Here is a 434323-nt window from a genome sequence, read left to right on the forward strand (position 1 = left end):
TTGCGTATCTCTTTATCAGTAGCTTAATCAGCGTTTCTGCTACGGTTCTCAGCTCATCGATTGTGGCAATGTGTGCAATCTCGTCGCCGAGTCTAACACTAAATTCTCTGATGTTGCCCCAGTCCGATGCTATGACACTAATCTCTGTAACTGGGAAGATGCGCCCTGTGTTCTTACTGAAGACGACGAGTGGACTATTAAGCTCGACCCATGCGACTGCGAGCTCCCCCTCTGGCCCGTGGTAGTCCTCATCGTTGACTGTCTCTGCAAACTCATCGTAGAGCTTCTCGATGATATCGTATATGTTCTCGATGAACTCATCCTCACTGAATTCGTTTAGAATATATTCGTATTCCTCGATGGTCACTTTTGCTCTCTCATAGCTCTTGCACTCCATCTTTTCGAGTGCGTCGATGTATGTGTCCTCGTCCTCGTAAATCAGTATGTAGCTCCAGAGCCACAGGTTGAGCTTGTTTGCGAGCTCGTCGTCGAGCTTCCTGAGCTCCTTCTCAAGCCCGCAGACGAGCAGAATCCTTGCGGCCTCAAGCTCGCTCTCGTTCTCTGCGATACTGCTGAGATACTCAGTGAGCTCCTCGTAGAGGCTGTTGACAACCTCTTGCCTCGTGCCCTCAGCAACAAACTCGTTCCTGCCGACACGAACAACAACCTCCATGAGGGCGCTGTCGCCAGCACCCTCAGCAACAACATTCTTACCCTTCATCTCGACCACCTTCATATATTATATATGTGAATGCACCTTAAGCCAGATGGCCGCCAGAGCCCCTCCAGCTTCAAAATTCGCCCTTAAAATTTTCATCGAAACGCCGAGATTAAAATTTTTAGGCTGGCCTAATCGAAAGTGTCAACTAAGCACAATCACTGCTACTGTATCACTGCACAGAATCAGCTAACCCTATCCTCTCTGATTTTAGCATACAGTCTGCTCTCTGCTATTTCTGAGCGCTCTGAGCTGTCTATTCTCAGAGCGGCCTTCCTGCCTCTTTCCTTCCTACTCTCTCTAATCAGATTCTAACATGTTGGGGGAATAAGTGAGGGCCGAGGAGGCCCTCTTCCAAGCTTTTTCCTACTCTTTTCACCGACCGCTGGGGGTCGGTGTTATATCGTGCTTGCGATATATTGTGTTACAGTGTGGTTTATAAACTTTTCGCTTTTTGTTACAAAATCTTACAACAAATATATTGAAAGTTGCGATACCAACATAATATTGGTATCATCTTGTTACAAATTTTAAGACAAATGACTACTGCAATTTTTTCTTAAGAAGGTAAAGCATACAAAAGAGTTTATCGCTCACGAATTCTGTGTCAATTGCGAGCTTGAATATTGCTCTATAAACTGATTTGACAGAGACAAACATGTTGTCGAGCTCACGAAGCTTATACACATACTCGACATCATCGAGCACAAGTTCTGCTTCGAGGTTATCTGCAATCATCTTCAATACTTTGTCTCTGTGAAGCAACACAAATGTCACTGTATATATTTTGTAACTTTTCTTGTCGATGATTGAGACAATGTAGTGTGTTGAAAGAAATGTTAAAAATGCGTCAACTCGTGTGACTGTTATAATCAAGTCGTCGAGCTCGAACTTTGAAATTCTGTTGTCGCTCAGCTCATTTTTGTAGTGATGTGCAAGTGCTTCTGATGTTTTAATAATGTCATCGACCTTCATGCTCTCACAATATATTTATTGTTACTTTTGGTTTAGCACGACACTGACAAGCTCTCGCTTCTTGTTGTCGCTTGCACTCATGTATTCGTCCGCAAAATCTTGAGCTGTTATTGTCTCAATTTTCAAGTGAAACAGATGAAGTTTGTTTTCATTAATCTCAAAAAATGCTTTGTATCTGAACATCACAGCAAAATGCTCACGCTCAATTGATGCAGTATCCTCGATTATTAGCACATTTCTTATCAGTTTCAGTTCTTTAAAGTCGTCTTCAATGAGATAGAGCCCATCTCTGTCTTCTTGTGCGAATTCTTTGTCGAGCTGTTCGAATAGTTTGTAGACAATGTCTGTCGCAAGCTTGTTTAGTTCATGTTTCTCGCTTTCAGTCAAACACTGCTTGTTTAGTAGCTCTTTCAGTCTTTCAATCTCATAATTCGTGAGTTCAAGCTCTCTGCTAACTCTTTTTATGACAAACTCTGCGAAAGAGTGCTCATTCATAACTGCTCACCGAGATGTATTGTGCATGAGTGTTAATAAAACTTATGCACGAAATATGATTACAATAATTGGGAGAAAAAGCGCTCAAAGAGTCTTCATGTAGTATTCCTTTATGCCCCGCTTTGTTTCGACATAAAACTTGTTTCCGCACCTGTAGACCTTTTTACCACTCTTTACTGCCTTTTTGACAGCGGCTGGAATCAAAAATTCGAGTGCTTCATCAATACTGGCGAGTTTTGAGCTGACTCTGTATTTAACAAACTCATTGACTGTTTTGTCGAAAAAGATGATGAATCCGAAACGCTGGCCATGCGAATAGCGCTCTCCCCAGCCCTCGTATGCGATAAAGAGAATCTTGTTCTTCTCATCGAGGTCAAAGAACCATTCTCCACCCTGAATATGCCTACTGCTCCTGTATCCTTCGAATTTCCCCGGAACCAATATATACTGTTTGTTTTTCTCTCTTCTAACATCTAACAATATCTGTATACCCCCATCTTGCTTCTGAATGAAGGCCCCAGTGGTCGTGCGAAACCTCTGTGAATTTGACCCTGTTTCTGCCAAAGGTCTTTTGAATAGCCTTTTTCATCTTGTTTGAGAGTTCATATGTCTCATTTCCACAATAAGCAAACTCTTCTGTGAGAGTCTTCCTGTTCTGCTTCTTCACAAGAACACTGAGCACAATGTCGCTCTTCACATCGAGACAGTTTTTCATATCAATCTTATCGAGCTTTTTACTAACCTGTCTCATGCTCATGTTTTCACCACCATTATTTAAGGTTGAAAACATTTAAGGCACGACAGTGGGGATGTGTAGTTGATGTTGAGTTCAGTAAAGTCAAACTTTTTCTTCAGGCATTTTGTGATGCTCTCTATGTGCTTTCATGATATTATTATGTGGGTTTGTTTATAAATTTTTCTATAGTTTTTTTATGATATTTATTGTAACTTCATTGTTGTTTAATCACATATAATTTCCGAAAAAGCTCTCAATAACAAGACTATGTGTTTTTGCAAAACATTTTTATTACTATTATTGGCAATATTATATTGGTGGTTTAGATGGTTGAGGTCATACAGCTCACAGAGGAGACATATAGAATCTTGAATGCACAGAAACAATATCTCAAAGAGGAGTTCGGCGAACCATTCGCTTATTCTGACATTATACAGATTGCATTAAAATATCTCAAAGAAAAACTTGATGAAAATCCAGAGGAAGTATATATCGAACTTGCATCAATCAAAGCGAGAAGGATGGCTCTTCACAAACTGAAGAGAAAGAAAAAGCGAACATCACAGGATTCCGAAAATATCGAGTAACTCTTCTTGAATTTCAAGCACAACCTCTCTTCTTGTTTTCTTGAATTGATGGTCAGTCATTTCAAAGTATCTCTTTCTTGAGATATAATTCATGTGTAATACATCGGTCGTGTGTCCGACAAGAGTTTTGATAAGGGTCTCATCCCTCAGTTTTTCCCGGAGGTATGAAGTGTAAAAGTGCCTAATTCTTCGAAAACCAACGACATTACCATTTTCGTCACTAAAAATCTTCCGCATAACTTCATTTTTGTATAGCTCTTTCTCAGGGTTCGCATAGAATAGGTATTCAGCACCTTCCTTGACATGCTTTCTCCTGTATTCAGTGTATATATCGATGATGCGGGGATGAACAGGAATTAGTTTGTAGTTCTTTTCAATACCTTCACTAACTTTCAAAAGCGGAATCCTCGCCCATCCTTCACTGTCAATATAGAGATAGTTAATCTCACTCGCTCTTGCGAAAGTTGTGATATCAAGTATAAGCATTGTCTTGAGTTTCTCATATCTCCCCCTTCCGAGCTGTTTGTCTTTGTATGCTATTTCGAGGTTCTCGAAGATTGTCATGATGTCTTCAAGTGTTGCTTCCCACTTCTCTTCTTCCCTCGCCTCGCTCTCAAATTCAAAGAGCGACAAGTGTTTGTGTTTGGCTGGAAGTGGCATCAAACTTGCATCAAGGAGGAAAAGATAGAAGTCTTTTCTTCCTGACTTCAGTGCGCCTTGTAAGAGCGAGCTCTTATATTTCTCATAAGATGTCTTATCAACTTCATACCAGAGTTTGAGGAGGAACTCCTGAACATTCTGCTGTGTTATATAGAACTCGTATGTCTTTATTGACTTGCTATTAACTTCAATCTCCCCGAGAAACTTTCTCTTCACATTTGTGTCTGTCATCAAGAACTTCACGAACCTGTTATATACAGTCCTATAGTTTGAGTAAGTCTTTTTGTTTAGTATATTCCTGAGGAAACTAAGCATTTTTGCGAATTCTTCTGTTGTTATTACAAATACTTGCTCCCTTTGAGCAGAATTGAACATTGGACTAATTATAATCGAGCTAAGTCTCACCCCTTCATCACCCAATATAATTTTGCTTATAGTTTTTATAAGTTTTTCCTTATAGTTAAATCTAAAAACTTATATTTTTAGTGCCAAAAAACTATATGGAGAAATGCATCTCTTCATCGCCCCTTCAATCTACGCAGGAGAGGTTTATAAACCCAACCACGGAGCTTTATTAGGTGACCCAAATGAAAACTGAGAGAGCAAAGGAAATCCTTCTCAACCTCCTCAAAATTCCGTCCCCCTCAGGGAGCGAGGATCGGATAGCCCTTCACATCATGGAGTTCCTCCACAAGCTGGACTACGACGTCCACATCGAGAGTGACGGCGAGATAATCGACCTCGTCGTCAATCCCGACGCTGAGCTCTTCTACGAGGTCCATATGGACACGATACCGATGAGGGCCGAGCCCTTTGTAAGGGGTAACATCGTTTACGGAACCGGCGCGAGCGACATAAAGGGCGGCATAGCTGCGATTCTGCTTATGCTCGAAGAACTTAAGAAAGAGGGTAAGGATCTCAACGTCGGCATTGTCTTCGTCAGCGACGAAGAGCACGGCGGAAGAGGCTCGGCACTCTTTATGGAGCGGTACAGGCCCAAGATGGCCGTTGTGCTTGAGCCCACTGATCTAGAGGTCCACATAGCCCACGCAGGCAACATAGAGGCCTACTTTGAGGTCGACGGCAAAGAGGCCCACGGAGCCTGCCCTGAGAGTGGAATCAACGCCATAGATCAGACCTTCAAGATGCTTGAGGAGCTCAAGAAGCTCGAACCTTTCAACGCGAAGGGCAAGTATTTCGACGCTCACATCGGCCTTCAGGAGCTAGTCTGCGACAACCCATACTACCTTATCCCTGCCCTCTGCCGTGGTCGTGTGGAGGCTCGCCTTCTGCCAGATCAGGAAGTCGAGGACATCCTTGACCTTATGGAGCCAATATTTGAGGAGTACACCCTCAAGTACGAGTACACGGAGATATGGGACGGCTACGAGCTTGAACCTGATGAGGAGATAGTCCAGCTGGCTAAGAAGGCTATGGAGGCCACGGAGATAGACGAGTTCGGCGGCATGAGGAGCTGGACGGATGCAATAAACTTCGTGTACAACGGAACGAGAACGATAGTCTTCGGCCCAGGTAACCTCGACATCTCACACACAAAGAACGAGCACATCGATGTGAGGGACGTGGTTACAGCAAGTGAGTTTTTGAAGGCCTTGAATGAGATTTTTGGAAAGAGCTGAGGTTTCCCTTCTTTTTACTTTCCCTTCGCATTACGGCCTTAACTGATCCACCAACAGATAATTTGTGGAACCCATTATTCCTCAGACTTCTTCTCTTCCTCCTTCTTTACATCCACCCAGAATCTCCTGGTCCTTATGAACTCTCTCTCACGCTCCATTAGGGCCACGAGGAGTGCCTCTCCCCTGTACTGGCTCAGAAGCCTCGCCGCAGTGTCCGGTCCCGTTCCGTAGCTCGCCAGAGCAAGAACAGCGTCGAAGCCGTAGGAATCGATCAGATCAGCGGCCTTCAGGAGCTTCCTGTAAGCCCTCTCCTCTTTCTTTTCGAGCCTCTCGCCGTACCTGACCTTTTTGAGAACGGGCATGAACTCCTCCGCGTCAATCGGATGGGCAACTGCCAGCATCCTCGAGCCGCACTTTGGGCACTCCCAGTGCTTGATTCTTTCCCTCAGGCGTGAAACTCTTGTTTTTGAGCTCCAGCCGCAGTTGGTGCAGACCAAGACAACCTCATGGTCGAGGAGCCTTCTCTTGAACAGCTCAAGTATCTCGTCCCTCTCCAGCTCTCCTCCGATCAGGAACTCGCCTCCGACGCTCATGTTAAGCCTCGCCAGCCTTGACGGCTCTCTCCTCAGTTCAGTTTTCACGCGCAAGCTTCCAGCTTTGAGCATGCTCAGAACGACTTCACCTCTCTTAACATCAACCTTGTCGTGGTACAGCTCGTTCAGGGTTTCCCTCTCGATTACCGTCTCCTCGAAGAGCCGCTCGATTCTCCTTATCTTTGCGTCCCTCCTAAGTGCGCCAAAGCGTTTGGCGACGTTCATCATCCTCCAGCGGTAGGCGTGGGAGTCCCTCAGCGAGCGCGCAACGATGAACTCCAGTGCCTCCGGCTCCTGGTAGAGGTAGCGCTTGACCTCGCTCGGGTTCAGCTGGAAGGGCGTCTTGAATACTATAGCGTGGGCCTGACTTCTCACGGAGAAGACCCTGCCGTAGCGCAGGATCAGGAAGGAATGAACCAGCCGGCCGAGGGCTTCATTCGCCCTGTTGCCGAAGTCAGCGTGGATTACGAGCGCTTTCGGCGTGCTCTCTATCACAATATCCCTGTCGGTTGAGAAGAGTTCATCCTTTATCCCCTCAAAAGCCCGTCTGAGCTCCTCCTCGCTGAAGTTCACGCCTTCCAGAAGCTCTAAAGCCCGTTTGAAGTCAAAGGCCAGCTCCCGCTTCAACCTTCCCACGTCAAGGGCAATACCGAAGGGAACGGGAATCATCTCACCCTCCCAGCTCGGTATTGCACTCTCTAGGCTCTTGCTCTCGCGCACCTTCAGCAATTTCGCCTCTTCATCAATCTTGAGCACTATCCAGCTCCTCCCGTTCATCACGAACTCCATTCCTTCCTCCAGGTCCATAACGAAGCTCTCGTCGAGCCGTCCGATTATGTGTCCGCTCCCTGCGTCGAAGACGCGCCAGGAAACCTCGTCCGGGATCGTCGAGAGGTTCTCGTAGTAGTACTGGAAAGCCCCGCGCTTGAGGTAGAGCAGACCAGTTTCTTCGTCGTAGCCAATTAGACGAGCGTCCTCGAGGATTCCCAAAACATCGAGATAGTCCTCCCATTTAAGCTCCCTGTAAACGTAAGCTCGCCTCGCTATCTCGTAGGGTCTTTCCCTCGGCATGCGTTTGTACTCGATAAGAAGCCCAACGAGGAAGTGGGCCAAAACGTCGAGGCCGCCAATCGGCTTTACAGCCTCAAATCTTCCCTCCAGCGCGCGCCTGGCTATGATTAGACTCTGAAGGTAGTCCTCAACGTTGGAGGTGATGACGTATCCTTCGCTGACCTCGCCAATCCTGTGCTTTGCCCTCCCCACACGCTGAACCAAGCGGTTCACCTGTCTCGGGCTCATGTACTGAATGACAACGTCTACGTCCCCTATGTCAATTCCCAGCTCCATCGAGGACGTGCAGATGAGAGCCTTGATTTTGCCCTCCTTCAAGGCCCTTTCCGCTTTTATACGAGCCTCCTTCGAGAGGCTTCCATGATGAACTTCAACTGGCTTGCCCCAGGCCTTCAGACGGTGGGCCAGAATCTCGGCGAACTGCCTGGTGTTGGTGAATATCAGCGCCTTTCCATGCTCTTCGACTATTTCCCAAAGAGTTCTGAGACGGGCGGCCACATCGGGGGTCAGGCTCAGCTCCTCCGCGAGCTTGAAGTCCTTCTCCTCCGGCCTCGGATAGAGCACGTGAAAGCGGTACGCTTTTCTCCAGCTGGGTTTGACTATCGTTTCCGCCCCGAGCCACTCCCTTACCTCGTCCTCGTTGCCGACCGTCGCGGTCATTCCGACGCGTTTGAAGTCCGCTATCTCTGCCAGCCTCTCAAGGTTCAGCAGGAGCTGTGCCCCACGCTTGTTGTCGACCAGCTCGGCTATCTCGTCAACAATGACGAACCTGACGTTCTCCAGAGCTTTTCGGAGTGATTTTACCGTTAGAATAACGCCAAGAGTCTCGGGGGTAATGATGAGCATCTGAGGCGGGTTCTTCGTCTGCTTGGCCTTTTTGTAGGCAGAAGTGTCCCCGTGCCTCACCTCGACGCTTATTCCAAGCCTCTCTCCCCACCACTCCAGGCGCTCGAGCAGATCCCTGTTGAGGGCCTTTAGGGGAGCGATGTAGAGGGCGGAGATTGGCTTGAGGCCTTCCTTAAGGATGGCGTTGAAGACGGGCAGAACGGCCGCCTCGGTCTTTCCCGAGCCTGTGGGGGCGATGATTAAAACGCTCTTCCCGGAGCTAACCTCACGAAAAGCTTTCATCTGAAGCTCGTTGAGCTTTCCAAAGCGCTCCCTGATGATCTTCTTGAGGAGAAGGTGCATGATGAGAGAAGGAAGGGGGAGTTTATAAAATCACTCCCCGTAGAAGGCCTTTAGATACAGCTCCCTTATCTCCTCGGGCTTGGGCTCCACCGGGTTGAAGTAAACAAGTCCGTCGCGGTAGGCCTTCTCCGCCATCTCCTCGACCCTGCTCACGAAAGTTTCTTCGTCAACCAGCTCGCTCAGCTTCGGAACGCCGAGCATCTCGTTTAGCTCCTTAACGACTTCCACTAAATCTTTGGCACTCGAGAAGCCCAGCTCCCTCGCTATCTCCGCGTAGCGCTTCCTCGCGTAGTCGTTCCTCATGTTGAACTCCATGACGTACGGCAGGAATATCGCGTTGAGCAGGCCGTGGGGACCTATCCAAGCAGCTTTGTGACTCATGGCATGGCAGAGGCCGAGACGAGCGTTAAGAAACGCTATACCAGCCATCGTGGCCGCGTAATGAACTTTTGCCCTCGCGTCCTCGTCGCCCTTAACCGACAGGGGCAGCCACTTGTAGACAGTCTTTATCGCCTTTATCGCCATCGCGTCGCTGAAGGGGTTTGCGACCTTCGTTGTGTAGGCCTCTATCCCGTGAACGAGTACGTCTAACCCGGAGTTTCTCGCAACCTCGGCCGGCATTGTTCTTGGCAGCCTCGGGTCAAGAATAGCTATATCCGGCGCTATTTCGGGAGTGACGATGTTGTACTTCACGTCACCCTTCTTGAGGACGCTCGCAGCAGATACCTCGCTTCCGGCGCCGCTTGTTGAAGGTATCGCTATCAGTGGAGTTTTAAGCTTAGGAACCGGCTTTGGCTTGGAGAAGCGGTCGATGAAGGCTATCTCCTCGAACTCAACTTCTGGAGCATCATAGAAGACCTTCAGCGCCTTGGTAGTGTCTATGACGCTTCCGCCACCCAACGCCACCAGAAGATCCGGGTTAAACTCCCTGACCTTTGGCAGGAACTCCTCTATGACTTCCACACTTGGCTCTGCCGGAAGGCCTGCTATCGAGAAGACCTCGGCCCCGCCCTCCTTCACATAGTCCTCGGCCTCCTTCAGGAAGCCGTGTCTTTTCATTGAGCGGGATGAGAGAATCAGAACGCGTTCGTAACCCTTCACTGCTTTGGAGAGGTGGCTTAGGCTTCCCTCCCCTTCGACTATCCTCGTCTTCAGCCAGAACATGGGCACCACCGTGATTCCCTATGCTCAGGTGCTTTTAACGTTCTCGCTTCTTAAACAGGGATTGAATTAGTTGCGAGCATTTTATTTTCTGAACTTCCGGTTTTTAACCTTTGGATTGGGAAACGCTTTAATCTTCGCGCTCTTTTTCTTCATCGATGCTCGTGAGAGGTAAGATCGTTGGAAAGAACTGCAGCGCTCCCTTCGTGGTGCGCAAAGACAAGGGCGGTGTTAGCGTCAGGGTAGAACTTGGAGATAAGGACTTTACTTATTCAATTGACTGCCCCTGTCTCGAGCCGCTGGAGCTTCTCGGCCTTCTGCTGCCGTCCCTTGAAGAAGAGCTCGGGGAGATTCAAGGAGTCTTCGTGGAGGAGGTAAAAGAAGAGAAGAGTCACTCCCGCTTGAAGAGCCTCTTGAGGTTTCTCTCGAAGGGCGGGTAAACGACTCCTCTGTCTGTGATTATGCCCGTCAGATACTTGTGCGGCGTCACGTCGAAGGCAGGGTTGTAGACGTCGACATCTGGAGCAATCCTGCAGCCACCGCAGGTGAGAACCTCCTCCTTGCTGCGCTCCTCTATTGGTATCTCCTTTCCGCTTTTGAGGCTCATGTCTATGGTCGAGAGCGGCGCGACGGTGAAGAAAGGAATTCCATGCTCTTTGGCCAGAACTGCGAGGGTGTAGGTCCCTATCTTGTTGGCGAAGTCGCCGTTTGCCACTATCCTGTCCGCACCGACTATAATCGCGTCAACCTTTCCCTGCTGCATCACGAAGCCAGCCATGTTGTCACTTATAAGCTTGAGTGGAATTCCGTCGTAGTGGTACTCCCATGCTGAGAGCCTTGCGCCCTGAAGGACGGGCCTTGTCTCGTCAACCCAGAGGAGCCTGAGGGTTCCTTCCCTGTTCATGACCCTCAGCACGGCGCCAACGGTTCCAAGATGGACGGTCGCCAGACTTCCGGCGTTGCAGTGGGTCAGGATATTGCCCTCCGGCAGGGCCTCGGCACCGTAGTGACCCATCCTGAGGTTTGCTTCCACGTCTTCGTCCGCTATCTTTTGCGCCTCTTCAACTATGAGGCGCTTTATCTCGTCGAGTGAATCCTCTCTGTGTTCCTCAACCACCTTTTTAACCCTGTTAAGTGCCCAGAAGAGGTTTACGGCTGTTGGCCTCGTATTCCTGAGAGTGTCATATGCGTGGTAGAAACCGTCCATGAACTCATCTTTGGTCTTTGCCTTTGTCGTCTCAGCGTAGAGGGCCAGGCCAAAGGCTGCTGCGGCCCCTATCGCCGGCGCCCCGCGCACCTGCATCGTAACTATCGCCCTCGCAACCTCATCAACCGTCATCAGCTCGATGACCTTAAACTCCCTTGGAAGAAGACGCTGGTCTATGAGCTTAACCTTTCCGCTCTTGTAGATAACGCTCCTCGGGAGCCTCGTGAGCTCTTCCGGTTTATACTTCAGCTCCATCACGACCACCCTAAAGGGTTTAAGGAGGAAGCTTAAAACTCGTTCGGTGGTGACAATGAGGATATTCATAACCGGCCCAGCAGGAGTTGGGAAGACGACGCTTGTGAGCAGAGTTGCTAGGGAAGTCGACCGCTGGGGCTACATCGTCGGCGGCATGATAACTCAAGAAGTAAGGGAGCGCGGTAGGAGAATGGGGTTCAAGATAACAGCCCTCGACACGGGTGAGGAGGGAACCCTCGCATGGGTCGGAAACGGCCGGCCAAGGATAGGAAAATACGTAGTCCATGTTGACGAGCTCAATCGCGTTGGCGTTTCCGCGATAAGGAGAGCTTTAATCGAGGCAGATTTGATAGTTATTGATGAAATTGGCCCGATGGAGTATATGAGCGATGAGTTTGTACGGATTGTGGGAGAAGTCCTGAAGTCAGAAAAGCCGCTTCTGGCGGTGGTTCACAGACGCTTTGCGGACAAGTTCAGGCCACTTGGAAAACTCTACACACTGAGCGTCGAGAACAGAAACAGAGTCTTCACTGGGGTAATGGATGAAGTTATGAAAGAGCTAAGGGGCGGTTAAAGGTTTAAGGAGTCCTTGCAGCTCTCGCAGATCCACTTCTCGCCGCCCTCGATGTAGACTTTGTAGAGCGAACCATACTGACCACAGAGCTCGCAGATTCCATAGACGTCTGCCTCTGGCTCGGGCTCCTCCTCAGCTGCCTCTTCAGCCTCGCTGGCATAGGTATTGAGCGCTGCGAGAAGATCCGCAGCAGTTACGAACCCTATCGGCTTTCCAAAGCGGGTAACGAGGAGCCTTCTTATGCCCTTGTCCATCATCCTATCGATGGCATCCTGTACCTCGTAGTCATCCTCTATCGTTACAGGGTTCTTGGTCATTACCTCCTCGACTTTAACGTCTTTGGGATCCCTACCTTTTGCCACGACCTTGTCGAGTATGTCCCTGTCGGTTATTATTCCAACGATTTCGTCGTCCTTGACGACGACAGCGCTTCCGACCTTGTTTCTTGAGAGTATTCTGGCGATTCTGTGGACTGTATCGTCCGGTTTGACTATTACTGCTTTCCTTTTAACTACTTGTCCCACGGCAATTCTCGGTGCCATTTTATCACCTCACTAATGGGAGTTAGATGAGAAACTTAAAAACCTTTCCTCAGCGCCTGCGCTTCAAAAGATACGAGACGAGGAGAAACGTTAAGATGAACGCTGCAAGGGAGAGCACCACTGGAAGGGCCGAAGCAGAAGTCTGCATTAATGGTGTGGTAGTTGTTCCCTGCGTGGTGTTGGTTGTGAGCACGGTTATTTCCCTGCCCGCTTCCATCACAGTAAAGTTTCCCAATTGAGTCGTATTGCTATAAGTGGGTATGTCCTTTGGACTCAGAAAGTTCGTTGAGGCCTTGTAGACGCCGGCCGACATCATCCCCGCGACGGCCAAACTTATCACGTGGAGCTTCTCAAAGCCGAGAACAGATTTTCTCTTAATCTTGGAGACGCTCTTTCTTGGGACGAGTAGAATAGGTCTGTCTGAGGCACTGTACAGCTTTACCTCCTGCAAACGCTTGCCGTACTTTTTGCCAGCGACCTCAACGAGTCCCACCTTGAGCATCTTGTCAATATGGTACGAGACTGTTGAGATGGGAAGGTTCAGCTCCCTCGCTATCTCGCTCATCGAAAGGGCTCTATCTTCCAGCAGGTGCAGGATGGCTATAGCTTTATCGTTCATTAGAATCTGAGCGAGCTCTTTCGCTCTCTCATCGTGTATATCTATGGTCTCGTAGTCCAAAGGAGCCACCTACGGAGAATACTGTGAGCAGATATTAAAGCTTTTCACAGCTTCAAACTGAGTTGAAGTCAATCTAGAAACGCGCGATAGTAAAAGGAAAGGAAGTCAAATTCACGGCTTCTCAAGGACGATCTCGATGGTCGAGGTGTTGGCAGTCCTGCCGTCGGCAGTCGGGAGCTCCTCGGTACCGATCTTGATCTCCTTGACCCTGACCTCTGGGAGGAACCTGTTCCTGACGATCTCGGCGACGTCAACGGCCCTGCTGATGGCCCTACCGCGAGCCTTGACGCTGACCTCTTTAGCGCCCTCGTTGAACTGGGTTATCACGGCGAGGACGTAGTTCATAACCGGCTTCTTTCCAATGTAGACAACATGCTCCTCTGCCATCTTTGGCACCTCCGGGAATTTTGTCGTTAGCATCTCGAGGGATTTCGGTTAAATACTTTTCGGTCTTTCCTGACGTTATTGGACAGTCCTGTGGCTTTAATGAATTTATCGAATGTCCATCTCTGCTCCTGCATGTTTCTGTTAAAGCAAAATGTTTTAAGCCGTAAGAATTGCCATAGACCTGGTGATAGGATGGCCGTTCATCCGATTGATTATCGCTACGGTAGCGAGGAGATGAGGAGAATTTGGGATGAAGAGAACAAGCTTCAGAAGCTACTCGATGTTGAGGCTGCCTTGGCTAGGGCTCACGCCAAGCTCGGCAACATCCCCGAAGAGAGCGCCCGCGTTATTTCTGAGAGGGCTAACACCAAGTGGGTTAAGCTCGAACGCGTTAAGGAGATAGAGAGCGAGATACACCATGACATAATGGCCGTCGTTAAGGCCCTGAGTGAGGTCTGCGGCGAACACGGCAAGTACGTTCATCTAGGTGCGACCTCAAACGACATCATCGACACGGCTAACGCTCTTCTCATCAAGGAGTCCATTGCGATAATCGAGAAGGATCTTAGGGAGCTCCGCTCAATTCTCAAGAAGCTCGCGGAGGAGCACAAGTACACGGTCTGCATCGGGAGAACCCACGGGCAACATGCTGTTCCTACAACATACGGCATGAAGTTTGCCCTCTGGCTCGATGAGATACAGAGACACATAGACAGGATAGAGGAGCTGAAGGAAAGGGCTTTGGTTGGCCAGATGAGCGGTGCAGTTGGAACGATGGCGTCCTTTGGCGATAAGGGCCTCGAAATTCAGCGTCTCGTCATGGAGGATCTCGATCTCAGACCTGCCAGAATAAGCAGCCAGATAATCCAGCGCGACGTTTACGCGGAACTAATGATGGTTCTCGCGCTTATAGCTTCCACCCTCGACAAGATAGCCCTCGAAATCAGAAACCTCCAGAGAACTGAAATCCTCGAGGTGAGCGAGCCCTTCGGAAAGAAGCAGGTGGGCTCCTCGACAATGCCCCACAAGAGGAACCCCATACGGAGCGAGAAGGTGAGTGGCTTGGCGAGGGTTCTCTACTCCAACGTCATTCCTGCACTGCTCAACAACCCCCTATGGCATGAGAGGGATCTGACGAACTCCTCTGTCGAACGCGTTATCCTTCCTGAGAGCTTTGTTCTACTTGACGAGATGCTCAAGAGCATGAAGAAGGTTCTCTCGGGGCTTGAGTTCTTCCCGGAGAACATTAAGAGGAACCTCTACATGACTCACAACCTCATAATGGCCGAGCCGCTTATGCTCAAGCTTACTGAGAGAGGCATGGGAAGGCAGGAGGCGCATGAATTGGTGAGAGGACTGGCAATGAAGGCGTTCTACGAGAAGAGGGGCCTCATGGAGATCGCGAAGGAGAGTGAAGAAGTCAGAAAGTTCCTCAGTGAGGAAGACTTTGAGAACCTGAAGCCGGAGAACTACATTGGCCTCGCGCCTCAGATAGTTGATAACGTAATTGCCTATATAGGGGAGAAAGAGCGAAAAGAAGGGATGTAAGGCTTTAATTTCTTGTCTCTTATTCTCTACATCGTTTTTGTTGTTTTGTCCACCTCGTCAAATTTATCTCTCAAATTTTTGGGCGAATTGCTACGTTTAATTATAGTGATTTTTATGCTTTTTATTTAAGTGCTATTTATGTAAAAGTTCATTATAAATTTAATCCTTGTTTATGTGACTTAAAAATTACTCTTTGAAATATTAAAAAATCCAAATTTTTAACTTTTTCTTAGCGTAATTTTCGCAATGATTTTTAGTGTGGTAAGATGTGTGACTGACGTATGCCGACGAATGAAGTTGCCCCCACCAATGTTTTTGAGTCTAGTTCACCAATAGTCTCTATCGACTGGAATTGATACCACCTTTAATTGTAATCAATTTTTGGTCTGTAGAAGCCCGATCTTATCGATAAAAATCCCTGATTCAGAAAGGATGTCCATGGTTACACCATCATGCCCGATTGGGAGGGATAGTCTGGCCACGGGGATTGTCTATGGATATTTATTTGTGTTGTCTATTATCTTTCCTAAGTACATCATGATCATTTTATTTGTAGCTCATGGCAGTTGTAACTTTGTTTCGGAGCAAAGCTGGGGTGCAAATTGGAGAGTTTTGTATCCCTCCAACGCCTTATACTCACGGCAGATGATTATCACTTCAACCTGTCTTGGCATTTGTGTATTCGGTCTCCTCTATATCCACAGAATAACTGCTGTTTCAGACAGCATGGGTGCCTTTAACTAAAACAAAAGCTTTGGGCATGTAGGCGATGCCGGTATATACAGTGCACTCATCGGCCGATCTATTTCTGCCTCATGTTGATGCTCAAGCATGTCCATGGATTTTAGATATAAGGCACATTATATCCAAAATTCGTGTACATTGTTGTATATTGAAATGACCAGTCCATGCAGTGACGGGCGGTGTTTCCAGCTCAAATATTAGAGGATGCTGCTGGACTTAACTCATGGTATTATGGTGTGACGGGCGTCAGCAAACGCCCTGTTCCTCGTACTGCTTCAGGTCCACTGGTGCAATTTCAAGTATTAGTCCGATAAAGGAATATGTTGGTATCTCTGCCTTTCTTTGGGCTCTAGCATTAGTCGACCCGGTTAGTCTCTCTTGTGAAGGCTAGGGAAGTGGTTATCTCCTTGAGCTCTCTTAATTTATGGTGTCTATACGCGGGGATCTAGTACTACCTTTAATTGTAACCTAATATTTGGTTCAAGATAGCCTCTATCGGCACTGATTGTAGATTTTGTAAGGTATTGAGGTTGCTGTGTACCGTCCTCCTGCCAATGTTCCGAATGTGTTCTTTTTGCCTAATAATTTCTTTCTGAAGGGGTAAATTTTTTGAAATTTTTACTATTTTAAAAAGTTATATTTTTCTTGCAAAATTATTGTGATTGAAATGTATCTAAAAATTAAGTAAAAAATTTAGGCTTTAAAATAGTTTAAACAATACTTTATAAATTTGTTTAATTTTATCTATTTCAAAAAGTAAAAATCTGCTGAAAAATTTGAGAGATCACTCGATACAAAAATTAGGCTTTCCTAAAAGATGAAACAATCATAAAACGTCCCCGATAACGTAATACTCAAATAAAAGAAGATCTTTCATCAAACAAACAGCTTATGGACCTTCTTCAGCAATGTCCTTTGGGACCTCATTTCCTTGAGGAAGGATTATCAGCTCTCTGCCCTCAACCAGCATCTGAGCAACTTTCTTTCTGGCTGAGCTCAGAGCTCTCCAGACTGTTCCTCTTGAAACACCCATTCGCTTTCCGGCCTCTTCCTGGGTCAACCCCTCAAAATCAACCAGCCTTAGGGCTTCAAACTCCTCATAAGTCATGAAAATCGGTGGCTTGGGCTGTCCAATGGGAGGTAGCGCAGGATAGAAATGTCTAACCTGAGGGATGAAGCCTATCATCCTCATCTTTCTTCTTCTGCCCCGTCCTTTTCCCCAACCGCGTCCCATTCCCATCGGCATGATTATCAGTGGCCTTAAGGTAGCTTGGTTTATAGGTTTTCCTATCCCAAAGCTGCTCAGTAATTGTTATAACCAATTTGCTCTACTCGGAAGTGGTGAGAAAAATGGGATTTCGTTTAACTGAGAGAAAGATCGGCTGGCACAAGGACTTCGATAGCTCGCACTTCCTCGCTCTTCCCTATGAAAGCAAGTGCCTTAGAATTCACGGCCACACCTATAACGTTGACGTGGAGATATGGGGCGATGTCAATGAAAGCGGTATGATATTCGACTTCAACCACCTCAGCAATCTCATTAAGCTCTTAGACCACAGGATTCTCGTGAGCGAGGAGTGGGTTGTAGAAAGAAAAAACGGCCTGATAATCATCGAAAAGAACGGCAAGCGTCTGGAGCTCCCCGAGAATGAAGCGGTCGTCCTTGACAAGCCCAACGTTACTGCGGAATACATAGCCGAGTGGTTCGCGGAGAGGATAGCTGAAAAAGCCGGGGACAACGTGAGAAAGATAAAAGTGAAAATCTGGGAAGACCCGAGAAGCTACGCAGAAGTAACGCTGGAGCGTTAACAGGGATTCTTTCTTTTCTTCTCCGGCACAGGTGTCTCGATACTGCATTTTTCCCTCAGGTCTCTGAGGTGTTTTGCCGCCGTTGCTGCCAGCTCCTGGAAATACTCCTCCGGAAACGTTTCCTTTGCTTCGAGCGTTAGGCTGTGAATCAGCGTGAGGTACGCGTTGGCCATGTCACAGTCTTCAGATTCTGCTATGTGTGGCATCATGTCCACCAAGTAACCTAGGAAGTTGTGAAAGAGGTTGAGCCAGTCTCTCTCATAACCGTTCTCAATCAGCCAGCCCTTTAGGGTTATGAAGATTTTCACCGACGGAATGATTACCTCCCGTTCACCGTACCTGCGGTACCTTATGAGCAGATACTGAAGGAGCGATATAATGAATCTTCCAACTACTGCTTTCTCGCCACCGTTTTCCTTAATAAACCTCTGGAACTCCAGTAGGCCCTTGCCATCGCTTTTTTCAAACTCGGTGAGAAGTGCAGCGTAGGGAGTGGCGTACTGAGAGAAATCAACATCATCTAACTCAGGAATCTCGGGGAATATCTTTGCGACGGCTTCTTTGATGTTCATTCTCTCACCCAAACTATTAAATCCCGCTTGTCTTATTAGTTTTGAGGTGATAGTTATGAGATTCTCAAGAGGGAGAAATTTTTTGTTTAGGGTTCCTGAGGGCAAGGAACTGCTGAGCTTCCTCAACGAATTTGCAAGAAAAAACAACGTTTTAATTGGAACGGTGAGTGCCATTGGAAGTCTTAGGAATCCCAAAATCGGCTACTTTGTGGAAGAGGAAGGGCAGTACAAAGTCATTGAGCTGAAAGGAATCTACGAGCTCGTTTCACTCTCTGGGAACATAAGCCTTAAGGATGGTGAGCCCTTCGCTCACATCCACGTCGCACTCGGCGATTCGGAGGGAAGGCTCTGGGGTGGTCATCTCGTTGAAGGGGAAGTCTTTGTTGCGGAGGTTTACATTCGGGAGCTCCTTGGCGAGCCTCTTGAGAGGAAGCTCCAGGAGAGTGGGCTGGTACTGTGGGACGAAGAGTCTTAATTTTTGCTCTGCTTTTCTGTTTTGTAGAATTCTGCCCACAGCACTGTGTAGTGCCAGAGTATAATCCCAAAAATCCCAATGAACTCTGCGATTGCCACACCTTCAAAATTCCTGAGGGCCCATCTCGCCAGAATCCACGCAACCACAAAGACGGCAACTGTAAAAATACCGATATCCCATCTTCCCCCGAGCCAGAGGCCGAGGCCGGTTATCAGAAGTCCCATACTACCGGTTATGAAGAAGCCCCAGCTGACGTAGTAGTGCGGATCTGTTCCCTCAGGAAAGAGGCCGATTCCAGCCAGAAATAGGAGAGCGACAATGAATACTCCGGCTCCTACCTTCTCTACTACGTTTCCGAGCTCGCCGAAGAGGCCGATCGTGTAGTATGTGCCCAAAATCGCAGTTGCAATGAGCGCAAGGTTCATCACCCAGTTGTAAGGTAACCCAACTTTTCCAAGGTCGCTTATGGCGTTGTCGGTCAGGCTCCACCAGGAGCGGTTTATGATTATTGCAATGAAAATCCCACCTAACCCAATTAGGGGTGCACAGAGGCCCGCCAGTCGCTGGCTTTTTCTCAATGATATCACCGTTCTAATGTTCTCTCCTCCATCTATAATCTTAACGCCTGCTAGGGGCTCTTGATGAAGCTGACTAGTCTGATAAGGCCGCTACCAGCCAGAGAGCGGCGATTATTATGAACTCTATCAAAGCTAAACGAGCGTATGGAGCTCGTAGAGCGAGAGGATAACAAGGAGCCATCATATAGAGAAGAACGGGTAAAGGATTAAGGGACGCTAGCGAGGCCGATGTGGGCCAGAAGTGTCTTTTGTTGATGCTCATGTGTAGTCATCAAGGTGCGTGGAAAGGGATAAGATAAAACGTCAGAACACTGAGTTCAACCTTCCTCCATCAACGGGAATCATCGCGCCGTTTATGTAGCTTCCGAGATCGCTCGCGAGGAACGCCACTAGGTAGCCTATCTCTTCCGGCTCGCCAAGTCTTCTGAGAGGTATGGGCTTTGTATAGACGTTGAGGGCTTCCTCGACATTTTTCCCTTCCCGCTTCGCTCTATCCCTGGCCAGCTGAATCATCCTATCCGTCCTTATGATGCCGGGCATTATGCCGTTCACCGTTATTCCCTTTGGTCCTAACTCCTTGGCGAGCGTTCTCACGAGGCCGGCCATCGAAATCCTCACAACGTTGCTGAGGGCTATATTGGGTATTGGCTCCTTTATGGCGACACTTGTTAAATATATTATCCTGCCAAAGCCCCTGCGCTCCATTGCTGGAACTAAGGCCCTAGTTAGGTAAACTGCCGGACGGAGGAGCAGATTCACTGCACCTTCCCAGTCTTCTATGTTCATCTCCATGAAGTAGCCCGGCTTGGGTCCACCGGTGGAGAAGAAAAATATGTCGGGCTCTCCAGTATCTGAGAGTTCCTTAACAGTCCTCTCGAGGTCTTCCCTCTTTGAGAGGTCAGCAACGATGTAGTTCACTTCGACGTTGCTCTCGGCCCTTATTTTCTCCTTCGCCCTCTTCAGGTTTTCCTCGCTTCTCGAGAGGAGTATCACGTCCGCACCGGCCTTTGCCAGAATTCTCGCTGTCCCAAAGCCGATGCCTTTGCTCGAGGCGGTGGTAAAGGCTAGTTTCCCCGAAAGGTCTATTTTGAGCATGGAAACCACCGTATTAAAATTCGCGTCGAAACGATAAAAAACTAACGACAAAAATTCGATGCCGCTGTCCCTGTTTCTGCCAGCTGGACAGAGTTTATGAAATGAAGAATAATCATTGACCGCCCCTTCCGCGTCCCATGCCTCTGCCGTGGCCGCCAACGTGTCTGCCAGGGCTTGTGACTGCACTCTGGAGCTCGCCGCGGAGGAAGGCTTCGACTGCCTCTCTAACTATCATTGTTGGCGGTGCCGAGACCATTCTTATGCCAGCAGTCTGGAGAACGCCGTAGGAGTTCGGTCCGAACTGACCCGCTATGACAACCTCGGCGCCTTGGTCGATGCAGAACTGTGCTGCCGTAACTCCAGCTCCTCTCGGCTGGCTGTAGCCAGGGTTCTGGACAACCTGGACGTTCACTCTCTCTCCATTCTCGACGTCGATTATGGTGAAAGTCGGTGTTCTCCCGAAGGTCTGATTGACCCTGTCATCAAGCCCTCCGTTGATAGTTGAGACTATAATCCTCATTTTCTCACCTCCAGCATGGATTAGGGAAGCCGAATTTAAAAAAGTTTGCATAAGCTCAAAATGGTCTTCCCCATCCCCGGAGTCTTGGTCTCAGAAACTCCCGCAGGATGAGCAAGGCTATCAAGCCGACTGCATAGGGAGCCGCCACGATGAACAGCTTGACAAGGAAGTACAGTATCCCAATGAGGAACAGCAGGTCTATCAGCCCGTAGAATCCAAAAGATCTCCGGTAGTAGCTCCTACTAAAGCCCCCACTGTATCCTCTCCCTGCTCCTCTTGGCATCGCTCATGCCTCCAAAAGTAAAAAGAAGAGAACTCACCACCAGTCGTAGAGCCATCGGAGGGTTCTCCTGTTTGGCCGTCTTGTCCAGGGACAGTAGCTCAGGCGGGCTCCCCAGCCTCTTCCGCCTCTGCCCCATCCGCGTCCAAAGCCGCGGCCTCTACCCCATCCGCCGCCGTAGCCCCAGCCGTGACCGTAAGCCGGATAGGCTGGATACGCCGGAGCCGGAGCATATGGACCGTAAGCTGGCGATGGAGCTGCTGGCGTAACTGGGGTTACTGGGGTCGGAGTGCTAAGCTGCTGAACGCTTCCGGTGGTGACGGCTTTAATTGCTTCATCAACCGGAGTTCCTGGGGCGACCTGGTAGAGCCTTATACCTGCAGCCTGAAGCGCTCCAAGGGCATTAGGACCAACCTGTGGCGCAATGACGGCCTCGACGTCCTCGTTAATGAGGGCCTGGACAGCGAGGGGCCCTGTTCCTTTGCCAGCCATGGCAGTGCCGTTCTGAATCATCTTGCTATTGGTAACATTGCCCTTTTCATCTACGTCGACTATGACAAAAGCCGGAGCCCTTGCAAAGACTGGGGCGACAGTATCCTCGAGGCCCCCACCATTGGTGGGTATTGCGATCCTCATCTTCACCACCTCTCACTTCTTCTGCTATTTTGTGCATATGCACATAATTATAAACTTTTCGGTTATCTTAATTGGAATCCTATATTCTGGTTCGTGCTATTAGCTTGGGGATTGGTGAGTCGATAGGTTCGACGTTGCTCTTTGCTCTCTACTGGAAGAGAATCACCAAACAGGGCGATTATAGAGGGGAGGGTCGTCGGAACACTGGCCACTAATCTTGAAGCCTTTTCAACAGCCCTGACATCAGACTCTAGTACATTAATTCTGTCCATTTCAGTACATGGCCAAGCTCTACGCGCTCCTGGAAAAACTTTGCTCTCATTAGAGTCCAAGAAACTTGCAGAACAGCTTAAAGAACCTCGTCTTCCTTCCAGTAGACGTGATAAAACGGTAGAGAATAAGTTCTTCCTTTAGTCCCGCACAGTTCTTGGCCTTTGCCTTTTTACATGTATCTTCAAAGTCTCTGCTCTTGATGAGGACCCCAATGAACTTCCATCCATCTGGAAAGATGGCGTTGAAGTAGCATTTCAACCATTTCTCATCAATCGAGCGAACGAAGAGCTCACCCTCCCTCGAAAGGCGGTAGTAGGTATGATGCTTGTGAACCTCGAAGGCCTTCTTAAAGCGAGCTTTACTCCTCTTTACTGCGCTTCCAGAGTCGCGTTCAACGAGGCCCGCTTCCATTAGATCCGTTATAGCGCTATTAATCATCCCAAGTGGAAGTTCTGTCATCTTCACTATCATCTTGGCATACTCAACATTGGCCTTCTTGAGGTGAACTAGGACGTACAGATGGATGGGAAGAAGCTCAAGGCTTAGATACGGAGCGGGCCGTTCTTTTCGTGTATTCGCACCACCCATCGCCGAACCTCCCTGTGGGGTATTCTTTCATGACATTATGAACTTTGTCATGACGACCAGTAGACAAGCGGATTGCTAGTGTGAACGGTTCACAGAGGATCAGTGAAAGGTCCGGAACTATTAGAGTGTCTCAGACGGAATATATTGGATGTCTGGCCGTTGGATAGTACCTTGAAGTCAAGAGCTGGCCTCTCTCATGCTTTCGGCACTTGGAAGTAGAAGACTAACCAGAGGAGGATGCCGGGCAGAAAGAGGGTAATCCATGGGAATAGTACCTGAACGTTAGGAGGTTGAGGTAGTAGTCGGTGAAAATAATGGAGAGCGCGTAAGGGATTACGGACTTTCCTGCGCGGAGAGATTCCCCCAGAAGCTCATGCTCCAACCTTGGCTTTCTTTTCCTGCACCTGCTTCCAGAGTCCATCAAAGTTCTCGGCAATCCTCTGGAGGGCAATGTTTAAATCTCTCGTCCTTGTGAAGAACGCCACTTTGTCGCTCTGGTCCCTGATTCTGAGAAAGTTCGGCCCCATTCTGAAGGCAGCCAGAACGTCGACGTCTATAAGCTGACCCAATATCAGCTTGAACTTCCTCGGGTCGCCGTGCCCTTCGTCGTGCTCCTCCATATCCTTGGCTTTGTTGTGCCTTTTCTCAAGGAGCTTAATGCTCCCATTCTCACAGACCTTGTATATTGCAAAGAACTCAGAATCGCCGTAGTGGGCATCTATGAGCGTCTCATCGTTCTCCATCCCAAAGGCAACTTTCAGGCACCTCATGACCATCACCGTGTGAGCATATGCACAAAGCTTAAAAACTTTTAGGTTAGCCTAATTCTGGAGGTGAGATAATGCAGATTGCAGTGAGTGGAGGAAAAGGTGGAACCGGAAAATCCACCATTGCGATAAATCTCGCGATAGCCCTTAGAGAGCACTTTGATCTTGTTCTGGCCGATTTGGATGTTGAGGCACCAAATGACCATCTGCTCCTTGGAGTTGAGCTCCAGAACGAGGAGCCCGTTGAGCTCTTCATGCCGCGCTTTGACTACTCCAAGTGTACTCACTGCAGAAAGTGCGCAGAAGTTTGTGAGGAGCACGCAATAATAACCATGCGTGACGGAACTCCCTTCCTGATGTCAAACCTCTGCTCCGGCTGCGCCGCCTGTGAGATAGTCTGCCCAGTTCCTGGAGCGATACTGCCCGGCAAGAAGCTTATGGGCCACACCTATCTAACGGAGACGCCCTACGGCTTCCCACTCGCCACGGGCAGGCTTTTGGAGGGCGAGGAGAGGGCCATGCCCATCGTTTCAAGAGCTAAGAAAAGGGCTCAAAGCTTAAACAAGGAGCTCCTGCTCGTTGACACTGCCGCCGGAACGAGCAATACCGTTTCGAAGGCACTTGAAGATTCTAAGCTCATCATAGCCGTCACCGAATCGACACCGCTCGGGCTTCATGACAGCGAACTCATCCTCCGGCTGGCTCAGCTCATGGACATTCCGGCTATGATAATCGTTAACCGTTCCGATCTGGGCGACGTTGGAAAGGTCAGGGAAATTGCCGAGCGCTACAGCGCCGAGATAATAGCTGAGATACCCTACAGCGAGAACGTCATAAGGAGCTACGTGGAAGGAAGGCCGATAGTTCTGAGCAACTATCCTGAGGCCCAAATCTTCAGGAAGATTGCCGAGAGGATTATCGGGTTCATCGGGGGTGGTAAGTGATGCAGCTTGTCATAGCGAGTGGTAAGGGCGGCGTCGGGAAGAGTACTGTAACCGCTTCACTCCTCTATCTTCTGAAGGATGAATACAACTTCGTGGCAGTAGATGCAGACGCAGATGCACCGAACCTCGATCTACTTCTCGGCGTCGAGCGCTGGGAAGATGAGAGGGAGCTAATTGGCGCCAAGGTCGCCCACATAAACACGGAGAGCTGCATACGCTGTGGCATCTGTCAGGAGCGCTGCCCCTACGATTGTATTAAGGTCATCGACGGCGACTACGTTGTGAGTGAACTCACCTGTGAAGGCTGCAACGTCTGCGGTCTTGTCTGCCCAGTGCCAGGAACCATAACCCTTGAGGAGGTCCGCTCTGGGGTAATAAGGAAGACCACCACGAAGTACGGCTTCCCGCTGATCTCTGCCCAGCTCGACGTCGGCAGGCCCAACAGTGGCAAGCTCGTAACCGAGGAGAAGGAGTGGGCGAAGAACCTGATGAGGGAGCTTGGTCTTGAGCACATGATAGTGGACAGCGCAGCTGGAATAGGCTGTCAGGTTATAGCGAGCGTCGGCGGTGCGGATTTGACTATACTCGTTGCCGAGCCGACGCCAGCCTCCCTAGGCGATGTTCAGAGGGCTTATAGAGTCGTTCAGCACTTCAGGCAGCCGGCTTACCTTATAATCAACAAGGCCGACTTCAACCCTGGATTCAAAGCCCTTCACGAGTGGGCAGAGAGCGAGGGAACCCCGATACTCGGAGAGGTTCCCTACGACAGGGCGGTACCGAAGAGTATGGCGATGCTTAAGCCTGTTGTGGAGGCCTTTCCAGACTCAAAGGCATCTCAGGCGATAAAAGAGATTGCCGAGAGAGTTAAGGCTGAGATACTGAAATGAAGCCACAGTTCGTGGAATCTCCACTCTTCCCATCTTATCCTTGTTAGAGCTCGTGCGTGGACTGGTTCTATAATCTTTCGTTGTTTGTGGCAAGGCAACCCAAACCTTAAAAGCCTCCCATCCAAATCCAATCGGTGGTGCAAAATGGCGGAGAGAAACGAGCAGCTTGAAAGGCTCGCTTACGAGTATCAGCTTCTGCAGGCTCAGGCTCAGCTTTTAGCCCAAAATCTTGAGCTCCTAACCCTCGGAAGGAACGAGTTCCAGGCCGTTAAGGAGACCCTCGAGGAGCTCAAAAAGGTCGAGGATGAGAAGCCAGAAATTCTGGTGCCCATTGGTGCAGGCTCCTTCCTGAAAGGTATGATAGTGGACAAGAACAGCGCGATAGTCAGCGTCGGTTCTGGCTATGCTACCGAGAAGAGCCTCGACGACGCTATAGGCTACCTTGATGCTAGAATAAAAGAGTACGACGAGGCAATAAGGAAAACGCAGGAGGCCCTAGCAAAGCTTGAGGGCCAACTTCAGGAGCTCGCTCAGAAAGCACAGAAGCTCCAGCAGGAGGCTGCGATGCGTTTTAGTGTAAAGAAGTAATGTTTTTGAGCTTCTTCTCCTCCACTTTATGGGTTTGAAAAGCAAAATTGGGAGATAATATTTTAAACTTTCTCCGCTACAATGCATTTTAAGATGAGAAAGTTGAGATTGACATCAGCCATGCTTGCACTCGTGCTTCTTCTGGCGACGCTTGGGTTAGCTGTCCCCAGCATTAATGTTTCCGTACAGGAGATTGGTGTTGGTGCTCAGAAAGTAGTATCTCCTGTACTTCAGGGATCTATATGGTTCAATACGGGATTGACCAGTGGTGAGCTTGTATTCTCTAACGATCTGCCCGGGGGCACTAAGATTTATGTCATGTTATATGATTCCGGCGGGAATCTTCTGGCATATAACTACACCATCCAGCTAACGACTATCCTTTCGGCTGGCAGTGTTCTTAGGTATAGTTTGAACAATCCTGCCGGGGCTACGCGATCCCAGGTGAGTTATGCCCACGTTGTTGTGTTGTCTCCGGAATATGAGACAACTCTTGTCTCAGGAAATATCCATGTCAACACACAGAAGTTGGGCCTTGGAGTTTCGGATACAACAAAATTCTGCACTCCAATAACGATAACGGAAAACAGCGGAAATACACTCTATAACTACAGCGTTGAGATTGTAATTGATGACTCTGCGACCACCAACCCTGAACTATGGAAACTTGACTGGAATATCGTGAATGGAAGCAGCCTCTATTTCACAGATGACAACGACAGGCCTTTGTACTTCTGGATTCAGCAGCTTGATACAAACAACAGGATTGCGGTTTTTTGGGTTAATATCCCATATCTGCCGGCTAATGGAAAAGTTGTGGTGTGTCTAAACTACGGTGTGTGGCCTAACCCTTACAATAAATATCAGGACTTATACAAGGTATTTCTGTTCGTTGATGACTTTAACACGTTTAATCCAGATGCCTGGGATAGTAACAGCCAGGTTACAGTGAACAACGGAATATTGACTCTTAATGGAGGTCAGTGGGTATGGACAAAGCAGAATTTTGGAGAACATTATGCTGTCCATATGTTGGCATATCTCGGTTACGAGAATGGCACACAATTTAAAAATGCTCCAAACACAGCGAAAAGATATTACTCCCTTGGACCATTCATTATGGGGTATATCTCCCCTTCTGATGTTGCATACTCCGAAGGAATAGGTGGGAGATATGGTGGGATTTTCGTACAAGACGCAAAAGGAGAACTAACTTTCACTCTTCCCGATGATCCTGACTCGAATGGTTACTGGGACGCTTCCATATCAAGTCCCCAGTATACTTGGAATCAGTGGACATATCTAACGGTTACCCTTTACAACGGCAACTTGGTGTTTTACCAGAAAACCTCTGGCTGGAACTGGGGTAACATTAGTACTTATATTAAGATGTCAAGCTATACTGTTACCATATCTGGGGATGGAAGAATAGGTATAGGGCAGTGGAGCGGAGGTCCTAGTTATTACGGGTGGATAGTTGTTCGCAACTACGTTGACCCAGAACCCTCTGTCTCTGTCGGGTACTGGTACTATCAGCTCACGTTCTATCCTCGGACTTGACTGTTAGGTCACGCGCTTTGTTGTTCTTATACCACTCCACAGTCTTCTTCAGCCCATCCTCCAGTGTCCATTCCGGCTCGAAGCCAAGCTTTCTTATTTCACTTATATCCGCCTGGCTGTGTCTTATGTCTCCCGGCCTTGGCTTGTCGAAGAGTATCGAGCTGGTGGCGTTGGTTATTTCAATTATCTTCATCGCCAGCTCAAGAATAGTTGTCTGCCCCCCAGTTGCGACGTTGAAGACCCTTCCATTGGCTTTTCTGCTCTCTGCAACCAAGATGTTGGCTCTGACAACGTCCTTGACATAGATGAAGTCTCTCGTCTGCTTTCCGTCGCCAAAAATTACGAGCGGCTCGTTCTTCAGCGCACGGTTGATGAAAATGCTTATAACTCCTGCGTACTGGTTAGCACTCTGCCTAGGACCGAAGACGTTAAAGTAGCGCAGGGAGACAGTTGGTATCCCGTAGAGCTCGTTGAAAACTCTAAGGTACTGCTCGGCCGTGAGCTTGGTAACGCCATAGGGAGAGAGGGGTTTTGGCGTTTCCGTCTCTTTGAGCGGCAGATTTGGATTGTTGCCATAAACCGCCGCAGAGGATGCAAAAATCAGCTTTCCGTGACCTTCCATTAGGGCTCTCAAAATGTTGAGCGTGCCTATAACGTTGACTTCCTCCGTGAAAATCGGGTCCCTAACGCTCTCGACGACGCTGACCTGAGCAGCCTCGTGAAAAACGTAATCGGCGTGGCTTATCAGCTCGGCTATCGATTCGTAGTCCCTGATGTCGGCCCGAACGAACTTCGCCGCCGGCGGAACGTTTTCCCTCTTTCCAGTGTGGAGGTTGTCAATGACGATTACCTCGTTATCTTTGCTCAGTTCCCAGGCAATATGGGAGCCGATGAAGCCTGCCCCTCCAGTAACCACGACCAACTTGTTTCTCATTTCTCTACCCCCGTAAGTAGTGTTTGCCGTGGGTTTTAACCTTTTGCTGTCTCTTTCCGTGGGATTTTGACAAATTTTTGTCTGATTAGAAACTGTTATAAGGTCCCTATTGACTTAAACTTGGGTAAGGAGCCATGCCGAGCTACATAGTTGTTGGTGGTCAATGGGGAGACGAGGGTAAGGGGTCTCTTATAGCCTACCTTGCCTTGAAGGATGAGCCTCAAATCATAGCACGCGGCGGCGTTGGGACAAACGCGGGTCACAGCGTCTTCATCAACGGTAGGAAATACGCAGTCAGACAGCTCCCAACGGGCTTTATGCAGACTAAAACTAGGCTTCTCGTTGGGGCTGGAGTTCTTGTTGACCCAGAGGTCTTTTTCCATGAGCTCGAACACCTGAAGGAGTTCAACGTTGCCGAAAGAGTTGGCATTGATTACCGTTGCGCCATTATAGAGCCAAGACACAAGGAGCGCGATAGAACGAGCAGCTATCTGCACGACAAAATCGGAACCACGGGTTCCGGCTGTGGGCCGGCAAACGCTGATAGGATCATGCGTATGGCAAAACAGGCGAAGGACATCAAGGAGCTGGAGCCATATCTCACGGACGTTGCTCAAGAAATTAACGACGCGCTCGATGAAGGCAAGCTGGTTCTCATCGAGGGCACACAGGGCTTTGGACTGAGCCTCTACTATGGTACTTACCCCTACGTGACCTCGAAAGATACCACCGCTTCAGCCATAGCCAGCGACGTCGGAATCGGGCCCACGAGGGTCGACGATGTCATAGTCGTCTTCAAAAGCTTTCCGACGCGCGTTGGAGAGGGTCCGTTTCCGACGGAGATGAGTGCTGAGGAAGCTGAGAGGCTCGGTCTCGTCGAGTACGGCACTGTCACAGGAAGGCGCAGGCGCGTCGGCTGGTTCGACTTCGAGTTCGCGCGCTATTCGGCGAGGCTCAACGGGGCGACGATGCTGGCTATAACAATGCTCGACAAGTACGACAAAGAGGCCTTCGGCGTTACCGACTACGACAAGCTGCCAAGGAAGGCCAAGGAGTTTATAGAAGAAATAGAGGAAAGGGTTGGTGTTCCGGTCGGCATAATCAAGACTGGTCCTGAGCTTGAGCACGTGATTGATAGGAGGGATACTCTCTAATTCTCTTTTCTTCCCCCGCGTGGGCCACGAACCACTCAACTATCGTTCTGTGGAACTCATTCCCCCACTCGGGGTCCTCGAATATCTCGTGGTAAGCCCCTTCGAACTCCTTCAATGCCTTGTCTTTGGCCTTAAGCTTCTCGAAAAGCCTTCTCGCTCCTTCTGGCGGAGTTATGATGTCTCCCGTACCAACAATGAGCAGAATCGGCACCGTTATTTTTTCAGCCTCTTTGTGTGCCAGCTCCATGTTCTCGAAGATGCTCCTCCCGAGCTTTGCCGAAATCCTGTCATGGACGAGTTTATCTTTGATGTACCTCTCGACTGCACTGGGGTTCCTGGAGAGGAACTTTGGATCGAGGCCGTTGCTTAGCGTTATCCCCGGTGCGATTTTTCCGAGGAACTTCGCGAGGACGACCATGAAGTCCGGCGTCTTTGGGCTCTTAGCGAGTGCTGGCGAGGAAGCGACGACCCCCCTTATCTTATCCGGCCTCGTCTCGGCGTAGCGGATCACGGTTAGCCCACCCATGCTATGGCCGAAGAGGAACGGCTTTTCTCCAATTTCCTCAATGATGCTGTCAATAATCCCCATAGCTTCCTCAACGCTCGTATGTCCCCTTTTGCCACCACTTTCCCCGTGTCCCGGCCAGTCGAAGGTGTAGACGGCAAAGCCTGCCTCATTAAGCATCTTTACCAGCCACTTGTATCTTCCACTGTGTTCCCCCAATCCATGAACCAGAACAACCCATCCAATCCTTGGCTCACCGAACTTGGCTTTGTAAACCCTCACCATAGCCACCGCCAGTTAGAAAATTGGGAAAAGGAGAATTTAACATTTTCCAGTGCCGAGATTCTGAAAACAAATGGTTAAGAAGAAAACGGACCTTCTTTCAGTTTTTCCTTGGCGAATTCTACGATCTTTTTGATGTCGTCCTCTATCGTATCCGGTTCGGGCTTCATCAGCACATAGAACACGTTGGTTTTCGGCGTGAGCGAGATGTGCTTGACGTTTGTTGGCTTGGAGAGGTTCTCGACGAGGTATTTGAGCAGTTCAACGTCGCGTCTCTTTTCGTAAAGTGCCTCGTACTTCGTGCCAGCTATCTCCACTATTTCCTTCTGAAGGAGTTCTTCGTCTTCAATCTTGGGCTTTATGCGGTAGTAGCCCTTCTGTATGAGGTGGGCCTCACGCTTTATCCTGGATTCTGGCTTTATTACAATGTAGAGCTTGTCGTGCCTGCTTGTGAGGAGTGCTATGGGGAAGTAGAGGATGCTCTGTCTCGGCAAAAGCGTCAGCGTGTACTCAAACTTCCTGATGTTGTCGCGGTTCACCTTGTAGTAAGCCCTGAAACCGATGTAGCCGCCGAGCCAGACGTAGTCCTTGTCCTCTGGCTTAACAACGTCCTCAATGCTTCTCAGGTAGTGTTGCATTATCTGGAGGTTCAGCTTTCTGCCTTTGAAAAATTGTATAGATGAAACGGCCGCAAGGACCATAATCGCCAGTATAAATCCGGACGTTATCTCCATAATTAGACCTCCTCGATCGGGTAATAGCGCTGCAAAGTCATATCATCAACTATCTCAAAGTATCCCAACTTATCCTCTAAAACCTTTACCATGTCCTTAACAATTCTCGCCTGAAGCGGCCAGGTGATGGCCGTGGCAAAAGGTTTGGGGGGAGTGTTCCTTGCGAAGGCCACGTAGATAGTGGTTTTGTCTTCTTCCGCAACTATTTTAGTGACAAGGCCTTCACTGACTATGTTCTGCCCTGTAAAGGGATTTTTAACTGCCCCTAGGAGTTCCAGTATCTCCTCAGGTCTCAAGTATCATACCTCCAAGCCTTTCGAGCCACTCCATTCCCCGGGGCTCTTCCGCAAACATAGGTATCCTCACGACGTCAATTCCTTTGAATTTCCTCTCGATCTCCTTTAAAACCCTCCCCTGGGCTTCAAGTTTGACCTTCAGCTCTGGTATGTCCTTCCCCAGCGTTATGACTTTGTTTACGACTATCAGGTTAAAGGGCACCCTGAACTTCTTCAGGCTTTCGTAGGCTCTCTCCGTTTCATAGAGTGGAAGCGTTTCAGGATTCATGACTGCGACAACGCTCGTTTTGTTGGGGTCAGTTATGACTTTTTCGACAAAGGCAACTTCCTCGCGATATGCCTTTAGCTCTTGCATGACAGCGTCTTCTTTCTCCTCTTTGGGTAGGGTGAACTCCTCACCTTCAATTGTGAACTTCTGCTCTCCCTGTATTTTGGCTATCGCGCGCCTTCTTTCGAGTATCTTTTTCCTTATCCCTATCAGTTTGTCCGCCCAGATGAGGGATATCTTCGGTAAAGCGAGAACTCTCAAGGTTAAGCCAGTGGGAGGTGTATCAAACACTATTACATCCCACTTATCTCCCTCGATTAGTATCTCCCTTATGGCCTCCAGCGTTGCATATTCCTCTATGCCGGGAGAGTAACTTAGAACCTCAAAATACTTTTCTAGATTTATGACAGTCAAATAGCGGTACATGTGCTTAAGGTTTTTCTCTAGGTGCTTGAGGTAAGCTTTAATTAACTTATCCATATCAAGTTCGCTAGCGTAAAGGTTTTCCATCAGCTTTTTGGGCTTGTCGTTCAGTCTTACCATAAACACGTCGCCAAGGTTGTGGGCGGGATCGAGTGATATAATGAGTGTTTTATATCCTTTCTTCGCCAGGGCAACAGCTAAAGAGGCGCTCGTCGTTGTCTTGCCGACGCCACCTTTTCCAATGACGAATATTGTCCTGAAATCCTCTTTTGGAAGCAGGTACTCTCTCATGTTCCCACCTCAGTCTATATCGAACATTCCAGCAATTTCCGCAAAGATGTCATCTAAATTGACGGCCCTCTGCTGCATGACGTGAATCTCCCGTACCATATGGGGCATCAGTCTTATAACAAGCGTCGTTGGTGGAGATGGTATGCCAACGAAGGCCCCCATTAGCACCAGCGCAAATACGTTTTCAAGCTCTCTCAGCTCGAATTCGATGTATTCAGTTGACTGCTGTTTGAAAGACTCCACGAATCCTTTAAGAAACTGCCTTAGTGGTTCCAATGGTTTCACCTCCAAAAACGAAATAAAAATGAAAGAACTCAAGCGGTCGCGTACTCCTCGGCCGGCTTCTTCCAGGCGGCGTACCAGTCGACGACGAGGAGCAGGTTGAGGAGCAGGCCGACGACGGTGATGAGGGACACCCAGAATCCAGGCTTGATGACGACAAGGAACCAGACAAGTGCTGCTGTCACTGTAATCCACAGGAAGAGCGCGGGGATGACTACTGCCCACTTCCATGCTCCCTCTGGCCTCTGAACCTTTGCAACCCACAGGGAAGCTGTCATCATCGCAATGCTTGCCAGCATCTGGTTCATACCGCTGAAAGCCGGCCAGATGATAAGCCAGCTTCCGCCCCAGGCCATGTAGATACCGAAAATGGCAAGGATTATTGATGCGACCCACTTGTTCTTGAGGATTTCGGGTCCGTGGACCATCTCCATGATCTCTTGCCAGGCGAACCTGCCAAGCCTGGTAGCAGTGTCGAGGGTCGTGAGAGCGAAAGCCGAGACCCAGAGGCTGGCGAAGACTGCGCCGGTCTTGAACGGGATTCCAAATGCATCTTCAAGACCGTAGGCGTAGCTCTTGGAGAAGATTCCGACCTTTATTCCGTTCTTGACGACCTGGATGGCATACTGCTGTCCCCAGTTGTTGACGTCAACAGGGATGTTCATGGTCTGGAAGACCTGGAGTCCGTATATGGCGATGGAAGCTATGACGATGGTTGAGAGGAAGCCCTCGGTGAACATACCGCCGTAGCCGACCATAAGGCCGTGAAGCTCATTGTCAAGCTGCTTGGATGTGGTACCAGAACCGACAATGGAGTGGAATCCACTAAGCGCACCGCACGCGATGACGAGCGGTATTGTTGGCCAGAACGGCGATGGCTTGCCACCGACGACGTTGGCAGACCAGGTGGTGAAGGCTGGGGCTGTAAAGGTTCCAACACCCTTAATGCCGACAACTATGAACGCCAGACCACCAAGGATAAGGCCAAACCACAGGATATAGGCGTTCAGGTAGTCTCTCGGCTGGAGCAGAATCCAGACCGGCAGTGAGGAGGCCACGATGATGTAAAGTCCAAGAACGATGTACCAGGTCTGCTTGCTGGCGACTATCGGGAACTGGAAGCCAATCCATATTGCTATGATGAGAAGTACTATTCCGATGATTGTACCGACTTTAAAGTCTATCTGCACTTTGTAGAGGAGGTATCCAAGGATCACAGCAACTACCAGGAAGAGCAGCGAGGCTGTCGCAGCTTCTGGAGTTCCAACGAAAATTCCGGATATAACTGCTGCGAATGCCGCTATTACAAGTACCAGAGCGAACCAAACGTAAAGCTCAAAGGCCATGCTGGTTCTCTTGCTCATGAGCTTTCCGGCAATCCACTGGATGGACTTACCATCGTAGCGTACCGATGACATTAATGCCAGATAGTCATGGACAGCACCGATGAAGACGTTTCCGAACCAGACCCACAGGAGTCCTGGCAACCATCCCCAGGCCATTGCCACGGCTGGACCGACGATAGGTCCTGCACCTGCTATTGAAGCGAAGTGGTGGCCGTAGAGAACCATTGGGTGTGCTGGGACATAATCAACCCCATCGTAGAGCTTGTGTGCCGGGGTGGGTCTGTTGGGATCGGCCTTGACGACTTTACTCTGTAGCTTTCTTCCGTAGGCCATGTACATCACAACGTATATGGCAGCCGCTATCAATATTATTACAGCGGAGTTCATGGTTGCACCTCCGAGGAAGTTTTCGCAGTAGTGTAAAATTGTGTTCATATAAATGCTTTTCGGCAATGGACTGAAAATTTTTCGCTTTTCAACTAAAAGTTAGAAACACTACCCCTGTTTCTGAGAAAAAACCTTTAGGCGGAATGACTATGAAAAATGGGGAAAGGAGAAGTCTTTTTCACTCACTGAAGTTCGATTAGTGGTTGTCCGGTGTCGACGGTTTGGCCTTCTTTGATGAGGATTTTCTTTATTATTCCGTCTTTTGGTGCTGGGATTTCGTTTTCCATTTTCATTGCCTCGAGGATGAGTAGTCCTTGACCAGTTTTGACTTGATCGCCTTCTTTAACGAGTATTCTAAGGATTTTACCCGGCATTGGCGCAGTCACAACCCCCTCACCTGCTGGCGCTGGAGTTGGTGCTGCTGATGCTGGGACAAGAGCGGGAGCCGGAGTCGGGACGCTAGCAGGGATGCTTGGAGCACTCGGAACTGCTGGGGCGGGAGTACCAGCACTTGCTATCTGAGGCAGATACTTGAGGGCGCTCAGGTCAACCCCTTCAATGCCAACCTCGAATTCAACACCGTCGATGTACAGCTTAAACTTCTGGGCCGTCTTCGGAATTTCCGGTTTTTTGACTCCCTCCTTTCTTGCTTTGAAGAACTCCAGTGCAACCTGCGGGAAGAGGCAGTATGTGAGGACGTCCTCTTCCTTCTCCAGATAACCGAGTTTTTCAAGCTCCTTTCTGCATTTCTCTAATGCAGGCTCCAGAAGCTCCCCCGGTCTCGCTGATACTGGTTCTTCATCTCCAAGAACCTTCGTCCTCAGCTCGGGGTTTATCTCTGCCGGAGGCCTTCCGTACAGGCCTTTGATGTAGTTCTTGACCTCGTTGGTTATCCTCTCGTATCTTCCGAAGAGTACGTTGAGAACAGCTTGAGTGCCGACTATCTGGCTTGTTGGTGTCACCAGTGGCGGCCATCCCAGATCTTCTCTCACGTGCGGAATCTCCTCGAGAACTTCGTCGAGCTTGTCTAGAGCTTTCATTTCCTTGAGCTGGGCTATGAGGTTGGAGAACATTCCCCCCGGAACTTGGTACTTTAAGACGTATGGGTTCACCATGAGGGCCTCCTTGTGGAGCAGGCCGTAGTACCTCTCTTCAAGCAGCTTTTTGAGGTAGCGCGAGACCTGATGAATGAGTTCCCTGTCGAGGTGGAAGCCAACTGCTTTGGGCAGCGCGTGCCATATCGTCTGTATCCCAGGCTGGGCCGTTCCAAAGGCGAGGGGGCTTATAGCTGTGTCAATGAAGTCTGCCCCGGCCTCGACAGCCTTCAGGTAAGTCGCGACGGCCATTCCAGTGGTCGAGTGGGTGTGAACATTAACTGGGATGCCGTAGGTTTCCTTTATCTCACTCACCAGTTCGTAGGCCTTCTCGGGTGTCAGTAGGGCTGCCATGTCCTTGATGGTAATTACATCGACGTCCAGCTTTAGGAGCTCCTCCACCTTTTTCATGTAATATTCAAGGGTAAAGATTGGTCCAGTTGTGTAAGCTATGGCACCCTGAACCTCAGCACCCACTTCTTTGGCCTTCCTTATCGCAACTTCCATGTTCCTAACATCGTTCAGGGCGTCAAAGACCCTGAAAATGTCGATGCCATTCTTGTGGGCCAGCTCAACGAACTTCTCGACGACGTCGTCCGGGTAATGGCGGTAGCCAACGACATTCTGCCCCCTGAGCAGCATCTGGAGCTTCGTCTTCCTTATGTGCTCCCTCAAAAGTTTGAGCCTCTCCCAGGGGTCTTCCTTGAGGTAGCGAATGCAGACGTCGAAGGTTGCTCCTCCCCAGACTTCCATGGAGTAGAAGCCTATCTTGTCCATCTTCTCAGCTACGGCAAGCATGTCCTCTGTCCTGAGGCGCGTTGCTATGAGCGATTGGTGTGCGTCCCTAAATGTGGTATCCACTATTTCCACCATTGTGATCACCTGCCTTCTTGTTGGTCACTTAGTATATGCCCACCTAAACGTTAGTTGCCTTAAAAAAGTTCCGACGTTAGAGGAGATATATCACGACAAACGTCGAAAAGAATGAGCAGAAGAGGGTTCAGAGAAGCCCCTCAGCCTTGGCAGCCTCTTCCGGCTCTTCATTGCGGTGAATGACCCTGATAAGGGCCTTGATGAGAGGCTCTGGGTTCTCGCGCTGGAAGATGTTTCTGCCAACTACGGCACCGGCCCCTCCAGCTTCGATGACGTCGTAAACCACCCTGAGGAAGTCAACTGGATTCTCCGTCTTAGCGCCGCCGCTCAGAAGGACTGGGACTCCCGCTGCGGCATCGACTACCTTGGCAAAGGTCTCCTTCGAGCCAGTCCAGTAGGTCTTTATCATATCCGCACCGCTCTCAACGGCCGCCCTCGCGCCGTACATAACAACACGGTAGTCCTCCTTTTTGCCGTACTTCTCGTTGATGTACGGGCCGCGCGGATAGGCGAACTGCACAACCGGGAAGCCCATGTCGTGGGCGTAGCTCGCTATCTCGGCGAACTGGCGCATCATAACGTCCTCCTGCGGGCTGCCCCAGTAAACAGTCGCCGCTATGGCGTCGGCGCCGAGTTTGATGGCATCCTCAACGTAGCCGAGCTGGCTCTGGAGGAGCTGCTCATCTTTTGGTCTGAGGTTGGTCTTGCTGGTGAGCTTTATCATCAATCCTCTGTCAGGCTTCACTTCGTCGCTGGCGAACCTGGCGAGGCCAGGGAGCATCATGACGCCGTCAACGCCGGCGCGCATAACCTTTCTGATGATTATCTTCGGGTTCACGTGCTCCCAGTGCTCCTCAAAATCTGTCGGTCCGTGCTCGAAGCCGTGGTCCATCGCAAATATGAGCGCCCTTCCGTTTCTGCGGAAGAACCTCTTCATTCTTCTCCTAATCCCAATACTCTGGTATGCATCCATACTAATCACCTTGAGTGATATATGGTTTGGGGGATTTAAGGTTTTCCTTGATGGAAAGTTGTTTAAGTCCAGGATGAGAAGTTCCGCCGGTGGTTTAATGTCGGGATTGGGGAGTGAAATTATCGGCCGTAAAATAATTCACCTCCATGAAGTAGATTCAACCAACGAGTACGCCAAGCTCATCGCTCTGGACGAGCGTGAGGGGACGGTGGTGGTAGCGGACAGACAGACCGCCGGAAAAGGGCGAAAAGGTCGCACCTGGGTTTCCCCAGAGGGAGGCCTCTGGATGAGCGTCATCCTGAAGCCCAAGGCTGAGCCCAAGCACCTTTCCAAGCTCGTCTTCATCGGGGCCTTGGCCGTTGTCGATACTCTCGGGAAATTTGGAATTGAAGCGGGTATAAAATGGCCCAACGACGTCTGGGTAAACGGGAGAAAAATCTGCGGAGTTCTTACTGAGGGAAGGATCGGGGAGTTCGTTATTCTCGGGATAGGCCTAAACGTGAACAACGACGCCCCTGAGGAGCTCAGGAAAATGGCGACCTCGATGAGAGAGTTCCTCGGCCGTGAGGTTTCCCTGTCAGAAGTCTTCCGCACCCTTATTAGGAATCTCGACCACTGGTACAGACTCTTTCTCAATGGACGATATGCTGAGATAATATCCGCGCTGAAGGAGAGGAGCATTGTCCTCGGGAAGGAAGTCAAGATAATCGACGATAAAACAGAACTCGTTGGCAGGGCTATGGATATAGATGGGGATGGCGCGCTGATCCTCGAAACACCAAAGGGCAGAGTGCGGGTGCTCCATGGCGACGTTTCTCTCAGATTTCTCTAAATTTTCCACGATTTTCTGTCATATTGTCAACTTTTTTTGGTAAAAGTTAATATAATGTCGCTATTAATGCTATTTCGACGTCATTCTTAAAGAGGTGAAGCCAATGGGAAGGGGGGTATTGAGAACATATCTTGAAATTCCTGTGCTTTACAAGATCCTCGCTGGGCTCGTGCTGGGTGTTATCTTCGGCATGCTGCTTCCAGAGTATTCAGCAGCCCTAAAGCCGCTCGGAGACCTATTTGTGAGACTCCTGAAGATGCTAGTGATGCCCATAATACTGTTCTCACTGATAGTTGGCGCCGCCAGTATCAATCCATCGCGGCTCGGAAGGGTTGGTGTCAAGATAATCCTCTATTACCTGGCCACATCGGCATTCGCAGTGTTCTTTGGCCTGCTGATGGGCAACCTCTTCAAGCCAGGAACTGGAATCGAGCTCGGAACCGGCTCTGGAAAGGCTATAGAGGCAGAGGCTCCGTCGCTCGTCCAGACGCTCCTCAACATCGTCCCGACCAACCCCTTCGCAGCCCTTTCAAGCGGCCAGGTTCTGCCTACGATATTCTTCGCCATAGTCTTTGGAATAGCCATCAGCTACCTCATGAACAGTGAAGATGAAAGGATCAGAAGCTCAGCTGAGACGCTCTTCAGAGTTATGGATGCCGCCGCCGAGGCGATGTACAAGATAGTCGCCGGTGTCATGCAGTACGCTCCAATAGGTGTCTTTGCTCTGATTTACTACGTCATCGGCCAGTTCGGCCCGAACGTCGCCGGACCACTCGTCAAGGTTGTCGTAGCGGTTTATCTTGGCCTCATCCTCCAGATACTCCTGGTCTACGGCGTCCTGCTCAAGGTCTTCGGCATCGACCCGTTTAAGTTCCTTAAGAAGGCCAAGGACGCTATGATTACTGCTTTTGTTACTAGGAGCTCCAGCGGAACTTTACCCGTCACAATGCGCGTTGCCGAGGAGGAGATGGGCGTTGACAAGGGCATATTCTCCTTCACTCTGCCCCTTGGCGCGACGATAAACATGGACGGAACGGCGCTCTATCAGGGTGTCACGGTGCTCTTCGTTGCGAACGCAATAGGTCAGCCGCTGACGCTTGAGCAGCAACTCGTGGTCATCCTCACGGCTGTACTTGCCTCGATTGGAACCGCTGGCGTTCCTGGTGCGGGGGCCATAATGCTAGCCATGGTGCTCCAGAGCGTTGGCCTCGAACTCGTGGAGGGAAGTCCTGTAGCTTTGGCCTATGCCATGATACTCGGAATCGACGCAATACTTGACATGGGCAGAACTATGGTAAACGTCACCGGCGATCTGGCTGGAACTACCATAGTCGCCAAGACCGAGGGCGAAATGGACTCTTCCAAGTGGACGAGCTGAACTCTCTGCTCTTTTCACTTTCTCCCAGTTTTAGATGGCCCTCTCTTCTGGCCTTTCTGGGATAAAGTTAAATACTCCAAAGTGGCGCTAACTACCAGCACAGATAGAATGGAGGTAATGTGTAATGAAGCGAGTGCTGGCGGTGCTTCTTGCCGCGATTCTGCTAACCCCTCTCATCGGCTCGAACTTCGGGCTTGCGGAGGATTTTCAGCCGAAGACATACAAGCAGGACTTCGTCTTCATGATCCAGGTTTTTCCCAACGGGAGCGCCAACATAACCATGAAGGTTGTCTGGACTGAACCGAAGGATGAAATCGCAAAGCAGATTGAGATGATACTCAACGAGACCAACCAGAGCAACATGACCGTTGAAGATGCCATCAAGAAGTTTGAACAGGAGCAGCTCAAGAGGTACGTTGAGGGCCTCACCCAGTCCGGCATGCAGCTCGTCAACGAGAGCATAAAATCCTATGGAATAGAGAGCGGAGACAACATTACCATTGTCTTCAACGCCATAGCCCTCAACTTCGCCAAATACTATTCCTACGGTGATTATTGGGAGGTTCAGGTCGACCCCACGAGGGGCTACGCAACCCTTGCCATCCCGGACACGGGTCTCCCATTCGCCATCGAGATGAACAACACTTTCGTTGTGAGGCTCCCTGAAAATGCGACCCTTCTGAGCTATCCCAAGCCTTTCGCAAAGCAGTACAACCAGAGCAGGTTCTTTGTAACGGCCGAAGCTCATGGGAACACGGTTATAATAACGTCCTACATCTACCTCGAGCCTTTCCTCCCGCCGGAGGGCTATCAGGCGCTCTTTGGGGATTATCAGGACTCCTACATTCGCTATAAGGCCCCCTATAAGGGCGAGGAGCAGTATCAGAGGAGTGTTATGAACGAGTACGTTACGCTTGACGTCTATGCCAACGGCAGCGTCAGGCTTCACATGAGGGACGAATACGTTGAGCCTCTCTCCGAGGTTGTCGCGAGGAAGGCAGAGATAGTCGCTTACGGTGTTCAGAACGTCACAGAGTACATTCTGAGAACCTACTCAATAGCACTGGGCTATCAGGGTGCCCTTGTTGACCATGGCAGAGTCACCATCCTCGGCCTCAACGAGACCGAAGCTCCGCTCATCATCGACGCCGAGTACATGCTCAGGAACTTCACCAAGTTTGAGAACGGCTCCTACGTCTATTCCTTTGACCCGACGATGGCAATAACCAACGGCCTAACGGACAGGGTTGAATACGAAGTGAACCACACCCTTTATCTAACCATCAACCTTCCGGAAGGCTCGGAGATCCTCGAGGTTCCTGAGAACATCAGCGAAGACCTGAACGGCAACAGGTTCACCCTGACTACCGTCGTTCAGGGTAACACGATAAAAATCACCTCGAACGTCTTCCTCCGCTACGGTGCCCCAGTAGAGGATGTTAAGGCCTTACTCGCCAACTACACGACCGCCACAGTAAGGTACACCCTGCCCGAGGAAAAGAAGGGCCTCAGCACTGTCCAGATAGCGGGCATCGTTGGTGCGTTGGTGCTTATAGGTCTTGCCATCTTCATCTGGAAGAAGCGCTGAGAATTTCTTTCTTTTCGATATTCATTTAAACCTGCTTTCCAACTTTTTTAGGTGGTCTGAATGACGAGGAAGCTCTACTATGAGGACGCCTACCTTAAGGAAGCAAAAGCGAAGGTTCTTGAGATTAGGGAGGGTGCACTCCTCCTTGACCAGACGATTTTCTACCCTACTGGCGGCGGTCAGCCCCACGACAGAGGAACGATAAACGGCGTCGAAGTTCTGGACGTCTATAAGGACGATGCTGGAAACGTCTGGCACGCCGTTGCTGAGCCGGAGAAGTTCAAGCCAGGTGACGAGGTCGAGCTCAAAATAGACTGGGACTACAGGTACAAGCTCATGCGCATCCACTCGGCCATGCACCTCCTCGAGCACGTCCTCAATGATGTTCTCGGAGAGGGTAAATGGGAGCTCTACGGCAGCGGGATGAGCGCTGAGAAAGGTAGGTACGACATCCTCTATCCGGAAAACGTTAACCAGTACAAGGAGAAGATCATAGAGCTGTTCAACAAATACGTCGACGAAGGCGGCGAGATGAAGATATGGTGGGAAGGAGAGACGAGATACACTCAGATAAGGGACTTCGAGATCATCCCTTGCGGCGGGACGCACGTGAAGGACATAAAGGAGATAGGACACCTCAAGAAGCTCAAGCGCTCCAGCCTCGGAAAGGGCAAGCAGAGGCTTGAGATCTGGCTTGAGGACTGAGCTTTATTCTTTTTTGAAAACGTAGAAATACCTCTCCAGGCTCTTGTGCACACGCTGGTAGTACTTGCCGACCAGCTTAAAGCCGACCTTCTCAGCCTCGGCTTCCCCATCGAAGCTCGTGGGGAACGCTATTGCCAGCCTGCCGCCGTCTTCAAGGACGTTGTAGATGCTCCTCAGGGCTTTCCTGTAAAGCTCGTCCCTAGCCCTTCCGGCGAGAGTTGCCGAAGTCCCGTAGGGCGGATCCGTTGCTACGGCTTCAAACTTCTTGTTCGGAAAAATCTCCTCCAGCTTTGTCGCGTCGCCGAGCTTGAGGGTGTAGTCCTTTATTCCGTAGTGCCTCAGGTTCATTTCTGCGCCTTCCACCATTTCTGGCTTTATGTCAACGCCGTAGACCTTCAGGCCGATTAAGCCCGCCTCCATCAGAATCCCGCCGGCACCCATGAAGGGGTCGAGAATTTCATGCCTCGCCTTCGTCAGGTTCACCAGCGCCCTTGAAATCCTTGGATGGAGTGAAATCGGCCGGAAGAACGGCCTGTGGTGGGCCTTTCTCCTTTCGAAGTCTTTGGGGTCGAAGAAGCGGTATCTTATCCCCACATAGAGCTTTTCACCGCAGTAGACTCTCACAAGGGTGTCCGGTTTCGAAAGGTTCACACGGAAACCTTTGCCGTGTATCACCGCCCCCAGTTTCCTCGGAAGGTCGGTAACGTCGTACCTGCAGTTAGCCATGGTCTCCGTGTCCACTTTGAAGGTTCTGCTTATCGGCCACTCAATTTCTTTGGCCTTTTCCAGGAGTTCCTCTAGGGAGTTGGCCTCGGTTAAGAGTTCCCCATACTCATGGACCAGGCCGAGGCGGTTCAGGTAGGGGAAAGCCTTCTCATCGGCGTCGAGCTTGAGGAACAGATAATCCTGACCCGCTATTTCACCGCCCGAGAGCTCGAGCATAGCCTTAACTTCATCCCTGGCCATCTCTGGAAGGTTTCCGAGTATCTCCAGGTAGAGCATATTGGTCGCTTTATCCTTTCTTTTAAAAATCTGCCGCTGGACGTTACTGGAATATGAGTTCCACAATAGCGAGCAGGAGCAAGTCACCCCCAACGTAGAGGAAACTGTCGGTTGTGTAGAGTGACAGTTTGGCTATACCGGGCACTGCGGGCACGTTCTCTTCTATGTGCGTGTCTAAGAGCAAACCGAAAACTCAATGGAGATAAAAACTGCTGCCCTTGGCTGTAGAGCCACCAGTCCTTTCCATTTCTTTGAAAATCTGGACATGGGAAAGGGCAGACGGTATAGACCACCAGCACCAACGTTACTGTTCCGAGAGTGAAGTGCATCGAAGTGGGTTTATATAATCGGATTACCTATAATGACTTCTCCATTTATGATATCGAACTCGTAAAAATCTGTTCCTCCCCTGGGGGACTTCTTTATCCTGAGACCGCGGGTTATTTTGAATCCATCAACTTCCTCAATAATATCTATAACATGGGTGGCATAGTTCTCGAACACGGCTAGGCTTTTGCTGTTGATGAGCCTTTTGTCAAGGAGGACTACCATGACTGCCTTCTTTTCTTGAACTATCGTAACGAGTTCTGAAAACAGTCTGAACACAATGCTCGAAGACTGGAAAACGAGGAGTGGGTGAAGAAGGAAGAATCCTACACTTGAGCCTTCTGGGACGTTTCTGAGAATGTAGGATATCTTATAAAGTTCCTCCTGATACATGTCCCGTCCAAGAACTACCATCTCTATTTCTCGTAGATCAAAGCGTTTCTCGAACTTTTCCCTGAGCTGGGGTGTAACAAACGCCACGGCGTTTTCCTTGTTGGTCTGTAGCATACTTACCGCTATCTCCTCGCCCAAAGTACCTACCGTCTCTATTAGGATCATACTGCCTTCAGGGACTTCGCCCAGCAATTTATCGAGCTTTTTTATTCCCGTTTTCATTTTCAGTCACTCAACGAAGATGTTTTCATTATTATAAACCCTAATTCCACCAGTGGTTATCTTGTAGGGTCTAATTTGTTCATCAAAGGAGCTTCCTCGGAATTTCCGGATTATAATCCCTCTAAGTATCCGCCCGCTTACTTCAAGGGTCTTAAGTTCTATGACCCCACTTACCAGGTACTCCTCCACATCACTGGTCTTTAAATCAGAGGTTAAAATGACAGTGGCACCAAGCTCGGATAGTGACTTCAGGAAACCTATGAACGTTGTCCTGTAATCCAGTTCGTCTTTCACTGTGAGCTTCAGCATTGTTAAAGGATCAATAGCCACCCTTGAATAATGTTTAGATTTAACTTTGTCTTGAATTGAGCTCATTAATTTTTCGAAACTCTTTCCAAACGTCTCATAGAATGTGCCAGCAAAGATGTTGTGTGTCATGTCTGTAACAGGGGTTGCATCTATTGCATCGAATTTGGGATCGTCCAAGTTAAACCCCATCTTTGACATATCCTCCTTTAAGGTTTTAAGGGACTCCTCAAGTGTCACGTAGAGGACGTCTTCACCGTTTTTCACGCCTTCGGTGAGGAATTGAATGGTGAGAGTGGTTTTTCCCGTTCCCGGGCCACCTTTAACTAGGTACGTTCTCCCGGGGATTAGTCCACCTTCAAGCATCTTGTCAAGTCCTTTTATTCCTGTAGATATTCTCTCCATTATGTTCACCTAAAACTACTCACCTAATAAGGAACTTGGTAGTAATAGTATATATATGTTATTGATAGCCACGGCTCTACATAAAATACGTCCTTTATGATCTAATATCCTGTACATATGTGAGTATATGGCAATTTTCGGCATGTATTGGAGGTAATCGCTGGCTCCTACTATTGGTTATGAATCTTCGAAAAGACCAAAAATGAGTTATATGCTTGAGAAATAAAATAAAAGTAAGACTACTTTTTGATTTCTACTGAGAGTATTTTAGATTTCTTTGTCGCAGCGTCAACGGCCTTCATTATTGCCGTTCTTATCTTTCCCTCCTCCAGCTCAAAGATACCATCTATTGTGGTTCCTCCTGGCGTTATAACCATGTCTCTGATTTCCGCGGGATGGTTTTCGCTCTCTAAGAGAAGCTTCGCTGTCCCGAGCAAGGTCTGCGCTGCGGCGAGCTTTGCAACATCCCTCGGAAGACCCACCCTGAGTCCACCATAAATCATTGCTTCCAAGAACACGGAAACATAGGCCGGTCCTGAACCACTTAAACCAGTTATGGCATCCATGTGCTCCTCATCAACTCTAAGGCACTTTCCAAATGAGCTGAAAAGATTCTCAACGATTGCTATATCCTCTTCGCTCAGCCCGTCCGATGTGTATGCTGTAAATGACTCCTTGACTAAGATGGCTATATTGGGCATTGCCCTCACGAACTTGGCTTTAGGTGCTAGTCGTTTGAGGCTTTTAAGGGGAATTCCCGCAGCCAGTGAAATTACAAGCTTACCGTCTATTGCTTTATTGATCTCTCTGAGGACTCCAGGCACTTTGTTTGGCTTGACCGCGATAAAAACTACCTCTGCCCATTCGGCAGCCTCAACGTTGTTCCTTATTACCCTGACGTTGTTCTTCTCCAGCCACTCGGCCTTTTCGACGCTCCTCCGTGTTGCGATTACTGAGTGGCCAGCTTCGGCCAGAGCCTTTGCTACCGCCCCACCAATTGTTCCGGCACCTATAACCGCCACCTTCAATCTGATCACCCCAATAAGTTCTCCAATAATTCATTAACGTTTTCAATATCTCTTCCAATCAAGACAAAGTCAAAATCCCTTCCGTATTCCTTTCTGTAGTTTTCCACGAGCAGTTCGTCGTTCACGGTGTCCCCTATGTAAACCCCGTCTTCACCCCGGGTGAGGTGCCATATTGCCCTCGGATCGGGCTTCACGTAGAGCTCCCTCGTCACAGCCTTCTCGAAGTGGAAGTCTATGAGCTTCTCCGCCAGCTCAAGCTCCAAGGCGCTTCTCCCCGTTATAACACCGAGCTTGAACCGTTTTTTGGCCATCTCGAGCAGTTCCGTCCTTACTATTGGCTTCTCCCTCTTCCAGAGGCCGTCGAAATCGAAGAGCCTTCCCGGGTAGTGCTCGCCCAGGTAAAATGTGTTAAAAACCTGCTCAATGCTCCCGTTGAAGAGTCCAATCCCGAACCTCTCGCGAACCCAGTTTATTCCTTCGCCCTCCGGAAACTCCTCTATGAGCCCTTCAACGTCTCCGGCTATCGCAAAGAGTATCAGCGCCTCGCTGACCTTGAAGTCATCACCAAAAGCTCCCTTCCGTCTAAGCTTCCTTATCCAGTCTAGCTTGATTCTCTTCTTAATTCCGAAGAGTCCGAGGAAGTACTCCACCGTGAGCTTTGTGGCTAGGTCGTAGCTCTCGCGGACGTCAATCAGAACGCCGTCAACGTCGAAGATGATCCACTTCATCCTCTCCCCTCCATGAACTCCTTCAACGCCCCAATCAGCTCGTCGTTCTCCTCCCTTTTGCCGACGGTAACCCTTATGTGCCCCGTCAATCTTCCGCCGAGCTTTCTCACCACGATGCCTTTTTCGAGTAAAAATTCGTAAGCATTAAGCTTCATCAGGATGAAGTTGGCCTCGCTCGGATACGCGTAGTCCTTGAACTTCCGATAAATTCGCTCACGCTCCTTGATTATGTAATCGATGTTCCGTTTGACTAGATCGTAGTGGTCGAGCATGAGCCCTGCTATCTTCATTGAGATGGAGTCTAGAGTAAAGGGCGGTTTGATTCGATGGAGGTGGTCTATTATCTCTTCACTCCCGACTGCATAGCCAACCCTGACTCCTGCAAGCCCGAAGGCCTTTGAGAACGTCCTCAGGACTATTAAATTGTCGTACTCACTGATTAAATCTGCGTTGTTGCCCTTTGCAAACTCTGCGTACGCTTCATCCAAAACGACAGGAGCACCGGTTTCAAGGACGCTTATTATTTTTTCTCTATCCTGAGTGTTGCCTGTGGGGTTGTTTGGGGAGCAGATAAAGAGTGCCCTGGCGTTTTCCGCATACTCCTCGACGTTCTGAAGTCTGAAGTTCTCATCCAATGGGACATCGATTAAATTGATTCCCTCGAACTTTGCAAAGAAGCCGTACATCCCAAAGGTGGGGGAGCTTATGACTATGTGATCCCCATCAAAGAGCTTCAAAATTAGGCTTATCAGTTCATCACTCCCGTTTCCGACGATTATGTTTTCTTTGTCAAGCCCTAAAAACTCTGCTATTCTTTCCCTCAGCGGGTCAGCAGTGATGTGAGGGTATCTGTTGAAGGGAACCCGCTTTAGCTCTTCAAAAATCTCCTCCTTTATCTCGGGTGGTAAATCAAAGGGATTCTCGTTCTTGTCAAGCCATATCCTGTAATCTCCCTCCAAGACTTTATATGGCTGGAAGGATTTAACAAGAGGTCTAATCCTCATTTCCTGCGCCTCCTCAGCTCGGTCATAACCTCGCCCAAATTTATGCCGTTGTAGGCTAGGAGAACCAAGAGGTGGTAGAGCATATCAGCGGTCTCGTAGATTATCCTTTCCCTGTCCTCTGCGACGAGAACCTCGATGGCTTCCTCCCCGAATTTCTTGTAAATCTTCTCTTTCCCTTCAGCAAAGAGTTTTGAGGTGTAAGATCCATCGAGAGGCTTCTCCTTTCTCTGCTTTATCAGTTCTTCAAGCTCTCTTAGGATTGTGAGCGAGTAGTCTATCTTCTCTGCTATCCTCTCAGGCTCGCCAAGCTTCCGGTAAAAGCAGGAATAGTTCCCCGTGTGGCAGGCAGGTCCTTTGGGCTCGACGATTAAAAGCAACGCATCGTTGTCGCAGTCTACCCTCACCTCCTTCACGAGCTGGACGTTGCCACTGACTTCCCCCTTCATCCTAATTCTGTCCTGTGAGCGCGAGTAGTAGTGGGCATAACCCGTTTCAAGCGTTTTCCTCAATGCTTCTCTGTTCATATAGGCCAGCGTTAAAACTTCTCCCCTCGTGTCCTGAACGATTACGGGAACGATTCCGCCGTTCTTCTCCCAGTTGACCCTATTAATCAGCTCATCCATGCTACCACCTCAGTAGTCCAGCCTCACGGGTATGCCCTTTCCAACCAAATACTCCTTCAGCTCCCTGACTGTGTATTTCCCGTAGTGGAAGATTGAAGCTGCCAAAGCAGCCTCTGTTCCAATCTTGAAAGCTTCGTAGAAGTGCTCTGGACTTCCAGCGCCGCCGGAGGCTATGACTGGAATATCAACTGCTTCAACGATAGCTTTGGTTAAGGGAATGTCAAAGCCCTCCTGGGTCCCATCAGTGTCCATGCTTGTGAGCAGTATCTCGCCGGCACCGAGCCTCTCGACTTCCTTGGCCCACTCTACTGCGTTAATCCCCCTCGCCTTTCTTCCCCCATGGGTGTAAACCTCCCAGTACTTCCCGTTCCACTTTGCATCAATCGCTATCACTAAATTCGCAGAGCCGACAACCTTTGCTGCTTCCCTCACGAGCTCAGGGTTGTTCACTGCGGCAGTGTTGAGAAAAACTTTATCCGCGCCGCTTTTGATTATCTCTCTTATCTCCTCAACGCTCTTTATCCCACCTCCGACAGTGAAGGGGACGTATATTTCCTCCGCTATCCGTTTAACGAGGTCGAGCAGGATTTTCCTCTTCTCAAACGATGCTGTGATGTCGAGGAAGACGATCTCATCTATCCCTTCTTCCTCGTATCTCCTGGCGAGCTCTATTGGGTCGCCAGCGTCTCTGATGTTCTGGAACTTTATTCCCTTGACAACTCTCCCCTCTTTTATGTCAAGAGCAGCTATAATCCTCTTGGCTAACATTCTAGAACCTCCAGAAGCTCTTTCAGGCTGACTTCACTCTCGTAAAGGGCTTTCCCGACTATGGCTCCAGAGAAGCCGACCCCCCTCAGCTTGAGCACATCATCCACGCTCGAAACTCCCCCAGCGTAGATGAACTCCTCATCCTTCCAAAACCGCTCTATACTTTCTATACCCGTCAGCGTGCCGTCCCTCTCGATTGAGGTGTAGATGAACCTGTCCACGTACTCCCTGAGCATCTCGTAGGCTTCCCCGACCTTAAGCGAGCTCTCCTCGAGCCATCCCTTAACCGCTATTTTCCCGCCCCTCGCATCGAGGCTGACAGTTATCCCGTCGAAGTTGTCCGTTATCCTCTCCAGAAACTCGAGGTCAAAGGCCTTCGTGCCGATTATGACGTTCTCGGCGCCGATTTCGTATGCTTTTGCTACGCTCTCATAGGAGCGGAAGCCCCCTCCGACCTGGACTTTAAGCCCTGTTTCCTCTATTATCTCCTTCACAACGTCAAGGTTCTGTGGCTTCCCTGTGAAAGCTCCGTCTAAGTCCACGACGTGGATTTTATCAACGAACTCCGCAAATCTGCTTGCTATCTCCACAGGATCGCCGTAGACCTTCACTTTCTCCTTCTGCCCCTTGTAGAGGCGCACGGCTTTTCCGCCCATGAGGTCAATGGCTGGATAAATTCTCATCTCACAGCCTCCTGAAGTTTGCTAAAAGTCTCAACCCGTTTCTGCTCGACTTTTCAGGGTGGAACTGCACCGCGAAGACGTTGTCCCTGCAGACTGCCGAGGTAAAGACGACCTCGTTCCCCTTGGACTTATAATCGGTAACTCCGGCGATTATGCCCTCGTCCGCTGGCTGGGCGTAGTAGGAGTGGACAAAGTAGAAGTAAGCTCCGTCCTTTATGCCCTCAAAGAGCTCGCATTCTTTTTTCTGCCACACCTGGTTCCAGCCTATGTGCGGCGTTCTGACGCCTCTGAACCTCACAACGTTACCCTCGAAGACACCTAAGCCTTTACCCTTGCTTTCTTCACTCCACTCAAACAGCAATTGAAGTCCAAGGCATATCCCAAGGAACGGCTTCCCGTCGTTTATAGCATCCAAGATAACTCCCCTCAAAGGCTCAAGCTTCTCCATCACAGCTCCAAAGTTTCCAACCCCGGGCAGGACTATTTTCTCGGCTTTTTCTATTTCATAGGGGTCGCTCGTAATTACTCCTCCGAGGGCTTTCCTCACGTTGGCCAAGTTGCCTATGTCAAGATCAACTATTGCAATCACTACAGCACCCCCTTTGTGCTCTCCAAACGCTCACTCTCTCTCAAGGCCTGTTTTAAAGCAATGCCGAGTCCCTTAAAGGTCGCTTCGATTATGTGGTGGGCGTTTATTCCAGCCAGCTGCTTCACGTGGATTGTTGCATTCAGCGTCCTCGCCAGCGCCCAGAGGAACTCCCTGACGAGCGTAACCTCGAAGCCCTCTTCGCTCTCCTTCACGTCAAGTTCAAGGTTGAGGTAGGGCCTCGATATGTCCACAGCGACCAGAACCAATGCATCGTCCATAGGCATTACGGCATTTCCGAAGCGCGCTATCTTTTTGCCCCGAATTTTCTCCCTAAGCTCCTCTCCGAGGACTATACCCAGGTCTTCCCATAGGTGGTGCCTCAAATCGTAGCTCGCCCTGATGCTGACATTCTGCTCCATGTAAAAGAATAAAGCGGTGAGGAGGTGGTCGAACACTCTGTCTCCCGTCTCTATGCCTCCCTCAACGCCAATCTCCACAGTTATGTCGGTCTCTTTCGTTTTGCGCCTCATCTTCTAACCTCCATGCTCCTTTTGTGCATCTCAAGTCCTTCAATTTCAGCCAGGCGAATTCCTAGATATCTCTCCGCCAAGAACTCCTCTCTGCTGACGTAGGCTAAGCTAATCCTCTTCATGAAGTCCATAACTGTTAAAACTCCGCTGAACTTCGCTGCTCCTCCTGTCGGAAGGACGTGGTTGACGCCGAGGAAGTAGTCAGCCGCTGGCACTGGCGTGTACTCCCCGAGGTATATCGCTCCCGCGTTGTCTATGAGGTCAACCAGTCCCATTGGGTTCTCGGTGATTATTTCCAAGTGCTCCGGAGCTATCTCGTTAGCCTTTTCGGCGCATTCCTCAAGGCTCTTACAGAGAACGACCTCGATCCCGTCCCTGATGCAGTACTCTGCCAGCTCTCTTGAAGTCGTCAGGAGCCAGGCCTTGCTGTCCTTTCCGTGCTCAAGCTGGGAGAGTAAGTCGTAGAGGACGTATTCTTTGTTCGCGCTCTCATCGGCTATAACTGCTATCTCCGACGGTCCAGCCAAGCTGTCAATTCCCACAACGCCGAAAACCTGCCTCTTTGCCTCGTTCACGAACTTGTTGCCCGGACCAAAGATCTTGTCTACTTTCTTCATTCCAATACCGTAAGCCATTGCTCCAATCGCCTGAATCCCGCCGAGCTTGTAGACCTCTTTAATGCCGAGGAGCTTTGCCACGTAGAGGACGTAGGGGTTAACTTTGCCATTTTTGGGTGGTATTGTAACCGCTATCTCCTTAACGCCCGCTATTTTTGCCGGAACCCCGACCATCATGAGCGTCGAGGGCAGAGGCTTTCCTCCCGGGACGTAGATTCCTATCCTCCTAATTGGCTTGTAGATTATGCCGTAAAGCGAGGCGTTCCTTATGTAGAGCTTATCGTTTTCAAGCTGCTTCTCGTGGTAAAAGCGGATTCTCTCTATTGTACGCTTGATGATCTCCTTGTCTTTTTCTGGAATCAGCCTCTCAGCTTCTTCGAACTCCTCCTCGCTTACCAGGAATTCGCCCTCGTAGCCGTCGAACTTCTTTGAGTATTCCTTCACCGCTTCGATGCCCCTCTCCCTTATATCCCTCAAAATTCCAGCCACGTAGCTTTCCAGCTCAAAATCCATCTCTAACAACCTCCTTAATTTTTAAAACGAGTTCGTTAATTTCGTCAAACTTCGTCTTCTGGGAGATTCTGTTCACCAAAAGCAGAGCCGAAACATCCATAATCTTCTCTACCTCAACTAAGCCGTTAGCCCTCAACGTGTTTCCAGTCTCGACTATGTCAACGATGGCATCCACAATCCCGATTTTTGGAGCGAGCTCAATGCTCCCGTGGAGCTTTATCACTTCAACTTCAACTCCATTCCTCTCGAAAAACTTCCTCGCAAGGTTTGGATATTTGGTGGCTATCCTGAACCCGTCCATCTCTTCAACGCTGACTACACTCTCTTTGGGCATCGCTAGGCTCAAGCGGCACTTCCCAAAAGGCAGCTCAAGAGGAACGAGGACGTCGCTTCCCCTTTCCTCCACGACATCGCTTCCGGCTATGCCGACATCTATGCCGTGCTCTACATACACTGGCACATCAAAAGCCCTCGCAAGGAGAAGCTCATACCTGCCGTTTCTCACTATCAGTTCCCTAGTCTCTGGTGGTTTGAGCTCAATGCCTGCTTTTTTGAGGATTTCAAGCGAACCTTTGAACAATCTTCCTTTGGGCAGAACAAACCTCATTATTCCACCTCCACTGGAATACCAAGCTTAACAAGCTCCTTTGCAAGCTTGTACGTTTCCTTTAGCTCCCCCTGAATTCTCTTCCTGTTCTTCTCTATTTTTCCGTTAAAGAGCTTTGAGAGTGCATTTAAGTCAAAAGCGAATCCAAAGGCTTTTTTACCCTTAAATATATACTCGCCTCCGCCACCCAAGGGCTTGCCAATCTTTGGGGAATAGACCTCAAAGATCACGTCACTGTAGTAGGGCAGGGGCCTTATCGTGCCGAAATCTATGAAGACCCTCCTGTCGTCAAGGGCATCGATGATTTTGTTGAGCTTTTCATATCCACAGCTCTTTCCTCTGAAGTTGAACAGCTGCCAGAGCTCCTCCTTTTTTTCTTCACTTATGGGCAGTCTCTCAATAATTTCGAAGTTTCTCCTTGTTAGGGCTCTGAAGATCTCCGCCCTAAATTCTTCAACGCCTTCAACGGCATTTTCCCAGACTTTCAGGCTGCCGACGTCGATGTAAAAGTCCTCAATGCCGAGCGCCTCGAGGGAAGTTATAACAGTTAAAAGAACCTCAACCTGCATTTTGATGTCTTCTCCGCCGATGAACTCAACTCCAGCCTGCCACTTCCCTCTAATCCCTCCGTCCAACACTTCGCTGATGTAGTATAGCTTGAGCCTCCTTGGCTCCTTGAGGTTTGCAAGTATCTGGGAGGTTAAATCGGGTTTTATTACGTAGAACTCATTGTCGTAGACGAACTTTGTCCCTTTCCTCAGCTCCTCGCTGAATTCCTCTATCGTTGGCAGGAACACTTCCCTGTAGCCCCACAGCTCAAATGTTCGCCTTAGATATTTTGTAATATCCGCTAACCTCTCTGATTCGGAAAGCAAATCCTTCTTCACAATAACCCCTCCAAGAGCTTTTGAATGAGAACATCCCCTGCTAAATAGATCCTAACTTGGTTAAATGTCCCAGAACAGTCAATGATGATGGCAGTAGCTCACCAGAAAAGCGGATACGCTGAAGTAGTTCAGCCGGGAGCATATAGTCCTCAAGTTTTTGGACAGTTCTCTGATCCCCATTTTGATCCCTCCGCAGTGGATGAAGTGTTTGTGGAGGAGATTTAAAAGATTATCCGAAAATTTTTTGTCAAAATGTCAGTAATATGCGAAAATTATGTCAATTCGCAGAATTATCTTATGGCAAATTTGATATGAATGTCTCAAAATGACAACATCGGATACCTTTCGAAATGTTAATATGCTCTTGTAACAACTATAAGTACGGTGATAGGTAATGGAAGTGACTGACAAAGAGGTTTTTGAAATTGCTGTAAACTCTGAGATAAGAGCCAAGGAAGCCTACGAAAAGCTCGCTTCTATAGTTAAAAGCGACATAATAAAGGATGAACTTCTCTTCCTGGCGAGGGAGGAAGACAAGCACCGTGAGATAATCGAAAAGATGGCCGAGAAGTTCGAGGGCGAGAGGACTGAGCCAAAAAAGATAGAAATTGACGTCATGGCCGAGTTCAAGGTCATAGCCGAGAAGATGGCCGAAGCTATCAAGAAGCCCGATGTTAACATAGACGAGATTTATGAGATAGCTATGCAGGCCGAGCTCGTCAGCGAGAAGCTCTACAAGAAGCTCGCCAGCTACGCTGCCACCGAGAAGACCAAGATTATCCTCGAGATGCTTGCCGACATGGAGAGGAACCACTACAACATTCTCAGAAAGCAATACGAGTACATAACTCGCTATCCTGACATCTACAAGGAGGAGTTTTACGACCAACTGATAAAGGACATCAACTTCAATTTCTGAGCTTCTCCTTTTTACCCTCTGAACTCTCCGTTCAGTGCTATTAGGCAACATAGATTAGAAAAGCCATGACGTTGTATTCTATTAGGACCTCAAGCTGTTTGTCCCTGATTTTCTTTGTTAGGAGCTATCCCGTGTAGGATTGGGGATGAGGGGAATTCCAAAGCCGAACTTCACTAGAGAGCTGAGGATGGCAGAAATTTCTTTACTTCATGACATCATGACAATCGATTTAGAAGATTTACCCTTTGGAGATCCTCACGTGGTGAACGTATAAAAGGGTTCTTAGACAATGATGGGCATTGGAGCATTTTTCACTGCTCTGTGATGAGGAGTCGAAGATAAGGATATATAGGATAAAGCGTAGGCATTTAATTGGGTGAATCAAATGCATAAAGTTTTGTTGGCTTTGAGTTTGATGTCCCTAGTTTTCTTAAGTGCGTGCATCAATGGAAGCGGTACGCAAACTCATCCCTCTTCCACTTCACAACCAACAACCTTGACTTCAGGTATCCCTCTCGGTGAATGGAACGCGGATGGTATTATCGGTGAAAACGAGTACGCCCACAAACTCTATCTGGCGGGCGGGAAGCTGGTCATATACTGGAGGAATGATGATACTTATTTATACATGGCCCTAATGGGACAGACCACCGGCTGGATAGCGATAGGCTTTGAGCCAAGTAGTGCCATGAAGGATGCCGACATGGTCTTCGGTTGGGTTCAAGATGATCAGACGGTCGTTATCGACGCCTACTCCACGGGCACTTACGGCCCCCATCCGCCGGATGAAAAGCTCGGAGGGAACAGCGATATAGTTGAGTACGCTGGAAGTGAAGAGAATGGCTATACTGTAATAGAATTCAGGAGAAAGCTCAACACTGGGGATCAGTACGATAAGGTCTTTATGCCCGGGCAGAAAATTAAATTCATCTTCGCGATGGCCGACGCCGACGACTTTACAACAAAACACAATATAGCTCGAGGCAGCGGCGAGCTGACCCTTGACGGCTGATTTTCCTTTTTGGGGTGGAGAAGATGGAGCACTTCCAGATACATGCTATCATCCAGACTCTTGCCCTTCTAAGCTTTCTGATAGGAATTTACTACGCAAAGAGCCACAATCCGAAGATGCACCACTCGTTCGTTTACACTGCAGTGGGACTCCTGACGGTCGGGATATCATATATGCTCTACACAATCGGTTGGGTTCCATCAACACACAGCAGGTTAGGACTTTTTGTCTACGTCTATGTTCTCCTCACAGCTCTAAGCGGAAGGGCTTTCCTGGGGAGAAAAATAACGAGGGAACAGCACAAGTTCTTGGCGATGATAGCGGTACTCCTGCTTATGCTCCAGATACTCCTCGGGCTCTACAACTATGTTCTCTGACCTTTATATTTCAGCACCACGAACTCCCTGTAGTCCATCACCTTCTCAAAACCCTTCCTGAGATAGTAGCCGTAGGCCTCAAGGTTCGGGAAGGTTATCACGTAGGCATCTTTTCTGAGCTCGGCCAGGCGAGTTATGGCGAACTCTAGGAGCTTTGAGCCGTAGCCTTTACCTTTGTAGGCAGGATCAACCATGAAGAACTCTATGAGGCCTGTTCTCTCGCTCTTAATCTCCTCTGGCACCCACCAGACGTCCTTTCCATCCAGGTTGCAGACGAGGGCGAGGGTGCCTATTATCTTTCCATCTTCCTTCAGAACGTATAGCTCGTCGAACTCTTTCTCAAGGCGGAACTCAAGGAAAGGCTCGTAAACCTTCCTGAAGCCCTCGAAATCGTCAATACTCGGCTTGTTTTCGACCCATTCAAGCGCCGGATAAGCCCCATTAGTGCCCCTGTAAACCCTGAAGACGAACTTTACCAGCTCATCTTTTAGCCTGATGGGAATTTCAACCATTTCAATCCTCACTTTCGATCACCAAAGGTTATTAGCCAGAAGCTCAATAAAACTCTTTGGTGGTATCATGAAGGAGATTGAGACTTTAGCTTTGGCTTTGGAAGTCGAGAAGACCGAGCTGAAGTTCTACCTAGAGCTGGCCAAAAAGGCCAAGGATGATAGGGCAAGGAGGATGTTCTTATTTTTGGCCCACGAGGAGGCTGGGCACTGGAGCCTGTTTGAGGAGAAGTTCGTCGAGGCCTTGATAGAGAAGTGCGAGCTGCCCTCGGTGGACAGGAAAACTCTCGAAAAGCTCTTGGTTAACGTGGACGAAAAAAACCTCAGTGAAGTCGATGCGGTAAGGATTGGAATGGAGCAGGAAAAGCTGACATGGGAGTTCTACGAGCGGGCGGCAAAGGAGGCCGAGCATGAGGGTGTCAGGCGTATTTTTGAAGAGCTCGCAAAGGTCGAGAAGTCCCACTATGAGTTGCTTAAAGCCCAGTATGACTCCGTTATGAAAACTGGCATCTGGATGGACTACCTGGATTTCAGCCTCGAGGTTGACTGAGGAAGCGTTATAACCTTCAGGGATGATCTATGGACGGTGATTCCATGCTGGGTTTGAACCCCATTTCCATAGACAAAGAAAAGCTGTCAAAGAAGGAAATCATCCAGGCTCTCCGCTGGGCGGTCATAGCTGAGCTCGACGCTATAAACTTCTACGAGCAGTTTGCCGAGCTGATTGATGACGAGGCGGTAAAACACACCTTCCTCGATGTTGCAAACGAGGAGAAGGAACACGTGGGCGAGTTCTTGGCTCTGCTCCTCAAGCTCGACCCTGAGCTGAAGGAGTGGATGAAAAGGGGATTTGAGGAGGTTGAGGGAGAGACCGGGATAAAAGTAGAGCTTTGAACTTTTTCTCTCTTTGAGGAACCAACATCCTGGAAAGAAAATGGTAGAGGGACTTACGGTCCGAGGTTCATCATCTGGCTGTACATTGCCCAGTCAAGGAGGAGCTCGTACTCGGCCTTGAGCGTGTAGTAGTGCCCCTTCTCCATGTCGCTGAGGTAGCGCATGAGTCTCCTCTTGTCTTCCGTTCCCATTATGTTCTCGAGCTCAGCGTAGAAGTTGGCTGCTATCTCTTCGGCTTTCATGGCCCAACGGATAAGGTCTATTATGTCCTCAACGCTGTGAAGCTTTCTCGCGACTGGCTGGAGCTCTGGCCCTATGTGCTCCTCCGGGAAGATGACATCTTCTCCAGGGAACATATTAGCGTAAATCCTCCTCAGGAGTTCCTCATGCTTCTTTTCCTCTTCTGCGAGCCACTCAATTTTCTCCTTTAAAGCCTGTATCTCCATCCTTTCGGCAAGACTTGTGTAGAACTCCCTTGCACCTATCTCGGCCTTTATGGCCATTCCAAGGAGCTCCTCAAGGGAGAAATCCCTAATCCTTTCGAGGGGAAGCCCCTCGTCAAGTTCAGGTGGAATCATAAATCATCCCTCCGCAAGCAACAGTCCAAGTTCATTGTAAACTCTTATTTTATTAAAGCCTTCCTCTTTCAAAACTGTAACGATGTCTCTGAGAATCCTGTTCTGGACGTTTATCGCCAGCATCTGGCAGGCGTGACATTCTGGGGTGGAGCGGGCCATGAGGAGGAAAACATCAATCCTATCTCCTTCAACCGTCAGGCCATAAACCAGCCCTTCGTCCACGATGTTAACTCCGGTTTCTGGATCCTGAACTTTTTTTAGAATCTTGACTACCCTCTGAACCTCTGGGGGCAGATCCTTACGCGGTCCTGATTTTGGTTTTTTCCCCGACCTTAGGAGATTAAAGAGCCCCATAGCTCAGACCTTCTCTGAGCTCAAATCTTCGATTGTATAGCCTTTCTTGTTCTCAAAAACACCAACGGGGTTGTTCTTGAGGTCGTAGACGTAGACGTTGTCAAACTTGACGAGGGCAAAGCGTTCGATGATGTCACCGATTATCTTGGAGTAGGCTATCGCAGACTGGCCAGTTATATTGTACTCGGCGTGGCTCTCGAAGTTGAGCCAGATTTTCAGAGTATCATCCTTGACCTCTAGGCCAGCTATTACTCCCGAGTCAAGGATATCCCCTCCAGTAACTGGGTCAGTTATCTTTCTGAGCTCATTGAGAACAGTCTTATAGTGTTCTGGCCATTCGCGGTTGGGCATGTAGACCTTCATTTTTCTCACCGATAGGGATTCCTCATGTCGTGTTAAAAGCCTTCCTGGCCAGTTCTGCCCATAGTAGAATACTCTGCCGATATTGATGTGTAGATGGGGAAGGCTATCTTCACCCAAAGAACTATCGGTACGACATAGAGAGCAACTATCACTGCTTTCTGGAGTGCTACCATATCATCCAGCAGATACTTTGTCCACAAAAAGAGCACTATCAACAAGACACCAAGATGAGGGTTTTCTCTGAAGCCATTCCTACGATTAAAAAGAAGAGGGGGTTGGGGCCTGAGCTTTCACTCAAGCTCGACCTCGTTCTCCCAGAGGCCATGGATGTTGCAGTAGCTCAGGGCGTAGAGTTTGCCCTTCTTCTGGGTCCTGAAGAAGAAGATAGCCTTCGGCTCGGTAAGCGGGTCGCTGTGGTTGGTGAAGGCAACCCTGCCGACAAGAATCGGGAAGTTGCCGTCCTCAGGGTGGAAGTAAAGCTCGATCCAGGCGATGTGGTGCTCTGGGGTGTTCGGGTGTGGTATCTCCTTTCCGACGCTGACCTCAACTTTGATGAGGTCACCCTCCTTCTCGTACTCTATAACGGGCACGTGCTTCTCTCCCTTCCAGTCACCACTCTTTATGGTTCCGCTAAGCACTTTCACCACCTCACTCTATCTTTTCAAACATGTCCTTGGGGGCGCCGCAGAGCGGGCAGACCCAGTCTTCGGGAAGGTCTTCAAACTTGATTCCCGGCTCGATTCCGGTGTCCGGATCGCCTTCATCCTCATCATAGATGTATCCACAAACTATACATTTCCACTTTGCCATTTCCATTACCTCACTCTAATGTTGTTAGTCAGGCCTTATAAGGTTTGCGTTTCAAACTTGTTCATTAAGAAAAACAAAGAAATCACTCGAAGACCACAAACTTATTCCCAGGAACACCGCACACTGGGCACTTCTCGGGGATTTCATCGACGGCGGTGTAGCCGCAAACGGGACAGATGTAGACCTTTTTTATCTCGAGGTCCTCCCACTTCTCGACCCTCTCTTTTGCCTTTGTGTAGAAATCAGCATGTATCTTTTCTGCCTCGAGGGCGTAGTGAGTTGTTCTGACGGCATCCTTTTCGCCTTGGAACTCGGCCGCGTTCTTAAAGACAGGGTACATCTCCTCAACCTCGTAGGTCTCCCCATTTATAGCCTCTTGCAGGTTCTCGGGGGTCTTGCCCAGCTTTCCGAGGGCTATGAAGTGGTTCTTGGCATGGACAAACTCGGCATAGGCTATTGCCCTGAAGAGCTTGGCTATGTTAGGATAGCCCTCCTTCTCCGCCTGCTCGGCGAAGATAAGGTACTTCATGTGGGCCATGCTTTCGCCAGCGAAGGCCTCCTCCAGAAACTTCCGAGTCATTTTCCTTTCCACAACCATACTATCACCAACAGAGGTTCTGCATTAATAGTTGGGTGGTGGGGTATATAACGATTTTCTAAACCTTGAGTTTGTACGCTTTATCACTTCAGTCAATAGACAGTCCTTCTTTGATTGCTTTTTCGACCTCCATGGCTCTCCTTACGTCTCCGAGCACAACTGCCCCAATGGGCTTTTCATCTTTGTAGAAAACTTTCGTTTTTTCATCAAACCACCTGCCTTCTCCCCTTGTTCTTCCAATCAAAGCAACGTTTAAGTCGGCGAACTTAAAGAGCGCCGAGCAGAAGGAGAAGTCGTAGTGGTTATCCTGCTCCCTGAGCAGGTTTGCGAGGATCTTTGCGTGCTCCACAGCGGCTTTGGCAGTCCCGCATATCGTCCCGCTGTACTCGGCGCAGTCACCTATTGCGTAGACGTCCTTCGCGGAGGTTCTGAACCCTGTATCTATAAATATTCCACGCCCAGCGTGGATTCCGCTCCTCAAAGCTAGCTCCTTGTTGGGAACTACCCCGAAGGCGCAGACCTTAAGCCTCCCGGGGATGTACCCCTTATCGGTCTCCACACCGTTCTTATCGGCCTTCAGGAGGTTGGCCTCGAGGTGGAACTCAACTCCGACCTCTTCCAGCTTTTCCTGGAGCTTTTCGCTCAGCTCCTCGTCCAGTCTGAGGAGATTCTTGCTCCTGTGGATGAGCTTGACAGAATAGCCGGCCTTGGCCACATTCCCGGCCAGCTCAAGCCCTATGAAGCCGCCGCCGATGACCGTGATCTCTCCCTCTTCCTCAAGCCTTTCCTTTATCATCTTGGCGTCGTCAAAGGTTCTTAGGGTCAGGATGTGCTCCTTCCCGGGTATAGAAGGCTCTCTTGCCCTCGCGCCAGTCGCAAGAACGAGGACGTCATAGGGAATTTCCCCCTTGCTCGTCACGAGAACATTCCTCGCTCTGTCTATGGCCTTGGCTTCAACGCCTAATCTGAGGTCTATTCCCTTCCGCTCGTACCATTCGACTGAATATGGAAAAAGAGCCTTTTCATCCGCAAATCCTGCTATGTAGTGGCTCAGCATCGGCTTTGAGTAGTAAGGGAGCTCTTCTTTGTCCACTATTGTTACTTCAAAGTCCCCAGAGAGTCTCTTGGCAAGTTCAACTCCTCCAGGCCCATCGCCGACTATTACAACCCTCACGCTGTCACCTCACGACCGTGTGTGGGGCGCCAGGTAAAGTTCGAGCTGGGTGTTAAGGTGCTCGATGGGAGCGTTGACGTATTCTGGCTTGCCCTCCGTGAAGCCCTCGAGATATTCAACGTGAGATTTTATGGACGCGTAGTGGGCTCTCTCCTGCGCCGCCAGAAATCCGAATATGGCCCTGTGCTCTGGGAGGCGTTTTTCTAGGTGGGTGTATAGCCTCTCTGCAGATTTTTCATTGATTAGGGCAATTCTCATAGCCTCCACGAGGTTAACGACAGTGTCGACTCTGATCGAAGCTTCGGCGAAGGGTATCCCTTCGGGAACGGTGTAGTCAGTATCCCCAAAGAGCGTTTCGTGCAGTCTTAGGAGGGTCTTCTTGTGAGAGTCCTCTGATTTAGCGAGGGTCTGAAAGAAGTCTCTGAGCAGCCCCCCTGTTCTGGAGGCGAGACTCTCATAAAAAGCCTTGGTATCGTCTTCTGAGGCTATAGCGTAGCCAATTATCTCCCTTAGGGGGAGCTTAACAAGTTTGTCAAGAATCTCATCCATTAACATCACCTGTGTGTAACATTTGTGTTTGAAGTATTTAAACCTACGTAAGTGAGGCCAAATAATGAAAAGATCAAGAAATCCACCTGACGAGCTTTCTGACGCCTTCTCTAAGCCTCTCCTCATCCTCTGGAGTTGGCCATCCGCGCGATTCAACTGTGTCCACGTGATCGAACTTGCTGCGGGTTATCATGGTCTCTATCTTCTTTCCAGCAACGCCCGCCCAGCCGAAGGCGCCGACTATTAAAACGGGCTTCTCATAGTTGGCCTTGTCGAGTATCTCGTAGAGAGCGTAGCGTATGCGTGGGTGTATCTCGGCCTCATAGGTGGATGCTCCTATTATGAGCGCCTCGCTGTCTGGGACATCGCCGAGTATATCGCTAACTGCAGGTGCTTCTTTGTCCGTGAACTTGTAGACAACCGGGTTGAGGCCGTGCTTCCTAAGCTCGTCCAAAACAATCTCCATCCTTCTCTCGACGAAGCCGTACATCGAGTCGTAGATGACGAGAACCTTGCCCTTCTTTACTTTCCCAGCACCGACAGCCTCGTAGTGCTCAAATATCCTCATGGGATTCTTGCGCCATATCAGTCCGTGTCCTGGGAGTATCATCCTTGCCTCCTGCACTATGCCGAGCTCCTTGAGCTTCTTTATGTTCTGGACTATGTACTTGTGGTAGTGGCCTATGACGGTGACTATGTACTTGGTGACGTAGGGGAGATATTCCTCGATAACCTTTTCGTCGCTGTCGTCAATGACTGGGGGAATGGAGTAGCCTCCACCGGCGTCGCAGCTGAAAATGAGCTTATTCTCAACGACATAGGTTATCATTGTGTCCGGCCAGTGGAGCCACGGGACGGTTATGAAGCGGAAGGTTTTTCCGCCGATGTTCATCTCCTCGCCGTCCTTGATTGTGTAGAAGTTCTCGACGACCTTTTCTCCGTAAAACCCCTCAAGGAAGCGCTTCGCAAAGCTCGTACCTATGAGCTGGGCCCTGTACCCGTTAGCCTCAAGAACTGCCGGAAGGGCCCCGCTGTGATCCGGTTCGGTGTGATGGATGATGATGTGTGTTATCTCTTTGGGGTTAACGATGCTCTTGAGGGCCTCCATGAATTCCTCTGTATACTCTTTTTTGGTTATGTCAAAGAGAACAACGGCATCTTCGAGCTTCATGAGGTAAGCGTTGTAGGTTATGCCCTCTGGGATGTCCCAGGTGGCCTCGAAGTACTTGATCCTGTCGTCATCAATCCTTATAAGGTAAAGCTCGGGGTCATCCAGTATTTTTTCAGTCCAGACCTTGGGCATTGCGATCACCACCTTGAGTTCTCTTTCCAGGGTTATTAACTCATCCCTTCAGGACTGCCAGTATCTCGTTTAAGTTCGGAAGCTCTCCGAGGGGATAGACCTTCACAAAAGCCACCCTGCCGTTTTCGTCTATTATCACGTTCGCCCTTTCAGAGATGCCATCCTTCTCTCTGAAGAGGCCGTACTTACGTGCAACTTCCCCATGGGGCCAGAAGTCCGCCAGTATTCTGAGCTTTTTAAGGCCCATGTGATCTGCCCATGCCTTTTTTGTTGGGACTGAATCAACGCTTATTCCCACAGGAACAACGTTAAGCTCCTCAAGCTCATCGTAATGCTCCTCTAGGGTCTTCATCTGCCTTTCACAGATGTTCGTCCATGCTAAGGGATGGAAAGAGAGCAGAACCCGCCTCCCCCTGAAGTCGCTCAGCCTGAACTCTTCCCCGTTCTGGTCTTTCAAAATAAAATCAGGTGCAATGTCTCCAACTTTTACCATTTCAGAGCCTCCTTTTGATATCTAGAATCTTTCTTATCTCTTCGACCTTTGGCTCCCTCTTCCACAGCGGCGTTTTGTCGCTCTTGTAGGCAGGAACGAGCTCTTCAAACGTGGGCTTCTCGTTGATGTAGAACACGCCAAGTGGGAGCGGATCGGTTTCAATCGCGCGCTTAAAGGCCGCTTCTCTGTCGTATGGGTCATGGTCGTCCATCCAGTAGGTGTGCTCCTTGTACCAGGCGTAGGTGTTCACCTTATTGAAGCTGACACAGGGGTGGAAGATATCGACTATGGACAAACCTTTGTGCTCTATCGCCTTCTTTATTATCTCGACGCTCTCCCTGAAATACCCCATGAAGGTTCTCGCAACGAAGGAAGCATCGAGAGCTATGGCAAGGGCAACGGGATTGAATGGTTCTTCAAAGACACCCCATGGCTGAGTGGGTGTCTTCATACCCTTCATTGTGGTGGGGGAAGCCTGACCCTTTGTGAGGCCGTATACCTGGTTGTCGTGAATGAGCACCGTTATGTCGGGGTTCCTTCTTATCGCATGCATCAGGTGGTTTCCGCCCTCGGCGTACATGTCTCCGTCTCCACCTTCCGCTATGACAGTCAGCTCCGGATTGGCCACTTTAACACCTGTCGCTATCGGTATCGCCCTTCCGTGGAGCGTGTGGTAGCCGTTGGCGTTTATGTAGTGGGGCATCTTTGCCGCTTGTCCTATTCCGCTGATTATCGCGACCTGGCTCGGCCTCAGACCGAGCTCTGCCAGAGCGGAGATGAGGATATTCCTTATACCGAAGTTTCCACAGCCAGGGCACCAGGCGACGTCCTTGCTACCGGGTCTCTTGGGCTCAAAGGCTTCCCTGCCCTTTGGAAGGTTCATTCTATCACCTCCTTTAGGGCCCCAAGAATCTCTTCCACGGAAAACGGCCTCCCATCGTACTTGAGAACTCTGTGATGAGCCTCAATTCCAAGCTCCTTCCTTAGAAGCTCCGCGAACTGGCCCGTAATGTTGAGCTCGACGGCTATGATGGTCTTGCCTTCGAAGAACTTCTTTGCCTCCGGGTTGAGCGGGTAGAGCCAGCTGAAGTGGAGCAGCGCTACATCGTCCCTACCGAGCTTCTCTATGGCCTCCTCAACGATGTGGAGCGTCGAGCCCCAGGCGACGATGATGTACTTGGCATCCTCCCCTCCGATGAGTCTTGGTAGCGGTGCGTTCTTCCTGATGGTCTTGAGTTTTCTGATTGCCCTCTTCTCCTGCATTCTGACTGTGAGTTCTGCATCCTCTGTTATGTCGCCCCACTCATCGTGCTCGTTTCCGTTGGCTACAACCACATCCTCACCGTAACCTGGGATCGCCCTCGGCGATATTCCGTCCTCGGTGAGCTCATACCTCCTATAGCCGGGCTTCGCTTCGACTATGTGTTTTTCGACCTTGACCTTATCCAGCTCGAGCTCAGGGAGGTTGTAGTAGGTATCCACAAGGTACTGGTCGGTGAGTATTATTACGGGTACCTGGTACCTGTCCGCCAGGTTGAATGCCTCGGCGCTCAGGTAGAAGGCCTCCTCTATGTTGCCCGGGGCGAGGATAATCCTCGGGAAGTCCCCGTGGCCGGCGTGGAGAACGAGATTTAAGTCGCCCTGCATGGTTCTTGTGGGCAGGCCGGTTGCAGGTCCAGGCCTCTGGGCGAGGTGTATGACTATCGGGTTCTCGGCCATTCCAGCCAGGCTGAGCGCCTCGGTCATGAGGGCAAATCCGCCACCGGAGGTGGTCACCATAGCCCTCGCTCCGGCGTACCAGGCTCCTAAGGCCATGTTGATTGCGGAAATCTCGTCCTCGACCTGCTCCACCACTATCTCGAAGTCCTCCGCATGCTGTGCTGCGAAAACTGCCACCCCTGTTGAGGGGCTCATCGGATAGAAGCTGAGGAAGTTCATACCCCCGGCGAGGGCACCCAGAGCCACAGCCTCGGCTCCGCTGAGGAGTATCTCGTTCCTGACCTTTTCTTTCCTTTGGACTTCCACCTTTACGGCACCTTCCTTGAGGAGCTTGAGGCCGAGTTCGTAGCCCTTCTTTGCCGCCTCGATGTTCCTCTGAACAACGTTCTCGCCCTTGCTCCCGAAGCGCTCCTTCAGATATTCCTCAACCGCCGAGAATTCACCGCGGAAGATGCCAACGACAATGCCCGCCGCTATGGTGTTGAGGTAGAGCTGACTGCCAACATCGAGCGCCATCTTGGTGAGGGGAACCTCGATGAAGTGGATCTTCTCGAGAAACTCCTCCTCGACGTTTTCCTTCTCGCCGATGACGACTGTACTCTCTGATATCCTGTCCTTGACCCACGGTAGAACACCGCGCTTGAAAGGAATTAGAATGTCTATCTTCTTCACGAAAGCCCTTACTCTCTTGGATGAAACCCTTATCTCCGTGGTATTTATGCCTCCACGAACGCGCGACATGTACTCCTTGTTTGCATAGACGTTGTAGCCTGAGAACTTCAGCGTTCTGGTCAGAATCTCCTCGACGGTCTGGATGCCCTGCCCTGCAGCTCCACCTAGAACCACAGAAAGGTCTTCTTGAAACTCCACCATAACACATCACTTCGGATTAAGTTCGACTTTCGACATCATAAGGTTTGTGGATTAGATTTATATAATTTTCTTTTGCAAGTCTAAAAATCCTGCTCGCTGGACGTTGATTTTCTGAAAAGGAAAAGGAAAAGAAAAGGCGGAGACGACTTCGTTAAAGGCCCTCAATAACGCTTTTAACGACTTCGAGGGGCTCATTGATGACGTCGAGTATGTCATCGGCAGTGTTTATAGCAAAGTAAACTTCTCCATCCTTTTCATAGAGGAGGACTGGACAGGGGGCGAAGGAGCCTATTTCGTACTCCTTCTTGGTCATCTCGTAGAAGACCTTTGGGTTGCAGACGTAGAGTATCCTGTAGGGCTTCATCTCAACCCCGAGGTTGTTCTTGATAACATCGCTTGGCGTGAAATCAAGGATCACTTTGTAGCCCCTCTTTGCGAGCTCCTCCCTAAACTTCTTTTCGGCTTCCTCAAGGCTCAGCCCAACCTTTCTCCTGTATCTGAACATTTTTCCACCTCCTCAGAGTTTTGAAAGACCCTCAAAGAGGGCGCTCCAGAGCTTTAACGGTGTGAGTTCTGTGAGCATAAGCAGGCCGAGGAGCACAAGGATTACGCCCAAGGCCCGCTCCCACTTTGCTTTGCCAGACTTGCCTAGGCTTATTCTCCCAGAGAGGAACTTCCTGTTTATCCAGTCCCCCAGGTCCTTCGAGGTGGTAATCAGGTAAACTGTCAGCCCCATGCCAAGGCCGTAGGTTCCCATCACGATTATTCCTTTGAGCGTGTCCCCGCTGAGGGCGGCTGTTATGACGGCAAAGCCAACGTAAGGGGCTATGCAGCCGAGCCACGTGGCCCCTAAGGCCGAGCCGAGGGCGAAGTCATACAGCTTTCCTCTCTTCGACGCCACCTTATCCGATGCCGAAAAGCTCAGGAACCCCTCAAGCTTAGCGCTTACGCTCTCGCTCAGGAAGCCCAAGCCAATCACTATGAAGCCGAGGCCGCCTATGAGGTACAGGGCTCCCCTTATCTGGGCCGCGTAGGAACCAAAACTACCCGCCAGGGCGCCCAAGATGGCGAAAGATAACACCATGCCAGCTATTATCAGCTCCACGCTCCTCCTCGCGAAAGTGAGGGAGAAAGTGCCAACTATGAGGGGCAGGACGCAGGGTGAGAAGACACTCAGTATTCCAGCCGAGAATATCGGCAGGAGAACCGCGAGGGTGAGGTTTGTGTTGTCTTCCTGGGCATGGTGCGTTGCAGTTTCCGTGGTTTGAGTTTGTTCCCCTCCTTGGGGTTTTTCATCGTTCCCCACCGCGGTCTTCACGAAGAACTCCAAACCATTAGGATTGAGCGCACCGATTGCTACTCCCTTCAGGATTTTGGTGCCGTTCTCGACCTTGAATATCACCATTGTTGGCGTCCCCGGAACGCCGACACTTATCTCTTCCCCCGGAGTTTTTGGTCTGTAGTAGCCGGTGTTGTCGGGCTGGATGACCACAACGTCATCGTAAACCCTGTATCTGAGCGTTGTAAGGGAGCGCGCTTTGTAAACGTCGATGGAAACAAGGTTTAATCCCGAAAGGGTCTCCTTGGATTTCTCAGTCGGGAAAACGCTCGTCTTCATGTAGTTGCATGCCGGACAGCTCTCCGAGTGGTAGAAGATGAAAAAGTACTCGCCTTCGTGGGCCTTGATTAGGCTATCCAGTTCTTCCACGGTTGAGACATCGTGAAAGGTTAGCTCGCCGTATTTTACCTCACCGGCCTTAGCAAATCCAATCGAGAGCATGAAAATGAATATGATTGGGAGCAACTTCCTCATAAATATCACCCAAAATAATAAATTTACGGGATAAAAACCTTTTCTTGAAGCTTTTTTCATCAAAAAGTCATCGGGACGTAACCTTTTTCGAGGTAGTCCGCTATTATCTTCCCCACGTATTCCACTCTGGTGTACTTTTCCAGCTTTACTGCAAAACCTCCATCCTCGGCTATCCTTTTGCACGAAAGGGGAAGCTTTCCCAGCTCCCTCAGCTTCTCAATCCACTGAAGAAATTTCCTATCCCCCTCTGCGATCTTCCTTTCGATTGGCCCGAAAAGTATCACCTCAACGTCTTCCACCCACTTGTATTTCAAAGCATTGGTAGCCCACATGAATCCTACCAAAGCTTTTTCGTCCTCACTGGAGATTATAACAAGCGCTTTTACCATCTCTACCCCTCCAGGGCCTTTATGAATTCTTCAAAACTCCTTGTTGAAATCTCCCTTTCCATAACTATGACGTTTATGTTGCTGCATTCATATTTGGCGCACAAACCGATGCATTCCTCAACACTGACTTCGTAGCCCTTTTCTTGAAGGAGCCTGACAATTTTCTCCAGGTAATCACCAGCACAGAACTTGCAAACCTTGGCTTTCATCTTATCACCCAAAAGTGTTTCGGAGGTACATCTTTTTGGTCTCACTATTTCTAATGTGGAAAGTCTCCAAGTTTTTCAGTTTTCAAAATGTAAAGGAAATCGGAATGCTTTCATTTTTCAAATGGCATGCCAAACCTGTTATAGCTGACCTTCCCCCACTCGAAGACCCCTTCGCCGTGGGGCGGCTTATTCTCCGCTGGATAGCCAACACCAATAATGCAGAGAACGCGGTAGTTTTCTGGAATGTCCAAGAGCTTCCTCACGTATTCTTCGGCGCTCTTCTCCTCGTTGTGCATCCTGTTCCTAATCTGCACCCAGAAGGATCCCAGACCCAGGGCAACGGCCGCGAGATGTATATGCTCGGCCGCTATGGAAGCGTCCTCGATCCATACGTCGCTCTTCTCACCATCCGCCGTCACGACGATGGCTAAAGGTGCCGTCGCCAGCCCAGAGGCGCCTAACTTTGCCTTCGAGAGCTTCCGGAGCTTTTCCTTATCATCAACGACTATGAAGTGCCAGGGCCTTTTGTTGTATGAACTCGGCGAAAGGAAAGCAGCCTCAAGAAGCTTTTCTACCAGCTCCCCCGGGACTTTCTTATCCTGAAAGCGCCTTATACTTCTCCTTTTTCTCAACACCTCGAAGAACTCCATGCCACCACCGACAAGAATTTCCTGGAATCCATTTAATATCCTTTTCCAAAGTTGGTATTTCCCAGAACTGTCCAGAACTTTTGGTTTTCAAAAGCCTTTTTTGAGCCTCGTAGAAGCCTCCAATGGTGGGAGCATGGTGGATGTAAAGATGGACTTTTCGAGGCACTTCCCGATAATCGGTATGGATGGCCAAAGAAAGCTCGGCGAGAGCACGGTTGCAGTTGTAGGTGCCGGAGCACTGGGGAGCTGGGAGGTCTACTTCCTTCACAAACTGGGCGTTGGAAGAATAATAGTGGTAGACAGAGACTTTGTGGACGAGAGCGACCTTCCGAGGACGATATATACGAGTGATGATGTAGGAAAGCCCAAAGTGGAGGTCCTGAAGGAGCGCTTTGAGAACGTTATTGACTACTTTGAGGACTTAAACCCGTCAACGGTGCACCTTCTGGACGAAGCTGACCTCATTATAGACGGAACGGACAACATTTACACGAGGCAGGTAATAAACGACTACGCGGTGAAGAGCAACAAACCGTGGATTTACGTCGGTATCTTGGCGACTTACGGCAACTTGATGCCCATAATTCCAGGAAAGACTGCCTGCTTCCGCTGTTTGATGCCGAAGCTGCCCTCAAGGCCCATGCCAACGTGCGCCGTCGCAGGGATTATGAGCTACGTTCCTCCCCTGGCTGCTTCACTGGCAGTCACTCTAGCGGCTAAGATTCTCCTGGGTAAGGAAGTGAAGAGTGAGCTGATTTTCTTCGACACCAAGACACTCGACTTTGAGAAGGTGGAGATCCCGAGGAGGGAGGACTGTGAGGTCTGCGTCAGGCACAACTTCACGTTCCTGGAGAAGCAGATGAAGATAGAGCACATGTGTGACGGTTCGATTCAAATAACTCCCCCCGAAAGGATGAGCGTAGACCTTGATGAGCTCGCCAAGAGACTCGATGCCCTCGGCATTGAGTATATCAAGACGTCGCAGTTCATCCAGTTCGAGGACGACTACGCTGAGATCCTGATATTTACGAGCGGCAGGATGATAATCCGCGGTGCTGAGGACGAAAAGGAAGCCAAAAACTTCTTTGCACGCTATTTGGGTGGTTGAGATGATACTGGTACGCTATGGCGAGATAGCAGTAAAGAGGGGCAAAAGAAGAGAGTTTGAAAGGAAGCTCGTAGAGAACATCCTCGCTGCCTTAGGGAGGAAAGGGATTAAAGCAAAGGCGAGGTTGATTAGAGGACGAATCCTCATTGAAGCCCCCGATGAAGCGGCTGAGATTATTGCAAAAGTCCCGGGCGTTGTTTCGGTTTCGCCTGCGAGGGAGATGAACTACGAGGAAGTGCCGGACTATCTGAAAGAATCCCTGAAAGGCCTGAATCCGAAAAGCTTTAAGGTGGAAACCCAGCGGCTGGATAAGGCGTTCCTCAAGACTTCCGTTGAGGTTAACAGGGAAATAGGGGCGTTCATTGTGAGAGAATTCGGCTGGAAAGTAGATCTGGAAAACCCCGAGCTCACGATAGGAATTGAAATTATAAAGGGAAAGGCCTACGTCTTCTTTGAGAAGATTAAAGGAGTCGGTGGGCTTCCAGTTGGCACGCAGGGGAAGGTTGTGGTTCTGCTCAGCGGGGGCATAGATTCACCCGTTGCCGCATTCCTCATGATGAAGAGGGGTGCAGAAATAATAGCGGTCCATTTTGACCAGGGAAAGAACGCAAAGGATGTTGTTGAGAAAACCGTTGAGATACTCAATGATTACTCCCCAAAAGACATTGAGCTCATTGTGGAGAACCACTTTGAAGTTCTGAGACCCTACGTGGCCGTCCTCAGCAGGATAAACATGCTGGAATGGACATGCGTCCTGTGCAAGGTCGCTATGCTGAGGAGAGCCGCGGAGATAGCGAGGGAAGAAGGTGCGCTGGGCATTGTTACGGGGGATTCCCTTGGCCAAGTGGCTTCGCAGACACTGGCTAACCTTTACTTTGAGACCATGAGCGTCCGCTTTCCAGTACACAGGCCGCTTTTAGGTATGGACAAGGAAGAGATAGTTAAGATAGCGAGGGAAATTGGCACATATCAAGCCTTTTTAGAGTACCCTTACTGTGATTGTCCGTTCAGACCAGAGAGAGTTGTAACTCAGGGGAAGTATGGGGAATTCTTGAAAATCTTGGATATTTTGGAAAAGGAAGGAATAATTTAAAGTTTTTCAAAAATCTAAGGAGAAAGCTTTTAAAGTAACCGGGTGTAACTATAGGAGGGGTGATGGCCATGCTGAGCGAGAAGATGCTAAAGGCCCTCAATGAGCAACTCAACAGAGAGCTCTATTCTGCATATCTGTACTTTGCGATTGCAGCCTATTTCGAGGATATGAACCTTGAAGGCTTCGCCAACTGGATGAAGGCCCAGGCCGAGGAAGAACTCGGCCACGCCCTAAGATTCTACAACTACATTTACGACAGAAATGGGAGGGTCGAGTTGAAGGCCGTAAAGGAGCCACCGAAAGAGTGGGAATCTCCACTGGCAGCATTTGAGGCGGCATACGAGCACGAGCAGTTCATAAGCAAGTGCATAAACGAGCTCGCTGCTCTGGCAGAGGAGGAGAAGGACTACTCAACGAGGGCATTTTTGGAGTGGTTCATAAACGAGCAGGTTGAAGAAGAGGCAAGCGTCAAGAAGATTGTTGATAAGCTCAAGTTTGCAAAGGACAGTCCGCAGGTTCTCTTCATGCTCGACCAAGAGCTCGGCCAGAGGCAGCCGCAGCTTCCGGGCCTGCTCCTTCAGTCAGGGGGCTAAATCCTCTGCCGGTCTTTCCCACTGCCTCTCTTTTGCGTGGGTTCTACCTTTTCTGGATTTCTTGAGTACACAAATTTGTGAAGAAAGGTTTTAAAAGTGTACGTTTCTACCCAAACTCGGGTAAAGAAAGGACGGTGATGGTTATGCTAAAGGTGGAAAATCTCCATGTTAAGGTTGCGGACAAGGGAATACTCTGGGGAGTAAGCTTTGAACTGGGTGGGGGAGAGCTTCACGTGGTCATGGGGCCCAACGGAAGCGGAAAATCTACTTTAGCCCTCACGATTGCCGGACATCCGAAGTACGAGGTTGTCAAGGGAAGGATACTCTTCGAAGGAGCGGACATAACCAACACAAAGCCGGAAGATAGGGCTAAGAAGGGCATATTCCTCAGCTTCCAGCACCCCGTCGAAGTCGAGGGGGTTAAGGTTATACAGTTCTTCCAGAGGATGCTCAAGAACCTCAGGGGCATTGACGAGGTTGAGGCTTACGACATGATATTCAGGGCCGTTGAGGAGCTTGGCTTCGACAGCTCGATGCTCTCAAGGGAGCTCAACGTCGGCTTCTCCGGCGGTGAGAGGAAGAAGCTTGAGATGCTCCAGGCGTACCTTGTGAAGCCGAAGCTTCTTATCCTCGACGAACCCGACAGCGGTGTTGACGTCGATTCTCTCAAGGTCATAGCGGGGATAATAGCCAAACTCCACCGTGAGGGGACGAGCATACTCCTAATCACGCACTACGGCAGGATACTAGAGTACCTCAATCCCCAGAGAGTTCACGTCATCAAGGACGGGCGGCTTGTCGTTTCTGGCGGAATGGAGCTTGTAAAACTCATTGAAGAGAAGGGCTTCGCGGCGGTGAAAGACAATGGCAGGGCAGTCAAGGCTTGAGGAGATCCTCAAGGCCGGCTCGCTGGAGGAAATCCTCGGTACGGCAGTGCCCTATCCCAAGGAAATCGAGCTGAAAGGCGAGCTGACCAGGGACATGATAGAGGAGCTTTCGCGCATAAAGAACGAGCCAGAATGGATGCTCAGGCACAGGCTTAAAGCTCTTGAGCTGTTCCACAAGCTCCCCATGCCTAAATGGGTAGTCGGCGTTGAGGAGCTCGACCTTGAAAGCCTCACCCTATACTCCAAGCCCGAGATCGGCAACGAGATCAGGGACTGGGAGGACCTGCCCGAGAACATAAGGAGAACTTTCGAGCGCCTGAACATTCCTGAGATAGAGAAAAAGTTCCTCTCTGGCTTAACGGCTGTCTTCGACAGCGAAAGCGTCTACTCTAACCTCAAGGCCGAGTTCGAGAAGATGGGCATAATCATGCTCCCGATGGAGGAAGCCGTCCAGAAATACCCTGATCTCGTAAAGAGGTACTTTGGTAGAGTCTTTCCGGCCGGAGAGCACAAGTTTTCGGCACTGCATCACGCTCTCTGGAGCGGTGGAGTTTTCGTCTACGTCCCGAAGGGCGTTAGGATACCTTTCCCGGTTGAGGCATTCTTCGTCATAGGCTCGGCTTTGGAAGGACAGTTCGAGCACACTCTCCTAGTTGCTGACGAGGGGAGCTACATCCACTTCATAGAAGGCTGTTCTGCGCCGATGTACAAGGGCTTCTCCTTCCACGACGGAATGGTCGAGATATACGCCCACAAGGGAGCGACCGTCAAGTTCACCACGATACAGAACTGGAGCAGGAACGTCATCAACTTCAACAACAAGCGCGCGATAATCGAGGAGAACGCCTACGTCGAGTGGATTGAGGGGAGCATAGGAAGTAAGATAACCTACACATACCCGTCGAGCGTCCTGAAGGGAGAAGGGGCGAGGACGGCTCAATATGTCGTTTCGCTCAGCAACGGGCCCTTCATGAAGGATACTGGGGCCAAAACCTGGCACCTCGCACCCAACACTAGCTCCAAGATAGTCTCGAAGAGCATAAGCGCCAACGGCGGAATCAACATCTATCGCGGACTGGTGAGGATCTTGAAGGGAGCTAAAAATTCGACGGCGACGGTATCTTGTGACTCACTCATACTCGACGAGGAGAGCAAGGCCTACACCTATCCACACAACCAGAACGACGAGCCAAGCGCGAGCATAATCCACGAAGCCACCACTGGAAAGCTCGGCGAGGACAAGCTCTTCTACATGAACTCGCGCGGAATAGGTGAGGAGGAAGCGAAGAGCCTTATAGTGCTTGGCTTCATTAGTGAAATCCTTGAGGGGCTGCCTTTCGAGTACGTTGAGGTGCTCAAGAAGGTCATAGAGCTGGAGTTCAGTGAGGTTGGGGGTGTTGGCTGATGCATTCCATGCTTCCAAAAATAACTCTTGAGAAGCTTGAAGCCCTTGAGTACCAGAAGTACGGCGACAGCCCGACCATAAAGAGCTACACCAAGTGGAAGCTCTTCGAGGAAAACTCACCACTTGAGCTCCCGACGGAGGCAAAGGCCGGAGAAGTGAAGATTAAGGCGCATGTTATCCTCTCTGGGAGTGAGGCGGATTTCAACCTTCCCGCTGGAGTTGAGCTGGGTGAGGGAACGCTTGGCCTCTCGAGTCCGGAGGAGTCAAGAATCCTTGGCTTCCACTTTTATGCACTCAAGAAGTCCTACAGACTGAGGATAACCGAAGACCTTCTCGAGCCGCTTGTGGTAGTATCGCACCTATCGGAGAAGGCCTTCATCAGCCACCACATCAGCATAGAGGCCGAGGGCGTGAAGGCGCCGATAATCATCCACGATTTGAGCGAAGAAGGAACAAAATCCCTAGTGGTCGAGCTTAAAGCCAAAAACGCCGAGCTTGAGATACTCACTGTCGGGAAGCACAAAAGCTTGTCGCACTACCTCCTGAGGGCGAGCCTCGGCGAAGGAACCAGAGTCAAAGCCTTCACCGTTATCAGCGGCGGCAAGATGAGCCACCACCGCGAGGACTACTCTCTCGAAGGAGCAAAGAGCGAGCTTATCCTGAGGGGCATGCCTATAGCGGTGGGCTCTTCCGTTGACTATCTTACTAACGTCCTACAGTACGGCGAGAGAACCATCAGCGAGACCAGGGTTCACGGGTTCTCTTACCAGAACGGCTGGGCCGTCCACAGGGGCGTCGCGAAGGTCTTCGAGAGTGCGAAGAACTCGGTGAGCGAAGTAATTTCGCAGATAACCATCATGGACGAGGGCTCCCTCGGTGTGAGCGTGCCGATGCTTGAGGTCGACACCGGAGAAATCGAAGCCGCCGCCCATTCATCCGCGGTGAGGCAGTTCGATGAGGATGCCCTCTTCTACCTCCGCTCGCGCGGACTTGAGAGTGAGGAGGCATTGAACCTCTTCATTCACGGCATCGGTGAGGCCTTGAGCGGCCACCTGGAGCGCCTCAGGGGCAAGGCTAGGGGCAACATATTGGAGCTCATCGAGGGCCTGCTTTGACTTTTTCTTCTCTTGTTCCGTATTCACATGGAACATGCTTATAGCAGGTGACGGCAAATCTATCCTGGGGTTTTGAGGGTGAAGACGCTTAAGTACTCCGGAATCGCCGGCCCGATAACCTACTGGCTCTTCGTGGCGTGAAGCATAAGCAGGAATCAGTGGTTTTCCTTCTTCCATAACCCACTCAGCGACTTGGGCGACCCATCTAAGGCGGTCTCTCCGTGGATATACAACTACGACCTCATAGTTCCTCGCTCCTTTTTTCTGGGTTTTTCTCTTACTTCGTCCCTTATTGGCTTCAGGGCCTTCGCGTACTTTTCGAGAGTCCCGAAGAGCCTTCCAACCCTCTCCTCATACTTCTCGTCCTTTAGCTCTTCGCCCTCGAATATGTCGTCCACGTTGTAGAACAGAACCTGCGCAACTGGGAGCATGCGGTAGTTAAGCGACGCGGTTCTCAGCTCCATCAGCAGCCTAACGCCGCCGGTAACGCTTGAGACGGTACATATTCCAACTGGTAAAGCCTCGTACTCGTCGTAAATTGTGTCCAGGAGTATCTTGAGCTCGCCGGGATAGCTCCCGTTGTACTCGGGTGCGACTATGATGAGCGCATCCGCTTCGAGAATCTTCTCCCGGTATTTTTCCATCTCCGGTGTGATCCTCCAGCGGTGGGTGTAGGCGAGGAGGTAATCGCGGACGTCTATCAGCTCAGCGTCCCAGCCGAATTCTTGGGCCTTCTTCACGAGGTACCTCACAACTTTCTCGCTTTTCCTACCTTCCCTTGCCGTTCCGAGAACTATCTTAACCTTCATCTTATCACCGAACGAAGTTCGCTTTTGGGATATTTAAATTTGTCCTTCAAAATGCAATACTTTCGATTTTGGAACTTTTCACTTTGTTAGGCAAACCTATATAAGTTAGGTTTCCCAACATAGTTCTGAGGTGTTTGAAAGATGGTGAAAGTTGGAGAAATCGTCCCGGACTTTGAGGCAGATGCCTACCTTCCGGAAAAGGACGCAATAGAGAAGGTTAAGCTTTCGGACTACAGGGGCAAGTGGGTTGTTTTGGCGTTCTATCCGGCTGACTTCACCTTCGTCTGCCCGACGGAGCTTGAGGAGCTTGCTGAATACTACGAGGAGTTCAAGAAGGAGGGCGCTGAAATCCTGAGCGTTTCAACGGACACTGCCTACGTCCACAAGGCCTGGCACGACACTTCTCCCGCGATCAAGAAGATAAAGTACCCAATGCTCGCTGACCCAGCGGGGAAGATATGCCGCCTCTTCGGCACTTACATCGAGGACGAGGGCGTCTCCTGGAGGGCGACCTTTATCATAGACCCTGACGGAAAAGTCGTCCACATGGAGATGCACGATTTGAGCATAGGTAGGAGCGCGAAGGAGATACTTAGGAGACTCAGGGCCTCTAAGTATGTGAGGGAGCACCCCGGACATGTGTGTCCGGCCAGCTGGGAGCCCGGCAAGGAGACCCTTGAGGTCAGCCTCGATTTAGTTGGAAAGATTTAACTCCCTTTTTCCATTTTGTAAATTTTGAGCCGTTTCTTTCTCACATTAAGCAGGTGACAGACATGGGCATGCCCATACCCGGGCAATTATTGCGAATTGTCTGAAACTCAAGTTCGATATCCAAACCACTGGGTTTTGCTTTTGAAGTGTCTCCCCTCCTGAACGCGGGCGTTTTCACCCCTACGTCCAAAACTTCAATTTGGCAAAGATAAACTTCATAAGTTATCCGAGAGATTTTAGACTGGCCTAAAAATTTCGGGGGTGGAGTAATGAACGCTGGCGCTTTCCTCATAACCTTCAGAGAGGCCCTTGAGGCCGCCATAATAGTCGCAATAATAGTTGCCTATTTAAGGAGAACCAACGGGACTGAACAGATAAAAAACGTCTGGATCGGCGTGGGACTTTCTCTGCTGGCTAGTATTCTCCTCGGAGCCGCGATACTGGGGCTCTATGGGGGCCTAGAAGAGAAGGAGCTCTTTGAGGGCCTGGCTTCCTACCTGGCTGTGATAGTCCTCACGAGCATGATATACTGGATGGCTACCAAAGGTAAAAACATTAGGGCGGAGATAGAGAGCAGGATCAGCAACACAATAGGTCCCCTTGCATTAATTAGCTTTACATTCATAGTTGTCTTCAGAGAGGGACTTGAGACTGTCCTGTTCCTTACGCCCTTCATGACTCAGGACTTCGGCGGCACGCTCCTCGGGCTTATAACGGGCTTAGTTAGTGCATTTATACTCGCTTACCTCATCTATGGAGTCGGCATGAAGATAAACCTGAGGACATTTTTCTACTACAGCTCAATAATCCTTGTCTTCGTCGCTGCTGGCATGGCAGGTTACGGGACCCATGAGCTGATAGAGTGGGCTGGAGAGGAAGGCTTGAACTTAGGCTTCGTTGGAGAAACCGCGTATGACCTTGGCATTCCAAGCAACAGCATGTGGCACCACAAGGGGGCGATAGGTTCCTTCTTTGCCGTGCTCTTTGGATACTCGACGAGCATGGAGTGGGGAAGGATAATAGTGCAGTTCGGTTACCTCATCCTCGCCCTGTACCTCGTTCTCAGGGCCTACGGGAAGGAGCCTTTGCTGAATCCTAAAGATGCAGGACTCAAAAGTAGTGTTTAGCTTTTTACTCATTTTTGTTCAGCAATTCATAAAAAGCATGAATTTGAGTTCAAGTCAGGTGAAGAAAATGAACGCGCGGAGTTTTAAGCGAATCGCCCTGGTGGGGGCAAGCCCAAATCCAGCCAAATACGGCAACATAATCCTAAGAGATTTAATGAGAAAGGGATTTGAGGTTCTGCCCGTTAATCCCAACTACGACGAGATTGAAGGATTAAAGTGCTACAGAAGCGTTAGGGAATTGCCAAAAGATGTTGATGTGATAGTCTTTGTTGTCCCCCCCAAAGTTGGCATTCAGGTGGCAAAGGAAGCCGTTGAAGCCGGTTTCAGAAGGCTGTGGTTCCAGCCCGGAGCTGAGAGCGAAGAGATTAGGGAGTTTTTGGAGAGCCAAGGCGTGGAGTACAGTTTTATAAAGTGCATAATGGTGGAGACGGGGTGATGGTGATGGAGTTCTACTACGTCAGGAGGTTTGATGAGGATCTAGATTTCGTGTGGGAGCGCTTTAAGAAGAAGCTCGAGGAGGAGGGGTTCCTTCTGATAGGCGAGAGGATTCCGGTTGCGATAACCGAAGGTGAAGACGGCATAATAGCGGACTACCACCTGCTATTCATCTGCCACAGCGAGCTGGTGGAGGAGCTCGTGAAGATTGACCCAAACATCGGTGCCCTCCTACCCTGTACTGGCTTTGGCTACCGGAAGGAGGACGGAAACTATCTTGGAGTCGCCCTGCCAAGCATCGCTTGGAAGGTAGCCGGGGAGAAAGTCGTAGAGCTTATGGAGCCAATGGAGGAAAAGCTCAAGAAAATCATTGACTCCCTGTGATTTTCAGTTTTTGAAGTTTTCTTTCCATCCCCTTTTCACCTTGTAAAGAATAAGGACAATAAGCTTTCGCGCTTAGTTAGTACAGGTGATTGAAATGGCGAAAGTTGTTTTGAAGATTAACAATATGAGCTGCAGGCACTGTGTGATGACCATCAGGAGGGCCTTGGAGAAGATTGGCGCCAAAGCAGAGGTTAGCCTCGAGAACAAGACCGCGGTCGTCGAGTACGATGAGTCAAAGCTCAAGATCGAGGACCTAATCAACGCCGTAGCGAAGTTCGGCTATGAGGTGGAGGTGGCTTAAGATGCCCATAGACCCAGTCTGCGGAATGGAAGTTAGTGAAGAAACCGAGTTCAAAGTGGAGTACAGTGGAAAGACCTACTACTTCTGCTCTCCACACTGCAAAGCTCAATTTGAAGCAGATCCTGAGAAATACGTCAAGGAAGAGGGAATGAAGCACGAGCACGGCATGCATTCTCATGGTCATAAACATGGCAGAGGGCACGGCTGTTGCTGCCATTAATCTTCTTTACTTTTCTTTTATGAGGTACTGTTGATGAATGGACATGCATTATTAATATTATTATCAATTGGCGGTAATGCTCTTTCTTTCTGCCGACTCTGGTTTGGCGTGAAATTCTTTACTGATTAGCGTGACACTTTAGCTGAAAGAGTGAAATTTTGTATTACCTTTCTCTTTTTCGTGTGAACTAAACTTATAAGGGCTTTATTTTAGATTTACTACATGACTCACCATTATGGCTATGTGAGCGCTCTCTTAGCAGCACTGCTCTTTGGAATAAGCTCAACGCTGAACAAAATCGCCCTTAGAGATGTCCATCCAATGATTGTAGCAGGGAGCATTTATCTAACGGCTGGAATAGTTCTAATGCTTCTCCGTTTCACACCACTTAAGGATAAAATCCTTGAAAGGCTTGAATTTAAAGTTAAAACCCAAGAACACTTCTCAAGGCGAGACCTCCTGCTATTAGCTTTTATAGTGCTCTTTGGCTCTTTTTTGGCACCACTCTCCTTTATGTTTGGACTTGATAAAACAACAGCGGTCAATGCATCCCTTCTACTCAATACTGAAACATTGTTCACAGTTTTAATCGCTCTCTTAATCTTTAAAGAGAAGGCTTCAAGAAGAAGCATTCTCGGAATTCTCTTAATCTTAATTGGAGCTGTTGTAATCTCGACGGAAAACTTTAGGGAAGTAGAGCTGAGCAAAGGCATCCTTGGGAACATTTTAATAATCTCGGCAGGTCTTTCATGGGCGATAGACAATAATTTGAGCAAGTTGCTAAGCGTTAAGAGGGATTTGCTCTTGGTAACTTCACTAAAGGGACTGTTTGGAGGGAGTGCGCTATTAATTTTGGCTTCTCTAATTGGGATTCCCTTCTACATTCCGCTTCAAAGCCTTCCATACATTTTAACTGTCGGTGCGTTTAGCATAGGCTTCTCCATCGTGCTATTTCTATTTGCTCTAAGAGAAATTGGGGCTATGAAAACAGGGGCAATTTTTTCAACTTCCTCACTAATTGGTGCTCTCTTTGCTTTTTTAGTCCTTGGGGAGAGCTTTACAGCAATTAAAGCATTTTTTGGCGTTTTAATGCTCTTTGGAGTATATCTGCTCTCTTTAGAGTGACTTTACTTACTTCTGCTCAGAAATCTTTATAATAATATTTCTTTGACGCTTTAGGTAACCCCACAAGGCTTAAGATACTTTTCGCACTGCTGGAGGATGAACTCTGCACGTGCGATTTATAGAACATTACCGGCCTGTCAGTTTCAGCTATATCTCACCAGCTTAGAATCTTGAAGGATAGAAAAATCGTTACATACAGGAAGGGCGGAAAGAACGTCTTCTATCGCCTGGATGACGAGCATATAAGGGAAATTTTGAAGGTTGCGCTTAAGCACATGGAGGAGTAAATAATCTGGAATACAAACTACAAAGGGAGAACAGAATGGATTCAAAAAATCGCAAGGTATTACGAGTATATAGAACCAAGGCTCAAGCAAAAAAGGCTTACGATAAGATCAGCCGATTTTACGATTGTTTTGCATTTTTTGAGAAAAATATAGGGCAGGGCATTGGAGCTGTTGGACATTAAAAAAGGGAAATCGTTCTGGAGATTGGCTTTGGAACTGGGCACTGCTTGAAGAAAATGGCTGAGTTGGTGGGAGAGGAAGGAAAGGTTTACGGTATTGACATTTCTTCTGGGATGCTGGAAGTTAGTAAACGGAGACTTGAAAAAGCTGGACTTTTAGATAGAGTCGAGCTGTATTGTGAAACGCATCAAAATTGCCCTATGAAGACAATAAATTCGATGCTGTTTTCATGAGCTTCACCCTTGAACTTTTTGACACACCCGAAATTTCGAAAGTTCTTAACGAGATTAAAAGGGTTCTAAAACCTGGTGGGAAGCTTGGAGTTGTCAGCATGTCAAAAGAAGGTGGAATGTTTTGCTGAGGCTTTATGAGTGGCTTCACGAAAAATTTCCCCAATACATTGACTGCAGACCTATCTATGTTGAGCAATCAATAAGAGAGGCTGGATTTGAGATAAAGTACAAAGAAGAAGTGAAATTATTTGGGTTGCCAGGAGAGATCGTTATTGGAATAAAGCGTGATATACAGTAGGTATATGTGACAACCGGAATGTTATGCCAAATTCAAAAATGCTTTTATTGGTAGGTGCTCACTTTGGAAACTTTTCTCTTTATTTCTTGTGCACCTATTTGGCTCAGATTTTCCATTTTGTATGAAAAATGGTTAAATATTTTTTGTTAGTTAGAAATTAATGATGGTGATTGATATGGAAGATGAAAAAAAGGTTCACAATGAGCACACCCATGAAGAACACAAAGAAATGATGATGCACCAACATGAGGAAAGCGAAAAGCATGAACATATGGAACATGGAGAGCATGAAATGCATAGACACAAGATGGAGGAAGAAAAGCATGAACACGCGGCTCATGAACCTGAGCATGGAGAACACAAGCATTCGCATGCGGATCACCATAGAATGATGATGGAGGACTTTAAGAAGAGATTTATAGTTTCTGCCATACTTACGATTCCAATACTGCTTCTATCTCCGCTGATTCAAAAGTTCCTTGGTTTTACATTCACGTTCACGGGCGATAGATATGTTCTCTTTGCGCTATCGACAGTGGTCTACTTCTACGGTGGGAAGCCATTCCTAACGGGAATGAGAGATGAATTTAAGAAGAAAACCCCAGGAATGATGACGCTAATTGCTTTGGCAATCACAGTTGCCTTCTTTTACAGCGCCGCTGTGACCTTTGGATTGCCCGGAAAGACCTTCTACTGGGAGCTTGCGACGCTTATTGACATTATGCTTTTGGGGCACTACATAGAGATGCGTTCTGTTCTCGGCGCTTCGAGGGCTTTAGAGGAGCTAATAAAGCTCATGCCAACTGATGCCCACTTAATAACTCCTGAGGGAATAAAAGACGTCCCAGTGAGCCAGCTTAAGAAAGGAGATATAGTCCTAGTTAAACCTGGGGAAAAGATACCCTCCGATGGCATTATAATTGAGGGTGAGACGAGTGTAAACGAGGCAATGCTCACCGGTGAGTCAAAGCCTGTCTATAAGAAACCCGGCGACATTGTTATAGGCGGTTCAATAAACCTGGAGGGCTCGATTAAAGTCAGGATCGAGAAGACTGGAAAAGAGACCTACTTGATGCAGGTGGTTGAGCTTGTAAAGCAGGCCCAAGAGACGAGGTCAAGAACTCAAGACTTGGCTAATAGAGCAGCGTTTTGGCTTACACTCATTGCAATAACCGCTGGAAGCGTAACTTTAGGAACTTGGCTCTACTTAGGGAAGCCCTTTGTGTTCGCTTTGGAGAGAATGGTCACCGTGATGGTAATTACATGCCCCCACGCTTTGGGATTGGCTGTTCCTTTAGTAGTCTCAGTGTCAACGTCAATATCAGCGAGAAAGGGAATCTTAATTAGGAATAGAGAAGCCTTTGAGAGGGCAAAGGATGTTCAGGTAGTTGTCTTTGACAAGACGGGAACCTTGACCGAAGGAAAATTCGAGGTAACAGATGTAATTCCACTGGATGAGCTGGAGGAGAAAGAAATCCTGCGGTACGCGGCAGCGCTGGAGAGCCACTCATCACACCCGATAGCGCAGGGGATAGTTGAGAGGGCGAAAGAGCTCGGGCTTGAGCTCTACAATGTTGAGCAATCTAAAGTGCTGCCGGGCAAGGGCGTCCAGGGGACCATCAACGGCAAAGAGGTTCTCGTCGTAAGCCCTGGCTTCCTGGAGGAAAACAGACTCTGGACTGAGGACGAGCGCGTTAATAAAGTCCTGGAGCAGGGCAAAACTGTGGTGTTCCTTGTACTTGAGAGAAAGCTGGTTGGTGCAATCGCCTTAGCGGACAGGATAAGACCGGAATCAAGGGAAGCTATAAAGAGGCTTCATGAGATGGGGATTAGAGCTTATATGCTCACAGGAGACAACGCTAAAGTTGCAAAGTGGGTTGCAGAGGAGCTTGGCTTGGATGGTTACTTTGCAGAGGTCTTGCCCCATCAGAAGTCCGAGAAAGTTAAGGAGCTTCAAGAAAAAGGCTTTATCGTCGCAATGGTTGGGGACGGAATAAACGATGCTCCAGCACTAATCCAGGCGGATGTGGGTATAGCAATCGGAGCAGGAACCGATGTGGCAATAGAGAGTGCTGATATAATCTTGGTTAAAAACGATCCAAGAGACGTTATAACAGCGATACACCTTGCAAGAGCAACCTATAGGAAGATGGTGCAGAATTTGGCATGGGCAACTGGCTACAACACATTCGCAATTCCTTTGGCAGCAGGGGCGCTTTACAACTATGGAATACTGTTAAGTCCAGCAGTAGGTGCTTTGCTGATGAGCTTGAGCACGGTGATAGTCGCGATAAACGCGAAGTTTTTGAAAGTCTGAGGCAGCTCTTCTTTTTCTTTTTCGAAATTTTTGGACGCTATATTCCACTTCTGTAAAGAATAAGAGCTATATCCTTTGTCAATGAGTAGTAACTGAGGCGATCAAAATGATGTTTGAAAGCGTTAACTCGGGTTTTCTAACCCACGTTGGAGAAAGTGAATGGGGGTGGCACGACATGATGGGATTTGGCTACTTCGGCTGGTTTGGGGCAATATTCATGCTCCTGTTCTGGATACTGATAATAGTTGGGGTAGTGTGGTTCATTAAGTGGCTCGTGGAGCAGAGCTCAAGCGGGATCACAAAAACGTCAAAAAAGAGCGCCCTTGAAATACTCGATGAAAAGTACGCAAGGGGAGAGATAGATGACGAGGAGTATGAAAGAAGGAAGAGAAAACTCTTAGAGGGCTGAAGGCTCTCTTTTAAACTATTTTGTGGCAACAATTAACCTCACGATGTCGAAGAAGAGATTTTCAACCTTTTCTATCTTGAAGCCAGCCTCTTCAATATTCTTTTGCGTTTCTCTCACCATCGAAGTGCCTACTAGGGCTTTCATTATCGGATCCATCAAGTAGAGTGGAATGTTCAAAAGCTTTGACTCACTTTTCATATGTTCCAGAAATATTGCCTTCCCTTCGGGTTTTAAGACTCTATAAGCTTCTTTCAGCCCTTTGATGGGGTCTGGAACTGTACAAAACACGAAAGTGCTCACAACCGTGTCAAAAGTGTTGTCTTCAAACTCTAAATTTTGGGCGTCCATCAGGAGAAGCTTGACATTTTCTAAACCGAGCTCTTTTCTCCTTCTCTCCGCTTTTTCGAGCATCCCTCTACTGAAGTCTATGCCAATTACTTCAACATCTTTGGGGTAATATGGAAGATTCTTCCCAGTCCCAACTCCTATCTCGAGGACTTTCCCTTTAGCCATACTTAGGGCTTTCTTTCTGTACTTTGAGAAAGCTCTCACTTCCATTGGGCTCTCGAAGAGGTCGTAAATTTTTGAAAACCTATCATATTTTTTGGCAGTCTTCTCCATTTTCATCATGTTGTAGTCGTGAAAACTTTTAATTGGGTTTATTCTTACACTTCAGCAAATTCTCTCAAAATTATTTCTCACATTGCAAATAATAAGCCTATTAGCCTTTCCCTCATAGAGTACTATGAAAACAACAGAAAGGTGATGCAAAATGGAGTGGAAGTCCATGTTGATCGGATTCATAATTGGAGCTCTTATCGCGGTCCCGTACGGTCTAGCGCATTCAGGGCCGTTCAGCTGGGGTGGAGACAGGAGCTTCTCGGGAGGCTTTGGTCCAATGATGGGAGTTGCTCATGGGCCGGGCATGATGGACGAAGACATGTATGTGGAAATGGAGCAGTACATGGAGAGTGGAGACTTCGCTGAGATGCATGAGGAGATGGAGGAGGAAATGGAGTCAATAATGGAGAAGTACATGGGAAGCTGGTGGAAGGAGAGGCACGAGTACTGCGAAAGAGTAATGGGTATTGAAGATGGGAAAGAGTGAGCGAACTTCGCTCTAAACCATTTCTTTTTGTTTAATGCTTATGGTGTTCATGACTGTGTTCTATTTCGTGTTCTTTTAGCTTGAGCTTTTCTATGTTCTCCCTTGTTCTCTTGAATTCTCTCAAACATGTAGGGCAGCAGAAGAAGTAAACCCTGTTGCGGTATTTGTAAACTATCGGCTCACCGACTATCTCCTTGCCGCAGTAGTCGCATTTGAATGGAACCTTGACCTTGGGAGGATGCTCTTTCTCAATGCTCTCTAGGATAGGCATTATCTCAAGCACCTCAAAACCGGCACCTTCTATTACGTTTCTCAGTCCCTCCATATCTTCGACAGCCACTTTTATGAGATACTTCTTACTCGTGAAGCGGTTGATCTCGATGATTTCCTCGAACTCTTGAAGCTTCTCTGGCTTGTCAGTTTTGATTATCAGAGCAACGACGTTGTGGGCCCTCTGGAGTTCTGGGTGGAGTTTAATCGTGTAACGCTTAATAATTCCTTCTTTCTCAAGTTTTTCTAGCCTCGTCTTAACAGTTGGCCTGCTGACGCTGAGTCTTTCCGCGAGTTCGGAGATGCTTAATCTTGAGTTGTCCATGAGAAGATATATCAGCTTCAAATCCAGTTCATCTAGCTTTGTCATGATAAACACCCACGAGTTGTTTGTTTTCAAAATATAAAAATTCTTCGGTTAGCGTTTACACTTTGGTAGAAATAATGCCCTTAAAGTGTGCTGTTGAGTAAATATCGGTGATAGTTATGAAGTTCACGCTTAGGGTTAATGGAATGACGTGTGCCATGTGCGTAAAAACCATAGAAACAGCTCTGAAAGAGCTTGATGGAGTTAAAGACGCCAGAGCCAATTTAAACTCTGAGAATGTTTACGTGGACTTCGATGAGTCAAGGGTCAGCCTGAATCAGATTATAAAGACGATTGAAGAGCTTGGCTATCAGGTGGTTCGGGAAAAGAGAGACGCGATAATAAAGATCGGCGGAATGACCTGTGCAATGTGTGTCAAAACCATTGAAGTAGCTCTTAAAGAGCTCCCTGGAGTTTTAGATGCCCAGGTCAATTTGGCAACTGAGAAGGCTAAGGTAAGCTATGACCCAAGTTTAGTAAGCATAGAAGATATTAAGAGAGCAATTGAAGAGGTTGGCTACCAATTCTTGGGAGTTGAAGGTGAGGAAAGCCATGACGTAGAAAAAGAGATTCGAGAGAAGCACATGATGGAAATGAAGAAAAAACTTGCCGTTGCTTGGGGAATAGGATTAACTCTCTTCGCCTCAATGCAGCTTCACAGATTCGGGATTGAAATTCCCAACTTAATTTACATTCAATTCCTGCTGGCAACTCTGGCAATAATCTACGCTGGAAGGGATATCTTTGGAAAGGCTCTCAATTCATTGAAGCACAAAAGCCTGAACATGGAAGTCATGTACTCCATGGGAATTGGTTCTGCTTATTTTGCAAGCGTTTTAGCTACAATAGGAATTATTCCGAGGGAGTTCAACTTTTATGAGGCAAGCGTTTTGCTAATGGCCTTCCTCCTGCTTGGACGCTACTTAGAGACCTTGGCCAAAGGAAGAACGAGTGAGGCAATTAAAAAGCTCATGGGCCTTCAAGCTAAAAAGGCAACCGTAATTAGGGATGGAAAAGAGATTGAAGTTCCAATAAGCGAAGTTAAAGTTGGCGATATTGTCATAGTCAAACCTGGAGAGAGGATTCCGGTTGATGGAATTGTAATTGAAGGAGAAAGCTACGTTGACGAATCGATGATCACCGGAGAACCAATTCCAAATTTGAAGAAGAAGGGCGACGAGGTTATCGGCGGAACGATTAACAAGAACTCCGTGCTTAAAATCGAGGCAAAGAGGGTCGGAAGAGACACCGTTCTGGCACAAATAATTAAGCTCGTTGAGGAGGCACAAAATACAAGACCACCGATTCAGAGATTAGCGGACAAAGTCGTTACATACTTCATTCCAACAGTTTTGACAATAGCACTAATCTCCTTTGGATACTGGTACTTCATAGCTGACCAGCCTCTGCTCTTCGCCTTCACAACACTGCTCAGCGTTTTGGTGATTGCCTGCCCATGTGCCTTTGGCTTGGCAACTCCAACGGCTTTAACAGTTGGAATGGGCAAAGGTGCTGAAATGGGGATTTTAATCAAGAATGGTGAAGTACTGGAAATAGCGAGGAAAGCCACAATAGTTCTCTTCGATAAGACGGGAACGCTAACAAAAGGGACGCCTGAAGTTACAGATGTAGTGACTTTTGGCATGGATGAGAAAGAGCTTTTGAGCTTAGTAGCTTCAGCTGAAAAGCGCTCAGAGCATCCACTAGGAGAAGCCATAGTTAGGAAAGCTCAAGAGCTCGGATTAGAGGTTAAAGAGCCCCAAAGCTTTGAGGCAATAACCAGCAAGGGAGTAAAAGCCATAGTGGATGGAAAAGAGATCTTGGCAGGAAATAGAAAGCTGTTCAAAGAGAATGGTTACTCAATAGAAGGAGAGGTTGAAAAAGCCCTCCTCAAGCTTGAAGATGAAGCTAAAACGGCCATAATAGTAGCAATTGACGGAAAAATAGTGGGAGTTATTGGAATAGCGGACACAATCAAAGAAGGTGCGAGAGAAGCGATAGAAGAGCTTCACAAAATGGGCAAGAAAGTTGGAATGATTACCGGTGACAATAGAAGAACCGCAGAAGCGATAGCTAGACAGCTCAACATAGATTACGTTTTAGCGGAAGTTTTGCCCCAGGATAAAGCAAATGAAGTGAAGAAGCTTCAGGAGAAGGGAGAAGTAGTCATTTTTGTCGGAGATGGAATAAACGATGCTCCCGCTTTGGCTCAAGCTGACATAGGCATAGCAGTAAGCTCTGGAACCGACATAGCAATGGAGAGCGGAGACATCGTCTTGATTAAAAACGACTTAAGAGATGTGGTTAGGGCAATAAAGCTCAGCCAAAAGACGCTCTCAAAGATTAAGCAGAACATCTTCTGGGCGATGTTCTACAACACCATCCTAATACCCTTCGCCGCTGGACTGGCCTATGTTCTCTTTGGAATCACCTTCAGACCAGAATGGGCTGCTGGAGCTATGTCATTGAGCAGCGTGAGCGTCGTTACAAACTCCTTGCTTTTGAAAAAAGCTAAGATTTGAGGTGGTTAAGATGATCAGGGAGTTTGATGGGGACTTTGGAAAAGTTGAGAGGGCAAAATATGCCCTCCTTTGGTTTTCTTCTCCTGGCTGTCCGCCGTGCAGGATGATTGAACCGTTTATGCACGAGCTGAGCGAGGAGTATAAGGAAGTGGAATTCTGGGAGGTTGACGTGGAGAAGCATCTTCCGCTTGCGGAAAAGTTCGACGTCATGAATGTGCCCACACTGATTTATCTCAAAGAAGGAAATGAAATCACGAGGCAGAATCTGGTGAGGAAGAAGGAAGAGGTCGAGGAGAAGCTAATGATACTTCTGGGTTCTGACTCCTGAAGTTTCTGGGCTTTGCTTTTTATCTTGTTCCCTTTGATTGCGTATGAAACGAATAAAGGTCGAGATTCTTCACGACCACCACCGGCTTAGATTTGGATAAGCTCTATTTTAGAAACCCGATGAACGAACGTTTCGGGGGTTTCATTCTGGAGTTAGCAGGTCTGGTGGATTGAAATGTCAGAACCACCAGAACTAGTTAGCGGACATCAGGTTTAAGTTCCTTCAAGCCTTTTTTAACTATCGGAGAACAATTCGGATGTGATGACAATGAAAAAGAACGAATGGGAAGAGTTTTTTGAGAAAGAGGCGAGTCACTACTTGGAAGAGCCGTTTACTAAACACACAAAAGAGGAAGTAGAGTTTTTATTGAATGAGCTTCAGCTGCCAGAAGGAGCTAAAATACTGGACGTTGGCTGTGGTGTCGGAAGGCACTCAATAGAGCTTGCAAAAAGAGGCTACAAGGTTACAGGAATTGACATATCCCAGGGAATGTTGAAGAAGCAAGAAAACGAGCTCAAAAAGAAGGTGTTGAAGTAGAGTTCATAAAAGCAGACGCTATGAAGTTTAAGCGTGAGGAGGAATTTGACGCTGCCATATGCCTCTGCGAAGGTGCTTTTTCGTTAATAGGTTCAAGTGACGACCCAATAGAGCACGACTTGGCGATACTCAAGAACATTTATGAATCCCTAAAGCCCGGCGGGAAATTTATTTTGACTGCCCTAAGTGCCCTTTCAAGAGTTAAAGGGGCATCAAACGAGGACATAGCCAAAGGAACTTTCGATCCAAACACCATGACGTTCTTTGAAGAAATCGAGGGCCTTGGGAGTGTTTGCAAAGTTCGAGAAACTCTCAAGCTATTCTATCAGATTTCATATATTTGGCCAATTGTCAAAAATCCTTTCGTGAAAGAACGAAAAACTTTTAAAAGATTCGTTAGACAGACCTAACCGATTTTGGTCCACGGGAGGGAAAGATATGATAGACCTTCTAGCGACGCTGGCTTTCATTGTACCACTCATCGGAGGGCTAATACTCTTCAAGCTCGATGAAAGGAAGGCAGATGCAGTAATGTTGGGATCCTTTCTGACGGCACTGGTGCTCCAGCTTGGTGTTACATACCTTTACATTACAGAGCACGGTGAGATGATCCACATAAAGTACTTGGAAGCCGGGCGACTCGGCGAGGTCTACGGAATAATAATCGACCCAATGAGCGTTCTTATCGGAACGGTTGTGGCGATTGCAGGCTTCATCTTCATGTTTTACGGCGTTGAATACATGAGCGAGAGGAACGTGGGACACCCGGGCGGAAAGGGAAGGGGTCTCTTCTACGCCTGGATGACGCTCTTCGAGGGTGCAACGCTGGGCTTTATATACTCGTCAACCTTCCTCGGCCTGCTCATCTTCTTCGAGCTGATGGGCTTAGCTTGCTGGGGTGTGGTGAGCTTCTACAACACTAAAAAGGCTAGAAGAGCAGGATTCAAGGCTTTCATTATCCCCAACGTCGGAGCGATGATCGGCTTTTACACAGCGATAGGGATAGGCATAACCAGGCTTCATGATTTGAGCCTCTTCGCCCTCCAGAACCTTGACAAAGGGATCAAACCTTGGCTCTTTATAGCTCTACTTATAGCCGGCTACACCAAGAGCGCCCAGTTTCCAACTTACTCCTGGATTCCCGACGCGATGGAAGCACCGACACCTGCTTCGGCCTTCCTCCACGGTGCGGCGATGGTTGAGATGGGTGTCTATCTAGTAGCGCGCGTGCTCCAGTTCATGGGGCCTCTTCCAACGTGGGTATTCTACTTCATGGCAATAATGGTTTCCCTAACACTCCTTATACCTATCCTTAACTATCCTGTCCAGAAGGACGCCAAGAGACTTCTGGCCTTCTCTACGGTTGCAGAAGCAGGAATTATGTTCTCTGGTCTTACCTTCGCGGCTCTTGGCCTTGAGATAGGGCTTAAGGCAGCGATGTTCCAGCTCACAACTCACGCTTTTATAAAGGGACTGGCCTTTCTCACAGCAGGAACCTTCACTTACTCCCTTGGAACACTCGACATGAGAAAGATAAGCGGACTAAAGGAGATACTCCCTGTTAACGGCTTCGCCTGGGCCTTTGCTTTAATCGGTCTAGCAGGCCTCCCCCCAATGAGCATAGCCTTCAGTAAGGCCGAGCTCTTGACGAGCCTGAAAGCCATCGAAGTTTCTCCGTTCGCGTGGCTTCCAATTCTCATGGTGCTGACGGATTCAGTCGTCTTCCTCTGGGTTGGAATGAAGTGGCTTGGCAGGAACGTCTTTGGAAAGCCGAGCGTTGAGAGGGCCCCAACCCACTGGATAATCAACACTTCTCTCATCGTCCTGATGATACTCGCCTTAGTGTCGGCCTATCTGGCCTATCCCTTTGTGGAGGAAATAGGGTTCCACGGAGGTGTCTGAAATGATCCCCTTCATGGGCGCATCGGCTGTAGCTTTCGCACTGGTGTTCTTCATGCTCGGCGCCTTTGCCCCTCTCTTTAGAAGAGACTTCAGGGTATCGCTTCCATTCTCCATGTTCGGGTCAGCGATCACGCTCATTACTGGAATATACGGCCTCTGGAAGGGAGTTGAGGGTGAGATTCTCTCTGGACTTTTTATGACCTCAATCAAGATAGATCCCCTCAGTGGATTTTTCATATCTCTCTTGGGTCTCATCGGTCTCTTTTCTTCGATGTACTTGCTCGACTACAAGATGAGGCCGAAGCCCCTAATCTTCGCGATAGCCTATAACGGAACCCTGCTCTCGGCCCTTCTCTTCCTCTCCACCAATAATTTGGAGAAGATGACGATAGCCTACGAGCTCATGGCAGTTTTCACACTGGCCCTCATCCTTGGAACCGTGGCCAAGGGAGGCAGGGTAACCGCCAGGAACTATATAGTCCTAACCCAAGTCTTTGGCATTATCCCTCTCCTCATTGCAACCAGCCTGGCTTACGCGGCTGTAGGAAACATCCACCATCTGACCTTTGAAGGTCTCAATGAGAACCTAGAGAAACTGCCCGTGAGGGTGTGGTTCCTCTATGTTCTCTACCTGTTTCCAGCCCTCGTCAGGAGTGGGGTCTTTCCTTTCCATACTTGGGTTCCCAGGATATACCAGAGGATCCCATCTTCCCTTGTCCCGGTTTTCATTGTACTCGAGGGTGCCGGACTTTACCTCCTCATCAGGATGGACTTCTACGTTCTGCCTCCCACAATAGTCCTCGGATATGCAATAGCCGCTCTCGGAACAATCTCAGCCTTCGCAACCCTCTACTCCTTCAGGGAGATAAGGCTCAAGAGAAAGTTCGCATACCACAGCGTTATGGATGTTGGAATAACCTACTTTGTCTTGGGAAGCGCAGTCGTTTTCAGGAACTCTCTGGTGGGCGCTGTGCTCCTCATAGGAGCACTTCTCCACACGATTTATCAAATCCTCTACAAGTCCGCGATATTCTTTAGTCTCGGTGCTATAGAGCACTATGGTGAAGAGCCTAACATCTGTTCCATTAGAAAACTTTTCAAAGGCCATGTCATGTCGTTCCTCCTCTCGATATCAGCCTTCTCAATGGCGGGTCTTCCACCCCTTGCTGCCTTCGTTTCGAAGTGGCTGATCTACGAGGGCTCTCTGATGACGGGCGACGTGTACACTCTCCTCATGCTCTCTGCCGTTATGTTCCTTGGCCTCTTCCCATTCGCTTCAATTGTCCAAATTAGAAGGCTCAACAGGGAGCTGTGCAAGAGGGAAGTTGGAGCTGAAAATGTGCCTCTTTTTCTCAGAATCGTTGTGGGAGCGATGGCCCTGCTCACAATAGGGGGGCCACTATTACCACTTCTTGTTCAGCCTATTCTCATCAAAACTGCCAACGAAGCAGTGGGAATCGAGCTTGAAAGTCTATCAGACATATTCCTGGCTAGTGTCCCGGCTTCTCTCCTTAGCCTGACGATCCTCATAATGACGGCCTTCATAGGCACCAAGCTGGGAAAGATGCCTACAGAGAGGATAAGTGAGTTGCTCCTCATATTCTACAACGTTGGGGACATACTGAAGTTCACTGCCAGGTTCTTTGTCGATGCGGGGAAAAAGGCCTATCTGAACTACCTACTACCCATCATCAAGGTCGTTCCCAAGCATGAACTCCCTCTCGTGAAAGACTACGACGATGCCATGGACTACCCGATAAGGCACATAGACGAGGCAATGTTCATGCCCCTCATCAGGGCAATCGAGAGGGCTTCAACTTGGGGTAGGGAGCAGAGCTTGGATATGAACGCCATGATAAGCAGGTTTGCCATTGTGATGGCTCTTTTGATAGTTCTCCTGGGGGTGATAGCGTGAACATCGTCGATGCCTTCAACGAGATGCTCTACTTTGCGGCTGTTATTTACACCCTGGCCTTTATCCTCTACGGAATCAGAGCTATCAAGGGACCAACTACCGCCGACATTATTCTCGCCGTTGACTGCCTTTCCTTCGATATGGCGGCCTTCATGGTCATCCTTGGGATATACTTCAAGTCTATAATGCTCGCGAGCGGTGCGATAATCCTCGCCCTTTGGGCATTCATGCTTGACATCTACTACACCAAATACGTCCTCTACGGGGAGGTGGAGGTATGATCAGCGAGATACTCTTCATAATAGGCGCCATAATGATTCTCATAGGAGCCATCTACGATCTCATAGCTGCTATAGGTCTCCTCCGCTTCGACGACTTTTACATGAGAACCCACGCGGCAACGGTCGGAACAATAGGCGGTGCGGTACTTCCGGTCTTTGGCGCCGGTTTGGTTGCCCTCGTATACCACCCCCTCGGGGCACAAAGGTTCTTCATGGCCGGCATAGCCTTCACCGTTGGAATCTTGATTCTGATAATAGCCCCAACAGGTTCGCACTCCCTCGTCTCGGCGGTCTACTTCGGAAAGATCGGAAGAAAGCCGAAGCTGGTGATTGATCACCTTGAGGAAGATCTGCCCAAGAGAAGCGACGTTGCAGAGCTCGTTCGCGAGCACGAGGAACTCCCTGGTGAGGAAGAGGAGCCGAGGTTCACTTTCAGGAGGGTTTGAAATGCAGGAGCTCCACCTAATTATCCTGGCCATTGTAGTTTCCTTCGGCTTTGTCTTCAGCTATCTGGCTATGAAGGAGCACGACCTGCTTAAGGCCCTTGCACTCTCCTCGGTGCAGTCAACCTTCTTCGCACTCGGCTTCTACATCTTGGCTGCTCCGGACATAGTGCTGGCATACCTCGCCATAGCGGTTGGAGCCTACACAGCCCTTTTGATCTTGGCCATAAGCAAAACAGAGCGCTACGAGGTGGGAGAATGAAGAGGGATGTACTTGTGGCGGTTTCATTCCTTTTGGCTTTCGCTGTCATATCCTACGCCGTCACCGTTGAGGACGTCTTTGGTATAGCTGACAATCCATTGAGACCTTTGGGCGAGTTCTATCTAAGCCACGCCTTTGCCCATGAAGGACTAACTTCACACAGTCCAGAGGTTGTTACAGCCATAGTCTGGAACTACCGTGGCTTCGATACGCTCTTCGAGACCTTCGTCTTCTTCCTGGCGATAATGGGAGCTTTAAGCGTTCTCAGACTAACTGAGGAACAGGAAGAAGAAGTAAAAATCCTCGAGGCAGGGGAACCGCATAGGCAGATGGATCTAATAGTCAGGGCGACTACGAAGCTCGTTGTTATCATGATAGTCTCGATTTCGGCCTCGATAGCTCTTCACGGCCACCTGACACCGGGTGGTGGTTTCCAGGGGGGTTCAGCGATGGCAGTTGCTTCCCTGCTCCTCTTCGCGGGCTTCTCAAAGTTTACCTTAGAGAGAAAGGGGTTAACGCTTAGGCACACAATCTCAGCTTATGCAGCTGGCCTTGCCCTTATACTGGCAACCGTCATGGCTCCGGTCATTCTCTACGGCGGCAAGGTGCTTGAGATTAACCTCCTGCCTGGGGAGACTGGCCTCTTTAATCTTGATGTGGGAGAGTACATAGCGGTGGCCTTCGGCTTCCTGACGGTGTTCCTCATCCTGGGAATATCCGAATGGATCTTCAAGACCGTTCTCAGGAGGGAAGTGCGGTGATAGCGAACTTCCTGGTGTTCTACGTTACAATCATGCTTTCTGCAATGATGTTTTTAGGGATATATGGAGTCGTCACGAGATCCAACCTTATAAAGAAGATCATCATGCTCAACGTTATGACCGACTCGATAAACCTGACCTTCATCCTCATCGGCTATCGCCTTGTCTTCCCGGTTTTCCCACCGATATACGAGAAACACTTGACCCTCAGCGAATTCCTGGATAGGGCTGTTGATCCTCTTCCTCAAGCACTGGTTCTGACCGCAGTCGTCATTGGAATGGCTATGAACATACTCCTAACCACCTTCGCTATTCAACTCTATCGCCTTCACGGAACGGTTGACGCTAGAGACATTGCCGAGATTATGAGGAGGGAGAAATCATGAACCCGGTAGAAAGGTTTTCCCCTGGAACTTTCGTTATTTCACTGGCGGTTTACCTTTTCTACACTGGCTCGGTGAGTAGGTACGACCTGATTACTGGCTCAGTAGTTGCCCTGATAGTCTCTCTCCTTGTCGGCCACTGGCTGATAAAGAACGATACGAAGTTCTTCTCGCCAAGGAGGTGGCTCTACGCGATACTCTACGGTCTCCGCTACTTCATCATCGAGGAGACGAAAACTCACATTGATGTAGCCAAGCGCGTCTTCACGCTCAAGGCTAGTCCTGGAATAGTAAGAATTCCCCTCGAAGTCGAGAGCGACTACGGGAAAGTGCTCGTTGCAAACTCAATAACAAACACCCCTGGGACTGTGGTGGTGGACATAAGCGACGATGGCAAATGGCTCTACGTCCATTGGATTGACGTCTCAACACTGGACGAGAGGAAGATTAAGGAGAACGTGGTTGCCTACTTCGAAAAGTATGCCAAGAAGATATTCGACTGAGGTGGTTGAAATGGGGATCGAGATAATTCCGATAGTTCCGCTTGGCTTTGCCTTCTTCCTCCCATTCTTGGGAATGTTCATAAGGTCAAAGCGGTTCTTCAACGCGTACTCTCTCATTGCATCAGGGATAACGGCTTACCTCTCATGGGGACTCATGAAGATGGCCTACTCTTCCGAGGAACCTCTGGTTTACGCCTTCGGCAACTGGATAGCACCTATTGGGATTGTCTTTGAAGTTGACAGGATGGGTGCGCTCTTGGTCTTCACGTCCTCCGTTCTTTTCCTTCTGGCGATTATCTACAGCTTTGACTATATGAGAAGTGAGCACGGACTTCAATACTACTACACAGCCCTCCTCGGCCTTGAGTCAGGAATCCTCGGAGCATTCATGACTGGGGATGCATTCAACCTCTTCGTTATGCTTGAGGTCATCGGAGCATCTTCCTACTCCCTTGTGGCATTCTACAGATCAAGGAGCGAAAGCATTGAGGCAGCTTTCAAGTACGCCATCATGGGAAGCACAGCAACGAGCCTCTACTTTCTGTCTATGGGAATTGTTTACTCTTCCCTGAGGACTCTCAACATGGCAGATCTAGCCGCGAAGTTTCACAGTATAGAATTTCCAGTTACAGGAAGCGTGGACGGGGATGTTGGTCTAGCGATTGCCCTGTTCTTTGCCTTGGCACTGGCGGCGTTCTTGGTAAAGTCCGCGAACTTTCCGGGCCACTTCTGGCTGCCGGATGCCCATCCAGCGGCACCAAGCCCGGTCTCAGCTCTCCTCAGCGGTCTTGTCGTTGCCGTTGCCGTTTACGCCGTTGCTCGCTTCCTTTACACAGTATTTCCAGTGGGTGGAGAGCTTGGAAAGGCAATATCTTCAGTCCTTCTCCTTCTTGGTGCCTCTTCAGCCTTTCTGGGTTCATTCATGATGCTCGTCCAGAGGGACCTCAAGAGGCTCATAGCATACTCCACGATAATGCATATGGGATATCTTTTCATGGGACTCGGTGTGATGAGTCTCACCGGACTGATGGCGGTTATCTATCATATTGTGAACCACGCCATAGGAAAGACTCTCCTCTTCCTTGCGGCGGGATCCTTCATCCACGCGGCTGGAACTAGGAACATTGAAGAGATGGCAGGAATAGGAAAGAACATGCCGATAACTTCAGCTGCCTTTGGCATAGCCACGCTAGCACTCGTAGGTATCCCTCCTCTCAACACCTTCTTCAGCAAGATGCTTATCTACGACGCTCTAGTGGAGAAAAGCTTTTGGCTTGGTATTGTCGTCATAGTGACGAGCGCTGTTGCTGGCTGGGCTTACTTCCAGACTTTTGCAACGCTGTGGCGCGGGAAGGCAAGTGAAGGGCACCATGAGCATAATGAGGAACATGAAAAACATCCTCATGGCCACGAGGAACCTTACATGGCCTTTGTTCTGGTGGTGCTTGTCCTAGCTGTGGTCATCGTAGGGATACTCTCGCCGATCCTTATAGACCACTTTGCCTATCCAGCCGCAGAGCAGGCAGTGGATTACAACAACTACATAGGGGCAATTAAAAGGCTCGCTGAGAGCCTTCTATCTGACGGACATTGATGTCCTTTTCTCACTTTTGTCTCATCAATGTTCCTTTTATGCCATCCAGGTTATGATCTCGGAACTGTTGTTCTTAATATGTAGAAAAATCTTCGGGATTTTAAGTCAAAATTTCTAGGAAACTTTGAACATAATCCAAAAATATATGAGTTACATGACAAACTTCCATAAACCTGATGATAAGACTGATCTATTAGTCGAGGGGGTTCTTTTTTCTTACCTTTTACGTTTCTATTTCAAACTTCGGGTTTGCCATTTGAACTTAGATGTTCGATTTCTGCTAAAATAGTTCGCCATTGGTTCTAAAATGGAAAGAATTATAAACCTTTTTGTCAGATATTCAAACTGCAACGGTTTAGGGGTGATATCGGATGGCTGGAGTTAAATTCGAAAATGGTTACAGGGGTGTTGGCTGGCTCAAGAAGCAGTGGCCCTGGTGGACGGCAGGACTCTTGACGGCTATAGCTGAAATAATCAACTATCTTTTCATCCCGTGGGGCCACCCGAAGCATAAGTTCATTGGCGTTACTAGCGGCTTTGCCAGAATGTACGCCCACTTTGAAAGTACGCTCTTCGGCAAGAGCCTCATAGCAACCAAGCCTGACTATCAGCCGGCTTTGCAGTGGATTATCATCGGTGCGTTCATTGGCGCGCTGGTTCTGGTGTGGCTCGAGGGTGAGTGGAGAAGCTGGGTCAAGTATCCAAAGAAGATGCTTGTCTTTACAGCTCTCGGTGCGTTCTTCTTCGCCTGGGGAACCCGTGTGGCAGGCGGCTGTACGCTTCACCACCTGCTCGGTGGCGTTCCAGCCTTCAACCTTAAGAGCTTCGTTGTCATGGGCTTCGCAACCCTTGGAGCACTTATAGCATTCAAGATACTGACGATTCACAACATAGCCCAGTACTTTAAGAGCCAGGATACTAAATGGTACGTGAAACAGGCGGCCGAGTATAAGATGGCTGACGGCCTGACCTATAATGAGGGACCATCTCACGGATGGCTTCGCAATGCCCTCTACGCCTACCTTGTGCTGTTCTTCCTGGTCGCACTCTATGGTGCCCTCGCGGGCAACGACTACGCGGTAAAGATGGGTTGGGCCGAAAGCATAGAGAACACTTACATCTATTCAAACATGCTTACTGTGGGTAAGAACCTGCCAACCATACTCCTTCAGATAATAGTCGGTGTTCTCCTTGGAGTTTCTGTTGCCAAGACAGGCTTCGGTACAGAGTGTGGTCTCATCAACCCTGAGATGGCTAACATGATAGCCAAAGATGAGATAGCTTTCGCGAAGAAGTGGAAGATGCCATACTCACTCAGGACTGTTATGCTCTCTCTCCAGCCCTTCGCTGCTTTGGCCCTTCACGCCTTCATCTTTGGTCTTGTCCTCTGGATCGGCTTCACTTTCTTCGGCATAATGGAGGGCCATCACTGGGCCACCGAAGAGTTTGCCAAGATATACGCTCAGGCCACTGGAATAGAGTTCCACAAGACAGGAGTGGCCATCAGGGAGATGACCTCACTTCCAATGGACATCTTCGGTGGACTTCTCCTTGGTCTCGGTACTGTCTTTATGCTCGGCTGTGAATTCAGGAACTACGGAAGAACCGGACTGCTCTACATCACCGGTCTGCTCATCTGGATCTTCTTCTACATCGGTTACTTGCCCTACACCCTTGCCAGGGATTTCTGGGATGGACTCATGGGCGGCTACCCATACAGCTCAACTACCTTCGTACCGGCCCTCATAGCACCAACCAGCAAGACAGCCCAGTCAATCATATACCTGCTCTATATTCTCATGTGGCTGGCCCTCTTCATCTGGGCGGTTAGGACGGGTGCCAGGAACATTGGAGTTACACCCAAGGAGATCCTATGGATGAACAGCGAGGATATGTACCTCAAGAGGCTCGAGAAGCTCGAAAAGGAGGGCAAGCTCGACGAGATCATAGCCATAGAGCGCGAGCTCTATGAACAGGCGGAGAAGGCTTAAAGACCCTTTCCTTTTTATTTCCCATCTGGGGGTGGTTCCGTGACGAGTACTGGCTTCTATCTCGAATCCAGAAAGATAATATCAGACCATAGATGCATAAAGACCCTATCCACAGGAGTTGCCATGGGGTTTTTCTACTTTCTGATGATGCTCTTTGGTTATCTCAGCGGAGAGCCCCTGCCCGTTCTCGATCTGTACTGGGCGGTAACCAAGCTCATCCTAGCTTACTCACTGTTCTGCATCTATAAATCCACTGGAAAAGGTAAACACGCTGGCGGTGGGATAATAATCGCCGCAAGTGCGTTCCTTACGGCGTGGGGCTTCTTTACTGGTGGAAACCCAATAGCCGTCTTAATGGACGCCCTCTCAATAGCGGTGATAAGTCTCGTCCTTTACGATGTATCCAAGGTTGTTCCTGAAGCAAACCTTGAGAAGCCTGCTGGAGCTATATTCCTCGGACTGATGTTCAGTCTTGTTAGTCAAACGACTATAGCAGCCCTAGGTCTCCTTCTAGTAGTTATTGGAATGGTTTACTCTGCCAATAGGCTAGACTTTGTCTACAGCCTTTCGAAGAGACTTTCGGGGGGCACCTAAAACTTTTTTAATTTTTCATCATAATTTAATCTGTGAGATGCCATGATAATAATCAAGGAGAATCCCCGTGACATACTGGACGAGCTTCTTCAGTTTTCCTTCAAGGTTTACACCAAAACCGGAGGAGCCTATCCGATGCATGGATGGGGCGAAAGGAAACCTGCAGTGGGAGACTGGGAGGCATTTGAGAAAACCTATCGGCCTGTCATAGAATGGCGAATAGAGGAGGAATTCGACGAGTTCTTCGTGGGCAGGAGCGAGCAGACCGGCGAAATAGTGAGCACCCTCGCGATAGCATACAGCTTGAGCAGGAAGAACCTTCCATGGATATCCGACAAGATGAAGAGACGAAAGGGAGCAGTGTTGCTGACCTTCTTCCTTGTATATCCAAGGGGAAAGGGTTACGGTGTTAGTATGCTTTATCACGGTATATCCCACGTAAGGAAGCAGGGCAAGTGTCCCTTCATAATATCGCCAGCTAACACAGAGGCACTGGACTACTTCAAAAGAAGGGGCTTTGAAGAGTTTGAACGCTTCGGAGAGCATGTAATACTTCGCTATCCGCGGTATGTTCTCAAAAAACGACGTTAACTTTTTAGGTGTCATAGATTAAGGCGTAAGGCTCCAGACAAATACTGTATTATGCCCTCTTCTCTTTTAGAAATGAAATCGGTTAGAATTATTTAAAGAAGAATAAAAGAAGCTCATTCGAGCTTCTTGTAGCAGAACCACCAGTCGTAGCACTCGATCTCGCCCTTGGCCTTGGCTTCTTCGCGCTTCTTCTTCTCTTCGATGGTGGCAGCCGGCGGGATGATGACCTTGTCACCGATGAACTCGTTGTTCGGCCACTTGTGCGGCAGAGCAACACCGTGCTCGTCGCTGGTCTTGAGGGCCTTTACGAGCCTGAGTATCTCATCCCAATCCCTGCCGACCTCGGCCGGGTAGTAAACTATCGCCCTGATGACGCCCTTGTCGTCGACGACGAAGACTGCCCTAGCAGTAATAGTGGAGCCGCTCGGGATCATGCCGAGCTTGTCGGCGAGCTCACCGCGGTCATCGGCTATGACGGGGAAGTCGATCTCGACGCCGAGGTTATCCTTAATCCACTCCATCCACTTGATGTGGCTGAAGACCTGGTCAACGCTCAGTCCAATGGGCTCGACGCCGAGCTTCCTGAACTCCTCGGCCCTCTTCTGCATGGCGTAGAACTCGGTGGTACAGACTGGGGTGAAGTCAGCAGGGTGGCTGAAGAGTATGAACCACTTACCCTTCTCAGCAAAGTACTCCGGGAGCTTTATCACTCCGTGGGTGGTCTTAACTTCGACCTCTGGGAACTTTTCTCCTATGACGACCATCTTTCATCACCTCTTACTTTTTGTGTGTTTTTTTCACTATAAACCTGCTTGGTTCGATTATATAAATCTTTCGGTTCGGCTAACGGCATAAAGTTTGGCGAATATCCAATCTACTTAATAAGCCCTGAGTTGTTCGTGCAAAGAATGTTCTTCATTTACCGTCATTTTGTGATTAAAATATCGGCAGGGGTTGTCAGAAAGAGAAAATCTTGGCCGAGATTTCGCCTCAAACTTTTCTCACATCAACCCAAGTTGAATGATATGCAGAACCGTTACCGTATTTTTCGACGGTTTTATCACTCGTCAGGAAATTCACGTTCCAGCCGAGCAACGATGGCCAGAAGGCCTTGTAGAGCAGGACGACGCCTTTAGGAACGTCATCGCTAAGTTTCACAGTCGTTTTAATCCTCCCATTGTCGTTGAAAACCTCCACGGTGTCTCCGTCGCAGATTTCCCTCTTCTCAGCATCATCTGGGTTCATGTAGAGGCTTGGGTCTATTATCCCGTAGGTGTTGTGGTACTGGCTCGTTATTGTCATCCTGTGCGTTGGACTGAGCAGGCGGAGTGGGTAGTTGCCCTGTGGGGGCTTGTATTCCGGAAACGGTGATAGACCGCGCTCAGCGGCCCTCTGAGAGTAGAATTCGATTTTGCCACTCGGTGTCTCCCACTTCCTCGGCTTTTCTGGAACCTTTACGAAGCCCTTAGCTTTCAGCTCCTTCCAGCTTAGGTTGTTGATCTCCAGAACCTTCCGTATTACCTCCTCGTCGCTCTCGTAGAGGTGAGGGTTCTCGATGCCAAGGGCTTTGGCCAAAAGCCTCGTTACCTCGCTGTTGGATTTTCCGTAAAGCTCTGCAACTGGCTCGTTTAGAGCGACGTGGCGGTGATAGTAGGAATCAACTATGTCGAGCCTCTCAAAGAAGGTGTTCGCCGGCAGGACGACGTCAGAGAATAGGGCTGTGTCAGTCAGGAAGATATCATGAGTAACAATAAAGACATCGTTTTCTATCAGGGCTCTCCTGAGCCTGTTCTGATTCGGCAAACTCGCCAGCGGATTGGAGTTGTAAACGTAGAGGAACTTTATCTCGCCCTTCTCGATGTATTCGGCAAGCTTCATCTGCGGGATTCTCTTTGCAGGCTTCGTTCGCAGGAAAGCCCCTTCGGCATAGCTCTTGTCTATCGTTTTCATGTCGTAGATGAAGCCGAAGCGATGACCGACTAGGGCCGGGAGAATTGAGATGGCCCTCACTGCCTCTCCGCCACCCAAAGACCTCTGGAAGCCGTATCCGATGTGTATAACACCTTTTTTCTCAGCGAAGTCGAAGGCAAACTCCTCAATTTCTTCGCAGCTCAAACCCGTTTCGCGCTCCACGAAGTCAAGGTCCAATTTAATTACATAATTCTTGAATTCCTTAAAACCATAAACGTTCTCGCGGACGAAGTCCTTATCATAGAGCTCATTCTCTATGATGAGCTTCGCAACGGCCAGAGCGAAGAGGACATCGGTATCGGGCATTATCTGGAAGAACTTCTCGCTCCTCTTGGCAGTTTCTGTCCTTATTACATCGACAGTCCAGATTTCAAGGTCGTAACGCTTCGCCAGCAGGAATCCGTGGAGGTTCGTCCAGAAGGCGTTGATGCCCCAGTATACGATGAGCTTCTGCCTTTTTAGCTCCTCGGGATCCATTCCGATTGCAGTTCCATAGACGTCCCTCAAAGCTTCCTGGCCGGCCCTGTCGCAGATTCCATAGTCGAGCATCGCAGTGTTGAGGTAGTGGAAGAGCCTGAGCGGGAAGGCATAGTTCACGATGCCTCTATCCCCCGCGTACTGGTAGACGAGGACGCTCTCGCTTCCGTACTCATCTATCGTCTCCCTCAGTTTTTGGGCGACGAGGTTGATGGCCTCCGCCCAGCTTGCCTCTCGGAATTTTCCACTTCCTCTCTTGCCTGCTCTAATGAGCGGAACCTTAAGCCTGTCCTCCGCGTGGAACCACCTGGGCAGAAGCGCGCCCTTTGGACAAAGGAACCCCTCCGTTATTGGATGCCTGGGGTTTCCTTTGACAACTAGGCGCCCGTTCTTAACCTCACTTATCATCGAGCAGGTGTCGTAGCAGTCCCGCATGCAGGCGGAGAACGGCATAACCATCACGGGGATATCTTGATTTTTTCTGCCGCTTCCCTCTCGATGAGAACCTTGGCTATCTCCCGGGGGAGCGTCACCAGATCGCCCGCTTTAAACGGCCCGTATTCTTTCAGCTCGGCGTCGAGGATTTTGGGGAGGTCGATCTTGATTATGTACGCCTCTCTGGGAATGGTTTTCCTTGGTGGCTCTGCAGTGGGGATGCTCTCGGGAACCTCAACGGCTTCGGCCGGAACCTCAACCGGAATCTCCTCACGCTCGATGAATGCCCTCAGAATAGTGAAAATCCTCTTCTCCTCGGCTGTCATCTCTTGAGGTATTCCTTCAACGGCCAGATCTACGATTTTATGGAGCCTGATTTTGATTATTTCGCGCATTAACTTCTCGGCGATATTGAGCTGGGCGAGGTAAAGACGCTCCTCGATGTCCTCACCCCTCTCGCGGGAGCTCTCAGCGCTGAGCTTAAGGGCTTTTATCAGACTGTCGAATTCCCTGTAGAACTCTTCGTCGAGTTCTGTGAGGTCCGGGGATGAAAGCTCCCCCTCCAGCAGTTCCCTGAGCTTAACGATGTCCACGCTCTCACCAGCCTAAATGGAGAAGGAAAAGAAATCAGTCCTCGACGCGCGGAGCGAGGAGGAATATCAACTTACCCTCGTCCCTTATCGGGTACTCCATCTGGAGGGGCATCTCGTTGCCGAACCTTATGATGACCTCGTCGGCCTTTCCGATACCTTTTATCATATCGGCGAGGTAGCTGATTCCGTAGGCACTTTTGGTCTCCTCCTCAACCTCGAGGTCAAGCAGACCCTCGTCTTCGAGGGTAAGTTTTATCTCAACCTCGTTGGTCTCGCCCTCTGCCTTCATGATGAACTCGTTCTCCCTTGCTATGAACTTGAGGGCGTCGCTGACGAGGGAGGCGTCCTTAACGGCCTCCTTGAGAACCTCTCCGAGAACAACGACCTTTGCTGTGAACGGAAGCTCCGGAAGGTCGAGCTCGAGTTCCTCAACCTCGATAAGTGGCAACCTAAAAGTTCTCTTGGCGGTTCCCTCGAAGGTGATCTCGAGGAAGTTCTCGTCACCCTTCCTGAGGATGAGGGTGTCCTTGTTCTTGCCGCGCTTGAGTATCTTCTTGAAGTGATCCATGTTGATTCCAATCGTCTCCTCTTCCTCGACCTCATACTTGGAGAATATGCTCTCCGGGAGGTTAAGATCGATGAGAACGACCCTGCTCGGGTCCATGGCGCGCATGCTTATTCCTTCCTCGGTTATCTTGAAAGCCGCCTCGTCAATCAGGTTGCTTGCGGTGGCTATAAGATCGGCGAAATCTTTGGCACCATCAAAAACTATCTCGAACGGCATTTTTATCCCTCCTCCAGTATATTGAGCATCAGCCTAACTCTTTCTTTCCCCCGGAATAAATAAGCTTTTCCGTTATCTGTATCGGGCAGTCTCTTATAGGCCTCCTCAAGCTCCTTAAGAGCCTTCTCGGCGAGGCGCTTTAAAACTTCGAGCTTCTCCTCCTCGTTCACTCGTAGGACCTCCATACGTGGCCGCACTTGGTGCACTTGTAGAATATCGTGCTCGGCTCATCGCCGGCCCTCGTCTGGAGCTCCCACCAGTAGGCCTCGTCGTTGCCGCACTTCGGACAGGTTATCTTAACCTTTGGAAGGGTTGCCAGATCCTGCTCAACGACTATTATTCCCTCGTCGGGCTTGTGTTCGACTTTCTGGGTTATTCTTGTCTTCTCCCTGTCCTTCTCCTCGTCGAAGGGCTCTTCATAACCGCACTTTCTGCAGACCCAGACCTTTCTCTTCCTATCCGGGAGCATAAGGTTACCGCACTCTGGACAGAACTTCATTTTCTCTCACCCCTACAGCCGGGGGTGAGGTATGTGGTTGGGGGATAAAAAGTTTTGCCAAGAAAAAGAATCAGCCGCCAATGACCTTGAATTCAACAGAGAGCGTTATCCCCTTCTGCCTGATGCTATACTTCCCGTTTTCGAAGAAGGCGATTTTCACTATTCTGTATCTCCCGGGAGGAAGCTGCTCAAGGGTTCCAAAGGCGCTCGTCCCCTTGGTGAGTACAACGAGCGGCACCCTCTGGCTCCAGTTGCCGCCGGGCGGTATCATGTAACCTATCATCGTGAATGTCAGTCCTGTCTCAACCTTTTTCCAGCTCCCGTTCTCAAGCCTGTAGAGCTCGTAGTCCGATCCGACCAAGAGCGTTCTGTTGCCCCTATTGATTATCGTGAGAGTGAGATTGTCCCCGACGTGGTAAGTGTTTCTGTCGAGAACCATAACGACAGTCCCAGCCCCGGAAGCGGTTCCATTTCCCACGGAGGCTTTCTCCTTCACAGTCTCGGCGTAGAAGATGCCAAAAACGAGGAGGAAAACCGTGGTGACCGCTAGCAGGCCCCACCGCATCTGGCTCACCCTTTCACGTCAAACTCAGCCCATGCCTCCATGCCAATTGCCATTTTGTTCACCGGGTCGGTGAAGGAGACAATCTTCACTATCTTGTAATGGCCCGGTTCGAGGTTCAGGCTGGAGAGCTTCACCCTCTGCTCCCAGCTCCTGCCGGGCTCAATGATAATTGCTATCTCAATAAAGGCTATGTCCAGCTTTACCTCTTTCCAGTTGCCGTTCTCAAGTCTGTAAAGCTGGAATGCATAGCCGGTTGTTGCTTCCGAGTCAGCGTTGTTGATTACTGTCAGAACCATAGTCTCATCCGGAGCATAGATCGTCTTGTCAAGTTTCAGAACGACGTCTGGAACGTCTGGAGTCCCGTCCGTTCCGCCGTTATCTCCTTCTGCGGGAGATGAAGCCATGAAATAGGCTATGGGAATTATTAATAGTATCAGTAGCACAGGGACTGTCTTTTTCATGTGAACCACCGGGAAAGTGTCAACTTTCAGGTTTTTAACGGTTGCCAAAGCTTCAAAAGAGATTGAAGTGATCAGTTGGAGGTTATTTGAGCTTCTTTATTTTAACAGAGATGGAAGGGAAGCAGGACTTATTCAAAGTCAATGTCCAGTTTGAACTCTGTGGCTTTATTCGTCTAATTTTAGCCCCTTATTTGAGCCACTTATTTAAAGTAGATTACGTAATGTTCACGATGCCCAGCCATATTCTACGAATGAATTAAACACAAAGGCCAGACATCACTTTAATTTACTGGAAAAGCGAGTTTATAACTTTTTCTGCGATAAAATACGATGAAAAAACGTTAAGTTTGGATATAATCCAGCATCACAGTAGATTTGGTGGATAGACCCCAAAACCGCCCTGGAGAAATCTTGATTACTAACTTGCGAAATTGAAAAAATAAGGAAAATTATTCCTTCATTGGGAGGCCGTGGTCAAAGGAGTAGTAGACCTTCTGGTACTCCTTCCTGTACTCGGCAACTTCCTTCTCGACCTTCTTCGGATCCTCCTTGTCGATTAGGACCCGCCTCATAAAGACGGCGATGTCCTTCATGTTGTCCTCGAGCATTCCAACGCGGGTCATCTCCTGAACGCCTATCCTGAGTCCGCTCGGGGTGTTAACCTTCTCGAGCGGGTCCCACGGCAGGAGGTTCTTGTTGAGGATAATGCCTGCCTCCTCGAGCAGCGGGGCGGCCCATCCGCCGGCGGCCTCGTGGAGGTCGCTGACATCGACAATGACTTGGTGGCTCTCGGTGTAGCCCTTGTCCTCGCCGATGACCTTGAAGCCCTCTTCGGCGAGGGCCTCGGCGAGGGCCTTGGCGTTCTTGACAATCTGGGCCGCGTACTTCTCACCGAACTCGAGCATCTCCGCAGCGGTGATGACCTTTCCGGCCATGTGATGGAGGTGGTGGTTGCTGAGGACACCAGGGAAGATGGCCCACTGGAGCTTGGCGACGTCATCACCGAAGTTCTTGTAGAGGATTATACCGCCCTGTGGTCCCGGGAAGGTCTTGTGGGTCGAGGCGGTCATTACGTCAACTCCTTCCTTGAGCGGGTCCTGGAACTGCTTTCCGGCGATGAGACCGAGCACGTGGGCTGCGTCGTACATGACGTAAGCACCGACTTCCTTAGCCACCGGAGCAAGTTCCTTGACCGGGTGCGGGAACGGGAAGAGCGAACCACCGAAGACGACTATCCTTGGCTCGAGCTCACGGATGAGCTGAGCAGCCTTGTCCACGTCGATGTTGAACTCCTCGTTGTCAAAGGGCCAGGTGTGAACTTCAAGGCCCCTCATTCCAGCGGCTCCAAATGGCATATGGCTTATGTGACCACCATGGGAGGTATGCAGAACGACAGCCTTGTCTCCCGGCTGGGTGAGACCGAAGAAAACTGCCTGGTTGGCGTTGGTTCCGGATATAGGTCTGAGGTCAGCAAAGTCGCTTCCAAAGAGCTTGCAGAAGAGGTCAACACCGATGAGCTCGACCTCATCAACGTACTTACAGCCCTGATAATACCTCTGCCTGGGCCAGCCCTCGGCGTACTTGTGCATGAAGCCGCTAGAAACGGCGCGGTTGACGCTCGGGGAGGTTATGTTTTCACTCGCAATCAAGTTTATGGTTGAGCTCCTCCACTTCTCGTGGGCCTCCAGATACTCAATAACCTTGTCCCTGTAGGTCTTGTAGCCGTTCTCCATGGGAAACACCTCGATGAGGATTTGAGCGGGGGGAATATAAATCTTACCGCAGAATTGAAGGCTTATTCATGTGCTTTCTTTTCCATTCCGGCTGGTAGCCGGGAATCCTTTCGAAAAAGAATAGAAAAAAGCAAAGGGTTACTTCCTGAGCTTGCTGGCAAGGTAAATAAGAATCGGCAGCACTATGAACGCCAGGAAATCACCGGTGTCGCCGGCGAAGGCCAGCACATCGGCGAAGTTCTTGACCCCTGCAAAGTAGAGTGTCGCCGGCGGTATAACCGTCAGTCCCCATGCTATCGGCTTCTTGAGCCTCACGAACTCAGCGTTGTTGCTCTGCTGAGCTAGGGCGATGCCTATATAGCTCGTGGTTATGGCCAGCAACGGAATTAGGTTGCCTACGAGCTTGCCAACGCGGCCATAGAGCAGCTCGAGCCCCTGAGTGGCGATTTGCGGGGTGTTCTTTCCAAAGGCGAGAAGGAATGCTGCCATAAAGACAGCGTAAATGGCCGTTGGAATGAGGAACGCCAGGATAATGACCTTCTTGGTCTCTTCGTAGCTTCCGAGTCCCTTGTAGACGTCGGGGATTATGGTGTGGCAGCCGAGGGCGAAGATGGCAACGCCGGTTATGCTGAGTATTCCCGAGAGGTCGGTGTAGAGGCCGTTTTCGAGTTCTGCGTGGGGGGTGAGCATCAGGGTAACGCCGATGAAGAGGGCGAGCATTATGTAACTCATTATGAGCTCGGTCTTTCCGCTGGCTTCGAGTCCGTGGTAAACTACGAGCGATGCCAGAACCCAGAATATGAGCGCTCCGAGCGTGTCGCTTATCCCGAAGAGACTGGAGAAGACGCTGCCCATTCCCGCTATGTAAGCGAGGAGCGCGCCGAAGCTCATTATGAATATGCTGATGTACATGAGCCAGCCTCCTGCCTTTCCGAGGGTCCTGTTGGCTATGGTGCTCATCTGTGCCCCGCCCATCTCGGCGGAGAACTTCAGCACTATGAATGCCGTCGCCAGCATCAGAAGCATCACTCCTAAGAGAACGCCCAGTGCTGGGATCAGGCCGACCTTTGAGGCTGCATAGGGAAGTCCAAGCACCCCTGCCCCTATCTGTGTTCCCACGAGTATTGCCAGAGCCTCGTTCTTTGTGATGCGTGCCTTTTCGACCTTTATCGTGGAGGTTCTCAAAGCTACCGTGGCTTTTCTTCTCCTTAGGTTCTGGATGAGGGTGACCTTTTTACGCCTCTCTGCAGCCAGTCTCTCCGCATAATACCTCCCGTGTGAGGTGGTGACCTTTCTCCTGGGGGTTCCATCAGTAACGGGCATCTCTCTCACCTCGGCAAAATGTACTCATGGATACAATTTAAAGGCTCGCACGAAAATGTGAAACATGCTTCAAAGATTATTCGGCGTAGATGGGAAAAGGGCTCAAGGTCAGGCATGATTTTTAAAGATAGCCGAGTAAGTATAATCATGATAGAGGAAGCCGCAAAACTGCTCGCCCGCTCGAGGTTTGCCATAGCCTTTATCGGGGCTGGAATAAGCGCAGAGAGCGGTGTTCCAACTTTCAGGGGCTTTAACGGCCTCTGGAAGAAGCACAGACCAGAGGAGCTGGCGACGCCAGAAGCCTTCAGGAAGGACCCTCACCTCGTCTGGAGCTTCTACAAGTGGAGAATGGGGCTCATAATGAAAGCCAGACCCAACAGGGCTCACTACGCTTTAGCTGAGCTCGAGGAGATGGGCATTTTGAAGGCTGTGATAACCCAGAATGTTGACGACCTCCACCGTGAGGCTGGCACAAAAAACCTCATCGAGCTCCACGGCAACATCTTTCGCGTTAGGTGTACTTCCTGCAGCTATAAGGAAAACCTCAAGGAGAATGGTCGCTTGGAAGAGTTCCTGGTCCAGAAAGACCTGCCAAAGTGCCCAAACTGCGGTTCGCTTCTGAGGCCTGACGTGGTATGGTTTGGCGAGCCGCTGCCGAGGAAAGCCTTAGACGAGGCCTTTAAGCTCGCAGAGAAGGCAGACCTGGTTCTCGTGATTGGTACCAGCGGTGTTGTCTATCCCGCAGCTTACATCCCCCAGATCGTCAAGGAAACTGGGGGCAAAGTCATTGAGGTAAATCCTGAGGAAAGCGGGATCACGCCCATAGCCGACGTCTTCCTGCGCTGTCCGGCTGGGGAGGCTATGGAAAAGTTGATGAAGAGGATTAAGGGGCTGGTATGATGGGTGGAAAGGTTCTCCTCATTGGCTTTAATGAGGATGAGGCCGAAAAGGTAATGGAGGTCCTAAACGGCCTGGATGTCTTTGAGGTTCCTGAGTACTGCCGGGGCTGGATCGTTGGAGAGATAGTTAATAAAGCCGAAAAGCTGAGCGGTTCGAGCTACTGGCATCTCAGAAAGTTCGTGATAATGCATGACGTTGACAACGAGACGCTGAAGGGGGTAATAAAAGCAGTCCGCTCCCTCGACCTTGGGAGGGTAATATTTGCCACCACGACGGAAACGTCCCTTACCTGGAAGCTCGAAGATTTGCTCAACGAGCTTATGGAAGAGGACGAGTACTTTCAGGCCATGAAGTGGGCGAGGAGGCAGGTGAGTGAGAGGAAAGGCCCGTTCCTCGACCTCGGGAAGGATTAAATAGGAGAAAAGCGTAGGGATGGTGGGTGGCGAGATGATAAGAGTCGTGTTCTTTGATCTCGACGACACGCTCGTTGACACGAGCAAACTCGCCGAAATGGCCAGGAAAAACGCTATAGAGAACATGGTACGCCACGGGCTTCCCGTTGATTTTGAAACCGCTTACCATGAGCTCCTCGAGCTCATAAACGAGTACGGAAGCAACTTTGGGAGACACTTCGACTACCTCCTGAGGAGGCTTGACCTACCGAACAACCCCAAGTGGATAGCCGCAGGGGTTATAGCGTATCACAACACCAAGTTTGCCTACCTCAAAAGCGTCAAGGGCGCTAGAAAAGTCCTCCTCGAGCTCAAGAAAGATGGCTTTGGCCTCGGGGTGATTACCGACGGCGACCCCATAAAACAGTGGGAGAAGATACTCCGCCTCGAGCTCGATGAATATTTTGATGAGGTCTTTATATCCAACTATCTCGGCGTCAAGAAGCCCCACAGAAAGATATTTGAGAAGGCCCTGCGGAAGTTTAACGTCGAGCCCCACGAGGCGCTGATGGTCGGTGACAGGCTGTACTCGGACATCTACGGGGCGAAGCAGGTTGGCATGAGGACAGTATGGTTTAAATATGGGAAGTACGCCAACCGCGAGCTGGACTATCTGGAGTATGCGGACTTCACGATCAAGTCATTGGAAGAGGTTCCGGAGATCGTTAGGGGGCTGAACCTTGAAGAGAAAGAGCGTGCAGATAAGGAAGTTCATGCTGATTGACAGCGCCTACAAATCAAGGATCCTCAGGGGAGACAAGGTCACGACGATAAGGTATGGGGACTACGAGGCCAAGCCTGGAAGCGAGATTTACCTAGTCATCACGCCGAGCGACACCGCCATAGCCAAGATCAGGATAACCCGCGTCGAGAAAAAGAAAGTTAAGGAGCTCACCAACGAAGATGCTAGGCTTGACGGCTTTTCCGACGTCAGGGAACTCGTCAGAGAGCTAAGCAAAATCTACGGGGAGCTCTACGGTGACGACGAGGTTACGATAATAGGCTTTGAAGTCATCAAGCGCTTCGAGGACAGTATCCCGCTCAAGTGGCTCAAGGGCCTCAATTACCGGGAACCGGAGGAGATAGCGAGACTCTGCCTTGAAAATAAGGAGAATGTCAACCTAAGCCGCGAAACTGACTTCATACTGCGCAGGGTATACAACGAGGGCCTTGGAAGGGCCGTTAGAACCTTCGGGCCGAAAAAAGTTCAGCAGGCGCTGCTCAAGGCATATCATGCGCTCTACGGGGCTGGCATCATCTAAGGAAAAGCTTTATCTATGTATTTCCGTTCTTTTCTCCATGCCTATGAACGAGAGAAGGAAGCTTGGGATACTCACGGGCATGCTCATTGTAATCTTTATAGCCCAGCTTCTTGGTTTATTGGGCGATATTAACACATATGTATATGCCCACACTCCATTTGTGGACTCCCTTTGGATAACTCTAATCACAGATTCTGCCAGCTTCGGAATTTTTGCGGTTTATGTTCTTCTCTTCGTATTATGGGACCTCAGAAGAAGCAGGAAGCTAAGCCGTTCCACTTTAAATTTCATAGTCTCGATCTTTCTTGGCATGGCAATTGTAGGCGTTTTGAAAGTCTTAACTGAGGTGCCACGACCAGATGAAGCTCCTCTATCTTTACCATTCTTCCAAGCCCTGTTAAACGCTGATTATTTCGCCTTCCCCTCTGGACATACAGCGAGAGCTTCTATTCTGGCGTGTTTCCTGGGTGAGCGTTTCCCCAAATACAAACTTATCTGGTGGGGTTATGCCCTTTTAGTTGCCTTTTCAAGGCTGCTCTTTCACGTTCACTGGTTCAGCGATGTTCTCTTTAGTTTGATCCTTGGCCCGTGGGTTTTTATAGTGGTAGCGTCCACAGAAAGCATGTGGCTTCCAATCTACAGGGCCTTTATTGAAAAGCTCAAACTGGAGGTGTTTGACGTTGAATAACCTCCTTGAGGTTTTCATACTATCTCTGGTTCCCACATTCGAGGGCCGATATGCCATCGTTTACGGCATAAGTAAAGGTTATCCCTTGTGGAAGACCCTTCTGGCAGCTTCTCTTGGCGTTCTGCTTCTCTCGCTCGTCCTTCCGGCGGTCCTACCCTACATAGACAGGCTTATGATCTGGCTTGAGGGAACCTTCCTTAGAAAAATAGCACACCTATATCTCTACTACGTCGAGCGGGTCAGGAAAAAGGCCCATCCCTACGTCGAGAAGTGGGGCTTCCTTGGACTGACAATCTTTGTGGCGATACCCCTCCCCGGAACGGGCATATGGACGGGAGCTCTGGCTGCGTACCTGTTTGGCATCGAGAAGAGGCAGACGGTTCCTGCTCTAATCCTCGGCGGGTTGCTCAGCATGGCAATAACTGTACTTCCGGCGTTGGGGCTGTTTGGGTGAAAAAAAGAAAGGGCTCAGGTAAGCTCTTTCCCCATAGTCTCCTCGCCAAGGATCAGAACGTCTATGGCGCCTATTATTGAAACCACCGCTATGACCAGAACTGCCAGGGCAGCTCCGCTCACCTCCATGATCCTCCCGGCCAGTATCGGCGCTATCCCGCCGCCTATCCTGGCCATCGCCCCAGCCCAGCCGGTGCCGGTTCCGCGCACGCTTGTGGGGTAGAGCTCCGGCGTGTAGGCGTAGATGGCGCCCCAAGCGCCGAGGTTGAAGAAGCTGAAGAGTATGGCGCTCGAGAGTATCATAGCCTCGTTGGCGGAGCTTGCGGCCAGGTAGAATGCTATCCCTGCAATTCCTGATAGAAACAGGTACGAAGAGAGAGTCTTCTTCCTCCCGATGCGCTCGATAAGATATGCGGCGCTCCAGTACCCCGGCAGCTGGGCTATGGCGGTTATGATGAAGTACTGGAAGCTCTTAAAGACAGTTATTCCAAGCGTAGCGGAGAGGAACTTGGGAAGCCAGATGAAGAAGCCGTAGTAGGCGAAGGCTATGCTGAACCACGCAACGGTCAGCATGAGGGTTCTCCTTGAGTATTTCCTCCATAGGTCTCCTATAGAGGCCCTCTTCTGCTCCTCGCCGGGTTTCTGGAGCTTTACATCAACGCCGAAGATTCTCCTCAGTATTTCCTCGGCCTCTGAGATTCTTCCCTTCACGAGGAGGAACCTGGGAGATTCAGGCAGAGTCAGCAGGAGAGGCAGAATAAGGAGGATCGCTCCACCGAAGAGCAGGATATTCCTCCAGTCTGCTCTCACAAGAAGGGCCACCACTCCGATGATTATGGTTCCTATTGCCCAGAAGCTCTCAAGGATTGAGATCATTGCTCCTCTCACGGACTTTGGCATGAATTCGGCGAAGTAAGAGCTGGCAACGGGCAGAGAACCTCCGAGTCCAAGCCCCACAATGAACCTGAGGACTATGAGCTGATCAAGACTTCCCGCAAAGGAACTGGCTATGGAGCCGAGCGAGAATGTGACGACGGCCAGGGTCAGAGCTTTTTTCCTTCCTATGCGATCCGCGAGGATTCCGAAGAGCCACGCCCCAAAAAGCATTCCGAAGAGGGCCGCCGAGCCAAGAGAACCGAGTTTGGCGAGGCTACCCTGAAAAGCAGGTTCCTCCTTCAGCAAGGGTATGATCAAGCTCGCGGCTATAGTGTTCACAGCAATGAACGCCCATATCGCTCCAAGGACTGCCAGAAGCTTGTAGTGAAAGCTCTCTAATTTGGAGTTCTCGATGACTTCCATCCTGATCACCTCAAAGACAAGCTTTTCGGCTATTAAGAAGGTAGAATGGAGGGCTTTAAGAGTTTTTAGATTGTTTGAGGGTTGAACAATGTCTGCATCAGACATCCCTTTGAAAGGTATTCCCTGGATAAAAACGGGCACTTTGGCCTCAGAGATATCATTGGGAAATTTTAAAAGGATCTACCATAATTCACCGCCTGGGGAAATAAGGTGAACCTAATAGATGCGGTAATCTCCGGGTTCCTCTCTGGACTGTCGCTTGGCCTTACAGGAAGCGGTGGATCGGTTCTTGCAGTTCCCTTGTTAGTATATTTCGTTGGTCTTGATCCCCATACGGCAGTTGGCACTTCTTTGGTTGCCGTAGGGATAACCGCAATCATAGGATTCTTAATGCACTGGCGAAAGGGAAACGTGGACTTTAAAACCGGAGCGCTGATGGCCCTCACAAGCATTCCCGGAGTTTATATTGGCAGCTACTTGAACAGAGCTGTAGAAGGGCCCCTTTTGATGACGCTGTTCGCGATTCTAATGGTCATTATGGCGATTAAAATGGCAAGGAACGGCAGTAAAAGAGTCCAATCAGTTGAGAGTGGGAAAGAAATTAGCCATATTAATGTCGCTGGCCTTGGCTTTCTCGTTGGGCTTGCCTCTGGATTCTTTGGAGTCGGAGGCGGCTTCCTGCTTGTTCCGGCTTTGACGATGGGTGCAGGCCTTAAAATGCACAGAGCCGTTGGGACGTCTCTCTTTGTAATCGTCCTCAATGGATCTGCGGGCTTTGTGAGCTACGAGATTCAGGGCAGGGCGATAGACCTTGTGGTGGTGGTACTCTTTGTTCTGGGCGGGCTTATTGGGGATGTCATCGGCGTGCGTATAGCAAAGTCGCTTTCTTGCAAGGAACTGAAACAGGTTTTTACGGCGGTAGTGATTTTGGTGGCATTGTACTTAATATGGGTCAATTTACCAAAGATATTATGAGCCTCCCGTATCCCCGGGAATATGAGTTAAGGGAGAAGGATATGGGCTTTGCCCTGGTGTTGTACTGTAGCTTCTGGTGATTCACGGTGATATAGTCCGTACGGGGCTTTTCTATACGCCTTGAGTTTAGTAATGTTCTGTTTACTTCTCGGCCTGCTAGATGGCAAAACCGGCTCAAATCTTTGGAGAGCTGGACTCTTGATGATGACAAAATAGAATAATATGGAAAAGATTCAGACAGAATGGTAGTAGATTATCGAGACCTCCGGGTCGTCGTAGACTTCCTGTGGAGCAACTGCATACCCATAGGTCCAGCTCCAAGCACCATCGTTTTCGTCAATGTTTATGCTGTATCCAGATGCCCACATGTATGCCGCCCAGACGAGCTGGGAACAGTAGTAGCTGTCGCTGTAGATGTCGGGCTTGCTGAGGTAGTTCCAGTTGTACGGCTTGCCATACTGGAGATAGGCGAAATATGCGGCATAATAGCGTATGGTAGCATCGGCCGTTATAACTCTGCCAATGGCAACAGTATCGTACCTGCTCAGGAACTTGCTGAGGGGGGTAAATGTCACGCCGTTACTTGTAGTTGCTTCAATGACTATCCAGTCTCCTATGCCACTGTCGTACCACCCAATTATGCCCACGTGTGTCCAGAACCCGGGTATAACCCAATCGGTCACACCTTCTGAGTGGCCGAAAACAAGGTCGCCCTGCACTATGCCCGAAGGATAGGGATGCACATAGGCACTACTATCTCCACTGATGCTGGCCGCAGCTACGGGACTAACAAACGCAGCTAGTACAAGAATCACGCTCAGGATTCCGGCAACCCTTTTCATTTAACCCACCCCCAATTTAAACTATCATAGAAGTGCACTATAGTCTAATAAAGGTTTTCCTTTACCATTATAAATTGTTAGTGTACATTTCTTTGCATTGAAGAACACTTGGGGTGGCAGAAGAAGATAAACGTTTCAATTTTTCAAAACGAGTCCAAACGACTAAGTCAAGATTTAATCCTCTACACAACACTTCCACGGTTATAATAAAGGAGAACGGCAACTTGAAGGATAAAAAATAATAATGATATCACTTTGTTGCTCTCGTTATTCCCACGTCCTTCACGACCACGTATGGTGTGAAGACAGGAGTTCTGACCTCCCACCAGTGGATGTGGTGGAGGTCCTTCCCGAGGGCAGAGATGTTCTCTAGAATTCTCTGGAAGTTGTCGCTCACGCGGATGTTCCTTATGGGCTTCAGCTCGCCGTTTTCGACAAGGAAGATGCCGTCCCTCGGGATGGTCGAGAAGTCGCCGGTGACGTAGTTCTGGAAGCGGGTGTACCAGACGTTGGTGATGTATATGCCCTTCTTGACCTCACTGAAGAGCTCCTCCTTGGTGTAGTCACCTGGTTCAAGCAGGATGTTCCAGGCATGCGGCATGACGAGTCCTGCGTTGGCCGTTGTTTCGGTTCCGTACTTCTTGGCTAGACTCGTGTTGAGTAGGAATGTTTTGAAGGTTCCGTTCTCGATTATCGTTGTTTCTCTCGTCGGAACGCCTTCATCGTCGAACTTTCTGGTTCCGTAGGCGTTGGGCATGTTTCCGACGTCTTTGATGGTAACGTCCTCGTTTGCTACTTTCTGCCCGAGCTTGCCAGCGAGGAAGGAGAAGCCTGCCTCGGCGGCATAGGCCGATGTCATGAAGCTCATATAACTGAGAAGATTGGCGAAGGCCAGCGGGTCAAATATCACATCGAACTTTCCTTCCGGTCCCTGCTCCGGGTTCTGTGCCATCTTAGCTATCTCACCGGCCTTTCTTCCCGCACTTTCGGGATCGAACTTCTTGAGAATCCTCACCGAGTTAGTGCCGTGGCCACTCTCAAGGTCGCCGATGAAGGCTCTAACGCTTATCTCTATTCCTGTTCCTCCGTCAAAAGCCTCGACGCCGTTGCTCGTGGTGAGATAGATCCTGTTGTGGTCAGTGTATAAAACACCGGCGACACGCTTAGCCCCCTCCTCGAGGGCCGCGTTTATGGCTGTCTCAACGTACTCGTTCGGCTCATCGAGCTCGACTATGGCTTTATCGAAGGTCTCGGGTATATCTCTGTACTCGAAGGGCCCATCTGCTATGCCGTAGTAGTCCTCCTTCGGGGCCATGTTCTTTAAAGTCGAGAGCAGGGCCTTGAGCGTCCTCTCGATGTTCTCCTCGCTCAGCTCAGTGATGCTTGTTCCCGCGATCCTCTTATCAAGCTCGACGAAGAGCTCCACCTTCCTCTCGTGCCAGTTCTTGGCGACGGTTATCTCGTTGTTGGCGAAGCGCACCTGGCGCCTGTCCATCTCGTAGCCTAGGACGACAACATCGCCGAAGCCAAGCTCTTTGGCCTTCTTAAGGATGAATTCGTTAACGTCAAACATCTCCACCACCTCATGGCCTCCTCAGCGGTATCCCCCTGAGCCTCGCAGGAGCACCTCCCATCCAGACAGGAACGCCCTGGCCAGGCTCGCCCTTACCGCAGGTTCCTGGGAAGTACTCAACCTCTTTGCCAACGGCATCGACGCTTCTCCACAGTGCCTTGGTGGTTATCTCCAGAATCGGTCTCCTCACGGGGTGCTTAATCTCGCCGTTCTCGATGAGATAAGCCTCTCTGCCGATGTAGCGCTGCTGATAGCGTCTGTCGTCTATGTTCCACTCGTTGAAGGAGACCATGTAAATGCCGAGCTTTATGTCCTCTATCAGCTCATCAAAGCTGTAATCTCCGGGGGCTAGGTAGGTGTTGGCCATTCTCACTATCGGCTCGCGATTGTAGTTTATCGCTCTGGCTGAAGCGTTGGAGCACTGGCCGAGTTTGGCTGCGTACTCCCTGTTTGTGAGGAACTCGGTTATAATCCCATCTTTAATTAGGTAGCGTGGTCTTGCCTTAACACCCTCGTCGTCGTAGAGGTAGAAGCCCCAGCTGTTGGGTATCGTTGGATCCTCTATGACTGTGACAACTTCGCTTCCAATTCTCTCACCCAGCATCTCTGGCTTTACGAAGCTTTCACCGGCCTGCGCCGCCTCCCTACCGAATATCCTATCCGCCTCATAGGGATGCCCGACGCTCTCGTGGACGGCTATGCCAGCGACCTCTGGGCTTATGACTACATCTACTTTTCCTTCAGGCGGTTTCCTACCCTCGCGTATGAGCCTTTGAAGAGCCAAAACGTCTTTAACCGCCCACTTCCAAGGCTCGTCCTTTTCAATGAGCTCCAGTCCACCTGAGAAGGCCCTCTGCACGAAAGGTGCCTGCTCCATCTGGCCGTTCTCGAAGACAACGAGGTTGTACATCATGGAGACGCGCGGGATGACGCTCTCAACGAGTGCACCTTCGCTGTTCATGAATATCTTGTGCCAGATCTGGTCAGAGTACCGGAGGAAGCGCATCGGTATCTGTGCACCAGCCTCTAAAACATCCTCCTCAACTTTTTTCAGGAGCTCAAGTTTTTCCTCCACCGAAACGTCGCGGAAGTCCTTCCTCATCTTGACTTCATAGTAAACCTCGTGGAAGTCTTCATCGCTAAAGCGAATAGGCTCATTCCTTACTTTCGAAGCTGCTTTAGCGAGCTTGACAGCTTTTTTAACTGCTTCGGCAACGCTTTCCTTGGTAAGGACGTTCGTCGAGGCAAATCCCATGCCCCCATCGACCAGAATCCTCACGCCAATTCCCCTGTCTGAGATGACCTCAAGGCCTTCGGGATTGCCGTTCTTCATTGCCAGAGAAGTGCCGTTCTTCTCCTCGAAGCGAGCCTCAGCATAACTCGCCCCGAGCTCTAAAGCCTTTTCAACGGCGAACTCAACGAGTTCATGCATGCACATCACCTCAGCTTACTGCATAGGGAAGTGCCCTCGGGGGTATAAAAGTCTTTCCGCTTCGATGGCGGTCGAAAAGAAGGTTCCTCTAGTTGAGTGGACGAAGTAGGAGAAAAAGAATCAGAGCCTCTTCTCCTCACACTTGCACGGGTTCTTTCCGCAGTAGGGACAGACTCCGGGGTACTTCTTCTTCGCGGCCTCTTCGATGTCTATCCCGAGAAGGTTTGCGAGGCTCGCGAGCCAGGCTAGAACATCGGCAAACTCCTCCTCCATTGCCTCGCGGTCATTCTTCCGTATCGCCTCGGAAAGCTCACCGACTTCCTCAACGAACCAGAGGAATGTCTTGTCTATGCCACGCTTCGAGTCCTTATGAAAGTAAATCTCTCTTATCATTTCCTGGAACTCGCGAATCTCCATATCTTTTCACCCAACGAAGGGGAAAGAAAAGGGTATAAAAATCACTCGCTTGCCAGCTCTATGAGCTTTCTCATGTGGATTTCCACCGTATCAAAGATCTCAATGCTAACGTCTCCAGCCTTTATGGCCAGGGGAAGCTCCGTGCAGCCGAGTATTACGCCCCCGACCTTCTCTTCTTTTGCGTACCTCTCGATGAGCTCCACTATCCACGGCTTGTTCCTGAAGTCTTCAAAGGCCAGCTCGTTGAAAATTATCTCGTGAAGCTTCTCCTGCTCTTCCTTGTCGGGGACAATGACATCAAGGCCATTCTCACGGAGGACTTTAACGTAGAAGTCCGAACTCATTGTTGTCTTGGTTCCAAGAAGGAGGACGCGCTCAACTCCCCTGCGCTTAATTTCCTCGGCAGCGGCATCTATTATGCTCACCATCGGAACGTTTACTTCTTTCTGAACATCGGGGAAGACTTTGTGGGGAGTATTTGCGGACATCGCTATTATTTCCGCTCCTGCCCTCTTGAGGGCCTTGGCAGCGTTGATCAGTATCTTCTTCCTTCCCTCCCAACCATCGGGATTCTCAAAAAACTCCTTGAAGTTTATGGAGTAGATTATGAGTTCCGGATAGAAGTGCTTCCCAAACTTCTCGCGGCTTATCTCGATGTATTTGCGGTAGTAGTAGCAGGTCGATTCCGGCGTCATTCCGCCTATTATGCCTATCCTCTTCATCAGAATCACCAAGAACTGGGAGGAAAACAAACTTTATGAGGATTTCGGGGCATTAAACGAAAAGTTCTTCAATTGTGTAGGCTATCTCTGTTATCACTCCCAGATCATCGCCCCACTCACATACCGGAGTGCCGGCGCCGGCGTAAGTGCTTTCCAGTATGAGCGGATCATAGGGTATTGTTCCCAGCAGGGGCACTTCGAGCTCATTAGCTATAAACCTCTCGAGGGAGAGGAGGGCCTTCTTCGGAATGAGTGGTTTGTTAAGCACGACCCAAAGGTTTGGATGTCCCAAGTGGAGGAACTTTCTCACTATCGACTCCACCCAGTCCCGGAGATTTCTGAGAGGAACGGTGCTGGGATCTATTACGAGTATCTGGTAATCCAGCTCGCTAATTAAGGGCCGGGCGGCTATCGGCAGACCCGATGGAAAGTCGATCAAAACTACACCGTAGTACTCTTTAATGTACTCAACCAAGCCAGTGAGTGCTTCGAACGAAAGCCTGTGGTGTATTTCCTCATTCGGATCGCCTGGTATGAGGTAGAGGTTTTTGATGTGCCTGTGGGGGAATATCAGCCACTTTATCTCCATCTCGTGATCCTTGAGGTAGGAGTGTACTGTGTACTTTGGGTTTATCCCAAGATGAAAACCTAGGTTGGGAAAATACAGATCCGCATCAACAAGAAGAGTCCTGATCCCCTGCATAGCCAGGCATGCCCCTATATTCGCGGTAAGGGCAGTTTTGCCTGTTCCTTCCAGGCCGGTTATTCCCCCAACCACCATTTTGGCTCACTCTGTAACAAAACTTTGCAATATTGAAACCAGACAGTAAAGTTCAAAAAATTTCTTTAGTGGGAAAAACAAAAGCCCTTATCCTGACATCTCCCGGATATGGACATCCATCTGCGGAAACGGTATTTCGATGCCCTCTTTGGTGTAGAGTTCATAGATACCCCTGATTAAGTCTCCCTTCACTCCCCAGTAGTCCTCGGTCTTAGTCCAGGCCCTGAGCTGTAGGTTTATGGATGAATCGGCCAGAGCAGTTATGACGACGCTTGGCTCTGGCTCATTGAGGACTTTGGGATGACTCTTCATGAGCTCCATTGCGAGCTGTATAGCCCTATCAAGGTTGGTTCCATAGGCGACACCGATATCAATCCTGACCCTTCTCGTGGGCATACGGGTGTGGTTGATTATTATGGCTCCCCAAACGAGCCTGTTTGGGATCATTATTATGGTGTTGTCTGGGGTCAGTAGCTCAGTGGCCATAAGTCCTATGCTGTTGACCTTTCCAGTCTGGCCCGATATGCTCACGACCTCGCCGATGTCTATCGGTCTGAGGGCTGCGATCCAGAGGCCGGCTGCAAGATTCATCAGCGTATCCTGTAAGCCAAAGCCCAGAATCAGGCCTATCACCGCCGAGAGACCGAGGATAACCGGTCCGATAGATACACCCAGAACTCCCACGGCTATGAGAATTACTGAGACATACAGCATGGCGCTGAAAAACCTCGCCAGAAACTCAACAACGAGCAGCGGGAGCTTGGTTTTTCTGAGGCTGTTCTTGAAGAGTCCCACGAGGATCTTGGTCACGATGTAGCCGACCACTAAGGTGACCGCTGCCGCTGTGATCTGGAATGGCGTTATCCCAATGTATGGCAGTGGTTTATCAAGACTAACCGTTTATATCACCCAGGTTGTTCTAAGAAAAATTTGGGGAAGATGTTAAAAAGGTTTGCGATGTTTAAAGAATCCTCTGAAGGATCTCGTCCCAGAGCCTCTCCGCCAGCTCGCGCTTGCCCATCCTTGGCAATCTTCTGACATCTTCTTTGGTTACGAGAAGCACCTCGTTCTCTTCGCTGCCGAAGGCCTGGAGAGTGTTGGCAACAACGAGGTCGCTCTTTGCCCTCTCCATCTGCTTTCTGGCCGCACTTATCAACTCCTCCTCACTCAGACCGGTCTCTGCCTTGAAGCCCACGAGGAAAACGTCCGACTGAAGCTCCTTAACGAGGTCGATTATCTTAGGCGTCGGCTCAAGCTCCAGAACAAGCTCTTTGCCGCTCTTTATTTTGACGCCAGCCCTGTTCTTAACCCTAAAGTCGCTTACAGCCGCGGCCAGAACAACAATGTCGTACCTCTTGCTCTTCAGCTCATTTTCTATCGCCTGGAGCATCTCCTCGACGGTCTCGACTTCGATCTGGTTCTCGACGAAACTTGGAACACTGCCTTTAGTTCTTATCAGCGTAACCTCCGCGCCTCTGAAGTCTGCCTCTTCGGCCATTGCCACACCCATCTTTCCGGAGCTCGCGTTGGTTATGTAGCGTATCGGGTCTATGTACTCCCTCGTTGCCCCTGCGGTTACCAGAACGCGCTTTCCTTTCAGGTCTTTCTGGTGGAGTTTCTTGATGACGCGGTATATTATTTCCTCCGTCGTTGCCACTTTCGCCTTGCCCTCCTCGAAGCGCGGGCCGATGAACTCTATTCCAAGTCTCTTGAGCTTTTCTATGTTTTCAGCGACTATCGGGTGCTCGTACATCGTGGAGTGCATGGCGGGGGCTATCATTATCGGCGTGTGGGCAAAGGCAGTCGTTACGACCGTCGTAACCGGTGTATCATCTATGCCACAGGCTATCTTCGATATGGTGTTTGCCGTCGCTGGGCAGACTAAAACCAAATCGGCCTTGTTCTCGTGGTCTCCTGCCAGCTCAACGTGCTCGATGAAGCCTGTGATTTCCGTAACAACCGGGTTCCCTGTGGCGAACTCCATGGCGTAGGGGTGGACTATCTTCGTGGCGCTCTCGCTCATGACCGCGTGAACCTCAGCGCCATGTCTTATTAGCTCCCTCGCGAGCTTGACGCACTCGACGGCGGCTATACTTCCAGGGATCGCGAGAACAATCTTCTTTCCAACCAATTTTCTGCTCTTTGTCGCGTGGATGAGCTTAACATGGTGGAGCATCTCAACACCTCCAGAAGGGTTTCAACTAACTCATATATAATACTTAGGAGAAAAGCTCAGAGCTCCCTCACAGCATCGTCCTCAAACTTCTTCACTTCCTCTCTTGTGCCAACCCATACAACTATCGTAGGCTCGACAGTTATCATGCCGTCCTTTATCATGGGCTTAATCTCGTGTATGGCCTTTTCAATCTTGTATCCCCTGTCTACGACCTCGATAATGATGGGCAAATCAGTAGAAAGCCTCATTACATCTGTGGAGTGAATTCTGCTCTTCTTCCCGAATCCGTAAATACCGCGGTAAACGGTTGCTCCTGCTATTCCCATCTCGAGGAGCTTCTCCACTATGGCCTTGTAGAGCGGTTTCCCCTCCCAGCGGTCGCTCTCGCCTATGTAGATTCTAAGACAAAGCGTGTTCCAGTGCTCGACCTCAACCATAAACTCACCTCCTTGCGAGCATGAATCCGATGAAAACTAGGCTTACCGTGATTATAACGTTTGCCGAGATGTTTAGGGCTGCGAGGAAATACTCCCTTTCACGTAAGAGCGAAAAGGTCTCGTAGGAGAACGTCGAGAATGTGCTCAAGGCACCACAGAAGCCTGTTCCGAAGAAAGCCCTCCAGTCTGCCGGAACATCGATTCCCCAGAAAAGGAGACCGTAGATGTAGCCAAGGATGAAGCTGGCTATGCTGTTGACGAGCAGGGTTCCAACGGGAAAGTCCTTATAAACAGGCAGTATTCCCGAGATGTAAAAGCGTGCCAATGCTCCGAGTGCACCGCCGAGTGCTATCGCAACCGCTATCCTGCCGTTCATTCCATCACCGCCGAACCATGTGTAGGGTCTCTTTTAATCCTTGTCCCCGAAGGCCATGTAGTAGTGAATCAGCTCCTTAACTTCCGAGAAGTCCCTCTCCTCCTTCCCGAGTACCTTTCTCAGTCTCTTGTTCTCCGCTATCATTCCGGAGAGTTGGATTCCGAGGTTCTGGTTGTCGAGTGCTATATAATAGGAGCGGAACTTCAGGGACGACCACTTCCCTTCAAGCTCATACAGCTCCTTTTCAAGAGCATCTGTCTCCTTCTCAAGCTTTTCAAAGGCCTCCTCGTCGGCGTCCACTCTATCATCCACGTAGCCACGGAGGAGTATTATCCTTATGGCCTCCTCCAACCTGAAGCCGTAGCGCTCGCACAGTTCCTCTATCCTTTTGAGGGTCTCATCGAGAACCCTGAAAGTAACCCTCCGCCAGCCCCTCCACGGCTTAACGGTTATTTTCATCCCTCTCTTCCTCCAGCTCTTTTCTAAGGCTTTTGTTCTCATCGTTGAGTTCCTTCCTAAATGCCATCAAAAATTCCTTATCCCTCTTTGCCTTATCTTCGAACTCGAGTAGCTCGCGATAGTTCTGCTTCATCTCGCTGAGCCTCTTCTCCAGCCTGGCCCTCTGCTCCAGGAGGAACCGCAACTTGAGGGCTTTTAGGGTTCTCTCAAGCCCTTCTAGGTCTCTGAAGCGTCTCTCTATCTCCCGTTGGTTCTTCCGTATCCCAGCCAGCTCCTCGGGGCTTACTTCTATCTCCATAGCAAAACTCTCTTTGTCCGCTTTTTTCGCTCCTTCTTCCTTAGGGTTGCTCCGTTTTCGAGCCCTTTAAGCGCCTCTATAGTCATTGGGAGGGATAAAACCTCTTCTTTTGTGGGCCTTTCGGTTGCCTTATAGTCGAACTTGTTTATGAAAGAGTTCATCCTTTCCCTGAGCTTCTTCAGCTTCTCCAGCTGGACTTTTCTGAGCCTCTCCGCGCTCTGGGGATTTTTCTTCCTGAGGATTGAGTCTATCATCTCGTGGTGCCTTTTGCAGAGGATTGCCTCCGATGACTCATAAACGGGAAGGAGCTCCTCAATCTTCTCCGTGATAGCCTCCACCGTGTCCTTTTCCTTCTCCTCCACGAGAAGGCACAGGAAGCACTCGCCTTCCTTGACCTTCTCCCAGCTTTCGAGGGTTTTGATATAAGTTGAAAGCATGTGCTCGTAGATTATCGCCACTCCCAGCGGGCCGAGCAGCGGATTCGAGTGGGCCTTTTTGAGGGTCTTCCAGGCGTGGTAGGTGCAGAGGCCAAGGCTCTCCTTGAACTTGGCCCTAACAGCGGGGTCGTTCACGTGTTCGTAGAGGATTATATCGATTTCAGACTCCTCGTACTCCCTGAGTATCCTGCAGACTGGGCAGCCCTCCTTCATAGCCTCCCTGAGGTATATCCCCACGATATCCATCAGTACCACTTCAGGAGTTCATCGAGGGCTTTCACAGCTCTGTACGTGTTCTGGAAGTTCGATATACCCATCTCCAGCGAGCGCCTGAAGCCTCCGTTGGGGTTCTGAAGTGCCCTGATGAACCTGATGTGGTCCCTTACGTAGCGCGCCCTCTTGCCGAGCAGACTGAGCCCTCTTATGGCATAGAACGTTGGTTCTAGGTAGGGAGGCAGCGAGTAGGGCACCTCGGTAAAGCCACCGTAGACCTCGCATCTGTAGAAGTGGGTGGTGTCTGGGACGGCATAGCCAAGGCCCTTGAGGGTGAAGAGGGCCTGGTAAGTCATGGTTGTGGTGGCCCCCTTCACACCAAAACAGTCTCCTTTGCGGAACCCCATCACGAACTCGCGTATCCTTTCCTTGGTCTCGCTATCCATACGGTAACCCACGGCCGCCAGCGCCCTCATGGCCCAGTAAGTTGCCTCCAGAGGTGTGGCAGTTCCGAACTCCTCACTTCCGCCGAGGCCAACGGCGAACTTCCCTTCTAGCGGGTTGTATTTGGAGAAGAGCAGATCCAGCTTTTCCCTTGCCAGGTCTCTCGCTCCCAGTAAGGACAGTGCCTCGATGGCCATTGCAACGGCCACCACTGCGGTCTGCATCCGGGCGGAAGTGTAAAGGAACTCCACTGTCTTTTCCTTCTCGGGAATTTTAAGCCCGAGCAGGTCGTAAATCTTTACCGCGTAGTACGTGTCGTTAATGTTGGTCTCGTCCAAAACGCTCACGAAGCAGTAGCCGCCGTCCTCGTGGCGCCTCTCCTCAACGTAACGGATGAGCGCATCAGCGTTAATAAACCTGCCAATCTCACTCAGCTTCGAGCCCATTCTACCGCCTCCTGCTATATCTGGCAGAGAACAGGCGTCATCAGCCCGAAACGGGCGGTTCGGCTCGAAGCCCGGGCGGACGCCATCGCCCGAAAAGCCTTCAGAAAGGCGGTTAAAAACGTTTGTGGTTCAATCACCTAAAATTTAATAAGTTTGAAACGGTCTCTCATTTGTGGTGAAATCATGGAGTTTATAGCTTTCACCTACGTCGGGAACTTCGTGGACAAAGAAATAATAACCGACGTTCTATTCAACGTTTTCGACGATGCAAACCGCTTCTTCCACCAGAATGAGATTCCCGTGAGGTTCCTCTACATAGGAAAACTTGAGCTGGAGCCGGGTTACCTGATAAACCTCAGCACACCGGAGGGCAGGATAAGGGTCTATCCGCTTGAGGCCCTCGTTGAGGTTCTCTACTCCAGACTGCTCCAGGAAATCAACGAGAAAGAGGACATCAAAATGAACAAGATATTCGCCCTCACCACCTTTCCGCTCGTTTCTAGGAATCCTTACTTTGACTTCTACGAGAAGTTTCTTGGCATTCACGAGGTCATCACCGGCCTTAGGATTATGATACTGTCGATGAAGCCCTTCGAGGTTCCTATAACCCCCGATGATTCTCCCCATGAGCGCAGGAGGAAGCTTGAGACGTTCAAAAGCAGACTCCTCAAGGGTATCCTCCACGAGGTTGGGCACAGCTTCGGCCTTGAGCACTGCAACAACCAGTGTGTCATGCATCCCCCCACCAACATAGAGGACTGGGACGGCAGGATTCCAGGCTACTGCGACGAGTGCCTCCTCAAGCTGAGGGCCGCCTTGTAAAGGTAATCGACAAGTGTTTTAACTATGAGAACCTATTAGATGGTGATGTGGTTCAGGAGGATAAAGATTAGGGAAATTGAAGGGGCCATAAAGGCAATGCCCCACTACTTCGCAGTTCTTAGGGGAGATGAAGTGCCGAACTTCTTTCTATCAAAACGGGTTGGAGTAAAGTTTGACGAAGATGCGCCATTGGAAGAGCTTTGGGAGATTCACGAAGAGGCTATGGACAGATTGAAGGAGAACGACCTCAGCGAAAGCCCAGAGAAGAGTCTCCTTGACCTCAAAGCGGTTATAGCTGATAAGATCCTCGAGAGCTGCGAGCTCTGCGAGTTCAAGTGCCGAGCGAACAGAAAAAGGGAAATCGGCTACTGCAGGGTGAAGGAGAGCCTCGTTGCGAGCGAGTTCCTCCACTACGGCGAGGAGCCGGAGCTGGTTCCTTCTTACACGGTCTTCTTCAGCGGTTGCAACTTCCGGTGCGTCTTCTGCCAGAACTGGGATATAAGTCAGTTCCGCATTGGAATTGAGTATTTGCCCGGAGAGATGGCTGAGAAAATAGCTCTCTCCTTCGCGCAGGGAGCAAAGAACGTGAACTTCGTCGGTGGCGAGCCGACTCCAAACCTTCCCTTCATCATCGAGACCCTCAGGCACGTCAAAGTCCCGATTCCAGTAGTCTGGAACTCCAACATGTACATGAGCGAAGAGGCAATGAAGCTTCTCGATGGGGTTGTCGATGTTTACCTCGCCGACTTCAAGTGGGGAAACGACGAGTGTGCTCTGAAGTACTCAAAGGTTCCTCGGTATTGGGAGGTTATCACCAGAAACTTTCTCCTCGCCAAAAGGCATTACAAAGCCGAGTTCCTGATACGACATCTCGTTATTCCTGGCCACCTTGACTGCTGCACGAGGCAGATACTAAAGTGGATAGCCGAGAACCTCGGGGAGGATGTTAGAATAAACGTGATGTTCCAGTACCGGCCAGAATACGAAGCAGGGAAACATCCAGAGATCAGCAGAACCCTCAAGGATGAGGAGATGATTAAAGCCGCACAGCTCGTGAGAGAATTTGGATTCAAGAACGCACTGGTGGGCTAACCGCCAGCTCTTGCCAGTCTGAGGACATCCATGAACTTCTCTATCTCTTCGTCTGCCCCTTCCAGAAGCACTCTGTACCTCGGCATGCCGTGAAATGGTTTTGCCTCCGAAATGATCAGCTCAACCTCTGCTCCAGATTTTTTCAGGATGAGCTCTATTTCGTCTGGCGGGATTGCTGTTATTAACTCCTTCCTCATGGCATCAGGCCTCTACGGTTTGAGGTTTTATAGCTTTTCGACACCGAAAACTTTATAAAGAAACCCAACATATGTAATATTGCAATTACACATGGAGAGGTGATATGACATGAAGAAGTGGTTGGGAATTGGTTTGATGGTGTTGGGTCTCTTTGGCCTGGTGTTTGGAGCGGTAGCTGCCTACCAGGGTGTGCCAGGACCAAATCCAGAAGTTGAGAGGAGCACCACCCCTATGGCCTATGCCAAGGGCTATGGCCACGCAAATGGCGGCATGATGGTCGCTGGTGGGGGTGCTCCCTACATGGGGCTCGGAGTCAGGTCCACGAACCTGACGGAAGTCAGCATCGACCCTGCCGAAGTCCAGAACTATCTGAGCCAGATCTCAGTTGAGGAGTTCACTAACCCGCGCGGAGTAACCGTCCAGAAGCTCGTCTACGATGGCGACTATGTTGGCAAGGTCGTTGGTGACTACGACCTCAGCGAGCTGGACGTTTACGCCGCTTACGAGACCCTCAATGGCGTTAAGGTCTTCCTCGCCTATGAGGGCAACATAGTCGGCTTCGTGCTTATGAAGTGAGCATCCTTGCCTCCTTCATTTTTAAGCTTTGAGAGGTGAGAACGTGAGAATCGTTGAGATTATCGGTCGTTTTCTTTCGAGGTTTGAGCCCGGGAAGAGAGGGGAACCCTCGCCACAGCCCGAGATAGTGCTAGGAAAAGAAAAGGATGGATAAAAGAGCCTCAGCTTTCTTCCACGAGTTTCTTTGCTTCTTCTAAGACTTTTGCTGCGTGTCCCTTTGCTCTAACATTAATTTTCTTCCAGACTATCTCCCCTTGAGGATTCAGAATGAAGGTGCTTCTTATGACACCCTCGTACTCTTTACCGTAGCGTTTTTTCTTACCCCATGCGCCTAGAGCTTTGATAAGCTCGGCGCTGGGATCGCTCAGGAGCTTTATCTTTAATCCATGCTTCTCTTTGAACTTCCGATGAGAGTTAACTGAATCCTTGCTTACCCCAATCACTTGGAAGCCAAGCTTCTCGAACTCGGGAAGGAGTTCTGTAAACTCTTTCGCCTCGGTGGTGCATCCAGGGGTGTTGTCCTTGGGATAGACATAAAGAACCGTCCACCTTCCGAGAACGATGTCCTTGAGCTGGACTTCTTTTCCATCTTCACTAAAAACCCTAACTTCAAGGGGGCTCATGCAATCACCGAGATAATTAGGTTCTCCTAATTTATTAATGTTTCGTGGGATAAGATTATTTAAGGTTGAGTTAAAGTTCCCTCTTAGGTGAAGGACATGAAGCTGCCACCACACAAGACAAAGATTATAGCAACCGTCGGACCGGCGTCGCTCAAGAGGAAAACCCTCGAGGCTATGATAAAAGCAGGAATGAGCGTCGCGCGCATAAATTTCGCTCATGGAGACTCCGAGCAGCACGCCAAGACGGTTGAGACGATAAGAGAGGTCTCAGAGCGGCTCAACAGGCCCGTTGCCATCCTCGGAGACCTTCCGGGAGTGAAAATACGAGTTGGTGAGATTCAAAATGATTCTGTGACGCTGAGGCGCTGGCAAACGATAACTCTCACCACCCGTGACGTTGTGGGCAACGAGGCAGAAATACCGGTCGAGTTCAAGGACTTTCCCAAGATGGTCTCGAAGGGAGACGTCATCTACCTAAGCGACGGTTTCATAGCACTGCGCGTCGAGGAGGTTCGTGACACCGACGTTGTTTGTAAGGTTCTCGTTGACGGAATTCTCTTCTCACACAAGGGCATAAACGTCCCGAACGCAAGGATGGCGATAGACGCCGTGACGGAGAGGGATCTGAAGTTCCTTGAGTTTGCCATTGAGCACGGTATCGATGCAGTTGGTATAAGTTTTGTTGGCTCGGCCTACGACGTCCTCAAGGTGAGGCGCTTCGTAGAGGAAAGAAACGGAAAGATGTTCATAATCGCAAAGATCGAGAGGCCCGATGCGGTGAAGAACTTTGACCAAATATTGAGCGCCGCCGATGGAATAATGATAGCTAGGGGTGATTTGGGAGTCGAGATGCCGATTGAGAAGCTTCCAGTGCTCCAGAAAAAGCTCATAAAAAAGGCCAACATGGCGGGTAAACCTGCGATAACTGCCACCCAAATGCTTGAGTCGATGACCCAAGAGAAGCTCCCCACACGGGCAGAGGTTACAGACGTAGCCAACGCCATTCTCGATGGAACGGACGCGGTTATGCTCTCGGAGGAGACTGCTGTGGGCAGGTATCCCATCGATACGGTGAGGATGATGGCCAAGATAGCAAAAACCACCGAAGCCTACCGCGATTCCCTTTGGTCAGCGCGCGTTGTGGAATGGAAAGCCCAGATGCCGAAGAAGGGGACTATAAAGGATACAATAACAAGGAGCATCATAGAGGCTCTCGACTCGATAGAAATCAAATACATTCTCACCCCCACAAGAACCGGTGAAACTGCTCGCTTAATATCTCGTTTCAAGCCAAAACAGTGGATTCTAGCTTTCGCCACCGACGAGAAGATTGCCAACAGCCTCATGTTCTCATACGGAGTCTATCCATTCCTCGTTGAGGAGGCTAGCGAGCGCGAGATACTGGGTCTTATCAAAGGCCTGGGCCTGGTGAACGAAAACGACACGGTTCTGCTGACGAAGGGAACGCCGATAGGCAAAACTGTGGGGACAAACACGATACGGATATTTACCGTTTGAGAACTTTTTCCTCCCATCGACATATTTTAAAAGACTCCTGCGGTTAACACTATATTCGCACAGGGGTGGAATCTATGGATCTCGATCAGATAATTGGAATAACTCTCATTTTCGGCTCTTATGGGACTATGCTGATCCTTCTTGTGAAATCAAACTCGATAATCTCTGAGATGAAACGCCGAAGGATTGAGAGAAAACGCAGATACGCCAAGAAAAAGATTGGTCACGTTCTTGAGGTTCAAAGGGCTACAAGGCATAGGAGGAGATGAGTATGGAACATGATGGAGAGAGAATAGAACTATCCCGCGGTCTGTCACTGATGCACCTCATGATGATGGGAATGGGAATGATGATCGGTGCCGGTGTTTTTGTTGCCACCGGTATCGCCATCGGTTTCGCCGGTCCCGGCGGCATACTCATTGCCTTTGCTCTCAACGGTCTTATCGCTTTCTTTTCCGCCATGTCTTTCGCAGAACTCGCCTCGGCACTGCCAACGGCGGGTGGTGCTTACACTTATATAGACGAGGCTTTCAAGGGCTTCGTCGGCTTTATTTCGGGCTGGATAAACTGGTTCGCCCTGACAGTTGCAGGTAGCCTCTACGCCATAACCTTCGCGACATACACGGTTTTTCTCCTCGAGGGAACTGGCTGGTTCATCAGCCTAGGCTTGGAGCACGAGCTGATAATTAAGCTCCTTGCCCTGGGGATAGCCATCATTTTTATAGTCATCAACTACCTCGGTGTCTCCGAGACTGGCAGCATCGAGAACCTCATTACTCTTGGTCAAATGGGAACGCTGGCTTTCATCGGTCTGTTCTCAATTTATTACATAATAGTGCATCCAGAAAAGCTTGCCCACTTCAACGACTTCGTCCCCAACGGATGGGATAAAATTCTTATGGCGATGGGGTTTACTTACGTGGGCTTTGAGGGCTATGAAGTAATAGCCCACGCCGGTGAAGAGGCAGTCAATCCTAAGGAGACCGTTCCAAAGGCTATACTCTATTCTGTTGCCGCCGTTACCGCAACGTACCTCCTATTTGCCTTCGCTGCGATAGTCGGCGCCGAGCCCGGGAACATGCCATTGAGCCAGTGGTTCGCTGAACTCGGGCCTGTGGGAATGGGCGAGGCAATAAAGGACCTCATGCCCTATGGCGGCCTTCTCATCACGCTCGCTGCTATATTCTCCTCAACTTCTGCCCTCAACGCCACTATATACTCCTCCACAAGGGTTCTCTTTGCCATCAGCAGGGATGGCAGGCTACCCTCAATATTCTCCAGAATCCACCGGATCAGAAGGGTGCCGCACTACGCGCTCTTTGCATCCTCACTCATAGTCCTGACCGTTGCTCTCATTTTCCCGATTGAAGATGTGGCAGCGAGCGCTGACATAGTCTTTCTCCTAATTTTCCTCCTAGTCAACGCCGCAGTAATAAAGATTAGAAACGAGCGTGGAGATGAGCTTGACTATGGCTTCCTGATGCCTTACTTCCCCTACATCCCGCTGCTGGCGATATTCTTCCAGGCTATACTCTCAGTGTGGGTCTTTAATGTCAGCCCCACCGCCTGGGCCATAACGCTGACATGGGTGGGTATAGGGCTCGTCGTTTACGTCACCTATAAGGGCGCCAAAGTTGAGCCAACTAAGTTCGAGAGGGAGACAGTCTTTGAGGAAGCTGGTGAGGAAGGAAGGTACAGAATAATGGTGGCTGTGTCGAATCCGAAGAACGCAAAGGTTCTGACCAAATACGCCGAGAGAATAGCGGAGGAAGTCAATGGGGAGCTGCTCATTGTCAGCGTCGTGACGGTTCCGGAGCAGACACCGCTCGAGGAGGCAAGACAGTTCGCGGACGAGGCTATAGCAGTCGTGAGGAAGGCAAGGTCCTACACTAGTGGGAGAGTGAAGGTAGAGGGCCTGATATACTACGCTCACAGCGTTTACAGAGGGATAATGAGCGCAGTGAGGGACAGGAAGGCTGACCTTCTCATCCTCGGCTGGGAAGGGCGCTCGAGGTGGAGTAAGTACGTCATGGGAAGCAACCTCGACAAGATAGTTGAGAACGCCCCGTGTAACGTGTTGGTCATCAAGCCGGGCGACACCGAGGAGCGCGAAGAAATTAAGAGCATTCTCTTCCCGACGAGAGGAGGAAAGCAGAGCGCCATCAGTGCGGAGCTCGTCTCGATCCTCGCCGATGCGTACGGTGCAAGAGTTACTGTGCTCAGCGTCAACACCACTGGCAAGGTGGAAGATAAGATAAGGGAACAGTTGAAGCCGGTAATGGAGAGGATCGAAAACGCGGAGCTGAAGATAGTGAACAAAAGCGACGCGGTAAATGCGATACTTGATGAGTGCAGGAAGCACGACCTCGTGGTCATGGGGGCAACGAGGGAGGGCCTTTTCAAGAGGCTACTCTTTGGGGAAGTGCCTGAAAGGGTAGCGAGCAAATGCCCGAAGACGGTTATGCTTGTGAAGGGCAACAGAGGCATAAGGGCGAGAATAAACCGCTTGCTCGGAAGGAGGATGGAGTAAAAGCACTTTTCGCTTTTTGGTTTCTTATTTCTTGTTGAAACTACCTCGCGAAAACCTCGAGCAGTCCGTCATCATCGTTATTTCAATTCTCCTAGAGTCTTATTGAAACACTGTACTGTATATCAATGTTCTTAACGAACACATAACATTTCAATTCTCCTAGAGTCTTATTGAAACTTGCGGCCCTTATCGTCGAGGGTGTCCCGCCGACGCTATTTCAATTCTCCTAGAGTCTTATTGAAACGCGGAAGTTGGCTTGGGCTATGGACTTGGAGTGATTGGATTTCAATTCTCCTAGAGTCTTATTGAAACTCATCCAACCCCATGGTGCCGACCTCCGTAGAGTTATTTCAATTCTCCTAGAGTCTTATTGAAACCTGTTAGCAGCCTCAGCATTGACTATAACGCTACTACATTTCAATTCTCCTAGAGTCTTATTGAAACGTCGTGGGCGGGGTTCCATAGCCGGAGTTCATAGAGAATTTCAATTCTCCTAGAGTCTTATTGAAACCCTTGAGGAGCTGGTGAAGTTCGTGAACGAGATAGGATTTCAATTCTCCTAGAGTCTTATTGAAACCTGCGGACTTCGGGGTGATGGTTATCTCGATCTTGTATTTCAATTCTCCTAGAGTCTTATTGAAACCTGGTGTTATCAGGTGGACGTAGAGACCATATTTCCTCGAAGTCATTTCAATTCTCCTAGAGTCTTATTGAAACCGCCGACAAGGCCAAGCACTGGAAGGTTGTTCCAGATGTATTTCAATTCTCCTAGAGTCTTATTGAAACCCGCTGTGAAAAGCTCCTCAAAGAGGGCAAGCTTGATGATTTCAATTCTCCTAGAGTCTTATTGAAACACCCTCACCAGCCCGAGCTCGTACCTGTTCTACAACAAATTTCAATTCTCCTAGAGTCTTATTGAAACAAAGGAGCAGGTGATCGGCCTATGAGTGTTAAAAGTATTTCAATTCTCCTAGAGTCTTATTGAAACCTCTTTTGCTTGCGTCCATCTTAGTGCCTATTGCGAATTTCAATTCTCCTAGAGTCTTATTGAAACGAAGACCTACCGGCGAACGAACAGCCTAAGAAAATCTATTTCAATTCTCCTAGAGTCTTATTGAAACCCAGCATGGAAGGCCGGCACACGATTTCCTACTGGGATATTTCAATTCTCCTAGAGTCTTATTGAAACATACATCAAACTCATGCGTGCCGGTCGTGGCTCCAGAATTTCAATTCTCCTAGAGTCTTATTGAAACAGTCATAAAGCCACCCTGCCAATGCCATGACGTTTGTATTTCAATTCTCCTAGAGTCTTATTGAAACAGGGCAGTTTTTTCCTTCTTTCGCCTTATAAAGGTATAAAGTGCCTTAAATCTTATAAGTTTTTCTGCGGAGGGGCGGTTTCAGCGCTATGAGGATTCTTTCATTGAGATCTTTCAAGGACCTCTTCTAAGAATTTCAGGCCTGCACAGCTTAAAAAATCCTGTGAACAAGAATGTTTGCGAGACTTCCAAAGCCCAAAGAAAAGAGAAAAGTTAATCTCCAGACTTCAAAACCATGCAACAGCCAAAAAGAACAGTTTCCCTTAGAAAATGGGCTGGAAACCGTCGCACCGTGCTCTTCTCAATGCTCTGAAAAAATTTCGTTACATTCCAAGATGAAAATCGTAACAAAAAGTCCGATAATTACCAGGCGTTACTAAAGACTTCCAAACACTTCACCGTCCCGCTTTCCCAAAGCTCTGGACGTTGAAGTGAAAGGGCCAGAGATGCCGCAGTATGAATCTGCTCCGAAAACCCTTCGGGCAACGATTATAAGCTCCCGTCCAAATCCTCAACCATGAGAACCTTCATCATCAAGGCGAACAAGGCACATACAAAAGCGGATTTCAAGCTCAAGGATCTTCCTGGAACCAGCGGTAGGATAGACCTCCTTTGCCGCGTGCTTAACTCTGCCTTTCTCCTCTCGCATAGCTTCAGAAAGAACGTCCGCGTGTGGCTGAGCCTCTACGGCCCGCCGAACCCACCGAAGGCGATAAGGTTTGAGGGGCAGGGGATGAAGCCCAAAACACTCAATCCAGACGAGCTGAGTACGGCGAAGCTGATAATCAAAGCTCTGAAGGTCGGGGAAAATCTCCGCGAGCCGAGCAAAGAGATCCAGGTTCTCCCTGGGATTTATGTGAGCAATCTAACCTTTGAAGACATCATAAGGAGAACCCTGAAAGGTGCGACCCTCTACTACCTCCATGAGGAGGGCAGGCCCATCGAGAGGGTGAACTTCTCCCAGAACGTCGCCTTCGTCCTCGGCGACCATGAAGGATTAACTCCGGAGGATGAGGCCTTCCTTAGTGGGATAGCCGAAAAAGTGAGCATCGGGAGGAAAAGCTACCTTGCCTCCCATGTCGTGGCCTACGTCAACATCTTCCTAGATTCCATCACTCCTCCGCCTTGAGCCTGAGAGATGTGTGCTCCTGCTTGAGCTCCTCCAGCTTCTCCAGTATTTTCTCGCTCATCTCTCTGAGCTGAAGGGTGAGCTCCTCGAGCTCCTTTATCTGCTCTTCGAGGGCTCTCTCGCGCTCCTCGATTTCCTCCATAGCTTCGGCCAGCTTTGCTTCGTCTTCCCTCTTGTAGACCTCTATTTTGAGTCCCCCATAGTGCCACTTTATCTTTCCACCCTCAATGCTGAAGGGGACGCTTATCCTCACGACGTCCCCCTTGTTCACCCCCATCTCCTGGAGCTTTTCAAAGACGTACTGGTTGAGCTCCGCTGCGGCCCTAACGACTTCTTCTGGCTCCACCCTCCCGCGTGTTATTGCAAATAGCACGCGCCTTACCTTGTAGGCGTATCCGGATGCCCGAACAAAGCCTGTGCTCAGTTTCATGACCACCACCGTAATTGTTTTATCACTCAGGAGATAAATAACTAGCGGTGAGAAAATGAACATCCTGATCTTCGGACCACCTGGGAGCGGCAAATCAACCCACTCAAGGACGATAACGGAGCGCTATGGGCTGACGTATATCTCCTCGGGGGACATGATACGGGCGGAGATTGAAAAGGGAAGCGAGCTCGGGAAGGAACTGAAGAAGTATCTCGCAAAAGGGGAGCTCATTCCGGACATCGTCGTCAATACCCTAGTGATTTCTCGCTTAAGGCGCGACAGGAACAACTTCATCATCGATGGCTACCCCAGAACGGCAGAGCAGGTTCTCGCGCTTGAGAACTACCTATACGACCACGGCATAAGGATAGACGTGGCGATGGAGATTTTCATCTCTAAGGAGGAAAGTGTTGAGCGCATCTCTGGGAGGAGGATATGTCCCAAGTGCGGTGCCGTTTACCATCTTCGGTACAGACCCCCAAAGGTTCCCGGTAAATGTGACCTATGTGGCTCCCAGCTCGTCCAGAGGGAGGACGACAGGTCAGAGATAGTGGCGAGGCGCTATGACCTCTACGTCAAGAACATGGAGCCGATAATCAAGTTCTACAAGAAGCAGGGCATCTACGTTAGGGTTGATGGTCACGGCAGTATAAAGGAGGTCTGGGAGAGGATAAGACCACTCCTCGACTACATACACAACCGCGAAAAGAAACGGAAAGAAAACGAGTAAAGTTTTTAGTCCTCTTCTTCCAAACTTTTTTAGGTGGTCGTATGAAGGTCAAGTTCTATGCGACATTTCGTGAACTCATCGGAAAGAAGGAGATAGAGGTTCACGACATAAAGACTGTTGGGGAGCTTATTGATTATCTAGCCAAACACTATAGTCCAGAAATAAAGAGGGAGCTCCTCGAAAGCCCCCGCGCCAAGGAGGCAGGAAAGGCCATAGACGGAATGATCCTCGTGAACGGCCACAACGTCCTGCACCTTAAAGGCCTCGACACTGAGCTGAAGGACGATGACGAGGTGCACATCTTCCCGCCCGCGGGAGGCGGCTGATGGCGATAGCGGAGCTTTGTCTTTTTCCCTTCGGAACAGAAAGCCAAGTGTAGGAAGACCTCGAACCTGTCATCGAAGTCATAAAGGCGAGTGGCCTGAAGTACCAGGTCTGCCCGATGGGAACTATGGTTGAAGGCTCCGTAGAGGAAATCCTTAAGCTCGTCAAGGCTGCCATGAGGCTATCCTAAAAGCGTGGGCAAAGCGCATCGTCATAAGCCTCAGGATAGACGACCGCGTTGATAAACCTCTTACCATAGAGAGCAAGATGGGTGTCTGAATGGCCGAGTACTTCAACAGAATTGCCAGGCGCTACGACGACTGGTACAGGACGAAAACCGGTCAGTACGTAGACAGAACCGAGAAGTGGTTAGTCTTCTCCATGCTCCAAACGAAATCAGGTAAGGCCCTCGATTTAGGCTGCGGCACCGGGAACTATGTTCTCGAGCTCAAAAGGCGCGGCTTCGATGTTATCGGCCTCGACGCGAGTGAGGGAATGCTTGAGATAGCCATGGCGAAGGGCTTCAACTGCATCAAAGGCGACGCCTACAGTCTGCCCTTTCCGGACGAGAGCTTTAACCTCGTGCTGAGCGTGACCATGTTTGAGTTTATCCACGAGCCGGAAAAGGTAATCGCCGAGATCCACCGCGTCCTCAAGCCCGGCGGTGAAGTTCTCATCGGCACTATGAACGGGAGGAGCTCGTGGTTCTTCTTCAAGCGCCTAAAGAGCCTCTTCGTCGAGACGGCCTACCGCTATGCCAGGTTTTACACCCCCAGGGAGCTTGAACTTCTCCTGAAGAACGGAGGCTTTACTGGGGTCGAGAGTGCGGGGGTTATCTTTTTTCCCTCCTTCTGGCCCTTCTTAGGCTTGGCCGAAAGGATTGACAAAAAATGCCACAGGAAGTGCAGAAACCTTGCCGCCTTCATAGCCGTCAGGGGAGTGAAGTCTTGAGGAGGACAAAGCTCATAACGAGGGAGGAAGCCTTCAGGCGCGCCGAGCGCATAAAGGACGAGTACAAAGCCATCTACGGCATCGAGTTTGAGCTTGAAAGGGCCTTTATTCCGCTGGAGCAGGTTGTTCCCACCCAGAGGGAGCTCAGCGAGGCCAAGTTGCTGGTCGTCCTTCAGGAGATAAAGCACGGCTACGACGCGCCTATAGTGGTCATACCACACGGCGGGAAATACTACGTGCTCGATGGCCACCACAGGGCGTTTGCCCTTAAGAAGCTCGGCTTTACCGAGGTCGAGGCCATTCTTCTGAGACCAAAAAACGGCTTTGTTCCTGGCGTTGTAAGAACGGCGGAAAAAGGAGGGCTGAAAAAGCTGGAAGACGTAAAAATAGTGAGGGATTAACCCTCCCAAATCACGTACTCCTTCTTTGTAATGAACACTGGCTCTATCCTCTTCTTGACGATGACAACCTTGTCCTCGCCGTACTTCTTGTAGAGCTCCTGGATGTAGCTCTCGAAGACGTTTTCGGGCATACTGGCCTGGGCAACTATCGTGTTGTTACCCTCCTTGACACTTATGCCCTCCTTGACGGGGACGTAGGTTATGATGTCCATGTGTGGCTCTAGACGGAAGTTCGGCTTGTTTATGTCCTTGCCGTTGGGGGCTATGTAGTAGACTATGCTCGCCCTGAGGTAGAGGTCAACGGTGTATTCCTGCCTGAATGCTGCTATGAGCTCAAGCTGGCCGCTCTGGCCCTCATCAAGGATGTAGCTTGGGTTAACGATCTTTCCATTGACCTTCGGTTCGCCGTTGAGCACTCCCACCGGGCCGTCCTGGATGAGGACGAAGCGGTACTTGGTCGCGTTCGGTATCATCAGGCTGACCTCAACGGGGGTCTCGTTGAGGTGGTTGATGTTGAGGTTCTCTGCCAGAACCTCCCTCTTGATGAGCTCGGTTCCGTTGTAGGCCTCGAAGACGAGGGTCGCGTCCTTAACGTCCCTGCCGAATGCTGAAATCCAGAGTCTGAGCTTCTGCTCGCCGAGTGGAAGCTTACCGCCGGCGGTCGTGCTGTAGAATGCCTTCCATGTGCCGTTCTCGTACTTGTCAATCCTGTAAACTGCGAAGGGCCTGAACTCGTAGGTCGAAACTCCACCGTTGGTGTATACCGGCTTGAAGTTGGCGAAGAGCATCTGGGCATCCCACGGCTCGAATGAGTAGGGTATGTGGAACGCCAAGCGCACGAAGTTGCTGAAGGCTATGCTCTGGTAGGCTAGCATGCCGTAGCCCTGGAAGACATAGAGAACGTAGGGTATGTCTCCCCTGCCCTGTATGACCTGTCCCTTGGTGAGGTCAATGGTCATCACCGGCTGATAGGCGTACTGGCCTGTGTTGATATAGACGACGGTTTTGCCGCTCTCGTTGACGTACTGAATGTACTGCGGGTATATCAGCTGGAACATCGGGTTGTTCTTGTACTCGCCATAGGTTATTGCTCCACCGAGGTAGCTTATGGCGTTGAACTTGTAGATGTCCTGCTGCCAGACTATCATGTAGTTGAGCTCCCATGCCTCGAAGTCCTGCTCGCTCTCGTTGCCGTAGTGGGCGAAGAAGTCCGCAACTATGTAGCGCCTGTCGTAGGCGTGACCACCGTCGGTGGCGGAGCGCCTGTTGCTGAGGAGGCTTGACTCGATCCAGTAGCCGTAGTCCCACCAGCTGGTGGCACTGTCAAGCGGGTGGCTGTTCTCCCTGAGCCAGGTGAGTGTGTTCACCCAGTCGGCCGGGACTGAGCCCTGGGCCTTTGATGTGTTGATGGCCACGTTGTTCATGTACTGGGCACCTATGATTGGGAGCGGCAGGAACAGGAGGATGAGGAGCATCGCGTAGAGGGCCTTGGTGCTGATGCTATCTTTCATGTTTTCAACAAACAGGAACACCTCGCCAATCGCAACGCCAGCCAAGAGGAGTATAGCGCCCGAAGCCTGGAACACGAATCTAACCGCCATAAGGAGCAGGTAAACCGAGCCAATGTAGTATGTCACGAGGAAGACTTCCTTATAACCGGTGAGGTCACCTTTGAGGAGCTTCCTTATGAAGCGGGCGAGGACCATGATAAAACCAGCAAGTGAGAGCAGGAAGATAATTCCGTCTTTGGTCTTGACACTGTAGTAGCCGGCTATTGTCTTCCAGTTGGTCTTTGCAAGTTCAGCAACAGTCTGGTAGAGCGGGTTGGACTGGTACGCGGCACCCATGTACTTCAACAGGTCCGGACCGAGGTAGAGGTAGGCGCCGAGGAAGCCAACCAGGCCGATCGCGAGAACGGTTCCAAAGCGGTGCTTTCTGTCGGAGTAGTTAAGCCCGACCCGCTCACCATACAGCATTATTGCAACGAGCACGGAAAGCCCGATGAATGCCTGAAGGGAGAATATGAGAAAGCCCTTTATTCTGACGAAGCCCGTCGGGTACAGTGCTATTCCGATGAGCAGCGACAGCGCGTAGAGCGGGTAGAACTCCCTGGCAAAGCGCTTAAGCTCTTCGATCTTTCCGAAGACGAAGAGGATTATCGTGTGTGCCGCCGCGAAGAGGAGGAGTATTCCGACACCGAACTGGCTTCCGAGCCAGACGCCCATGTAGAGGACGCTGGTTATCAGGAAGAACACTCCTGAGAGTATCTTTTTCCAGTTCCACTCTTTTTCGTCGAGGTACATTATGAGCAGCAGCACGGCGTAGAGGAAGAACATCATGAAGGGTCCTTCACCACGGTTGTTGCCTGAGTAGGTCTTGCTGAAGTTGGCGTAGGAGAACATCATGAACGCCGCCGCCCAGACACCCGCCCAGTTGGAGTGGAGCTTTCTTCCGAGGAGATAGACCGCTATGATGGTCATTGCTCCAACGAACGGTGGCCAGAGCTTGAAGGCATCCATGACGTCGTAGCCGAGCGGACTAACCAGCTTGTAGAAGAAGGCCTGCACCGCGTAGAGGCCGAGGGACTCGCTTATCTTGAGCCCCGTGGGAGGATCGGCCAGCGGAAAGTACCTGGGGAGCCACTCCCGGATGGCCAGCTTGTAGAGCTCGTAGTGGTAGAAGGTGTCCGGATCGAGGAAGGTCTTGTAGTTGGACGTAACGGCCCTTATCTTGAAACCGATGTACGCCAGCAGGAGGACTATCAGCGGAAGCCCGTAGGCCTTGAACTTCTGATAGTACTCGGGAAGGGAGGATTTCTCCTCCTTTTTCTTTTGTTTTCCCTTAACGTCGGTTTTCACCATTCAAACCACCTCATTCAACGGTAACTGACTTGGCCAAATTCCTCGGCTTGTCGGGGTCGTTGCCCCTGAGGACGGCGAGATGATATGCGAGGATCTGGAGCGGGACGACGTAAACTATGGGGGTAAGCAGCTCGTCCATTGGAGGTATCTCTATGAGAACGTCCGAGACTCTCTTAAGACTCTCATTATCGCCTAGGGCTATTATGTATGCGCCCCTCGCCTTCGATTCCTCTATGTTTGACACCATCTTGTCAAAGGTCTTTCCGCTGGGAGCAATTGCAACCACCGGGACCCCGTCCTCAAGCAGTGCCAGCGGGCCGTGCTTCAGCTCACCCGCGCTCAGTCCCTCGGCATGGATGTAGCTTATCTCCTTGAGCTTGAGAGCTCCTTCCAGGGCGGTGGGAACGCCTATGCTCCTTCCGATGTAGAAGAAGTCCCTCTTTTCCTTAAGTCCCTCGGCTAGTTCCCTGAGTGCGCCGTCGTGCTTGAGAACTTTCTCAACCAGTTCTGGAACTTCTTTCAGCTTGCTCTCAAGCTCGTTCAGGTATTCCTCGCTGGCGGTTCCAAGAACCCTTGCGAGGGCTGTGGCGAGCATGGTAAGAACGGTAAGCTGGGTGGTGTAGGTTTTCGTCGCGGCTACGCCTATCTCCGGCCCCGCGTGGGTGTAAAGGGTTAAATCCGCTATTCTGGTTGCCATGCTACCGACGACGTTGACTATGGCGAGGACTTTTGCACCCTTGGCTTTCGCCAGCTTCATTGCCGCTAAAGTGTCTGCAGTCTCGCCGCTCTGGGTGATGGCTATGACCAGGGTGTTCTCGTCTATCAGGTCTTCCATTTCATAGCGGAATTCGCTGGCCTCTTCAACGATTGGAACCTTCTTCGCCAGGCGCTGGAGGAGGTATTTCCCGACCAGAGCGGCATGGTAAGAGGTTCCCATTGCAACGAAGAAGATTTTATCGTACTTCGCTATCTCCTTGGCGACATCCTCTATAACTTCGGCGTTGCCGTGGATTGCATCCCTTATCGCCCTCGGCTGTTCGTATATCTCCTTGAGCATGAAGTGTGGATAACCGGCCTTCTCGGCCATCTCGAGCGTCCACTCTACCTCGTAGACTGGCTTGTCAACGACTTCACCGGTCGAGAGCTTTTTAACGACGTGGGAGTCCTTCGTTATCACTGCGTATTCCCCATCGTCAAGGAAAACGGCCCTGTTGGTGTACTCCAAAAACGCAGGCACGTCGCTTGCTGCGAAGTTTTCTCCCTCACCTATGCCCAAAACGAGCGGGCTCTCGTTCCTCACGAAGTAGAGCCTGTCCGGCTCTTCCGTGTAGATTATCCCCAGCGCGAAAGAGCCCTTGAGTTTGAGCAGGGCTTTTCTCATGGCTTCTTCAAAGCTCTCGCTCGACTTGAGCTCCTCTTCGATGAGGTGGGCGATGACCTCGGTGTCGGTGTCGCTCTCAAAGCGGTGCCCCTTTGCTAGGAGCTCCTCTTTTATCTCGCCGTAGTTCTCGATTATGCCGTTGTGGACGAGGGCGATTTTGCCTGAGCAGTCGGTCTGGGGATGAGCGTTAATATCGTTCGGAACGCCGTGGGTGGCCCAACGGGTGTGGCCTATGCCCCTTTTTCCGGGCATCTCAAGAAGGCCGAGCTTTTCAGCGAGCTCGTCTATCCTTCCGGCACCTTTCTTAATGTGAAGCTCACCGTTTTCCTCGGTGACTATTCCAACAGAATCGTAACCTCTGTACTCAAGGCGCTTGAGGCCCTTAACAATAACCTGACAGGCAGGTCTTTCGCCTATGTACCCGATTATGCCGCACATTACTTTCCACCCGCCTCTGTTACTCTTTCCCTAAATAAATCCCGGAAGTTAAAAGCGTTTCTCAACGGCCACATTAATCCCGGGGCGATCGTTGATATATCCTTTGGTGCAACCGTCGATGGGAGGAAAAGCCTTTATACCCGACGGTCTATTCCATCTGGGTGGGCCAATGGACAGGAAGCTTGACGAGTTCATAGCCAACGCCGCGCCGAAGGTTTCCGGGAGCGATACTCCTCGCAAAAAGAAAAAGCGCCTCAAATCCACAAGCCTGGAATCTTTTCTGCCTGAGGAACATGTGGTTTACTTCAAAAAGCTCAGGATAGGTTCGAAGAAGATAAGGAACGCGAAGATAGAGGAGTTATAGGGCCTCGGCTATTATCGCCCTGTCCTTGAACTGGAAGATAAAGGCCCTTCTGTCACCCTTCAGGTTTGCCTCGATGCGCTTCCTGAACCGCCAGTACTCGTTCTCAGGGATGCTTATCCTCAGCGTGGCTCTTCCAAAGCCTTCTCTCTTGAGGAAATCGTTGATTCTGAGCGGGTGGAATTTTGTGACTCCAACGACGGTGTAGGAGCGCTTGAAGTAGTCGCTCTCGACTCTCTCGTCGCTCGTCGCCAGAACGCGCCTCTTCTCGCGGAGGAGCATCTTCAGCTCGCCATTGACAGTGTGGAAGAGTTCGTTCAGCAAATCGGCGTAGTCTACCGCCTGCGGAATCTCATAGAGGTACTGCTTAGGCTCCTCAGTCCAGGTTACGATGTCCTCGAGATTGGGATTGCTCTCAAGACGAACCCCTTTTGGCAGAATCACCGCGCTTCGCTCTGCTTTTGCCAAGGGCTCCGTGTAGAAGGTCAGCCTGTTCAGGTGACCGAACAGATCGATGTACTCGAACTCACCCTTCCAGGGGACCTTTTCGTGCCTTATCTGCGGCGGAAGGTCGAAGATGAAGGAATCGGTTTTGTGCTTGTACGATCCATAAATCGCCAGGGGGCTTGGGAGTAAATCCTCAAGCCTTCTCTCCGGCATCTCCGGAGGACGGGCAGGGTCAGAGAAGATCACCTCGGCATCGATGCGTTCTATCGTTTCGGGTGCGAGGGAATCAGCGTTTATGAACTCGATGTTTCTAACGCCGTACTTCTCGGCGTTTTTCCTCGCGAACTCTATCTTCTTGGGGTCTATATCAACCCCGTAGGCCTTCTCGACCTTCATCGCGTAGAAGATGAGCTGTATGCCTATTCCGCACGAAACGTCGGCTATGCTCTTAACTCCAAACTCTGCCAGCCTCTCGGCGCGGTATTTTGCAACGACCTCATGGGTGGCGTAGCGGAGGCCTTCCAGATCCATCCAGAGGTCGTCACGCGAGAACTTGTCTTTAGCCCTGATCCTCGCACGGGCTATCTCGACTATTTCCTCCCAGTTCTCGCCGAGCTTGGCGCGGATCTTCCTCTCGTCCAGGCCCTTTCTGATCATCTCGACGGCGAGGCCTATCTGCTCCTCGGTTATCTCGCTCATGTTTCCAACCTCGGGGAGAGGCTTAAAAACGTTGCCGAACTACTTGGAGTGGTGGCAATAATGAACTGGAAAAGGGTTGCGTTCATTATAATCTTTGAACTCATAATAATCGGTTCTTTTGGGTATCTATATGGCATAGCTTCCCAGCCGAAGCTTAGGGGCTATGTGGGGGATGAAGTCTGGTACGTTTCCGCCTCAAGGAACATCCTCCACAGGCTCGGTGTGGAGCTGCACTACATCAACGAGACGACTAATTCTGCCGGAGTTAACATAATATTCACCAACACAAGCATGTGGATAAAGTACCAGTATCCCGTTGAGAAAATTGCCCTCCGCTACAACGCGACCTATGAAAAAGAGTATCTCAAGTTCCCGGCCGTTTACTTCGAGATTCCGGTTGAGAACCTTGAGCCGTTCCTCGACGAACTCTCGAGCGAGATTCCTTCGGACGCGTATTACGTCGTCCCAGGCTACTGGTATCCGGACAAGGATAACATCCAGAACTACCTCAACCTGGAACACCCGTTCCTTGGGAAGGATCTCATAATGCTCGGCATGATTCTCGAGGACAAACCCATCAACTGGCGTCTCCCGGGCCTTATCGCCTTTGCCATCATCCAGGTTCTCGTCGTGCTCGCCACCTACAGGATAAGCAGGAGCTATCTCGCTTCGCTCATAGCGCTTCTCTTTTCCGCTGCAGACCCGACGCTTCAGGCGACTGCAGTGGCTGCGATGCTCGACATCCACGTCGCCTTCTTTGTGGCGCTCTTCATGGCCCTGCTCGTCTTTGAGAGGAGACGTGCCTCGGGTTTTGCCATTGGTTTAGCCGCGGCCACAAAACTCAGCGGTGCCTTCGGCTGGCCGGTGCTTTTGGTAAGGGCATTCAAACGGGAAAACAGTCTCCTAGGCTTTCTCCTCACGATAGCAATCTTTCCAGCTATCGGCTTCCTTCTGCCAAACGTTCCTGCTATGGTGGCTGTTGGGCCTGAGAAGTGGTTCAGGGAGTTCCTCGGCAGCTTCCGCTGGCACCTCAGTTCCAAGGGCGGCCACCCAGCGGCTTCCCCGTTCTGGCAGTGGTTCATAAACAAAAAGGCCTTCGCACTCCACTACGATCCCAATATCTTTGCCCAGACGGATCCCTTCCTTCTCCTTGGAATGGTGCTCTTCATATTCGCCATGCCGTGGTTGTACAAGAGGAAGCCCGGAATCCTTGCCCCCTTTGGCGTCTTCTGGAGCACGGTAGGCCTCTTCGCCCTTCAGTACCTCCTTGGGGGGACGACGCAGTTCAGCTTCTACGCAACCGTTCTCGTTCCGCCCGCGGCCGTGGTCATGGGCGTGGCACTGAACGAGCTCCTCAAGTGGGAAGCCTTCAGGGAGTCGCTGTGGACCTATCTGGAGTGGTTGCTGGATGTGAAGGACAGAGTAAGGCTGAGGCTGGGGAAGTGAGTCCTCACTTCCCAAGAAAATGCTCCAGGCTAAGCTGGCCGCGCTTTTTCGTCATTTCTAGTTCGGCTCTTAACTTATCCTCTATCTTCCTCAGCGTCTTCCAGGTGCGCCTTACTATCGGCGGAAACTCGCCGTGCTCGCGGTAGTATTCCTCCAGAAAAGCCCTCGTCCTAGGGTCGCTCGGATAGCCGGAGCCTATCTCGCCGTACTGCTCTTTCAGCTTTTCAATCGTCCTGTCGCGGGCAACTTTGGCGAGGATTGAGGCCGCAGAAACCGGCACGAACTTGTCGTCGGCCTTGTGCTCGGCTATTATCTCTGCTTCGAAGTCCAGCTTTGCCTTTATCTCCTCGCCGAAACGGGCTTCCTTAACGTCGGCGGCATCTATGTAAACGACGTCAGGCTTGACCTTGAGGGAGTTGAGCGCTTTAACAAAGTTCTCGACTTCGAACTCGTTGAGCGTGCCCTCGCGGGAGTCAATCTCCTCAGGCCATAATTCCAAAATTACATAATCATCTAAAAGCTGCACTATCTCATCGAACAGCCTTTCTCTCCTCTTTGGGGTGAGCTTCTTCGAGTCCTTAACACCGAGTTCCTCGAGTTTAGGGACGTTCCTTTCATCCACTACAACTGCTGCGATGACCATCGGGCCGAGAACGGGCCCCCTGCCAGCCTCATCTATTCCAGCGAGCTTCAAGCTTTCACCTCCTGAAGAGAAGGGAGCCGTATATTACTCCCAGCATTATCGTTGCTATTCCGCTCGGCGGTATGTCCGTGAAGTAAGCGAGGATGACTGAGGACAGCTGTATTCCGAGGGTAAGGAACAGGCTAACCGCGAGTATCTTCCTGATGTTGTCGCTCACCATCAGGGCTATCGCTCCGGGCAAGACCGCGACCACCTGGAGGGTTATCAGGCCCACCGTCTGGACGATGAGCGCTCCAATGGCCCCGACGAGGACGTATAGAATCATGAGGTAAGCCCTAGCTTTGCCGCCGTAGCTCTCCAGTCCCTCGGGGTCGAAACTTAGATAGAGGAAGTCGCGGTAGAGGGAGAGCATAACGAAGAAGAGAACTGTCCCACCGAGGACGAGGATGGTGAGGTCATTCAAGGTTATGAGGAAAATCTCGCCGGTAAGGTAGGAGACGATACTCTCGCTGAGAGGGAAGTAGGGCCTCGTCGCCATCACCTTGTAGAGTACACCAAAGCCGAGAACCGTCAGACCAGCCACGAAGCTTGCCACTATACCAACAGCAGAATCGGGGGAAAAACCAAGCTTTTCGAGCTGGGCGATTATGATGACGATTGCAACGGTAACGATAAGCGCAACGAGCATAATGAGCTCCATGTTCTCGAAAAACAGGCCGAGAATCATGCCGAGAACCGCTCCAAAGAGGAGCGCGTGGAATATGGCGTGAGTGAGAAAGGCAAGCCCCTTTGTGTTGATGAGTGGGCTGAGCATTCCGAGGAGAACGCTCACCATTACGCTCGCCAGAATCGCCCTGATGAGGTACTCGGGGATCATCTACCGCCACCCCCATGTCTGTGGAGGTGGGTGTCGCCCGTGATGCAGAAGAGTTTACCTTCAATGGGGATCACTCTAGCCAGCGGGCCATAAACAGTCTTGATTATTTCGTTGCGGAGAACTTCGCTGGGCGTTCCAAAGGCTATGAGGCGCCTGTTGAGGAGAAGAACCTTATCTCCCATATCTATCAGCGGATTGACATCATGAGTGGTGATTATCATTGTTATTCCGCTTTCGCGCTTTATCTTGTCCAGAACGTTTGCTACCTCGACCCTTGCGCTCGGATCGAGGGCTGAGAGCGGTTCATCGAGAAGAAGAAGCCCTGGATCGCTTATGAGTGCTCTCGCGAGAAGAACCCTCTGCTTCTGGCCACCGCTCAGCTCTCTAAAGAGCCTGTCTTTAATGTGAGCCAGTCCAACGAAACCGAGAGCTTCCTCTGCTTTCTGGAGAATTTCCTTTGGGATCTTGAAATGGACAAAGCCTTTCCTATAGATGCCGCCCATTGCAACTACCTCAATGGCAGTAAGCGGGACGCGCTCGTTGAGGACGTGGCTCTGTGGTACATAGGAGATAAGGTCCCTGGCCTCTTCAGGTTTTCTGCCGAATACTTCAAGCTTTCCCGTGTACTCCCTGTGGGACGCCGCTATGGTTCTCAGAAGTGTGGTCTTTCCTGCCCCGTTGGGGCCGAGTAGAAGCATTGTCTCTCCTTCATCCAGCTCGAAGGTCACGTCTTCCACTGCTCGCTGTCCTTCGTAGAGTATTGTTAGATTCTCGGCCTTTACTGCCTTCATGATTATCTCCAAAGTGTACATTAGCGGGGTGCGCTTTTAAACTTTAATGTATCATCAGTGGGCAGTTCTGGGTAATCTTCGTGCAAAAATTTTAAAAGTCTGTCGCCTAAGGGTCATTGGAAAATTTTTGCAAGGCTTAAGCTTATAAGGGCTCAAGCCTAGGGGAAGGAGGTGATGCTCATGACCTACCATAAGGGTGGTAAAAAGAAGAAGAACAGGCAGGTTCAGGGGGATGAGGTCATTCGTGTTCCCCTTCCAAAGGAGGGACAGCTATTCGGAGTTATCGAGCAGGCTCTCGGAGCTGGATGGATGGACGTTCGCTGCTCCGACGGAAAGGTCAGGAGATGCAGGATACCCGGCAAGCTCAAGAGGAGAATGTGGATGCGCGTTGGCGACGTCGTCATAGTCCAGCCCTGGCCGGTTCAGACGGACGAGAGAGGGGACATAGTCTACCGCTACACTAAGACGCAGGTTGACTGGCTCCTGAGGAAGGGCAAGATAAGCCAGGATTTCCTCACGGGCGGCGAGCTGCTCTTCTGAGCTCTCAAAACCCTTTGAGTGATAGCGATGCGTGAGGAGTTCATCGAGCGGGAAGTCGAGGAGATGCTCGGTCTCACGGAGAGGCGCGAGAAGGACAGCGAGCTCTACAAGATAGCCAACGAGGTCTTTGACAGGACGACCAAGGAAACCCTCGCCTATCTCCACCGCAGGGGCAAGATAGAGAGCCTCTACGGCGTGATAAGCACGGGCAAGGAGGCCAATGTCTTCGCTGGAATAGACAGCGAGGGCAACAGGGTGGCGGTGAAGATATACCGGACCTACACCACCGAGTTCCGCAGAATATGGGAGTACCTAGCTGCCGACCCGAGGATTGGATATCTGCCCAAGGATATGAGAAAGCTCGTCTTCGTCTGGACGAGGAGGGAATATAAAAACCTCCAGAGGGCGATTAAATACGCGGTTCGCGTTCCCGAGCCAATAATCTTCCGCAACAACGTCCTCGTCATGGAGTTCATAGGCGAGGAGCTTCCTGCTCCCCGCTTGAAGGACGTCGAGAGGGAGCTGGCTAAAGAGGACTTCGAGGAGCTCTACGACTTCACGATGGGTGTAATCGAGCGCCTCTGGAAGAGGGGTGACATGGTGCATGGGGACCTGAGCGAGTACAATATCCTGCTCCATGATGGCCCTGTGGTTATAGACTGGTCTCAGGCTACCGTGAAGAGGAATAGGATGAGCGTTGAGCTCCTGAAGAGAGATTTGAGGAACATCATCAATTACTTTGGTAAAAAGGGCGTTGGTGTTGATGATTTCCACGAGAAGTTTAAGGAGCTCGTTGAGAGCGGGTGAGAGGTATGGACGAGTTTGAGAGACTGCTCAAGAAGTACGAGCGCGTTGATAAGGACGGAAGACCCCTCAAGAACAATGAGGAAGAGGAGATAACCTACGCCGCCCTAGGCGAGCAGGAGGAGTTCGTGAGGATTCCGAAGGACAGGGTGGCGGTCCTGATAGGAAAGAAAGGGCGGACTAAGAAGGAGATAGAGAGACGCACGAAGACGAGAATCGAGGTAGACAGTGAGACTGGGGAAGTTTTCATCACCGCCACAAAGGAGACAGACGATCCCTTAGCAGTCTGGAAGGCCCGCGATGTTGTTACCGCCATCGGTAGGGGCTTCTCGCCAGAGAGGGCCTTCAGACTCTTCAACGAGGGTGAGGTTCTTGAGGTAATCAACCTCACCGACATCATCATAGGCAACGACAAGAACGCTCTTCCGCGCGTTAGGGGAAGGATAATCGGTCGGAAGGGCAGAACAAGGGAGATAATAGAGGAAATGAGCGGTGCCGACGTTAGCGTTTACGGAAAGACGGTAGCTATAATCGGCAACCCGATTCAGGTTGAGGTTGCCAAAACAGCCATAGAGAAGCTCGCCAAGGGTTCGCCCCACGGAGTGGTTTACAAGTATCTTGAGAGGCGCAAGAAAGATTTGGAACTTGAAAGCGTCACCTACTACGAGGCCCTTGGCGGCTCTGAAAACTTTGAAGGCTTTGAGGAGGAGTGAAAATGGCCGAGGCAAGTCAGCTGTTTAAGGAGTTCAAGATTCAGAGCGTCAGCGAGTTCTTCAGAAGAAACGCTGCAATGCTCGGTTATACGGGCAAGATACGCTCCCTCACGACCGTCGTCCACGAGGCAGTCACCAATTCCCTCGACGCCTGTGAGGAGGCCGGTATTCTGCCGTACGTCCGCGTTGAGATTGAAGAGCTAGGGAGGGAGCACTACAAGGTTATAGTCGAGGACAACGGTCCCGGAATCCCTGAGAAGTTCATAACCCACGTCTTTGGAAAGATGCTCGCTGGAACCAAGGCTCACAGGAACATACAGAGCCGCGGTCAGCAGGGTATAGGTATATCCGGTGCGGTAATGTTCGCCCAGATAACGAGCGGAAAGGCCACGCGCGTAATCACCTCAACCGGAGGCGACATAATCGAGGCCTGGGTCAAGATCGACGTCGACAAGAACGAGGGTAAGATAGTCAAGAAGGAAAGGCACCCGAATCCAAAGGGCTGGCGGGGCACGAGGATAGAGCTTGAGGTTAAAAACGTCCGCTACGTCCGTTCCAAGCAGGGTGTCTACTGGTACCTCAAGCTCACGGCCATAGCCAATCCGCACGCCCACATAGAGCTTATCGAGCCGGACGGAAAGCTCATAGTCTTCCCGCGTTCGAGTGAGGAAGTTCCAAAGCCGCCCGTCGAGATGAAGCCCCACCCGAGGGGAGTTCTCACGGATGACGTTTACAGAATGGCCAAGAAGACGAGGAGAAACACCGTCAGGCGCTTTCTAATAGGCGAGTTCTCGAGGATAAGTGACAAGAAGGTCGATGAGTTGATAAAGTACATCGCCGCCCTCAGGCTCATTAAGACAGAGAAGGACAAAGCAGTTCAGGACCAGCTCTACGAGAGGCTGATGAATGGTGAGGTCGATAAGGTTCTGCGCTCCTTCAAGGGCTACACCAAGGTCGTCAAGCAGGTGGCAAAGCTCATGGAGAAGCCGCCAGAGAAGCTCAGCTGGCACGAGGCTGAGGAGATAGTCGAGGCATTCAAGTATATGAAGTTCCTCGCTCCACCAACCCACGGCCTCAGGCCGATAGGCGAGGAGAACATCGAGAAGGGTCTCAAGGGAATCCTCAAACCTGAGTTCGTCACGGCCGTCACAAGGCCGCCGAAGGTCTACAGCGGTGGAATTCCTTTCCAGGTTGAGGTCGGTCTGGCCTACGGCGGGGAGATAAGCAGCGGCTTTGACCTTCTCCGCTACGCCAACCGCGTCCCGCTCCTCTTCGATGCGGGCTCGTGTGTAACCACTCTGGCGGCTCGCTCAATCGACTGGAAGCGGTACAAGGTTGACGACCTCGAGCGTGCCCCGGTAGTGCTCATGATAAACGTCATCAGCGTCCACGTTCCCTATACCGGAACCGGAAAGCAGAGCATAGCCAATGTGGATGAGATACACAACGAGATCAGGCTGGCAATAATGGACGCCGCGAGGAGGCTCCAGACATACCTAAGCGGCAAGCACAGAAGGCTCTACCAGGTGAAGAGGAAGAAGACCTTCGAGAAGTACGTGCCCGAGATAGCCAAGGCCCTGAGTATATTAACGGGCGAGCCCGAGGAGGAGATTAAGAACTACTTCCTGAGGTTCATCGAGGAAAGGTTCGCCCAGAGCGAGGTTGAGGCAGAGGAGGTGGCTGAGAATGCCTAAATCCAAGGCCGTCAAGAGGAGCCAGCCAAGGGAGCGTTTCTCCTATGACCCCACTAAGGTGCTCAGCAAGCTGGAGGAGTACGGAAGGCGTGTGCTGGAGGACATAAAGAGCGGTAAGAATCCCTACTTCGACATACCCATGCGCGGGCTGAGCAACGTCTACTTCGATGAGAAGAGAAGAGTCATCAAGATGGGCGACAAGCTCTCCAGAAGGTACTTCCTCAACGTCGCCCACGCGAGAAAGTTCATGCAGACGCTGCTCATAATGGCCTACGTCAAAAGGCTCGTCAGCGAAGGGAAGCACGCGAGCCTTCGTGAAGCCTACTACGCCAACAAGCACACCATTCCGGGAACGAAGGAGAACACCTTCGAGGATCAGCGCGAGAGCGACCCAATTATTGAAGATCTTGAGAGAATGCTCGGCGTTCTCCGTGAGGAGATGCATCTCACAGCCGACAGGCGCGGCTACATATACGGTGACATCGTCATACGCGACGGCGAGGACGAGTTCAACACCAGCAAGCTCGGTATGGGTGGCTGGGCGGTCCCAGGAACGGTTGAGCACCTCCAGTTCGTCGAGGTCAACGTAGATTACGCTTTGGTCGTCGAGACGGCAGCTATGGCCGACCGTCTCATCGAGGAAAAGTTCCCGAAGAAGGAGAACGCCCTAATCATAGCAACGCAGGGACAGGCCTCTCGTGGAGTCAGGAGGCTCATCCACAGGCTCCACTACGAGGAAGGACTGCCCATCATAGTCTTCACCGATGGAGACCCCTACGGTTGGTACATCTACTCCACCATAAAGCAGGGCTCCATTAACCTCGCATACCTCAGCGAGAAGCTGGCAACCCCAGAAGCTAAGTTCGTGGGCATGACCATGGACGACATAGAGCGCTATGGCCTCAAGAACGTTACCGAAAAGCTCAAGGGCATACCACCAAACAAGAAGGGCGGTCCAACGGGCGACTACAAGAGGATCATCGAGGAGATGAACTACCCGTGGTTCCAGAACAAGGAGTGGCAGAGGCAGCTCCAGCTGGCCCTCAAGATGGGCGTCAGGATTGAGCAGCAGGCTCTGGCCAACAAGAGCCTTGAGTTCGTGGCGAAGAAGTACTTGCCTGAAAAGATAAACAACGGTGAGCTCCTGCCATGACGACGACGGAAGAGCTCGTCGCGCAGGTGAACAAGATACTTGACGACATCGGAATAGACATGGACGGGTTATTCGAGACTTTCGACGTCCCGTCCATTTCTTACCGTTTGAAGGAGAACCTGTCTCTCCTCCAGGAGCTTGAGGAGGATTTATCAAGGCGCGTCGGTGAGGTTACCCCCTCGGTGGGAGGCTTCGACAAGAGGAACAAGGATCCTCACATCCAGTGGATATACAAGAAGAAGCGCAACCGTGTTTTGGCCCTTGAAAGGCTCCGCTCGGCCATTACCGCCCACAAGATGGCCCTAGCTTTGATAGCGGCCAACTACACTTTTACCCGTGGAAAGAGAGAGCTCTCAATCAGGGAGCTCAAGAGGGAGGATCTTCCAAAGGTTAAGGCCATCCAAAAGCCTGTTCAGCTCGGACGCGTTGAGGTGCTTCCTTATTTGGCGTATTCCGGTGACGTACTTCGCCTTCTGGCAAGGGAGAGCATCGAGGTCAGGGAGACCTTCAAGTTCATAAAGGGCAAGCTCCGTGAGAAGGGGACAGTGAGAACGAGGGGACTTCGCATCGAGGTCGAGTACTGGGAGAACAACAGACTCAAGAAGGCGCGCATCGATTTGCCCACTGATGCTGACATAGAGGCTGAGCTGAGGCAGCGCTACGGAAGAAGGTTCCGCTGGAGAGTTCTCAGCTTCGTCAAGACGAAGGGCGTTCTCATAAACAACCACTACACTGTTGACAACCTTGCCTTAGCGTATTCCGTCCTCGACCCCGAAAAAGGAGCCGAGCTTCTGGGCCTCGACCTCTTCCGCTACTACTTCCTCACCTCCGAGAACGATAGGGAAGGCCTGGGCCTCTACCCGGATATAAAGCTCTGCATCGACTGCCACTACTCGATCTTCGATCTTCCCTTCAGGAACGAGCCCGGCTTCAAGACAGGCCACGGAAGCATGATGCTCATACGGAAGTGTGAGATGGAGAAGGCCCTTGTTGGCAGGAGGAAGGACATAACCAACATCCCCAACTATTTACTCGGTGGAGTTCTGCTCTACGGCATGAGCGACTACAGCGAGGAGAAGGTGGCCCAGCTCCTCGGCATTCCCGGGGACGAACTCGTCGAGGCCATAAAGAAGTTCGTGATTTCAGGCCTCCACAAGACGCTCTTCGCCGACACCAAAAAGTTCGATAAGTTCATGCCCAAGAGCGACAGGGCGAAGCAGTTCCTAGAGCTCCTCCAGGGGTGAGGACATGAGGGTGGAGATAAAGGCCAGAAACAACGCCGAGCTCATAAGGAAACTAAATGAAGTCTTAAACGACGAGGTTACCGAGGTCTACATCAACCTCCGCCCGACAAAGGAGATACTCGTGAGGATCCTTGAGCGCGCGCCGAACGTTAGGAAAATCTCCTGTCCGCCGAGCCTCTATCCTAAGGTCTCGAAAAAAGCGATAAACGCCCTCGCGCAGATGGGCATAGAGCTCGTTCCCGAGGGCTATCCCCGTGGAAGGCCGCGGAAGTACGATGAGCGGACTATCCGTGAGGTTTACAACCTTATACGGAAGGGTATAACCCCCAAGGAGATAAGCTCCCGCATGGGAATTCCGCTAAGGACGGTTTACTACATGATCGAGCAGATAGGTGCTCGGCAATGGAAAGAATGAAGGCCCTCTACGGGGTCCTTTTCTCCACTCTCCTTATCACCTTAGCCCTTCTCGGAAGCACGGCCGTTTACGGTGGCGTCACGGTGTTCAACATCGAATGGCTCTTTTTCTTTGTGAACCTTATCCTCCTGGGGATGGCCGGCTACGTCATCAGGCTCGTGCTTGAGGAAGGCCTTGAAAGGGGCGACAGGGAGACCAAGAGAGGCAACGTCTTGGCCGGGGCTATAACACTCCTCGCCATCTTCGTTGCCCTCAAACTGTTCTTCGAGAAGAAACCGGAAAAGCTCTTCGAGGGTGGCGGTGCGGTTAAAAGCATTGAGGGCGTCTGGTACTACCTCACCTCCGGCGATTTCCGGGTCGTCCTGAAGGAGCTTCCGGCGGTTTTTTACTTCCTTCCATTCATCGTCTTTCTGATTCTGGTTATCACAGTGAAACGGCGGAAAAGAAGCAAGGTTGCGTTCGAGATGAAGTTTAACCCTGAGATGCGCTACGAAGCCCTCGAAGGGACGCCGGCCGAAAGGGTCATAAAGATGTACAAAAACGTCGTTGCCGGTCTCATCATGAAGGGCTACCCCTACAGGAAGAGCTGGACTCATAGGGAGCATGAGAAAATGTTGAGGGAGATTTTCCCGGATCTGGAGGACCTCGATGTCCTCACACGGATTTTTGAAAAGGCCAAATACGCTGGAAGGCTGAACGACAACGATGTAAAGCTCGCGAGGAAAAGCTACGAGAGGCTGATGAGCCTGCTGAGGTAGGTTTAAAAGGGGCCCCGATTAGATAGCCCTAAAAAGTTCAGGGTGATGCTCATGCCGATATTCGAGACCCAGGAAGAGATTCCCGAGATTAGAGAGCGCCTTCACCGTGTCGGAATAACAAATCTCCGAACGGTGGCAAAGATAAACTGGAAAGGAAGGGCGTACACTTTCCTCCCGCTCTTTGAGATAACTATCGACGTTCCAGAGGAGAAGAAGGGCATACACATGAGCAGGCTCGTGGAGAGCATAACGGAGGCAATGAGCGAGGCCGTTGAGGAAGAGGTAATGGAAGCTCACAGCTCGCTCGAAGAGCTTGGGAAGGCAGTCATTTATAGGCTCGAAGGCAAACATCCACATAAGAGGGCCGAAGTCTGGATAAGAGCTCACCTCATAATCCCTCGCGAGACGCCGGCGAGCAAAAAGACCACCTACGAGCCCTATGACGTTGAGGTCGGAGTCATCAAGAACGAGGACGGAAGCTTTGAGAAGATTCTGAGGGTTAAGGTTATCGGAAACACCGCCTGTCCGCACGCTATGGCGAACAACAACGGCAAGACGCACATACAGAGGGCGATAGGCGAGCTTGAGGTAAGAACGGCCTTTGACGAGGAGATAGCACTTGAGGACATGATAGACGTCGTTGAGAGCTCCTTCAGCCATCCGACCTACACACTACTCAAGACGGTAGATGAGAACGCCGTCGTTCAGGGCATGTACAGGAACCCGAAGTTTGTCGAGGACGTTGCGCGCGAGATATTCGCCAAGGCGAAGAAGCGCTTTAAGGGCAGGATTCACGTGAGGGTCATCAGCAACGAGAGTATCCATAAGCACGACGTCATAGCGGAGACGTGGAGCTGACTTTCTCAATTTTCGGGGTGTTCCTTGTGAAAGTCATCCGCGACGCCATTCACGGGGACATAGTCCTGGACGAGTTTGCGCTGAGGATTGTTGACACGCCTGAGTTCCAAAGGCTGAGGAGGATAACCCAGCTTGGGCTGGCGTACCTTGCATATCCATCGGCGAGGCACACGCGCTTTGAGCACTCCCTGGGAACGTTCTGGCTCGCGAAGAAGATAGCGGAGAACAACAGGGATACAGTTGAAGGGGCAGTGGCGTACGCCGCACTGCTCCATGATCTCGGGCACTATCCATTCTCCCACACCCTTGAGGCACTCTACGGGAGCCATGAGGAGAACACGAGGCGGGTTCTGAAAGAGGGCGAAATCCGAGATGTCATAGGGGAGCGCTACTCTCTCAAAGAGTTCCTCGGCCTTCTCAAGCACCCGATAGTGAGCGGGGACATCGACGCCGACAGGATGGACTACCTCGTGAGGGATGCCTACTACACCGGCGTTGCATACGGACTCGTCGACCTTGACAGGCTTATAAGAAACCTCCGCTACGACGGCGAAAAGCTCATCATAGGGCAGAAGGGGATAATGGCCGCTCAGTCGCTGCTCCTCGCGAGGAGCATGATGTATCCGACCGTCTACCAGCACCATGTTTCCCGGATAGCGTCGGCGATGCTCATCAAGGCAGTCGAGCTTGAGAAAATACGTGAGAAAGAGATTGCCACCATGGACGAGGTAGATTTAATCGTCCGCCTTAGGAGAAGCGAGCGCGATGAGGTTAGAGAGCTGGTAAAGGCCATTGATGACAGGAGGCTCTATAAGCGCGTAGTTTACACAAACAAAGAGCTCAAGAATGTTGAGGAGCTTAAAAGGGCCCTTGAAGATGAGTTCGGCCACTTGGCTATCCTCGACTACCCACCAAAGCCTAAGTTCGAGGAGAAAAACGCATTCGTTGAGGGAGGCCAGAGGTTAAGCAATGTCTCCCCTCTCGTCAGGAGCCTGGTAGAGCTCAAGGACACGCACTGGCGCTGGGGGGTTTACGCGAGGGAGGACGTTTGGGTAGAGGTCGAGAGGTCCCTGACGAACTTTCTGGGCGAGTCTTGTCCTATTCGAAAACCTTAAGTAGTTTGAGTGCTCCCGCGAGACTTTGGTTTTTCCGTTGGGAAAGATTTATAACCGCACCTTTTAAGTGAGTGGTGAACAAGCTCATCAGGTTAGAAGGTGGTGTAAATGGGAAGAAGGGAAGAACTGATTGCGAAGATTAAGGACCTCATGACCCAGCCTGAGAGGATTAGGAACATGGGTATTGCCGCTCACATTGACCACGGTAAGACTACACTGAGCGACAACCTGCTCGCTGGAGCAGGTATGATTAGCGAGGAGCTTGCTGGAAAGCAGCTTGTCCTTGACTTCGACGAGCAGGAGCAGGCGAGGGGAATCACCATCAACGCTGCAAACGTCTCGATGGTTCACACCTATGAGGGCAAGGAGTACCTCATCAACCTCATCGACACCCCCGGTCACGTTGACTTCGGTGGTGACGTTACCAGGGCCATGCGTGCCATCGACGGTGCGATCATAGTCGTCGACGCCGTCGAGGGTGTCATGCCCCAGACCGAGACCGTTCTCAGGCAGGCCCTCAGGGAGTACGTCAAGCCGGTCCTCTTCATCAACAAGGTCGACAGGCTCATCAAGGAGCTCAAGCTCGGTCCGAACGAGATCCTCAACAGGTTTGCCAAGATCATCACTGACGTCAACAGGCTCATCAAGCGCTATGCTCCAGAGGAGTTCAAGAACCAGTGGCTCGTCAAGGTTGAGGATGGAAGCGTCGCCTTCGGTTCAGCTTACTACAACTGGGCCCTCAGTGTTCCCTACATGAAGAGAACCGGTGTCACCTTCAAGGACATTGTCGAGCTCACCAACGCCGGCGACCTTAAGGCCCTCAGGCAGAAGGCCCCGCTCCACGTCGTGGTTCTCGATATGGTCGTCCGCCACCTCCCGAACCCGCTCGAGGCCCAGAAGTACAGGATCCCGCACCTCTGGAGGGGCGACGTTAACAGCGACGTCGGCCAGGCTATGATAAACTGCGACCCGAAGGGCAAGATGGTCATGGTCGTCACCAAGATCATCCTCGACAAGCACGCGGGTGAGGTCGCGACCGGCCGTGTCTGGAGCGGTACCGTCAAGACTGGTCAGGAGGTTTACCTCATCAACAGCAAGAGAAAAGCTAGAATCCAGCAGGTCGGTATCTACATGGGTCCCGAGAGGGTTAACATGGAGGCCGTTCAGGCCGGTAACATCGTCGCCGTCACAGGACTGCGCGACGCCATGGCCGGTGAGACTGTCTCAGTTGAGCAGATTGAGCCGTTTGAGGCCCTCCACTACACCAGCGAGCCGGTCGTTACCGTTGCCATCGAGGCCAAGAACGTCAAGGACCTTCCGAAGCTCATCGAGGCTCTCAGGCAGCTCGCCAAGGAGGACCCGACCCTCCACGTCAAGATCGACGAGGAGACTGGCCAGCACCTCCTCAGCGGTATGGGTGAGCTCCACCTGGAAGTCAAGCTCTACAGGCTCAAGACCGAGTGGAAGCTCGATGTTGATGTCTCACCTCCGATCGTCGTCTACCGTGAGAGCGTCACCAAGCAGAGTCCGATAGTCGAAGGAAAGTCCCCGAACAAGCACAACAGGTTCTACATCACCGTCGAGCCGCTCCCGGACGCTATATACGAGGCCATACGCGAGGGCGAGATACCAGAGGGCAGGCCGAAGGACCCGAAGGCCGTCGCCAAGAAGCTAGCCGAGCTCGGCCTTGACTACGAGATTGCCAAGGGTATCGTTGACGTCTACAACGGCAACATATTCCTCGACAACACCAAGGGTATCCAGTACCTTAATGAGGTTATGGACCTTCTTGTTGACGGATTCCACCAGGCAATGGACGAGGGCCCGCTCGCCAAGGAGCCGGTCATGAAGGTTATGGTCAGGCTCCACGACGCTAAGATCCACGAGGACAACGTCCACCGCGGTCCGGCCCAGATCTACCCGGCCATCAGGACTGCCATCCACTGTGCCATGATGAAGGCAGGTCCGGTGCTCTACGAGCCCTATCAGAGGGTCATCATCAACATACCCTATGAGTACATGGGTTCGGTCAGCAGGGAGATCAACCAGAGGCGCGGCCAGCTCATTGACATGAGGCAGGAAGGAGAGGTTATGATCATTATCTCAGAGGCTCCGGTTGCAGAGATGTTCGGATTCGCCGGAGCGCTCAGGGGTGCCACCAGCGGAAAGGCCCTCTGGAGCACCGAACATGCAGGCTTCAAGCGTGTCCCGAACGAGCTGGCAGTCAACATTATCAGGCAGATCAGGCAGAGGAAGGGCCTCGACCCGAACCCGCCGAAGGAGCAGGACGTCTGCCCGCAGCAGTGAGGGCTTTCTGCCCTCTGAACTTTTCTCTCCCTCGTTTCTTCGTTGTGTCATTTTCTGAGTTTTCAAAAGTGGTTTAGAGTTCGGATCGTGGTTCTCAATCCACCGAAATTCTTAAAGATGATAACGTGCATTATGATAATGGTGATTATCACAATGAACCGCTTCGTGAACAGGGAGGTCGAGCTGAGGGCCATAAAGGAGAAGTTAATGAGTGGGAAGTTTGAACTCATCGTAATATACGGAAGGAGGCGCGTTGGAAAGACCCGTCTCGTACTTGAGGCCGTTAAAGACTTTCCTCACGTGTATTACTTGGCGGTTGAAGGCGACAACCTCAGGCACTTCCGAGAGACCGCTGAAAGGGTGTTTCCCGAGGTAAGGTACGCCCGCGAGGACTGGGAAGGACTTCTGCACGCGTTGAAGGGGAAAATAATAATAATCGACGAGTTTCCTAACCTGATCAAGGAAGATCCTAAAGTACTCTCCCTGTTTCAGAGGGCGGTTGACCTTGATCTTTCGGGGTCAAAGACTAAACTGATACTCCTTGGTTCTTCAGTGAGTATGATGACTGAGAAGGTGTTGAGTTACAAAAGCCCACTCTACGGTAGGAGAACAGGCTCCATGAAGTTAAAACCGATGGAGTTTTTTACCTTGAGGGAGTTCTTTCCCAGGGCGAGCTTGGAAGAGCTCGTTGAGATTTACGCTCTCACCGATGGCATTCCCTTCTATATCACTCAAGTTGAACTTCCCTTCTGGGAGTGGCTTGAAAAGGAACTACTCAATCCGGTGAGCTTTTTTAGGGAAGAGGTTGATTTTCTCCTCAGGTATGAGTTCACTGAGATCAGAACATACAAGCGCATACTTGAAGCTATTGCACTGGGCAAAACAACTCCAAAGGAAATAAAGGACTTCACTGGAATGAAACACTCTGACATAACCCCTTACCTGCGCAACCTTATTGAAACGGGATTGGTCGTGAGGGAAGTTCCAGTTACAGAAAAGCCCTCCTCCAAAAGGGGACGCTACTACGTTGCGGACAACTTCTTGGCCTTCTGGTTCCACTTTGTTTACCCGAACCTGTCGAGAATCGAGGAAGGGACCTTTGAGGTTTCGGAGATTAAGGAGGACTATCCTCACTACCTTGGCTGGGTGTTTGAAAAGGTGGCAAGACAGTTTCTGGTAGGGCTTAACAGGAGGGGGGAGCTTCCGTTTAAGTTCACGAAAATCGGAAGGTGGTGGCACAAGAACGAGGAAATTGACTTGGTTGCCCTGAACGAGCAGGAGAAAAAAGCGCTCTTCATAGAAGTTAAGTGGAAAGAGTTGAACGAGAGGGAAGTGAGGGGAATCTTGAAGGACTTGGAGCGGAAGGCAGAACTTATTGGTCCGCACAATTGGGAGAAGAACCATGGAATCGTCGCGAAGAAAGTTGCAGGGAAGGAAAGGCTGAAGGAGGAAGGCTGGCTCGTATGGGATTTGAAGGATTTTGAAAGCCTGCCCTGAAAATTGACAAATCCCTGCCCAACGGCGATTAGTTAAGTTTTTAAACTCATCCCTCAAGTTCACTCCGGAACTCATGAGGCTCCCCCGAGAAAAAGGCGGGTTTCCCGCCCGAGGGAGCCGAAGTTCGAAAGATTTAAAAAGCCATCCTAGTCAAACGAGACTAGACCAAAATTCGGAGGTGTTTGGAAATGGCAAAGGAGAAGCCACACGTTAACATAGTCTTTATCGGCCACGTCGACCACGGAAAGAGCACCACCATCGGAAGGCTGCTCTTCGACACCGCCAACATACCGGAGAACATCATCAAGAAGTTCGAGGAGATGGGTGAGAAGGGTAAGTCCTTCAAGTTCGCTTGGGTCATGGACAGGCTCAAGGAGGAGAGGGAGAGAGGTATTACCATCGACGTCGCCCACACCAAGTTCGAGACCCCGCACAGGTACATCACCATCATCGACGCTCCGGGCCACAGGGACTTCGTTAAGAACATGATCACCGGTGCCAGCCAGGCCGACGCTGCCGTTCTCGTGGTTGCTGCCACCGACGGTGTCATGCCGCAGACCAAGGAGCACGCCTTCCTTGCTAGGACCCTTGGTATCGGCCACATCATCGTCGCCATCAACAAGATGGACATGGTTGACTACGACGAGAAGAAGTTCAAGCAGGTCGCCGAGCAGGTTAAGAAGCTCCTCATGATGCTCGGTTACAAGGACTTCCCGATCATCCCGATCAGCGCTTGGGAGGGCGACAACGTCGTTAAGAAGAGCGACAAGATGCCCTGGTACAAGGGTCCGACCCTCATCGAGGCCCTCGACCAGATCCCAGAGCCGCCGAAGCCGACCGACAAGCCGCTCCGCATCCCGATCCAGGACGTCTACTCCATTAAGGGTGTCGGTACCGTCCCGGTCGGCCGTGTCGAGACCGGTGTCCTCCGCGTCGGTGACGTCGTCATCTTCGAGCCGGCCAGCACCATCTTCCACAAGCCGATCCAGGGTGAGGTTAAGAGCATCGAGATGCACCACGAGCCAATGCAGGAGGCCCTTCCGGGTGACAACATCGGATTCAACGTCAGGGGTGTCGGTAAGAACGACATAAAGCGCGGTGACGTTGCTGGCCACACCAACAACCCGCCGACCGTTGTCAGGCCGAAGGACACCTTCAAGGCCCAGATCATCGTCCTCAACCACCCGACCGCCATCACCGTCGGTTACACCCCGGTCCTCCACGCCCACACCCTCCAGGTCGCCGTCAGGTTCGAGCAGCTCCTTGCCAAGCTCGACCCGAGGACCGGTAACGTCGTCGAGGAGAACCCGCAGTTCATCAAGACCGGTGACTCTGCCATCGTCGTCCTCAGGCCGACCAAGCCGATGGTCATCGAGCCGGTCAAGGAGATTCCGCAGATGGGCAGGTTCGCCATCCGTGACATGGGCCAGACCGTCGCTGCCGGTATGGTTATCTCCATCCAGAAGGCCGAGTGAAGGCCTTCTCCTTCCTTTACTTCCTTAGCTCTTAGGAGGGACGGAAATGCAGAAGGCAAGGATTAAGCTCGCAAGCACCAACATTAAGGCCCTCAACGAGGTCACCGACCAGATTAAGCAGATAGCCGAGAGGACCGGCGTTAGGATGAGCGGTCCGATCCCGCTTCCGACCAAGAGGATCAGGATCACCACCAGGAAGAGCCCGGACGGAGAGGGCACCGCCACCTTCGACAGGTTCGAGCTCCGCGTTCACAAGAGGCTTGTCGACATTGAGGCCGACGAAAGGGCCATGCGCCAGATCATGAGGATTCGCGTCCCTGAGGACGTCACCATCGAGATCGAGCTCATCTCGTGATTCTCCCCCTTTTTACGCGCCGGGGTAGCCTAGCCTGGGAAGGCGCGGGCCTGGAGAGTCCGTGGGCGTCGAGCCCGCCAGGGTTCAAATCCCTGCCCCGGCGCCAAACAAACTTTCGCCAAGCGAAAGTTTGATCAAAGTTTGTATGTCCTTTTAAACTCGTAATTTTCCAAGTGGTTTTCAGCTCAAATCGCTGTTTTTCAAGGTTTCACTGCCTTCGGCGCTCTTCGAGCGCCTAAAAATGGGGAAACCTGCTAAATGGCCTAGTTTTTCAATGAAAACCCACACTCGCAAGTCAGTTTAAAAGGACATACTAACTCATCCCTTCTGGTTTTTCCAAAAGTTGTTCCTTGACAAACTTTGCTTCCTTAAACCTCGTTCGTCTAAACCTCTCTAAGCTTTCTCCACACCTCGTTGTACTGGAGCGCAAGCCAGTACTCTCTCAGTCCCCTCTGGGCACGCATGTAATCTGGATAATACTCCCTCACGAGCTCCCAAAATGCGCGAGAGTGCTTTTGGAACTTGAGGTGGGCCACCTCGTGGATTATGATGTAGTCCCTGAGTTCCTCTGGTAGCGCCATAAGCATCAGGTTAAAGCTTAGATTTCCTTTCTCAGAGCAACTTGCCCACTTTGTCTTCTGAAAGCGGATGTAGATTTTTCTGTACTTTACCCCAAAGACCGATGAGAATAGTCTCACCTTGAATTCCAGCTCTTCTCTCAGCTGACTCTTCAGCCATCTTTTTAGCATCCCCAAATCGTTGTTGGGCAGGAGAACCACGTGAAACTTTGGATTAACCCCAAACTCCTCTGACTCGATGAGTTCGTAGAACTCACCGTCGAGTATGAGCTTACTGGAAAGCGGGAGAAACTTCATCTTGGCTTCTTCGATTTCCCTTAGCTTCTTCTCTATCCACTCCTTCTTTCTCTTCACCAGATCCTCGGCGTCTGCATTCGGTGGGACTATTACCTTAACCTCCCCAAGGGGGCTTATCTCGATGCGGGGATACTTAACGTCCCTCAGAATTAAGCGGTACTCTATCCCCACCTTTTGAGCACCTCTAGGAGCTCATTACGCGTCTTGATGATGTCGTTGCATTCCTCCTTATATTCCCTCACAATGAAGAGCATAACCTTCCGCGAGACTTCGCTGACAATCTCGGTTTTCTCTGTCCAACGGGGGAACCTAAGCCCCTCGGTCTCCTTGAGCAACTTTCTGACCCCTCTGATCAGCTCGTCAGTATTGGCTTTTACGTGCCTCTTGAGCACCATCAGAAGGGCGTATTCGAGCTCGTTCAAACCGAGCTTTCTCTGCTCCTGCGAGCGCTTTTCTATTTCCTGTGCTATTCCAAGGAGCTCCTCATAGAGCTTCTCGATTTCTTCCTTCTTGTGCCTCCAGGCTTCGATTATCCTCTCTACCTGCTCAACTAAGTCCTCCGTTAAAGGTCCCTTGTGGGTGTTTACGTAGTGTCTGACTGAGAATAAGAGGTTAGTAAATGCCTTCCGCTTATCCCTCTCCCTCATTACTTTCTTGAGGAACTCCTCGTCAAGTTCGATTATTGGAAAGTCAGTCTTTATCTCCTCTATGTCCACCGTCTCGTGTATGAACCTAAGGGCCTCCCTGAAGAATTCGTCGGCTTTGAGTTCAACTTCCGGCGGAACGCCATCAACCTTCGCTCTGTATGCATAGTAGACCTCCGTGAGCCATTTGAAGGCCTCCCGGAACTCATCTCTGTCCTCCCTGAGGAGCTTGTAGTGGTGCCTTATCTCCCTGTAGAGCCTCTGGAACTCCTCTCCCTTATTTGTTCTAAAGAGCCTTTCAACGGCAGCCATTATGGTTTCTCTATCTCTTCTCGGCTCAAGGCCATCAAAGTATCTCATAGCCTTAGCGATCTTTTTCCTGAGCTCTTCCTTTATCTCTTCGACGCTGTAGGCGGCCCCTTCGATGTCAACCTCATCGTAGATCTCCAGCGCTCTCTTCAACTCCTTGAATATGCCCACGTAATCTATAACGAGGCCGAAGGGCTTGATGTTTTCGCCATTCTTGATGAAGGGCCTGTTGGTCCTCGCTATTGCCTGAAGGAGCCTGTGCTCCTTGAGCGGCTTGTCCAGGTACATGGTTTGAAGGATTGGGGCGTCAAAGCCCGTGAGGAGCATATCGGTAACTATCAGGATTTTTGGAGTCTCCTTGTTCCTGAAATCCTCACGAATTCTCTCGCGGATTTCCCCCATGTCTTTTCCTGGGAAACGCTCTTCAAGCTCTTTTTGATATGCCTTGATAACCTCGCTGTCGTCCCGGTTGAACGTCATCACGACCTCGGTGTACTCCCTTGGCAAATACTTGTCGAGAGCGCGCTTGTATAAGACGCAGGACTCCCTATCAACGGCGACGACCATTGCTTTAAACGGCTCCACGCTCTCCTTATAGTGCCTTGCTATGTCCTGGGCTATCATTTCGATCCTCTTCGGGTTTTTCAGGAATACTTTTATCGCGTTGAGCCTCTTCTTGAGCTTCTCCTCTACCCTTCCGCGGTACTCCTCTGGGATTTCCTCCAGCTTCGATGAGAGAAATGCCTCAAGGAGCTCCCTCTTTAGGTGAACGTCCTCCTCAAGCCTCGCCTGGTAGGCTATCTTCACAGTAAAGCCGTCCTCTATGGACTGCGTTATGAAGTACCTGTCGAGGTAGGGCCTGTCCTTATAGCCGAAGGTGGCGTAGGTATCGCGCCCTTTCTTTGCTATTGGGGTGCCGGTAAAGGCGAAGAAGGACGCGCTCTTGAGTATCGAGCGCATAGTCGAAGCAAGCTCGCCATACTGGGTTCTGTGGCCTTCGTCTATGAGAACCACGACGTCCTTGCGGTTCATTATCGTCTTTCTTCTCCGGCTTTCCCTCTTGAGCCCCTCCAGCACGTCATTGAGATCCTCGGCGCGGAACTTGTGGATGAGCGTGATGAATATTCCCCTCTTTCCATCGGCGTGGGTTAGGACTTCCTTGAGCTTCTCGATTGAATCTATGACTTCAAAGCTCAGCCCCACGGCTTTAAGCTCGCCGCTCAGCTGTCTCTCCAGCTCCCTCCTGTCAACGACGAAGAAAATTGTGGGGTTGCCAAGCAGGCGCTTGATTTTATAGGCGGAGAATATCATGGTCAGCGTCTTCCCGCTTCCCTGCCAGTGCCAGATCAAGCCCCTGTTTCTTTCCGTCTCGCCCCTCGCGTAAGCTAGAGCGATGCTCACTATCTCTCTAACCGCCCGGTACTGCATGTACCTCGGCAGAACCTTCGTGAACGCCCCACCGCTCTCACGGTAGAAGGTGAAGTAGCGGAGGACGTCAAGGAGAGTCTCAGGTTTTAAAAGCTCAACCAGGTTGTCCAGCTCATCAAAGCTCTCGCCCTTCCATTCATAGACCGGGACGCTCCCGAGCCATGGTACTATGGGGAAATAGACGGGTTTATCTCCAACGGCGATCCCTACCTGCACGTACTTGAAGAGCTCGGGCATCTCCTTCTCGTAGTCCTTAATCTGCCCGTATGCTTTTTTCCAGCTCACGTTGAGCTTTTTGCACTCGATGATGACCAGCGGGATGCCGTTGACGTAGAGGATTAGGTCGGGTATCTTGGTCTTAAACGGATAGCCGACCTGGTTGGCAACGAGGAACTCGTTGTTTCCGAGGTTTTCATAGTCAATGAGCATCAGCCTCTTCGGTTGAGCGGTTCCCTCATCCTTCACGGGGACGCCGTTCTTGAGATAGTCGAGAACCCTGCGGGAACCTTCAACGCCGAAAGGAGCGGCCTTGAGGAGGTTGATTGCCTCCTCCGCTTCCTTCTCGCTAACTCCGTTTATCCTAACTATCGCACGCTTCAGCCTTGAGATTAGGAGGGGCTCGTTTTCGTCTTCGAGAACCTCGATGCCCCTCCTGTAAGTCCAGCCTTTTTCCTTTAATCGCTCGATGATAGGCTTCTCGCACTGGAGGTATTCGGGGGTTTGAGCGGGCATGGGGAGACACCTATTAACGTGTTAACATCGGGGGCATTAGAGAGGTTGGATGTTTATGATTAAAACAGTTTTCGAAAATTAAAACATTAAGCTAGTAACTCTGCTAAATCCCGTATTAATTCCTGTAACCGCTTTAAATGAGAGGGATACTGATTAATCTTGTCATATATCTCTGAGGGGACACATTGTTCCAGAGCGGTCATTATGTCAGTATACGGATCACTCCTAGCCAACAGATCTTTAATATATAAACTAGGATTCCCACTTATTTTTTGTTTGATACAGCGATCTTTTTTCTCGATTTCTCCTAACAACACTGGAAGGTTCTCGAATCCAGAAGCCTCGAACAGATATGATATCTTAATTGGAGATACCTCTAGTTTCTGATGGATGACATCCCTTATCTCTCTTTCAAATCGCTCTCTTTCTTCTTCTGGGAAGATTTGGGGGAAATTTATCAGGTCGCTCTGATATGGAACAGAAATTATTATTTTTGGATGATAAGGGGGATTAAATGAACGTGCCCATTGTTGAAGATATTGTTTTTCATAGGTCCCTAATCGCTTGTATTCACTGCTATTCTGGAATGTACTAACCTGCTCGTTCACAAAATTCTTATATTCCCGTATTATTTCCTCTCCAAAGGTTATTATGTCCTTGTTTTTATCTAAAAATACAACAAATGAGGACACTCCAGTAATATCGACTCTATAAACTTTTTGAATTTGAGGACGAATTTTTAGATCAAAAAATAATTTAAAGAAAGATGTTGGGCCTTTATCCAAATTATGCCTCTTTTGTAAGTAGCTTGTTAGTACTTGACTGACATTCCTTTTGTACTGTTCTGTAGATTCTCTGGATAATATACCTTCACCAGATTCCATGACTATTACTGCCCTCGTAATTTGGGAAGTAATTTCGGCCTCAATTTCTTTTAGAGTTTGAATTCCATGCTTCTCTAGGACTTCAAAGAATCTTTTGATATTGTCCGAAAATTTAATTTTTGAAAATTCCATTAGTTGGTATTTAATATCAAGTTCTCTATCTTTGACACTAAGCTCTTTGCGCTTAGTTTTGTTCTCTTCTATTATCACTGTTTTTTCTATCATGACGAAATATAAGGAAACTCCTAAAATAATGAGCATAAAGAGAAGCATGTATTTAAAAGAAATAACATTCTCCAGCGCAAGAGCGCCACTAACTATCAAAGCTAGTATGTCAAGAGCCAATATTAACGGAAGAGCACGCCCATTTGATATCTTATCAAGGTATTTTAGAATTTCAATACCCCAACCCGGGCTGTTTTCCATGATTTCCACCATACTACCTAGTTGTGGGCGGAGGTGGGGGATTTGAACCCCCTCCCCTCTGGGAAGCGAGGGGGAATGCTCCTGATCGCGATGGTGGCTCCCTAGTACCTCCGAACCCAGAGGGGAGCCACCACTCCGCCCGTAAGTTTCTGAAGCACTGAGGATGTTAACATGGCCATCTCGACCACCTCCATTATTAGTTTTACTATTGTTACTGTAGCTACTGGATCTGCTGACATTCCCAAGATCAGGAGCATCCACGCCTCTGCACACGACTTACTAAGTTACTGCTGCAAAGTATTTATACTTTTTGATTGTTCAGAACACGGTTCTCCTTCTTCCGGTAAGTAAATCCCTCATCAACCCTCTCTTCACCTTCTCAAGCCTCTCCCTGCGCTTCCTCAGGAGTTCGAGCCTCCTGTCAATAGTGGAGAGGATTTTAGCGATCTGCTTTTGTTCTTCGAGGGGCGGGAGAGGGATTTTGAACTCTTTTAAAACATACAAATAGATATTTGGCTGAGCACCGCCACTACTTTGCGATATTAACCTGTTTCTGGAGTGAATAATGCAATATTGTAAAAAGCTAGGATCAAACAGCTCTCCCTTTGGTAAAATTGCACAGATCGCTTGGTTTGTCGTTGCATTAATGCCCAAGATGGCAGTTTTTCCTACGGTTGCTCCATACAGTGCTATCAGCAAAGTTCCCTTTGGAAACATCTTCACGCTAGACTCCTTTACCGCTATTTCAGTTATCTTTTCTTCAGTTTCGTAAATTGTTCCATCATTCAATTCCCCTGACTTTACCCAGGGGATTGTCCCGTTTTCCCAGTATTCAGGTTTCTTTCTGCTTGGAGTGCCCCCACTCCTTAAATCCGCAATTTCTCCCAACCCCACAACCCGCCACTCCTCCGGGATCTCGCCCAGCTCGGTCTTCTTGAACCTCTTGTGCTTGATTCCCCTGGTCAAAAGCCTCTGCATCAAGCCTTTCTTTAAGCGCTCCGTCTTTTCAATTGCCTCGTCGGTCTTCTCGATGGCTTTGTCAACCGTCCTTAGAATCTCGGCGATTTTCTTCTGCTCGGGGAGGGGCGGGAGGGGGATTAAAATGTCCTTGAATCTGTATTTTTTGATGCTTCTTCGTCTCTGTACAACGCCTTCGGACAACCTGAAATATTCGTAGAGCATTCTCTTGGTTCTCAGTAAGTAATCTAAGAATGTTGCATCCACTGCTTCTTTTGGTTTCCAAACTAAATATACTGGACTTACCAATCCAATATCAAACTTCCCAAGTACGTGGATAGCTCCTTCCCATATCACATAGGGGTTGTAGACCACCCATCCTCTTTTGACTATTTTGTACTTACTGAGATCCCCTGTAGCTATCTTCTTGTTAAATCGGTACTTTTGAAGGATCAAGCCTTCATTTTTGGTTAAGGATAAAATTGGAATATTATCAAAATGCTCCATGCTTTTTGCTCTTAAATTGACTTCCTCTAAAATATCTCCTAACTTAACAACCTCCCAATCCTCGGGAATCTCGCCGATTGGAGTTTTCTTGAGTGTAATTTTGGCTTGCATTAGTTTTCACCTACTCACCTTTTGATACAGTTAAGAAGTTCTGGGGCAATTCTGGAGTTGTAAGGAGTACATCCTTAAACAGCTTTCTCCGTTTAAGATTCACGATCTCTTTATCATTTGTAATAAACCAAGCACATCCATTAATTATGGCAGTAGTCAGCAGAACAGCATCATGAGGTCTTAGATTGTAATCGAGGAGTAACTTAGGATAAATTTCCTCATCAACTTCGTCATTAACAATCTTAACACTCTTTCTAAGTTCTTTAATATTCTTTGTCACAGCCTCCCATATCTCAAACTTTTCTTCCTCCGTAAGCTTATGTTTATTCTTTAATTTAGACCATAGAGTTAGTGGAATGCCTAAACGATAAAGCTTGAGGGATAGCACCTCATTATATACAACATGATACACTTCAGCTATAACAAGAGGGGAAATCAAAGTTTCATAATTACTAATTTCTCTTAAACCTTCAATCAAAGTATAAGAATAGCTAAATCGTTTAAATCTTTCCCGAAGAAGTTTATCTTTTCTCAATTCTTGATTCCCTTCCTGAGCTTTTTTTATTAAAATCCAATTAGCAATAACATTAGAGTCAAGAAAAATCTTGTCCATTTTTAACACCAATCATCCAAATATTATGTCCCATATTGACTTTTTCTTCTTTTTCTTTTTTGGAGGATGCCAAAGACCTTTGATTTGCCCAGCTCTCCCACTTTTTGTTGTTCTTTGGCGAAGTTCATAATATTTGCCAGTCACTGGATTGTAAATTCTCTTTTTCTTCTTTTTCTTTGTTGCCATTCTTACATCACAAATCGATATATTCCTCAGCAGTTTAAAATAATTATGCCTTGTCAAACCACGACTCTAAGCTCAATTGGCCTTTTTCACGTACTGAGGGCATTTTAAGTGAAATGTCCCGATAAAAGAGATTCTTGCGAGTTTCAATTCGTATGCTACCTTCTAAATCTTGGAACATGAATTCGGCATCTTGTATTGGATATTTCGGAAAGAAACTTATGTTCCTTTTATAATAAAATCCCCTGTAAGGATTTTCAAAGAAATCCACTATCACTGGCCGGATTATCATTGCAAGTTCTTTTTTTGCATTATTATTGCGTGCAGTGTAGAAAATGTTTTGGGTGACAACTCCCAGAAGCAGATCCGTTAATTGAACAAGTTGAGACTCTTTTTTAGAATCTGACTTTTTATGGTCAGACTCTATAAATGTAACCTTATCTGGCATTATCACGTGTTTTCCACCTAATAAATTTCCATTAAGTTCTTTTTCCACTTTTTTTGGATTTTTAATTTCAAAGTAAGAGTGTTTCTTGAGGCCTTCTGACATATCATGGAAAATTGCGTTAACAACAATCTTATCATAACTTCCATTAAAAAAGAACGTTCTCAAGGCAAATTTTAGATTTGTCCGGAAAAATCGGTTATACACATTTTGATGCCATAGTTCTTGGCCAAATCTTTCAGCACTTAAGTTTGTAAGGTTTATATATAGAATGCTGAATGGTATTGTCTCACTTTTTACGTATCTAAGCCATCTCTTTGCTATTTTGAACCTGCTGTCATGATTTTTAATCTTTTTATAATGGATCTCCACATTGTTATATTTATGATACATGGGCTTACAAATGTCTTTAGCTGGGCAGTCTTCATAGTTCCAGTACCATCCATGAGTATTTTTCTCGTTCAGACATCTAAGGTTTAATAAGTCGTTTATTATCTTATCATGCTTAGCTTCTGGTATCAAAAGGATGCCAATTGCCAAAAATTCGTGATCATCATACTTAAGACCCATCTGCTCGTCAGCATAAATATTAAGAGATATACTTCTAACCATCGGACCACCGGAATCAAACTCATTTGTTACTATAATAAAAGGATTACTGAATTAAGTTATACTAAAACGCCAAGCACATTTAACAAAAATTGAAAATATGTCAAAATAGCATACAATATAGATATCAACTTATCCTCATCAATATCTCAACTCCCTCAAATATCCCTCAATCTTCTCATCAACCTTGGCCAGCTCCTCGTTAATCCTCTTCAGCTCCTCCCACTCGGCCTTAACGTCGATCTCCTCCTCTTCCTCTATCGGGAAGACGTAGAGGGTGACGTTTAGGTTGTAGTCGTTCTCCTTTATCTCGTCGATGATGACAACCCTTGAAAAGCCCTCGATTTCCTTGAAATCTTTGTAAGCTCCAACAATCTTCTCGATGTGCTCCGCACCGAGGCGGTTTAGCTTTCTGACCTCCGGGTGCTGCTCGTACTCCTGAGAGGCGTTGATGAAGAGGACTCTATTCTTTCTGTCCTCCGGCTTGTTCCTGTTGAATATCATTATGGCCCCCGGTGCGCCGGTGTTGTAGAACAGCTTTTCGGGAAGCAGAATTACCGTCTCAAGCAGGTCGTCCTTGAGTATCTTCGCCCTTATCTTCTTTTCAGCCCCGCCCCTGAAGAGCGCGCCGTTGTCTATGACGATGCCAACCCTTCCATTATCTTTGGCGCTCGCGAGCATGTGCTGTATCCACGCCCAGTCAGCAGAGTTGTTGGGTGGATAGCCGTACTTGAAGCGCTCCTCCTTGAACTCGGCCTTCTTGAGAGTCTCCTCGCCGTAGCCGTCCTGGTTCCAGGGCGGGTTGGCTATAACCACATCGAAGCGCTTGAGCCTTTCACCGTCCTTGAACTGTGGCCGTAGCAGTGTATCGCCGACCGCCAGCTTTGGCGACTTGATGCCGTGGAGTATCATGTTCATCTCGGCCAAAGCGTAGGTTGTTGGGTTGACTTCCTGGCCGTAGAGGAAGAGCTTTTTAGCCTCATCCGCTCCGCGGTGCTCCTTAACGTAGAGATAAGCTCCGATGAGCATGCCGCCAGAACCCATAGATGGATCGTAAACCTCTTCGCCCGGCTCCGGCTTGAGGATTTCAACTAAGAGCCTGATGACTTCTCTTGGGGTATAAACCTCACCCTCCTTGGCCTTCTGTGGGGCAAAATACCTTAGAATCCACTCGTAGGCATCGCCAAGAACATCGGGCGAGGCGTTCTTAAGGTCTAACCCGCTGAAGAGCTCGAAGAGCTGCCTGAGTATTTCAGCGTTGTCCCTGTGGAGCATGAACTCCATGAAGTCAAAGCGGTCAACGACACCCCTCAGGTTGGGGTTCAGTTCGGCGAGCTTCTTGAGGGCCTGCGAGAGGTTCTGGGGAAGGCTCTCGATGTCCTTCTCGCGGAGCTTCCTCCAGAGGTATTCAGGTGGATAGTTAATCGTGTACGCTTCCCTGTCTTTGAGGGCAAGCTCTTCGGCGGTCTTTCTGTCCAGCCCTTCCTTCATGAGCTTCCTAACGTACTCCTCAAACTCCTTCTCCCACTCATCGCTCAGTCTCTTCAAGAACAGCAGGAGGAGGATGTATTTGTAATCGACCCTCGTCCTGATTAAATCCGCGGCCTTCTTAAGAACCCTCTCAAGCTCCTCACGGGTTAAACCGTTATCCTTCCTGGAGGCATGGCCGATGAAATCAGTGAGCTTCCTCTCCATGATTCACACCAACGAGAGGATACTCTCACGGGTTCTTATACTTAACTCCAAAGCAAAGAAAAGAACGGCCCTCCTTCAACCCCCGCTCAAAACCGGCATCACCTTAATCTCATCGCCGTCGGTAACCTCGGCGTCGCCCCTCGCGGGCTGGCCGTTAATGAAGATGATCTTCTCCTTGAACTCGTCGTATCTCGGAATTACCTCCCTCAGAATCTTGTCCACAGTTTTCTTGCCCTCTATCCTCACGTTGAGCTCCCTCGTCTTCGCGAGATGGGCGAAAGCTCCCATCAGCTTGATCCTAATCATTCTCACCACCGTGCCAACTTGAACTCCGAAGGCTAAAAATTTGTTGGAGAAGAAAAAGAGGAAATCACTCAAGCTTGGTAACCTTCTCGAGCTCCGGAATGACGAAGTCGAGGCCGAGCTCCTTGAGGGTCTCCTTCTTTGGAATTCCGCGCTCGTCCCAGCCCCTGAGCCTGTAGTACTCGCTGAGAAGCTTGTCGTACTGCTTCTCGTCGAGATGCATGCCCTTGTACGGGCCGCTCTTGAGGCCCTCGATGAACCACCTCTTCGGCGGATAGTCCTTCTTCCTGTCCCAGTTTCCGTTGAACTCCCTGACCCAGTAGGCCCTGATGAGAGCATAGACCCTGTCAGCTGCCCTGTACAGGTCGTCCCAGGTGTACTTGACGCCGGTGATGGCCTCGAGGAGCTTCGGATAGTAGTCGAGGCTCAGGCCGACCTCGACCCACGGGAGCCTACAGGCGGTAAGCATCTCGAAGAGACCGCCCCTGAGGCGCTGGAGCTCGATGACCTTAGCAGCCTTCTCCGGGTCGTAGGTGATCTTGTACTCGACCTTCTTGGCCTGCTCGCCTTCAATCGGTGCGGTACCGATCTCCCAGGCGATGACCCATGCCTCCTTGTGGTGTGCACCGATTGAACTGGTACCGAAGGCAAGCGCCATGGCCGGGTAGATGAAGCAGTTGTAACCGCTCGTCTCAAGGCCCTTGACGTGCATGGCGAAGCTGTCATCGCCGAGCTTCTGGCTCATCCTCATGACACCCTCGGCGGCGAAGTTGCCGAGTTCACCGCGCCTGAATGCTATGTCCTCAATGAGCTGCTTAGCGCCCTTGAAGTCACCGAAGGTCGGACCCTCCTCAAGGAGTCCCCTTTCGACGGCTTCCATAACGAAGGATATCGAGACTCCGAGGGAGATCGTGTCGAGACCGTACATGTCGGCAAGCCTGTTGAGAACGGAAACCTCGTTGAGCTTGCCAAGGCCAAGGTTTGAGCCGAGTAGGGCAACATTCTCGTAGTCAAGCTCGCTCTCTTGGGCCTCGGCGTCGAGGACAACGTTTCCACAGGGCATGTTACAGTAGGGACATCCGCGCTGCTTGACCTTCATGCCCTCAAGGGTGTATCCGTCTATCGAGCGGGCAAACTCGAAGGAACCGTCGCTGAAGTTCCTGGTCGGCAGAGCCGAGTTCTCGTTGGTCCATTCAACTGCTGCCATGGTTCCCTGTCTGTGCCAGAACGGATAGGCCGGTGAATTCAGGATGGCCTCATAGGCCTCCTTTGAGAGTTCTCTGAGTTTTGCCTTATCCGCGACGGGTATCTCCTTGGTTCCCTTTATGACGACGGCCTTGAGCTTCTTGCTTCCCATGACGGCACCCATACCGGGCCTTCCAGCGGCCCTGCCCTCCTGGGACATGACAACGGCGTAGCGGACGAGGTTCTCGCCACCGGGGCCGATACTGAGGATTCCGACGTTCTTGCCGTGTATCTTCTTGAGCTCCTCCTCAGTCTTGAAGGTGTCGAGGCCCCAGAGGCCCTCGGCGCTGAGTATGCTGACGTTATCGTTCTCAATGTAGAGGTAGACCGGCTTCTTGGCCTTGCCCTCAACGACAATAGCGTCGTAGCCGGCCTTTCTCAGGTGGACAGTCGCCATGGTGCCGAGGTTACCGTCACCGTAACCGCCGGTGAGCGGGCTTTTCGCTGCCACAACCATCTTACCGCCGCTTGGAGTCGGAAGACCGTTGAACGGTCCAGAAGCGAAGATGAGTTTGTTTTCCGGTCCGAGCGGGTCGGCACCTTTGACTTCATCCCATAGGATCTTGATTGCGAGACCCCTACCACCGATGAACTGCTGGGCAATTTCTGGAGAATACTCCTGCACCCAGACCTTGTTGTTGGTCAGGTCAACCCTGAGGATCCTTCCCCACCATCCCTTCATTGCCATGTTAGAATCACCTCGAAAGATTTTCGGTTTGGTGGATATAAGGTCTTCGCAAAAGGATGCATTTCACAGGACATGTTAAGTTAAGCCCATCTGTTAACTGTCAGGAACTTGAAAGAACAGGAACGACCAAAAGTTTATGTGAAGGCGCGTAAACTTTCATTGGTGAACTCTATGGATGATAAGTTAAAAGCCTGCAAGAACTGCCTCTGGTTCGGCGCAATCGACTCATACTTCCCGACGCAGGGGATATGCAGAAAGCACATGAAGACCGTCCATATGAACTTCATTTGCGACGACTGGAAACCGCTGTGGGGTTCAGGAAAGGGCTAGGGCATCCCTCCAGTCGAAAACTTTGGCGTTTTCGGGTTCACGCGGTAAGGCTTCTTTATCCGGAACTATCAGGAGATTAATCTTGCCCCCTGCCTCTTCGAATTTGTTCTCAGCTTTTCTGATGTCCTTCTCACGAATTTTCTCCTTCCATTTAACTTCAGCGACTAAGTGGAGCTTTTTGTTTCTCAATAATGCAACATCGAGTTCGAGTTTGGGCTTTTCAACCCTAACTGGTTGGAGTGCGTGATGTTTTGAGAGTAGCCTTTCAAAAAACTGCTCAACGTACTTCGGAAGCCGTTCCCGGAAGAGCCTTTCGACGGTTTCATCTGGTAATCCTGTCTCCAAGAATCCGTATTTGGCGTTGAGATAGTATGTGAAGTCCACTATTGGAGATACGTGCTGGTACTGGTAAGTTTTTCTTGTCCTTCCATAAACAGTTATCCTCCTTAAAAGGCCCATTTCGACCAGGGTATCTAAATAGGGTGCCACAGCCCCATGCGTCTCTTTTTTTATAAGGCCTCTCGAAAACAGCTCTTTTGCTATTTCACTTGCTGTTCTTTTTCCGTTAGATACTGACTCAAGAATAGCGGAGTACCTGTGGGTTAATTCACGCTCCTCTTCGTTGAAGATCTCCCCCACAAGGCTGGGGACATAGGTTTGGAGCATCCTTCCTAAACTTTTGAAGATTTCATCTCCGAGAATCTCTACTGATGGTGCGAGCCATGGTTCTTGAATGAGAAGGGCGAGTTCAACCAGGGTTTTTCCCTCAAAGCCCAAGGAGTTTATGAACTTGAGCGCATCCCTTGGATCGACTAGACCCACTTCTATCAGATGGAAGAGCCCGAGGAGTGGACTGTTCTCACCAATAAAGCGTCTGAAATAATGTCTCGTTGAGGTAATGAGTGTTAATTCACCCTTTCCCGAGAGACCCTGAAGGAGAGAAAAGAATGGTTCATCCAGACGATGGAACTCGTCAACGACGATCCTGCCCGTACCTAGAAGAAGGGGAAACATCCTGAGAAACTCACTGAAGGATAACGCTTCACCGGTTTCAACGTTTATTATCTCCCTACCATGAGTCACGATGAAATAGTAGGAGTACCTCAGCTTTTCTCTGGTGTAGAATGTCTTACCTGTCTTCCTTCTGCCATACCAGAGAGACCACTTAGTGTTCAGCAATGGTTCGAGTTCACGACGCTCGATAATCACCATTAGCCTAATCACCATTAGGATAATCACTATTATCTTTAAAAACCTACCGCTTGAACACCCTTAAATCCAGAACCACGTGCCACACTCCCGGGGCGTAGCGCTTGATTATCAGCTCGTTGAGCTTCTCGACCTCGTAGCCGTATTCCCTGGTCGTTTTCTTGAAGGTTTCGAAGGGTTCCTTCGGCATCAGCCTCTCGGGAACGGTGTTGTGGTAGTGGATTATAGCCTCGTCCTTCGCTATGCTCAGGGCCTTGGGAATGAACTCGTGGGTTTTCACTACATAGCCCATGAGGATTCTGTCGGCGATGTTTTCACCCGGAAAGTCGCGGTTGTCGATGTTGTAGGCTGTCACCCTGTCATGTACTTTGTTGAGCTCGATGTTCTCAACTAAAAAGCGGAAGGTGTAGGGGCTCTTCTCTATGGCTATCACTCTAGCTTTTCCGTGAACTGCCATTGGGAGGCTGAGGTGGCCGATTCCAGCGAACATATCGACAACCAGCTCGCCCGGCTTGGCAACCTTCGCCATTCTCACCCTTTCCTTGACGTTTGCCGGCGAAAACATGATTTTAGCGACATCGAGCTTGTATCTAATCCCGTTCTCGACGTGGACTGTTACGGTATCGCTCCCATAGAGAAGCTCGTAGTTCGTCTCTCGGAACTCGCCGCCTATTCTGCCCTTTCTGAGGACGGCTTTAACGCCGAGAACCTCCGCATAAACCTCGGCTATCCGGTGTTTGTATGGCTCCAGTTCTGGCCTAAGCGGCAGAATCAGAACGTCCCCTATCTGAACCCAGTGCTTTGGGAGCATGGAGACTAACTCCGGCGGAAGTTCGCGTGAGAGAATCTCTCTGATTCGGGGCTTTATGAGCTGTGTCCTTACCATCGGCCTTACTCATCAAGAAAACCTTAAAAGCCTTCCTCTCGTCATTTCGGCAAAAAGCGATGAGAAAGCCTTAAAAACCTAAAGGGCGAAGATAAAGCGAGAAGTCCTCCGGAGGTCGATGGACTCTATGGATGAAGAACCCCCGAATAGTTGGCTGTCTAGATTGCTTAAGCCACGTGAAAAACCCGCCCTTCTTGAGCAGAAGTTAAGCAAAGAAGCCTATGAAGATTACAGGCGGCTTTTGATGAAGGCCCGCCCAGAGGTCGACGGCTCGAAGCTCACAATCAGACTCTCCAATGGAACCGTCGAGCTTGAGCGTGATGTTCTCCGCGTTAAGGCAAAGAACCGGAAGACCGCGGAGAAGATACTGCGTAACCTGCACCACTACAACCAGCCGCCGAGCCTCTGGCCGGCCTACGGCTTAAGCTACTCGCTCAAGCGGAAGAAGGGGACTATTTTCTGATTTTCCCCTCTCCCTTCACTCCCCAAATTCTTCCCCAAAGCTTTAAATGGTGGGTAAGCTTTAACTCTCCAAGCGGATGACGACCCTTGCCCAGTCTGATGGGTGATGACGTCGGTATTAGCTGACGCAGGGGCGGCGAGGTTCGCGGGCCAATGACCCGCCCCGTTTCCTGGAGGGACATCAATGACGAGTCTTAATCAGCGCCAGGAGAACGATGGATTCCTGGAGTTTTACGCGAGCGAGGCCCTAACCTGCCCGAGAAGGATATACTTTCGCCTGAAGGGCTACCCCGAGAAGTGGCCAGAGTTCGTTAGAGTGAGACTGAACCAGGGGATAAACACCCACAACGTGCTCGGCGAGATTTTAAAGAACCGCTTCGGCTTCGAGCTTGAGAAGCACATGATTCTCCGCTCCTCCAGGCTCGGCTTCGAGATACACGGAAGGGTGGATGCTATAAGGGACTTTCCCATCGAAATCAAAGGCAAGACGAGTCTGCCGAGAGTCCCATACGACTATCACCTTGCCCAGCTCAACATATATCTCCGCTGGGCTGAAGCCGAGTACGGCTATCTCTACTACATCAAGCTCCACGAGGAGCCTATGAAAATTATCCGCAAAATCGACTTTTCCCGCTTTCCCATCGTCAAGGGGCCTAACTTTAGGGCTTTTGAAGTGCCCTACGACGGCAAGCTGTTCCGCGAAACTCTCAAGCACTTCTACAACGTCAAGAGGCATTACGAAAAAGGAAAGCCCCCCAAGGGCTGGAATGACTACGCCTGTAAATTCTGCCCGTATCGCTACCTCTGCTATTCGGACGATGGGGAGTAGTTGAGGGCCACAAAGCTCACTCTTTCCTGACCTTCCACTTTAGCCCATTATCCACTATTGCCTCTATTACACCCTCATTGTAGAGCTTCGCCACAAAGGCCCTCAGCGGAACGAGGTTAAGGGCGAGCTTCTGGGGCGTAATCTCAATGCCGTAGTGCCTCATTATCATGAACGCCAGCTCGTCGAGGCTTCTTGGCGTTCTGAGGAGCCCTAAGATAAGCTCTTCAGCTTCCTCAACTCTTTTGAGGTTGAAGTCAAGAATTTCAAGCGCCTCTTTACTACTAACGGCCTTTCCATGGGAGGGAATCAGGGTATAGCCCTTTTCTGCATAATTTTGTAATTGCATAATTGAGGCTTTAAATAATTCTGGCTCGACCAGGTATGGAAGGCCGACCGCCTCTATGACTCTCTCGCCGAAGAAGGCGTCACCGGCGTAGATCAAGCCGTTTTCCTCGTCGAGGAAGCCTGTCATTCCCGGCGAGTGGCCGTTTAGCCTTATGGCTTTAACTCCGAAGAGTTCGTCTCCCCATTCGAAGACTGCGTGAACCTTTACCTCCTCAGGGAACTGGAAAACGAGGAAACCTTTTGGCGCTTTCGAGCCGAAGGTTAAAAGCTCCCTATTGAGCGGGCTTTCAGCTATGGAGAACTCGAAGCGGTGCATGAATAGCGGAGCGTCTATCCCTGGTGCAACAGAGACGTGGTCGGCATGACCGTGAGTGGCTAATTGGGCTTTAATCTCCAGCCCGAGCTTTTTTGCCGCTATCTTTAAGTCCTTGTGCCTTCCGCTCCCGTGACCAGGGTCAATAAGAACCGCCATACCATCAGAGATTCTGATGAGGGTTGACGGACTGCCCGGATAAAGATAAGCTGAATCTCCAAATTTTCTCAGCCCCATGATACCACCGGAAAAGTTAGGCACCTACGAATAAAAGCTCACCGGTTCATTAAAAAGAAGGGAAAGAAAAATCAGACGTGCCTCGGGTAGAGGGTCTTTTTGCCTTCGTCCTTGGCCCTCTTGACGGCCTTCTCGATAAGAACCTTAATCTCGGCCTCAAGAGCCTCGTAGAACTCCGGGTTAATTCTCATCTCGGGGTCTATGGCCTTCACGGCTTCCTTAACTTTGGACTTAACTATCATCTCAGCCATTTTTACACCTCCAGATAGACACCACCAAGGTGGTCGTCATATTACTATGGTGTTTTGAAGGTTTATAATCCTTCCTGGGAACTCCCAAGAAATTCTTCCCTGGCAAAGGTTAAAATCCCCTTGGGTTTAACTGAGTACGGTGATGGTATGAAGCTGGTCTTGATTGACGGCGAGCACTATCCTGACGTCATCTCATGGGCGATAAAAAAGCTTGGTGACGTCTGTTGTGCCGTTTTCCTGGGTGGAAGTGAGAAGATTGGGAGCATTGGAGAAGTTGAGAGAAAGATAGGGGTTAAAGTTTATCACTCACCCAACTATCTCGACGCCCTCAGACGGGCTCTGGAGGAGAACAAGGTCGACGAGGTTGTCGACTTAAGCGACGAGCCCGTCCTCAACTATGAAGACCGCTTTAGGATTGCTTCCCTGTGCATGCTCTACGGTGTGTCCTACCGGGGAGCAGATTTCTACTTTAAGCCAAAACCGCTCAAAAAGACCAAAAAGCCGAGCCTGGCCGTTATAGGTACGGGCAAGAGGGTTGGAAAAACAGCCGTGAGTGGCTTCATCGCGAGGACTCTGAAAGAGATAGCAAAGCCAGTGATAGTTACCATGGGCCGCGGCGGCCCTGAAGAGCCCGAACTGATAGAGGGCGATAAGTTCGAAATAACTCCCGAGTTTTTGCTCAAGTTTGCCGAGAGTGGAAAACACGCCGCCTCTGACCACTTCGAGGATGCGTTAACTTCACGCGTAACAACCATTGGCTGTAGAAGATGCGGCGGTGGAATGGCTGGCTTTCCTTTCTTCGACGTGGTGGATGAGGGTGTGAAGCTTGCCGAGAACTTGCCCAACGATTTAATAATCCTCGAGGGCAGCGGGGCGACGTTTCCCACTTACAGGGCGGACAGATACGTTGTCGTGGTGGGCGCCAAGCAAAAGCTCGACTTCGTCAGGGGATACTTCGGTACCTTCAGGGTCTCACTGGCGGATATAGTGGTTGTTACGATGGCTGATTCCGTGGGCGAAGAGAGGTGGAAAGCCCTGAGAGATGCCATACTGGAGATCAACCCCGATGTTGACCTGCACTTCATCGCCTTCCGCCCGAGGCCACTCGGTGATGTTTCAGACAAACGGCTCGGCCTGGTGATGACTTCCAGTGAGGCCCTGCCAAAGGCGAAGAAGCATCTCGAAGGGCTCGGTGCAGAGGTGCCCTACACTTCGGACAACCTTTCGAAGAGACCCCTCCTCTGGAGGGACCTCGAGAGCTTTAGAGACATAGATGCAGTCGCAGTTGAGCTCAAAGCCGCCGCCGTTGATGTGGTGACGAGATGGGCACTGGAGCGGGGAATCGAAGTCATTTACCTCGACAACGAGCCTGTCAACATCGACGGAAAAGACCTGAGGAAGGCCGTCCTTGAGCTCGGCCACGCCCTGCTGGAGGGGAGAGCATGATAATCGTGACAGACCCCGAGAGGAAGATACGCCTCCCCTTTTCGAGGGGCATACTGACGCGCTCTATAACACTCGCCGGGGTTGACGTTGGAATAGCCTATATCATAGCCACCGAGGTTCAGAAGGAACTGACGGAGAGGAAACTCAAACTAGTGACCACTGAGGAGATACGCGAGCTGACTTATCAGAAGCTCCTCGACCACGGGCTTAATGAGGCTGCGAAGCGCTATTTATTCTGGCGCCAGTTCCGGAGGCTTAAAATCCCAATAACAATCCTCCTAGGTGGAGCAACGGGCGTTGGAAAGTCCACCATAGCGACCGAATTGGCCTTCCGTCTTGGAATACGAAGCGTGATAGGTACGGACACCATAAGGGAGGTTATGAGGAAGATAATAGCACCGGAACTTCTTCCTGATTTGCACACATCATCTTTTCTTGCATGGAAGGTTGTGAGCTCGAGGAAGAGAGGTAATTCTCCCCTCATACGGGGATTTGAGAATCAGGTTCAGCATGTTTCCGTCGGTGTTAGCGCCGTTCTTGAGAGGGCCTACAAAGAGGGTTTCAACACGATAATCGAGGGCATTCATTTAGTCCCAGGGTACATCAAGCTCAATGAGAACAGCTTCATGTACGTGATAACCGTCAAGGGCAAGAGGGACTTTGAGGCAAGGTTTTACGAGAGGGCCCGCTACAGCAAGAGATCGGCTGACTACTACCTTAAGCATATAGACGCCATCCTGGAGATACAGGACTTCATAGTCGGGAGAGCCAAGGAGTACGGGATACCGATAATAAACAACGTTGAGCTCGAGAACACCGTCAATTCGATAATGGAGAATATAATGGAAAGGCTCATGGAACAAATAGATGCAATGGTCAAAGATTGAAGGGCCCCTTTATTTTCCATATTCCTAATAGCCTTCCCGAGCCCCAGGTTGCCTGAACCTCGAAGACTACCGCCATGTCACGGTAGACATCGATTAGGTTGAATGTGTTTCCGTAGGGGTTCCTGTGGAGCTCCCAGCTCACAGAGCCGGCGTTGACTACCGGAGTTTTCTCCACTTTCACACCGAAGGAGTTGCCTCCGTGACCTGTCAAAACGAGATTTGCTTTCTCTTTCGTCAGAACCTTAAGCACGTCGCCAGCATCCTCCAGGAAGCCGACTTCCCTGCTCTTTGGAATCGGCACTATGTTGTGATGCATCACTACGATGGTAAAGCTCTCGCTGTAGTCCTCGAGATGTCTGGCGAGCTTTTTCTGGCCTATCCTTCCCACGACACCTATTGGCGTCTCGTACTGGGCACTTATCACAGGGATGAACGTGAACTTTCCGAGTTCCAGTATTTTCGGCTTGTCGAAGTACTCCTTAAAGAGGTCGTAGCCGAGATAGGTTATGTCATTGTGTCCAGGAACGACCAGCTTTTCGGCCTCTATCTTCTCATAGAACTCGTAGGCCTTCTCGTAATAGCGCTCTATACCCATATCGACGACGTCGCCGCAGTGGATCACTATGTCCGGCTTCAGCCTCTCGTTTATCGTTCGTATGGCGTTCTCGAGAACCTTCTGTCTGAAGTAAATCCTGTCCGAGACATTGCTCTCGCTCATCTGGACTATCCTCAAAAGCCTCTTGCCCCGGGGGACGAATATTTTCGGTCTTACAGGCGGGTACTCCTTCTTCAGCTCTTCCCCTGTAACGCGCCTGATCGTTACCTCTATCCTCTCGTCATCGTGGAGGGTTATGATGTTGTAGCTGTTAACATCGCCCTTGCGTGTCTTCCTGCATGAGGTGCAGCCCGCATTGGCAACTACCATGTCCTCCACGCGGTAGACGTTGGGAACATGTTTATGCCCGCAGGTGTAGAGGTTCACCCCGTGCCTCAGGAGCAGGTCCAAAACGTCGCCTGCGTTGAATAGCACGTTCCTTTCCCTACCCGTGTCCGGCAGCGGGACGATGTGGTGGTGAGAGACAACGATTTTGAACTTCCTGTCCGAGTACTCCTCAAGTCTTTTTTTGAGCCACTTGAACTTGTAGCCACCTATCCTGCCATCGCTCAGATCCGGGATCGTTGAGTCCACCCAGACTATAACTCCATCCCTGAACTCAAAGACACCGTTTAGGGGGCCGATGAACTTCTCAAAGAGCTCGTAGCCGACGTTTCTGACGTCGTGGTTGCCCGGAATAACAATGAGGGGTTTCTGAATCTTCTTCAGCTCGTAGGAGGCCCTCTCGTACTCCTCGCGCAGCCCTTGGTTGGTCACATCCCCGGTGTGAATAACGAAGTCGAAATTTCCGTGGTTTATCTCGTTCACGATGAGGTCGTAGGCGTAGCCCTTGTACGCTGACTCACTTGTTATGTGTGTGTCGCTTATGTGGGCAATCCTGATCATAGGCATCACTCAGCCGCTATGGCCGTTTCAAGCCGTCTCCTGCTGGCGGTAAGAAGGTCGCTCAGACTGAAGATGCCAATTATCTCGTCGCCCTCCTTGATGAGCATGTGCTTGACGCCCTTCTTCGCCATCAGGTCGAGTACCTCTCTCACCGGGGTGTTTGCGCCAACAGTTATCAGCTTGCTGCTCATTATCTCCCTGACGGGTGTCGTGTTTGGTAAACCTGGAATTACAACGCGCCTTATCACGTCGCTCTTCGTGAAGAAGCCGATCACCTTCCCTTTATCAACGACAACCAGAGAACCGATGTCGAACTCGACCATGACCTCGCAGGCCCGCTTTACGGTATCATCAGGTTCAACGCCTATGAGCTTTCTCGTCATGTAAACTTTAACCGGGGCGTTTTCCTCCATGCCACCACCCAAAAAGGAAATGGGGGGATGTTCTATATAACCTTTCACAGGTGAACCGTTTCGACCTCCACGTTCTCTTCGAGTACCTTAACGTAAAGGGCCGTCTCGTTTGGTATAACTTCATAATGGGCCTTGTGGTAGAGCTCCACCGTGGAAGAAGCGACCGCAAAGAGGTTATCTTCCCTCAGGAGAAGCAGCTTTGAGTAGTCGTAGTGCTCCGGTTTCTGGAGCAGTTCATCGACCATCTTGGTTGTTATGAAGGCACTGAAGTCCCCTTCAGAACTCTGAAAGAGTGTCATTGTGTTAAAAACGCTCTTGGTGGTCTCCTCTGGTATCCTGTAGTGAATTAGAAGATCCTCGAGCTTCGGGCTTGGAAGCCTTCTGCAGAGGTAAGTGGCGAAGGTGTAGCTGTCGGAGGCGTTTCTCAGGTCTTTCTCATCGAGCTCAGCGAGCTCTATAATCTTCGCCTTGTCGAGGTCTCCATTATGAAGCAACCAGAAGTTGAAACCCCTTCTCGTCGAGAAGGCAAAGGGCTGGACGTTGAAGAGATTTTTAACCCCCTGGCTGGCCGCTCTCGTGTGGATCATCAGCACGGAGAATCCCTCGAGCCCGGCCTTTAGGGATTCAACTGCTTTGAAGTCTTCAAAGATTGGCTTCATGCTCCTATAGTGTCTCACGCTCCCGTCTTTCAGCAGGACGTAGCCCCAGCCATCCTTGTGCTGTCTTCCCCTTCCCCTGCGCTCCTTGTAGGGATCGTTCTCCGAGGCCTTGACGATTGCGTCAACTAGAGGTATGATTTTCTTTCCATTGCCAGCCGCAAAGAGTATCCGGCACATATCTTCCACCATAGGAGCTTAGCCCAAGAACCCCAAAAGCTTTTAGGTCTCGTGCGTAAATGTCTTCATGCTGTTGCGGGAGATAAAACGGAAGGCACTTACCCTAACCAGGGAAGATTTCAGGCTGATTGACTTCTCCTTTGCACTACCTTATACCTATGTTCTGATAGAGGGTGAGCTTGGGAAATCCATCGGCGTCGCTATGACCCTGTCTGAGGAGGTAGGTCGGTACAGGACTTCAATCGAGGAGCCCTCTCTGGAGGCGTTCATCGAAAAAGCCGACAGCCTGAACATCATCGAGAGGACGCTCGCTCTGGCCGCTATAAACGCGGTTTCTCAGTACTACCTCGATGTCTCTGAGGCCCCGAACGTGGACGTCGTTGAACTCCTGGATAGGAGCTTTGAAAAGGTGGCCGTTATCGGCAACATGCCGCCGGTGGTAAGGGCCCTTCGGGAGAAGGGTTTTGATGTCCTTGTCTTCGAGCGCAACCCGAAGCTCTGGGACAGGAACACTCTCAGCGATGCCCTTGAGTACTGGCTTCTGCCAGAAGTCGATGCCGTAATAGCGAGCGGTTCTGCAATCCTAAACGGGACCCTCGAGATGATGCTCGACAGGGCCAGAAAGGCAGAGCTCTTCGTGCTGACCGGCCCTACGGCCCAGCTCTTACCGGAGTTCCTGAAGGGCACGGGAGTTACTCACCTGGCGGCAATGAAGGTAATCGACGTTGATGGGGCCCTCACCAAGCTCAAGCTGGGCTCATTTAGGGGTTTTGAGGCTGGAAGCAGAAAGTACATCATCGAGGTCGGTGGGTGATATGGACGAGCTGAGAAGGGCCGTTTTGAACGTCATCAGAAAAATACGCTCTCACAGAGAGCTCTACGTGAAGAACGAGGAGGCTGTGAAGCAGCACCTAATAGGCGAGATTTTTCAGGCCCTCGGGTGGGACTGGAACAACCCCGAGGAGGTTCGTCCAGAGGAGAGAACCGAGGATGGGAGGGCTGACTACGCGCTCATTCTGAACGGGGGGGTCTTCGCCTACGTCGAAGCTAAGAACCTTGGTGTGAACATCATCAAGCGCGAGGAGCCTCTAAGGCAACTTGCCCGCTACTGCTTCAACTCAGGTGTTCGCTATGGTATTCTCACCAACGGTGCAATGTGGATAGCGGTCAAGGCATTTGAAGAAGGCTCTAGGCTGAGGGACAGGGTTCTGCTTACGGTCAACATTGAGGAGGAACCCGTCGAGAAGGCCGTCCTCAAGCTGTCTATCCTGTCGAAGTCCCGCATAGAGGACATCGAGAGACTCTCGTCTCTTCTCAGGGCGATGGAGTTGAGCTTCACAGGACTAAAAAGGGAAGGCTACCCGGAGGAGATGCTCATCGAGTATCTGACCTCAAAAGAGGGATCAAATACCGTTCCTGTGGAGGAGCTGACGGGCGACGAAACGCCCAAAGCAGCTTACGTCTATGACAGTGGCTGGAAACTCCTTCCATTGCCGGAGAAGAGCATCAAAGGTGTTCTGCTTGCGGTTCTTCTCTACATGGAGCGCAGGGCTCAGGGCTACCAGCGTGAGGAAATAAGGAAGGCCTACGAGCACCTCAGGACGATGCCCCTGAACCCAAAAACTGCTCTAGAGATACTGAGAAAGCTCGAGGAGGAAGAAAAGCTCAGAATTTCTGTGGAGCTTTAAACAACCTTCCAGAGCTCGTCACTCTCTGGCCTCTCCAGAGGCTTTTCCCTTCCGTTCTCAACCATTACCCTCGATTCTTTGTCTTCCAGGAACTCCCCGATTACCGAGGCGTTTATACCATTCCTCTTGAGGGCAGAGATTATACTATCTGCCTTTTCTTTGGGAGCGGCTATCATGAGCGCGCCTGAGCTGATGAGGGCGAGCGGATTGAGGTCATAAAACTCACAGATTTTCAGTGTTTCTTTCCTTATCGGGATCCTCTCTGCGTAAACGCGGAAGCCGAGTTTGGCAGCGTCGGCCATCTCGTGGAGGCCGTTCGCCACGCCGCCTTCAGTGGGGTCGTGCATAGCATTGACGCCAACCTCGTTGGCAGTTAAAGCGTCTTCCACGACACTTATCATCTCGATAAGGGACTGTGCTTTCTCCACGAACTCCTTTCCGAAAGCTTTTTCGAGCTCCGCACTCCTCTCGCTTGCTATTATGGCCGTTCCCTCCAAACCGGCCCACTTGGTGAGGATTATTGCATCGCCTGGCTTAGCTCCGTTCGAGGTTACGAGCTTCTCCTTAGAAACCTCTCCCAGCATGGTACCTACGACTATCGGCCTGTCGAGGCCTGGGGTTACCTCCGTATGGCCGCCAACTATTGCGACGCCGAGTTTACTGGCGCTCTCGTGGAGTTCATCCATGATTTTGGCGAGCAGAGCATCATCTGCGTTCTCTGGAAGGAGAATTGAGACCAGAAACCACTTTGGCTTTGCCCCGAAGGTGGCAACGTCGTTAGCGTTGATGTGAACCGCATAAAATCCTATTCTCTCTTCGGCTCCTGTGATAGGGTCGGTTGAGGCAACTAAAACGGAAGAACCGAAATCGATCGCAGTGGCATCTACACCTAGGTCTGATTTGGCTATTACCCTCTCCCCAGGTGCCCCTAAGCGGTTGAACACTAGCTCTTTGAGTTTTTCGGGAGGGATTTTACCCAGTGGCAGCATTTCAGACTTCCTCAAGCTTCTTCTTGACTTCCTCAGTGTGTCTCTTGGTCTCCTCCAGAGTGTTCCGCAGGTTTGACAGCTCGAGTTTCAGCTCACCCAGCGTCTTATTCATTTGGTAGAAGGCGAAGACTATTATGGCTATCAGGATCAGTCCAAGAATTATGGATATCCACCCGCTCGGGGCTGAGTTATACGGCATCATCACACCTCCTTCAGGTTTTTCACAATCTCGTTATCGATGACGAGCTTGAAGGGCTTTGCCCGGTAATACTTCTTTGCCCTTGGATCGTTTGGCTCGAGGCGAAGCTCGCTTTCGACGAGGTTTGCCTTTTCCAGCTTTTTCAGATGGAGATAAAGCAACTGGCGAGAAATGCCCAAGGTCTTTGCGAGCTCGTAAACGTACCACTCCTTCTCGCAGAGCATCTTGAGTATCCTAACTCTGATTGGAGAGCTCAATGCCTCCGCGATCACTGCCAGTTCTTGAATGCTCTCAACCATTTTCATCACGCTTGGCCTTCCATAGGGCAGGGGTTCTTACATAAGTTGGAAGGGGAAAAATAAAAAGCTTTCGAAATCAGCGCTTCAGGAGGGCGTAAAGCAGCGCCCCTACCAGGAGGAGGGGCAGGAGCAGGAATACCAAGCGCGCAAATATGAAAAAGATTGCAAATATTCCAAAGCCCCACCACATCCATCCGAAGCCCCATCTCCGCCTTCCGAACATTGGGCTCCTTATGATAGGTCCACCAAATCCCCTCGGCATTTTCATCCCTCCAGATAGAGCCATCCAACGATTGTTTCGCCGCAGTCGAGCGTTACTTTGATTCCAAACGGAGTCTGGTAAGCGCTTCCTATTGTGAGCCTATCGAGACTGCACCCGCCTACGACTTTTCCTAATGTAGTTTCCATAACTGTCTATGAGCTTGAGCACAGTTCCGTGTGGTGTTTCGTACCTCTCAACTTTGGCACGCCTCAGCAGGGCAAGGGCGTCGTCTTTGACCTCATCAACGTCTATCTCTTCAACGGGAAACTCTCCAAATTCAACAAAGTGCTAGGCTTTGACCTCCATACTCAAGCCTCCTCGATTTCCACCACATTAAGAGGGAAGAAAAAAGAAAGGCTTCAAATCGGCATGCCGAGTCTCCGGACCAATCCGTTCATCCAGCTCCAGGCGTGCCTGAAGACATTTACGATGCCCGCAATAATGCTGGTGTCCTGAACCGGCTCCTGTGCGGCGCTTCCCCACATTCCGTGGCCCCTGACAACATCGCCCATCGGGTTGCCAAAGCCGTGGCTGTTTGCCGAGCTGATGACCTCTTGGTAGTAGTCTTCGCTGACCATCTGCGGTTCATAGGTTACCCCGTAGTTCTCGAGGGTGCTCGTGAATGCTCTGAGGTGGTTCTCGCTTCCGGCCTTGAGGCTTTCATAGACTTGGATTATGTCGGCGTTGTCGGTCTGGGCTATCCTCTCCTCGAGGTCCACTATGTCGGTCTCCTCTATCAATGCCCCGACCTTGAGGGCGTCGACGAGGCTCTGGCTGCCCATCTCGATGAGCTGGTCGTAGAGGGCCTGAAGCTCCGGGTTCGTGAAGACGCCTATCTCGTCGGTGGCCGGATCGGTAAGGTTGTACTTCTCTATCAGGGCAAGCACGGTGTCAGTGTGCGTCTGCTCGCTCTGGGCGATGTTGTAGAATATTGGTAGTCCGTACATCTCGTAGAGCGTGAGGTAAACGTCCCTGGCGAGCTTCTCCTCTTCTCTCATCCAGAGTAGGCCATCTATTTCCTCCCGGCTCAGATCAGCGTAGTAAGTGATGAGTGTGCTGTCCATGAGGGGTGCGGTCTCCTGGACCGGCATCCTTGGACCAGCCCAGCTCGGCATTGCCGCGACCGCTCCAAAGGTCATTCCAACCAGCAGGACGAGGAGCCCAACTCCAAACAACTCTATCTTTCTCATGTTCTCATCCTCCTCCATGTGTAATTCTAATATTACATATGTCGAAGACTTTATAAAGTTTTCGGTGGAGATACGGTTAAAAACGTAGCCTTGGACCCATACATCATGCAACTCAAGCTGAAGAGAATACTAATTGAGGAGTGGTTGTTTTCTCTCTCGGTCTCTGACTTCCCTTTTAGGGCGACAAGAAGTCAGATAAATAAAAAGGATCAAAAACAAAATTAAACATCATGGGGCCCCGCCACGAGCAAAGGGCATAGCGTGGGCCTTTAAGTGGGACTTGCCACCCATGAAGAGCTCCCTAAGAGACTCTTCGATTTTCATGAGGAGGACATTGACCATTTCCACGTCATTGTTCTGGATGGCGACCTTGAGCTGCTCAACCAGGTTCTTTAATTCCGAGACATCGATCCCAGCATTTTCTAGGACTTTTATCTGGGCTTCCAGGCGGTGGAGTGTTACATTGGCCCTCATCATGGGGTTGAGCCCCATCCTCATGCTCCACTCACTGGAGGCTATTCTTATCACGAACTCCGCGTGGGCCTTCGCCGCTATCGCCATCCCGTAGGCCTTTCCGTATTTACCTTCGCTGTAGGCTTCTTTGGCTTCTGACAGCTCTTTCTCTGCAAGCGTTAGCATCCTCTCTACCAGTCTCTCCTGCATTGGAGTGAGGGTCGCGTTCTCAAGGAGGGCCTTGGCGGTGTTGATCCTCTCCTCGCTCGCGTTTATCGCCTCGAGAGCTATCTCCGCAGTTATGTTGACATGAATACTGGTGCAGTTGCACTCCCTGGACTGGTTTCTGAGCTGCTCCCTTACCCTGAGCATGGTTCTGTTCATAAAGGGGGTCCCGACAATGGTCACGTTGCCGGTTCTGACCTGAAGCTTCAGCATCAGCCTGGTCACGTTGGTTGTTCCATTGACGAATGCAATCATCGCTCTCTCTCTGACCGCTATCCTGAGGGCGGCCTTTATTCCGGCCGTGTCGTTGCCTGGAACCATGATGAGCTTATCCTTGAACTTAAGCTTGAACTTGACCTGGGCCTGGGTCATGACCATGAGGTTTGTCTCGTATCTGTTCTGACCGCCCCAGCGCTCTACTGTAATACCCAGCTCCTGGATATCATTGACGTACTGCTCGACCACTGCTTCGGGGCCTCCTATTATTATGACTTCGTCCGGAGCGTAGCTCATTATCTCGGCAGCGACGTTCGGGTCGTAAACACCCCACGTAGTCGTCACAATGATCGCACCGGTCACGTTTGCTAGGTACTGGGCCAGTGCACAGTCGGCCTCGTTATCACTAACAAGAATGACTGTTACCGAAGTTTCCTCTGCTGAAACCCTTCCAAAGGATAGGGTGGTTGTTATAAGCATAAAACCAAAGAGCAGTGCAATTGCTTTTTTCCACATCATGTCACATCACCTCGGTTATTCCTATGTGAAAAGGCATATTTAAGCCTTTTTCATGAAATCGTCTGTATAGATTCAAGATTTGTTTAGCCTTGATCTGGTTATTGTGATTTTTTGGTCGGCACTGTTAAACAACGTTAGCCATCGTTTATTTGTGTTTAAGATGACCATCCGGGAAGGTTAATAGGAAAAGAAGACGTGAGGAAGTTTAAAGAAAGACACTTTACTTTCATACTTCCTCTAGGATCTTTTCAACACTATTAGTCTGCTCTCTTAGCTCGGAGGCAACTGTGTTTATACCTCTCATTTCACTGAGCACTGCATTGAGGTTCTTGTGGAGAGAGTACATGGAGAATAGAACTACCACTAAGAGAACGAGCCAGAGGGCTATGTTCACGTACTCGACGTAGCCTGGAGTTTCAGCATAAAAGTATTGGGGAAGGTAAGGGCCCATCAGCTTCCGCCTCCTTCAACTGTTTCGTTTCCTTCAGCTTGAGTGTTTAAATCCAGGAGCTTCTCAATAGCTGCGGCGAGCTCTTCTTTGAAGACCTCTCTGTCCAGTCCGTTCTTGATTTCGATGGCCTCGAGGAGCTCATCTGGCTCTGCTTCGATGCCGTAATCCTCCTTTAGGACTTTAACTAGATCGTCCGCAGAGACTCCATAGAGATCCGCGAGCTGTTGTAACGTATAGCTCTTAAGCATCGTTCCGGTGATCTCAACGTAGGTATATGTAGTGGTAGTGTCATTGGTTGGAGTGTAAACGTACTCGTAGTCAGTATCGCTGGAGTCACTCTCTTCTTCCACGAAGTATGCACTGTAGACTTGGAATCCACCAGCTATGAGACCTATCACCAGCAGGAACCCGACCACGGGCTTCCACTTAGTCTTTCTAAAGCCCATCCTGAGCATGGTTATCATGCTTTTAAATCCAATTATCAGGTGAACCGCCACGAGGCCTATCATGACAAATCCTAAATACGTGTGGATGTTGGTCCAGGTGTCTTTATCAAGTCCCAGAAAGGTCCAGCCGATTGTATTTGCTATCCTACCGGAAGGCGCTAAGTAAAGGGCTATTCCTGAGAGTGCTATTATTGCAAAAACGATCGTTAGTGCTAGGTCTATTATGCCCCTAAGCCAGGCTGGAGCAGCCCTCCACTTCATAGACGGCACCTCCCTTTGCATTTTATTACCTGTACTTTCCTAGAGTGCTTGTCGAACCATATCATACTATCACCAACATATGTATGTTCAAACTTACATATGCTATAATGATTTAAAAAGATTTCGGATGGGCTCTTTTGTATAGTTCCACACAAATATAGAGTTCGACATAAGAACTTTAGACGTTTCAGAAAAATAAAAAGAATTCAGGCGGAGATGTAGTAATATTCTCCCATCTCCTTCTGTTCCCTGTCTTTGACGCTTCCTTCCTTGTTGGCCCTCGGCCTTCCAGTATCCGGATCGCGCCTGAAGGTTACTCCCACACTGGCCAGGAAGCGGTTCATTCCCTCGCGCATTCCCGTCGGAGGCAGAGCCTTACCGTACTTTCCGGGCTCGCCTTCGAAGACCATTATCCTGTCGCTGATGTAGTCTATCATGAGGACGTCGTGCTCGACCACCAGAGCAGTCTTTCCTTCTTTCTCCATGAGGTGTCTTATCGCCCTTGATACCGCAAGCCTCTGCTCAACGTCGAGGTAAGCTGAGGGCTCGTCGAGCAGGTAGAGATCGGCATCGCGTATGAGCGCTGCCGTTATGGCGACCCTCTGCAACTCTCCACCGCTCAGCTCGTTCACCTGCTTGTCGTAGAGGTCTGGAATGCCCAGCGGGTTTAACAGCTCAGTCTTGTAGAGGTTGCTGAGGAGCTTTGAGGCGTCGATCTTGCTCAGGAGGTCGTAAACCGTCCCCTCATAGTCTGCCTTGATGTACTGGGGCTTGTAGCTGACCTTAAGCTCCCAGTCGACCTCGCCCTCCGTAGGCTTCTCTACTCCGGCCAGCATCTTCACGAAGGTGGTCTTACCGATACCATTCGGGCCAACGATGCTAACTACTTCACCCATGTAGAGCGTCCCCGGCTCGGCCTCCAGCCTGAACCCACCGTAGTCCTTGACGAGGCGCGGATACTCAACGAGTATCTCGCTCGTCTGGCTCTGCCTCTCGCTCGATTTGGTGAAGCGTATCTCGTAGGGTCTAAATCTAACGTTTTCGTCTCTCAGGTAGCCCCTGAGGAACTCGTTGATGCCGTTCCTCGTTCCCTTCGGCTGGGAGAAGATACCATAAGCGCCAGGCTTACCGTAGACGACGTGGATTATGTCGCTCAGATAGTCGAGGACTGCCAGGTCGTGCTCAACAGTTAAGACAGCCTTTCCTGAGTCGGCAAGCTTCCTTATTATCCTCGCGACCTTTAGACGCTGCCTTATATCGAGGTAGCTGGAGGGCTCGTCAAAGAAGTAGAAGTGTGCATTCCTGAGTAGAGCCGCGGCTATTGCAACCCTCTGCAGCTCACCACCGCTTAGCTGGTCTATGTTCCTGTCGAGGACGTTCCTGAGCTCAAGCTCATCAACAACCTCGTCAAAGGCCCCAATCTCGTCTGTCCTCTTGAGTAAGTCCCTCACCTTGCCCTTCACCGCTTTGGGGATTAGGTCAACGTACTGCGGCTTCACGACTGGCTTGATCTCTCCGTTCTTCAGCCTTTCGAAGTAATTCTGGAGCTCGTTGCCGCGGAAGGCTCTGATAACGTTGTCCCAGCTGTCGTTGTCTCCGCAGAGGTTCGGGAGGAGCTGACCTGCGAGTATCCTAACCGCGGTGGTCTTACCGGTTCCGTTCGGGCCAAGGATTCCAACGACCATGCCGTCTTTGACTATCGGGAGCCTGTAGAGGACGAAGGCGTTGACGCCGTAGCGGTGGACGCAGCCTTCCTCAAGCTCCTCAGGGAGGTTAACAATCGTTATTGCGTTGAAGGGGCACTTGTGAACGCAGATTCCACAGCCTGTACAGCTCGCTTCCTGGATTATCGGTCTGTAGTTCTCCTCATCGATTATTATTGCCTCTCCTCCCATCCTGTTGACAGGGCAAACCCTCTCACACAGGAAATGCCCGCACTTGTCAGGGTTACATTTGTCGTACTCGATGACCGCTATGCGCATACTCACCACCGGGTTAGGCTGAGGGAGAGGGTTTTAAAGGATTGCGGGTTGGATAATCCCTGTTGTCTCGATAGCTGAGAGGCTTCCACGGGCTTCACGGCCTTCTCCATCTCTTAACTTCCTTCATCCAGAAGTCCCCGCTTTCCCCTTCGGTAGTCGGGGCGAGGAAGATCAGTAACAGGAGGAACAGACCGCCGAACAGCGCCGCGAAGAACAGGGACGGAACGTTTCTTGATGTGAACAGAAGGATAATCCACAGTCCCAGGATAAAGAGCGTTAGTTTTATCTTCCTTCGCTTCTTCGCCTTCATCTGCTCCGCCCACATCCTAACGTATTCGTCCTCATGGGCCTCCATGGTGATCCCCCTAATCATTCTGAGGGCGGTGTTTAAATCGCTTATTGTGTTGGTGCCCTCGCCTCCAGAAATTTTTTAGCGGTTTTCCCCAATATATCCCCATGTCCCTCTTCGAGACCCTCAAACCCCTCAAGTCCGAAATAGTCAAAGTTCACGTTTTTCCTCCGAGAGGCGGCGAGTTCTCCGATTTTCGGTTCAATAACCCCGAGGTCAATGCTCTCCTTGATGAGTTAGGCTTTAAACTGTACTTGCACCAGGTTGAGGCCCTCGGAAAGCTCTACTCAGGCAAAAACATCGTGGTAACCACTCCAACCGCGAGCGGAAAGAGCGAGATTTTCAGGCTGGCGATCTTTGACTCTTACCTATCCAATCCTCGCGCGACCTACCTGCTCGTCTATCCCACCCGCGCGCTTATCAACAACCAGTTCGAGAAGTTCTCGCTCGAGAACCTCGCGTTCTACCGTCTAACCGGCGAGTTCATCAACGCGAGGATTCTGACGGGCGACGTCTCGTGGGAGGAGAGGCGCGAAATACTCCGCGAGAGGCCGCGAGTGATATTCACGACCCCGGATATGCTCCACTATAACATCCTTAAAAGATGGCGCGACTACGAGTGGCTTTTGAGGAACCTCCGCTATCTCGTCGTGGACGAGCTTCACGTTTACCGCGGCGTCTTCGGGAGCAACGCGGCTTACCTGTTCAGACGGCTGGCCTTCAGGTTCAAGCGCCTCGGCGCGAAGCCTCAAATAATAGCCCTTTCAGCAACACTGAGAAACCCTCGGGAGTTTGCCGAGAAGCTTTTTAGAGCTGAGTTTGAGCCGGTAAGCGAAGCCAGGAATCCCTTTCCGAGGCGGTACTTAATCCTCTTCGAGCCCAAGAACCTCGACGAGAGACAGCTTTTGAGGGCCGTTGTGGAGAGGCTCGCCGAGAAGAAGATCAAGACCCTCGTCTTCTTCGACTCGCGTAAAGGAACGGAGAAGCTCATGCGCTTCCTCCTCAATTCGCCAGTCTTTCACAAGACGAGCACCTACAAGGGAACGCTGCCTAAAAACATCCGCTGGGAGATAGAACGGGACTTCAAAGAGGGAAAGCTTCTCGTTCTCCTCACAACCAACGCTCTCGAGCTCGGCATCGACATCGGCGATCTGGATGCGGTGATAAACTACGGCATTCCGCCCGACGGTCTCTTCTCACTTATCCAGCGCTTTGGAAGGGCTGGAAGGAGCGCTGATAGGGAAGCGATAAACGGCATTGTCCTCAGGAAGAACGGATTGGATTATTACTACCGCGAGCACTTCGACGAGCTAACCGAGAGGCTCGAGAAGGGCATAATCGAGTACATGCCAGTCAACCTGAAGAACGAGCGCATAGCGGAAAAGCACCTGCACTATCTGCTCACTGAAATAGGGGTAATCGAATGGGACGAGCTGGACGAGTTCGAGCGAAAGGTGATGGAGAGGCTTGTTATAGAGCGCAGGGCCTCGCTCAGGAAGAACCCAATAACAGGCAAGCTCGAGGTCAGACCTCTGAGGCCCGCTTTCAGCTACTCCTCCCTCCGGACGGCCACCGACGAGAGCTTCTTCCTCGTCAAGGACGAGCCCTGGATAAGGGCGAAGCTGATGCAGAAGCGGGACATGGGAGAGCTTCTCCGCTTCGTCAACTGGCTCAAGATAAAGGGCTACCTCATCGAGGAGGTCAATGCCGACGAGTATCACCGCTCACTCCTCCCTGGAATGGCCTACTTCTCCCGCGGGGAGCTTTACATGTCAGGAGAGCGCTTAACCCTTGGAAAGTTCCACTTCGTCTTCGCCAGGCAGTTAAATCGCCTCTGGGATGTAGAGACGTTCGTGAGCAAGCGCGAGGAGGTAGAGATACTTGAGACAACGGCGAGCAAAGCGTATAGGGGCGTCGAGATATGTCTCGGCCGGCTCAGGGTGAGGCACATCTATACTGGCTTCGCCGTCAAGGGCAACGACGTGGGCAACTACGTGGCTGAACTGATGAGGCTGAAGGAAGCGGGAGTCCTGAAGGGTGAAATCTATTCCCCCCTGAGCGGCGAGAGGGTCAAGGCTGACGAAGACTTCTCGATACTCAACTGGGAAAGGTTTGCCAGGGTTGAGTTCGAGGAGCCCCACATTAGGGAGTTCGAGACCGAGGGAATCTGGCTCGTCTTCCCCGACTGGATACGAGAGATTCCGAACGGGGAGTTCAGGGAATTTTTCGGCATAGCTGCGGAGAAAGACAGGGAAGACCTCGCTTTCACCCTCTACGAGAACCTGGACAGAAAGAAGCTCTTCCCCATCTACCTCGGTGCCACGAGCCACGTCATTAGGAAGGCCATAGGCGATGCCCTCCAGCGTTTTGGAATAAACGAGGAGGAGCTGGCCTTTGCGATAAAGAAGATGGTGGACAGCAAGGATGGAATAGGCTCGGCCCTTCATGCCATAGAACACAACATTATCAAGATAGCACCCATCTTCACCTACGTAGATTCACGCGAGCTCGGCGGCTACAGCTACGCGAGCTTCCCCAATCAGCCCCACATCGGAAGGCCCCTCGTCTTCATCTACGACGGCAACGAGTTCGGTGCCGGCCTGGCCGAGATACTCTATGAGAACGTCGAGAAGCTTATGGAAAAGAGCTATGAGCACCTGACCGGCTGTTCCTGTAAGGACGGCTGCCCGGTCTGCGTCCTCTCGCCGAAGTGCGGCACCTTCAATGAGTTCCTTGATAAATGGATGGCGATAAGGGTGTGGGAGAAAATTCTGGGGAAATAATGTTAACGTCGAGCGATTTTTACATACCATGTAATTTACATGGGATGTAAAAAATCACAGGCTCCTCATGAACAGCGGACTCAGTCTGACTCTCCCCTTCGTCCTCTCCGTGAGGAGCTCCATCAGGGACTCTGCTTCACCCTTCCGCGTCTCGACCGTGAACCTAACTAGCCCACCGTATTCCTCTTCCACTATTCTGCCGCCAGCCTTCTCAACGGTCTCCTTTACAACGTGGAAGAGGTTGTAGGGAAGGGTAATCTCAAAGCGCTCGGTTTCGTAGATTTCGACGATGCCAGCCTTATCTATGGCCAAGCTGGCCGCATCGCTGTAGGCCTTAACAAGCCCGCCGTAGCCGAGCTTTATGCCACCGAAGTAGCGCGTAACAACGACAACAACGTTGCTCAGACCTTTGTTCTGGATGACCTTTAATACAGGCTTTCCTGCTGAGCCTTTAGGCTCGCCATCGTCATCGTAGCGAACGGCGAAGTTCTTTCCATCGTTGATGAGGTAGGCTGAGACATTGTGGGTCGCATCGCGGTGATGGTCCTTTATCCTGGCTATGAATGCTTTAGCTTCCTCTTCTGAGCTGGCTGGCGAGGCGTAGCCGATGAAGACGGACTTTTTGACAACAAGCTCAGCGGTGCCCACTCTCTTGAGCGTCTTGTATTCCATACCTCACCCTCTCAGTGTCGCTGTGAGCTTCCTATCATCGAGAAGCATCGCTATTGCATCTTTTACATCTTTGACAACGATGTCACTTGCGAGGAGGGCCTCGACGGTCGCTCCTTCTGGCCCTATGACGCAGAAGGCCAATTCAGCGCTCTCGAGCATTGCCACATCGTTGTTTCCGTTGCCAACAGCTATGTAGGGACCATAGGCCATGGCCTTCTCGAGTTTTTCACTTCCATCTTTAACGCGCTCGATCCTTACTGGAAGGCCTTTGAACTCTTCCTCCAGCGTCCCGAAGGTGTCGGCGCTCAGAATGACGACGGTGTACCTATCTGACAACCTCTCGAGGAGGTGTTTTACCTCTTCATCCACCCTGCCGCTGACGCCAAGGGTGCCGTTGAGATCGAACACTACTGTTTCGGCTTTTATCTCGCCGTAACCCGGAATCTCCATTGGTCTCACCATCATCCCTTTGTTCGGAGAATTTTTAAGGGCTTGGACTCCAAACGCCACTGAGAAGAGCAACTCACATCTTGAATGTTAAATATTAAAGGCGAAAAAGTTAAATATTTCACCACTGGGGGTAATATCATGCTAAAGCTGCAAGAGCTCACCAACGACTGGGAGATCCTCGTGAGGCTAAACGCCTTCTTTATAAGCTACTTCGGGTGGCTCCTCTTTGGGCTCGCTTACGGTTTTCTCGGCAGGTATAGCGTCGACGTCACTCACTACCTCATACATCTCCCGTTTACCTCCAGGGATTTTGTGATAGGCCTCATCGAGTTTACAAAGAGCCTTCCGCTTCTCTACTGGCTCTTTGAAGGTGTGTACTACCTCGGTTTTTCAGGCTCGATAGCCCTCATCGTTGCGTATTTGCTCCTCTACAAAAGGGATCTAGAAGCCTCGGACGAGCTTTTCATTAGATACATGCTCTCCTACACCGTGGCAGGGTCGATATATTTGATCGTCCACGTCCACGCGCCCCATCTGGTCTACAACCTGCCTGGATATATCTCGGAGAACACCTATTTGACCAGACAGGAGTTCGTCCTGCCTTCCCTTCACAACACGTTCGCTATGGTCAACATAATTACACTCTGGAAGTACCGGAGGGAGAAGATTGGTGCGACACTCATTGTCCTTAACTCGTTGATACCCTTCACGACGCTCTTCCTTGGCCACCACTGGATCTACGACATAATAACTGGAATGATCCTTGCAGTGGTCGTTTCGAAGCTCACAGCAGGTTATTCTCCAAGACTTCCAGCAATGTTGTGCGGGCTGGAGCTTTCATATTTAAGACGGCTGGCGGTTCTGAGCTTCTTCATTGGTGTAATCGCCCTCTTTCTAGCCGCTGATCCTCAGTACTGGAGCCAGCTTGTCAGCAATCTCCTTGGGACTCCCTGAGAAAAACTTATAAAGGTCTCCAGAGCCCTTAACATGGGACGCCGGGGTAGCCTAGCTCGGCAGGGCGGCGGACTCGTAATCCGCAGGTCGCGGGTTCAAATCCCGCTCCCGGCTCCACAACCGTCCTTCCCTTCTGACAGGCAATTCCTCAGTTGAAAGCCTCATTAGAATGGCGTCTTCTATGAAACGGTTCCTGTTATACGTTGCTTGGTCGAGAAGTTAGATGACCTGCGGACTAAGCGTGATGTGGATTGCTTTACGAGTTCTCTTGGGCTTCTTTTTGACTATTTAAAGGCCCCCAAAGGCGCCTTTTTGTGTGGCCACACGTGGCCACGAAGCCTCTCCAGAACAGCTTTCATTATTGCCTGTAATGTTAATCTATACCTCACCACAGAATAAGGCCGCCCTTCACCTGGAGATGGACGGAGATGGGCTCATCGGTCGAGTCGGACATTATGACCAGATACAGGGGACCTCTTTTGGGAAACCTCCAGGCTCTCTCTACGCTGGTGGTGCTGTCAACCCTAAAGAGACATATCGTCCCTTCTCCAGATTTTAGCATTCTGAAGCCAGTTTCATCGGTGATGCATATTGTAACAGGTCTGTCGGACTCTATCAAGAAATAGAGCATGCTCCACTCGTAGCCGTCTAGTTTGTAGACCTTGTAATCCTCCGGTTCTATCAGGATATCCTCCTTAAAGTTATATGAAGCCCCCCATAGTATTGGAGCGATAATGAGGACAGTAACCACTACTATAGTGAATCCGAGGGCTTCTATGCGCTTAATAGTTGCTGATTTGAGAGTTATCTGGGCCACTGTCTATCCCCATTTTTTATTATCTTTACAGCGTTATTTAAGCGTTGTGACGTTAAGTTGGACTTTAATTATTTTATTGTTACATTTGTCCTCACAATCTGGAGCTTCGGCATCATATTGGACAAAATCCAAGATATGGCAGTTACTACTCTTTCCCTATATGAACCATTGGGACATTAGAAGCGGTGCTTACGAACCCTCCTGAGGATTTATAAGCAAGAAAGGAGAACAGGAAAACCATGGAGAGGGAATCCCTCGGGACACTCCTCGCGATAACTGGGATGTTCATCTACGGCCTCGAGCCAGTCGTGATAAAGTCAAACCCATCAAACCCAATTAGTTTTGCCGCCTTCTCAGCTCTCACGGCCTCCCTGATACTCTGGGGGAGTCTAATTTGGAGCGGGGATTGGCGGGAGATTCGGGGCAATCCAAGAGACCTCAGGAAGGCCTTTTTTGTGGGATTATTTGGAACTGCACTGGCTTATTTTGCCTATTCCTTCGGCGCGCGAATGAGCACTGCCATAAATGCCGCACTCATAACAAGGAGCGAAGTGCTCTTCTCCTTCTTCCTCTCGTGGCTCTTTCTTGGGGAGCGGATAACCCGGCGGCTAGTGGGTTATTCCCTCTTTATACTCGCCGGTTTAACCTTCGTGATCATCCAGGGTCGTTCTCTGGAACTTCACCTTGGGGACTTTCTGCTCCTGCTCGTCCCACTCTTCTGGCAGCTCGGCCACGTTATAGCCAAAAGGCTCTCCTACGGCCCGATTATAATAGCAGCACTGAGAAACACCTTCGGCTTTTTACTGCTCTTCCCTCTGGCGGCTGCTACTAGTTTGGAGCTTTCCAGGTTTGTCATCGCCGAGGGCATGATAATAGCTTTAGGCCAGATAGTCTGGTACAAGTCGATAAAGCTCATCAACCTTTCTAAGGCGACGGCGATAATAACGCCCGCTCCTGCAGTGGCGATTGGAATAAGCGTGCTCCTCGGTGAAAGCTTCACGCTCTATCATGCCATCGGTTTTCTCCTCATAACCCTCGGAACGCTGGGTGCGGTAAAGGTAAAGAGCGAGCTCAGAACTTGAGGAGAGCCCAGAGGAAACGAAAGACGTCCTCAAGACGGAAGTGGCCTGTTTCAATACCGTAAATCATACTGACGGGTACTTCTTTAATCCTCGCTCCCATCTTCGTCGCCTTGATGAGCATCTCAGTTTCAACCTCGTAGCGGTCGCTTTCAATGGTCGGCACGAACTCCCTCTTCATTGCCCTGAAGCCGCTCTGGGTGTCGTAAACGTACTGCCTCAGCTTGAGCCTCAAAAGCCTGGTTGTTATTATGTTGCTCAGCCTTCTGTGGAGCGGTCTTTTACCCTGAACCTCAAACTTTCTCGCGCCGATAACGAAGTCTGCTTCCTCTTTAACTATCGGCTCAATGAGGTTTATTATTTCCTCAGGCCTGTGCTGGCCGTCGGCGTCCATGAAAACTATGATCTCTCCAGTAGCTTCCTTCACGCCCTCCCTCATGGCTGCTCCTTTTCCGCTGTTCTTCTCGAGTCTCAACGCTTTGATTCTGAAATCTTTTTTGCTGTATTCAACGGCTACCCCGTGGGTGTTGTCGTTGCTTCCATCGTCCACGACAATTACTTCATCCACGAACTCTGGAATTCTCTCAAGGACTTTTCCGATTCGTTTTGCCTCATTGTAGGCTGGAATTATGACGGTTATTCTCTTGCCTTCCAGCATTCAATCATCCTCGCTCAATCTTTCGAGGACATTTCTGGCTTTTCTCCTGAAGTCCTCTTTGTCGAGGAACTCCCAGTAGTGCTCCTTTGCGGGGAAAGAGCCGTTCTTGACCTCTTCGCGGTAGTTCTCAAGGGCGAGGCGGATCATCCCACCTATGTCAGCGTACTTCTTGACGAAAGGCGGGACGTTCTCGTAAATCCCGAGGATGTCATGCCAGACCAGAACCTGTCCATCCACGTATGGCCCAGCCCCGATGCCGATGGTCGGAATGGAGACCTCCTCGGTTACAAGCTTGGCAACATCAGCAAGCGTGAACTCCAGAACGACAGCAAATGCTCCGGCTTTTTCGAGGGCCTTGGCATCGCGCAGGATTTCCTCGATCTCCTCCTCGGTTTCGCCCATCAGGCGATAGCCTCCCAATCTGAGGTAGCGCTGTGGAGTTAAGCCGGTGTGTCCCATGACTGGAATTCCCATGCGGACGAGCCTCTTAACGAGCTTTTTATGATCATAGCCGCCCTCTATTTTGACGGCATCCGCACCTGCCTGAATCAGCCTGATGGCATTCCTGATGCCTTCTTCAACGTCAACCTCGTAGCTTCCGAAGGGCATATCGGCCAGAACGAGCGCCCGCTTGACGGCTTTGGCAACGGCCCTCGTGTGGAGAATCATCTGATCCATAGAAACAGCCAGTGTGTTTGGCTCACCGTAAACGACCATGCCAAGAGAATCTCCGATGAATACGATGTCCATTCCTGCTCTGTCCGCTATGAGCGCGGAAGGATAATCGTAAGCGGTTATCATGGCGATTTTCTCTTTGCCCTTCATCTCCATAATCGTCCTTGGGGTTATCTCCCTCATGCTCTCACCCTTAGCCTAATAAACCCTCGTCCCTATAAGTCTTCTGGAGGTGAGGGTATGCGCGAGTGGGAACACTACGAGCACACCGCGGACATTGGAATCCGCGGATACGGTGAGACCCTTGAGGAGGCCTTTGAAGCTGTCGCGTTGGCGCTCTTTGATGTCATGGTCGATGTGAGGAAGGTCGAGCCGAAGGAAGTGAGAGAACTTGAGATTGAGGCTGAAGACCTGGAGGCTTTGCTCTACCTGTTCCTTGAGGAGCTCTTGGTGCTTCATGAGATGGACGGTCTCGTCTTTGGGGACTTCAAGGTCAAAATCGAGAAGACGGAGGATGGCTATAGGCTCAGGGCCAGGGCCTACGGTGAGCCCCTCAATTACGAGAAGCACGAGCCCAAGGAAGAGGTCAAGGCCATAACCTACCACGACATGAGGATTGAAAAACTGTCAGACGGGAGATGGATGGTCCAGCTCGTGCCCGATTTATGAGGTGGTCAGATGAGCGTGAGGGACGAGATCAGGGAGGCCAACCAGGAGTTTTACGAGCGCTATTCTCAGATAGAGGATACTGACGAGTTTTGGGAGTTCATAGTCAAGCCGCTCCGGCAGAGCATAAGGGTGAACACGCTCAAGGCCCCGCTTGAGGTTGCAGTTGAACGCCTGAGTGAGGATTACGAGCTCGAGCCGATCCCATGGGTCAGGGAGGGCTTCTTTATCAACGTAGATAACCTCGCCAGAGTTCCGGAGCACAGTCTGGGTCTGGTCTTCGGTCAAGAAGCCAGCTCAATGATTCCGCCCGTTGTTCTTGACCCAAAGCCTGGAGAGCTCGTTCTTGACATGGCCGCCGCGCCGGGCTCCAAAACCGGGCAGATAGCACAGTACATGGAAAACGAGGGCTGCATAATAGCCAATGACCCCAAGATAGACAGGGCAAATATACTCATAGCGAACCTCAACAGGATGGGCGTCCTGAACACCCGCGTGACGACGCGCGATGGTGCCTACTTCGGAAGGTTTGAGAATACCTTCGACAGAGTTCTACTCGATGCCCCCTGCTCAAGCGTTGGCATGATAAGAAAGAGCTGGAAGTTCCTGACCGGATGGAGGCTCAGGGGAGTCATCAAATACATGAACATCCAGAAGAGGCTTATCCTTGCAGCATACCGCGCGCTCAAGCCGGGAGGAGTGCTCGTTTACTCCACGTGCACTATAGACCCCATTGAGAACGAGGAGGTCGTTGACTACCTCCTGAGGAAGACGGACGCGAGGCTGGAGAAGATAGAGCTACCTGTCAAGACGAGTGAGCCAGTTCTCGAGTGGGAGGGCAGAACATACTCGGAAGAGCTTAGGAAAGCCCTCAGGATTCACCCCAACGACAACGACACTGAGGCATTCTTCATTGCGAAGATAGTGAAGCCAGGGGAGGGGGAAGCATGAGCGAGAACCCGAGGGGAGAGATAGGGAAGAGGGACGATACCGAGCTCGTGAAGAAGCTTTTGCTTGAGAATTACGGCTACGCTCCGGATTTAATTTACGAGATACGCGGCAGATACCACAAGGTCTATGCATACAAGCCTTGCGACTTTGAGGTGAAAAGTACGGACAGACAGGGGGTCTATTTTGGCAGGATAGAGAGCGACGGGATAAGGCTCACCATCGAGGGGAGCTTCCTGGTTGGACCAAAAGCGACGAAGAACATTGTTGAGCTGGATAAAGAGCGAGCCAAGCTCTATCTTGCCGGCGAGAGCGTTAGGATTGACGAAAACCTTCACGGCTGGGTCATTGTCAAGTGGGGGAGCTACTACCTCGGTTCGGCCAAAGCCAAGGAGGGCAGGCTCATCAACTACGTGCCGAAGGAGAGAAGGCTGAAGCTGGAGTAACACTTCAGTCCAGCTAAAGCTTAAATAACTTCGGGGAGATTTAAAACGGGGGTGAGAGGATGATTCCGCTGAAGAAGATTGATAAGATAAGGTGGGAGATACCAAAGTTCGATAAGAGGATGCGCGTTCCGGGAAGAGTCTACGCCGATGATGTTCTCATAGAGAAGATGAGGGGAGATAAGACTCTTGAGCAGGCGGCAAATGTTGCCATGCTTCCTGGCATCTACAAGTACTCCATAGTCATGCCCGACGGTCATCAGGGTTACGGCTTCCCGATAGGCGGCGTCGCCGCTTTTGACGTTGAGGAAGGAGTTATCAGCCCCGGTGGAGTCGGCTACGACATAAACTGTGGTGTCCGTCTTATCCGCACGAACCTAACTGAAAAGGAAGTTAGGCCGAAGATCAAGGAGCTCGTCGACACACTCTTCAAGAACGTGCCGAGTGGTCTTGGAAGCAAGGGGCGCGTGAGGCTCCACTGGAGCCAGCTCGACGATGTTCTGGCAGAGGGAGCAAAGTGGGCCGTTGACAAAGGCTACGGCTGGAAGGGGGACCTTGAGCACCTTGAGGAAGGCGGCAGGATGGAGGGTGCGGATCCAAATGCCGTCAGCCAGAAGGCCAAGCAGAGGGGAGCTCCACAGCTTGGTTCCCTTGGCTCGGGAAACCACTTCCTCGAGATCCAGGTCGTTGACAAAATCTACGACGAGGAAGTGGCAAAGGCCTACGGCCTCTTTGAGGGACAGGTCGTTGTGATGGTTCATACCGGAAGCAGGGGTCTCGGCCACCAGGTCGCAAGCGACTATCTTCGCGTGATGGAGAAGGCCAACAGGAAGTACGGAGTTCCATGGCCCGACCGCGAGCTCGTCAGCGTTCCCTTCCAGAGCGAAGAAGGCCAGAGGTACTTCAGCGCAATGAAGGCGGCAGCAAACTTTGCCTGGGCCAACAGGCAGATGATAACCCACTGGGTCAGGGAGAGCTTTGAGGAGGTCTTCAAGCGCAAAGCCGAGGACATGGAGATGACCATCGTTTACGACGTTGCCCATAACATAGCAAAGGTCGAGGAGCACGAGGTTGATGGAAAGAAGGTCAAGGTCGTCGTCCACAGGAAGGGCGCTACCAGGGCCTTCCCGGCCGGTCATCCAGATGTGCCGAAGGCTTACAGGGACGTTGGCCAGCCGGTTCTCATTCCTGGCTCGATGGGTACCGCCAGCTACGTTCTTGCTGGAACTGAAGGCTCGATGAAGGAAACCTTCGGTTCGAGCTGCCACGGAGCCGGCAGGCTCCTCAGCAGAAAAGCGGCAACCAGACAGTACCGCGGTGACAGGCTCAAGAACGAGCTCCTCCAGAAGGGCATCTATATCAGGGCGGCAAGCCTCAGGGTTGTCGCTGAAGAGGCCCCAGGCGCTTACAAGAGCGTTGACAACGTTGTTAACGTCGTCCACGAGGCTGGTATTGCCAAGCTCGTCGCCAGGATGCGCCCGATGGGCGTTGCGAAGGGCTGATGCCTTTTCTTTCAACTTTTGGGGGCGTTGCAATGAAGGAACTAACCCACGTCGATGAAAAAGGTGTCAAGATGGTCGAGGTTGGGCATAAGAGGGAAGTCTTCAGAAAGGCTGTCGCGAAGGGCAGGATACGGCTCAGACCGGAGACTATCGAGCTGATAAAGGCCGGGAAGACGAAGAAGGGCAACGTTATTGCGACGGCGCAGATTGCTGGAATTCTGGCCGTCAAAAAGACGCCCGAGCTGATTCCGCTCTGCCACCCGATACCGCTCACGGGCGTGGACATCTCCTTCGAGTTCGGCGAGGACTACATCGAGGCCACCTGCGAGGTTCGCGCGACCTACAAGACCGGAGTCGAGATGGAGGCCCTGACGGGGGTAACCCTCGCGCTGCTGACCATATGGGACATGGTTAAGGCCGTCGAGAAAGACGAGCAGGGTCAGTATCCGTTCACGAGGATTGAGGGCATCCACGTAGTCGAAAAGGTGAAGGAAGAAGGCTGAGGCCTTTCTTTTCTCATTCCCTGCAGTATCCCAGGATAAAATATTCGAGGATCTTAAGCAGGTCATTGAGGAAGAAGCCCAGGAGCACGAGGAAGAAGCCTGCGAACGGGTATCTCTCGTCTAAATACTGAAGGCCGAAGACTAGGGGCGCCCAGATAACGAGAGGTTGGAAGCCCATCAGTATCTTCATCATTGTTGAAGCCTGGCTTAGGATGAGCTTTTTCAGTGCTCCCTCGTTCCTCACTAGATATGCGTTTTCTTTAAGCTTGAATTCCTTCGTAAGAGGGTCGGTGGTCCTCGCAAGCAGTTTGATCCCGTCCTTGAACTTTATAAGGTAGACGTGTTCTCCAAAGGTCGACTCAAGAAAAGCCTCAACCGTCAGCTCGACGTCCCAGTCTTCCCTCAGCTCGGCGACGTGAATGCCTTTTCGCCTCAGGCCTTCCACGAACTTCTTACTATCGAACTCCAGCTCCCATATCCTGAATCTGTAGCTGGGCTTAAGGAGTCTTTCGAGGAGCATTGAAGACACCGTGTTACTGTTATCGTTAGTACTGGCGCAACTCATCCTTATAAAATTTCCTGGGAGTTTCCTTGATGGATTGTGCTGGTGTGAGACAGTGAATGTCGGAAGGTTTTTTAGACTTCGGCCCATTTCTTGAACGATGACCCTCAAGCTTAACCCAGAGGCTAAGGCAATCTACCGGGCGATACTCGAGGAGATAAAGAGGCGGTTAGTCCTTCCTGGAAGCTCGGCTTTTCTTGACGAGTTTGGGCCGGTTTCTGAGAGGGATGAAATCCTCCGCAGACAGGCGTATTTCAAAGAGAACCTGCCGAAAATCCGGCCTGAACTCAGGAAATATCTCTCGAAGGTTCGGTCCATAAAGTTCAGGCGCGACTTCCTCCACGACAGGGTTCTAATAGTTGATGAGAGCGAGCTTGAAAAAGCGGAGAATTTAAACCTCTGTGAGGTCTCGACCAGCCTTGAGGATGCCGAAGGCTATCCCATCGTCCTCAGCACCGTTGGCTACGGCATCGATGTTGAGCTTACACCTTCCGATATAGCTCCTGAGCTCTACATCATGCCTCTATGGGAGAACAGAGAGACGCTTCAAGCCCTCGTGAGTATAGGCGAGCTCACAGGGGAGAAGAGCGTTGCGGAAGAAATTCTCGAGGCGCTTAAAGAACTCGAAGAAGTCATGGAAAAAAGGAGGCTCCTTGATGGGCTCGAAGAACTGATAGCTGGCAAGGAGCGCGAGCTGAACGAGAAGATTTCAGAAAAGCTCGAGAAGTTCAGCCTGACGCTGAGCGGGAAAGAACTGCTTGAATTCCTGAGCGAGCTTAAAGCCGGGAACTACGAGGCGATTTTCTCGCACTTCGGTGAGGTAGAGGGTGGAATCTTAGACCTCATCAACGAGGCCGAGGAAGAGCTGAGCGAAAAGCTCGGCGTCACGGTTGAGCTGTTCTCCCGCGAGGAGCTCTATCCCGTCACAGTTCCCCCAGAGAGAGTCGAAATGCTGAGAGAGGAACTTGAGAAGGAGCTCAAGGTGGAGCTCTACCTCAAGAGCCGCGAGGTTCTTGGAAAAATCCGTCCACTTCTGGCCAGGCTTAAGGAAGAGCTGGCTGGGGTTTACGAGCTGGACTTCCTGAGGGCAGTGAAGGAGTTCGCGGAGGGCTTCACCTTCCCCGAGCTCTGGAACGGTGGAATCGCGTTCATCAACGGAAGGCATCTCTTCATCGAAAATCCCCAGCCGGTGAGCTACGTCGTTGGGAGAAAGCCCGAGAACTTTGACCTTCCCGGCGTGGAGAAGGTAAAGGACGAGCCCGTAGTAATCCTCACCGGTGCGAACAGCGGTGGAAAAACTTCACTCCTGGAGCTGATCACACAGATAACGCTCCTCGCCCACATGGGGCTGCCAGTTCCGGCGGAGAAAGCGTGGGTGGAGCCCCTCGACGAGCTTTTCTTCTTCAGGCGTAAGAGGAGCGTCTACGGTGCCGGAGCCTTTGAGACGGCCTTGAGGTCTTTCGTGAGGGCACTGAAGGGGGAGGGCAGAAAGCTGATCCTCATAGACGAGTTCGAGGCCATAACAGAACCGGGAGCGGCGGTCAAGATAATCGGAGAGCTCCTCAAAGTCGCCTATGAGAGAGGCTTTTACGTCGTCATAGTTTCACACCTCGGCGAGGATCTGAGGAGGGGGCTGCCCTTCGCGAGGGTCGATGGAATAGAGGCCAAAGGTCTAGACGAGAACCTCGACCTCATTGTGGACAGGCAGCCGAAGTTTGGAACGCTCGGAAGAAGCACGCCCGAGCTCATAGTCGAGCGCCTCGCAAAGAAGAAGCGTGGAAGAGAGAGGGAGATTTTTGAGAGGATTCTTCAGGCATTTAGGTAACCCAGCTCCTCTCCCTGTACCGTCCCCTGCTCTCGATCTCTTCAATCTTCGCCTTGAGCTCTTCCGCCTTTTCTCTGCCCCTGACCTCGGCATAGCCTTCCAGCACCGCTTCAAAGCCCTTCTCGAACCAAGTGTAGTGCGTACTCTCCATGGCTCTCTTGAGCAGGTGCAGGTCGACGCCCTGGGCTTCAAGCGTTGGGTCGAAATCGGCCAGACCGAAGTCTATGAGATAAACCTTCCCGTGTCGGAGGATCATGTTTGAAGTTGTAAGGTCACCGTGCACTATTCCCGCCTCGTGGAGCTTCCCCACCTGTCTCCCAATCTCCCTGCAAAGGTTCAGCCTCTCCTCCATAGGGACGCTCTCGAGGAGCTCCTTTAATCTCTCTCCATCAATGAACTCCATAACGATTTTCATGTCCCTCAGGTCGACCTCGTAGACGTAGGGGCAGTTGACGCCGAACTCCTTCGCCTTGTGGAGCACCCTCGCCTCACGGACGGTTCGCTCCTTCCTCAGCCCCTCGTCTATCTCCTTTATGCGGTATCTCTTTGGAATGCGGTGTTTGATGATGACCTTTTCGTTGTCCCACGGAAAGTAGAGCTCCTCGAAGTGTGCCAGGTATATCTTAGCCTCCGCTCCCTGTTTTATGAGCTCCACTCCGGTCACCTCTCCTTAAGTCCGAATTCCTCGATCAGTCTCTCGTAGTTCCTGACTGTTGCCCTTATCGTTATTACGTTTTCCATCTTCACGACGAGGGTTCCAGTTCCGTCCCTCACTACGAGGACGGCCGAATCGATGTTGCCGTCGTCGAGCTTTTCGCGGGCGTATCTGAGCTTCTCTTCCTCTGATTCAAGCATATCATCAATCACGGAAGCCTCGTTCTCAACGTCCACGCTCAGGAGGTCGTACTCCTCAATGCGCCCAAAGACTTCCCTCACCCTCTCAACAGGCACTTCGTAAACCCTCGGCTCCATGTTCCACACCTGGAATTGGTCAGTTTTGAAGGTTTTAGCCCTTTCCCCCACTTCTATGTCATCTTTTTGTCATTTATTCAAAAATTAGTCGTTTTTTTGAAATTTTCGGCCCAAAAACTTTTATAGAGTGCTGACGAAGCGTTTTTGCCAAATTGATATAGAAGGAGGAATGTCGAATGGCACAGCTTAGTGGACAGCCGGTTGTTATTCTGCCCGAGGGAACTCAGAGGTATGTTGGAAGGGACGCCCAGAGGATTAACATCCTTGCCGCGAGGATTATTGCTGAGACCGTGAGGACCACCCTCGGTCCGAAGGGTATGGACAAAATGCTTGTTGACAGCCTTGGGGATGTTGTCATTACCAACGATGGAGCCACCATTCTTGATAGGATTGACCTCCAGCACCCTGCCGCTAAGATGATGGTTGAGGTTGCTAAGACTCAGGACAAAGAGGCTGGTGATGGCACTACTACCGCTGTTGTGATTGCTGGTGAGCTTCTCAGGAAGGCTGAGGAGCTTCTTGACCAGAACATTCACCCGAGCATCATCGTCAAGGGTTACACCATGGCAGCTGAGAAAGCCCAGGAAATCCTTGAAAACATCGCCATTGAGGTTACCCCTGACGATGACGAGACCCTCATGAAGATAGCCATGACCTCCATTACCGGTAAGAACGCCGAGAGCCACAAGGAGCTCTTCGCCAGGCTCGCCGTTGATGCCGTCAAGCAGGTCGCCGAGAAGAAGAACGGCAAGTACGTCGTCGACATCGACAACATCAAGATCGAGAAGAAGGCCGGTGAGAGCGTCGAAGAGAGCGAGCTCATTCGTGGTGTGGTTATCGACAAGGAGCGCGTCCACCCGAGGATGCCTAACAAGGTCGAGGGAGCCAAGATAGCCCTCATCAACGAGGCCCTCGAGGTCAAGAAGACCGAGACCGATGCCAAGATAAACATCACCAGCCCGGACCAGCTCTTCCAGTTCATCGAGCAGGAGGAGAAGATGCTCAAAGACATGGTCGACCAGATAGCTGCCACCGGTGCAAACGTTCTCTTCGTCCAGAAGGGTATTGATGACCTTGCCCAGCACTACCTGGCCAAGTACGGTATCCTCGCCGTCAGGCGCGTCAAGAAGAGCGACATGGAGAAGCTCGCCAAGGCCACCGGAGCTAAGGTCGTTACCAACGTCAAGGACCTCACTCCGGAGGACCTCGGCCACGCCGACCTCGTTGAGGAGCGCAAGATAGCGGGCGAGAGCATGATCTTCGTCGAGGGCTGCAAGAACCCGAAGGCCGTTACCATCCTCATCCGCGGCGGTACCGAACACGTCATCGACGAGGTTGAGCGCGCCCTTGAGGACGCCATCAAGGTCGTCAAGGACGTCATGGAGGATGGCTACGTTCTTCCGGCCGGAGGTGCCGGTGAGATTGAGCTCAGCATCAAGCTCGACGAGTACGCCAAGGAGGTCGGCGGCAAGGAGGCCCTTGCTATAGAGGCCTTCGCTGAGGCCCTCAAGATAATCCCGAAGACCCTCGCTGAGAACGCCGGTCTCGACACCGTCGAGATGCTCGTCAAGGTCATCAGTGAGCACAAGAACAAGGGCAAGAACATAGGCATAGACATCTTCGAAGGCGGGCCTGCTGACATGATAGAGAAGGGCATCATAGAGCCACTCCGCGTCAAGAAGCAGGCTATCAAGAGCGCCAGCGAGGCGGCAATAATGATCCTCAGAATCGACGACGTCATCGCGGCAAAGATCAGCAAGCCAGAGGGTGGCCAAGGCGGTGGCATGCCCGATATGGGCGGAATGGGCGGTATGGATATGGGCATGTGATGCCCCTTTCACTTCTCTTTTCTGTCCAGCAGTTCTTATAAAGCAGCGTTAAGCAATCCTTCCGGTGGTTGTATGTACAGCGTGAAGAAAAGCAAAGCTGGCTACATTTTTGACCTTCCGAGGGAGAGGATAGCGTTCATGTTTCTTGAGGACGGCACGTACCTTATGTACCACGACGAGAAAGTCCTCTGCTACTCCATGAAGCCAGTCCCCGTTAGTAGGGAGGAAATAGAGCGCTTTGAAAAGAGCGGAGAACTCCCAGAACTGGTAAAGTCAATAAAGTCTGGAAAATATCCGGAAGTCTGCGTCGTTAAACAGCTCCCGCCTGTAGACGAGGACTTAACGCAGCTCAATCCCGACAGGAAGTGCGTTGTCATCTTCACGGGCTTTCAGGATACGGTAATAGACTACGTCGAATGCAACGGGCAGACCCTTGCAGTGGCGAGGCTTGTGGATGAGCCCGATAGAGTCTGCAGGTTCTTTGGAAAGGGCAACTACAAAATTGCGGCGGTGAAGCTCAAGCGCGGTGGGGACTGTCTCGGCAGGAAGGAGTTTCTTCAGAAGGTCGAAGAGTGCAGGAGTGCACTTCAAGGGGACTTAAGGCACCGAAATATTTTAGTATTGTCTGGTTAGTTTAATCTTGTGGGTAAAGGTTAAGCGGAGGTGAGACCATGGGGCTCGAACTGTGGCTCAGAACCGGCCTGCTGATGGCCGTGCTTACGGGATTACTGATGGCAATAGGCTACCTCATCGGCGGAACGAGTCTAATGTTCGTAATGTTCATGTTTTCGCTCGTCATGAACTTTATCTCCTACTGGTACAGCGACAGGATAGTGCTGGCCTGGTATCGAGCCAGAATAGTTGACGAAGAGGAAGCGCCGGAACTCTACGCAATAGTCAGGAGTCTTGCCGAGAGGGCTGGACTTCCGATGCCCAGGGTTGCGATAATCCCCAGCGAGACACCGAATGCCTTCGCCACCGGAAGAGGCCCCAAGCACGCGGTGGTAGCCGTTACAACCGGATTGCTCAGGATACTCAACAGGGACGAGCTTGAGGGAGTTATAGCTCATGAGCTCACTCACATCAAGAACAGGGACATACTCATAGGTACAATAGCGGCAGCTCTGGCGGGGGCGATAGTCCAGCTCGCCTACTGGGCCAGGTGGATAGCAATATTCGGAGGCTTCGGCAATGACAGGGACAGGGACAACGTCATAACGGCCCTCCTCATCGCGGTTCTCGCACCGATAGCAGCCATGCTTGTCCAGGCTGCAGTCAGTCGCTCGAGGGAGTACCTAGCCGACGAAGGAGGGGCCAAGATAAGCGGGAAGCCCCACGCTCTGGCCAGTGCACTGATGAAGATAGAGCAGGCCGTTTACTACAAGCCAATGAGGGAAGGCAATCCCGCAACGGCCCATATGTTCATAGTCAACCCCTTCAAGGGAACGAGCCTCGCGAGCCTGTTCTCCACCCATCCGCCAACGGAGAAGAGAATAGAGAGGCTCAGGAAGATCGCGGAGGAGATGGGCATCTACTTCTGAGGCCTTTCTCTTCTGTTTTTATTTTGTCAGATGGAGATGGATATCGTGGGGTTCTTGAATTATAGAATTGTTCAATTCTGTAATTACATCATCGACAGGCATTTAAGCGCTCGTTTATATTTCTGAGCGGTGACGACCATGAAGGCCGTTAAAGCCACCCTTCTCTACGATGGTCTGGGCAATGTCCAGAAAGACGTATACGTAGTCTTCGACAATGAGATTAAGGAGATAACGAAGGAAAAGCCCAAGGAGGCCGAAGTGATAGCGGAGGGCGTCGTTACTCCTGCCTTTATCGACGGCCACAGCCACATAGGTATGGACCGCTACGGTGAGCCCTACCAGGAAGGTGAGACCAACGAGCAGATGGACGCAGTCCTTCCACTCGTTGATGCGCTCTACTCCATCTATATGGACGACAAGGCTTTCAAGCACTCGATTGAGTTTGGTGTTCTGTATTCGTCCGTTCTGCCGGGCAGCGGGAATATCATCGGTGGAAAGGCCGTTCTCATCAAGAACTACGGCAGAGACATAGAGGAGGCCTTCATGAAGTACGCCGGTGTCAAAGCTGCCTTCGGCTACAACCCGCGCTCGACCACGAACTGGAAGGGAACAAGGCCAAGCACGAGGATGGGTGCCATAGGTATTCTCCTTGACTGGCTCATGAAGACGCAGAAGACGATAGCTTTGCTCGAGAAGGGCAAGAAAGAACCGGAAGAGATTGAGCCTACGGTTGAGGCACTAATCCCGGTTCTTAAAGGGGAGGTTCCACTCAGGGTTCATGTGCATAAGGAAGATGACATCGCCGCCCTGCTGATGATAAGGCGCAAGTTTGGGCTTAATATAACCATCGAACACGCTGGAGATGTGCACAGCAAGGAAACCTTTGAGAAGATAAAGAAAGAAGGCGTGCCACTCGTCTACGGCCCCTTTGATTCCCTGCCCTACAAGGTCGAGCTGAAGCATGAGGACTGGAAGAACGCCAGATACCTGCTCGAGGTCAAGCCGCTCTTTGGGCTGATGAGCGACCACCCAGTTACGCTCCAGGCCAACCTCTACCTCCAGCTCAGGCACTTCATAAGGCTCGGCATGAGCAAGGAAGAGGCGATAAAGATCATAACCCACAACAACGCGAAGATCCTCGGCGTTGACGACAAGCTCGGAAGCATCGAGAAGGGCAAGTGGGCCTCGCTGGTGGTCTGGAACGGCGATCCGTTCCACATGGAGAACTACCCGACGCACGTCTTCGCGGAGGGAGAGCTGATTCACGAGGCGGATTGGTGAGTTTTCTTTTTCCTAATTTTAAAGAAATAAGAAGAAAGGCCTTCAGCTCAAACTAAAGTCAAATCCCCTCGCGAAGGTGTAGGCTTCTCTAAGCTCTGGCCTCTCCTTGAGGAAGCGGAGGATGTACTGGCCGCAGTTCGAGCCGATGAGGTTCTCCCTCGTGTCGCCGACCGATATAATGACGTCGTAGCCGAGCCTCTTTAAATCGTCCACGAACTTCCTGTGCTTCATCGGAAGGCCCGTTTCAAGGTCAACGTCGTTGGTGAGCTTATTCTTTAGCACGCTCACCGTCGGGTTGAGCGGCGTTATCTTGATGAGGAAGTATTCCTTCGGGAAGTACTCGGCTATGACCTCTGCATCGGCCTCGTTCTCCCTCGCTAAGGCGAAGTTGAGCGTAATCTTCTTGCCGCCCTCGTCGTAGAAGGCCTTTCCGTACTCGGCTATCCTCTCGAAGTCCCACTTCCTTATCGGGATTATCTCGTCCCTCTGCTCTGGGTTGGTGGAGTGTATCGAGAACTGGAGCTGGAAGTTGGTTGGAAACATCTCCTTCTTGAGCTCGAGGAGGGCCTCGAAGAACTTATCGGTTCCTATCGGGGCAACGGTGGAGAGCGACGGGTGGAAGTTCTCATAGCGCTCGCCCAAAATGCGCATCGCCTCTATGACGGCCATGTTGAAGCTCGGCTCGCCCATGCGCGCGAACTGTACCTTGAACTTCCTGGTTTTCGGCTTCCCGTTCCAGCGCTTGCTTACCGGATACTCAATCTGCTCGAGGAGCTCATCCACTGTAAGTCTGCCCTTGTAGAAGAAGCCCGCGTCGCACATCTTACATCCAACGGGACAGCCGTTGAGCGATGAAACTATGAGCACCCACTTTTCTTGCGGATTGTAGGTCGGAACCGACTCCACAAACTCCACTATGTTGCCCTTCGAAGTTTTCCCGATGTAAACGACAGCAACGTTCGGGTCGCCAACCTCACTCAGTATCTCCATATCTTTCCCTCCTCCATATGATCATGGCGGTCTTTATGCCGTCGGCTATGCTCAGGGCGGTCTGCCTGTAAATCCCATTCTTCACGTCGCCGACGAGGAAAAGGTTATCGTCCTCAATCCCTTCGACGAGCTCGACGTTGGGAACTCTGCCTATCGCGCCGAGCACTAAATCAACCTCAAAATCGCCAGCGCTGGTCTTGGCTAAAAGCTTTTCTCCCCACCAAATTCTCCAGATTTGCCCCCTGAGGATTTTTATGTTCGGCCTCTCAGAGACGAGCTTCTGAAGATAAGGCAAGGCTTTGGGCTCGCTCCTCATGAGGATTATTACCTCATCACTCATCTCGCTCATGGTCATGGCGTAGTCAAAGGCCACATCGCCGCCGCCAATGATGAGAACTCGCCCGTAGTGCTTCTTTGGAACTTCAGTGACATGGTAGATTATCCCTTCAAAGGGGAGCTTTCTCGGTCTCGTCCCCGCCGCGACCACGAGGTATTTGAAGCGGTAAGTTCCTTTGTCCGTTTCGACCTCAAACAGCTCGCCGGTCTTTCTCACGGCCTTGACTTCCTCGTAGAGGATTTTCAGGTCGTATTTTTTGACGTACTCCTCGAGGATTTCGACGACCCTTTCGCCTTTGATTCCGTCGGGAAAGAACATGGTGTTCTCTACGGAGTAGGCGTTCCTTATAAGCCCTCCGATTCGGTCGCGCTCGAAGATTACGCTTTCAATGCTGTAGCGCTTGAGCTGGACTGCCGTCGCTATGCCGCCGATTCCAGCCCCGATTATTCCGACGAGAGCCATTCCAACACCTCCGAGAGGAGCGGCGTAGCCGCGAAGCCGTGGGAGAGGTTTCTGAGCGTCGCCTCGTGGAAGAACCTGTTCTGGGTCAGTGTCCCGTCAACGGGAAAGACCACCTTAAAGCCCCTCACGAAGGCCTCCCGAGCGGTCGTCTCGCAGCAGAGATGGGTCATGACACCAGTGACGATTATGGTCTCCACGTGGAGTTTTCTCAGAATGCCTTCAAGTTCGGTTCCATAGAAGGCATTGTAGGTGCTCTTCTCGATTACGGTTTCGGCAAAGGCCCTGAACTCCCCGAGGAGCTCGTTCATCGGGTCGTCCCTTTTCATCTCGTCGCCCCACCAGTGGGCCATGTTGCCCCCTTCGTGGTAGTGGCGCGTGAAGATTACCGGGACTCCGAGCCTCGAAGCTTCTCCATAGAACTCTACCAGCCTCGGAACGAACCTTCTGGCTGCGGGTAGGTACGCTCTACTCTCCTCGCTCAGGAAGTAGCGCTGAAGGTCTATCGCCAGAACGGCGGCCCTCTTGAAGGGTCGTATCTTCTCCCACTTTCTCTGCCTGAAGTACCGTCCCCTCATCTCCAAGATAAAGTCCTCGGTGAAGTAGTCTTCCTTCATGGGCGTAGGAAGGGAGAGAAAGCTTAAAGATTTATTCCCCTCGTCATTGCGCCGTCTATGACCACCGTCGAGCCGAGCATGTACTCTGCCTCATCGCTCAGGAGAAAAGCCACCAGCGAACCTAACTCGTCCCATCTGCCAGTCCTGTGGAGGGGCGTTCTGCCAAGCACTTCCCTCCCCCAGGTTTCTTCAAAGGTCTCGCCCCTCGACTCGGCAACGGCCTTGAGGTTCTCCCGTGCGCCAGGCGTATCGAAGCTGCCGAGCAGAACGCTGTAGGCCCTTATTCCGTGTTTTCCGTATGTTCTTGAAACGCTCTTCGCCAGCTGAACAAGGCCGGCTCTCGTAACGTCCGCCAGAACCAGCGGCGGCATTGGCTCCTTTATCGAGACGGAGTTGAGGTAAACGAGCACTCCCTTCCTTTTCCCTTCAAGCCACGTCCGGACGAGGAGGGTCGTCAGGTAGCCTGGGGCAACTGCGTGGAGCTTCGCGGCCTCAACCCAGTCATCATAGCCCGCCTCGTGGAGGAGGCACGGCTCGCAGCAGACATTTCCGGCATTCCAGACGAGGGCATCAACTCTACCTAAAAGCTCCCGGGACTCCTTGACGAGGTTCTCCAGGCTCCGCTGGTCGCAGAGGTTAGTCTTAACTGCGTAGACTTCTCCGAAGGGGGAGAGCTCGTCGAGGGCTTTCTTCAGGTTCTCCTCGCTCCGTGAGCTTATAACGACTCTCGCGTTTCTCTTCAACAGTTCCCGCGCCACGTTGAGCCCTATTCCGCGTGATGAGGCCGTGACTATCACACCCAGGCCCTTGAGGTCTATCTCCACGCTCATGATCGTTTCTTCGCTCGTGGATTAATAAACGTTGGCTGTCATTCTGACGAAGATTACCCGAATTAGGGTAACCTAATTCGTCTCATCGTCGGTGTTTCGAGAGAAAACAACTTAAGGTGCAAAACCTTCGGTTTTAGACAGACTTCTTGAAAAATTTTGGGGGTGATTGTGTGAGGTTCTACATCTGCGGGGAGAGAGAAGAGGCTAAGCCTTTTAAAATAGGGATTATCGGAGCGGGACCTGCAGGCCTGGCCGCCGCGGGTTATCTGGCGTGCAGGGGTTATGAGGTTCACGTCTACGACAAGATGCCCGAGGGCGGTGGAATGGTGGCCTTTGGCATTCCCGAGGCAAGGATTCCAATAAGGACCGTCAGAGAGGGTGTCAAGGCTCTTGAGCGGCTCGGCGTCCACTTCCACTTCAGAACGAAGGTGGTCTATGATTCCCCAAAGGAGCTCGGCGACGAGTGGGCTGAGCACTTCGTTTCGATTGAGAAGCTTTTGAGCGAGTTCGATGCTCTCCTAATAGCGACCGGTGCTTGGAAGCCGAGAAAGCTGAAGGTTCCCGGTATTGGGCTTCCTGGAGTCTACGATGCCCTCAGCCTGCTCTACAGCATAAAGATGGCCCGCATAGGCTATTACTCCTGGGAAAGAATCCCGGACCTTGAGGGGAAGCATCTCGTAGTGATCGGAGCCGGCTACACGGCAGTTGATGTCGCCATGGAAGGCCGTCTTCTGGGTGCGGAAAAAATAACCATGGTCTACCGCCGCTCCCTCGAGCACAGCTACGCTAAGGCCGAGATAAGAAAGCTCATCGCAGAGGGCGTTGAGTTCATAGAGCACGCGACTCCCGTCAGGATACTAGGGGAGGAGAAAGTGGAGGGCGTTGAGTTCGCTAAAACAAAAATAGTCGGGGGAAACGTCGTGACGACGGACGAGCACTTTGTCATAGACGCAGACGTCGTTGCCTATGCCATCGGCCAGCTGCCCACGAGCTCAATAAAGGAAATCGTCTGCGCCAGCGAAAAGGTGCTGGAAGAGGCGGGAATATTCTTCGCCGGTGACGTCGTAACCCCAAGGAACATAGGCACCGCCATAAGAGAGGGAAGAGCCGTCGCTGAGAGGATAGAGGAGTGGCTCCTAAGGAAGGCACCGCGCAGGGTCTTTCCCGTCGCTATAACCGGCAGGCTCATAGCGGAGGTTCTCAGCGGTAAGTGCTGAGCAAAGTTTATACGCCCTCCCCTGAACCCACTATCATGACCGAGCCAAAAGATATAGTCCTCAAGGAATCGGAAGAGATTGAGGGAACGCCCATCGAGGGGCCGTGGCTGGATGAAGTGAGGAGCCTTGAAGAGGTCATCGATTACTATCACCGCATAGGCTTCCAGGCGACGCACCTTGGAAGGGCCATCGAAATATGGAAAAAGGTGGAGGAAAAGCGCGCCAGCGGCGAAGAGGTCAGGGTCTTCCTCGGCTACACTTCCAACATAGTCTCTTCTGGCCTCAGAGAGCTGATAGCATGGCTAGTCAAGGAGGGCAAGGTGGACGTCATCGTAACAACGGCCGGCGGCGTTGAGGAGGACTTCATAAAGGCCCTAAAGCCATTCATTCTGGGCGACTGGTACGTCAACGACGCGGAAATGAGAGAGAAGGGCATAAACAGAATAGGCAACATCTTCGTGCCCAACGACAGGTACATTGAATTCGAGAAGTACATGATACCCTTCTTCGAACGGGTTCTTGAGATGGAAAAGGAGCGCGGGAAGCCGCTGACGGCGAGCGAGTTCATCTACGAGATGGGCCGCTTCATGGACGAAAAGCTCGGGAAGGAGAAGGAGCGCTCGATAATCTACTGGGCCTACAAGCGGAACGTCCCGATATTCTGCCCTGCTATAACCGACGGCTCAATAGGGGACATGCTCTACTTCTTCAAGGAGGAGCGCGGAGACAGGGAGCTTATCATAGACGTAGCCAACGACATCGTGAGGCTCAACAACCTGGCTGTCACCGCGAAGGAAACCGCTTCGATAATCCTTGGAGGTTCTCTGCCGAAGCATGCAATAATAAACGCCAACCTCTTCAGGGGAGGAACGGACTACGCGATATACATCACCACAGCCATCCCCTGGGACGGCTCGCTTAGCGGCGCGCCTCCGAGCGAAGGAGTGAGCTGGGGCAAGATAAGGGCTAAGGCTGACTACGTCGAGATATGGGCCGATGCGACGCTCGTCTTTCCGGTGCTGGTGTGGAAGGTGATGAAAGGATAAGTGTTTGTTCATTGTGCCTTTTCTTCTTCCTCAGAGATTTCAGCGGGACTTTGGGAGTTTTGTTCTTGTAGTTGAAGCCATGCTTTGTACTTTGGATTGGGAAAATAGATATAATAATCCATAAACTTCAACATAGTGCCACGTCTGAAATTTGTGTATTTAAGTAACTTTACGTACTGTGCTTGGGAGAATTCATTTTGTATCTGGAGGTCGATTATACCATTTAGAGCGTTAACTAAATCCTTATGTATCTGGGACTTGTTGATTAAGACTGCGAGTGTCCATATTGACGTGTACTGGAAAATCATAAGTATTACCACAATGAACTTACGGTTTAATGAGAAGCTTAGAAACGATTTAATTCCAAATATCACGCCCACTGTCATTCCAACTAAAACAATAAAGGCGAAAATGTATCCTACTACTAATGTCAAAATGCTCTCCTCGCTAAGCTGGATGAGTTCTTCACCTAGATAAGGCAATTTTCGGCCAAAATTCAAAAAATATTCCTCATTTTTGAATAAAAGAAGAACCAACGTTCCAAAAAAGAGCATTGTGGTAACTGTATCTGAGTTCAACACACTGGATATCTCTACCGAATCCCCTTTAAAGTGGACAAAAACATAGATTACAACCGATAGTGCCCCTAGTACTCCAAATGCTGTGATGCCAGGATAAATATTTTTTCCAATGAAGATTTCAGCTTCGTACTCTATGATACTTCTGGGAAGTGGCTTCTTGTTTTTGTTGTTATTTTGATTTTTGATCTTGCGGGAACGAAAAATCCTTGTAATTAACCAACCTCCAAAGAGTACTCTGAATGAAATGTCCCAATATTGAAGCATGTTGAGTTGGCCAGAAACATAAATTGTTAAAGCAATCGACACAAGGGTTACAAAGAATTCGTTTCCCATATTTATCTCACTAAGTTTGATGCTAAGGTTCTGAATATCTCTCTCAATTTCGTCTTTGGATATCTTGTTCATAGTCTTGTCCACAGCATCACCGTTTTGAGTGATGGTGCTTGGGTATTCTTACACTTAATCTCATTATAAAGTAATTTAAGCTTTGCTTTTAGTGAACAGCCCCAGAATACTCTCCTCCCCGCCCGGCAGCACCAGCGGCCTCGAAAGGTGTTTTCTAGCATCGGGCGGCACTTCGTAGATTTTCCTCTCCAGCTCGCGCGGGACTTCAACCGGAATGAGCTTCTTCGGCATCTTATGGCCACAGCGCTTGCACTTGAGGTAATCACCCTTGCTCTTCATCGTCCCGCCGCACTTCGGGCACTTCGGCTTTTGGTACTCGATCCTTGGAACGAGCTTCACCGGATAGAACTTCTCGAGGTTGAGCGTCAAAACGCCCTCGTGTTCCTTCACTCCACCGGCAGCGATTATCTCGTCTCCAGGGAGGAGCTTCCTCACGTAGTTCCTGAACTTCTTGGTCGGCTCGAAGGCAGCAACGCGAATCCTTCCCGTTTCATCCTCAAGCTCAAAGAATACGTGCCTCCCGCGCTCCCAGTAGGGCTTAACCACCGTTCCACTAACCACCGCGCTGTCGTAGAGCTTCAGCTCGCCGATTTTTTTGTATGTAAGATGATCGTCCGTGTTCTGGTTCGTCTTGTAGAGCTGGTAAAATGTCACGGGCTCCTCAAAGTGAACCATCTCAAAGGTCTGGAGAACCTTTCCCCTGTCAATTCCCCTGATGCCAACCAGAACGGGATCCTTGCCGTGGGGTGTTATGAGGACGCTCCTCTTGTAGGGGTCAACGTTGTCGTAGGTGAAGGGATAGCTCCAGCTATCGGCCAGAAAGACACTCTCCTTGTCCACTTTCCTCGGCGTTCCCCAGTTGTCGGGCTCTCTGTAAGCTAACAGCTCGTAGGTGAAGCTCTCCAGTGGGTAAGCAACCGCCGCGAGCGCGCCGATTATACCCCTCCCGACCTTGAACTTGAAGTACTCTGCCTCAACTTTCTTCGCGACCCTTTCAGCCTCCTCGATCGTAACGTGCTCCCTCAAAGCCCTCAGCGAGAACTCGCGGAGCTCTTCTGGAATATCTCCTTCGAAGAACACGACGCCGGGGTTAGTATTCTCGTGCTCGAAGTCGGCAAGCCGGTCCACGTAGAGGAGAACGGTGTTTTTAACCTCGGTTATAAGCTCCTCATCGACTTCAAAGGTCATCGCCACCGCTCCATTGCCGCGGGTCTTGTAGGGAATGTTTGGGTTGAGCCTGATCAAGCGGGGAAGGTCTATGGGCTCCGCTATCCGGGACAGCTCGCGGTAGAGGATGGCACCGAGGTAGGTAGTGCACATGCCGTTCGGTGAGTCAGTGTCGTCGATGCCGATGTGGAGCCTCATGGTTGGAAGAAAAAGGGGAGGGGTTTAAAAAGCTAAGGCTCGCGGAAGATCTCGTAGCAGAGCACATCAACGAAGCCTTCCCCTGGAACGTACTGATGCTTCCTCCAGCGGCCGGCTAATTTGAAGCCGTTCTTTTCGAGAATCCTAATTGAAGCCCCATTGCTCTCGTAGACATGGGCATAGACTTTCCTCAGGTTGAGCCACTCAAAGGCATAGCGAACCGCCAGAGAAACGGCCTCACTAGCGTAGCCGCGGCCCCAGTACTCTTTCCCAATGAAGTAGCCTAGCTCGGCGCGTCCGTTGTGAAAGTCGATTTTGTGAAGTCCCACGAGTCCAACGAGGGAGCGTGAGGAGTTCTCGATTACTGCGAAAACCTTTTCGTGCTTCTTTTCCCTCCTCAACGCCTCGTACCATTCGAGCTCGTCCTCGTAGAAGAATATCTCCTCCGGAAAGGAGAGGTAGCGCCTTACGTCCCTGTCGTTGTACCAGAGCCAGATATGCTTCAGATCCTCGCGCAGAAGTATCCCGAGTGAAACAAGGTTCCCTTCAAGGATTATCGGCCTCATGCAAACACCTTAACTTTATTAAGGTCTTTCACTTATTTAAAAATGATGGACAGGGAGAGACTCATAAGAACCGTTGAGGCAATACTCAGAGGCACGGGCTACAAAACTGCCAGAATGGAGTTTAAAGGCGCGTGCTTTGATATAGTGGCGAGCAGGTTACTTCTGTTGCTCTTCATTAAAGTAGCGACCAATATAGACACCGTAACCGAGGAGCAGGCAGAGGATTTGAAGAGGCTCTCCAAGTTCTTTAAGGCCTCACCGCTCATCGTCGGCCTAAGGAGCAAGAACGCCGAGCTCGAGGAGGGTATTGTCTACGAGCGCTTTGGCATTTATGCCCTGAGGCCGGAAACTCTCTACGATGTCCTCATCGAGAACGAATTGCCAGCTATCTTTGCCGAGCGCGGCGGCTTCTACGTTAGAATAAACGGCAGGCTTTTGAAACACCTCCGCGAGAAGCATGGCTATTCCGTGAATGAGCTGGCTCAGCTCGTGGGAGTCTCCAGGAAGAGCCTCCTCAACTACGAGAAGGGCGAACAGGCGGTTTCCCTTGAGGTCGCGATTCGCCTTGAGGAGCTCTTCGACGAGCCCCTTGCCGAGCCCATCGACATACTCCACTCGACTGTCGAGGCCAACCTTGACGTCACGCCGGAGACCCCCCTCGAAAGGGAAATCTTCGAGCAGCTCAAGGGGCTTGGACTCGGTGTCGTCAAGGTCAAGAAGGCTCCCTTTAACGCGGTTTCAAAGGAAGACAAGTTCAAGATACTCACAGGCATAGACGAGAAGAAGACCCGCTCAACGGTCAAGCGTGCCGAGATGGTTGCGGAGGTAAGCAGGATAATCAACAGCGACGGTGTCTTCATCCTGGAGAAGACCAAGACTGAGGTCGTCAAGGAGGTGCCTCTCATACCCAAGGAGAGCCTCCAAGAGGTTAAAGATGCCGATGAGCTCATAGAAATGATTGAGGAGCTGAAAAGAGAGATAAAGAAGCAGCTCTTCAGCTGAAGATGACCTTTTTCCAGACTTCTCTGATTTTGCCGACGTATTCTTTCGGCGAGGCTATGAGAACGGCCCACCGGGGAGTCTGTCTTCTCTTGAGGGCATTGGCTAGGGGAGTAACTTTAGTGAGGGGCTGGAGTTCGCCGTTTCCGAGGAGCACGTTTATCTCCGTGGCCTTGAGCCTCGGCTCGCTGAGCATCAGGTCAGCTATGCTGAACTCGAGGATCACTTCGCCCTCCTTTGCACCAACTGCATCGGCCAAAGCTCTCTCTATCTCCTGCCTCCTCTTGACATTCTTGTAAGCGGTCAGGAGCTCCCTCTTCTCCTCACTTGTCAGCTCGTCTGCACTGGCTAAAACGGCCGCCTTGTAGAGTTCCCGGTACTTTATGCGCCTGACGATTTCAGCTGGATAGCCCTCTAGGTCCTCAAGCTCCACCAGAACGCGGCAGTCAATCATCCTCCAAAAGTCCCAGAGGTGGCCTTCTTCTAGGGCAAACTCTAACGCTCTAGTCAGCATTCCCTCCGCTATCTTCACCGTGTGGTGGAAGTAAACGCGGGAATACATGAGTGAACGGGCAACCATCATACCCTCGACAGCCTCGATGCCCTTTTCGTCTACAACGAGCTCGCCATCATGCACCTTCAGGACTTTCATCAGCCTTTCCAAGTCAATTATACCGTGGGCAACGCCCGTGTAGTGAGCGTCCCGTATGAGGTAGTCCAGCTGGTCGACATCAACGTCTCCGTGGAGCATTTGTCCCAGATAGCGCTTTTCGTGCTTCCCGAGGATTAGGTTGGCAACGTCTCTCGGCGTGAAGTCGTAGCTGTAGTTCTCTATTATCTCGGGAATTTTGCCGCCATTCTCACTTTCGGTTATGTTTATTCTCCCAAGGACAATGTCCTGGCCAAGGCGCATGTGGTCATGCTCCTTGACATAGTGCTTGTAGATGCTCTCAAAGGTGTGGCTGAAGGGCCCGTGGCCAATGTCGTGGAGAAGAGCGCCAACCTGAAGGAGCATGCTTTCGTCTTCACTCAGGCCAACTTCGGAGGAAAGCCTCTTGGCTATGTTCCATGCACCTAGGGAATGCTCGAAGCGGGAATGATTTGCTCCTGGATAGACGAGATACGCTAAGCCAAGTTGCTTTATGTTCCTGAGTCTCTGAAACTCAGGCGTTTTAACAAGGTCTAGAATAAGGTCGGTGAGCTTCATACTTCCGTGAATTCCATCGTGAATAATCTTTCCATCCATGAACACCACCACTGGAAGTTTGAGAAGAGCCTTAAATAAATTTTCGGCATTGTGACGAAATTGAAGAGAAAAGGTGGCAGAATTAAAGATCTCTACCAACAATGTATATCCTCTTGGTCTTGCCAAGCTTTCTTGGGAGACCTTCCTTCAGCTTCTCCAGTGGGACTGCCTCGATTGTGAGCTCTGCCTGCTTGGATTCTTCCACTTCGTATCTGACAGGATTGTTTGCCTCATATATAAGCTCTCTAACTTCGTCTTCGATTCCAGCAGGCTTCTTGCCACTGTATGCGACGCGGATGGTGGCCTTGGGTTTTGGATTCCTGGGCGAGAGTGGGTGGTAGATTATCACGAAATCGAGCAGGTCGGGATGGTCGAAAACGATTTCCATCACTTGGTCTATGTGGAGCTTTGCTCCAGCGAGACTTATGACGTCTTTAACACGGATAATGTTTCTGACCTCACCATCGACAACCCTTGCAAGGTCGCCTATATCGTAGTTGAAGAGCGGCAGACCTGTCAGCTCGCCATTCCTCATCACTTTTGTTATGTAGAGTCGCTTATACTCATCATAACCGTCGCCGTTGTCCTTGAGGATTACTACTGATTCTTCAAAATGGAACTCGGTTGTTTTCTTTTTCGTTATCACACGGTAGCCTGTTATTGCATCTTCAGTTGAACCAAAGTTATCTATAATAACTGCGTTTTCGAAGAGTTCTAAAGTAGCCCTCGCGAGTTCTGGGGTCAGTGTCTCGCCGCCAACAACTATCGTCTGTATGTCCTTCTTTATTGATTCTGGAAGGATGAGTCCTAGGTTGTAGGCGGTTGCTGTTAGACAGAAGAGAGCTGTGGGTTTGATGTCTTGGAGCTCCTTCAAGAGCATCTCCTTGTCGAGGAGGTACTGAATGGGTATCTGATAATATGCCGACTTGGCGTTTAGGGCCTCAAATGCCCCAAAGGCAAACATTCCGGATGAGGACGGAAGCGGTGGGAAGAAAGATGCGATCTTGTCTCCATTGTCCATGTACTTGCGTACCCATGGCTCTACTTGTCTGGCAGTTCTAAACCTGTCGTCTCTGGTATAAGGTATCCTCTTGGGTCTCCCCGTAGTTCCGCTTGTTCTCATTACCGTGTGGAATACTTCTGCCTTTTTTATGTAATTGGGCCATACTTCGTCTATCTCATACAGATCATGGGGTGTTATTTTTACCTTCTCAGTTAGAGACGCCATATCCTCTGGTTTTAGGTTCTCTGAATCAAGTTCGAAGAACTTCTTCTTCCAGAACTCAGTGGTTTCTAGGGCCTTCTCTAAGGTGTACCTGAAATCTTCAACTCCACTTTTATCAAGTCTTCCCACAATCAGGGCCACAGGGGTTCACCGAATTAATAATTTGAAGTAATGATATTTAATTGTTAGGGTTTATCCAATGAAATTTTCAGAAGAACCTTCTAGGAAAGGTTTTTATACTATATGGGTTAGCATATCATCATGGATTACCAAATAATATTGGATGAACTCTATGGGAATCCGCTCCATATTGGGAAAATTAAAGCAAGAGAATACCTCAGGGAAGTTTTTGAGTTCCATATAGAAAATACCCCCTACTGGAAAAGGAGGATTTCTTCAACACGTTTGGACTTGGACGAGCTCTTCCAAGGCACTCTAGAAGATGTCTTCGAAAGAATTTTTAATTTGGGTCTAGCCGTCGATGAAGAATATCTGCGCCATAACTGGCTAGAGTTCGTTCCCACCAACTATCAGGGTAGAATTCGTTTTTACCAGTCTTCTGGGACCACACGAGAACGGGCTATTGGACATTGGGACAGGCACTATTTGAAGGTTCTTCATATTTACCTCAGGCAGGCGCTTGACAAAATTTACGGTCTTGATGAGATTTACAATGAAGAGCACCAAATGAGGGCAATTGCGCACGGTCCGTACGGTTGGTACCAAGATGAAATAAGTGAACTCGTCTGGAGCTATGGTGGCATATTGTATTTCATTGGCATGGAAACTGACGGATTGAAAAAAGTCTACGCGGAGCAAGGTCTTGAAGCAGCCCTTAGGATTCTTGACCCTCTCGTTAGGTACACGAAACGCGTGATGGAAAATGACAGGATAAACCTTGTCAGGTCCGCCCCACCACTTATGGCCCTCTTCGAACCATACCGCGAAACTATTGAGACCGCAATAATAAGTGGCGTGGGCATAAACCACGAGTTTTTTGAAATATTATCTCGGAAGTTTGAGAACACTACGTTAATACCCCTCTATGGCTACTATCTCTTTGGTGATCTCGTTGGTATTCATAAGGGCAATGAGTTCTGGTATTATCCCAACTATCCATTCACACTTATTTTTCCACTAAAGCAGGAGGGGGGTAGATATTGCATAGTTAAACATGGTGAACGGGGTAGGATTGGCATAATAGTAGCCAGACCTGAGGTTCTAGTGATTAAATTTGAAGATGAGACTGCTATCAGGACTCCCCCTGAAGGGCCATTCAAATGGGATGGGTTTGGAAATCCCCAAAGGAGTATGGGGTGAGAAAATTGGATAGTATTCAGGCGATTGTTTTTGTGGAGGCAATAATGGTACTTATGGCGGATTTGGTGGCAGCTGGATGGATATTTAAGATATACCTTCATAATAAAAGGAAATCTGCTCTAGCATTCTCTCTGGCTTGGATTTTCGATTTTCTTGCGATTTCTTCTACGGTCTTTACAAACCCAATATTTCAGATGCTTGGGGTTCTATTTCTTCCGGCATTTTCGGCGTTAATTTTCTACGGATCCGTAAAGTTCCTAGAGGAGGAGTCTATTGTAGCTAGACATAAAACCCTTACTATATTTGCCCCTATGCCTGTTTTTTTCATTGTTTATATGATGGGTGTCTATGCATATACTAAGGATCCTTTTTGGACAGCAACTAGCGCTGCAACACTGGGTATAAGTGGTATCTTCGTGATAGCGGGCGGGTTATTACTGAAGGAGACTGAAGAGATATACAAAACTGCCATCAAGATCCTTTATGTTAGCATAATTCTCTTCGGAGTCCATCTTGTACCTGCCGCGCTGTTCGGAACTAATGAGTGGTATAAACCAATCGGGTTTACCCTATCTACAGTTCTAATAGTTACTATGGTAGCCGCAATGGTGAAACTCACATCATCGGAATTCTTCAAACCTCCAAAAAGAGATGATGGTCACCCCATTAATCTTGAGCCAGGAGTTGTTTTAGTCAGTGAAACTGAATATCAAAAGATCAAGGAAAAGCTAAGAGGTCGGCCAGTACTTGCATTTATTAGGGATGTGGATGACATTCCGGAAGGATGGAAATACTACTTTGTTACAACAATACCCTTCCAAGGCAAATTTAAGAACACTATAAACCCCACCAATCTCGCAAGGATAACCGAGATTTCTTACAGATATCTTGAAGAGTTCGCAAAATCCGGTGAACATGGGATTATCGTAATTGACTGCCTTGAATATCTCACGGTTTACAACTCGTGGGAGAGCCTTATGAAGTTCCTGTCAAAGTTGAGGGACTTTGTAATTGTCCACAGAGGAACTCTAATAGTTGTCCTTGAAAAGGAAAGCCTAGAAACCCAGCTCTACGCCCAGCTCAAGAAGCTCATTGGGTGAAGGCAACTTTATATACCTCTTCTTTTCCATCTTATATCGCCCCTGCGCGAGGACCCCGGGGAGAATGAACCGGGGGGCGATGCAGGGGCTACAGCTCGGCCTCAGCGAGGTCCCCACGGGAGGGCCTTCCGCGTTACGGAGCGCAATGACCGTGGGAAACCCAGGCCGAGCACAGCTAAGGCCCGCCTGGGTTAGCCCGCCCGAGCTCGCCGTCAGGCACCAATGAGGGTGGGAGTTACGGGCGGGCCATAGCATGAACATTTGTGTTCTCTACAAATTTTGCATAATTGGTTCAAATAATTGCAGAATCTGTATAGAAAAGGTTTATTTATCTTTGCGTGATATTAACAAATGTGAGAGACATGCAAAGTTTGAATACTAGGCTGGAAGACTTTGACAGCAAGATACAGGAAATAATTCCGTGGGCAAGACCAAACCCGCTGACAGAGATTATAGACAAAAAAGAACAGGAAAAACTCGAAGTCATCGAGCTTATAGAGAACCTTGCTGACCATGGAGAGCTTCCCAGTGAAGTTAAACTCCTCGTTAAGAAGCCGAAAAAAGAAGAGCTGATGGAGGAGTGAATGTTCTTTGAAGTCCATTCTATGATTCTTAGTTCTTAGTGTAGGTTATCAGTTCATGGACTCTCATGATGTTTTGAGGAGTTCTTAATAAAGCACGACCTCCACGGTCTCCCCTTCTAAATGACCCTCACTGTCCTCTGGAATCACGATGTAGCCATTGCTCTTAACGAGCGAGCTTATTATCCCGCTGCCCTTCTTCTTAATCGGCCTTGCAACACCGTTTTCGTACCAGACCTTGATGAACTCATGCCTCCCAAGCTGACTCGAAACCCTCTCGGCCAGCTTTGCGTAAACTCTGACCTCATAGTTTTTAGCTCCGACGAGTTTCGCTAAAGCATGCTTGACATAGAGGTAGAACTGCACGAAGACTGCAACGGGATAGCCACTCATAATGAAGACCCTCTCGCCGTAGCCTATTGGCCTTCCTGGCTTTATCGTTGTTCCGTGGAAGAGGAGCCTGACGAAGCGGTGGGCGAAGTCCTTGTCACCGAAGGCGCTTCCCCCTGTTACCAAGACGATATCGTTCTCGGCCTTTGCCTTCTCTATCGCTGCCTTTATTGTTTCTTCGTCATCGGGGACGACCCCGTAAAAGACGGGTTCACCGAAATACTGCTTAACAAGGCCCTCCAGCATAATAGAGTTGCTCTCGAGTATCTTCCCTGCCCTAAGCGCTTCCTCGTCGAACTCCTCGATGAGTTCGTCACCGGTGACAATTATCCCAACGCGAGGTTTCCTCTTGACCTTGACCGTTTTGAACCCTATGCTCTTGAGCAGTGACAGATCTTGGGGCCTTAAAACCTGACCCTTCTTCAGCACGACCTGGCCCTTCTTTACATCCTCCCCGGCGAAGGCAACATTCTGACCCGGGGCGATGGGTCTGAGAACCCTGATTATCTCCCCCTCGCGCTCAACCATTTCCTGCATGAGAACTGCATTAGCCCCTTCCGGCATCTTTGAGCCTGTCATAAGCTTTACCGCTGTTCCTGGTTCGATTTTTGCCTTGCTCTCCTCCCCGGCGACTATCTCATCAATAACTTTAAGCTCAACGGGGCTGTATTCCCTAGCCTGGAAGGTGTCCTCGGCGCGCAAAGCATAACCGTCCACTGCAGAGCGATCGAAGGGCGGGCTGTCTATGGGTGAGACTACGTCCTCGGCCAGAACCCTGCCGAGCGCCTTGTCGAGTGGTATCTCCTCGACGTCAGGGATTTCGTTTAAATCGTTTAGCATCAGCTCAAAAGCCTCTCTGTAAGGCGTCAGCTTCTTGAACTCGCGCATATTCACTCCCTCGCGTGCTTGAGTACATGATAGGCCTCCCTTTTTATTATCTCCACTCCGGTCTTGACTGCGTTCAGGCTTCCCGGCAGGCAGAAGACAACTATGGCCCTACCATCGCTCCTGATGATTCCGGCGGTTGCCCTGGTGAGAACGACGGCTGTTCCAATCTCTTCATAGCTCCTCAGCCTGAAGACCTCGCCAAAGCCAACCAGTTCCTTATCGAAGAGCGTTCTTATGCTCTCTATCGTGACATCCCTGCTAGTTATTCCCGTTCCGCCTGTGGTAACGATTACATCGGCACCTTTTTCGATAGACTCAATGACTGCTTTGATTATTGCCAGCTTTTCGTCCGGCACGATAGTGTAATGGACGTTCTCGTTTCCACTCTCTTTCAGGGCCTCCACAAGAAACTTTCCGCTGGCGTCCTCTTTCTCTCCTCTGCTTGCGGTATCGCTGACCGTTATAACTGCAAACTTAAACTTCTTCGGCGCTTTTTTCCTGTGTTCCTCCGCTCCCATGCTATCACCCAAAAAATCTTTGCGAGGAAGTTAATAACCTTTTCAGTGATAAGCGGAAGCATTTAACAGAAAAAGCGTAAAGCGTTAATATGTCATCCCCGTAGAGTCCCCCATGGAGTCCAGACATTTCATAAAATCATTCAATGAACCTATGATGGCCCTCAGCAACGCGCCTCACAGAGGAGGTCTTGTTAACGCCAACGGCTTCTTTTTCATGAAAGTGCACAAGGACTATTCTGGAGACTACAAAGCTGACTGTCTCATCTTCGAGCGGGAGAATGGCCTTGAGAACTTTGTAGGCTTCATGACGGCAGCGGATATCCGCAGAGTTCTAGCCGTTTCAAGACATGGACGCGTTACCGCCTATGTTACCGCAGGAATAACCAACCCTGCAATAGCCGGCGACGTTCCACCACCATGGAAGCCAGGGACGATAAACATCGCCCTTGTGATAAACGAGGGGCTAACCGTTGGAGCTATGGCCAACGCGATAATGACAGCGACTGAGGCTAAGACATACACCCTCTTAAAGCTCGGCTACAATGCTACTGGAACGACAAGCGACGGTATAGGGGTTTTTGCATATCCCGGGGAGAAAGAGTGGGCCGGAACAGCAACGGAGCTTGGAATAAACATTGGAAAAACCGTCAGGAGGGCTCTAGAAGAGAGTATAAGGAAGTGGGAGAGAATAAGAGGTTAGGTAGCCTTCAGCTCCATCAGCCTTTTGTAAAGCTCGTCCACCTTTCTGCTGACGTCTTCAGGAGAGAATCCGGCCTTAACCGCCAGCCAGGTGGCACCACCAGCCCCAACGCCCTCCTTAACGTAGCCATTCTCGTAGTCCCTGAGGCCTTTGAATTCGCTCTTCGAGAAGTCCAGATCAGCGGCGTAAGTGATTATCCCAATCTCCTTTGCGGTGTCGATGAATGTGGCGGTTCTATCATTTACAACCCACTTAGTTGTCGCTATCATAAACCTGCTCATGTCCTCTCCGAGGGCCTTTAGCAGAGCTGCAACGGCGAGCATCTGGGTTCCACCGGCAATAACGACTTTGCCTTTGAAACCGAGTGCTATCCCGACTACCGCTGCCATCATGGGGTCGCCGAACTGCTTGAGTGCTTCGAGGGGCTTCTCTTTGAAGTCTCCAGGCTTTATTCCGGCCCTTTCAAAGCCTGCTTTTATGACCTCCTCCTTTAGGCTCTGGGGGTTGTTTGGGGCCGCCGAAGAAGTTCTGGCTTCATAGCCGAGCGCCCAGAGGACAGCCTGAGCTGTTGTCGTCCCCCCTGGAGTGGACTCGCCGATGACGAGCTCTTCGATTGGAGTATTGCTGAGCTCTTCGCCGAAGAGTCTCGCTCTCGCGATTATCTCCTCGGCCTCTTGTAAAGCCGGTCCCTTCCTGAAGTCCCTGCCAACGTAGTCGCTGATGTGGACGTGAGGCACGAGGGGAGCCAAGTAAGTTCCACCGCGGACTATCATCAACGGGAAGTTGGCAAGCTCCCTTGCGGCCTTGGTGATTATGGCTGGCGTGGGATGTCCCTCAGGGGTAACGGGAATCACGTCTATGATTTTCGGCTTCTCGTAGAACAGGTATTCAGCATCGGCTGGTGGAGTAAGCTTTGTGAGCTCTGGCGTTGCTCCAGCAACGCTTATTCCTGGCACGGTGCTTATCTCTGTGTTTCCGAGGACAACCAGCATGAGGCTTTTCATAGTATCACCGATGGAGGTTTTATCCAACAGGTTTATATGTCCTTCGTCCACTTCCAGTGGGGGATGTGAATGGGAAAAGCCCTAATGGTTCAGGGAACTTCCTCCGGAGCTGGGAAATCCCTCCTCGTCATGGCTTTGTGCAGGATCTTTTCGAACTTAGGGTATGACGTTGTTCCGTTTAAAAGCCAGAACATGAGCCTGAACTCCGCACCGAGCATAGAAGGCGGCGAGATAAGTCGTGCCCAGTACCTTCAGGCGGTAGCCTGCAGAAAGAAGCCGTCGGTAAGGTTCAATCCGATACTTCTCAAGCCCGAGGGGAACATGAGGAGCCAAGTTGTGTTTATGGGAAAGCCCATAGGAAGCGTTTCAGCTAGGGAATACATGCTCTCCCGGAAGGAGGAACTCTTTCGGGAGGCCATGCGGGTTTTGGATGAACTCATGGCGGAGCATGAGATTGTGATAATCGAAGGTGCAGGCTCTCCCGTTGAGGTTAACCTCAAGGACTACGACATAGCCAACATGCGCGTTGCGAGGCACGCCAAAGCAAAAACCATCCTCGTTACCGACATCGACCGCGGTGGGAGCTTCGCCTCTATAGTGGGCACGATGGAGCTCTTGAGCGAGGAGGAGCGAAACCTAATCCTTGGCTTCGTATTTAACAAGTTCCGCGGCGATGCCTCCCTGCTGGAGCCAGGCTTCGAATATCTGGAGAAGCGCTACGGGAAGCCCACCCTCGGAGTCGTTCCCTACATCGAGCACAAGTTGCCAGAAGAGGACTCTTTGACTAGATTTCCTAAGGTTAATGGCGAGCTCCACATCCAGATAGTCAAGCTTCCCCACATAAGCAACTTTACCGACTTTGAGCCCCTTCACTGGGCCAATGGGGTGGACTACGTTACAAAAGCGGAGGAAATCGAAGGTGATTTGATAATAATCCCCGGGAGCAAGAACACCGTCGGGGACTTGCTCTGGATGCGCGAGAATGGAATAGAGGACGCGATAATTCAGGCTCACCACGAAGGTTCTTTCGTCGTTGGAATCTGCGGCGGCTTTCAAATGCTCGGGGAGAAGATAATCGACAACGGAGAATCGAAGCGCGGTGAGGTCAAGGGTATTGGACTGTTGCCCGCTAAAACAATCTTCACGCCCGTTAAACGGACAAACCACCTGAAGGCCGAAATCCTTTGGGAGCAGGTTAAGAGAATGAGCGTTGAGGGCTATGAGATAAGGATGGGCCGCTCAACCTCAGAGAGGCCCTTCTCGATAATACGCGAGATAAACGGTGCTAAGGCCTTTGAGCCGGAGGGAGCCCTTGGTGAGAGAACCTTCGGGACCTATCTACACGGCATCTTCCACAACTTCGCCTTCACGGAGCGGCTCCTCAACTTCCTGCGGGCGGAGAAAGGGCTTGAGCCGATAAGCGTTGATGGATGGAGCATCGAAGAAGAGATAGAGCGCTTTGCTAGGATTGTTGAGGAGAACCTCGACGTGGGATACATCCTCTCGGAGCTCGGATTAGGTTAGCAATCCTCTTCGCAAGCTCCAGCTCTTCAGGAGTGTTCACATTTAAGGCTAACAGGGGATTTGTGAACTCAAAGAATCTCTCTCCTTCTTCAGCGACGGCATTCAGGCCAACGATTGCATAACCCCGGTAAACTACTGGATTCAAGTCTCCCGGCACCTTTTCAAGCGGAAGGACCCCTGTCAGGCTCGTCTTCCCGTCGAAGGCCTTCTCGATAAGCCAAAAATCCGAGGCCTTCACAAAGGGGATATCGGCGGAGACGCTTACGAATGGACCGAACTCACGCAAAAGCCACTGGATATCTTGGACGTAGCCTTTTCCCGGTGTCTCAATGAATGGGATCTCTTCCCTAAGGCAGAGCTCCCTTGTTTTGGGGGTGTTCCGTGAGAGAGCAACGAGGACGTCCTCAACTTTCCCCGCTTCTTCGTAGACCCAGAGGAGCATCGGTTTACCGGCTACCTTGAGAACGGGCTTTTCCTGCCCCATGCGGGTTGATTTGCCTCCGGCGAGGATGATGATCATAATCCCACCGTTTATACGTGGGAGAAACCGTTAAAAGGTCTTCTCTTTTACTTGGGCTTATGCCAGAAGTTAAAAGATATATACCCATTGTGATTCTCGTTGCTGTGTTGCTGGTTGGGGGTTGTCTCCTAGACACTCATCAGGGTTACCAACCTAATGAAACAACCTCAAGTCCAGTACAGCCTTCTTACTTCAACGGGAGCACAAACTCAACTTTCTTCTCCCGTCCCTTAACATCAACTCGAGCCTTCTCCACTGAGACTATCATAAAAAACCTCAATCAAACAGAAGCCCCGACACCTTCATCTAATGAAACTGAAACCACTTCTAGTGTTTTTTTCAACGAATCACAGAATTTAACCTCTCTGATAATCAACAGCTGGGCCTACTGGCTTCAGAACGCGAGTCCTCTGGTTATAGCGGAGAGTGGCTTTGATTTAATCGTCATGGACTACTCGCGTGACGGAAGCGATGAAACTGCCTACAGCAGTGAGGAGATTGATCTGATTAAAAACGCGGGAGTTGTTCCGATAGCTTACATCAGCATCGGCGAGGCTGAGGACTATCGCTTCTACTGGAAAGAGGAGTGGAAAGAAAAACCTCCTGCCTGGCTCGGACCGGAGAATCCCAACTGGGAGGGGAACTACGCGGTAAAATACTGGGATGATGAGTGGAAGGAGATAGTGTTTGAATATTTCGACAGGATCATTGCACAAGGCTTTGCGGGGGTTTACCTTGATAAAGTTGACGAGTTCGAGTACTGGGGCGAGAATGGCTATAATGAGAACTGGACGGCCCGGAAGATGATCGAGTTCATACTCGAAATAGCAAACTACACGCGCTCGAAGGCCGGTGAGGATTTCCTGATAATTCCCCAAAACGGTGAGCAACTCCTTGAATATGATGACGGCAGACTTTTGAAGACGATTTCCGGCTGGGCCAGTGAGGACGTCTTTTACGACGGCCTTAAGCCGAGCCCTTGGAGGGACGAGAAGGTGCCTTACTTGGACACGGTTGTTAAGGCCGGAAAGCTTGTTTTAGTGGTTGACTACGTGGATGACGGAAGTAGTAGCGAAGAAAATCTCGTGAGGATCCTCGACTTCATCGAGAAGGCTCATGAAAGGGGTTACATCCCCTACGCGGCAATGGAAGACAGGGAGCTGGACGAGCTCGTGATTATCCCGGGTGTTCAGCCGCCCAAGTAAGCCCCCGCAAACGCCACAACCAAAAGCGTCCCAGCCCTCGTTATCTCCGCTATTGCACCTATGCAGTCGCCGTTTATTCCGCCAAAGTTGTCGAGGGCAACTTTGATGGCGTAACCTCCGAAAGCCAGACCAAGGAGCGAGACCAGGGCATTTTGCTCGTAGACAACTACAGGGACGAGGAGAATGGCGTAGAAGATGAACCCACCGAGGAGCTGGCCGCTGTTCATCCTCTCCATGAAGTAGGCCCCAAGCCCTTGGCCGAGCGGTTTCCTGGTTGCCAGCGCGAGGAGCATGGCGAGCTTTGAGTTTAGCTCCGCCAGAAAGATGGCGTAGAAAGGAACGAGCTGGAGGGAATAGACCTGTAGGAACAGAACCATGACCACCGCGAAGAGGCCCGCTATTCCGGTGTTCAGATCCTTCATTGCCTTTATTTTCCTCTCGCGATTGCCTTTGACCATAACTCCGTCGGCGAAGTCCGCCAGACCGTCAAGGTGGAGAAGGCCGATGGTGAAGTAGAGCGCCAAAACCGCCAGGACGTTCGAAAGGGGAAGTTTTAAGTAGAGGACAAGCGTTGGGAGCGCCGAACTCACCAAAGCGACAAGTGGAAAGGCCCAGAGCTCCTTGCGAGCTTTCTCGAAGTCGCCCTTGATTGGCACCCGTGTCAGGAAGGGGAGGAGGTTTTTCATGGCTCAGTCCTCCGAAAGGAGTTTCGTCATGCAGCCCGCTATGAAGCCACCTACTGCGTCGTCCAGAAAGGGTGGCAGCTCCTTCAGTATTCCGGGCTTTCTCGTGTCATAGTAGAAGAAGTTGAAAAGGGCCATTTTACCGCCGATGTATTCTGCTATGCTTATTCCAATGAGCTCATCGGCTACTAAGTTCACGGGGTCACCTTCAATGTTAAAGTTCTCCTCAAGGAGGAGCGCCGCCATGAGCAGAGACTGAACGTTGATGTCGTCAAGATAACGGAGCATCGTCTCCTTCAGCAGTTTTCTAACGTCTCTGGCATTTTCACCGATGTAGAGCTCCATCGCGGTGTCGAGCATCTTTTCAAGGGTTATGCCTTTTGATTCAAGTTTTCTGAGGGTTTCTCCGGCTCTCATTCTCTCACCAGCCTGAACTTCATCCACCAGTAGGTCTCGCTCTCCACCACCTTCAGCGGCTTCAGCTCAAAACTTCCCTCAAACAGCGGGCACTTTAAGACCACTGTGTGGAACTCAGCGAACTCGCCAAGGGGGTCAATGCCGGGGTTTGCATCGAGGAAGCGCTCCAAATCCTCAACCGAGCGGAAGGTGTAGCCGAGCCATTCCTTGGAGAGCTTCTCCTTGTTGACCGCGATTATCGCGTATTCAAATCCAGCTTCGATTATCTCTCTCGCGAGCTTAAACGTGTTCCTGCCCCATAGAGGCTCCAAGACTTTAACGCCCGCTCCTTCGGCCAGCCTTTCGATCCACTCCAGGTGGTCTTCGAGCAGCACATCCCCCGCGATGAGGTAATCGACGCCGAGTGAGCCGATGAATTCAGCTAAAGCCTCGCTCCCTTTTGCCATATCAAAGATCAGAAGCTCCTTTCCCATAGCCCCAGCGAGCTTTTCCAGCTCGCTCAGGTTCTCATAGTGTGGCGAGACTCCGATGGTGGTCTTCAGGACAAGGAAATACGGGACACTTATGCCGCTTTTCTGGGCCAAATAAGTTGCATAAAGCCCGTCCTTGCCGCCGGAGAAGAAGGCAATGCCCTTCAAGTTGAACCCTCCAGCCGTGTCTGCTCGTACTCCTCGCGGAGGATTGAAAGCTTCTTTTCATCAACGTACGCCACAACCGCGCCGCAGTCGATGCAGAGCCAGGGCCTGCCCTTTACTCCCGGCTTCAGGAAGCCTGTCAGTCTGCTCTTCCAAGGCGGGACCCAGAAGTACTGAGCATGCCCAAGAAAGTCAGTTTTACTTGGTACCATAGTCCCTCCGCAGAAGGGACACTTTCTCGTCCCCATGTCACCACCAGAATTATAAATGCCTTGGATGTTTTATCCTTTATGCTGCTGAAGCTTGACGAGCTGGAGCAGATTGGAAAGGTCTATGTAAATCCAAGAAACCTTAAGACTAAGCTCCTCTTCCTCAGGGACTGGCGAGACTTTCTCAACCTCGAGGAGAAGGTTTACGGCCTCTACGCGAGGACGATTTACAATCCGGAGCAACGCTTTCTTGTCGTTGATAGGAAGGATAAGAAAGTCTCAGGAGAGCTTGAGGCCCTTTACCGGGAGTTTCTCCGTGAACCGCTGAAGTTCTGCCACGAGGAGTATTACAGCTATCAGCTCGAGGTCAGGAGTTTCGATGGTCTGCCCTTCGCCAATGGCTGGGTTGGTTCGGGCGTTGTCCTTGTAGGCGAAGCGCCTGGGAGGAAAGGCTGTGGTCTAACTGGGATATGCTTCTATCGCGACGCCTCGGGAATGCTGCTTAGGAAGGCCCTCTTTTCTCTAGGGATTAACCCAGACTTTGTCTACATCACCAACGTCGTGAAGTGCAACCCGCCAGGGAATAAGCTTAAGGGCTTCGACGAACGGGAGCTCAGTCTCCTACAACGGGAGCTTGAGATCCTGAAGCCAAAAGCTATTTTTGCCATCGGCAGGACGGCGGAGAAGGCCCTAAAAAGACTTGGCTTTGATGCAACCTACTTAAGACATCCCGCCTGGTACGTGCGCAGGGGCTTGAGGGAACCTAACGAGGAGATGCTCAGTGAATACACCCAGGTAAAGGAGGCCCTCGGAGAATGGAAGCTTTAGTAACTTTTGTGGTTGCGCTCCTCTGGGATTTCCTCCTCGGCGAACCGCCAGCATTAGTCCATCCTACCGTCTGGTTCGGCAGGCTAATCGGTCTCTTTGATGGGATATACAGAAGAAGAAGCTCGATTTTGGACTTTCTTGCTGGAACCTTTGCTTCCCTCTTTGTCATCACCTTCGCCTTTACCCTCTCCCAGTTTCCAGGGCTTGTGCCAAGGTGGCTGGGTTTTGCTCTGGCCGTTTACCTCTTCAAGAGCTCCTTCGCGATTAAAAGCCTCGCCCAGCACGTGGAGAACACGGTGAGGGACGACATAGAAGAGCAGAGGAAGTACGTGGGCTGGATAGTCAGCAGGGACGTCTCAAAGCTTGACAGGGCCCATCTCAATTCAGCGGCCATAGAGAGCCTCGCGGAGAACATCACAGACAGCATCGTTGCTCCGCTGTTCTACTATCTCCTCTTCGGCCTGCCAGGAGCTTTGGTTTACAGAGCCGTTAATACGCTCGACGCGATGATAGGCTACCGCGATGAGAGGCACGAGTATTTCGGCAAGTTTGCAGCGCGTCTTGACGATTTGCTCAACTTCATCCCAGCCCGCATTACCGTTCTGCTCTTCCTGCCGCTCAGCCCGAGAAAGGTTCTCGAATACTGGGGGAAAGCGAAGTTTAAGATAAACGCTGACAAACCCATAGCAGCGATGAGCGCCGTCCTCGGTGTCTGGCTTGAGAAAGAAGGGGTTTATCGCTTTGAAGGCAGGGAGCCGATGTTTGATGACATTAAGAAGGCTCTCAGGGTTTATCGGATTGTTGTAGGGGAGTGGGTTTTAATATGCTTGATTCTACTCATCCTGGGGGTGTGTCTATGCTCAAACCCATAAGCTTCAAGGCCCACCACGGCGGTGCGAGGGAAGAAGGTTTGCTCGACTTCTCAGCGTCTCTGAACCCCTATACCCCTGAATGGCTAGATGATATGTTTAACCGAGCAAAAGAGCTGAGCGGCCGTTACTTGTACTGGGAAAAGCTCGAGGAAGAGCTTTCTGAATTAGTTGGTGAACCCCTGACGGTGACGGCCGGAATCACTGAGGCGCTCTATCTAATCGGCATCCTCGCGATGAGGGAAAAGCGCAAGGTAGTAATCTCGCGCCACACCTACGAGGAGTACGAGAGAGTAGCGAGGATTTTCGGTGCAGAAGTCATTAAAGGCCCAAACTCTCCAGAGAAGCTTGCCGAGCTAGTTGAAAAGGGAAGCTTAGTCTTCTTCTGCAACCCCAACAATCCTGACGGTAAGTTCTACTCGCCAAAGGAGCTCAGGCCTCTTCTCGATGCCGTCGAAAACAAAGGCGCGCTCCTCATACTTGACGAGGCCTTCATAGACTTCGTCAAAGGGGCGAAAAGTCCCGAAGGGGAAAACCTCGTGAAGCTCAGGACCTTCACTAAGAGCTACGGGCTGCCCGGGATAAGGGTGGGCTACGTCATCGGCTTCGAGGAGGCCTTTAAAAGCGTCCGCATGCCCTGGAGTATAGGCTCGCTCGGCTACGCCTTTTTGGAGTTCCTCATCGAGGACGACTTCGAGCATCTCAAGAAAACGATGCCTCTAATCTGGCGCGAGAAGGAGCGGATGGAAAAGGCCCTGGACATCAAAAGCGACGCCAACTTCTTCATCAAGCGCGTTGGGGATGCAAAGGCGGTCGTTGAAGCGCTCAAACGTAGAGGAATAGCCGTCCGCGACTGCACGAGCTTTGGTTTGCCTCAGTACGTCCGCTTCAGCGTGAGGAAGAGGGAGGAGAACGAGAGGCTTATTGAGGCATTCAGGGAGCTTGGCCTTTGATCCCGACGAGCCAGAGTCTCCACACATTCGCCGGAAGCTCCCTCTGAAAGTCGCCATAAATTCTAACCTCGTCGAAATGCTTCTCAGCAAGCAGGCGCATTTCTCTGGCGGTGTAAACGTTCAGGTTCTCGTGAGTGAAGAAGGCTCTGACTTCACCATCCGGATGTATTATCTGAACAAGATGCTTAAGGTGAAGCCTCTGGCTGGCGTTCTCGAACTCCTTCCATGTCGTTGTCACGACGATCTCGTTTCCTTCACGCTCTTCTCTAATATCGGGACCCCTATCACTATAGAAGAGCAAATTCGACCAGTCTGCGACGAAGACTCCTCCAGGCCGTAGAGCTTTAATTACAGAATTAAATAATTCATTAATTCTGTCCTCATCGAGATAGAGGATGCTCGAGAAGAACATCGTCACCGCGTCGAACTCCTCTTGGAAGTCGAGTGCCGCGGCATCTCCCAACATGAATTCCACGCTCAACTCCTCTCTCTGGGCCTTCTCTCTGGCCACAGTCAGCATCTCCTCGTTGATATCGAGACCCACAACCTCATAGCCTCGCCGGACAAGCTCAAGGGTTGGCGCACCGGTTCCGCAAGCTGTGTCGAGAACGCGCCTAACTTCCCGCCTCGCGTCGTTTCTGAATATCTTTTCGACGAAGTCAATTTCCTGGGAGATCCTCTCCAGCCGCGCTCGATAGATAACGTCATAGTAGCGCGCGAGGCTCCTGTAGAGCTCACCCATGGAACCACCTCACCTGAGCGTTCCTTCAAATGTTGCCACGAAAACCTTTTAAGGCTATGCACCATTAGGGGCATCGGTGGTGCCTATCGTCCATCGGAAGATTCGGGAAAACTAAAGCTCGTGCACGCTTCTTGGTTTCTGGGTTAGTGCAAACTCTAGGGGCACCACCGAAGGGATTAACCTTTTTAAACGCCCCTTCTGATAGGGAAATCATCACTGAAAAAGCCTCAGGTAGGTGGTAAGATGCTCCCGAAGACTTACAACCCGCAGGAAATCGAACCCAAGTGGCAGAAGTTCTGGCTGGATGAAAAAATCTACAAATACGAGCTCGACGAGAAGAGACCGAGCTACGCAATAGACACTCCGCCCCCGTTCACCAGCGGAACCCTTCACCTTGGTCATGTGCTCAGCCACACCTGGATTGACATTGTGGCCCGTTATAAGCGCATGACCGGCTACAACGTGCTCTTCCCGCAGGGCTTCGACAACCACGGTCTTCCGACCGAGCTGAAGGTAGAGAAGGAGTTTGGAATAAGCAAGGATCAGCCAGAGAAGTTTCTCCAGAAGTGTGTTGAATGGACCTGGCAGGCCATCGAGGCCATGCGCAACCAGTTCATAAGGATAGGCTATTCCGCCGACTGGGATCTGGAGTACCACACAATGGACGACTGGTACAAGGCAACGGTCCAGAAGTCCCTCCTCGAGTTCTACAAAAAGGGCATGCTCTACCGCGACGAGCACCCCGTCTACTGGTGCCCGAGATGTAGGACGAGCCTTGCCAAGGCCGAGGTAGGTTATGTTGAGGAAGCCGGCTTCCTCTACTACATAAAGCTCCCGCTTGCTGACGGCTCCGGTTACGTCCCGATAGCCACTACCAGACCGGAGCTTATGCCGGCCTGTGTTGCCGTCTTCGTGCATCCTGATGACGAACGCTATAAAGATGTCGTTGGCAAGAAGGTGAAGCTCCCCATATTCGAGAGGGAAGTGCCTGTCATAGCTGACGAAGACGTCGATCCGACCTTTGGAACCGGTGCCGTTTACAACTGTACCTACGGCGATGAGCAGGACGTCGTGTGGCAGAAGCGCTACAACCTGCCGGTTATCATAGCCATCAACGAGGACGGCACCATGAATGAGAGGGCCGGCAAGTACGCCGGCATGAAGACCGAGGAGGCCAGAAAGGCCATCGCCGAGGATCTCGAAAAGATGGGCCTTCTCTACAAGAAGGAGAAGATAACCCACCGCGTCCTGAGGCACACCGAGAGGAGCTCCTGTATGGCCCCGATCGAGCTCCTGCCGAAGAAGCAGTGGTTCATAAAGGTGAAGGACTTCACGGACGAGATTGTGAAAGTGGCAGAGAAAATCAACTGGTATCCGAGCGATATGTTCCTCCGCCTCAAGGACTGGGCTGAGTCAATGGACTGGGACTGGGTTATAAGCAGGCAGCGTGTCTTCGGCACGCCTATCCCGTTCTGGGTCTGCAAGAACGGCCATGTGGTTCCTGCCAGAGAGGAAGACCTGCCCGTTGACCCGCGTTTCGACAAACCTCCAGTGGAGAAGTGCCCGGTCTGCGGTGCCGAGCTCGAGCCTGTAACTGACGTCCTTGACTGCTGGGTGGATTCGAGCATTACGCCGCTCATCATCACCAAGTGGGGCAGAGACGAGTGGTGGTTCAAACACAACTTCCCGACCGCCCTGAGGCCGCAGGGAACCGACATCATAAGGACATGGGCGTTCTACACGATATTCAGGACCTACGTTCTCACCGGGGAAAAGCCCTGGGACGACATCCTCATCAACGGAATGGTGGCTGGTCCAGACGGAAGGAAGATGAGCAAAAGCTATGGCAACGTCGTTGCACCGGACGAAGTGATTCCGAAGTACGGCGCCGACGCCCTGAGGCTCTGGACTGCCTTAGCGCCACCCGGAGAAGACCACCCGTTCAAGTGGGAAACGGTTGACTACAACTACCGCTTCCTCCAGAAGGTCTGGAACATCTACCGCTTCGCCGAGAGGCATCTCGAGGACTTTGACCCGAAGAGCGCCGAGGGCATAGAGCTTGAGCCGATTGACCGCTGGATACTCTCGAGACTTCACAGGCTCATCAAGTTTGCGACTAAAGAAATGGAACGCTACCGCTTCAACCTGCTCACGAGGGAGCTGATAACCTTCGTCTGGCACGAGGTCGCTGACGACTACATCGAGATGATAAAGTACAGGCTATATGGCGACGACGAAGAGAGCAAGCTCAAAGCTAAGGCCGCCCTCTACGAACTGCTCTACAACATCATGCTCCTGCTCGCTCCGTTCGCACCGCACATCACCGAGGAGCTCTACCAGAACCTCTTCAAAGAGCGCATTGGAGCGAAGAGCGTCCACCTCCTCGAGTGGCCGAAGTACGATGAGGGCAGGATTGACGAGAACGCCGAGAAGCTCGGAGAGCTCGCGAGAGAAGTAATCAGTGCCATGAGGCGCTACAAGAACTCCCATGGCTTAGCACTCAACGCTAAGCTCAAGCACGTGGCGATCTACGCTACCGACTCCTACGAAATGCTGAAGGCCATCGAAAAGGACATCGCCGGAACTATGAACATTGAGAGGCTTGAGATAATCAAGGGTGAGCCAGAGCTCGAGGAGCGCATCATCGAGATAAAGCCCAACTTCAGAACAGTAGGGCCGCGCTACGGCAAGCTCGTGCCAAAGATAACCGCCTACCTCAAGGAGAACGCCGAGGAAGTTGCCAAGGCCCTCAAGGAGAGCGGCAAGGTCGAGTTCGAGATTGAAGGGCAAGATGTCGAACTGGGCAAGGACGACATCGTCCTGAGGAAGGCAGTGTTCAGCAAGGGCGAAGAGGTTGAAACGGCCGTCGTTGGAGACGCCGTGATTCTACTCTTCTGAATCTTTTCCATTTTGTTACTTTATCGTTTAAGCTCGTCCTTAGCGTCAACATGCCAGCGCTACTGATTATACAAGGTTGTAGGAAATATTACAGGTCACGGTATCCTCGAAAAAAGTTTTTTAACAAGTGCCCACTAATTGCCTTCAGGGATGTGATATGAGCAAGGCTCTGGAAATGTTTATGGAAAAGGCCAGCATAAACGAAAACGTCATGAAAACTCTTCGTGAAATATCCAAGCGCTCATTGAAAGAAATCCTTTCATACATCATCAAAGGAGAAAGAGACGCCACGGGACTTTATACGTTCCTGCACCAAAACATGCCTGAGGAGTACGCAAAAAAGAAATTCAAGGAGTTCGTTGAGATTGAGGAAAGTCACGACAAGAGAGTCCGGACGATATTTGAGAGTCTGTTCCCCGGAGAAGAACCATTAGATATGCCTTTGAATAGCTGGGCAGAGGTTCTTGCAGAGAAAGACTTCCGGCTTAGAAATGTCGAGGATTATCTAACTGTACTGCGTATAGGTATGGATACCGAGAAGCTTTCGGAGGCTATCTACATAGTGCTCATGGAGAGGCTGGAAGATCCAGAACACAAACGTATCATGAGCGAACTCGCAAACGATGAGAGAGATCACTATGAGTTTCTGAAGAAAGAATACGACTTTTACTCCAAAGTTGAAGCCAAGAAGTCCTTAGAGGAACTCGTTAGAGAGCTCAGAGAAAAGAAAGGGGCTTAAGATTTTGCTATGCTTTTTAGCAGTTGTAGCACAGCATCGCGGCCTTCTTGAGGAGTATGACCCTGTAAAGCTTGCCGTTGATTATTCTAGGGTTGGAAATCTTGTTGAGATGGTGCATCCGCTTCCTTTCAAGGGCCATTAAATCAAGCTCGCGCAGAACCTTTACGAAGTCCTCCCAGCGTATCTTAAGCCACTTGGAGTACTCGTCAAACAGCTCCCTCTCGACGACGCGGTAAACTTTGCCGTTTATCATGTAGCGAGTCGCATGCTTTGGAAGCTCCTTTCTGAGGCGCCAGCGTGCGTGAAGTGGCTCCTGGAACTCGTAGACTGCCTCGTCCATACCCTTGCCTTCCACCATCATCTTGAGTATTATGCCGAGGATTCTGTTTATCCTGTCCGGGACACCGACGACATCGCCCCTAAGGACTATTTTCCTCCTGTGGACTTTTATTCCTTCCTTTTCAAGCTCCTCACCGATTTTTGGTGTGGTCTTCTTCTTGGTTCCGCCGGTATCAACGATGCCGCCGATGATGAAGGCTTTAACTCCAAAGTCTTTCTCTCTCAGAACCTCGTCCGCCCAGGGGTCGAGGAGTACGACCTCATCGATGCCCTCTTCCTTCAAGAAGTTGGCGGTAGATTCCTCGTATGTCGTTATCCTCTCAACCGGGCCGTGGAACATGGATTTGAACTCATCGTTCGCCCAGGTTACTGCCAGCTCTTTTCCCGTGAAATAGTCTCTCAGCAGGCCGTAGCTCTGAGCCACCTGGAGGCATATCTTGCCCTTTTCCTTCTGGGTGTGCTTGTCCCAGTGCATTAGGTCAATTATGAAGTAGGGCCACTCCGGAATGCGGGCCTTCAGGTCTTCAGCCCTGATTAGAACCTTGAACTTTTCAGCCATGCAGCCCGGCACGTAGGCGTAGCGCGAGCCCTTAACGCGGTTCCCGTTTAAATCCCACGCAACTGCCGTTGGCTCTGGAACTTCTGCTATGACTCCCTTTCCGTTAAGGACGTCCACTGCCACATCCTGGAGCTTATTCTTTGACTTGCGGTAGCGCTTTGAAAGCACACCGAAGCTCTCTATACCCTTCTCCTGCAGAACTTCCCTGAAAACCTGGGCGAGTGTCTTCATGGCCATCGGGCGGGGAAACGGATGAAAGGTTAAAAGCCTTTTCATTTACATCATTAACTCCGGCAAAAAAATATTGGGATCATATCCGGATGCCCAATTCAAAAAATAAATCAAAGAACTTGAATCCTGTGTTCTTTTGAGAGCTTTATTGTGTAATGCCTCGGTTGGAACTCTGGGACAAGGGATCTTGGTATTAGTATGGTCTCCTCTAGACCCGCGGTGCCAGTATTGGAAATGAATTCTATGATTTGATCACTAAGACTGTACAGCCATGCTGTTACATAATCGGGAACAGCTTCTCTGTTTAGGAGTGCAATGGTGAGAATATTAATTTTCTTGTTTTTATTTATCACTTCATTTTCAAAGCTAGCGAGGGATGCTCTTATCAGGTTGTCCATGGTTTGTTTTCCAAATTCATGGTAGAGCCCTTCCAACGTCGCAGCTAGACCAACTACAGTTGAGCCTTCAGGGATTCGCGATGATAGTCTGCCATATATTTGAAGCAATTTTGGAATTCCTGTATCTCCACTCCAGCCTCTTATCTGGATAATGTACGGACGATTGTCTGGTATATCGTACTTGGATCCGAAGAGGTCAATTATGTAAAGCCTCCCTGCTTTTCCCTCTTTTTCAAGATCCAATCCAGCACATTTGGTTCTCAATTGAAGCTTTGAAATTGGTAAAGTCGTATTTAATATGACTCCAATTGCCCCTCGATCAATCATGCTCTTGAATATCTTCAAACCAAGTACCCATCCCAGTGACCTTTTGTCATGGGATATCAAAAGATTTCCCATATCAACTATTCCTCCACCCAAGGCGGAATCAATCTCCTCTATTCCAGTCTTGACAACGCCTACCATAATACCACCATAGAGAGTCTCTTTTTAATGTTAAAAAATTTTCGGTATTGTTTTGACAATACATTATGATCGCTTGGAAAATCTCCGAAATTACAAAAAACTATCGAGATACAATATAAGAATGTAAAAATCACCCATCCAAAATGAGTGCGGAGCTTGGAGGCAGCTGAAAGTCTAAAGACCCTGTATTTCAAATTCATGCAGCTTTGGATTTAAAGGTTGTGGAGCCTTTGAGGGTGGCTTATAGTAGGTCTCGTTTTATTAATGGCATGTTGAGGTGGCTCTTTTTCAAAGAGGACCCGTCTCCAGTGGTGAAGCTTCTTGTAGAACAGCGTTTGGGAGAATTTTGGTGCCCCGGCCGGGATTTGAACCCGGGGCGCGGGCTCGAAAGGCCCGCATGTTTGACCGGGCTACACCACCGGGGCCCGATATTAGGGAAGGGTGAGCGTTTAAAAATCTTTCGTCGCTGGAGCTTGGAGGTAATATCCTCGGAAGTCAAAAACGGCAAACCTTTTGAACCCCCAGCGTAACTAACCCCTGATGTTCGCCGTAAAAGTCCCCAAGAGAGAAGCCGAAAAGACGAGACGAAAGCTCATCGAGCTCGGTGTTCTGGCTAAAAGCTACTCCGTGAAGCGGGAGGGCGAGTTCATACTCTTCCCCGTCACCGGGCCAGTTGAAGGCTTTGAAATCGTGGAGGCAGAGTTCGAGAAGACTAAGCGGAGGCCCCACAGCTACCGCGAGGTCGTTGAGGTTCCCGAAGAAGTGAGGCCTCTTCTCCCGAGTTCTTTCGACATCATCGGCGATGTCGCGATAATCGAGCTTCCCGAGGAGCTGATGCCCTACGGGGAGGATATTGGCGAGGCAATTCTGAAAGTCCACAAGCACATAAAGGCCGTCTTTGCTAAGGGGAGCAAGGTTGAAGGTGAATACCGAGTTAGGGAGCTGATTCGCCTTGCCGGTGAGAGGAGAACCGAAACGCTCCACCGAGAGAATGGGATACGGCTCAGGTTGGACGTTGCTAAGGTCTACTTCTCGCCGAGACTCGCCACCGAGAGGATGAGGATATTCGAGAAAACCCAGCCGGGTGAGATCGTCTTCGACATGTTTGCCGGCGTCGGACCATACTCGATACTCCTCGCAAAGAAAGCAAAGCTCACCTTTGCTTGCGATATAAACCCCTGGGCAGTTAGGTACCTCGAAGAGAACAGAAAGCTGAACAAGACGCCGAATGTTGTTCCCATCCTCGGCGACGTTAGAAAGATCGCTGGGAGAATTGAGGCCGACCGCGTGATAATGAATCTCCCCAAGTTCGCCGATCGCTTTTTGAGGGAGGCTATGCTGAGCGTTAAGGACGGCGGAATTGTCCACTACTATGGCTTTGGGCCCGAGGAGAACCTCTTTTCTGAACACGAGGCGAAAATAAATGGTATAGCGAAGGAGCTCGGCTTCTACATTGAGTTTTTGGATGAGAGAAAGGTCCGTCCCTACGCGCCGAGGCAGTTCAACATCGCGATAGACTTCAGGGTTTTGAAGTGACTGTTTTATAGGGAGAACATTGCTGCGTGCTTATTGAGAGCAGAGGCTCTAAAAGTTGAGAAAAAAAGAAAGGCGTCACTTTCCGGCGATTTTCACATTCTCGAACCTGATGAACGGCGTTATCATTGTCGTCATGAAGGGCATAACGATCTGCTCCTTACTGACCTCGCTGGCCTGTTTAAGCAGTTCATAGACGTTGCCCGCTATGAGGAAAACGCTGGAGCCGACGACTTCACCGTCCTCGATGAGGTAGGCTGGATTAGCCGTTACAGCGAAGTTTCCGTTGTCCGGGTTGCTCGAGTGCGCACCCTGGAAGCCGTCCACGAAGTAGCCCCTGTCAATCTCGCTTATCATATCCTCAAAGCTCTTTTTACCGTTCTCGATTGCCATGGTGTGGAAGCCGATGTTTATTCCGCCGCTCCTCAAATCACGCTTGCCGTTTCCTGTGCTCTCAGTGCCGTAGATTCTGGCCCAGTAGTTGTCCCAAACGAAGCCATTGAAGGTTCCTTTATCGATGAGGACGTTCTTCCTCGTTGGGACACCCTCACCATCGGCTATAACCGGCTCAATGGCGAGCTCGTGGAACGGGTCGTCGTAGAGAGTAAGAACCTCGCTCGCTATCTGTTCCCCGACCTTATCTGCAAGTGGAGTGGTCTCCTTGACGAGCCTCTCGCCGCTGAAGGCCGGGAAGAGCGCGTAGCTGAAGAGGCCCGCTATTGCCCATGGGCCGAGGATTATCGGCACTTCCTCGTTCTTGCTGGCTTTCACGTTGTAAGCCCAGCCGACCTTCCGGACGGCCCTTTCAACCACACCATCAACATCGAGGTTGAGGTCTCTCCTCGCTTCGAAGTCGAATATGCCAGGGGTTACGACGCCTTCTTTTCTGCCGACCAGCTCGAAGAATATGTAGGCGGCTCCTCCTTCCTGTGCGACATCAATGCCGTGTGAGTTGATGATCTGCCTCTCCTCCCAGGTTACGCCGCCTTCTCCACCCGCAACGATAGCGTTGGGGTCTTTCTCGCGGGCGAGCTTAATGCCGTGAACTATCATCTCGACCAGTCGGTCAGGAGGAGTCTCCTTAAGCTCATAGTTCGGCTTTGGGGCCTCGCGGTATTTGCCCGGCTCCGGAAGTGAAACCCACTTCTCATCCGGGCTGTTGAGCTTCGCCATCTTCGCAGCCTGCTCTATTGCTTCCTTTATTCTTGCCGGCTCGTCGCTGTCGATTATCGCCAGGCCAAGGCGCTTGTCCTTTATTCCCCTGATTATCGTTACGGCGCCGCTTCTGACGCTCGCCATTGAAATCTCGTTCAGTTCGATGTTGACGCTAACATTGCGGGAGCGGTAAACGGCAATTTCGAGTTCGTCAAAAAACTTCTCGCCGAAGCGGATAAGCTCCTCCATCTTCACCACCTCACCCGATAAGTATTCCCCCGTCAAAGCGCATGTGAGGTCCACCCGAGCTGACAAAGGCAGTCTGTCCCTTTCCGCAGAAGCCGACTTCAAGGCCGAAGTCCTTACCGACAGCGCTTATCTTCTTGAGAGCCTCTATCGCCACGCCAGTGATAGAGGTGTCCCTTATAGGCTCTGCAATCTCACCGTTCCTGATGACGTAGCCTTCCTGAATTCCAACCTGGAAGGCCGAGTTGAGCTGCGCTTGGCCGCCGCGGAAGTCAACTACGTAGTAACCGAACTTTATGTCCTCGATGAGCTCCTCGAAGGAGTAATCACCGGGCTCGAAGACGGTGTTGCGCATTCTGATTATCGGCGGGTGGCGGTAGCTCTCGGCCCTTGCATGGCCATTTGGCTCCATGCCCCACTTGTGGGCGTACTCGCGGTTGAGCATTATCTCCTTGAGAATTCCGTTTTCGATGATGTGGATGTCCTTAACCGGAACACCCTCGTCATCGTACTTGTCGTTGCCAAAGCCGCCCTCAACGTAGCGCTCGCTCATTGTGACATACTCTGGGGCAATCTGCTTGCCGATGAGGTCCTTAAACGGTGAGTTTATCGTTAAGTCCGCCTCTGCAAGGTGGCCAAGAGCTTCGTGGGCGATGATGCCGACGACTATTGGGCCCGCTACGATAGGCCACTCGCCGCGCTTTGGAGCGATGCCGTCCAGCTGGGAGTGCATCTTCCTGAGGAGCCTCTCAGTCACCTTCTCGTTGGGCTCGTAGTCTGTCATGAGCTCCCAGCCGTAGTCAACGGCTCCGATGCTGTCCCTTGCCATCGCAAGCTTTCCTTCCTTCTTTCCGGTAACGTAGGTTCCCTGGAAGAGGTAGTTGTAGTCCCACTCTATTCTGGTCCCCTCGTTGGTGAGGAGTATCTTCTGCCCGCTGCCGTCTTCGTAGCGTATCTGAACGCTCTTTACTGCATTATCCTCCTTGAGGAGCTTCTCAAGCTCCCTAAGGTGAGCGACTTTCTCCTCGACGTCTACGTGAGCGGGTTTAATCTTCATCTTGCTCTTCACGAAGTCCTGGACGGGCTTTACCTCAGCCAGCTCAATCTTCTCCCTTTTCGTCTGTGCCGCAGCCTTTGCGAGTTTGTACGCCTCTTCAATGGCCTTCTCAATATTGGTGAGGTCGCTGGTTGAAGAAAAGCCCCAGGCGCCTTCGGCAAGAACCCTTATGGCCACTCCCTGATGGAACTTGCCCGTAAAGCTGGTGAAAACGCCATCCTTGAGGCCGAGCGTCGTCTTTCTTAAGTTCTCATACCTTAACTCTATGTATTCCGCTTTCAGGTTGTCCTCAGCCCACCTAAGGGCCTTCTCAAGCGCCTCCATGGTCATCACCGTTTACCTTTGTCCATTGATGTCTCGGGGGAGAGATATAAAAGTCTTTTGAGGGTTTCGATGGTTGTCGAAAGAAATGATTAAAACTTCTGAAGTCTTAATACTCGAGAGGGGAATCATGCACCTACACTTCGGCAGGAGAAAGGTTCTAATTGTCTTCATTTCTTCTGTCTCTGATCTAAGCTCCTTGAATTCAAAGAGCTACTTGAGATTAACGGAAACGGAACTATACCAGGATCCCTGAGTGCGGGTTGCCATTGTGATGTGTTTGAACTAATAGGGAAATGCAGGCAATGATTTTATTTAGTTCCTTTTCTAATTGCCTCCTGGTGATCATATGAAGGCCGAGATCAAAAACCTCATCGACAGGGGCACTTACAGAAAGCTCCCTCTCTTCGAGGGTGAACTGCCAGAGGGAAGCTACGCCCAAATCGTCGAGGTGAAGCCGGGACAGACGGTTAAAAAGCACTATCACGAAAGGCAGTACGAGCTGTTCTACATAATAAGCGGCGAGGCTAGGCTCGGCATCGGGGAGACTGAGTACCTCGCAGAGCCCGGTGATATCTTTCTCGTCAAACCCAAGACGATTCACTGGGTAATCAATGAGAGCGACGAGCCCTTCAGGCTCTTCGTGGTCAAGCTGAATTACCACGGCGACGACTCCGTCTGGCTGGAGGAGTGAGGATGCCCGAGAGGGTCATCGGAATACTCGGCGGCATGGGACCATTAGCCACCGCAGAACTCTTCAGAAGGATAATCGAGAAGACCCCGGCGAAGAGGGATCAGGATCACCCGAGGATAATCATCTACAACAACCCGAAGATACCCGATAGGACGGCGTTCATCCTCGGGAAGGGCGAAGATCCGAGGCCGGAGCTTGTAGAGAGCGCCAGAAAGCTCGAGAGCTGGGGAGCAGACTTCGTAATAATGCCCTGCAACACCGCTCACTTCTTCGCGGAAAGCATTCAGAGGGAGATAAGCATACCGCTCGTCAGTATGGTGGAAGAAACCGCGAAGAGAATAGAGGAGATGGGACTTAAGAAGGTCGGTCTTTTGGCCACCGATGGAACTATTAAGGGCCTCGTATATCACCGTGCCCTCCTTGACAGGGGGATTCAGATAGCAGTGCCCACTAAAAAGGATCAGGAGCTCGTCATGAAGGGTATTTACGAGGGGGTTAAAGCTGGAAACCTCGAGCTGGGCAGGGAACTTCTCCTCCAGGTCACCAGGAGGCTGGAAAAGAGGAGCGAAGGCATAATAGCCGGTTGCACGGAGGTCAGTGTTGCGCTAAAGCCCGAGGATCTGAGCGTTCCTCTTATTGACCCGCTCGATGTGATAGCGGAAAGGGCTGTGAGGCTGGCCCTCGGTTTATAACCACCCCTTTCTTTTGAAGTAGTAGAGCATCCCGACGGCAATGAGCAGCATGCCGGATAGTGTCATGAAGTAGCCGTAGCGCCACCCCAGCTCGGGCATGTAGCGGAAGTTCATTCCGTAGATGCCCGTTATGAACGTCAATGGGATGAAAACCGTTGAGACAACGGTCAGAATTCTGATGATGTCGTTCGTCTTCATCGAGAGGGTAGAATAGTAGAGCTCGACGAGGCTATTGGCGAGCTCTCTTTGTCCCTCAAGGATTTCAAGAACTTCAAGCACGTGCTCGTGGAGTTCGTCGATACATCTCTTGGTCTCGCCCTCGAAGAACCTCGCGCCCTCGAGCTGGAGCTTTCTGAAGGCTTCGAGAAGCGGAAACACAGTGCGCCTCATGAAGAGTATCTCCCGCCTTATACCGTGTATCCTGTGAAGAACGCTCTCTTCGCCGGAAGATAGTATCCTGGCCTCCAGTCCCTCCATGCGGGAGCTTATGCGCTCGATTATGGGAACGTAGTTTTCCACTATCGCCTCGAGGAGGGCGAAGAGAAGGTAATCGGCACCGCGCTCACGGAAGAGTCCCTCTCCTTCGCGAATGCTCTCCCTTATGGGGTCGAAGACATCTCCGGGTCTCTCCTGCACGGTTATCACGAGATTCCCCTTCAGAAATAGTGCGATCTTTTCCCTCTTGAGGCTGCCGTTCACCTCGTAGACCTGGTGGAGGAGAAGGAAGAGGTAGTTGGGAAAGATCATGACCCTCGCACGGATACTTGACCGGGTAAGGGCTTTTATAGGTGCATCGTCGAGTTGTAGGGCTTCTTTGAGCTCCGGGATGATGGAAAACCCGTCAACGTTTATCCAGACAACGTTGTATTTCTCGAACTCAACTGCCTCTTTGAGACTCGATACCTTCCTGCTCACGAATTTATCCCTCGAGTACGCGATGACGGTTATCTTAGGTTCCTCACTCATCTCCCGCACCTCAGAGTTCAATCATCATTCCCGAGTGGAGCTTGTGAAATTTCCTGCCATAGGCCTCCAGAAAAGCTGCCTCTGCCTTTAGTCCCGTGCAGTGGCCGGTGTAAACCTCCTCCACGCCCAGCTCAAGGAAGGCCTTTACCGTTTTCTCTATCCTCTCATCGCTCGCGTCAATAAGGTGAAAGCCTCCGATAACTGCCCTCACCCGTTCTTCGCCGGTCAGCATTACCGCGTGCTTCACGATGCTCACTATTCCGGCATGGGAGCAACCACTGACGATTACCAGACCTTTGGACGTTTTGAGGACGATGCTCATGTCGTCGAGCAGCTCGTCCCTTACAACACGGCCGTCTTGTAGGGTGTAAACTTCGAGGCTTACCCGTTCAAAGTCCTCCCTATCCCTGATTTCACCCGTTGAATAAACCCCTTCTATTATCTCAAGCGGTTCGGCCGTAAGATAGAGCTCCGTGAGCTCCTCGACTTCTTCCCTCCGGAATGGAACGCCGACATCTCTCAGGTGGGGTTTTGTGATGAAGTGCCTCCTGAAGATGCTTGGGTGTGCTATTATTGGAACTCTCTTCCCTATGGCCTTCAGCATTCCCAAAAGCCCACCGGTGTGGTCGTAGTGGCAGTGGGAGAGGAAGACATAGTCGATGCTTGAAGGTTCGAGATTCAGGAGGTGCATGTTGTGAAGTATCGGCTCGGCACTCTGGCCGACGTCGAAGAGGATTCTTTTCCCGTTTTTTCGATGAGAAAGCTCACACCGTGCTGCGCCAGGAATGGGCTCTCGTAGTCGGAGTAGTCCTCGACGAGGGTGTAGATTTTCATAGGGATTCACCAAAAAAGATTAGGATGCTTGGAGAGTTATAGTTTTCGGAGTTGTAGCAGACCATAGCCCTTTAAAACCCCCTGACCAATTTACCTCGGTGGTGAGCATGGAGATAGGTGTCGTTGGCAAGCCAAACGTTGGAAAATCGACCTTCTTCTCGGCGGCAACCCTCGTTGACGTTCAAATTGCCAATTACCCTTTCACGACGATAGATGCCAACGTCGGCGTCACTTACGCGGTAGCGGAGCACCCCTGCAAGGAGCTCGGCTGTAAGCCAAACCCGCAGAACTACGAATACAAGGATGGCCTCGCACTCATCCCGATAAAGATGATCGACGTCGCCGGTCTCGTCCCCGGCGCCCACGAGGGCCGCGGTCTGGGCAACAAGTTCCTCGACGACCTCAGGATGGCCTCCGCACTCATCCACGTCGTTGACGTTACGGGCAAGACCGACGCCGAGGGACAGCTGACTGACTACCACGACCCGGTCGAGGATATAGAGTTCCTGGAGAAGGAGATAGACTACTGGATATACGGCATTCTTAGGAAGAACTGGGAGAAGTTCGCCAAGAGGATAAAGCTCCAGCACCTCAAATTGGCGCAGGCGATAGCTGACCAGCTGACGGGAATAGGCGTCAGCGAGGAAGATGCCTTTGAGGCAATCCACAGGCTCGGTCTGGACAACGATCCCACGAAATGGAGCGATAAGGATCTTTTGGCCTTCGTAAGGGAACTAAGAAAGGTGAACAAGCCGATTATCATCGCTGCCAACAAGGCTGACGCCGCCAGCGACGAGCAGATAGAAAAACTCAAGAAAGAGGGCGAGAAGAGGGGATACATAGTTGTTCCGACTTCAGCGGCGGCTGAGCTCACCCTCAGAAAAGCCGCAAAGGCTGGCTTCATAGACTACGTTCCTGGCTCGAGCGACTTCAAGATCCTGAAGCCAATGAGCGCCAAGCAGGAAAAGGCTCTCCAGCTCATCAAGGAGAAAGTTCTCGACAGGTTTGGCTCTACCGGCGTGCAAGAGGTCATAAACAGGGCCGTCTTCGAGTTACTCCAGCTCGTTCCGGTTTACCCAGTCGAGGACGAGCACAAGCTCACAGACCAGTTCGGCAACGTTCTGCCGCACGTCCACTTACTCCCCAAGGGCTCAACGCCGAGGGACTTGGCATACAAAGTCCACACAGACCTCGGAAAGACCTTCCTCTACGCCGTCAACGCCAGAACCCACAGGCGTGTTGGAGAGGACTACGAGCTCGGATTCAACGACATCATCAAGATTGTCGCTACCGCAAGATGAAGCGGCCGAGGAGAATCAGCGGGAGGAAAATCACTGGCCCACAGACGGCCTCTTCATTTTCTTCACTGGACGTTTCTTGAGGTGTGCCTTCCCAGGTAGTCCTTGTGCCCTCCCTCTGACGCTCACACGGGTCAAAACCTATCCTCTGGAGGCTCAGGTCGGCGAGATAGACATCGGAGATATTGTATTCTTCCGCGTACATGCAGATTAATGCGGAGAACTCCCTCACCTGCGATTCGTTGGTTAGGTCAGCGTAGCTTAGGGCGAGTATTGAGATGTTGAGGGACTTAAGCTTTTGAATCTGGTCGAACTCCCATTGAAGTTCGCTCTCATCAAAAACCTCGTAGCGGTCGCTTGAGAAGTTGTAGTATGTCACAAAGTCCTCAAGGAGGACATAGTCAACGTAGGGCGCTATTTCCTCGGCTATTGAGAAGCCTCTGTTGGCGATTATTGTAATGTTGGGATAGCGCTCCCTAATGGCCCTCACCAGATTGATCATTGCGTCCTTTTTATCAGGATATAGATCAACGTAATCGAGGTTGTCTAGGAAGACTCCATCAAAGCCCTGGGAAAGGATATATGGAACCGCCTCTTCCAAAATTATACGCTCCCATTCAGGCGACGAAAAGTCCACTACTCCTTCATCCCAGTTCTGGTTTTCTCCTATTAGCAGGCCTTCCGGGAGGTTCTTTGCCCATGGTTCCCAGCCACCGATTGTCGCAAGGCTGACGTAGCCGACAACGGTGTGGTTAGCCGATAGCTTCGAAACGTAGGTCGAGTTTACGGTAGGTGAGAGGATTATTATGTCGAAGCTACCAAGCTCAGAGTACTCTGAGGGGCCTATCTGGCCGTAGTAGACCGCGAAGCTTGCTGAGACGCGTGTTGTAAAGATTGAAAAGCAGATTAAAGCCAGCAAAACGAAGAACTTGGCCCACTTCATCCCAGTCCCCTCTTCCAGAGTGTGAACTGCACCTGGCATGGAAACGCTTCCCTCGGAACTGGTGTCCAGTAGTTCGCCCAGTAATTGACCGGCTCGAGGATACCTTCGTGTTTAATTGGGTCAAGGCCAGCAACGTTGTTGGTGGGGCCGAAACACACCAGCTGAACCTCTGCGCCCGTAAGGGGTTTCTCAAGGGCCCATATGCGGTAGTAAACTTTGTATGTGCCATCACCGTTGTCCTCAACCCATGCTTCAACCTTAAAGCTCACCTGATCCTCAACTTGGCTGGTCAGGCTTTCAGGATCTACTGTAAGTGCAGTTGAGTACGGCGTGGATATGCCGCTTATCGCGCGTACCACGACCAAGATTATCACCAGAGCGGCCACTATCATGAAGAGGTACTCGAGAGAACCTTGGCCCCTATTAACCCCCATGGTATCCCCAGATAGTCTTTATGGGGTTTGAAGTATTTACATTTTGCCCCTGCTATCAACCTCGCGAAGGAGCTCCTGATACAGCCTTGGCTCAACATCTTTTTCCGTCAATCCGAGCTTTTCTGCAATTTTCCATATCCGCTTTTTCGCGCCTTCAACGTCGTTGCTCATGACCTCTATATCAAGAAACGCCCCCAGTCCCTCAACTTCGCTCAGCTCAAACGTCACATCATCGAGCTTATAAACCAGACGCCTTTTCCTAACCCATACGTCCTCTTTGAAGCCGAGACGTTTTAGGATCTCCCGGGTTTTTTCAAAATCCGAAATTTCAACTTCTATTTCGTCGAACTCCTCGTTCTCTCCAGGATCCTCTATTCTCTTGTACGTGAGGAAAGACTTTCCAAGGTTGGTTATCCGCCTAAGCCTAAGGAGCTCTGGAAGGGAAAGAGAAAAGTAGAGGTCTTCCTGAAGCTCTTCTCTGATGAATATGGCACCGAGAGATTCTATTGCGTCTTTGGTCTCATTAAATTCAACGCGAAACTTAACCTCTACCTCCATTTAGACCCCCACTAGGAACCCAACGAGTCCTTCGCCCTTGCTGAACTCGTCCAGCGTGAATACTTCGACTCGCTTGAGGGTCGGAAGGACTCTTATAGTCTCGTCCACAAAGCGGTTGAGCTTCTCGTGACTTTCTTCCCCTACCAATGCAATAACTCCATCCTTTCCACTCCTAGAAACTGCCAAGACGTTGGGAAGCATGGAAAGAGTTTTCATGATGTAACTGATATACCTCTCGAGGAAGTCTTCTATGATAGGGGTTTCGGCCTGAATGTAAACTATAGCGAGACTCTTCGGCTGGAGCTCTTTGCCAATAATTATAGTGTATTTATCAATGATGTTTCGCTCTTGTAGCTTTTTAATCCTAAAATGGATCGTGGATTCCGGCCTATTAAGCCTCTCGGCTATCTCGGATATTGTCAACCTTGCATCCTCCTTCAGAATGCGGAGGATTGCCCTATCAAGGTCATCAAGCTGGACCATATCAACTCCTCCACCGAGGGTATATCTCGTTCTCGATCCCAAGAAGGTCTAAGATTTTTCCAATTATAAAGTTTACCATTTCGTCCAAAGTTTTGGGTTTTGTGTAAAATCCTGGGGAAGCTGGCATGACAACTGCACCAGCTTGGGTGACCAGCACCATATTTTGCAGATGTATCAAGTTTAAAGGTGTTTCCCTGACGAGTAGGATAAGTTTTCTGCGTTCTTTTAAAGCAACATCGGCTACCCTTGTTATCAGGTTGTCGGCGTAGCCATTGGCTATTGCGGAAAGGGTCTTCATCGAACAGGGGGCTATTACCATGGCATCGAAGCGGTTGGAGCCAGAAGCTATCGGCGCGAAGAGATTCTCCTCTCGGTAATCCGGCTTGAAATCTATTCCAAGCTCGTGCCTTATCACTGCCAGACCTGTTTTAGAAGCTACCGTTACGACCTCATGCCCCAGCTCACGCAGAACTTCGATCAATCTCACACCATAGATTACACCACTTGCCCCGGTTATTGCAACCACGATCCTCATGTTTCACACCAAATGCCATATAGCACGCTTAGTTTTAACGTTTTCTGAAGACGGTAGATTTTTATACTACCCAAAGTCACTTCATTAATGGCTGGTTAATATGGGCAAGAGAATCCCCGAGATACTGATAAAAAGCGCGATCGATATCGTAAAAGAACTCGAAGGGAAATCGCTGGTGATACTCGAGGACGTTGAGCAAGGAAGAATTCCGGACATAGGAGTTACTGTTGTAATAGTGAGCTCTTCCTTTGACGTCGAGAACGAGAAGATCAAAAGAGTTTCAATTCCCCAGAATCTTGATCTGAACAACATTCTCAACTTAATCTCGGCATTTCTCCTTGAGCATGATATAGTTAAGGAGGGGGATTCTTTCGTTTACGTTACCAGCGAGCTGATCGGAATCAAAACTGTCAAGAAAAGCATCTCCGCCATGAGGGGCTTCTTTGCCCAGAACCAGAACGTCCTTCAGCGGCTGCTTGAGATAACCATCGAGCTGAGCATAGAAGGAAGGGAGGGCACACCCGTGGGAACGCTCTTCATAATCGGCGACACGAGGAACGTGCTGAAGCACTCCCACCAGATGATACCCAATCCCTTCAAGGGCCACAAGATAAACGTTCTTGACAGAGACAGCAAGGAGATCATCAAAGAATTCGCCCAGCTTGACGGGGCGTTCGTCGTAAGCAATACTGGGAGGATTATAGCGGCGGGAAGGTACATAGAGGTTGATCCCAGGGCCATAGATCTGATGCTCCCACCGGGACTCGGTAGCAGACACATAGCAGCCGCGGGAATAACAAAGCTGACTAAAGCCATCTCCATAAGCCTCTCCGAGAGCGGCACGATAAGAATATTCAAGAACGGTCTGATGCTCCTCGAGTACAACCCAAGAATTAGGTACTGAAGGAAACTTTGCGCCAGCAAAGTTTCATCAAAGTTTTTGACATTTTTCTTCAGGCATCGCCCTTCAGGGCGGGGAGGAGGTCAGTTTTGATTTCCTTCTTTCACGAGCCTTTAAAGCTTGTCCTAAAGGTTCAAAAAGAGGAAAGGCTCAGAAGAGCCACTGGTTCTCGATACACTCGTCACAGGGCGGCTTTTCTCCTGCTATGGCCTTGAATTTGGTGTAGATGCACTCGGGCAGTCCAAGCGGACAGCGCTCCGGCGTAACGCCGGGTCTGACCTTGGTTGGATCAAGCTTTATCTTGATGTAGGCTTCGTACTCCTCGACCTTCTTCCACGGGAGTACCTTCGCACCGTAGATGACAAGGTTGTCGTATATCTTGGCATAGTCGCCGACGACGGCGTTCTCTTTGAGGAGGACATTCCTGCCAATAACGACGCCTTCTCCAAGTATGGAGTCCTTTATCTCCGCCCTTTCCTTGACTATGTCGCTTCCTATCAGGATGGCCCTCTTGAGATATGCCTTGTCCTCGATTATGCTGTTCGGACCGATATACGTGTAGGCCTTTATCTTGACGCCGTGGCCTATCTTGACCCCTTCGTCGATGTAGACAGGTCCCTGAATCTCAACGTCCTCCGGAACCTCTGCACCTTCTTTGATGGTGTAGTAGCCATTCTGCTTAGTTATCTCGTCCATCGCTATTTGGTGGGCGTAGAAAAGATCGTCTGGCGTTCCGAGGTCGATCCAGTAGTGCCCGCGTGGTATCTGGTGGGCATAAACCTCTCCCTGGGCGACAAACTTCGGGAGAACCTCCTTCTCAAAGTAGACCTCCTTGTTCTTTGGAATGGTATCAAGAACCTTTTTGTTCACCATGTATATTCCGGCATCGACAAGGTTAGTCTTTGGCCTCTTGGGCTTCTCTTCGAAGTGAACAACCTTGCCTTCTTCATCGACCTCAACGACACCGTACTTCTCGGGATCATAGACCTTGGTGACGGCAACAGTGATGAGGCTACCGTTCTTTCTGTGAGCCTCTATAAGCTCTTTGAAGTCAAAGTTCGTGAAGACATCACCGTAGATAACGAGGAAGTCCTCGCTCACGTAGTCCTCAACGTTCTTGAGCGCACCACCGGTTTCAAGCGGCATGGGATCGTTAACGAAGCGGATGTCTTTGGGGTAATCGCTCATCTTCTCGTCGATGAACTCTCTTATCTCCCCCTTCATATAGTGAACCGAAAGAACAACTTCGTCGATTTCGGATATCTTCTCAAGGCTCTCCAGAAGGTACTGAAGGTTCGGCTTGCCAAGAACTGGAACCATCGGCTTTGGTCTGGTCGATGAAAGTGGCCTTAACCTAGTTCCAAAACCACCAGCAAGAATAACGGCTTTCATAGTATCACCATTTAACACTCCTGCTGGAAACTTATATATTTTACGGCCATTAAATATGTCCCACAATGAACGAAAAGGAGAAGGGGTTCATTTCTGTCCACTGAGATTTAATTCCGGAACGATGTATATCTGCCCCTTAAAGCGGAAACAGGAGCCGGGGCAGACACTTTTGAGAGGGCATGTTTCACAGGTCGAGCTTCCGAGTTCTACCCGTTCAATGTAGCCCAGACTTTCCAGGATCTTCAGCGCCCCCTCGACTTCTTCCCGCGGGAGCGAGAGCCTCTCGGCTATCTCATCGAGGCTTTTCCCTTCCTTGATCAGCTCAAGGATTTGCTCAAGCATCTTTTTCACCTCAAAGACCCAGAGCCGTGCCGATTTGCCAGACTATTATTCCTACTATGGAAGCCAGCGCTATCATGTAAAAGACCGTAAATGCCGCCCACTTCCAGTTGCTCTCAGCCCTTATCGCACCGATTGTGGCGATACACGGGACGTAGAGGGTCGTAACAAGGGCCAGCACATACGCCTGAAGGGGTGTCATGACGCTCGCTATCACCTCCTCGTTTCCGTAGATTATACCGTAAGTCGAGATGACGTTCTCCTTGGCGATTATACCGAAGAGCAGGCTTACCGCAGCCTTCCAGTCAAGTCCCATGAGCTTCATGTAGGGCTCGAAAGAGGTGCCGAGCCTCTCAGCGTAGCTCTGGCCGGTGCCTATCTCGACGGGATGGCTGCTGAGGTACCATATTGCTACCGATCCCAGGAGTATTATCGTTCCTGCCTTCTTGACGAACTCCTTGCTCCTCTCCCAGGAGTGGAGCAGTACCGTCTTCCATGAGGGCACAAGGTATTCTGGCAGCTCGATGATGAAGGGGCTTTCTTCCCCTTTGATTATGAACCTGCTGATGACCCATGCCATGAGGAGCGCGAGGAGTATGGCAGTGGCGTAAATGCTGACCGCCACGAGGGCCCGCCTCTCGATAAAGAAGGCCCCTGCGAGGAAGCTTATGACGCTCAGCCTCGCGCTGCACGGGATTAATGGGTTTACAAGCATCGTAACGAGTCTGTCTCTCTCCTCGTCAAGGGTTCTGGTGGCCATCACCGCGGGAACGTTGCAGCCGAAGGCGAGGACCAGGGGTATGAAGCTCTTTCCGGGGAGGCCGAACTTGCGCATTATCCTCTCCATCACGACGGCAGCCCTGGCCATGTAGCCGACGTCCTCGAGCAGGGACATGACAAGGAACAGGAGGAACACCAGCGGGAAGAAACTCAGAACTGAGCCGACTCCGGCAATGATTCCATCAACAACCAAACCGCGGAGGATCTCGTTAGCTATTTGGGGGGCTAGCCACTCTCCAAAGCCCGAGAAAGCCTCATCGAGCAGTTCCTGAAGGGGCATTCCAAAGGTGAAGACGAACTTAAAGACAAGGTAGAACACTCCAAAGAGTGCCAGGAGGCCGTAAACTGGATGCGTCAGAATCCGGTCGAGTTGGTCGCTGAAGGTCTCTCCTTGCTCATGGGAATACCTCACGAACCTGTGCATGAGTCCATCTATGAACTCATACTTCTGGCTGGCTATTATGAGGTCCATCGCGCGCTTGTACCGCTCTTCGACTTCCCCTATGTGAGTCATTATCTCGTCGAGCTTCTCCTTTCCAAGGTGCCTGAGGATGAGCTTTATTACTCCGTCGTCCCTCTGGAGGAGCTTTATGGCGAGCCATCGGAGGCTGTACTTTTCTGCCAGGGGAGTGTTTCTGAGGGCCGCGGTTATGTGTTCGATTTCCCTTTCGACTTCTGGGTCATAGGTCGGGATGATGGGGTGAGCCTTCAGCTTGCCGTTCGCCATCTGATATATCCTTTCCTTGAGCTCCTCAAGACCGATGCCCTCCTTCGCGTTGAGTGGAACGATAGGAACGCCAAGGACTTCCTCCATCCTCTTAACGTTTATTTCGATGCCCCTTTTCTCAGCGAGGTCTGTCTTATTGAGCGCTATGACCACGTTGTCAAGGCTCATCTCGAGTATCTCCATCGTGAGAAAGAGGTTTCTCATTAGGGCTGTCGCATCCACGACGTTCACAACAACATCCGCGCTTCCCTTGAGGAGAAAATCTCTCGCCACGAGCTCGTCAACAGAATGAGCGGTAAGAGAATAAGTTCCCGGGAGGTCCACCACGAGGAACTTCTGCCCCCTGTACTCCAGGATTCCTTCCTTCTTTTCAACGGTAACTCCCGGCCAGTTGCCGACGTGCTGGCGCATGCCGGTCAAGGCGTTGAAAATAGTGGTCTTCCCAACGTTAGGATTTCCGGTCAGAGCAATGACCTTCATCATGAAGAACCACCTCAGAGCTTTCTGACCATGACTTTGGCGGCTAATCCGCTACCGATGGCAAACCTTACTCCTCCAACGGAGATAATTATTGGGCCCATTGAGTGAGATTCGATGATTTGAACCGTGGCTCCAGGTGTAAGCCCCATAGAAACCAGTCTCTGTCTTGCATAGGACCCGGCCACTATGTTAACCACGATTCCCCCTTCTCCGGGTCTCAGGGTGTTTAAGGGTACAATCATGAGCATCACCGTTAGGTTATCCTAATTCTATTTTGGGTATGTAGATAGCCTTAAAAAGCTTTGGTGGGCCTAACAAAGCCCAATGGTTCGAAATCAGAAAACTGTTGGTTTAGATGTAGACTTACGTAAGATTTCTCCTTTGGAACCTATGTTAAAACTTTGGAAAGATATTTAAGGGATTGAAGAGAATACAATTAATTGAATTTCGGAGGTGTGTTGTTTATGGAGGAGATTCCACCCGAAGAACCCAAAAAGAAGACTTCTCTGGGCATGGAGGAGAACGTTGAGGCTTTGCTGGCGTATGTGCTCGGATGGCTCACTGGCATAATCTTTCTGGTGCTAGAGAAGGAAAGTGATTTCGTCCGTTTCCATGCTATGCAGTCAACGATTACGTTCATAGGTCTCACCATTATTTGGGTAGTTCTGTGGATACTAGGTGCAATTCTGAGTATCATTGCTGGACCACTAGGACTTCTCTTCACACTACTGGGTACGTTGGTGTGGTTGGCGTGGCTTGTCTTTTTGATACTTGGAATACTTAAGGCTTACCAGGGCGAGTACTACAAGTTCCCGATCTTTGGCAACCTCGCCGAGAAGTGGGTCGGCAAGGTCAATGTCTGAGGCTTAGATTTTTAAGCCTCCTTCAGTATTTCTCCCCATGATTGAGAGTGTCGTTAATGAAATACGGGAGTTCTCTAAACGAAGCGGGCTTTATGAGAAACGGATTCTCGTCCTATTCTCCGGAGGAAAGGACAGCAGCCTAGCCCTCTACCTGCTCAATAAAGCAGGTCTCAACGTTTCAGCCCTCACATTCTTCCACCGCTGGAGCTGGAGGGAAACGCTCAACTGGGCCATGAAATTTACGAGAAAGCTCGGCGTTGAACACTACCTCGTGGACGTAACTGACGGTCTTCTCCGTGAGGCAGCTGGCAGAAAGGGTCCCATATGTATCAACTGCAAGAAAGTGATGCTTTGGAACGCCAAGTGGTTTGCCATCAACAACGGCTTTGATGTTTTGGCCAAAGGTGACAACGCCAACGACAAGATAATTGGCGCCCTGCTCGACCAGTGCAGGACGGATATACGGCTCTGCGACCTCCCGAGAATTGGCATCCCATTTTTCAGGCCATTGATTAAGTACACCGCCGAGGAAGTTGAAGCTCTTGCGGAAGAAGCCAGAATAAGGCCATATCGCATGTATGAACACGCCCGCAGAAGGCAGTGGCGCGAGGGCTGTCCGTTGCAGTATATAGATCGTGAGGAAATTGTAACTCCCAAGCTCATGGATTTGGCTTACAGAGTAAACTACGAGATAAGCAGGCTAGCAAGGAAGAAAAAGGTCCGCATGAGCGTCCGCGTTCCGAGCTTCGAAATTATGTGCTGGAACTGTGATGAGGAAACCCTAAGGGAGGCCCAGGAGATAATCGCGGAGTTCCGGAGGGTCGAGGAGTGAGACTTCCACTCGGAAAGCTCAGGAATGACGTTTTGAGGGAGGCCGTCTTTCCAAACCTTGGAATTGAAGATGTTCGGGTCATTTACGGGCCAAAGGAGGGGTTCGACTCGGCTGTCCTCGAATACGACCACGAACACTACTTAATCGTCGCCACAGACCCGGCACTGGGCGTGCCTGAAGAAACCTTCGGATTCTTCACCTACCATTTTGCAGCGAGTGATGTTGCCGTTTTTGGTGCAAGACCAAGATGGCTGATAGTTGATCTGCTCTTTCCCCCTGGGACCAAGAGAAGTTTCCTGGAGAACGTCATGAGAAGCCTAAACACCGAGTGCCGCAAGTATGGAAGCTCCATAATTGGTGGCCACACTGGGGCTTACCCAACTATAGCAGAGCCCACTTCAACGACCACCGCGATGGGTCTGGTGAGAAAAGACGAACTAAAGCTCCCGCTGGCGGAGCCGGGCGATAAAATAATCGTTACCGCCAAGATCGGCCTTGAGTTTGCCGTTTCTGCCGCGTATTTTCGGGAGGAGGAGCTAAGGAAGTTTCTAACATTCAAGGAGATCGAGAGGCTTAAGAGGCTTTTCACATTTGAGACTGCCCTTCCTGACGCCCTGATTGCGAGGCCGTTCGTCAGGGGCATGCACGATGCCACCGAAGGCGGCCTAACAGCGCTCCACGAGATAGCTGAGAATTCGGGGGTTGGGTTCAGGGTCTATGCGGATAGACTCTACCTCGACCCTCTGGTAAGGAAGGTGCTTGAGTTCTACGGCCTTGAACCGTGGAGCATTTCCTCGACGGGCACGCTGATAGCCATAACACCGCCTGAGAAAGCTGATGCTTTAATTGAAGAATTACATAAAAATGGAATTATGGCATTCGAGCTCGGAGAGTTCACCGAGGAAAAAGAACGGGTTCTTGTGAAAGGAGGGAAAGAAAAGACCTTCCCGACTTTTGAAAGGGACCCCTACACAGAGCTGTATGGAAAGGGATAAAGCTCATTTCACTCTAAACCTCAGCAGAGCCGCCAGGCCTCCGAGGGCTTTCAGCTTCTCCCCTCCTTCATGCTCTGAGCTGACGATGACGACCTCACCGCGAGAGTATCTAACGGTGTCCATGAGCCCCTCGATCTTCTCTCTCATCTCACCCTTGAGCAGTTCGTCGAGAACCAAAAGCGTCTCCACTGCGCCGTAGTTCACCGCTTCCTCGACTTCCCTGAGGCCGTAGGCAACTAGGCCGTTGTTCTTCGCTATGTTCTCGAGCACCTTCTCGACGAGCTGGACTTCTTTCGCAACGCGATTCTCGTGGTAGACCCTATCGACGGTTCCACGTTTGATAACCTCGTAGATGCCCGTTCTGCCGGTCACGCTCGTGTCCTCGATGACGACCTTCTTGGCCAGCTCTGGATAGTTCTCCCGGAGGAACTTGTAGAAGTCTTCCTTGACGAAACCAGGGCCGGCAACTATGGTCTTCTCGACCTTCTCACGGTTCATTATCTCCTCCATGGTCTTTGCCACATCGTGGAAGAACCTCTTCTCCTCGGCTTCCCTGTCCGTGTTGTAACGCTTTCCGCCGAGGTTGTGCCTTATGCTCGTGAGTATTTCCACGCCATATTCCCTCACCAGCGCCATGTCGGCCTCGCCATCATCGATAACGACTATCATGATCCTGGCGCGCTTGGAGGCGCTGACCGCTTCCCTCAAGCGCTCGATGTGATGCTCCTTCCAGCGGGGCTTCTGGATTGTGACTACCGTTCCCTCCTCGATGGCTATGGTGTGGTACTTCCCGAGGGGAACGTCCTCCCTGCTCGCGTAGACTATCGGCCCGGTAACGCGTACCTGGTTAGCGAACTTGTGGAAGTTTATCTTCTCCGCCCTGACTCCAAGGAAGACTGGGATAACCTCGACCTTCTCCGCTCTCAGGGAGTCGCTCCTCTGGCTCTGCTTTCTGAGAGTTTTGGCGTAAACGACGTCTCCCTCGTCGATGATGTGATAGAGGTGCCAGAGGTCATCGAGAGTCTCTGCTTTGACCTTCACCTTGCCCTCCTTGGGATCCTCGTGGATTATCTGCACCTTCTCACCCCCTGAGAAAATAGGTATCGGGCTTTAAAAAGTTGTGAGAGAAATGGGGAAGGAGTCAGATGAGTTCCCTCTCAGTCTTGGTAAGCCTCTTTGCGCCGTTCTCGGTTATGAGAACGGTGTCCTCTATGCGAACTCCGCCGAACTTGGGAATGTATATACCGGGCTCGATGGTTATTACCATGCCCGGCTTGAGCTCTGTGTCGTCATGCTGGCTCACACGAGGCCACTCGTGGATTTCAAGGCCTACGCCGTGGCCGGTGGAGTGGATGAAGTTGTCGCCGTAGCCGTACTCGGCTATGACGTTCCTGACAATGGTGTCAAGCTCTTTGGCCGTTATTCCAGGCCTTGCTGCCTCCACACCCTTCTTCTGGGCCTCGAGGACTATTTCGTATATCTCCATCTGCTTCTCGTTCGGGGAGCCAACAACAATGGTTCTGGTCATATCGGAATGGTAGTGTCTGTAAAGGGCACCCTCGTCGATAACGACCAGCTCGCCGCGCTCTATCCTTTTGTCACTGGCAACGCCGTGGGGCAGAGCAGAGCGCCAGCCGCTGGCTATTATCGTGTCGAAGGCTGGCTTTTCCGCGCCGTTCATCTTCATGACGTACTCCATCTCCGCGGCTATTTCCCTTTCACGCTTGCCCGCACTTATCTCTTCCAGCGCCGCCATCATGGCCATATCGGCTATCTTGCAGGCAGCTTCGATGACCTCTATCTCTTCCTTTGTCTTAATGATTCTGAGCTCCTTGATGACCTCATCGAGAACGTCGAAGTCCTCAACACCGGCCTTTTCCCTGAGGGCCTGAACCATTGAAAAGCTCGTTCTGCCTTCAATGCCGAGCTTTCTTAGTTTGAAGCTTTTCAGCCTCTCGTACAGCTCCTTTCCAGCCTTGAACTTTTCAACGGGGACCTTTGAAGTCTCCTTCGCCTCCTCATACTCGAGCTCGGGAACGAGAAACACGCTCTCGTCTGGGGTAACAACGAGATAGCCACCAAGGACGGGTGAGCTTCCGGTGAAGTAGAAGAGGTTCTCCCTTCTCGTTATTAGAGCGGCGTCAAGACCCTTCTCTGAGATGTACTCCTGGAGTCTCTCGATTCTCATCACAACCACCAGACGTGATGATGGGCTTCATTAATAAAATCCTTTCGGGAAGAAAGCGTTATAACTCCGCAGGTGATACCCTCAATCATGGTAGTCTACCTCTTTGACTTTGATGGGACGCTCGTTGACAGCACGGGTGCCGTTGAGAAGGCCCTCACGATAGCCATAGAGAAAACCATTCCCGCCGTGATAGAGAGCGACCTCTATGACGAGTACTACAAGGCACTTTTCCTTTTCATCAAGGGCAAGCTGACCTACCAGTACCTCGGCGTCATCCACGAGCTGGTGGCCCAAGGAACGATACACGAGTACTACAAGCTGATGCCGAAGTACATTAAGGACTTCCCCTTCGCGAAGGAGGTAATCAGAACGCTGAGAAAGCGCGGAAGGCGCGTTATAAGCTTCTCTGGCGAGCACACTTATCCAGGCGGAAAGGTCATCTTCATGAAGAAGACGAACTGGTACGACGAGTTCGATGAGGTTATAACATTTAAGGGCACGAAGGACATGCTCCAGAAGTTCGAGACCCTCAGGGCGCTCTATCCCGATGAGCCATTCGTGTGGGTTGATGACAGCCCGGGAAGGTTCACCTACATCCTCGATGATAACACACTCCTCGTCCAGAAGGCCTCTCCCTACAAGAGCGACGTGGCTCTGCTCTTCGAGAGGCAGAACTTCCTCAAAATCAAGGACATTAGGGAGATCCTTGATATAGATGATGGGCTCGCCGGGTTTGAGGGATAAAGCTTAAAAGTTCCCTCCAGTGAACCCCCTTCGGTGGAGGTGAGGGCGATGCCACGTGGAAAGGCCATCGTCCTTGCCTACGCCGGTACCCATGAACACCAGGACAACCACCACATGATTCTCAAGCCGCTCGGCGTTGACGGAAGGGAGCAGGCTGCCAGGCTCATCGGCAGGAAGGTCGTCTGGAGGACGCCGACCGGAAAGAAGATGGTCGGAAAGATTCTCAAACCTCACGGCAACCGCGGTGAGGTCAAGGCCTACTTCAAGCCAGGCCTTCCCGGGCAGGCCCTCGGCGACTACGTCGAAATCCTTTAAACCCCCCAACCTTTTCTTTCTCTGGTGAGATTATGGAGCTAAAGGAAGTGAGGGAAGGTCTCGCGAGGATTCTGGTTCCAAAGGCCGAGAGAATTTACGATGCGCCGGTCTTCTACAATCCCCTTATGGCTCTGAACAGAGACATAAGCGTTCTTGCTCTGAAGGTTCTCGGCTCCAGGCGCGTTCTTGATGCGCTCTCTGCGACAGGGATAAGAGGTATCCGCTACGCCCTCGAAACCCCTGCTGGGGAGATATGGCTCAACGACATAAATCCCAATGCGTTCAGACTTATAGTCGATAACGTGAAGCTGAACTTCTCCGGAGAGCTCAAAATCGAAGGGAAGATGGCCATTCTCGAGGGGGAAAAAACGTTGGTTGTAACCAACGCCGACGCTAACAGACTGATGAACGAGCAGTTTAGATACTTCGACTTCGTTGACTTGGACCCATTCGGCTCGCCGATGGAGTTCCTTGATTCGGCCCTTAGAGCCGTAAAAAGGCGCGGCGTTTTGGCTATCACTGCGACCGACACTGGAGTCCTCTGCGGAGCCTACAGGAACGCTTGCCTGCGCAAATACCTTGCAGAGCCCATAAGGGGCGAGCTCTGCCATGAGGCAGGCCTTAGGATCCTCATTGGGACCCTCGTCAGGTACGCTGCCAAATACGACCTCGGCGTTGAGGTTCTTCTGGCCTACTACCGTGACCACTACTTCAGGGCCTTCCTCCAGCTGAGGAACGGAGCAAAGACAGCAGATAAAAGCATGAAACAGCTTGGCTACCTTTACCAAGACGAGAGCGGAAAGTTCGAGTTTGAAAACGCCTTCCTCCCATCGAAAGCCACCGCCCATGGGCCGCTGTGGCTTGGCCCGCTGAAGAACCAGGAGTTCGTCGAGGAGCTTCATAGGCTGAGTGCTGAACATCCACTCGGAAGTAAAAAAACACAGAAATTCTTGGAACTCCTAAAAGACGAGCTTGACGTCCCGTTTTTCTACGACACCCACGCGGTAGCGAGGAGGCACGGGCTTGAGGTTAGGAAGCTCGCTGGAGTCATCGAGATACTCTACGAGAAGGGCTACAAGGCAACGAGGACGCACTTCTCGCCAACGGCCCTTAAAACGGACGCACCATTTGAAGAGGTGCTTGAGGCGCTGAGGGAACTCCAGTGATTTCATATTGAAGAACGATCGGAATTCCTCAACCTTCCGATAGGCATTTTAACCTTTCTTCGGATTTCTTACGGAGGTGGGCAAATGGACGAGATGCTTAAACTCGCGAAGGAGTTCTACAAGGACGAGTATGCAGACTCGGTTCTCTACGCCCAGCTGGCAAAGATAGAGAAGGACGACGAAATAAGGAAGGAGTTTCTCAGGCTCTCGAACATAGAATCAAAGCACGCTAAGTTCTGGTATGACTTCATAATACAGCACGGCGGAGAAGTCCCAAAGCCAAGCATTAAGAGGCCCACCATCTGGAGCGTCAAGCTGCTCCGGAAGATACTCGGTCCTGGCTCGGTCGCTTCCCTCCTTGAGATGGGCGAGAACAGTGCAATTCAGAAGTACTTCAGGTACCTCACGACTTACGCTGACCGCTTTACTCCCGAAGAGATGGAGCAAATAAAAGAGGTCATTCTCGACGAGCTGGAGCACGAGAAGTTCTTCTATGAGAGCAAGCAGCGCTTCCACGTCGAGAACACGCGCGACTTAGTTCTTGGCATGAACGATGGTCTCGTTGAGATCCTTGGTGCTGTAACAGGTCTCTCCGCGGTCTACCCCAACAATCCCCAGCTCGTCGGAATAAGTGGTCTCATCGTCGGCGTTGCTGGGGCGCTCTCGATGGCGATAGGAACCTTTGTCTCGGTCCGTTCCCAGAGGCAGATTAAGGAGGCAATTCGGGATAGGATGGAGGTTCTCTTCCGGGTTTCTCCTGAGAAGGCCATGGAAGAGCTCATTGAGAAACTCACCGAAGGCGGCATGCCCGAGGAAGTTGCCAAAGAAGTTGCCAAGGAACTCGCTAACAACAGCGAGGCCATCATGAAGCTTCTCATTCCAGAGGCAGAGGAAAACGAGATAAGGGCGGCGCTCTACACTGGGATCTCCTATCTGTTAGGCGTTGCATTCCCGGTCACGCCGTACTTCCTCGCTTCAAGCTCCCTAACGGCTCTGCCGTTCTCAATACTCCTGGCCGGTTCTGCCCTGGCGATAGTGGCAACCCTCATATCGCTCCTATCAGGAATCTCGATAAGGAAGAAGGTCGCCGAGATGGTTGCAACGGGTCTCGGTGCAGCGTTCCTGAGCTACCTCTTCGGAAGGCTGATGGAGGCAGTGTTCCACGTTTCGGCACTTTAAACTCCCTTCTCTTTGGATTTTCTCAGGCAATCACACCTTCACGTACTTCCACTTTCCGCGTTTGAATACCAACCAGAAGAGTGCCGCTGTTGTGAAGGTCTCAAGGCTCATGGCTATCCACGCCGCTATAACGCCGAGGCCTTCAAAGTGGAACGAACCTATTGTGAAGCCAAAACCGAGCAGATAGGCTGGGACTATCCTGAAGAGCAGCTTGCTCACCGCGGTTATGTACATAGGACTCCTAGTGTCGCCCGCTCCCCTCAGGGCACCTCCGAGGACGAAGAGCCAGCCAAGGGGTATCTCGCTTATACCGACGATTATTAGATATATTGCCGCGAGGCGGAGGACTTCCTCGTAGTTCGGGTCGCTCGTGCTTATGAAGGGCATAACCAGATAGCGCGGGAAGACTATGAGGATTACAGCCATCGTCGTCATGAAGAGGCTGACCATCTTAATTGCCTCGTAGACGGTCTTTTCAGCTTTATCCAGTTTTCCTTCACCGAGACTCTGGCCAACTAAAGCGGCCGTGGCCACGTTGAAGCCAAAGGCCGGCATGTAGGCTATGCTCTCCACCCTAAGGCCGACCTGGTGTGCGGCCAAAGCGATGGTTCCAAAGCGCGTCACTATGCTCATGTAGAGGAAGTTGTAGAAGCTGAATAGGCCGCGCTCCACCATCGTGGGGATGCCTATGCGGAGGATTCTCCTTGCCATGTCTACATGGAACGACCAGCTCGGCCTGAACCGGAGCACCAGCTTTCCGCTCCAGAGGAGGTAGAGCCCGATGAGGAAAGACGTCGTTATGCCAATTCCGGAAGCCCACGCCGCTCCGACCGGACCGAGCTTTGGAAAGCCGAACTCTCCGAAGATGAGCAGGTAATCGAGGACCGCGTTGACAATGTTCATGAGTATTCCGAGCTTCATAGGCGTTTTTGTGTCGCCAGCGCCCCTCAGAGCCGAAAATGCCGTGAATCCCGCGAACCTTATGGGGTAGAAGGCAAAGAGCACCTTTATGTACTCGTAGCCGAGCTCAACGACATTATCGCTCGCGCCCATTATCCTGAGTATGTCATCGCCGAAGAACCAGCCGAAGAGCATCACGGGAATTCCAAGGAGAAAAGACAGGTAAATGCTCTGCTCCAGAGCTAAAGTCGCGTTCTCTGCGTCCCTTGCCCCAACGAAACGCGCTACAAGGGCAAGAGTTCCTGTCGCAACAGCTGCCATAATCGGCATCATGAACCAGCTGACCTGCCCACCGAGGCCAACTGCGGCCAGGGCAAGCGCCCCGAGCTGGCCGACCATCATCATGTCAACTAAGTTGAGGAGGGTCTGGGATATGTTGCCCATGATGGCCGGCCAGGCAAGCTTCCATAGCCTTCGCTGATCCTCATTGAGGTGCAGCATTAAGACGTCCCTCTAAACGATAAAACCAATATAGGAACTTAAAAGGGTTGTGGTTTATGGTTGTGATTCGTCATAAGCGCCGAGAAGAGACCAAACTAAAGGAAAGAGAAAAAGTTCAGAGGAGGTTCCTCTTCTTCTTCCACTTGTGGGACCAGCTGTACTTCCTCATGCGCCTGCTCCTGCCAAAGCCGCACGAGGCGCAGTAGCCCTTCTTTATGTTGTATGACCTCTTACCGCATCTGCGGCACTTGATGTGAGTGGGAGTATGGTTCCTCCTGCCCTTCGGCGCGGTTCCGCTTCCCATGGTATCACCCCGCTAAACTCTAAGCTCACTCGACACCAACATCAACCGGGGAAATCGCCAGGACGTTGTCTCCCCTGATAACGATTTTACCGTACTTCTTAACGACCTCGCCGTCCTGGATCATCTCGGCACCGGCGAGGACGATGTTCAGGTGAATGTCGTAACCGATGAGCTTGCCCCTGAACTCGAACCCCTTCTTCAGGATGACGAGCACGTCCTTATCGAGGGACCTGTGGATAACGTCGAGTGGTCTTTCCGCCATTTTCACGCACCTCCCAAATAATCAAAGCTCATAGCCATAACGAGGCAATCGGTTTATAACTCTTTCCCTCTCCCTATCTTGACGATTAGACGAACGAACGCCCAAAAGGTTTTTATGAAAATCCCTTACTTGAGTTTCAGGTGGTGAGTATGGCGGATAAGTACGAGATTCTTCAGGACCTCATGAGAAGGAGAGGCTTTGCCTGGGGTAGCTTTGAAATCTACGGTGGTACGAGAGGTTTTTACGATTACGGTCCTCTGGGGGCTACAATAAAGCGCAAGATAGAGCAGAAGATAAGGGAAGCCTTCCAGAGGGAAGGTTTCTTCGAGCTTGAAACCCCGGACATAACTCCCGAAAAGGTCTTCATAGCGAGCGGCCACGTTGACAAGTTCGTTGACCCGCTTGTTGAGTGTAGGAAGTGCGGCGCCAGGTTTAGGGCCGACCACCTCGTTGAGGAGGCCCTCGGCATAGACACCGAGGGTATGAGTGCCGACCATTTGACCCGGCTCATAAGGGAGCACGACATAAAATGCCCCGAGTGCGGCGGTGAGCTTTCCGATGTCTGGTACTTCAACCTCATGTTCGAGACTAAAATCGGTCCCTACGGTGACCAGAAGGGTTATCTGAGGCCTGAAACGGCCCAGGGCATTTTCGTGAACTTCAGGCGCCTAAACGCTTTCGCAAGGAACAAACTTCCCTTCGGCGTTTTCCAGATAGGCAAGGCCTACCGTAATGAGATCTCACCGAGACAGGGAATGCTCCGCCTGAGGGAGTTCACGCAGGCCGAGGCGGAGATATTCTTCAACCCGAAGGAGACTGAACATCCGCACTTCGACGAGGTCAAGGACGAGGTTCTGAGGCTCTACCCAATAGAGAACCAGCTCAAGGATCTCGGTGAGATTGAGATAACCGCAGAAGAGGCAGTAAAGAGAGGCTACATCATGAACACCTTCTTCGCCTACTATATGGTCATGGTCAAGCGTGTTCTCCTTGACATTGGCATTCCCGAGAGTGCCATACGCTTCCGCCAGCAGTTGCCCGAGGAGAGGGCCCACTACTCCAGCGACACATGGGATGTTGAGATACACAGCGAGCGCTTTGGGTGGGTGGAGTGCGTCGGCATAGCATACCGTGGAGATTATGACCTCAGCAAGCACATGAAGATGAGCGGGGCAGATTTAACCGTCCTCATCCATTATGACGAACCGAAGATAGTCAAACGCCTGGTTGTCAGCCTCAACATGAAGCGTGTCGGACCGAAGCTCAAGGGCGACGCCAAGAGGATAAACGAGAAGCTCAAGGCGATGAGCCAAGAGGAGCTCGAAAAGATAGTCAAGAGCCTCAATGAGACTGGTAAAGCCATCATAGATGGCTACGAGCTTGAGAAGGACGACTTCATAATCAAAGAAGTCGAGGAGAAGATAACGGGCGAGAAGATAGTGCCCCACGTCCTCGAGCCAAGCTTTGGTATCGACAGGCCGTTCTACCTGCTCCTCGAGAACTCTCTCGTCATAGAGGAGGATAGGACATACCTCAGGCTCAAGAAGGACATGGCACCGATTGAGGTTGCCGTCCTTCCGCTCGTTGCGAAGGAACCGCTCAAGAGTATAGCCTACGAGGTGTTTAGAAAGCTCCAGAAGACAGGCTTCATAGCGGTGTACGACGAGAAGGACACGATAGGGAGGCGCTACATCAGGTACGACGAGATTGGAACGCCCTACTGCGTCACGATAGACAACCAGACACCCGAGGATGGCACGGTAACGATCAGGGACCGCGATACGAGGGAGCAGGTCAGGGTGAAGATAGATGAGCTCCCGGAGAAGCTGAGAGAACTGATTTTTGGGGAGTGAGTTCTTCTTTTCTCTAATACCCTTTCTGGTGTCTCTCATGAAAATCCACCTCATCTACCATCGCCTTCCAAACCGCGTGCTGGAGCGATACGATGAGGTAGTTGCTGACATTGGCGATGTGATAGTTGCCAAGTCCGAGTTTACAGGAATGCTGGCACCCCTCAGGGTGAACGGCGTTGAGGTCATCAAGAACGGCTACACGATGGTCTACTTCGCCTTCGTTGGTGAGAACTACGACATCCTGAAAGTCTACGACGAAAACGGTAAGTTCAAAGGCCTCTACATCGACGTTCTGGCCTACACGAAGCGCGAAGGGAACACGATAGAAATGCTTGACCTGTTTCTCGACATCTTTGTCTTTCCCGGCGGCGAGGCCTTTCTTCTCGACGAGGACGAGCTTGAGATGGCCCTCAACTACGGCCTGATTGACAGGGAGACCTTCGACTTCGCCTACCGCATCGCGAGGGAGATACTCGAAAAGCTTAAGCGTGGTGAGTTTCCACCGAAAATAGTCTGGGAGTACAGGCTGGAGGGTCGGGAATGAAGTTCATCAGGGAAACCAAGGACGGCGCTGTAATCCTGCTTTATGTCCAGCCAAAGGCGAAGAAGAACGAGATTGAAGGCGTTGATGAGTGGCGCGGTAGGCTTAAAGTCAAAATCAAAGCCCCACCAGTGGAAGGAAAGGCGAATAAAGAAGTAGTCAAGTTCTTCTCCAAGATGCTTGGGGCTGAGGTCGAAATAATTCGGGGCGAAACTTCTCGTGAGAAAGATCTCCTGGTTAAGGGTTTTTCCAGCAAAGAAGTCCTTAAAAAACTTGGACTCTAACGTCCAAGTCTGTTCTCTACTCTTTTTCTGGTATCGGTGACGAACACCTTTTTTCAGAGCAACGCTTAAATTCATGAACCTTTCTTCATCTCTCGGTGATGGTCATGAAGAAGCTCACGCTGGCAGAGGCAAGTGCTATACTCATTGGGACTCAAATAGGGGCGGGTGTTCTGGGCTTGCCGTACGCGCTTAAGAATGCGGGCTTTGCCGGAATAGCAATTATCGTCGCCGTTGGCATTCTCACACTCCTCACAGCCCTTTTCGTGCTTGAGCTGGCCGTCCAGAGGGGAGGAACGCTTACTTCACTTGCGCGCGAGACGCTTGGGAAGGCGGGCGGCTGGCTGATGCTCGCGAGCATATCCGTTCTCAGCTATGGAGCTCTCATAGCCTACATCGCTGGAAGCGGTGACATACTATCCTCTCTGCTTGGAATTAACAGATCCATATGCGCTATATTTTTCTGGATGATTATGAGCGGAATCGTACTCATGGGCCTCAAAGCATCGGGCGAGGCAGAGCTGATGCTCAACTTCCTCCTGCTTGGTGCGCTGGCAGTTGCAGTGGCTTTGATGCTGCCGAGGGTGAACGTTGAGAATATGGCAACGGTAGATACCTCCGTCCTGGTCTCCGGGATAGGTGTCGCCATCTTTGCCTACGTAAGTCACATGGTTGTTCCCGAGATGTACAAGGGGCTCGAAAGCGCGGAGAAGACCAAAAAGGCCGTCCTCATAGGTTATCTTGTACCGATGGCATTCTACGCTCTCTTCGTCTTTGCCTTCGTTGGTGCGCTCGGAGGGAACACCCCTCAGCTGGCCACATCGGCTCTCGAGGACTACTATGGCGGCTTAGGCAAGGTGCTCGGTCTTATCCTTCCGCTCGCGGCCATAAGCACGAGCTATATCGGCATAGGCTTCGCCCAAATGGACAACCTTCGCGAGGCCTTCAAGCTTAACAAGAGAAGTGCATGGCTCCTGACGGTGGTTCCACCCCTGCTGATATACTTTGCCGGTCTGAAGAGCTTCGTCAGCGCCCTCTGGCTCGCTGGAACATTCGGCGGCCTTCTCTACGCGGGAATCCTGCCGGTGGCGATGTACGTCAAAACGAAGAAGGTCTGCCCGCCGAAGTGTGTGAGGATTCCACACGGCGTTGCTTACTTTGTTGGAGCGATTTTCTTCATAGTTTTCATATATTCAGTGGCGTCACTGGTCTGAACCTTTCTTTTTATTCCCTAGGCAGGTATTCATATATGGAGAACTAGAAAAGGATAAATTGAAGAGATTCACTTCAAAATCCCAAGGCTCTGGTTCGTCTTCCTTATGCTCTCCCACTTGTCGGCCATCTCGAACATAGCCCTTATCGCATCGATGTTCTCAGGTACTACATCGCTCTCCTGATGGACCGCTTGGATGTAGAAGAGCCTGTTTCCGCGGACGCTTATGCTCTCCTTCCAGACGGCTATCTCGTAGAGGTTGTTCCACTCCCTGTGAAGGTCTCTTGCAAACTCTATGAGCTGGGCCGTGCTCTCGAAGCCCTTTTCCTTCTCGAAGAGCAGAACGCGCGTGGTGTTCTCGAAGATGTCTATGACGTCCTTTGCTTCGAGCGGCTTCTTCAGCTCTACCATTATGCTGTGAACGTGCATTATTGTGGTTGGCACAACGAAAGCTGAAGTCTCGATGTTTATCGGGATTACCGTCTGGACGTCCGGCCCGTGGTGGGACGGAACCGTAACGCTCGGCTTTATGGCGTTTATCGGTCCGCGCTTGATATCGTTCGGGTCGGCAGCACGACGGATCATCACGGCGTAGACGTAGTCGATGTACTCCTGAACTGCGCTGAGGGTTCTTGTGAGGCCGGTGGTGTTGCAGGAGACGACTCTAACATAGTCCTTGCCGAGGGCCTTCTTGTAGTTAGCTTGGGCTACGAAGGAAACTTCCGCGGTGCTTGCCTTCTCGCCGCCCTGGAAGATGGCCTTGACGCCGGCCTTTTCATAAACTGCCTTGTTCTTTGCTCCCATGCCGCCGGGGGTGGCGTCGACTATGACGTCGACCTTTTCCAGCAGGTCACTGAGTGTTCCAGCGACCTCGAAGCCAGCATTCTCAAACCTCGGCAAAAACTCCTCACCCGCAGCGTAGACTGGAATGCCGAGCTCCTTAGCCCGGTAAGCCTCAAAATCTGGCTTTGTCTTTGTAACTCCGATCAGCTTCATATCGTCCTGCCTAGTGACCGCGTAAGCGACGCGCTTTCCTATGGTTCCGTAGCCGTTAATTCCCACCTTAACCTTCATGATACCACCAAGAATTTTATGGCTGTGAAATACTTAAGCCTTGTTTTCACTCGTGGTGAAAAGTGGCGTTAGTGAACGCCTTTTTGACATGAAGATGAAAATTCCATCCCGCTGGAATTATAAGGTTTCTCGTTGAAAACTCCTCGGGTGATGACAATGTTTGCCGAGATACTCACCATAGGCGACGAACTGCTGACGGGGAACACGATAGACAGCAACTCGGCCTTTATCGCCCAGAAGCTTACCGAGAGGGGCTACTGGGTGAGGAGAAAAACCACCGTCGGCGATGACGTTGAGGAGATAAAGAAGGTTATCCGTGAGATCCTAGATAGGAAACCAGAGGTTCTCATCATCTCTGGAGGTCTGGGACCGACCCACGACGACGTGACTATGCTTGCCGTTGCCGAGGCCCTCGGGAAGAATCTAACCCTTTGTGAGCCCTGCATTGAAAGAATTAAAGCCTTCTATGGGCGCCTTTATAAGGAAGGTTACATCGATGACCCTGAGCTGAACGAGGGGAGGAAAAAGATGGCCTACCTTCCGGAAGGGGCCGTCCCCCTGGAGAACACCGAAGGAGCCGCACCTGGGGCGTTCATAGAGCACGGGAGTGTTAAGATTTTCGTCCTTCCCGGGATGCCGCGTGAGATGAAGGCGATGCTGGAAAAGGAGGTTCTTCCGAGGCTTGGGGAGAGAAAGTTCATCCAGAGGAAGCTTCTGGCAGAAATAACCGATGAGTCGAAGCTGGCTCCAATCCTCATCGAGACGCTGGAGCGCTTTGAGGTCAGAATACACTCCTCGCCAAAGGGCTTCGGCAAATACATTGGGATAATCATCTTCGGAGAGAGCGAAGAGGAGATAGAAAAGGCCAAGGCCTTCATGGAGGAGAGAGGCATTCGCTTCGAGGAGGGCTGGTAGCGAAAGAGTGATAAGGATAAACGGGCAATTCCATCGGGTCAAATCCAGCCGAAGGGGAGTCAACCGCTGTTGTGGTGTGAGCCATGCTTCCCCCGGAAATTCGCTCCATCCTCGAAGAGATGCGGGCCGAGCGCATAAGAGGCGCGAGTTACCTGGCCAAGAGAGGCGCAGAAGTATATATAAAGCTCGCTGAGCTTTTAAGCGGCGATGGACTAAGGGAAGCTCTTGAGGAGATGAGAGAAGAGATTCCTGCCGTGAACAGGACGATGGCCTCACTCTACAACCTGGCCAGATTCATACCCATCACGGATAATCCCGACCTTGTAATATCAAAGGCCGAGGAGTTCATCCGCCTGAGCGAGGAAGCCAAGAGGGAGATCGGCAACATTGGGAGCGAGCTGATAGACGAGAATGAGGTAATAATAACCCACTCCTTCTCCTCGGCTGTTCTGGAGATTTTTAAGGCCGCGAAGAGGAAGGGCAAGCGCTTCAAGGTAATCCTAACGGAGAGCGCACCGGACTACGAGGGGCTGGCCTTAGCCGGGGAGCTTGAGACCCTAGAGATTCCCTTCGAGGTTATCACCGACGCTCAGATAGGAATCTTTGTCAAAAAAGCCACCCTGGCCTTTGTCGGTGCCGACAACGTTACGCGTGATGGGGCGGTTATCAACAAGGCTGGCACGTACCTCCTTGCCCTAGCCTGTCATGACAATGGCGTTCCTTTCTACGTCGCAGCAGAAAGCTTTAAACTCCATCCTGAGCTGAACTCCGAGGAGGTTGAAATAGTCGAGAGACCCTACGCGAGACAGGGCTACCGCGTCAGGAACTATCTCTTCGACATCACGCCCTGGAAATACGTTAGAGGAATAGTAACTGAACTCGGAATTCTGGTGCCTCCGAAGGAGATTTAAAGCCCTCTTTTCTTGTCATCTTCGCAATCTAGAAAGAACAGAAGGAAAGAAAAGAAATCAAATTTCGTGGGCCAGCCAGAGAAGGACGCCCTTGACGAACGGCCAGTTGGTGTTGATATAGTTGCCGTAGTAGGAGTCACTAATGGCCTTGCTCGAGCCGTAGGCGACGATTCTGCCGCTTCCGACCTCGACAGCTGCTGCTATAATTGGCTTGGATCCCTTCTCGTAAATGACGTTTCCATCCTTGTCCACTGAATAGGACGTCTCATAGCCCCTGACGAGCCAGACAACGTTGCCGCTCACGGTGAGGGTGTCACCGCTGTAGTACATCTGGTGGTCCGCAGTTAGGAACTGCATAGCCGGGTGGTCGAGGTTGTAGATTCCTACGAGCGGGAACCACTTCCGGCCAGTGTTGACGTCGTCATCCATGAGCTCGTCGTTGTTGAACTCGATTCCGTACTTGCTAACGACTTTGTTAAGGCTCTTGTAGTAGACGTGATTGTAGTAGTTCTCACCAAGTATGAAGAGACCGCCACCGTTCTCAACAAACTGCTGGATCGCCTGAGCTTCTTCATCGGTTATGTCCTGGCTGGGGTTGGTGATTATGAAGATGTCGTACTCCTTGAGCTTCTCGTAAGTTATCGGCTCGGTGTTAATATCAACTATCCAGCCGAGTTCGTTCTGGATGTTTTCTATGAGGGTCTGCATGCCACTGGTGTCAGTCTTGGTCGGGTTGTAGTATTGACCGTGCGAGGCGTCAATGAGCACTTTAGTGATTGTGATGCTTATGTTGGTGGACGGGGTGATATTGGTCTGGTTCTCAGTCACGTTAGTCTCGTTTCCTGGTGCTGGCGGCTGGTAGATGGTCTCAACTTCCTTGAGGACTCTCTGAAGGTGCGGCAGGACGAACTCCAGCTCCTGCACGACCTCCCTGCTCAGGAGTGCTGCCTTCCTGATATGAGCCATCACCGGGAAGTAGTAGGCCATTCTGTAGGGGTTCTGCTGGATCAGAAGACCCTTAAGGCTGTCGTAGATGGTGTATTCCCTCTGTATCTCTGCCATGGTTTCGTTAATCCACTGGATCTTAGGCTCAAGATCTCCAAAATCGACACCGTACTGCCTGAGCTTGTTAACGGTGTAGGTGAAGTTCTCGTAGAGTTCTGTGAGGTTGCTCATCTCCCTGGAGTAGAGTCTCTCGTAGTAAGGAGTAATGCCGTAGGCAACAACATTGGGGTTGGGGATGACTTCGATGGTGAAGATTTTTTCACTTTCTTCAGCGATGATCGTGAGGGTGTGCCCTCCAAGGCTCGTCGGAATTACGTAGAACTCCACAATCCTAGTCTCCCCAGACTGGAGGTCGAAGTCTTCGGAATACACAATGGTATCATCAAATTTGACAACAAAAGTCACATTGCTTGGATTCGTTCCACTGTTGAAGACAGTAGCTTTAACTCTGGATGGAACATCCTTGATGAATGCGTAGTATTCAACGTCGGTTATTTTGACGGCTGGATTGTAGAGCTGGTAGCTAATGGGGAGGATTTCGTAGGTATAGGAGTAGACGTAGACAACTCCAGTAACGTATTTGAACTTGGCTCCCGGCTGGAGGTCAGAAGAAGCACTGCTTGAAAAGAATACCAGTGCCTCACCACTACCGTCGTCAATCCATATTTTTGTGTACCCTCTATCGTACCTATCTGTTATCTTGGCATCCACGAACTTTACAAGGACGCCCTGCCACTTTTCCTGGTTCACTTCACCAGTAGATACCACCGTCGGTTCTGGGACAGTCCCGCTTCCTATCACAGTATAATATTCGCCGTATGTGGGATTCACTGAAAGCTCCTTGAGGCCGTTGTAGTACTTTGCATAGCCATAGACCTCAACTATCTGGCCAGGCTCTACGTTTGGATACGATTTGTATCCTGTGTAAACATAAATTCCCGTATACGGTCCTGTTCCGTTCTGGATAAAGAAGCCGTTGTTATCGCGGTATGTTACTATTCCGCTTGTAAGGACATCACTGTAGAGATAACTATTGAAGTTCTGATTCAGCTCTACCAGCGGAACATAAGTGGCTGCCTGCACTGGCTTTATCGCCCACGTTGGCACTATACCCAGAATCAAAATCAATGCTATTATTATTCCAGCTCTCCTCATGATGACCACCCAAAAAAGGAAGGCATTAGTGTATAAATAAGTTTTCCTTTCTCGTACAGGTGTCTTTCATCACCGACAGTGTTCATTGGCTTCCACAAACAATAAAACCAGCCAGGACAAATTTAAGGAGGTGATCCCATGCCAATAACGACCAAAACCGGTGATAAGGGTTTAACAGGCCTCTTTACAGGCGACAGAATTGCGAAGTACTCGCCCATGATGGAAGCTAACGGCACCATAGACGAGCTGAGCAGTTTTCTTGGAGAGGCGAAGCACTACGTTCCCGATGAGATGGCAAAGGTACTCGAAAAAATCCAGGTCGAGCTTTACTCGCTCATGGCTGAGATAGCCAGCAAGGGCAAGTACAAAAAGGTCGGGAAAGAGGAAGTCAAGTGGCTTGAGGAACTTATTCATAAGTATGAAGAAGAAGTTCAGCTCCGCGCCTTCGTCCTGCCAGGCTCCACCATCGCTAGCGCCAAGCTCGATGTATGCAGGGCAGTGACAAGAAGGGCCGAGAGGGCCGTTGCACGGCTTGTTCTCGACTATGGCTTTGGAAGCAGCGTCCTCGTCTACCTTAATAGGCTCAGCGATCTGCTCTTCATAATGGCAAGGGCGATAGAAAAGAGGGAAGAAAAGATGAAAGAGGTCAAGTAGTTCTCTTTGCTTCAGCTCTCTCCGTATTTTTGCTCCATAAGCAGGATCTCTCTGTGTTTGATGTAATAGTAGAGTGCCACTGTCCCCATCATAATCCAAAGGACGGCGCTTATCTGCCAGACAGAGAAGCGCTCCATCAGAGCCCCCACGACCACAAGGCCGAGAGGCGCGGATACATTCATGAGCAGGGCAAGGGCAGAGAAAACCCTACTGCGGAGTTCAGTGGGAATAGCGCGCTGTATCTTGGCGTTGAGGGGAACGTTAATCAGCGCGTTGCTAAAGCCCCACAGTATGGACACTCCGGCGAGGGTAAAGAATGCAACGGTCGTGGCAAGCTCTGCATAAGGCGAGACCACCCATATGAAGACTAACATCATGGCACCGTTGAATGCAAGCGCCTTGAAGAACAGCCTGCCCGGCCTCTTCAGCTTCACGGCTATGAGGAGGTTGCCGAGGAGCATGCCGCCCATGAAGGCGCTTTCGAGCAGTCCAAACTGCTGGCTGGAAAACTTGAGGATCTCCCTGAAGGAGTAGGGCATTATAACCGCGCCGAAGGGCTGACCGAGTGCATTCATGAAGAGGGCGAAAAACATGAGAACCATGAGGTAGTGACTGGAGCGCAGGAACGCTATTCCCTCCTTTATGTCCCCGATGACCTGTCTGGCGCTCTCAAGCTCCCTAGTCTTCCACTCGTAGTGTATTAGGGCTTCAAACAGTCCGGAGCCAAAGAAGCTCACCGCGTTTATGAGCAGGGCGAGCTTTATCCCGCCGAAGGCGTAGATGATGCCACCCAAGGCTGGGCCAACGAGCCTCGCTATTATTGAGAAAGAACTCACCGTGGAGTTTGCCTTCTCCAGCTCTTCAGGCTCAACGAGATCCGGAAACATCGCGCTCGTGGCGGCCCCAAAGAACGTCCCCATGACCGCCATGACGACCTGAATTGTGAGTAGCTGGTAGATGCCGAGGAAGTTGAACGCTATGACCGCAAAGAGCAGGAGGCCCCTCGCGAGGTCAAAGCCCACCATGAGCTTCTTCCTGTTGTAGCGATCACCTATTACACCCGCGAACGGCATTATAATGAGAGAGGGGATGATGTCCGCTAAAACGAAGAGTGTCATCATGCCACCACTGTGGGTCTGGTCGAGCACGTAGAGCGGCAAAGCGACTTCCTGCACCGCCCAGCCGAGCTGTGAGATGAAGCGGCCGACCGAGAAGAGCCAGAAGTTCCTGTTGAGACCCTTAGACTCGTTGGGCATCATCACTAACCCCCGGTTCCAAGTAATTGTTCAATTAAGGAATTAAAGTGAAAATCAGACCAGCTCGATCTTCACGTCTCCGTTCACAGTGCTTACCTTCACCTCTAATTCGCCCGTGCCAATAATCGGGTCGTTCGGATTGATGCCGACGAACCTAACGTTTCCGTTCACTTTCTTGCTGATTATTCTAGCGTCGCAGAAGTCCGTGAGGCAGAGTGTCATGTTTCCGTTCACGCAGTTCACCTCGATGTCGTCTTCAAGCTCCTCGATGGTCAGCTCGATGTCCCCATTCACCGTTGAGGCTTTCAGAGGGCCCGCAACCGGAAGGTGGGGCCTTATCTCGCCGTTCACGGTTTTGAGCATCTCCGCCTCGCACTCCTCAAGGATTAGCGTTCCGTTCACAGTGGTGGCCTCTTCAAAGCGAACTCCCTCAGCTCTAAGCTTGCCGATAACCGTGTCCACTCTCAAAGTTACTCCCCTCGGAACCTTGAGGGTTATCTCAGCCCAGCTGTCCTTTCCAAGCCTGTTAAAGAACCTTCTCCTCGGTTTCTCCTTGATTGTCAGGGTTTCGCCGTTTAGATTTGCATCGACCTTCACATCGTCTCCGTGAAGCTCGTAGGTAAGCTCCACATAGCTCTCGTCCCAACTTTCTACCCGCGTTTCCGCGGCAACGAGGTGGAGTTCGATTCTTCTAACGCCGTCGAACCTCATACACGTCCCTCCAGTGGACAGAGAATAAAATCAAAAAGCGGCCTTTCGTGGCCGTCTTTCTTTTCGCGTTCCTCAGGTGTATTTACCTCCGATCCCACTATCACGGCAACTGTTTCCATTCCCTTCACCCTAAGTACTCCATTAGCTCGTCCAGCAGCTCCTTTACGCGCCTGTTTAGTCTGGCCCTGTCTATACCAAGGCCCTCTATCAGCTCCGCGCTCTGTTCCTCGACGATTTCCTTGGCCTTCGCCATAACGAGTCTGTAGGCATCTTTGTTCTCTACCGTGTAGCTCTTCCCACCGGCCCTTATGCGAACCTTTCCTTCCTTGGCCGAGATCACCACATCCTCGATGCGTATCTTTGCCCTTCCCCTGCCCACGGTTATCGAAACCTCCCCGGAGCGGAGTGAGACGTGGTCCCTCCCAAGGGATAGGCTCTCGCTTCCGCTCTTATAGAGAACCTTCTCGCCGTCAACCTCTATCGAGTATTCGTCCGTCTGAATCCTCAGCCTGTCGCCGACCTTGGTGAGCTGGAAGCCGTTGGCAAGCTCCCTGATGGTGAGCATCTCGCTCGACGGTCTCTCAGGGTGCCCCTCGCGGAACCTCATAGGGCCTATCCTGACTTCCTCACCACTCGGGGTCTCTATGACTTCGATGAATGGAAGCTTAACGTATTCGTAGCCCTCCCCCTCGTAGACCTTGATGAAGCCAAGATCGACCACCGTGTCCCTCCTGCCCCTCTTGTAGAGCCTGTCCGGGTTTATCAGCTCGTTTGCCCTTTCCACGAAGGATGGGTCGGGGGAGGTCTTCTTTCCGGTTATGTTCTCAGGCGTCCAGAGAGCAACTGGAGAAATCAGCTTCTTCCTTACAGCCCCAAGTGGGGTTTCTGCCTCGACTGTAAATTCTCCATCCAGGACCCAGCCAACCTTTTTCCTACCAAATCTGATCGGATACGCTTTACCGCTCCCCCTGAGCTTCACGTCGCCGAAGTCTGCCCCGTTGAACTCGTAGGCACTTTTCTCGACCTTTATGTCGAGCTTTTTCTCGTCGAACTTGGCCATCAGCAGACCCGCGATGGTCAGCACAACCGCGTATGCAAAGGCCGTTCCAGCGTATCCGCTGAGGGCCTTCGACATGCCGAGCCACTTCCCAAAGAACAGGAAGACGCTCGTCCAGAAGGCACCTTTTGCCAGCGCAAAGATTATTCCGCTCAGCGTTACGCCGAACCACTTCCCTACGCTCAGCAGCTCGAAGGCAAATATCAGACCTATTATCGCGTAGACCATATAGTCGTTGTACTCCTCAAGCCTCAATGGCCCCTTGAACAGCCAGAGAAGCAGCAAAACGGCTGTAAAACCCTTCAGATACTCGGCGATCTTAAACCTTGGACTCTCGTGTGCCACCACACGGTACTTCCACTCAAAACTCATTCTTCCACCTCCTCAAGGGCAGTAATTATCTCGAGCAAACGCAAAAACAAACGACCGTCGGGCGATATCTCGTACTTGTCACCTTTCTTGACCATCCTCGTTTTGACGAGAAGCTTGAGGTGGTGTGAAACGGTGGGGCTCTCCACACCCAGCGCTTCCTTTATCTCCTTGAAGCCCATCGGCTTCTCGGAGAGCATCTTGAGGATTCTAATCCTATCGGGGTTTGCCAAAGCCTTCAGCGTCCTTGCTGCCTTTTCCTCGTCGAGCTCTGGAAGGCTCTCGAGCTTCTTTTTGAGGCGCATCTTGATGGAAAGCATGACCTCGTCCACGGGGTCGATGCTCTCCTCGAGCGCCTCTAACCTCTTCTTCAGCTCCTCGAGCTGGGTTCTCAGGTCTTCCATGCTACCACCAGGTACAGATTTTTGTAGTACAATTCTCTGTACTTAGATGGTGCGTTTAGTATATAAAAATTTATCGGTTCAATATGCCAAAAACGTTTTAACGCTCAAATCTAAATCGTCTCCATGAACATCGTCCAGATGCTCGCGCTCATAATCATCGGCTACGTCCTTAAGCTCGTCCTCAAGGATGAGAAGCCCTTCAACTACCTTAGAATCCTTGTAAACGACTTTCTTCTGGCCCTCTTTATCTTTGGCAACGTGGCAAGCAAGGATCTAGCCTATCTCCTCAGCATAAAGACAGTTTTTATGTACGTGTTCATTATCATTGGTCTCAGTCTGAGTCTCTCCTATCTCTACGGCCGCCTCTTCCTGAAAAGCGACGAGCTGTGGGCAGGTGCGCTGATGGTGCTTTCCGTCTATCCGAACACCGCTGCCCTTGGCTTCCCCATAGCGGGCCTTTTCCTTGACGACATAACGCCGGCGATACTATACTCCACCACCAACTCTATGATAGTGCTTCCAATCGTTACCTTCATAGCTGCCCACTACTCTAGCGGCGGAGCCTCGGTGAAGAAGAGCTTTCTCAAGGCCCTTAAGTTTCCCCCTACTATGGCAAACCTGCTCGCCCTGGGGCTTGTGATAGCAGGGGTGAGGGTTCCTGATGTCATTCTTGAACCGATAAAAACCATCGGCTGGTGGAGCATCCCATTGCTTCTCATCTACTTCGGATCGAGGATTACCTTCAGCCGCTTTGAGGTGAGGAAGCTCTTGGAAGTTGGAACGTTCAGAATAGTTGTGCCCTTCCTGTTTGTGTTCCTTACCCTGCACTTTGCCAGTAAAGACATCTTCTACTCCGTTCTTGTCGAAGCCTCGATGCCGCCAGCAATAGCGGCCAACGCTATTCTGGCACAGTATAAGCTCAAAGCGGAGGAGGCAATAAGCGTGACTTTTGTACTGACATTGACAGCCATCGGGCTCTTCATGGTTCTTAGGGCACTCGGGGTCTGAGGACTTCCGTTGGGGTTTTAAATCTCAACAATGAATCTCCGGCGGTGATTAATATGGAGAGAGTCGTTAGGATACTCAAGGAGATTCTGGAGATACCTTCCCCGACCGGATACACTCAGGAGGTTTTAGCCCACATTGAGAAGCTCCTGAACGAGAACGGCGTAAAGACGTACTACACCAACAAAGGGGCTCTGGTGGCTGGCAACCACCCGGAGCCGGAGCTTGTGATAGCGGCCCATGTTGACACCCTCGGGGCGATGGTAAGGGGAATACTTCCTGACGGACATCTGAGCTTCACCAGAATCGGCGGCCTTCTCCTTCCGACGTTTGAAGGGGAGTACTGCACAATAATCACCCGCTCGGGCAAGCGCTACCGCGGAACGCTACTCCTTAGGAACCCGAGTGTTCACGTGAATAAGGAGGCAGGAAAGAAGGAACGCAAAGAGGAGAACATGTACATCCGCCTGGATGAACTCGTCGAGAAGAAGGAAGACACCGAGAAGCTCGGGATAAGGCCCGGAGACTTCATAGCCTTCGATCCGAAGTTCGAGTACGTGAACGGCTTCGTTAAGGCTCACTTCCTCGACGACAAGGCCAGCGTTGCGGTTATGATAGACCTCATGCTTGACCTTGGAGCGGAAACCCTCGAAAAGCTCCCCGTGGCGTTCTTCTTCTCGCCCTACGAGGAGGTCGGCCACGGCGGTTCGGCGGGTTATCCGCCGAGCATGAAGGAGCTTTTAGTCGTGGACATGGGCGTCGTTGGCGAGGGCGTTGCTGGCAAAGAGACTGCCGTTTCAATAGCGGCTAAGGATTCAAGCGGCCCCTACGACTACGGCATGACGACGAAGCTCATCGAGCTGGCCGAGAAGCATGAAATCCCCCACGTCATCGACGTCTTCCCCTACTACGGCTCCGACGGTTCAGCGGCCTTAAGGGCAGGCTGGGACGTCAGGGTTGCACTCATCGGGCCGGGAGTTCATGCCAGCCACGGCATGGAGAGGACTCACGTCAAGGGGCTTAAGGCGACGAAGGATCTGGTGAGGGCATACATTGAGGAGGAGTTCGGGGTTTGAACATCTACTTCTTTATCCTTCTGAAAGCTGACCCATAGAAATTTCTATCAGACTCGTTCTTGCGAGAAGCTACTCATTGCATCGCCATCAAGAGAGAAAAATTGAGAGGAAGCCTCATTCTAACTTAGCCCCACAAACAGGGCAGAACTTCGCTCCCTCAGGAACTATATGCCCATTTGGACAGCGGTGGATCTGGTGTCCGCAGTAGGGGCAGAAGCGTGCTCCTGGGGGGAGGGGCTTGCCGCAGTAGGGACATATCTCCTGTTGCTGTGCTGCTGGAGCAGCTGGCTGCTGCGGCTGAGCGGGCGGAACTCCAGCTCCGGCATAGGGTTGAGTCGGCTGTGCGGGAGGCTGCATCAACTGCGGGATGAGCACCATTCCTGTGCCCATAGCCGCTCCAGAGCTCTTTCCGAGCTCCGCTGCAACTTGCTTAGTGGTGTCCATCTGCATGACGTATTGAGCGTTTCCTGTCTGCATAATCCAGAAGAGCCTCTGGCGCCACTCGTCGGTCGTGTTTACCCCCTCAATCTTGACGTCAACCAGCTCAAGGCCGAGCCGCCTGAAGTCCTCTATGAGCTTGACCTTGACCTGGGTGCTGACCATATCAAGGTTCTGGAAGAGGTCGATGATGGAGTAGGTCGAGAGGTGCTTCATCATACCCTCGTTGAAGTAGGCCCTGATGAACCTGGTGACATCATTAGCGTCGTAGAGGCTCTGACCGCCGACGACCTCGGTGATGAAGAGCACCGGGTCAGCGACCTTGAACCAGTAGACACCGTAGTACTTTATCGGAGCAAGCTCCCTTGTCTGCGTCTCTCCCCCATAGCGTCCCTGGAACTCCTTCATGCTGACGAAGATTACCGTCGCCTTAAACGGGCTGTTTGAACCGCCGACGAGCTTGTAGAGGAGCGGAAGGTTCTGGGTCGTCAGCGTGTGCCTCCCAGGGCCGAGAACGTCGTATATTTTGCCGTCGCGCATGAAGACTGCCACTTCATACTCGTGGACTATCAGCTGGGCACCCCACTTGATGACCTCGTTGGGGTAGCGCCAGATTATCTCGTCTTCACCGGGGTTGACCCACTCTATGACCTGCACCATTTCACTCACCTCTCAGAATCATGCTTCTGCCCTCAACTGTGTCCTCGAACTCTCTAATCTTGTCATCGAGATTCAGGACTTCCACGCCGAGCCTTGCGGGGTCAGAAACTGCATCCCTTATAACCCCAGCCATCTTGGCGATCTCCTCAGCGAGCTCCACCATCCTTGCGTCGTACTGGATGAGCTTTTCAAGCTCCGGCTCCTTCACCTTTACCCTGTCAAAAAAGCCCGCATACCCCGCCTCAGCGTGCCTGACCTTACCCTCAAGCATTACCAGTCTCTTGCGCAGGTTATCTATCGCCACTAGCTGGTCGCAGTTCACCATCGCACACCTCTGAAGGGCTCTTTCGAGCTCTCTTCTCGCTCCCGCTAGTATTTCGGCCACATTTTCCCTGACAAGCCTGTCGTCTTCCCTCAGGAGCTCCTTCTTCTTGTACCCATGAAAACCGGGTATGGCCAGCTCAAGCTTTTCCCATATCGAAGTCTCTTTCCCCATTCCAACACCCCCTAAACTGTGCGGAAATAAGCATTCTCTTTGCCCACCCTCATGACTTCACTTACCACCCTTTTGCTGACGGAGCCTTTGGAGAATATCCCCGCGGCACCGGCAACACCGGCGACAAGAGCACCCAAAAGTCCAATCCCATTGCCGGTTGCTGTGGCGGCGATTAAACCGATGAGAATGCTGCCCCCGATAACTCCGAAGCCCAGGATCGTGGCTTTTTTCCTCGCCTCGCTCATGAGGGGGTACTCTCCCCTCACAACTCGCCCGTCAGTACCGTCAACGTAGTTCCTAAAGGTCTGCCCTCCGTACTCGTAGTGCACCTCCCAGACGGGATAGTGGACGAGACCGAGGAACTTCACTTCAAGCTCAAGGTCGCCTATCCGGCTCCCTTCCCCCTTGGCCTCCCACTTAAGGGCAGTTTCGAGGTTGGAGCGTGCTATGGCCTCTGCCTGCTCCTTCGTCATTTCCGGCTCGTAGTACTTTCCCTTCTTTACTACACTCTCCTCAAAGAACCTCTTTCCCCTGACTGGAAAGGGATAGTTATGCATGAGGACTTTAAGAGGAGAACCAGCAGGAATTCCGAGGAAGCAGACTTCTTCAACGGTTTCCTTTGAGCCGCTCTTCCCGTGGAGGTAGAAAAAGTAAACCGGAATCCAGTGTAGCTCTTTTTTCGTGACCTTCGCCCCCGTTATGTCCGCTGGCGCACCGTACTGCCTCGAAAGGAACTTGAGGAGCTTTCCGGCTGGATCCTCCTTTATGGGTGGGAAGAAGAAGTGCTCGATGAGCTCTTCACTCGTCTTTACCCTAAAGGTTGTCCCGCAGTAGGGGCAGGTAGCCACTGAGACCGTATCTGGAACCTTAAACGTGGCGGAACACGTAGGGCAGGTAACCTCCATCATCACACCCCCAGGAGGCTGGAGCTCTCCCTCTCAATTCTCTGGCCCTCAAGGACTTTGCTTCCAGCGAACCAGCTCAAGGCGGCGCCGCCGACTATGGCCAGAACTGCAAAGACCAGTGACTCCGCAATTGCCCCGGCACCGAAGGCTGCAATGAGGGTCCCAATGCCGACCCCCGCAAGGTATTGGGCACGTCTAACCGTGCTCATGGGCTCCGTAGCCGCGACGTCCTTTCCATCCCAGCCGGCAAAGACTGTCTGGAAGATGGAGTTGCCGTAGCGGTAATATACAGTCCAAATGGGCAGGAGGAGAAGCCTAATGTTTTTAGGTTCCCCAGCAGTAACATCAAAGCGAAGTATTCTGTCGGACTTTTTGGCAAATCTGTCTCTAATAATGTCTATTGCATCTTCGCGCATCATGAGTTCTGCATGGTGCTCGTCCATCTCGGTGTTCAGGATTTCAAGCTTTATCTGCCCCCACTCGTCCTCTTCAAGGTCAAGAAGTCTTTTTCCGGAGGGTCGGGTTTTGGAGTAGTGGGTTATTAGGTCATCAACGCCAAAACTCCTTACCTGCCTCCTTGCAGAACCGAGAAGGCGTAGGGTTTCGTCCACCCTCTCTCGATAGCGGCGTTCTACCGTGCGACAGTGCGTCCTCCCCTGAGAATCGGTGTGACATTGTGTCTCCTTCTTTATGTACTCGACGATGCCCTCTACGTGAACCTTACCCTCCCAGTAGGGGGCGTAGTGGCCTTCTATCCCCACGATTTCTATCTCGTCCTTGATGCGCTTTAAGTCGAAGTCTTTCCCAACACGCTCCCAGAAGGCTTTGGCTATGGCGTTTTTGTCCAGAGAAGGAACGATGTAGATGTGCTCAGTCTTCAGGTTGCCGCTTATGTGATTTGGATGGCCGCAGTAGGGGCAGATAGCGACTATCGTTTCAGGAGAGACCTCGAGAGGCGCACCGCACCTCTCACATTTAAAGCCGTTCATAGTGCACCACTCTCTGTATTAAATGGATTTCTCCGTATTTAAGCATGCCGCACACAGACTCCAAACTGTTTTCAGTTACGACTTCAAAAACTAAAAGTGCACAGAGCAGTAAACCCTAGGGCTGTGTGTTTCACAGGCAAAGTAGTGTTATTAAGCCCAGTGGGTTATCCAACACACAGATCAACGGTTACCTAAGCTTTTTTACAAGCTCGACCAGCTCCCAGAGATCCTTTACGTAGTAGTCCGCCCCATCAACCTTTCCGAGACGGGTAACGTTGGCCACCCTCATTCCCGCACGGTGGCCCGCCAGAACATCATGAGCACTATCGCCGACCATCAGGGCCTCTTCTGGCTTGAGACTGAGCGCCCTGAGGGCTTTCTCCACGAGGTAGGGATTCGGCTTAACCCCATCGAGATTGGAGTAGTCCTTGCCGTAGACGACGTCGAAGTACTTCCTCAGGTCGAAGAGGTTCAAAACGAACTCGGTGCAATCTTGGGAGGCGTTGCTCACTGCAGCAAGCTTCAGACCCATCTTCCTCAGCTCTCCCAGAGCATCAACGTCAGGGAAGGGCTTTATTCGTCCGAGTTCCGCCATTCTTTTGCGGTATTCAAGGTTCACCCCATCAACAATCCGCCAGAACTCGACGTGATTGATGCCGAAGCGCTCGATGTAGCTCCTCGGCAGCTCGCCTGTTACGGTCTTTTTGTAAGTCTCATAATCCAGTTCGATGCCGTGCTCTCTTAAAGCGGGCATCACCCAGTTCTCGTACCATTCGCGGTGATCGTAGCCCTCATAGTAAACGAGCGTCTCATCAACGTCGAAGATTAAACCCTTAAGCATGCCTCAGCCTCCTGGACTGCTCATCACTTTACCGCGAAGCGCGGTTTCAGCCGGTTGATCCTTCTTCATCGGCGAAAGGAGTTAAGGAAAAAGGGGTTAAAAGGTTTCAGAAGAGCTCCTCAAGCTTGACATCTATCTTGTCGGGGTTGAACGGAAGGACGTGCCTGGTGGTCTTCGGGGAGTAGACCTCGCCGCGCTTGACGAGCTCCATGACCTCTTCCTTGCTCGGAGCCTTCCTAAGGAAGACGTAGTCAATCTCGCCCTTTGCCATGTCCTCTCTGGCGTCTTCCTTGAGACCGTAGTAGATGAGCTCAATCTTGCCCTCAACGCTCATCTCGTCGAGAACCTTGCTGACCTTCTTCTGCTCATCAAGGCCGCCGGGGATGGCAAAGCTCTTCTCGCCGACGAGGGCGAATGCTATCTCGCCCTTCTCGGCCTTCTCCTCGGCCTCTGGGTCCTCAATGACTTCGAGACCCTCGGCCTTGAGCCTCTCGAGAACCTCCTCAAGACTGCCCTTGAAGGCAGGGTACCAGGTGTAGACCTTCACATCATCGCTGAAGTAGTCGAGGATGACCGATGGGGCGCGCTTGGCGCCGAGCTTCTGAAGGCCGGCCCAGCGGTGGTGGCCATCAACGATGAGGTACATGTCCTCGCCCGGAACCTTCGCGAGGAGCATCGGCTTCCAGAAGAGGCCGGAGCCGGTAACGCTCTCGATGAATGCCTCGAGCTCCTTCTGGACGAGCTGCTCGTGGGGCTTCATCTTGTCGAGCTCAATAAAAACGTAATCGACCTTAATCGTGGGGATGTCATACTTCGGAACCTTTTCGACTCCCATTATCGCGACCTCCTTCAGCATTAGACCTGCAGACGAAAATCGAAGTAGAGGATAAAAAGGCTTTCCTTGTTTTACTGCCAGGTTAAATCGATGATTATGCATCTCATCTGGCCCTCACATGAGGATTTTCCGGAACAACGGTTAAAACCTTGAGTGATGATATAACCCTGATGAGAAACGTCGCTGATTTACCCCTCCACGGCGGCCACGTTCCACCATGGCTCGCCCAGAGGATGAGGAAGCTGACGCGCTTAGTCCTGATTCTCGCCGTCGAGGAGTACGGAACTAAAGGTCTTTTGGAGAGGCTCTCAGACCCGGTGTGGTTTCAGGCCTTCAACAACGTCATCGGCATGGACTGGGACTCCTCTGGGAGCACGACGGTAACGGCCGGAATGATAAAGGACGTCCTCTGGCGGGAGGAGCTGGGCGTTAAGGCTGCTGGCGGAAAGGGCAAGAAGAGCAGGGCAACACCGGAGGAACTGAAAACCATAGCCAAGATCTACGACCTCGACCCCACTCCCTACGTCCGAACGTCCAAGCTCGTGGCAAAGGTCGACACCGTAGCCCTCCAGACTGGCTATCAGCTGTACCACCACGTCTTCTTCCTCGACGAAGAAGGCAACTGGGCAGTGATACAGCAGGGTATGAACGAGGCCGAGAGGATGGCGAGGCGCTTCCACTGGTTTGACGCAGAGGTTTTCACCCTCGACCCCCACAAGGGGATTGCAGGTTTAAAGAGGGAGTTCGCGCTGAACACTGTCTCGAAGGAGGCCAGGGAATATCAGAAGACGCTTCTAGATATCATTCAGGAAAAGCCCGTGAAGATAGAGCGCGAGCTTGAGAGCCTCAAGGCTATAGCGAAGGGCTACCGGCCGCTTGTCTACTACAAGCCGCGCGACGTTGATGAGGTCTCCCTCCTCAAGCGCTACGAGAGCCTCGGGAGGCTGGAGCTTAACAAGAGAGCCCTTGAGTTTGCCCGCGAGCTGAGCGTGAATAACTACGAGGAGCTTCTCCTCCTGAAGGGCCTCGGCCCGAGCACGCTGAGGGCTCTATCGCTCGTTCTGGAGCTTGTTTACGATGTCCATCCGTCGTGGAAGGATCCAGTAACACACCCGCCGGACCCCTTCAAGTTTACCTATGCCGTTGGAGGCAAAGACAGGGTGCCCTTCCCGATCGAGAGGAAGACCTACGACGAGCTGATAAGCTTCCTCGAAAAGCTCGTCGAGAAGAACCCACAGGAGAAGGCCCTCGTCCGGAACGTGACGAAGATAACGAAGAACTGGAAGTTCCCAGAGGAAGAGAAGAGGGCGACATAGGAATAGGATATGCCTAGTTCTAGGAGGTTATTATCATTGTTACCCCTAACCGAACTACATAAAGGTTCAACAGGCCCTACAGAGAATATTGGATGCAGATTCTTGGGAGATTGCAAGATTTACCGCATAGGGGATTTTGGACATAATGAAGGCTCTTTCGGGGAGAATAAGGGGATATGCAATATCTATATTAATGAACCTGAAGAAAATGGAAGCATTGTGAGGTTTGATTTTGTTTATGTTGAGCCTCCAGAATGCGTAGGATTTATCATAATTCCCAAAAAAGTTTGGAATGAGATAAGTAACGACATGAAGGCCAGAAATCACACAGCGCTATGACAGCATTAATGGGTGAGGCACGAGAACCCAACAAAGGACTCCGTGGAACAATATAATGTGCAATGCTGGGTTAATGCTCTAGAGCAATTTGGGCCACTAAAACGGTTGATAAAATTAGTATTGTACGATAGGTTATGTCGGACAGAGGGAGGTGGAATATAGGGGACAGTAGGGCAAAATTCTGTTAACAGTGATGTCTGTGAGGACACCACCATTGATGTTTTTTTGGAAAGATCGGTATGGAGATAATAGTACTAAAATTGTAGAATTTGTTTGGAAATGGATACTAGATTATGTTTTGGAATGTGCTGTTATGAGAATGCGTATAGGAACATCATAATGTTATAGAAACACAATATTTATATATGCTCATAAGAATACAGGAAAGAGTATCAACTATACTAGATAGGAGGTGGAAGAATGTCCCTTGTAGAGACAGTTGTGGGCTCTTTTATCGGAGTTGGATTAGGTTTTCTTTTTGGAATTGTCGTGTTGATATATGGTGCAGCAAAGAAGCAACTTGGTAGGGGTCTTGTGGGTTTCCTACTGAATATTATTGGTGGTTTGTTTTTGGGCATGGCACATATTGTTCTGGCCATTTTTGGACCAATAGTAATTACAGCAATACTGATTCGGTGGATTGCCGGGAAATCTGAAGGACCAGAACCTGGGAGTTCCGAAACTGAAACAGAGGGCAAAAGGAAGCCCAAGTATCTCAAGTATATAGCCGGCGCTGTTGGAGTGTTGATAATATTAATGCTGGTAGTCGGTAGCGGTGCGAATAGTAATTCTGGTGCTAAGTACCACTATACATGCCCTGCAGATAAGTACCTGCTTGCCAACGAGGACTTCGATGAAAGTGGCTGGAAGGTCAAGGATGTAAGTGAAAGTGACGTAGACGTGTATCTCTCCAAGTATGGAGAACTGAACAATTATGAATGTATGGCTACAGGAAGGGTCTTTGATTTGAGTATTAGTTTTGCACCAGCCACATACAACTATGGTATTTATGTATTTAACAACGAAGAACAAGCACAAATGGAGTTTAATAGCCTGAAACAAATGTATCTCAAAGAGGGTTCAATAGATACCTGTTCACTAGGTGATAATTGCTTTAGTTATACGCTAATGTCTGGTGGATGGGTATGGATACAAGAAAACAACGTAATTGTGGGTATATTTGGAGCAGGCCTTGGATCTGATGAGTCCAGTACCTTGGACTTTGGTAAGAGAGTTTTGGACAAGATGCACAGAGTGGGGTGATATTTTGATTTCGTTCTTTTTTAATATTTAACGCCAAGTGGGGGATTATAATGCTGGAAATAGCATGGCAATAGTAGGATTTTTGGTTGTCTTATTATTTATATTGTGGCTTAAGCTAGGAGAAATATCAAGACAGTACTATGAATTGAAGGCCTAAATGGAGAGTAGAGCACAAGAACTTTTTGAAAAGTGGAGGAGCGAAGAATTGGAAACTCAAAAACAAGTTCTGGAAGAGGCAATTAGGGAAAAATATGAGGCAGAGTTCCAAAGATGGAGACAAAAAGAGGAAAAGAAAATCAGACAAGATGCCGTAAGTAAGAGTAGGGCTGCGATAATGGGGCAAGTTGCTGAACACTTTATTCCGTACCTTCCAGGTTTTCGATATAATCCTAAAGATGCCAAGTTTCTTGGAAAACCTGTAGATTTCATTGTATTCGATGGTATGAGTGGAGGAAATCTCAGGAAAATCGTCTTTATTGAGGTGAAAACAGAAAGATATAGCAAGTTATCAAAAATAGAAAAACAGGTTAAAAAATTGTAGAACAAAAAGAGGTCTATTGGGAAGAAGTGCGTTATATACCTGATGATGGGGCGAATATGGGAAACTCAAATGATTAATGAATTTGAAGTATGTATCAGCAAAAAATGATAAATGAAGGTATTATGTCGTTGGAGGCTATTCTGAAAAAAAGGGAGACCGTTTTGAGTGGTTTCGGCTGTTATGGTGGGCCCGCGGGGATTCGAACCCCGGACCTCCACCTTGTAAGGGTGGCGTCATAACCATCTAGACCACGGGCCCGCCCAGAGTAAAGAAAAGGGGGAAGGTTATAAAATTTTCGAAGCTACTTCTCAACTCCTCTCCTGACCTTCACGGCCAGACCGCTCTGGAAGAGCTTGAGCTCCCTTCCGTTCAGCAGTGTCTGCCCGGTTGCCAGGAGCTCATCGTTTCTGTTCACGATAAGAACCTCGTCGTATGGCCTTATGTTCTCGTCAGCATCAATCACAAACTTCGCGAAGACGTTCTTGCCCTTCCTCGCGAAGGGTTCGGCGTCCTCATCGACCACCACGCGCATCCTCGGGAACGGCAGGATTTCGTGGAGCCTCTTAGCACCTTCGATACCGAGCGTTAAAAGCCCATCCTCCGCTCTGAAGGTTGCGAGGTGCTTGCCCTTTGCCTTGATCTGCCTTGGCATCCCCGTCTTCCTCGACAGCTCGACAAAGGCGTCCTTAAAGGCCTCCCCAGCACCCTCCCCGAACTGGTACTCGGCTACAGCCATAACGTAGTTCCTGACCTCACGCTTCCCTGGCTTCTCTATCGTAAAGTCCTCCTCGCCCTCACTCTGGGCAAAGGGGTAGCTGAGGCTTAAATACTTGGGAATCTCCCCGAATATCGGATGGTTGATTGTTTCAGGGAACTTCGCCTTAACGCGCTCCGCTCTCGCTTTGGCCCTCTGGACTATCGGCCACTTCAAGGATTCTTCGCTCACCTTGAAGAAGGCGCTCGCCTTGGTTATCGGCTCGTTCTTTTCGAGGTAGTCTTGATACTCGAGGAGGCGCTTGTAGGCAGCGTAGAGCTTCGGATGTGAGCGCGCCCTCTCGTCAACTAACCTCCAGAGTTCGCCCTCCTTGATGGCCTGCTTCACGCGGTTGAGCTCCTCCCGGATTACCCAGAGGTTGTGGAGAGCAAGAAGCCTCGTGCGCTCTTCCTTCGGCATCTCGCGGAGCTCCCGAGGGGTGTAGCGGCTACACACTGGACAGGAGCACGGAAAGTACTCGAGCTCACTCAGGTGCTTCGTCCCCTCAGACGTCAGGTAGCGGTCGTCCTTGGCGTAGAGGGCGTAGCTGGCAGAGTCAAAGAGGTCTATCCCCATCGCCACAGCTAAAGCGAATATCATCGGGTGGCCAGCGCCGAAGAGGTGAACCGGCCTGTCGGACCTCAAGCCCTGCTTGGAGGCTATGACCACATCAACCAAATCCCTGTAGCGGTAGCTCTCCATCAGCGGCACGACAGCGCCAATAGGATGAATCTCGAAGTTCATCTCGCTGAGCTTTCTGGCGGCATATGTTCTCAGGTCCGGATACGTTGAGCCCTGAACCGCCGCGTTCATCGCTATCCCCTTTATCTCCTCGGCCTCCTTCGCGCGCTCGAGGGTTATCCTGAGATCTTCCTCTGCCTTCTCCCTTGGAGCATCCGGGGGCGTGGGGATGTCAAGGAAAGTCCCGATGTCGACACCAATCCTCTCCTGGAACTCGACTATCTCCCTGTTGGTAACGTCAACGCCGCCGTAGCGCATGAGCTGGAAGGAGCCGGAATCGACCTCGATGATGCCGTCGTAGTCAAGGAGCCTGTGAATGCCGACCTCAAGGGCCTTCTCTCTAAGCTCGGGTGTCTTGTAAATGATGTAGGAGTTGGTGATTATTATGCCGAAGCCCATCTCCTTCAGTTCCTTCGGCGTCACTATGAGCTGCTTCGGGTTGATGACTGGCATTATGGCAGGCGTTTCTATCTTCTTCCCGTTAACTTCAAGCTTTCCAATCCTACCAGCGGCGTCTCTCGCCTTTACCTCAAACTTAAACTCGACCATCTCGCAACACCTCAAGAACCTTCGGCGGTCGGTTTAAAAGCCTAAGCTAATAGGCCGACGAGCAGGTATGCCAGCCCACCAGCAGCCAGAGGGCCGAGAACCCACCCCCTGACTATTCCAAGGAGAACCATGACATTTACATGCTCACCCTTGTAAGCACTAAGCCCGCTTATGGCGCCTATTATTGCCTGACCAGAGCTGACTGGGAGGCCCAGCAGGTTAGCGGCGCTGACCGCTAAAGAAGCCCCTAACTGCGATGAGAAAGCCGAAGTCGGTCCAAGAGGGGAGAGATCCCTTCCAACCGTCATCATGACCTCATAGCTGAAGGTCAGCGCTCCAATGGCGAGCATGAGGGCAAGGACGACCTTGAACGGCCCATCAAAGCCCAAGCTTTCTAGTATACCTGCCACGTTGGAGAGCTCGTTTGCACCGAGGTTGAAAGCTGAGAAAGAAGCCGCCGTAAATATCAACCACCTCTGGGTCAGCTCCAGGTTTTTGAGGCACTTTATCCTCTTCAACACCGGAGAGTAGAGACGATAGACGACTATGGCCATAAGGGCCGCCAGGATTGGGGAGAGAACCCATGCGAGGGTTATCCTTCCAAGCGTTCCCCAGTCGACAGACAGGCCAAGCGCAAGGGAGGCACCTGTTAAAGCTCCGATGAGGGATTGTGTGGTTGAGATGGGCTTTCCCCAGAGGCTCGCGATTGTAACTGCTACCGCTGCGCTGAAGAGCACTAAACCAAGCGTCGGGGCTCCCATACCTTCGGCTAACCCGCTCACCGTTCCTGAAACGCCCGAACCACCAAGGAGGGCACCCAAAGTCGTAAATATTCCAATGAGCAGCACGGCCCGCTTGAATCCAATAACTCCCGAACCCACGGCGGTCCCAACTGCCTTTGCACTGTCGTTCGCGCCTATTGCCCATGCCATGAAAAGGGCGGCGGTTATGAGCATCATCGTAATCACGCCTATTTAGTCTATTGGTTAACACATAGTCTATATAGTCTATATAGCACATAAGTGAGCATTTAAAAAGGTTTCGCATGGGGATGAGAGCAGGCACTCTCAAAGCCTGCCCAGGAGTAGCCTAACATAGCCGTAAATGTGGAGTGTGAGGTAAAACAGCGCCCAGAACCAGACTATAAACGGGAAGAACAGGGCATTAAAGAACGAGCCACCCTCAACAAACGTCGGAACGAGCATCGTGATGACCTCAAAGCCATACCAAAATGCAAAGAGCTCAAAGCGACCAAGAACCAAGAGGAGGGGTGGAATGATAACATCAAGAAATGCCACGAAGTCGGAAAACAGCAGGAACGCCCAATCCTTGGTGAAGCCGCCGCCGAGGTTCTTCAGATCGCCGAGGAACCAGCGCTTCCTCTGGCGCCAGAGTTTGGAGAGAGTCTTAGGCATCTCGGTGTAGACCTTGGCCATTGGGGCGTAGACGACCTTTCCGAGCTTTTTGATGGCTTTGGTCGTGGCATAGTCCTCGACTATGTCCTCAACAAAACCGCCAATTCTCTCAAGCGCTTCCCTCCTGAAGGCCGCTATGGGCCCGGGAGCGAGGCTCAGGTCGTCGAGCTCTTTAGCGCGTCGGAACATTGCAATCCTCAGGTGCTCAATATCTTGAGCCCTCTCGAGGAAGGACGAGCCCATAACCCGTACCTGGCCACCCACGCCGAGGATCTCATCAGAGTGGAAGCGCCTCACCAGCCCCTTCAGGGCATTTTTATCGAGCTCGCTGTCGGCGTCGGTGGTGGCTATTATCTCACCGCTCGCCTTCGCAAGGCCGAAATTGAGGGCTTTCGCCTTCCCGCCGTGTTCTTTTCTGTAAATTCTGAGTCTTGGATCCCTAATAGAGCTCGCAATCTCGTATGTGTCATCCTCGCTTCCATCATCGACAACTATGACCTCAAAATCCGGATAATCCTGAGCAAGGGCCGATTTTATGGCCCTCAAAATCCTTTCTCCCTCGTTATAGGCAGGGATTATTAGGCTAACCTTCGGCGTCCATTCCCGAATTCTGTAATTACTGAAAAGGCTAATTATGTAATTAACGAAAAAGTAGCCGTCCCAAGCAAGGATTACCGCAAGGGCCAAGAGGAGGAAGTCCATGGTGGAAGAATCGAGGGGGCGCTTTTAACTTTTGCCTGCAAGCCTGTACTTCACAACGTACCGTCCGTGCTCGAATTCGTCCTCTTCAGCCTCCAAGACCTCGGCGGGCTCAAGCTCCAGCCCAAAGTCGAGGGCTTCCCACTTGATGTCGTCGAAGTAGTCGTAGAGCCCGCAGGTTGCGCAGAACGAGCCCTCAAACTCAATGACGACCTCATCGCCATTGACTCCCACGAGCCTGGCCTGGGCTTCGCTGCCGTGGAGCCGGTTGAACTCCTCAAGAACCTTTTTGAGCACTTCCATCTTCTCACCCAATTGGGGTTCATCATAAGCACTTAAAAAGTTTGTTAAGCCAACCGAATAGTTTAAAAATCCAAAAGCAAATGGTCGGCCGATGAGTGAGGAAAGGATAAGGTACGCCGAGAGAGAATACGCGGACGAGGAGATATTCGAGATACTGAGCGAGCCGGTTAGGGAGTGGTTTAAGCGGAAGTTCGGCACCTTCACTCCGCCCCAGCGATATGCGGTTATTGAGATCCACAAGGGAGAGAATGTTCTCATCTCATCGCCGACCGGTTCTGGAAAGACTCTCTCGGCTTTTCTCGCGGCAATAAATGAGCTTATTCTTTTGGGGAAGGAGGGGAAGCTGGATGATAAAATCTACGTTCTTTACGTCTCGCCTCTGAGAGCACTCAACAACGACATAAAGCGCAATCTTGAGGGACCATTGGCGGAGATAAAGGAAGTGGCAAAAGAGCTCGGCTACGAGCTGCCGGAGATAAGGGTCGGCATAAGGACGAGCGACACCTCGAGCTACGAGAAGAGCAAGATGGTGAGAAAACCACCCCACATACTCATAACCACCCCAGAAAGCCTCGCCATAGCGCTCAACGCGCCGAAGTTCCGCGAGAGGCTGAGAACTGTAAAGTACCTCATCATCGATGAGGTTCACGCTCTGGCTGAGAACAAGCGCGGTTCTCACCTAACATTGAGCGTTGAACGCCTGGCAAATCTCGCCGAGAGTGAATTCGTCAGGATAGGCTTGAGCGCTACAATTCACCCCCTCGAGGAGGTCGCCAAGTTCGTTTTCGGCTTCGATGATGATGGCAAACCGAGACCTGGCCTAATAGTTGACGTCAGCTTCGCCAAAGAGACCAGAATATGGGTTGAGAGCGTCGTCGAGGATTTGATTTACACTGACGCTGGAACCCTGAGCGACGCCCTCTACAAACGCCTGGCCGAGCTGATAAGGGAACACAGGACGACGCTAATCTTCACCAACACTAGGAGCGGTGCTGAGAGAGTGGCCTTCAACCTGAAGAAGCGCTATCCGGAGTTTGAGGGGCTGATAGAGGCTCACCACTCAAGCCTTTCGCGAGAGGTTCGTCTGGACGTCGAGGAGAAGCTAAAGAGGGGTGAGCTGAAGGCTGTTGTCACTTCGACAAGCTTAGAGCTCGGCATTGACATCGGTACAATAGATTTGGTTATCCTCATCGGTTCGCCAAAGAGCGTCAATAGAGCATTGCAAAGGATTGGAAGGGCCGGTCACAGGTTGCACGACGTGAGCAAAGGTGTCATTTTGGCCCTCGACAGGGACGATTTGGTTGAGGTTACCGTTTTGGCGCACAACGCCTGCAACAGGAGGCTCGACAGGGTTAGAATTCCGAAGAATCCACTCGATGTTCTGGTTCAGCATTTGCTCGGAATGGCACTGAACCAGGTCTGGGAGGTCGATGAGGCATACAAGCTCGTGAGGAGAGCTTACCCCTTCCACGACCTGCGTTACGAGGACTTCATGAGCGTGCTGAAGTATCTGGCGGGAGAATACGCCGGCCTCGAGGAGAGGAAGGTCTACGCCAAGATATGGCTGGAGGACGGAAAATTCGGCAGGCGCGGCAAGATGACGAGGGCCATCTACTACATGAACGTCGGGACAATTCCTGACGAGGCGAAGATAAAGGTTTACACGATGGACAAGAAGCTCATCGGAACGGTTGAAGAGGAGTTCGCCGAGAGGCTTATGCCAGGAGATATCTTTGTTCTCGCCGGAAGAACCTACGAGTTCATCAAGAGCAGGGGCAATAAGATCTACGTTATCCCGCGCGAGGGTGCGAAGCCAACCATACCTGCCTGGTTCTCAGAGATGCTTCCGCTGAGCTTTGACCTTGCCCTGGACGTTCAGAGGTTTAGGAGGGAAGTCAAGGACCTTCTAGACAAGGAGAGCGCAAAGTCGCTTCTCACGAAGAAGTACGGCATAGACGAGCGCGCCGCGAGAGCAATTTTATCCTACTTCCGCGAGCAGGCGCGCTATTCGGTGATTCCGGACAACGGCACGGTTCTCGTTGAGGAAATCCTTGGCGAGAAGAGAAACCGCTACTTCTTCCACACACTCATCGGCAGGCGAGCAAACGATGCCCTGAGCAGAGCCTTTGCCTACATGGTCAGCCAGTGGAAGAACTGCAACGTTGGAATAGCGATAAACGACAACGGCTTTGCCCTTCTCCTCCCGCCGGAGAAGAGGTTGAACGAGGAAGAAATACGGGCGCTCTTTGAGATTGGGGATTTGAGGGAGACTCTCAAAAAGGCCCTCGACAATACCGAACTGCTGAAGAGAAGGTTTAGACACGTGGCCAACCGTGGACTGCTCATTTTAAGGCGCTACGTCGGGAGGAGCAAGAGGCTCGGCAGGCAGCAGATGATGGCCGTTGCTCTCCTCAAAGTGCTCAAGGAGAACTACCCCGACTTCCCGCTCCTGAAGGAGGTCTACCGCGAGATAATGGAGGACAAAATGGACGTCGAGAGCGCGGAGCAGTTCCTGAGCTGGGTTCGCGACGGGAAAGTTAAGGTTGTGATCGAGCACAACGAGCTGCCAAGTCCATTCGCCTTCAACCTCGAAGTTATAGGTTCCAGCGACGTCGTTCTGATGGAAGACAGAAGGGAACTCATCAAGCAGCTGCACAGAAAGATAATGGCGATGATAGAAGCATTAGGGTAAAGAAATCACGCGATCGTTGTAGATCACTATCCCCCTGTCAGTAATTTCATACGGCCTGATAGTTCCGTCGAAGCCGCTCCCTCTAAATTTGGTTATCTTGATGCCCCTGGAGAGCCTTCCGTCGATTTCGAAGGCCTTCAGCTCTATCACGCCGCTCACAAGGTACTCCTCGATGTCCGTTCTCTGGAGCTCCGATGTCAGCAGAACGGTCGTCTTCATCCTCATCATCGTCTTTATAAAGGTCAGGAAAGCCCTCCTGTACTCTATCTCCTTCGTTGCTGTCAGCTTGAGCATGGTTATGGGGTCGAGAATTATCCGGGTGTAGTGCCTCGTGCGGAGCTGCTGCTTTATGGCCTCTGTCATTCTCTCTATGTTCTTAGCGAAGGACTCAAAGAAGTCGTCCACGAGAACGTATCTCTCAGCCGCAGGAGTTGCGTCTATCAGGGTGAACCTAGGATCGCGGAGGTTAAATCCCATCTTGGTCATGTCCGCCCTGAGGTTATCTGCTGGCTCCTCTAAGGTCACGTAGAGAACGTTCTCCCCGTTAGCAATGCCTGCCATGGCAAAGTGCATCGCGAGCGTTGTTTTTCCAGTTCCGGGAGCTCCCTTGACTAGATAGGTCCTTCCTGGGATTAGGCCACCGTTGAGCATTGCATCGAGACCAGGAATGCCCGTTGATATCCTTGCGCTCTCCATGTTTCTGCCCCGGGTATATTCTCGTCCCGGAAATATAAGAACTTTTCGAGTTCTGGCAAATTCTGGCTTCTGCTTGGAGTATTAGTTGAGAGTTACACATTGAAAATTAGAGGAGAGGGCTAAGCCTCGAGAGTCTTAACAACAAACGCCAGCAGGTCGGTCAATTCTCTTGCCCTTGTCTCAGGCGAAGCACCCATGTGGCCGCTCTTAGTTTCCACGCGCAGATAAACCGGCGCGCCGACCTCTCTTAGCTTCATGAAGAACTTAATAGCATGTGCTGGATGAACCCTGTCATCATATAAGCCAGTGTAGAGGAGCGTTGGTGGATATTTCTGCCTCTTGACGTTGTTGTAAGGGCTGTACTTCAGCAGAAACTCCCTGTCCTTCGGATCGTCGGGGTTGCCGTACTCAGGTATCCAAACGCTGCCGATGTAGAGCTTGTGGAAGCGGAGCATGTCAATGACAGGATAGCCTATCAGAGCCGCGTCCATAACGTCCGGCCGCTGGACGAGCGTCGCTGAGACGAGAAGCCCGCCGTTGCTCCTGCCCCAGGCGGCAACTTTGTAGCCTTCGGCCTTGAGCTTACTGAGAACGGCTATGAAGTCGTCGAAGACGTTCTGCTTGTTTTCTCTCATTCCGGCGCGGTGCCACTCTTCGCCGTATTCACTACCTCCTCTAAGGTTGGCCATCACAAAGGTTCCGCCGCGCCGTATGAATGGAATCACCTGCGGGAAGAATCTCGGAGTTAAGGCAATGTTGAAGCCGCCGTAGCCAAAGACCCAGGCCTTCTTCTCGTCTTTCTCTCCTTTTACAATGAAGTAGTGGATTCTCGTGCCGTCCTTTGAGATCGTAAAGTCCTCGCCCACCCGAAAGTCTCCTTCAATCTTCCTCTCGTCGAGAAGCTTCAGCTCCCCGTCAAACTCGTAGAGCCTGTAGGGGATGGTGAAGCTCTCGTATCGGAGGATAACTTTCTTGCCATCGGCGTCGAGTGGATAGAGGCTTCCGGGCAGGTCGAAGGTAATCTCGTCGAGCTTCTTGCCATCAAGTGAGTAGACCTCGAGCCTGTGGCTGGCATGGACGAGCCTGCCGGCTAGGATTCTGTCGCCCACTATTACTGCCCACTCCAGCGGGAACTCACCCTCGGGGATAACCTCCTCGATTTCGCCGTCCTCGATTGCGATGACCTTTCCGAGGCCCTTTCCTTCCTTTGTGAGGATGTAGATCTTTCCATCGACAACGTCTATCGGCTGTGCCGGAACCTCAGCTGAGTAAACCTTCTTCCACTTTTCGGGCTCCTCTATGGGGCCGAGGTATATCTCAGCCTTGTTCCAGCCAAAGGTCACCACTACCATCGCCCACTTTCCGTCGGTGCTTTTCCCCATGTTGATAAAGTAGCCTGAGCCGAGGCCCCCACCGAAGACCATTCTTTCGCCGTTCTCGCCCTTGAAGAAGAGCCTCACCGCCGGTGGCTCCATTCCGTCGGGGGTCTTCTCCTTTCTGTAGAAGCGCGCGAAGTAGTAGCTGTTATCGAGGAAGATGATTCCCCAAACTGAAGGCCTAATCTCCTCAATGAGCTCCCCGCTCTCGAGGTCGATTATCCTTGTTATCCCCTCGTCTGCTCCCCCAATGGAGAAGCTGTAGGCGAGCCTCTTTCCTTCGCTATCTGCTGTGAAACCCTGCAAAAGCACTTCATCGCCGAGCTCTTCTTCAAGCTTTTTGGAATCGACTATCACCTCACCGTCAAGCCACTTAATGATCTGCCTCCCGGCCTCGTTGACCATTACGAGCGTGCCCCGTTCGGTCAGCTTTGCCGTTCTGATAATGGGCAGAAAGTAGAGCTCCTTGACCTCTGGAAAAAGCTCGTCGCTGAGTTCTCCAACAAACTCCATAAAGCGTTTGTTCTCCTCTTCAACCAGTTTAAAAACGCACTTATTGTTCAGATCTTCCATCCAGATGTAGGGGTCATCCATGAAAATCACCGCTTTAACGTTATGAAAGAGACAATAAAAAGATTCTGCTATTCCAATTTTGGAACAAATTTTTAAAAATCATGGAACAATTTTCTGAAACATGATGGACGAAGACAAGAAGTTTATGCATCTCGCGCTGGAGCTGGCAAAGCGCGGAGAAGGCTGGGTAAACCCTAATCCAATGGTCGGGGCAGTCATAGTCAAAGACGGTGAGGTAATAGGTGTCGGATGGCACAGGAAGTTTGGGGAAAAGCATGCCGAAATTAACGCCATAGAGGACGCCAAGGGTAGGGGACACGACACTAGAGGGGCAACATTGTATGTAACGCTCGAACCGTGCTCTCACTGGGGAAAGCAGCCACCATGTGCCGATAGGATAATCGCTGAAGGCTTTAAACGAGTGGTCGTGGCAATGAAGGATCCTCACTCACTTGTCGCGGGCAGGGGCATTGAAAAGATGCAGAGAGCAGGCATAGAAGTTGATGTCGGCATCCTTGAGGAAGAGGCGAAAAAGCTGAATGAGATCTTCATCAAATACATAACTACCAAGATACCATTCGTTTCAATAAAGCTTGCCCTAACTCTCGACGGTTTTATTGCTACAGAAAGCTTCTCTTCTCAGTGGATAACGGGAGATAAGGCGAGGCAAAAGGTTCAGGAGCTCAGGAGAAGGCACATGGCAATCATGGTTGGAGCCGGAACGATTCTTAGGGACAACCCGAAGCTCAACTGCCGCCTTCCTGAATGTCCCCCAAAATACAAGGTTATCCTCGACAGGCACGGCCTTATCGGTGAGGAGCTGAGCAACGGTAGACGTTTCCGTCTCTTCAATGATGGAAACGTGATAATCTTCACAGAAAATCCGGAAGCGTTTGGAGAAGTAAACGCCACTATTGTCGAGGAAACCGATCCTGAAAGAATTCTTAGAAAACTCGGCGAGATGGGGATAGACAGCGTCTTGATTGAAGGTGGAAGAATAGCCTGCCAGTTCTTGAGCTATGCCGACAAGTTCTACATCTTCTATGGGCCAAAGCTCTTTGGGAGGGGAATAAAGCCTTTCGAGTGCCTCAGCGTGAAAGAAGCCAACGAGGCACCGGTGTTAGAGATAGAATCAGTCGAGAAGCTCGGTGAGAGCCTCCTTGTTACAGCTTACCCGGGTGATTGTGGTGTTCAGCGGCATTATTGAGGCCATAGGCAAGGCGAGATACTCTGCTGGAAGGCTCTATGTCGAAGTCCCTTTCAAGGTTACGCCGGGAGCTAGTGTGGCAGTAAATGGGGCCTGCCTGACGGTCATAAGCTTTGACGGAAGGATAGCCACCTTCGACGTCGGCGAAGAAACTCGGAAGAGAACCAATCTGACTAGGGCAAAGTTTGTGAACCTTGAGCGGGCTATGAAGGTGGGCGAAAGGCTTAATGGACACATAGTTACTGGCCACGTGGACGGCACGCTGAGGTTTCTGGCATCGAGGAAAAGCAAAAACACGACATGGATGGCCTTCGAGATGCCCCCCGAGCGGTGGGGAGTGGCTGAGAAGGGGAGCATAGCCATTAACGGTGTCTCCCTGACGGTTGCTAAGGTTGAGCCTACACGTTTCTGGGTTCAGGTGATACCCTACACGCTGAAGAAAACCAATCTCGGCTCGCTGAGGCCAGGTGATGAAGTCAACTATGAGATAGATGTTCTAGCTAGATACGTGAGGAGAATCCAGGAGGTGAAAGGATGAAACCGGACTGGGAAAGCATCAGGAGGGCAATCATTGATGGAAAACCCGCTGTCCTTGTAGACAACAGGAGGGAGTTTGAAGCTGATTTAGTTTATCCAGCAGAATTAGCTAATTCAGAGGTTGTGAACTTCATGCTTTCTATGAAAGGTCTTCTCTGTCTGACGATAGATCTGGAACAGGCCTTAAAAAGGGGCTTCTTTCCACTACCGAGCAAGGGAGGGGAGACGAACTTCCTGATTCCAGTTGACTACGAGGAGACGTTCACGGGTATAACAGCCGAGGAGAGGGCTTTAACGGCTAGGAAGATAGCGGAGGGACTGGAAGTCGAGCACTTCCGCTATCCCGGCCACCTGCATCTCCTAGGGGGAGTAGGTCTTAACTGGAGAAGAGGCCACACGGAGAGCTCATTAGAGCTGATGGAGATACTCGGCTTCAAACGCTATGCCCTAATAGTGGAGATTCTCAACGGAGAAGGAGACAGTCACGACCATGATTACGTACTGAAGTTCGCTAAGGAGCATGATCTTCCTGTCCTCACGACGGACGATGTCTGGAGGGAGTTTGTCAGGAGAAAGCAACTGGTGAGTGTTTATGCCAACGCGAGACTGCCGACGCGCTATGGGGAGTTCAGAATAATAAGCTTTGAAAACGAGCTAGATTTCAAGGAACACGTGGCAATAGTTAAGGAACCCTATAGTGAAGTGCCACTCGTGAGGATACATTCCAAGTGTCTAACCGGCGACACATTGGCGTCGCTCAAATGTGACTGTGGGAGCCAGCTGAGCAACGTCCTGCGGATGATAGCCCAAGAAGGGGGAATTCTGCTTTACATGGATCAAGAGGGGCGTGGCATAGGGTTGAAGGAGAAAATAAAGGCCTATGAGCTTCAGGATAAGGGACTCGATACAGTCCAAGCCAACGAAGCTTTGGGGCATAAGGGGGACGAGAGGACTTACGAGGCGGCCTTCCAGATGCTTAGAGCATTAGGCGTCTCGAAGGTGAGACTCATAACCAACAACCCTACTAAAGCAAGAGCGCTGGAGGAGCTCGGAATTGAGGTAGTTGAAATGATTCCCGCCCCGGGTGAGGTTACCGAGCACAACAGACCCTACCTAAGGATCAAAGCCGAGAAGCTTGGCCACAAGCTTCCTTTTGAAGTTTGATTAATTCAGGATCATATAATCACGTGATTATGCAATTACCAAAGTAACAAACGGAGGTGATGGTATGAAGGTTAGGGTGTTTGAGGGCGAATTTAAGGGAGATGGCCTCAGCATGGCGATAGTTGTTGCCAGGTTCAACGACCTCTTGACGGATGAGCTACTGAGCGGAGCCATAGACTGCTTCGAGAGGCACGGTGTCGAAAGAGTGGACGTCTTCAAGGTTCCCGGATCCTTTGAGATCCCAATTATAGCCAAAAAGCTCGCCGAGAGTGGAAAATACGATGCCATTTTGGCTTTAGGTGTTGTTGTTAGAGGCGAGACTAAGCACTTCGACCTCGTTGCCAACGAAGTATCCAAGGGGGTCGCCCAAGCTGGCCTGATCACTGGTGTTCCAGTTATCTTCGGTGTCATAGCCGTTGAGGACGAGCTTCAAGGATTGAACAGGGCTGGAATAAAGAGCAATAAAGGATTTGAGTATGCGATGGCAGCTTTGGAGATGGCGAACTTGATGAAAAAGCTTTGATATAGTTTGTGGTTTTTTATTTTTTAATTTCTGTACTAACATCATTGCAACATTTGCCAGTCTGTAGAAATGACAAAAATCATCCGTAAGTAGTTGGCAAATTTGTAGGTTAGCACGATCCAATTGTAAAAGTTTATAGTTCCTAAGTGTCACCACTGTTTCCTTCTACAACAGGTGTGAAGAACCGGAGGATGTTAAGATCAAAGAAAACGAAACACCCAAGGTCGTTCTGATGGACTGCATAGAGTATCTCGCTATCAAGAACAGCTTTCAGCAGGTTTTCAGGTTTTGAATCTCAAAGATTATGCCTTGGTGACCGATTCGATAATACTCATAGTAATGTCCCGTGAAGTCTGGAAGAATCCGGAGTGGAAGCTTCTCACAAGGGAGTTTCCTCCAGTAGATGAGCAGTGATCAGAATGGCTCGTGGTGCCACAAAGAGATTAATGGTGAAGGAGAACAGTTATTAATTTCATTTCTCCAATTACCGATGGTGATAGCCGGTGATTCTTCGGGGTCGGGTTGTCGGGAGCGAAATCCCGCGCTTCAAGCATCGATGGTTTGGGATTCTCGAGGTTGAAACTGAGAAAGGAAAGTTCAGACTCTACATGACGGGCAACGTTGCCCAGTGGTTCCTGACGGGCGATGAAGTGGAAATTAGGATTAGAGAAACGCCGAAGGAAAAGGGGGACTACAAAGTTCTTGACTTCGACGACTATGAGCTCTATAAGTTCTACTCTGGCGATAAGATAAAGGCCTGGCCCCTCTGGGAGAAGGAAGTAGAGGCCAAGCGCTTCTCCCCACTCACGGGGGAGCTCCTCTACACGTACAAGCTGAGGGCAAGAGAGGCCAAATACGAGAGCGACTTCGAAGCCATAGCCGAGCTGGAGCAATATCACTACGCCAGCCAGAAGGAAACGGTGGCATTGTGGCGCTGTGAGAATGGCCACATCTTCGAGGCAAACACCAAGCAGAAGTGCCCAGTCTGCGGCACTGAAAGCCATATCCTCGAGATTAAGGGCTCTACTCCAGCTTCTCGCTTCCTGCTCCTTGAACTCGTCGAAAGGGAGGAGTACGAGCCCAGGATTTTAGCCTACGTAAGAATTGATCCGCCGATTCCGCTGATGCACAGACGGTTGCCCAACGGTGAAATTGAAAGGAACATCCGTGAGAAAGTCTTTCCCGAGGACTGGTTCCATCCGGCATTCTGGCCAGAGAAGATCATGAAAGAACTCTACGAGGAGCTCAAAAGGAATCACGGAAGAAAGGTAGCGCGTTCCCTCCTATGGGAAGAAGCCAAGTGGAGAGCTTTGAAAGAAACCAACACTGCTGGCGCTAGGATTGCGCGTGTTGTGGTTCATCCGGACTACCGTTCCGATGGCTTGGGCCAGCTGAGCGTTAGGGCTGCCCTTGAGTGGATAGCCGAGCGCAGGGTCCCGGAGATGAGAAAGAGGAAACACATAGTAGAGACCATAGCGCAGATGGCCCGCTACAACCCCTTCTTCGAGAAGGTCGGCTTCAAGTTCCTTTGGGAGACGGCAAGCGGAAGGCCTGTCCTCTTCTATCCACTCACTGAAGAGGCCAAAGAATACATCGAGCGCTTCCTTCACGAAGACCCCTACGCGCCAGAGGACGGTCGCCTGTGGAGGCCGAGCTACGGTAAGGTCGAGCCTCTGAGCGGCCCGATAGTCTTTAAGAACGTTAGCAAGGTCTTCGAGAGCGAGCTCGACGTTAAAGGATTACCTGAGGAGATTCAAGAACTGCTGAAAGCCTTTGGAGTCAGGCACAGGGTTATACAGCGTCCAGTTTTGAGGAACCTTAACTTTGAGATAAAGCCTGGAGAGCTGATAGCGGTAGTCGGTGCGAGTGGAGCTGGAAAAACGACCCTGCTGAGGCTCATCCTCGGAGCGGCGAAGGGCTACTGGGAGGAAAAGTACAGACCGAGTGAAGGAGAAATCAGCGTCCCGGAGAACGTCAAGGTTTCCGTGCTTATACCCGGGGAATTTGAGCCTTCCTTTGGCTCTGAAAGCATATTGGAGCACGTGTACAGAAAGATTAGAGACCTCAACGCGGCTGTGGAGGTGCTCAACAGGGCTGGACTGAGCGACGCAGTTCTCTACCGTGCAAAGTTCGGTGAGCTCTCTACAGGTCAGAAGGAAAGGGCAAAGATAGCTTCACTCCTCGCTGAGAAGCCAAATCTCCTCCTCATGGACGAGTTTGCAGCTCATCTCGATACGCTCACGGCCATGAGAGTGGCCAAAAAGGTGGCCGAGATTATCAGGGAGGCCGGCATCACCGCCCTCATAATTACCCACAGGCCAGAGGTGCTGAGGGCTCTGGACCCGGATAAGGTACTCTTCGTCGGCTACGGAACGGCAAGGGTTGAGGCTAAAGGGAAATCCCGGGAAGAGGGCCGTAAATCAGCATGAGGAGACCAACCAGCAGGGGCTGATGGACGAGATATATGCCGAGAGTGTGCCTGCCGGCCACGCAGAGGGCTAAAACGAGAGGGTTTGCGGGAATTCTCAGCTCCTTTTTCCTCATTCCCTCCGGATAGAAGACGCTGCCTGCTGTGAGACCGAGGAGGTAAATCCCAAACCAGGGAAATATCGGGAAATAGTCCGGGGAAGAAAATCCTTTGAAGGTTATTCCGAGGGGAAGAAGCCACGCAGGACCGATTAGGTTTCTCACCCAGAGGGAGCCGAAGATGAAGAAGACCGCCCACAAGAGATTAAGCTTCCCAAAGCGGTAGAAGGGAATCGCTAAGAGCGTTGCGGCGCCGAGGAAGTGGAGAATCCCAAAGTAAATTGTCATGCCGTCGAGGAAAAGGTACGTGACAACTGTTATCAGCATGCCCAGGCCGAAGAGCTTAAGGAATCTCCTGAAGTACTTGGCGTAGGGACGGGGGTTCTTCTTGATCGTCCGGGAGTAACTTATCCAGAAGGAGAGGCCGGAGACGAAGACGAATATCGATGCCGTTGCATAGGCGAAAGCCTTCCAAAAGAAGGGATGTCCTGAATAGTTCAGGAAGAGCTGTAAATCCGTGACGAAGTTGGAGACAACCATCATAGTGATGCCTATCCCCCTGAGTAAGTCAACCTCCCAGAAGCGGCCGCGAGAGTACACCTCGGCTCCGAGCATAAACATTCCTTCGAGGCAGATTTAAAAAGGCTTGCTCAAAGGAGAACGCACATGACGTCGAAGAGGACCGAGCCGAGCCAGTGGAGGAGAAAGCTCGGAAGGAAGCTCTTACCCTTCAAATCCATTTTTGCGAAGACTATTCCCGCAAAGAATGCGTAGGGGATTTCGATACCGGGCTTTCCGATGTGAACTAAGGTGTAGGGAACATCCTGGGCCAGTATAGCGAGCCATTCATTCTTCTTCGCCAGCGGGAAGAGCAATATCCCCCGATAGAAGGCCTCGTGGGCGAACATTATCGCACCAACAGCAAGCTCCTTGAGGAGAAAGTCGGTCCAGTTGGAGTAAGCGAATATTGGATAGTAGTTTTTCATCTCGGGAACCGTCGTCCCATACAGGCTTATCAGGATCGAGAGCAAAAATAGAACGGCAAACCACTTGTAACCCTCTCGGTTTCCAAGTTGAAAGCCGAGTTCTCTTGGCTTAAAACCGAGAAGGTAACCAACGGCCAACGGCAGAACGACGTAAAAAGCCGCGTTGTAAGCCGCCCACCCGAAAACATTGTCTCCCCTACCCCAAACAAGGGGAATGAACACAAGGGAGAGCGCATAGAGAAGCCAGAGGTTTCGCTTCAGTTCCATGGAGAAAAGTTAGGAAAAGAAGATAAAAGTTTTGGCCTCACTCAGTCTCTCCCTTCTTCTCCTCGGCACTCTCGGCTGGTTTCTCGGTCTTCTTTTTGGTAGTTTTCCTCTTCTTGGCTGAGGTGCTCCTCTTTCTGGTGGTTTTGGACTTCTTGGTGGCCTTTTTCTTCGGTTTCTCCTCAGCCTGCTCTTCTTTCCTGCTCTCTGGCTCCTCCTTGACCTCCTCACCCTCGGAAGTCTCTTCCTTCTTCTCCTCGCTTTCCTCGGCCTTCACTCCCTCAGTTTCGGTGGTCTCTTCCGCGGGCTTTTCCTCTTCGGCCTTCTCGATGAGCGGCTCGCTGACCTCTTCCTCGAGCTCTGTGACCTGCTCCTCCTTTTCCGGTGGCTTGAGAAGCTCGTCGACGCTTGGCTTGAACTTGACTTCCTCGTAGCCTATGAACTTGAGGTCGCTCTCAAGGAGTATCTCGCCGAGAACGAGGGTGTTTCTGTCTATCTCGACATTGCTAAAGTCAACGCTGACGTCTTTCTCACCGACCTCGATGATGACCTCCTCCGGCTTGACCATTGGCATGCGGAGCTCTATGAGGGCCTTGACCTTCTCTATCGGGTCCTCTATCTTCTCGACGACCTCGACCTCATAGACGAGGTGCTTGCCGGCATAGGGGTGGTTGAAGTCAACCCTCACCCTGCCGCCGCTGACGGTGAGGACCTTGCCCTTGAGCTTCCTGCCACTCTCGGTCTCTATCTCAACCGGCATTCCGGGGAACGGGAAGATGCCCTGCCTCCTGAACTGGCCGAGGGTGAATGTCTTGATGAGCTTGGGATCGCGCTTTCCAAAGCCTTTCTCAGGCGGGATAATTATCTCGTACTTCTTGCCGACTTCTAACCCCTCAAGCTGCTCGTCAAGGCCCTTAAGCACGTGGCCAGCCCCAACCGCTATCGGGACAGGGCCGTAGATGCCCTTCTCGTTGTAGATGCCGGCCTCTTTGGCAACCTCCTCATAGGTGGTGTCAAAAATCTCCCCGGTTTCTTTGACCTTACCGGTGTAGTGAAGCCTTATGACGTCTCCCTTCTGAACCTTGACCATGAGCATTACCTCCTTTTCGTGCTCCTACCCCGATTAAGGGAGTTGGTTTTTAAGCTTTCCCACCGGGCGATAACCTAATAAAACGCCTCGGCAAAGTTCACCCGGGGGTGAGAAAGATGGCCATTAGAGTGTACAACACCCTGACGAAGCAGAAGGAGGAGTTCAGGCCCCTGAGGGAAGGGGAGGTCAGGATGTACGTCTGCGGTCCAACGGTTTACGATTACACCCACCTCGGTCACGCCAGAACCTACATAGCCTTCGACGTCATCAGGCGCTACCTCGAGCACAGAGGTTATACCGTTCTCATGGTCATGAACTTCACCGACATAGACGACAAGATTATCAGGCGCGCCAACGAGACCGGCGAAGACCCTAAGGAGCTCGCTGAGAAGTTCCTTCGCTACTTCCTCGAGGATATGAAAGCTTTGAAGGTCAAACCGGCCGATATCTATCCGCGCGTTACGGAGCACATTCAGGACATTATAGACTTCGTGAGGAAGCTCCAAGAAAAGGGCTACGCCTACGAGGGGAACGATGGGGTATACTTCGAGGTCAGGAAGTTCAAGGACTATGGTAAGCTGAGCGGAATAAAGCTTGAAGAGCTAGTTAAGGGGGCGAGGGTTGAACCTGGCGAAGGCAAGAAGAATCCTGAAGACTTCGCCCTCTGGAAGAAGGCCAAGCCCGGAGAACCTAAATGGGAAAGCCCCTGGGGCGAAGGCAGGCCCGGCTGGCACATCGAGTGCTCCACGATGAGCACAAAGTATCTCGGCGAGAGCTTTGACATCCATGGTGGCGGGAACGACCTCATCTTTCCGCACCACGAGAATGAGATAGCCCAGAGCGAGGCGTGTACCGACCATGAGTGGGTCAGGTACTGGCTCCATACAGGCTTCGTGATGGTTTCCGGAGAAAAGATGAGTAAGAGCCTCGGTAACTTCGTGACGATAAGGGAGCTCCTCCAGAAGTACAGCCCGGAGGTCATACGCTTCTTTGTCCTCCAGAAGCACTACCGCTCACCACTCGACTACACAGAGGAGGGCATCCAGCACGCCAAGAACAACCTTGAGAGGCTCTACAACACCCTCGAAAACATCCGCGTGGCGATGGAGAAGGCCGATGTTGCATTCAGATGGGACGAAGAGGAGTTCGAGCTCTACGAGACCGTCAGGGAAGCAAGAAAGAAGTTCTACGATGCCATGGACGACGACTTCAACACGGCCGAGGCCCTCAAGGCCGTCTTTGAGGTCTCCAACGCGGTTAACCGCTACCTCACGAAGGTCAAGAAGCCCAAGGAGAGCGTTCTCAAGAAGGCACTGGAGTTCTTCAAGATAATAAGCGAGGTCTTCGGTCTCTTCGAGGACTACTTCAAGGAGCAGAAAGCCGGTGATGAGGAGGCACTCATAGAGCTCCTTGTCTCAGTAAGGGCGGAGCTCAGGAAGCAGCGCAACTTCACTCTGGCGGATAAAATCAGAGACGAGCTCAAGGCTCTGGGCATACAGCTTGAGGACACGCCACAAGGAACAATATGGAAGAGGATTAGTGTTTGATTTTTTCTGCCTCTTTTTGCCACCTTCCAGTCAAAACGCTGAGCGTAAGGCTTAAATATAACCTTTCCTTTGCTCCGTTAAGGGAAATCCAATGAAGAAGTTTCCGGCTTATCTCGCTTCTTGGGACGATATAGAAAAGTGGGCAAAGGAGGGCGCATGGAAGGTTCTTGAAGACGGCTGGAGACCGGACGTTATAGTCGGTCTTGCCAGAGGTGGCTGGATTGCGGCAAGGCTTTACTGCGATTACCTCGGCGTTAAGGACCTCGTCAGCCTCAAGGTGGAGCACTGGGGTGTTACAGCCACTCCGGACGGAAAGGCAAGACTCAAGTACGGCAGCAACTACGACATGAGCGGAAAGAATGTTCTTATCGTGGACGACATCAGTGACACTGGAGAGAGCTTAACCCTGGCGAAGAATTACGTGGAGAGCCAGAATCCGGCAGAGGTTAGGGCGGCAACACTGCTTACAATAAGAGGCTCCCGCTTCAACCCAGACTACTACGGCGAGGAGATCGACTGGGCCTGGATAGTCTTCCCCTGGAATTTCGTGGAGGATATGATAAATCTCGTCAACAACATCTTCGAGGAGAAGGAAGCCCTAACCACCGATGAAATCGTCGAGCTCTTCAAGGAGCTCCACGGCATTGAGGTTCCAAAAGGCAGACTTGAGGAAGCCCTCAGAATGGCCGAGCGCAGGAAGGTTTTTAAGTTCCGCGACGGAGCCTGGCGCAAAGCCTGAGGGTGTGGTAGCTTGGACCGGAAGAAGACCGTCGAGGAAATCAAAAACCACAGCGTCTATGCCAGGGAAATCTACGACATGCATAGCGAGAGCATCAACGAGGCCATAGACAACTACGAGCAGCTGAAGGAGGACTACCTGAACGACCACTCGCGGGCGAGGATAGTGAGAATAGTCTTCAACGACGACCATGGCCTCCCATTAGCCATGGAGTTCAACAGGAAGGATGACAGCTTCAAGGGATTTACCATAGCCATCGGCAAGCCGCACATAAAAAGCAACGGAAACGGAAAGGAAGGGCAGAAAGCGGAAGAGACCAGCCCCAATCAGGAAGACGCGAGCGGCTGAACGTAGAATCCCATCTCTATCTCTTTTCCATTGAAGATTTCGTAGCTGCTGAGGTAGTAGGTTGGATTCTTGTAAAGTCTCGTGCCGTAGCGATCTGCTCCAGCTATCCATACAATGTAGTTTTCAGGATTGAGCGGGTTCCTGATGGCCATTATCACCGATGCGTTGAGGTAGTTGGCATTCCAGCCCTCAAGGACTGGATAGGCATCATTCTCTTGGAGTATGAAGGAGGCAATCTCCCAGTTCCAGTGCTCCGACCGTTCCAAAACCCACTCGTCTCCGTATTTCACAAAGCGCAACGGGAAGTCGTCCTGGAGTTCGGCGACAATCTTGTTGGCAAGGGGGCCGCCAATGAGGATAAGGTTCTCCTTCAGTTCTTCGTCGGTAACGTTAACGTCGGCCTTAATGATCACCTCGACGCCGTCTGGCCACTGGGAGTAGAAGGTCTCAAGGTAATTCGCAACAATCTCAGCCGTCTCCCTGTCATATTCGGTTCCACTCGGGTCTGGATTCTGGGTGCCGTAAACTACGATAACCTTTCTGGCAACGGCTCCCCTGTCAAGGGCCCTGAGGGGTGTCACTGGAACACGCTTTTGGTATAACTCTCCCGCTTTCTCGGGCGAAACCTTTTCCTTGAGCTCGCTCATCATGTCAACGACGTAGTCGCCCAGAGGTTTCCCTTCCTGAACGCTTATCAGGGTGTACTTCTCGTAGATTTCAACCATGTCTTCTATCCAGAACTCTCCCCATGCCCTCTGCATCCACATCGCCAGCTCCAAGTAGGCGGGATCAACACTCTTCAGTGAAAAGTCCATCCACCCGTCGGCGAAGCCCTCGTACACCATCATCGTGTCCCACCAGAAGTGGATGTCATATGTCGCAAGGTAAGGCATATCCCCCTCTATCGTATCCTCGAGGTATCTGAGGTCGTAGGTGAGGTCGTAGTTCCAGTTCAGTTCCTTGGTCGTGATGTCATGGCCAAGCTCGTGGTATACGAAGCCGAGATAGATAAGCTCGTCCAGTCTCTTGTTCTTAATGTAGTCCCTATTGAGCGGCAGACCAAACATTGTGTCGCGGGCTGTCTTGTATGTCCACTCAGTCCTCTGTGGGTCGCGCCTCACCAGGGGAATCATTCCGCCAGCGCCGTATATCTGCGTGCCGTTGATTATCGGGTTGAAGCTGTGGCCATGGATGGCAACGAGGTAGGGATGCAGAAACTCAAAGCGCACGTTTGAAATGCTAACGTATTGCCCCATAAACTCATCGGGAGGTAAAAGTTCTAGAGCAGTGATGTAGGTATTAAGGTCTTCCTGATAATACCTCTGACTGGTTTTGTAAAATTCCATAAAGTCCGTTTTCTCTGCAAAATCCCGAAGAGCGCTCAGGAATCTAAAGAACCACTCATCATTCACAAGAACCAGAGGTTCCAGCTCTGGCGGCTCCGTGCACGTCAAAAGATATGCCTCGAGGTAGTAGAGCCTCATGTCCCTGTCTGGGATCGTCGTAGCGTTCTCCAAATTCTCCCTGAGCATCTTGACGACAGGATGATTTCTATATGGGCCAAAGTAAGAATCAACATCACTGAGGTAGTCCTCTCTGTCTATGACGAAGATATCGTTTCTTCCAAAAGCCAGATAATAGACCACTGAAAGAAGTTCCGAGTTGGGGCTTATGGTTACCGAAACCTTGGAGCTGACATCGTAAGCGCTTACTGGGACAGCACTACTCAGGAACAACAGCATGATTATTAACGCCGCTAATCTCTTCATGACGACACCAAGTGGTAGTGCGGGCGGAAACTTATAAAACTTTCCGACAACATTTAAAGTTAAGCGTTGAATTCTGTTAGGGTGGCCGAAAATGAGGGCGAGAACTCTACTCATAGCGTTGCTTTTAATCGGATCATTCATTCCACTCACCAGTGGGGCTGGAGAAAAGCCTCTCGTGGTGACGAGTATAGCACCTTTGGCAGCGATAGTTCAAGATGCCTTCGGGGATTCTGTGGAGGTTGTTTACATAATCCCTCTCGGCGCAGATCCGCACGAGTACCAGCTGACAGCAAGCCAGATCGAGCTCCTGCGCCAGGCAGACGTCATAGTGACCACTGGAGGTCATTTACCTGTGGAAAAGAGAATCGCCGAACTGAAAAAGGAGGGAACGATAACCGGCGAGGCACTCTTCATAGACGACTACAAAGCTGAAGGCTTCCGGTATCTAAGCGAGCACTGGTACAACAGCAAGGACAACTCACACGGTATATGGCTCGATCCCCACAATGCGATGGCAATAGCTCAGGCAACCGAGAAGGCCCTCGAGAAGGCCGACCCGTACAATGCCGAGCTATACAGAAAGGAGTTCAAGAGCTTCAGGGAGCGCGTTGGGACCATCGTCGGGGCTTATAAGGCCCTTGTGATGGAAAACAGGACTGCTGTCATACAGATGCCCTCCAACCAGTACGCCATTGAGTGGCTCGGCATAAAGGCAGTTGCCTCAATAAAGCCAGAGGAAGAAGTCCCAGCACTTGGAGTTGACGAGCTCGTCTCCGCCGCCGAGAAAACCGACCTCATAGTTTATGGAAAGGAAAGCCCTGACCAGCTGAAGGAGGCAGCTAAGGAGTTAGCTGTAAAGAGCGGGAAGCCCCTGGCCGAGATAACGGTCTTCTGGAAGGACAAGCCCTACACGGAGGTGCTTATAGAGAACAGCGCCGCGGTGATCAAGGCGCTCGGAGAAAAGCCTCCTGAAGAACTAGCCGAGGCTAGGACAGACGTCACACAGTATGTCGTCGTTTCCATCATTGTTGGTCTTGTCTTAGGAACTGCTCTTGGAGTAATCCTCAAGAAGTGAGCCTTTCCTTTCTCCCAACTTTGTCGGGAAAGAGAAAATGAGAAGAGAGTCACTCCCTCTTGTAGGGCCTGCCGTCCCACTTGGGCGGGCGGACCTTTCCTATTATTCCAGCCACAATGATGATGGTCATCACGTAGGGCAGCATCTGGACGAACTGCCACGGAACGACCTGGCTGGACTGGACCCATATTGCCACCGTGTCGAAGAATCCAAAGAGGAATCCTCCGACCAGAGCCATTAGCGGGTTCCAGCCGCTGAACACCATATTGGCGAGCGCTATGAAACCCCTTCCAGCTGCAACGTTCTTGGTGACCGCTCCGACCCAGTCTATGCTGATGTAGGCTCCAGCGAGACCCGCCAGTGCAGCACCGTACACTGCCGCCCAGAAGCGGTACTTCTCAACGTTCAGGCCTATGGCATCTGCCGCCTCTGGGTTCTCACCCATGGCCCTTATCCTCAGCCCGAGCGGCGTTTTGAAGAGCACCCAGTAGGTGAGGAAAGTTATGACGAGGGTCACTATTATCATGGGGCTGATGTTCCCGTAGGTGGTGTTCCAGTTGGGAACCCTGACGGTGTCTGGAACCTGGTGCTGGCCTGCCGTTCCCCAGTAGGCCATGATACCGAAGGGGACGAGACCCATGGCGAGGAGGTTTATACCAATACCCGGGATGATGTGGTCTCCCTTGAGGTAGACCGTGATGAAGCCGTGGAGCATTCCGAGGAGGGCGCCGACGAAGGCTCCTCCAAGGAGGCCGATGAACCAGCTTCCACTGACTTCTGCCGCAATAGCGCCGAAGAAGGCACTTATCATTATGATTCCCTCGTAGCCGATGTTGACTATTCCAGCGCGCTCGCTGACAACCGCACCAACGCTCGTAAGGACTATGGGCACCATGGCCATCAGTGAGGTCACTAGGATTGGGACGATTGATGATCCGAGGCTCATGCCCTCACCCTCCTCAAGTTCTTGAATATGTCAATCAGACCAGGAATCGCGACGGCAACGACGATTATACCCTGAATGACGTAGATAATCTCGAGCGGAACCCCTGCTCCAATCTGCATCATTGTTGTTCCAGCACGGAGCATGCCAAAGAACATTGCCGCGAAGATTATGCCCAGTGGGTGGTTTCTTCCGACGAGGGCAACGCCTATTCCGTCGAAACCATAGCCGTAGATGTTGGCCATTCCCTGGCTTATGGCATAAGTTGGAGGTCTTCCCATGACCTCAACGGCGCCAGCGAGACCGCTCGCAAATCCGCCTATGACAAATGACCATATTATCGCTTTCTTTGGATCGATTCCCCCGTACTCTGCACCCTTCGGATTCATTCCGCTGGCCCTCATGCCAAAGCCCAGCTCAGTGTGCCAGAGGATGTAGTAAACGATGATGGAAGCTACGATGGCGAGTATGAATCCCACCGACAGATTTGAGGCGCCGAGGAGCGGGAGCCTTGCGCTTTCCGGGACGAGAATGGTCTTGTTAGGGTCGTTGGGGTTGGCATATGGGCCGGTGACGAGGTACAGCACACCGTACCAGGCTATCCAGTTGAGCATAATGGTTGAGATAACTTCGTGAACGCCACGGAAGACCTTGAGGAAAGCTGCTGGAAGGCCCCACATCGCCCCAACCAGCATGCCCATGAGGAGCCCAAAGATGACGTTGCCGTAGATGTTGGTGAATATTATCGCAGCTATTGCCCCGAAGTAAACAGAACCCTCGGCACCGATGTTAAAGATTCCTGTCCTAGCGCTTATTGCGAATGTCAGGGCGGTGAGCATGATCGGGGTGGCGTAGCTAAGTGTGGAGGCTATTCCTGATGTGGAACCGAGGGAACCCCTCAGGAGCCAATAATAGGCTTCAAAGGGGCTGTAACCGAACGCGAGGAGGATTATCGCACCTAGGAAGAATCCAATGAACACCGCCAGCAGGCTCTCCGCGAGCGGCTTGAGGAAGCCCTTCACTTTTTCATTCACGTCTGATCCCTCCCATCATCATTCCAATCTCTTCCTCTGTGACCTCCTCGGGCTTCACGATGCCCATGAACTCTCCCTCATACATGACGGCCATCCTGTCGCTCAGCTGGGTTACCTCATCAAGGTCGGCGGAAACGAGCAGAACGGCCTTGTTCTCGTTCCTGAGCTTGACGAGGTAGTTCCTAATGTACTCAGTGGAGGCAACGTCGACACCCCTCGTGGGCTGGGATGCAACTATCAAGACAGGCTCCTTGCTTACCTCTCTGGCAACGATGAGCTTCTGTTGATTTCCACCGCTCAGGCTCTTTGCTGGAGCGTTTATACCTGGAACGACTACATCGAACTGCTCAACGAGTTTTTTAGCGTGCTCCCTGACGGCGTTCCACCTTATCGAGTTGAGTGGTCCCTTGAATTTTTCCCTCCACTGAAGGCCGAGGATCGAGTTCTCGGCGACGCTCATGTCAACGATGAGACCCATGTTTATTCTGTCCTCTGGAATATGAGCCAACCCGAGGTCGTAGAGCTCCCTCGGTGGCCTGTCTGTGATGTCCTTACCGTTGAGAATGATCTTTCCTCTCTCAACCTTTCTGAGACCGGTTATGGCCTCTATAAGCTCGGTCTGACCGTTGCCCTCAACGCCGGCTATACCGAATATTTCGCCGGCGTGAACCTCAAAGGAGAGACCCTTAACGGCGTCCTCACCTCTGTCGCCCTTAACCCAGAGGTTCTCAACCCTAAGAATAGGCGCTCCCGGCTCTTTGGGGGGCTTCTCCACCCTGAGAACGACCTCTCTTCCAACCATCATCTTGGCGAGTATCTGGGGCGTTGCGTCCTTGGTGTCTATGGTTCCTATGAGCTCGCCCTTCCTGAGGACGGTAACGCGGTCAGTTATCTCGATGACCTCCTTGAGCTTGTGGCTGATGAAGATTATCGTCTTACCCTGGCTCTTCAGCAGGTTGAGAACCCTGAACAGCTCTTTGACCTCTATCGGCGTTAGAACAGCCGTCGGCTCGTCGAGGATAAGTATGTCGACATCCCTGAAGAGCATCTTGAGGATTTCAATCCTCTGCTGGACACCGACGGGCAGCTTCTCAACCGGAATATCAAGGGGAACCTGGAAGTTCAGCTCGTCCATCAGCTTCTGGAGCTTTTCCGTGGCCTTTCCCACATCTATCTTCGAGAATAAACTGTGCCCCCTCCATTCCGAGGATTATGTTCTCAAGAGCGTTAAACACCTCAACAAGCGTGAAGTGCTGGTGGACGATACCAATGCCCTTTTCCAGGGCATCTGCAGGGCTCTTAAAGTGAACTTCCTCACCGTTTATGTAAATTTTACCCTCCGTGGGCTTTATCATGCCGGAGAGAATCTTCATGAGGGTGGTCTTACCTGCTCCGTTCTCACCTAACAGACCATGAATCTCGCCTTTTTTAACGGAAAAGTCAACACCCTTCAGAGCCTTCGTACCATCAGAGTAAACCTTCACAATGTTCTTCATCTGTATCAGCGGCACTTCTTCCATGGCGACACCCCCTGCAAAGAGAAACAGAAAAAGAAGAAAAAGGTTTTCAACCCATCATCTCAGTCCAGTCGTTGGCGTTCCTTATCTTCTCAATGCCGTCCTTGTCCATTGGCGCTGGAACCTGGATCTCGCCGTCGATTATCTTCTGCTTGAGCTCGTCAATGGCCTGCCAGACCCAGTCGGGAACCTGCTTCCTGGTCTCCTCGAGCTTGGCGAAGAGCTGATCCTCGCTGTCGAATCCAAGCTCCTGGAGCTTCTGCTTCTTGGTGTCCTCTGGGAGGGAGTTGAACATCTCCTTAACGTCCTCGATGGTGCTTATTCCAACACCGCCTTCCTTGAGACCGAGCTCGACGACACCGCCCTTGAAGGTGCCCTCGACGGCCGCTTTAACGGCGGTGTAGACACCGACGTCAACTCTCTTCATCATGCTTGCGATGATGATGCCCGGCTTGATCCAGTCCTGGGCTGAGTCAACACCGATGGCGAACGGCGGCCCCATGTCCTTACCCTGGGCCTTCAGAGCCTCAGCAACAGCATCAAAGACACCAACACCGGTTCCACCGGCGACCTGGTAGATGACCCAAGCGCCCTGCTGGAGCTGGGCCTGGGCGGCAGCCTTACCCTTGGCCGCGTCGGTGAAGGTTCCGGTGTACTGGTAGATAACGTCAACCTTCTTGTTGGTGCCCATCTTCTGGTTGTAGTAGTCAACGCCCCATGAAACACCGAACCTGTATCCAGCCTCGAACTTGTAGAGAACCGGGATCTCCATGCCGAGGACGATACCGACCTTGTCCTTGTCGTCGTTGGCGGCGATCATTCCTGCAAGAGCGCCGACGAGTGCTGAACCCTCATTCTCCTTGAAGAGTATCATCATGACGTTGTCTGGCATCTCTGGGTCAAATCCGTCGATGATGGCGAACTTCTGGTCTGGGTACTTGGCGGCGACCTGCTTAACGGCATCGGTCATCATGAAACCGACAGCAATAATTATCTCATACTCGCCCTGCTGGGCAAGGGTCTCAAGGTTCTGGAGATAGTCAGTCTCCTTGGCGCTCTGGACCTCAACCAGCTCCAGGTTGAAGTCCTTAGCCGCCTTTGAAGCACCGAGGTAAGCCATGTCGTTGAAGCTCAGGTCACCTCTGCCACCGACGTCATAGACGATGGCTATCTTGCCCTTGGTAGTGGTCTCTTCTCCTCCACCTATGCAGCCGCTGGCCACGACGCTAATGGCCAGGAGGCCGATTAAAAACAGACTTAACCACTTCTTCATGTTAACACCCCTGGAGTTTTCAAAGGTATAACTCCAAGTCGAGATATATACTTTGCGGTCTTGAGAACGCCGGAAATTTGAGAAAGAATTTTAACTATCTGGTAAAAGTTTTTTGTGATGACAATGCTGAAGGAAATAGCCGAACTGAACTCGGGAGTCGTTTTAATAACTGGCGACGGCAAGAGACTCGCAAAGATATACCTCGATGCCTGGAGTAAGAGAACGAAGACCATACTCGTCGAATACCTTCCATTCCAAGTCGATGGGGAAGTCTACATCGGCTCGCCCTACGAGGGTAGGAACTTCGATGTTTACTTCATAGTGAACCCACTCTCTCGTTCAAAAGCAGAGAGAGAAAAGCTTCACCGCTGGCTCGAGCAGAACAGGGATAAGCTCATCTTGCTCTACGAGACGAAGTACGTAAAGGACTCAATAACGCGCTACCCGATCAGGGAGCTCATCGACTACCTCGTAGCCTACAAGAGGGAAACCGTCGGCTTTGAAAGGGTCGATGTCATGCGCCTTGAGAATGGAAGGGTGGTGGAAAGCAAGACGTACATCAGAAGGAGCTGATTTATAAACATCCAGGATAACTCACCATCGCCCGATGACGAGCGGTTTCGGGTCTGAGATGTGATGACACCAGCTATCGCTGAGGGCATTTCATAATAATTATATATGTCCAAGCGTCTCGCTCATCAGGTGGTGAATATGTTCGGAAAGCTGAAAGAGAAGTTAGGCTCATTCGTCGAGAAGGTTTCCCAAACTGAGATAAGAGAGAAAGACGTCGAGAACGCCCTCTGGGATCTTGAGCTGGAACTCCTCGAGGCCGACGTTGCCCTCGAAACGGTGGAAGCTCTCAAGGAGAAGATAAAAGAGAAGCTCGTCGGTCAGAAGGTCAAGATAGGGACGAACAAGAAGGAACTAGTCGAGAAAGCCGTCAGAGAGGCTGTTCTGGAGGTGCTGACCCCAGAGAAGAGGATAGACCTCCTCGAGATGATTCGCTCAAAGGAAGAAAAGCCCTTCGTCATAGCCTTTGTTGGCTTCAACGGCTCGGGGAAGACCACGACCATAGCCAAGCTCGCCCACTTGCTCAAGAAGAACGGCCTTTCCGTCGTCATAGCAGCGAGCGACACCTTCAGAGCAGGGGCAATAGAGCAGGTAGAAGAGCACGCAAAGCGTGTTGGTGTTAAGATTATCAAGCACTCCTACGGCGCTGATCCAGCGGCGGTAGCCTACGACGCAATAGGGCACGCGAAGGCGAGGGGCGTTGATGTTGTCCTCATAGACACCGCCGGGAGAAACGAGCTCAACAGAAACCTTATGGACGAGATGAAGAAGATAGTGCGCGTTACCAAGCCTGACCTTGTCATCTTCGTCGGCGACAGCTTAGCCGGAAACGCCGTAGTCGAACAGGCAAAGCAGTTCAACGAGGCTGTTAAGATAGACGGAGTAATTCTCACAAAGCTCGATGCCGATGCCCGTGGTGGAGCCGCACTCAGCATAAGCCACGCCATAGGGGCGCCGATACTCTTCGTCGGCGTCGGCCAGGGCTACGAGGATCTTAAGCCCTTCAATGAGAAGTGGTTCGTTGAGAGAATTTTCGGGGAGGCCTAAGACTCCCATCCTTTTTCTCAGTGTTTCCATGTTAGACTACCACAGCGACACCCATGCGGATTAAAGCCCACAGCATGAACGCCACCACGACCGAGGTTAGTACAAGGAAGGCGATGCCAGCCTTGTTGTCCCGGTAGTAGTCTCCCATACTCCAAGCAACTGCCAAAGGGAAAAAGAGCGACACGATGAGCATCAAAGTGAATGAGGACAACGAAGGGACACCAACTATCGCAGGCAGGGTCGTGATGAGTAAAGCCGAGAACGCGGTAACCATGGCGGCGGCTTTGAAGTGCTCAACCCTTCTCCATTGCCAGAGAAGCAGAAGGAGCAGTGCGGGTGTTAAAGCCAGAGCTGGAAGGATGAAGTTGGGTTTGTAGTGGAAGTTGCAGGCGGGAGGCATCAGGGACCAGCAGTCAGCACCTATGTAGTAGTCCCTGGGAAGCCAGAACAGAGAAATCTCACCAAAAAGCACAATGGTGAAGGCAGGAAGGTAAACTGAGATCAGCTTGGACAGGCTGTTCTTTGTCATAAACACCGCCGCAACACATCCTGTTCTCAGGGGGACGATAAATCATTTGCACCATTCGATTATAAGCCGGATTTCAGCAGCCTCTCCACCTCTTTTAAATCCACACTTGCCGTCATGTCTATGTTTATCGGCGTCACGCTGACCTTCCTCTCCACCTTTAGGGCGTAAGCATCCGTCCCGGGCTCGAACTTTTCGCACTTCCTGCCGACTATCCAGTAGTAAGGATGTCCCCTCGGGTCGACTCGCTCCTCGATGGTCGGGCGGTACCTTCTCCTTGCGAGCCTTGTCACCACTATCTCCGTCTCCGGAGTTGCATCCCTCGGCACGTTCACGTTGAGCATGTCAACGCCCTCTGGAAGGCCCTTCTCAAGGACGGCCCTGGCTATTCTCCTCAGGAAGTGCGACGCAACTGAGAAGTCTATGCCCTCCCCCTCACTGAGGGTCTTCCTCCAGTCCACCTCGAGGCTTATCGCTATGCTGGGAATCCCGTGGGTGGCGGTTTCTATGGCAGCGGAGGCCGTTCCGGAGACTGTTATCTCTGTGCTCAGGTTCTCGCCGAGGTTGATACCGCTTATTGCCAGGTCGAAGTGGGTGAACCTTGCGAGAGCAAAGATGACGCAATCAACGGGCATGCCGTCTAGGCCATAGGCAACCTTTGCCCCCGGCACGTTCACAAGCTTTGCCCTCAGCGGCTTGTGAAGCGTCATGGCTCTTCCGCTGGCGCTCCTCTGGAAGAGGGGAGCAACGACATAAACCTCTCCAAGGTCTTTAACGGCCTCTACAGCGGCACGGATGCCTTTTGAATAAATCCCGTCATCGTTGGTTATGAGTATCCTGGGCATACTATGAACTAAGGCCTCACCTTTAAAAACCTTGATTTCCAGCCTAAGCTGGTGTTAAAAGATGACGTACTGGACGAGTGAGGACAACGTTGCTGGAAAGCCCGGGACTGCACTCTTCATAATCCTGCCCACGATAGGCTGCTATCGCTTTAGGATAGGCCAGGCCTGCTACATGTGCGCGTACCCAACGGCAGCCCCAAAGGTTAGATGGAGCCAGGATGCCCTAGTCGATTACGTTAGAGAGGCCTTAAAGAAGGTAGAGGGCAGGAAGAGAGTTGCAGTGAGGATGTTCACCTCAGGTTCATTCCTCGACAACGGCGAGCTGAAGCCTGAAACGAGGAGAAAAATCTTCGAGATTCTTGCGGGAATGGAGAATGTAGAGGAGATTGTGATAGAGAGCAGGAGCGAGCTTGTCCGCTACGACGCAGTTAGAGAGCTCGCAGAGATAGTTCCAGACAAGCATTTTGAGGTAGCCATAGGGCTTGAAACCGCCAACGATGACATAGCCGACGTTTCAATCAACAAGGGCAACACTTTCGAGGACTTCGTTAGGGCGGCAGAGATAACACACGAAGCGGGTGCGAAGGTGAAAACGTACCTCCTCCTGAAGCCAATCTTCCTTAGTGAGCGCGACGGCATAGAGGATGTCAAGGCGAGCATCATAAAAGCCGAGCCCTACACGGACACCTTCTCCATAAACATCACGGACATCCAGAAAGGAACGCTCTATGAGAGACTCTGGGAGAAGAGTGAATACCGCCCGCCCTGGCTCTGGAGCGCGGTGGAGATACTCCTGTGGGCAAAGAAGCGCTTTCCGGACAAGAGAATCCTGAGCGACCCTGTTGGAGCGGGTTCAAGACGTGGCCCCCACAACTGCCTCACCGACTATGATAGGCAGATAGGCAGAGCGATAAAGAAGTTCTCCGCAACGCAGGATCTCAAATACATCGAGAACCTCAGGCCCGAGTGCAGGGAGAGATGGGAGTACATAGTCGAGAACGGTCTCCTCGACTGGCAGTTGATGACGTGGTGAATGGATTTCGTTTTTAAAATGCTTTTTATGCGCTCTTTTCGCCTCCTTTTTAATGTCTGTCGGGCTTCTTTGATGAGCACAGGTGAGCATCCACGAAAGCTTTAAATGTTTACATACGTAAACGGGTTTAACAAATCGCGGGTGATGATTATGGCAAACGTCGAAGGGAAAACCGTGGTTGAAAGGGAGAACTATCTCGTGATCGGAAAGGCAGAGGGTGTTGTGGAAATCGATGTCGATACTTTTCTGTGCAAGGGCTGTGGAATCTGTGTTGAAATGTGCCCGAGGAAGGTCTTTGAGTGGAGCAAGGAGCTGAGCGAAAAGGGCGTGCACTACCCGGTTCCGGTGCACGCCGAGAAATGCGTTAAATGTAAGCTCTGTGAGCTCCTCTGTCCGGACTTTGCCATAGCAGTAAGGTGGTGACTCATGATAATCCGAGGCGATGAGCCTGAGCAGCTCAGGCTTTTGAAGAGGCTTTACAAGCCGGGCAACTACTTCTTGCAGGGCAATGAGGCCGTTGCATACGGTGCGCTCTTTGCAGGCTGTCGTTTCTACGCGGGATATCCGATCACCCCCTCAAGCGAGATAGCCGAGACGATGGCGAGAGAGCTGCCCAAGCTTGGCGGCTACTACCTTCAGATGGAGGATGAAATCGGAAGCATTGCTGCAATGGTAGGGGCTTCTTGGACTGGATTCAAGGTCATGACCGCAACGGCTGGACCAGGATTTTCGCTCATGCAGGAAAACCTCGGCTACGCGGTAATGACGGAGACTCCCCTCGTTCTGGTTGACGTTCAGAGAAGCGGTCCAAGCACGGGGCAGGCCACCAAGGGCGCTCAGGGTGACTTCTTCCAGGCGAGATGGGGAACTCACGGAGACCACCCGATAGTTGCCGTCTCACCGATAAGTGTTGGAGATGCCTTCTGGGAAACTGTGAGGGCCTTTAACATCTCCGAGAAGCTCAGAACCCCGGTTGTTGTGCTCTTCGACGGTGTTCTTGCCCATACGAGGGAGCAGATAAGAATCCCCGACGTGGAAGAAGTTGAGATAACCTACCGCAAACTGCCAAAGAATGAGGAGGAGGCAAAGCTTCCCTTCGGAGACCCGCACGGCGATGGTGTCCCACCGATGCCCCTCTTTGGTCACGGCTACTTCACCCATGTAACCGGCTCCACACACAAGGAGAACGGTCTTAGGGACGTTTACACTCCGGAAGTTCACGACAGGCTCGTGAGAAGAATTCACAGGAAGATAGAGCAGAATAAGCACGTTTATGAGAAGTACGAGGAGTACTTTACGGATGATGCCGAGATACTCGTCGTCAGTTGGGGCGTTACCGCGAGGCCCTCACTCGGAGCGGTACTGAAAGCTAGGGAGGAAGGAACAAGGGTCGGCCTCTTCGTTCCGAAGACCGTCCACCCGTTCCCGGGGAAGAGGATAAAAGAACTCGGAAAGAAGGTTCGCGCAATACTTGTTCCCGAGATGAACCTTGGCCAGCTAATCCTTGAAGTCCAGCGCTTCGTCAACGACGACGTTCTTCTCAAAGGCGTGAACAAGATAGGCGGTGTTCCTCTGACCGTTGAGGAAATCCTGCGCGAGATAAGGGGTGTTGCCTGATGGCAAAGGAAATCTATTCCACTTATCCGATGGTCAAATATCTCCGTAAGGAGGCCCTGCCCACAGCCCTCTGTCCAGGATGTGGTGGCGGAACCGTTCTCAACGCCTTTGCAAATGCAGTTGACCAGCTTAGGATAGACCCGAAGGATTTGGTCGTCGTCAGTGGTATAGGATGTTCCGCATGGATTGCTTCTCCCTACTTCCTAGCCGACACCCTTCACACGACTCACGGGAGGGCAATAGCCTTCGCGACGGGAGTTAAGGTCGGTTTGCCGGACAAGAAGGTCGTCGTCATAAGTGGCGACGGTGATCTGGCCAGCATAGGCGGAAACCATCTCCTCCACGCCGCGAGGAGGAACATAGACATAACGGTAATCCTCGTCAACAACTTCATCTACGGAATGACCGGCGGCCAGGTGGCTCCGACGACACCCTTTGGGGCAAAGACCACCACCAGCCCGTACAGAAACATAGAGCACCCGCTCCAGATTTCCGAGACTGTTGCTGCCGCTGGAGCTTCATACGTGGCAAGGTGGACTACCGCCCACGTCTACCAGCTCATAGAGAGCATTAAGAAAGCCCTCCAGGTTAAGGGATTCTCCCTCGTCGAGGTCATTTCCCAGTGTCCTGTCCAGTACGGAAGGAGGAACAAGATGAAGGAGCCGGCAGAGATGCTCCGCTGGTTCCTCAAGAACAGCGTCCCCGTGGGCAAAGCTAAGAAGATGTCACCGGAAAAGTTTGAGGGCAAGTTCATCATCGGCGAGATAATCAACAGACAGAGGCCCGAGTTCACCGAAGAGCTGAACAAGCTTATTGATGAAGTCCAGGAGCATTTCGGCCTTAAGGGGGAGTGAGAGCCATGCAGATTAGGTTCGCAGGCATAGGCGGCCAGGGTGTCGTCCTGGCCGGTGTTATCCTTGGCGAGGCGGCCGCGATTGAGGGTCTGAACGTTCTTCAAACGCAGGACTACAGCTCGGCCTCCCGCGGCGGTCACTCCATAGCGGACGTCATCATCTCAAAGGAGCCAATTTACGATGTCATTGTCACCAAGGCTGACGTTCTGGTTGCCCTTCACCAGCTCGGCTACGACACCGTTAAGGAGGAGCTGAAGGAAGATGGCATTCTCATCATCGACACTGACCTTGTCAAGCCTGATAAGGATTACATCGGTGCCCCCTTCACGCGCCTGGCCGAGGAGAACACCGGGCTCGCTTTGACTGTTAACATGGTAGCCCTTGGCTATCTGGTCGCGAAGACCGGTGTTGTGAAAAAGGAAAACGTGGAAGAGGCCATAAAGAGGCGCGTCCCGAAGGGGACGGAGGAAATAAACATCAAGGCATTCAATTCCGGCTATGAGGAGGGATTGAAATGAGATACCCGTTTCCTGTCGGTAAGAGCGACTTCATCCAAGGTGATGAAGCCATAGCAAGAGCAGCTATCTTGGCAGGCTGCCGCTTTTACGCTGGCTATCCAATAACTCCCGCGAGCGAGATTTTCGAGGCCATGGCGCTCTACATGCCGCTCGTCGATGGAGTGAGCATACAGATGGAGGACGAAATAGCAAGTATCGCCGCTATAATTGGCGCATCTTGGGCAGGGGCCAAGGCCATGACGGCAACGAGCGGCCCTGGCTTCTCGCTCATGCAGGAGAACCTTGGATATGCTGTGATGACGGAAACACCGATAGTCGTTGTCGACGTCCAGAGAAGTGGTCCGAGCACGGGTCAGCCGACGTTAGCTGCACAGGGCGACATAATGCAGGCAATATGGGGCACCCACGGCGACCACAGCCTAATCGTTCTCAGCCCGTCAACCGTTCAGGAAGCCTTCGACATGACGATAAGAGCCTTCAACTTGGCTGAGAAGTACAGAACTCCAGTGGTCCTCCTTACCGACGCTGAGATAGCCCACATGCGCGAGAGGGTTTACATTCCAGTCCCCGAAGAGATTGAGATCGTTGAGAGAAAGCTTCCCGCCACCGAGGAGGAGGCAAAGTACCCCTTTGGAGACATCCACGGCGACGGAGTTCCGCCGATGCCGATATTCGGAAAGGGCTACCGCACCTACGTCACCGGTTTAACCCACGATGAGCGTGGAAGACCAAAGACCGTTGATGCCGAAGTGCACGAGAGGCTCATCAGGAGGATAGTCAGTAAAATTGAGAATAACAAGCATGACATAATCTCCTACGAAACCTACGCGCTTGATGATGCAGAGATAGCGATAATCACCACTGGAATAGTCGCCCGTTCGGCCGTTAGAGCGGTCAAATTACTGCGCGAGAAGGGCATCAAAGCAGGCCTGCTCAAGCTCAACACCATCTGGCCATTTGACTTCGACATGATCGAAGAGCTGGCAGAGCGCGTGAAGAAGATATACGTGCCGGAGATGAACCTCGGACAGCTTTACCACCTCGTCAGAGAGGGGGCAAACGGAAAAGCCGAAGTCGAGCTGATAAGCAAGATCGGCGGCGAGGTTCACACTCCGATGGAGATAGTCGAGAAGGTGGTGGGCTGAATGTACCTAAAGTCCGCTTACGAGATTCGCGATAAATACTTGAGAAAGGACATGCTCCCGACGATATTCTGTCCGGGCTGTGGAATAGGCTCGGCCCTTCAGTACACGCTCAGAGCCATAGACGACCTTGGCCTCAACCCGGACGAGATAGTCTGGGTCAGCGGTATAGGATGTTCCTCCCGCGTTCCGGGATTCGTCAATTTCGATGGGCTGCACACAACCCACGGAAGGGCCTTAGCGTTTGCCACGGGTATAAAGCTCGCCAATCCAAAGCTCAAGATAATCGCCTTCATGGGTGACGGTGACGCGGCAGCTATCGGAGGAAACCACTTCATCCACGCCATAAGGAGGAACCTCGACGTCACGGTGATACTCATCAACAACTTCACCTACGGAATGACGGGCGGCCAGGTGGCCCCTACAGCCCTCAAAGGCTTGCGTGGAACTACTGCTCCCTACGGTCAGTTCGAGAACCCCTTTGATATAGCGGATCTCGCCGTTTCAGCAGGGGCCAACTACGTCGCCCGCTGGAGCGTCTTCAACTACCTCCAGGGAATCAACAGCATCAAGAAGGCACTTCAAAAGGAGGGCTTTACGCTCGTTGAATTCCTCTCGCCGTGTCCTATAAGCTTCGGAAGGAGGAACAGGATGAAGACGTCTCCAGAACTGCTCCGCTGGTATCAGAAGATAACCGTACCGATAAGCAAGGCCAAGAATATGTCTCCGGAAGAGCTCGAGGGCAAGATTGTCATCGGCGAGTTCGCCGACAGGGACAGGCCGGGTCTCGTTAGAGAGTACGAGGAGTACAAGAAGAGGGCCAAGAGGATGATGGGGTGGGAAGAATGAGGAAGGAAATCCTCTTCAGCGGTTTCGGCGGCCAAGGTGTTATCCTCGCCAGCGTCATCCTTGGCAGAGCCGCTGCCGTTTATGAGAACCTCTACGCGGTTCAGACGCAGGCGTACGGGCCGGAGTCAAGGGGTGGAGCGAGCAGGGCTGAGGTGGTGATAAGCGACGAGCCGATCGACTATCCCAAGACCCTCCACCCGGACTGTGCGGCCTTCTTCTCCCAAGAGGCCTACAGCAAGTACCTCCACACCGTCAAGGAAGGAGCCACAATAATAGTCGAGAGCGACCTCGTGCCGCACCGCGATGAGGAGTTCGAGAAGAAGCTGAAGGTTTACGCCCTCCCTCTAACGGAGACAGCGGAGGAAACCACCGGCCTTAGTTTAACAATGAACATACTCACCCTTGGCCTGCTGGTCGCCCTAACGGACGTCGTGAGCAGGGAAGCAATAGAAAAGGCCGTCCTCGACGCTGTCCCAAAGGGGACAGAGGAGATAAACCTCAGGGCGCTCCACAAAGGCTTTGAGCTCGGTGAGAAAGCAAAGAAAGGCGAGCTCTGAGTTCGTCTATTTTTCTCTCATTTCCCAAAAACTTATCAACCGGGGAGTAGAGTTGGTTCTATGCTCGTAAACGAGACCAAGGGCAGAATATGGCACGGAAGGGTAAGGCTCGCAGACACGTTCTTCAAGCGGTTTAGAGGCCTAATGCTGGTTAGAGACATCAACTACGCGCTTGTTTTTGTATTGCCAGCCGAAACGAGGGCTAACGCTTCGATTCACATGTTCTTCATGCTGAGTGATATCGACGTTATCTGGCTTGACTCCTCTCGCCGCGTGGTGGATTTCAAGACCGCTAGGAAGTGGCGAGTCTATGTCCCTAAGAAGGCCGCCCGGTACATCATTGAGGGCCCGGTTGGGATGATAAACGTCCTCGAGGTTGAGGAAGGGGATTTAATAAGCTGGTCACCAACCGAGGAGAAAAACAAGGCCGTTCCTGTAAAGATTTCGCTGCCGGAGAAGATTTCCTTTGAAGGCTCGAACGGCATAGCGATTGCCGAGAGCGTTAAGGAAATAAGGACGGAGAAAGCTTAAAACTCAAACTCCACTCCGTTCCCCTCTCCTTCCCAGAGAACTATCCTCTGGAGTCTGACATCCTTAGGGAGCCTCTTCTCAATCTCTTTCGCTATCCAGAGGGCGACGTTCTCAGTCGTCGGGTTCTCAAAGAGGGCGTTGAGGTTCCTGTGGTCGAGCCTCTCGATGATTTCATTGACTATTCTTCTCAGCTCAAGGAAGTTCATAACGTAGCCGTTCCTCAGCGGCCCCTCCACCGCCACCTCAAGCCAGAAGGTATGACCATGTATTTCCTCAGGCTTTCCACCGATTACAACGGCATGTGCCGCCTCAAATTTGAAGCGTTCGATGATGCGGGACTTCATTTTACTCACCCTGACTTTTCTACCATCCGAAATCCAAATTAGCGTCAACGCCCTAAAACCTTTGGGGATCGATTTATGTATAACTCAACATATTTTCGACCTTTAAAAATAACCCACCGTAATGCTTAAAACCCGCAGGTCTTATAAGGGACTAAAACGACGGTGTGGCGGTGGTTAAAATGGTCAGATACATGGTGACTTCCGCTCTTCCCTACGCCAACGGGCCGATTCATGCTGGACACCTTGCTGGAGCATATCTGCCTGCGGATATATTCGTCCGCTATCTGAGGCTCAAGGGAGAGGAAGTGATTTTCATCAGCGGAACCGATGAACACGGGACACCAATAACCTTCAGAGCGCTCAAAGAGGGGAAAAGCCCAAGGGAGATAGTCGACTACTACCACGAGCACATCAAGACGACCTTTGAAAGGGCCAAGATAAGCTTTGACTACTTTGGCAGAACTGAACTGCCGGTCCACTACCGCATAAGCCAAGACTTTTTCCTCAAGGCTCTAGAGAACGATCACCTCATTAAAAAGGTGAGCAAGCAGGCCTACTGTGAGCACGACAAGATGTTTCTCCCGGACAGGTATGTTATAGGCACGTGCCCCTACTGCGGTGCTGAGAACCAGAGGGGAGACCAGTGTGAGGTCTGCGGCCACCCGCTCACGCCGGAAGAGCTAATAAATCCGCGCTGCAACATCTGCGGCAATCCAATAACCTTCAGGGACTCTGCTCACTATTACATAAAAATGCAGGATTTCGCCGAGAAGCTTAAGGAGTGGGTCCAAAGCCAGGAGCACTGGAAGCCGAACGTCAAGAACACAGTCCTCGGCTGGATTGAGGAGGGCCTTGAGGAGAGGGCCATAACGAGAGATTTAAACTGGGGCATTCCAGTGCCGCTCGACGACGAGGACGTCAAAGGCAAGGTTCTCTACGTCTGGTTTGAAGCGCCGATAGGGTACATCAGCATAACCGTCGAGCACCTCAAGAGGGAAGGCAAGGAGAATGAGTGGAAGAAGTTCTGGCTCAACCTTGACGGAGGGACAAGGGTCATCCACTTCATAGGCAAGGACAACATACCCTTCCACGCGATATTCTGGCCGGCTTTCCTGATGGCCTACGGCAAGTACAAGGAAGAAGAAACCGAGGCCAAGTGGCTCCTTCCGTACGACATCCCCGCCAACGAGTACCTCAACCTGGAAGGCAAGAAGTTCTCAACGAGCAGAAACTGGGCCATCTGGGTGCACGAGTTCCTCGACGCCTTCCCGGCTGACTACCTCCGCTATTACCTCACCGCCATAATGCCTGAGACGAGGGACAGCGACTTCAGCTTCGCCGACTTCAAGACAAAGATTAACGAGGAGCTGGTGAACAACCTCGGAAACTTCGTGCACAGGGCTCTAACCTTCGTGAACCGCTACTTCGACGGCGTCGTCCCCGAAAGGGGCGAGCTTGATGATCTGGACAGGCAGGCCTTCGAGGAGATTGAGAAAGCTCTGAAAGAGACGGGCGAGCTGATAAGCACTTACCACTTCAAAGACGCTCTCAGACGTGTAATGGAGCTGGCAATCTTCGGCAACCGCTATTTCGACTACCAGAAACCGTGGAAGACAGCCAGGGAAGACCGCGAGAGGACGGCGACAACTGTCAACGTCTCACTCCAGATCGTCAAGGCCCTTGGAATACTCCTAGAGCCATTCCTGCCGGATGCCAGTGAGAAGATATGGCACCTGCTCAACCTCGAGGAGACCAAGCGCTGGGAGTTCACCGAGATTCCAGCAGGCCACAGGGTTAGGAGAGCGGAGATCCTCTTCAGAAAGGTCACTGACGGGGACATAATATTCTTCATCGTGAACTACATAGCCAGAGGCAACCCTGAGAGCGCAAGGCTGCTCCTTGACAAGTACTACAGGACGGACGACGTCGTTAAGGTTGCCCTCGAGAGGTTCGGTGAGAATCGTAAAGATGAGGCCATGGCAATCCTTAAGAGCATATACGGCGAAAGGCTTGAGAAGAAGGCCAAAAAGGAGAAGAAAAAGGAGGGTGGAAAAGTGGAGTACGTTAAGTTCGAGGACTTCATGAAGCTCGACTTGAGGGTTGGAAAGATTGTTGATGTACAGGACCATCCGAACGCGGACAAGCTCTACGTGGTAAAGGTTGACCTCGGTGACGAGGTCAGGCAGCTCGTCGCTGGACTCAAAAAGTACTACAGCAAGGACGACCTCCTCAACCGCTACGTCGTTATCATAGCCAACCTCGAGCCCAAGAAGCTCCGCGGTGTCAAGAGCCAGGGAATGCTCCTCGCTGCCGACGACGGCGAGAACGTTGCCCTGCTCATGCCAGACAAGGAGGTAAAGCTCGGGGCAAGAATAAGATGAGGGAGCTCAAAGCCTGAGCTCCACCCAGTTTTCCCTCTTCTTCTTGTAGACCCTCACGAGGCCCTGCTTTTCGAGCCTCTGGAACATTCTCCAGGCAGTTGTCTTCGGGATTCCGAGCGTCTCCCTGACCTCGGACTGCCTTGCCTTTCCGCCCCTGTCGAAAAGATAAAGCAGTGCTTTTTCCTCATCCTTTGTCAAGTCGTACTCCGTGAGCCTCTTTTCAAAGTCCTCCCTGCTGATGCTTGGTGCCGATCCGCTCTCTTCCCTACCCCTCTTCAGGTAGATGAAGCCGCCTATGGCGAGGGCAAGGAGAGCGAGTATTCCAATCGTCGCCCAGCTGGTGGAGCCACCTGAGGAGGTTTCAGTTGACGAGCCAGTGGTTGAGGGTGCGGTGGGGTTAACAAAACTTTCAGAGGCAGATGTTCCCGAGATGGGCTGGGTAGTCTGTGTCTGGGCCGTCTCTGTCCCAGCTGGCAGGTATTCCAGAACATAGGAAACCGTCTGATTGCCCGCAGGCATGACGATTGAGTTGCCGTTTATCTCGAGGGGAATGTCGCTCAGGTCAACAATGACAGCATTTTCGGGGAAAGTTATTTTGACAGGTATATTTGAGCTAACACGGACGCTCCATATGGCCCTGTTCTTGACGGTCAGGTCGGGGGTGTAGTAGGTTATCTTAATGCCTGTGGCGTTTTCAAAATACACGATGAGCGTGGAACCATTTATTTCATAGGGTAAAGGACTGCCCTTTTCATCAATAACGACTAGGCCCTCAACGTTGGCCGCAAGAAGGGGAATGGTAACGCTTACAGTATAGTTCTCCGGCTGGATAACCTCAACTACCTTAACGTATCCATCGGCATATACGGTGATGCTGATGGACGTGATGGTGTACTGCCCCGCGACAAGGGGCAAGAGCATGACTGCAATTGCGAGTACCACCGCTGCCTTTGTTTTCATCCCAACACCCCCAAGAAGTTGAGAGAATCACCTTAAAAAGATGAGTAAAAAGGGATGTTCACTCGTCGTCCTCCTCATCATCACTGTAGTTGTCATCCTCGTAGTCGTCGCTACTACTTCCCTCGTCCGAGTCATCATACTGGCCATCGTCGCTTTCGTGATCATCATGTTCCTCGTAGTCTCCACTTTGGTCGTCTGCCTCGTACTCCTCGCTCTGGTCGTCGTGGCTCTCGTCGTCCTCATACTCATCCTCGTGCTCCTTTTCTTCGTGCATCTCTTTCTCAATCTCCTTGGTTTCCTCGACTATGTCCTTGAGCTCTTCGTTGATGTCGTGGAGCATATCAAGCGCTTCCTCGTACTGACCACTCTCAACGAGCTGGGTAAACTGTTCGTACATCATCTGCAACTCCGCAAGGTCTTCCGCTAGATAAGTTGCGTTGATGATAGTAGAGTTCTGGAGCATGGCCATTAACTCCTGCATGAGCTTCATCTGTTCCTGGAGCTTTTCCATGAAGGCGTAGCTTATCTCCTCTGCCTTGGCGTCCACTATCTGCTCGGCCAGCTCCTCAACGGCGTCTTCGAGCTTGTCCATGAGCTCTTCTGCATAATCAAGATCGTTCTCAAGCTTCGTTATGTTGCCGTCGGTGTTGGCGATGTCCTGGGCAACCACTAGATAAGCCTCTTTTGTCTGGTTGTAGAGCTCTACAACAGCGGTAACGTTGAGGCCTTCAGCCTGAGCCTCCTTAATTACCTTCTCAACATACGGGAAGTATTCAGCTGCCCTGTTGAGTTCTTCCTTAGCCTCCATAATGAGTTCATAGTACTCATATTGCTCCTCTATCTGCTGTTCCTGGTGATCTGTGTAGTAGTCCATTAGTTCTTCAACTGCCTCCTTGTAGAGTTCTAGTGCAGACATCGATGCGTTTATACTCCCTTCATAATTTCCTGCATAGTAAAGATCCCACGCCTCTTTCCTCATTGTCTCCGCTTGGTAATATGCCTCCAATGTCCAGTTTGGCAAGGTAACGTTACTCACGTTGAGATCGGCTATCATATTGGCAGTGTAGTTCGCGACGTTATCCACTATAATCAGGAGGTTATACGCCGCTGTCTGGAGGCTAGTATTGGTGGTGTTCGTGACGTTGGTCATGTTGGTAGCATTTACTAGCAGGGTTCCGTTGGCTGGTGCAGTAACGTTGGTGGTCTCAGTAGCGTTTACACTGGCAGCCCACGCTGCAGTGCTAAGGGGTATCAGTGCCCCTATAAAGAGCACCAACAATGTTTTCATACTCATCTTCATGGCTCTCACCTTGATAATGATTAGGCACGACTAATATATTAGGAACCCGCTGGAATTTTCGTGTTTCAGAACGTTTCCCCACGTTTCCATACGGGAAATTAGAAATTGAAAGGCCAAAAATAAACTTTTAAGGCTAGAGAAACTCATGTTCTGGTTAAAACCTCAGCTCCACCCAGTTTTCCTTTCTGCCCTTTATAACCTTCACCAGCCCTTTCCGCTCCAGGCGCTTGAACATCCTCCAGGCAGTAGTTTTGGGAAGTCCAATGGCCTCCCGTACCTCCGCCTGACTCGCTCTGCCGCCTTTGTCAAAGATATAGAGCAGGGCCCTCTTTTCCTCATCGTTTAGCTCGAGTCCCTCAAGCCTCCTCTCAAACTCCTCGCGCGTGAGCTTGGGTCTTTCCACCCTCCCGCTGCCTCTCCCTTTGATGAGATATGCGACTATACTCCCAACCGTGGCAGCACCAACGAGGAGAGCAATGAGGAGGTAGTTCGACGAGTTCCTCTCAGAAGTTCCCGTATACTGGATTGTGTAGGAGACGCTCTGATTCCCGGAAGGCATAGTTATGGAGTCGCCTGCTATTTCAAGAGGAATGTCACTCAGGTCAACCACTATGGAGTTCTCTGGGAGAACCACGGTGAAAGGACTCTCAGACGAAACCTTGAGTGTCCAGACAATGCCATCCTTGGATGTTAAGTCTGGGGTGTAGTAGGAAACCTTCACGACCTGAGCATCCTCTGAGTAAATCAAGAGGCTGCCGTTATCTAACCGGAAGTTCAGGGGGTTCCCGTTCTCGTCCTCCACAAAGAGATTCTCATAATGCTCCCCGAGGAGGGAAACCTCAATTTGAGCGGCGTAATCCGAAGGGAGGATTTCGCATTCAACCTTAACGTAGCCATCCTTGTAGACGGTCAGAACCAGAGACGAGACAGTATACTCTCCACTAACCACTGGGACGAGAATGAGAGCCGTTATAATGAACATCACGAGCGACTTCCTCTCCATTTAAGCATCCCTCCAAATCAAATGAAAAAGGGAAACGGTCATGCATGGGCAAGGATGAACTCGTCGACCTTGTGGAGCATGTCCAGGGCTATTGCGAAATGAGCCTTGGCCTGGAGCGGCTTCCTATCCTTAAGGAGTTCAACGCCGATCCTGAGCTCCTGCACTGCGACCTTCAGCTGAATCTCCGCAGAGGTGGTGTCCACGCCCTCCCTCTTGAGCTCGGCCAGTGCCTTGGCATCCTTTTCAATCCTGTTCTTCATCTCTATGAGGAACGCTCTCACGTCCTCGAGCTTCTCCTCGAGCTCCCTTTCGTAGACCTTCATTCTGGTGAACTCAACAGCTTTTTGGAATTCTCTGATGGTCTCCTTGTTTTCGTCCATTACTTTGAGGGCCTCCTCCCACTTGCCCTCGTCGGCAAGGGCCTTCACCTCATTGTAGACCGCGACGAAGGCATCGAGTCTCTCCTGGAGCTCGGTGACGTTGTAGCCATTTTTCTGGGCCTTCTCGATTGCCTGCTGGGCAATTTCTATTCCTTTCTCGCCCTTGATGAGGAACTCCTGGACTATCTTATCTGCGTTGGCATAGGCGAGCTTCTCGCGAACCTTCCTCAGCTCCTCGTCGAGTAGGGCCTTCTTCTCCCTAGCAGCTTTATAGTCAGCCCTGGCCTTCTCTATGTCCCCGGCCTTCAGATCATCAAGGACGAGCTTGTATGCCTCCTTGGTCTCGTTGTAAAGCCGAGTTAAGTTGCTCACGTCGATTCCCCGGTTCTGGGCGAACCTGATGGTCTTCTCGACCATCTGGAAGTACTCCATCATCCTCTCAGTCTCGATCCTGATGCGCTCCCTGAGATCCTGAATCCTATCTGCCGCTTCCTGAAGCCTCGAGAGGGCGAGCTTGTAGTAGTGCATCGCCGTCAGACTGTCCAGGATTGAGTTATAGTAATCGCCAGCCTCGTATTCACTGATAGCCCTGTCCTTATATTCCTCTGCGGTTTCATAGTTGGCCAATATGCTGGAATTCTCGGGCAGTTTGTCCTTAATAGGTTCTATCTTATCCTCGGCAAACTTACTAAGCCTCTGCAGCTGGTTGATGAGCTGCTCCGCTATCACCATCTCCCTGGTGCTGTTGTCCAGAAGGGTTGCATCGCTTGCAGTGGCGTTGTCTTCGGCCATGCTCAGTGGGACGACGCTTCCAAGCAGTAACAGGACGAGGGCAAATGCCCCCCACTTTGTGCCTACCATCGGCATCACCGTTCATACCTACTGGCTCAACCTATTTGAGGAATCCTGTGAAAAGTACGTTTCACACCGTTCCATTCTTCTCAAGATCCCTTATATGCAGAGCAGTGGCACAAATTCCCCCAATTATGCTTCCAAACATTGGGATATCCCCAAACTGAGCATATAAGCTTCCGTAGTTTGGGTGCCATGCATCGACTTGCTTTCTGTCTTTAGCAGTGATTATGTAGACTACCCAGCCCTTCTCCTCGAGTGCCTCGATGAGCTTCCACGCATTGGTCATATCACTCTCATCCTTTATCTCAACCCCGTACTCAGACTTAACAGCCTCGAAAAGTTCATCCATTTTTGCCACCGTTAATAGTTCGTCAACGGGCTAATAAACGTGAGCCTTAGAGGAGCATCTTCAGTGCCACGATAATGAGAAGGGCGGAAAAGGCCCTCCTGAGGTGGCAGGGGTGAAGTCTGTGAACCAAAAGGGCACCGATTCTGGCCCCCACAAGCAGACCTGGGGCAAGTAGGAGTGCGGTATGAACGTCAACCTGACCGAGGCGGTAGTGACCGAGAGAACCGGCAAGGGCGGTAAAGAAGAGCGCCAGACTCGAAGTTCCAACGGCATATCTCATGGGAATTCCGACGTAGGCATGGAACAGAGGGACGTTCAGAATTCCCCCGCTGATGCCCAGGAGACCGGACGTTAGTCCCGAGGCAACCCCCACGACGGAGATCCTTGATGTTTTAATCTCTTTCTCTTCAAACTCGAAGGTGCCCCTGCCCCGCCACATTCTAAATGACAGATAGACAAGAAGCAAGGCAAAAACAAATTTAAGGGTTCTTTCGGGAAGTAAAGATGATATATATGCTCCAATTAATGCGGCAGGAATCGAAAAGGCTTCTTTAATCAGGACAACCCTGTAGAGTACCGTCCCCTTTCTTACATGGATAGCTACCGCGGAAAGGGAGCTGAGGACTATGCACGTCAAACTCGTGCCTATGGCCACGTGTATCGGGAGGCCGAGTATCGTGAGAGCAGGAACTATGAGAAATCCCCCTCCAACCCCAAAAAGGCCGGCTATGAAGCCAATGCCAAGGCCGAGGATGAAGTCCAGGAGGTAATTCAGCATGAAAACTCTTTTTAGGGGGAGCGTTAAAAATCCTCCGGTGGTTCTATGAGGAGCTCAGAACTTAAGTTCTAGCTTTTAGTGGTTCTTGTCTTCGCCCTCACCCATCCCGGCTCTATCGCCTTCGCTAACTGGGACGCTCCCTACGGGTTTTACAAAGACCTTTCGGTCTGGCTCAGCTCCGCGGCAGGTGGATTGTTACTGGTGCTCGCCTACGGTGTGCACGAGTGGAGAAATGGAAAGCTGAGTTTCCCGAACCTTCTTCTGGCGGCGATTCTGGTGGTTTCAACTGCCATAATCGGCTACCGTGCTGGGCTTACTCTCGGAGGGAAGATGGATTACGGCAGTGGAAACATGGTGCTTTTCGTAATCGGGGGAGTCCTCGGATTTACGTTATCGATAATGCCCCTCCCGCTTTCCCTGCCCTACGCCCTCACAGGGGAGCTCTACTACCCCTACGACAGGCCGTTACTGGTAGCGTGGCTCCTTACGGTGGCCTTGGCTGTTTTCCTCGGCGTTGCCTACGTAAGGGTAAGAAAGGCAGAGAGACCTCACGGCACAGGATAACCCAGCCCCTTCAGAATCATCCTCAGGGCAAGCAGAGCCATGACGACCGCGAAGGCGTTCTTCAGGTTCTTCGCCTTGGTTCTCTTGGCAATCCTTGCCCCGAGCTGGGCGCCGACTATCAAGCCCGGAATGAGGAGAACGAGCCAGTGGAGCTCAACGTTTCCGAGGGTGTAGTGCTTTATGGCACCAGCCGTGGCGGTGAAGACTATGGCGAAGCTGGAAGTGGCTACCGCGTAGTGTATCGGGAGACCAAGCCACGTCAGGAAGGGCACGTTGATTATCCCTCCCCCGACGCCGAGCAGACCGCTTGCTATTCCAGCGAAGAAGCCGCCGATTGGGACGAGCCTGTAGTCAACTTTAACGTCTTCAAGCCTTACTTCCGTTGGCTCTGCCGTTTTCTTGCGGTAAATCCTGATTGCGACTATGATGAGCGTTGCTCCAAAGATGACCTTAAGCATTCCAGCGCTTATGAAGCTCGTCATCCAAGCTCCGATGTATGCTCCAATCACTGCGGTGCTAGCGAGCAGAAGGCCGATCTTGTAGTGTATCCTCTTCTGCCTCGAGTATGCGAGGGCAGAGCTCAGTGAGGTAAAAACAACCGCAGCGGAGGACGTTCCCACTGCGTGGTGTATCTCAACCCCAAGCAGGTTAAGTGTCGGCACTATCAGAAAGCCCCCACCGAGGCCGAAGAGAGCCGCGAGGATTCCGATGAACACACCAACCGCGAAATAGCCAAGATATTTGAGCAATTGATCACCTCCGTTTTCTCAGCGTCTATCACAGCTCGAAAGCTATCGCCTCTGTGAGCTTTATCAGTGCCTCAAGGTCACCCAAGTGGAGCGTCTCGACCTCGCTGTGGAGGTACTTTATGGGCACGCTCAGGGCCAAAACTTCGCTCTTGCTCTGGAAGACAGAGGCGTCCGTTCCTCCACCTGTTACACCTATCTGAATAGGTATATCGTTCCTCTCCGCTATTTCCCAGACCTTCCTAGCGAGCCTGCGAGTGTAAATCGCTGAGTTGTCCACGGCCCTTATGAGCGCCCCGCCACCGAGCTTCACATCTCCAGTCAGCTCGGAGCAGCAGGCAAAGGAATCGACGGCGAATGCGTACTTTGGAGAGTAGTGCTCCGCGAGGAACTTGGCCCCTTTGAGGCCTATCTCCTCCTGGACGGTGAAGGCAAAGATGAAGCGGCCGTTGAGGTCGTGGTCGACCAGGTCCTTAATAGCCTCGACAAGGGCAACCACACCGAAGCGGTCGTCCAAGGAGCGAGTCGAGACATAGCGGTTGTTGAGCACCGCGAAGTGCTTCTTGAAGACCGCATAGTCCAGAACCTTGACTCCCATGTCGAGGGCTTCCTCCTTGCTCTCCGCTCCGATGTCAATAGTGAGCCTGTTCCATGGGACCGTATCGAACTTCCTCTCAAGGTTCAGGTGGACTGGTAAAGCTCCTATAACACCGTCGAGCTTCCCGCTCTCGGTGATTACATCCACGTGCCTGCCGTAGAGGAGGCGGTCGTCTATTCCACCGATTTTCCTGAAGCGGAGCTTTCCATCGGGGGTTATGCCCGTAATCAGAAGCCCAATCTCGTCCATGTGAGCCATGAAGATGGCCTTAAGATCACCCTCGCCCAGCTCTACGATGAGGTTTCCGATAGTGTCTACGATGCAGTCCGCGTAGGGCTCAAGCCATTCCATGAGCTTCTCCCTAACCTTCTCCTCGTAGCCGGAAATACCGGGTATGGCAGTTATCTCCCTCAGCTCTTCAACGAGCATTTTCATCACCTCAGAGCATCTTTATCTCCTCAATCGGCCTGACCTTTAGGACCTCCCGATTAACGAGGTCCCCTGGAACCTCACCGCGAAGAACAGTGAGAAGGTTCTCCACAGCCCGAAAGCCCATATCCTCCATTGCTTCCCTGCTCAGACCGGCGTAGTGTGGCGTTAGAACCGTCTCCCACTCCATGCCGAAGAGCTCGTGCTCGGTAACTGGCTCCCTCTCGAAGACGTCCGTAGCATAGCCCTTCAGCTTTCCCTCTTTCAGTGCCTTCACGAGGGCTTCTTCATCCACGAGGCTTCCGCGGCCGATGTTGACGAGGTATTTCCCCTCCATGAGCTTTAGGCGTTCCTCGTTGATGATGTGGTAGGTTTCCGGCGTTGCAGGGAGCGCCAAAACAACGATGTCAGCGCTCTTAAGAACCTCCTCGAGCGAGAGGTACTTCGCGTTAACCTCTTCTTCGATGTCTTTCTTCCTCGAGCGCGACCAGTACACCACTTCCGTGCCGAGCGCCTTGACTCGCCTCGCTATGGCCTTCCCTATCGCCCCCATGCCAAGTATTCCGACGGTTTTGCCGTAAACTGTCTCAATGTCTTTGAAGCCACTCCATATTACCCTGTGAGACTCCCACTTTCCAGCGCGTATGAACCTGTCGGTGTAGACTATCTTCCTTAGGAGGGCTATCATAAGCCCGACGGCGAACTCGGCGACGGCCTCGCTTAGAACACCGCTAACCTTTGTGACGTATATTCCCCTCTCGGTGGCGGCCTTCACGTCGACGTGGTCGTAGCCGGCGGAGTGGCAACTTATAACTTTTAGCTTCTCGGCCCTCTCGATGACTTCACGCGGGATTGGGTTTAGGGGAGAAACAATTATCCCGTCGAATTCCCCAATTTTCTCCTTGAGCTCCTCAACACTTGGATATAGGAGCAGCTCAACATCCGCATGCTTTTTGAGTTCCTCTAAAGGCTTGCTCTTTATCTTGAAAAGAACCAAGACCTTGGGCCTCATGATATCACCTTAAGATGGTTATCGAAACGAACTATTAAGGTTTTTGCCCGAGGTTTGTCAGAATGTCCGCTGCCCCCCGGGAAAGCTTAAAAAGTTTTTTCGGCCTCTCACTTTAGGTGGTGTCGATGAAGGTTGAGCGCAAGAAGTGGAGCGAGGAGTTCAGCGAGTGGTACAACGAGCTGATTGAAACTGCCGGGATACAGGACAAGCGTTACCCGGTCAAGGGAATGAACATCTGGCTCCCGTACGGGCTTAAAATAATGCGCAACATTGAGAGGTTCATACATGCCGAGATGGAAAGAACCGGCCATGATGAGGTTCTCTTCCCGGCACTCATCCCTGAAACCGAGTTCCAGAAGGAGGCAGAACACATAGCGGGCTTTGAAGGTGAGGTCTTCTGGGTCACCCACGCCGGTCACGATCCCCTCGACATCAAGCTCATCCTCAGGCCGACGAGCGAGACTGCAATGTACTCAATGTTCGCTCTCTGGATTCGCTCACATGCCGACCTTCCCTTCAAGGTCTACCAGATAGTTAACACTTACCGCTACGAGACTAAGCACACGAGGCCGCTTATCCGTGTCAGGGAAATCAGCAGGTTCTTCGAGGCCCACACGGCTCACGATAGCTTTGAGGATGCCGAGAGGCAGATAAAGGAGGATCTTGAGATATTCGACAACCTCGCCAAGTTCCTTGCGATTCCTTACATCGTCTCCAAGAGGCCCGACTGGGACAAGTTCCCGGGAGCTTACTATTCCCTCGGTGCCGAAGTAATGATGCCCGACGGCAGAACGCTTCAGATAGGAACGATGCACAACTACAGGCAGAACTTCGCAAAGGCCTACGAGATACTCTATGAGACCGAAACCGGTGACCACGAGTACGTCCACCAGACGACATTCGGAATGAGCGAGAGGCTTCTCGCAGCTGTTATAGCAATCCATGGAGACGACAGGGGAATGGTTCTGCCACCCACAATAGCTCCAATACAGGTCGTCATCGTTCCGATTCCAAAGAAAGACGCATGGGCAGATGTATTCGCCTACGCTCGCGAGATTGCAGAGGAGCTTAGAACAGCTGGCCTGAGGGTGCATGTAGACGAGCGCGACATAAGGCCTGGCAGAAAGTTCTACGACTGGGAGCTCAAGGGCGTGCCGCTTAGAATAGAGGTCGGCCCAAGAGACGTTGAAGGAAGGAAAGTAGTTCTAGCGAGACGTGACACGCTCACGAAGGAGACTGTTGAGAGAGATGGAATAGTCGAGGCTGTCAGGAGGACCCTCGACGAAATCCACGAGAACCTCTACAAGAGGGCCGAGGAGTTCCTCAGGATCCACATCAAGCGCGTTGACACCATTGAGGAGGCCAAGGCCGTCTTTGAGGACAGGCGCGGAATAGTTGAGATTCCCTGGTGTGGCGAGGAGGAGTGCGGCCTGAAGATGGAGGAAGAGCTTGACGCCAAGATGCTCGGAACGCCCTATCCTGAGGAGAAGGCCAAAGAAGGCATCGAGGGCAAGAAGTGCCCCGTCTGCGGAAGAGAAGCCAAGTTCATCGCCAGGTTTGCCAGAACATACTGAGCTTTCCTTTCTATTCTCCTACACTTCGCTTTTGAAGCACAAGTAGAAAACAGCTGAGAAAAGGAAATATGACAAAATCAGGCACTCTCGTTCTCGATGACGGCTTCAAGGAGCTCGATGGCCTGCTCGATGTAGAGGTAGGCCTTCCTGATGTGGACGCTGAAGACAACCCAGCGCAGTGTCCTTCCATCGTCCGGAATGCCGTACATCAGCGCCTTCTCGAACTCAGCGGTGGCGTTGGTGTAGAGCTCCATCGCAAGCTGGAGTGTCTCGTTGCTGACGTTGGTCTGGACGCTGAGGTTGTAGAGCTCGTTGAACTTCTCCTCATCGCTCTGGTAGAGGTAGTACCAGGCGATGGACTGCTTGATGAAGTTCTCATAGCTCCAAGTGATGGCACCGGCGGCTCCCGCGAATGGGACAAGCACCACCATTAAAACCGCAAGGAGTGCAACGGCCCTCTTCATGGTTCCACCTCCTTCAAATGTATTCATTCGGCAGGGCTTTTAAATTCTTCCCTCCCCTAATGTTTAAAAAACGAACATCGAATGCACGACCATGATTTTGGGAATCCACGACGGCCACGATGCGGGAGCTGTGCTGATAGACGGCGAGAGGATCTTCGCGGTTAACGAAGAGAGGCTGAACAGGGTTAAGAAGTACCGGGGATTTCCAACTCTCAGCGTGAGGAAAGTCCTCGAGATGGCGGGTGTTTCGCCCGAGGAAGTTGAAATCATAGCCGTTGTTGGCATCTTCCGGAAGCAGAAGCGGCTCTTAGAGCTTGAGAACAACCTGCACGTCATTTTCGGGCCGGATTTCAAGAGGAAAGTTCTCTTCGTTGAGCATCACTTAGCTCACTCTGCGAGTGCCTACTACACGAGCGGCTGGAAGGATGCTATAGCCCTGAGCATAGACGCCGCTGGAGATGGGTTGAGCTCATCAATCTATATCGCGAGAGATGGAGAGATGATTAAAATCGCCCAGAGCACCTATCTAGACTCCCTCGGCGACTTCTACGCATCTGTTACAGAGCTCCTTGGCTTTAAGCCAATGCGTCACGAGGGCAAGGTGATGAGCCTGGCAGCATACGGAAAGCCGACCTATGATCTGAGCAGCATCATAGAGCTGAACGGTTTAACCTTCGACAACCACCTCAAGCTCATAGGCGTTGAAGCTACGAGGAAGCTGGCCGAGCTCTTCAGCTACCCCTTGAGCAGGGCTAAAGAAATCGCAGGGCAGATGAAGCGCGGGAAGCTCGACGGGGAACTCCAAAGAAGGGCAATAGAGATAGCGGCCAGCGCTCAGGCACACCTCGAAAAGCTCATCGACGAGCTAGGCTTCAAGCTGAAGGAGTACGGTCTTCCGCTCGCCTACGCCGGCGGAGTTGCCCAGAACGTCAAGGCCAACGCCATTTTGAGAAAGCTCTTCCCAAGCTTGTGGGTGTTCCCGGCAATGGACGACGGAGGACTGGCTTTTGGAGCGGCAATCTTCGTCAAGGCACAGCTTGAGAGACTTGACAGCAAATGGAAACCATTCAAGCTTGAGCACGTCTACCTTGGGCCGGACTACTCAAAGGAAGAGGTAGAGGGGTTCCTGAGGAGGGAGGGTGCTGAGTTCGAGGAGATAGACGACGTCCCGGGCTTCGTCGCCGATTCCCTAGTTGATAGAAAAATCGTCGCCTTCTTCCAGGGAAGGATGGAGTTCGGACCGAGAGCCTTGGGCAACCGCTCTATTTTAGCCGACCCAAGGAACGAGGGAGTTAAGGAGAGACTCAACGTGGCCCTAAAGCGCGATGTTTTCCAGCCGTTTGCTCCTTCGATGCTCGAGGAGAGGGCAGGAGAGTATCTGGCAGATCTCAACGGCGAGCCTAACAGGTTCATGACGATGAGCTACACCGCGAGCGAAGAGTTTAGAAGGGAAGCTCCAGCGGTTGTTCATGTGGATGGGACAACGAGGCCGCAGAGCGTTGTGAGGGGGCTCAACCCAGTTTACTACGACATCATAAAAGCCTTTGAGAGGAGAACGGGTCTTGGGGCGGTATTAAACACCAGCTTCAACATGCACGGTGAACCAATAGTCTGCTCGCCGAAGGACGCGCTAGAGAGCTTCAGAAAGGCTGGGCTGGACGTGCTGGTTCTCGGGGGATTTGTCGTCCATCAATGAAATTTACTATTCTTTGATGTCCATCTTTTTGCCGAGGTAAAGTTATAAACATTGGGCCGAAGAACCTTCGGTGATGTTCATGGCGCTGAGCGACAGGTTAGAACTCGTTAACCCTTCTGAGATCAGAAAGCTTTTTGACCTAGCTCAGGGTGTTGAGGGTCTCATCTCACTTGGAATCGGAGAGCCGGACTTCGATACTCCAGAGCATATAAAAGAGTATGCCAAAGAGGCTCTCGACAAAGGAATGACTCATTATGGCCCCAACGCTGGAATCATGATGCTCCGTGAGGCCGTTGCGTGGAAGCTGAAGGAACAGAACGGCATTGAAGTTGATCCAAAGAGCCAGGTAATGATAACCGTCGGAGCCAATCAGGCGTTCGTCATGGGACTCGCGGCGTTTCTCAAGGATAGAGAGGAGGTCTTAATTCCAAGCCCAATGTTTGTGAGTTATGCCCCCGCAGTAATCCTCGCGGGAGGGAAGCCTGTCGAAGTTCCAACATATGAAGAAAACGAGTTCCGCCTGAGCGTTGACGACCTGAAGAAGCACGTATCTGAGAAGACGCGTGCGCTCATCATAAACAGCCCAAACAACCCCACTGGAGCGGTTCTCACCAAGAAGGACGTGGAGGAAATCGCCGACTTCGCGGTGGAGCACGACCTTATCGTCTTCAGCGACGAGGTTTACGAGCACTTCGTTTACGATGGTGTCAAAAACTACAGCATAGCGGCTCTCGACGGCATGTTCGAGAGAACAATAACGATAAACGGCTTCTCCAAGACCTTTGCCATGACAGGCTGGCGTCTCGGCTTCGTGGCCGCACCGGAGTGGATAATCGAAAAGATGACCCGCTTCCAGATGTACAACGCCACCTGCCCAGTGACCTTCGCCCAGTACGCCGCTGCAAAGGCTTTGAGAGACGAGAGGAGTTGGAAAGCCGTTGAGGAGATGAAAAAGGAGTACGAGAGGAGAAGAAACCTCGTCTGGAAGCGTCTCAACGAGATGGGCCTGCCGACGGTCAAACCGAAAGGAGCATTCTACATATTCCCGCGCATAAGGGACACCGGACTCACGAGCAGGGAGTTCAGCGAGATGATGCTCCTCGAGGCCAAAGTCGCCATTGTTCCTGGAAGTGCCTTTGGAGAGGCTGGCGAGGGCTACATAAGGATAAGCTACGCGACTGCATACGAACAGCTTGAGGAAGCTATGGATAGGATGGAGAAGGTTTTGAGGGAGAAGAAGCTCGTTTAGAGCTTTCTTAACTCTATCTTTACTTCCTTTTCTGGCTTGAAGTCTATAACCGCATAGTAACCCCTGAAGAGTGGTCCGGGATTCACGATGAGGGTTTTTCCAATCCTATCTATCCCCCTGCCCTCGTGGATGTGGCCGCAGACCACAAGTGGGGGTTGCTTCTCTTTGATGAATTCACGGAGGGCTCTGCTGCCTACGTGAAGACCAGAATGAACTCTGTCCACAATGGTATTGTAAGGGGGCACATGAGAAAGGACTACGTCTCCATCGTAGTAGTTTTGCTCGAGAATTCCTCTAATCTCTTCCTCGCTAAGCTCCCAGACAGTGTTAAATGGTGTTATGTTCGAGCCGCCTATTCCAACAATACCAATCTCATCAAGTTCGACCCGCTTATTGTGAGCGGAGATTCCGAGTTCCTTCAGAAGCCCTGGAACATCCCTTCCATCGCAGTTGCCGTGGACAGCTATTATCGGTTTTCCGAGGTTCATGATGGGTTCAAGTACCTTCTCAGCAGTCTCAGCGCCAGTGAAGTGTGTGAGGTCCCCAGCTATGAGAAGAGCATCGAAGTCCTCATTTTGCAGCGTTTCAGCGAGTTTTTTTGACATCTTACTGTTTCCATGTATGTCCGTTACAGCGAGAAGCCTCATGAGATCACCTCCATTTATGTGTATGTATCCATCTGCTCCGCGAGCTTCATAAGTCGTTCAATTCTCTTCTCGGTTGGAGGATGGGTCGATATCAGCTTGGCTAGACTTCCTCTGAATGGGTTCACAATAAAGATCGGCGCCGTTGCAAGGTTTCCTCCCTTCATGGGCCTGAAGGAGACAGCTTTATCTATTTTAAGCAGTGCACTCGCAAGTGCCAGGGGCTTGCCGCTTATCCTGGCGGCGCTCTCATCAGCCAAGTACTCCCTTGATCTGGCCAGACCAAGCCAAAGGATTCCAGCGGCGAATGGTGCCAAGAGTCCTAAGAGCAGACCGTTCTGCGAGTCTTCCATTTTTCCATCAGAGAAAAACCTTGGAATGCCCCCAATCAAATAAGCGACTCCCAGTATTGAACCTGCTATCACAGAGGCCACCGTCTGCACGAGAGTATCACGGTGTTTAATGTGGGCAACTTCGTGGGCCATGACACCCTCTATCTCCTCTGGGTCAAGTACCCTTAAAAGCCCGTAAGTCAGTACGATAATGCTGTGTTTGGAACTCCTGCCCGTAGAAAATGCGTTGGGTGTCCCTACAGGTGAGAGTGCCAGTTTAGGTGTCGGAATCCCAGCTTTGGCCGAGAGTCTACTCAGCATCTCATAGAGCCTTGGGTAATCTTCGCTAGTAACGACTCTGACCCGATACCACTTCAGCACGATTCTATCGCTGTACCAGTATACCACAAAGTTCAGAAGAATGGAGAAAATCAGTGCAACAATGAGACCAATCCACTCACCCAGAAGATAACCCAATGCCACCAAGAGAACGGTAATGAGACCCATAACTATTAGGACCCCAAACCACATAAGGGCCCCCATACTTAATCATCCCCCAGCATCAGGTACTGAACCACCTTGTCGTATTCCTCACTCCAGTCCACGATTCCAACACGTCTCTCCGTCCCGCTTTTGAGAAGTGTTAGGATCTCCTCTACTACCTCTTTGGGGGATTTACCTGTTGTATCCACCTCAAGAACCCTTTCGTTCTCTTCGAGGGCCTCCACAAGGATTACATCAACCAGCTCAGCCTCGACATTCTCGGCCAGCTTCTTTTTGGAGTACCCTCGGGCTTTGAGCCTTTCGGCGATGAGTTTGGGATGGGCCCTCAGGATGATAACAACGTCTGCGGGCACAAAATGGCTGAGATGACCATCCAAAACAACGTTCCTATCCGAGAACTCCTCGCGCACAACCCGAGCAAGCTCATCAACGTCTATCTCAATCTCGTCACTAACCCTCTCACCTATCCCTCTCGAGAGGGCCAGCTCCTTCACGCTCACGTATTCGTAACCCAGCCTCTCGCTCAGGAGCTTTGAGACCGTAGTTTTACCTGCGCCGGGAGTGCCACTTACTGAGATTATCATCGATCTACCCCCGAGAACTTATCGTAGCTTCTGACCCGGAGTTTATATGCTTGTTCCTCGTTAATCGTCGAAGTTTAGTATGGCATTCAGCGAAAACCTTTTAAGGTCTGAGGATGCTATAGACTTCAGGTGAGTCGGAATGGAGAGGCTCAAATTGCTCCAGAAGAAGTTGCATGTTGTGAAGAAGCAGAAAGAGCTCCTCATGCTTGAGGAGGCCAAGCTTATTAGACTTGCGCGCCAGAAGAAGGCCGCCGCAAAGCAGCTTGCCAAGGTCAAAAAGGAAAAAGCCATTCTCATGGCCGAGGAGGCCAGACTCGTTAGGGTTCTCAAGCAGAATGGATACCCAGTTCTCTGACAATCCCTTCACTTTAAAAACTTTTGAAGAAAAGAGAGGGTGAGCTCAGAAGACGTTAAGCTTGTCCTCGAGGATCATCTTCTGTATCTTGGTTATGTCATCAAGCCAGGCGTTAGCTATCTCGTAGGCCGGCTTCTGGATGGTATCAATGGAGTACCCCTTCTTTGGTATGACCTGAACGCTGGCGACAAGCGGCTGGTCGATGGGCTTGCCTATCTGGCTGAGTATCCTGACGTAGACCTCTTCAACTCCCTCGACCTGCTCGGCAATGTCGTTAGCGATGAGCATTGAGAGGAGGTTGTATATCTTTCCGACGTGGCTGACAGGGTTCTTTCCAGCGGCAGCCTCCATGCTCATGTGTCTGTTCGGAGTGATGAGACCGTTTACGCGGTTACCCCTTCCAACGCTTCCGTCGTCACCGGCCTCGGCTGAGGTTCCTGTGACGGTGATGTAGTAGATTCCCTTCTCCGGGTCGTCAGCGGTGTTGACGTAGATGTTGACCTTCCTCTCAGTGTGGGCCTCAGCAACGTCCTTGGCGGCTTCATAGATTGCCTCCTTGACGGCAAAGTAGTCGTCCAGATTCTGGACTTCGCTGTCGACTATGGCAGCGGCGATGGTGATGTCTATCTCGTCGCCCTTCCTGAGGCCCATAACCTTGATGTCCTCGCCGACGGCCGGCCACTCCTTCTTAAACTCCTCGCTGTTGAGAAGCTTCTCAGTCTCAAGGACTATCCTCTCGGTCTCGCTGAGCGGAGCGTAGCCAACACCAAAGGAGGTGTCGTTGGCGAGCGGAATCGGGTTCTCTTTGGCCTTGTTGAAAACACCGACAAGGTCAACACTACCCTGACCTATGCGGGAGTCGATGACGACGTGGTAGTCGAGATCAAGATGTCTGACAGCATTCTTCAGGTACTCTCTAGCAGCCTTTATGGCAACCTCATGGACAGGGAACATTTCTCTGTCGATTATCTCGACGGCCCTACCGGAGAGGAGGATGTATATTGGCTTGATGACCTCACCGCCGCCGAAGCGTGGGTAGGCCTTACCTCCAACAACCTCGACCTGGTCTGTGTTGTGGTGGAGGATGATGCCATAGCGCTTTATGTACTCCCTGCTTAGAGCTCTGCTGACGGCCTCGGCTATGCCATCGGCTATGCTATCCGGGTGGCCTATACCCTTTCTCTCGACAAGCTCGACCTTCTGCATCTCAACCGGTGTTCTAACGAGCTCCTCAACCACTATGTTCCTAACCTTCTCAGGCATAAGCGTCACCTCGAATCTTGTCGTCTTGGGCGGGTCTGTTCATCAGCTTATATAATTTTCGGCATGAATTAGATAGACTAATATTCCTATCAGTCATAAAATCCGAAACCCTTAAAATTTTTCTCGAAAATTCTCCACAACGGGAGCATCCGACACGCCCGGTGGCCCGACCGTGGGAGCGCCCCGACGGGATGCCGTGAGCACGAGGGACGATGCCGGGCGGACAGGGCTTGGCCTCCGGACCGCCGGAGATTGCCACGGGGCACTCCATGAGGGCGGGGGATCAGCCAAGCCCACATTTTTAAGGTCTTTCTCGAACTCTCCTCGGTGAGATTATGGAACTGAAGGAGATTATTGACAGGATTAGAGAAGTTCTTGACGAGAAGGACTCGCTTCGAGAGGATGCCCTAAGGATAACAAGAGAAATCGTCCGCTTGAGCGGAGACACAATAAAAGCCCTTCACAGGGGAGACGCTAAGACTGCTGAGGAAAGGCTTAACATGGCGCGCGAAAAGGTTAATTATCTGAAGGAGAAGCTGAAAGACCATCCCGACCTATACTTCACGGGCTATGTTCAGAGCGCCCATCAGGAGTTCGTGGAGGCAACTCTGTTCTACAGCTACATAACCGGAAAAGACTTTCCCTCTCCGGAGGAGCTTGCCGTACCTCACGCTGATTACGCGCTTGGCATAGGCGACTTCATAGGCGAGTTGAGGAGACACTTTCTGCTTCTGCTCCTCGACGGAAATATTGAAGATGCCGAGAAAGTTTATCGCTTCATGGAAGAAACTTACGAGGAGCTCATGACGCTCGAGTATCCAAAAGGCCTGGTGAACGTGAGGCAGAAGCAGGATCAGGCGCGACATATACTCGAAAGAACCCTCGAAGACCTGACGAGGGCGAAGCTCAACAGGAACCTTGAGGAGAAGCTCGAGAAGGTGTTAAATGATTAACGAATTACATAATTAGGTGATTCGGTAATTATGGAATTCGGGAAAAAGCTCAAAAAAATTGCGGAAGCCCAGCGAAAGCTTGCCCTGAGGGTAGTGGAGAGCCCGCTCGAGATCGAAAAAGTGCAAACTGTCGCGGCTGTGGACGTTTCATACAGAGAAAACACCGCCAGAGCTGCCTTTCTCCTCTGCTCCTTCCCAGACTGCGAGGTTCTAAAGACAAAGGTCGTGGAAACCGAGGTAAGCTTTCCCTACGTATCCACCTTCTTTTTCCTGCGGGAGACGAGGCCAATTCTGCTGGCTCTCCGTGGTGAGGATTTTGACCTCCTTCTTATTGATGGTCATGGAAAGGCCCATCCACGGGGCTACGGACTGGCTTCCCACGTCGGCTTGCTCATCGGAAGACCGACCATAGGAGTTGCCAAGAAGTTCCTCCGCGGTGCTCCTGAGAGGTCCTTCGTGAGGGTGGGAAAAGCTTATGTAAGCGTCGGATATTTAATCGATTTAGACTCTGCAGCCAGAATAGTTGAGACCCTGCTGGAGCGAGACTATCCAAAACCACTGAGGCTCGCCGACAGACTGTCAAAGAGGGGAAGCTTATGAAGAGGCTCAAACTGCTCATCCTGCTAGCAAAGAAAGGAGCGATAGGAGAAAAGGTCAAAATAACTCTAAGAGAGCTTGCAAACGAGCTCGGTGTATCACCCCAGTCGGTTCTAAGGTTGCTCGATGAAATGGAGGAGGAAGGACTCATATCGAAAGACGTTGAGGGAAGAAAGACATACGTGGAAATAAGCCAGGGGGGATTAGCTTTCCTTGAGAATCTTTGCGACGCCATCTCAGAGGTCCTCTACAACGGGATAATTATCGGAGAGGTCATATCGGGAATCGGTGAGGGAGCCTATTACGTCAGACAGTACTCCCACCTAATAAGGGAGTACCTCGGCTTTGACCCTTACCCTGGAACGCTGAACGTCAGGGTCCTGTTCCCGAGGACCGTCTTTGATGCACTCTGCGGGGTCAGACCGGTCGTGCTTCCGGGCTTTGCTAAAGATGGGAGGACTTTTGGTGATGTCAAGGCATATCGCGTCAGAATCGGCGACGTGGAGGGTGCCATAGTGATACCCTCGAGAACTGTTCACCCACCGAGAATAGCCGAGATAATCGCCCCGGTATACCTCAGGGAGGAGCTCAGCCTTGAAGATGGCTCTAGAATAACCATAAGGGTTGTGAAATGATGAGGGACTGGAAGTCGATCCTGACATGGTCTGGTTTAGGCTCGTTCATCGGGTTTGCCATAGCCGTCGCCCTATACTCCCCAACGGGAAGCGAGAATTTCATCTACCTCATCTATGCCGGCATGCTCCTGGGGGCTTTCCTTGGCTTCAGGCACCCTTTGGAAACAAGGGCCGCAGCGTATTCCTTCCCGCTCGGCTTTCTTGTTACCTCCATGCTCGCAGGGCTGTGGATGGTCAGGGATGTAAAGCCAGATGAGGTTTACATATTTCTTGCCGCGGTGATGGTAACACTCGTTCTGATTGAATCTAGAAACTTTCTCGACATGTTCCTCGTTCCTCTGACCTACTTCGGCGGCTTCGCCGTTGCAATGCTGGTATTTAAGGGCTATCAGCCTCTACAGCGCACGGAGGGAGCCGTTACAAGCCTTTTCGTGGTGGGCGTCATGGGAGCAATTTTAGCTTTCTTCGCCGTCTTCGCTAGATGGACCTTCACGAAGGCCAAAAACATCCCGAGGAGGTAACGTTTAAATACGTTCACCGATAACCTACCCTGGTGGTTAAAATGGTGATGCGTCTTTCGAGACTTTACGGAAAGCAGATCTACAACACCAAAGGCTATTACGTCGGCTACGTTGACGAGATACTCATAGATATAGACAGGGGACGCGGAAAGGTTCTCGCGCTTGGACTGCCGGGAGAAAAGGTCGGTGTTCCCTACGACAGAGTCACTGCAATAGGCGACATAATACTTGTAAAGGCAAAAGAAGAGTGATGCTAAGCCTCTTTAACTTTTAGCGCCTCTAGGAACTTTTCTGTTATTGCCTCTTCCGCCAGCCTCAGGAGGGAGCTCTTGTCCTTGGCTAGCTTGAAGATTCCTAGCGGAATTCTGGCACCGCCGGACTGAGCATGACCGCCACCGCTTCCTATGTCTCCGAAGGCCTCCCTGAGGACCGCACCTATGTTTACCCTAACGTCGCGTGTTCTGGCTGAAATCTCTATCCTGTCGTCAACGATGCCGAAGACGAGGACCGTGGTTATTCCCTCGAGCCTCAGGAGGAAGTCCGCCGATTCTGCTATGGCGTCGCGGTTGGTGATGAATCCGACGTTCGAGATGACCACGTTCTTGTAGATGCGCCTGTTCATTATGGCCTTAGCGAGTATCTCGGCTGTCTCTGTGCTTATATCGGGATGCTCTATCTTATCGAGGAGTTCATAGTCCACCTTTCCAGCCAAGAACTCGATGGCCTTCAAATCGACGTGGCTGAGCTTCGAGAACTTCTTGGTGTCGATGTAAATGCCATAGAAGAGTGCAGTCCCAAGGACGGGGTTGACCGAAATGTTGAGCATTCTGAGGTACTCCGCGAGTATAGCGGAGGACGAATGGACCTCTGGCCTTATGTCGAGGAACGCATCCTCCGGAAGAAGCTCCTTGAGGTGCTGGAGTATCTGGTGGTGGTCAATGAGAATCTTTATTTTTTCGTAGTCGCCTTGGTCGAGTATCGTCAGGTTTCCATTAGGCTGGCAGTCAATGAGAGCTATGAAGGGATAGCGCTTCAGCTCGTAGGAGCCGCGGGATATCTTTCTCAGATCTATCCCAAGGAGGTTGACGAAAGCCCTGTTCTCGTGGTGAGTTATCTCGCCACCATAGACTATCTGGGTCTTGAATCCGAGGGTCTGGGCTATGACGCTCAAAGCGGTCGCGCTGGCTATGGCATCGGGATCAGGATTGTCGTGTATGACGATAAGGAGAGAGTCCCCCTTGCTCTTAAGTTCCTTGAGCTTCTTAACGAGTAAATTGGCGTTCTTCTTCTCTCCGAGCATCTCGACGGTTCTCACCATGGCATCCTTGAGGGCACTTCTCGGAGAGATAGCGTAGTCCACCTTGATCTCGGCCTCAAACTCTTCGTTTATCTGGGAGACAAGCTCTTCGAGGCTCACCTCATCGGGGAGAATGGTAAGGATTGGAACTTCTTTGTTGTTGGTTCTGATAACATAGACGGTCTTCTTGATTGTATCCACGTTCATGGTTGTGATTATAACCATCTCGGCCTTCTCGATTCCCGCTTTAAGAAGCGTGGCCGTATACGAGAAATCTCCCTGAATCACCTGAAAACCGCTCTCTTCTAGGGCTTTAGCACGGAGTTCGTCCTTCTCAATGATTATGATTTCAAACTCTCCCTTGAGGGACTCGGCTATCGAGCGGCCGATTGCGCCACCTCCGAGTATCAGCACCCGCATATTTCTCACCTTTTTGCACAATAATGTTTAAATACAAGCGCCGATATACTAAGACGGTGAATTCCTTCGGGATTTCTTTGGTGGAAGGATATATATAGCTAATGGTGGTGAGTATGCAGCTGCCGAACAAGCAGCCCATCATGGAAAACATGGTAGTAACATCTGCGGGGGAGCTGGGGGACCTCATCAAGAAAGCCCTCTCAGAAGGCAACGGGGCGTTTCTTAAGATATTCGCCAAAGACGCTAGCGGGAAATACTACATGACGATTCTCTTCGACAGGTCAAAGATACTCGCCGCGGAGTGTCTGTTGGTAGACAAGAAACAGAGCTTGATTGGAGAAGAGGCAATCAGCGTGTTGAAGTCATTCCTCGGTAAACCTATGGTCGTTGACGTTTATACTCTAGATGAGCTAGAAATCAAGCTGTCGATAGCTGATAACGTTGATGTATACGCTCAAACTCCGAAAATTCCGTTGGACGAGCTGTTCGGGAAGGTCAAGGAAGGTCCGCCAGGAAAGGCAGAAGAGAAGAAAGAAACCGCAACCATAGCCACCGCCGAGTCCGTACCGGTACCCAAACCGGCTCTCGCTGGGGGAGTGAAAGAAAAGCCTCCTGTGATCATAAAAGAGGAGCCGAAGCCAGCCCCCGCCCCCGCCGGAAAGCCTGAGGTGATTATAAACTTTACCGGAGGAACCCTCCCCAAGAAGGCCTTCCAGATATATGCAGAAGATCTCTTAAAGGATGCCAAGAGGATAAAAGGTCTAAGGATCAGCAGGATAGAGTTTGACGCAAATGTTGGGGAGGGTGTCGTTTACCTCAATGTCCACATCTACGGCTCCTCCGCTGGGAGCGCTAGGGACATCGAGATAGCAGAGAAGAGGATGCTCCACGCGGTCAGCAAATACGCACCAGTTCTTCTCAGAGAGGCTGAGGTCAAGCCGATAATCAGGGACGTTAGCATAGTCATCGACGGTCAGGAGGTCAAACCGCAGGAGATCGTTGACAAAGACAAAAAGAAGACTGCCAACGTCACAAAGGACGGGAAGATTTCCCTGTCCGCCCTGGAGGACGTCTGGCCCTACTTCAGCGCATACGCCAGAACCGTCATAACCGAAATCGAGAGCGCCGGAATAAAGGTCACGAAGGCATACTTCGATGTCAAAGGAAGGAGAGAGTTCGAGATAAACCTCTCGATGGTTGCTGAGACGGGAACCTCAAAGGATGCAGTCGAGAGGATAGTGAATGACGTTCTCACGAGGCATGCGAGGGAGCTGAGCAGGAGCATAAACCGCTATATCACCGTCCACAACATCGACGTGGAGATTATCGCCCCAGCGATCACACCCAAGGCAGCCACTGGAGCTATCGCTGTCGCAACCTCGGGCAAGGCCGCAGAGGTCCTCGCCAAGAAGAAGCTCCTCGAGAAGGAGGTTGAGCAGCTCCTCAAGCAGGCCGGAATAGATGAGCTTGCTGTACTCACTGAGGAGAAGAAGAAGGAAGCCGAGGAGACCATGCTTAAGGGCCGCATAGAGCCTGCCGTGGAGACCCTGAAAAGCAGAATACACACGGAGCTTAAGCTCGTTCCAAGAGTCACCTTCAAGTGGCTCAAGATGAACCACGAAGTCAAGGGTTCAGTAATCTACGTCGACATCGAGGCCAGCTTCCTGAGGGAGAACGTTGGAGGACTCTTTGGATCGTTCTCCGGCGTTTCAGACGAGAAGATACGCCAGGACATCGCGGAGACTGTAAACAGAATCATAAAAGAGGTCTCAAGGGAATACGGAATTGGAATGGCCCTCCGCAGGCTCAACGTTATCATCCGTTGATTTCTTTTTCTTTTCAGCACTCAAGATCGTCATCATCCTGACGTCAGTTCTGCCGAGGTCATCATCTGGACTACTGGAGTCGCATACCCTTATAACCCTTAGCAACTCACCCACTTTTCATCATCAATCGAAACACTAAGTTTTTAAGCTGAAAGATATTCGATGTACACATGAACACGCTGATCCTTGGAGTTCTAGCTGCCATCACCTCTGCATTCTCATGGGCGGCATCGACGATACTAATAAAGGTGGGTATGAGAAACAAAAGTCCCGTGGCGGTGAACATCTTCCGCCTCTATGCCGTTTCTATAATGTTCGCGGTTATCTTTCTCATCAACGGCACTTTTTCTCAAATAGTCGTGCTTCCGCCAGAGCTCCTTCTGGTGGCATTCGTCTCGGCACAGTTTGGCTTTGTCGTAGGTGACTACTTCTACTTCAACGCCCTCAAGCTCATGGGTGTTTCAAGGACGGTGCCCATAACCTCAACCTATCCCCTTTGGACGATACTCTGGGCCTCCCTCTTCCTCGGAAGAAAGATAAGCCCACAGGTCATCGTCGGCGCCATACTCGTTGTTGTGGCCATAATCGTCGTCAGGAAGGCAGAGGAAGAGGAGCACATAAACCCCAGAGGATTTGTCTTCGCCCTTCTCGCACCCGTTTCATGGAGTTTCGCGATACTGACCATGGACTGGCTCACCCAGAGTATAGACGTTCTTCCTCTGGCAGGAATAAGGATGGTGTTCGCGGCAATAGGTATTTCCCTCTTCCTGCCGAGATATGGAAAAGAGCTCAGGGAAATAACCCAGAAAGAGGCCATTGTCCTTATAGGCGCCGCCATCAGCGGGCTCATGCTCGGGCAGTACTTCTTCGTCTATTCGGTCAACCTCGTGGGTTCTCAGATAGCGGCGCCAGTATCAGCGATAAATCCAATAATAGCCTCTGCTATGGCAATTTTGCTCCTGAAGGAGCCTCCCAACAAGAAGATACTGGAGGGTCTCATTCTGGCTGTGCTTGGAGTCATACTTATATCCACTGCCTGAACCGCCAAGGTTTTAAGCCCTGAAGCATAGGGGATATCGCCGACAGCGAGGGTACAATTGTACCCTCGTGGGGCTCGGACGAACCCGCACCCCAGACGTATCGGGCTGGGTGATGGGGTTGTGCTCACGCCGAGCCCACAGGGCCGGGAGCATCCACCCGCGCGAGGGAATGAACGCGGGCCTCTGTGCCCGGCCCACAGCATTTCAACGCCTTTCTGAACCGTCAAACACACTTCTGGACAAAGCTTATAACCTCCCAGACTGGGATTAATAACTGGTGGTTATTTGTGGTGATAATACCCCGTCCCATCGATCCAAAGGAAATACGGCGAATTCGAAAGGAGCTCGGGATAACCCAGGAAGAACTCGCTGAAAAGGCTGGCGTGACTCAGGCCTATATCGCCAAGCTCGAGGCGGGAAAGGTCGATCCCAGACTGTCAACTTTCAATCGAATTCTTCAGGCCCTTCTTGAGTGTAAAAAGGCCCAGCTAAGGGCCAAAGACGTGATGTCTTCCCCAGTTATCTCCGTCAAGCCTTACGAGAGCGTTGAAAACGTTATCCGAATTATGAACGATCACAACATCTCGCAAATTCCGGTCATAGCCGGCAACAAGGTTGTTGGCTCTATCACGGAGCGAACCCTTGTGAGGCAGAGCCTTGAGTATGAGGATATTTACGACAGAAAGGTCATGGAGGTCATGGAGGAGCCGTTTCCGATAGTGAACGAGGATGAAGATCTGGAGGTCGTAAAGTATCTCCTCGAGGAGCATCCGGCCGTCCTTGTTCAGGACAGAGAGGGTAGAATAAAAGGAATCATTACCAGAGTGGACATTTTCCGGATCGGCAAAGGGAGAGAGTAGTCCGTTTCACACTATTCTCTTTAGAGGTGGGGAAAACGTTTTATCATTAGGTGTCCAACTATGTGAGATGCCGATTACTTAACGGGGGAAGGGCCGTGAAAAGGACGTTATTATTTATGATTCTGATTCTCATTGGGGTATTTTCTGAGCACGCCGGGGCAACAATGATAGCCGTTGACGTATCCCATAACGAGGGAACTGTTGCACTGGTAACTCCGATAATTGACCCTATGACAGGTAATGTTGTTGCAGAGGGAATTATCCCCACTCTTTCATGGTACGACTGGGCGTACTTTGGCTACGATTCAGAACTGGAGAAAGCAAACGTTAGACGGCTAGGTTACACTATAACCTATGAAGCCCTGAAAGACGTCGACATACTGATAATCGGCCAGCTCAGAGAAGAACTTCTCCCGGAAGAAATAGACGCAATAGTAAAGTGGTTCTCCGAGGGAGGGAAAGTCCTCTGGGTGGCTGGCGACTCAGACATCAAAGATGGGGCCTACACCCAAGACAACGTCAACAAACTCCTCTCAGCCATCCCGAACGTCAGACTTAGGATAGACTATGCAACCGCTACCGACACGTTCAGCAACGCCGGAAAGAGCGTCTACGTGGCCGGTTACGTCAGAGTTGACCTTCAAACACCTGATGCATCAATACTCAATCAAGGCTATCAGTCGGAGGTTGGCAAGGTTCTCTTCCATGAGCCTGGTGTCCTAGCGTGGACAGACGAGAACGGCAAGTGGCACCCCCTTATGGCTGGAGAAATCCCGGAGGGAGTTTACAGAATCATCACAACGAGCGGCAACGGTATGATAGAGGACAACTACGCCCCCGAGCCAATGGCCTACAGAACCTGGGAGAAGGGACTGTTCACCCTCCTTGCGGTCGAGTTCGTGGAGCTTCCTAACGGCGCTGAAAGCCTGCTCATAGTCAGTGCCGAGAGCCCCTACGGAAGCCCTGTGCCAATATGGATAAACCGCTACGGTTCCTACCTCTTCGACGGTCAGCAATTCGTCACCAACCTGCTCCGTTGGGTGATCCTGCAGGCGTCAAAACTGACGCCAGCTGAAGAGGCAACAGCAGCCACGACGACCATGACCACTATTACCATCGACACGACCACGGAAAGCCCAAAGACGACAACCCCCAAGGTCACCCCGACGACGATGCACAACGCTACGCCGCTCACAACCACAACGGAGGACTCCAGGGAGATACCCCTATGGGGCCTTGGACTCGTGGGCATTTTGCTTCTTGGAGCAGTTATTCTGACGTTCCTCGTGATGAGAAAGCAGTGAGGGTTCCTTTTCTTTTTAGATCTTTCACAGATGGCCAAAATATCCAACAAACTTATATACCTCTAGCCCAACCACTAATGGACAAATAATCCAGGTGATGGCAATGAAAAAGACCGCCGTCTTGCTCATGTTCCTAATGCTCGGGGCAGTCATAGCGGCCGGCTGTATAAGCTCAAACGGGTCAACCACCACTCCGACCGTGCCGAGTACCACCTCAAGCGAAACGTCAAGCCCAAGCCCCAGCCCAACGACCACTCCGGGCTCGAGCCCGAGTGAAACGACCACGACTGCAACAGAGAAGCCCTACTATCCAATTACTATAACTGACTTTGCAGACAGAGAAGTAACAATCGAGAAGGAGCCAATGAAAGTCGTTACCCTCGCGCCCAGCATAACAGAAGACCTCTACTATCTCGGTCTCTTCGACAGGGTAGTCGGCGTTACAGACTACGATGACTTCCCGTCGGAGGTTGCGAACGTAACCAGAATTGGCGGATACGGTCAGTACGCGAACCTCGAAATCATAGCTTCACTCAAGCCGGATCTCATCCTTGCGGACAGCTTCTCGATGCCAATCCTGAGCGACCTCGAAAAGATAGCCCCAGTTGTGATCGTTGATCCCCACGGTCTGGATGACATACCGAAGGCTCTTGAACTCCTTGGAAAGGTATTTAATAAAGAAGATGTCGCCGCTTCCGCAATGGCAGAATTCCAGGCAGGGATAGACGCCATCAGCTCGGCGGTTAAGGATGAACCCAAGCTTAAGGTCTTCTACGTTGTTTGGAACAACCCGCTTATGACTGCTGGCGGCGGCACTTTCATCAGCGACATCATAAACCTTGCAGGGGGAGAAAACATCTTCGCAGACGCTGAAGGCTGGCCGACCATCAGCATCGAGCAGGTCATCGAGAGGGACCCTGACGTGATAATACTTACTCCCCACTGCGGCATGACTGTCCAGGATGTCTACAACAGCGAGCTTGCCAACACGAAGGCAGCCAAGGAAGGAAAGGTCTTCGTGATCGAGAACGAGAACGACCTTATTCATCCGAGCCCAAGGGTTGTTAGGGGCCTGGAAACCCTCGCCAAGCTCCTTCACCCGAAAGCATTCGAGACGGCATACCCACTTACAGTTACGGACTTTGCCGGCAGGCAGGTTACTATCGAGAGCGAGCCGATGAGAATAGTCTCCCTTGCACCGAGCATTACAGAAAGCCTATTCTACATCGGAGCAGGTGATAAGGTGGTTGGAGTTACAGACTACGATGACTTCCCACCAGTCGTCAAGAACATCACAAGTGTAGGTGGCTATGGCCAGTACGCAAACCTTGAGATTATAGCATCCCTCAACCCGGACCTCATCCTTGCGGACAGCTTCTCGATGCCAATCCTGAGCGACCTCGAAAAGATAGCCCCCGTCGTCATAGTGGATCCAAAGAACATCAGCGACATCTACATGGCGATAGAGATGCTTGGAGAGATAACCAACCGTGAGGAGGGGGCGAGGGCGGTAGTTGCCGACATGCAGGCGAAGGTGAGCTATATCACCTCAATGGTCAACGGGCAGGAGAAACCTAAGGTGCTCTTCATAACCTGGTGGAACCCGCTCTATGTTCCGGGCAGTGGCACCTTCCAGGACGACCTCATAAAGCTCGCCGGTGGAGAGAACATCTTCTCTGACATGAGCGGTTGGGCCCAGGTCAGCCTTGAGCAGGTGCTTGAGAGAAACCCTGAGATAATAATTCTTTCAGCCCATGCAGGTATAACTGCCGAGGATCTGTGCAACACCGAGCTTGCCAACACTGACGCAGTGAAGAACGGTAGGGTCTACACAATCAGCGACGACAATCTCGTCTCAAGACCTGGTCCAAGAATAGTCTACGGCCTCGAGGAGATAGCCGAGTTCCTGCACCCGGAGCTCTTCAACTATCAGCCACAGCCACTCGTTTGCAGCGCGGCTTGTTCGGCATCTGGCTGAGCCTTTCCTTCTTTTTCCCTTGGCAAAGATTAAAAACCATTCCTCCAACGTTTTTTTGGTGATATCATGGAGAGAAAGACGTTTTATCGTCTGCTACTCGTCGTCGTTCTTATCCTCACGCTCATATACACATTGGGACTTATGGGAGTGGTTCCCTTCGAGGCGAGCTACTACATAACCCTATTTATGCTTATGTTGTTTATTTACCTCCGCCTTGATGCAAAGGCGAGGGGAGAGTGAGATGCCCTTCACTTGACGATCTAAGCGCGTTGAGAAGTCCTATTAATCCCCAACCTTAAAACTAGGAGAGAACATAGCAATACCGTATTTTGCCCCAGCGGGGACGTCAAGCTTAGTAATTCCAAGAAGGGCCCCGTTCTTGCTCGTGCTTGTGATTTCATGCGCAGTTCAGGATTAGAAACCTTTGTCAATAACTAAAACGGCATCATTGTTTGTGAGAACACGAAAGACTACAATGACCAAGAGAACTCAAAATTGAAAAGATGGAGATGAAGCAGATACTTCACTTGCTGAGCGGGTAGAGCGAGTCGCGGTAGATGGCCGCGACGGTCTCCCTGGTAGCCTCGATTGGGGCAAGTGAGAGCAACAGGTCGAGGCTCGGGGTGGTCATGGCGAGTTCGGTGAGCTTGTCAACGTCCTCCTCAGTGAAGCCAACGTCAGTGAGCTTCTCAGTGATTCCAATGTTGAAGAGCCACTCCTCAACCTTCTTTGCGACGAGCTCCGCCTCTCCTGGAACTCCCTTGGCCTCCGGGACGAGCGGCCTGTAGACTTCGGCGAGTATCCTGGCGGTGGCCGGGTAGATGTGCTTGATAACTGCCGGCAGGAGCATGGCGAGGCCAAGTCCGTGTGGAAGGTCTGGCTTTACGGCGCTGAGCGGGTGCTCGAGAGCGTGGGTGAAGTGGAGCAGGCCGTTGTCGAAGGATATGCCCGCTATCGCGGAGGCGTAGAGCAGGTAGTACCTAGCCTGCAAGTTGTCCGGGTGGGACAGGGCCTCCGGGAGGTAGTCAAATATCAACCTGGCGGTCTCCTGGGCGAGGAGTATCGAGTACGGGCTGGCGACCTTAGTGGTGGCGGCCTCGGTGATGTGGTTGAGCGCATCAATGGTTACGTAACGAGTCTGGTCGGCTGGAAGCTTGGTCATGAGGGCAGGGTCATCAATCGAGTAGAGCGGGTAGATACAGTCGTAGGCTATGGCCGGCTTGTACTCCTTTTCGGGAATCGAAGCCACTGCGAACCTGTCAACTTCAGTTCCAGTTCCGTGGGTCGTGTTCACGGCTATGATGGGCTTGGCCTTCGTTGGGGTGAACTTAAGCTCGTAAAGGTCCCTGGCAGTCTTGTCGGTGTACTCCAGCAGAATCGCAACGCTCTTGGCGCTGTCTATTGGACTTCCGCCACCAATGCCAATAACGGCCTGGGCTCCGAACTCTTTACCGAGCTGAGTGGCCTCATCGATCATATCAACGGTCGGGTTCGGGCCGACCTTGTCGTAGTGAACGTACTCAATGCCGTACTCCTCCAGGGCGGGCTTGACAACGTCCCAAGCACCGCACTTCTTGTATGAGCTCTTTCCAGTGACGAGAATGACCCTGGTTATGCCGCGATTTTCCTTAAGGTCCTTAGCTATGTCGTAGAACTTGTTAATGGCACCAACACCGAAGTAAGTTATGGACCTGCAGCGAAGTTCAAACACCTGATTTATGGGGATCTGGGACTCCCACAACATTGTACATCCCTCCAAATGTGTTCATTTGTAGCTATTTTGGGTAGAATAAAAACCTTTTTACAACAAGAAATGTACAACCAATAGTTTTTAACAAGACGTTCTATGAAATTCCAGTCATCTTAACTAAAAGGGTAAACAAAAGTATAAAAATATTACGGAAATTATTACATACGAATTTGTTTTCTTTTTTGTATAAACTAAAATATTTTAATTTAACATGAAGAGACTTTCAGGACGTACTTAGGAGCATATAATCTGACAAAAACAAATTAAAAAGAGTCAACCAGGAGACAACTAAAGTATCCTCCCGACACCCTCCATACTCACAGAGGAAATTCTCTCCCGGGCTATCTTCTCAGCCGTCCTGCGCCTTATCCTGTCCTCTACCTCTTCGGGCTTTCCAAAGAATATTGCCTCTGCCGGACACATCTCAGCACAGGCAGGCCCCATGCCAAGCCTTCTCCTGTCGGCACACATGTCACACTTAGTCATTGCTTTTACCTTGACGTCAAAGCTTGGCACGCCGAAGGGACAGACGGCGAGACACATGTAGCAGCCTATGCACTTGTCAGGGTTTATTATGACGGCTCCGTCGCTGTCGCGGTAAATCGCTCCCGCAGGACAGACGTCCATACAGGGTGCCCTCTCGCAGTGACGGCAGTTTATCGGAATCGGAAGTCCGGTGACAGTGTAGTAAATCCTTATGTTGGGCTTGCCGCCATGGAGGAAGTCACAGACTGCCTCACACGTCTCACAGCCAATACACAGGCTGTAATCAACGTGAAGGATTCTTCTCGTCATTCCAATCACCTCCCCATCAGCCACATGTGCATGGCCTCAGCAGCATACAGGCCATCCTTAACAGCCTTACCAACCTTTGACGGGCCTAAAACGACGTCTCCGGCGGCGAAAACACCTTCCCTGCTTGTCATGTGCCTGTTATCAACTACGATCCTGCCCTTCCTATCGACGGCTATACCGATTTCTTCCGCGAAGGGTGGAGTGGGGCTCTGACCGACGGCGAAGATGACATAATCCACGTCTATCTGGAAGTTCGAACCTTCTATTGGAACGGGCCTCCTCCTACCGCTCTCGTCGGGTTCACTGAGCTTGGTCTTCACCAGCTCCACAGCTCTGACCTTTCCGTTCTCACCTATTATCCTGACCGGCATCGTCCTCTCCAGCCACTTCACACCCCTCTGCTGGAGGAGGTTAATCTCGTAGGCCCCGGCAGGAGCCTCCCTTATCGTCCTGCGGTAACTGAGGTACACCTTATCCGCTCCGAGGAGAACGCTCTCCAAGGCGGCATCGACGGCTGTGTGGCCGGCACCGACGACCAACACTTTCTTGCCCTCCACTGGTGTGACCTTGCTCCAATCCATGTGGCCGAGCTTGGCGCTCTTTATTCTAAAGAGATACTCAAGGGCTGGGAAGACACCCTCAAGCTCCGCTCCCTCCATGTTTGGAATCCAGCACTTCCACGTTCCTGTTGCTATTAGTACCGCATCATACTTCTCCACGAGTTCCTTGAAGTCTACCCTGTTCTCAACGAACTCGTCTCCTGATTCTCCTTCCAGATTCCCGAAGTACACTTTGGTTCTGGTGAAGAACTTGACATTGTAGACCCTTTCTAATTCTTCATAGCCTTCTCTAACGCGGTATATTGGAATCCTGAACTCTGGTATGCCAAATAGCATTAATCCTCCAGGCTCCGGCAACTTGTCGTAAACATGAACCTCATGACCCTGACAGACAAGGTAGCCAGTTGCCGCCAAACCTGCCGGTCCGGCTCCGATAACGGCTATCTTCTTCCCAGTTGGTTCTGGTCTTTCCCTACACAGGAACGCAAACCTCATCCCGCTCATAATCATCACCCCAAGTAAGCTTCATATTTGTTGGCAACACCAAACAGCCTTTTCCTCTTGCAGTCATCACAGAGAAAGGCAATCTCTGGGTTTTCACCCAGCTCAATCAGCTTTTTTGCAAGATACTCGGCTTCCTCCTTCACGACGTTGAGCCTTTTCCCGCAGATGGCACAGTAGGCAAACTCAAAGACCAGCTCCCCTTTGTCTGGCTTCCCTTCCAGCGCCCCCGTTGGGCAGGCTTCGTTGCACTCAAAGGAGCATTCTTCGCATTTCTCTGTGTCAAAGACTATCCTCCTCACATCATCTTCAAAAACTGAAATGGCCGAGTGGGGGCAGGTCTTTGCACAGACCCCGCACCCCACACAGAGCTCCACTTTCAGCACCGCCATCACCCGAAGTAGGCAAGCGTTTCGACTGCCTTCCTCTGGGCTTCGACGATGTGCTCAGCCTTGCGCCTCCTCTTCTCCTCCATCAGCTCGTTGAGGTCGGCGTAGATTATCGCATCGGTGGGGCAGACCGCAGCGCAGAACGGACCTTTGCCCTCCTTCCTTCTTTCGGCACATAGGTCGCACTTCACAGCCAGCTCCTTTATCGGGTCAACTATCGGAATCGCGTAGGGGCAGACAGCTGAACACATGTAGCAGCCGATACACTTGGACCCGTCTATCACAACTGCGCCATCTTCGTCGCGATAGATGGCCTTCGTCGGGCAGACTTCGATACACGGAGCCTTCTCACAGTGGCGGCAGTTGAGGGGAACCGCTATGTCCCTGAACTCATAGACCGTGATGAATGAAATTCCGTGCTCTTTCTCACAGGCCACCTCGCAGGCGCGGCAGGCAATGCAACGCCCGAGGTTTATGAACAGCTTTTTCTCCATCTTCAGCACCCCCCGATCTTCTCCACCTTACAGGCGGCCACCTTCAGCTCGGGAATCTTCGCCTCTGGATCGAGGACATCGTTCGTGAGTATGTTGGCCCCCCAGTGCCACGGAACTGCGATCACTCCTTCCGAGACATCTTCAGTAACGACCGCCCTGCAGGTGTAGCTTCCACGTCTCGTAACTATCCTTATCATTTCACCATCCTGTATACCCAGCTTCTTTGCATCTTTCGGACTTATCTGGGCGTACGGGCTGGACCAGCGCTTCTTCAGGCTTTCACTCCTGTTGCTCATCGTGAGTGTGTGGTACTGGCCGACGATGCGGAATGTCGTCAGTATGAATGGGTACTCCTCATCGGGCTCTTCTGCGGGTGGCTTGAACTCTACAGGGATTATGTTGGCCTTTCCGTCGGGGGTGGCGAAGCGCTCGACGTGCAGCCTCGGCGTTCCAGGATGATCCTCGCTCGGGCACGGCCACTGCACACCCATAACCTCACGCTTGAGCCTTTCGGGGGTTATCCCACGGTACTGCGGAGCAACGAGGGTTATCTCTCTCGTAATATCTTCAACGTCTGAGTAGTCGAACTTTGGCAGGCCGAGAGCCTTTCCAAGCATCGTCAGTATCTCCCAGTCCGGTTTGGCTTCTCCTGGCGGCTCAATCGCCTTGAAGTTCCACTGGACGCGCCTCTCGCTCGCGGTGAATGACCCTTCCTTCTCGGCGTATGCAGCTGCTGGGAGCACGTAGTGAGCCAGCTCGGCCGTTTCGGTGAGGAATATATCCTGAACAACGAGAAGTTCGAGGTTCTTGAGAGCCTCGATAACGTGCTCCGTGTTCGGATCGCTCATGACCGGATTCTCGCCCATTATGTAGAGTGCCTTCAACTCGCCTTTAGCAGCCGCATCAATCATCTCTGGAATTGTAAGGCCGGGCTTCGAGGGCAGATCTTCAACGCCCCAAATTTCCGCCACTCGCTTTCTCTTCTCGTCGTCGGTTACCTTCTGATAGCCGGGAAAGACGTTTGGCAGGGCCGCCATGTCGCAGGCTCCCTGAACGTTGTTCTGACCGCGCATCGGGAAGAGGCCGGTTCCTTCTCTTCCGACGTAGCCACAGATCAGAGCCAGATCGGCGAGGGCCTTAACGTTGGCCGCCCCAGTAACGTGCTGCGTCAGTCCCATTGCCCACATCACGATGCCCCGTCCAGCAGTAGCAAAGGTTATAGCGGCTTCTCTGATGAGCTTGGCGGGAACACCGGTTATTTCCTCGGCGTATTCTGGTGTATACTTCTGGACAACCGCCATGAGCTTCTCAAAACCCTTCGTCCGGTTCATGATGAACTCCCTGTCATAGAGCCTTTCCTCAATGATGACGTGCATCATGGCGTTGGCTAGGACTATGTCCGTTCCAGGCTTAAGCTGGAGATGCATATCGGCGAACCAGACAGTCCTCGTCTTCCTCGGATCTACGACGATTATCTTGGCCCCGTTGTCCCTCGCGCGGAGGATGTAGCGCATGAGAACTGGGTGGGTTTCTGACGGGTTGTATCCCCATATCAGGAGTACCTTTGCCTTGGGTATGTCCGTGTAGGAGCCGCTCTGAGCGGCAGCGCCAACCGTCTGAGCAAGACCGACGACCGTTGAGGCGTGACAGAGCCTCGCGCAGTGGTCGACGTTGTTGGTGCCCAGAAGGCGAGCTATTTTCTGCAGGAGGTAGTTCTCCTCGTTGGAACAACGGGCACTTGAGAAGAAGCCTAACGTATCCGACCCGTACTTCTCGCGTATCTCCAGAAGCTTTTCAGCGATCTCCTTTATCGCCTGTTCCCAGCTTATCTCGACGAAGCCGTTTTCAGTTCTCTTGAGCGGCTTTTTCAGCCTATCTTTGTGTCTGAGGAAGTCAACGGCGGCGACACCCTTTGGACAGAGCTTTCCTTCATTAACACCACCGGGATACGGCTCTATTCCTATGGGCTGCCCGTTAAGAGTCTTTATGTAAAACCTGCACCCCATCCCACAGTATGGGCACAGGCCAATCTTGAACTCCTCCATCCGCACCACCGCCCCATCTTCATTTTGAACCTTCACAGCGCCCTTCTTACTAAATACGTCATCACAACCCCATAGACACTTATGAGGAGTGGCACAAGCCATGTGGCAATGTTTCCGAGACCGCTGAGGGCGTAGGCTATTCCCGCTGGGATAAGCACCATGATAAAGACGAAGAGTGCCAGCACCTCGACAAAGTCAATCAGCTCTTTAATGGCATTTCTACCGTCAGCGAGGTACCAGTGGTAGAAGCCCACAAAGAGGAAGCCCCCGATGGCATTTCCTATCGTGACTGGGATTATGTTGTGGAAGAACTGGACCCAGCTTATCGCACCGTCCGAGGCAAATATGCTGGCGCTTATGGCCCACATGTTGGCTATGCTGTGCTCAAAACCTATGGCAACGAAGGCGAAGATCGGGAACCAGGTTACGATTACCTTCCCGGCAGTGTCTTTGGCGCGAATGTAGAGCCATATCGCCACGTTCACAAGCCAGTTACAGCCTATTCCCAGCCAGAGGGCCTTCCATGGGGTGAGCGCCACCTTGTAGTTGCCGACGCCTATCAGAACGTCCTTGAACAAACCACCTGCCATGAGCCCCGTTCCGTAAACTGCCAAGAATGCCAAGAAGACCGAGCCTATGAAATTGCCGGTGTAGCTGCCGATCCAGTTGTAGAGCACATCCTTAACGCTCGCCCTGCCCGTCATTTTCGAAAGTGTTACTATATGGGCGTTGCCTGTCCAGAGGTCCGCACCGCCAAGAAGGACGGCTATGAGACCGACTGGGAAAACTGCACCCAGAAGCAGTTTGAAGAGAGATAGGTTTGGGAAAGTGCCCAGCTCTGGATGGAAGCTTGCACTAGCGACTATGGCAAAAATGAATCCAAAGGCTATGTATGCACCAGCCATGAAACCCGCAAAGAGCAGCCTTGATGGAGTGGCCTTGGTCTTAACGCAGCCAACGTTTGAACACACATCCACGGCCTCATGAACATTATACAGCACTGGAGAACCATCATGTGCCATGTACTCCACCTCCATTTGACAGTCCAAACATGTTCATTATCCTCTGAAAGGCGAATACTTAAAAACGTTTTTTGAACGTTCTTTTTTCAACTAAATGTTTATTATAGCTCTAAAAACTACATAAGCCGATGATAGGCCCTTAATGCGTGAAAAACTGCTATATTACTCTTTTATGTTTCCAAGCCAACCAAAGCGAGGACTGGTGTACATAACATTTTTGTTTATTTCTGCCGCTTTAAGCTAAACAAATTCATTTTAACCTTTGGTTTAGAATTTTCGGATTTAAAAACGCTTTTTTATCCCCCGCCGGAGGGTTAATTGAGGGGATAAATATGAACACGTGTATATTTATGTTCACCCGGAGGTGGTTGGGTTGAGATACGTTAAGCTCCCAAAGGAGAACACCTACACCTTCCTTGAAAAGCTCAAGGAGTGGGGCAAGCTCTACGCCCCGGTAAAGATATCCGAGAAGTTCTACGACTTTCGGGAAATAGACGACGTCAGGAAGGTCGAGTTCCACTACAACAGGACGATAATGCCGCCGAAGAAGTTCTTCTTCCTGCCGAGAGAGAAGCTCTTCGAGTTTAACCTCAAGAGCGCCGAGTACAAGGAAGTCATCGAGAACGTCGAACCTTTCGTTCTCTTCGGCCTGCATGCCTGCGACATCTTCGGCCTCAAGATAATGGACACGATATACCTCGACGAGTTCCCTGACAAGTACTACAAGGTCCGCAGGGAGAAGGGTATAATCATTGGCATCAGCTGTATGCCCGATGAGTACTGCTTCTGCAACCTCAGGGAGACCGACTTCGCCGACGACGGATTCGACCTTTTCCTACACGAGCTCCCGGACGGCTGGCTCGTCCGCGTTGGAACCCCTACCGGGCACCGCATAGTGGACAAGAACATCAAGCTCTTCGAGGAAGTCACCACGGAGGACATCTGCAACTTCAGGGAGTTCGAGAACAAGCGCTCAAAGGCCTTCAAGTACCACGAGGACTGGAGCAACCTCAGGTATCTCCTTGAGCTTGAGATGGAGCACCCGATGTGGGACGAACAAGCCGCTATATGTCTCGCCTGTGGCAACTGCAACACCACCTGCCCGACGTGCCGCTGTTATGAGGTCCAGGACATAGTCAACCTCGACGGAACCACTGGTTACCGCGAGAGGCGCTGGGATTCCTGCCAGCTCAGAAGCCACGGTCTCGTTGCAGGAAACCACAACTTCAGGCCGACCAAGAGGAGTCGCTTCATGAACCGCTACCTCTGTAAGAACTCCTACAACGAAAAGCTCGGCATAAGCTACTGTGTCGGCTGCGGAAGGTGCACCTACTTCTGCCCGGCCGGGATAAGCTTCGTGAAGAACCTGCGCACGATTATGGGACTTGAGGAGAAGTCCTGCCCGCCCGAGATAAGCGAGGAGATACCGAAGAGGGGATTCGCGTACGCGGCCGAGATAAGGGGTGAAGACATATGAGTGAGAGCCTTGCCCTTCCGAAGGAAATTATGATGCCCAACGACAACCCCTATGCACTCCACAAGGTCAAGGTGCTCAAGGTCTACCAGCTCACCGAAAAGGAGAAGCTGTTCCTCTTCAGGTTTGAGGATCCAGAGCTTGCCGAGAAGTGGACATTCAAGCCCGGACAGTTCGTTCAGCTGACCATACCTGGAGTCGGTGAAGTTCCGATAAGCATCTGTTCATCGGCCATGAGAAAGGGATTCTTCGAGCTGTGCATCAGGAAAGCTGGAAGGGTCACCACGGTCGTCCACAGACTCAAGCCCGGAGACACCGTCCTGGTGAGGGGTCCCTACGGCAACGGCTTCCCCGTTGACGAGTGGGAAGGAATGGACCTTCTCCTCATAGCGGCAGGCCTTGGAACCGCCCCGCTCAGGAGCGTCTTCCTTTATGCCATGGACAACCGCTGGAAGTACGGCAACATAACCTTCATCAACACTGCCCGCTATGGAAAGGATCTCCTGTTCTATAAGGAGCTTGAGGCCATGAAGGATCTGGCCGAGGCGGAGAACGTTAAGATAATCCAGAGCGTTACGCGCGACCCCGACTGGCCAGGTAGGCACGGAAGGCCCCAGAACTTCATCGTTGAAGCCAACACCAACCCGAAGAAAACAGCAGTTGCCATCTGCGGTCCGCCGAGAATGTACAAGGCAGTCTTTGAGTCTCTCATCAACTACGGCTACAGACCAGAGAACATATTCGTCACGCTGGAGAGGAAGATGAAGTGCGGAATCGGCAAGTGCGGCCACTGCAACGTTGGAACGAGCACGAGCTGGAAGTACATCTGTAAGGACGGCCCGGTCTTCACGTACTTCGACATAGTATCAACGCCGGGACTGTTGGACTGAGGTGGTGGAGATGGAGAAGAAGGTCAGGATCGGATTTTACGCCCTCACCTCATGCTACGGCTGTCAGCTTCAGTTCGCCATGATGGACGAGATACTCCAGCTCATTCCAAATGCTGAAATCGTCTGCTGGTACATGATCGAGCGCGACAGCCATGAGGAGGCGCCGGTTGACATAGCGTTCATCGAGGGAAGCGTCTCCACTGAGGAGGAAGCCGAGCTGGTCAGGAAGATACGCGAGAATGCGAAGATAGTGGTTGCCGTTGGTGCCTGCGCCACCCAGGGCGGTGTGCAGAGCTGGGAAAAGAACAAGAGCCTTGAAGAGCTGTGGAAGACCGTCTACGGCGATGGGAAAGTCAAGTTCCAGCCGAAGCCGGCAAAGCCCGTCGAGGAGTACATCAAGGTTGACTACAGGCTCTACGGCTGTCCGCCGGAAAAGAGGGACTTCCTCTACGCAATAGGCACCTTCCTCGTGGGTTCATGGCCGGAGGACATCGACTACCCGGTCTGCGTTGAGTGCAGACTAAAAGGAAACTCCTGCATACTTATCGAGAAGGGTGAGCCGTGCCTCGGCCCAATAACGAGAGCCGGCTGCGATGCTCGCTGTCCAGGATTCAACGTCGCCTGTATCGGCTGCCGCGGAGCGATAGGCTACGATGTGGCATGGTTTGACTCACTCGCCAAGACTTTCAGGGAAAAGGGCCTCACCAAGGAAGAGATACTTGAGCGCATGAAGATATTCAACGCCCACAACCCGAAGCTCGAAGAGATGGTTGAGGCGGTCTTCCAGGAGGAGGTGAAAGAATGAAGAACCTCTACCTCCCAATCACTGTTGACCACATAGCGCGTGTTGAAGGGAAGGGCGGTGTGGAGATAGTCGTCGGCGACGACGGGGTTAAGGAAGTCAGGCTCAACATCATAGAGGGACCTAGGTTCTTCGAGGCCATAACCATAGGGAAGAAGCTCGAAGAGGCCCTCGCGGTTTATCCGCGCATATGCTCCTTCTGTTCAGCAGCCCACAAGCTCACAGCCCTTGAGGCCGCCGAGAAGGCCATTGGTTTTACCCCGAGGGATGAAATCCAGGCCTTACGTGAGGTCCTCTACATAGGCGACATGATAGAGAGCCACGCACTTCACCTTTACCTACTCGTCCTGCCGGATTACCTCGGCTATTCAAACCCGCTCAAGATGGTGGACGAGTACAAGAGAGAGCTGGGAATAGCACTGGAACTCAAGAACCTCGGCTCATGGATGATGGACGAGCTTGGAAGCAGGGCGATACACCAGGAGAATGCCGTTCTCGGCGGCTTCGGCAAGCTTCCCGACAAGGCTACGCTGGAGAAGATGAAGAAGAGACTCCAGGAAGCCCTCCCACTTGCAGAGTATACCTTCGAGCTGTTCACCAAGCTGGAGCAGTACGGGGAGGTTGAAGGACCGATAACCCACCTTGCAGTTAAGCCCAGGAACGACGTTTACGGAATATACGGCGACTACCTCAAGGCCAGCGACGGCAACGAGTTCCCGAGCGAGGACTACAAGAAGCACATAAAAGAATTTGTCGTCGAGCACAGCTTCGCCAAGCACAGCCACTACCGGGAAAAGCCCTTCATGACCGGGGCGATATCTCGCGTCGTCAATAACTCGGAAACGCTTTACGGAAAGGCAAAAGAGCTCTACAGGAGCCACAAGGATTTACTCAGGCCGACCAACCCCTTTGCTAACAACCTTGCCCAGGCCCTTGAGCTGGTTTACTTCACCGAGAGGGCAATAGACCTCATAGACGAGGTTCTCGCTAGATGGCCGATAAGACCAAGGGACGAAGTTGAGATAAGAGACGGCGCTGGTGTCAGCGCTACAGAGGCACCGCGCGGAATCCTCGTCTACGCGCTCGAAGTGAAGGACGGAAGGATAGCCTACGCCGATATAATAACGCCGACAGCCTTCAATCTCGCCATGATGGAGGTTCATGTACGCATGATGGCTGAGAAGCACTACAACGACGATCCTGAGAGGCTGAAGCTCCTTGCTGAGATGGTCGTCAGGGCCTACGACCCGTGCATCTCCTGTTCAGTGCACGTGGCGAGGCTTTAGCCATATCTTTTTATTCCCCTCTCAGATTCTTCTTTGGAGGCGTATTCATGGAGACCCTAATCCTCGCCCTCGGGAACGAACTTATGAAGGACGATGGCGTCGGCCTGAAAGTCGGCAGGCTTTTGGCGGAAAAAGGTTACAACGTTCTAGAAGTTGGCACGGACATATTCATGCTCCAGAGCCATTACAGTGGAGAGGAAAGGCTCATAATCATCGACGCCATACTTAGCGAAAAGTTCAAGCCGGGAGAAATAATCCACGTGAGCGGCGATGAAGTTTTCGAGAAGCTGAAGGCTGAAATCAGGAGTGCGCACTTCATGGGGGCAATAGACGGGCTCAAACTCCTCATGGCACTCGATGAAAGGCTTGCCAACGTTGAAATCCACTTCATTGGTATTGTTGCTAAGGAAATCAACCTAGGTATGGAACTGACCGAGGAAGTTATGGAAGCCCTTCCGAAGGCTGTTGAGCTCGTTGAAGAATTAGCCAAAAAATAAGAGTTAAAAATGAACTCAGCCGAAGAGGAGCTCGAGCTCCTTTTTCATTATGCTTCTGTTCATCGCGAGATGGATTATAATCAGGAACATCATTATTATGCCGTACCTGGCTCTGAGCTTGAGAAAATCCAGCTGAGTCATTCCCAAGAAGCTTCCAGTTTTGCTGGCGATTATAGTTCCAATAGTGATGAATATCACCCCAAGGAACATCACGAACAAGAGCAGCGAAAATGCCGCCTTTATTTTGAGCCTCTTCCTTATCTTCGGGTTTTTCTTTGCCTCCTCAAAGGCCTTTGCCATCGGATCCATAGTATCACCCTTCAGAAAAAACGAGACTTTAGTTAAAAATACTTCGTTGAGGGTTTTCCAGAATAAAGAGATCAAAATTAGGAAAATTTGAAAACAAAAGGGAAAATTTTCAGTCACATCCCGCCACTGACGGCAAGTTCAATTATCTTCCGTATCTCCACGAGGAACTCCATTGGTATGTCCTTGAGCATCGGCTCGAGGAAACCCTTGACTATGAGCTGAGTAGCCTTCTCCTCGCTCAAGCCACGGCTCATAAGGTAGAAGAGCTCCTCTTCACGGATTTTGCCTATAGCAGCTTCGTGGCTCAGCTCGGCGTCGTCAACCCTGCTGACCAGGCCCGGATATGTCTCCATCACAGCTTTGTCGCTCATCAGCAAGGCGTCGCAGCTTATGTGCCCCTTGGTTCTTGGCGCTTCGGCCACTATCTTTCCTCTTGTTATGACAGTGCTCTCGTCCATTATGACTGCCTTGCTCGCATTTATTCCAGCGGCTTCCCTCCCCTGGAGGTACATCTCGCCGCCAAGATCAACATACCAGTCCTTTTGACCGAGAATGATCCCATTGAGCTCGACGTAACCATTCTCCTCAACCCAGTACTTGGGGTTCGCTATATTGCTCCTGCCGGTGCCGAGGCCAACGGTTGTGTTGATGAAACGGGCGTTCTTGCCGATTCTGGCCCGTGTCATCGGCCTCGTGTGAACGTACTCAGGCCAGTTCTGGAGGACCGTGAGCTGTACCTTTGCCCTATCGTGTATGTAAGCCTCAGTCATGTCAAGGTGGAGAGAGTGCCTAACCAGAACCGGTGCGGTACAGCCCTCTATAAGATGGAACTCGGTGTTCCTCTCAGCGATGATTATGATGTGCGGCGCCTGAGCGAGGGCGCTCTCCTGGATGAGGAAAAACAGGTGAAGCGGGAATGGAACCTTCAGACCCTCTTTGACGTAGAGGAAAATGCCCCCGTTCCACACTGCTGTATGGTAGGCAGCCATCTTGCTCTCATTAACGCTGAACATCTGGAGGAAGTGCCTCTTTACAACGTCAGGGTACTTCTTCACGGCCTCCTCCATAGGAAGAACAATTAGGCCCTTTTTAGCCCACTCCTGGAGGAACTGGTTGTAGATTATACCCGTGTCCGTCTGAACGGCAAGTCCAGCGATGTACTTCTGCTCGACCTCGCTTATGCCGAGCCTGTCGAGGAGTGCCTTCATTTCCGGTGGGAGGTCATCGAGGCTCTCTATATGTTCTGGAAGGCCTTCTATCTCGGGCTTTGCTATGAACCTCAGCAGTTCATCCTTGCTAATAACCGGGTCATTGTGAGGTGCTTTCTCGAAGGCTTCTAAGCCTTTGTACCTTATGCGCGTCATCCATTCTGGCTCTTTGTTTCGTCTCGCGAGGTTCTCTATCTCCTGCGCTATAATCTCCTTGGCCTCCTGAATGGTTATCTCACTCATCGCAACCACACTCCTCGAAAATCTTCTGGAAGCCCTTCTCCTCGATCTCCCTCACGAACTCTCCTCCGCGCTCAAGGACGATTCTGCCGTCCTTCATCACATGAACCCTGAACCTGCTCGGGTCAAGGTGCTGGAGTATCCTGCCATAGTGGGTTATCAGAAGAATCGCCGTTCCATTCTCGTGAAGCTCCTCTATCTTCCTTGAGATGACACTGAGTGAGTCGACATCAACACCGCTGTCAGGCTCGTCAAGGATGAGGAGCTTCGGCTCAAGAAGAAGTGCCTGGAGAATCTCAAACCTCTTCCTCTCACCACCGGAGAAGCCGACGTTAACGTACCTCATAAGATCCTCCTCTTTAAACCAAAGTCCCTTTGCGGCCTCAACAATTATGTCGTACGCCTCGGCGAGATCAATCCCCTTAACCTCCGCAAGAACCTGCTGGAGGAATTCCATTATCCTGACGCCTTCAACTTCCTCAGGGTGCTGAAAGGCCAGCATTATCCCTCTTTTGGCTCTCTCGTCCGGGGGAAGATCAGTTATGTCCTCACCGTTGAAGATTATCCTTCCTTCAAAGATTTCATACCTCGGATGACCCGCAATAGTCAGCGCCAGCGTTGACTTTCCGGATCCGTTTGGCCCCATGATTACATGAAACTCCCCGTCACCCACAGAAATGTTCACACCTTTAAGAATCTCCTTGCCTCCAACTGCGACCTTGAGGTTCTCTACGTTGAGCACTCTCTCACCTCCACGGTAACCTAGACTCACCATTTTTTAAGCATTCTGGCCAAAGATGTGGAAGGCTATGAAAAGAGTGTTCCGTGTGAGAAAGGTCTGAGAGAAAAAGTGTCTCAAAGGGAAAGGGGCAGGGTCTCCCGGATCCTCCTGAGAAGCTCCCTCTTCTTCTCGCTCTCCTCGAGGGCTATCTCAAGGACTTCGTCGATGGTCTCGACCGGGAATATCTGGATCTTTTCGGCCTTGTCCTTGCTCAGGAAGACGTCCTTCTCGTTGCTCTTGGGGATTATGACCGTCTTTATGCCAGCCTCTATTGCGGCCTCTATCTTTGGTGTTGCACCGCCTATCGGCAACACCTCGCCACGGACACTGAGCGAACCTGTCATGGCCACGTCCTGCCTTATCGGAATCTCCTCAAGGGCTGAGATAACAGCGGTGGCAACGCTTATGCTGGCTGAATCGCCCTCAACGCCCTCGTAGGTCTGGAGGAACTGGACGTGAATATCGTAGCGGCTTATGTCCTCACCTTTGTACCTCTTGATTATCGCCGAGACGTTCTGAACGGCTTCCTTCGCTATCTCGCCGAGCTTTCCTGTAACTATAATCTTTCCTTCTTCTTTGCTCGCAGCTGGGGCGACAACTGCTTCAATCGGAAGGACTATACCGCTCTGCTCGCCTATGACGGCCAGACCATTGACGCGACCTATCTCGCTGCCCTCAGTCTTGATGACTTGGTACTCCTTCTTGCGCTCGATGTACCAGTCAGCAAGCTGCTTCTCGAGGGGTTTGGCCATTTTGACTGCCTCAATGACATCTTCCCTTTCCACGTACTTCTTGCCCTTCTTGACAGCTATGTCACCAGCAGCTCTGACGATACCGCCGAGGTCTCTGAGGCGGAGCGTGAGGTGACCTTTCCTTCCGGCCCTCTTCTGGGCCTCCCTGACTATCTCCTCCACAGCCTCCTTCGTGAAGTGGGGTATTTTTCCGTCGCGCTTGACCTCTTGAGCCACAAACTGAACGAGCTTGCGCCTGTTCTCTATCGTGTCCGGCATGGTGGTGCGCATGTAGACCTCGTAACCGTAACCCCTGATCCTCGAGCGGAGTGCAGGGTGCATCTTGTCCACTGTATCGAGGTTTCCAGCCGCGACAAGGACGAAGTCACACGGAACAGGTTCAGTCCTTACCATCGCACCGCTCGACATCTCACTCTGGCCGGTTATCGGGAACTTCTTCTCCTGCATGGCGGTGAGGAGGCTCTGCTGCATCTTGAGGCTGAGCGTGGCAATCTCGTCTATAAAGAGGACTCCCTTGTGAGCGCGGTGTATCATTCCTGGCTCAACGCGCTCGTGGGCAGGAGTGCCGAGCCCACCGCTCTGGAAGGGATCGTGTCTGACATCACCAAGGAGCGCTCCCGCGTGGGCGCCAGTCGCGTCGATGAAGGGAGCTTTGGTTCTTCCGCAGTTGTCCACAAGAAGCTTGGGAACGAGGACAGTACTCTTAAGGCGCATATTGGAGAGGGCCATTATTGTAAGTATAACAACAAAGAGCCCCATCAGGAGTGTAGTTGCACTGAATTCAATGAAAAGTGCGAGCATAACAGTAAACATGACAAAGAGGAGGATGTAGGATTTTACGCTCTCCTGGCTCTTGGCCTTCTCGCGGTATTTCTCTACAATACGCCTGCCTTGACAGGCAGGGACGGTCTTGATCTTGGGCATGTTCTCGTCTTCGGGATTGGGGAAAACAAGGATATCCTCTAGGGTTTCGGTTGGCAACAGCTCGGCCATGGCCTGACCGAGCATGGACTTACCTGTTCCCGGCTCGCCTATCAGAAGCACGTGCCTCTTCTGGTTGGCGGCAGTTTTGATAACCTCAACCGCGTGTTCTTGGCCGATGACTTGGTCGATAAGCTTCTCGGGAACTTCGATTTCCTCAGTTGTCGTAAACTCAATACCAAGCTCTAAGCTCTCTCCGTACTCCCTGGGGGCCAGGGCTTCCCTCTTAATCTTCTCGTCGTCCCCCATTTTCCTTCCCTCTTTTACTCTCTCAAACTCGAATGCTCAATGCAATTTATAACTTTTTTGAGATGGTCAAGAAAAAGCTAAAATAGGCCTTGACATCCATTAAGAATTGGTGGAAACGATGAAGGTTGAGGATCAGATTATCTTCACTGCCCGTCACGGAAGCTGGAAGGTAGGAGACAGGCTCCGCAACATGGAAGACGAGATGGTGGCCCATTTCCTTGCGAGCATCGCTAATACCGTGAATCCCAAGATACCAGAGTACCTAACGGAGGTCATGAACATCGCCGGGATAATGAGTCTCGCCGAAGAGATAGCCAGAAAAGACCTGAGCGACGCGGTGGTGACCCTTAAATCCCCCGGAACGGCAAGAAAGCTCGGTGCCCTCGTCTTCGAGGAGGACAAGAAACTGAAGAAACACCTCGTTGAGGTCGCGAAGGCGATCCTCGTCAGGGAGGTTCTCGAGAAGAAGGTTACCGTAGATTATCCCGAAGAGCCCCTGAGGGAGGTAAAAATAGTCCTTCCCTACAACGAGGATCACGTCAACTTCACGGCGTTCCATCTCAGTGCCGAGCACGGGAAATGGAGGGTGGTGAAGAGACTGATAATCGACGAAAAGACACCGATGGCCGACGTCGCGAGGCTTCTAGCTAGCATAAACGAGACGATAACTCTAAAGCTTCCCGTTTACGCGGGCATAGACGTGAAAGGTATTGATGCCTGGTTCGCGGAGTTCAAAAAGGTTAAAAAGGCAGACATTCCAGCCGTTGTTGAGAAGTACAAGCACTTCCAGGCGGAGAATTACGCAAGGGAGGGCTTTGAGGAGCACGCCAGGGTTTACGCCCTCAGGAAGGCCCTTGAGAAGATAGGTCTTCCGCTCGACGTTCCGGCCAAGAACCTCGAGAAATACCTAGAGAAGAAATGATGAGGCCGAGGACACCCGAGCGGGGGCGATGAGGAATCTTCGCTTCGCTGATTTCTTAATTTTCGGAGGTGGGAAAATGAAAAAGGTTGTTTTCACGGAAAACGCCCCAAAACCGATAGGGCCTTACAGCCAGGGGATCGTCGCTGAGGCAGGCAGGCTACTCTTTGTCTCCGGCCAGATACCAATAAATCCTGAGACAGGAGAGCTCGTGGAGGGCCCAATAGAGGAACAGGCAAAGCAGGCAATTGAGAACCTGCTAGCAGTAGTGAAAGCCGCCGGCGGAAGCGCTGAGAACGTCATTAAAGTTACAGTATATCTGAGAGACATAAAAGACTACGCCAAGTTCAACGAGGTTTACGAGAAATACTTCTCAGAGTCTAAGCCGGCCAGGGCTGTAGTTGAAGTCTCCAATCTGCCGAAGGGCGTTAAGGTTGAGATAGAGGCAATTGCCGCTCTTTGATACCCCCTTTGATTATTTTCGGTGAGCAAGATGGAAACCGTCAAAATTAGAAGGGAGCTCTTGGGATACCTCCTTGAATTAGCCCGCGAATTCTATCCCAACGAGTTCGCTGGCTTTTTGAGGGAGAAGGATGGCGTTTTTGAAGAGGTTCTTATAGCCCCAGACCCTCATTTTGGGAGGAGCTCGGCTTTCTTCAACACATGGATGCTGCCCTACGACGAGAGCATAAAGGGAACCGTTCACTCGCATCCTGGCCCAAATCCATGGCCATCCCAGGCAGATCTGAACTTTTTCTCCAAGTTTGGGGGTGTCCATCTGATAATTGCCTATCCTTTTACAGAAGACAGCGTGAGGGCCTATAAAAGTGATGGAAGCCGTCTGAAGGTCGAAATCCTTGACTAACTTCATGTGAAAATTCTTAAATAGATGTGTCCCAATCTGCTAATCGGTGTTGCAGCATGAAGGTTAGGGAAGTTCTGAACGAACTAGATGAGAAGCAAAGAAGGACTGTCCTCCAGTGTTCAGAGACCTGTGGCATCCCTGACCTGGACAAGGAGGTTGACCTTCGGGTAGAAGAGGACGTCATGAAGTTCCTCAAGGCACTCTCAAACCCGCTGAGGCTCAGGATACTCAAGATCCTGAAGGACAACTGGCTCTGCGTGTGTCTGATATCGAAGATACTCGACCAAGATCAGACTCTGATCAGCCATCACCTCCGCACACTAAAGGCTCTGGGCCTGATACTTGAGAGAAAAGAAGGCAAGATGCACTTTTACAGAACGAACACAGAGGTTCTCGAGGGATACCTCGTAAAGGTGAGAACTGAACTGGTGTGAGCTATATGAACGACCATCAGCGGAGAGTTGACGACCTTGTTAAAGAATTCGGTGGATACTGGAGTCCCTTCGAGATGCTCGCAGCTTTGATGGAAGAGATTGGAGAACTAGCTGATGAACTATTGAAAATTGAAGGGGTCAAGGGAAAAGGCGACCCGGAAAAGCTGATGGAGGAGCTCGGCGACGTCATGTTTGCCCTCTCGTGTATAGCCAACTATTACGAAGTGGACCTTCTGAGTGCCTTGGAGAAGAGCATAGAGAAGTACAGGGAACGTGACAGGGATCGATGGGGTAACACTGGTGGATAAAATCTCCAGCATACTCACATTTTTTTGTAACATTATGGTTTGAAATATAACCCAGTTTTAAAATGGGATGGGTCATTTATGATAACCTACTGGTTAGAAATCCTCCAAATTGTCGAAACATTTTTATAATTGGGAGCATAATCTCAAACATAATCCCTGGAGGTGGATGTGATGGCAGATAAAATAAACGGAATTGACATAAGGATTTTGAGGCTTCTCGCCAAGAACGCGCGTTTGACCTACAAGGAGCTCGCCGAAATTCTTGGCACGACAAGACAGAGAATCTCCAGGAGAATGGATCGTCTCGAGAGAAATGGTATAATCAAGAAGTATACTATAATTCCTAACTATGATGCTCTTGGATACATTCACGTCATTCTCGGGATAACTGTTAAGCCTTCGATTGACCTTGACGAGGTAATTTCTTCTCTGAAGGATGATGAAAACATCAAGATAATCCAGCGTGCCATTGGTTCGCACAATTTGGTTATCCACATTGTTGGTCCAAAGGACATGAAAGAGCTGGAGAGAATAATCGCCGATGTTTCCAAGAAGATACCAGGCATTGACAAGCTCGATATAACCTTCGTAACAGACACCGTGAAGTTTGAGGTTCTCTGATTTCTTTTACTTCCTTCGTCAATGGACGAAGGAAAGAATAATAAAGCCTCAGTGGGGCATTTTTCCAGGTGACAGAGATGCTCGAGAGACTGGCAGTGGACGTTGCAGTGGTTGCAGGACTTGGCATAGGATCATACAAACTGAAAGCCCTTGATGCTAAGGGTGCTTTGGCAGCTGCAGCTGTCGGTCTGGTCGTTCTGGAGCTTGGTGGTTTTTATCCCTTCTTGGCGATGGTAACCTTCGTGGTTCTTGGAGTCCTTGCAACCAAGTACCGGTTCAGGGAGAAGGCAAAACTCGGCCTTGCTCAGAGCAGAAACGGTGTGAGGGGTTGGGGCAACGTTCTGGGCAATGGCCTTGCTGCAGTAATCTTTCTAGCCTTTGAATACTTCTCCCATATGGACGTTTTCTGGGCAGCGACTTTTGCTTCGATAGCTACAGTTAATGGAGATACCCTTGCGAGCGAGCTTGGAAAGATTTTCGGAAAAAATCCAAGGTTGATAACCACCTTTGAGCCAGCTAGACCCGGTGTTAACGGAGCTATTTCGTGGCCCGGAGAGCTGTTCGCACTTTTGGGTTCTTTCATTATGGCCCTGTTCGCCCTTCCACTCACAGAGCAAAAGATTATAATGCTCCTGGCTGTTACCATTGGCGGATTTATCGGGGTCAACTTAGACAGTCTTATTGGAGCTACCCTTGAAAACGAGGGAATAACAAATAATAACTCGACGAACTTTCTTGCTTCACTCTTTGGCGGCTTCATCGGTGCACTTCTCTTCTACGTCCTCACGTGAAGTTTAAAAGAAAACCCGAGAAAGCCTAACTGGCGGATGATGATTACGGCGGATTCCTGAGCGGTGAGGAAGACCTTAGGGTCTGACGCCGCTGTACAATTAATTGAATTAAAGAAAAATGTAAGAACTTACTCTTTCCCTTCCCTCGTTCTGGCGTATTCTTCGTAGATCTCCCACATGGACACAAGGGCCGCAGGAATGCCGTGTTCAGTTGCGAAGGTCATATACGGTGCTAAGTCAACAACATAATCCGCGAAGCGGAAGAGGCCGCGTGGTATACCCTCACGGGAGCCGACGAAGATAACGACTTCCTTCGCATAGTACATATCCCTGGCGAGCTTATCTTTCACCTCAGCCAGTGTCGGTCCCTTGGGGTCGGTGATTATGAGGAGCCTCTTGTTCCTCCGCTTATCGCGAACGACCTGGTAGAGATCCCATACGCTGACAGGAACTTTCTCGACTTTCCAGGGATAAGCCTCGCGCTGTATCTGGTATCTGCTTTCCTGGCCAATCTTGACGCCCCTAATGAACTCCATTAGTTCAAAAGCGTCCATCTTCTCCTTGGGAGCTATGATGAGCTCCTTAACTTCAAAGGCCTGAGCGGCTCTCCCAATCTTCTCACCGAAAGACCTGCAGGCCTTGTAGTCGCCCCAGTAAGGCATCTGAACTAGGGTAACTTTGCGGAAGAGCTTCCTCGCGTCTATTTTGTTTGGTGTGAACTTTCTGTACTCTTCGCCTGGAAGAACAGATATGTAAGCTCTATCTCCTATTATCTCTACCTGAACGACCTTATCCGGCCAGCTGAGGTTAACGTCAGCGTTTGTCAGCTCTCTGACCTTTGCCCCAAGCTCTCTGTTCACGTCAATGCTCGAGAAGTCGTGCTTCCCTCTACGCTTGGTCTTGACTGCAAAGGTCTCATTTTCATCAATGAGTTTTGCAACATCCTCTGCCACGCTCAAGATGGCGTCAAGCCGAGCGGGAACCTCATGGAGAACTTTTATGGCCCTCTCGACTTCTGGAATTTCAAGAATCTTCTCCTCGGCTTTCTCATCTTCCGCCTCAACTACAACAAGACCCGAGTAGCCCATGGGAGACGCCCAAACTTCCGCATCTGGAAGAATCTCTCGAATGTAGTTAGCGGCAACGCTCTCCATTCCCCTCTGAGTCTTAACGAGAAACTTCACACTCTCACCTCCAGAGAGAGAATGATTGGGCCTTTAAAAGCCTGCCGAGAAGAGAATCTGGAAGGTATAGAGAAGGGGGTTGAGAGGCCTTCAGGCCTCCGGCTCTGCGAGGACCTTTATCTTCCTTATCTCGGCCCTCTTAATCGGGTAGATCTTCCTGGCTTCCTTGGCAATCTCTGTAGCCATCTTGCCGGTGACGGCCTCGAGGATGAAGTCCTTGTAGTTAAGCTCCTCGGCCTTCTTGTAGATGATGTCCCTCATTATCTCCCTGATAGCCCTTTCCTGGCTGGTCTGTATGCGCCTGTAGGCGATGACCATACCCATAACACGGAGCTTGTAGCCGTCCTTGGTAGTGATGTTGAATATGCCATCAACCCTGGTGGTCCTTCTCCTGACAAGGCTCCTTATGTAGCTCCTAGCGAGGGTGTGGCCCTTAAACTTGGTGTAGGCGTTCTGGCCCTTGACGTCGTAGATCTGGAAGTAGAGTTTGACCTGACCCTTGGTGAAGTCGCCGGTGAGGTCCTTGAGGGTGGTCTCAATGACGCGACCGATGACCTTCTCGGGGTCATCAGCGGGGGTGAGGCCTATCTCCTTGTTGCCGAAAAAGTCCGGAGCGTAAACCACGTACCACTCTTTCATCTTCCACTTATCCTTGGTAGCAGCAGCCCTCTTCCTTGGGTTACCCTTTGCCATCTTAACACCTCCAACCTTTCACGTGACATCTTCGGCGATTTTGATTGAAAACACCAAATCGTCCAGCGCTTTGATGAGTGTTTCAATCTCACCTGAGTATTTAACCTTTGTTATGACGTCCCCATCTTCCCATCGGGTTACCACATTTAAACTTTTCTTTAGGCCTTCAGGAAGGCTAGCGTTGTCCACTTCCAGAGCCCGAGCTATAGCTTTCGCTCTCTCCTCGCTCCCGTAGTGCCAGATGATTTTCGCCGTTGCTTCAATCCGCAACGTTCCTGCCCCCCTTGAGCTGTCTTCCAAGAACCTCGTTGAAATACCTGATGAACTCGTTTATTCTGTCCTTCGGAAAGCGTATGCCAGCAGCTATAGCGTGGCCTCCACCTTCACCGCCGAGCTTCTCTGCCACTTCCTTCAGAGCTTCTCCAAGGTGGTAGCCCTTCGCTAGGGCCTTCTCCGTAGTCCTTGCTGAGCCCTTCACGAGGTTTGGATCCTCGTCGCTGTCAGCCAGAACGACCACGGGCTTCTCCGGGTCAACTAGGCCCGCGTTTATCGCTATGTTAGCCGCTATGCCCACCAGAGTGTCACGGATGTTCCTGCCAGCATAGAAAACGTAGGCGTGCTCTCCTTCGTCGGCCATACTCCAGTTCTGGATGAGGAACTTTCTGGCCTCGATCTGCTCCCTCTTGTAGTCGTCGAGCATCTTTCTAGCTCTCTTGTAGGCCTCCTCGTCGCCGAGGCAGATTGCAACACCTAGCGTTCCAGCGTTCAGCCTTCCAGTGGCATTGAGGAGTGTGGCGAACTCCCTCGCTTCGTGCCTGGGGTCGCCCTCCGGGTAGAGGGGACTTATGACCACATCACCGATGAGCCTGTCTATAGCCTCCTTCGGGGCACCGTGCTTTATCAGGTGAATGACAAGGGCATCGTGGAGCCGCCTTTTTTCTTCCTCACGGAGCTGCCAGTACTTCATGTCAGGATCGAAGCCCTTAGCCCTGAGGAACTCGATGGCCTTCCTCTCGTCACCAGTTATCTCGGGTATTTCTGGATTTGTTGCGTAAGCCAGCATTTGAGCGAGAGTTCTGCTTTCCCTGCCGAAGAGGCGGAGCTCCTTCCTGACCTCCAGAATGCCGAGCCTTTTCCCGTCCTCAATGATGTCGAGATTCATGCCGTGGAAGGTGCCATCTATCTCCTGCATGTCGCCGACTGCTCCAACGATGGTGATGTAGGCCAAATCCCTGTTTTTCTCGTTCATCTCTCTAGCAACGAAGTAGGCAACGCCCGAGCCGCTCAGATCGCGAACGCTGTTGGCTCCAAATGGCACTGGATTGACAAGCAGGTGGGAATCTGTGGAAAACTCGTCCTTCTCCGGGGGGTGGTGGTCGGCAACGACAACGGTCGCTCCCTCGAGGTACTTCTCGATGAGTTCGATTGAGCCGCTCCCGAGGTCGCTGAAGACGTATATCTTGTGCTTCTCCGCGGCAAGTTCCTGGATAAGCTCTTCGCTGAGCTGCTTGACAATGCTGAGCTGAAAGCTACCTCCCTCACGTAATATCGCCTTCGCCAGAATCGTCCCGGCAGTTATTCCGTCCGCATCGCGGTGGGAGATTATCCTTACAGTGTGCCCTAGCTCGATGTGCATCTTGATTAGCTCTGCTCCTTCACGGGCCTTCTCCAAGAAAGCGCCCTTGTCCATTTTACCACCTTATAAGAAGGAAAGGGGAATCAGCGAACCAGGAGCTTGGCCTGCTCTGGGTCGTAGCGCCACTTCGCTGGCAGCTTGCCGGTTCTCCTGTAGTACTTGACAAGCCTCCTGATTTTGCTCTCGGTGAGCTGGAGACCGCGCCTTGAGTGCTTGTCCTTCGGGTGCATCTCGAGGTGCTTCCTGAGCTTGACGGCCTTCCTGATAAGGGCCATGAGATCCTCCGGAATCTCAGGGGCGAGGCCGTTCTCCTCGAGTATCTTGGTTATCTTCTTGCCGGTGATGAGCTTGACGCTCGGAATGCCGTACTGGTCCCTGAGGATGGTTCCTATCATGGCAGCGCTGTAGCCTTCCTTCCTGAGCTTAATAACGAGTCCCTCGACCTCCTCCGCCGTATACTCGACCCAGGTCGGCGGAGCGGTCCTCGGTGGCCTCTTAGAACCAGACTTACCCCTCTTTCTCGCGTGTATCCTTGCCATATCATACACCTCCCGGTGACGGCCAGCTCCCGCCAGCCGCCCCTTCGCATCAGCCTAAAAGAAGGAGTTTAAAAAGTTTGCCATCAGTGACAGCTGACAGCTCCGCCTTCTTTTCCAGTCCAGCTACAACTGTCCACAAGGTTTCCGCTCGCATCGTAAAGGTACGCAGTGTCCCCGTTGTTGTTCCAGACAGCCCGCTTTTCGCCCCAGTAAAGGTCCGTGTCAGTGTCTGTACCCGAGCCAGTATGTACAGTTACTGTTTTTCCCGCTTTCAGAATAAATCCACTCGGGAAAATGTATGTATGCTCTTTTTCATCCACCAGCTTCCATCCACTCAGTTCTTCGTCTTTGCACCCCAAGTTAGCTATAACAACGTACTCGTCGTTTAGATTCCAATGGTCTATACCTCCTGCATCATAGTGAACATAGTATATCACGATTTCAGACGTTCCGTTGCACGACTGATTTGTTAGTCCTCGCGCTATCTCGTCTGATATGTCATCAATCACAGCCGCATAATCAGAAGTCATTGTAGCCAACTGATGGCCTACAAACAGTACTATTACCAGTGCCGCAGCAATAAGAAACAAATACTCGATACTAGAAACTCCTCGTTTCATATTCATCCCCACGAAATTTATGTGGCAAACGTAAATAAAAGTTTCGTAGGATGTCCATAAGTACTTTAGAGAGTTTAGAAAAAATAGTCCTAGCTGTCAACAACAGTGAATGAGCTCTGAAAGCTTGGAATTCACTCCATGATACGCTTAATATTTCAAATCAAGCGTTGCAAAATTTGCAACTGGAACTGGTCCACAATCCAAAAACAGGCCAACTTGAGAAGTTGCTCGAAGTTTAGTACAAGAGACATAGGCAAGAAGATACAACCCAAAACAGTATGGTAGCGGGGGGAGGATTTGAACCTCCGACCTCCGGGTTATGAGCCCGGCGGGCACTCCTAGCTGCCCCACCCCGCTGCTCGACCCGTTAGTTAGTCATATGTTGTAGGTTTATAAATCTTACGGATAACTGTTGCCCCTTATGGGCCAGAGTAAAAAGAAAGGAAAGCACATGGCAGGATTACCCAACAGGCGTGATGTAAACCACCATATGGGCATCCTGGCCAGTGTACTCAAACTTCACTGGAACACCCTGGGAGTTTACAAATACTCTCCACTCCCTACCCTCGCTGGCCGTGAAGCGGTATTCGAAGAGTTTCTCTTTGATTCCAAGCCCCATCAGTATCCTATCCGTCAGAGAGAACGAACTCTCAAGTACCTGGAAGTTCCGAGAGTTGAGGGCAACATCGCGCAACATCAAGGTGGGCAAGTTTTCTTTGAGCATTTCCACGGCTTGATCTTGGCTGATGCCGTAGTGGTTCTTCCAGAACCAGGCTATGTCCATGCTCGTCCCGTTGGTGAGGGTCACGGTTCCGGAGACCCATCCAGTGTTAAGGTCAAAAACTGCCTCTGCCTTCATGACTAACGAGCCATTTATATAGAACTCCTCGTACTCCCTTACAGTACCTTTTGTAAGGTTCACAGTGCCCGTTGTCACCATCCGACCAGTGTACATGAAGTCCCTCTGGATACTCTTTGAGTTTCCATCACTGACCACGTAGACCCGATACTGTTTGAACTCAACCTCGCGAGTAAACCTGTACATTCTCATATTCTCTAAAGCGGCCGCGAGTGTCTTTTGTGTGGGCGGCTGTGAAAGAGCGTAGGCCATACTGAATACTCCGCCAAGAATCACCAGCACGACAAGAGGAATGAGATATTTTTTCATTCGTATCCCTCCTCAAAACGTTCCTCCACCAATGAGCTTATAATGCCACTGCATGGTGAGTGTGGAACGCGGACCCCCATCAGCGTCGTCAAGGAACGGATAGTAGAAGCTTCCAGTAAAGCTTGCCTGAGAATATACCCTGTACAGGGAAAATCCAGCAGTGTTGGTGAGCTTCACTGAGGCGTAATCAAGGGCATAGACTCCAATGACAATTATTGCGATGGTAGAATAGCCAGAACCCTCGTACCAGGAGGTTGAGTAGGAATTCACTTCTCCCTGCATTCTGAAAGTATAATAGGAAGGCCACAGACCAACTCTCTCGGTGTCATAGAACGTTGGGCCGCTGTCAGATAACACGACGTCATACGTTGATCCCCAAAACGCCGTCACTTGTCCTGCGGTCATGCTGCTAAATATCAAAAACAACAACACGGCCATTTTTTTAGCCCTATCTTCCATCATCAACACCCCCTAGAGGTGGGCGTTAGTATTATTATCAAACATCATAATAAAAATTTCTGTTGTCTAACATCTACATACTGACCTCGGCCAATGGAAGAAAGGACTTATAAGCAGAGAAGTCTTCCAAGTAACAGGTGGTAGAATGTATCTGACTAAGGAGGAAGAGCTCATCCTGGCCGGCGAATACGGCTACGCCCTCCAGAAGGCCATGGAGATACTTGTGGCTCTGGGAGAAATCTACGGTGCTGACAGGCTCATTCCAATTAAAAGTGCTCAGGTTGCTGGTGTTTCATACAAAAACATCGGCGACGCTGGAATCGAGTTCCTGAGAGACTTCGTCGAAGCTGGAGCTAAAGTCAGCGTCTATACAACCCTCAACCCAGCGGGAATAGGCGACGACGAGTTCATGGAAAAGCAGCTGGAGGTTCTGGGGCTTTACAGGAAGATGGGCATAGAAGTTACCTCCACGTGCACCCCCTACTACGGGGCAAATCTTCCAAAGTTCGGTGATCACTTGGCCTGGAGCGAAAGTTCAGCGGTAAGCTTCGCCAACTCGATTTTGGGTGCGAGGACCAATCGCGAAGGAGGACCTTCAAGTTTAGCCGCCGCGATAGTTGGTAGGACTCCCAACTATGGCCTTCATCTGGATGAAAACAGAAAAGCAACTGTCATCATCAGCATTGAGGCAGACGTCAGGACTTTCGTGGACTACGCGGCCTTAGGTTATCACCTTGGAAAAATCCTCGGCAATGACGTGCCATACATCAAAGGCCTGAAGCCCGAGATGACTGAGTATCTCAAAGAGATGGGCGCCGCTATGGCCGCGAGCGGCTCTATAGCTCTATATCATGTGGAGGGTGAGACCCCCGAATATGGAGATGCTATAACTGACAAGCTCGAAACAATAACCGTCGAAAATTCCCATATCAGAGCCGTTAAGGAGCAGTTCGCCGATGACTGGAGTGAGATAGACATGATTCTAATTGGGTGCCCACACGCTTCCCTAGCAGAGGTTAAGGAAATCACCGAACTGCTGAGAATGCGAGGGAGACCCTTGAAGATACCTCTCTTTATCACTGCAAGCAGAGCAGTTAAGGCATTGGCAGATTCTCTAGGCTACACTGAGATCATAGAGCGCTACAACGGCAGGATTATTCCAGACATATGCTTCGTAGTCTCACCGATAAAGGGCTGGTACAGAGGAGTGGCCACCAACAGCGGAAAATCAGCCTTCTACTTCCGGTCCTTTGGCTTCAAAGTTAGGCTCGACGATGCAGAAAACCTCATAAAAGAGGCACCATGAGGTGAGAAAATGAAACTCAAGGGCAGAAAGATAGTCGGTGGCGAGGCTGAGGGGGAACTGATAGTCTCTCAGAAGCCCCTTTCCTTCCTCGGCGGCGTTGACCCCAATACAGGAATAGTTACCGACGCCGAGAGCGATATAAGGGGCCAGAGCATAGCTGGAAAAGTCCTGGCATTTCCACGTGGTAAGGGATCAACCGTTGGCTCTTACGTTATCTACGCCCTTAAGAAGAACGGAAAGGCGCCGAAGGCAATAATCGTCGGTGAGGCCGAGACAATAGTGGCAACAGGAGCTATAATATCGGGTATTCCTATGGTTGATGGCATAGACGTCTCCAAGCTCAAGAGCGGACAGAGGGTCAGGGTCAAAGCCGACGAGGGACTGGTCGAAGTTGAGGAATAGCATTTTTAAGGTCCGTTTCAATTCTTTTTAGGGAGTGCAAAAAATGTCGAGGGGCATCTACGAGTGCATCAACTGTGGACATAGGGAGATCCTGGATTCATCCGAGCCACTGCTCGAGAAAGCCTGTCCTCGCTGCGGAGGGGACATGGTTCTGGTGGGGTTCTATACGGAGTCCCAAGAGCTCACAGTGCAGGTCCAGCCAAGCAGACCTTCCCTCCCCGAGAATCTCAAAGAAAAGCTGAAGGAGTTCTATAATCTTGAGCTAAAGCAGATAGATGGCAACGTCTTCGTCTTTGAGGTTCAAGGGATAATGGAAAATAACTTTGAGAGAGTCCTAAAAGAGCTTGAAGAACTCGGCTATTGGGCTGCTCTCAAGAAGCGTGAGGATAAAGTGCTGCTCTTTGTCTTCCCTGCCCAAGAAATAAAGGAAGACAACAGGTGGTTGCCGTGGATCTTCCTCATCGCGACGATTTTCACCACATTCCTGGCCGGTTACTATCTCTCGCTGGCCTACATAGATACCCTTAATTACTACGGTCTTCCTGGAATACGAAACCCCTATCTCAACGCGATTGCGTTCTCGATAAGTGTCATGGCAATACTTGGGACTCACGAGCTTGGCCACAAGATAGCCGCAGCGTATCATGGTGTTAGAGCTACAATGCCATACTTCATCCCATTCCCTAGCATGCTGGGGACGCTTGGAGCAGTAATCAGGGTAAAATCACCACTGCCTACAAGGAATGCGGCAATAGATCTTGGTATCAGCGGACCAATAGCGGGGTTTTTGATAGCCCTCCCGGTAAGCATAATCGGACTTAGACTTTCCATTCCAGTGCCAGCGGAACTTGTCTCACCCACAGAAGGCAGTATAGTCTTTGGGGAGAATCTGATATTCCTGCTCTTGGAGAAATACATCGTGACTTTCCCAGAGGATACAGTGATTTTCTTACATCCCGTTGCCATTGCTGGATGGGTGGGCATTCTAGTGACTTTCTTAAACCTCATTCCTGCTGCTCAGCTCGATGGCGGCCACATAGCAAGGGCCTTCCTCAGTGAGAAGACGCACCGCTATCTCACGATGGCCGTTGGTTTAGTTCTCATAGGCATGAGCTTTCTCTGGGTCGGCTGGCTCATTTGGGGCATGCTTGTGCTCCTGATGGGTTCGGTTGGAAATCCTGGAGCACTCGATGAGGTCTCCCCAATCTCAAAGAAAAGGCTCGTCTTGGTTATTCTGGCAGTGATGATCTTCCTAATTTCTGCAACACCGAGACCGCTCTGGGTCACCGGTTGATCTTTCTTTCCTTTAAGATTTGTTCGATGTCGTAGTATATTGAGTCTCTCGAAACACCGAACATTCTTGCGATTTCAGATATGTTAAGGACCTTTGGATTGTAGTTGAAGGACTCAAGAACACCGGCCAGCAGTTCTCTGCGTTCCTTTATCGTGAGCTCAGTGAAGGATTTTTTCTCTAGGGGGGCATTGTAAACAACAATGCCAACCGCATAAGTCCTTCTGGTCACAGGGGTGGTGTAGGTACCTATTTCAAAGTTGACGACTTGTGCGTCCCTGGGCAGGGACCTGTTAATTTTTTCCAAAGTTTTGTTTATTGCGTCCTCTTTATTCCTGCCTGTGGAATACTCGGCGAGGAGGCCTTTCAACATATTACGCCTTGGATCTATTAGGAGAGTTACCGTGATGCTCATAAATGCACCGAAAGTTAAGGTTATCTTTGAGGAAGATATAAAACCTGATCTAAATGATAGTAATTCCCGTGACTTGGACAAGACATTGATTATACAATCTTCAATGTTTGAAGATTCATGTTGGATACTCACTAATTTCACGTGACCACCCCTGTATTTTCTACAGTATTGAGGATAGTTAACTTAAATTTGAGGAGAAAGCTATATAAGCTTTTTCTGTGCATTAATGTATGGAGTAATCCTACGGAGGTGAAGAAAATGAAGAGGAAGGCCCAAGGTGCTATTGAATATCTGTTTATGATCGCAGCTGCCCTGATAATAATCCTGATTGTAGTCAGGCAGCTACAGAGTAGGGGTAGTACTGCTTCTCAGACTATTGAGGGTGCCGAGACTGAGATAAGCAATGTCCTTAGCTCGATGAGTGCTAGCGGTTGAAGACAGGCTTCTATCCATTTTTAATGTTTATCAACTCTGAGAATCCTATGAATCCATTAATAGATGGGGAAACAACATGAAATGGAAGGCGCAGAGTTCAATAGAGTATGTTTTTATGTTTGCAGCAGGTCTTTTCATAGTGCTTGTGATCTTAAGAATACTCCGAGACAGACCCCACCATACAGCCACATATCTTGCCGAGTCTGGAGATAGTCTAGTTTCAGAGGCTCTAAGAGAGTTGCAGGAAGGATGATCATTCATCCTGTCAGCTCAAATACGATTTTGGTTCCTGTTATCTCAAGCGCATTTGTTGAAATCTTTCTGATCCTAATGTCTATTCCCCTAATAATCAGATGAAAATCCCCACAGTATACATCCACTGGAGCGTTTGCTTCTTGGTCAAGTTTTAGGTGTGTTGTTCCAGCAAAAACAGTTATATCGTTAGTGAAATTAAATATGAGCGGCAAACTCACTGAGGATAAAACAATCTTGCTCCCGTTTAGAAACAGCTCAAACGTTACCTGTTCAGATGGAATATTAGAGTATTGTGTTACAAGATAGGTACCATAGTTAGGATTGAGCCTCATCCGAGTACGGAAGTCAAAGGTTACATCATGATTAACTGCATAGAAATCCGCGATTTCTGTTGAGTTTACCCAAACAATAACCTTGCCATTGTAAGTGCTTATATAAAGCGGCCCTGTAGGATTATTAGCAAGTGATTGTGAATACATTTCTAGGACATCTTTGTTATCATAAGACTCGCTATATAATAAAGCTGAGTTCATTCTCACCGTCGATGCAAAGCTCCGAAGTTCACTTCTAAATTCTTTGTTAACCCAGTTGTAATATGCCCAAGTGCTAATGATGAAATATTCAACTCCTCCCTCTTTCAAAATGCTAAGCATCGTACTGGAGTTGAGATCTTTAAGTAAAATTAAACCAAACGCGTCAATGTAATAGGGGACGGTATTTGCGCCCAGGTAATAAATATTCATTGGATTTAAGGAATAAGTTGTCCCCAGGGCAATGTCCGCGGATGAGAGGTAGTCTCTGAGATCATCCCGCATCGTTTTTGTGTGAACTGCGTAGATAAACTTTAGATTGCCGTGGGGATACTGATAAACAATTCCAAAATCAGCCACCAACAGCAATAGGACGAGGAAAAAGCCCAGAGTGCGTACATGCCCCCTTTGAACAATGGTGGGAAGACTGTAAAGAACATCCGCAAGCAGGATATCCATCAACAATAAAAGGGGCAGGATAAACCTAGCGGTGATAATAGACGGAGACACAGCAAAATACATAAATGCTGTTATCGTTGACAAGACAACGAGGGATCTACCCAACGAAGACATGGGAACTTTCTTGGAAAATGCCCATATAGCCAATACTAAGAGTGCTAGCAGAACAACCGGAAGAATGAATATCCAGAACTCCAGAGTGTTCTTGTAAATGTCCTCGAAGAGGTCGCTAACGAATATAAAGAAGTTTATTATCGGGAAGCTTCTCCCCCCCTGTATCAAATATGTCTGGGAGATATAGTCAGTGCTAATAACTATTCCTAACAATCCTTCCACGATTATTTTTGGCAAAAAGAATGCAGAAGCCAAAAGCAAGACGCGTTTTAGATTATGAAGTGAAAAGCTAATCATGTCTTTTACTTGGGGAAGATACGAAGAGTTGAATATTCTTAGAGTCAAACTACCCCAAATGACGAGAAGGATCATTATGGGGATTATCTGATCCCAGTAAGTGATTCTATGAATGCCCGGCACCACGACAACGGCCCTAGTATACCAGCTCGGCCATAGAATAATAGTAGCCATCACTAAAAGAATCATAATGAGATACGCTATTATCAGTATAAAGACCTGTCGTCTGTTAAAAATAACCCGTACTGCGCCCTGCAAGTATGAAATAATGCGCCCACTTCTGTTGAATAGTATTATGATGTACAGCGCAAGTGCATACGGAAGAATGGTGAACTTAGACGTGCTTCCAAGACCCACCCAAAATAACGCAATATATGCATATTTTTCATTTTCTGTTTTTATGTATCTGACAAAATAGTAAACAGACAGCAGAGTGAAAAATTCAATTGAAGATTCATGAAAAACCAGAGAGTTTACCTTAATTAAGAGAGGGTCAAGAGCCAGCAGCCCAGAGAGCATAAGACCCAATTTCCAATCTTTAATCTCTTTACCGATGTAGTAAGCTATGATTAGTGACAGCAGACCAAAGAAAACTGATAGCATCCGTCCGGTTACATAACTGTCCCCAAATATCTTCAACCAAATGGCAAGGAGATAATAATAGAGGGGCGGATGAACTGCAAAAATATCCCTGTAAGGGAGATAGCCATGGTTAATCAGTCGGGCGATTAGAAGATACGTACCCTCGTCATAGTCGTAGTATTCGCTCATAAATGTGAATATACAGTAAATCCGCGTCAGGAGATAGACAAACAATATCGATAGCATGCCCATCCACTGATGCGCTCTCCTCATTATTATCCCTCACTCTTTGATTAGTCACTAAATTCAATGGACTTTATCAGGAACAATCCTTCGTTCCTCTCTTTCTTTATTTCTATTATGTTCAGAGTTCCCGACTGAACTCCTGCTGGCAACCCATAGACATTATCACCCGGATTCGCGATTATCGCATGAGGTATCTCATTTATCAGTATTGTTGTGTTGATTGGATCTGGAGAGAAGGAAATAAATGATATTGTTAATCTACTGTAATTTTTGCATGGTACAAAGATGATGGTGCCATTTTGGCCGAAGAGCCATGCATAATCGAGACCGTGTAAATGGAAATATTCAACCATGAAATATTTTTTCTTGAAGCCATATACGTAGTATCTCCCATCTTCATATGTGTTACCGGATATCGTGTTTTTACACAACATAATTTGAGACTTTAGGACATTGTAGTTTTCAGAGGTGTTTTTAGATGTCAAATCGAATATCCAATTTCCGTTGTTGTATCTAAGAAGCTTGAAACGAGTGTAAAAAATCAACGGATTTAAACTTGGATAATTTGTATCTATATACGCCAACGTCGCATTCAGGGGAACTATTCCTCCCTGAATCAAGGCTTCCACGGTTTTCGAAGTATAGTTGTACACCCTACAATAGTTTACGTAAGAGAAAAGAACAGTGTTCGAGGTAAAAAATGGAATCCACTGCCCAGAATCTGAATCACAGGAGTTCATCACAGTGATACCTGAGAACCTCTCGTTAATCCATTCAAAATCCTCCAAATTATAAGCGTCAACATAATAATTCGCCTCATCGGAAATCATGTCATATGCTATCCCCTGCGCTGGAACTATAAACAGAAACACAAGGAAAACCAGTGTAATTACTCTAATCTTCTTGGAAGAGACTAATCCACTAAGCGCGCTAAGTAATGCATTAAATCCAACTGCAATAAAGACCGGAAAGAGCGGTGTCAACCACAAAAACATGCGCTCCATAGCTGCGGTTCCATAAAAGGGAACTGGAACGTTATAGGTAAGCCGGTTTAATATCAGAACTAAAACGAATAAAACAAAACTCCATAGTGATGCCAACTCCTTGAGCTTATACCTCTTGGAAAGTGGAATCCCCACACTTGCTACTAAAAGAAGGGATGCAAAATAACTGTAATTCCTTAGAGTTGCCCAGTTAACCATGAACCTGAACCTGTCCCAGGTATCCATTATATTTCTGCCAGTAAAAACAGCCAAGTTATTCACTGAGACTCCAATGTGAGCCCATGGATACTCAATAGCCACATTTGAAGCCAGCTCAGGCCACCAAAAGTACGGATTTAAAACCGCGTAAATCACAAGAGGGGGCACAAAATAAAGCAACCCATTTAATATGGCTTGCTTTAACGTGAGTTCTTTGTAGTAAACACTTAGCAGGAGATAGACTGCGGCAATAAAAACGTACGCTTGGAACTCATATGGATGGACAAAGAGGGTGCCCGTTGTTATAAGGATCAAGAATACTATAAGAATTGCCCGATTGTTGCATTGGCTAGTGTCTTTTTTATGAACAATTAAATAGAACAGGGACAATGTCGCCATGAAGAAATAGAAGCCTAAAAAGTTGGGATGTATGTAAATCATAAGATAGTAATTGTAGATATTGGTTACCAAGATCACCATCGTGGAGTATATGCCCACTTTGCCATCAAACCAAACTGAGGCAAACAAATAAGTTCCAAGTACTATCAAAATCCAGCTCCATACCCTGACAACGAGCATTGCATGTGGTATCAAGTCTCCAGACAATAAAACTACCCACGTTACAATGGTATGATATCCAGCAGGGTATGAAAGCATGTTAAAAACCGGGACTTTTGGAGGAAATAGTGACTGATATTTCAATATATACTGGACTTTATAGGCGTGGAATACACTGTCCACGGTATCTGTTGGCATTTTTAGGATAAGAACTTTTATAATTGCTATCAATCCCACAATGAACATTAGTTTTCCCAACGTTAGAGCTTCGTCCTTAGATATTTTTGCATATTTGTGAGAATCAAATGTTAGAGCAGTTATTATTGGCATTACATAGATTAGATACGACAAGCCGATACCAAGAATGCTAAGTATGTATGCTACGAGTATCAGGACAGAGAAGCCAATAGCTCCCGCAATTCCAATCCGGTTTTGGAAACTATTAAAGATATACGAACTTAGATTTAAGCCTAAAAACATTAGCAGCAATATTGAGAGATAGGGATTTAGTCTACCCAGCAACAATAGAGCGATTGATATTAAACTACCAAATACGATATTTAAAGCCCTATATTGCCTCATTAGCTTAACATTGGTTTCAAATTATTTATAAACTTATTCACCTTTGATTCTATCTTTTTACGGGCTCTCGAGGAAACTCGCATCCTGCACAATATTACTAAATACCAAACAGCCCACCACTTAATTAATTTTCCTGTTGACTGTAAGGTTCCTTTGTCCTTTATTCTAGGGCATAACTAGACAAAAAACTTAATACACCAAAGAAGATAATTCAACTCTAGAGGTGATATCATGGGGTTGTTCTCGTTCGGCTCAAAAAAAGATAAAATAAAAAAGCTCATAGAAGAAGAGCGGTTTAGTGACATCATTACAATGGTCATGAAAGACAAAAAGGCACTCGATGGCCTTATTGAACTCCTAGACGATAGTGAGCCGGGAATTCGCGGAGATGCTCTCCTGATTCTGGGGATGATTGCCCAGCAGAGGGGGGAAGTTCTCGAACCCCACATTGATAGGATCTTTCCAAAAGCGGTGGAACTCACGAAGAATAGAAATCCCTACGTAAAGGAAAATGCAATGGTTCTGTCCTACGAACTTGTCCGTAGATTCCAGACCAAAATAATGAAGCTTAAGGACACTATTATCAATGACCTGATAGAGGAGATTAGAGAAGGTGACAAGAACACCAAGGGCTTTGCGCTGATACTACTCGGTGAGCTCGACGCTAAAGAGACCAGGGAGTACGTTGAGGAGCTCGTAAATGTTGAGGACAAGGTTATACTCCCGTTTGAAGGGAAGAAATGGGTTCCACTCGGCCAGATAGCCAGGGAAACCCTCGAAAAACTCTCTTGAGGTGGTATCATGATCGAAACGCTGCTATTTTTAGTCCTGCTGGTGGTTGCTCTTTACCTAGTTATTAAGCTGACAGTGGCCATTCTGAAGTACCTAGTTACCAACGCAATTATCGGCCTAATACTCCTCTGGATACTCAACACCGTCGGAATAGCACACGTTGAGTACACCTTCCTGAACATCCTTATCGTGGCCATAGGCGGCATCGTGGGAGTTATTTTGCTGGTGATACTCTCGTGGTTATAGCTCCCTCCTGATTTAGATTCTAGCCTCTATCTAAATCTTTATAAATTTCCTTTTCGTGCCCTTCTTGGAGCGAGAGAAGTTTTGGAGGATGATGCTCATGCCTCACAAATCAGCCGAAATGTATGAACTCAAGAAAAAAGTTGAGGAGCTGAAGAGCTATCGCGGCCGAGCGACCGAGCTTGTAAGCCTCTACATCCCAGCGGGCTACGACATAAACAAGGTCATGCAGCAGCTTAGGGAGGAGTATGGAACTGCCCAGAATATTAAATCAAAATCCACCCGAAAGAACGTTCTTGGTGCCCTTGAGAGAGCCATGCAGCACCTCAAGCTCTATCGAAAAACCCCCGAGAACGGTTTGGCCCTTTTCGTTGGAAATGTGAGTGAGCAGGAGGGAGTGAGCGATATAAAACTTTGGGCCATAGTTCCACCGGAACCCCTTAAGGTTCGCCTTTACCGCTGCGACCAGACCTTTGTAACGGAGCCTCTTGAGGAAATGCTCCGTGTTAAGGACGCCTACGGTCTAATAACCGTCGAGAAGAACGAAGCCACGATAGGCCTTCTGAGGGGCAAGAGGATTGAGGTTATCGACGATCTCACCTCAAACGTCCCAGGAAAGACGAGGGCAGGTGGTCAGTCGGCGAGGCGTTACGAGAGGATTCGTGAGCAGGAAACCCACGAGTTCATGAAGAGAATCGCCGAGCACGCCACCAAGGCCTTCCTGCCGCTCCTTGAAAAGGGCGAGCTCAAAGGAATCATCATAGGCGGCCCAGGGCCGACCAAGGAGGAGTTCGTTGATGGCGACTACCTCCACCATGAGCTCAGAAAGAAGGTAATCGGAGTCGTTGACATCAGCTACCACGGCGAATATGGCCTTAGAGAGCTCGTTGAGAAGGCCAGCGACATACTCAGCGAGCACGAAGCTGTGAAGGAGAGGAAGCTCATCCAGAACTTCTTCAGGCACCTCGTCAAGGACACTGGGCTGATAACCTACGGCGAGAGGGAAGTTAGGAAGGCCCTAGAACTCGGTGCCGTTGACACGCTCCTCATCAGCGAGGGATACGACAAGGTCAGGGTTAAGGCAAAGTGCAACGCCTGCGGCTGGGAGGAGCTCAAGACAATGAGCGAGCAGGAGTTCCACGTTTACAAGAAGAAGCTCACCCACTGTCCGAAGTGCGGCAGTCAGAACATAAGCTTCGAGAAGTGGGACGTCGCAGAGGAGCTCATAAAGTTGGCAGAAGAGAGCGGTGCCGAGGTTGAGATAATTTCCCTCGACACCGATGAGGGCCAGCAGTTCTACAAGGCCTTTGGCGGCCTTGGAGCCTTCCTGAGGTACAAGATTCAGTAAAGCACCTCCAGGATGAGCTTTCTTATCTCTTCTTTTACTTCATCTCCGTCGACGATATACGGGGGTCTAAGGACAGGCTTTATTGAGAAACCCCGGATGCTCATGGCAAGCTTTATCGCCGAACCGAAGGAGGAAGCCAAGTCATAAACCTTCGAGAGCCTTGCAAGCTTTTGGGAATAGATAAACACGTCCTCAAAGCGCTTTTCCTGGAGGGCTTTATAGAGTGCAAGGTGAACCTCCGGGGCAAAGTTTGCGCATGCCATTATTCCCCCATCACCGCCAAGGATTAGGGTATCAAGGAAGTGCTGATCGAGGCCTGTGAACACAATGAAATCCTCTCGCTCACCTTTGACTTCAAGGATCACGTCCCTCACGTGATTCACACTATCTATCGTCTCCTTGACGCCAGCTATGTTCGAGTACTCAAGGGCGAGCCGCTTAATAAGCTGAACGCTCAGAGGGTTTGCGCAGCTCGGAATATTGTAGAGGATTATCGGGATATCGGTTCTTTCGGCAACCATCGAGTAGTGCCTAAAGAGGGCCGTCTCGTTCAGCGGGCAGTAGTAGGGTGGAGCTATCACAACGTAATCGGCGCCAATGTCTTGGGCGTGCTTTGTCAGTTCTATGACTTCAAATGTGTTCGTGGAAGCCGTTCCCACAAGATAGAATGTGGTATTGACAAGCTCACGCCCCTTCTCGGCCAGAAACTTTCTCTCCTCGACGCTCAAGCTCGTGAACTCACCAGTGGTCGCGTTAATAAATATTCCATGAACGCCGGCCTTCTGGAGAAAGTCTATGTGCTCCTCGAGGGCAGGAACGTCAATAGAGTAGTCTTCGTTAAAAGGTGTTACGAGGGGGACTATAACACCACGCATAACATCACCGGAAAAGTTAGAAAAGGAAAGTATTTTAGCTTTTCTCACATCTTCTCCGGCGCCTCTATGCCGAGCAGAGCCAGAGCGTTCCTCAGCACCTGCTTTGTGGCCAGCACAAGGAGTAAGCGCTCCTCCCTCACTCCATCCTCCGCTTTGAGCACGGGATGATCCATATAGAACTTGTTGAAGAGGCTCGCCAACTCGTTGGCGTACCACGGAATCAGATGGGGCTTAATGTCCTTTCCTGCCTCTTCGATTATCTCCGGGAACTTTGCAAGGAGCTTTATTAGTTCCTTCTCCCTGTTGGTGAGCTTTGAGAAGTCCGCTTTCTCAATGAGGATATTCCAATCAGTGTTTATTCCACTCTCTCTTGCCTTCCTGAGGATTGAGGCACAGCGTGCGTGGGCGTACTGCACGTAGGGGGCGCTCTCTCCCTCGAAGTTTAGCACGTCCTCCCAGCGGAAGGTGATTATCTTGTCCGGGCTGTACTTGACAAGGTTAAAGCGAACCGCACCGACGCCAACAGCTTCCGCTATTTTCTCCTTATCCTCCTCACTTAAGTTAGGATTCTTCTCCTCTACGAGCTCCTTTGCCCTCTTAACTGCCTCGTTGAGAACCTCATCAACGGTGAAGCCAACCCAGGTCCCTTTCCTTCCGCTGAACTTGCCCCCTGGCCTCACAACGTGCTCGTAAGCTAGGTGGTAGAAGTTCTCAGCCGAATTCTCAAAGCCTAGGAGCTGGAGGGCGTACTTTATAGCCATCTGCGGGTGCTTCTGCTCGGCGCCAATGACGTTGATGACTATATCAGCTTTACCAAACTTTCCAGGCATCTCCTTGCCGTCGGGAGCCGTCGTCCAGGTCTCGTTATCTCCCAGCCTGTCCCACAGTTTGTAAAGCATGTCCGCGCTGACCTTGCCGAACTTCCAGAGGTGGTAGGCTATGTCCTTGCCGGTATAGGTTGCCGTTCCATCGCTTCTCTTAAGGACAAGGAAAGGATTCTTTATGTCAGGGAAGAGCTTTCTGAGATCCATCACAAAGGCTCCCTTGTATTTACCTTCCTCGGCCCAGAAGAAGTGGGGGTTGCTCTCAATGAGGCTGTAGGCCTCCTCGAAAATGCCACTCCTCATTATGTCGCTCTCCCAGCTGAGGAGGTCGTAGGTGATATTCATCCTATAGGTCGTCATCATCTGAGCCTTAACGACCCTCTCGGCAAGCTTTCTTCCGATTTCTGCTATCTCGTTGTCGCCATCCTCAAGCTTCTTCATAAGCTCGCGGACTTCTCTATCCACCTCCGGATTCTCCTCTATGCGCTTGTTAACCTCGACGTAGAGGAGGCCCATAACGTGGTCTATAACGTCTTCCTTAGCCCCCTTCTCCCTAAGCTCGGCCTCGAGCCGTTCAAATTCTTCTTTCAGGTTGAGATAGCCCCAGAGAACCTGGGCGAACTGGACTCCCAGATCGTCGATGTAGTTCTGAACCTCAACGTTGTAGCCCAGAGCGCGCATAATCCTTGCCATTGTATCTCCGAGAACAGCGTTCCTCGCGTGACCCATGTGAAGAGGCTTAGTCGGGTTGACGGAAGTGTGCTCTACAATGGCCTTCCTGCCCTTTCCAAACTCGCCCTCACCGTAGTGCTCGCCTCTTTCCAGGATCTCACGGACGATGTCCTTTCCAAAAGTCTCATAATTGAGGTAGAAGTTTATGTAGCCGTTTACAGCCTTGACATCGCTTACTTCCTCAGGAAGCTTGTCTTTAATGCGCTCAACTATCTCTTCCGCTATTAGCTTGGGTGCCTTTCTGAAGACCCTGGCGAGCTGGAAGGAAACCGTCGTGGCGAAGTCACCGAGCTCGATGCTTGGGGTCTCATCAAAGGTTATCTCACCTTCCCATTCCCTGCCGCTCTCCTTGAGCATATTCTTAAGTTCTTCCGTCAAGATGAGCCTGACCTTCTCCTTAACCTCAGTGTATCCCATTCCCACCACCGCAATCACTTATACCCAACCTTTAAAAAGTTCTCCACAGGATTTACTTTGGGGATGGGTATGAGACACCACGTCGGTGAACACAAGGCCAAGAAGGGCCTGATAAGAATAGAGTTCGACGAAGAGAAGGGGATAGCCGAGAACGTCAAGATAACTGGAGACTTCTTCATGCATCCAGAGGAAGCCATCCACGACCTTGAGAGAAAGCTTGAAGGGCACAAGCTGGAGGAGCTCGAGCAGATCATCGACGAGTTCTTTGCCGTTAGGATGGACATAGAGATGCCTTACGTGAACGTTGAGGACTTCAAGATAGCCCTTAAGAACGCCCTTAAGTAGTTAGGAGTGAGGGTGAGCGAGGTGCCCGGCTCAAAAAAGGGCTCTCCCGCAAGAACTTTCCTTCTTCTACTCCTGGTGTTCATCACGGCGTCCTTTTTGGGATACGCCTTCGCCCTTGGCAATCCCAACGTAGCTATAGATGCCGTCAAGAAAATAGCCGAAGAAATCGGGCCAATTTCAGATTCCAGCTTCAAGAACTTTGTCCTGATATTCACCAACAACTTCATGGTCGCTCTTTTCATGATGCTCTCAGGCCTGCTTTTCGGCCTCGGCCCCTGGTTCATAATGGCCTTCAACGGCTTCATCGTCGGCTTGGTTGTAAGAGCTGTCCAGCTTACAGGAGAGCTCTCGACGGAGCAGATAGTCCTCGGGATAATCCCTCATGGAGTCATCGAGATTCCAGCCCTGGCTGTGGCAGGAGTTGCGGGTATAATATGGTACAGAGAAATAGTCCATGGGGATGAAGAAGCCGGGGAAAGATTCAGAAGAGGGACAGTAAAGGCTCTGAAGCTCCTTGCTCTCTCAATACTACTCCTCCTTGTTGCGGCGTTCATTGAGGCCTACATAACTCCGAGCATCGCCGGAATTGGCTGATTCTTCCACTTTCATTGTCCTGAATGTTCCAAACTCCTCGTAGGTCTCTATCTCCTTGAGAATGACATCCATCGGATTCTCAAAGCCGCTGATGACTGTTCTTATGTATGTCCTGTAGCTTCCGTTCAGCTCCATCATGCGCTCGGCCATCATCGCGACCTTTACCGGATCTGTGGAGTGAAACTTAACCCCTTTCTCGACCAGCCACTTTGTAACCGCAAGGAGCCTGCCGGGATACGTTGAGATTGTTGGCGTGCCAAGAGCTATAGCCTCCCTGTTCATCGTTCCGCCAGCACCTATCATCAATCTGGCGTAGTATAGCAGGCTGAGGCTGTCCAGAGGTTTCTCCGGAATTATGACGTTGGAAAATCTCTCAAACCTTCTTTTCTGTTCCTCTATTCTCGGAAAGAGAACTATAGGAACGTCCGGCAGCAGTGGAATAATGTCTTCAAGGACACTCCTCTCAGAGCCGCTGAAATAGTTGGCTTTTATGGGCTCGGTACGCATCACTATGTAGCCGTTCTTTTTCACGCCAAGCTCTTTGAGAACTTTTCTGTCGGGAACGAATCCGTAAAGATGGGAAAGCTCTGAGAAGCCCTTAACCGGGCGCATGCCGTTTGGATCGGCCCCACATTTGAGCAGCTCGTAGGCGTCTATTGCAATTGGGTAGAGCAATAAACTGGTGTAGGGAAGGATAAGCTTGTTCTGAGCTATGGCCGTCTCGTTATCGACAAAGCCAATAGAGGGAATCTTAAGACCAAAGGCAACCCTTGGAGCCTCAGCAGAGTGCTTGTAGAGCGCTAGATCCGGCTTCTCTTCAATGATGAGCTTGGAGAGTTTGTACATCCTTTCAGTGCTTGTAAGGAGCTTGCCCTCCAGGGTTGCACCGCCGTGCTTGCCAACGACGTAGTAATCGAATCCTAACATGTCCAGAATACCGGTTAACCCATCGAACTCGCGAGTGGTGATGAGAACCTCGTGACCGGATTTCTCCAGCTCCCAGATTATACCCTTGAAGAAGTGAACGTGAGGAGCGTTCGTGATGTCTATCCATACCTTCATTCCACTCACCTAACTACTGGACAACCCTGTTCAATATAAGGCTTTCCCAAAAACTGTTGTGAAGCCTTCTTTTCAAAGTTTTTCAGAGGGGGTTTAGGTCAAAAGAACGTTTAAAACGCTTTCTTTCGATGAAATTGACATGACGAGAAAACAAAAAACAGGCGAGAGCCCACAGGAGAGCAAAAATTCTCCCAGAATCACTCACATCGCAGAAATCAGTCCAGAAATCGTTTTTTGGGAAAGGCTTTTATTGAGAGACGTCTCCCACTGAGGATAGGTGAGAGGCATGCTAGAAAAGATGATAGAGGAAAGAACAGCGGAGATAGCGGTCATCGGCCTCGGATATATCGGCCTCCCAACAGCCATAATGTTTGCCAACGCGGGTTTTAGGGTTATAGGCTACGAAATACGGGAGAAGGTCGTTGAAAAGATAAACTCCGGAAAGGCGCACATAATCGAGCCGGAGATAGACAAACTTCTAAGAAAAGCCATCAAAAGCGGCAACCTAAGAGCGACCTCAAACCCCAAAGAGATAAGAGAAAAGGACGTTTACATAATCTGCGTCCAGACTCCCCTGAAGGAAGATAAAACGCCCAATCTAAGCTATCTCGAGAGTGCAGTGGAGACTGTTGCAAAGGCTATGAAAAAAGGCTCGCTCATTATCATAGAGAGCACGGTCCCACCGCTTACCACAGTAAAGATGGCGGAGTTGATTGAAGCGATCACTGGACTCAAACCCGGAGAGGATTTCTACATGGTTCACGCCCCAGAAAGGGTCATGCCGGGGAGGATATTTAAAGAGCTCATTTACAATTCAAGAATCTTTGGCGGAATAACCCCCAAGAGCGCCGAACTCGCCGAGAAGCTTTACCGTTCCTTTGTTAAGGGGCAAACCCTCAAGACCAACTCCACCGTCAGCGAGGTAGTCAAGCTCATGGAGAACACCTTCCGCGACGTAAACATCGCTTTGGCCAACGAATTCGCTTTCTTGGCCCATCAGTATGGAATAAACGTTTTTGAGGCGATAGAGCTGGCCAACACCCACCCGAGGGTTAAAATCCATGTTCCAGGAATAGGCGTCGGCGGACACTGCCTGCCGAAGGATCCTCACCTTCTCGTCTGGCCTGCGAAGGAAGACTTCGGTTTGATAAAGCTGGCGAGAGAGATAAACGACAGCATGCCGCTCTTCACGAAGGATCTGCTCTTTGAGGCTCTCAGGACGATAAACCTGCCGCCCGAAGAGGCAGTTGTAGTTATCCTTGGTCTGGCCTACAAGGGAAACAGCGATGACCCCAGGAATTCACCGGCCTTTGCCTTTATGGACGCCATAAATGAGAAGGTTAAAGAGGTTAGAACTTATGATCCCTTTGTAAAGGGGACTCATGAGAGCATAGAAGAGGCTGTTAAAGGCGCAGATGCAATAGTCATAGCAACTGATCATACGGCCTTCAAATCCCTCAACTGGGAGGAGCTCGGAAAGCTGATGAGAAACAGAATCCTCATCGACGGCAGGCACACCGTAGAAGATCCGCCCAAGGGGTTCATCTTCAAAGGCCTTGGGAGGGGAGAGTATTGAAACCGGCCTTCGTATTCGGAACGAGGCCGGAGATAATAAAGCTTGCTCCTGTTATCAGAGCCTTCGAGGAGAGGGGCGTTGAGCCCCTTTTAATCCATACCGGCCAGCACTATGACTACGAGATGAGCAGTGTATTCCTTGAGGAGCTAGAGCTCAGGAGGATAGACTACCACCTTGAAGTTGGTTCTGGAACACAGGCTGAACAGACGGGAACGGCAATGATTAAGATTGAAAAGGTCCTGATGGAAGAAAAGCCCGACGTCACGCTCGTTCAGGGCGATACGAACACCGTCCTTGCCGGCGCACTGGCAAGCGTCAAGCTGAAAATCCCCGTTGCCCATGTTGAAGCTGGCTTAAGGAGCTTTGACAGAACGATGCCGGAGGAGATAAACAGGATTTTAGCGGATCACGCAAGTGAGGTTCTCTTTGCCCCGACGGAAGAAGCAAGAAAAAACCTCGAACGCGAGGGCATAACTGAGAACGTTTACGTCGTGGGCAACACCGTTGTTGACGCAGTCCTCCAGAATGCAGAGATAGCCGAGAGGAAAAGCGACGTCCTCGAAAGGTTCGGCCTCAAACCCAAGGAGTACATACTTCTCACCGCCCACAGAGCTGAGAACACGGACAGCAAGGAGAATCTCAGAAGGCTCTTGGAAATTCTTGAGGCGCTGCCGGTTAAGGCTGTCTATCCCATGCATCCTAGAACGAGGAAGAAGCTCGAGAGTTTTGGCCTCTGGGAACGTGTTGAGGCGATAGAGAACCTTATCGTCACGAAGCCGCTTGGATATCTCGACTTCCTAAAGCTCCAGAGGAACGCGAAAATAGTCATGACGGACTCGGGAGGTGTTCAGGAGGAGAGCATAATCCTCAACGTACCGTGCCTGACCCTCCGCTACAACACTGAGAGGCCAGAGACAGTGAAAGCCGGCGGCAACGTCCTCGTTGGTCTCGAAAAGGAGAGAGCCCTGAGCTACGTCGAGAGACTTCTGAGCGATGAGGAGTTCTACAAGAAGATGGCGAGTGCTCCAAATCCCTTCGGCGACGGAAAAGCGGGCGAAAGAATTGCCGAGATACTGCTGAAACTGTACAAAATGGAAAAATTAAAAGTCAGGAGTTCAAGGTTCATTTAGCCTCGTTATCACTAAGCAAGAAGTTCTTGAGCTGGGAGGATATCTCGTTTGCCGCCATCTCGTATGGATTTGCCTGGTTCAACTTCCCAACTTTTGCCTTAAGGTTCCACCAGTAGGCCACATTGCAGTCCCTGTTGACTATGTGTTCGTATACCATTCTCTTTGAACTCGCCTGGCAGAGTTCTCCAGCGAAGGTAGATATTGCGTCTTTGGACAGGTCAAAAGCCCTTGTTGCGTTGATTATTGACTTCGCATCTCCATCGTAGGAGTAGTAGAGTATTCCAGAAAGGGTAACCTCACGAGAAAGCACCCCATTGTTCCACTCCGTATAGGGGAAGAACGCCACGACGAGCCTTCCTTTCAGGTCGTACTTAGACACATCGTTAACAACGACAGCTTTGAGTCCCTGAGACCTAACGACCTCAACGATGGCCTTTGTAATGTAGTTCTTGTATGGCTCAGGTGCCCAAACTGTTATATACACAACTCTAGGGTTCTCCGGGGCGTACCTCCAAGTGGTACTGTTGTCTACAATTGTTGTTCCGCCCTGCTGTGCCGCTCCTGAGTAGTCTGAGATGACATAGGACTCACTTGCGAAGGCCACACCAGCAATCGAAAGGACTATCAGCGCGGCAATTCCCACAACTAAGAGGGCACGTTTCATTTCCACCACTTAGATTTATTTGGACAGTTACTTTAAAAAGTTATTGTCCTAGACTTCAGTTCCAATGTAAATCCCATGCCTCGTTCTCACTATCTTGATTTTTATCCTGTCACCGACCTCGGCATCTGTATTGATGACCTCGATAAGCCTGTTCCTGGCTTTTGCCAGCATCTCACCCTGGATTCTGCCTGGCAGAACAACCTCAGCCTTTACAACCTCCCCTGGCCTGAAGGCAAGGGGGATGAATTCACGCTTCTCCATGCCAAAGTGCTTGGGCTTCAGAACGAGGGGCTTCATGCCGGTCTTCTGCTCCAGCTCGCGGAGCCACTCGTAAAACTTCTTGAATGGCACCAGCTTTGCTATTGTTGGATTTCTGCCGAACTTATAGGGGATGTAGTTCTGGAAGCCGAGAGCTGGCCATCTCTTACCCGCCCCAATCCTCCTCGCGAACTCTATGAAGGCCTCGGCCTCGTTGTCGTTGATGCCGAAGATTATCACTGGGGCAATGAGCACGTCCACTCCAGCGTTTACCAGCGCCTCGGCCATGTCCAGGACATGCTGAAGGTCGTAGTCCTTCCGCCCCATAAGCATCTTGGCCTTCTCTGGGTCGAGGGAGTGGAGTGAGAGATTCACCCTATCGAGACCTGCCTCAGCAAGTTCTTCCACGAGTCTATCGTTCAGAAGAGTCCCGTTGCTCTGCATCGAGATTACCCTAACGTTCGGATGCTCTCTCAAAGCCTGAACGAGCTCCACGCGGAAAGGATAGAGAAGTGGTTCTCCCTGACCGTCTAAGTGTGCCTCAAGACCTGTTCCCTTGATTTGAGCGACGTCGTCAAACCACTTTATCAGGTAATCAATATCAACCACATAGTCGAGCTTTCTGGTTCTTGAATAGGGCCCCTCGTCAACAGAGCAGAAGATGCAGCTCAGGTTGCAGCCGCTCACACCCCTAATTTGGATGAGATTAGTTCCTCTATCTATTAAGCCAAAAGCGTTGTAACCAAGTAGAGGAACGTCCATCCCCTCGTGAATGTAGAGAACCTTTCGATTTGTGTACCTGTTTCTAAGGAGGGCGCCGAGGTTGTTCTGAATGTATATTGCAATGTACTTTTCGACGTCGGGATAATCGGTATCGATAATGAGCGCACCGTCCCTCGCGGTAACCTCTGGCTTCACGCGATATTTTCGTTTTATAACCTGGATCAGCTCACTCTTTTCAAACTCGGCATAGAGAGTATCTCGCCAGATTAGTCTTACACTCTCGCCGAGATCTTCAAAGTACGTATGGGGGAGCCTGACTTCAATCATGATTTCCGGTTTCCTAAACGCCTTATTAAAAATTCGTCGATGGATAAAAAATCCGTCCCATGGTAGAATCCCAAGGACTCTCCTGCCCAAAGATTTTTAAGGGAAGACCTTTTGCCATCATGCGGGCATGGAAACATTTTAATATTATTGAATTAAACAGTCTATCGATGGACTACCATGGGTGATTGATCATGTGGGGAAAGATTGAGCATTACTTTGATGAATATCCCGTCAGGAAGCAGATTGCCAAAACGCTTCTCAAGTATGGCCTTCGCGTCTCTGACGACATGAAGATTAAAGCGGGCGACATAGAGGTTCCATACACCAAAATAGCCAAGGCCCTTGACGTGGACAGAAGGGTTGTCAAGGAGACCGTCGGCATGATACTCAAGATACCCGAGCTGAAGGAAATATACACCAACCTCGAGCCAACCGTTCACATGAAGTACGTCGGGAGGCATGTTGGCTACGGCGTCATTGAGATCGAGCCCGAGCCGAGGGCGATAGGAATACTCGCCAAGATCGCTCAGAAGATCGCCGAGAGGGACATCAACATTATTCAGGTAGTTGCCGAGGATCCGGAGCTGTATCCTGAAGCAACACTCACCATCATCACCGAGAAGCCAATTCCCGGAGACCTGATAAACGAACTCTCCAAGCTTGAGGGCGTCAAGAGGATTTCAATTTATTGAACCCTCTCTTCTCCTGTAATTTGTTGATTGAAGTTTTCCTCAACTTTCTCAACTTTTGGTAAACAAATTTGAGAAGTTCATAGCTTCTATAAAGTCATGCGCCCTAAAGGACTCTTCTTAGCATCATAGAACAAATCTGCCGTCTCTATTTTAACCAAAAGTTTTAAACCTTTGTTCTTCGCTGGTAAGGTTTATAAGTCATTGTTTTAAACCTAAAATTAGCTTCGCTTAACTCTGTTGGGAGCACTTCCATCAACCACTGGAGGGTTGCTGAATGGGAGAAGCAAGCAAGATAAGCCGCTATCTGTACACGGTTATCGTGCTGTCCCTGATATGGCTGTTTCTAACGGCTAGTTTAGATCCACAAGAACTCGGATTCGGCCTGCTACTGTCTCTAATCGTCGGGGCCTTCACCTACGAGATATTCACAACAAACGGACTCGCAAACCTGCATCCAAAGAGGATCGCCTACGCAATAGCCTACATACCCTACTTCCTCTGGGCAATGATCATGGCCAACCTCGATGTTGCATACAGAGTTCTTCACCCCAAGAGACCCATAAACCCAGGAATTGTTGAGTGCAGAACTGTTCTCAAGAGCGACGTTGGAAAACTCAGCCTTGCGAACTCAATAACCCTGACGCCCGGAACCATAACCCTCGACGTTGACGGTGACAAGTACTTCATCCACTGGATAGACGTCAAGGATGATTCCGTTGAAGGCGCTTCTAAGAGCATAACCGAGCCCTTTGAAAAGTTCCTGAAGGTGATCTTCGGATGATAGGAATAAACGTTTATCTTGCCCTGATAGCAATAGCAACTCTCCTCAGCATGTACAGGGTCTTCAGAGGGCCAACGACAGTTGACAGAATCGTAGCTGTGGATATCATGACGACCATAACCACCGGACTCATGGTGCTCTTCGCGCTCTACTACCAGAGAATGATATTCCTCGACGTTGCCCTGGTATACGCGATTCTGGCCTTCGGTGGAGTCATGGCATTCGCGCGCTACATGGAGGGAGGCCTATGAACGCTCTTACGGTGATCGGAGAAGTTCTCGTCCTGCTGGGAACGTTCTTCTACTTCCTATCAGCCCTAGGTTTGATCAGGATGCCTGACGTTTACAACAGGATGCAGACCTCGACCAAGAGTGCCACCCTTGGTTCTCTGGGCGTCATAGTTGGTGTTGGAATCTGGGCCCTAGGGACCGACTTCGGAAGCGCGGCATGGCTCACAAAGACTATCATCATCGCTGTGTTCCTTCTGCTCACCAACCCAATAAGCGCCCACGCACTCATAAGGGCAGCGTACAAGAGCGGAATTCCACTGTGGGAGGGCAGCATCATTGACAAGTACCGGGAGCACCTTGAGGCGAAGGCCAAAGACGAGGAAGTCCCCGAAGAAATTGAAGAAACCGGGGAGGGTGGTAAGGAATGAACCTCGCGTATTACATCCCCCACTTAATAGTTGCGATCATGGTAGTCTCCGCAATACTCGCCGTCGAGTGGAAGGACATACTAGCTGCCGCCGTCGGAATGGCAGCCGTCAGCCTATTCGCCTCACTGCTGTTCTTCTTCCTGCAGGCTCCGGACGTGGCTATGACCGAGGCAGCAATAGGTGCTGCACTCAGCGGTGCCGTGTTCATATTCGCCATTAAGAGAACACAGAGGTTCGAGACTGAGGAAGAAGAAAAGCCCGGGTGGTGGGTGAGATGGTAGTCAAGCGCGCTTTGGCAATAATCACACTCCTCATCATAGGGTACTGGCTGGCTCAGGGCTTAGCCGGCGTTCCCTTCGGCGAGGACAAGATGCTCGTCGGTCAGTACTATCTCGACAACGTGAAACAGCAGACCGGCGCTGTTAACGCCGTCACTGCTGTCGTCGTTAACTACCGTGGATTTGATACCCTCGGTGAGGTTACCGTCCTGTTCATAGCATCAACTGGCGTTGGAGCCCTGCTCTGGAGGAGAAAGAAGGAAAGAACCGCAAAGACCGAAGGCTCAATAGTTCTCACAACCGGAACAAGGCTGCTATTCCCCTTCGTGATGCTCTTCGGTGCCTACATCTTCATTCACGGACACCTCACCCCCGGCGGAGGATTCCCAGGAGGAGCCACCATTGCCACCGCTTTCCTGCTGCTGTACCTTGCGTTCATAACCTACGAAATCCCGCACAGGGGCTTTGAAGTCACTGAAGGTCTAGCTGGCATGAACTACGTCGCCGTTGGTCTAATCGGTCTCGCAATAGGTGGCTACTTCCTCTTCGACTGGATATGGCAGACCTGGCAGTTTGGCTGGGACAACGTCGGCAGACTGCTGAGCGGCGGATTCATACCGATAATATACACCATCATCGGCATCAAGGTCGGCACGGAGCTCAGTGGAATCATCGACAACATGCTCAAAGAGGAGGTGAGCAAATGATAAGCGTCTACTATTTCGGTGCGATAGTGCTCATCCTCGTAGGCCTCTACGCGATCCTAGTGAAAAAGAACCTGCTCAAGATTCTCATAGGCCTCAGCATAATGGAAACGGGCGTTAACCTGCTGCTCATAAGCATTGGCTACGTCAGCGGAAAGAGCGCTCCAATCCTCAGCGAGGGAATCGGTCCGAATCAGGCCGTCGATCCAATTCCGCAGGCATTGGTTCTCACGGCGATAGTTATCGGAGTTGCCACCACTGCCATGGCCCTTAGCGTTGCCATCCTGATTTACGAGAAGTACGGAACCCTTAACGTTGAAGAGATAAGGAGGTTGAGAGGATGAACGGGCAGTACGCTGCTCTGCTCATAGCGTTACCGCTCATCAGCGCGTTCTTCGTCCCCGTGTTTAAGGGAATAGGGAAGAACGCCGTCAAATACTTCCTAATCCTAGTTACCGCCCTCCAGACTGGAATAGCCGCATGGGTCTTTAAGGAGGTCTACACCACAGGCAAGCCAATAATAGTCATCGCCGGCGGCTGGAAGCCACCCGTCGGAATCAACCTCTACCTTGGCCATTTCGCGGCACTCTTCGTACTCATAATAGCAGTCGTCAGCCTCTTCACTGCGGTCTTCAGCATCAGCGCGGTCAAAACCGAACCCATCGACAAGTATGCCATGCTCTTCCTACTGCTGATGCTCGGTGCCACCGGAATGATAGCGACCGGTGATATATTCAACCTCTTCGTCTTCATGGAGATAACGGCAATAACTGCCTACGCCCTCACAGCCTACAACAAGACCGGTGAAGCGGCCGAAGCTTCAATGAAGTACATCATCCTCGGTGGAATCGGTTCAAGCTTCTTCCTCATCGGTGTCGCTTTAATCTACGGCTCCCTTGGAACCCTCAACATGGCTCAGATAGCCCAGCTCGCAGCAACTATGGACCCCACCGTAGCCCAGGTCGGCCTCGCGCTCATAATCCTTGGTCTGGCCGTCGAGGCTGAGCTCTTCCCGCTCAACGCCTGGGCGCCCGACGCTTATCAGGCAGCACCGCACCCAATCACCGTCATGTTCTCCGCCTTTGTCGTCAAGGCTGCCCTCTACGCCATGGCAAGGATTCTCTACCTCATGCAGGTCGTCGAGAGCTGGGGCTCAGTGCTTAGGCTGCTCATAGTAATGGCCACCCTCACTGTCGTCGTTGCCGAGCTGGCAGCGCTTAGGCAGAAGAACGTCAAGAGGATGATAGCCTACTCCAGTATCGCCCAGATAGGCCTCATAGCACTCGCCTTCGCCCTCGGCACTCAGGCCGGCGTTGACGCTGGTGTCTTCCACATGATCAACCACGCGATAGTCAAAGCTCTCCTGTTCCTCGCCGTCGGCTACGTGGCGATAACCCTCGGTGGTGCAGAGCTGGAGAAGTTCCAGGGACTTGGCAGGAGGATGCCGCTCACGGCCTTCGCCATCTCAGTTGGTGCAGTAGCCACCGTAGGAATACCCCTCTTCAACGTCTTCTGGAGCAAAATCAGAATAATCCTTGCGACCCTGAACGTCGGATACACCTGGGCAGCAGTACTCGTACTTTCAGCGAGTGTCGTGGAGGCGGTCTATTACTTCAGGCTGCTTCACACCATATGGTTCAAGGGAGAAGGGGAGAAAATCAGCGAGAGCATGGTCATCGGTCTCATGATGCTCTTCCTCGCCGCTTTGGTTGTCGTCATAGGAGTCTACCCGGACTACGCTTGGGAGCTCGCCAGAAAGGCTGGAGAGGACATCTTCAACATGGCCCAGTACGTTAAGAACGTTCCACTGATGGGGGTGGGAGCATGATTAACGAACTTATAATTATCATTTTCGCGCCTCTGATTGCTGGAGTTATCGCTTGGGCGCTTGACATCAAAGGTATCAGGGAGCTGTTTGGCGTTGCCGGTGCAGCCATTCCCCTAGCTTACCTCATCAAGCTCTATCCGACCGTTGATGCCGAAGGAATGATACAGTACACTCTGAACTTTGCCGACTTCACCTTTGAGTTCCTATTAACCCACATGAGCTGGATATTCGCTATGATAGCCGGTGTTGTTGGCCTTGCTGCAGTGCTCGGAATGGTCTCAACCTCAAAGAACGGCTACGAGTGGCTGTTTGCCCTGATGAGCCTCACCGGCGTCTACGGCATCTTCATAGCCTATGACCTGTTAGGGTTCTTCATCTTCTGGGAAATCATGACCTTCGGAAGCTTCATGATGGTGCTCAAGTACAACAGGGGGGCCTCACTCAAGTACTTCATCCTCAGCGTCATCGGAGCCTACGCGATGCTCATAGCCATTGGTCTGATATACGCGAAGGTCGGATCCTTTGCATTTGCCGACATACGCTCAGCCTTCTACAGGGATGCCCTCTCCCTGACAGTGGGCGGACCGACCCTCTTCAGCAGGGGCGAGGTGGCCTTTATCTTTGGCCTCTTCCTGCTGGCCTTCGGCGTTAAGGCCGGGATGTTCCCGCTCCACGTCTGGGCGCCCGATGCCTACAGCGAGACCAACCAGAGCTACACCGCGATGTTCAGCGGCGTCCTCAGCAAGACTGGCGTATACGGATTTATCCTCATCTACATACTCATAGGCTACCGCCTGCTCTACGAATTCGGAACGATTAGAACCGTCCCCAAGTTCGGCTACATCATAGCATTCCTTGGTGGTCTTACCATAATAGTGGGTGGACTTCTAGCGGCCCTACAAGAGGACATCAGAAAGCTCTTCGCCTATTCCAGTATAAGCCAGATAGGTTACATCCTAGTGGGCATAGGTGTTGGGACGGCATTGAGCATTGAAGCCGCCATCTACCACGCCATAAGCCACGCCCTCTTCAAGGGACTGTTCTTCCTCATAGTGGCCACCATAATCTACCGCACCGGGAAGACGGAGTTCAAGGACATGGGCGGACTGGCAGAGAAGATGCCAGTAACATTTGCGATGGCCTTTGTAGCAATACTCAGCCTCGCAGGAATTCCGCCGCTCGTCGGCTTTGCCAGCAAGTGGCTCATTTTTGAAGCGGTTATAAGTCAGAACATGCCGATCCTCGGCGGTATGGTGTTCTTCGGAAGTGCTATAGGTTTCGTTTACCTCATCAGGTTCACCTACGCTGTCTGGTTCGGACAGAGGCCGACCGACCTTGACGATACTAAGGACGCCCCATTGCCACTCGCCATAGGCATGGGCATACTTGCAGTGCTCAACGTCGTCTTCGGTATCGCTCCAGGTCTTGTGGCACAGGAGCTGAACAAGATATTCGGCAGAGAGGTTATCGGTGGAACTATATGGGAGCTCAACATCGGAGTCGGAAAATACAATGGCCTCCTGATAACCGTCTGGCTGGTAGTCGGCCTGCTGATAGCGGCAATAGTCTACTTCCTTGGTGCCGGCGTCAGGAAAGTCCCAGTTACGGACACTTATCAGTCCGGAAACCCTGTCACAATGGACTACAACCTGACCATAAGGAGGAACTTCTTCCTCCCGCTCAAGGAGGCCCTGTCCTTCTGGCTCAGGATCAGCTTTGACAGGTTCTATAAGGACATTGGAAAGACAGTTGAGGACTTCGCCGAGACCATGAGAAACTACGTCTACAATGGAAACGCCCAGAGCTATGCCTGGTATTTTGCCATAGTCCTGCTAATCCTCGCTATGTGGGGGGTGTGAAGAATGCTTGAGGTAGCGCTGAAGGCTTTATTCCTCCTAATTTATGCGACCTTCGTCGGGTTTATGTTCATGGGAATAATCAGGAAAGTGAGCGCAAGGATACACAGAAGGGTCGGTCCTCCGCTCTACCAGCCGATACTTGATACCATCAAGCTGCTCTCCAAGAAGACCAATATAACCCACGGGCTAATCTACGACTTCGGAATCATCTATGCCCTAGGAGCGACGGTAATGGCGCTGTTCTTCATCCCCATTGGCAGCGTCAGCATACTCAGGGCGTACGGTGACTTAATCCTCATCACATTCCTGCTTGAGATACCGATGCTCGGGATAATGTTCGCCGCAATGAGCTCGGGCAACCCATGGGCTGGCCTCGGTGCCCAGCGTGCATTGCTCACGCTACTTGCCATACAGATTCCCCTGGGCTTCGCCATAGTTGCACTGGCTGAATACTACGGAACCTTCAGCACCTATCAGATAGTCATGGCTCAGCAGGTCAGCGGCTGGAGCATAATCCACATACCGCTCCTCCTCGCGGCTATAGCCTATGACATAGTCCTGCAGGCGATGTTCGGCAAGGAGCCGTTCGACATCATGATAGCACCAGGTGAAATATCCCTCGGTCCGATGGTCGAGTTCGGCGGCAAGCACATGGGAATCCTCCAGATACAGCACGCCATAGCCCTCTTCGCGGAGACGCTGTTCTTCGCAAACATATTCCTTGGAGGTGCAGTCGTTACCGTCTTCGCAAGCCCGATACTCAACACCATAGCCAGCCTTGGAATACTGCTGATCAAGCAGATAGCCGTGCTGATGGTGGCCATATTCATCGGCAACATCTTCCCGAGGTTCACCATAGACCAAGCAGCGAAGTTCTACTGGAAGTGGCCGACTATCATAGCTGCCCTCGGTGCGATACTTGCAAGCTTGTGAGGTGATGTGAGATGGACTGGAAGCTTTGGGAACCGCTTATTGAATTCGCAAGGAAGAGGAGTCTCTGGATCGTGTCGTTCTGTACGGGATGTGGCGGTATAGAGATGCCGCCGCTCATGACCTCCAGATACGACCTAGAGAGGTTCGGAATGATGCCCAACCCAGCCCCAAGGATGGCCGACCTTTTCCTCATCACCGGCTACGTTACGCCAAAGACCCTCAAGAGGATAATCATAACATACGAGATGCAGCCCGATCCGAAGTACGTCATAGCCCATGGTTCGTGCACCATTAACGGAGGAATCTACTGGGACGCCTACAACGCCATCAAGAGACTCGACGCATACATTCCGGTAGACGTCTACATCGCCGGCTGTATGCCAAGGCCCGAGTCGGTCATGGAAGGCATCAACAAGATGATGGAGATGATAGAGAACGGAACCGCCGACAGCTGGAAGCGCTATAAGGAGAACTACGAGTGGTACAAAAAGAACCAGGACGAGCTGTTCGGAGAAGGCTGGCGTGAGAGGGAAGCCAAGAGGTGGCTTCCCTGGATTATGGACGACATAAAGAGACTTGAGAAGGAGCGTGAGAAGGATGACTGACTACGAGACCCTCGTTTCCAGCATCACCGAGAAGGCCCCCTACGCTGAAGGAAAGGTCAGGCGCGAGAGGCGCATAGAGTTCAAAATCCCGGCCGACAGGATAAGGGACTTCCTCAAGCTCCTCAAGGACAACGGCTTTGAGTTGCTGCTCCAGATAACCGCAGTGGACTGGCCCGACCGTGGTGAAATCGAGCTCATCTACCAGATATTCAGCATCACCCACAGGACGCACACCTTCGTAAGAACCACAATTCCAAGGGACAACTCCGTCATTTCGACCGTCATGGACATCTACCCGGTCGCCGAGACCTACGAGAGGGACGCCCATGAGTTCTTCCAGGTTGTCTTCGAGGGCAACCCCAAGCTCGACATGCCGTGGATACTCGAAGAGGAGGATAAGGAAGCAGGGCTTTCCTACAGGAAAGACTTCGACATGCTCGGCTACGTGAAGAGGAAGTATAAGATACTGGACAGGTTCGATGAGGATAAGGAGACCTATGTGATCTGAGGTGATGATAATGGTTTCACAGAGCGAGCTTATACGTGAGGCTAAAGAGAACGGCATGGACCTGCTCCCGATAGATAAAGACACCTACGAGCTGTTCTTCGGTCCGCAGCACATGGCCACCGAGAACTACAGCATAATCCTCAAGATGGACGGTAACAGGGTCGTCAAGGCGATAGCCAACCCCGGATTCCTCCACAGGGGATTCGAGAAGCTCGCCGAGTACAGGCCGTGGTACACCAACATAGCCCTGCTCCTCAGGGTCTGTGTCCCGGAGCCGGACGTTCCAGAAGTCATATACTCGATGGCCGTCGAGGAGATACTCGGCTGGGAGGTTCCGGAAAGGGCTCAATGGATCAGAACCACCGTCCTTGAGATGGCCAGGGTTTCAGCGTACCTCTTCTGGACGATGGGTATGGCTTTCAAGCTCGGTGTCTACACTGCCGGCCAGTGGGCGGCAGCCTATCGTGAGAGGTTTATGGCCCTCTTCGAGCAGCTCACCGGAGCTAGGGTCTACCACATCTACACGATACCCGGCGGAGTCAGGAGGGACATACCGAGCGACGCCTGGCTGAGGCGCCTCAAGGACACGGTTGAATACATCAAGGACAAGCTCCCCGACTTCGACGAGATACTCTTCGAGAACTACATCACCCACCGCAGGCTTGAGGGAGTAGGCGTCATGGACAAGAAGTTCGCTCTCGACGAAGGCGTCACCGGCCCCAACCTGAGGGCAACCGGCGTTCCCTACGACGTCAGGCGCATTGACCCGTACCTCCTCTACCCAGAGCTTGACTTCGAGGTTCCCGTTCTCAGGGAAGGAGACGCACTCGCAAGGGTCATGATAAGGCGCTTTGAGCTTGAGCAGGACCTCTACATCCTCGAACAGCTCCTGGAGATGGGGCCGCCGAGCGGACCGTACAAGATCGAAGATCCAAGAATGAAGAACCTGCCAAGGTTCAAGGTTCCCGCAGGGGATGCCTTCGCACACGTCGAGAGCACTAAGGGAGACTTCGGAGCCTATGTTGTCAGCGACGGCAAGCACAAGCCCTACAGACTTCAGCTCAGGGGCCCAAGCATATCCCACGGCATCAGGGTCATCGAGCAGCTCCTTGTAGGTGCAAGAATAGCCGACGTGCCGGTCATACTCGTGAGCCTTGACAACTGCCCACCGGACATAGACAGGTGATGGCCATGGAGGTTGATTTTAAGATCGCCCCGGAGAGCAAGATCAAAAAGAAGCCTTCTTACATAAAGCCCTGGATGGGGCTCAAGTACCTATTCAAAAAGCCGGTGACGCTCAAGATACCCTACGAAAAGACGGATATAGCGAAGGAGTACCGCGGGCTCCACACCCTCGACTGGAAGAAGTGCGTAGGCTGTAACTTCTGTGGCCAGATATGCCCTGCAAGGGCAATAGAGATGACATGGCTGGAGATAGACGGCAAGATGGAGAAGAGACCTCACCCCAAGATAGACTATGGAAGATGCACCTACTGTCAGTTCTGTGTGGATGTCTGTCCGACTGGGGCACTGGGATTCATCGAGACCTTCATGATAACGACCACCTGGCAGGAGGACCAGCTTGAGCTTTACGACTGGGTGCCCATACATCCCGATGAGTTCAGGAAGTATCAGGACGAGTACGGCGACTACCGCTTCCCCGTCGAGAAGATCGAATTCAACAAAGAGACCAAGGAGGTAACCTACCACCTCAGGGATGGCACTGTCTTCAAGTTCAAGATACTGGGCTACGGCATAAAGCCGCCCAAGAAACCAGCCTCCGTGAAGCCCGCCGAAAAGCCCAGTGAAAAGAAGGACGCAGAGAAGCCAGCTGAGAAGGCAGAAGAAAAGAAAGAATGAACCTCTTTTTCTCCTTTCATTAATTTCGCTACCATTTTTTCGAAATGATTTTAAGAAGTTCGTAAGTTATTAATTTGGTGGAATTCTATGGCAATAGACGTCAAAAATGAAAAGAACTTCGGTCTCTGGGGATCAATCCTAGCGCTCGTCGCGGCGTTTATGGGAGCAATACCCTACATTGGCGTCTTTGGAAGCACGCTGTCACTGATTGCATTCATACTGGTCCTGCTCGCCCTGAAGGGAATCGGGAATAAGGTCGGTGATGAGAGACCTTTCAAGTATTACCTCTACAGCGTCATTGTGGCCATTGCGGGAGTAGTATTCGCGATAGTTCTCATCTTGATTGGAGCAATAACACTGCCGAAAGGCGGCATGAATGAGCCCTATGAGACATTCGGTATAGGGATGGTTCTGCTCGGCATCATACTCATAATCGCCGTGTTTATACTGGCAGTATACTTCCAGAAGCAGGCGTGGGAGGTCATGTACGAAATAACCGGGGTAGAAGAGTTCCAGAAGACCGCCAAATGGCTCTGGTGGGGTGCGTTAACGCTCATAATACTCATAGGCAGCATCCTGCTGCTAATTGCCGCAATCTACCAGATAATAGCGTTCTCCAACATGCCTGAGGAGCTTGAGTTCAGAGGAACGTACAAGAGTCCCATCTACTAACTCCTTTTCTTTTCTCAAAAATTGAAAGATCAAAGGAGCCTGTCAAGGATTATTGCCGTCAATGCTCCAACTGCCATGCCTGACTCAAGTATGCTAGATACTATCTTCGGAAAATTAGCGAGGAATTCTGCCGGAAGCTGCGGTGCTCCAAGGCCGGCTATGAGAGCTGCAGCCAGTATAAGTGTGTTTCTATCGTTGAGCTCGACCTTTTCGGTTATCAACCTAAGCCCTGTGACGCTTATCATGCCGTAGAGAGCCAGGGTGAGACCGCCGAGCACTGGGGCCGGCATCGAGGCCAGAACCCCTGCAAACTTGGGAACCAGCGACAGAAGGATTAGAATGACTGCACCGACCTGAACGACGTGCCTGCTCCCGACCTTTGTCAGGGCAACGACCCCTATGTTCTCCGAATAGCTCGTCGTTCCGCAGGCACCCAAAAGGCCGGCTATCGAGCAGGCCAGACCTTCGCTGCCTATACCGCGGGCTATGTGCTTCTCCGTTATTTCCGAGCCGGTCACGGTGGCTATCGCGTGGTAGTCGCCGACGCTCTCGATTATGCTTACCATGAAGGCGAAGAGCAGGATGACAATGGCCGTCGTATCAAAGATAGGCCCACCCCAGGGAAGAAGCTTAGGCAGGCTGAATGCTGGAAGGTTCTTCACGAGGTCGAAGTTAGCTAGGCCTAATGGGATACTGACAAGGTAGCCCACCAGGGCACCTATAACAACGGGCATTGCTTTGAAGCTGCCCTTTGCCTTCAGTGCGACGAACACTGTGGTGAGGAATGTAACCCCTGCGACTATGACGGAGCTCACGATGGTGCTTCCACTTGGGTCGGCATAGAAGTTGAAAAAGTTCTTGACGGCAACGTCCGCCAAGCTGAAGCCTATGAGCATTATTGTAACTCCTGTGACGAGAGGTGTGAAGAGTTTTCTGACCTTGCCGATTATACCGAGCCAGCCTATAGCCGCCTCAATCAAGCCCCCCACGATAAGTGCACCCTGTACGGCAGCCATGCCAATACTTGAGCCTATCGCTATCAGCCCTGGGATGAAGGCGAAGCTCGAACCCTGGACTATCGGGTAGCGCGAGCCTATCGTTGTCTGCAGAAGTGTCGCGATGCCCATGGCCAGAAGAACCGCCTGTATCATGAGGGCAACCTGGTCGCCGCTGAGACCTATTGCACCGCCCACGACCAGCGGAACAGTGACGGTCGCTCCAAACATCGCCAGAACGTGCTGAAGGCCAAAAACCAAAGCCTTCGAGGGTTCAACTCTATCCTCGATTCCAATCTTCAAAACCTTCTTCCTTTCGAACTCCAAAGCTTCCATTGAAGCCCGCTCAAGCTGTATCAAAATTTGTTTAAAAAGTTTTCGGAAAGGGACCAAATAGACAAAAACTTGTTAAAGTCACCACCCCTGCACCTTCGAAAGAACGTCATCTGAAACCTTACCTTCCTCGACGTCAGCTATCGCCTGCTCCAGCCTGTTTAAACCTTCTTCGAGCACATCTTCCTCTATCGTCAGCGGCGGCTGAATCCTCAGCACGTGCCCCTGAAGGAACGCCAAAACAAGGCCGAGCTCGTAGGCGCGCCATACAACTTTTCTTGCCTCCCCATAGGCCCTCTCCTTGGTATCCCTGTCCTTGACGAGGTCAACGCCGAGCATCAGTCCAAGCCCCCTGACATCACCGATGAGTTCATGCTCCTCTTTCATCTTCTCAAGGCGCTTTTTCGTATACTTTCCGAGCTTTTCGGCTCTCCTAAGAAGATCTTTCTCCTCGATTTCCTCGATGACTGCCAAGGCTGCTCTGCTCGCCACTGGGTTGCCGCTCAGTGTGAAGGTGTGGCCAAGGGGTGGAAGGGAGTCCATTATCTCAGCCCTTCCGATTATCGCACTTATAGGTAAGCCGCCGCCGAGGGGCTTGGCAAGGGTTATTATATCCGGCGTAACGCCGAAATGCTCTATCGCGAACCATTTGCCGGTTCTCCCCATACCGCTCTGCACCTCATCCACCACGAGGAGAATACCGTGCTCATCGAGGATGCGCTTGATTTTTTTGAAGTAGCCCTTTGGTGGCACTACCATTCCGGCGTCGCCTTGTATGGGCTCGGCAAAGAGTGCAGCCGTTCCCTCAGCGTAAACTTCGCCCTCGAACTTCTCCTTGAGATATTTAACGCACTCCATCTTACAGGTTTTCGGCTCCTTGCCGAAGGGACAGCGATAGCAGTTGGGATAGGGAATATAGTGAACCCCGCTCAGCTCTCCGACTATGGCGCGAACCTCAAAGTCCAAACCGGTTATGCTCATCGCTCCATACGTCGCCCCATAATAACTCCTTAGGTAGCTGAGGATGTGACACCTTCCTGTGTAAGCCCTCACGAACTTTATTGCCCCATCGTTGGCATCGCTTCCGCTGAGACCGAAAGAGACTTTAGGATTCTCTATGGGGGAAATCTCAGCAAGCTTTTCTGCCAAGAGCAGGGGCTCGACTGGAAAACCGTAGATGAAGGTGAAGTGAATCAGCCTATCAGCCTGCTCTTTAACGGCATTTACGACGCGCGGGTTGTTGTGGCCGACGTTCTGAACGGCTGCATCGCTGAGGAAGTCTATGTACTCCTTCCCTTCGATGTCCCAGATTTTGGCATTCTCGGCTCTAACTCCAACTATCGGAGCGTAGGTAACGCGGGCGGCCTTTGGGAAAACCCGTGAATAGCGTTCGACAATCTCTTCCTTCCTCATGCTCGCACCTCCAGGTGCTATATAATCTCGGAATTAATAGTGGTTTCGCCCAAATTTTGATGAATTCGTAGAAAGATTTAAAAATCAAGTGATATATTGACAATATTGGTGGCCATAAAATGCTGGAAAATGAGCACCTTGACGAACTCGACAGGATGATACTCCACATTCTCCAGGAGGATGGGAGGGCGAGCTACTCAGAGATAGCGAGGAGGCTCAGAGTACCTGAGTCGACGGTAAGGCTCCGCGTGAAGAAGCTCTTGGAAAGGGGAATCATAAGAAAGTTCGCGGCACTGATAAACCCCTTCAGGGCGGGCTATAACATAGTGGCATTCATAGCCGTTGACGTCGAGCCAAACAAAATAAAGCAAGCAGCGGAAGAGCTAAGCAAGCTGCCTGAAGTTGATGTTCTCGGCATAGCCACAGGAGCGCACGACATACTCATGCAGGTAACAGTGAAGGATTTGCAGGAGCTGGAGAGCTTTCTAATAGAAAAGCTGGGAAAGATAGAGGGAATAAGGAGCACGGAAACATCAATCCTGACGAGCGTCCGGAAGTGGGGCTACGCAAGGGTGTTTTAGGTGACCCTCTCAAGACCGTTTTTCTTTACTATGTAAGTGTCCTCGTGCTTTATAGTGCCCTGTGGAATCATGAGCGGCGGGTGGATTATTGTGAGAACCATATTCTCTTGTACCTTCGCGGCCCTCTGTGGGACGACGATGGTCGTTATCGGCGGTTCCTCGATTAACAGACCGACTCCGTGGGTGTAGCCAGCTATGTAAGCATCATCGAAGCCCCGCTCCTTAAAGAAATTCGCAAGCTTCTTCTCCACGGAAGCTAAAGGGACACCAATCCGAGTCTCTTCAAGCGCCAGCTTGTAGGCCTCTTCCTTGACCTCGATTGCCCTCTTTACACTCTCACCAGGGTCTCCAATCACGAAAGTCCTCGCCATGTTGGCATAGTAGTGGTTCCAGTCGGCACCTATAACGACGGTAACAACCCCGTTCTCGGGAACCTTGAGGTCGCGGAAGGGTTCGGCATGTGCCCTCGGTGTCGTTGAAACGTAGACCTTTGGATCCTCAGAGCCGTTGAGCATGAGCTCGCGCATAACTTCGGCCGCTATCTCGAGCTCGCTCATGCCAGGCTTTATAACATCCTCTGAAACCTTCATACCCTTCTGGGCTATCTTTCCAGCCTTCCTGATATTGTCGAGCTCCCATTCATCCTTTATCATCCTGAGGCCCATCGTGAGATCAAGGATATCCACTATCTCAACCGTTGGATTGAGACGCTCGAATATCTTGAGGAATATGAGATATGCGTCCCTTTCAATGCCGAACTCAAGACCGACACGCTCCATGCCGTTGCGATGTATCCAGCTCACAACACCAGCCATAAGGTCCTCGACCTTCTGGAACTCGACGACGTTCTCTATCCAGCTCTTTCTTTTGAAAAGCTCCGCCTCTCCCTTGACAACGTAAACTAATGGTTCGCCCTCGGCAGGGATGAAGAGGCTCGGACGGAGCCATTTGGTGCCGGTGAAGTAGATGAAGCTGGAGAGTGTCCTTATGACAGCCCCATCTATCTCGTTCTCCCTGAGCAGTTTCTGGAACCTCTCCACACGCCTTCTGAATATCTCCGGGTTTCCTCTAATCATTCACACCACCTTAATAACAAGGAACGCCATCTCTAGGCTCCCAGAGTTAGAAACCGTGTGGGGAACGTCCTTCGGCAGGTATACAAGGCTTCCTTTCTTAACCTCCGCCCTCTCGTCGCCAACTTCCACAATGCCCTTTCCTTTGACGACGTAGATAAAGGCATCCACGGGCGTTGCATGCCTTTTGAGAGCCTCACCTGGCTTCAGTGTGACGTGGAATATCTGAGCCTTCTCCATCGCTACTAGCTTTCTGACATCGACACCATGTGGGTTCTCCATCATCTCAGCATTTTCAACATTGACAACAATCATTTCAATCCCTCCAGTCAAGCAGTCTTTTCTCGCCATCAATCTTTTTATACTCTGCTATGTCCATAGTCATCTCCAGCGTCCCGAGGTAGTTGCCGTTCTCATCGAACAGCGGCACGTATTTGATGTAAACATACTTCGGCCCCATTCGTATCCAGAAGGTGGCCTCTTTCTTCCTGCCCTCTTTGAAGGCCTTGAGGATTTTGTTCACGATGTGGACGCTCTTGGGCGGATGGCAGAGCTGGACAGGTCTTCCGAGCACGGAAGGAGTCCTAACGAATATTCTCTCGCCCGGTGAGAAGAACCTCACGCGGTCGTCCTTGTCTATGAAGGTCACATCAACCGGAAGGGCCTCGAATATTGCCTTGAGTTCCTCGACGTTAACGTAGCCAGTTCCAAGGTCTATGTCGCCCTCACGTTTGAGCTCAGCTTTGTCAAACTCCAGGGGTTGGCCCTTCAGGGCCTGTTGAACCTCCTTTGGAAGCTCAAGGAGCTGTTCAACGCTCAGCTCGGGATCAATCTCCCATGGGTGAAGCGGCTTTACATTCTCACCGGGATCCCACATGGGAGGGTTCACCTTGTAGTAGCCAATCTCGTCTTCCTGCTGGCGGATGGCCTTCCACTCTCCCTCCGTGAGGAGGGCTTTGAGGGTCGGATAGTAAATGTTGTTCTCCCTGAAGACCATGTCACTAAGGGCGAATGCGGTCTCACTCGCCTTGGCCTTGAACTTCTCCACAAATTCCTCCCAAGACATCTCTTCTCTTCTCGCTAGAAGCTCAGCAAGGCGCTTAATCATGAACCTTATCTCGTCGTGCTTTGTCCAGAGGACGGTGGCTATTGCAGTTAGACCCCTCCTCTCGATGTACGGAAACGTAAGCATCTCCTCGCGATTGTAGTGCGTGAAACCGACCTTCTTGAGGTTGTCCACTATCTCCTCCAGAACGCCGAGGATTTCTTTCCTCATGCGCTCGTCCTTGGTGTTCGCTAACGTTGATGCGTAGAGATTGAGCATCTCGGCGTCCTTCATTATTTCCTTGTTCTCAAGGTAGAGAGTTTTGAGGGGGTGTCCGTCAGGCAGATCCTTCTCCTCGAGTTCCTCTGTTCCGGCAACGGCTTCTCTGAAGAGCTCAACGTGCAGGTCGCACATCTTGGCGATGTCTTTGGCAGAGATGCCTTCCTTCACCAGCTCCTGCTCTATGATTGGGATCTCGAGGGGTGAAATGCCACTCAGAACAGC

General features: G+C 50.9%; 473 protein-coding genes, 6 tRNA genes, 6 pseudogenes, 1 CRISPR repeat array and 1 riboswitch (2 of these 487 cut by a window edge). Of the genes and pseudogenes, 230 read left to right on the top strand and 255 right to left on the bottom strand.

The window, feature by feature from the left end:
* From E3E32_RS01255 to E3E32_RS01275, 5 genes are all read right to left on the bottom strand, one after another.
* Positions 1 to 721, bottom strand: partial view of a hypothetical protein gene (locus E3E32_RS01255; RefSeq protein ID WP_167729850.1) — the 5' portion only. 83 nt of this gene lie to the left of the window's left edge; 721 of the gene's 804 nt are visible here — the first part of the coding sequence; its start codon is at positions 719 to 721; the stop codon falls past the left edge of the window.
* Positions 722 to 1261: 540 nt separating this feature from the next.
* Positions 1262 to 1693, bottom strand: a complete 432-nt coding sequence (locus E3E32_RS01260; RefSeq protein WP_167729851.1) for a hypothetical protein — start codon at positions 1691 to 1693, stop codon at positions 1262 to 1264.
* Between the two features lie 21 nt (positions 1694 to 1714).
* Entirely contained in the window at positions 1715 to 2188 is a 474-nt protein-coding gene (locus E3E32_RS01265) for a hypothetical protein (protein WP_167729852.1), read from the bottom strand.
* 84 nt (positions 2189 to 2272) lie between these two features.
* Positions 2273 to 2668, bottom strand: coding sequence for a hypothetical protein (locus E3E32_RS01270; protein ID WP_167729853.1), 396 nt, complete (start codon positions 2666 to 2668; stop codon positions 2273 to 2275).
* The gene (locus E3E32_RS01275) at positions 2655 to 2945 is read right to left on the bottom strand and encodes a hypothetical protein (protein ID WP_167729854.1); all 291 of its coding nucleotides are present in this window, start codon (positions 2943 to 2945) and stop codon (positions 2655 to 2657) included. Before E3E32_RS01275 ends, E3E32_RS01270 begins: the two co-directional genes overlap by 14 nt.
* 305 nt (positions 2946 to 3250) lie before the next feature.
* On the opposite strand from E3E32_RS01275, the gene E3E32_RS01280 reads away from it, so the two are divergent.
* Positions 3251 to 3511 (top strand): hypothetical protein, encoded by a 261-nt coding sequence (locus E3E32_RS01280; RefSeq protein ID WP_167729855.1) that lies wholly within the window; start codon positions 3251 to 3253, stop codon positions 3509 to 3511.
* Here the strand turns inward: E3E32_RS01280 and E3E32_RS01285 are convergent.
* Entirely contained in the window at positions 3485 to 4591 is a 1107-nt protein-coding gene (locus tag E3E32_RS01285; protein WP_167729856.1) for a hypothetical protein, read from the bottom strand. The genes E3E32_RS01280 and E3E32_RS01285 overlap by 27 nt on opposite strands.
* Before the next feature lie 167 nt (positions 4592 to 4758).
* Here E3E32_RS01285 and E3E32_RS01290 point away from each other — a divergent pair, with 167 nt between their 5' ends.
* Positions 4759 to 5811 carry a M20/M25/M40 family metallo-hydrolase gene (locus E3E32_RS01290; RefSeq protein ID WP_167730867.1) on the top strand — a complete coding sequence of 351 codons (1053 nt, stop codon included), beginning with the start codon at positions 4759 to 4761 and terminating at the stop codon, positions 5809 to 5811.
* Between the two features lie 74 nt (positions 5812 to 5885).
* Here E3E32_RS01290 and E3E32_RS01295 read toward each other — a convergent pair whose 3' ends face one another.
* Both E3E32_RS01295 and E3E32_RS01300 read right to left on the bottom strand, forming a co-directional pair.
* Entirely contained in the window at positions 5886 to 8663 is a 2778-nt protein-coding gene (locus E3E32_RS01295; protein WP_167729857.1) for a DEAD/DEAH box helicase, read from the bottom strand.
* Positions 8664 to 8693: 30 nt separating this feature from the next.
* Positions 8694 to 9827, bottom strand: a complete 1134-nt coding sequence (locus tag E3E32_RS01300) for an iron-containing alcohol dehydrogenase (RefSeq protein ID WP_167730868.1) — start codon at positions 9825 to 9827, stop codon at positions 8694 to 8696.
* A 155-nt stretch (positions 9828 to 9982) separates the two neighbouring features.
* Between E3E32_RS01300 and E3E32_RS01305 the strand changes: the two genes are divergently transcribed.
* Positions 9983 to 10264 (top strand): hypothetical protein, encoded by a 282-nt coding sequence (locus E3E32_RS01305; protein WP_167729858.1) that lies wholly within the window; start codon positions 9983 to 9985, stop codon positions 10262 to 10264.
* Here E3E32_RS01305 and mtnA read toward each other — a convergent pair.
* On the bottom strand, positions 10216 to 11286 hold the full coding sequence (gene mtnA / locus E3E32_RS01310) for an S-methyl-5-thioribose-1-phosphate isomerase (protein ID WP_167729859.1): 1071 nt from the start codon (positions 11284 to 11286) through the stop codon (positions 10216 to 10218). The two genes, E3E32_RS01305 and mtnA, sit on opposite strands and share 49 nt — an antisense overlap.
* A gap of 55 nt (positions 11287 to 11341) precedes the next feature.
* Here mtnA and E3E32_RS01315 point away from each other — a divergent pair, with 55 nt between their 5' ends.
* Positions 11342 to 11860: an NTPase gene (locus E3E32_RS01315; RefSeq protein ID WP_167730869.1), complete on the top strand. Its 519-nt coding sequence runs from the start codon at positions 11342 to 11344 to the stop codon at positions 11858 to 11860.
* Here the strand turns inward: E3E32_RS01315 and E3E32_RS01320 are convergent.
* From E3E32_RS01320 to albA, 3 genes are all read right to left on the bottom strand, one after another.
* Complete coding sequence (locus E3E32_RS01320; protein WP_167729860.1) at positions 11857 to 12402, bottom strand: cyclic nucleotide-binding/CBS domain-containing protein; 546 nt, start codon at positions 12400 to 12402, stop codon at positions 11857 to 11859. The two genes, E3E32_RS01315 and E3E32_RS01320, sit on opposite strands and share 4 nt — an antisense overlap.
* Positions 12403 to 12451: 49 nt before the next feature.
* Positions 12452 to 13090 (bottom strand): ArsR/SmtB family transcription factor, encoded by a 639-nt coding sequence (locus E3E32_RS01325; RefSeq protein ID WP_370456344.1) that lies wholly within the window; start codon positions 13088 to 13090, stop codon positions 12452 to 12454.
* 102 nt (positions 13091 to 13192) lie between these two features.
* Entirely contained in the window at positions 13193 to 13468 is a 276-nt protein-coding gene (gene albA / locus E3E32_RS01330; protein WP_167729861.1) for a DNA-binding protein Alba, read from the bottom strand.
* Positions 13469 to 13660: 192 nt separating this feature from the next.
* Between albA and purB the strand changes: the two genes are divergently transcribed.
* Positions 13661 to 15016, top strand: a complete 1356-nt coding sequence (gene purB / locus E3E32_RS01335) for an adenylosuccinate lyase (RefSeq protein ID WP_167729862.1) — start codon at positions 13661 to 13663, stop codon at positions 15014 to 15016.
* Positions 15017 to 16649: 1633 nt separating this feature from the next.
* On the opposite strand, the gene E3E32_RS01340 is transcribed toward purB, so the two are convergent.
* Positions 16650 to 17006: a DUF134 domain-containing protein gene (locus E3E32_RS01340; protein ID WP_167729863.1), complete on the bottom strand. Its 357-nt coding sequence runs from the start codon at positions 17004 to 17006 to the stop codon at positions 16650 to 16652.
* A 104-nt stretch (positions 17007 to 17110) separates the two neighbouring features.
* Between E3E32_RS01340 and E3E32_RS01345 the strand changes: the two genes are divergently transcribed.
* On the top strand, positions 17111 to 17569 hold the full coding sequence (locus E3E32_RS01345) for a 6-carboxytetrahydropterin synthase (RefSeq protein WP_167729864.1): 459 nt from the start codon (positions 17111 to 17113) through the stop codon (positions 17567 to 17569).
* On the opposite strand, the gene E3E32_RS01350 is transcribed toward E3E32_RS01345, so the two are convergent.
* Positions 17566 to 18141: a hypothetical protein gene (locus E3E32_RS01350; RefSeq protein ID WP_167729865.1), complete on the bottom strand. Its 576-nt coding sequence runs from the start codon at positions 18139 to 18141 to the stop codon at positions 17566 to 17568. The two genes, E3E32_RS01345 and E3E32_RS01350, sit on opposite strands and share 4 nt — an antisense overlap.
* Before the next feature lie 55 nt (positions 18142 to 18196).
* On the opposite strand from E3E32_RS01350, the gene E3E32_RS01355 reads away from it, so the two are divergent.
* Positions 18197 to 18616 (top strand): PPC domain-containing DNA-binding protein, encoded by a 420-nt coding sequence (locus tag E3E32_RS01355; RefSeq protein WP_167729866.1) that lies wholly within the window; start codon positions 18197 to 18199, stop codon positions 18614 to 18616.
* On the opposite strand, the gene E3E32_RS01360 is transcribed toward E3E32_RS01355, so the two are convergent.
* From E3E32_RS01360 to E3E32_RS01390, 7 genes are all read right to left on the bottom strand, one after another.
* Positions 18613 to 19194, bottom strand: coding sequence for a DUF998 domain-containing protein (locus E3E32_RS01360; protein ID WP_167730871.1), 582 nt, complete (start codon positions 19192 to 19194; stop codon positions 18613 to 18615). The genes E3E32_RS01355 and E3E32_RS01360 overlap by 4 nt on opposite strands.
* Positions 19195 to 19497: 303 nt before the next feature.
* Entirely contained in the window at positions 19498 to 20289 is a 792-nt protein-coding gene (locus E3E32_RS01365; protein WP_167729867.1) for an SDR family oxidoreductase, read from the bottom strand.
* A gap of 112 nt (positions 20290 to 20401) precedes the next feature.
* The gene (locus tag E3E32_RS01370) at positions 20402 to 20809 is read right to left on the bottom strand and encodes a NifB/NifX family molybdenum-iron cluster-binding protein (RefSeq protein ID WP_167729868.1); all 408 of its coding nucleotides are present in this window, start codon (positions 20807 to 20809) and stop codon (positions 20402 to 20404) included.
* Between the two features lie 55 nt (positions 20810 to 20864).
* Positions 20865 to 21092, bottom strand: coding sequence for a hypothetical protein (locus E3E32_RS01375; protein WP_167729869.1), 228 nt, complete (start codon positions 21090 to 21092; stop codon positions 20865 to 20867).
* Between the two features lie 33 nt (positions 21093 to 21125).
* On the bottom strand, positions 21126 to 21725 hold the full coding sequence (locus E3E32_RS01380; protein WP_167730872.1) for a NifB/NifX family molybdenum-iron cluster-binding protein: 600 nt from the start codon (positions 21723 to 21725) through the stop codon (positions 21126 to 21128).
* Between the two features lie 321 nt (positions 21726 to 22046).
* Positions 22047 to 22586 carry a DUF2250 domain-containing protein gene (locus E3E32_RS01385; protein ID WP_167729870.1) on the bottom strand — a complete coding sequence of 180 codons (540 nt, stop codon included), beginning with the start codon at positions 22584 to 22586 and terminating at the stop codon, positions 22047 to 22049.
* A gap of 371 nt (positions 22587 to 22957) precedes the next feature.
* Positions 22958 to 23356: a NifB/NifX family molybdenum-iron cluster-binding protein gene (locus E3E32_RS01390; protein WP_167730873.1), complete on the bottom strand. Its 399-nt coding sequence runs from the start codon at positions 23354 to 23356 to the stop codon at positions 22958 to 22960.
* A gap of 71 nt (positions 23357 to 23427) precedes the next feature.
* Between E3E32_RS01390 and E3E32_RS01395 the strand changes: the two genes are divergently transcribed.
* From E3E32_RS01395 to E3E32_RS01410, 4 genes are all read left to right on the top strand, one after another.
* Positions 23428 to 24297, top strand: a complete 870-nt coding sequence (locus tag E3E32_RS01395; protein WP_167729871.1) for a P-loop NTPase — start codon at positions 23428 to 23430, stop codon at positions 24295 to 24297.
* Positions 24297 to 25184 (top strand): P-loop NTPase, encoded by an 888-nt coding sequence (locus tag E3E32_RS01400; RefSeq protein WP_167729872.1) that lies wholly within the window; start codon positions 24297 to 24299, stop codon positions 25182 to 25184. Before E3E32_RS01395 ends, E3E32_RS01400 begins: the two co-directional genes overlap by 1 nt.
* A 144-nt stretch (positions 25185 to 25328) precedes the next feature.
* Positions 25329 to 25772, top strand: coding sequence for a prefoldin subunit alpha (pfdA, locus tag E3E32_RS01405; protein WP_167729873.1), 444 nt, complete (start codon positions 25329 to 25331; stop codon positions 25770 to 25772).
* Between the two features lie 93 nt (positions 25773 to 25865).
* Positions 25866 to 27332, top strand: a complete 1467-nt coding sequence (locus E3E32_RS01410) for a DUF2341 domain-containing protein (RefSeq protein ID WP_167729874.1) — start codon at positions 25866 to 25868, stop codon at positions 27330 to 27332.
* Here E3E32_RS01410 and E3E32_RS01415 read toward each other — a convergent pair.
* On the bottom strand, positions 27310 to 28266 hold the full coding sequence (locus E3E32_RS01415) for an SDR family oxidoreductase (RefSeq protein ID WP_167729875.1): 957 nt from the start codon (positions 28264 to 28266) through the stop codon (positions 27310 to 27312). The genes E3E32_RS01410 and E3E32_RS01415 overlap by 23 nt on opposite strands.
* A gap of 134 nt (positions 28267 to 28400) precedes the next feature.
* Here E3E32_RS01415 and E3E32_RS01420 point away from each other — a divergent pair, with 134 nt between their 5' ends.
* Complete coding sequence (locus tag E3E32_RS01420; protein WP_167729876.1) at positions 28401 to 29420, top strand: adenylosuccinate synthetase; 1020 nt, start codon at positions 28401 to 28403, stop codon at positions 29418 to 29420.
* Here E3E32_RS01420 and E3E32_RS01425 read toward each other — a convergent pair.
* The 8 genes from E3E32_RS01425 to fba all read right to left on the bottom strand — a co-directional run bounded on the left by E3E32_RS01425 (position 29368) and on the right by fba (position 37174).
* A complete protein-coding gene (locus E3E32_RS01425; RefSeq protein WP_240910580.1) occupies positions 29368 to 30210 on the bottom strand; it encodes an alpha/beta hydrolase in 843 nt (280 codons plus the stop codon). The genes E3E32_RS01420 and E3E32_RS01425 overlap by 53 nt on opposite strands.
* A 74-nt stretch (positions 30211 to 30284) precedes the next feature.
* Positions 30285 to 30941, bottom strand: coding sequence for a hypothetical protein (locus E3E32_RS01430; protein WP_167729877.1), 657 nt, complete (start codon positions 30939 to 30941; stop codon positions 30285 to 30287).
* Positions 30942 to 30943: 2 nt separating this feature from the next.
* On the bottom strand, positions 30944 to 31237 hold the full coding sequence (locus E3E32_RS01435; RefSeq protein ID WP_167729878.1) for an iron-sulfur cluster assembly protein: 294 nt from the start codon (positions 31235 to 31237) through the stop codon (positions 30944 to 30946).
* The gene (locus E3E32_RS01440; RefSeq protein ID WP_167712185.1) at positions 31227 to 32219 is read right to left on the bottom strand and encodes an ArsA family ATPase; all 993 of its coding nucleotides are present in this window, start codon (positions 32217 to 32219) and stop codon (positions 31227 to 31229) included. Before E3E32_RS01440 ends, E3E32_RS01435 begins: the two co-directional genes overlap by 11 nt.
* 9 nt (positions 32220 to 32228) lie before the next feature.
* On the bottom strand, positions 32229 to 32510 hold the full coding sequence (locus tag E3E32_RS01445; RefSeq protein WP_012571866.1) for a hypothetical protein: 282 nt from the start codon (positions 32508 to 32510) through the stop codon (positions 32229 to 32231).
* 23 nt (positions 32511 to 32533) lie between these two features.
* Entirely contained in the window at positions 32534 to 34234 is a 1701-nt protein-coding gene (locus E3E32_RS01450) for a carbon starvation protein A (RefSeq protein WP_167729879.1), read from the bottom strand.
* 182 nt (positions 34235 to 34416) lie between these two features.
* Positions 34417 to 36201, bottom strand: a complete 1785-nt coding sequence (locus E3E32_RS01455; protein ID WP_206203388.1) for a pyruvate/oxaloacetate carboxyltransferase — start codon at positions 36199 to 36201, stop codon at positions 34417 to 34419.
* A gap of 127 nt (positions 36202 to 36328) precedes the next feature.
* On the bottom strand, positions 36329 to 37174 hold the full coding sequence (gene fba / locus E3E32_RS01460) for a class I fructose-bisphosphate aldolase (protein WP_167730874.1): 846 nt from the start codon (positions 37172 to 37174) through the stop codon (positions 36329 to 36331).
* Positions 37175 to 37271: 97 nt separating this feature from the next.
* Between fba and E3E32_RS01465 the strand changes: the two genes are divergently transcribed.
* The 4 genes from E3E32_RS01465 to E3E32_RS01480 all read left to right on the top strand — a co-directional run bounded on the left by E3E32_RS01465 (position 37272) and on the right by E3E32_RS01480 (position 41677).
* Positions 37272 to 38006: a biotin--[acetyl-CoA-carboxylase] ligase gene (locus E3E32_RS01465; RefSeq protein ID WP_167729880.1), complete on the top strand. Its 735-nt coding sequence runs from the start codon at positions 37272 to 37274 to the stop codon at positions 38004 to 38006.
* Positions 38007 to 38109: 103 nt separating this feature from the next.
* A complete protein-coding gene (locus E3E32_RS01470; protein ID WP_167729881.1) occupies positions 38110 to 39384 on the top strand; it encodes a dicarboxylate/amino acid:cation symporter in 1275 nt (424 codons plus the stop codon).
* Positions 39385 to 39508: 124 nt separating this feature from the next.
* Entirely contained in the window at positions 39509 to 40972 is a 1464-nt protein-coding gene (locus tag E3E32_RS01475; RefSeq protein ID WP_167729882.1) for an exodeoxyribonuclease VII small subunit, read from the top strand.
* Between the two features lie 60 nt (positions 40973 to 41032).
* Positions 41033 to 41677, top strand: coding sequence for an alanyl-tRNA editing protein (locus tag E3E32_RS01480; RefSeq protein ID WP_167729883.1), 645 nt, complete (start codon positions 41033 to 41035; stop codon positions 41675 to 41677).
* Positions 41678 to 41680: 3 nt separating this feature from the next.
* Here the strand turns inward: E3E32_RS01480 and E3E32_RS01485 are convergent, their stop codons facing one another.
* The 14 genes from E3E32_RS01485 to E3E32_RS01550 form a co-directional block, all read right to left on the bottom strand.
* Entirely contained in the window at positions 41681 to 42679 is a 999-nt protein-coding gene (locus E3E32_RS01485) for a TIGR01177 family methyltransferase (RefSeq protein ID WP_167729884.1), read from the bottom strand.
* Positions 42680 to 43018: 339 nt separating this feature from the next.
* Entirely contained in the window at positions 43019 to 43621 is a 603-nt protein-coding gene (locus E3E32_RS01490) for a hypothetical protein (RefSeq protein ID WP_167729885.1), read from the bottom strand.
* A gap of 6 nt (positions 43622 to 43627) precedes the next feature.
* Entirely contained in the window at positions 43628 to 44332 is a 705-nt protein-coding gene (locus tag E3E32_RS01495; protein ID WP_167730875.1) for an ATPase domain-containing protein, read from the bottom strand.
* Positions 44333 to 44571: 239 nt separating this feature from the next.
* Entirely contained in the window at positions 44572 to 45360 is a 789-nt protein-coding gene (proC, locus tag E3E32_RS01500; protein ID WP_167729886.1) for a pyrroline-5-carboxylate reductase, read from the bottom strand.
* A 5-nt stretch (positions 45361 to 45365) separates the two neighbouring features.
* A complete protein-coding gene (locus tag E3E32_RS01505) occupies positions 45366 to 46088 on the bottom strand; it encodes an HAD family hydrolase (RefSeq protein ID WP_167729887.1) in 723 nt (240 codons plus the stop codon).
* Positions 46085 to 47092: a histidinol-phosphate transaminase gene (hisC, locus tag E3E32_RS01510; RefSeq protein ID WP_167729888.1), complete on the bottom strand. Its 1008-nt coding sequence runs from the start codon at positions 47090 to 47092 to the stop codon at positions 46085 to 46087. Before hisC ends, E3E32_RS01505 begins: the two co-directional genes overlap by 4 nt.
* Positions 47089 to 47715: a bifunctional phosphoribosyl-AMP cyclohydrolase/phosphoribosyl-ATP diphosphatase HisIE gene (gene hisIE, locus E3E32_RS01515; protein WP_167729889.1), complete on the bottom strand. Its 627-nt coding sequence runs from the start codon at positions 47713 to 47715 to the stop codon at positions 47089 to 47091. Before hisIE ends, hisC begins: the two co-directional genes overlap by 4 nt.
* A gap of 9 nt (positions 47716 to 47724) precedes the next feature.
* A complete protein-coding gene (hisF, locus tag E3E32_RS01520; RefSeq protein ID WP_167729890.1) occupies positions 47725 to 48483 on the bottom strand; it encodes an imidazole glycerol phosphate synthase subunit HisF in 759 nt (252 codons plus the stop codon).
* Complete coding sequence (hisA, locus tag E3E32_RS01525; RefSeq protein ID WP_167729891.1) at positions 48477 to 49166, bottom strand: 1-(5-phosphoribosyl)-5-((5-phosphoribosylamino)methylideneamino)imidazole-4-carboxamide isomerase; 690 nt, start codon at positions 49164 to 49166, stop codon at positions 48477 to 48479. The genes hisF and hisA overlap by 7 nt, the downstream gene beginning before the upstream one ends.
* A 1-nt stretch (position 49167) precedes the next feature.
* A complete protein-coding gene (gene hisH / locus E3E32_RS01530) occupies positions 49168 to 49755 on the bottom strand; it encodes an imidazole glycerol phosphate synthase subunit HisH (protein ID WP_167729892.1) in 588 nt (195 codons plus the stop codon).
* A complete protein-coding gene (gene hisB / locus E3E32_RS01535; protein ID WP_167729893.1) occupies positions 49755 to 50285 on the bottom strand; it encodes an imidazoleglycerol-phosphate dehydratase HisB in 531 nt (176 codons plus the stop codon). Before hisB ends, hisH begins: the two co-directional genes overlap by 1 nt.
* Positions 50282 to 51415: a histidinol dehydrogenase gene (gene hisD, locus E3E32_RS01540; protein ID WP_167729894.1), complete on the bottom strand. Its 1134-nt coding sequence runs from the start codon at positions 51413 to 51415 to the stop codon at positions 50282 to 50284. Before hisD ends, hisB begins: the two co-directional genes overlap by 4 nt.
* Complete coding sequence (gene hisG, locus E3E32_RS01545; protein ID WP_167729895.1) at positions 51405 to 52022, bottom strand: ATP phosphoribosyltransferase; 618 nt, start codon at positions 52020 to 52022, stop codon at positions 51405 to 51407. The genes hisD and hisG overlap by 11 nt, the downstream gene beginning before the upstream one ends.
* On the bottom strand, positions 52022 to 52909 hold the full coding sequence (locus E3E32_RS01550) for an ATP phosphoribosyltransferase regulatory subunit (RefSeq protein ID WP_167729896.1): 888 nt from the start codon (positions 52907 to 52909) through the stop codon (positions 52022 to 52024). Before E3E32_RS01550 ends, hisG begins: the two co-directional genes overlap by 1 nt.
* 394 nt (positions 52910 to 53303) lie before the next feature.
* On the opposite strand from E3E32_RS01550, the gene E3E32_RS01555 reads away from it, so the two are divergent.
* The 4 genes from E3E32_RS01555 to E3E32_RS01565 all read left to right on the top strand — a co-directional run bounded on the left by E3E32_RS01555 (position 53304) and on the right by E3E32_RS01565 (position 55217).
* Positions 53304 to 53828 carry a ferritin family protein gene (locus E3E32_RS01555; protein WP_167729897.1) on the top strand — a complete coding sequence of 175 codons (525 nt, stop codon included), beginning with the start codon at positions 53304 to 53306 and terminating at the stop codon, positions 53826 to 53828.
* Between the two features lie 145 nt (positions 53829 to 53973).
* Positions 53974 to 54102 carry a hypothetical protein gene (locus tag E3E32_RS10160; RefSeq protein WP_255453201.1) on the top strand — a complete coding sequence of 43 codons (129 nt, stop codon included), beginning with the start codon at positions 53974 to 53976 and terminating at the stop codon, positions 54100 to 54102.
* Between the two features lie 141 nt (positions 54103 to 54243).
* Positions 54244 to 54840: a DOMON domain-containing protein gene (locus E3E32_RS10165; protein WP_255453208.1), complete on the top strand. Its 597-nt coding sequence runs from the start codon at positions 54244 to 54246 to the stop codon at positions 54838 to 54840.
* Between the two features lie 23 nt (positions 54841 to 54863).
* Positions 54864 to 55217 carry a hypothetical protein gene (locus E3E32_RS01565; protein ID WP_167729899.1) on the top strand — a complete coding sequence of 118 codons (354 nt, stop codon included), beginning with the start codon at positions 54864 to 54866 and terminating at the stop codon, positions 55215 to 55217.
* Here the strand turns inward: E3E32_RS01565 and E3E32_RS01570 are convergent.
* Positions 55205 to 55729, bottom strand: coding sequence for a GNAT family N-acetyltransferase (locus E3E32_RS01570; RefSeq protein WP_206205223.1), 525 nt, complete (start codon positions 55727 to 55729; stop codon positions 55205 to 55207). The two genes, E3E32_RS01565 and E3E32_RS01570, sit on opposite strands and share 13 nt — an antisense overlap.
* Before the next feature lie 67 nt (positions 55730 to 55796).
* On the opposite strand from E3E32_RS01570, the gene E3E32_RS01575 reads away from it, so the two are divergent.
* Together E3E32_RS01575 and E3E32_RS01580 are read left to right on the top strand one after the other, a co-directional pair.
* The gene (locus E3E32_RS01575) at positions 55797 to 56276 is read left to right on the top strand and encodes a ferritin family protein (RefSeq protein ID WP_167729901.1); all 480 of its coding nucleotides are present in this window, start codon (positions 55797 to 55799) and stop codon (positions 56274 to 56276) included.
* A 29-nt stretch (positions 56277 to 56305) separates the two neighbouring features.
* Positions 56306 to 56620 (top strand): ferritin family protein, encoded by a 315-nt coding sequence (locus tag E3E32_RS01580; RefSeq protein ID WP_206205186.1) that lies wholly within the window; start codon positions 56306 to 56308, stop codon positions 56618 to 56620.
* Between the two features lie 53 nt (positions 56621 to 56673).
* Here E3E32_RS01580 and E3E32_RS01585 read toward each other — a convergent pair whose 3' ends face one another.
* The 18 genes from E3E32_RS01585 to E3E32_RS01670 form a co-directional block, all read right to left on the bottom strand.
* Positions 56674 to 57198 carry a ferritin family protein gene (locus E3E32_RS01585; RefSeq protein ID WP_167729902.1) on the bottom strand — a complete coding sequence of 175 codons (525 nt, stop codon included), beginning with the start codon at positions 57196 to 57198 and terminating at the stop codon, positions 56674 to 56676.
* A gap of 3 nt (positions 57199 to 57201) precedes the next feature.
* On the bottom strand, positions 57202 to 57552 hold the full coding sequence (locus E3E32_RS01590; RefSeq protein ID WP_167729903.1) for an iron-sulfur cluster assembly protein: 351 nt from the start codon (positions 57550 to 57552) through the stop codon (positions 57202 to 57204).
* Positions 57553 to 57555: 3 nt separating this feature from the next.
* A complete protein-coding gene (locus E3E32_RS01595) occupies positions 57556 to 57915 on the bottom strand; it encodes an iron-sulfur cluster assembly protein (RefSeq protein WP_167730877.1) in 360 nt (119 codons plus the stop codon).
* A 32-nt stretch (positions 57916 to 57947) separates the two neighbouring features.
* Entirely contained in the window at positions 57948 to 58130 is a 183-nt protein-coding gene (locus tag E3E32_RS01600) for a hypothetical protein (protein WP_167711884.1), read from the bottom strand.
* A gap of 75 nt (positions 58131 to 58205) precedes the next feature.
* Positions 58206 to 58553: a class II SORL domain-containing protein gene (locus tag E3E32_RS01605; RefSeq protein ID WP_012571828.1), complete on the bottom strand. Its 348-nt coding sequence runs from the start codon at positions 58551 to 58553 to the stop codon at positions 58206 to 58208.
* A gap of 10 nt (positions 58554 to 58563) precedes the next feature.
* Positions 58564 to 58725, bottom strand: coding sequence for a rubredoxin (gene rd / locus E3E32_RS01610; RefSeq protein ID WP_167730878.1), 162 nt, complete (start codon positions 58723 to 58725; stop codon positions 58564 to 58566).
* Positions 58726 to 58807: 82 nt separating this feature from the next.
* Positions 58808 to 59323 (bottom strand): rubrerythrin family protein, encoded by a 516-nt coding sequence (locus tag E3E32_RS01615; RefSeq protein WP_167729904.1) that lies wholly within the window; start codon positions 59321 to 59323, stop codon positions 58808 to 58810.
* Positions 59324 to 59411: 88 nt separating this feature from the next.
* Positions 59412 to 60497, bottom strand: a complete 1086-nt coding sequence (locus E3E32_RS01620; RefSeq protein WP_167729905.1) for an FAD-dependent oxidoreductase — start codon at positions 60495 to 60497, stop codon at positions 59412 to 59414.
* A gap of 9 nt (positions 60498 to 60506) precedes the next feature.
* Positions 60507 to 61052 carry a ferritin family protein gene (locus E3E32_RS01625; RefSeq protein WP_370456345.1) on the bottom strand — a complete coding sequence of 182 codons (546 nt, stop codon included), beginning with the start codon at positions 61050 to 61052 and terminating at the stop codon, positions 60507 to 60509.
* A 67-nt stretch (positions 61053 to 61119) separates the two neighbouring features.
* Positions 61120 to 62349, bottom strand: a complete 1230-nt coding sequence (locus E3E32_RS01630; RefSeq protein ID WP_167730879.1) for an FprA family A-type flavoprotein — start codon at positions 62347 to 62349, stop codon at positions 61120 to 61122.
* A gap of 40 nt (positions 62350 to 62389) precedes the next feature.
* Positions 62390 to 62842, bottom strand: coding sequence for a peroxiredoxin (locus E3E32_RS01635; RefSeq protein WP_167729907.1), 453 nt, complete (start codon positions 62840 to 62842; stop codon positions 62390 to 62392).
* 1 nt (position 62843) lies between these two features.
* Positions 62844 to 63725: a thiamine pyrophosphate-dependent enzyme gene (locus tag E3E32_RS01640; protein ID WP_167729908.1), complete on the bottom strand. Its 882-nt coding sequence runs from the start codon at positions 63723 to 63725 to the stop codon at positions 62844 to 62846.
* Positions 63722 to 65434 (bottom strand): 2-oxoacid:acceptor oxidoreductase subunit alpha, encoded by a 1713-nt coding sequence (locus E3E32_RS01645; RefSeq protein WP_167729909.1) that lies wholly within the window; start codon positions 65432 to 65434, stop codon positions 63722 to 63724. The genes E3E32_RS01640 and E3E32_RS01645 overlap by 4 nt, the downstream gene beginning before the upstream one ends.
* Positions 65435 to 65585: 151 nt before the next feature.
* A complete protein-coding gene (locus E3E32_RS01650; RefSeq protein WP_167729910.1) occupies positions 65586 to 65939 on the bottom strand; it encodes a DUF302 domain-containing protein in 354 nt (117 codons plus the stop codon).
* A 12-nt stretch (positions 65940 to 65951) separates the two neighbouring features.
* Positions 65952 to 67247 (bottom strand): cytochrome c biogenesis protein CcdA, encoded by a 1296-nt coding sequence (locus E3E32_RS01655; protein ID WP_167729911.1) that lies wholly within the window; start codon positions 67245 to 67247, stop codon positions 65952 to 65954.
* Positions 67248 to 67306: 59 nt separating this feature from the next.
* On the bottom strand, positions 67307 to 67636 hold the full coding sequence (locus E3E32_RS01660; RefSeq protein WP_167729912.1) for a hypothetical protein: 330 nt from the start codon (positions 67634 to 67636) through the stop codon (positions 67307 to 67309).
* Between the two features lie 2 nt (positions 67637 to 67638).
* Positions 67639 to 67845 (bottom strand): hypothetical protein, encoded by a 207-nt coding sequence (locus tag E3E32_RS01665; protein WP_167729913.1) that lies wholly within the window; start codon positions 67843 to 67845, stop codon positions 67639 to 67641.
* A gap of 110 nt (positions 67846 to 67955) precedes the next feature.
* Positions 67956 to 68495: a nitroreductase family protein gene (locus E3E32_RS01670; protein ID WP_167729914.1), complete on the bottom strand. Its 540-nt coding sequence runs from the start codon at positions 68493 to 68495 to the stop codon at positions 67956 to 67958.
* 133 nt (positions 68496 to 68628) lie between these two features.
* Between E3E32_RS01670 and E3E32_RS01675 the strand changes: the two genes are divergently transcribed.
* From E3E32_RS01675 to E3E32_RS01700, 6 genes are all read left to right on the top strand, one after another.
* The gene (locus E3E32_RS01675) at positions 68629 to 69603 is read left to right on the top strand and encodes a ThiF family adenylyltransferase (RefSeq protein WP_167729915.1); all 975 of its coding nucleotides are present in this window, start codon (positions 68629 to 68631) and stop codon (positions 69601 to 69603) included.
* Position 69604: 1 nt separating this feature from the next.
* On the top strand, positions 69605 to 70696 hold the full coding sequence (gene thiI, locus E3E32_RS01680) for a tRNA uracil 4-sulfurtransferase ThiI (RefSeq protein WP_167729916.1): 1092 nt from the start codon (positions 69605 to 69607) through the stop codon (positions 70694 to 70696).
* 68 nt (positions 70697 to 70764) lie between these two features.
* On the top strand, positions 70765 to 71289 hold the full coding sequence (locus E3E32_RS01685) for a ferritin (RefSeq protein ID WP_167730880.1): 525 nt from the start codon (positions 70765 to 70767) through the stop codon (positions 71287 to 71289).
* A gap of 143 nt (positions 71290 to 71432) precedes the next feature.
* Positions 71433 to 72176: a Fe-S cluster assembly ATPase SufC gene (gene sufC, locus E3E32_RS01690; protein WP_167730881.1), complete on the top strand. Its 744-nt coding sequence runs from the start codon at positions 71433 to 71435 to the stop codon at positions 72174 to 72176.
* Entirely contained in the window at positions 72154 to 73581 is a 1428-nt protein-coding gene (gene sufB, locus E3E32_RS01695; RefSeq protein ID WP_167729917.1) for a Fe-S cluster assembly protein SufB, read from the top strand. The genes sufC (E3E32_RS01690) and sufB overlap by 23 nt, the downstream gene beginning before the upstream one ends.
* Positions 73581 to 74696 (top strand): SufD family Fe-S cluster assembly protein, encoded by a 1116-nt coding sequence (locus E3E32_RS01700; RefSeq protein ID WP_206205187.1) that lies wholly within the window; start codon positions 73581 to 73583, stop codon positions 74694 to 74696. Before sufB ends, E3E32_RS01700 begins: the two co-directional genes overlap by 1 nt.
* Before the next feature lie 233 nt (positions 74697 to 74929).
* Here E3E32_RS01700 and E3E32_RS01705 read toward each other — a convergent pair whose 3' ends face one another.
* Positions 74930 to 75505 (bottom strand): NADPH-dependent FMN reductase, encoded by a 576-nt coding sequence (locus E3E32_RS01705; RefSeq protein WP_167729918.1) that lies wholly within the window; start codon positions 75503 to 75505, stop codon positions 74930 to 74932.
* Between the two features lie 141 nt (positions 75506 to 75646).
* Here E3E32_RS01705 and E3E32_RS01710 point away from each other — a divergent pair, with 141 nt between their 5' ends.
* The 12 genes and pseudogenes from E3E32_RS01710 (at position 75647) to E3E32_RS01760 (ending at position 83532) form a co-directional block, all read left to right on the top strand.
* Positions 75647 to 76216 (top strand): peroxiredoxin, encoded by a 570-nt coding sequence (locus tag E3E32_RS01710; protein ID WP_167729919.1) that lies wholly within the window; start codon positions 75647 to 75649, stop codon positions 76214 to 76216.
* Positions 76217 to 76485: 269 nt separating this feature from the next.
* Entirely contained in the window at positions 76486 to 77343 is an 858-nt protein-coding gene (locus tag E3E32_RS01715; RefSeq protein WP_167729920.1) for an FTR1 family protein, read from the top strand.
* A gap of 67 nt (positions 77344 to 77410) precedes the next feature.
* Positions 77411 to 77779 carry a CoA-binding protein gene (locus tag E3E32_RS01720; protein WP_167729921.1) on the top strand — a complete coding sequence of 123 codons (369 nt, stop codon included), beginning with the start codon at positions 77411 to 77413 and terminating at the stop codon, positions 77777 to 77779.
* A 5-nt stretch (positions 77780 to 77784) separates the two neighbouring features.
* Positions 77785 to 78162, top strand: a complete 378-nt coding sequence (locus tag E3E32_RS01725) for a DUF302 domain-containing protein (RefSeq protein WP_167730883.1) — start codon at positions 77785 to 77787, stop codon at positions 78160 to 78162.
* A 94-nt stretch (positions 78163 to 78256) separates the two neighbouring features.
* Positions 78257 to 78463, top strand: a complete 207-nt coding sequence (locus E3E32_RS01730; protein ID WP_167729922.1) for a heavy-metal-associated domain-containing protein — start codon at positions 78257 to 78259, stop codon at positions 78461 to 78463.
* Positions 78444 to 78683 (top strand): YHS domain-containing protein, encoded by a 240-nt coding sequence (locus E3E32_RS01735; RefSeq protein WP_240910541.1) that lies wholly within the window; start codon positions 78444 to 78446, stop codon positions 78681 to 78683. Before E3E32_RS01730 ends, E3E32_RS01735 begins: the two co-directional genes overlap by 20 nt.
* 222 nt (positions 78684 to 78905) lie before the next feature.
* A complete protein-coding gene (locus E3E32_RS01740; RefSeq protein ID WP_167729923.1) occupies positions 78906 to 79808 on the top strand; it encodes a DMT family transporter in 903 nt (300 codons plus the stop codon).
* Positions 79809 to 79846: 38 nt separating this feature from the next.
* Positions 79847 to 80095 (top strand): annotated as a pseudogene (locus E3E32_RS01745) (ArsR/SmtB family transcription factor); the annotation flags it as partial.
* Between the two features lie 236 nt (positions 80096 to 80331).
* Positions 80332 to 80636, top strand: a pseudogene (locus E3E32_RS10090) (class I SAM-dependent methyltransferase).
* Positions 80630 to 80806 carry a hypothetical protein gene (locus E3E32_RS10060; protein ID WP_206205190.1) on the top strand — a complete coding sequence of 59 codons (177 nt, stop codon included), beginning with the start codon at positions 80630 to 80632 and terminating at the stop codon, positions 80804 to 80806. The pseudogene E3E32_RS10090 and the gene E3E32_RS10060 overlap by 7 nt, the downstream one beginning before the upstream one ends.
* Before the next feature lie 394 nt (positions 80807 to 81200).
* Positions 81201 to 83123: a heavy metal translocating P-type ATPase gene (locus tag E3E32_RS01755; protein ID WP_370456358.1), complete on the top strand. Its 1923-nt coding sequence runs from the start codon at positions 81201 to 81203 to the stop codon at positions 83121 to 83123.
* A gap of 106 nt (positions 83124 to 83229) precedes the next feature.
* Positions 83230 to 83532, top strand: a complete 303-nt coding sequence (locus tag E3E32_RS01760) for an SHOCT domain-containing protein (RefSeq protein ID WP_240910543.1) — start codon at positions 83230 to 83232, stop codon at positions 83530 to 83532.
* 15 nt (positions 83533 to 83547) lie between these two features.
* Here E3E32_RS01760 and E3E32_RS01765 read toward each other — a convergent pair whose 3' ends face one another.
* Positions 83548 to 84162 (bottom strand): class I SAM-dependent methyltransferase, encoded by a 615-nt coding sequence (locus tag E3E32_RS01765; protein ID WP_167729924.1) that lies wholly within the window; start codon positions 84160 to 84162, stop codon positions 83548 to 83550.
* A gap of 142 nt (positions 84163 to 84304) precedes the next feature.
* Between E3E32_RS01765 and E3E32_RS01770 the strand changes: the two genes are divergently transcribed.
* The gene (locus tag E3E32_RS01770) at positions 84305 to 84640 is read left to right on the top strand and encodes a hypothetical protein (RefSeq protein ID WP_167729925.1); all 336 of its coding nucleotides are present in this window, start codon (positions 84305 to 84307) and stop codon (positions 84638 to 84640) included.
* Between the two features lie 31 nt (positions 84641 to 84671).
* Here E3E32_RS01770 and E3E32_RS01775 read toward each other — a convergent pair whose 3' ends face one another.
* On the bottom strand, positions 84672 to 85280 hold the full coding sequence (locus tag E3E32_RS01775; protein WP_167729926.1) for a TRASH domain-containing protein: 609 nt from the start codon (positions 85278 to 85280) through the stop codon (positions 84672 to 84674).
* A 116-nt stretch (positions 85281 to 85396) separates the two neighbouring features.
* Between E3E32_RS01775 and E3E32_RS01780 the strand changes: the two genes are divergently transcribed.
* The 15 genes and pseudogenes from E3E32_RS01780 to E3E32_RS01850 all read left to right on the top strand — a co-directional run bounded on the left by E3E32_RS01780 (position 85397) and on the right by E3E32_RS01850 (position 99884).
* Complete coding sequence (locus tag E3E32_RS01780) at positions 85397 to 87799, top strand: heavy metal translocating P-type ATPase (protein WP_167730887.1); 2403 nt, start codon at positions 85397 to 85399, stop codon at positions 87797 to 87799.
* Between the two features lie 10 nt (positions 87800 to 87809).
* Positions 87810 to 88127, top strand: coding sequence for a thioredoxin family protein (locus E3E32_RS01785; RefSeq protein WP_167729927.1), 318 nt, complete (start codon positions 87810 to 87812; stop codon positions 88125 to 88127).
* Positions 88128 to 88394: 267 nt separating this feature from the next.
* A pseudogene (locus E3E32_RS01790) lies at positions 88395 to 89074 on the top strand (class I SAM-dependent methyltransferase).
* A 28-nt stretch (positions 89075 to 89102) separates the two neighbouring features.
* Positions 89103 to 90566, top strand: coding sequence for a hydrogenase 4 subunit D (locus E3E32_RS01795; protein ID WP_206205191.1), 1464 nt, complete (start codon positions 89103 to 89105; stop codon positions 90564 to 90566).
* 1 nt (position 90567) lies between these two features.
* A complete protein-coding gene (locus tag E3E32_RS01800) occupies positions 90568 to 92481 on the top strand; it encodes a complex I subunit 5 family protein (protein ID WP_167729928.1) in 1914 nt (637 codons plus the stop codon).
* Between the two features lie 23 nt (positions 92482 to 92504).
* On the top strand, positions 92505 to 92762 hold the full coding sequence (locus E3E32_RS01805) for a monovalent cation/H+ antiporter complex subunit F (RefSeq protein WP_167730889.1): 258 nt from the start codon (positions 92505 to 92507) through the stop codon (positions 92760 to 92762).
* Positions 92759 to 93208 carry a monovalent cation/H(+) antiporter subunit G gene (gene mnhG / locus E3E32_RS01810; RefSeq protein WP_167729929.1) on the top strand — a complete coding sequence of 150 codons (450 nt, stop codon included), beginning with the start codon at positions 92759 to 92761 and terminating at the stop codon, positions 93206 to 93208. The genes E3E32_RS01805 and mnhG (E3E32_RS01810) overlap by 4 nt, the downstream gene beginning before the upstream one ends.
* A 1-nt stretch (position 93209) precedes the next feature.
* Entirely contained in the window at positions 93210 to 93467 is a 258-nt protein-coding gene (locus E3E32_RS01815) for a hydrogenase subunit MbhD domain-containing protein (RefSeq protein WP_167729930.1), read from the top strand.
* A complete protein-coding gene (locus E3E32_RS01820) occupies positions 93464 to 94228 on the top strand; it encodes a Na(+)/H(+) antiporter subunit B (RefSeq protein ID WP_167729931.1) in 765 nt (254 codons plus the stop codon). The genes E3E32_RS01815 and E3E32_RS01820 overlap by 4 nt, the downstream gene beginning before the upstream one ends.
* Complete coding sequence (locus E3E32_RS01825; protein ID WP_370456346.1) at positions 94225 to 94614, top strand: sodium:proton antiporter; 390 nt, start codon at positions 94225 to 94227, stop codon at positions 94612 to 94614. The genes E3E32_RS01820 and E3E32_RS01825 overlap by 4 nt, the downstream gene beginning before the upstream one ends.
* Positions 94611 to 95114 carry a Na+/H+ antiporter subunit E gene (locus E3E32_RS01830; protein WP_167729932.1) on the top strand — a complete coding sequence of 168 codons (504 nt, stop codon included), beginning with the start codon at positions 94611 to 94613 and terminating at the stop codon, positions 95112 to 95114. Before E3E32_RS01825 ends, E3E32_RS01830 begins: the two co-directional genes overlap by 4 nt.
* 388 nt (positions 95115 to 95502) lie before the next feature.
* Positions 95503 to 96405 (top strand): annotated as a pseudogene (locus E3E32_RS10225) (proton-conducting transporter membrane subunit); the annotation flags it as partial.
* Between the two features lie 674 nt (positions 96406 to 97079).
* A complete protein-coding gene (locus E3E32_RS01840; RefSeq protein WP_167729934.1) occupies positions 97080 to 98699 on the top strand; it encodes a YeeE/YedE thiosulfate transporter family protein in 1620 nt (539 codons plus the stop codon).
* Positions 98700 to 98738: 39 nt separating this feature from the next.
* Complete coding sequence (locus tag E3E32_RS01845) at positions 98739 to 99293, top strand: hypothetical protein (protein ID WP_167729935.1); 555 nt, start codon at positions 98739 to 98741, stop codon at positions 99291 to 99293.
* Between the two features lie 42 nt (positions 99294 to 99335).
* Positions 99336 to 99884: a GNAT family N-acetyltransferase gene (locus E3E32_RS01850; RefSeq protein WP_167729936.1), complete on the top strand. Its 549-nt coding sequence runs from the start codon at positions 99336 to 99338 to the stop codon at positions 99882 to 99884.
* A gap of 113 nt (positions 99885 to 99997) precedes the next feature.
* Here the strand turns inward: E3E32_RS01850 and E3E32_RS01855 are convergent, their stop codons facing one another.
* The 10 genes from E3E32_RS01855 to E3E32_RS01900 form a co-directional block, all read right to left on the bottom strand.
* The gene (locus E3E32_RS01855) at positions 99998 to 100648 is read right to left on the bottom strand and encodes a peroxiredoxin (protein WP_167729937.1); all 651 of its coding nucleotides are present in this window, start codon (positions 100646 to 100648) and stop codon (positions 99998 to 100000) included.
* A 226-nt stretch (positions 100649 to 100874) separates the two neighbouring features.
* Positions 100875 to 102785 (bottom strand): molybdopterin-dependent oxidoreductase, encoded by a 1911-nt coding sequence (locus E3E32_RS01860; RefSeq protein WP_167730891.1) that lies wholly within the window; start codon positions 102783 to 102785, stop codon positions 100875 to 100877.
* Positions 102786 to 102790: 5 nt separating this feature from the next.
* Positions 102791 to 103360 carry a hypothetical protein gene (locus E3E32_RS01865; RefSeq protein ID WP_167729938.1) on the bottom strand — a complete coding sequence of 190 codons (570 nt, stop codon included), beginning with the start codon at positions 103358 to 103360 and terminating at the stop codon, positions 102791 to 102793.
* A gap of 34 nt (positions 103361 to 103394) precedes the next feature.
* Positions 103395 to 104144: a DNA polymerase sliding clamp gene (locus E3E32_RS01870; protein WP_167729939.1), complete on the bottom strand. Its 750-nt coding sequence runs from the start codon at positions 104142 to 104144 to the stop codon at positions 103395 to 103397.
* 2 nt (positions 104145 to 104146) lie between these two features.
* Positions 104147 to 104329, bottom strand: coding sequence for a hypothetical protein (locus E3E32_RS01875; protein WP_167729940.1), 183 nt, complete (start codon positions 104327 to 104329; stop codon positions 104147 to 104149).
* Positions 104311 to 104643, bottom strand: coding sequence for a transcription factor S (locus E3E32_RS01880; RefSeq protein ID WP_012571784.1), 333 nt, complete (start codon positions 104641 to 104643; stop codon positions 104311 to 104313). Before E3E32_RS01880 ends, E3E32_RS01875 begins: the two co-directional genes overlap by 19 nt.
* A 70-nt stretch (positions 104644 to 104713) precedes the next feature.
* On the bottom strand, positions 104714 to 105208 hold the full coding sequence (locus E3E32_RS01885) for an immunoglobulin-like domain-containing protein (protein WP_167729941.1): 495 nt from the start codon (positions 105206 to 105208) through the stop codon (positions 104714 to 104716).
* 5 nt (positions 105209 to 105213) lie between these two features.
* A complete protein-coding gene (locus E3E32_RS01890; protein ID WP_167730892.1) occupies positions 105214 to 105669 on the bottom strand; it encodes an immunoglobulin-like domain-containing protein in 456 nt (151 codons plus the stop codon).
* A 449-nt stretch (positions 105670 to 106118) separates the two neighbouring features.
* A complete protein-coding gene (gene glyA / locus E3E32_RS01895) occupies positions 106119 to 107402 on the bottom strand; it encodes a serine hydroxymethyltransferase (protein ID WP_167729942.1) in 1284 nt (427 codons plus the stop codon).
* Positions 107403 to 107540: 138 nt separating this feature from the next.
* Positions 107541 to 108725 carry an aromatic amino acid transport family protein gene (locus tag E3E32_RS01900; protein ID WP_167729943.1) on the bottom strand — a complete coding sequence of 395 codons (1185 nt, stop codon included), beginning with the start codon at positions 108723 to 108725 and terminating at the stop codon, positions 107541 to 107543.
* Between the two features lie 147 nt (positions 108726 to 108872).
* Here E3E32_RS01900 and cobB point away from each other — a divergent pair, with 147 nt between their 5' ends.
* The 6 genes from cobB to E3E32_RS01930 are packed head-to-tail and all read left to right on the top strand — an operon-like array spanning position 108873 to position 112481.
* Entirely contained in the window at positions 108873 to 109625 is a 753-nt protein-coding gene (gene cobB, locus E3E32_RS01905) for an NAD-dependent protein deacetylase (RefSeq protein ID WP_167729944.1), read from the top strand.
* On the top strand, positions 109622 to 110038 hold the full coding sequence (locus tag E3E32_RS01910; RefSeq protein ID WP_167729945.1) for a DUF3783 domain-containing protein: 417 nt from the start codon (positions 109622 to 109624) through the stop codon (positions 110036 to 110038). The genes cobB and E3E32_RS01910 overlap by 4 nt, the downstream gene beginning before the upstream one ends.
* A 34-nt stretch (positions 110039 to 110072) precedes the next feature.
* On the top strand, positions 110073 to 110801 hold the full coding sequence (locus E3E32_RS01915; RefSeq protein ID WP_167729946.1) for a TIGR02253 family HAD-type hydrolase: 729 nt from the start codon (positions 110073 to 110075) through the stop codon (positions 110799 to 110801).
* The gene (locus E3E32_RS01920; RefSeq protein WP_240910544.1) at positions 110758 to 111339 is read left to right on the top strand and encodes an ASCH domain-containing protein; all 582 of its coding nucleotides are present in this window, start codon (positions 110758 to 110760) and stop codon (positions 111337 to 111339) included. The genes E3E32_RS01915 and E3E32_RS01920 overlap by 44 nt, the downstream gene beginning before the upstream one ends.
* Positions 111340 to 111376: 37 nt before the next feature.
* A complete protein-coding gene (locus tag E3E32_RS01925) occupies positions 111377 to 112027 on the top strand; it encodes a phosphatase PAP2 family protein (protein ID WP_240910545.1) in 651 nt (216 codons plus the stop codon).
* Entirely contained in the window at positions 112020 to 112481 is a 462-nt protein-coding gene (locus E3E32_RS01930; protein WP_167711767.1) for a COG2426 family protein, read from the top strand. The genes E3E32_RS01925 and E3E32_RS01930 overlap by 8 nt, the downstream gene beginning before the upstream one ends.
* A gap of 14 nt (positions 112482 to 112495) precedes the next feature.
* Here the strand turns inward: E3E32_RS01930 and E3E32_RS01935 are convergent, their stop codons facing one another.
* Positions 112496 to 113779, bottom strand: a complete 1284-nt coding sequence (locus E3E32_RS01935) for an MFS transporter (RefSeq protein WP_167730894.1) — start codon at positions 113777 to 113779, stop codon at positions 112496 to 112498.
* A gap of 210 nt (positions 113780 to 113989) precedes the next feature.
* On the opposite strand from E3E32_RS01935, the gene E3E32_RS01940 reads away from it, so the two are divergent.
* Positions 113990 to 114754, top strand: coding sequence for a sulfite exporter TauE/SafE family protein (locus E3E32_RS01940; protein ID WP_167729947.1), 765 nt, complete (start codon positions 113990 to 113992; stop codon positions 114752 to 114754).
* Positions 114755 to 114987: 233 nt separating this feature from the next.
* On the opposite strand, the gene E3E32_RS01945 is transcribed toward E3E32_RS01940, so the two are convergent.
* The 14 genes from E3E32_RS01945 to E3E32_RS02010 all read right to left on the bottom strand — a co-directional run bounded on the left by E3E32_RS01945 (position 114988) and on the right by E3E32_RS02010 (position 125807).
* Positions 114988 to 115596 (bottom strand): YiiX/YebB-like N1pC/P60 family cysteine hydrolase, encoded by a 609-nt coding sequence (locus E3E32_RS01945; protein WP_167711768.1) that lies wholly within the window; start codon positions 115594 to 115596, stop codon positions 114988 to 114990.
* A 250-nt stretch (positions 115597 to 115846) separates the two neighbouring features.
* The gene (locus tag E3E32_RS01950; protein WP_167730895.1) at positions 115847 to 117169 is read right to left on the bottom strand and encodes a TldD/PmbA family protein; all 1323 of its coding nucleotides are present in this window, start codon (positions 117167 to 117169) and stop codon (positions 115847 to 115849) included.
* 10 nt (positions 117170 to 117179) lie between these two features.
* Complete coding sequence (locus E3E32_RS01955; RefSeq protein WP_167730896.1) at positions 117180 to 118601, bottom strand: TldD/PmbA family protein; 1422 nt, start codon at positions 118599 to 118601, stop codon at positions 117180 to 117182.
* Between the two features lie 120 nt (positions 118602 to 118721).
* Positions 118722 to 119018 carry a MazG nucleotide pyrophosphohydrolase domain-containing protein gene (locus tag E3E32_RS01960; RefSeq protein ID WP_167729948.1) on the bottom strand — a complete coding sequence of 99 codons (297 nt, stop codon included), beginning with the start codon at positions 119016 to 119018 and terminating at the stop codon, positions 118722 to 118724.
* Positions 119019 to 119059: 41 nt separating this feature from the next.
* Positions 119060 to 119740 carry an aspartate/glutamate racemase family protein gene (locus tag E3E32_RS01965; RefSeq protein ID WP_167730897.1) on the bottom strand — a complete coding sequence of 227 codons (681 nt, stop codon included), beginning with the start codon at positions 119738 to 119740 and terminating at the stop codon, positions 119060 to 119062.
* A gap of 52 nt (positions 119741 to 119792) precedes the next feature.
* Positions 119793 to 120521: a MinD/ParA family protein gene (locus tag E3E32_RS01970; RefSeq protein ID WP_167729949.1), complete on the bottom strand. Its 729-nt coding sequence runs from the start codon at positions 120519 to 120521 to the stop codon at positions 119793 to 119795.
* Positions 120522 to 120608: 87 nt separating this feature from the next.
* Positions 120609 to 121400 (bottom strand): mechanosensitive ion channel family protein, encoded by a 792-nt coding sequence (locus E3E32_RS01975; RefSeq protein ID WP_167730898.1) that lies wholly within the window; start codon positions 121398 to 121400, stop codon positions 120609 to 120611.
* A gap of 82 nt (positions 121401 to 121482) precedes the next feature.
* Complete coding sequence (gene coaBC / locus E3E32_RS01980) at positions 121483 to 122697, bottom strand: bifunctional phosphopantothenoylcysteine decarboxylase/phosphopantothenate--cysteine ligase CoaBC (protein WP_167729950.1); 1215 nt, start codon at positions 122695 to 122697, stop codon at positions 121483 to 121485.
* Between the two features lie 56 nt (positions 122698 to 122753).
* The gene (locus E3E32_RS01985; RefSeq protein ID WP_167729951.1) at positions 122754 to 123134 is read right to left on the bottom strand and encodes a DUF190 domain-containing protein; all 381 of its coding nucleotides are present in this window, start codon (positions 123132 to 123134) and stop codon (positions 122754 to 122756) included.
* A gap of 4 nt (positions 123135 to 123138) precedes the next feature.
* Positions 123139 to 123510: a fluoride efflux transporter CrcB gene (gene crcB / locus E3E32_RS01990; RefSeq protein WP_167729952.1), complete on the bottom strand. Its 372-nt coding sequence runs from the start codon at positions 123508 to 123510 to the stop codon at positions 123139 to 123141.
* 33 nt (positions 123511 to 123543) lie between these two features.
* On the bottom strand, positions 123544 to 123969 hold the full coding sequence (locus E3E32_RS01995; RefSeq protein ID WP_167729953.1) for a hypothetical protein: 426 nt from the start codon (positions 123967 to 123969) through the stop codon (positions 123544 to 123546).
* On the bottom strand, positions 123953 to 124267 hold the full coding sequence (locus E3E32_RS02000) for a hypothetical protein (protein ID WP_167729954.1): 315 nt from the start codon (positions 124265 to 124267) through the stop codon (positions 123953 to 123955). The genes E3E32_RS01995 and E3E32_RS02000 overlap by 17 nt, the downstream gene beginning before the upstream one ends.
* Positions 124258 to 124950, bottom strand: coding sequence for a DUF6062 family protein (locus tag E3E32_RS02005; protein WP_240910547.1), 693 nt, complete (start codon positions 124948 to 124950; stop codon positions 124258 to 124260). Before E3E32_RS02005 ends, E3E32_RS02000 begins: the two co-directional genes overlap by 10 nt.
* The gene (locus E3E32_RS02010) at positions 124950 to 125807 is read right to left on the bottom strand and encodes a prenyltransferase/squalene oxidase repeat-containing protein (protein WP_167729955.1); all 858 of its coding nucleotides are present in this window, start codon (positions 125805 to 125807) and stop codon (positions 124950 to 124952) included. The genes E3E32_RS02005 and E3E32_RS02010 overlap by 1 nt, the downstream gene beginning before the upstream one ends.
* A gap of 24 nt (positions 125808 to 125831) precedes the next feature.
* A riboswitch (Fluoride riboswitch) is annotated at positions 125832 to 125906 on the bottom strand.
* A gap of 84 nt (positions 125907 to 125990) precedes the next feature.
* On the opposite strand from E3E32_RS02010, the gene E3E32_RS02015 reads away from it, so the two are divergent.
* Positions 125991 to 126629, top strand: a complete 639-nt coding sequence (locus E3E32_RS02015; RefSeq protein WP_167729956.1) for a peptidase M54 — start codon at positions 125991 to 125993, stop codon at positions 126627 to 126629.
* Between the two features lie 39 nt (positions 126630 to 126668).
* Complete coding sequence (locus tag E3E32_RS02020) at positions 126669 to 127721, top strand: radical SAM protein (protein ID WP_167729957.1); 1053 nt, start codon at positions 126669 to 126671, stop codon at positions 127719 to 127721.
* On the opposite strand, the gene E3E32_RS02025 is transcribed toward E3E32_RS02020, so the two are convergent.
* Positions 127718 to 127918: a TIGR04140 family protein gene (locus E3E32_RS02025; RefSeq protein WP_167729958.1), complete on the bottom strand. Its 201-nt coding sequence runs from the start codon at positions 127916 to 127918 to the stop codon at positions 127718 to 127720. The two genes, E3E32_RS02020 and E3E32_RS02025, sit on opposite strands and share 4 nt — an antisense overlap.
* 109 nt (positions 127919 to 128027) lie before the next feature.
* Here E3E32_RS02025 and E3E32_RS02030 point away from each other — a divergent pair, with 109 nt between their 5' ends.
* Positions 128028 to 128495 (top strand): hypothetical protein, encoded by a 468-nt coding sequence (locus tag E3E32_RS02030; protein WP_167729959.1) that lies wholly within the window; start codon positions 128028 to 128030, stop codon positions 128493 to 128495.
* A 161-nt stretch (positions 128496 to 128656) separates the two neighbouring features.
* On the opposite strand, the gene E3E32_RS02035 is transcribed toward E3E32_RS02030, so the two are convergent.
* Complete coding sequence (locus E3E32_RS02035; protein WP_167729960.1) at positions 128657 to 129118, bottom strand: peroxiredoxin; 462 nt, start codon at positions 129116 to 129118, stop codon at positions 128657 to 128659.
* Positions 129119 to 129214: 96 nt separating this feature from the next.
* On the opposite strand from E3E32_RS02035, the gene pyk reads away from it, so the two are divergent.
* From pyk to trmY, 4 genes are all read left to right on the top strand, one after another.
* Entirely contained in the window at positions 129215 to 130636 is a 1422-nt protein-coding gene (gene pyk, locus E3E32_RS02040; RefSeq protein WP_167730900.1) for a pyruvate kinase, read from the top strand.
* 74 nt (positions 130637 to 130710) lie between these two features.
* Positions 130711 to 130905, top strand: coding sequence for a hypothetical protein (locus E3E32_RS02045; RefSeq protein ID WP_167729961.1), 195 nt, complete (start codon positions 130711 to 130713; stop codon positions 130903 to 130905).
* Positions 130902 to 133166, top strand: a complete 2265-nt coding sequence (locus E3E32_RS02050) for an amino acid permease (protein WP_240910548.1) — start codon at positions 130902 to 130904, stop codon at positions 133164 to 133166. Before E3E32_RS02045 ends, E3E32_RS02050 begins: the two co-directional genes overlap by 4 nt.
* 79 nt (positions 133167 to 133245) lie before the next feature.
* Positions 133246 to 134489: direct repeats of the CRISPR family, unit length 30 nt; unit sequence ATTTCAATTCTCCTAGAGTCTTATTGAAAC.
* Between the two features lie 516 nt (positions 134490 to 135005).
* Positions 135006 to 135617, top strand: a complete 612-nt coding sequence (gene trmY, locus E3E32_RS02055) for a tRNA (pseudouridine(54)-N(1))-methyltransferase TrmY (protein WP_167729962.1) — start codon at positions 135006 to 135008, stop codon at positions 135615 to 135617.
* On the opposite strand, the gene E3E32_RS02060 is transcribed toward trmY, so the two are convergent.
* On the bottom strand, positions 135601 to 136047 hold the full coding sequence (locus E3E32_RS02060; RefSeq protein WP_012571741.1) for a single- stranded DNA-binding family protein: 447 nt from the start codon (positions 136045 to 136047) through the stop codon (positions 135601 to 135603). The genes trmY and E3E32_RS02060 overlap by 17 nt on opposite strands.
* 55 nt (positions 136048 to 136102) lie before the next feature.
* Here E3E32_RS02060 and E3E32_RS02065 point away from each other — a divergent pair, with 55 nt between their 5' ends.
* The 5 genes and pseudogenes from E3E32_RS02065 (at position 136103) to E3E32_RS02085 (ending at position 138453) form a co-directional block, all read left to right on the top strand.
* Complete coding sequence (locus E3E32_RS02065) at positions 136103 to 136777, top strand: adenylate kinase (protein ID WP_167729963.1); 675 nt, start codon at positions 136103 to 136105, stop codon at positions 136775 to 136777.
* A gap of 41 nt (positions 136778 to 136818) precedes the next feature.
* The gene (locus E3E32_RS02070; RefSeq protein ID WP_167729964.1) at positions 136819 to 137103 is read left to right on the top strand and encodes a ubiquitin-like small modifier protein 1; all 285 of its coding nucleotides are present in this window, start codon (positions 136819 to 136821) and stop codon (positions 137101 to 137103) included.
* Positions 137104 to 137174: 71 nt separating this feature from the next.
* Positions 137175 to 137380, top strand: a pseudogene (locus tag E3E32_RS02075) (MTH1187 family thiamine-binding protein).
* The gene (locus E3E32_RS02080; protein ID WP_167729965.1) at positions 137381 to 138052 is read left to right on the top strand and encodes a class I SAM-dependent methyltransferase; all 672 of its coding nucleotides are present in this window, start codon (positions 137381 to 137383) and stop codon (positions 138050 to 138052) included.
* On the top strand, positions 138049 to 138453 hold the full coding sequence (locus tag E3E32_RS02085) for a ParB/RepB/Spo0J family partition protein (protein WP_240910549.1): 405 nt from the start codon (positions 138049 to 138051) through the stop codon (positions 138451 to 138453). Before E3E32_RS02080 ends, E3E32_RS02085 begins: the two co-directional genes overlap by 4 nt.
* Here the strand turns inward: E3E32_RS02085 and E3E32_RS02090 are convergent.
* On the bottom strand, positions 138450 to 141314 hold the full coding sequence (locus E3E32_RS02090; protein ID WP_167729967.1) for an STT3 domain-containing protein: 2865 nt from the start codon (positions 141312 to 141314) through the stop codon (positions 138450 to 138452). The genes E3E32_RS02085 and E3E32_RS02090 overlap by 4 nt on opposite strands.
* A 10-nt stretch (positions 141315 to 141324) precedes the next feature.
* Positions 141325 to 143133: a glutamine--fructose-6-phosphate transaminase (isomerizing) gene (glmS, locus tag E3E32_RS02095; RefSeq protein ID WP_167729968.1), complete on the bottom strand. Its 1809-nt coding sequence runs from the start codon at positions 143131 to 143133 to the stop codon at positions 141325 to 141327.
* A gap of 169 nt (positions 143134 to 143302) precedes the next feature.
* Between glmS and E3E32_RS02100 the strand changes: the two genes are divergently transcribed.
* A complete protein-coding gene (locus E3E32_RS02100) occupies positions 143303 to 143497 on the top strand; it encodes a PCNA-inhibitor (protein ID WP_012571733.1) in 195 nt (64 codons plus the stop codon).
* Here the strand turns inward: E3E32_RS02100 and E3E32_RS02105 are convergent.
* On the bottom strand, positions 143492 to 144640 hold the full coding sequence (locus tag E3E32_RS02105; RefSeq protein ID WP_167729969.1) for a methyltransferase domain-containing protein: 1149 nt from the start codon (positions 144638 to 144640) through the stop codon (positions 143492 to 143494). The genes E3E32_RS02100 and E3E32_RS02105 overlap by 6 nt on opposite strands.
* 60 nt (positions 144641 to 144700) lie before the next feature.
* Between E3E32_RS02105 and E3E32_RS02110 the strand changes: the two genes are divergently transcribed.
* Positions 144701 to 146086, top strand: a complete 1386-nt coding sequence (locus tag E3E32_RS02110; protein ID WP_167730902.1) for a dolichyl-phosphate-mannose--protein mannosyltransferase — start codon at positions 144701 to 144703, stop codon at positions 146084 to 146086.
* Positions 146087 to 146090: 4 nt separating this feature from the next.
* Here E3E32_RS02110 and rnhB read toward each other — a convergent pair whose 3' ends face one another.
* From rnhB to E3E32_RS02125, 3 genes are read right to left on the bottom strand one after another with little or no spacing between them, the layout of a single operon-like run.
* A complete protein-coding gene (rnhB, locus tag E3E32_RS02115) occupies positions 146091 to 146780 on the bottom strand; it encodes a ribonuclease HII (protein WP_167729970.1) in 690 nt (229 codons plus the stop codon).
* A gap of 4 nt (positions 146781 to 146784) precedes the next feature.
* Complete coding sequence (locus tag E3E32_RS02120) at positions 146785 to 147606, bottom strand: metal ABC transporter permease (protein ID WP_167729971.1); 822 nt, start codon at positions 147604 to 147606, stop codon at positions 146785 to 146787.
* Positions 147603 to 148397, bottom strand: a complete 795-nt coding sequence (locus tag E3E32_RS02125) for a metal ABC transporter ATP-binding protein (RefSeq protein WP_167730903.1) — start codon at positions 148395 to 148397, stop codon at positions 147603 to 147605. The genes E3E32_RS02120 and E3E32_RS02125 overlap by 4 nt, the downstream gene beginning before the upstream one ends.
* Positions 148398 to 148577: 180 nt before the next feature.
* Here E3E32_RS02125 and eif1A point away from each other — a divergent pair, with 180 nt between their 5' ends.
* The 15 genes from eif1A to E3E32_RS02200 all read left to right on the top strand — a co-directional run bounded on the left by eif1A (position 148578) and on the right by E3E32_RS02200 (position 163431).
* Positions 148578 to 148937, top strand: coding sequence for a translation initiation factor eIF-1A (gene eif1A / locus E3E32_RS02130; protein ID WP_167730904.1), 360 nt, complete (start codon positions 148578 to 148580; stop codon positions 148935 to 148937).
* Positions 148938 to 148964: 27 nt separating this feature from the next.
* Positions 148965 to 149744 (top strand): serine protein kinase RIO, encoded by a 780-nt coding sequence (locus tag E3E32_RS02135; protein ID WP_167730905.1) that lies wholly within the window; start codon positions 148965 to 148967, stop codon positions 149742 to 149744.
* Positions 149745 to 149749: 5 nt separating this feature from the next.
* Positions 149750 to 150454 (top strand): KH domain-containing protein, encoded by a 705-nt coding sequence (locus E3E32_RS02140; RefSeq protein ID WP_167711821.1) that lies wholly within the window; start codon positions 149750 to 149752, stop codon positions 150452 to 150454.
* Positions 150455 to 150456: 2 nt separating this feature from the next.
* Positions 150457 to 152148, top strand: a complete 1692-nt coding sequence (top6B, locus tag E3E32_RS02145) for a DNA topoisomerase VI subunit B (protein WP_167729972.1) — start codon at positions 150457 to 150459, stop codon at positions 152146 to 152148.
* Positions 152141 to 153301: a DNA topoisomerase IV subunit A gene (locus E3E32_RS02150; protein ID WP_167729973.1), complete on the top strand. Its 1161-nt coding sequence runs from the start codon at positions 152141 to 152143 to the stop codon at positions 153299 to 153301. Before top6B ends, E3E32_RS02150 begins: the two co-directional genes overlap by 8 nt.
* Positions 153298 to 154545, top strand: coding sequence for a DUF530 family protein (locus E3E32_RS02155; RefSeq protein ID WP_167729974.1), 1248 nt, complete (start codon positions 153298 to 153300; stop codon positions 154543 to 154545). The genes E3E32_RS02150 and E3E32_RS02155 overlap by 4 nt, the downstream gene beginning before the upstream one ends.
* Positions 154546 to 154549: 4 nt before the next feature.
* Positions 154550 to 154960 carry a DUF1699 family protein gene (locus tag E3E32_RS02160; protein WP_012571721.1) on the top strand — a complete coding sequence of 137 codons (411 nt, stop codon included), beginning with the start codon at positions 154550 to 154552 and terminating at the stop codon, positions 154958 to 154960.
* Entirely contained in the window at positions 154948 to 155718 is a 771-nt protein-coding gene (locus tag E3E32_RS02165; RefSeq protein WP_167729975.1) for a DUF4129 domain-containing protein, read from the top strand. Before E3E32_RS02160 ends, E3E32_RS02165 begins: the two co-directional genes overlap by 13 nt.
* 51 nt (positions 155719 to 155769) lie before the next feature.
* Entirely contained in the window at positions 155770 to 156576 is an 807-nt protein-coding gene (locus tag E3E32_RS02170; protein ID WP_167730906.1) for a GTP cyclohydrolase IV, read from the top strand.
* Positions 156577 to 156602: 26 nt separating this feature from the next.
* Positions 156603 to 157691 (top strand): HD domain-containing protein, encoded by a 1089-nt coding sequence (locus E3E32_RS02175; protein WP_167729976.1) that lies wholly within the window; start codon positions 156603 to 156605, stop codon positions 157689 to 157691.
* 108 nt (positions 157692 to 157799) lie between these two features.
* A complete protein-coding gene (locus E3E32_RS02180) occupies positions 157800 to 159998 on the top strand; it encodes an elongation factor EF-2 (protein ID WP_167729977.1) in 2199 nt (732 codons plus the stop codon).
* Between the two features lie 153 nt (positions 159999 to 160151).
* Positions 160152 to 161495 (top strand): ATP-binding protein, encoded by a 1344-nt coding sequence (locus tag E3E32_RS02185; RefSeq protein WP_167730907.1) that lies wholly within the window; start codon positions 160152 to 160154, stop codon positions 161493 to 161495.
* Between the two features lie 188 nt (positions 161496 to 161683).
* On the top strand, positions 161684 to 162970 hold the full coding sequence (tuf, locus tag E3E32_RS02190; RefSeq protein ID WP_167729978.1) for a translation elongation factor EF-1 subunit alpha: 1287 nt from the start codon (positions 161684 to 161686) through the stop codon (positions 162968 to 162970).
* Positions 162971 to 163016: 46 nt separating this feature from the next.
* Positions 163017 to 163325: a 30S ribosomal protein S10 gene (rpsJ, locus tag E3E32_RS02195; protein ID WP_012571711.1), complete on the top strand. Its 309-nt coding sequence runs from the start codon at positions 163017 to 163019 to the stop codon at positions 163323 to 163325.
* Between the two features lie 18 nt (positions 163326 to 163343).
* Positions 163344 to 163431: transfer RNA gene (locus E3E32_RS02200), tRNA-Ser, on the top strand.
* A 277-nt stretch (positions 163432 to 163708) separates the two neighbouring features.
* Here the strand turns inward: E3E32_RS02200 and E3E32_RS02205 are convergent.
* The 11 genes from E3E32_RS02205 to for all read right to left on the bottom strand — a co-directional run bounded on the left by E3E32_RS02205 (position 163709) and on the right by for (position 175973).
* Positions 163709 to 164371 (bottom strand): SprT family zinc-dependent metalloprotease, encoded by a 663-nt coding sequence (locus tag E3E32_RS02205; protein ID WP_167729979.1) that lies wholly within the window; start codon positions 164369 to 164371, stop codon positions 163709 to 163711.
* Positions 164362 to 167313: a type I restriction endonuclease subunit R gene (locus E3E32_RS02210; protein ID WP_167729980.1), complete on the bottom strand. Its 2952-nt coding sequence runs from the start codon at positions 167311 to 167313 to the stop codon at positions 164362 to 164364. Before E3E32_RS02210 ends, E3E32_RS02205 begins: the two co-directional genes overlap by 10 nt.
* Before the next feature lie 86 nt (positions 167314 to 167399).
* Positions 167400 to 168632, bottom strand: coding sequence for a hypothetical protein (locus E3E32_RS02215; RefSeq protein WP_167729981.1), 1233 nt, complete (start codon positions 168630 to 168632; stop codon positions 167400 to 167402).
* A gap of 15 nt (positions 168633 to 168647) precedes the next feature.
* A tRNA-Pro gene (locus E3E32_RS02220) sits at positions 168648 to 168764 on the bottom strand.
* A 177-nt stretch (positions 168765 to 168941) separates the two neighbouring features.
* Positions 168942 to 170198, bottom strand: coding sequence for a restriction endonuclease subunit S (locus tag E3E32_RS02225; RefSeq protein ID WP_167729982.1), 1257 nt, complete (start codon positions 170196 to 170198; stop codon positions 168942 to 168944).
* Between the two features lie 10 nt (positions 170199 to 170208).
* On the bottom strand, positions 170209 to 170811 hold the full coding sequence (locus tag E3E32_RS02230; protein ID WP_240910584.1) for a PIN domain-containing protein: 603 nt from the start codon (positions 170809 to 170811) through the stop codon (positions 170209 to 170211).
* Between the two features lie 12 nt (positions 170812 to 170823).
* Positions 170824 to 170997: a hypothetical protein gene (locus E3E32_RS02235; protein WP_167729984.1), complete on the bottom strand. Its 174-nt coding sequence runs from the start codon at positions 170995 to 170997 to the stop codon at positions 170824 to 170826.
* A 43-nt stretch (positions 170998 to 171040) separates the two neighbouring features.
* Positions 171041 to 172051, bottom strand: a complete 1011-nt coding sequence (locus tag E3E32_RS02240; RefSeq protein WP_167729985.1) for a DUF3800 domain-containing protein — start codon at positions 172049 to 172051, stop codon at positions 171041 to 171043.
* Between the two features lie 138 nt (positions 172052 to 172189).
* Complete coding sequence (locus tag E3E32_RS02245) at positions 172190 to 173743, bottom strand: N-6 DNA methylase (RefSeq protein ID WP_167729986.1); 1554 nt, start codon at positions 173741 to 173743, stop codon at positions 172190 to 172192.
* 75 nt (positions 173744 to 173818) lie between these two features.
* Complete coding sequence (locus E3E32_RS02250; protein WP_167729987.1) at positions 173819 to 174049, bottom strand: MoaD/ThiS family protein; 231 nt, start codon at positions 174047 to 174049, stop codon at positions 173819 to 173821.
* Positions 174050 to 174113: 64 nt separating this feature from the next.
* A complete protein-coding gene (gene for, locus E3E32_RS02255; protein WP_167730908.1) occupies positions 174114 to 175973 on the bottom strand; it encodes a tungsten-containing formaldehyde ferredoxin oxidoreductase in 1860 nt (619 codons plus the stop codon).
* A gap of 168 nt (positions 175974 to 176141) precedes the next feature.
* Between for and E3E32_RS02260 the strand changes: the two genes are divergently transcribed.
* Positions 176142 to 176309 carry a hypothetical protein gene (locus E3E32_RS02260; RefSeq protein ID WP_206205246.1) on the top strand — a complete coding sequence of 56 codons (168 nt, stop codon included), beginning with the start codon at positions 176142 to 176144 and terminating at the stop codon, positions 176307 to 176309.
* Here the strand turns inward: E3E32_RS02260 and E3E32_RS02265 are convergent.
* Complete coding sequence (locus E3E32_RS02265; protein WP_240910550.1) at positions 176295 to 177536, bottom strand: ATP-binding protein; 1242 nt, start codon at positions 177534 to 177536, stop codon at positions 176295 to 176297. The two genes, E3E32_RS02260 and E3E32_RS02265, sit on opposite strands and share 15 nt — an antisense overlap.
* 28 nt (positions 177537 to 177564) lie before the next feature.
* Positions 177565 to 178404, bottom strand: coding sequence for a class I SAM-dependent methyltransferase family protein (locus E3E32_RS02270; RefSeq protein ID WP_167729989.1), 840 nt, complete (start codon positions 178402 to 178404; stop codon positions 177565 to 177567).
* Positions 178405 to 178531: 127 nt separating this feature from the next.
* Between E3E32_RS02270 and E3E32_RS02275 the strand changes: the two genes are divergently transcribed.
* Entirely contained in the window at positions 178532 to 178867 is a 336-nt protein-coding gene (locus E3E32_RS02275; protein ID WP_167730910.1) for a hypothetical protein, read from the top strand.
* Positions 178868 to 179050: 183 nt separating this feature from the next.
* Complete coding sequence (cas4, locus tag E3E32_RS02280; RefSeq protein WP_167729990.1) at positions 179051 to 179695, top strand: CRISPR-associated protein Cas4; 645 nt, start codon at positions 179051 to 179053, stop codon at positions 179693 to 179695.
* Positions 179696 to 179711: 16 nt separating this feature from the next.
* Here the strand turns inward: cas4 and E3E32_RS02285 are convergent, their stop codons facing one another.
* Together E3E32_RS02285 and E3E32_RS02290 are read right to left on the bottom strand one after the other, a co-directional pair.
* A complete protein-coding gene (locus E3E32_RS02285; protein ID WP_167729991.1) occupies positions 179712 to 180590 on the bottom strand; it encodes an MBL fold metallo-hydrolase in 879 nt (292 codons plus the stop codon).
* Between the two features lie 71 nt (positions 180591 to 180661).
* Positions 180662 to 180841 carry a hypothetical protein gene (locus E3E32_RS02290; RefSeq protein ID WP_167729992.1) on the bottom strand — a complete coding sequence of 60 codons (180 nt, stop codon included), beginning with the start codon at positions 180839 to 180841 and terminating at the stop codon, positions 180662 to 180664.
* 147 nt (positions 180842 to 180988) lie between these two features.
* Between E3E32_RS02290 and E3E32_RS02295 the strand changes: the two genes are divergently transcribed.
* Positions 180989 to 182287 carry a 2,3-diphosphoglycerate synthetase gene (locus E3E32_RS02295; RefSeq protein WP_167729993.1) on the top strand — a complete coding sequence of 433 codons (1299 nt, stop codon included), beginning with the start codon at positions 180989 to 180991 and terminating at the stop codon, positions 182285 to 182287.
* The gene (locus E3E32_RS02300; RefSeq protein WP_167729994.1) at positions 182284 to 183174 is read left to right on the top strand and encodes a 2-phosphoglycerate kinase; all 891 of its coding nucleotides are present in this window, start codon (positions 182284 to 182286) and stop codon (positions 183172 to 183174) included. The genes E3E32_RS02295 and E3E32_RS02300 overlap by 4 nt, the downstream gene beginning before the upstream one ends.
* Here the strand turns inward: E3E32_RS02300 and E3E32_RS02305 are convergent.
* From E3E32_RS02305 to E3E32_RS02315, 3 genes are read right to left on the bottom strand one after another with little or no spacing between them, the layout of a single operon-like run.
* Positions 183164 to 184675: a metallophosphoesterase gene (locus tag E3E32_RS02305; protein ID WP_167730911.1), complete on the bottom strand. Its 1512-nt coding sequence runs from the start codon at positions 184673 to 184675 to the stop codon at positions 183164 to 183166. The genes E3E32_RS02300 and E3E32_RS02305 overlap by 11 nt on opposite strands.
* 5 nt (positions 184676 to 184680) lie before the next feature.
* The gene (locus E3E32_RS02310; protein WP_167729995.1) at positions 184681 to 185088 is read right to left on the bottom strand and encodes a cyclic nucleotide-binding/CBS domain-containing protein; all 408 of its coding nucleotides are present in this window, start codon (positions 185086 to 185088) and stop codon (positions 184681 to 184683) included.
* 44 nt (positions 185089 to 185132) lie between these two features.
* On the bottom strand, positions 185133 to 185924 hold the full coding sequence (locus E3E32_RS02315) for a class II glutamine amidotransferase (RefSeq protein ID WP_167729996.1): 792 nt from the start codon (positions 185922 to 185924) through the stop codon (positions 185133 to 185135).
* Between the two features lie 67 nt (positions 185925 to 185991).
* On the opposite strand from E3E32_RS02315, the gene E3E32_RS02320 reads away from it, so the two are divergent.
* Together E3E32_RS02320 and E3E32_RS02325 are read left to right on the top strand one after the other, a co-directional pair.
* Positions 185992 to 186738 carry a Rossmann-like domain-containing protein gene (locus tag E3E32_RS02320; RefSeq protein WP_167729997.1) on the top strand — a complete coding sequence of 249 codons (747 nt, stop codon included), beginning with the start codon at positions 185992 to 185994 and terminating at the stop codon, positions 186736 to 186738.
* A 1-nt stretch (position 186739) separates the two neighbouring features.
* Entirely contained in the window at positions 186740 to 187612 is an 873-nt protein-coding gene (locus E3E32_RS02325; protein WP_167729998.1) for a type I restriction enzyme HsdR N-terminal domain-containing protein, read from the top strand.
* Here the strand turns inward: E3E32_RS02325 and E3E32_RS02330 are convergent.
* The 10 genes from E3E32_RS02330 to E3E32_RS02375 all read right to left on the bottom strand — a co-directional run bounded on the left by E3E32_RS02330 (position 187609) and on the right by E3E32_RS02375 (position 195459).
* Complete coding sequence (locus E3E32_RS02330; protein ID WP_167729999.1) at positions 187609 to 188601, bottom strand: AIR synthase family protein; 993 nt, start codon at positions 188599 to 188601, stop codon at positions 187609 to 187611. The two genes, E3E32_RS02325 and E3E32_RS02330, sit on opposite strands and share 4 nt — an antisense overlap.
* Before the next feature lies 1 nt (position 188602).
* The gene (locus tag E3E32_RS02335) at positions 188603 to 188800 is read right to left on the bottom strand and encodes a hypothetical protein (protein WP_167730000.1); all 198 of its coding nucleotides are present in this window, start codon (positions 188798 to 188800) and stop codon (positions 188603 to 188605) included.
* A 2-nt stretch (positions 188801 to 188802) separates the two neighbouring features.
* Positions 188803 to 189099, bottom strand: a complete 297-nt coding sequence (locus E3E32_RS02340) for a winged helix-turn-helix domain-containing protein (protein WP_012571694.1) — start codon at positions 189097 to 189099, stop codon at positions 188803 to 188805.
* A 76-nt stretch (positions 189100 to 189175) separates the two neighbouring features.
* Entirely contained in the window at positions 189176 to 189367 is a 192-nt protein-coding gene (locus E3E32_RS02345) for a hypothetical protein (RefSeq protein ID WP_240910551.1), read from the bottom strand.
* Between the two features lie 353 nt (positions 189368 to 189720).
* Positions 189721 to 190569, bottom strand: coding sequence for a DUF2202 domain-containing protein (locus tag E3E32_RS02350; RefSeq protein WP_370456347.1), 849 nt, complete (start codon positions 190567 to 190569; stop codon positions 189721 to 189723).
* Between the two features lie 210 nt (positions 190570 to 190779).
* Positions 190780 to 191964 (bottom strand): cell wall-binding repeat-containing protein, encoded by a 1185-nt coding sequence (locus E3E32_RS02355; protein ID WP_167730001.1) that lies wholly within the window; start codon positions 191962 to 191964, stop codon positions 190780 to 190782.
* Positions 191965 to 192190: 226 nt separating this feature from the next.
* On the bottom strand, positions 192191 to 192415 hold the full coding sequence (locus E3E32_RS02360; RefSeq protein ID WP_167730002.1) for a hypothetical protein: 225 nt from the start codon (positions 192413 to 192415) through the stop codon (positions 192191 to 192193).
* The gene (locus E3E32_RS02365) at positions 192415 to 193122 is read right to left on the bottom strand and encodes a DUF4405 domain-containing protein (protein WP_167730003.1); all 708 of its coding nucleotides are present in this window, start codon (positions 193120 to 193122) and stop codon (positions 192415 to 192417) included. Before E3E32_RS02365 ends, E3E32_RS02360 begins: the two co-directional genes overlap by 1 nt.
* A gap of 206 nt (positions 193123 to 193328) precedes the next feature.
* Entirely contained in the window at positions 193329 to 195104 is a 1776-nt protein-coding gene (locus E3E32_RS02370) for a ribosome biogenesis/translation initiation ATPase RLI (RefSeq protein ID WP_167730914.1), read from the bottom strand.
* Between the two features lie 94 nt (positions 195105 to 195198).
* Positions 195199 to 195459 (bottom strand): hypothetical protein, encoded by a 261-nt coding sequence (locus E3E32_RS02375; RefSeq protein ID WP_206205193.1) that lies wholly within the window; start codon positions 195457 to 195459, stop codon positions 195199 to 195201.
* Positions 195460 to 195560: 101 nt separating this feature from the next.
* Between E3E32_RS02375 and E3E32_RS02380 the strand changes: the two genes are divergently transcribed.
* A complete protein-coding gene (locus tag E3E32_RS02380) occupies positions 195561 to 198236 on the top strand; it encodes a DEAD/DEAH box helicase (RefSeq protein ID WP_167730005.1) in 2676 nt (891 codons plus the stop codon).
* A 54-nt stretch (positions 198237 to 198290) separates the two neighbouring features.
* Here the strand turns inward: E3E32_RS02380 and E3E32_RS02385 are convergent, their stop codons facing one another.
* Both E3E32_RS02385 and E3E32_RS02390 read right to left on the bottom strand, forming a co-directional pair.
* Positions 198291 to 198908 (bottom strand): YigZ family protein, encoded by a 618-nt coding sequence (locus tag E3E32_RS02385; RefSeq protein ID WP_167730006.1) that lies wholly within the window; start codon positions 198906 to 198908, stop codon positions 198291 to 198293.
* A gap of 3 nt (positions 198909 to 198911) precedes the next feature.
* Positions 198912 to 199358, bottom strand: a complete 447-nt coding sequence (locus E3E32_RS02390) for an HAD family hydrolase (RefSeq protein WP_167730915.1) — start codon at positions 199356 to 199358, stop codon at positions 198912 to 198914.
* Positions 199359 to 199496: 138 nt separating this feature from the next.
* Here E3E32_RS02390 and E3E32_RS02395 point away from each other — a divergent pair, with 138 nt between their 5' ends.
* Together E3E32_RS02395 and E3E32_RS02400 are read left to right on the top strand one after the other, a co-directional pair.
* The gene (locus E3E32_RS02395; protein WP_167730007.1) at positions 199497 to 200312 is read left to right on the top strand and encodes a phosphatase PAP2 family protein; all 816 of its coding nucleotides are present in this window, start codon (positions 199497 to 199499) and stop codon (positions 200310 to 200312) included.
* A gap of 40 nt (positions 200313 to 200352) precedes the next feature.
* Positions 200353 to 200429: transfer RNA gene (locus tag E3E32_RS02400), tRNA-Thr, on the top strand.
* Positions 200430 to 200697: 268 nt separating this feature from the next.
* Here E3E32_RS02400 and E3E32_RS02405 read toward each other — a convergent pair.
* A complete protein-coding gene (locus E3E32_RS02405; RefSeq protein WP_206205194.1) occupies positions 200698 to 201129 on the bottom strand; it encodes a hypothetical protein in 432 nt (143 codons plus the stop codon).
* Between the two features lie 239 nt (positions 201130 to 201368).
* On the opposite strand from E3E32_RS02405, the gene E3E32_RS02410 reads away from it, so the two are divergent.
* On the top strand, positions 201369 to 202211 hold the full coding sequence (locus E3E32_RS02410; protein ID WP_167730008.1) for a DMT family transporter: 843 nt from the start codon (positions 201369 to 201371) through the stop codon (positions 202209 to 202211).
* Here E3E32_RS02410 and E3E32_RS02415 read toward each other — a convergent pair.
* Together E3E32_RS02415 and panB are read right to left on the bottom strand one after the other, a co-directional pair.
* Entirely contained in the window at positions 202201 to 202866 is a 666-nt protein-coding gene (locus E3E32_RS02415) for a glycosyltransferase family 2 protein (protein ID WP_167730009.1), read from the bottom strand. The genes E3E32_RS02410 and E3E32_RS02415 overlap by 11 nt on opposite strands.
* Positions 202867 to 203724 (bottom strand): 3-methyl-2-oxobutanoate hydroxymethyltransferase, encoded by an 858-nt coding sequence (gene panB / locus E3E32_RS02420; RefSeq protein ID WP_167730010.1) that lies wholly within the window; start codon positions 203722 to 203724, stop codon positions 202867 to 202869.
* 57 nt (positions 203725 to 203781) lie between these two features.
* On the opposite strand from panB, the gene E3E32_RS02425 reads away from it, so the two are divergent.
* The 5 genes from E3E32_RS02425 to moaC are packed head-to-tail and all read left to right on the top strand — an operon-like array spanning position 203782 to position 207603.
* Positions 203782 to 204210, top strand: coding sequence for an archease (locus E3E32_RS02425; protein ID WP_167730011.1), 429 nt, complete (start codon positions 203782 to 203784; stop codon positions 204208 to 204210).
* 9 nt (positions 204211 to 204219) lie between these two features.
* Complete coding sequence (locus E3E32_RS02430; RefSeq protein WP_167730012.1) at positions 204220 to 205158, top strand: tRNA (cytosine(49)-C(5))-methyltransferase; 939 nt, start codon at positions 204220 to 204222, stop codon at positions 205156 to 205158.
* Positions 205155 to 205601 (top strand): hypothetical protein, encoded by a 447-nt coding sequence (locus E3E32_RS02435; RefSeq protein ID WP_167730013.1) that lies wholly within the window; start codon positions 205155 to 205157, stop codon positions 205599 to 205601. Before E3E32_RS02430 ends, E3E32_RS02435 begins: the two co-directional genes overlap by 4 nt.
* A 59-nt stretch (positions 205602 to 205660) precedes the next feature.
* Positions 205661 to 207100: an RtcB family protein gene (locus tag E3E32_RS02440; RefSeq protein WP_167730014.1), complete on the top strand. Its 1440-nt coding sequence runs from the start codon at positions 205661 to 205663 to the stop codon at positions 207098 to 207100.
* A gap of 32 nt (positions 207101 to 207132) precedes the next feature.
* On the top strand, positions 207133 to 207603 hold the full coding sequence (moaC, locus tag E3E32_RS02445) for a cyclic pyranopterin monophosphate synthase MoaC (RefSeq protein ID WP_167730015.1): 471 nt from the start codon (positions 207133 to 207135) through the stop codon (positions 207601 to 207603).
* Between the two features lie 13 nt (positions 207604 to 207616).
* Here the strand turns inward: moaC and E3E32_RS02450 are convergent, their stop codons facing one another.
* A complete protein-coding gene (locus E3E32_RS02450) occupies positions 207617 to 208123 on the bottom strand; it encodes a hypothetical protein (RefSeq protein ID WP_167730016.1) in 507 nt (168 codons plus the stop codon).
* Positions 208124 to 208265: 142 nt separating this feature from the next.
* On the opposite strand from E3E32_RS02450, the gene E3E32_RS02455 reads away from it, so the two are divergent.
* Positions 208266 to 209990: an endonuclease MutS2 gene (locus tag E3E32_RS02455; protein ID WP_167730017.1), complete on the top strand. Its 1725-nt coding sequence runs from the start codon at positions 208266 to 208268 to the stop codon at positions 209988 to 209990.
* Here E3E32_RS02455 and E3E32_RS02460 read toward each other — a convergent pair.
* Positions 209983 to 210645, bottom strand: coding sequence for a Kae1-associated kinase Bud32 (locus E3E32_RS02460; protein ID WP_167730018.1), 663 nt, complete (start codon positions 210643 to 210645; stop codon positions 209983 to 209985). The two genes, E3E32_RS02455 and E3E32_RS02460, sit on opposite strands and share 8 nt — an antisense overlap.
* Positions 210646 to 210650: 5 nt before the next feature.
* Complete coding sequence (locus E3E32_RS02465; protein ID WP_167730019.1) at positions 210651 to 210962, bottom strand: hypothetical protein; 312 nt, start codon at positions 210960 to 210962, stop codon at positions 210651 to 210653.
* 176 nt (positions 210963 to 211138) lie between these two features.
* On the opposite strand from E3E32_RS02465, the gene thsB reads away from it, so the two are divergent.
* The 4 genes from thsB (at position 211139) to E3E32_RS02485 (ending at position 215613) form a co-directional block, all read left to right on the top strand.
* Positions 211139 to 212791 carry a thermosome subunit beta gene (thsB, locus tag E3E32_RS02470; RefSeq protein ID WP_167730020.1) on the top strand — a complete coding sequence of 551 codons (1653 nt, stop codon included), beginning with the start codon at positions 211139 to 211141 and terminating at the stop codon, positions 212789 to 212791.
* 72 nt (positions 212792 to 212863) lie between these two features.
* The gene (locus E3E32_RS02475) at positions 212864 to 213424 is read left to right on the top strand and encodes a hypothetical protein (protein ID WP_167730021.1); all 561 of its coding nucleotides are present in this window, start codon (positions 212864 to 212866) and stop codon (positions 213422 to 213424) included.
* 38 nt (positions 213425 to 213462) lie between these two features.
* On the top strand, positions 213463 to 214332 hold the full coding sequence (gene htpX, locus E3E32_RS02480; RefSeq protein WP_167730022.1) for a zinc metalloprotease HtpX: 870 nt from the start codon (positions 213463 to 213465) through the stop codon (positions 214330 to 214332).
* Positions 214333 to 214470: 138 nt separating this feature from the next.
* Entirely contained in the window at positions 214471 to 215613 is a 1143-nt protein-coding gene (locus E3E32_RS02485) for an amidohydrolase (protein ID WP_167730917.1), read from the top strand.
* A gap of 42 nt (positions 215614 to 215655) precedes the next feature.
* On the opposite strand, the gene E3E32_RS02490 is transcribed toward E3E32_RS02485, so the two are convergent.
* The 4 genes from E3E32_RS02490 to E3E32_RS02505 are packed head-to-tail and all read right to left on the bottom strand — an operon-like array spanning position 215656 to position 218846.
* Positions 215656 to 216603 (bottom strand): radical SAM protein, encoded by a 948-nt coding sequence (locus tag E3E32_RS02490; RefSeq protein ID WP_167730023.1) that lies wholly within the window; start codon positions 216601 to 216603, stop codon positions 215656 to 215658.
* A complete protein-coding gene (locus E3E32_RS02495; RefSeq protein ID WP_167730024.1) occupies positions 216587 to 217402 on the bottom strand; it encodes an NAD(P)/FAD-dependent oxidoreductase in 816 nt (271 codons plus the stop codon). The genes E3E32_RS02490 and E3E32_RS02495 overlap by 17 nt, the downstream gene beginning before the upstream one ends.
* The gene (locus E3E32_RS02500) at positions 217384 to 218016 is read right to left on the bottom strand and encodes an isochorismatase family protein (RefSeq protein ID WP_167730025.1); all 633 of its coding nucleotides are present in this window, start codon (positions 218014 to 218016) and stop codon (positions 217384 to 217386) included. The genes E3E32_RS02495 and E3E32_RS02500 overlap by 19 nt, the downstream gene beginning before the upstream one ends.
* A 23-nt stretch (positions 218017 to 218039) precedes the next feature.
* Positions 218040 to 218846 (bottom strand): SDR family oxidoreductase, encoded by an 807-nt coding sequence (locus E3E32_RS02505; protein ID WP_206205195.1) that lies wholly within the window; start codon positions 218844 to 218846, stop codon positions 218040 to 218042.
* A gap of 170 nt (positions 218847 to 219016) precedes the next feature.
* On the opposite strand from E3E32_RS02505, the gene E3E32_RS02510 reads away from it, so the two are divergent.
* Both E3E32_RS02510 and E3E32_RS02515 read left to right on the top strand, forming a co-directional pair.
* Positions 219017 to 220063, top strand: coding sequence for an FAD-dependent oxidoreductase (locus E3E32_RS02510; RefSeq protein ID WP_167730026.1), 1047 nt, complete (start codon positions 219017 to 219019; stop codon positions 220061 to 220063).
* A gap of 35 nt (positions 220064 to 220098) precedes the next feature.
* Positions 220099 to 221109, top strand: coding sequence for a deoxyhypusine synthase (locus E3E32_RS02515; protein WP_167730027.1), 1011 nt, complete (start codon positions 220099 to 220101; stop codon positions 221107 to 221109).
* Between the two features lie 8 nt (positions 221110 to 221117).
* On the opposite strand, the gene E3E32_RS02520 is transcribed toward E3E32_RS02515, so the two are convergent.
* From E3E32_RS02520 to E3E32_RS02530, 3 genes are all read right to left on the bottom strand, one after another.
* The gene (locus E3E32_RS02520; protein WP_167730028.1) at positions 221118 to 222107 is read right to left on the bottom strand and encodes a hypothetical protein; all 990 of its coding nucleotides are present in this window, start codon (positions 222105 to 222107) and stop codon (positions 221118 to 221120) included.
* Positions 222108 to 222170: 63 nt separating this feature from the next.
* Positions 222171 to 223460: a tRNA(Ile2) 2-agmatinylcytidine synthetase TiaS gene (gene tiaS / locus E3E32_RS02525; protein WP_167730029.1), complete on the bottom strand. Its 1290-nt coding sequence runs from the start codon at positions 223458 to 223460 to the stop codon at positions 222171 to 222173.
* 32 nt (positions 223461 to 223492) lie between these two features.
* Positions 223493 to 224026: a GNAT family N-acetyltransferase gene (locus tag E3E32_RS02530; protein ID WP_167730030.1), complete on the bottom strand. Its 534-nt coding sequence runs from the start codon at positions 224024 to 224026 to the stop codon at positions 223493 to 223495.
* A 45-nt stretch (positions 224027 to 224071) separates the two neighbouring features.
* Between E3E32_RS02530 and E3E32_RS02535 the strand changes: the two genes are divergently transcribed.
* Positions 224072 to 225028 (top strand): transcriptional regulator, encoded by a 957-nt coding sequence (locus tag E3E32_RS02535; RefSeq protein ID WP_167730031.1) that lies wholly within the window; start codon positions 224072 to 224074, stop codon positions 225026 to 225028.
* On the opposite strand, the gene E3E32_RS02540 is transcribed toward E3E32_RS02535, so the two are convergent.
* Both E3E32_RS02540 and E3E32_RS02545 read right to left on the bottom strand, forming a co-directional pair.
* Positions 225021 to 226271 carry an HD domain-containing protein gene (locus E3E32_RS02540; RefSeq protein WP_167730919.1) on the bottom strand — a complete coding sequence of 417 codons (1251 nt, stop codon included), beginning with the start codon at positions 226269 to 226271 and terminating at the stop codon, positions 225021 to 225023. The genes E3E32_RS02535 and E3E32_RS02540 overlap by 8 nt on opposite strands.
* Positions 226272 to 226353: 82 nt before the next feature.
* Positions 226354 to 227637, bottom strand: a complete 1284-nt coding sequence (locus E3E32_RS02545; protein WP_167730032.1) for an AMP-binding protein — start codon at positions 227635 to 227637, stop codon at positions 226354 to 226356.
* A gap of 120 nt (positions 227638 to 227757) precedes the next feature.
* Between E3E32_RS02545 and E3E32_RS02550 the strand changes: the two genes are divergently transcribed.
* The 3 genes from E3E32_RS02550 (at position 227758) to E3E32_RS02560 (ending at position 230500) form a co-directional block, all read left to right on the top strand.
* A complete protein-coding gene (locus E3E32_RS02550) occupies positions 227758 to 228816 on the top strand; it encodes a hypothetical protein (protein WP_167730033.1) in 1059 nt (352 codons plus the stop codon).
* Positions 228777 to 229916: a DUF835 domain-containing protein gene (locus tag E3E32_RS02555; RefSeq protein ID WP_167730034.1), complete on the top strand. Its 1140-nt coding sequence runs from the start codon at positions 228777 to 228779 to the stop codon at positions 229914 to 229916. Before E3E32_RS02550 ends, E3E32_RS02555 begins: the two co-directional genes overlap by 40 nt.
* 362 nt (positions 229917 to 230278) lie before the next feature.
* A complete protein-coding gene (locus E3E32_RS02560) occupies positions 230279 to 230500 on the top strand; it encodes a hypothetical protein (RefSeq protein ID WP_167730920.1) in 222 nt (73 codons plus the stop codon).
* A gap of 84 nt (positions 230501 to 230584) precedes the next feature.
* Here E3E32_RS02560 and glp read toward each other — a convergent pair whose 3' ends face one another.
* Together glp and E3E32_RS02570 are read right to left on the bottom strand one after the other, a co-directional pair.
* Complete coding sequence (gene glp / locus E3E32_RS02565; protein ID WP_167730035.1) at positions 230585 to 231775, bottom strand: gephyrin-like molybdotransferase Glp; 1191 nt, start codon at positions 231773 to 231775, stop codon at positions 230585 to 230587.
* A gap of 2 nt (positions 231776 to 231777) precedes the next feature.
* Positions 231778 to 232293 (bottom strand): molybdenum cofactor biosynthesis protein B, encoded by a 516-nt coding sequence (locus tag E3E32_RS02570; RefSeq protein ID WP_012571650.1) that lies wholly within the window; start codon positions 232291 to 232293, stop codon positions 231778 to 231780.
* 112 nt (positions 232294 to 232405) lie between these two features.
* On the opposite strand from E3E32_RS02570, the gene E3E32_RS02575 reads away from it, so the two are divergent.
* A complete protein-coding gene (locus E3E32_RS02575) occupies positions 232406 to 232993 on the top strand; it encodes an adenosylcobinamide amidohydrolase (RefSeq protein WP_167730036.1) in 588 nt (195 codons plus the stop codon).
* On the opposite strand, the gene cobT is transcribed toward E3E32_RS02575, so the two are convergent.
* Positions 232990 to 233997 (bottom strand): nicotinate mononucleotide-dependent phosphoribosyltransferase CobT, encoded by a 1008-nt coding sequence (gene cobT / locus E3E32_RS02580; protein ID WP_167730037.1) that lies wholly within the window; start codon positions 233995 to 233997, stop codon positions 232990 to 232992. The genes E3E32_RS02575 and cobT overlap by 4 nt on opposite strands.
* Positions 233998 to 234066: 69 nt before the next feature.
* On the opposite strand from cobT, the gene E3E32_RS02585 reads away from it, so the two are divergent.
* Positions 234067 to 235521: a cobyric acid synthase gene (locus E3E32_RS02585; protein WP_167730038.1), complete on the top strand. Its 1455-nt coding sequence runs from the start codon at positions 234067 to 234069 to the stop codon at positions 235519 to 235521.
* On the opposite strand, the gene E3E32_RS02590 is transcribed toward E3E32_RS02585, so the two are convergent.
* Complete coding sequence (locus tag E3E32_RS02590; protein ID WP_167730039.1) at positions 235460 to 236041, bottom strand: NTP transferase domain-containing protein; 582 nt, start codon at positions 236039 to 236041, stop codon at positions 235460 to 235462. The two genes, E3E32_RS02585 and E3E32_RS02590, sit on opposite strands and share 62 nt — an antisense overlap.
* Positions 236042 to 236100: 59 nt before the next feature.
* Here E3E32_RS02590 and E3E32_RS02595 point away from each other — a divergent pair, with 59 nt between their 5' ends.
* On the top strand, positions 236101 to 237246 hold the full coding sequence (locus E3E32_RS02595) for an MJ1477/TM1410 family putative glycoside hydrolase (RefSeq protein ID WP_167730040.1): 1146 nt from the start codon (positions 236101 to 236103) through the stop codon (positions 237244 to 237246).
* Here the strand turns inward: E3E32_RS02595 and cobS are convergent.
* From cobS to E3E32_RS02615, 4 genes are read right to left on the bottom strand one after another with little or no spacing between them, the layout of a single operon-like run.
* Entirely contained in the window at positions 237231 to 237932 is a 702-nt protein-coding gene (cobS, locus tag E3E32_RS02600; protein ID WP_167730041.1) for an adenosylcobinamide-GDP ribazoletransferase, read from the bottom strand. The two genes, E3E32_RS02595 and cobS, sit on opposite strands and share 16 nt — an antisense overlap.
* Before the next feature lie 3 nt (positions 237933 to 237935).
* The gene (gene cobZ, locus E3E32_RS02605; protein ID WP_167730042.1) at positions 237936 to 238346 is read right to left on the bottom strand and encodes an alpha-ribazole phosphatase CobZ; all 411 of its coding nucleotides are present in this window, start codon (positions 238344 to 238346) and stop codon (positions 237936 to 237938) included.
* Positions 238343 to 238984 carry a diphthine--ammonia ligase family protein gene (locus E3E32_RS02610; RefSeq protein ID WP_167730043.1) on the bottom strand — a complete coding sequence of 214 codons (642 nt, stop codon included), beginning with the start codon at positions 238982 to 238984 and terminating at the stop codon, positions 238343 to 238345. Before E3E32_RS02610 ends, cobZ begins: the two co-directional genes overlap by 4 nt.
* Positions 238981 to 239229, bottom strand: a complete 249-nt coding sequence (locus tag E3E32_RS02615) for a hypothetical protein (RefSeq protein ID WP_012571641.1) — start codon at positions 239227 to 239229, stop codon at positions 238981 to 238983. Before E3E32_RS02615 ends, E3E32_RS02610 begins: the two co-directional genes overlap by 4 nt.
* 42 nt (positions 239230 to 239271) lie before the next feature.
* On the opposite strand from E3E32_RS02615, the gene E3E32_RS02620 reads away from it, so the two are divergent.
* The 3 genes from E3E32_RS02620 to E3E32_RS02630 are packed head-to-tail and all read left to right on the top strand — an operon-like array spanning position 239272 to position 241840.
* The gene (locus tag E3E32_RS02620) at positions 239272 to 240018 is read left to right on the top strand and encodes a uracil-DNA glycosylase family protein (RefSeq protein WP_167730044.1); all 747 of its coding nucleotides are present in this window, start codon (positions 239272 to 239274) and stop codon (positions 240016 to 240018) included.
* Positions 240006 to 240890: an adenosylcobinamide-phosphate synthase CbiB gene (gene cbiB / locus E3E32_RS02625; protein ID WP_167730045.1), complete on the top strand. Its 885-nt coding sequence runs from the start codon at positions 240006 to 240008 to the stop codon at positions 240888 to 240890. Before E3E32_RS02620 ends, cbiB begins: the two co-directional genes overlap by 13 nt.
* Entirely contained in the window at positions 240875 to 241840 is a 966-nt protein-coding gene (locus E3E32_RS02630; RefSeq protein WP_167730046.1) for an aminotransferase class I/II-fold pyridoxal phosphate-dependent enzyme, read from the top strand. The genes cbiB and E3E32_RS02630 overlap by 16 nt, the downstream gene beginning before the upstream one ends.
* Here the strand turns inward: E3E32_RS02630 and E3E32_RS02635 are convergent.
* Complete coding sequence (locus E3E32_RS02635) at positions 241821 to 242582, bottom strand: class I SAM-dependent methyltransferase (RefSeq protein ID WP_167730047.1); 762 nt, start codon at positions 242580 to 242582, stop codon at positions 241821 to 241823. The two genes, E3E32_RS02630 and E3E32_RS02635, sit on opposite strands and share 20 nt — an antisense overlap.
* A gap of 243 nt (positions 242583 to 242825) precedes the next feature.
* Here E3E32_RS02635 and E3E32_RS02640 point away from each other — a divergent pair, with 243 nt between their 5' ends.
* Complete coding sequence (locus E3E32_RS02640) at positions 242826 to 245480, top strand: valine--tRNA ligase (RefSeq protein WP_167730048.1); 2655 nt, start codon at positions 242826 to 242828, stop codon at positions 245478 to 245480.
* A gap of 157 nt (positions 245481 to 245637) precedes the next feature.
* A complete protein-coding gene (locus tag E3E32_RS02645) occupies positions 245638 to 246219 on the top strand; it encodes a ferritin family protein (RefSeq protein WP_167730049.1) in 582 nt (193 codons plus the stop codon).
* Between the two features lie 16 nt (positions 246220 to 246235).
* On the opposite strand, the gene trm10 is transcribed toward E3E32_RS02645, so the two are convergent.
* The 3 genes from trm10 to E3E32_RS02660 form a co-directional block, all read right to left on the bottom strand.
* The gene (gene trm10, locus E3E32_RS02650; RefSeq protein ID WP_167730921.1) at positions 246236 to 247348 is read right to left on the bottom strand and encodes a tRNA (guanine(9)-/adenine(9)-N1)-methyltransferase; all 1113 of its coding nucleotides are present in this window, start codon (positions 247346 to 247348) and stop codon (positions 246236 to 246238) included.
* A gap of 110 nt (positions 247349 to 247458) precedes the next feature.
* Positions 247459 to 248211, bottom strand: a complete 753-nt coding sequence (locus tag E3E32_RS02655; protein ID WP_167730050.1) for a hypothetical protein — start codon at positions 248209 to 248211, stop codon at positions 247459 to 247461.
* Between the two features lie 347 nt (positions 248212 to 248558).
* Positions 248559 to 248636, bottom strand: a tRNA-Glu gene (locus tag E3E32_RS02660).
* 115 nt (positions 248637 to 248751) lie between these two features.
* On the opposite strand from E3E32_RS02660, the gene E3E32_RS02665 reads away from it, so the two are divergent.
* Positions 248752 to 249747 carry a class I SAM-dependent methyltransferase family protein gene (locus tag E3E32_RS02665; protein WP_167730051.1) on the top strand — a complete coding sequence of 332 codons (996 nt, stop codon included), beginning with the start codon at positions 248752 to 248754 and terminating at the stop codon, positions 249745 to 249747.
* A gap of 75 nt (positions 249748 to 249822) precedes the next feature.
* Here E3E32_RS02665 and E3E32_RS02670 read toward each other — a convergent pair whose 3' ends face one another.
* On the bottom strand, positions 249823 to 251148 hold the full coding sequence (locus E3E32_RS02670) for a TldD/PmbA family protein (protein WP_167711748.1): 1326 nt from the start codon (positions 251146 to 251148) through the stop codon (positions 249823 to 249825).
* 10 nt (positions 251149 to 251158) lie between these two features.
* A complete protein-coding gene (locus E3E32_RS02675; protein ID WP_167730922.1) occupies positions 251159 to 252526 on the bottom strand; it encodes a TldD/PmbA family protein in 1368 nt (455 codons plus the stop codon).
* 346 nt (positions 252527 to 252872) lie between these two features.
* Here E3E32_RS02675 and E3E32_RS02680 point away from each other — a divergent pair, with 346 nt between their 5' ends.
* Complete coding sequence (locus E3E32_RS02680) at positions 252873 to 253217, top strand: cupin domain-containing protein (protein ID WP_167730052.1); 345 nt, start codon at positions 252873 to 252875, stop codon at positions 253215 to 253217.
* A 2-nt stretch (positions 253218 to 253219) separates the two neighbouring features.
* Entirely contained in the window at positions 253220 to 253909 is a 690-nt protein-coding gene (locus E3E32_RS02685) for an aspartate racemase (protein WP_167730053.1), read from the top strand.
* On the opposite strand, the gene corA is transcribed toward E3E32_RS02685, so the two are convergent.
* The 3 genes from corA to E3E32_RS10095 are packed head-to-tail and all read right to left on the bottom strand — an operon-like array spanning position 253904 to position 255709.
* Positions 253904 to 254875 carry a magnesium/cobalt transporter CorA gene (gene corA, locus E3E32_RS02690; RefSeq protein ID WP_167730054.1) on the bottom strand — a complete coding sequence of 324 codons (972 nt, stop codon included), beginning with the start codon at positions 254873 to 254875 and terminating at the stop codon, positions 253904 to 253906. The two genes, E3E32_RS02685 and corA, sit on opposite strands and share 6 nt — an antisense overlap.
* 10 nt (positions 254876 to 254885) lie before the next feature.
* Positions 254886 to 255566 (bottom strand): MBL fold metallo-hydrolase, encoded by a 681-nt coding sequence (locus E3E32_RS02695; protein WP_240910552.1) that lies wholly within the window; start codon positions 255564 to 255566, stop codon positions 254886 to 254888.
* On the bottom strand, positions 255554 to 255709 hold the full coding sequence (locus tag E3E32_RS10095) for a hypothetical protein (RefSeq protein WP_240910553.1): 156 nt from the start codon (positions 255707 to 255709) through the stop codon (positions 255554 to 255556). Before E3E32_RS10095 ends, E3E32_RS02695 begins: the two co-directional genes overlap by 13 nt.
* 107 nt (positions 255710 to 255816) lie before the next feature.
* Here E3E32_RS10095 and E3E32_RS02700 point away from each other — a divergent pair, with 107 nt between their 5' ends.
* The gene (locus E3E32_RS02700) at positions 255817 to 257010 is read left to right on the top strand and encodes a redox-regulated ATPase YchF (protein WP_167730923.1); all 1194 of its coding nucleotides are present in this window, start codon (positions 255817 to 255819) and stop codon (positions 257008 to 257010) included.
* On the opposite strand, the gene E3E32_RS02705 is transcribed toward E3E32_RS02700, so the two are convergent.
* The 5 genes from E3E32_RS02705 to E3E32_RS02725 are packed head-to-tail and all read right to left on the bottom strand — an operon-like array spanning position 256997 to position 259960.
* Positions 256997 to 257950 (bottom strand): endo alpha-1,4 polygalactosaminidase, encoded by a 954-nt coding sequence (locus E3E32_RS02705; RefSeq protein WP_240910554.1) that lies wholly within the window; start codon positions 257948 to 257950, stop codon positions 256997 to 256999. The two genes, E3E32_RS02700 and E3E32_RS02705, sit on opposite strands and share 14 nt — an antisense overlap.
* Positions 257947 to 258384: a class III signal peptide-containing protein gene (locus tag E3E32_RS02710; protein WP_167730056.1), complete on the bottom strand. Its 438-nt coding sequence runs from the start codon at positions 258382 to 258384 to the stop codon at positions 257947 to 257949. The genes E3E32_RS02705 and E3E32_RS02710 overlap by 4 nt, the downstream gene beginning before the upstream one ends.
* Before the next feature lie 36 nt (positions 258385 to 258420).
* Entirely contained in the window at positions 258421 to 258942 is a 522-nt protein-coding gene (gene cyaB / locus E3E32_RS02715; RefSeq protein WP_167730057.1) for a class IV adenylate cyclase, read from the bottom strand.
* Positions 258943 to 259425: an Lrp/AsnC family transcriptional regulator gene (locus E3E32_RS02720; protein ID WP_167730058.1), complete on the bottom strand. Its 483-nt coding sequence runs from the start codon at positions 259423 to 259425 to the stop codon at positions 258943 to 258945.
* A gap of 1 nt (position 259426) precedes the next feature.
* Entirely contained in the window at positions 259427 to 259960 is a 534-nt protein-coding gene (locus E3E32_RS02725) for a UbiX family flavin prenyltransferase (RefSeq protein ID WP_167730059.1), read from the bottom strand.
* Positions 259961 to 260060: 100 nt separating this feature from the next.
* On the opposite strand from E3E32_RS02725, the gene E3E32_RS02730 reads away from it, so the two are divergent.
* Complete coding sequence (locus E3E32_RS02730) at positions 260061 to 260864, top strand: diadenylate cyclase (RefSeq protein ID WP_012571619.1); 804 nt, start codon at positions 260061 to 260063, stop codon at positions 260862 to 260864.
* Positions 260865 to 261011: 147 nt separating this feature from the next.
* On the opposite strand, the gene E3E32_RS02735 is transcribed toward E3E32_RS02730, so the two are convergent.
* The 4 genes from E3E32_RS02735 to E3E32_RS02750 form a co-directional block, all read right to left on the bottom strand.
* Positions 261012 to 262253, bottom strand: coding sequence for a sugar phosphate nucleotidyltransferase (locus E3E32_RS02735; RefSeq protein ID WP_167730060.1), 1242 nt, complete (start codon positions 262251 to 262253; stop codon positions 261012 to 261014).
* Between the two features lie 87 nt (positions 262254 to 262340).
* The gene (locus tag E3E32_RS02740) at positions 262341 to 262595 is read right to left on the bottom strand and encodes a DNA-binding protein (RefSeq protein WP_167730061.1); all 255 of its coding nucleotides are present in this window, start codon (positions 262593 to 262595) and stop codon (positions 262341 to 262343) included.
* Positions 262596 to 262605: 10 nt separating this feature from the next.
* A complete protein-coding gene (feoB, locus tag E3E32_RS02745) occupies positions 262606 to 264582 on the bottom strand; it encodes a ferrous iron transport protein B (RefSeq protein ID WP_167730062.1) in 1977 nt (658 codons plus the stop codon).
* Positions 264583 to 264593: 11 nt separating this feature from the next.
* Complete coding sequence (locus tag E3E32_RS02750) at positions 264594 to 264827, bottom strand: ferrous iron transport protein A (protein ID WP_370456348.1); 234 nt, start codon at positions 264825 to 264827, stop codon at positions 264594 to 264596.
* A 216-nt stretch (positions 264828 to 265043) separates the two neighbouring features.
* Between E3E32_RS02750 and E3E32_RS02755 the strand changes: the two genes are divergently transcribed.
* Genes E3E32_RS02755 through E3E32_RS02765 form a run of 3 tightly spaced genes read left to right on the top strand, consistent with a single transcriptional unit; the run spans position 265044 to position 267269 of the window.
* Positions 265044 to 265442 carry a DUF4870 domain-containing protein gene (locus E3E32_RS02755; RefSeq protein ID WP_167730063.1) on the top strand — a complete coding sequence of 133 codons (399 nt, stop codon included), beginning with the start codon at positions 265044 to 265046 and terminating at the stop codon, positions 265440 to 265442.
* A gap of 37 nt (positions 265443 to 265479) precedes the next feature.
* A complete protein-coding gene (locus E3E32_RS02760; protein WP_167730064.1) occupies positions 265480 to 266274 on the top strand; it encodes a 7-cyano-7-deazaguanine synthase in 795 nt (264 codons plus the stop codon).
* Positions 266271 to 267269: an AIR synthase family protein gene (locus E3E32_RS02765; RefSeq protein WP_167730065.1), complete on the top strand. Its 999-nt coding sequence runs from the start codon at positions 266271 to 266273 to the stop codon at positions 267267 to 267269. The genes E3E32_RS02760 and E3E32_RS02765 overlap by 4 nt, the downstream gene beginning before the upstream one ends.
* 3 nt (positions 267270 to 267272) lie before the next feature.
* Here the strand turns inward: E3E32_RS02765 and E3E32_RS02770 are convergent, their stop codons facing one another.
* Positions 267273 to 268346, bottom strand: a complete 1074-nt coding sequence (locus tag E3E32_RS02770; RefSeq protein WP_167730066.1) for an mRNA surveillance protein pelota — start codon at positions 268344 to 268346, stop codon at positions 267273 to 267275.
* Positions 268347 to 268410: 64 nt separating this feature from the next.
* Complete coding sequence (pepQ, locus tag E3E32_RS02775) at positions 268411 to 269457, bottom strand: Xaa-Pro dipeptidase PepQ (protein WP_167730925.1); 1047 nt, start codon at positions 269455 to 269457, stop codon at positions 268411 to 268413.
* Between the two features lie 87 nt (positions 269458 to 269544).
* Here pepQ and E3E32_RS02780 point away from each other — a divergent pair, with 87 nt between their 5' ends.
* From E3E32_RS02780 to E3E32_RS02795, 4 genes are all read left to right on the top strand, one after another.
* Positions 269545 to 270201, top strand: a complete 657-nt coding sequence (locus tag E3E32_RS02780) for an HAD family hydrolase (protein WP_167730067.1) — start codon at positions 269545 to 269547, stop codon at positions 270199 to 270201.
* A gap of 48 nt (positions 270202 to 270249) precedes the next feature.
* Positions 270250 to 270516, top strand: coding sequence for a 50S ribosomal protein L35ae (locus E3E32_RS02785; protein ID WP_012571608.1), 267 nt, complete (start codon positions 270250 to 270252; stop codon positions 270514 to 270516).
* A gap of 32 nt (positions 270517 to 270548) precedes the next feature.
* Positions 270549 to 271682, top strand: coding sequence for a tRNA (guanine(10)-N(2))-dimethyltransferase (locus tag E3E32_RS02790; RefSeq protein WP_167730068.1), 1134 nt, complete (start codon positions 270549 to 270551; stop codon positions 271680 to 271682).
* Positions 271683 to 271766: 84 nt separating this feature from the next.
* Positions 271767 to 272861: a VIT1/CCC1 transporter family protein gene (locus E3E32_RS02795; RefSeq protein WP_167730069.1), complete on the top strand. Its 1095-nt coding sequence runs from the start codon at positions 271767 to 271769 to the stop codon at positions 272859 to 272861.
* A gap of 30 nt (positions 272862 to 272891) precedes the next feature.
* Here the strand turns inward: E3E32_RS02795 and E3E32_RS02800 are convergent, their stop codons facing one another.
* From E3E32_RS02800 to E3E32_RS02810, 3 genes are all read right to left on the bottom strand, one after another.
* The gene (locus E3E32_RS02800) at positions 272892 to 274262 is read right to left on the bottom strand and encodes an MATE family efflux transporter (protein WP_167730070.1); all 1371 of its coding nucleotides are present in this window, start codon (positions 274260 to 274262) and stop codon (positions 272892 to 272894) included.
* 115 nt (positions 274263 to 274377) lie between these two features.
* Positions 274378 to 274566, bottom strand: a complete 189-nt coding sequence (locus E3E32_RS02805) for a 50S ribosomal protein L37e (protein WP_012571604.1) — start codon at positions 274564 to 274566, stop codon at positions 274378 to 274380.
* Between the two features lie 25 nt (positions 274567 to 274591).
* A complete protein-coding gene (locus tag E3E32_RS02810) occupies positions 274592 to 274828 on the bottom strand; it encodes an LSm family protein (RefSeq protein ID WP_012571603.1) in 237 nt (78 codons plus the stop codon).
* A gap of 149 nt (positions 274829 to 274977) precedes the next feature.
* Between E3E32_RS02810 and glyS the strand changes: the two genes are divergently transcribed.
* The 4 genes from glyS to E3E32_RS02830 all read left to right on the top strand — a co-directional run bounded on the left by glyS (position 274978) and on the right by E3E32_RS02830 (position 278717).
* On the top strand, positions 274978 to 276681 hold the full coding sequence (gene glyS, locus E3E32_RS02815; RefSeq protein WP_167730926.1) for a glycine--tRNA ligase: 1704 nt from the start codon (positions 274978 to 274980) through the stop codon (positions 276679 to 276681).
* A 37-nt stretch (positions 276682 to 276718) separates the two neighbouring features.
* On the top strand, positions 276719 to 277225 hold the full coding sequence (locus tag E3E32_RS02820) for a DUF402 domain-containing protein (protein ID WP_167730071.1): 507 nt from the start codon (positions 276719 to 276721) through the stop codon (positions 277223 to 277225).
* Positions 277222 to 277506: a DUF167 domain-containing protein gene (locus E3E32_RS02825; RefSeq protein ID WP_167730072.1), complete on the top strand. Its 285-nt coding sequence runs from the start codon at positions 277222 to 277224 to the stop codon at positions 277504 to 277506. The genes E3E32_RS02820 and E3E32_RS02825 overlap by 4 nt, the downstream gene beginning before the upstream one ends.
* A gap of 98 nt (positions 277507 to 277604) precedes the next feature.
* Positions 277605 to 278717 (top strand): aromatic amino acid transport family protein, encoded by a 1113-nt coding sequence (locus E3E32_RS02830; RefSeq protein ID WP_240910585.1) that lies wholly within the window; start codon positions 277605 to 277607, stop codon positions 278715 to 278717.
* 68 nt (positions 278718 to 278785) lie between these two features.
* On the opposite strand, the gene E3E32_RS02835 is transcribed toward E3E32_RS02830, so the two are convergent.
* Positions 278786 to 279790: a phosphorylating glyceraldehyde-3-phosphate dehydrogenase gene (locus E3E32_RS02835; RefSeq protein WP_167730073.1), complete on the bottom strand. Its 1005-nt coding sequence runs from the start codon at positions 279788 to 279790 to the stop codon at positions 278786 to 278788.
* A 156-nt stretch (positions 279791 to 279946) separates the two neighbouring features.
* Here E3E32_RS02835 and E3E32_RS02840 point away from each other — a divergent pair, with 156 nt between their 5' ends.
* Together E3E32_RS02840 and E3E32_RS02845 are read left to right on the top strand one after the other, a co-directional pair.
* Complete coding sequence (locus E3E32_RS02840) at positions 279947 to 280705, top strand: molybdopterin-binding protein (RefSeq protein WP_167730928.1); 759 nt, start codon at positions 279947 to 279949, stop codon at positions 280703 to 280705.
* 83 nt (positions 280706 to 280788) lie between these two features.
* Positions 280789 to 281616: a translation initiation factor IF-2B subunit alpha gene (locus E3E32_RS02845; RefSeq protein ID WP_167730074.1), complete on the top strand. Its 828-nt coding sequence runs from the start codon at positions 280789 to 280791 to the stop codon at positions 281614 to 281616.
* Positions 281617 to 281673: 57 nt separating this feature from the next.
* On the opposite strand, the gene E3E32_RS02850 is transcribed toward E3E32_RS02845, so the two are convergent.
* The gene (locus E3E32_RS02850) at positions 281674 to 283776 is read right to left on the bottom strand and encodes a Gldg family protein (protein WP_370456359.1); all 2103 of its coding nucleotides are present in this window, start codon (positions 283774 to 283776) and stop codon (positions 281674 to 281676) included.
* Between the two features lie 138 nt (positions 283777 to 283914).
* Here E3E32_RS02850 and E3E32_RS02855 point away from each other — a divergent pair, with 138 nt between their 5' ends.
* Positions 283915 to 284430, top strand: a complete 516-nt coding sequence (locus E3E32_RS02855; RefSeq protein WP_167730076.1) for a cob(I)yrinic acid a,c-diamide adenosyltransferase — start codon at positions 283915 to 283917, stop codon at positions 284428 to 284430.
* Between the two features lie 11 nt (positions 284431 to 284441).
* Here the strand turns inward: E3E32_RS02855 and E3E32_RS02860 are convergent, their stop codons facing one another.
* The 5 genes from E3E32_RS02860 to E3E32_RS02875 are packed head-to-tail and all read right to left on the bottom strand — an operon-like array spanning position 284442 to position 288227.
* Complete coding sequence (locus E3E32_RS02860; RefSeq protein WP_240910555.1) at positions 284442 to 285689, bottom strand: MFS transporter; 1248 nt, start codon at positions 285687 to 285689, stop codon at positions 284442 to 284444.
* Positions 285690 to 285740: 51 nt separating this feature from the next.
* Complete coding sequence (locus E3E32_RS02865) at positions 285741 to 286397, bottom strand: DUF4097 domain-containing protein (RefSeq protein ID WP_167730077.1); 657 nt, start codon at positions 286395 to 286397, stop codon at positions 285741 to 285743.
* A complete protein-coding gene (locus E3E32_RS10170; RefSeq protein ID WP_255453202.1) occupies positions 286394 to 286516 on the bottom strand; it encodes a hypothetical protein in 123 nt (40 codons plus the stop codon). The genes E3E32_RS02865 and E3E32_RS10170 overlap by 4 nt, the downstream gene beginning before the upstream one ends.
* Positions 286517 to 286521: 5 nt before the next feature.
* Positions 286522 to 287826 (bottom strand): hypothetical protein, encoded by a 1305-nt coding sequence (locus tag E3E32_RS02870; protein WP_167730078.1) that lies wholly within the window; start codon positions 287824 to 287826, stop codon positions 286522 to 286524.
* Entirely contained in the window at positions 287823 to 288227 is a 405-nt protein-coding gene (locus E3E32_RS02875; RefSeq protein ID WP_167730079.1) for a helix-turn-helix transcriptional regulator, read from the bottom strand. The genes E3E32_RS02870 and E3E32_RS02875 overlap by 4 nt, the downstream gene beginning before the upstream one ends.
* A 123-nt stretch (positions 288228 to 288350) precedes the next feature.
* On the opposite strand from E3E32_RS02875, the gene E3E32_RS02880 reads away from it, so the two are divergent.
* Both E3E32_RS02880 and E3E32_RS02885 read left to right on the top strand, forming a co-directional pair.
* Positions 288351 to 289235 (top strand): AEC family transporter, encoded by an 885-nt coding sequence (locus E3E32_RS02880; RefSeq protein WP_167730080.1) that lies wholly within the window; start codon positions 288351 to 288353, stop codon positions 289233 to 289235.
* 53 nt (positions 289236 to 289288) lie between these two features.
* A complete protein-coding gene (locus tag E3E32_RS02885; RefSeq protein ID WP_167730081.1) occupies positions 289289 to 290308 on the top strand; it encodes a M42 family metallopeptidase in 1020 nt (339 codons plus the stop codon).
* Between the two features lie 114 nt (positions 290309 to 290422).
* Here the strand turns inward: E3E32_RS02885 and E3E32_RS02890 are convergent, their stop codons facing one another.
* The 6 genes from E3E32_RS02890 to serK all read right to left on the bottom strand — a co-directional run bounded on the left by E3E32_RS02890 (position 290423) and on the right by serK (position 295472).
* Positions 290423 to 291406 carry an SPFH domain-containing protein gene (locus tag E3E32_RS02890; RefSeq protein WP_167730082.1) on the bottom strand — a complete coding sequence of 328 codons (984 nt, stop codon included), beginning with the start codon at positions 291404 to 291406 and terminating at the stop codon, positions 290423 to 290425.
* A gap of 1 nt (position 291407) precedes the next feature.
* Positions 291408 to 291902 carry a hypothetical protein gene (locus E3E32_RS02895; RefSeq protein WP_167730083.1) on the bottom strand — a complete coding sequence of 165 codons (495 nt, stop codon included), beginning with the start codon at positions 291900 to 291902 and terminating at the stop codon, positions 291408 to 291410.
* Between the two features lie 11 nt (positions 291903 to 291913).
* Positions 291914 to 292810, bottom strand: coding sequence for a hypothetical protein (locus tag E3E32_RS02900; RefSeq protein ID WP_240910556.1), 897 nt, complete (start codon positions 292808 to 292810; stop codon positions 291914 to 291916).
* Positions 292810 to 293796: a hypothetical protein gene (locus E3E32_RS02905; RefSeq protein ID WP_167730084.1), complete on the bottom strand. Its 987-nt coding sequence runs from the start codon at positions 293794 to 293796 to the stop codon at positions 292810 to 292812. The genes E3E32_RS02900 and E3E32_RS02905 overlap by 1 nt, the downstream gene beginning before the upstream one ends.
* A gap of 187 nt (positions 293797 to 293983) precedes the next feature.
* Positions 293984 to 294637 carry an HAD family hydrolase gene (locus E3E32_RS02910; RefSeq protein ID WP_167730085.1) on the bottom strand — a complete coding sequence of 218 codons (654 nt, stop codon included), beginning with the start codon at positions 294635 to 294637 and terminating at the stop codon, positions 293984 to 293986.
* A 106-nt stretch (positions 294638 to 294743) separates the two neighbouring features.
* Positions 294744 to 295472 carry an L-serine kinase SerK gene (serK, locus tag E3E32_RS02915; RefSeq protein WP_167730931.1) on the bottom strand — a complete coding sequence of 243 codons (729 nt, stop codon included), beginning with the start codon at positions 295470 to 295472 and terminating at the stop codon, positions 294744 to 294746.
* Positions 295473 to 295642: 170 nt separating this feature from the next.
* On the opposite strand from serK, the gene E3E32_RS02920 reads away from it, so the two are divergent.
* From E3E32_RS02920 to E3E32_RS02935, 4 genes are all read left to right on the top strand, one after another.
* Positions 295643 to 296788, top strand: coding sequence for a DUF763 domain-containing protein (locus tag E3E32_RS02920; RefSeq protein WP_167730086.1), 1146 nt, complete (start codon positions 295643 to 295645; stop codon positions 296786 to 296788).
* 9 nt (positions 296789 to 296797) lie between these two features.
* Positions 296798 to 297127, top strand: a complete 330-nt coding sequence (locus E3E32_RS02925) for a hypothetical protein (protein ID WP_167730087.1) — start codon at positions 296798 to 296800, stop codon at positions 297125 to 297127.
* Positions 297128 to 297547: 420 nt separating this feature from the next.
* Positions 297548 to 298390: a hypothetical protein gene (locus E3E32_RS02930; protein WP_167730088.1), complete on the top strand. Its 843-nt coding sequence runs from the start codon at positions 297548 to 297550 to the stop codon at positions 298388 to 298390.
* A 157-nt stretch (positions 298391 to 298547) separates the two neighbouring features.
* Positions 298548 to 298931, top strand: coding sequence for a Holliday junction resolvase-like protein (locus E3E32_RS02935; protein ID WP_206205197.1), 384 nt, complete (start codon positions 298548 to 298550; stop codon positions 298929 to 298931).
* 181 nt (positions 298932 to 299112) lie between these two features.
* On the opposite strand, the gene E3E32_RS02940 is transcribed toward E3E32_RS02935, so the two are convergent.
* From E3E32_RS02940 to E3E32_RS02960, 5 genes are all read right to left on the bottom strand, one after another.
* Positions 299113 to 299189 (bottom strand) — tRNA-Val (locus E3E32_RS02940).
* A 43-nt stretch (positions 299190 to 299232) separates the two neighbouring features.
* Positions 299233 to 300975, bottom strand: coding sequence for a tRNA guanosine(15) transglycosylase TgtA (gene tgtA / locus E3E32_RS02945; RefSeq protein ID WP_167730089.1), 1743 nt, complete (start codon positions 300973 to 300975; stop codon positions 299233 to 299235).
* 41 nt (positions 300976 to 301016) lie between these two features.
* Positions 301017 to 301934, bottom strand: a complete 918-nt coding sequence (locus tag E3E32_RS02950; protein ID WP_167730090.1) for an inorganic phosphate transporter — start codon at positions 301932 to 301934, stop codon at positions 301017 to 301019.
* Positions 301935 to 302042: 108 nt separating this feature from the next.
* Entirely contained in the window at positions 302043 to 303092 is a 1050-nt protein-coding gene (locus tag E3E32_RS02955; RefSeq protein ID WP_167730091.1) for a glycosyltransferase family 2 protein, read from the bottom strand.
* A 24-nt stretch (positions 303093 to 303116) separates the two neighbouring features.
* Positions 303117 to 303392 (bottom strand): hypothetical protein, encoded by a 276-nt coding sequence (locus E3E32_RS02960; protein ID WP_012571573.1) that lies wholly within the window; start codon positions 303390 to 303392, stop codon positions 303117 to 303119.
* 91 nt (positions 303393 to 303483) lie between these two features.
* On the opposite strand from E3E32_RS02960, the gene E3E32_RS02965 reads away from it, so the two are divergent.
* Positions 303484 to 306084: an ATP-dependent helicase gene (locus E3E32_RS02965; protein ID WP_167730092.1), complete on the top strand. Its 2601-nt coding sequence runs from the start codon at positions 303484 to 303486 to the stop codon at positions 306082 to 306084.
* On the opposite strand, the gene E3E32_RS02970 is transcribed toward E3E32_RS02965, so the two are convergent.
* Both E3E32_RS02970 and E3E32_RS02975 read right to left on the bottom strand, forming a co-directional pair.
* The gene (locus E3E32_RS02970) at positions 306076 to 306780 is read right to left on the bottom strand and encodes a gas vesicle protein GvpD (protein ID WP_167730093.1); all 705 of its coding nucleotides are present in this window, start codon (positions 306778 to 306780) and stop codon (positions 306076 to 306078) included. The two genes, E3E32_RS02965 and E3E32_RS02970, sit on opposite strands and share 9 nt — an antisense overlap.
* Positions 306781 to 306899: 119 nt before the next feature.
* Positions 306900 to 308750: a prolyl oligopeptidase family serine peptidase gene (locus tag E3E32_RS02975; protein ID WP_167730094.1), complete on the bottom strand. Its 1851-nt coding sequence runs from the start codon at positions 308748 to 308750 to the stop codon at positions 306900 to 306902.
* Positions 308751 to 308850: 100 nt separating this feature from the next.
* Here E3E32_RS02975 and ribD point away from each other — a divergent pair, with 100 nt between their 5' ends.
* From ribD to E3E32_RS03000, 5 genes are all read left to right on the top strand, one after another.
* Positions 308851 to 309936: a bifunctional diaminohydroxyphosphoribosylaminopyrimidine deaminase/5-amino-6-(5-phosphoribosylamino)uracil reductase RibD gene (ribD, locus tag E3E32_RS02980; RefSeq protein ID WP_167730095.1), complete on the top strand. Its 1086-nt coding sequence runs from the start codon at positions 308851 to 308853 to the stop codon at positions 309934 to 309936.
* Entirely contained in the window at positions 309917 to 310474 is a 558-nt protein-coding gene (locus E3E32_RS02985; protein WP_167730096.1) for a riboflavin synthase, read from the top strand. Before ribD ends, E3E32_RS02985 begins: the two co-directional genes overlap by 20 nt.
* Complete coding sequence (locus E3E32_RS02990; RefSeq protein WP_012571567.1) at positions 310471 to 311637, top strand: bifunctional 3,4-dihydroxy-2-butanone-4-phosphate synthase/GTP cyclohydrolase II; 1167 nt, start codon at positions 310471 to 310473, stop codon at positions 311635 to 311637. Before E3E32_RS02985 ends, E3E32_RS02990 begins: the two co-directional genes overlap by 4 nt.
* 64 nt (positions 311638 to 311701) lie before the next feature.
* The gene (gene ribH, locus E3E32_RS02995) at positions 311702 to 312160 is read left to right on the top strand and encodes a 6,7-dimethyl-8-ribityllumazine synthase (RefSeq protein ID WP_167730097.1); all 459 of its coding nucleotides are present in this window, start codon (positions 311702 to 311704) and stop codon (positions 312158 to 312160) included.
* Positions 312161 to 312663: 503 nt separating this feature from the next.
* Positions 312664 to 314589 (top strand): GNAT family N-acetyltransferase, encoded by a 1926-nt coding sequence (locus E3E32_RS03000; RefSeq protein WP_167730098.1) that lies wholly within the window; start codon positions 312664 to 312666, stop codon positions 314587 to 314589.
* On the opposite strand, the gene E3E32_RS03005 is transcribed toward E3E32_RS03000, so the two are convergent.
* The 3 genes from E3E32_RS03005 to E3E32_RS03015 are packed head-to-tail and all read right to left on the bottom strand — an operon-like array spanning position 314549 to position 317026.
* A complete protein-coding gene (locus tag E3E32_RS03005) occupies positions 314549 to 315301 on the bottom strand; it encodes a heparan-alpha-glucosaminide N-acetyltransferase (RefSeq protein WP_167730099.1) in 753 nt (250 codons plus the stop codon). The two genes, E3E32_RS03000 and E3E32_RS03005, sit on opposite strands and share 41 nt — an antisense overlap.
* A gap of 35 nt (positions 315302 to 315336) precedes the next feature.
* Complete coding sequence (mrtA, locus tag E3E32_RS03010) at positions 315337 to 315939, bottom strand: CPBP family archaeomyxosortase MrtA (RefSeq protein WP_167730100.1); 603 nt, start codon at positions 315937 to 315939, stop codon at positions 315337 to 315339.
* 37 nt (positions 315940 to 315976) lie between these two features.
* On the bottom strand, positions 315977 to 317026 hold the full coding sequence (locus E3E32_RS03015) for a peptidylprolyl isomerase (RefSeq protein WP_167730932.1): 1050 nt from the start codon (positions 317024 to 317026) through the stop codon (positions 315977 to 315979).
* Positions 317027 to 317142: 116 nt separating this feature from the next.
* On the opposite strand from E3E32_RS03015, the gene cysS reads away from it, so the two are divergent.
* The 3 genes from cysS to E3E32_RS03030 all read left to right on the top strand — a co-directional run bounded on the left by cysS (position 317143) and on the right by E3E32_RS03030 (position 319660).
* Positions 317143 to 318573 (top strand): cysteine--tRNA ligase, encoded by a 1431-nt coding sequence (cysS, locus tag E3E32_RS03020; RefSeq protein WP_167730101.1) that lies wholly within the window; start codon positions 317143 to 317145, stop codon positions 318571 to 318573.
* 91 nt (positions 318574 to 318664) lie between these two features.
* The gene (locus E3E32_RS03025; protein WP_167730102.1) at positions 318665 to 319312 is read left to right on the top strand and encodes a phosphoribosyltransferase; all 648 of its coding nucleotides are present in this window, start codon (positions 318665 to 318667) and stop codon (positions 319310 to 319312) included.
* A 12-nt stretch (positions 319313 to 319324) separates the two neighbouring features.
* The gene (locus tag E3E32_RS03030) at positions 319325 to 319660 is read left to right on the top strand and encodes a hypothetical protein (RefSeq protein WP_167730103.1); all 336 of its coding nucleotides are present in this window, start codon (positions 319325 to 319327) and stop codon (positions 319658 to 319660) included.
* On the opposite strand, the gene E3E32_RS03035 is transcribed toward E3E32_RS03030, so the two are convergent.
* Complete coding sequence (locus E3E32_RS03035) at positions 319639 to 321429, bottom strand: DUF4932 domain-containing protein (RefSeq protein WP_167730104.1); 1791 nt, start codon at positions 321427 to 321429, stop codon at positions 319639 to 319641. The genes E3E32_RS03030 and E3E32_RS03035 overlap by 22 nt on opposite strands.
* Before the next feature lie 91 nt (positions 321430 to 321520).
* On the opposite strand from E3E32_RS03035, the gene E3E32_RS03040 reads away from it, so the two are divergent.
* Positions 321521 to 322504 carry a metal ABC transporter solute-binding protein, Zn/Mn family gene (locus E3E32_RS03040; protein WP_167730105.1) on the top strand — a complete coding sequence of 328 codons (984 nt, stop codon included), beginning with the start codon at positions 321521 to 321523 and terminating at the stop codon, positions 322502 to 322504.
* A 49-nt stretch (positions 322505 to 322553) separates the two neighbouring features.
* Here the strand turns inward: E3E32_RS03040 and E3E32_RS03045 are convergent, their stop codons facing one another.
* The 4 genes and pseudogenes from E3E32_RS03045 to E3E32_RS03060 all read right to left on the bottom strand — a co-directional run bounded on the left by E3E32_RS03045 (position 322554) and on the right by E3E32_RS03060 (position 327271).
* Positions 322554 to 323450 (bottom strand): ABC transporter permease, encoded by an 897-nt coding sequence (locus tag E3E32_RS03045; RefSeq protein WP_167730106.1) that lies wholly within the window; start codon positions 323448 to 323450, stop codon positions 322554 to 322556.
* The gene (locus E3E32_RS03050; protein ID WP_167730107.1) at positions 323447 to 324481 is read right to left on the bottom strand and encodes an ABC transporter permease; all 1035 of its coding nucleotides are present in this window, start codon (positions 324479 to 324481) and stop codon (positions 323447 to 323449) included. The genes E3E32_RS03045 and E3E32_RS03050 overlap by 4 nt, the downstream gene beginning before the upstream one ends.
* Positions 324474 to 326001: pseudogene (locus E3E32_RS03055) on the bottom strand (ABC transporter ATP-binding protein). Before E3E32_RS03055 ends, E3E32_RS03050 begins: the two are co-directional and overlap by 8 nt.
* Before the next feature lie 46 nt (positions 326002 to 326047).
* Entirely contained in the window at positions 326048 to 327271 is a 1224-nt protein-coding gene (locus E3E32_RS03060) for a BMP family protein (protein WP_167730108.1), read from the bottom strand.
* 123 nt (positions 327272 to 327394) lie between these two features.
* Here E3E32_RS03060 and E3E32_RS03065 point away from each other — a divergent pair, with 123 nt between their 5' ends.
* Complete coding sequence (locus tag E3E32_RS03065) at positions 327395 to 327844, top strand: hypothetical protein (protein ID WP_167730933.1); 450 nt, start codon at positions 327395 to 327397, stop codon at positions 327842 to 327844.
* 138 nt (positions 327845 to 327982) lie between these two features.
* Positions 327983 to 328888: a signal recognition particle-docking protein FtsY gene (gene ftsY, locus E3E32_RS03070; RefSeq protein WP_167730109.1), complete on the top strand. Its 906-nt coding sequence runs from the start codon at positions 327983 to 327985 to the stop codon at positions 328886 to 328888.
* 31 nt (positions 328889 to 328919) lie between these two features.
* Here ftsY and E3E32_RS03075 read toward each other — a convergent pair whose 3' ends face one another.
* A complete protein-coding gene (locus E3E32_RS03075) occupies positions 328920 to 329417 on the bottom strand; it encodes a hypothetical protein (protein ID WP_167730110.1) in 498 nt (165 codons plus the stop codon).
* Between the two features lie 59 nt (positions 329418 to 329476).
* Complete coding sequence (gene surE / locus E3E32_RS03080; RefSeq protein WP_167730111.1) at positions 329477 to 330259, bottom strand: 5'/3'-nucleotidase SurE; 783 nt, start codon at positions 330257 to 330259, stop codon at positions 329477 to 329479.
* Positions 330260 to 330320: 61 nt separating this feature from the next.
* On the opposite strand from surE, the gene E3E32_RS03085 reads away from it, so the two are divergent.
* The 9 genes from E3E32_RS03085 to E3E32_RS03125 all read left to right on the top strand — a co-directional run bounded on the left by E3E32_RS03085 (position 330321) and on the right by E3E32_RS03125 (position 337360).
* Positions 330321 to 331292 carry an archaeosine biosynthesis radical SAM protein RaSEA gene (locus tag E3E32_RS03085; protein WP_167730112.1) on the top strand — a complete coding sequence of 324 codons (972 nt, stop codon included), beginning with the start codon at positions 330321 to 330323 and terminating at the stop codon, positions 331290 to 331292.
* Positions 331293 to 331442: 150 nt separating this feature from the next.
* Positions 331443 to 331715 carry a 2-oxoglutarate ferredoxin oxidoreductase subunit delta gene (locus E3E32_RS03090; RefSeq protein ID WP_167730934.1) on the top strand — a complete coding sequence of 91 codons (273 nt, stop codon included), beginning with the start codon at positions 331443 to 331445 and terminating at the stop codon, positions 331713 to 331715.
* Positions 331716 to 331718: 3 nt separating this feature from the next.
* Complete coding sequence (locus E3E32_RS03095) at positions 331719 to 332909, top strand: 2-oxoacid:acceptor oxidoreductase subunit alpha (RefSeq protein ID WP_167730113.1); 1191 nt, start codon at positions 331719 to 331721, stop codon at positions 332907 to 332909.
* The gene (locus E3E32_RS03100) at positions 332909 to 333763 is read left to right on the top strand and encodes a 2-oxoacid:ferredoxin oxidoreductase subunit beta (protein WP_167730114.1); all 855 of its coding nucleotides are present in this window, start codon (positions 332909 to 332911) and stop codon (positions 333761 to 333763) included. Before E3E32_RS03095 ends, E3E32_RS03100 begins: the two co-directional genes overlap by 1 nt.
* Positions 333764 to 333768: 5 nt before the next feature.
* A complete protein-coding gene (locus tag E3E32_RS03105) occupies positions 333769 to 334281 on the top strand; it encodes a 2-oxoacid:ferredoxin oxidoreductase subunit gamma (protein WP_167730115.1) in 513 nt (170 codons plus the stop codon).
* Positions 334278 to 335426, top strand: a complete 1149-nt coding sequence (locus tag E3E32_RS03110) for a 2-oxoacid:acceptor oxidoreductase subunit alpha (protein WP_167730116.1) — start codon at positions 334278 to 334280, stop codon at positions 335424 to 335426. Before E3E32_RS03105 ends, E3E32_RS03110 begins: the two co-directional genes overlap by 4 nt.
* Positions 335427 to 336272, top strand: a complete 846-nt coding sequence (locus E3E32_RS03115; protein ID WP_012571542.1) for a 2-oxoacid:ferredoxin oxidoreductase subunit beta — start codon at positions 335427 to 335429, stop codon at positions 336270 to 336272. It abuts the gene before it with no gap.
* Positions 336269 to 336829 carry a 2-oxoacid:ferredoxin oxidoreductase subunit gamma gene (locus tag E3E32_RS03120; RefSeq protein WP_167730117.1) on the top strand — a complete coding sequence of 187 codons (561 nt, stop codon included), beginning with the start codon at positions 336269 to 336271 and terminating at the stop codon, positions 336827 to 336829. The genes E3E32_RS03115 and E3E32_RS03120 overlap by 4 nt, the downstream gene beginning before the upstream one ends.
* A gap of 60 nt (positions 336830 to 336889) precedes the next feature.
* Positions 336890 to 337360 carry a DUF192 domain-containing protein gene (locus E3E32_RS03125; RefSeq protein WP_167730118.1) on the top strand — a complete coding sequence of 157 codons (471 nt, stop codon included), beginning with the start codon at positions 336890 to 336892 and terminating at the stop codon, positions 337358 to 337360.
* Here the strand turns inward: E3E32_RS03125 and E3E32_RS03130 are convergent.
* Positions 337357 to 337704, bottom strand: a complete 348-nt coding sequence (locus E3E32_RS03130) for a 6-carboxytetrahydropterin synthase (RefSeq protein WP_167711866.1) — start codon at positions 337702 to 337704, stop codon at positions 337357 to 337359. The two genes, E3E32_RS03125 and E3E32_RS03130, sit on opposite strands and share 4 nt — an antisense overlap.
* 179 nt (positions 337705 to 337883) lie before the next feature.
* Here E3E32_RS03130 and metG point away from each other — a divergent pair, with 179 nt between their 5' ends.
* A complete protein-coding gene (gene metG / locus E3E32_RS03135; protein ID WP_167730119.1) occupies positions 337884 to 340085 on the top strand; it encodes a methionine--tRNA ligase in 2202 nt (733 codons plus the stop codon).
* 6 nt (positions 340086 to 340091) lie between these two features.
* Here the strand turns inward: metG and E3E32_RS03140 are convergent, their stop codons facing one another.
* The 6 genes from E3E32_RS03140 to E3E32_RS03165 form a co-directional block, all read right to left on the bottom strand.
* Positions 340092 to 341045 (bottom strand): helix-turn-helix domain-containing protein, encoded by a 954-nt coding sequence (locus E3E32_RS03140; RefSeq protein WP_167730120.1) that lies wholly within the window; start codon positions 341043 to 341045, stop codon positions 340092 to 340094.
* Between the two features lie 58 nt (positions 341046 to 341103).
* A complete protein-coding gene (locus E3E32_RS03145) occupies positions 341104 to 342345 on the bottom strand; it encodes a DUF4175 domain-containing protein (RefSeq protein WP_167730121.1) in 1242 nt (413 codons plus the stop codon).
* Positions 342346 to 342499: 154 nt separating this feature from the next.
* Complete coding sequence (locus tag E3E32_RS03150) at positions 342500 to 343348, bottom strand: helix-turn-helix domain-containing protein (RefSeq protein WP_167730122.1); 849 nt, start codon at positions 343346 to 343348, stop codon at positions 342500 to 342502.
* Between the two features lie 38 nt (positions 343349 to 343386).
* The gene (locus tag E3E32_RS03155) at positions 343387 to 344595 is read right to left on the bottom strand and encodes a hypothetical protein (protein WP_370456349.1); all 1209 of its coding nucleotides are present in this window, start codon (positions 344593 to 344595) and stop codon (positions 343387 to 343389) included.
* A 55-nt stretch (positions 344596 to 344650) separates the two neighbouring features.
* Entirely contained in the window at positions 344651 to 344932 is a 282-nt protein-coding gene (locus tag E3E32_RS03160; protein ID WP_167710804.1) for a hypothetical protein, read from the bottom strand.
* A 46-nt stretch (positions 344933 to 344978) separates the two neighbouring features.
* Positions 344979 to 345710, bottom strand: coding sequence for a sulfite exporter TauE/SafE family protein (locus E3E32_RS03165; RefSeq protein ID WP_167730123.1), 732 nt, complete (start codon positions 345708 to 345710; stop codon positions 344979 to 344981).
* Positions 345711 to 345788: 78 nt separating this feature from the next.
* On the opposite strand from E3E32_RS03165, the gene E3E32_RS03170 reads away from it, so the two are divergent.
* Positions 345789 to 346274 carry a hypothetical protein gene (locus E3E32_RS03170; protein ID WP_240910557.1) on the top strand — a complete coding sequence of 162 codons (486 nt, stop codon included), beginning with the start codon at positions 345789 to 345791 and terminating at the stop codon, positions 346272 to 346274.
* Here the strand turns inward: E3E32_RS03170 and E3E32_RS03175 are convergent.
* From E3E32_RS03175 to E3E32_RS03185, 3 genes are read right to left on the bottom strand one after another with little or no spacing between them, the layout of a single operon-like run.
* Complete coding sequence (locus E3E32_RS03175) at positions 346259 to 347023, bottom strand: sulfite exporter TauE/SafE family protein (protein WP_167730124.1); 765 nt, start codon at positions 347021 to 347023, stop codon at positions 346259 to 346261. The genes E3E32_RS03170 and E3E32_RS03175 overlap by 16 nt on opposite strands.
* 28 nt (positions 347024 to 347051) lie before the next feature.
* The gene (locus tag E3E32_RS03180) at positions 347052 to 348047 is read right to left on the bottom strand and encodes a M42 family metallopeptidase (protein ID WP_167730936.1); all 996 of its coding nucleotides are present in this window, start codon (positions 348045 to 348047) and stop codon (positions 347052 to 347054) included.
* A 10-nt stretch (positions 348048 to 348057) separates the two neighbouring features.
* Positions 348058 to 349059 carry a 2-hydroxyacid dehydrogenase gene (locus tag E3E32_RS03185; RefSeq protein WP_167730125.1) on the bottom strand — a complete coding sequence of 334 codons (1002 nt, stop codon included), beginning with the start codon at positions 349057 to 349059 and terminating at the stop codon, positions 348058 to 348060.
* 125 nt (positions 349060 to 349184) lie between these two features.
* Here E3E32_RS03185 and proS point away from each other — a divergent pair, with 125 nt between their 5' ends.
* Positions 349185 to 350633, top strand: coding sequence for a proline--tRNA ligase (proS, locus tag E3E32_RS03190; RefSeq protein ID WP_167730937.1), 1449 nt, complete (start codon positions 349185 to 349187; stop codon positions 350631 to 350633).
* A 77-nt stretch (positions 350634 to 350710) separates the two neighbouring features.
* On the opposite strand, the gene E3E32_RS03195 is transcribed toward proS, so the two are convergent.
* A complete protein-coding gene (locus E3E32_RS03195) occupies positions 350711 to 351097 on the bottom strand; it encodes a pyrolysin (RefSeq protein WP_167730126.1) in 387 nt (128 codons plus the stop codon).
* Between the two features lie 91 nt (positions 351098 to 351188).
* Between E3E32_RS03195 and E3E32_RS03200 the strand changes: the two genes are divergently transcribed.
* Both E3E32_RS03200 and E3E32_RS03205 read left to right on the top strand, forming a co-directional pair.
* The gene (locus tag E3E32_RS03200; protein WP_167730127.1) at positions 351189 to 352793 is read left to right on the top strand and encodes a carbamoyltransferase; all 1605 of its coding nucleotides are present in this window, start codon (positions 351189 to 351191) and stop codon (positions 352791 to 352793) included.
* Positions 352794 to 352872: 79 nt separating this feature from the next.
* A complete protein-coding gene (locus E3E32_RS03205; protein WP_167730938.1) occupies positions 352873 to 354042 on the top strand; it encodes a pyridoxal phosphate-dependent aminotransferase in 1170 nt (389 codons plus the stop codon).
* Here the strand turns inward: E3E32_RS03205 and E3E32_RS03210 are convergent.
* The 3 genes from E3E32_RS03210 to E3E32_RS03220 are packed head-to-tail and all read right to left on the bottom strand — an operon-like array spanning position 354039 to position 356106.
* A complete protein-coding gene (locus tag E3E32_RS03210; RefSeq protein ID WP_167730128.1) occupies positions 354039 to 354689 on the bottom strand; it encodes a metallophosphoesterase in 651 nt (216 codons plus the stop codon). The two genes, E3E32_RS03205 and E3E32_RS03210, sit on opposite strands and share 4 nt — an antisense overlap.
* Positions 354690 to 354703: 14 nt before the next feature.
* A complete protein-coding gene (locus E3E32_RS03215; protein WP_167730129.1) occupies positions 354704 to 355561 on the bottom strand; it encodes a M48 family metalloprotease in 858 nt (285 codons plus the stop codon).
* 2 nt (positions 355562 to 355563) lie between these two features.
* Complete coding sequence (locus E3E32_RS03220; RefSeq protein WP_167730130.1) at positions 355564 to 356106, bottom strand: adenylate kinase family protein; 543 nt, start codon at positions 356104 to 356106, stop codon at positions 355564 to 355566.
* Between the two features lie 139 nt (positions 356107 to 356245).
* On the opposite strand from E3E32_RS03220, the gene E3E32_RS03225 reads away from it, so the two are divergent.
* The gene (locus E3E32_RS03225) at positions 356246 to 356461 is read left to right on the top strand and encodes a hypothetical protein (protein ID WP_167730131.1); all 216 of its coding nucleotides are present in this window, start codon (positions 356246 to 356248) and stop codon (positions 356459 to 356461) included.
* Between the two features lie 45 nt (positions 356462 to 356506).
* Here the strand turns inward: E3E32_RS03225 and E3E32_RS03230 are convergent, their stop codons facing one another.
* On the bottom strand, positions 356507 to 357724 hold the full coding sequence (locus tag E3E32_RS03230) for a methionine adenosyltransferase (RefSeq protein WP_167730132.1): 1218 nt from the start codon (positions 357722 to 357724) through the stop codon (positions 356507 to 356509).
* A 335-nt stretch (positions 357725 to 358059) separates the two neighbouring features.
* Here E3E32_RS03230 and E3E32_RS03235 point away from each other — a divergent pair, with 335 nt between their 5' ends.
* The 5 genes from E3E32_RS03235 to E3E32_RS03255 are packed head-to-tail and all read left to right on the top strand — an operon-like array spanning position 358060 to position 360681.
* Complete coding sequence (locus tag E3E32_RS03235; RefSeq protein ID WP_167730133.1) at positions 358060 to 358677, top strand: haloacid dehalogenase; 618 nt, start codon at positions 358060 to 358062, stop codon at positions 358675 to 358677.
* Positions 358678 to 358707: 30 nt separating this feature from the next.
* On the top strand, positions 358708 to 359277 hold the full coding sequence (locus E3E32_RS03240; protein ID WP_167730135.1) for an endonuclease V: 570 nt from the start codon (positions 358708 to 358710) through the stop codon (positions 359275 to 359277).
* The gene (locus tag E3E32_RS03245; RefSeq protein ID WP_167730137.1) at positions 359274 to 359909 is read left to right on the top strand and encodes a DUF120 domain-containing protein; all 636 of its coding nucleotides are present in this window, start codon (positions 359274 to 359276) and stop codon (positions 359907 to 359909) included. Before E3E32_RS03240 ends, E3E32_RS03245 begins: the two co-directional genes overlap by 4 nt.
* On the top strand, positions 359906 to 360430 hold the full coding sequence (locus E3E32_RS03250) for a hypothetical protein (protein WP_167730139.1): 525 nt from the start codon (positions 359906 to 359908) through the stop codon (positions 360428 to 360430). Before E3E32_RS03245 ends, E3E32_RS03250 begins: the two co-directional genes overlap by 4 nt.
* 41 nt (positions 360431 to 360471) lie before the next feature.
* Positions 360472 to 360681, top strand: a complete 210-nt coding sequence (locus E3E32_RS03255) for a PRC-barrel domain-containing protein (protein ID WP_012571514.1) — start codon at positions 360472 to 360474, stop codon at positions 360679 to 360681.
* Positions 360682 to 360683: 2 nt separating this feature from the next.
* Here E3E32_RS03255 and E3E32_RS03260 read toward each other — a convergent pair whose 3' ends face one another.
* Positions 360684 to 362147: a DHH family phosphoesterase gene (locus E3E32_RS03260; RefSeq protein ID WP_167730141.1), complete on the bottom strand. Its 1464-nt coding sequence runs from the start codon at positions 362145 to 362147 to the stop codon at positions 360684 to 360686.
* Between the two features lie 113 nt (positions 362148 to 362260).
* Between E3E32_RS03260 and E3E32_RS03265 the strand changes: the two genes are divergently transcribed.
* The 6 genes from E3E32_RS03265 to E3E32_RS03290 all read left to right on the top strand — a co-directional run bounded on the left by E3E32_RS03265 (position 362261) and on the right by E3E32_RS03290 (position 369395).
* Positions 362261 to 363973 carry a hypothetical protein gene (locus E3E32_RS03265; RefSeq protein ID WP_167730939.1) on the top strand — a complete coding sequence of 571 codons (1713 nt, stop codon included), beginning with the start codon at positions 362261 to 362263 and terminating at the stop codon, positions 363971 to 363973.
* 170 nt (positions 363974 to 364143) lie between these two features.
* Positions 364144 to 365013 (top strand): DMT family transporter, encoded by an 870-nt coding sequence (locus E3E32_RS03270; protein ID WP_167730143.1) that lies wholly within the window; start codon positions 364144 to 364146, stop codon positions 365011 to 365013.
* Positions 365014 to 365300: 287 nt separating this feature from the next.
* On the top strand, positions 365301 to 365873 hold the full coding sequence (locus tag E3E32_RS03275; protein ID WP_167730145.1) for a CBS domain-containing protein: 573 nt from the start codon (positions 365301 to 365303) through the stop codon (positions 365871 to 365873).
* 95 nt (positions 365874 to 365968) lie between these two features.
* Positions 365969 to 367177, top strand: coding sequence for a hypothetical protein (locus E3E32_RS03280; RefSeq protein WP_370456350.1), 1209 nt, complete (start codon positions 365969 to 365971; stop codon positions 367175 to 367177).
* A 97-nt stretch (positions 367178 to 367274) separates the two neighbouring features.
* Positions 367275 to 369155, top strand: a complete 1881-nt coding sequence (locus E3E32_RS03285; protein WP_370456351.1) for an ABC transporter substrate-binding protein — start codon at positions 367275 to 367277, stop codon at positions 369153 to 369155.
* A 66-nt stretch (positions 369156 to 369221) separates the two neighbouring features.
* A complete protein-coding gene (locus E3E32_RS03290; protein ID WP_012571504.1) occupies positions 369222 to 369395 on the top strand; it encodes a hypothetical protein in 174 nt (57 codons plus the stop codon).
* A 283-nt stretch (positions 369396 to 369678) separates the two neighbouring features.
* Here the strand turns inward: E3E32_RS03290 and E3E32_RS03295 are convergent, their stop codons facing one another.
* The 7 genes from E3E32_RS03295 to E3E32_RS03325 all read right to left on the bottom strand — a co-directional run bounded on the left by E3E32_RS03295 (position 369679) and on the right by E3E32_RS03325 (position 376711).
* Complete coding sequence (locus tag E3E32_RS03295; protein ID WP_206205199.1) at positions 369679 to 370899, bottom strand: iron-containing alcohol dehydrogenase; 1221 nt, start codon at positions 370897 to 370899, stop codon at positions 369679 to 369681.
* Positions 370900 to 371193: 294 nt separating this feature from the next.
* Positions 371194 to 371700 (bottom strand): 4Fe-4S dicluster domain-containing protein, encoded by a 507-nt coding sequence (locus tag E3E32_RS03300; protein ID WP_167730147.1) that lies wholly within the window; start codon positions 371698 to 371700, stop codon positions 371194 to 371196.
* A gap of 5 nt (positions 371701 to 371705) precedes the next feature.
* The gene (locus tag E3E32_RS03305; RefSeq protein ID WP_167730149.1) at positions 371706 to 372764 is read right to left on the bottom strand and encodes an FAD-dependent oxidoreductase; all 1059 of its coding nucleotides are present in this window, start codon (positions 372762 to 372764) and stop codon (positions 371706 to 371708) included.
* A gap of 5 nt (positions 372765 to 372769) precedes the next feature.
* Positions 372770 to 373153, bottom strand: a complete 384-nt coding sequence (locus tag E3E32_RS03310; protein ID WP_206205200.1) for a 4Fe-4S dicluster domain-containing protein — start codon at positions 373151 to 373153, stop codon at positions 372770 to 372772.
* Positions 373153 to 373644 carry a 4Fe-4S dicluster domain-containing protein gene (locus tag E3E32_RS03315; RefSeq protein ID WP_167730151.1) on the bottom strand — a complete coding sequence of 164 codons (492 nt, stop codon included), beginning with the start codon at positions 373642 to 373644 and terminating at the stop codon, positions 373153 to 373155. Before E3E32_RS03315 ends, E3E32_RS03310 begins: the two co-directional genes overlap by 1 nt.
* A 2-nt stretch (positions 373645 to 373646) precedes the next feature.
* Positions 373647 to 375689, bottom strand: coding sequence for a formate dehydrogenase subunit alpha (fdhF, locus tag E3E32_RS03320; RefSeq protein WP_167730154.1), 2043 nt, complete (start codon positions 375687 to 375689; stop codon positions 373647 to 373649).
* 32 nt (positions 375690 to 375721) lie between these two features.
* Positions 375722 to 376711: a formate/nitrite transporter family protein gene (locus tag E3E32_RS03325; RefSeq protein ID WP_167730155.1), complete on the bottom strand. Its 990-nt coding sequence runs from the start codon at positions 376709 to 376711 to the stop codon at positions 375722 to 375724.
* Positions 376712 to 377084: 373 nt separating this feature from the next.
* On the opposite strand from E3E32_RS03325, the gene hydB reads away from it, so the two are divergent.
* The 5 genes from hydB to E3E32_RS03350 are packed head-to-tail and all read left to right on the top strand — an operon-like array spanning position 377085 to position 381660.
* Positions 377085 to 378188: an NADPH-dependent hydrogenase/sulfhydrogenase 1 subunit beta gene (hydB, locus tag E3E32_RS03330; RefSeq protein ID WP_167730157.1), complete on the top strand. Its 1104-nt coding sequence runs from the start codon at positions 377085 to 377087 to the stop codon at positions 378186 to 378188.
* Positions 378185 to 379075, top strand: a complete 891-nt coding sequence (gene hydG / locus E3E32_RS03335; protein WP_167730159.1) for an NADPH-dependent hydrogenase/sulfhydrogenase 1 subunit gamma — start codon at positions 378185 to 378187, stop codon at positions 379073 to 379075. Before hydB ends, hydG begins: the two co-directional genes overlap by 4 nt.
* A gap of 10 nt (positions 379076 to 379085) precedes the next feature.
* Positions 379086 to 379880, top strand: coding sequence for an NADPH-dependent hydrogenase/sulfhydrogenase 1 subunit delta (gene hydD / locus E3E32_RS03340; protein WP_167730944.1), 795 nt, complete (start codon positions 379086 to 379088; stop codon positions 379878 to 379880).
* The gene (gene hydA, locus E3E32_RS03345) at positions 379877 to 381163 is read left to right on the top strand and encodes an NADPH-dependent hydrogenase/sulfhydrogenase 1 subunit alpha (protein ID WP_167730161.1); all 1287 of its coding nucleotides are present in this window, start codon (positions 379877 to 379879) and stop codon (positions 381161 to 381163) included. The genes hydD and hydA overlap by 4 nt, the downstream gene beginning before the upstream one ends.
* A 47-nt stretch (positions 381164 to 381210) precedes the next feature.
* Positions 381211 to 381660 (top strand): hydrogenase maturation protease, encoded by a 450-nt coding sequence (locus E3E32_RS03350; RefSeq protein WP_167730163.1) that lies wholly within the window; start codon positions 381211 to 381213, stop codon positions 381658 to 381660.
* A 15-nt stretch (positions 381661 to 381675) separates the two neighbouring features.
* Here the strand turns inward: E3E32_RS03350 and E3E32_RS03355 are convergent, their stop codons facing one another.
* The 4 genes from E3E32_RS03355 to lonB all read right to left on the bottom strand — a co-directional run bounded on the left by E3E32_RS03355 (position 381676) and on the right by lonB (position 386180).
* Positions 381676 to 381969 carry a hypothetical protein gene (locus tag E3E32_RS03355; RefSeq protein ID WP_167730164.1) on the bottom strand — a complete coding sequence of 98 codons (294 nt, stop codon included), beginning with the start codon at positions 381967 to 381969 and terminating at the stop codon, positions 381676 to 381678.
* A 113-nt stretch (positions 381970 to 382082) separates the two neighbouring features.
* Positions 382083 to 383420, bottom strand: coding sequence for a SufD family Fe-S cluster assembly protein (locus E3E32_RS03360; RefSeq protein ID WP_167730166.1), 1338 nt, complete (start codon positions 383418 to 383420; stop codon positions 382083 to 382085).
* Positions 383413 to 384159, bottom strand: coding sequence for a Fe-S cluster assembly ATPase SufC (gene sufC / locus E3E32_RS03365; protein WP_167730168.1), 747 nt, complete (start codon positions 384157 to 384159; stop codon positions 383413 to 383415). Before sufC (E3E32_RS03365) ends, E3E32_RS03360 begins: the two co-directional genes overlap by 8 nt.
* Positions 384160 to 384272: 113 nt before the next feature.
* The gene (gene lonB / locus E3E32_RS03370) at positions 384273 to 386180 is read right to left on the bottom strand and encodes an ATP-dependent protease LonB (protein WP_167730170.1); all 1908 of its coding nucleotides are present in this window, start codon (positions 386178 to 386180) and stop codon (positions 384273 to 384275) included.
* A 118-nt stretch (positions 386181 to 386298) separates the two neighbouring features.
* Here lonB and E3E32_RS03375 point away from each other — a divergent pair, with 118 nt between their 5' ends.
* From E3E32_RS03375 to E3E32_RS03405, 7 genes are all read left to right on the top strand, one after another.
* Positions 386299 to 387102: a DUF2666 family protein gene (locus tag E3E32_RS03375; protein ID WP_167730945.1), complete on the top strand. Its 804-nt coding sequence runs from the start codon at positions 386299 to 386301 to the stop codon at positions 387100 to 387102.
* A gap of 76 nt (positions 387103 to 387178) precedes the next feature.
* Complete coding sequence (locus tag E3E32_RS03380) at positions 387179 to 387562, top strand: RidA family protein (RefSeq protein ID WP_167730172.1); 384 nt, start codon at positions 387179 to 387181, stop codon at positions 387560 to 387562.
* A 30-nt stretch (positions 387563 to 387592) separates the two neighbouring features.
* A complete protein-coding gene (locus E3E32_RS03385; RefSeq protein WP_167730174.1) occupies positions 387593 to 387964 on the top strand; it encodes a Mov34/MPN/PAD-1 family protein in 372 nt (123 codons plus the stop codon).
* A gap of 56 nt (positions 387965 to 388020) precedes the next feature.
* On the top strand, positions 388021 to 388398 hold the full coding sequence (locus E3E32_RS03390; RefSeq protein ID WP_167730176.1) for a helix-turn-helix transcriptional regulator: 378 nt from the start codon (positions 388021 to 388023) through the stop codon (positions 388396 to 388398).
* A 5-nt stretch (positions 388399 to 388403) separates the two neighbouring features.
* On the top strand, positions 388404 to 388706 hold the full coding sequence (locus E3E32_RS03395) for a MazG nucleotide pyrophosphohydrolase domain-containing protein (RefSeq protein ID WP_167730177.1): 303 nt from the start codon (positions 388404 to 388406) through the stop codon (positions 388704 to 388706).
* A gap of 171 nt (positions 388707 to 388877) precedes the next feature.
* The gene (locus tag E3E32_RS03400) at positions 388878 to 389327 is read left to right on the top strand and encodes an Lrp/AsnC family transcriptional regulator (RefSeq protein ID WP_167730179.1); all 450 of its coding nucleotides are present in this window, start codon (positions 388878 to 388880) and stop codon (positions 389325 to 389327) included.
* Positions 389328 to 389404: 77 nt separating this feature from the next.
* Positions 389405 to 390118, top strand: coding sequence for a DUF92 domain-containing protein (locus E3E32_RS03405; RefSeq protein ID WP_167730182.1), 714 nt, complete (start codon positions 389405 to 389407; stop codon positions 390116 to 390118).
* A 128-nt stretch (positions 390119 to 390246) separates the two neighbouring features.
* Here E3E32_RS03405 and E3E32_RS03410 read toward each other — a convergent pair whose 3' ends face one another.
* From E3E32_RS03410 to E3E32_RS03450, 9 genes are all read right to left on the bottom strand, one after another.
* Complete coding sequence (locus E3E32_RS03410) at positions 390247 to 391302, bottom strand: SPOUT family RNA methylase (protein WP_167730184.1); 1056 nt, start codon at positions 391300 to 391302, stop codon at positions 390247 to 390249.
* 90 nt (positions 391303 to 391392) lie between these two features.
* On the bottom strand, positions 391393 to 391995 hold the full coding sequence (locus tag E3E32_RS03415) for a 30S ribosomal protein S3ae (RefSeq protein WP_167730186.1): 603 nt from the start codon (positions 391993 to 391995) through the stop codon (positions 391393 to 391395).
* An 18-nt stretch (positions 391996 to 392013) separates the two neighbouring features.
* A complete protein-coding gene (locus E3E32_RS03420) occupies positions 392014 to 392265 on the bottom strand; it encodes a KEOPS complex subunit Pcc1 (RefSeq protein ID WP_167730188.1) in 252 nt (83 codons plus the stop codon).
* A complete protein-coding gene (locus E3E32_RS03425; RefSeq protein WP_167730189.1) occupies positions 392255 to 393685 on the bottom strand; it encodes a DHHA1 domain-containing protein in 1431 nt (476 codons plus the stop codon). The genes E3E32_RS03420 and E3E32_RS03425 overlap by 11 nt, the downstream gene beginning before the upstream one ends.
* 29 nt (positions 393686 to 393714) lie before the next feature.
* The gene (locus E3E32_RS03430; RefSeq protein WP_055428677.1) at positions 393715 to 394170 is read right to left on the bottom strand and encodes a 30S ribosomal protein S15; all 456 of its coding nucleotides are present in this window, start codon (positions 394168 to 394170) and stop codon (positions 393715 to 393717) included.
* A gap of 83 nt (positions 394171 to 394253) precedes the next feature.
* Positions 394254 to 394796 carry a lamin tail domain-containing protein gene (locus tag E3E32_RS03435; protein WP_240910587.1) on the bottom strand — a complete coding sequence of 181 codons (543 nt, stop codon included), beginning with the start codon at positions 394794 to 394796 and terminating at the stop codon, positions 394254 to 394256.
* Positions 394797 to 395069: 273 nt separating this feature from the next.
* Positions 395070 to 395147 (bottom strand) — tRNA-Met (locus tag E3E32_RS03440).
* Positions 395148 to 395250: 103 nt separating this feature from the next.
* Positions 395251 to 395958 (bottom strand): hypothetical protein, encoded by a 708-nt coding sequence (locus E3E32_RS03445; protein WP_167730192.1) that lies wholly within the window; start codon positions 395956 to 395958, stop codon positions 395251 to 395253.
* A gap of 12 nt (positions 395959 to 395970) precedes the next feature.
* Positions 395971 to 396423 carry a hypothetical protein gene (locus tag E3E32_RS03450; protein WP_167730194.1) on the bottom strand — a complete coding sequence of 151 codons (453 nt, stop codon included), beginning with the start codon at positions 396421 to 396423 and terminating at the stop codon, positions 395971 to 395973.
* Positions 396424 to 396562: 139 nt separating this feature from the next.
* Here E3E32_RS03450 and E3E32_RS03455 point away from each other — a divergent pair, with 139 nt between their 5' ends.
* From E3E32_RS03455 to E3E32_RS03465, 3 genes are read left to right on the top strand one after another with little or no spacing between them, the layout of a single operon-like run.
* On the top strand, positions 396563 to 397723 hold the full coding sequence (locus tag E3E32_RS03455) for an aconitase X catalytic domain-containing protein (RefSeq protein ID WP_167730196.1): 1161 nt from the start codon (positions 396563 to 396565) through the stop codon (positions 397721 to 397723).
* 9 nt (positions 397724 to 397732) lie between these two features.
* Positions 397733 to 398125: a DUF126 domain-containing protein gene (locus E3E32_RS03460; protein WP_167730198.1), complete on the top strand. Its 393-nt coding sequence runs from the start codon at positions 397733 to 397735 to the stop codon at positions 398123 to 398125.
* A gap of 43 nt (positions 398126 to 398168) precedes the next feature.
* Complete coding sequence (locus E3E32_RS03465; RefSeq protein ID WP_167730199.1) at positions 398169 to 399419, top strand: site-2 protease family protein; 1251 nt, start codon at positions 398169 to 398171, stop codon at positions 399417 to 399419.
* On the opposite strand, the gene E3E32_RS03470 is transcribed toward E3E32_RS03465, so the two are convergent.
* Positions 399409 to 399831 (bottom strand): hypothetical protein, encoded by a 423-nt coding sequence (locus tag E3E32_RS03470; protein WP_206205202.1) that lies wholly within the window; start codon positions 399829 to 399831, stop codon positions 399409 to 399411. The two genes, E3E32_RS03465 and E3E32_RS03470, sit on opposite strands and share 11 nt — an antisense overlap.
* A 258-nt stretch (positions 399832 to 400089) precedes the next feature.
* Here E3E32_RS03470 and E3E32_RS03475 point away from each other — a divergent pair, with 258 nt between their 5' ends.
* On the top strand, positions 400090 to 400266 hold the full coding sequence (locus tag E3E32_RS03475) for a class III signal peptide-containing protein (RefSeq protein WP_167710710.1): 177 nt from the start codon (positions 400090 to 400092) through the stop codon (positions 400264 to 400266).
* Positions 400267 to 400342: 76 nt separating this feature from the next.
* Positions 400343 to 400519, top strand: a complete 177-nt coding sequence (locus tag E3E32_RS03480; protein ID WP_167730203.1) for a hypothetical protein — start codon at positions 400343 to 400345, stop codon at positions 400517 to 400519.
* Between the two features lie 4 nt (positions 400520 to 400523).
* On the opposite strand, the gene E3E32_RS03485 is transcribed toward E3E32_RS03480, so the two are convergent.
* Together E3E32_RS03485 and E3E32_RS03490 are read right to left on the bottom strand one after the other, a co-directional pair.
* A complete protein-coding gene (locus E3E32_RS03485; protein ID WP_206205203.1) occupies positions 400524 to 402692 on the bottom strand; it encodes a glycosyltransferase family 39 protein in 2169 nt (722 codons plus the stop codon).
* Between the two features lie 104 nt (positions 402693 to 402796).
* Positions 402797 to 405091: a DUF6541 family protein gene (locus E3E32_RS03490; RefSeq protein WP_167730207.1), complete on the bottom strand. Its 2295-nt coding sequence runs from the start codon at positions 405089 to 405091 to the stop codon at positions 402797 to 402799.
* A gap of 231 nt (positions 405092 to 405322) precedes the next feature.
* Between E3E32_RS03490 and E3E32_RS03495 the strand changes: the two genes are divergently transcribed.
* From E3E32_RS03495 to prf1, 3 genes are all read left to right on the top strand, one after another.
* The gene (locus E3E32_RS03495; RefSeq protein ID WP_240910558.1) at positions 405323 to 405883 is read left to right on the top strand and encodes a HEAT repeat domain-containing protein; all 561 of its coding nucleotides are present in this window, start codon (positions 405323 to 405325) and stop codon (positions 405881 to 405883) included.
* Positions 405884 to 405892: 9 nt separating this feature from the next.
* On the top strand, positions 405893 to 406129 hold the full coding sequence (locus E3E32_RS03500; RefSeq protein WP_012571467.1) for a pro-sigmaK processing inhibitor BofA family protein: 237 nt from the start codon (positions 405893 to 405895) through the stop codon (positions 406127 to 406129).
* A gap of 97 nt (positions 406130 to 406226) precedes the next feature.
* On the top strand, positions 406227 to 407474 hold the full coding sequence (gene prf1, locus E3E32_RS03505) for a peptide chain release factor aRF-1 (protein ID WP_167730947.1): 1248 nt from the start codon (positions 406227 to 406229) through the stop codon (positions 407472 to 407474).
* Here prf1 and E3E32_RS03510 read toward each other — a convergent pair.
* Together E3E32_RS03510 and E3E32_RS03515 are read right to left on the bottom strand one after the other, a co-directional pair.
* Positions 407468 to 408349: a dihydrodipicolinate synthase family protein gene (locus E3E32_RS03510; RefSeq protein ID WP_167730209.1), complete on the bottom strand. Its 882-nt coding sequence runs from the start codon at positions 408347 to 408349 to the stop codon at positions 407468 to 407470. The two genes, prf1 and E3E32_RS03510, sit on opposite strands and share 7 nt — an antisense overlap.
* A gap of 44 nt (positions 408350 to 408393) precedes the next feature.
* Positions 408394 to 410322: an arginine--tRNA ligase gene (locus E3E32_RS03515; RefSeq protein WP_167730948.1), complete on the bottom strand. Its 1929-nt coding sequence runs from the start codon at positions 410320 to 410322 to the stop codon at positions 408394 to 408396.
* 69 nt (positions 410323 to 410391) lie between these two features.
* Here E3E32_RS03515 and E3E32_RS03520 point away from each other — a divergent pair, with 69 nt between their 5' ends.
* The gene (locus E3E32_RS03520) at positions 410392 to 410667 is read left to right on the top strand and encodes a lipoate protein ligase C-terminal domain-containing protein (RefSeq protein WP_167730949.1); all 276 of its coding nucleotides are present in this window, start codon (positions 410392 to 410394) and stop codon (positions 410665 to 410667) included.
* A gap of 21 nt (positions 410668 to 410688) precedes the next feature.
* Positions 410689 to 411261: a stage II sporulation protein M gene (locus E3E32_RS03525; RefSeq protein ID WP_167730211.1), complete on the top strand. Its 573-nt coding sequence runs from the start codon at positions 410689 to 410691 to the stop codon at positions 411259 to 411261.
* Here E3E32_RS03525 and E3E32_RS03530 read toward each other — a convergent pair.
* Positions 411196 to 412323 (bottom strand): DUF354 domain-containing protein, encoded by a 1128-nt coding sequence (locus tag E3E32_RS03530; RefSeq protein ID WP_167730950.1) that lies wholly within the window; start codon positions 412321 to 412323, stop codon positions 411196 to 411198. The genes E3E32_RS03525 and E3E32_RS03530 overlap by 66 nt on opposite strands.
* 286 nt (positions 412324 to 412609) lie before the next feature.
* Here E3E32_RS03530 and E3E32_RS03535 point away from each other — a divergent pair, with 286 nt between their 5' ends.
* Complete coding sequence (locus E3E32_RS03535) at positions 412610 to 413899, top strand: UDP-N-acetyl-D-mannosamine dehydrogenase (protein ID WP_167730213.1); 1290 nt, start codon at positions 412610 to 412612, stop codon at positions 413897 to 413899.
* The gene (wecB, locus tag E3E32_RS03540) at positions 413896 to 415029 is read left to right on the top strand and encodes a non-hydrolyzing UDP-N-acetylglucosamine 2-epimerase (RefSeq protein ID WP_167730215.1); all 1134 of its coding nucleotides are present in this window, start codon (positions 413896 to 413898) and stop codon (positions 415027 to 415029) included. Before E3E32_RS03535 ends, wecB begins: the two co-directional genes overlap by 4 nt.
* On the opposite strand, the gene E3E32_RS03545 is transcribed toward wecB, so the two are convergent.
* Positions 415022 to 415702, bottom strand: coding sequence for a hypothetical protein (locus tag E3E32_RS03545; protein WP_167730217.1), 681 nt, complete (start codon positions 415700 to 415702; stop codon positions 415022 to 415024). The two genes, wecB and E3E32_RS03545, sit on opposite strands and share 8 nt — an antisense overlap.
* A gap of 39 nt (positions 415703 to 415741) precedes the next feature.
* Complete coding sequence (locus tag E3E32_RS03550; protein ID WP_167730219.1) at positions 415742 to 417001, bottom strand: radical SAM protein; 1260 nt, start codon at positions 416999 to 417001, stop codon at positions 415742 to 415744.
* 191 nt (positions 417002 to 417192) lie between these two features.
* Here E3E32_RS03550 and E3E32_RS03555 point away from each other — a divergent pair, with 191 nt between their 5' ends.
* From E3E32_RS03555 to E3E32_RS03625, 15 genes are all read left to right on the top strand, one after another.
* Positions 417193 to 417693 (top strand): hypothetical protein, encoded by a 501-nt coding sequence (locus E3E32_RS03555; RefSeq protein WP_012571457.1) that lies wholly within the window; start codon positions 417193 to 417195, stop codon positions 417691 to 417693.
* 274 nt (positions 417694 to 417967) lie between these two features.
* On the top strand, positions 417968 to 418474 hold the full coding sequence (locus tag E3E32_RS03560; RefSeq protein ID WP_167730220.1) for a Na+/H+ antiporter subunit E: 507 nt from the start codon (positions 417968 to 417970) through the stop codon (positions 418472 to 418474).
* Positions 418471 to 418725, top strand: coding sequence for a monovalent cation/H+ antiporter complex subunit F (locus E3E32_RS03565; protein ID WP_167730222.1), 255 nt, complete (start codon positions 418471 to 418473; stop codon positions 418723 to 418725). Before E3E32_RS03560 ends, E3E32_RS03565 begins: the two co-directional genes overlap by 4 nt.
* Positions 418722 to 419132, top strand: a complete 411-nt coding sequence (mnhG, locus tag E3E32_RS03570; RefSeq protein WP_167730224.1) for a monovalent cation/H(+) antiporter subunit G — start codon at positions 418722 to 418724, stop codon at positions 419130 to 419132. The genes E3E32_RS03565 and mnhG (E3E32_RS03570) overlap by 4 nt, the downstream gene beginning before the upstream one ends.
* Complete coding sequence (locus E3E32_RS03575; protein WP_167710724.1) at positions 419129 to 419413, top strand: DUF4040 domain-containing protein; 285 nt, start codon at positions 419129 to 419131, stop codon at positions 419411 to 419413. The genes mnhG (E3E32_RS03570) and E3E32_RS03575 overlap by 4 nt, the downstream gene beginning before the upstream one ends.
* Positions 419407 to 420117: a Na(+)/H(+) antiporter subunit B gene (locus tag E3E32_RS03580; RefSeq protein ID WP_167730226.1), complete on the top strand. Its 711-nt coding sequence runs from the start codon at positions 419407 to 419409 to the stop codon at positions 420115 to 420117. The genes E3E32_RS03575 and E3E32_RS03580 overlap by 7 nt, the downstream gene beginning before the upstream one ends.
* Positions 420114 to 420458 carry an NADH-quinone oxidoreductase subunit K gene (locus tag E3E32_RS03585; protein ID WP_167730228.1) on the top strand — a complete coding sequence of 115 codons (345 nt, stop codon included), beginning with the start codon at positions 420114 to 420116 and terminating at the stop codon, positions 420456 to 420458. The genes E3E32_RS03580 and E3E32_RS03585 overlap by 4 nt, the downstream gene beginning before the upstream one ends.
* Positions 420455 to 421942: a proton-conducting transporter membrane subunit gene (locus tag E3E32_RS03590; RefSeq protein WP_167730230.1), complete on the top strand. Its 1488-nt coding sequence runs from the start codon at positions 420455 to 420457 to the stop codon at positions 421940 to 421942. Before E3E32_RS03585 ends, E3E32_RS03590 begins: the two co-directional genes overlap by 4 nt.
* Entirely contained in the window at positions 421939 to 423801 is a 1863-nt protein-coding gene (locus E3E32_RS03595) for a proton-conducting transporter membrane subunit (protein WP_206205204.1), read from the top strand. Before E3E32_RS03590 ends, E3E32_RS03595 begins: the two co-directional genes overlap by 4 nt.
* A gap of 3 nt (positions 423802 to 423804) precedes the next feature.
* Positions 423805 to 424734, top strand: coding sequence for a respiratory chain complex I subunit 1 family protein (locus E3E32_RS03600; RefSeq protein ID WP_167730231.1), 930 nt, complete (start codon positions 423805 to 423807; stop codon positions 424732 to 424734).
* Positions 424735 to 424745: 11 nt separating this feature from the next.
* Positions 424746 to 425339, top strand: a complete 594-nt coding sequence (locus tag E3E32_RS03605; protein ID WP_167730233.1) for an NADH-quinone oxidoreductase subunit B family protein — start codon at positions 424746 to 424748, stop codon at positions 425337 to 425339.
* Positions 425332 to 425847: an NADH-quinone oxidoreductase subunit C gene (locus E3E32_RS03610; protein ID WP_167730952.1), complete on the top strand. Its 516-nt coding sequence runs from the start codon at positions 425332 to 425334 to the stop codon at positions 425845 to 425847. The genes E3E32_RS03605 and E3E32_RS03610 overlap by 8 nt, the downstream gene beginning before the upstream one ends.
* A gap of 10 nt (positions 425848 to 425857) precedes the next feature.
* Positions 425858 to 427033, top strand: coding sequence for an NADH-quinone oxidoreductase subunit D (locus tag E3E32_RS03615; protein WP_167730953.1), 1176 nt, complete (start codon positions 425858 to 425860; stop codon positions 427031 to 427033).
* A 5-nt stretch (positions 427034 to 427038) separates the two neighbouring features.
* On the top strand, positions 427039 to 427707 hold the full coding sequence (gene nuoI, locus E3E32_RS03620) for an NADH-quinone oxidoreductase subunit NuoI (RefSeq protein WP_167730954.1): 669 nt from the start codon (positions 427039 to 427041) through the stop codon (positions 427705 to 427707).
* An 87-nt stretch (positions 427708 to 427794) separates the two neighbouring features.
* The gene (locus E3E32_RS03625; protein ID WP_167730234.1) at positions 427795 to 428379 is read left to right on the top strand and encodes a DUF996 domain-containing protein; all 585 of its coding nucleotides are present in this window, start codon (positions 427795 to 427797) and stop codon (positions 428377 to 428379) included.
* A gap of 29 nt (positions 428380 to 428408) precedes the next feature.
* Here the strand turns inward: E3E32_RS03625 and E3E32_RS03630 are convergent, their stop codons facing one another.
* Positions 428409 to 429710 carry a uracil-xanthine permease family protein gene (locus E3E32_RS03630; protein ID WP_167730955.1) on the bottom strand — a complete coding sequence of 434 codons (1302 nt, stop codon included), beginning with the start codon at positions 429708 to 429710 and terminating at the stop codon, positions 428409 to 428411.
* Positions 429711 to 429788: 78 nt separating this feature from the next.
* Positions 429789 to 431120, bottom strand: a complete 1332-nt coding sequence (locus E3E32_RS03635; protein ID WP_167730236.1) for a leucine/methionine racemase — start codon at positions 431118 to 431120, stop codon at positions 429789 to 429791.
* Positions 431121 to 431239: 119 nt separating this feature from the next.
* Here E3E32_RS03635 and E3E32_RS03640 point away from each other — a divergent pair, with 119 nt between their 5' ends.
* The gene (locus tag E3E32_RS03640; RefSeq protein ID WP_167730238.1) at positions 431240 to 431701 is read left to right on the top strand and encodes an Lrp/AsnC family transcriptional regulator; all 462 of its coding nucleotides are present in this window, start codon (positions 431240 to 431242) and stop codon (positions 431699 to 431701) included.
* Here the strand turns inward: E3E32_RS03640 and E3E32_RS03645 are convergent.
* The 3 genes in view from E3E32_RS03645 to E3E32_RS03655 are tightly spaced (at most 3 nt apart) and all read right to left on the bottom strand, a layout consistent with a single transcriptional unit that may run on beyond the window.
* Positions 431698 to 432774, bottom strand: coding sequence for a Xaa-Pro peptidase family protein (locus tag E3E32_RS03645; RefSeq protein WP_167730956.1), 1077 nt, complete (start codon positions 432772 to 432774; stop codon positions 431698 to 431700). The two genes, E3E32_RS03640 and E3E32_RS03645, sit on opposite strands and share 4 nt — an antisense overlap.
* A 3-nt stretch (positions 432775 to 432777) precedes the next feature.
* Complete coding sequence (locus E3E32_RS03650; protein WP_167730240.1) at positions 432778 to 433089, bottom strand: cupin domain-containing protein; 312 nt, start codon at positions 433087 to 433089, stop codon at positions 432778 to 432780.
* A 1-nt stretch (position 433090) separates the two neighbouring features.
* Positions 433091 to 434323 carry the 3' portion of a DUF438 domain-containing protein gene (locus E3E32_RS03655; protein ID WP_167730242.1) on the bottom strand. It continues 108 nt past the right edge of the window, so only the last 1233 of its 1341 coding nucleotides appear in the window; its start codon lies off the right edge, out of view; it ends in the stop codon at positions 433091 to 433093.

This window comes from Thermococcus sp. GR6, from assembly GCF_012027415.1.
Taxonomy (GTDB): Archaea; Methanobacteriota_B; Thermococci; order Thermococcales; family Thermococcaceae; genus Thermococcus; species Thermococcus onnurineus.

What these genes read in the sequence shown, in the direction of transcription:
- E3E32_RS02490 (WP_167730023.1), bottom strand. Translation starts at nt 216,603, where the DNA reads ATGGAGATACTGAGTGAGGTTGGCGACCCGAACGTTGCTGTCGTTTAC.
- E3E32_RS02720 (WP_167730058.1), bottom strand. Translation starts at nt 259,425, where the DNA reads ATGGTCCAGCTTGATGACCTTGATAGGGCAATCCTCCGCATTCTGAAG.
- mnhG (WP_167729929.1), top strand. Translation starts at nt 92,759, where the DNA reads ATGATCAGCGAGATACTCTTCATAATAGGCGCCATAATGATTCTCATA.
- metG (WP_167730119.1), top strand. Translation starts at nt 337,884, where the DNA reads ATGGTCAGATACATGGTGACTTCCGCTCTTCCCTACGCCAACGGGCCG.
- E3E32_RS01885 (WP_167729941.1), bottom strand. Translation starts at nt 105,208, where the DNA reads ATGCGGTGGGGCCTGCTAGCGGTCACCACGGTTTTCCTCCTCGTTTTT.
- E3E32_RS02380 (WP_167730005.1), top strand. Translation starts at nt 195,561, where the DNA reads ATGTCCCTCTTCGAGACCCTCAAACCCCTCAAGTCCGAAATAGTCAAA.
- E3E32_RS03065 (WP_167730933.1), top strand. Translation starts at nt 327,395, where the DNA reads ATGCTGAAGGAAATAGCCGAACTGAACTCGGGAGTCGTTTTAATAACT.
- E3E32_RS02670 (WP_167711748.1), bottom strand. Translation starts at nt 251,148, where the DNA reads ATGGAGGAGCTTATCCGCTTCGGCGAGAAGTTTTTTGACGAACTCGAA.
- E3E32_RS03315 (WP_167730151.1), bottom strand. Translation starts at nt 373,644, where the DNA reads ATGGAGAAAAAGCTGTTCATAAACCTCGGGCGTTGCATTGCCTGCCGC.
- E3E32_RS01725 (WP_167730883.1), top strand. Translation starts at nt 77,785, where the DNA reads ATGGAGTTCTACTACGTCAGGAGGTTTGATGAGGATCTAGATTTCGTG.
- E3E32_RS03405 (WP_167730182.1), top strand. Translation starts at nt 389,405, where the DNA reads ATGCTCGAGAGACTGGCAGTGGACGTTGCAGTGGTTGCAGGACTTGGC.
- E3E32_RS02020 (WP_167729957.1), top strand. Translation starts at nt 126,669, where the DNA reads ATGGTGATGTGGTTCAGGAGGATAAAGATTAGGGAAATTGAAGGGGCC.
- E3E32_RS02990 (WP_012571567.1), top strand. Translation starts at nt 310,471, where the DNA reads ATGAAACCGGACTGGGAAAGCATCAGGAGGGCAATCATTGATGGAAAA.
- E3E32_RS02140 (WP_167711821.1), top strand. Translation starts at nt 149,750, where the DNA reads ATGGACGAGTTTGAGAGACTGCTCAAGAAGTACGAGCGCGTTGATAAG.
- E3E32_RS01350 (WP_167729865.1), bottom strand. Translation starts at nt 18,141, where the DNA reads ATGAACATCAAAGAAGCCGTCGCAAAGATATTCCCCGAGATTCCTGAG.
- E3E32_RS02560 (WP_167730920.1), top strand. Translation starts at nt 230,279, where the DNA reads ATGCAAAGTTTGAATACTAGGCTGGAAGACTTTGACAGCAAGATACAG.
- E3E32_RS02900 (WP_240910556.1), bottom strand. Translation starts at nt 292,810, where the DNA reads ATGATGGAGGTTACCTGCCCTACGTGTTCCGCCACGTTTAAGGTTCCA.
- E3E32_RS02495 (WP_167730024.1), bottom strand. Translation starts at nt 217,402, where the DNA reads ATGGCTCTCGTCGGAATAATCGGGGCTGGAATCGGCGGCATAGCGACG.
- E3E32_RS01345 (WP_167729864.1), top strand. Translation starts at nt 17,111, where the DNA reads ATGGGATTTCGTTTAACTGAGAGAAAGATCGGCTGGCACAAGGACTTC.
- E3E32_RS02350 (WP_370456347.1), bottom strand. Translation starts at nt 190,569, where the DNA reads ATGGAGGAGGATGAGAACATGAGAAAGATAGAGTTGTTTGGAGTTGGG.
- E3E32_RS03325 (WP_167730155.1), bottom strand. Translation starts at nt 376,711, where the DNA reads ATGGCACATGATGGTTCTCCAGTGCTGTATAATGTTCATGAGGCCGTG.
- E3E32_RS01365 (WP_167729867.1), bottom strand. Translation starts at nt 20,289, where the DNA reads ATGCTCAAAATAGACCTTTCGGGGAAACTAGCCTTTACCACCGCCTCG.
- ribD (WP_167730095.1), top strand. Translation starts at nt 308,851, where the DNA reads ATGATGGACGAAGACAAGAAGTTTATGCATCTCGCGCTGGAGCTGGCA.
- E3E32_RS01315 (WP_167730869.1), top strand. Translation starts at nt 11,342, where the DNA reads ATGAGGATATTCATAACCGGCCCAGCAGGAGTTGGGAAGACGACGCTT.
- E3E32_RS02845 (WP_167730074.1), top strand. Translation starts at nt 280,789, where the DNA reads ATGCTTCCCCCGGAAATTCGCTCCATCCTCGAAGAGATGCGGGCCGAG.
- E3E32_RS03145 (WP_167730121.1), bottom strand. Translation starts at nt 342,345, where the DNA reads ATGAAGATGAGTATGAAAACATTGTTGGTGCTCTTTATAGGGGCACTG.
- hisB (WP_167729893.1), bottom strand. Translation starts at nt 50,285, where the DNA reads ATGAGGCGCAAAACGAAAGAGACCGACATAACTGTGGAGATTGGCGTT.
- E3E32_RS03270 (WP_167730143.1), top strand. Translation starts at nt 364,144, where the DNA reads ATGAACACGCTGATCCTTGGAGTTCTAGCTGCCATCACCTCTGCATTC.
- E3E32_RS02810 (WP_012571603.1), bottom strand. Translation starts at nt 274,828, where the DNA reads ATGGCGGAAAGACCACTCGACGTTATCCACAGGTCCCTCGATAAGGAC.
- E3E32_RS03380 (WP_167730172.1), top strand. Translation starts at nt 387,179, where the DNA reads ATGAAAAAGGTTGTTTTCACGGAAAACGCCCCAAAACCGATAGGGCCT.
- E3E32_RS03230 (WP_167730132.1), bottom strand. Translation starts at nt 357,724, where the DNA reads ATGCCTGAGAAGGTTAGGAACATAGTGGTTGAGGAGCTCGTTAGAACA.
- E3E32_RS01305 (WP_167729858.1), top strand. Translation starts at nt 9,983, where the DNA reads ATGCTCGTGAGAGGTAAGATCGTTGGAAAGAACTGCAGCGCTCCCTTC.
- E3E32_RS01590 (WP_167729903.1), bottom strand. Translation starts at nt 57,552, where the DNA reads ATGGGGCTCTTTAATCTCCTAAGGTCGGGGAAAAAACCAAAATCAGGA.
- E3E32_RS02320 (WP_167729997.1), top strand. Translation starts at nt 185,992, where the DNA reads ATGCTGTTGCGGGAGATAAAACGGAAGGCACTTACCCTAACCAGGGAA.
- E3E32_RS01355 (WP_167729866.1), top strand. Translation starts at nt 18,197, where the DNA reads ATGAGATTCTCAAGAGGGAGAAATTTTTTGTTTAGGGTTCCTGAGGGC.
- E3E32_RS02395 (WP_167730007.1), top strand. Translation starts at nt 199,497, where the DNA reads ATGCTAAAGCTGCAAGAGCTCACCAACGACTGGGAGATCCTCGTGAGG.
- pepQ (WP_167730925.1), bottom strand. Translation starts at nt 269,457, where the DNA reads ATGAGAATCGAGAGACTCCAGGAGTACATCTCAGAGAAGGGTCTTGAC.
- E3E32_RS01740 (WP_167729923.1), top strand. Translation starts at nt 78,906, where the DNA reads ATGACTCACCATTATGGCTATGTGAGCGCTCTCTTAGCAGCACTGCTC.
- E3E32_RS01495 (WP_167730875.1), bottom strand. Translation starts at nt 44,332, where the DNA reads ATGGAGAGAATATCTACAGGAATAAAAGGACTTGACAAGATGCTTGAA.
- E3E32_RS02265 (WP_240910550.1), bottom strand. Translation starts at nt 177,536, where the DNA reads ATGGTGATTAGGCTAATGGTGATTATCGAGCGTCGTGAACTCGAACCA.
- E3E32_RS03415 (WP_167730186.1), bottom strand. Translation starts at nt 391,995, where the DNA reads ATGGCAAAGGGTAACCCAAGGAAGAGGGCTGCTGCTACCAAGGATAAG.
- E3E32_RS02015 (WP_167729956.1), top strand. Translation starts at nt 125,991, where the DNA reads ATGGAGTTTATAGCTTTCACCTACGTCGGGAACTTCGTGGACAAAGAA.
- E3E32_RS02965 (WP_167730092.1), top strand. Translation starts at nt 303,484, where the DNA reads ATGAGTGAGGAAAGGATAAGGTACGCCGAGAGAGAATACGCGGACGAG.
- E3E32_RS02435 (WP_167730013.1), top strand. Translation starts at nt 205,155, where the DNA reads ATGAGCGAGAACCCGAGGGGAGAGATAGGGAAGAGGGACGATACCGAG.
- E3E32_RS02065 (WP_167729963.1), top strand. Translation starts at nt 136,103, where the DNA reads ATGAACATCCTGATCTTCGGACCACCTGGGAGCGGCAAATCAACCCAC.
- sufB (WP_167729917.1), top strand. Translation starts at nt 72,154, where the DNA reads ATGGCAGGGCAGTCAAGGCTTGAGGAGATCCTCAAGGCCGGCTCGCTG.
- E3E32_RS02665 (WP_167730051.1), top strand. Translation starts at nt 248,752, where the DNA reads ATGTTCGCCGTAAAAGTCCCCAAGAGAGAAGCCGAAAAGACGAGACGA.
- E3E32_RS02250 (WP_167729987.1), bottom strand. Translation starts at nt 174,049, where the DNA reads ATGATTAGGATCAAGCTGATGGGAGCTTTCGCCCATCTCGCGAAGACG.
- serK (WP_167730931.1), bottom strand. Translation starts at nt 295,472, where the DNA reads ATGGGAGTCGAAAAGGTTCCGAAGTATGACATCCCCACGATTAAGGTC.
- E3E32_RS03305 (WP_167730149.1), bottom strand. Translation starts at nt 372,764, where the DNA reads ATGAGCGGGATGAGGTTTGCGTTCCTGTGTAGGGAAAGACCAGAACCA.
- E3E32_RS02010 (WP_167729955.1), bottom strand. Translation starts at nt 125,807, where the DNA reads ATGGGCTCGAAGCTGAGTGAGATTGGCAGGTTTATTAACGCTGATGCG.
- E3E32_RS01805 (WP_167730889.1), top strand. Translation starts at nt 92,505, where the DNA reads ATGCTCTACTTTGCGGCTGTTATTTACACCCTGGCCTTTATCCTCTAC.
- E3E32_RS03180 (WP_167730936.1), bottom strand. Translation starts at nt 348,047, where the DNA reads ATGCTCGTTGAAGAGCTGAGGGAGATAACTGCCATACCCGGTATTTCC.
- E3E32_RS03035 (WP_167730104.1), bottom strand. Translation starts at nt 321,429, where the DNA reads ATGAAGAGATTAGCGGCGTTAATAATCATGCTGTTGTTCCTGAGTAGT.
- hisF (WP_167729890.1), bottom strand. Translation starts at nt 48,483, where the DNA reads ATGTTAGCCAAGAGGATTATAGCTGCTCTTGACATAAAAGAGGGGAGA.
- hydG (WP_167730159.1), top strand. Translation starts at nt 378,185, where the DNA reads ATGAGTGAGAGCCTTGCCCTTCCGAAGGAAATTATGATGCCCAACGAC.
- hisD (WP_167729894.1), bottom strand. Translation starts at nt 51,415, where the DNA reads ATGGATTTTGAGCTGGAAAGCTACGTGGCTGGAATTTTGAGGGATATA.
- E3E32_RS02760 (WP_167730064.1), top strand. Translation starts at nt 265,480, where the DNA reads ATGATTGAGAGTGTCGTTAATGAAATACGGGAGTTCTCTAAACGAAGC.
- E3E32_RS02090 (WP_167729967.1), bottom strand. Translation starts at nt 141,314, where the DNA reads ATGGTGAAAACCGACGTTAAGGGAAAACAAAAGAAAAAGGAGGAGAAA.
- feoB (WP_167730062.1), bottom strand. Translation starts at nt 264,582, where the DNA reads ATGATGAAGGTCATTGCTCTGACCGGAAATCCTAACGTTGGGAAGACC.
- E3E32_RS02570 (WP_012571650.1), bottom strand. Translation starts at nt 232,293, where the DNA reads ATGGGAGCGGAGGAACACAGGAAAAAAGCGCCGAAGAAGTTTAAGTTT.
- E3E32_RS02120 (WP_167729971.1), bottom strand. Translation starts at nt 147,606, where the DNA reads ATGATCCCCGAGTACCTCATCAGGGCGATTCTGGCGAGCGTAATGGTG.
- E3E32_RS02180 (WP_167729977.1), top strand. Translation starts at nt 157,800, where the DNA reads ATGGGAAGAAGGGAAGAACTGATTGCGAAGATTAAGGACCTCATGACC.
- E3E32_RS01475 (WP_167729882.1), top strand. Translation starts at nt 39,509, where the DNA reads ATGAAGCGAGTGCTGGCGGTGCTTCTTGCCGCGATTCTGCTAACCCCT.
- E3E32_RS02505 (WP_206205195.1), bottom strand. Translation starts at nt 218,846, where the DNA reads ATGAGCGTGGAGATAGACCTCAAGGGCCTGGGTGTGATAGTCACGGCC.
- E3E32_RS01275 (WP_167729854.1), bottom strand. Translation starts at nt 2,945, where the DNA reads ATGAGCATGAGACAGGTTAGTAAAAAGCTCGATAAGATTGATATGAAA.
- E3E32_RS01440 (WP_167712185.1), bottom strand. Translation starts at nt 32,219, where the DNA reads ATGAGAGAGTACCTGCTTCCAAAAGAGGATTTCAGGACAATATTCGTC.
- E3E32_RS01840 (WP_167729934.1), top strand. Translation starts at nt 97,080, where the DNA reads ATGGCTGGAGTTAAATTCGAAAATGGTTACAGGGGTGTTGGCTGGCTC.
- E3E32_RS01765 (WP_167729924.1), bottom strand. Translation starts at nt 84,162, where the DNA reads ATGATGAAAATGGAGAAGACTGCCAAAAAATATGATAGGTTTTCAAAA.
- E3E32_RS02155 (WP_167729974.1), top strand. Translation starts at nt 153,298, where the DNA reads ATGACGACGACGGAAGAGCTCGTCGCGCAGGTGAACAAGATACTTGAC.
- E3E32_RS03400 (WP_167730179.1), top strand. Translation starts at nt 388,878, where the DNA reads ATGGCAGATAAAATAAACGGAATTGACATAAGGATTTTGAGGCTTCTC.
- E3E32_RS03385 (WP_167730174.1), top strand. Translation starts at nt 387,593, where the DNA reads ATGGAAACCGTCAAAATTAGAAGGGAGCTCTTGGGATACCTCCTTGAA.
- E3E32_RS01890 (WP_167730892.1), bottom strand. Translation starts at nt 105,669, where the DNA reads ATGAAAAAGACAGTCCCTGTGCTACTGATACTATTAATAATTCCCATA.
- E3E32_RS02830 (WP_240910585.1), top strand. Translation starts at nt 277,605, where the DNA reads ATGGTCATGAAGAAGCTCACGCTGGCAGAGGCAAGTGCTATACTCATT.
- E3E32_RS03130 (WP_167711866.1), bottom strand. Translation starts at nt 337,704, where the DNA reads ATGAAGTCCCGCATCATCGAACGCTTCAAATTTGAGGCGGCACATGCC.
- E3E32_RS02910 (WP_167730085.1), bottom strand. Translation starts at nt 294,637, where the DNA reads ATGCTTAAGGGTTTAATCTTCGACGTTGATGAGACGCTCGTTTACTAT.
- E3E32_RS01640 (WP_167729908.1), bottom strand. Translation starts at nt 63,725, where the DNA reads ATGAACCTTCCAAAGGGCAGGGAAGCCTTTGAGCCCAAGAGACCCGGT.
- lonB (WP_167730170.1), bottom strand. Translation starts at nt 386,180, where the DNA reads ATGGGGGACGACGAGAAGATTAAGAGGGAAGCCCTGGCCCCCAGGGAG.
- E3E32_RS02630 (WP_167730046.1), top strand. Translation starts at nt 240,875, where the DNA reads ATGCTCAAACCCATAAGCTTCAAGGCCCACCACGGCGGTGCGAGGGAA.
- E3E32_RS01880 (WP_012571784.1), bottom strand. Translation starts at nt 104,643, where the DNA reads ATGAAGTTCTGTCCAGAGTGCGGTAACCTTATGCTCCCGGATAGGAAG.
- E3E32_RS03475 (WP_167710710.1), top strand. Translation starts at nt 400,090, where the DNA reads ATGAAGAGGAAGGCCCAAGGTGCTATTGAATATCTGTTTATGATCGCA.
- E3E32_RS01665 (WP_167729913.1), bottom strand. Translation starts at nt 67,845, where the DNA reads ATGAAAGCCAAGGTTTGCAAGTTCTGTGCTGGTGATTACCTGGAGAAA.
- ftsY (WP_167730109.1), top strand. Translation starts at nt 327,983, where the DNA reads ATGTTCGGAAAGCTGAAAGAGAAGTTAGGCTCATTCGTCGAGAAGGTT.
- surE (WP_167730111.1), bottom strand. Translation starts at nt 330,259, where the DNA reads ATGCCCAGGATACTCATAACCAACGATGACGGGATTTATTCAAAAGGC.
- E3E32_RS03435 (WP_240910587.1), bottom strand. Translation starts at nt 394,796, where the DNA reads ATGAATATGAAACGAGGAGTTTCTAGTATCGAGTATTTGTTTCTTATT.
- E3E32_RS01395 (WP_167729871.1), top strand. Translation starts at nt 23,428, where the DNA reads ATGCAGATTGCAGTGAGTGGAGGAAAAGGTGGAACCGGAAAATCCACC.
- mnhG (WP_167730224.1), top strand. Translation starts at nt 418,722, where the DNA reads ATGAACGCTCTTACGGTGATCGGAGAAGTTCTCGTCCTGCTGGGAACG.
- E3E32_RS01950 (WP_167730895.1), bottom strand. Translation starts at nt 117,169, where the DNA reads ATGTTTGACGTTAACGAATTCATCCTTAAGAAGGCCAAAGAGCTTGGC.
- E3E32_RS02270 (WP_167729989.1), bottom strand. Translation starts at nt 178,404, where the DNA reads ATGGTAAGGACACAGCTCATAAAGCCCCGAATCAGAGAGATTCTCTCA.
- E3E32_RS02875 (WP_167730079.1), bottom strand. Translation starts at nt 288,227, where the DNA reads ATGGAAGACCTGAGAACCCAGCTCGAGGAGCTGAAGAAGAGGTTAGAG.
- ribH (WP_167730097.1), top strand. Translation starts at nt 311,702, where the DNA reads ATGAAGGTTAGGGTGTTTGAGGGCGAATTTAAGGGAGATGGCCTCAGC.
- hisA (WP_167729891.1), bottom strand. Translation starts at nt 49,166, where the DNA reads ATGAGAATTTATCCAGCCATTGACCTCATGGGCGGAAAAGCCGTGCGC.
- E3E32_RS02950 (WP_167730090.1), bottom strand. Translation starts at nt 301,934, where the DNA reads ATGATGCTCATAACCGCCGCCCTTTTCATGGCATGGGCAATAGGCGCG.
- E3E32_RS02975 (WP_167730094.1), bottom strand. Translation starts at nt 308,750, where the DNA reads ATGGATGACCCCTACATCTGGATGGAAGATCTGAACAATAAGTGCGTT.
- E3E32_RS03245 (WP_167730137.1), top strand. Translation starts at nt 359,274, where the DNA reads ATGAAGAGGCTCAAACTGCTCATCCTGCTAGCAAAGAAAGGAGCGATA.
- E3E32_RS03095 (WP_167730113.1), top strand. Translation starts at nt 331,719, where the DNA reads ATGATAATCCGAGGCGATGAGCCTGAGCAGCTCAGGCTTTTGAAGAGG.
- E3E32_RS02615 (WP_012571641.1), bottom strand. Translation starts at nt 239,229, where the DNA reads ATGGGGACGAGAAAGTGTCCCTTCTGCGGAGGGACTATGGTACCAAGT.
- crcB (WP_167729952.1), bottom strand. Translation starts at nt 123,510, where the DNA reads ATGAACGGCAGGATAGCGGTTGCGATAGCACTCGGCGGTGCACTCGGA.
- E3E32_RS02585 (WP_167730038.1), top strand. Translation starts at nt 234,067, where the DNA reads ATGGGAAAAGCCCTAATGGTTCAGGGAACTTCCTCCGGAGCTGGGAAA.
- E3E32_RS01625 (WP_370456345.1), bottom strand. Translation starts at nt 61,052, where the DNA reads ATGTTAATGGATGAGATTCTTGACAAACTTGTTAAGCTCCCCCTAAGG.
- E3E32_RS02960 (WP_012571573.1), bottom strand. Translation starts at nt 303,392, where the DNA reads ATGGAAGTGCTCAAAAAGGTTCTTGAGGAGTTCAACCGGCTCCACGGC.
- E3E32_RS02305 (WP_167730911.1), bottom strand. Translation starts at nt 184,675, where the DNA reads ATGATCAGGATTGCCCACATAAGCGACACACACATAACAAGTGAGTCA.
- glyA (WP_167729942.1), bottom strand. Translation starts at nt 107,402, where the DNA reads ATGGAGAACGGCTACAAGACCTACAGGGACAAGGTTATTGAGTATCTG.
- cysS (WP_167730101.1), top strand. Translation starts at nt 317,143, where the DNA reads ATGGCCATTAGAGTGTACAACACCCTGACGAAGCAGAAGGAGGAGTTC.
- E3E32_RS03650 (WP_167730240.1), bottom strand. Translation starts at nt 433,089, where the DNA reads ATGATTGTTGTCAATGTTGAAAATGCTGAGATGATGGAGAACCCACAT.
- E3E32_RS02730 (WP_012571619.1), top strand. Translation starts at nt 260,061, where the DNA reads ATGGGCAAGAGAATCCCCGAGATACTGATAAAAAGCGCGATCGATATC.
- E3E32_RS03615 (WP_167730953.1), top strand. Translation starts at nt 425,858, where the DNA reads ATGGTTTCACAGAGCGAGCTTATACGTGAGGCTAAAGAGAACGGCATG.
- nuoI (WP_167730954.1), top strand. Translation starts at nt 427,039, where the DNA reads ATGGAGGTTGATTTTAAGATCGCCCCGGAGAGCAAGATCAAAAAGAAG.
- E3E32_RS03635 (WP_167730236.1), bottom strand. Translation starts at nt 431,120, where the DNA reads ATGAGGAAGGAAGAGATTGTCGAACGCTATTCACGGGTTTTCCCAAAG.
- hisC (WP_167729888.1), bottom strand. Translation starts at nt 47,092, where the DNA reads ATGAGGATTAGACCTCTTGTTAAATCCTTCCAGCCATATAAAGTCTTG.
- E3E32_RS01985 (WP_167729951.1), bottom strand. Translation starts at nt 123,134, where the DNA reads ATGGTTGAGGTCGAGCACTGGAACACGCTTTGTCTTAGAATCTACATA.
- E3E32_RS01875 (WP_167729940.1), bottom strand. Translation starts at nt 104,329, where the DNA reads ATGGAGGTCCTACGAGTGAACGAGGAGGAGAAGCTCGAAGTTTTAAAG.
- E3E32_RS01710 (WP_167729919.1), top strand. Translation starts at nt 75,647, where the DNA reads ATGGTGAAAGTTGGAGAAATCGTCCCGGACTTTGAGGCAGATGCCTAC.
- E3E32_RS02805 (WP_012571604.1), bottom strand. Translation starts at nt 274,566, where the DNA reads ATGGGAAGCGGAACCGCGCCGAAGGGCAGGAGGAACCATACTCCCACT.
- E3E32_RS02465 (WP_167730019.1), bottom strand. Translation starts at nt 210,962, where the DNA reads ATGGAGCCGAGGGTTTACGAAGTGCCTGTTGAGAGGGTGAGGGAAGTC.
- E3E32_RS02185 (WP_167730907.1), top strand. Translation starts at nt 160,152, where the DNA reads ATGAACCGCTTCGTGAACAGGGAGGTCGAGCTGAGGGCCATAAAGGAG.
- E3E32_RS03485 (WP_206205203.1), bottom strand. Translation starts at nt 402,692, where the DNA reads ATGAGCGAATACTACGACTATGACGAGGGTACGTATCTTCTAATCGCC.
- E3E32_RS02680 (WP_167730052.1), top strand. Translation starts at nt 252,873, where the DNA reads ATGAAGGCCGAGATCAAAAACCTCATCGACAGGGGCACTTACAGAAAG.
- E3E32_RS01870 (WP_167729939.1), bottom strand. Translation starts at nt 104,144, where the DNA reads ATGCCGTTCGAGATAGTTTTTGATGGTGCCAAAGATTTCGCCGATCTT.
- E3E32_RS01670 (WP_167729914.1), bottom strand. Translation starts at nt 68,495, where the DNA reads ATGGAGTTCTTCGAGGTGTTGAGAAAAAGGAGAAGTATAAGGCGCTTT.
- E3E32_RS02905 (WP_167730084.1), bottom strand. Translation starts at nt 293,796, where the DNA reads ATGAACGGCTTTAAATGTGAGAGGTGCGGTGCGCCTCTCGAGGTCTCT.
- E3E32_RS02025 (WP_167729958.1), bottom strand. Translation starts at nt 127,918, where the DNA reads ATGAGGAAGGAGTTAATAACAGCAATCCCGCCAGACGAAATAGAGCTC.
- E3E32_RS01795 (WP_206205191.1), top strand. Translation starts at nt 89,103, where the DNA reads ATGATAGACCTTCTAGCGACGCTGGCTTTCATTGTACCACTCATCGGA.
- E3E32_RS03100 (WP_167730114.1), top strand. Translation starts at nt 332,909, where the DNA reads ATGGCAAAGGAAATCTATTCCACTTATCCGATGGTCAAATATCTCCGT.
- E3E32_RS03590 (WP_167730230.1), top strand. Translation starts at nt 420,455, where the DNA reads ATGAACGGGCAGTACGCTGCTCTGCTCATAGCGTTACCGCTCATCAGC.
- E3E32_RS03300 (WP_167730147.1), bottom strand. Translation starts at nt 371,700, where the DNA reads ATGACGAGAAGAATCCTTCACGTTGATTACAGCCTGTGTATTGGCTGT.
- E3E32_RS01380 (WP_167730872.1), bottom strand. Translation starts at nt 21,725, where the DNA reads ATGAGGATCGCAATACCCACCAATGGTGGGGGCCTCGAGGATACTGTC.
- E3E32_RS03395 (WP_167730177.1), top strand. Translation starts at nt 388,404, where the DNA reads ATGAACGACCATCAGCGGAGAGTTGACGACCTTGTTAAAGAATTCGGT.
- E3E32_RS01635 (WP_167729907.1), bottom strand. Translation starts at nt 62,842, where the DNA reads ATGGTAAAAGTTGGAGACATTGCACCTGATTTTATTTTGAAAGACCAG.
- E3E32_RS02825 (WP_167730072.1), top strand. Translation starts at nt 277,222, where the DNA reads ATGAAGTTCATCAGGGAAACCAAGGACGGCGCTGTAATCCTGCTTTAT.
- E3E32_RS02795 (WP_167730069.1), top strand. Translation starts at nt 271,767, where the DNA reads ATGGACGAGATGCTTAAACTCGCGAAGGAGTTCTACAAGGACGAGTAT.
- E3E32_RS03185 (WP_167730125.1), bottom strand. Translation starts at nt 349,059, where the DNA reads ATGAGGCCCAAGGTCTTGGTTCTTTTCAAGATAAAGAGCAAGCCTTTA.
- E3E32_RS03575 (WP_167710724.1), top strand. Translation starts at nt 419,129, where the DNA reads ATGAACCTCGCGTATTACATCCCCCACTTAATAGTTGCGATCATGGTA.
- E3E32_RS03495 (WP_240910558.1), top strand. Translation starts at nt 405,323, where the DNA reads ATGGGGTTGTTCTCGTTCGGCTCAAAAAAAGATAAAATAAAAAAGCTC.
- E3E32_RS03515 (WP_167730948.1), bottom strand. Translation starts at nt 410,322, where the DNA reads ATGGGATACACTGAGGTTAAGGAGAAGGTCAGGCTCATCTTGACGGAA.
- E3E32_RS02150 (WP_167729973.1), top strand. Translation starts at nt 152,141, where the DNA reads ATGCCTAAATCCAAGGCCGTCAAGAGGAGCCAGCCAAGGGAGCGTTTC.
- E3E32_RS02540 (WP_167730919.1), bottom strand. Translation starts at nt 226,271, where the DNA reads ATGGATGGAAAGATTATTCACGATGGAATTCACGGAAGTATGAAGCTC.
- thiI (WP_167729916.1), top strand. Translation starts at nt 69,605, where the DNA reads ATGATACTGGTACGCTATGGCGAGATAGCAGTAAAGAGGGGCAAAAGA.
- E3E32_RS02430 (WP_167730012.1), top strand. Translation starts at nt 204,220, where the DNA reads ATGAGCGTGAGGGACGAGATCAGGGAGGCCAACCAGGAGTTTTACGAG.
- E3E32_RS02385 (WP_167730006.1), bottom strand. Translation starts at nt 198,908, where the DNA reads ATGGAATACAAGACGCTCAAGAGAGTGGGCACCGCTGAGCTTGTTGTC.
- E3E32_RS01800 (WP_167729928.1), top strand. Translation starts at nt 90,568, where the DNA reads ATGATCCCCTTCATGGGCGCATCGGCTGTAGCTTTCGCACTGGTGTTC.
- E3E32_RS10160 (WP_255453201.1), top strand. Translation starts at nt 53,974, where the DNA reads ATGAGGGGAATTCCAAAGCCGAACTTCACTAGAGAGCTGAGGATGGCA.
- E3E32_RS03205 (WP_167730938.1), top strand. Translation starts at nt 352,873, where the DNA reads ATGGCGCTGAGCGACAGGTTAGAACTCGTTAACCCTTCTGAGATCAGA.
- E3E32_RS02955 (WP_167730091.1), bottom strand. Translation starts at nt 303,092, where the DNA reads ATGGACTTCCTCCTCTTGGCCCTTGCGGTAATCCTTGCTTGGGACGGC.
- E3E32_RS01295 (WP_167729857.1), bottom strand. Translation starts at nt 8,663, where the DNA reads ATGCACCTTCTCCTCAAGAAGATCATCAGGGAGCGCTTTGGAAAGCTC.
- E3E32_RS02855 (WP_167730076.1), top strand. Translation starts at nt 283,915, where the DNA reads ATGCCAATAACGACCAAAACCGGTGATAAGGGTTTAACAGGCCTCTTT.
- E3E32_RS03125 (WP_167730118.1), top strand. Translation starts at nt 336,890, where the DNA reads ATGCTCGTAAACGAGACCAAGGGCAGAATATGGCACGGAAGGGTAAGG.
- E3E32_RS01505 (WP_167729887.1), bottom strand. Translation starts at nt 46,088, where the DNA reads ATGAAGTGGATCATCTTCGACGTTGACGGCGTTCTGATTGACGTCCGC.
- E3E32_RS02080 (WP_167729965.1), top strand. Translation starts at nt 137,381, where the DNA reads ATGGCCGAGTACTTCAACAGAATTGCCAGGCGCTACGACGACTGGTAC.
- E3E32_RS03580 (WP_167730226.1), top strand. Translation starts at nt 419,407, where the DNA reads ATGGTAGTCAAGCGCGCTTTGGCAATAATCACACTCCTCATCATAGGG.
- corA (WP_167730054.1), bottom strand. Translation starts at nt 254,875, where the DNA reads ATGAGTGAGGAACCTAAGATAACCGTCATCGCGTACTCGAGGGATAAA.
- E3E32_RS02820 (WP_167730071.1), top strand. Translation starts at nt 276,719, where the DNA reads ATGAAAATCCACCTCATCTACCATCGCCTTCCAAACCGCGTGCTGGAG.
- E3E32_RS02740 (WP_167730061.1), bottom strand. Translation starts at nt 262,595, where the DNA reads ATGCTTGAGCAAATCCTTGAGCTGATCAAGGAAGGGAAAAGCCTCGAT.
- E3E32_RS01860 (WP_167730891.1), bottom strand. Translation starts at nt 102,785, where the DNA reads ATGCCGTTCTCCGCCTGCATGCGGGACTGCTACGACACCTGCTCGATG.
- E3E32_RS01400 (WP_167729872.1), top strand. Translation starts at nt 24,297, where the DNA reads ATGCAGCTTGTCATAGCGAGTGGTAAGGGCGGCGTCGGGAAGAGTACT.
- E3E32_RS02340 (WP_012571694.1), bottom strand. Translation starts at nt 189,099, where the DNA reads ATGGTTGAGAGCATTCAAGAACTGGCAGTGATCGCGGAGGCATTGAGC.
- E3E32_RS02135 (WP_167730905.1), top strand. Translation starts at nt 148,965, where the DNA reads ATGCGTGAGGAGTTCATCGAGCGGGAAGTCGAGGAGATGCTCGGTCTC.
- E3E32_RS01585 (WP_167729902.1), bottom strand. Translation starts at nt 57,198, where the DNA reads ATGATTCCACCTGAACTTGACGAGGGGCTTCCCCTCGAAAGGATTAGG.
- E3E32_RS02530 (WP_167730030.1), bottom strand. Translation starts at nt 224,026, where the DNA reads ATGAGGCCGATAATCCTTGAAGGGAACCTTGTTTCACTCGGGATACTT.
- E3E32_RS03285 (WP_370456351.1), top strand. Translation starts at nt 367,275, where the DNA reads ATGGCAATGAAAAAGACCGCCGTCTTGCTCATGTTCCTAATGCTCGGG.
- E3E32_RS02030 (WP_167729959.1), top strand. Translation starts at nt 128,028, where the DNA reads ATGAAGAAGTGGTTGGGAATTGGTTTGATGGTGTTGGGTCTCTTTGGC.
- cobB (WP_167729944.1), top strand. Translation starts at nt 108,873, where the DNA reads ATGATAGAGGAAGCCGCAAAACTGCTCGCCCGCTCGAGGTTTGCCATA.
- E3E32_RS02410 (WP_167730008.1), top strand. Translation starts at nt 201,369, where the DNA reads ATGGAGAGGGAATCCCTCGGGACACTCCTCGCGATAACTGGGATGTTC.
- E3E32_RS02330 (WP_167729999.1), bottom strand. Translation starts at nt 188,601, where the DNA reads ATGCTGCCACTGGGTAAAATCCCTCCCGAAAAACTCAAAGAGCTAGTG.
- E3E32_RS01580 (WP_206205186.1), top strand. Translation starts at nt 56,306, where the DNA reads ATGGACGGTGATTCCATGCTGGGTTTGAACCCCATTTCCATAGACAAA.
- E3E32_RS02735 (WP_167730060.1), bottom strand. Translation starts at nt 262,253, where the DNA reads ATGAAAGCCGTTATTCTTGCTGGTGGTTTTGGAACTAGGTTAAGGCCA.
- E3E32_RS02840 (WP_167730928.1), top strand. Translation starts at nt 279,947, where the DNA reads ATGTTTGCCGAGATACTCACCATAGGCGACGAACTGCTGACGGGGAAC.
- E3E32_RS01850 (WP_167729936.1), top strand. Translation starts at nt 99,336, where the DNA reads ATGATAATAATCAAGGAGAATCCCCGTGACATACTGGACGAGCTTCTT.
- E3E32_RS02455 (WP_167730017.1), top strand. Translation starts at nt 208,266, where the DNA reads ATGACCCTCAAGCTTAACCCAGAGGCTAAGGCAATCTACCGGGCGATA.
- E3E32_RS02425 (WP_167730011.1), top strand. Translation starts at nt 203,782, where the DNA reads ATGCGCGAGTGGGAACACTACGAGCACACCGCGGACATTGGAATCCGC.
- E3E32_RS01915 (WP_167729946.1), top strand. Translation starts at nt 110,073, where the DNA reads ATGATAAGAGTCGTGTTCTTTGATCTCGACGACACGCTCGTTGACACG.
- E3E32_RS02100 (WP_012571733.1), top strand. Translation starts at nt 143,303, where the DNA reads ATGGACAGGAAGCTTGACGAGTTCATAGCCAACGCCGCGCCGAAGGTT.
- E3E32_RS02865 (WP_167730077.1), bottom strand. Translation starts at nt 286,397, where the DNA reads ATGAGGTTCGACGGCGTTAGAAGAATCGAACTCCACCTCGTTGCCGCG.
- E3E32_RS01420 (WP_167729876.1), top strand. Translation starts at nt 28,401, where the DNA reads ATGCCGAGCTACATAGTTGTTGGTGGTCAATGGGGAGACGAGGGTAAG.
- E3E32_RS02365 (WP_167730003.1), bottom strand. Translation starts at nt 193,122, where the DNA reads ATGAAGTGGAGGGCTGCTCCAGCCTGGCTTAGGGGCATAATAGACCTA.
- E3E32_RS03360 (WP_167730166.1), bottom strand. Translation starts at nt 383,420, where the DNA reads ATGAGTGAGATAACCATTCAGGAGGCCAAGGAGATTATAGCGCAGGAG.
- E3E32_RS02925 (WP_167730087.1), top strand. Translation starts at nt 296,798, where the DNA reads ATGCCTAGTTCTAGGAGGTTATTATCATTGTTACCCCTAACCGAACTA.
- E3E32_RS01455 (WP_206203388.1), bottom strand. Translation starts at nt 36,201, where the DNA reads ATGGTGGAAATAGTGGATACCACATTTAGGGACGCACACCAATCGCTC.
- mrtA (WP_167730100.1), bottom strand. Translation starts at nt 315,939, where the DNA reads ATGGAACTGAAGCGAAACCTCTGGCTTCTCTATGCGCTCTCCCTTGTG.
- E3E32_RS01655 (WP_167729911.1), bottom strand. Translation starts at nt 67,247, where the DNA reads ATGAGGAAGTTGCTCCCAATCATATTCATTTTCATGCTCTCGATTGGA.
- pfdA (WP_167729873.1), top strand. Translation starts at nt 25,329, where the DNA reads ATGGCGGAGAGAAACGAGCAGCTTGAAAGGCTCGCTTACGAGTATCAG.
- E3E32_RS01715 (WP_167729920.1), top strand. Translation starts at nt 76,486, where the DNA reads ATGAACGCTGGCGCTTTCCTCATAACCTTCAGAGAGGCCCTTGAGGCC.
- E3E32_RS01900 (WP_167729943.1), bottom strand. Translation starts at nt 108,725, where the DNA reads ATGCCCGTTACTGATGGAACCCCCAGGAGAAAGGTCACCACCTCACAC.
- E3E32_RS03585 (WP_167730228.1), top strand. Translation starts at nt 420,114, where the DNA reads ATGATAAGCGTCTACTATTTCGGTGCGATAGTGCTCATCCTCGTAGGC.
- E3E32_RS03150 (WP_167730122.1), bottom strand. Translation starts at nt 343,348, where the DNA reads ATGGAGAGGAAGTCGCTCGTGATGTTCATTATAACGGCTCTCATTCTC.
- E3E32_RS01970 (WP_167729949.1), bottom strand. Translation starts at nt 120,521, where the DNA reads ATGGTGGTTGGGGGAATAACCGGCCTGGAAGGAACAGGCAAAACTGCC.
- E3E32_RS02750 (WP_370456348.1), bottom strand. Translation starts at nt 264,827, where the DNA reads ATGCTCATGATTGTACCCTTAAACACCCTGAGACCCGGAGAAGGGGGA.
- E3E32_RS02290 (WP_167729992.1), bottom strand. Translation starts at nt 180,841, where the DNA reads ATGGCTGAGATGATAGTTAAGTCCAAAGTTAAGGAAGCCGTGAAGGCC.
- E3E32_RS03075 (WP_167730110.1), bottom strand. Translation starts at nt 329,417, where the DNA reads ATGACAAAGAACAGCCTGTCCAAGCTGATCTCAGTTTACCTTCCTGCC.
- rpsJ (WP_012571711.1), top strand. Translation starts at nt 163,017, where the DNA reads ATGCAGAAGGCAAGGATTAAGCTCGCAAGCACCAACATTAAGGCCCTC.
- E3E32_RS01570 (WP_206205223.1), bottom strand. Translation starts at nt 55,729, where the DNA reads ATGGTTGAAATTCCCATCAGGCTAAAAGATGAGCTGGTAAAGTTCGTC.
- E3E32_RS02105 (WP_167729969.1), bottom strand. Translation starts at nt 144,640, where the DNA reads ATGAGCGAGATAACCGAGGAGCAGATAGGCCTCGCCGTCGAGATGATC.
- E3E32_RS01830 (WP_167729932.1), top strand. Translation starts at nt 94,611, where the DNA reads ATGAACCCGGTAGAAAGGTTTTCCCCTGGAACTTTCGTTATTTCACTG.
- E3E32_RS01260 (WP_167729851.1), bottom strand. Translation starts at nt 1,693, where the DNA reads ATGAAGGTCGATGACATTATTAAAACATCAGAAGCACTTGCACATCAC.
- tiaS (WP_167730029.1), bottom strand. Translation starts at nt 223,460, where the DNA reads ATGAGGCTCCACATCGGCATCGACGACACTGACTCACCGAACGGCATG.
- E3E32_RS02970 (WP_167730093.1), bottom strand. Translation starts at nt 306,780, where the DNA reads ATGGAGAGCGCAAGGATATCAACGGGCATTCCTGGTCTCGATGCAATG.
- cbiB (WP_167730045.1), top strand. Translation starts at nt 240,006, where the DNA reads ATGGAAGCTTTAGTAACTTTTGTGGTTGCGCTCCTCTGGGATTTCCTC.
- E3E32_RS02655 (WP_167730050.1), bottom strand. Translation starts at nt 248,211, where the DNA reads ATGGTAGGCGTTGTCAAGACTGGAATAGAGGAGATTGATTCCGCCTTG.
- E3E32_RS02880 (WP_167730080.1), top strand. Translation starts at nt 288,351, where the DNA reads ATGAACATCGTCCAGATGCTCGCGCTCATAATCATCGGCTACGTCCTT.
- E3E32_RS02500 (WP_167730025.1), bottom strand. Translation starts at nt 218,016, where the DNA reads ATGAAGGAAGACTACTTCACCGAGGACTTTATCTTGGAGATGAGGGGA.
- E3E32_RS01290 (WP_167730867.1), top strand. Translation starts at nt 4,759, where the DNA reads ATGAAAACTGAGAGAGCAAAGGAAATCCTTCTCAACCTCCTCAAAATT.
- E3E32_RS01645 (WP_167729909.1), bottom strand. Translation starts at nt 65,434, where the DNA reads ATGGTGGAGTTTCAAGAAGACCTTTCTGTGGTTCTAGGTGGAGCTGCA.
- fba (WP_167730874.1), bottom strand. Translation starts at nt 37,174, where the DNA reads ATGGATGCATACCAGAGTATTGGGATTAGGAGAAGAATGAAGAGGTTC.
- E3E32_RS02885 (WP_167730081.1), top strand. Translation starts at nt 289,289, where the DNA reads ATGGAGAGAGTCGTTAGGATACTCAAGGAGATTCTGGAGATACCTTCC.
- E3E32_RS01775 (WP_167729926.1), bottom strand. Translation starts at nt 85,280, where the DNA reads ATGACAAAGCTAGATGAACTGGATTTGAAGCTGATATATCTTCTCATG.
- E3E32_RS01485 (WP_167729884.1), bottom strand. Translation starts at nt 42,679, where the DNA reads ATGCTCTACCTGGAGATACTCGGAAACCTTCCAGAGATGGCCAGGGAT.
- E3E32_RS01340 (WP_167729863.1), bottom strand. Translation starts at nt 17,006, where the DNA reads ATGCCGATGGGAATGGGACGCGGTTGGGGAAAAGGACGGGGCAGAAGA.
- E3E32_RS01555 (WP_167729897.1), top strand. Translation starts at nt 53,304, where the DNA reads ATGGAAGTGACTGACAAAGAGGTTTTTGAAATTGCTGTAAACTCTGAG.
- E3E32_RS02225 (WP_167729982.1), bottom strand. Translation starts at nt 170,198, where the DNA reads ATGCAAGCCAAAATTACACTCAAGAAAACTCCAATCGGCGAGATTCCC.
- E3E32_RS03110 (WP_167730116.1), top strand. Translation starts at nt 334,278, where the DNA reads ATGAGATACCCGTTTCCTGTCGGTAAGAGCGACTTCATCCAAGGTGAT.
- hisIE (WP_167729889.1), bottom strand. Translation starts at nt 47,715, where the DNA reads ATGGATGAGCTGATTAATAGGGTCAACTGGGAGAAGAACGGCGGAATC.
- E3E32_RS02240 (WP_167729985.1), bottom strand. Translation starts at nt 172,051, where the DNA reads ATGGTTAGAAGTATATCTCTTAATATTTATGCTGACGAGCAGATGGGT.
- E3E32_RS02370 (WP_167730914.1), bottom strand. Translation starts at nt 195,104, where the DNA reads ATGCGCATAGCGGTCATCGAGTACGACAAATGTAACCCTGACAAGTGC.
- E3E32_RS01385 (WP_167729870.1), bottom strand. Translation starts at nt 22,586, where the DNA reads ATGGGTGGTGCGAATACACGAAAAGAACGGCCCGCTCCGTATCTAAGC.
- E3E32_RS02415 (WP_167730009.1), bottom strand. Translation starts at nt 202,866, where the DNA reads ATGCTGGAAGGCAAGAGAATAACCGTCATAATTCCAGCCTACAATGAG.
- albA (WP_167729861.1), bottom strand. Translation starts at nt 13,468, where the DNA reads ATGGCAGAGGAGCATGTTGTCTACATTGGAAAGAAGCCGGTTATGAAC.
- E3E32_RS03290 (WP_012571504.1), top strand. Translation starts at nt 369,222, where the DNA reads ATGGAGAGAAAGACGTTTTATCGTCTGCTACTCGTCGTCGTTCTTATC.
- E3E32_RS01705 (WP_167729918.1), bottom strand. Translation starts at nt 75,505, where the DNA reads ATGAAGGTTAAGATAGTTCTCGGAACGGCAAGGGAAGGTAGGAAAAGC.
- E3E32_RS01320 (WP_167729860.1), bottom strand. Translation starts at nt 12,402, where the DNA reads ATGGCACCGAGAATTGCCGTGGGACAAGTAGTTAAAAGGAAAGCAGTA.
- E3E32_RS03025 (WP_167730102.1), top strand. Translation starts at nt 318,665, where the DNA reads ATGAAGAAGTTTCCGGCTTATCTCGCTTCTTGGGACGATATAGAAAAG.
- for (WP_167730908.1), bottom strand. Translation starts at nt 175,973, where the DNA reads ATGAAGGGATGGTGGGGAAGGATCCTCAGGGTTGACCTGACCAACAAC.
- E3E32_RS02755 (WP_167730063.1), top strand. Translation starts at nt 265,044, where the DNA reads ATGGAGGAGATTCCACCCGAAGAACCCAAAAAGAAGACTTCTCTGGGC.
- E3E32_RS01415 (WP_167729875.1), bottom strand. Translation starts at nt 28,266, where the DNA reads ATGAGAAACAAGTTGGTCGTGGTTACTGGAGGGGCAGGCTTCATCGGC.
- E3E32_RS02575 (WP_167730036.1), top strand. Translation starts at nt 232,406, where the DNA reads ATGGAGTCCAGACATTTCATAAAATCATTCAATGAACCTATGATGGCC.
- E3E32_RS01370 (WP_167729868.1), bottom strand. Translation starts at nt 20,809, where the DNA reads ATGAGGATTATAGTCTCAACTATCAACGGAGGGCTTGATGACAGGGTC.
- E3E32_RS02935 (WP_206205197.1), top strand. Translation starts at nt 298,548, where the DNA reads ATGGAGAGTAGAGCACAAGAACTTTTTGAAAAGTGGAGGAGCGAAGAA.
- E3E32_RS03490 (WP_167730207.1), bottom strand. Translation starts at nt 405,091, where the DNA reads ATGAGGCAATATAGGGCTTTAAATATCGTATTTGGTAGTTTAATATCA.
- E3E32_RS01675 (WP_167729915.1), top strand. Translation starts at nt 68,629, where the DNA reads ATGGTGGATGTAAAGATGGACTTTTCGAGGCACTTCCCGATAATCGGT.
- hisG (WP_167729895.1), bottom strand. Translation starts at nt 52,022, where the DNA reads ATGAGGTTTGTTCTGCCCAAAGGAAGATTGTTCAAAGGTTCGCTTGAA.
- E3E32_RS01735 (WP_240910541.1), top strand. Translation starts at nt 78,444, where the DNA reads ATGAGGTGGAGGTGGCTTAAGATGCCCATAGACCCAGTCTGCGGAATG.
- E3E32_RS03085 (WP_167730112.1), top strand. Translation starts at nt 330,321, where the DNA reads ATGACGTACTGGACGAGTGAGGACAACGTTGCTGGAAAGCCCGGGACT.
- E3E32_RS03520 (WP_167730949.1), top strand. Translation starts at nt 410,392, where the DNA reads ATGAGACACCACGTCGGTGAACACAAGGCCAAGAAGGGCCTGATAAGA.
- fdhF (WP_167730154.1), bottom strand. Translation starts at nt 375,689, where the DNA reads ATGGAGGAGTTCAAGATTGGCCTGTGCCCATACTGTGGGATGGGGTGC.
- E3E32_RS01770 (WP_167729925.1), top strand. Translation starts at nt 84,305, where the DNA reads ATGGAGTGGAAGTCCATGTTGATCGGATTCATAATTGGAGCTCTTATC.
- E3E32_RS02315 (WP_167729996.1), bottom strand. Translation starts at nt 185,924, where the DNA reads ATGTGCCGGATACTCTTTGCGGCTGGCAATGGAAAGAAAATCATACCT.
- E3E32_RS03310 (WP_206205200.1), bottom strand. Translation starts at nt 373,153, where the DNA reads ATGGCGGTGCTGAAAGTGGAGCTCTGTGTGGGGTGCGGGGTCTGTGCA.
- E3E32_RS03045 (WP_167730106.1), bottom strand. Translation starts at nt 323,450, where the DNA reads ATGAGCCTCGGATCATCAATCGTCCCAATCCTAGTGACCTCACTGATG.
- E3E32_RS03390 (WP_167730176.1), top strand. Translation starts at nt 388,021, where the DNA reads ATGAAGGTTAGGGAAGTTCTGAACGAACTAGATGAGAAGCAAAGAAGG.
- E3E32_RS02360 (WP_167730002.1), bottom strand. Translation starts at nt 192,415, where the DNA reads ATGGGCCCTTACCTTCCCCAATACTTTTATGCTGAAACTCCAGGCTAC.
- E3E32_RS01465 (WP_167729880.1), top strand. Translation starts at nt 37,272, where the DNA reads ATGTCGGGATTGGGGAGTGAAATTATCGGCCGTAAAATAATTCACCTC.
- E3E32_RS03430 (WP_055428677.1), bottom strand. Translation starts at nt 394,170, where the DNA reads ATGGCAAGGATACACGCGAGAAAGAGGGGTAAGTCTGGTTCTAAGAGG.
- E3E32_RS01265 (WP_167729852.1), bottom strand. Translation starts at nt 2,188, where the DNA reads ATGAATGAGCACTCTTTCGCAGAGTTTGTCATAAAAAGAGTTAGCAGA.
- E3E32_RS02595 (WP_167730040.1), top strand. Translation starts at nt 236,101, where the DNA reads ATGCCAGAAGTTAAAAGATATATACCCATTGTGATTCTCGTTGCTGTG.
- E3E32_RS03225 (WP_167730131.1), top strand. Translation starts at nt 356,246, where the DNA reads ATGGAGAGGCTCAAATTGCTCCAGAAGAAGTTGCATGTTGTGAAGAAG.
- E3E32_RS02165 (WP_167729975.1), top strand. Translation starts at nt 154,948, where the DNA reads ATGGAAAGAATGAAGGCCCTCTACGGGGTCCTTTTCTCCACTCTCCTT.
- E3E32_RS02920 (WP_167730086.1), top strand. Translation starts at nt 295,643, where the DNA reads ATGAGAAACGTCGCTGATTTACCCCTCCACGGCGGCCACGTTCCACCA.
- E3E32_RS02450 (WP_167730016.1), bottom strand. Translation starts at nt 208,123, where the DNA reads ATGCTCCTCGAAAGACTCCTTAAGCCCAGCTACAGATTCAGGATATGG.
- E3E32_RS02060 (WP_012571741.1), bottom strand. Translation starts at nt 136,047, where the DNA reads ATGAAACTGAGCACAGGCTTTGTTCGGGCATCCGGATACGCCTACAAG.
- E3E32_RS03235 (WP_167730133.1), top strand. Translation starts at nt 358,060, where the DNA reads ATGGAACTGAAGGAGATTATTGACAGGATTAGAGAAGTTCTTGACGAG.
- E3E32_RS02675 (WP_167730922.1), bottom strand. Translation starts at nt 252,526, where the DNA reads ATGGAGGCGCTTGAGAAGGCCCTTAGGTGGGCTGAGGACAACCTGAAA.
- E3E32_RS02345 (WP_240910551.1), bottom strand. Translation starts at nt 189,367, where the DNA reads ATGAAAATGCCGAGGGGATTTGGTGGACCTATCATAAGGAGCCCAATG.
- E3E32_RS03625 (WP_167730234.1), top strand. Translation starts at nt 427,795, where the DNA reads ATGGCAATAGACGTCAAAAATGAAAAGAACTTCGGTCTCTGGGGATCA.
- E3E32_RS02555 (WP_167730034.1), top strand. Translation starts at nt 228,777, where the DNA reads ATGGGATGGGTTTGGAAATCCCCAAAGGAGTATGGGGTGAGAAAATTG.
- E3E32_RS01410 (WP_167729874.1), top strand. Translation starts at nt 25,866, where the DNA reads ATGAGAAAGTTGAGATTGACATCAGCCATGCTTGCACTCGTGCTTCTT.
- proS (WP_167730937.1), top strand. Translation starts at nt 349,185, where the DNA reads ATGAAGGTTGAGCGCAAGAAGTGGAGCGAGGAGTTCAGCGAGTGGTAC.
- E3E32_RS03005 (WP_167730099.1), bottom strand. Translation starts at nt 315,301, where the DNA reads ATGCTCGGAGCCGAGGTGTACTCTCGCGGCCGCTTCTGGGAGGTTGAC.
- E3E32_RS02210 (WP_167729980.1), bottom strand. Translation starts at nt 167,313, where the DNA reads ATGCCCGCTCAAACCCCCGAATACCTCCAGTGCGAGAAGCCTATCATC.
- eif1A (WP_167730904.1), top strand. Translation starts at nt 148,578, where the DNA reads ATGACCTACCATAAGGGTGGTAAAAAGAAGAAGAACAGGCAGGTTCAG.
- E3E32_RS03510 (WP_167730209.1), bottom strand. Translation starts at nt 408,349, where the DNA reads ATGCGTGGTGTTATAGTCCCCCTCGTAACACCTTTTAACGAAGACTAC.
- trmY (WP_167729962.1), top strand. Translation starts at nt 135,006, where the DNA reads ATGAGAACCTTCATCATCAAGGCGAACAAGGCACATACAAAAGCGGAT.
- E3E32_RS02390 (WP_167730915.1), bottom strand. Translation starts at nt 199,358, where the DNA reads ATGGAGATTCCGGGTTACGGCGAGATAAAAGCCGAAACAGTAGTGTTC.
- E3E32_RS03015 (WP_167730932.1), bottom strand. Translation starts at nt 317,026, where the DNA reads ATGGTCAAGGTTCAGAAGGGAGACGTCATAAGGCTTCACTACACCGGT.
- E3E32_RS01925 (WP_240910545.1), top strand. Translation starts at nt 111,377, where the DNA reads ATGCCTATGAACGAGAGAAGGAAGCTTGGGATACTCACGGGCATGCTC.
- E3E32_RS01430 (WP_167729877.1), bottom strand. Translation starts at nt 30,941, where the DNA reads ATGGAGATAACGTCCGGATTTATACTGGCGATTATGGTCCTTGCGGCC.
- E3E32_RS03155 (WP_370456349.1), bottom strand. Translation starts at nt 344,595, where the DNA reads ATGCCGATGGTAGGCACAAAGTGGGGGGCATTTGCCCTCGTCCTGTTA.
- E3E32_RS02485 (WP_167730917.1), top strand. Translation starts at nt 214,471, where the DNA reads ATGAAGGCCGTTAAAGCCACCCTTCTCTACGATGGTCTGGGCAATGTC.
- E3E32_RS02170 (WP_167730906.1), top strand. Translation starts at nt 155,770, where the DNA reads ATGCCGATATTCGAGACCCAGGAAGAGATTCCCGAGATTAGAGAGCGC.
- htpX (WP_167730022.1), top strand. Translation starts at nt 213,463, where the DNA reads ATGGGGCTCGAACTGTGGCTCAGAACCGGCCTGCTGATGGCCGTGCTT.
- E3E32_RS03470 (WP_206205202.1), bottom strand. Translation starts at nt 399,831, where the DNA reads ATGAGCATCACGGTAACTCTCCTAATAGATCCAAGGCGTAATATGTTG.
- E3E32_RS02890 (WP_167730082.1), bottom strand. Translation starts at nt 291,406, where the DNA reads ATGGTGCAGGTCATAGAGTGGGTCAACCCCGGTGAAGACGAGATAATC.
- E3E32_RS03260 (WP_167730141.1), bottom strand. Translation starts at nt 362,147, where the DNA reads ATGCGGGTGCTGATACTCGGAGGTGGCGCAATCGGCCGCTCGATAGCC.
- E3E32_RS01785 (WP_167729927.1), top strand. Translation starts at nt 87,810, where the DNA reads ATGATCAGGGAGTTTGATGGGGACTTTGGAAAAGTTGAGAGGGCAAAA.
- E3E32_RS02535 (WP_167730031.1), top strand. Translation starts at nt 224,072, where the DNA reads ATGGACAGGGAGAGACTCATAAGAACCGTTGAGGCAATACTCAGAGGC.
- E3E32_RS03595 (WP_206205204.1), top strand. Translation starts at nt 421,939, where the DNA reads ATGATTAACGAACTTATAATTATCATTTTCGCGCCTCTGATTGCTGGA.
- E3E32_RS01995 (WP_167729953.1), bottom strand. Translation starts at nt 123,969, where the DNA reads ATGAAAATAACCGTTAAGCCGTGGAGGGGCTGGCGGAGGGTTACTTTC.
- E3E32_RS03605 (WP_167730233.1), top strand. Translation starts at nt 424,746, where the DNA reads ATGGACTGGAAGCTTTGGGAACCGCTTATTGAATTCGCAAGGAAGAGG.
- E3E32_RS02245 (WP_167729986.1), bottom strand. Translation starts at nt 173,743, where the DNA reads ATGGAGAGGAAGCTCACTGATTTCATCGGCCATGCCTCCAGGAAGGAT.
- thsB (WP_167730020.1), top strand. Translation starts at nt 211,139, where the DNA reads ATGGCACAGCTTAGTGGACAGCCGGTTGTTATTCTGCCCGAGGGAACT.
- cobZ (WP_167730042.1), bottom strand. Translation starts at nt 238,346, where the DNA reads ATGAGAGCCGGAGAAACCCTCAGAAAACTTGAATCAAAAGGCATAACC.
- E3E32_RS03220 (WP_167730130.1), bottom strand. Translation starts at nt 356,106, where the DNA reads ATGATAATCTCAGTAAGTGGCACTCCCGGCGCAGGTAAAACTACGGTC.
- E3E32_RS01685 (WP_167730880.1), top strand. Translation starts at nt 70,765, where the DNA reads ATGCTGAGCGAGAAGATGCTAAAGGCCCTCAATGAGCAACTCAACAGA.
- E3E32_RS01565 (WP_167729899.1), top strand. Translation starts at nt 54,864, where the DNA reads ATGGAGCACTTCCAGATACATGCTATCATCCAGACTCTTGCCCTTCTA.
- E3E32_RS02685 (WP_167730053.1), top strand. Translation starts at nt 253,220, where the DNA reads ATGCCCGAGAGGGTCATCGGAATACTCGGCGGCATGGGACCATTAGCC.
- E3E32_RS03610 (WP_167730952.1), top strand. Translation starts at nt 425,332, where the DNA reads ATGACTGACTACGAGACCCTCGTTTCCAGCATCACCGAGAAGGCCCCC.
- prf1 (WP_167730947.1), top strand. Translation starts at nt 406,227, where the DNA reads ATGCCTCACAAATCAGCCGAAATGTATGAACTCAAGAAAAAAGTTGAG.
- E3E32_RS02850 (WP_370456359.1), bottom strand. Translation starts at nt 283,776, where the DNA reads ATGAGGAGAGCTGGAATAATAATAGCATTGATTTTGATTCTGGGTATA.
- E3E32_RS02045 (WP_167729961.1), top strand. Translation starts at nt 130,711, where the DNA reads ATGGATCTCGATCAGATAATTGGAATAACTCTCATTTTCGGCTCTTAT.
- hydA (WP_167730161.1), top strand. Translation starts at nt 379,877, where the DNA reads ATGAAGAACCTCTACCTCCCAATCACTGTTGACCACATAGCGCGTGTT.
- E3E32_RS03355 (WP_167730164.1), bottom strand. Translation starts at nt 381,969, where the DNA reads ATGGATCCGATGGCAAAGGCCTTTGAGGAGGCAAAGAAAAACCCGAAG.
- E3E32_RS02230 (WP_240910584.1), bottom strand. Translation starts at nt 170,811, where the DNA reads ATGGACAAGATTTTTCTTGACTCTAATGTTATTGCTAATTGGATTTTA.
- E3E32_RS02895 (WP_167730083.1), bottom strand. Translation starts at nt 291,902, where the DNA reads ATGGGGAAAGAGACTTCGATATGGGAAAAGCTTGAGCTGGCCATACCC.
- E3E32_RS03255 (WP_012571514.1), top strand. Translation starts at nt 360,472, where the DNA reads ATGGTGATGCGTCTTTCGAGACTTTACGGAAAGCAGATCTACAACACC.
- E3E32_RS01375 (WP_167729869.1), bottom strand. Translation starts at nt 21,092, where the DNA reads ATGCCAAGAGGAGCAGGGAGAGGATACAGTGGGGGCTTTAGTAGGAGC.
- hydD (WP_167730944.1), top strand. Translation starts at nt 379,086, where the DNA reads ATGGAGAAGAAGGTCAGGATCGGATTTTACGCCCTCACCTCATGCTAC.
- cas4 (WP_167729990.1), top strand. Translation starts at nt 179,051, where the DNA reads ATGACGAGTCTTAATCAGCGCCAGGAGAACGATGGATTCCTGGAGTTT.
- E3E32_RS01960 (WP_167729948.1), bottom strand. Translation starts at nt 119,018, where the DNA reads ATGGAGATTCGCGAGTTCCAGGAAATGATAAGAGAGATTTACTTTCAT.
- E3E32_RS02700 (WP_167730923.1), top strand. Translation starts at nt 255,817, where the DNA reads ATGGAGATAGGTGTCGTTGGCAAGCCAAACGTTGGAAAATCGACCTTC.
- E3E32_RS01730 (WP_167729922.1), top strand. Translation starts at nt 78,257, where the DNA reads ATGGCGAAAGTTGTTTTGAAGATTAACAATATGAGCTGCAGGCACTGT.
- E3E32_RS01820 (WP_167729931.1), top strand. Translation starts at nt 93,464, where the DNA reads ATGAAGAGGGATGTACTTGTGGCGGTTTCATTCCTTTTGGCTTTCGCT.
- E3E32_RS02645 (WP_167730049.1), top strand. Translation starts at nt 245,638, where the DNA reads ATGAGCAAGGCTCTGGAAATGTTTATGGAAAAGGCCAGCATAAACGAA.
- trm10 (WP_167730921.1), bottom strand. Translation starts at nt 247,348, where the DNA reads ATGAAGACACTCGCCCAGGTTTTCAGGGAAGTTCTGCAGGAGAAGGGT.
- E3E32_RS01855 (WP_167729937.1), bottom strand. Translation starts at nt 100,648, where the DNA reads ATGGTCGTCATAGGAGAAAAGTTCCCAGAGGTCGAAGTTAAGACCACC.
- E3E32_RS03465 (WP_167730199.1), top strand. Translation starts at nt 398,169, where the DNA reads ATGTCGAGGGGCATCTACGAGTGCATCAACTGTGGACATAGGGAGATC.
- E3E32_RS02635 (WP_167730047.1), bottom strand. Translation starts at nt 242,582, where the DNA reads ATGGGTGAGCTCTACAGGAGCCTCGCGCGCTACTATGACGTTATCTAT.
- E3E32_RS02300 (WP_167729994.1), top strand. Translation starts at nt 182,284, where the DNA reads ATGATAATCGTGACAGACCCCGAGAGGAAGATACGCCTCCCCTTTTCG.
- E3E32_RS02620 (WP_167730044.1), top strand. Translation starts at nt 239,272, where the DNA reads ATGCTGCTGAAGCTTGACGAGCTGGAGCAGATTGGAAAGGTCTATGTA.
- E3E32_RS01945 (WP_167711768.1), bottom strand. Translation starts at nt 115,596, where the DNA reads ATGAAAAGGGTTGCCGGAATCCTGAGCGTGATTCTTGTACTAGCTGCG.
- E3E32_RS02275 (WP_167730910.1), top strand. Translation starts at nt 178,532, where the DNA reads ATGGATGAAGAACCCCCGAATAGTTGGCTGTCTAGATTGCTTAAGCCA.
- E3E32_RS01480 (WP_167729883.1), top strand. Translation starts at nt 41,033, where the DNA reads ATGACGAGGAAGCTCTACTATGAGGACGCCTACCTTAAGGAAGCAAAA.
- E3E32_RS03425 (WP_167730189.1), bottom strand. Translation starts at nt 393,685, where the DNA reads ATGGACAAGGGCGCTTTCTTGGAGAAGGCCCGTGAAGGAGCAGAGCTA.
- E3E32_RS02235 (WP_167729984.1), bottom strand. Translation starts at nt 170,997, where the DNA reads ATGGCAACAAAGAAAAAGAAGAAAAAGAGAATTTACAATCCAGTGACT.
- E3E32_RS01660 (WP_167729912.1), bottom strand. Translation starts at nt 67,636, where the DNA reads ATGGTAAAAGCGCTTGTTATAATCTCCAGTGAGGACGAAAAAGCTTTG.
- E3E32_RS03565 (WP_167730222.1), top strand. Translation starts at nt 418,471, where the DNA reads ATGATAGGAATAAACGTTTATCTTGCCCTGATAGCAATAGCAACTCTC.
- E3E32_RS03120 (WP_167730117.1), top strand. Translation starts at nt 336,269, where the DNA reads ATGAGGAAGGAAATCCTCTTCAGCGGTTTCGGCGGCCAAGGTGTTATC.
- E3E32_RS02355 (WP_167730001.1), bottom strand. Translation starts at nt 191,964, where the DNA reads ATGATGTGGAAAAAAGCAATTGCACTGCTCTTTGGTTTTATGCTTATA.
- E3E32_RS03265 (WP_167730939.1), top strand. Translation starts at nt 362,261, where the DNA reads ATGCAGCTGCCGAACAAGCAGCCCATCATGGAAAACATGGTAGTAACA.
- E3E32_RS03640 (WP_167730238.1), top strand. Translation starts at nt 431,240, where the DNA reads ATGCTGGAAAATGAGCACCTTGACGAACTCGACAGGATGATACTCCAC.
- E3E32_RS02125 (WP_167730903.1), bottom strand. Translation starts at nt 148,397, where the DNA reads ATGAAGGCAGTAAAGGCCGAGAATCTAACAATACTCTACGAAGGACAG.
- E3E32_RS03105 (WP_167730115.1), top strand. Translation starts at nt 333,769, where the DNA reads ATGCAGATTAGGTTCGCAGGCATAGGCGGCCAGGGTGTCGTCCTGGCC.
- E3E32_RS02780 (WP_167730067.1), top strand. Translation starts at nt 269,545, where the DNA reads ATGGTAGTCTACCTCTTTGACTTTGATGGGACGCTCGTTGACAGCACG.
- E3E32_RS03460 (WP_167730198.1), top strand. Translation starts at nt 397,733, where the DNA reads ATGAAACTCAAGGGCAGAAAGATAGTCGGTGGCGAGGCTGAGGGGGAA.
- E3E32_RS02440 (WP_167730014.1), top strand. Translation starts at nt 205,661, where the DNA reads ATGATTCCGCTGAAGAAGATTGATAAGATAAGGTGGGAGATACCAAAG.
- E3E32_RS03480 (WP_167730203.1), top strand. Translation starts at nt 400,343, where the DNA reads ATGAAATGGAAGGCGCAGAGTTCAATAGAGTATGTTTTTATGTTTGCA.
- E3E32_RS03295 (WP_206205199.1), bottom strand. Translation starts at nt 370,899, where the DNA reads ATGTTGTGGGAGTCCCAGATCCCCATAAATCAGGTGTTTGAACTTCGC.
- E3E32_RS03455 (WP_167730196.1), top strand. Translation starts at nt 396,563, where the DNA reads ATGTATCTGACTAAGGAGGAAGAGCTCATCCTGGCCGGCGAATACGGC.
- panB (WP_167730010.1), bottom strand. Translation starts at nt 203,724, where the DNA reads ATGAGGGAGATAACCCCAAGGACGATTATGGAGATGAAGGGCAAAGAG.
- E3E32_RS01965 (WP_167730897.1), bottom strand. Translation starts at nt 119,740, where the DNA reads ATGAAGAGGATAGGCATAATAGGCGGAATGACGCCGGAATCGACCTGC.
- E3E32_RS03200 (WP_167730127.1), top strand. Translation starts at nt 351,189, where the DNA reads ATGATTTTGGGAATCCACGACGGCCACGATGCGGGAGCTGTGCTGATA.
- E3E32_RS03600 (WP_167730231.1), top strand. Translation starts at nt 423,805, where the DNA reads ATGCTTGAGGTAGCGCTGAAGGCTTTATTCCTCCTAATTTATGCGACC.
- E3E32_RS01630 (WP_167730879.1), bottom strand. Translation starts at nt 62,349, where the DNA reads ATGCCCAAGGTCTGGACTGAAAAAATACTGGATGACCCCGAGCTTTAC.
- E3E32_RS01955 (WP_167730896.1), bottom strand. Translation starts at nt 118,601, where the DNA reads ATGCATGAACTCGTTGAGTTCGCCGTTGAAAAGGCTTTAGAGCTCGGG.
- E3E32_RS01720 (WP_167729921.1), top strand. Translation starts at nt 77,411, where the DNA reads ATGAACGCGCGGAGTTTTAAGCGAATCGCCCTGGTGGGGGCAAGCCCA.
- mtnA (WP_167729859.1), bottom strand. Translation starts at nt 11,286, where the DNA reads ATGGAGCTGAAGTATAAACCGGAAGAGCTCACGAGGCTCCCGAGGAGC.
- E3E32_RS01490 (WP_167729885.1), bottom strand. Translation starts at nt 43,621, where the DNA reads ATGAAAACGGGAATAAAAAAGCTCGATAAATTGCTGGGCGAAGTCCCT.
- E3E32_RS03160 (WP_167710804.1), bottom strand. Translation starts at nt 344,932, where the DNA reads ATGGATGAACTTTTCGAGGCTGTTAAGTCTGAGTACGGGGTTGAGATA.
- E3E32_RS02050 (WP_240910548.1), top strand. Translation starts at nt 130,902, where the DNA reads ATGAGTATGGAACATGATGGAGAGAGAATAGAACTATCCCGCGGTCTG.
- E3E32_RS03090 (WP_167730934.1), top strand. Translation starts at nt 331,443, where the DNA reads ATGGCAAACGTCGAAGGGAAAACCGTGGTTGAAAGGGAGAACTATCTC.
- E3E32_RS01615 (WP_167729904.1), bottom strand. Translation starts at nt 59,323, where the DNA reads ATGGTTGTGGAAAGGAAAATGACTCGGAAGTTTCTGGAGGAGGCCTTC.
- E3E32_RS03560 (WP_167730220.1), top strand. Translation starts at nt 417,968, where the DNA reads ATGGGAGAAGCAAGCAAGATAAGCCGCTATCTGTACACGGTTATCGTG.
- E3E32_RS02800 (WP_167730070.1), bottom strand. Translation starts at nt 274,262, where the DNA reads ATGCTGCACCTCAATGAGGATCAGCGAAGGCTATGGAAGCTTGCCTGG.
- coaBC (WP_167729950.1), bottom strand. Translation starts at nt 122,697, where the DNA reads ATGCTCCACCATGTTAAGCTCATCCACGCGACAAAGAGCAGAAAATTG.
- E3E32_RS02285 (WP_167729991.1), bottom strand. Translation starts at nt 180,590, where the DNA reads ATGGGGCTGAGAAAATTTGGAGATTCAGCTTATCTTTATCCGGGCAGT.
- E3E32_RS02860 (WP_240910555.1), bottom strand. Translation starts at nt 285,689, where the DNA reads ATGATGCCCAACGAGTCTAAGGGTCTCAACAGGAACTTCTGGCTCTTC.
- E3E32_RS02725 (WP_167730059.1), bottom strand. Translation starts at nt 259,960, where the DNA reads ATGAGGATCGTGGTTGCAATAACCGGGGCAAGTGGTGTAATCTATGGT.
- E3E32_RS10170 (WP_255453202.1), bottom strand. Translation starts at nt 286,516, where the DNA reads ATGGAAACAGTTGCCGTGATAGTGGGATCGGAGGTAAATACACCTGAG.
- E3E32_RS03140 (WP_167730120.1), bottom strand. Translation starts at nt 341,045, where the DNA reads ATGAAAACAAAGGCAGCGGTGGTACTCGCAATTGCAGTCATGCTCTTG.
- E3E32_RS01910 (WP_167729945.1), top strand. Translation starts at nt 109,622, where the DNA reads ATGATGGGTGGAAAGGTTCTCCTCATTGGCTTTAATGAGGATGAGGCC.
- E3E32_RS03350 (WP_167730163.1), top strand. Translation starts at nt 381,211, where the DNA reads ATGGAGACCCTAATCCTCGCCCTCGGGAACGAACTTATGAAGGACGAT.
- E3E32_RS03445 (WP_167730192.1), bottom strand. Translation starts at nt 395,958, where the DNA reads ATGAAAAAATATCTCATTCCTCTTGTCGTGCTGGTGATTCTTGGCGGA.
- E3E32_RS01595 (WP_167730877.1), bottom strand. Translation starts at nt 57,915, where the DNA reads ATGAAGGTCTACATGCCCAACCGCGAATGGCCAGAACACTATAAGACT.
- E3E32_RS02870 (WP_167730078.1), bottom strand. Translation starts at nt 287,826, where the DNA reads ATGAGTTTTGAGTGGAAGTACCGTGTGGTGGCACACGAGAGTCCAAGG.
- E3E32_RS03165 (WP_167730123.1), bottom strand. Translation starts at nt 345,710, where the DNA reads ATGCTGAATTACCTCCTGGACTTCATCCTCGGCCTTGGCATTGGCTTC.
- E3E32_RS01450 (WP_167729879.1), bottom strand. Translation starts at nt 34,234, where the DNA reads ATGAACTCCGCTGTAATAATATTGATAGCGGCTGCCATATACGTTGTG.
- E3E32_RS02000 (WP_167729954.1), bottom strand. Translation starts at nt 124,267, where the DNA reads ATGGAGATAGAAGTAAGCCCCGAGGAGCTGGCTGGGATACGGAAGAAC.
- E3E32_RS02070 (WP_167729964.1), top strand. Translation starts at nt 136,819, where the DNA reads ATGAAGGTCAAGTTCTATGCGACATTTCGTGAACTCATCGGAAAGAAG.
- E3E32_RS01780 (WP_167730887.1), top strand. Translation starts at nt 85,397, where the DNA reads ATGAAGTTCACGCTTAGGGTTAATGGAATGACGTGTGCCATGTGCGTA.
- E3E32_RS10095 (WP_240910553.1), bottom strand. Translation starts at nt 255,709, where the DNA reads ATGAAAATCTACACCCTCGTCGAGGACTACTCCGACTACGAGAGCCCA.
- glyS (WP_167730926.1), top strand. Translation starts at nt 274,978, where the DNA reads ATGGCGGATAAGTACGAGATTCTTCAGGACCTCATGAGAAGGAGAGGC.
- E3E32_RS02335 (WP_167730000.1), bottom strand. Translation starts at nt 188,800, where the DNA reads ATGCCGTATAACTCAGCCCCGAGCGGGTGGATATCCATAATTCTTGGA.
- E3E32_RS02375 (WP_206205193.1), bottom strand. Translation starts at nt 195,459, where the DNA reads ATGGAGGCCCATGAGGACGAATACGTTAGGATGTGGGCGGAGCAGATG.
- E3E32_RS01760 (WP_240910543.1), top strand. Translation starts at nt 83,230, where the DNA reads ATGATGTTTGAAAGCGTTAACTCGGGTTTTCTAACCCACGTTGGAGAA.
- E3E32_RS02160 (WP_012571721.1), top strand. Translation starts at nt 154,550, where the DNA reads ATGAGGGTGGAGATAAAGGCCAGAAACAACGCCGAGCTCATAAGGAAA.
- E3E32_RS02710 (WP_167730056.1), bottom strand. Translation starts at nt 258,384, where the DNA reads ATGGGGGTTAATAGGGGCCAAGGTTCTCTCGAGTACCTCTTCATGATA.
- E3E32_RS02785 (WP_012571608.1), top strand. Translation starts at nt 270,250, where the DNA reads ATGCCACGTGGAAAGGCCATCGTCCTTGCCTACGCCGGTACCCATGAA.
- E3E32_RS03375 (WP_167730945.1), top strand. Translation starts at nt 386,299, where the DNA reads ATGAAGGTTGAGGATCAGATTATCTTCACTGCCCGTCACGGAAGCTGG.
- E3E32_RS03530 (WP_167730950.1), bottom strand. Translation starts at nt 412,323, where the DNA reads ATGAAGGTATGGATAGACATCACGAACGCTCCTCACGTTCACTTCTTC.
- E3E32_RS02835 (WP_167730073.1), bottom strand. Translation starts at nt 279,790, where the DNA reads ATGAAGGTTAAGGTGGGAATTAACGGCTACGGAACCATAGGAAAGCGC.
- E3E32_RS03535 (WP_167730213.1), top strand. Translation starts at nt 412,610, where the DNA reads ATGCTAGAAAAGATGATAGAGGAAAGAACAGCGGAGATAGCGGTCATC.
- E3E32_RS01815 (WP_167729930.1), top strand. Translation starts at nt 93,210, where the DNA reads ATGCAGGAGCTCCACCTAATTATCCTGGCCATTGTAGTTTCCTTCGGC.
- E3E32_RS03195 (WP_167730126.1), bottom strand. Translation starts at nt 351,097, where the DNA reads ATGAAGAGGGCCGTTGCACTCCTTGCGGTTTTAATGGTGGTGCTTGTC.
- E3E32_RS02640 (WP_167730048.1), top strand. Translation starts at nt 242,826, where the DNA reads ATGCTCCCGAAGACTTACAACCCGCAGGAAATCGAACCCAAGTGGCAG.
- E3E32_RS03500 (WP_012571467.1), top strand. Translation starts at nt 405,893, where the DNA reads ATGATCGAAACGCTGCTATTTTTAGTCCTGCTGGTGGTTGCTCTTTAC.
- E3E32_RS03630 (WP_167730955.1), bottom strand. Translation starts at nt 429,710, where the DNA reads ATGGAAGCTTTGGAGTTCGAAAGGAAGAAGGTTTTGAAGATTGGAATC.
- E3E32_RS02930 (WP_167730088.1), top strand. Translation starts at nt 297,548, where the DNA reads ATGTCCCTTGTAGAGACAGTTGTGGGCTCTTTTATCGGAGTTGGATTA.
- cobS (WP_167730041.1), bottom strand. Translation starts at nt 237,932, where the DNA reads ATGAAAAACCTCCTCCCCTTCCTGACACGGGTGCCAATCAAGGGCGAC.
- E3E32_RS02295 (WP_167729993.1), top strand. Translation starts at nt 180,989, where the DNA reads ATGAAGCTGGTCTTGATTGACGGCGAGCACTATCCTGACGTCATCTCA.
- E3E32_RS01755 (WP_370456358.1), top strand. Translation starts at nt 81,201, where the DNA reads ATGGAGGACTTTAAGAAGAGATTTATAGTTTCTGCCATACTTACGATT.
- E3E32_RS01650 (WP_167729910.1), bottom strand. Translation starts at nt 65,939, where the DNA reads ATGTTCAGATACAGGAGAAAGGTTGGGCTGAGCCTTGAGGAAGCCGAA.
- E3E32_RS03240 (WP_167730135.1), top strand. Translation starts at nt 358,708, where the DNA reads ATGGAATTCGGGAAAAAGCTCAAAAAAATTGCGGAAGCCCAGCGAAAG.
- pyk (WP_167730900.1), top strand. Translation starts at nt 129,215, where the DNA reads ATGAAGCTGCCACCACACAAGACAAAGATTATAGCAACCGTCGGACCG.
- glp (WP_167730035.1), bottom strand. Translation starts at nt 231,775, where the DNA reads ATGCGCGAGTTCAAGAAGCTGACGCCTTACAGAGAGGCTTTTGAGCTG.
- glmS (WP_167729968.1), bottom strand. Translation starts at nt 143,133, where the DNA reads ATGTGCGGCATAATCGGGTACATAGGCGAAAGACCTGCCTGTCAGGTT.
- E3E32_RS02110 (WP_167730902.1), top strand. Translation starts at nt 144,701, where the DNA reads ATGAACTGGAAAAGGGTTGCGTTCATTATAATCTTTGAACTCATAATA.
- E3E32_RS02475 (WP_167730021.1), top strand. Translation starts at nt 212,864, where the DNA reads ATGTACAGCGTGAAGAAAAGCAAAGCTGGCTACATTTTTGACCTTCCG.
- cobT (WP_167730037.1), bottom strand. Translation starts at nt 233,997, where the DNA reads ATGAAAAGCCTCATGCTGGTTGTCCTCGGAAACACAGAGATAAGCACC.
- E3E32_RS02325 (WP_167729998.1), top strand. Translation starts at nt 186,740, where the DNA reads ATGGACGAGCTGAGAAGGGCCGTTTTGAACGTCATCAGAAAAATACGC.
- E3E32_RS02590 (WP_167730039.1), bottom strand. Translation starts at nt 236,041, where the DNA reads ATGATCATCATCCTCGCCGGAGGCAAATCAACCCGCATGGGGCAGGAA.
- E3E32_RS01935 (WP_167730894.1), bottom strand. Translation starts at nt 113,779, where the DNA reads ATGGAAGTCATCGAGAACTCCAAATTAGAGAGCTTTCACTACAAGCTT.
- cyaB (WP_167730057.1), bottom strand. Translation starts at nt 258,942, where the DNA reads ATGGAGGTAGAGGTTAAGTTTCGCGTTGAATTTAATGAGACCAAAGAC.
- E3E32_RS03040 (WP_167730105.1), top strand. Translation starts at nt 321,521, where the DNA reads ATGAGGGCGAGAACTCTACTCATAGCGTTGCTTTTAATCGGATCATTC.
- E3E32_RS02310 (WP_167729995.1), bottom strand. Translation starts at nt 185,088, where the DNA reads ATGGAGGAAAACGCCCCGGTTAAAGTTTACATGACGAGAAAGCTCATA.
- rd (WP_167730878.1), bottom strand. Translation starts at nt 58,725, where the DNA reads ATGGCAAAGTGGAAATGTATAGTTTGTGGATACATCTATGATGAGGAT.
- E3E32_RS02515 (WP_167730027.1), top strand. Translation starts at nt 220,099, where the DNA reads ATGACCGAGCCAAAAGATATAGTCCTCAAGGAATCGGAAGAGATTGAG.
- E3E32_RS02695 (WP_240910552.1), bottom strand. Translation starts at nt 255,566, where the DNA reads ATGCACCTCCTGAATCTCGAACCTTCAAGCATCGACTATGTCTTCCTC.
- E3E32_RS03250 (WP_167730139.1), top strand. Translation starts at nt 359,906, where the DNA reads ATGATGAGGGACTGGAAGTCGATCCTGACATGGTCTGGTTTAGGCTCG.
- E3E32_RS01425 (WP_240910580.1), bottom strand. Translation starts at nt 30,210, where the DNA reads ATGGTGAGGGTTTACAAAGCCAAGTTCGGTGAGCCAAGGATTGGATGG.
- E3E32_RS02790 (WP_167730068.1), top strand. Translation starts at nt 270,549, where the DNA reads ATGGAGCTAAAGGAAGTGAGGGAAGGTCTCGCGAGGATTCTGGTTCCA.
- E3E32_RS02005 (WP_240910547.1), bottom strand. Translation starts at nt 124,950, where the DNA reads ATGGATATCGTGGGGATATACCTCAGGGAGGCTATGAAGGAGGGCTGC.
- E3E32_RS01390 (WP_167730873.1), bottom strand. Translation starts at nt 23,356, where the DNA reads ATGAGGTGCCTGAAAGTTGCCTTTGGGATGGAGAACGATGAGACGCTC.
- tuf (WP_167729978.1), top strand. Translation starts at nt 161,684, where the DNA reads ATGGCAAAGGAGAAGCCACACGTTAACATAGTCTTTATCGGCCACGTC.
- tgtA (WP_167730089.1), bottom strand. Translation starts at nt 300,975, where the DNA reads ATGGTCGAGTTTAAGTTTGAGGTAAAGGCGAGAGACGCCGCTGGTAGG.
- E3E32_RS01280 (WP_167729855.1), top strand. Translation starts at nt 3,251, where the DNA reads ATGGTTGAGGTCATACAGCTCACAGAGGAGACATATAGAATCTTGAAT.
- E3E32_RS02550 (WP_167730033.1), top strand. Translation starts at nt 227,758, where the DNA reads ATGGATTACCAAATAATATTGGATGAACTCTATGGGAATCCGCTCCAT.
- E3E32_RS02705 (WP_240910554.1), bottom strand. Translation starts at nt 257,950, where the DNA reads ATGAAGTGGGCCAAGTTCTTCGTTTTGCTGGCTTTAATCTGCTTTTCA.
- E3E32_RS01700 (WP_206205187.1), top strand. Translation starts at nt 73,581, where the DNA reads ATGCATTCCATGCTTCCAAAAATAACTCTTGAGAAGCTTGAAGCCCTT.
- E3E32_RS02035 (WP_167729960.1), bottom strand. Translation starts at nt 129,118, where the DNA reads ATGAGCCCCCTTGAAGTTAGGGTTTTTAGTGAAGATGGAAAAGAAGTC.
- E3E32_RS03215 (WP_167730129.1), bottom strand. Translation starts at nt 355,561, where the DNA reads ATGGGGGCCCTTATGTGGTTTGGGGTCCTAATAGTTATGGGTCTCATT.
- E3E32_RS10165 (WP_255453208.1), top strand. Translation starts at nt 54,244, where the DNA reads ATGTCCCTAGTTTTCTTAAGTGCGTGCATCAATGGAAGCGGTACGCAA.
- E3E32_RS03550 (WP_167730219.1), bottom strand. Translation starts at nt 417,001, where the DNA reads ATGATTGAAGTCAGGCTCCCCCATACGTACTTTGAAGATCTCGGCGAG.
- moaC (WP_167730015.1), top strand. Translation starts at nt 207,133, where the DNA reads ATGAAGGAACTAACCCACGTCGATGAAAAAGGTGTCAAGATGGTCGAG.
- E3E32_RS03115 (WP_012571542.1), top strand. Translation starts at nt 335,427, where the DNA reads ATGTACCTAAAGTCCGCTTACGAGATTCGCGATAAATACTTGAGAAAG.
- top6B (WP_167729972.1), top strand. Translation starts at nt 150,457, where the DNA reads ATGGCCGAGGCAAGTCAGCTGTTTAAGGAGTTCAAGATTCAGAGCGTC.
- sufC (WP_167730881.1), top strand. Translation starts at nt 71,433, where the DNA reads ATGCTAAAGGTGGAAAATCTCCATGTTAAGGTTGCGGACAAGGGAATA.
- E3E32_RS03210 (WP_167730128.1), bottom strand. Translation starts at nt 354,689, where the DNA reads ATGAGGCTTCTCGCTGTAACGGACATACATGGAAACAGTAAGATGTCA.
- E3E32_RS01470 (WP_167729881.1), top strand. Translation starts at nt 38,110, where the DNA reads ATGGGAAGGGGGGTATTGAGAACATATCTTGAAATTCCTGTGCTTTAC.
- purB (WP_167729862.1), top strand. Translation starts at nt 13,661, where the DNA reads ATGGCCGTTCATCCGATTGATTATCGCTACGGTAGCGAGGAGATGAGG.
- E3E32_RS01300 (WP_167730868.1), bottom strand. Translation starts at nt 9,827, where the DNA reads ATGTTCTGGCTGAAGACGAGGATAGTCGAAGGGGAGGGAAGCCTAAGC.
- E3E32_RS03555 (WP_012571457.1), top strand. Translation starts at nt 417,193, where the DNA reads ATGTGGGGAAAGATTGAGCATTACTTTGATGAATATCCCGTCAGGAAG.
- E3E32_RS01575 (WP_167729901.1), top strand. Translation starts at nt 55,797, where the DNA reads ATGAAGGAGATTGAGACTTTAGCTTTGGCTTTGGAAGTCGAGAAGACC.
- E3E32_RS03060 (WP_167730108.1), bottom strand. Translation starts at nt 327,271, where the DNA reads ATGAAGAAGTGGTTAAGTCTGTTTTTAATCGGCCTCCTGGCCATTAGC.